The sequence below is a fragment of the Brevibacterium sp. CSND-B09 genome, assembly GCF_052906525.1.
On sequence record NZ_JBREGI010000001.1, the window covers coordinates 2461134 to 2922506 of the forward strand.

The following is a 461373-nucleotide window of genomic DNA, read 5'->3' on the forward strand; positions in this document are numbered from 1 at the left end:
GCGAATCCGGGTCGGGGAAGACGACCTCGGCGAGGATCCTGCTCGGCGCCGACCGGGCGGATTCCGGAGTGATCACCCTCCACGGAAAGCCCGTCAGTGACTACCAGCGGAAGGACCTCGGACGGCGCATCCGGTACGTCCACCAGGACTCGAGCGCGGCTCTCGACCCGCACTACACGGTCGAGCGGATCCTCACCGAACCGCTGCGCGGCCACCGCATCGGCACCCGAGCCGACCGGCCGGGACGAGTGCGGGAGCTGCTCGACTCCGTCGCCCTCGATCACAGCCTCCTCAAGCGCACCCCGCGGGAGCTCTCCGGAGGGCAGCGGCAGCGGCTCGCGATCGCCCGAGCGCTGGCCGTCGACCCCGAGGTGATCATCCTCGACGAACCCGTCTCCGCGCTCGACGTCGGCGTGCAGGCACAGATCCTGCAGCTGCTCGTCGACCTGCAGGCTCGCCTCGGCGTCGCCTACCTCTTCATCTCCCATGACCTCGCCGTCATCGAGCAGATCGCCGACGAGGTGATCGTGATGAAGGACGGACGTGTCGTCGAATCCGGGCCGACCGCTCGTGTGCTGCACGAGAGCCGTGACGACTACACGCGGGCGCTCATCGACGCAGTGCCGTGCTTCGACGACTCCGCCGCGCGCACAACCTCCACCATCAACCCCACCGAACTGACAGGAGCATCCCATGCCTGACCTCGACACCACCATCCCCGGCCAGCCGCGGCAGGTCCACCTCGCCGCGCACTTCCCGGGCGTGAACAACACGACCGTATGGTCCGATCCTGCCTCGGGCAGCCACATCGAATTCGACTCCTTCGCTCACCTCGCACAGACCGCCGAGGCTGGACTCTTCGACTTCTTCTTCCTCGCCGAAGGCCTGCGCCTGCGCGAACACCAGGGGAAGATCTTCGACCTCGACGTCGTCGGACGACCGAACACCACGGCTGTGCTCTCCGCGCTCGCCGCCGTCACCAAGCGCATCGGGCTGGCCGGAACCCTGAGCTCGACGTTCAACGAACCCTTCGACATCGCCCGCCGGCTCGCGACGATCGACCACCTCTCGAACGGTCGCGCCGCCTGGAACGTCGTCACGACCTCCAACGCCTTCACAGGCGAGAACTTCCGCCGCGGCGGCTACCTCGACTACGCCGACCGCTACCGCCGCGCCGAAGACTTCATCGACGTGGCTCGGAGACTCTGGGACACCGCCGCCGGTGACGGGTCGTTCACGCATGCCAGCGACTTCTTCGACATCGCCGGACGCTTCCCCGCCGGCCCCCTGCCCGGCGGTCACCCCGTCGTATTCCAGGCGGGGGACTCGGACTTCGGCCGTGACTTCGCCGTCGGCTCGGCCGACGTCATCTTCACCCGCCACTCCGACCCCGAATCCGGCCGGAAGTTCTACGCGGACGTGAAGTCCCGCCTGGCCCGCTACGGCCGAACCGAAGACTCCCTGAAGATCTACCCGGGAGTCTCCATCATCCTCGGCGACACTCTCGCCGAGGCGGCCGAACGCTCCCGCGAGGTCGCCTCCCAACAGGTCAGCGAGGCCGGTGCCATCGCGTTCCTCGAACGCGTGTGGGACCGCGACCTCTCCGCCTTCGACCCCAACGGACCCTTGCCCGATGTGCCGCCGGCCGCCGACTCGATCTCCCAGGGCCGGGTCAAACACATCAAGGACGCGGAAGCGACGATTGCCCGCTGGCGGAAGATCGCCGAGGCCGAGAACCTCACCGCCCGAGAACTCGTCATCCGGGTCTCGACCCGTCACTCCTACGTCGGCACCCCGCACCAGGTCGCGACCGACCTCGCCGAGGCGGTCCGCACGAAGGCCGCCGACGGCTTCATCCTCGTCCCCCACCTCACTCCGGGCGGACTCGACGAGGTCGTTGAGAAGGTCGTGCCCGAACTCCAGGAACTCGGGGTCTATCGCACCGAGTATCCGGACGGGTCCCTGCGCGAGAACATCGGACTGCCCGCCGCCCGCACCGCCGCTGACTGGGCCGCCGCCCGCCGCGAAGCCCGCAGCACCGCCGCCGCGGAAACCGACACCACAGAGATCGGTGTCGCCGGCACCCCCGACGCTCCGACCCGCGAACTCAAGGAGGTGGGCTGACATGTCGCGTGTCGTCCTGCTCTCGGCCAGCCCCTCGGAGAACTCGAAGACCGAAGCACTGCTCGAGTTCATCGCCCGCAGGCTCGGCCAGTACGGCCACCGTACGGAGTTCATCAAACTCCGCCACCTGCCCGCCGGCTCCCTCCTGACGGGGGATTCGAGCGATGGCCTCATCGCCTCGGCGCGGGACACGGTCGCCGCCGCCGACGCGGTGGTCGTCGGGTCCCCGGTCTTCAAGGCCACGTACACCGGACTGCTCAAGGTCTTCGTCGATCTGCTGCCGATGGACGCCCTGCACGGCAAACCCGTTCTGCCGCTGCTCACCGGCGGATCCGCCGCCCACGTCCTCGCCCTCGACTACGGCCTCAAACCGCTGCTGGCCACGCTCGGGGCGAGCTCGATCGGTCGCGGACGCTTCGTCGTCTCGAGCAACATCCTCCCGGCCACGGACACGACCCCTCCGAGCATCGACGAATCCGTCGAGCGCGACGTCGTCGACGCCATCGACCAGTTCGACTCGGAGCTGACCGTCCGAGCCCGGTCGTGCACCCACGCCGAGGCGGCCGCCGCCGAATCCCTCATCACCACCCCGATCACGACCGAACGGAATCCCTCATGAGCGTCATCATCGCCACCACGCTGAACCCCGATCCGATCTCCGGCCCGGCGACCGCGAAGACCCTTGACGGACATGCGGACTTCGCCCTCGTCCCCGATGACTTCACCGGGTACGACGCGCTCGAGTTCGCCTCCTGGCTCGGCCCGCTGACCAGCAGGCTCGGGATCGTCCCCGAGGTTCGCGCCACCCATCTCGAGCCCTTCCACCTCGCGACCGCCTCGGCGACGCTCGACTACGCGGCCCGGGCCCGTGCCGGACTCGCTGTGGGCATCTCATCCACCCCCGCCGAGGCGGCCCTCTTCGGTCGACGCGGCCCCGCCCCGGCACCCGCTGCCTGGGCCGAGGCCGCATCCGTCATCGACGTCATCCGCCGACTCTGGGACTCCTGGGACGACGACGCGATCATCCGCGACGAGGCCACCGACCGGTACATCGATCGCGACCGCCTCCACTACATTGAAGCGCAGGTCCAGGACTCGACGGGAGTCGACTACTCGGTGCTCGGCCCCTCGATCACGCCGCGCCCGCCGCAGGGCCACCCGCCGATCATCGTCCGCGCCGAGACCGGCAACGAGGCGGCCCGCGCCGCCGCCGACATCGTCCTCGCCGACGAGGCCGCCGGCACCATCTCGCTCGAGGATCTGCGCACCGAACTCGACCCCGGAGTGCCGGTGCTCACCGTCCTGCCGGCACCGACGACCCGCGCCGAGGTGGCCGAGCTCGTCGGCTCCGTGCGCATCCTCGTCGAACGCGGGGCCTCGGGGGTGCTGCTGACCGCGTCAGCTGAGAATCAACTCGACTTCAGCGTCCGACTCGTCTCCGAGATCCTCCCCGCCCTGCACGCGGCGGGACTGCGGGACACCCCTGAGGGCGTCGCGGCACTGGACGGCGGCAGCGACGCGAGCGATCTGCGCGGCCGCCTCGGACTCGCCCCGGCCGTGAGCCTCTATGCCGATGCGTAAGACGTCGGCTGCGGTGGACCTCACGACCGGCGGTGATGCGTCGACGGCATCCGATTCGGGCAGGCACCGCGCCGACCTCACCTTCATCGGGGCCGGGCCGAAGACCCTGGGCATCCTGCTCGCGATCGCCGCGAACACGGACGCCGGGGCAGGCCTGCGCATCCACCTCGTCGACCCGTATCCGGCCGGAGCCGGGCGGATATGGCGGACCGAACAGTCGCCGCACCTGTGGATGAACTCGCGCACTGAGGACATCACGATCTTCCCGGACGAGTCCTGCCTGCTCGAGAATCCCGGCATCATGGGACCGACCCTGCACGAGTGGATCCACGGGCCCGGTCGGGAGCGCCTGACGCAGGCTGGCCTCGGCGCCGAGGCGGCAGGGCTCGACTCCCAATCGTTCGCCAGCCGCCGGGTCCAGGGACACTACCTGACGGCGGCCTTCGAACTCGCTCTCGATCGTCTCGATGCTCAGGTGCACATCCATCGCGCCCGCGCCGAGGCGGTGCGCCGCGGCGAAGGCGACCGCGGCTTCGTGGTCACCACCTCCGCCGGGGCGGAGATCGCCACCGACGTCCTCGTCTCGGCTCAGGGGCATCTCGACATGCACACCGCCGAGCAGGATGCGGTCCTGGCCGACCGTGCGGCCGCCTCGGCGGGACAAGACCTGTACTATCAGGCTCCCGGATACACGGCCGACCTCGACTTCAGCGGCATCCCTGCCGGCGCTGAGGTGCTCACCCGCGGTTTCGGACTCGCGTTCCTCGACTTCATGGTTATGGTCACCGAGGGTCGCGGCGGTGAGTTCGTCGACGACGGGGAACGGCTTCGCTACCGGCCCTCCGGCACCGAACCGGTGCTGTGGGTGGGATCCTCCCGCGGGGTCTCCTACAGTCCGAAGCTCGGATACAGTCAGGTCGATGTCCCCGGCGCACCGGCCGTGGAATTGCGGTATTTGGACCGCGTGGCTGAGAGAACCGGCCGCGTGGGAGGGGACCGTCGCGGAAGCGGGCAGCGCCTCGGCGAGAGTTCCCGGTTCATCGAGTTCGATGAAGTGCTCGGTCCGCTGTTCGAACTCGAACTCACCTATGCCCACTACGAACACGTGCTGTGGAAGCGCGGCATCGACGCTCCCGAACTGCTCGAGCGCATCGATGCAACCGCCGAGCGGGTCCGCGCGGGCCGCATCGGCGCGAACGGGGCAGAAGCCACCACCGGCGCCGTCTTCGAGACCATCGCCGAGGCCGCCCGCGACGTCATCACAGACGAGGCCGATCTGTTCGACCTGGACCGCATCAACCGTCCGCTGGCCGATCTGCGCTGCGATGATCTCTCTTCTGCAGAGGCGAGCGTGCGCGATCACATCTCCGGGCAACTCAAGCGCAGTGCCGATGTGCACCACTCTGCCGACCTCGCCGTCTTCACCGCTCTGGTCAAGGCATATGTGCAGATCAGGATGTTCGTCCGCGACGGTCGAGTCAGCAATGGCGATCGCACGGAGTTCGTCGAAGGCAGCTTTCATTCCCTGTTCTCGTTCATCGGCAGCGGCCCGCCGCCGAAGAGAGTCAGACAGATCCTCGCTCTCCACGAAGCCGGTTTCGTTCGGTTCCTCGGTCCCGGGTTGAGCATCGACGCCGATGCTGCCGGTTTCACCGCCCGCTCCACCGCTTACCCGGAGGCGAAGACCTTCACTCATCTCGTCGAAGCCCGTCTGGCTCGGCAGAGTGCGGAGAAGGCAGCCGATCCGGTCCTCGAAACACTGCGGGCGGACGGCCGACTGCTGCTCGAGACCGCGGCTCACGCGAAGCTGCGCACCGACGGTGCCGGTCGCGCGCTCGACGCACATGGTCGGGCACAAGGCGATCTGTTCCTGCTCGGTCCCGCGGTCTCCGGATCGACGGCCGAGGCCTTCAGCCGACCGCAGACTGGCGCCCCCGTGTTCGCTGACAACGAGCGCATTGCCGGGGCGATCCTCGACGCCGTGGCGGCAGGGTCCGACCGGCGGGAGCTCCTGGCTGGGTGACCGGCGACCGGCAGTGGGACTGCTCGATCGTCACAGAGAGCTGCCGCGGTGGGAACGAACGACGATCACGTCGCGTGCGTACGAGTCGGCGGACCGCCTCGGCGAGGGATGCCGACCTTCTACGTCGAAAAATGACATTCATCGACGACATATGACGCGACGTGACCATCCGAGACGGCGCGTTCGCGCGAGCACATCGGGGACACTCACACTGAATCACACCGCAGATGCAGCGGTGCCCATCAGTGAAGGAAGGATCCGCCGTGAGTTCACCCCGTTTCGAACCCACCACACCCGCCGGAATCTCGACCCGATCGGTGCACTCGGGAGCCATGCCCGAGGCGCACACCGGTTCGGTCGTGGCCCCGATCTTCCAGACTTCGACCTTCATGATGGACACTCCGGGAGAGACTCGCGCCGGCTTCGACTACGCGCGCACGGGCACGCCGAACCGCAGCGACCTCGAACAGGCTCTGTGCGAATTGGAGGGAGCGTCGTTCGCCGCGGCCGTCAATTCCGGAACCTCGGCCGAGGTGGCCGTGTTCTCTTCTCTGCTGCGTCCCGGCGACGAGGTCATCCTGCCCCGCGACGTCTATGGCGGGACCTTCCGGCTCCTGCAGAATGAGTACGTCCGCTGGGGCGTGGTCATCCGCACCGTCGACCTCACGGACACCGCGGCGCTCGCCGCCGCCATCAACGACAACACCGCGATCATCTGGGTCGAGACCCCGAGCAACCCCGGGCTCGACATCATCGATATCGCTGAGGCGGCCCGCCTCGCCCACCGAGCGAACGCGCTCCTGGCCGTGGACTCGACCTTTGCGACCCCGGTGCTCCAGCGTCCGCTGGAGCTCGGCGCCGATATCGTCGTGCACTCGACGACGAAGTTCATCAATGGCCACTCCGATGTCATCGGCGGGGCGGTCCTCACCGGTGACGGGACGAGCTGTCTCCGCGCTGCCGAGGTGGTCGACCGTCTCGAAAACCACCTCGCGTCTGTCGGGCTGGGCATCTCCCCGTTCGACGCGTGGCTGACCAGGCGCGGGATCAAAACCCTGCCGGTGCGGATGAAGGCGCACTGTGCCAACGCGCAGGCGGTGGCCGAATGGCTGGAGACCCGCGACGAGGTGGCCGAAGTGATCTACCCGGGCCTGCCCTCGCACCCGGGGCACGAGGTGGCGAAGCGGCAGATGAGCGGGTTCGGAGGAGTGGTGTCCCTGCGCACCGACACCGAGGAGCGGGCACTGTCCCTGGTGGCGAACACGAAGCTCGTCACTCTGGCCGAATCGCTCGGAGGAGTCGAGTCCCTCATCGACCACCCGGCGACGATGACGCACCTGTCCGTGGCCGGCAGCGAGGTGAGCGTCTCCGGCAGGTTCATCCGCCTGTCCGTCGGGATCGAAGACGTCGAAGACATCCTCGCCGACCTTGCGCAGGCGCTCGACGCCACGTCCGGTGATGCGGGCACGAGTCCTGCCGGCGGAGCCGCACATACCGCTCCTGCGGGAAAGCACCACGTCTCGTCTCGAGCGGCTGCGGTCCCCGTATAGCCGACGGCATCACGTACCGGGAGCGACACTTCCTCCCGGTACGTCGGCATACCTCACCCTTCGCGGCAGACCACCTCGTTGCAGCGAGGTGATTCGTTGCGAAGGGTGAGGGATGCTCAGACACGTCGTGCGCAAAGGCGCGGCTGATGCGGTCCAGTGCTCCAGCGTCCACTTGGAAATCCAGTGGGGCCGGTCACAGGGTGTCGGGAAAACCCGACGTGGGGTCGGAGGTCTTCGTGCTGTTCGCGAGCCCGCGGCTCCCGTAGCGTATTTGCTATGAGTGAGAAGACCCCCGAGAACCCGCAGGATCAGGAGCCGCTCGGCCCCGGTCCGCAGGAGCCTCAACCCCCACAGCGCGAAGAGTCGATCAGCGCCGAAGCGATCGTCAATGCACCGCCGACCACCGAAGTCGACGCAGCAGCGGTCGACGAACCGACCGCTCGCGAAGCAGGAGAGTTCCGGACGAAACCCGTCGACCTCGACGTGCCGTTCGCGACGGGCTCGACCCGAGTGATGGGAGCCGGCGAACAGGCCCAGCGTCCTGACTACCCGCCGATGAACCCCACCAGGCCGGTCACCTACACTCATCCGACGGCTCCTGCGCAGCCTGGCCCCCGCACCCATCCCTCGGCTCAGGCCGCACCATCCGGGTACGCGCCCTCGAGCAACCCGAACTACCCCACCCCGCCCGGCCACGCCCCTCAACCCGGACCGCACCCAGCACCACAACCCGGCCCCCAGTTCGGTCGGCCCGCGCCGCATGCACAACCCATGCCGACAGCGCAGCCCATGCCGATGCCACAGCCGATGCCGCGTCCGCGGCCGCCTCGGCGGATGAAGCCCAAACGTGACCCTGTTGCGTACGCACCGGTCACCGGCTCACTGCCGCTGAGCCGGGACGAGGTCACCGAGATCCCCGCCGACGGACCCATCACCTGGCCCAAACGCCCCACCGGAATCATCGGCGTGGCGAACCTCGTGCTCTCCGCCGTCCTCACCCTGATCTGGGCGTGGATCCCGCTGGGTCTGCTGTTCACCGGAATCGGCGGCATCTTCGCCCTCGGTCTCGGCGTCCTCGCCCTCCTCGTCTGGGTCCTCGTCCAGCAGGGCGCGAACAACGCCGAACGCTACCGAGCCGAACTCATCTACGCCGATAAGATCCCCGTCCCGAAGATCGAAAGCAGCAATCGCGATCCCGGCATGGGCCGCTTCCTCCACAACCGTTGGCTGCAGGTGAAATCCGGTGCCTTCTGGCGCTCGACCGCCCACCACTACATCAAGATGCTCCTCGGCCTGATCGTCGTCGCCGGCACCATTGCCGCGATCTGCGGATCGATCTTCGGCATCTTCGCCGCCATCAACCCCCATGGAGTCAATACCTTCTTCATCGGCGAAACCATCGACGGACCGGCCCGCATCGGTGTGGCCATCGGTTCCGTCATCGTCCTCGCCAGCTCCTTGGCCATCCTGTGGTTCGCCCCGCTGCTCGACCGCGCCCTTGACCGGGCGCTGCTCGCTCCGGCCCGCACCGTGGCGCTGCAGGCCGAGGTCACGGAACTCGATCGGGCCCGCATGGCCGGCCTCGAGGCGGCCGCGGCGGAACGTCTGCGCATCGAACGCGACCTCCACGACGGAGCCCAGCCCCGCCTCGTCGCCCTGACCATGACCCTGGGCATGGCGAAGTCGAAGATCGACTCCGATCCGGAGAAGGCGAAGGAACTCGTGGCCGAAGCCCATACCGAAGCTAAGGGCATCGTCAACGAACTCCGCCAGCTGGCCCGCGGAATCCACCCCGCTGTCCTCACCGACCGCGGACTCGACGCCGCGGTCTCCGCCCTGGCCGGACGGTCGACGATCCCCGTCGACGTCGATGTCCGCCTCGAGGGGCGGATCGGACGCGAAGCCGAGGCCGTGTCCTACTTCGTCGTCGCCGAATGCCTGACGAACATCGCCAAGCACTCCGGTGCCACCCGTGCCAGTGTGTTCATCGCCCCGACCGAGACCGGTGTGCAGATCGTCGTCACCGACAACGGCCACGGCGGTGCACGTGTCGACCGCACCGGGCGTCACACCGGGATCGCCGGTCTCATCGACCGGGTCGAAGCCGCTCGTGGCACACTGAACCTGACCAGCCCCGCAGGTGGGCCAACGACTGTAGTTGTGGAGGTGCCATGCGCATCGTAATCGCTGAAGACTCTGCCGTCCTGCGGGCCGGACTCGAAAGGCTGCTCGCCGACGCCGGACATGAGGTCATCGCCGCCGTGCCCGACGCCAACGAACTCCTCGCCGTCGTTCACAACGATCCGCCGGACCTCGCCGTCATCGACGTGCGCATGCCCCCGACGTTCACCGATGAAGGCATCCGCGCCGCCGTCCTCATCCGCAAGCAGAACCCGGACGTCAAGGTCCTCGTGTTCAGCCAGTACGTGGAGGAGCAGTACGCGTCCGAACTCATCGCCGAGAACACCGGCGGCTTCGGCTACCTGCTCAAAGACCGTGTCGCCGACGTCGAAGACTTCCTCACCGCCGTCGACGAGGTCGCAGGAGGCGGCACCGTTCTCGACCCGGAGGTCGTGTCCCAGATCCTCGTGCGCACGCGCAAGAAGGACGGACTGTCGACCCTGAGCCCTCGCGAGATCGAAGTCCTCCAGCTCATGGCAGAGGGCAAGTCCAATGCCGCGATCGCCGGCACCCTCTACCTCAGTGCCGGTGCCGTAGAAAAGCACATCTCCTCGGTGTTCACGAAGTTCGGTCTCACCGCCGACACCTCGGAGAACCGCCGAGTCCTCGCCGTCCTCACATTCCTCGGAGCCTAGAATGCCTGCCACAGTGCGCATCAGCGAATCCGCTCGCGTCGGTCTGCGCGCGGTCCTGATCATCCTCGCCGCCGTCGTCCTCCTCGTCCCCGTCATCGTCAGCACCGCCCAAGGTGCTTCCCGCCTCGACTACGGGCGGATCGAATCGTCCGAACCGCTGCCGAAGGCGATGAAGGAACTCAAGATCGGCCTCGACTCCGGTGGTGCCGTCGACATCAAGACCGCCGACGTCGCCGAGGCGACCGTGAAGCTCACCGGCACCGGTCCCCGTGACAGCTCCGCGACCCTTGAGGTCGACAGTCGAGCCGATACCGCCGAGGTGGCCGTGAAGAACGGCGGGAGACTCGAGAACACCAGGTTGACCGTCACCATCCCGACCAGTGAGGCGAAAGACCTTGCGCTGGACTTCGACGGCAACTACGGCCGGTTCGATGTCACCGGCGACTTCGTCGAGATCAACGCCGACACCGGCGGTGGAACCGCGAACGTGACCGGGTCGGCTCAGAAGGTGCGGACCACGAGCGATTGGGGTGCCACCTACCTGGACGGAGACTTCGGGACGGTGTCGGCCAAGACCGGGGTCGGTGCCATCGAAGGAGAGAACCTCACCGTCAGCGACCGCATCGACGTGGTCAGTTCGACGGGAACCGTCGATCTCGACTTCACCAATCAGGCGATGCCCACCGGCGGAATCATCGCGAAGACAGAAGAAGGCTCGATCGACATGCGAGTGCCGAATCTCAAGCTCACCTCAGAAGAGCTGGATAAGGACTTCTTCTACCGGATCAACGCGAAGTCCAATGACGGATCCGTCGACCTCGCCTCCGATCTGAAGAAGTACGACGTGGCGGACGACCCGAAGGAAGCCAAGGGCAAGATCCTCGTTCCGATTTCGGCCACAGCCGATACTGGTACCGTCACAGTCAACCAGAACTGAGAAACGACCGGCGCACGGGCGGGCTCGACGTCGGGCCCGCCCGTGCTTCGTCTGAGGGGTCGACGATCATGCAGATCACCGTCTATGGAGCCACCGGAACCTTCGGCGCGCAGTTGGTGCCCCAGCTGCGCGAACGCGGCCACACCGTCATCGCCGCTCACCGCGGGAGCGGGGTCGACACGGTGACCGGTCAGGGAGTCGCCGAGGCGGCCGAAGGCAGCGACGTCCTCGTCGATTGCGTCAACCAGCTGACGATGAACGCCCAGAAAGCCATTGACTTCTTCTCACGCAGCTCCCGTTCGATCGCCGAGGCGGCCGCCGAGCAGCCCGGCACCTCCGTGGCCGTCCTGTCGATCGCGTTCCGCCCCGAGGCCGCCGAGTCGCGGATGATGGGCTACTACCAGGGCAAAGCCATGCAGGAGCGGATATTTCGCCGGCTCGTCCCAGACGAGCAGCTGCTGATGTTCCGGTCGGCTCAGTGGTTCGAACTCGTTGACACGATGACGATCAAGGCCGGGCCGCTGCGCTTCGTGCCGAAGATGCGCGTGCGGGCCCTGGCCGTCACCGAGGCGGCACGCATCATGGCCGAAGCCATCGACGCACGCGAGCGCGGCACCATCGAGGTCGCCGGTCCCGAGATCAGCGACTTCGCTGAGATCGCCCGCCGACTTGCCGCTGTACGTGCCCGGAAGGCGGGTGTGAGACGTGCGAAGGTCGTCGGCATTCCCCTGCCCGGGCCGATGGCCCGCGACGGCCTCATCCCACCGTCACCGAGGATGTCCGACGTGACCGTCGACGAATGGCTGCGCTCGGTCTGAGTCAGCGCCGTACGCCGTCAAGTAAGGGCCGAAAGCACTCACTTTGCCTGCCAATTTTCCACCTAACCGAACTATCCGATATTTCGGACGAAAACTATGTGATCTGGAAGACACACTCTAGTCGCGTGAAATAGCGTCTTCTCAACATGGTCACGTGCGCGTCGACCATCCGGAACTCAGCCCCACCCCTCCGGGAAGGAAGACGATGTCGTTGCCCGACCACTTGACCCTGACTGCCCTCATCCGGTTCGCCCGTGATGGCGACACCCTGACATTTGCCGATACGACGGCGATGACTGCCGCTCACGACTTCGCCATCGAAGCAGTTGACACCGTTCCGATCTACGGCCGCTCGACCGGCGTCGGGGCGAACAAGGCGGTCGAACTCGACGAGAGCAACTCAAGCGATCAGGATCTTCGACTCCTCCGCAGTCACGCTGTCGGCGCCGGCGACCTGGTCGACGATCAGACGGTGCGGATGGCCATGGCCATCCGCACCAACCAGCTGCTGCGCGGCGGGTCCGGAATCTCTGTCGACGTCGTTGCCGCACTGCGTGATCTTCTCGACAGCGGGCACCGCCCGATCATTCGCGAGGTAGGATCCCTGGGCACAGGTGACCTCTCCCAGATGGCCGAGCTCGCTCTCACACTCATCGGGGAGAAGCCGACCGCTGACGGCACCTTCCGCGCCCTGTGGATTCCGCATGGCGGGGATGCGCTTCCGTTCATTTCGAGCAACGCCTTCACCCTCGCCTCAGCCGCGCGTGCGGTCGCCGAGGTGGACCGCTTCGTGGATCACTTCGTGCACATCGCGGCAGCGTCCATGAAGGTCACCGGAGCCAATCTCGAACCATTCGCTGCGGCCGTTCAGGCCGCGCGGCCCGAGCCCGGGCAGAAGGAAGCGGCAGCACGCATCCTCGAGGTCATCGGCACAAATTCGTGGGAGGCTCGCAGACTTCAGGACACTTTCGGCTTCCGCGCGATCACCCCCGTTCTGTCCACTCTGCTCACCGCGCGTTCACGATTGGCTGAGGCTGTCGAGGTCGAGATGAACGCGAGCCCGGAGAACCCGCTCATCGACGTCGATTCGGCGTGGATCTATCACAACGGCAACTTCCACTCCCAGCAGCTGATGATCGAACTCGAGGCGACCACACTCGCGCTCTTCGGAGCCGCCCAGCTCTCCTTTGACAGGACGATGCGCCTATCCGAACCTGAGGTCACTGGACTCGAGTCCTTCCTCGCCGATTCCACGCCAGGCAGCAGCGGGATCATGATGGCTGAATACGTGAGCGCCTCGGCTCTCAATGAACTCCGAATCCAGGCGCAACCAGCTTCGCTTGCCAACGTCGTGGTCTCCAGGGGAATGGAGGACCACGCCCCGTTCACGGCCCAGGCCGCTCGACAACTGCGTGCCGGCCTCGAACAGGCGCGCAGAGTCCTCTCCATCGAGCTCCTCGGCGCCGCCCGCGGAGTGAGGATGGACGAGGCTGAGCGCCCCGACACAGGCTCGATCCCCTCGTCGCAGTCGCTGGACTACCTCGCCCTCGCCCCAATCGGTCCCATGATTGCCGATCGCCCGCTCACTGACGACATCACCGCACTTGAGCGGTTCGTTGCCACCGACCTCGAGACCCTCCGTTCGAAGGACACCGCATCATGACCGCATCCACTCAGCCCACGGCTATCGACGATGTGCCGTTCGGGCGGTTCCACGCCCGCATCACCGCGATGACGTTCGGCGCGAACTTCTCCGACGGATACGCGCTCGGGATCATTGGCGCACTCCTGCCTGTGCTCGGCACCCAATGGGGACTCAACGGGGTCGAATCCGGACTGCTCGGCGCTTCGGCGCTCATCGGACTCTTCTTCGGCAGCGTCATCCTCGGTCGTGTGAGCGACAGGATCGGGCGGCAGAAGGTCTACGTGCTGAATTTCCTGCTCATCGCTGTCGCCTCCGTCCTCCAACTGTGGGCACCAGAGATCTGGACACTGTTCGCCCTCCGCGTGCTCATCGGCTTCGGACTCGGTGCCGACTACGCCGTCGGTCCGACCCTGCTCTCTGAATTTGCGCCGAGGCGGCACCGCGGCATGATGCTCGCCTCACTGACAGTTATGTGGACAGTCGGCTACGTGGCAGCCAACGTGCTCGGCGTCTACTTGGTCGGCGACGGCGACTCCTGGCGCTGGCTGCTCGCTTCGGGAGCGATTCCCGCACTCATCGTGCTCATCGTCCGGATCGGCGCCCCCGAATCCCCGGCCTGGCTCATCAGCAAGGGTCGGATCCACGAGGCGAAGGCGATCGTGCGCAAGTACATCGGCATCGAGATCACCCCTGAGCAGTTCCCGGCAGTGGCCACTGAGGAGGTCAATGCCGAAGACTTCAAGGAGCTGTTCGGGAGTCGAATGCGGCGCAAGACCTGGTTCGGCGTGATCTTCTACAGTGCACTCGTGCTGCCGTATTTCGCGATCTACACCTTCGTGCCGACGATCTTCACCAGCCTCGAGGTTGAGGACGAGGACCTCCAATATCTCATCCTCAACCTCTTCCTTCTCGCCGGCGGCATCGCCGGACTATGGCTCGTCCAGAAATTCCGCAGACGGCCTGCAACGTTCTGGTCGTTCGTCGTCCTAACGGTCTCATTAGTGCTCCTCGGCGTGTTCTCCGGGGCGAACCTCATCCTGTTGATGATCCCTTTCGCGATCTACACGTTCGTTATGTCGGCGGCCTCGAACCTCACCCAGGTCTACCCTCCCGAGCTCTTTCCCACGAGTCTGCGTGCCTCTGGCGTCGGACTGCTCAACGGGCTCAGCCGCATAGCTTCGGCGGTAGGCACCTTCGTCCTCCCGATCATGCTCGAAGGCTGGGGGATCGCAGTGTCGATGTACGTCCTCGCCGCTGTCCTCGCAGTGGGCGCAGTGTTTACGTGGCTATGGGCTCCGGAGACCGCGAAAGATCACATCGTCTGACTCAGCGCAGAACCCCGAACACGGGGCAGGCGTATCATCCGTTCCGGAGGTTGTCATGGATTGGATGGAATACGGGCTCAACTGGGTCGACGCAGTCAGGATCGTCGTGTCGTGCGTGGCCTTCTACTTCGGGATCATTCTGCTCCTGCGCATCTTCGGCCAGCGCACTCTGGCGAGCCTGTCGAGCTTCGACGTGGCCGCGATCATCGCGATGGGAGCGATCATCGGGCGGTCCATCCTCGGCGATACCCCGACCCTGGCCGCGGGCATACTGGGTCTGGCGACCCTGCTGACTCTGCAGGCACTCAGCGGATTCGGCCGACGTTTCGGATTCGTGCGCAGCGTCGTCAACTCCCCGGCGGTGGTGCTTATGGCCGGTCGTGAGATCCTCACGGACAATCTGTCGAAGAGCCACGTCGACCACGACGAACTCATCGCCAAACTGCGGTCGGCCGGCATCCGCAACCGCGATGAGGTGGCATGCGTGATCCTCGAATCGACCGGTCAGATCAGCGTCATCCGACGCGGCGCACCCATCGCCGAGGAGATGCTCACCGGGGTCGTCGGTGCCGACCGAGTGCCCCGCGACGGCTGAGACTCAGTCGAGCCCGAGCACCTTCGCGCCGTTGGTCCACAGCACCGAGCGCATCCAATCATCGCCGAGGCCCAGGGCGGCCAGGCCGGAGATCTGATCGACATAGGGATAGGGGATGTTCGGGAAATCAGAGCCGAGGATGACCTTGTCCTCAAGCCTGGCCAGTCGTTCGCGGTAGGCGGGGGTCACCTCGGCGGGGGTGGAGAAATACCCGGACGCGAACATCGTCGTATCGAGATAGACGTTGTCGAAGCTCTCGGCGAGATCGGCGAACTCATCGTACTCGGGCATGCCCATATGGGCGATGACGAACTTCAGCTGCGGGAATCGCTCGAGGACGTTCGCCACCGCCTGCGGACCGGTGTACGTGCCCGGCAGGGGAGCGGATCCGGCGTGGATGACGATCGGCACGCGGGCCTCCTCGAGAGCCTTCCACGCGGGGTCGAGGACCTCGTCGTCGGGAGAGAACACACCGACCTGGACGTGGACCTTGAACAGCTTCGCCCCGGCGGCAAGCGCGGCCGGGACGTAATCGGCTGATTCGGGTTCGGCATAGAGGGTGCCGCAGTGGATGACGTCGTCGTGGGCGGCGGCGAACTCGGCGTTCCATTCATTCAGCCACGCGGCCATTCCGGGTTTGTGCGGGTAGGTCAGGGCCGGGACGGCGCGCAGGCCGAGCTCGCGGACGATATCCAGACGGGTATCCGTGTCGTACCGGTAGTTGATCGGCCAGTCGCGGCCGTAGTTGTCCGAGGCGTTGTCGAAGTACTCCCACACCTTGTCGAGCACGTTCTGCGGAAGGAAGTGGACATGGATGTCGGCGAGTCCAGGCAGGCCGAGGGCGCGGACGTAGTCGGGCACCTCGGCATCGGTGCGTGGGGGAGCAGTCATCGTGTCCGGGACCTCGAAAGCCCGACCGATCGTCGTCCCCGGGGCAGGGTTCGCGGTTGGGAGAGTGGGTGCGGTCTGGGAAGCCGAAGGGGTCTGAGTCGCTGCGTCATCGGAGTCGTTCATGGCCCCACTCTATGACCTCGCCGCCCAGGTCTTCAGCGCTCGCCCATGCCCGACGCATAGACTGCCCGCATGAGCCTGCGCGATCCGTTCACGATCCCCACTCCGTCCCAGGTCAGACCCGTGGGGAAGGCGCCGTACTGGACTCCGGGGCAGACCGTGACCTGGACGTTCCGGCGTTTCGACTTCGACCGCGACCTCGCCGAGGTGGCCCGCCCGATGCGTGTCATCGCCGACGGGCCGTCCGGCTCTGTTCTGTGGTTGGCAGGGGGTACGCCGACGCAGGAGACCCGCATCGTCGGGTGGGAAGACACGAACGCCCACGATGTGCCGTTGAAGGCACGGTTTCGTCCCATCGCCGAGGCGCCGACGCGGATCAATGTCGAGGGCACGTGGCGGGGTCGTGGAGTGCTCAAGATCGTCCCGCCCGAAGCTCCGTTCTCCGTATGGGTGCTGCTCAAAGATGCTGGGGATGATGTTGATCGTCCAGAGTCCGGCGGCGTGCGGGTCGAGTGGTACATCAATCTTGAGACCTCACACCGACGCAGCGATGATGCGCTGTTCACCAGCGATCACATCCTCGATATCACCTTCCCGATCGCGTCTATGCCCCTGCACGCCGAGGACGGTCGCCTCGATCCGACCGGTGCCGTGTTCAAGGATGTCGACGAACTCGCCGCGGCGGCGAACTACGGCGCGTGGCCGAAGGAGTGGTCGGAGATCATCCGAGACAATGGCAGCCATCTGCTCGACCACCTCGGCGATTTCGGGTGGGCCTTCGATCCCGAATGGGAGACGGTGGCCCGCGATCTGGTGGGGAAGGTTCGACTGGGTGCCGCCTCGGTGTCAGAAAAATCGTTCGATCAGGAACATCGGGCGATCCCGAATGGTTGTTATGACCGACAGCATCGGTGATCGTCGCGGATGCACCTGTCGCCCCAATGAAGCACACAAGCGAAGAATGATCTGCTGCTGAAAGGAACCGTCTCCATGACGACCAACCATCGGATTCGCCTGAACTCGCGCCCTGTGGGCGCTCCCACTGCAGAGAACTACCTGCTCGACGAGGTGCCTGTGCCGACCCCGGGCGAGGGGCAGGTGCTGCTGCGCACCCTCTATCTCTCGCTCGATCCGTACATGCGCGGGCGGATGTCGGACGCGAAGTCCTACGCCAAGCCCGTCGAGGTCGGCGATGTCATGGTCGGCGCCACCGTGTCCGAGGTCGTCGAATCCAATGCCGAGGGCTTCACCGCCGGTGAGATCGTGCTCGGCTACGGCGGTTGGCAGGAGTATTCGGTCGAGTCGACCGGACACCTGCGCAAGATCGACCCGGAGATTGCGCCGATCTCCACCCACCTCGGTGTGCTCGGCATGCCCGGGTTCACTGCGTACGCGGGTCTGCTCGAGATCGGTCAGCCCAAGGAGGGTGAGACCGTGGCCGTGGCCGCTGCGACCGGTCCCGTCGGATCCGTCGTCGGCCAGATCGCGAAGATCAAGGGAGCGACTGCCGTCGGCATCGCCGGCGGACCGGACAAGGTCGCTCACCTTCGTGAGCTCGGCTTCGACGTGGCACTTGACCACCGCACGGGGAACCTGCGGCAGGAGCTGAAGGAGGCGGTGCCGCAGGGCATCGACGTCTACTTTGAGAACGTCGGCGGGGAGGTCTTCGACGCTGTGCTGCCGCGGCTCAATACGTTCGCTCGCGTGCCCGTGTGCGGTCTCGTCGCCAACTACAACCTCACCTCGCTGCCCGAGGGGCCGGACCGTTCGGGAGCGCTCATGGGCAACATCCTGACGAAGTCGCTGCTCGTGCGCGGATTCATCCAGACCGAGTTCGCCGAGCGTCTGACCCCGCAGTTCCTTACGGACATGAGCGGCTGGCTCAAGGAGGGCAAGGTTCGCTTCCGCGAGGATATCCGTCCCGGTCTCGAGAAGGCTCCCGAATACTTCAACGATCTGCTCACCGGCGGAAACTTCGGCAAGATGGTCGTCGCCGTGGGCGCCGAGAGCTGAGTCTGTCGGTTCATCTCTGAATCGGAAACGAAGAGGCGGCCTCGGCCAGTTCTGGCCGACGCCGCCTCTTTCTTGCGTTGCGGGTCGCAACGCTGTTCAGCCAGGCAGGTATTCGGTGACGGAGAACGAGTTCCTCACGACCTGACGCAGCTCGTCCAAGCTGCTGGTCGGATCGACCTGACCGACCGCTCGCGCTTGGATGAGCAGATTGCCGATCGCCGTCGCCTCGACAGGACCGGCGAGCACTCTGAGGCCGGAGTGATTCGCGGTGAGCTGGCAGAGCAGAGTGTTCTGCGAACCGCCGCCGACGATGTGGATCGTCTCCACACTCCGTCCCGTCAGCTTCTCGGCCGTCGCAATGGTCTGAGCATAAGCGGCAGCAAGCGATTCGAGGATGGATCTGACCACCTCGGCTCGGGTGTGGGGAGGTTCGATGCCGTGCTCACAGCACCAGTCGCGGATGCGGGTGGGCATGTCCCCGGGTGGGGTGAAACGTCCATCGGACGGGTCGAACACAGCCACAGGCGTCGTGATTGCGGCCGCCTCGGCGAGCAGGCTCTCAAGGTCCGAGCTGCGTTGAGCATCGGTGGCGTCGTGTTCCCACTGGCGCATCGATTCGCTGAGCAGCCACAGACCGGACACGTTCTTGAGGAACCGGATCGTTCCGTCGACTCCGCCTTCGTTCGTGAAGTTCGCTCGGCGCGCCTCCTCGGTCACGACCGGTTCGTCGAGCTCGAGACCGACCAAGGACCAGGTGCCGCTGGAGATATAAGCAGAGCTCTGCCGTTCCATCGGCACGGCCACCACCGCCGAGGCGGTGTCATGGCTGCCCACGGCCGTCACCTGGATCGGGTCGGCCGCCCCGAGACGGACAGCCACCGGTGCATTCAGTTCCCCGATGCTCTCGCCGGGGGAGACGAGAGCGGGCAGAAGATCGGCCGGCAGTCCGAGCCGCTCCATGAGGTCGGCGTCCCAGTCTCCGTTGCGGACCGACAGAAGCCCGGTCGTCGAGGCGTTCGTGCGTTCGGTGCGCATCTGCCCGGTCAGCCAGAATCCGATGAGATCGGGAACGAGCAGTGCCGCGTCGGCGAGGTCGAGGAACCCGGATTCGGCTTCGACCGCGAACTGGAACACGGTGTTGAAGTCGAGGTGCTGGAGGCCGTTGTGGGTGAAGAGCTCATCAGGGGCGACGAGTTCGTGGACGATTTCGACACCGCGCAGATTCCGTCCGTCCCGGTAATGGTGCGGAATCCCGAGCAGTTCTCCGCCGCGGAGCAGCCCATAGTCGACGGCCCACGAATCGATGCCGATGCTCACGAGTCCCGGACTTCTGAGGATGGCTTCCCGGAGGCCCGTACTCAGTTCGGCGAAGAGCGACTGGATGTTCCAGTGCATGCTCTCGCCCAAGAGTTGCGGTACATTGGCAAACCGAGCCACGGGCTTCATCCGCAGCACGCCATCGTGCACGCCGCCCAAGATGACGCGGCCGCTCGTGGCGCCGAGGTCGACCGCGGCGAGAGTGAGACCGGCAGCAGATTCAGTGGTATCCATATGTATGAGGATCTCCGTTCGCGTGCGGCTCAGCGCAGGAACGCTGCGGCGACTCCGGCGTCGACGGGCACGTGCAGGCCGGTCGTATGCGAGAAGTCGGAAGTGCACAGCGCATAGACGGCGTTGGCCACATTCTCCGGGACGACCTCACGGCCGAGGATGGTCCGCTGAGCATAGAACTTGCCCAGGTCCTTCTCCTCCACCCCATAGGTCTTCGCGCGCTGCGCACCCCAACCGCCGGCGAAGATTCCTGAACCGCGCACAACGCCGTCGGGGTTGATGCCGTTGACACGGATTCCGTGTTCGCCGAGTTCAGCCGCGAGCAGACGCACCTGATGAGCTTGATCGGCTTTCGTCGCCGAGTAGGCGATATTGTTCGGTCCAGCGAAGACGGAGTTCTTCGAGGAGATGTAGACGATGTCACCGCCGAGCCCTTGGTCGACGAGGATCCGGGCGGCGTTCTTAGACACGAGGAACGACCCCTTGGCCATCACGTTGTGCTGGAGGTCCCAATCGGCTTCGGTCGTGTCGAACAGCGACTTCGACAGGGACAGCCCGGCATTGTTGACGATGAGATCGAGACCGCCGAAGGCGAGGACCGCCTCATTCAAGGCCGCCTGCACTCCCGCCTCATCGGAGACATCGGCTGCGACGCCGATGGCGACATCGGTCGGCCCGAGTTCGGTCGCAACCTCCTGTGCTTTGGTCCGGTCGAGATCGGCGATGACGACGCAGGCCCCCTCGGCGACGAGGCGAGTGGCGATCGCCTTGCCGATCCCCGAAGCGGCGCCGGTGACGAACGCGATGCGACCGGCCAGCGGCTTAGGTGCAGGCCTCCGCTGCAGCTTGGCTTCCTCGAGAGCCCAGTATTCGATGCGGAACTTCTCCGCCTCGCTGATGGGAGCGTAGGTCGACAGCGCTTCGGCTCCGCGCATGACGTTGATGGCATTGACGTAGAACTCGCCGGCCACCCGCGCCGTCTGCTTGTCCGCGCCATAGGAGAACATGCCCACCCCCGGAACGAGGATGATCGCCGGATCAGCCCCGCGCATGGCGGGTGATTCAGCATCGGCGTGGCGGTCGTAATAGGCCGCATAATCGGTTCGGTAGGCCTCGTGCAGTGCCGGGAGTGCGGCGATGGTCTCTTCCACCGAGGTGGCCGCCGGCAGATCGATGACCAGCGGCTTCACCTTGGTGCGGAGGAAATGGTCCGGGCAGCTCGTGCCGAGTTCGGCCAGAGCGTTGAGCTTCTCCCCGGCGAGGAATTCGAGCACCGCCGGTTCATCGGTGAAGTGCCCGACCATCGTCCTGTCCGCAGAGGCGAGACCACGCAGGTGCGGAGCCAGGGCCGCGGCCTTGGCCTGACGCTCATCGGCAGGCAGAGCGGCGAAGTCCGTGCGCTCTGCTCCGAAAGGCTCGGGACGGCCGTGTTCGGCGATATAGGCCGCCGCGGTGTCGATGATCCACCGTGAGTTGGCTTCGGATTCCGCCGAGGTGGCTCCCCACGCCGTGATTCCGTGACCACCCAGGATGGTGCCGATGGCCTGTGGGTTCTCTGCCTTGATGGCTGCGATGTCGAGGCCGAGCTGGAAACCGGGCCGCCGCCACGGCACCCAGACGACTGTGTCGCCGAAGATCCTCTTCGTCAGCTCCTCACCGTCTGCCGCGGTGGCAATGGCGATCCCGGAGTCAGGGTGGAGGTGGTCGACGTGGGCGGCATCGACGAGTCCGTGCATGGCGGTGTCGATCGAGGGTGCGGCACCGCCCTTGCCATGCAGGGTGTAGTCGAAGGCCGCGACCATCTCGTCCTCGCGGTCGACTCCGGGATAGGTGTTCTCCATCGACCGCAGCCGGTCGAGGCGGAGGACTGCGAGACCGTCTGGAGTGAGCGTTCCGAGATCTCCGCCGGAGCCCTTGACCCAGAGCAGTTCGACGTCGTCGCCGGTCACCGGGTCGATATCGGTGCCTTTGGCCGAAGTGTTGCCGCCGGCATAGTTCGTATTGCGACGGTCGGCCCCCAGCGAATTCGAGCGGGCGATGAGGTCGTTGACGGTCGGATGGGTCATGGTTCTCCTTGAAAAGGATGGTGCGGGTGTCGAAGTGCGTGATGCAGCGAGGTGGGTCGAGACAGTGGGTGCCGCGATTTCGGGACGCCCACTGTCTCCGAGTTCAGGCGCCCCAGCCGGCTTGGGTGCCGCCGACGCGGTCGACTGCGATCTGCTCCTGGTAGCCGGATTCACGGAGGGCACGGATGGGGTCGGCCGGCAGTCCGCGGGAGACGCGCCAATCAGCGAGGTCGCTGCGAACATCGGTGTAGAACGCATCCATGAAGATGTCGTTGGCGGTGATGACATCGCCTGCTCGCTGAGCCGCAGTGAGCGCCTCGGTGTCGATGAGGAGGGCTCGGGCGGTCATCTCCTGGACGTTGAGCACCGAGCGGATCTGTCCTTCGATCTTGTTCTCGACGTTGTGGCACTGGTCGAGCATGAACGCGATATCGGGACTGTTGAGGCCGCCTCCGCGAATCACTTCGTGGATGATTCGGAAGAGCTGGAACGGGTCGGCGGCACCGACCATGAGGTCGTCATCGGCGTAGAAGCGGGAATTGAAGTCGAACGAGCCGAGCTTGCCCAGGCGCAGCAGCTGCATGACGATGAATTCGATGTTCGTGCCCGGAGCGTGGTGGCCGGTGTCGAGGCAGACCAGCGCCTTGTCGCCCAGGGCTGCGACCTGGGTGTAGCTAGTGCCCCAGTCGGGGACGTCCGTGTGGTAGAACGAGGGCTCGAAGAACTTGTATTCAAGCACCATCCTCTGTTCCTCGCCGAGGCGGTCGTAGATCTGGGAAAGTGACTCGTGGAGTCGATCTTGCCGACCCCGCATGTCCGCTTGGCCAGGGTAGTTCGAACCTTCGGCCAACCAGATCTTGAGGTCCCGTGATCCAGTGCGATCCATGACGTCGATGCATTCGAGATGAGCGTCGATGGCCTTGGCACGGATAGCCTCGTCCTCGTGGGTGAGGGCACCGAATTTATAGTCGTCGTCCTGGAATGTGTTCGAGTTGACCGTGCCCAAACGCACCCCGAGTCCGGCAGCATGGGCAGCCAGCTCGTCGAAATCGCAGAGGTCCCACGGAATGTGCAGAGCCACCTGAGGAGCGAGTCCGGTGAGTTCGTGGACCTTTGCGGCATCGGCGATCTTCTCGAATGGGTCCCGCGGTGTGCCAGGGGTGCCGAAGACCTTGAAACGGGTGCCGGAGTTGCCGAACGCCCAGGAGGGCAGTTCGATCTCCTGTGCAGCGAGCTGATCGGTGATGTCGGCGAAGGTGGGGCGAGTGCTCATGAGAGTTGGTATTCCTTAATGTTGCGGTGGTGCTGGGTGCATTGTGGGACTGAAGAATCAGCGAGTCGCTGGATCCGATGCAGTGGTCACTCGGGGTGAACTTCGGCCCGGGCCGCAGCGAGTTGGTCCTCGAGGTGGAAGACCTCGCGGATTCGTTCCGGTCCTGCGTCGAACGACCCGCCGGCAGCGAAGTACGGAGACATCGACTGCTGCCAAGCAGCGTTGATCTCCGTCAGCTCCATCCCCTTCTGCGCGGCCTCGTAGTCGTACGTTTCGAGATAGCCGATGACCATGCCGGTCGGATCCGCGAACAGGGAGTAGTTGCGCCAACCGGTGGATTCGAGAGCCTCGAGCATGTCCGGCCATACGGCCCGGTGTGCCGCGACGTACTCATCGAGGCGGGCAGGATCGACCTGCATGCGGAAACACACCCGCTCCATCTCAGCGTTCCCTGACTGCGGTGGAATCGGTCGAACCGGATGTTGCGGTTCCGTCGGTGTGGATATTGCCCGCGGCCACCTCGGTGGCGTGATCGGCATCGAGGAGTCGGCCGTAGCGTTCGATCTCGATCTCTTCGAGGGTCTTGTTCTGGGTGTTCGGGGCCCAGATCATGCCGATGAGCAGGGCGGCGACGAGGAGTCCGACGATGAGGAATCCGACGCCGTGGATGCCGGTCTTCTCGAGCATGAGAGGGAACCACAGGGACAGGACGCCGACCATGACGCGCACGATCATGAACATGAAGCCCTGTGCTGAGGCACGGTAGCGGGTGGCGAAGAGCTCGGCTGCCCACAGCCCGTAGAAGGCCTGAGCGCCCAGTCCGGACGAGATGCCCCAGCCGATGGCGAAGACGAGGAGGGAGAACCAACCGGCCGGTCCCCAGATGAGCACGGCCCAGGCGATGACGCCGAGTCCGGCGCCGAAGCCGTAGAGCCAGCGGCGGGAGACCTTGTCGCCGTAGCGCATGAAGCCGAAGAAGGTTGCGGCGCTGGTCAGACCCCAGACGAGGACCTGCAGCAGGTATTGGGAGCGGGCGTCGGTGAGTCCGGTGGCCTCGTAGATGCGGGGCTGGAAGATTCCGGCCTGACCGGCCACCGTGTTCCACAGGCCGTAGACGCCGATGAGGAAGAGGAGTGCTGTGATGTTCTTCTTCTTGGTGAACATCTCGAAGATTCCGCGGTAGGTGCCCACGGTGTTCGGGTTGGCCTGCTTCTTCGTCCAGCGACGCGATTCGCTCAGTCCGCGGCGGACCCACCAGGTGATGAAGGCGATGACGAAGAGGTGGGCGAAGATGATGCGGGAGCCGAGCAGACCCATCGGTTCGAGCAGGGCGGCAAGGAGGAAGCCGATCATCGGCCCGATCGACCAGGCCAACTGGGCCACACCGACATGGCCGGCCCTACGGCCGTCGGGGGCTTCCTCGGCGATATAGGTCCATGCGGCGGTGACACCGGCACCGACGGCGATGCCTGTGAGGACGAAGCCGATGAGCAGCGAGGCGAAGTTGAACGCGAAGATCGCGAACAGCGTGCCGAACATGTACAGGAGCAGGTCGTAGGTGTAGATGAACTTCCGGCCGTAGCGGTCACAGAGCGGACCGCCGATGGCTGCACCGATCGCAGCACCGAAGGCGTTGGCACTCAGTGCACTGAGCAGGCCGACGGCCATGCTGTCGAGGCCGAATTCCGTCTGCCACAGGCTGATGCTCGTGGCGATCGCGATGATCGAACCGGCTTCGATGTAGTTCGACATAGCCACGGCGACCGTGGCCTTCCATTTGGACGACGTCGTTGTGTCCTTCATAGGTTCCTCCAGGATGGCTCGGTGATCGCGACTTCGCGAATCCGCCGGGTGAGATGAAGTGATTGAAACGTTTCAATATTGTTGCTCGGAACACTAGCATGTCGTTCGGGTCACATCAAGACGGCCGTTGGCGGTTGTGGAAGTTGGGGTGGGAGCGGCGGCCGGAATGACGGTGCGTCAGGCACAATGAGACATGCCTGCCCGCGAAATTGCGGAGTGCCGCGGAGCGGATAACGGACGGCACAGCGCAGGTGACGTAAGTACAACGGATGACAGAGGGAGACTCATGGCGAAAGTGAGCATGCGCGAAGTCGCCGACCGCGCAGGAGTCTCGGTCGGCACGGTCTCCCATGTCGTCAACGGTTCGTCGAAGGTCGCCGAGGCGACGGCGGCGAAGGTCAACGCCGCGATCGAGGAGCTTGGTTTCGTTCGCAATGCCGCGGCCAGGCAGCTGCGATCTGGGCACAGCAGCAGTTTGGGCCTCGTCGTCCTCGACACCGCGAACCCGTTCTTCGCGTCTGTTGCGCACGGGGCCAGACAAGCCTGCGACGAGGCAGGACTTTCACTGCTCATCGGAGACTCGGGGACCGATGAGGCCCGGGAATCGAAATATGTCGACCTCTTCGCCGAACAGAGAGTGAACGGTCTGCTCGTCACCCCGACTGGCTCAGACCTGTCCGGGCTCGAATCGATTGCGTCCAGAGGCACGCCCGTCATGCTCGTCGACCGTGACTCGAACGGCTACGCCCTGTCGTCAGTGACCGTGGACAATATCGCCGGAGGGCGGTTGGCACTCGACCACATCATCGCCGGTGGCTGCACGAGACCAGCGTTCATCGGCGGACAGCAGTCGCTGCCGCAGGTCGCCGACCGTTTGACCGGAGCGCGAGAACGAGCCGGTCAAGCAGGACTCGAGTTGCCGGTCTTCGACACCGCCGAACTCACCATCCTCGCCGGACGGGACGCGGGGGAGAAGGTCGTCGCGCTGCCCGACGATCAGCGGCCCGACGCGGTCTTCTGCGCCAATGATCTGTTGGCGGTCGGATTCATGCAGGCAGTCATCATGTTCAGCGATCTGCGGATCCCCGAGGACATCGCGATCGTCGGCTACGACGATATCGACTATGCGTTCTCAACGATCGTGCCCTTGACTTCCGTGCGGCAGCCGGCGGAACTGCTCGGACGCACGGCGGTGGAGGCACTCCTGCAGGAGAACGCATTGGCCTCGGATGAACATCACGACCGCCAGTTCACCCCGGAACTCGTGGTGCGGGGGTCGACCAGGCCGGTGTGAAGCTCAGTTGAATTGACCAAACACCTCGGCGGGGTCAAGGCCGAAGCTCAGCGCCAGGTTGAGCACGATGCGGGCCTTGCGAGCGTCGAGGATTCCCGCGGAGATGAGCCCGGAATCGAGCAGGCCGATCTCGCCGCCCGGATAGCCGTAGGTGCGGTGCAGGCTCGCACCCGAACCGGTACGTGAGGCCAGCACCACGGGCATCCTCTCGGCCAGTCGGGCCACGGCGGGCATCAGATCCTCGGGGACGTGACCGCCGCCGACTCCGGAGACCACGGCTCCGGCGAACCCGGACCCGTCGATGAGATCAAGGGTCTCTTCCGGTTCGCCCATCCCCACCTCGGCGAGGGCGACCTTGCTCAGTTGAGACGGACGGGGAAGTCCGGCGAACGGTGATTTCGGAGCCTGGGGCGCGTGGGGGAGGTGAAGGTCGTCCTCGCTCAACCAGCCGATCGCGCCGAGGATGGGCCCGGAGGAGAACGCGGCCGTCGAGGTCGTGTGCGACTTCGTTACGAACCTCGGATCGTGGACTTCGTCGTTGAAGACCAATGATGACGGCAGATCGCTGACCTTGTCGGACAGAGCAGTGAGCGCGGCGGAACGGACGTTGGCCGGTCCGTCGGCGCCGGGCAAGGTCGGATTGCGCATGGCCCCGGTGACAGAGATATGCGTGCCCGAGTCATTGAGCAGCCAGAGCCCGAACGCGGATTCCTCGAGGGTGTCGGTGCCTTGGGTGAGGACGATTCCATCGGCCGCGGATGAGCGGGCGAGCTCGACGACGTCGAAGAGCATCTCGAGGGTGACATTCGCGCTCGAAACCTGAGCAACCTGAGTGAAATCAGCCTGCAGATCCGGCCAGACCTGATCGAGTCCGGCAGCCGCAGCGATCTCCGCGCCGCTGAGCGCTGGAGCAACCCCGCCTGCAGCGTTGGCGGTCGATGCAATGGTCCCGCCGAGAGCGGCCAAGAGCAGGTGAGGGGCGGTGCGTGGTGGAGTCTCAGGCATGATTCGAGTCTAACGTCAGTTCCTACGTCAGTGGCCTTTGCTAGTCTCCACGCATGGACCCCGCCACCGTGCTCCGCTTGGCCAACGACCAAGCCATGCAGTACCCCTCGGTCGAGCTCGACCACCCATTCGGACCGGACAATGCCGTGTACAAAGTGCGCGGAAAGATGTTCATGATGGCATACGAACTGCGGGGAGTTCCGAGCCTCAACCTCAAGATCGATCCCCTCGACGGTGAGGTGCTGCGCGACGCCTATGCGGAGATCTCACCCGGCTATCACATGAACAAGAAGCACTGGATCACCGTCGCAGGGGATGGAGGCGATGACGGCGGCGAACCCGGCGCCGCAACTGCCGGCGATCGTCTCGATCCCGATCTTCTCCACGACCTCGTGCTCGAGTCCTATTGTCTTGTCGTGGCCAAGATGCCCAAGAAGGACCGACCTGTTGACCCTGACACCTTCGGAGGGAGGAACGACAGCCGTTGACCTCACCCGACTCGCGAATTGGCGCGCACCCGCCTAGGCGCAGAGAATAGTTCCTATGTCCGCCCTGTCATCCGCGCTCGCCTACCGGCGACTGCTCGAATCGAATGCCACCCTGCGCATGCTCCGGGCCGACAACCTCGCTGTCATGGCCGGAACCCTCGACGCTCATCTCGGCAAGCCCGGCACCAGGATGAACACCGAGGATCTGCACGAAAGCATCGATGCCGACCTCGAGGAGCTGCGCGACCACTTCGACCTCTCGCTGCGGACAGCGAAGGCCTACTGCGATGACTGGCGTCGCGCCGAAATCCTCGTCCGCCGTCCCGCCACCGCCGCCAGAGGCGAAACCTACGAACTCTCCGCCGCCAGCTTCGATGCCATCCGCATGCTCGAGCAGCTGCGCACCCCACCACAGACCGCCACCGAATCCCGGCTGGTCAGCCTCGCCCAATCCGTGCGACAGCTGGCCATCGACACCGACCCGGACAGCTCTCGCCGCCTCGCCTCCTTACGCGCCGAACGCGACCGCATCGACGCCGAGATCGCCCGGGTCCGCCGCGGCGATCCGCGCTCCGTCGTCCTCGACAGGCGGCGAGCCAACGAACGCGTCTCCGACATCCTCCAGCAAGCGCAGGGACTGCCCGCCGACTTCGCCCGCGTGCGCGCCCGCTTCGAAGAACTCAATCAGGAACTGCGGGTCTCGATCCTCGCCGCCGAGGACTCCCAGTCCCAAGTGCTCGACGAAGTGTTCCGCGGCGTCGACCTCATCGAGTCCTCTGACGAAGGTCGGACGTTCTCGGCGTTCTCCGCCCTCGTCCGCGACCCCGAACAGTCCGCGGCCTTCGACGACGACATCGCCGCCATCCTCGACCGGGACTTCTCCGCCACCCTCTCTCTGGCCACCCGCCGTTCCCTGCGCACCCTGATGCGCCAGATGAAGGACGGGTCCCACGAGGTTTCGGACATCCTCACCGAGTTCGCCCGTGGCCTGCGCCGCTACGTCCACTCCCACGAATTCCAACGCGACCGCGTCATGCGCACTCTCCTCCAGGAGGGTCTCGCCGCGGCCGCGCCCGTGTCGCAGGAACTCAAACCCTACGACGAGATCGGCATCGACCTCGAACTCTCCAGCGTCTCACTCGGCAGCGTCGGCGAGGTCATCCTCCACGACCCCGAGGAGTTCGACGCCGGAGCGGAACTCGGCGAGGCCACGGACTCCGAGATCGACTTCGCCGAACTCATCGCAGTCGCCCGCGAATCCGAAATCGACTTCGCCGAACTCACCGAGAACATCAACTCCGTCGTCACTTCCGCCCACGAAGCCTCCGTCGCGGAGGTGCTCGAAACCTTCCCCGCCACACAGGGACTGGCCAGCGTCGTCGGCCTGTTGTCCCTGGCCAGCACCTATGGCCACGTCGATGTCGGCAACCGCGAAATCCTCACCTGGGCCGGCGTCGACGGCATCGTCCGCACCGCCGCGATCCGCCGCCACTACTTCACCGAAGGCATCACCCTATGAGCCCCACCCACCACGACAACGACACAGCCCCCGCCGAGGTGAGGGCCGCCTCGGCGATGGAATCCACCGACTCCGCAGACGACCTCAGCCACAACCCCAGCGGTCTGTGGTCCGGTGACACCGGAACGCTGGGAGAGCGCACTCGCCGAGTGCTGCTCGAACTGCTCAAAGGGCCGTATGTGTCCGGGACGCAGGCCCCGCAGCTGTGGGCAGCCCTCGTCGCGGACGAGAGCCTCGTCCGTTCGCGCCTGCACGATCTGTTCCTCGACCTCGTCATCGACCGGGTCGACGAATTCGCATTCACCCGCAAGATCGTCACCGACGAGATCGACGCGCCCGCCGCGGTGCGCAGCGAACGACTCACCTTCCTCGACACGGCAATGCTGCTGGTGCTCCGGCAACTGCTGTTGGCCGCGCCGGGGGAGAAGCGCGTCATCGTCGATCGCGAAGAGGTCTATGAACGACTCGCGATCTACCGCACAGGGGACGAATCGACCTTCCAACGCAATCTCAACGGCGCGTGGTCGCGGATGAGCAACCGCCTGCGCGTGCTCCACAAAGCCGGTGAAGACCGCTTCGAGATCTCTCCCATGGTGAAGTTCCTCATCGACGAGGACCGCGTGCGCGAGCTCATCGCCGTCTACGAACGCATCGCCGCCGGTGAGACCGATGCCGGTGAGATCCATGACGGCAAGTCTGATGACGGCGGGGACTCCATCGCCGAGACGGTCGTCGACAACACCGACACCGACGCATCCGATGCCGATACCGATGCCGATACCGACATCGACGCCGACACCGAGGAGGACGACGCGTGACCGAGGCACTCTTCCCGCTCGACGCGGCGTTCGTCGCCGACCAGGCGCGTGCTCGCGGAGCGAACCGGCCCGACGTCGGCAGTCAGTGGCGCCTGAGCGAGATCCAGATCGCGAACTGGGGCACCTTCGACGCCGACATCCACCGCATCCCCGTCTCTCACAAGGGCCACCTCATCACCGGGCCCTCGGGCTCGGGCAAGTCCTCCCTCCTCGACGGAATCGCCGCAGTACTCACCCCGGACAAGTGGCTGCGCTTCAACGTCGCCGCTCAGACCGCGGGCGCTCGCCTCGACCAGCGCAGCCTCGTCAGCTACGTCCGCGGGGCCTGGACTCGCACCGCGGATTCCGAAGAGGACCGGGTCGTCAGCAAATATCTGCGCCCGCGCGCCACCTGGAGCGGAATCATCCTCCGCTACGACAACGGCAGCGACAAGCCCTTGTCGTTGGCCCGACTCTTCTTCATCAAGGGTTCGGGCACGAAAACGACGGACCTCTCCGACGCTTGTGTCCTCGAGCGCGCGGACCTCGACCTCTCCGACCTGCAGCACTATGCGCGCTCCGGACTCGAGACCCGCAAACTCAAGGCCGACCATCCTGATGCGGTGGTCACCTCGAACGGCCACCACGGGAAGTTCTATGCACGGATGCGCAAGACCTTCGGCATGGCCGACGAGTCCGCACTCCAGCTGCTGCACAAGACACAATCGGCGAAGAGCCTGGACAGCCTCGACCGGCTCTTCCGAGACCATATGCTCGAAAGTCCGGTGACCTTCGACCTCGCCGAGACTGCCGTCGCACAGTTCGGTGACCTCAAGGACGCTCATGACCATGTCGTCGAACTGCGCAAACAGCGCGATCATCTGCTGCAGCTGCGCGAAGCCGCCTCCCGTTTCGAGACTGCCAACGACATCGCCGCGAAGTCGATCGCGCTCAGCGAAGCTCTGCTGCCGTACCAGAAGCGGCGCGAGCTCGATATCCTCCGCGCCGACCTTTCGGCGCTGACCAGGCAGATCGTCGAACTCGAAGTCACCGCCGACCGCGCCAAACGTGACTTCGACGCCGCAGTCGACGAATACGACTTGGCCCGACGGGCCACTTTGGAACTCGGTGGTTCCGAGGCCGAACACCTTCAGCAGCGCATCGACACCGCTGAAACCGAACGCCGCGCCATCGCCGAACGTTGGTCTGGGCTGGCTCGCCAGCTTGAGCAGGCCGGCATCGAGCACGCCCCGACCACGGCCGCCGAATTCGCCGAACTGCTGGCTCAGATCGCCTCCAACCTCGACGACGACACGCAGGTCGCCGGACCCAGCCACGCCGATCACGACCGGTTCTCCCAGGCGCGGGCGAAGGTCCGCGAACTCGAAGGGGAGATCGAATCCCTGCGGCGGTCCGGATCGACCGTGCCGAACAACCTCATGACGATCAGATCCGAGCTCGCCGCCGGCACCGGACTGAGCGAGAAGGCGCTGCCGTTCGCGGCCGAACTCATCGAAGTCGACCCCGACGAGGCCCGGTGGACGGGTGCCATCGAGAGGGTGCTGCGGCCCATGGCACTGACCGTCCTCGTCCGTTCTGAGAACCTCTCGGCCGTGCGCACCTGGGTGGATTCCCACCGCATCCGCGGACGCCTCGTCTTCGAGGAGATCCCGCGTTCAGTGCCGAGCCCCCGCCCCGTGGGCAGTGAGAAGTCGCTGGTCAACAAGGTGAATGTCAGCGACACCGGTTTCGGCGACTGGGTCCGGACCACCTTGTCCGAACGCTTCGACTTCGCCTGTGTCGACCACCCGGACGAACTCGACGACCATCCGCGCGCCGTCACCGTCAAGGGCCAGGTCAAGACCTCACGCACCCGGTACGAGAAGGACGACCGGCGGGCCATCGACGATCGCAGCCAATGGGTCCTCGGCGACCGCGAAGCGAAACTCGAAGCCCTTGTCGAATCCCTCAAGGAGGCTCAGTCGGAACTGGCCGCGGCCGAACAGGTGGTCGCGGCGGCTGACGCCGAAACCGCACAGGCCCACCGTCGCCGCGGCATCCTCGCCGGTATTCGCGAACAGTCCTGGCGCGACGTCGACCGAGACGGAGCGGCCGAGAAGGTCGCGACTCTCGAGCGGCAGCTGGCCGAACTCGAAGATGCCGACGGCGACCTGCAGCAGGCGATCGGCGCCGAACGCGAAGCCAAGGCGGTCAAGGACGCGGCCGAGACAGCGAAGAACGAAGCCGACTATGCCCTTCGCCGGGCGAACGAGGAATCGACGGGTCTGCGCTCGAACCTGACCCGGATCGAGGACGACGTCAACTCAGGTCGGGTGGCGGAAGTCGAGGGCCACCTCGGCGAACAATTGGACGAACGGTTCCGGAAGATCCAACGCAGCATCAAGCGGGAGAACCTCGCCGAGGTGGGCCAGCAGGTCTCGCAGGTGTTGCAGGAGGAGAAGGACCGGGCGCAAGCCGATGCAAGTCGGTCGGGGCAGTCCGTGACACGGTTGGCTGCCGAGTTCAAGGCCGCATGGCCATCGGTATCGTCCCAGCTCACGGCGGAAGTCGATGATCGGCGCGCCTACCTGTCGATGCTCGATGAGATCCTCGCGCACGGCTTGCCCGATCATGAGAACCGTTTCCGGGATCTGCTGCAGCAGCGGTCCCGGGATCTCATCGGCGAACTCCTCAACGAGATCCATGCCGCCCCGCGTGAGATCGAGGATCGGGTCGCGCCGATCAATTCGTCCCTTCTGCGGTCGCAGTTCGACGAGGACCGGTACCTGCGGCTGAAGGTCAAGACCCGGCGGTCCGAGACCGTCAACGCCTTCATCGCCGATCTCCGCCTCGTGGCGAGCGGCAGCTGGGGTGAGGACGATATGGAGACTGCGGAGAGGAAGTACGACACCCTCGCCGAGGTGATGCGCCGATTCTCATCCAGCGAGCACGTCGACAAGGTCTGGAAGACTCAGTGCCTGGACACACGCCTGCACGTGAGCTTCCTCGCCGAGGAGATCGACGACCATGGTCGTGCACATGCCACCTACGATTCGGGTGCGGCGATGTCCGGTGGTCAGCAGCAGAAGCTCGTGATCTTCTGCCTGGCGGCAGCGCTGCGCTATCAGCTCGCCGACCCGGATGAGGCGATCTCGAAGTACGGCACGATCATCCTCGACGAGGCCTTCGACAAAGCGGATACGCGGTATACGCGTATGGCCTTGGACATCTTCATCGAGTTCGGCTTCCACATGGTGCTGGCGACTCCGCAGAAGCTGCTGCAGACGATCGAACCCTATGTGGGTGCGGCGACCTCGATCGAGAATCCGAGTCGGCAGAAGACCCTGACCTCGACGATGGTGTGGGACGAGACGGAGCTGGACGGGGCTGGAGCTGAGTCGGTCTCGGAGTCAGTATCGGAGTCGGAGTCAGTCGCTGGCGCTGGCGAAGAATCGAGCGGCGCCGGAGCGGCCACGGAAGCTGAGGGATCGGACGGTGCCGGTGGGGCAGGTGGGTCTGAGAAAGCGGACGGCTCCGACAGCATCCGTGTGGCCGGTGAAGTCGAGCTTGAGTTCGAGGAGTCGGACGCCCGATGACGATGCTCTCCGTCGCCGAGGCTCGGACGAAGGCACGTGCTCGCCTGAGTTCGTCCATGGCCTCGTGGGCGGCGGAGGCAACAGGCGAGGTGCGTGTTGAGATCGCCCTCAAACCGCCGACGGAACAGCAGGTGCTCTCCGATCAGGCTGCTGCCGCCGACTGGGCCGGCAGTTGGCGGGCGGTCCGGGAGGTTGCGGGGGCAGCCGCGGGCGCACCTGCAGAGCTCGAGATCGATTGGGAAGAGCGCAGCTGGGTCCGCGTCGGCAGTCAACGCGTTCCGGTCCGACTGCGACTGCTGACCCCTGATGCAGCGGCCGCTTTCGTCGGCGGCGACACCGCTCGAGAATGGCGGAGGCTGCGAGATCGTGCCGTCAGCATCCGGCAGCGACTCGGGTCCGTATCGAACGGCATCGCGGCGACTCGCGACGCGGACGCGGAGGTCAGCTCGGACGGGGGCTCCCTTGCCGCGGCGATACGTTCCCAGTCGAAACGGATCCTCTCCTTGTCCGACGCTGCGTTCGTTACTGTCATCGACGTCGTCGACTGGCTGTGCACCCATCCGCTCGGATCGCTGCGACCCAGGCAGCTGCCCATCCGCGGGGTGGACTCGAAGTGGTTCGAGACCCACCGCAGTCTTGTCACTGCCCTGCTCGGAGGGATCGGCCATGCTGATGCGGTGACCGTCCTCGACGCCGAACCGCGACTGCGGCTGCGTATGCTCGACGGGACCTTGATCGGCTCCGTGGATCATGAGGTCACCGTCGATCGCACCTCGGTCAGAGCAGCCGCCGCGTCCCTCGACGATGTGACCGCTCCGATCTCCCAACTCGGTCGACTGCCCATATCGCCGAGGCTGGTCTTCGTCTTCGAGAACCTCGAATCCGTGCTCGCCATGCCGGATTGGCCGGGTGCCGTGGCCGTACACGGTTCCGGCTATGCCGTCGACGGGGTCGCTCGATTGGACTGGATCGCGGGTGCGCGCGTGATCTATTGGGGCGACCTCGACTCCCATGGTTTCGCGATCCTCAACCGCCTGCGCAGCCACCTGCCGGAGGTCGAATCCGTGCTCATGGACGAAGCAACTCTGCTCGCGCACCAGGATCTCTGGGTGCCGGAACCGAAGCCGAGCACCGGCACTTTCGCGCATCTCACCGGCACCGAGGCACGTGCCCTCGAACGACTAAGTGCTGAAGGAAGCGTCCGGCTCGAACAGGAACGCATCCCGTGGGATACGGCTCTGCACCGGCTGCGGACCGCGGCCGCAGCGGAGACGCGGAGCCACCTCGGCGAAGGATCGGGACGTGGCGTGGAAACGGAGCACCGCCTCGGCGAGGGCCTCGATGACGACCGATAAACCCCGCGGGGGACTGGCCGCGCTGTGCGTTGCCGAACTCGTCTGCTGGGGCCTGCTCTACTACTCTCTGCCGGTGGCGGTCACCCCGATCTCTGACGATATGGGGTGGAGCCACACGACGGTGACGGCGGCGCTGACAGTCGGGCTCATCGTCTCAGCGCTCATGGGGCCCAGCGTCGGGCGGATGCTCGACCGGCACGGTCCGCAGCTGATCATGGGCGCGGGCACGGCCATCGGGGTCGTCGCCCTCGGACTTGTCGCGATCGCGCCGAACCTCTTCGTGTTCTTCGCCGCTTGGATCCTCGCCGGATTCGCCCAGGCAGCGACGCTCTACCCACCAGCTTTCGCCGTCATCACCCGCTGGTACGGGGCGGAGCGGACGAAGCCCCTGACGACGATCACGCTCGTCGGCGGGCTCGCCTCGACGGTCTTCGCCCCGATCATCGCCTGGCTCATCGACAGCCTCGGCTGGCGGGGAACCTATGGCGTGCTCGCCGGGCTGCTCGTCATCCTGGCACTGCCGATGCACCTGTTCTTCCTCAACCGGACCTGGACCGACGAGGCGGCCGCATCCACAGTGAAGCTCAGCCGGGCCGAACTGCGCCAAGTCACCGGCCACCCGCGCTTCATCACCCTGCAGATCGCCGTCGCGACCGCAACGTTCACCCTGTTCGCGGTGACGATCAATATCATCCCGCTCATCATCGAACGCGGTGCCGACTACAGTCTGGCGGCCATCGCCCTCGGCCTCGTCGGCTTCGGTCAGGTTGCCGGACGATTCGGCTACCCGAGCCTGGAACGGCACACGTCGACACGGGCGCGGACGGTCATCCTCTTCGCCTCGGGCGCCGTCGGACTGTGGCTGCTCGCCCTGGTTCCCGGCCCGATCTGGCTGCTCATCGGCATCGCCATGCTCGGCGGCGGCGTGCGCGGCTGCATGACATTGCTGCAGGCCACGGCGGTCTCCGACCGGTGGGGAACGAAGAACTTCGGGGCCGTCAACGGCGTCTTCGTCGCTCCGATCACCGCGGGCACGGCGCTCGCACCGGTCGCCGGCCCCGCGTTGGCCGGGGTGCTCGGCGGGTACCCGATGATGGCGGTGGCCATGGCCGGGCTGCTCACGCTGGCGACCCTGCTGTCGGCGCGGACGTGAGGGGAGCCTCGGTGAGGGGCACGCTCTACGGGCAGAGAAACGTGTAAAGAAATCGGCGATTTTTTTACACGTTTCATGAACGTGGAAAACTGCTTTACACATCAATAGTGAGCGAATACCGGCCAAGTGAGGGCCGCCTCGGCGAGGATATTCCCGCACTGGAGGGTGAGGAATCGGACAGCCGCCCTGGTGGACTTCGGGACTAGACTGAAAGCGCGGTCAAGGCCCCAAACGTGGGGCCGCCCCCTGCCGGGGCTGTGAATGCACCCCGGTGCCATGGTTCAACGGAAGGAAGTCAATGCCCACCGTCGCCAGAAACATCGTCGATACCCTCGTCGCGAGCGGAGTCAAGCGCGTCTACGGCATCCCGGGAGACTCGCTCAACGGATTCACCGATGCCCTCCGCGTGAACCCGCAGCTCGAATGGGTTCACGTTCGCCACGAGGAGGCCGCTTCCTTCGCCGCCAGCGGCGAGGCCGCCCTGACCGGTGAGCTCGCGGTCTGCGCCGGCAGCTGCGGACCCGGCAACCTCCACCTCATCAACGGACTCTTCGACGCCCAGCGTTCGCGAGTTCCCGTGCTGGCCATCGCCGCACAGATCCCCAGCGACGAAATCGGCTCGAACTACTTCCAGGAGACCCACCCGACCGAGCTTTTCCGCGATTGCAGCGTCTACGTCGAGAACGTCTCCTCGGCTGAGCAGATGCCCCGCCTGCTGCGCATCGCCATGCGAGAAGCCATCGAGAAGCGCGGCGTGGCCGTGCTCGTCATCCCCGGTGACGTCGGCCTGGCCGACATCGATGCCGCCGCAGAGGAGGTCCGGGCCTATCCGTCGCACATGATTCCCGCGGAGTCCCAGGTCGAGGCCGCGGCCAAGGCGCTCAACAAGGGCAAGAAGACGACGATCCTCGCTGGTGCAGGCACCGAGGGCGCCCATGATGAGCTGCTCGCCATCGCCGAGAAGCTCCAGGCCCCGATCGTCCATACGATGCGCGGCAAGGAATTCGTCGAACCCGACAATCCCTACGACGTAGGCATGACCGGTCTGCTCGGATTCTCCTCCGGCTACGCCGCGCTCAAGGACTGCGACACTCTGCTCATGCTCGGCACCGACCTGCCCTACCAGCAGTTCTACCCCGAGGATGCGACCGTCATCCAAGTCGATGTGCGCGGGTCCCAGATAGGCAGGCGCACGAAGGTCGACATTCCGCTTGTCGGAACGGTCGCCGACACCGTCGAGGCGCTGCTGCCGAAGATCAAGGCCAACCGCAGCAGCACGCATCTGAAGTCCCTGACCAAGCACTATCAGAGGACGCGCAAGGACCTCGACGAGCTGGCCACACCATCGAAGCGGACGATCCACCCGCAGTACCTGACCCGGCTCCTCGACGAGATGGCCGATGACGACGCCGTCTTCATTCCCGACGTCGGATCACCCGTGGTGTGGGCGGCCCGCTACCTGACGATGAACGGCAAGCGCCGCCTCATCGGATCCTTCAGCCACGGATCGATGGCCAACGCCCTGTCCCAGAGCGTCGGCGTGCAGTCGGCGTTCGAGGACCGGCAGACCATCGCGCTCGCCGGTGACGGCGGACTGGCCATGCTGCTCGGTGAGCTCATCACGCTCACGCAGAACAAGCTGCCGGTCAAGACGGTCGTGTACAACAACTCCTCGCTCAACTTCGTCGAGCTCGAGATGAAGGCGGCCGGTTTCGTCACCTTCGGTACGGACCTCGACAATCCCGACTTCTCCACCATCGCCGAGGCGGTCGGGATCAAGGGATTCCGCGTCGAGAAGTCCAAGGACCTGCCAAAGGTCGTCAAAGAATTCCTCGCCTACCCGGGACCCGCGGTCCTCGACGTCGTCACCGAACGCCAGGAGCTGTCGATGCCGCCGTCGATCACCGTCGAGCAGGCCAAGGGCTTCGCGCTCTACGCCATCCGCACGGTGCTCTCGGGCAAGGGCGACGAACTCATCGATCTCGCCCGGACGAACATCCGTCAGCTCTTCTGAGCTGAGTCAGGTTGCGGGGACTGCGGCGCCGGCGCAACCTGCCGCACAGCACGATAAGTGTGCGCAGATTGCCACTTGGGACACCCAAACGGGCAATCTGCGCACACTTATCTGTGGGGAAGCAGGTTCTGCGGTCCGATCGGTCTGAGGAAGCCGAGGTCGGCCGACCCGCTCGCCCGAGGAGGCCCCGCCACTCAGCCCTGCTCAGATCTGAGGGTACGGCGCCAGGGCCTGAGCTGTGACGAGGGCGGCGGTCATCGCCTCATGTCCCTTGTCCTCGACCGAGCCCTCGAGCCCGGCACGGTCGAGTCCCTGCTGTTCGGTGTCGCAGGTCAGGACGCCGAATCCGACCGGCTTGCCGGAGTCGATGGCGACCCGGTTGAGGCCGTCGGTGGCGGCTTGGCAGACGTAGTCGAAGTGCGGGGTGCCGCCGCGGATGACCACACCGAGGGCGACGACCGCGTCGAAGTGCGGTGCCAGGCGGGCCGCGGCGACGGGCAGTTCGAAGCTGCCGGGCACGCGGACGAGCGTGGCTTCGGCTCCGGCCTCGGCGGCGGCGCGCTGGGCCCCGTCGACGAGCCCGTCCATGATCTGGGTGTGCCAGGAGGCGGCGACGATGGCGACGCGCAGGTCAGCGGCGTCGACGGTGAGTTCTGGTGCTCCGGAATGAGCCATGATTGTGTCCTTTGTTCGAAGGCTCCGCAGAGCCTGGTTCGTGTCTGTGTGGGGCCGAGATTCAGCTGGCGACGGCCCCGGCGGTGCCCGCGCCAGTGCCGGATGTGCCCGTGACCTCCGGCAGCGAGAGCACATGGTGCATGCGTTCGCGCTTCGTGGCCAGGTAGTGCGTGTTCTCTGGCCGCGCCGCGACCTCGAGCGGAACCACAGCGTCGACCGTGATGCCCAGCTCTTCGAGAGCCGAGGTCTTCGCCGGGTTGTTCGTGAGCAGGCGGATGCGAGTCAACCCGAGCGAGCGCAGGATTGTCGCCGCGGCACGGTAGTCGCGGGCGTCGTCGGTGAACCCGAGGTCCCGGTTCGCATCCACGGTGTCCCGCCCCTGATCCTGCAGGGCGTACGCGCGCAGCTTGTTGCTCAGCCCGATTCCGCGACCCTCGTGCCCGGTCAGGTAGAGCACCGCCCCGCCGTGTTCGGCGATGAGGCCGAGCGCCAGGTCGAGCTGCTCACCGCAGTCACACCGGTGCGAACCGAAGACATCCCCGGTCAGGCACTCCGAATGCAGCCGCACGAGAGGTGCCGGACCCGCTGAGTCGGAATCCGGGGACCCCGCAAACACGCCGAGGTGGTCATGCCCGTTGATCGTGAACGCGCGGGCCCGCAGGCTGCCGTGCTCCGACGGCAGAGCCACCTCCGCGGTCGCCTCAACCGACTCGTCCCCACCAGGGGCACCGGCGATGTTCACCGAGGCGGCCGCCTCAGTGCGGGAATCGTCCGAAGGCGAAGACACGGACGCCGCGGAGTCGTTGGACTCATCCGCGTCACGCAGCTCGAGGTAGGCGATGAGCTGTTCGATCGAGACCATGACGAGGTCGTGGGCGTCGGCGAAGTCGCGCACCGCGTCGAAGCGCATCATCGAACCGTCGTCGTGGACCACCTCGGCGATCATCGCCACCGGCTGAGCACCGGCCAGGCGCGCGAACTCGACTCCGGCCTCGGTGTGACCTGGACGTTCGCGGACCCCGCCGTCCTTGGCGATGAGCGGGAAGATGTGGCCGGGCCGCGAGATCGCAGTCGGATCCGGACCGGCGGCGGCGAGGACTCGACCGGTCTCGGCGCGTTCGGCGGCGCTGATGCCCGTGGTCACCCCGACCGCATCGCAGCTGACCGTGTAGGCGGTGCCCTTCGGATCCTCGTTGTCGGTGACCATCGGCGGCAGACGCAGGGACGCGGCTCGGTCGGCTGTCATGGGTGCGCAGATGACGCCCGAGGTGTGCCGGACGAAGAAGCCCATCGTCGTGGGATCGGCGAACTCGGCGGCCATGATGAGGTCACCCTCGTTCTCCCGGTCCTCATCATCGACGACGAGGATGGGTCGGCCGGCGGCGACGGCTGCGATGGCCGCATCGATGGGATCGAGGCGGCTGGCGTGGGCGATGGGATCAGTCATGATCGACTCCTTGCTGGGTGCTGTTCGAAAGCGATGAGTCCGCCGAGGCGGGGCTCGAGTGAGTGGGGACCGCGTCGGCGGCGCCGCCATCGGTGCGGAAGGACAGGAGGCGTGCGGTGTACTTCGCGAGCACGTCGACCTCGACGTTGACGGCCGCGCCTACCGGCAGCTCGCCGAACGTCGTGTGTGCCAGGGTGGCTGGAATGAGGCCGACCTCCACCCACGCCGAGGGTGCGCTCGGTTCGGACACGGCCGTCAGCGTCAGCGACACACCATTGAGCGCGATCGACCCCTTGATCGCGGTCAGCGGTGCGAGGTCGTTCGGGATCCCGATGCGCAGGGTCGACCAGTCGGGTCGGTCGATGCGGTTGAGGAGTTCGCCGCGTCCGTCGACGTGTCCTTGGACGACATGCCCGTCGAAGCGCCCCGAGGCGGGCGTGCAGCGTTCCAGGTTGACGCGGTCGCCCGTGGCCAAGGAGCCGAGCCCGGTCAGGCGCAGGGTCTCGCCCATGACCTCGGCGGTGAATAGGCCGGGACGCTGCTCGGTGGGCTGCCTCGTCGAAGTCAGGCAGACTCCGTTGACGGACAGCGAGCCGCCGAGGTCGAGGTCGGCGACGAGGGGGCCGGCGTCGATGGTGATCGCGGCCGAATCGTTCGTGTGCTCGATGGACTCGACGGTGCCGAGTTCTTCGATGATTCCGGTGAACATGTGACTCCTGATTCTTCAGGCGGTGGTCGGTGGTGGCTGGGGGAGTGCGGCGGCTACGTACCTGGTTCGGGAGAGCCGGTTTCGGCAGTTTCCGGATCCGCAGTTGTGAAGTGCAGCAGGAAGTCCGGGCCGAGCCGTGACACCGCCGGTGTCTCCGTGTCGTCGGGGATCAGCTGCAGCGCATCGGACAGCGTGCCGATGTCCAAGCCGTCGACGCTGCTGCGGCCGGGGCCGATGAGCAGCGGAGCCTGATAGCAGAAGACCTCGTCGACGACCCCTGCGGAGAAGAACGCGCCCAGCACCGTCGGCCCGCCTTCGACGAGGAGGTGGCGTACTCCGGCGGCGTACAGTTCGTCCAGGGCCGCACGGACATCGTGGGTGCGCAGCTGCAGAGTGTTCGGATTGAAGGCGAGAAACGATGTGACAGGCAGTTCCGAGGTGCCGAGCACGACGGGCCGCGGCTGGTCGTCGAGTGCGATTCCGTCCGGGCCCCGGGCATTGAGACGCGGATCGTCGGCCACGGCGGTGCCGGTGCCGACGAGGATGGCGTCGACTCGGGCCCGGACCTCGTGAGCGTGTGCGCGAGACTCCGCGGAGGTGATCCACTGACTGGTTCCATCGGCGGCGGCGACGGCCCCGTCGAGGCTCTGTGCGATCTTCGCCGAGACGAACGGGCGGGCCTCGGCCGTCGACCGGACCCAGCGGGCATTGAGAGCGCGGGAGTCGTCTTCGTGCAGTCCCGAACGGACCGTCAGCCCCGCCTCGGCGAGGGTCTTTCCACCGCCCGCGGCCAAGGGGTTCGGATCGGGGGCCGCGAAGACGACGGAGGGGATCGCAGCGTTGATGATCGCCTCGGTGCAGGGGCCGGTCCGGCCGTGGTGGGCGCAGGGCTCGAGCGTGACGAACAGCGTCGAGGTGGTCAGATCGATGTCGAGGTCGTGGGCGGTGGTGATCGCGTCCACCTCGGCGTGGGGCGTGCCCGCACCTCCGTGGTGACCGGTGACGATCTGCCCATCGGCTGTCAGGATTGCCGCGCCCACCAGCGGATTCGCTCCGCGAACTCCTTCGCGGGCCGCATTGAGGGCAGCGGTCATCGCCGCGGATTCGAGGTCCGTGAATTCCGCTGCGTCGCCTGGCTGCGCGCCCATGAAAAAACCTCCCGAGCCTTCGCCGGGAGGGAGGATATTGCGGGTGCAACCATCAGGGCGTCTCAGTCGCGTGCGACGGTGCGGTCGATTGCACCAGACACAGCGGCCGAGGCCACCATGCTCCTCCCATCCAGACTCTGACTGTCGGTTTCGGAATTTCACCGAATCAACCGCCTGCACGAATGCGAGCGGCTCGCGGACTATGACCGCCGGTACGGAATTTCACCGTCCCCGGAACATGTGAGGCCAGAGTAGCATGACCATCACCGAGGCGGCCGTGAGGTCCGTCACATGGTGACATCTGGGCGGGGTGGGAGCGGTTTTGCGTGCGGATGGGGTGGAGTGTCTCCGTGGTCCGGGCGGGCCGGCGTTCGCGAGCGACGGGAAGGCGCTCGCGGTGACCATGATTTGCCGAAATGCATAACCTGGGTATATAAATATGTTATGGATGATGTGGATTCGGCTGAACTCGTGTCGCGGCTCGTTGTCGTCTCGTCGCGCCTGACCAGAGCGTTTCGACGAGTGATCGGCAATGAGAACTCGCTGGCGGCGCTGCGTGCGCTCGCAGTCGTCGAGCAGTATCAGCCCGTACGGGTGGGCCATTTCGCGCAAGGATATCTGAGCTCTCAGCCCGCGGCGACGAAACTCCTCGCCAAACTCGAAGAAGCCGGACTCGTCGTGCGCGAACCCAGTCCCACGGACGGCCGGGCGTCGCAGTTCTCTCTCACCGAAGCCGGGCGGGCGAGGCTGGCGGAGAACCGGTCGATCATGATCGAGCAGATGCAGCCCTACTTCGAGTCGCTGAGCGTCGAGGAGAGGCAGAGCGTCGATCGTGCGCTCGGACTGGTCTCGGACTTCCTCAAGGACCGCCACCCGGTCGACGGCGTCGACGAACCCGCCGACGAATCGGACTCCGACTCGGCCGCGGGCTAGCCGCAGCACACACCTCAGTTTTTCAACCACGCTTCCGAATCGGACTTCGCAAGCGGAACGCACCATAGGAAAGGAGACGCGACCAGCAGATGAGAGCGTCAGCAGACAACGAAACAACAGGGGACGAAACACCCGGCGATTCCGGGGCGGGAGCGTCGATCCTTCGCCAGCCGCGTGCCGTCTGGGCGGTCGCGTTCGCCGCGGTCATCGCCTTCATGGGCATCGGCCTGGTCGATCCGATCCTGCCGGCCATCTCGGCCGAGCTCGACGCCACCCCCGCCCAATCGATGCTGCTGTTCACCAGCTACCTGTTCATCACCGGCGGAATGATGTTCTTCACGAGCTTCCTGTCTTCGCGCATCGGTGCGAAGACCACGCTGCTCATCGGTCTCGTGCTCATCGTCGCGTTCGCGGCTCTGGCTGGATTCTCCGGTTCCGTCGACCAGATCATCGGCTTCCGCGCCGGTTGGGGTCTGGGCAACGCGCTGTTCATCTCCACCGCTCTGTCGACGATCGTCGGTGCCGCGTCCGGTGGTGCTGAGAAGGCGATCATCCTCTACGAGGCTGCTCTCGGCGTCGGCATCGCCACCGGCCCGCTGCTCGGCGGACTGCTCGGCGGCATCTCCTGGCGCGGACCGTTCTTCGGCACCGCAATCCTCATGGCCATCGGCTTCATCGCCATCGTTGTGCTGCTGCCGGGAGGAACGAGCTCGAATGGGGCCTCGGCGGAGCCGATCAAGCTCAGCGCTACGTTTCGTGCGCTTGCCCGTCCGGGTGTCGCCATCCTCGGCGTCTCCGCTCTGCTCTACAACTTCGGCTTCTTCATCCTGCTGGCCTACAGCCCGTTCCCTGTCGAGGCTGCCGCCGCGAAGCTGGGCATGGAGGACTTCGGCGCCATGGGCCTCGGCTACGTCTTCTTCGGTTGGGGCATCTGCGTGGCGATCACCTCGGTGTTCGGCGCTCCGGTGCTGACCAAGCGGATCGGGCGTCGTCGCAGCCTCATCGTCACCCTGGTCGCACTGGCCGTGCTGCTGGGCGTCATGTCCTTCCTCGTCGAATCGCTGGCCGGGATCATCGTCTGCATCATCGTGGCCGGCATGCTTCTGGGCGTGCTCAACACGGTGTTCACGGAATCGGCGATGGAGGTCAGCGACCTGCCTCGTCCGGTCGCCTCGGGGACCTATTCGGGTGTGCGTTTCATCGGCGGTGCCGTTGCGCCGATCGTCGCCGGTGCGGTGTCGGAATCGATCAGTGCGGGATCTCCGTACCTCTTCGGTGCGGGGGCCGTGCTGCTGTCGGTCGTTGTCATCTCGCTCGGCTGGAAGAAGCTGCGTCGCGTCGACGGGCATATCGATGAGTCGTCGGTCGACGAGGCTTATGCCCTCACCGGAGGCGACGCCTGAGGCGAACTCGCCTGCAGGCAGTGCTGATCGTCGACGAGGTCGAGCCTTTTCGAAGCGGCAGCGGCTCGCGGATCACGGCGTCCGAGGAATCATTCCTCGGGCGCCGTTTCCGTGTCCGGACCATGACAAATGAGTGAATCATGCGCTGTGTTGCAGATCTGAAACCGGTGCGACACATGATCGATGGAATGCCTGGTGCAGAATAGAGTGCGCGCTTCCTGAAGATCGGCTGAGCATTTTCGGCCCATCGACGTCGGAGCGCGATCGGAAACGTCACCTACAAATGAAGGTCATCATGTCCTACGACGCGAATGCAGCATACAACTCCGGCGCACCCGGTCAAGGAGCTCCCGGTGCCGCCGGCCAGGGCTATGGAGGGCAGGGCTTCGGTGGAGCGCCACGCGGTGCCGCCAGCCCCGATGACCTCTCACTGCCGCTCTACGGCGCTTCCTTCGGCCAGGCCGTCAAGCGCTTCTTCAAGAACTACGCGAAGTTCAGCGGGCGCGCCTCGCGCAGCGAGTTCTGGTGGGCGACGCTGTTCTGCGTTCTCGTTGCGCTGGTGCCCTACATTCTTGTCATCATCGGAGCGGTGATGATGGCGGCGTCTGTTTCTGCCGATCCCTACGGGGGCGGGGCGCCCTCGGGCGGTGGCATTGCACTGATGGGCATCGGAGGGGTCCTTCTCGGCGTGTTTGTCCTGGCCACGATCGTGCCGTCGATCGCTGTCTCCTGGCGCCGCCTCCACGATGCAGGCTTCTCCGGCCTCTTCTACCTGCTTACCCTGACCTCTATCGGCGGAATCGTTGTGCTCGTTATGGAGATCATGCCGCCCAAGCCCGAGGGTCAGCGCTTCGACGTCTGATTTCGAGGTCTGACTGCGGCGCCTGTGCTCGGGCGGAGCATCACGTCTAGTTGCTGACACGTAACACAGCTGCGCAACCATAACGCCCCGTCAGTGTCATCTCGCACCATTGCAATGGTGCGAGAAGCCACTGGCGGGGTGTTGTGTTGCCAAGAGGACGGATTGCGAAGACCCCGCCGAGGAGGTCCGAGCGATCAGCGACTGCGGAGGGTTCTGACGAATGACGTGACCATGGTGACGAAGACGATCGCCCAGACGGTCAGTGCGATCCAGTACCAGTGGAGCCCGATCCATTCGATCGTCGGCACATGATCCGACCGGCCCAGGTAGATGCTCGCCACGGCGTACATGCCGACTGGGAACACCATGCTCCACAGCCCGGCCGAATAGGTCATCGGCACCCGGTGGACGGCATGCCTCCAGGCTCCTGCGGCGACGAGCGCCGGGACGAGCCACGTGGCGATCGCCCACAGCAGCGCCGAGGAGGCGCCGACCAGTACACGTGTCGCTTCGAGCAGGGGAGCGTCGCCGAGATCGAGAATCCGGGAACCCGCAACGATCGTGATTGCCAGTGCCCCCATCGTCACCCAATACGGAGCATCGAGGTCCTTGGGCCCGAACCGATGCCGAAGCACGCGCACGCCGATCGCAATCACGCAGACGACGTAGAGCGCCAGTCCAACCGCCCACATGACCACCGCCGCGAGCGCGAGGAATGCGACCAGACCGGGCTCGAGATATGCGGTGTTCGGAAGCTCGATCCCCAGGCTCGCGGCGACCACCGCCACTGACTGAGCGGCCACCGCCCACACAAGCCACGTGCCGTTCACCCCTGCAGATACCGGCCGTGTGCTCGACCCGAGGATCGCGGTGAAGGGAATCCCGTACCCGAGCACCAGCCAGAGCAGACCGCCGAGAGCGAAGAAGGCGAGGGCCAGCGGGATCAAGCCGAAACCGACGAGCCCCGTCGCCAGGACATTCGTGCCTGCCACAGCGGTGAAGAACCCGAACGCCCGGGAGGGATCATGCAGGTCGGCGCGAACAGCTTCTGGATATCGGAGGATCCGCACCACGGTGAGTACGGTGAAGGACACATACAGAGCGACGGCGATCCAGAACAGACCCACTGACAGCGAGTGCAGCTCTTTGAGCTCGGCACCGATCGACACGATGCCGGTCGCCATCACCGAGGCGAAACATCCGGGAGCCAGCGTCGAAGGGCTCAGCCCCCACCGTCTGTGCAGTCCGGTGAGGTTGCGATCGGCCGTGCTCATCCGCTCCTCATTCTCGTCGTCGTGTGTCGAGGGACATCGACGTCTTCGATAGTACGACCCCACCCCTGAAACCGCGTTGCAGTCCCGCCCTCCTGAACCGTTCCGCGGTCCCCACCGAGAGGCCACCCGAGAGTCCGCCCGATGGCCTCTGTCCAGCGAATCGATGTGCAATTCGTGACATCTGGGTCTTCTCGAGTCACTCTCGCGTCATTTTCATGAGAGAATTCACTGGTGTTACCAATGGGTAACTTCGCGTGGAGTCGCCCGCTCCACACCCTCACCTGCCGGTGGTGGCGTAGTCTGCAGTCACCTGCGCGGTGCAGAATTATCCGGCACTGACCGGATCGACGAGGGCACAGACGATTGGGAGCGATGGCTATGGAGAGCACAACGGACACTCTCGCCGAGGACACCGACATCGACGCGCCAGCGGTCGCGCTGCACGGTTGGTCGCTGTCCGGCAAACAGGGCGATGTGTTCACCGATATCGACCTCGAGGTGCCGACCGGTGCCATCGCTGTCGTCCGTGGTCCCGCCGGCAGCGGGAAGACCTCTCTCCTCCTGTCCTTGGCTGGAAGGATGCGGGTCTCCGCGGGGGAGGGCCGCCTCGGCGATATCGATATCCGCAAGCAGGCCCGCACCGTGCGCGGGCGGGTTGCGGTCGGACATATCGGCGGGCTGACTGATCTTGAGGACGATTTCACGGTTGCGCAGCACGTCGCCGAACGACAGATCATGCTCCAGCCCTGGTACAAGCCGTGGGCGTCGAAATCGACCCTGCGTGAGGTCATCGGTCTCATCCGGGACACCTTCACCACGGCTACGGAGATCATTGACGAACTCCCGCCGGGGACGTTCTCGAAGCAGGACGCCCAGCGCGCGGACTTCCTCATCGACGATGACGGAGAGGTATTCGTCTCCGAGCTGAGTGAGCTACAGAAATTCTTCCTCGAATTCGGGCTGGCGAGCCTCAGCCGCCCACCCGTCGTCGTCATCGACAACATCGACTACCTGCGCGAATCCGCCGACCGAGCCCGTGCTTGGGCCGGGATCCTCATCTACCAGCAGCTGCGCAGATCACGGGATCCCGAGAACCCGCTCACGGTCATCGTCTCCTGCGAGGACTCGAGCGAACTCGACATCGCCACCAGATCGCTCGGCTTCCGCGCGGAGCCGTCGCTGGTCGAACTCGAACTGCCGCCCCACCCTCCCGCTCATCGCGGGTCCAAACACTGAACTGCCTGCCCCACGTATACGAATCCGAGGAGATTCCCGAATGTTCTCCCTGCCCTGGTTAGAACTCTCACGATTCAAACGCCACACGATTACGCGCTTGGCGATGATCGTCATCATCGTCATCCCGTCGATCTACGGCGGGCTGTACCTCGCCTCGAACTGGAACCCGACCGAGCACCTCGACAAGCTGCAGGCGGCAATCGTCAACGAGGATACCGGCGCGGAGAAGCCCGACTCGGACGGAGAGAAGCTCAACGCCGGTCAGGAACTCGTCGACGAGATCACGCCGAAGGGCGAAGGCGGATTCGACTGGCAGGAGACCAGCCAAGAGGAAGCCGACGAGGGACTGGCCGAAGGGAAATACTTCGCGGTCCTCGAGATCCCCTCGGACTTCTCCGAGATGCTCGTGTCGACCGGAGGTGACGATCCGGAGCAGGCAGGGCTGCGGCTGCGCACCGACGACGCCCACAACTTCATCGTCGGACAGGTGGCCGGGACCATCCTCTCCGAGATCAAGGGCGGACTGAGCAAGACGACGACCGCCGAGTACGTCAACCAGGTCTATCTCGGATTCAACGACATCCATTCGGAGACGGAGAAAGCTGCAAACGGTGCGTCCGACCTGCACGACGGAGCAGGCCAACTCCACGACGGCACCGGAGAGCTCGTGGACGGGACGACGAGGCTCGACAAAGGAATCGGAACGCTGCAGACCGGGCTCATCGACCTCGATAAGGGTGCGGGCGAGCTGAAGAAGGGCAGCGGCGACCTCGCCGACGGGGCCGATACCCTGGCGAAATCCACCACCGAAGCGAAGAACGGCTCGAAGAAACTCGCGGACGGTGCCGGGCAGGTCGCCGACGGCACCTCAGAGCTGCGAGATACCGCCGATGAGGCGACGAAGAAAGCCGAGGACGTCAAACGCAAGGCCGATGACGTCGTCGACGGAGCGCGACCGAAGCTCGAGCGCGCCGAAGGGGACTTCGACGACGCCCGCACCACCGTGCGCGGGGACATGGACGACCGGATCAAGCAGCTGCAGGAGGACTATCCGGACGACCCGAACGTCAAGAAACTCGCCGAGGATGCCAACGGCCTCGGCGAGGACCTCGATTCCGCACACCAGCGCGCCTCCGATGCCAAGGATGAAGCCAAGAGCCTCGAGGACAAGCTGACCGACGCGGTCGACGGCGTGATGGACAAGATCCGCACGGCCGATAAGAAGATCGGTCAGCTCGACGACGGAGCGCAGAAGGTCGCGACCGGTGCCGATGACCTCCACTCCGGACTGATCAAGCTCGACGCCGGAGCGGGCAAGCTCGCCAAGGGGGCCGGTGACCTGCATGACGGGGCCGTCCAGCTCAAGGACGGCACGGCGAAGGCCAAGGACGGAGCCGGTGATCTCAAGGACGGATCGGAGCAGCTCGTCGACGGGTCGACCGAACTCGACAAAGGTGCGGGCAAACTCGAAGACGGTTCCGGGGAACTCGCCGACGGGCTGGAGAAGGGACTCGAGCAGATCCCGACCTACGACAAGAAGGATCGGGAGCACCGGTCGGACGTCGTAGCTGTCCCTGTCGATGCGGACAAGGTCAAGGACAATGCCGTCGATGCCTATGGCGAAGGACTGTCCGCGTTCTTCGTCTCCTTGGCCCTGTGGATCGGCGGAATGATCACCTACATGGTGCTCAACGCCATCCCATACCGAGCACTGTTCTCATCGGCCACCTCGTCGCGCATCGCATGGGCCGGCTACGTTCCCGGGCTGCTGTTCGGCATCGCCCAAGTCGCGGTCCTCTATGCGATCCTCGCCTTCACCTTGGACTTCTCGGCCGGATCGTGGTTGTGGACGCTGCTGTTCTCGATGCTCGTGGCGGCTTGTTTCCACTCCGTGCACCAGTTGTGTGTCGCGGCCCTGGGCGGTGTCGGCAGGCTGATTGCCCTGGTTCTGCTGATGCTGCAGATCGCATCGGCAGGCGGAACCTATCCGGTGGAGACGGCGCCGAAGATCTTCCAGATCATCTCGCCGTTCCTGCCGATGACGCACGCGGTCAGCGGTCTGCGCACACTGGTTGCCGGCGGTGACATGTTCATCGCCGCGCAGGCAGCCGTGGTCCTGCTGCTGATGACCGCAATCTGTCTGGTTGCCACAACCGTGGTCTGCAGCCGCAAGCGTATGGTCACGCTCACTCAGCTCCACCCGAGTCTGCAGCTGTAGGCCGGGCCGGTTGCAGGGTCGTGCCTTGGGGTGCGGGGGTGCCTAGGGGTGCGGGCTGCAGAGTTGTTGCAGGGCACAGGGCTGCTGCGGACTTACAGGCCTGATCGCAGCGCGGGCGTCGCAGCGCGGGCGTGGCCCGTTGCGGATGCCAGACGCTGTCGGCGCATTGTTGGGTCGATCCACGGTGTTTTCGCTGCTTGAAACGCCGTGGGTCGACCCAACAATCCAGCGAAATCGAGTGGGAGGAGATCAGGCAACCTTCGCCGAGGTGTTTGGAGCTTCCCGGGTGCAAGCCGTGTGTGTCTGCAGAGCAAGGAGCGGTGCCGCCTCTGGCGTAGCGGGCGTCAGCGGCGGCTCAGTCGTCGAGGTAGCGCAGGTATCGCTGCGGGTCGTGGAGGAAGCGGCGCCAGTGATCGACCATGTCGAGGTCCTCCCACGCGGATTCGCGCAAGCCCCACTCGCCGACCTCGACGATCTTCGCGTTGTCGGCTCGGGCGAGGACGGGGGAGTGGGTGGCCATGACGGTCTGCAGGCCCTTCCGCTGGCGTTCGCGGATGAGCTGCAGAAGAGTCAGCGAGGCTGTGAACGACAGAGCGCTCTCGGGCTCGTCGAGGATCCATAGCCCGAGGTCCATGAAGCGGCTCGTCAGCATGTCGACGAACATCTCGCCGTGCGAGCGCTGCGCATAGTGATGGCCGCGTATCGAACCGACGCTCATGAGATAGGCCATGTTCTCGTGCATCGTTTCGGCGCGAAGGAAGAATCCGCTGCGATTCGTTGTCGCTCCGCGCACGATCTGCAGGTGTTCACTCAGTTCGGGAGGCGCCTCGACGTGATCGCGCACCTCCCAATCTGAGCCGCCGCCGTGCGGGAGGTCAAGAGCCGTGGCGATGGCCTCGATGATGGTCGACTTGCCCGAGCCGTTCTCGCCGACGAAGACGGTCGTCCGATCGAACTCGAAGCCGGACAGAACGTCGCGAACGGCCGGCAGATCACGCAGCCAGGGACTCAGCTTCGGAGGAGACAGGGCATGCTCGGCCACAGAACGCAGTGGCAGGTCGATGCGGGGATCCATGTCTGCGACGGTACCGATGGGCACTGACATCGGCGACGACGTCGGTCGCCTCGGCGCAACGTCCTACCCCAGCGCCAGCCGCGCGGCCAGCAGCACGAGCACGACGGCGATGATGACGTCGAGGACCTGCCAGACTCGCGGCCGCCCCAAGTAACGGGAGAGCCCACGGGCGCCGTAGCCGATGACGAGGAACCAGCTGATCGAGCCGAGCATTGCCCCGAATGTGAACGGCCACACCCCGTCCGAACCCTGCTGATTCGCGAGGTTGCCGAGCATGACGACGGTGTCGATGTAGACGCCGGGGTTGAGGAACGTCAGCGCCAGAGTGGTGACGATGATGGACTTGAGGGACCGCTGATGAGTGTCCGCCTTCAGCCCGGTGGCTTCGCGCGCCGATTTCAGGCTCGTCCACGCGAACCACAGCAGGTAGGCCACACCCAGCCAGCGCAGGACTTCGAGCGCCCACGGCGCCAACAGCACGATTGCCCCGATCCCCACCGTGCCCGCTGCGATGAGCAGCACGTCGGCGACGATGCAGATGGTGACGACGACGCCGAGGTGCTCGCGACGGATCCCCTGCCGCAGCAGGAGTGCGTTCTGCGGGCCGACGGCGATGATGAGGGACCAGCCGGTGAGAAGTCCGGTGACGAGATGAGTGAGCACGGACTCAACAGTAGAGACCGACTGATCAGAAGAAAAACAACAGAATATGCATCTGATGCACAATTGCTTCATGAACATCGATCACGTCAAGGCGCTCGCCGCCGCTGTCGACGAAGGCACCGTCGAGGGAGCGGCCTTCGTACTCGGCATCACCGCCTCGGCGGCGAGTCAGCGCATCCGCACACTCGAGTCCCGCCTCGGGCAGGTGCTCATCCGACGATCGAATCCGATCACCGTCACCGAGGCGGGGCAGGCGATCCTCCGTTATGCTCGGCAGGTTGAGCTGCTCGAGTCCGAGGCGCTCGACCGGCTGCACGGCATCGACGCCGACTCCCTCGGGGCGGGCGGATCCGGTGACCGGGGTCGTGAGCCTACGGTGCTCCGGGTGGGGGTGAATGCCGATTCGATGGCGACGTGGTTCCGCCCGATCTTCGCCGAGGCGGCCGGCTGGGACGATGTCGTCGTCCGCATCGAGATGGTCGATCAGGACAAGGCGCTGCCGCTCTTGGCCTCTGGAGAAGTGCTCGGCACGATCACCTCGACCGCGACCGGCGGATACGGGACAACGGTCGCCGAGCTCGGGACGATGCGCTACACCGCCGTGGCCGAACGCTTCCTGTTCGATCGGCATTCCACCGGCACCGAGGCGGATCTGACCAGACTGCCGATGGTGAATTTCGGACAGGATGATGATCTGCAGTTCGAGTTCCTCAGGCGCTGCGGAGTCGAAGGTCGGCCCCCGATGTCGGTCGTGCCGGGCTCAGCGGAGTTCGCGGCCGCCGTGGAGGCAGGCCTCGGGTGGGGGATGGTGCCGGTTATGCAGCTCGACGGTCTCGAAGCCGACCTCGTCGAGATCGGCGCGGAGCCGCATATCGACGTGCCGCTGTACTGGCACCACTGGACTCTGGCCTCGGACAAGCTCTCCCGATTGACCGACGCACTGCGTCGCGCGGCCGCCGTCATGCGGTGATTCGGGGGCGGAGCTGAACTGCCCTCTGTTGATCCGCTCAGGAGCTGAGGAGCTTGCTGATCGTCCACTTGACCTGCTCATGTGCGGCGTCGACGGTCATGGTCTCGGGAGAGATGATCGAGTGCAGGGCGATGCCGTCGACGGTGGTGAAGAGTGCTGTGGCGGTCGGCGCCACCTCAGTCGGGTCGAGATGCCCCTCCTCGGCGAGCAGATTCAGCCAGCGATGCAGGCTGTCATAGGTGACACGGTGACCGTGTTCGAGGAGGCGCCGAGAGACTGCCCGTTTCTCCGCCCCGAGGGCATGCAGGTGCATGGAGAACCAGGTTTCGAGCTGCACATCTCGATGCTCGTGGGTCGGCAGGAACTGGGCGCAGCACTCATAGAGCCGGTCGGTCGGGTCGCGGTTCACATCAGCGATGGAGAAATCCTTGACGACGGTGTCGATGGAACGCCGAGCGACTGCTTCGTGGAGGTCTGCCTGGGTGGGGAAGTAGTGGCGCAGGGTCGATGGTCCGACCCCTGCTTCCTTGGCCACGGCGCGCACACTGAGGTTCGCGTGCCCAGGCTGCGACCCCTCAGCCAGGCGAATGGCTGCGGCGACGATTTCATCTCGCTTCGACAACCGTGACTCCTCGCTTCATTGACAACGATGCTTCAACTCAGTGTATAGTACGTTGTACTAGTACGGTGTGCCAAGGCGCCGATGCGGCGCGGCAGGAACAGTGTGCTGACCCGACCAGAGGACCCGAACGGAAGAAGAGAGAGCCCTCATGATCGACAGTCTGCAGGAATTCGCCGGAAACATCCCCGACTGGCTGCAGTGGGCGGGCATTCTGCTCGTCTCGGCCATCCCTTTCGTCGAGTCGTATTTCGGCGCTGTCATCGGCGTCGCGATCGGACTCCACCCCGTGGTCGCCATCCTCATGGCCATCATCGGCAACGTCATCTCAATGCTCGCCTTCGTCTACGGCGCCGGTGCCATCCGCGACAAGGCGACGAAGAACAAAGAGGTCGAGGAGAAGCCGAAACGGCAGCGGCTCAAGCGCATGTTCGACAAATTCGGCGTGCCGGGAGTTTCGCTGCTCGGCCAGACACTCCTGCCCTCGCAGATCACCTCGTCCGCGATGGTCGGCTTCGGTGCAAACCGCAATGTTGTGGCCTTCTGGCAGGTCATCTCGATCATCCTCTGGGGCGTCCTCTTCGGAGTGCTCGCCACCCTGGGCATCGAGCTCGCCCTGCGCTGAGGAGCAGCAGCAAAGGGAAAGTGAAGGACATGCTTTGCCCAGGCCAACTGGGGGATGGGCCTGCCGTGTCACACCCTCCACCTAGACTGGCCCCATGACGGAATCCACCCCGACACCCCCACCCGTTGCCGAGTCGCCCGGCACCCCTGATGACTTCGCGATCGAGGCGCAGCGCATCCTCGCCGAGCTCACCGCGAACCCGAACGCACAGTTCCGCGACGGTCAGCTTGAGTCCATCCGCGACCTCGTGCAGGCGAAGAAACGCGTCCTCGTCGTCCAGCGCACCGGGTGGGGCAAGTCCGCCGTGTACTTCGTGGCCACTCGTATGCTCCGAGCCTCGGGCACCGGGCCGAGCCTCATCATCTCCCCGCTGCTGGCGCTCATGCGCGACCAGATCGCCGCGGCCGAACGTGCCGGAGTCCGTGCCGCCAGCCTCAACTCCTCGAACGTCACTGAATGGGATTCCGTGCTCGAGGACCTCAAGGCCGGCAGCCTCGACGTCCTCCTCGTCTCCCCGGAGAGGCTGAACAATCCGCAGTTCCGCGACGAAGTGCTGCCGCAGCTGCTGGCTTTCCTCGGACTCATCGTCGTCGACGAAGCCCACTGCATCTCCGATTGGGGCCACGATTTCCGCCCCGACTACCGCCGCATCGGACGGATCCTGTCCGAACTGCCACGTGACACCCCGGTGCTCGCGACGACCGCGACCGCAAACTCCCGGGTCGTCACCGACGTCGCCGAGCAGCTCGGCGACGACACCACCGTCGTCCGCGGTGAGCTCGCACGTGATTCCCTGCGCCTCGGTGTCCTCCCCGGGCTCGACGCCAGTGCCCGCATCGCCTGGCTGGCCTCCCATCTCAACGACTTCACCGGGTCCGGAATCGTCTACACGCTCACCGTCTCCGCCGCTGAGGACATCACCCGAATACTGCGCGAACAGGGCCACGAGGTCCGCGCCTATACGGGCCGGACCGATGCCGAAGAACGCGCGGAACTCGAGCAGCAGCTCAAGGACAATCGGCTCAAGGCGCTGGTGGCCACCTCGGCGCTGGGCATGGGATTCGACAAACCCGACCTCGGATTCGTCATCCACATCGGCGCGCCCTCCTCAGCCGTGGCCTACTACCAGCAGGTCGGCCGCGCCGGACGCGCCACGGACTCCGCCGATGTCCTGCTGTTGCCCGGAGCGGAAGACGAACAGATCTGGGAGTACTTTGCGACTGCGTCGATGCCCAATCAGGACGATGCGAACGCCGTGCTCGCAGCCCTCGCCGAGGCGGACGGCCCCCTGTCCGTGGCCCGCTTGGAAACTTTGGTCGGAACCAAACGCTCCCGTCTCAACCTGCTGCTCAAGACCCTCGAAGTCGAAGACGCGGTGTCGAAGGTCAAAGGCGGGTACGTCTCAACCGGGCTGGGTTGGACCTACGACCGGGAACGGTACGAAAAGGTCGCGGCCGTCCGAGCCGAAGAGGCCCAGGCCATGCTCGATTATGAGGCGACAGAGCAGTGCCGGATGGAGTTCCTCATCCGTCAGCTCGACGATCCCGACCCGCAGCCGTGTGGGCGCTGCGACAACTGTGCCGGCGTGTGGTTCTCCGCCGAGATCTCCGACGAACAGCGCCAAGCGGCGGCCGGCAACCTGCACAAGATCGGCCTGCCCATCGAGCCGCGCAGCACCTGGCCCAGCGGACTCGCCAACATCGGCGTCCCGCTCAAGGGTCGGATCCCCGCCGAAGAGCTCGCCGAGGAGGGACGTGCCATCGCCCGCCTCTCCGACCTCGGACAGGGGCAAAGTCTGCGCTCGTTTCTCGCCCCTGATGCTCCCGATGCAGAGGTGCCCGGTCAGATCGGCAAGTGGTGTCTTGAAGTCCTGGCACAGTGGAATTGGAGAACACGGCCCGAGGTGGTCGTATCGATCCCGAGCAATCGCCGTCCTGTGACGGTGCGGTCTCTGGCCGCGAATCTCGCCGCGGCCGGCCGTCTTGTCGATGGGGGTGAGTTGCTGCAGGTCGACGACCACGGCACCCCTGATGTCAACAGTGCCTTCCGCGTCAAGGACCTCTATGAGGCCTTCGTTGTTCCTCCGGAGATCGAGGAGGCAGTGGCCGGGAAGTCAGTGCTGCTGGTCGACGACGAGGTCGTCTCGCGGTGGACGATGACGGTCTGCGCACGATTGCTGCGCAAGGCGGGAGCCACCTCGGTGCTGCCGTTTGCCCTTGCACTCCGGGCCTGAGGTCAATTCGACGAGCCGTCCCGGAGCTGACCCCAGCCGAATTCGGTCTCCGATATTTCATCTCGAAGATCTTCGAAGAATCGATCTCGCGCCTCATCCATGCTTTCGTGCATATAGGAATCTGAAACGATGACGCTGAGAGTCTCTCCGCATGCCTGAATAGACGCTACGAATCGATCGAGCCTAGACCCCTCAGATTCGATAGTAAGTTGTTCGAATTCGGCAACAGTAAGCAGCTTCTGAATCGCTGGAATTACTATGTATTCGATCCTGCCGTTCAGTTCCGTGCTGATGTCCAAATGGATCCGCCCTCTTTGACTTACAGTCGTGCGACACTCTCGGCCGTCGGCCTATTGGTTTCGAGCTTAAACGTCGGCGATTGAAGATGCCATAAATACAGAGACTGTCGCGATGTTCATTCTGAGACTATTCAGCGACCGCATGCTTTCAAAGCTCACCATCAAGCGTGCTGGATGACTTACAGCGGTAGCTCTAACTCCTCTGCAGGTCTCTGACCAGGCGCGGAGTTGACAGGCGGCCGACCTGACCTGCCCACTGCGACCACGGGTAGGAGAGTCGGACATGGAAATAGTTGATGTACTCGGCGACCGCAAACAGCCAGATGACGATGATGAGAACCGCGCTGAGCGAAACGCCGGGCCAAGCGACGACGATGCCGATGAGTGAGGCGAGAAGCACCAGCGGGTTGATGACGCGCAGAAACCGATAGATTCGAGCGACCGGTCTTGGAATCGGGGCCGGCAGATGATGCCGAGCGATCAGCCAGTAGATTCCGGCCTGAACGAGGATGAAGAGCAGCGGGGACAGTGCTGCCCATAGCGCTGCTTCGGCTCGATCGGCCGTGACGAAAGCGAGACGTGTCGGAACGACAGCGAAGACCGCTGCGGCGACGATCTCCCCGAGCCCCAGGCTGAGGAATCGCCGCCGCAGAGGTTCAAAACGGTCGGTGTCAGTCACAGCCGGATCAGCGACTGCCGCAGTGCAGCCGACCGGAACAGAACCGGGCCGCCTCGGCGAGGCTGACGGTCACAGATTCTGCTGGAGCTGGAACGTCGCGCCTTCCGGATCGGTGACCGTGACGATGCGTCCGTACGGGGAGTCTTCCGGACCGGCGAGCACCTTGCCGCCGAGCTCGGTCACCTTCGCTGCCGAGGCATCGGCGTCTTCGACGTTGAAGTAGGTGCGCCAATAGGAATTCTGTGCCCACTCGCTGGCGTCACAGATCCCGGCCACAGCCGCGTCACCGTCGCCGTGCGTCGAGTACGGGAAGCCCTCCATCGGAGTGATGTCGAATGAGAAGACCTTGGCATAGAAATCATTCGCTGCCTGGTAGTTCGTCGTCATGAGCTCGAACCACACGGGAGTTCCCGGTGAGAGCGGAGTATCGAAGCCGGAGAACTCACCAGGCTGCCACATGCCGATAGGTGATCCCGTCGGATCGACGACGACGGCCATCTGGCCGAGCGGGCCGACGGGCATGGGTCCGACGACGTCCGCAGCACCGGCACCCAACGCTGCCTGGTGGACTCCGGCGATGTTCCCAGTGTGCAGGTAGGTCGACCAAGCCGTGGGCATCTCCGGACTCGGGGTGCCGTCCATGTTCATGGCTCGCATGGCGCCGCCGACGTTGCCTCCGTCCTTCGTGATCATGTTGTAGTGGCCGAAGTCCTCACCCATGTCGGTGAATTCCCAGCCGAAGAGCTGATTGTAGAAGTTCTGGGCGGCCTCGAAGTCCTGGCAGACATAGTCGATCCAGATCGGCTGGCCTTCGCGGGGGTTGGCAGGCATTGCGTCTCCTCTTGTGATGGGTGGAGGTGAGTTGCAGTGAATGGTGCCGACGGCAGCGGGATGACCCTACTGCCAAGCGCGCGTGAAATCCGCGAAGCAGTCGGTCAGCGCCGCCTGCAGAAGCGGACCGAAGGTCACGCGCCCGACCCCGAGCTCAGCGAGCTGTGAGAGGTCGAGTTCTTCTGGCACCGCGCCCTTGATCGGGTGCGCGGTGACATTGAGCGGCAGAGTGATCTGCGCGAGGATCGACTTGAGTGTGCCCACATCGGGCAGACGGACGGGGTAGACGGAGTCCGCGCCGGCGTCGGTGCACAGACGCAGACGTCGAACCACCTCGGCGGTGGGATCCTCGAAGTCGCCGGGATATTTGAACACGTCGGTGCGGGCGTTGATGACGACGTGGACCCTTTGAGCCTCGGCCGCTTGGCGCAGACTCCAGATGTATTCGGCATGCTCCTCGGGGCTGCGCATGCTGCCGCGACTGTGCACCGTGTCCTCGATATTCACACCGACCGCTCCGGCCTCGAGGAGACCGGCGATGAGCTCGGGAGCGGGGGTGTCGTATCCGGATTCGAGATCAGCGGTGACCGGAACATCCACCGCCGAGGTGATCCGTGAGATCCCCTCGAGCGCTTGCTCGAGCGTCATCTGCTCACCGTCGCCGTGGCCGAGCGAATCGGCGAGCGGGTGCGACCCGATGCTCAGAGCGTTGAAACCGACGTCGACCATCGCACGAGCCGACCAGGCATCCCAGACAGTCGGCAGCACGAGAGGTTCGTCCTGGTGATGTCCCTGCAGAAGGGTGAAAGCGCGTTCGGCGAGAACCGTGTAATCGACCATGGTCAATACTTTTCCACTGTTGTGCCTCGACACGCCAGGGGTCGGACTGGTTCACCAGAAGGTTTCAGGCAGGCGCAGTGATAGCGTGAACAACATCCGATGTCGCCGTACGGAGGAGCAGAGGTGGCCGGTTCGGGCACCATCCGCGTTTCGCCCAAACCCGAGCGGGTATGGGCACTCCTCGCCGTGCTTGCCGGCATGGCCACGATCCTCATCGAGATTCCCGCGGCACTGATGTCCGAAGGCGGCTATTCGTTCACTCAGCAGCCCATCAGCCATCTGGGGATGACCGGATGCGGGGACTGGGGAGACGTCGGAACCCCGATCGAGGTCTGCTCACCGGCCCATCCCTTCGTCAACGGTGTTTCCATCATCGCCGGATCGATGCTCGCGATCATCGCCTTCATCTGGCACGACTGGATCGCCCCGAGTCGCTGGGGCAGGTGCGGATCCTTCCTACTCGCCGCCGGCGGAATGCTGTTGGCCGGAACCGGCATGGTCCCCGCCGATATCGACCCGACTCTGCATGCTGTCGTCGGTTTCGGCGGATCCGCAATCCAGAATCTCGGTCTGCTCGCCGCAGGCATCGCCTTGACTCATTGGCCCGAGAAACGCTGGATCGGTCCCGTCGACTTCGGCGGGCTCACGCTCGGACTGGGCGCGTTCGGTCTCGCCGGAGCACTGTTCTTGGCTGCTCCCGAGACCTGGAACCTGCCCGTCGGCATCGTCGAGAGAGCCGCGTCCTACCCGTTCCTCATCTGGTTCATCCTCGCCGGATGGATGCAGCTGCGTGACGCCTCCAGGCGAAAGCGCGAACTCACCTCCGGGCGCTGACGATCTACAGCCGCGGAGTCCGCGGCGGCACCTGGCGACGGTCGCCGGTCGCCTCGAACGCCGCAGCGATCTCGATGAGCGCAGAATCGTCCCAGCCTCGTCCGGCGATCGTCAGGCCCACGGGAATCCCGGTATCGGACATGGTGCCCATCGGCACCGTCACCGAGGGAATGCCCAGATGCCTGGGCACGAGGTTGCCGTTGGCCACCCATGTGCCGTTGCGCCAACCGAGTTCGGCCGAAGCCTCATTGACATCCATATCGGCCGGTCCCACATCGGCCATCGCCGGGAAGATCACCGCATCGAGGCCCCGCTCGTCCATCCATTCCTCGAGGTCGACCCGGCGGGTCTCCTCGAGCCCGCGCACACCGGACTCGAGCTCCGGGATCTCCGTGACCGAGACGTAGCGATTCGTGCGCACCTGCTCCGGGTAGGTTGCGATGTCATCGTCGAACCCGACGTAGCGATCCGGCAGCGCACCGGGTGGGTGGGGGAAGATCAAGGCTCCGTCCACCTCGGCGAGGGTGTTCAGTTTCGGGTCGCCGTTCGCGACGAGGAAATCATCCCACCCCCACGACGAGAGATCATTGATCTCCCGATCGAGGTAGGCGGCGGTGACGAACCCCCGCGTCGCGATCGTCGGCGCACCGGGCCGGTCGCCCTCGTAATTGCTCACGACCGGGAAGTCAGTCTCGACGACCTCGGCGCCTGCAGATTCGAGATCGGCTCGCGCCGCCTGCCAGGCCCCGATCACCGAGGCGCGCGTCTCGACTCGCTGTCCCGTGGGCCCGCCGATACCGCCGTCCGGGTTCGTCCCGGCCTCGTCATCGGCATTGATGTACATCCGCGGCACGCCGAGTCGCTTGCCGGTCAACACCGACCCAGCCGCCGCGACCGATTCCGGCAGCAGTGCGGCATAGGAGTCCGGGCGCACCGCGCTCGCCTTCGGGATATCCACCCACGGTTGGACGCGCCAGAAGTCCCCGCGAGTCTGTTCGTCATCAGCGACGATGACGTCGAGAACCTCCGCCAGATCGGCCATCGTGCGAGTGTGAGGGACGACGACGTCCATCGTCGGCACGAGCGGCCAGTTTCCGCGCACGCTGATGACCCCGCGAGAGGGGGTGTAGGCGATGAGCGCATTGTGCGACGCCGGTGCACGACCCGATGACCAGGTCTCCTCGCCGAGGCCGAAGGCCGCGAAGCTCGCCGTCGTGGCCGTGCCCGAGCCGTTCGAGGAACCGGAGGCGAAGGCGCTGGTCAGCCAATCCGCGTTGTACGGGCTTTCGGCCCGACCATAGAGTCCGCGCTGCATGCCGCCGTTGGCCATCGGCGGCATGTTCGTTAGACCCAAGCAGATGGCGCCGCCGGCGCGCAGCCGTTCGATCGTGAACGCATCTTTCTGCGCCACGAGGTCGGCGAAGGCCGGAGACCCGGAGGCCACGGTGAGGCCCGCGACCATATAGCTGTCCTTCGCGGTGTACGGAATCCCGTCGAGGGGGCCGAGCGTCTCACCGGCTGCACGTCGTTCGTCGGAGGCGGCCGCCTCGGCGAGGGCTTGCGGGTTCTTCACGATCACGGAGTTGAGTTTCGTGTCGGTGTCGAGGCCGTCGAACGCGGCGATCCGGTCCTGATAGGCCTCGACGAGCTCCACCGAGGTGGTGCGGCCGTCCTCGAGGGCGACTCGCAGATCGGCGATGGACGCTTCGACGACATCGAACTTCGACATGATCTTCCTCCGGGCACTCGACGGTGCGTGCGCGATGTGGGTGTGTTCCTGCCCAGAGTAGCGCCGATTCGCCGAGGATGGGCTGCGGATTTCGTTGTTTACCGGGCACTGAGCGCGTTATTCGCGGTCTGTACGATCGAGGCATGACGGTCAACGCGATCATTCTCACCGGCGGTCGTTCGCGACGCTTCGACGGCGTTCACAAACCCGGCGTCGAGGTCGGCGGACGGTCGACGATCTCCCGGATCCTGCAGAGCATCCGCGGTGCGGCAGCCGACACCGAGGTGTGGGTGGCCGGACCCGCAGACGGACTCTCGGCGGCGGAGCAGAAAAGCGTCCGCGTCGTGCGGGAAGAACCCGAGTTCGCAGGCCCTTTGGCCGGGATCGCGGCCGCAGTCGCGGCGATGCCGCCTGAGGCGGAATTCCCGCCCGAGACGGCCGATGTCACCCTTGTCCTGGCCGGGGACATGCCGCTGATCACGACGGTCCACCTCGGTGAGCTCATCTCTGCGTGTCGTGCCACCGGACGTCCGGCCACGGGCGCCGACGATCGGGGAAAGACGCAGTTCCTCTGCGCGGCCTGGCCGACTCGGCTGCTGCGTGCCCGTCTCACGGAGATCGGCGACCCGACGGATGGGGCGGTGAAGCTGCTCTTCGCGGGACTCGAGCCGGTCGCGGTCGCTGTGGACCCGGAGGTAGTGAGCGACTTCGACACTGCAGCCGAGCTCGAAGCGATTCGAACCCGGCTCAGCCCTGACGGGCCTTGAATCGAGGATTCTTCTTGTTGATGACGTAGACGCGGCCGCGGCGGCGGACCACCTGCGAACCGGGCAGTGACTTCAGCGAACGCAGCGAACGACGAACCTTCATGGATGCGACTCCTTAGTGAGAATGAGTATCATTAGAGATAATACTATGTTCTCCAGCGAAGGGAAGCGAATGCAGGGATCAGACGAACGCGGCCGGAGTCCCATCGTCGACGGAATCGAAGCGATCGCCGTCGTCGGACTCTGCGCGGCTGAGCGCAGGCGCTATGCGATGGGTCTGGCCAGGGATCGCGGTTTTGTCTTCGTCCCCGCGGAGCAGACGGAACAGGGCATCGAGGCGATCGACCGCCTCGTCGATCTGCTCGGAATGACATCCGGGGTGCACGGGTTCGTCCTCGAATACGGGGAGGACGCGGATTGTGCGGAGATCATCGGAGCTCTGAGTGCTCCCGACACGCGAGCCGTGCTCACCGACCTCGTCTGCGTGCTCGACCTTGCCTGCCTGCGCAGCGATCTCGATTCGGAAGCGCGCGCCGGAGCCCTGGTTGCGCAGATCGAATTCGCCTCGACACTTGCTCTGCTGGCGCCCGATGCTGCCGACTCGGCCGGGGCCGGGGCGGCCATCGGGCTGATCGCGCACCTGGCGCCGGAGGCCGAGCGCTTTCTCCTGCGCGACGGCGCGGTGCATGAGCCGGTGCGCTGGCAGTTCGGGCACCGACCTCCCGCCGCGGGGTGGACGGCGATACTCAACTCGGAGTTTCGGCCCCCGGCTCGGTCGGGAGGTGTCCGCGCCTGCCGTTTCGAACAAGCGCGGCCCTTCCACCCGCAGCGACTGCAGGCAGTGCTGAGTGCGGCTCTCGGCGAAGGCTGCTGGGGGCGAATCGTCCGTTCGGCCGGCTTCGCGAAGCTTGCCTCCCGACCCTATGTGACCGCGCATTGGGATCAGGCAGGCACGCTGCTGACGTTCTCACCGCTGACCGCTGATCCGCTGCCCGGTGCAGAGCTGTTGGCGCTCGGTCAGGATCTCGCCTTCATCGGCTTCGACCTCGACGAGGCGGGGCTGTGTGAAGCGCTCGACCGCGCCGTCCTCACCGATGCTGAGCTTCTGGCGGGTCCGATGGCCTGGCTGGAGTATCACGACGGGTTCCCCGCATGGGACTCCTCGCACCGCGGATGACGCCAGCGGTCTTAGTCTGACGCCGGGGCGGTGCTCCGGCTGCGCTCAGCCGGACGCCCGACATTCGGCGCACTGGCCGAAGATCTCGAAGACGTGGTGTGTGATCTCGAAGCCGTTCGATGCCGCAATCTGACGCATCCAGTCCTCACTCGGCGGGTCGATCTCGACGGCGGTGCCGCAGCGCTCGCAGACGAGATGGTGATGGTGCTCGGTCTGCGCGCAGGCGCGGAAGAGCTGGGTCTCGGCGATGGTGATCGTATCGGCATCGCCGCCGCGTGCAAGCGCATTGAGCTGCCGGTAGACGGTGGCGAGGCCGACGCTGGCCCCTTCGTCTTCGAGGCGGCGGTGGAGCTGTTTGGCGGAGACGAAGCGGGTCTCGGTTTCAAGGGCAGAGCGGATGAGTGCCTTCTGTGCGGTGCTGCGCGTCTTCTTCTGCGGAGCTGCCATGGGAGTCCTCCCTTATCGTCTCTGTCGAACTCATCGTCGACGTCACAGGGGCATATGCATGAACGCGCATATGCGAGAGAAATAATGAAACACGTTACCATTAACGGGCGGTTCACCCGCATCTCTACGATTGACCCCGTACCGAGAACGGGGCCCGCGCGCACAGCGGAACCCGCGCTGTCGAGCCACCGAGCACGAAAAGCGAGCACGACCACCGAGGAGGCGCAATGAGCGGCCCCACCCGCAGACCGGCGATCCCGGTCATCCTGCTCACCGGCTACCTCGGTGCCGGAAAGACGAGCCTGCTCAACCACCTCCTGCGCCACCCTGACGCCCGCATCGGCGTCATCGTCAACGACTTCGGCGACCTCAACATCGACGCCGGACTCGTCGTCGGCCAGGTCGACGAACCGCTGTCGATCTCGGGCGGATGCGTGTGCTGCCTGACCGATGACTCCGAGCTCGAAGACGCGCTCGTGGCGATGACGAACCCCAAGCTGCGCCTCGACGCAATCATCGTCGAGGCCAGCGGATTCGCCGAGCCCCTGACCCTGGCCCGCATGATCACGCGCATGGGCCACCACCGATTCCACCTCGGCGGGGTCATCGACGTCGTCGACGCCACCATGTACTTCGACACCGTCGATGCCTCGAGCCTGCCGCCCCTGCGTTTCGCCGCGACGACATTGGTGCTGGTCAACAAGCTCGACCAGGTGCCGGTGGCCGACCGTGGGACCACGGTCGAGGCCGTGCGCGCCCGCGTCCACGAACGCAATCCGCGCGTCATCGTCATCGGCACCCACCACGCCCGCCTCGACCCCACACTCATATTCGATCCGGGCGAAGGTGAGCAGGACCTTCGCCGAGGCGGCTCCGACGCCGGTGATGACCCGATCCAACCTGAGTTGCCGATCCGGGAACTGCTGCGTCAGGCCTACGCCGAGGCGGCGGTCGACGAGATCGGTGACGACGAGGTCGATGCGGAATCCATGCCACACCGCCACGCCCAGTCCGTGACCGTCACCGGCAGCGGCCCTGTCGATCCGGATGCGGTGATGGATTTCGTCGAAGACCTCCCGCCCGGGGTGTACCGCGTGAAGGGCACCGTGCTCGCGGCTGTGGGATCTCGCAGGCGCAGCTTCGATGTGCAGGCTGTGGGTCCGAACGTCTACGTCGCGGAGGCGGCCCGACCTGTCCCGAAGACGCCGTCCTTAAGCGCGGGGAATGGTGATCGGCCGGATGCCGACAGCGTCCTCGTCGCCATCGGAGAGGACTTCGACACCGAGGCGGCCGAAGCCACTCTGACCGCCGCCCTCAACAGCGACGCCGCCGGAGGCCTGGATGTCGCGGCATCAGGCAGTGACCGTTCCGAACGCCTCCTCCACCACGTCCGCCTCCACACCTAATTGCTACCTGACGGCGGCCCAGCAACCTCGCGCCAGGTTGCTGGGCCGCCGTCAGGTAGTAAGAGGAGGGGATCCTCCGGTTTTCCTCCGTGTTTCCTGAGGGTGGTCTGGGGGACAACTCCCGTGCCGGGCACCCGTGACCGCTTCTAGGGTCGGAACGTGCCCCACCGAACGGCCGTGATCGACCTGCCGGGAACAGCAGTGAGAATTCATCCTTTTGGGGGACACCGTTGCCTACTTTTGGGCGATCCGCTGAGGCGATCTGCTTGGAAGACTGACTGGAGCGCCCTGCTCACACCCCCGAACCCGGAGGACCCCTGTGCACCTGATCACCCGGATGAGTCTGAAGAACCGCCTCATCGTCGGATTGCTCACCCTCGTGATCGCCGTCTTCGGCATCGTCGCGACCACCTCACTCAACCAGGAGACGATGCCCTCGGTCGACCTGCCCGGCACTTCGGTGCAGGCCACCGTCCCCGGCGCTTCTCCGGAGGTCATCGAGGAGACTGTGACCAAGCCCCTCGAAACCGCGCTCGACGGGGTCGGAGAGCTCGAATCGGTGACCACCTCCACCTCGTCGGGGATGATGACCGCCGAGGTGACTTGGCCCTTCGGCAAGGACTCCGAAGAGATGACCGACGCCGTCCGCTCGGCCGTCGACGGAGTGAAGTCCGACCTGCCCGCCGATGCGGAAGCCGAGGTGCTGTCGTATCAGATGGATGAGGTCCCGGTGACGATGTTCGCCGTCTCCGGTGGAGACTCCGCCACCCTCGGTGACCGTCTTGAGACTGACCTCGTCCCCGAACTCCGCGCTCTCGACGGAGTCTCGAACGTCGAGGTCACCGGCCAGGACGAGCAGCGAGTCTCCATCACCTTCCGCCCCGAGGACGTGGCGGAGAAGAACGTCGTCGAATCCTCCGTGCCCGATGAGCTCGAAGCCGCCGGCACTGTCGTTCCCGCTGGCCAGAGCTCACAGGGCGACACGTCGATGGCCGTCGAGGTCGGCACTGAGGTCGACGCCGTCGAGCAGATCAAGAAGACGCCACTGCGCACCGCGGACGGCACCGTACTGCTGGGTGAGGTCGCCGACGTCGACCTCGACTCGGTCGAGAAGACCTCCCTGTCCCGTGCCGACGGCAGGGATTCCGTGACCGTGTCGGTGACCAAAGACCAGGACGCCAATGTCGTCGACGTCTCCCACAAGGTCGCCGACACCCTCGACAAGGTCGGTCCGAAGCTCGGCGAGGACACGGAATTCTCGACGATCTTCGATCAGGCTCCGGAGATCGAGAAATCTATCCACGACCTCTCCGTCGAAGGCGGACTCGGCCTGATCTTCGCGATCTTCGTCATCCTCGCCTTCCTCGGCTCGTTCCGTTCGACCATCGTCGCCGCGATCTCGATCCCGATTTCGCTGCTCATCGCGATGATCGGCCTCATGGTCGGCGACTACACGCTGAACATCCTCACTTTGGGCGCCCTGACGATCGCCGTCGGCCGCGTCGTCGACGACTCCATCGTCGTCATCGAGAACATCCGGAGACGCCAGGGCACGAGCGACCTGACGGTCGAAGACATCGTCGCCAGCGTCAAGCAGGTCGCCGGTGCCATTACCGCCTCGACTCTGACCACCGTCGCCGTGTTCCTGCCCATCGCGTTCGTCGACGGCATCGCCGGACAGCTGTTCCGGCCCTTCTCCGTCACCGTGTCCTTGGCACTGCTGGCCTCCCTCGTCGTGGCGCTGACGATCGTCCCCGTGTTCAGCTACTGGGTCCTGCGCCGCAGCCCCAAGCCGCTCTCGCCCAAACGGCAAGCCGCCACCGACCGCAGCTATGAGCTGTGGGCGGCCAAGCAGCACCGTCGCTCGGTGGCCCGTGCCGAACGCCGCCAGAAGGCGATCGAGAAGAAGAACGCCAAACGCGCGGCCAAGGGCAAGGACCCACTGCCGGACGCGACCGTCGAACCCGTCGTCGCTCCCGCACCCGGAAACGGTGAGGCCTCCGGCCGAGTCGATCGCCTCCAGCAGCGCAGCCTGCCGGCGATCATCTCGGCCCTGCACCACCCCTGGAGGACCATCGCCTTCTCCGTCGTCATCTTCGTTGTCACGATGATGTGCGCGACCTTCCTCAAGACGGACCTGCTCGGATCGGCCGGGCAGAACTCCGTGTACATCACGCAGACCCTCCCCGCCGGCGCTTCGCTCGAAGCCGGTGACAAGGCCGCGAAGCGCGTGGAAGCCGTGCTCGGCGATGATCCGGACGTCGACACCTACTCGACGACGGTCAACGGCCCGGAATCCGGAGCGGAGAACCAGTTCAACGTCACCCTGGCCGAAGACTCCGAGGCCGAGGTCGCGACGAACCGCCTCCGCACCCAACTCGACGACCTCGGGAAGGACGCAGGCGAGATCGACGTCCAGGATGCCGGCGGATCCGTCAGCGAGGACGTCGAGGTCACCCTCTCGGGCACCGACCTGGGTGCGCTGCGAAAGGCCGCCGATGAGGTGACGAAGAAGATGGCGGACACCGACGGCGTCCAGTCCGCCCGCAACGACCTCGCCGCCGATCAGCCGGTCATCGAGGTCGACGTCGATCGGGAGAAAGCCGCCGACTACGGTTTCAGCCAGGCCGAGGTCGGTCAGGCCATCGCCGCCGCACTCCACGGCGTCGAAGCCGGCACCATCACCCTCAACGGCCAGGAACGCGACATCACCCTCGCCCCGACTCATCCGGATGCGACCCCGGACGAGATCCGCGCCCTCGAACTGCCCGTCACCGAGGTGCAGACGCAGAACGCCCAGGAGGATGCGACCGATCGGGTCGAGGAGAAGACCGATGCCCGCGCCGAGGAGGCCAAGCGCAAGGCCGCTGACGAATCGGCCGAGCAGCTTGAGTCTGCCCGTGAAGCTCGTGACAACGCGGCCGACCAGCTCGAACAGGCCCGCAAGGCCCTGCGCGATGCCGAGAATCCGCCGCCGGCTCCGAGCCCGGGCGACATGGCTGCCGACCAGGTGGAACAGGCCCGCGAAGGGGTCGAACAGGCAGAGAAGGGACTGAAGGAAGCCAACGACGCCATCGACGACCTCGTTGACGGCCAGCGTGAACAGGAACAGAGCCAGGAGGAGGAAGAGGCGCTTGCCGATGAGCAGGCCGCCATCCCCGACATCAAGGGTGAGCCGATCACCGTCGACGAGATCGCGGAGGTGAAGAAGACCGAGACCCCGGCGACGATCGACCGTGCCGACGGAGACCGGAAGGTCACCGTGTTCGCAACCCCGTCCAGCGGCCAGCTCGAAACGGTCACCGCCGCGGCCACTGACCTGACCGAGACCATGGATCTGCCCGACGGAGTCAGCTTCGACGTCGGCGGTGCCAGTCAGGAGCAGGCGGAATCCTTCGGTCAGCTCGGAATGGCGATGGCCGTGGCGATCGTGCTCGTGCTCCTCGTGATGATCGCGACCTTCCGCAGCTTCGTCCAGCCGCTCATCCTGCTGGTGTCGATTCCGTTCGCCGCGACCGGAGCTGTGCTGCTCCTGCTGGCGACCGGCACACCATTGGGCATTCCCTCGCTCATCGGTCTGCTCATGCTCATCGGCATCGTCGTGACGAACGCGATCGTGCTCATCGACCTCATCAACAAGCTGCGTGAGGACGGGCTCGACCTCATGGACGCGATCGTTCACGGCACCCGACTGCGCCTGCGCCCGATCCTCATGACCGCGGCCGCGACGATCTTCGCCCTCGTGCCGATGTCGCTGGGGCTGACCGGTGGGGGAGTGTTCATCTCGCAGCCCCTGGCGATCGTCGTCATCGGCGGGCTCACCTCGTCGACGGTGCTCACGCTCATCCTCGTCCCCGCTCTCTACCTCCTCGTCGAACGGCGCAAAGAGGTCCGGGCAGCACATAAGGAGGAGAAGCGCGCCAAGAAACGGGCCGAGAACCAAGCGCGGATCGAAGCGGAAACCGCCGAGGTGGCCCAACGTTCCGACGACCAGTAAACCCCTTAATTACTACCTGACGGCGGCCCAGCAACCTCGCGCGAGGTTGCTGGGCCGCCGTCAGGTAGCAATTGGGGTGGGTTAGGTGTCGGAGAGGCCGGGTAAGCGTGAGGCGGCGAAGCGGATGTGTTCCTCGGTCAGGGCCGCAGCCTCCTCGGCGCGACCGGCGCTGATGGCGTCCATGATCCCGTGGTGTTGGGACTGCAGCTTCGCCATCAGCGCCTGCTGGTCGTCGACGCGGCTGAACGAGGAGAAGATCGACTTCCGCAGAGAGGTGCGGATGGCCCCGGTGAGATCGGAGAACAGCTGATTGCCCGCAGCCTGAGCGATGGCGACGTGGAAGGCGGTGTCTGCGTCGTTGAAGGTCTCCAAACTGATGCCGGGAGTGTCCATCATCGCCAGCTGCGCATTCACCTCCGCCAGTGCGTCCTTATCGGCACGGGTCGCCGCGAGAATCGCGCTCGAGCGTTCGAGCTGGATGCGCGTCTCCGTCACGTCATCGATGCTGAAGTTCGTGAGCGCAACATGAAGGCGGAGGAAACGAGTGAGCGCGGCCGAGGGCATGGCGGCGATGAACGTGCCGGCACCACGACCGGACCCGCCAGATGACCGAACGACGCCGAGGCTGTCGAGCACCCGCAGCGCTTCGCGCACACTGGCGCGACTGACGCCGAGCTTCGTCGCCAGGTCGCGTTCGGCAGGCAGAGGATCTCCGACGCCCAGTGAGCCGGCCATGATCTGCTCTTCGATGGCATCGATGACGAGCTCATAGGTGCTCGCCCGGTTCACGGGTTTCCATTCGGGACCGGTGGCCGCCTCGGCGCTGCCGGTATGTTCCGGGCGGACCTCGTTCGTGTCATCGTTCATGGTCGTCTCCACCGCGCCATCATGTCATGCCTCTCGTTGCTCGTCGTCCTGCTCGTGGGGATGCGACCGGAACCGCCGCCGGAAGAAAACAGTTGACGCAGATCACACCCTCGTCCTATGCTCAGATTAATGGTCTGACCTCATAAAGGCCATACTGAAAGTTCTGATCGTTCGAGTTCGGAGCGCGTTCACAGGGGAACGGACCCGATGTGGGCAGGCCCGGCCGATTTGGAGAAGCCATGTACACACCTGAAATCGCACCGGTGGCCGACAGCCTGCTGTGGACGTCCATGCTGGCGATCCTGCCGCTGTTGACGATCTTCGTCACCCTCGGCGCGCTCAAATGGAAGGCCCACTGGGCCGGACTGACCGCCGTCGGCGTCGCTCTCATCGTCGCGATCGCCGCCTACGGAATGCCGGTCGGACTCGCCGCGCTCTCGGCGACACAGGGGTTCGCCTTCGGACTGTTTCCGATCATGTGGATCGTCATCACCGCGATCTGGCTCTACGAGCTCACCGTGCGCTCGGGGCACTTCGAGGACCTGCGGTTGGTCATCAACGTCATCTCCGATGACCCGCGCATTCAGGCCATCATCGTCGCCTTCTGCTTCGGCGGCCTCCTCGAAGCGCTCGCCGGATTCGGCGCCCCGGTGGCGATCACCGGTGTCATGCTCGTCGCCGTCGGCTTCACCGCTATGCGAGCTGCCGTCGTCGTCCTCGTTGCCAACACCGCCCCCGTGGCCTTCGGCGCCATCGCCATCCCGATCATCACCGCCGGCACTCTGACGGGAATCGACTACCAGGACATCGGCGCCATGGTCGGTCACCAGACCCCGTTCCTCGCCGCAGTCGTGCCGCTCTTCCTCGTCCTGCTCGTCGACGGGCGTCGCGGGCTGAAGCAGATCTGGCCGCTGGCCCTCGTCGTGGGCATCGCCTTCGGCCTCGCCCAGTGGGTCTCCGCCACGTTCCTCTCCGTCGAACTCACCGACATCATCGCCTCCCTCGTCGGCCTCGCAGCCGTCGTCATCATGCTGCGCTTCTGGAAGCCGAAGGGCGGTCAGGACGCACTCGACCGCATGGCCGATGAGCGCGAACACGAAGGCGCCGATGCTCCCGATGCCGGCGGTGCCTCTGCTGCCGTTGCCACCGATGTGAAGAAGGAGACCGCGCCGCTGACCGGGTCCCGCGTCTTCCTCGCGCTCTTTCCCTATCTGCTCGTCATCGTCATCTTCTCCGTGGCCAAACTCGTGCCGGTACTCAACAACTGGCTGGCCTCGACCGATGTGAAGATCCCCTGGCCCGGACTGGATGGGAACATCCTCAACGCCGCTGGCGAAGTCTCGACGAGCACGGTCTACAACTTCCAATGGCTGTCTTCCCCGGGCACCCTGCTGCTCATCTCCGGCATCATCGTCGCGATCGTGTACAAGATGTCGGCGAAGGACGCCGTCGATGTCTTCATCGTCAACGTCGTGAAGATGAAGTTCTCGATCCTCACCGTCGGCTCCGTTCTCGCGCTGGCCTATGTCATGAACCTCTCGGGCCAGACGATCACCATCGGAACCTGGATCGCCGGCACCGGAGCCTTCTTCGCCTTCCTCTCGCCGATCCTCGGCTGGCTGGGCACTGCTGTGACCGGTTCGGACACCTCGGCGAACGCACTGTTCGCGACCCTGCAGCAGACCGCCGCACACGAGGCCGGGCTCAACCCGCTGCTGCTCGTCGGTGCCAACAGCTCAGGCGGTGTCCTCGGCAAGATGGTCAGCCCGCAGAACCTCACCATCGCGGCCACCGCCGTCGGCCTGCTCGGCAAGGAGGCTTCGATCCTCCGCCGCGTCATCGGCTGGTCCCTGGGCATGCTCGTCGCCATGTGTCTGCTCGTCGGACTCCAGTCGACGGTGCTGTCCTGGATGGTCCCCGGCTCCTGAGTCCGCGCGGCGCCGTCTCGCCGATCCGACCACCCGCACCAGCCACCCCCACTTCTCAACCACCGCCTAATCAAAGGAGCGAAAAACATGGTCAAGAGGCAGATTCCTCAGCCGGCCGAGATCTTCGAGCTGATGAAGTTCAAGAAGTTCGAACTCGACCCGAAGAAGCGCCGCTTGGAGAATGCGCTGACGATCGAGGACCTGCGCAAGATCGCGAAGCGTCGGACCCCGGCCGCGGCGTTCGACTACACGGATGGGGCCGCCGAGGGTGAGATCTCGATGGAGCGCTCGGTCCAGTCCTTCCGCGATATCGAGTTCCACCCCTCGATCCTCAAGGACGTCACGAACGTCGACACCTCGACCCAGATCATGGGTGGCAGCTCGGCCATGCCCTTCGGCATCGCGCCGACCGGCTTCACCCGACTCATGCAGACCGAGGGTGAGACCGCCGGCGCCGGAGCCGCCGGAGCTGCCGGCATCCCGTTCACGCTCTCGACGTTGGGCACGACGTCGATCGAGGACGTGAAGAAGACCAACCCGCATGGGCGAAATTGGTTCCAGCTCTATGTGATGAAGCAGCGCGACACCTCCTACGGCCTCGTCGAGCGGGCGAAGAACGCCGGGTTCGACACTCTCTTCTTCACCGTCGACGCCCCCGTCGCCGGTGCCCGACTGCGCGATACCCGCAACGGCTTCTCGATTCCACCGCAGCTGACCCCGCAGACGATCCTCAACGCCATCCCTCGTCCCTGGTGGTGGTGGGACTTCCTGACCACCCCGAAGCTCGAGTTCGCGTCCCTGTCGGAGACCGGCGGCACCGTCGGCGAGCTCCTCGATTCGGCGATGGACCCCTCCATCAACTTCGATGACCTCGCCGAGATCCGCGCCATGTGGCCCGGCAAATTCTCCGTCAAGGGCGTGCAGACGCTCGAGGATGCGAAAAAGCTCGCCGACCTCGGCGTCGATTCGATCGTCCTGTCCAACCACGGCGGGCGCCAGCTCGATCGCGCGCCCGTACCCTTCGAACTCCTCCCCGAGGTGGCTCGCGAGATCGGCAAGGACGTGGAGATCATCATCGACACCGGAATCCGCAACGGCGCCGACATCGTCGCGTCGTTGGCGCTGGGCGCGGACTTCACGCTCATCGGCCGCGCCTACCTCTTCGGCCTCATGGCCGGCGGTCGAGCAGGAGTGGACCGGACGATCGAGATCCTCGGCGAGCAGGTCGAGCGCACCATGCGCCTGCTCCAGGTCGCCGATGTCTCCGAGCTCAACCCGTCCCATGTGACCCAGCTGCGTCAATTCAACCGCGACGAGCGCGCGGAGATCATCAGCTCCCGCCCGGCCAAGGGCTGATTCGCCGAGGCGGCCCCGCGGAGGTCGATCCGACCACCGAGGCGGCCCCGCCAGGGTCGCCCAGATGGCTCCATAGGCAGAGAACGGACGGCCGGCAGCGAGAAGTATCGTCGCTGCCGGCCGTCCGTTTCGGGTTCAGGTGATCACTTGCCGAATTCGTCCTCGATGCGGTCGAGGACGTTCGTGGCGGAGTAGTAATCGAGGCGGAATGAGTCGAGGCCCATCGGGTAGACGGCATCGTTCTTCACCGCCGGTGTGCTCTCGACCAGCGAGTTCTTCGCATACGACGCGGCGGTCTTCTCGTTCGCGTTGAACAGGAACACGGATTCGCCGGTGACGGCCTTCGACAGGTTCTCACCGGTGACTTCGACGATATCGGCACGTTTGCCCATTTCTCCTTGGCCGGCCGTGCCTTCGGGGACCTCGGCGAGTTCGAAGCCGACCTCTTGGAGGAGCTTGCCTTGAGCGGATTCCGGTGTCCAGATGTTCGCGCTGGCCCCGGATCCTCCGCCCTTGGCCTTCTCGTTGAAGATCATGCCGGTGACCGGCTGCTTCGGGGCGTCGATGGCGGACTTGACCTCCTCGGCGCGGGAACCGAACTCGTCGTTGACCTTCTTCGCCTCATCCTCGTGGCCTGTGATCTCACCGAGCTTGGTGGTGACCTCCTGCCAGTCCTTGTCGCCGTAGTCGATGACGACGGTCGGAGCGATGTCGCTGAGCTGATCGTAGATGGCGTTCGCTGAGTCCTGGCCGGTCTTCGAGACCACGATGAGGTCAGGTTCCTCGGCGAGCACGGCCTCGACATCGGGGTCGCCCTGGTAGAGGGCCTTGACGTCCTTCTCCTTCGCGACGTCGCTCCACTGCGTGAAGAAGCCTTGATCGTCGGCAACGGGGGAATTTGGCATGGTGGCGCCGGAAGCGGTGACCGGTGCGTCGACGGCGAGGAGGCTGCCGGTGAGAGTCACCGAGGTGGAGACGATCGATTCGGGAGCTTCGTCGATGGTCACTTCGTGGCCGGCGTCGTCCGTGATCGTCAGGGGCCATTGACCGTCGGCGGCGGTGTCGCCATCGCCGGAGTCGGAAGAGCCGGACCCGCCGCAGGCGCTGAGGCTGAGAGCGGTGATGAGGGTGACTGCGGCAAATACGCGTGTACTGCCGGGTTTGACGCGGGACATAGGGGACCTTTCGAGAATGTTCGCTTGCGAAGATGAGCCTAACCTAAGTAGGCCCGGGAAACTGCATTCGTGGTGCGATTCAGCGGAAGGTGCGGCGTGTCGAGCGAAGTATCCACTTAGGGTAGGCTCATCTTCGTGAAATCGACTCTGATGAATCGGGCGGTTGCTGTGGCCGCCTCAGCTCTGACCATTGCCCTGCTCGCTGTCGGCTGTGCCGCCGAGGGTGACAAGGGCGCCGACGGGGACGCCGGAAACAAAGATGTTGCGACAGGAGGCGAGGCCTTCGGCACTGCTGATGAGGAGACTGCGAAGCTCGGCAGCGATGCCGAGGCCGGGGTCTTCCCGCGGACGGTCAAGCATGCGAATGGCACGACGGAGATCGAGAAGAAGCCCGAGCGCGTCGTCGTCCTCGACACGGGAGAGCTCGACGATGTCCTGTCGCTGGGCATCACACCCGTCGGCATGGTGACGACCGAAGGCGCCAGCCCGGTGCCGAGCTATCTCGAAGACCAGGTCAAGGGAGTCGAGACGGTCGGCACGATTCAGGAGCTTGATCTCGAGAAGATCGCCTCTCTCGAACCTGACCTCATCCTCGGCAGCCAGCTGCGCGCCGACAAACTCTATGACGAACTCGATTCCATTGCTCCGACGGTGTTCTCGATCCGTCCCGGGTTCCCGTGGAAGGAGAACTTCCGCCTCGTCGGTGAGGCGATGGGCATGGAAGACGAGACGACGAAGGAGCTTGAGGAATACGCTCACGAGGCTGGAGAACTCAAGGATTCCGTCGACGGCGACCCGACGATCTCGCTCGTGCGTTTCATGCCTGATCGCCTCCGCCTGTACGCGAATCAGTCGCTCATCGGAGTCATCCTCCACGATGCCGGGTTCAAGCGCCCGAAGAATCAGGACGTCGACGAGCTCGCTGTTGAGATCTCATCGGAGAACCTCGACCAGGCGGCCGGCGACTATGTCTTCTACACCAGCTATGGCGATCCGGAGGCGACCGGGGAGAAGAAGGCACTCGAGTCGAGCCAATGGAAGGGCCTCGATGCGGTCAAGGACGGCAAGGCCATCCGCGTCAATGACGATGTCTGGTTCCTCGGACTCGGTCCGACCGGGGCCGGCCAGATCCTCGATGATCTGGAGGACCACCTCGGCGAGTGATTCTCCGAGAGATTTCGCAGTGACGGCGAAGAAATCGCCTCTATGCTGACTCTCATCATCTGACTCGGAGAGGTCACCATGGGATCAGCAGCCGCTGCGAGAGGCGACGACGGGTTCGTTAAGGAACTCGACCGGAATTTCAAAGCGCGCGAAAGCGGCCCATCGGGCAGTGCTGGCGCGACTCCTCTCATTGTCGTCGCCGGGGTTCCCGGGGCAGGCAAGACCGAAGCGCTCACAGTATTACGACGTCGATCGCCTCGGGTGCGGTCGGCGGACCCGGAGGGCGTGCGATGTCAGCTGCGTCAGTGGATGCCGTGGTTGCCGTACGCGCTCGTTCGACCGATTCTCCACACGATCGCCCACCTCCGCGTGCTTGCGCTCATGCTCAACAAGGGCGGCGGACCGCTGGTCATCCATGATCCGGGCACCCGCCGATGGAGCCGCCGACTCATTGTGAGCCTTGCAGGAATTCTCGGATATCGACCGATGATCGTCTTCATCGATACGGATCGAGATTCCGCGCTTCGCGGTCAGGCGCAGCGGAAGAGGGTCGTGCGACGACGCGCTTTCGGCCGGCATTGGAGGCGCTGGGTCCAACTGCGCGAACGCATCCTTCGTGGTGACAGCCTCGGTGAGGGTGAGCCCTGGGATCGTGTGGTGCTGTCGCATCGGGACTCTGTTGTCGATGATGTTCTCGGCCTGCTCGATACCGCAGCGGCTGTAGGATCTCGTTACTCTTGTCAGAAGCTCACCGAGGTGACCTTGGACATGACAACTTGAGGAGACCACTTTCGTCTCACTAAGTTGTCATTTTCTTCCAGTACCTACCACAGAGTGGATGAAAGCCTAAAGATGAGCTATCGCGGTGCAACATTGCGTAAAAGAGTGAGCGCCCGCTTTGCGGTCAAGTCGCTCGGGTAAAGTCATATCACCTACGAGTGTTCGACGACGAGCAGGATCCGCCTACTGTCAAGGGAGCTTGGATTGACCAGGTCCACGCTCGTCAGCGATCTCAATGTCTGACCTCTGCCTGCCAACATCAGGGCTCACAGGCGGTGGAAGTGCATCCGATCTCATTTAACCTGTAATCATGCCATGAAAGTCATACGACGTTCGCACACTGAGGGCGAAAGCCATCTCCTCGCTGCGGACTGGCGTCACAGCGTTCAACGCACTGGAAAACAATGGAAGAGTGACCACAGTCTTGATCCATCTTAAGCATTGTTTCGAAATGCTCCTCGAAGCAGCGCTGCTCGCTACTGGAGACAAGAATGTCTTTGACAAAGGGAAACGAGTAGCCACAGATTGAACCGTCCTTAGTTTGATTGAGGGTGTGACAGATATCCGGAAGGACGGCCCTTTTACCGAACCCGAAGGATCCTACCGAGCTCCACGCGCGTACCACACGGTTGGCGGTGGAAGCTCGCCGAGACCCTGCGATGCGCAACGGCGCGATCGCTCGGATCGCTGAACAGACCGGTGTCCACAAGGAAGCTCTCCAGACGTGGGTCAAGCGCGCTGAAGATGACGATCTGCCCACGACGCCGATCGACTCCACAGCTCGGATCCGGCAACTGGAGGCTGAGAATCGGGGGCTGAAGAAGACGAACGAGATCCTCCGGTCAGCGACCGCGTACTTCGGCAAGGCGGAGTTCGACCGCCTACGGAAGTGATCGTCGCTTTCCTCGACGAGCACAAAGACCTATAGGGCACTGCGCTACACACGACCAATGACCCTGAAGCCGAAGCGGCCGGCATCCGTGAAGTCGACTTGGAGATAAAGTTCTACATGGGAAAATATGACCTGGCCGACAAATCAAACGTTAACCGCACCCGAGCCACAGCTCTGCGCAGGCACTTGGGACTAGACAATGACGACGACCATTTTTCGCACCTCTTTCGACTAGGTACCCAGAAAACGTTGCGACACTCGGACAACGCGCTACGAGCGATGCGAGATGCGCTACGCCAAGTTGATATAGAGAGGGTCTGGGCAGCGCACCGTCCTATCTCAGCAAAAGTAGCCGACAGTCTTCCTGCATGTGACCAACCAGGCAGCGCCCAGTAGGTAAAAGTAAGGAACTACGCTCTGATCGCCCCAGAAGGGGCCGGAAGACCCGCATTGTTTGACTGTGGAGCTTCAGCCAGCATCGCGATCTACCATCAGGTCCGCGACGACCGGCGCGAGTGCGACACCCAGGGCGTGGTGCTGGTCGGCGTCGAGATGCACGCCGTCGTGCTTGCTGCTGGTGGTGATCGTGTTCGAGTCGAAAAAGACGCAGTCGGTGTCTTCGCTGACCTGTCGAATTGCCTGCGCGAGACCCTGTGCGGCGATATCCCCGCCCGCGAACTTCGGGCCGATCGGTCCTCGAGGGTTGTCAAGCTGCGGGGGCGCGATGACGAGAATCGGCGGGGTAGGCATCCCGGGCTCGATCGGCGCTGTCCTGATCGCGTTGATGAGCGCTGCGATGCCCATCGCGGAGTGCCAGGGTTTGTGCTGGTGCATGGATTGGAAGTCGTTCGTGCCGAGTAGGAGAATCACGAGGTCGAGAGGGGATTGCGATTCTATGACCTGTTGGATGCTGCTGAGGGCGTTCCGCCCAGGTTTGTATGGGTCGTCGAAGGCGGTGCGACGCCCGTTGAGACAATCCTCCGTCAGCCGGATGCGACCGTCCCTTCCCGCGTTGAGCGCGGCGTGCAGGACTCCGGGCCAGCGCTCTTCGAAGGGAAGTCGCTGCCGAGTCGTCGGGACTATGCCCCAGGTCAGCGAGTCCGAGTACACAAGGATGTGCTTCGTCGTTGGCATCTTGTCTCCTTTGCGTTGCCGTCGTTCTCTTTACGCGTTCACGGGTCCGGAAGGAGGATCGTGGCGAGGTTGACGCGTTGCTGACCGTCCTCCCGTTCCGTCAGGTAAGGGGCCAGTAGCTCGGCGAGGCTGGACTGGATCGTGGCGAGATCCTCCCTGTTCACGTACAAGGGCGTTCGCGCGAAACCGACCAACTCACGGGCTTCGGGAGAACCCGCGCTGAGGAAACGATCGAAGTCACCCGTGACGTCTCCCAAGAAAGTCAGGAAGGCTGTGTTTAGCTGCGCGCTGCTCATCGCAGAAAGCTCGGCGTGGTCAATCGCTGCCATCCGGTCCCCTAGCGCCAAGGTTCGCTCGATCGCGCCACGAGATCTGCGCTCATCGACCACGGCGACAACCTCGGCATCGAGGAGGGCCGCTACATGTCGATAGAGCGTGGCCTGCGGGATATCCGGGAGCGCCTCGCGCAACTGTGCCGTCGTGCGGTTGCGACCACCCAGCTGCTGGATGATCCGTAATCGCACGGGGTGCAGCACGACCTCTGCCAGAGCAGTCTTGTCCGGCACCTTGACTCCTCACTGTTATCATTATGATAATGTTCTCGTTACGATTCTATTCTAGCGACCAGGAGAGAACGATGACGAACATCACGTACGACCAAACGGGAGTACACGTGCAGTTTCCCGGCTGGGAGGCGACGATGACGGGCTTGCCGAAGCTGTCAGTTCCGAGGGCGGCGATCCGTGGTGTAACGAGCGAGCCGGGATGGACTTCCGAGATCCTCGGGATGAAATCCGGTCTCGTCATCTCTGGCTACCGCAAGCTGGGCACGTTCAGACACCCTTCGGGAGTGCGGCGCCTAGTCTCGATGAAGCGCGGTCACCCGCTGCTGCGGATCGCCGTCGACCGGGCCGCCGTCGGGTTCGACGAGGTCCTCCTGAGCACCGATGCTGCAGAGTCGATCGCGGCAGACCTCCGATCGGACGTGCACTCTTGAACGCTGCGATCGAGGTAGAGGCGCTCTCAAAACGGTTCGGGGCAGTCGTTGCGCTCGAAGATGTCACCTTGAAGGTCGAGTACGGGCGCGTCGTCGGGTTCCTCGGGCCCAATGGGGCAGGGAAATCGACGCTCATGCGCGCACTGCTCGGCCTAGTTCGCTCCGACAGCGGTGAGGCTCACATTGCTGGCCTTCCGTATGCCCACCTGCCTGCGCCCGCAAAGACCGTGGGCGCGGTCCTGGACATTGCCTCAGCGCATCCACGCATGACGGCACGCGCTCACCTTCACACGTACGCGGCACTCGGAGGAATGGACCGGTCGCGGGTCGACACCGTGTTATCCCTCGTGGGGGCGCAGTCGTACGCCGATCGTCGGATCGGCACCTTCTCCACCGGGATGCGCCAGCGCCTCGCGCTGGCCACCGCGATGCTCGGCGACCCGGACATCCTCGTGCTCGATGAGCCGTCGAACGGTCTCGACCCAAGCGGAAGCGCCTGGCTCCGCACATTCCTGCGCGAGTTCGCCGATGCTGACGGCGCGCCGTACTGCTCTCCAGCCATGTGCTCAACGAGGTTGAGCACACGATCGACGACGTCATCCTCATCGACCGAGGCCGCACCGTCTGGGCGGGCGCACTCGAACGACTCGTAGCGCAAGATGCTCCCCTCGAAGAAGCCTTCCTGCGCCTCACGCAGAAAGGACTCCTCCTGTGAATGCCGTCTATGGCGAAGTCGCGCGACTGAGCGGCACCGGAGTAGCACTGCGGTCGACACTGGTTGCGCTCGCGTGTGGTGGCGGATTGCCGCTTCTCCTTGCGCTCACCGGACCGCAGAACGCCCAGCCTCCCATGCCGGACATCGACACCCCCGAAGGCGTTGGATTCGTGCTCGGCATCGGAACCGTGCTTCTGTTCGTCCCCGCGCTGATCGGGACCATCGCGATCACAAACGAGTATCGACACCGCACGATCGGCACGACGTTCCTCGTCGTTCCTCGTCGGGGTCGAGTACTCACAGCCAAGCTCGCCGTGTACACAGCGCTGGGCATTGTCTACGGAATGGTCGCATCCCTGTCGGCCTTCCTCGCCCTGATCGTCGCAACATGGATGCGCGGTGTACCGCTGGGCGTCAATGTGGTGAATCTGGTACCGGCACTCATACAGCTCAGCCTCGCCGCTGCCGCCTACATGCTGCTTGGAGTAGGGATCGGCGCGTTGGCGCGTTCACCCTTCGTCGCGATCGGCGTCGTGCTCGGCTACTTCCTATTCGTCGAGTACGTCCTGATGATGGTTCCCGGCGTCAATGCGATCTACCCGTTCCTGCCGGGCGGCGCGACGGCATCGCTGACGAGTTTCGACTTCCTCACCGGCGCGATCGCGAGCCAGACAGCGCTGACGCCTGCGACGATGGTCTCACCTGTGCTCGGCGCTGCGATCCTCGTGGCATACGCGGTCATCGCGGCGATTCTCGCCATCTTCGTTCCCCTTCGGCGAGACCTGAGGTGAACGGATCCAGGGTCTCGCCGAACGGGAGCCTCTATGGCTGCACATACGCGCTCGCGTAGTCCTCACTGGGAGCCACGGGCTGGATGATGTCGAGCAGCACACCATCGGGGGCAGCAATGATGAAGTGCCGCTGACCGAAGTCCTCGTCGCGAAGCGGTAACACCACGTTCACCTCTGTTCTGCCGGCCAGCTGCTTGTGGACGGCATCGACGTCGCTGACTTCGAGGTTGACGATCACTCCTCGGGGAAGTTCACGGTATCCGGCCGGCACCGTGGAGTGATCGTGAGCCAAGATCGCCAGCTCGAACTCGCCTAAGCGCAAGCTGACATACCAGTCGGATTCAAAGGTCGTCTCAAAACCGATGAAGTCGCGGTAGAAGGACGCCGCGGCGTCGACATCGCGAGACATGAGCACGGGATAGAGGCTGGTGACGGACATTGCACTCCTTTACGTACGATATGCATGTAACGAAGCCAGCATACATACACACTGTACGTAAAGGAAGAGGACCATGCCCCGCGCCTCCGCAGCCGACGCCGCCCAGACAGCCCAACGCATCCTCGATTCCGCGAAGGAACTCTTATCAGCGCGAGGCTTCAGCGAAGTCTCCGTCGATGACGTCGCCCGGGACGCCGGGGTCACACGGGGGGCGGTCTACCACCACTACCGGAACAAGGTCGCGCTGTTCGGCGAAGTCGCCGCCCGACTCCAAGCCGACGTCGCACGAGCTGTCGTCGCGGCAGCCGAGAATGCAGACCCGCAGCCTCACGAACAGCTCAAGGCCGGGTCGCACGCATTCCTCGATGCGATCACGAACGGAGCCGCCATGCGCATCCTGCTCATCGATTCACCAGCAGTGACCGGCTGGCAGGAATGGCGCCGACTTGACGCAGAGAATTCGGCGACGCATCTGCGAGAGGCACTACGTGAGGCAGGAGTTGCAGAAGACATCCTCGATGCGTCGACCGCGCAACTCTCCGGCGCGATGAACGAAGCAGCCCTGTGGACAGCCCAACAGAACGACATCGACCTGGCTCGTCGACAGTCTCATCAGGCCCTTGACAGACTGCTCGCGGCCTACGTGTCATAGAGCCGACTCTGGAGCATGGGAGAGTTTTCCAGAGATTCGCACGATGTCGAGGAGGTCGCGCGCGTCGAGCCGATCGGCGAAGCGGCGGCACACGGATTCCAAGTGCACGGCAGTCGCTCCACGAAGGGCGTCGAGACCGAGGGGGGCGAGTACGAGCAGACAGCCGCGACCGTCTGCCGGGTCGGGATCACGGCGAATCAGCTCTCGCGCTTCCATCCTGCCGGCGTGACGCGAGAGCCTGCTCCGCGACCACCCCATCTTCTGCGCTTGGGCATGCAGTGTGCTCGTCATCTCCGGCGCTTCGACCAGGGTGCTGAGCACCTCGTAGTCGGGCTCCGAGAGACCCGACGCTGCAAGGTCGTGCACCACACCGGCCTGCACTGCGATCGTCATGCGACGAAACGCGCGCCAGGCGACTTCCTCATCCTCGTTCAACCACGGCGCCGCGGACCCCATCCTTTTCGTTGACATGTAATCATTCTACGATCTATGCTCGTTTACATGTCAATAAAATCTCCTAGAGTCGTGATCCTCACGTGCAGCACCAGGCCAGGAGCTATGGGCCCGGCGGTTGCAGACTGGCTCCTGCGAACCCTCACCCCCGACGCCGACGCACTCGGCGTCGAGCTTCAGCATGTGTCGTTGCGCGATCTCGACCTCCCGTTCTTCGACGAGGAGGAACATCCTGCTGTTGGCGCCTACCGAAACCCGCACACCAAAGCGTGGAGCAAGATCGTCGACGAGGCGGATGGCTTCATCGCGGTCACGCCGGAATACAACTACGGCATGCCCGCGACGCTCAAGAACGCCCTCGACTACCTGAGCCAAGAATGGGCATGGAAGCCCATGGGGTTCGTGAGTTACGGCAACACCTCGGCAGGCACCCGATCCGTGCAGCACGCGAAACAGGTGATAACGACTCTTCGTCTCGTCCCACTCGGCTCGACCGTCGCCCTGCGCCTGAAAGACACGATCGATTCGACCGGGGTGCGCCCGGGCGCACAGCTGACCGCGTCAGCGAACAGCTTGCTGGAAGAGCTGATCAGACTAGCTCACGCGCTCAAGCCCATGCGGGAGGCTGCACGGCCCGGTAACGGAGTTGGGCCGCTGCCCGGTAGCTATACACGCCCGTTGACTCCCAACGACGCACCTCATGTACTGGTTCTGCAGCGATGCTGCTGGGTCGACGAGGCGTTGAGCAACGAAACACTAGACCTCACTCCGTTCACCGAGACCCTCGACGACGTGCAGGCCTGGCTCACCGACTGGGAGACGATCGGACTCTGGCTCCACGGTCGTCTCATCGGAATGGTTCGCGCTCGACGCGCATCGCGAACAGGGTGCATCGGCAGACTCGCCGTCGTTCCCGATCTCTACGGACGGGGAATCGGGCGCTGGCTCCTCCGGCACGCGACGGATGCTCTCGCCAGCTCCTGTGACCGGATAGAGCTCAGCACCGGATCGCGGAGCACGAAGAACATCCATCTGTACACGAGCGAAGGATTCGTCCAGCAAACCGAGAATCCCGAAGGAGCAGTCGACCTTGTCAAGCGTTTTTGAAGCGAGGTCCGGTGGACTGACATTCGGCTCCCTGCGAATGCACCTACGTGTCGTCGCCCGGTTGAGGCATCGGCAGGCTTTCGAGGAATGCTCTTGCTGCGGGGGTGGAGTTGAAGCTGCTCCACGCGAGGTACTCGATACGGGGTGGGGCCAGCTGTCACCGGGATCGTTCGAAGGTCGTTGCTGCCGGCGGGGATGACAGCTGGTGAGAGCAGGGCGATCACGAGGCCCTGCCTGACCAGGTCGACGATAAGGTCGGCGCTCATCGCTTCGAAGGCGACCTCGCGATGGACACCAGCGGCCTGGAATGCGAGGTCGGAGGGAACTCGGCCGGGTGTTCCCTCGGGAAAGTCCACGAACACTTCATCGGTCAAGTCTTCCAACCGTAGTCTGCGACGCCGAGCCAGTGAGTGTTCAGCGGCGACGACGACGATGAGCCGCTCCCTGGCAAGAACGCGCGCGTTCACGCCTTTCGGGGGTGCGTTGTCGGGCAGCCCGAGCACTGCGACGTCCATACGGCCCTCGCTGATCGCGGTGATGAACTCATCGCTACCGCCGCCTCGGAGCTTGATCCGCACCGCAGGGTGGGCGCGATGGAAACGCCCCAGTACAGTATGTATATCGATGGTGGTCACCGTCGGAATCACACCGATCGTGAGACTGCCTCGAATCTGCCCGTCCGCCTCCGCCGCCTCGGAGACCGCCCGTTCAGCCGCATCGAGACTCTCTCGTGCTCGTGCCAGGAATGCCTCGCCGGCGGCCGTGGTCTCAACCCTGCGGCTGGTGCGCGCGAACAACCTCACCCCGAGTTCGCGTTCGAGCGCCTTGATCTGGTGACTCAGAGCGGACTGCACCACGAGACACCGCTCTGCCGCGCGAGTGAAGCTGCGATCCTCGGCCACCGCGACCGCATACTGCATCTGCTGAAGCTCCACACTTCAATGATCCTTGTTCATCACTGGGATCACAACAATGTCCTGGACTCATGGGCATGCCGGACCCGACGATGTAACCATGAGCATCACGACCTCACCGCGCACGCCTCCAAGCGTGCAGGCAGAATCCACGAGCCAGGCCGTGTGGACGATACTGACTGCGCTCACCCCGATGGCCTGGGGCACCACCTACATCGTGACCACGCACCTACTGCCCGCAGGGCATCCTTTCTTCGCTGCGATGATGCGCTCGCTTCCCGCAGGTCTGCTCGCGCTCTTGATCGCGAGGCAGTTGCCGCTCGGTTCGTGGTGGTGGAAGAGCCTCGTGCTCGGCACCTTCAACATGGCCGCATTCTTCCCGCTGCTCTTCCTCGTAGCCCAGCATTTGCCAGGCGGAGAAGCAGCCACGCTGGGTGCGGCACAGCCCACCGTGATCGCGTTCCTCGCCGTGGCGATCCTGCACGAAAAGCTCTCGCTCTGGCGAGTCACGTGGAGCGTGCTCGGCATGATCGGCGTTGCGCTCGTCGTCCTCGGCCGGAACGCTGCGATATCACCTCTTGGTGTCCTCCCGGGCTTGGGCGGTGCCGTGTCGATGGGCATCGGAGTTGTGCTGACGAAGAAGTGGGGGCGCCCCGAAGGGGTCTCCGCAGTAGGTCTGGCCGGGTGGCAACTCACCGCGGCCGGTCTTGTCCTGCTGCTGCCGGCTCTGCTCATCGACGGCATTCCGCCCGGTATCGACGGTAAGGCCGTGCTGGGGTACGCCTGGCTGGGGCTGATCGGGGCGCTGCTGACCTACACCATCTGGTTCGCCGGCATCCGGCGTCTGCCCGTGACGGCAACCGCCCTGCTCGGGTTGCTTTCCCCGCTCGTCGCGGCGGGGCTCGGCGCCGCGATCGCAGGTGAAGCCTTGACCCCACTCCAACTTCTCGGCTTTGCCGCCGCACTCATCTCGATGGTCGCCGGTCAACTCCCGCCACCGAGCACGAAAGACCACGTCTGATCATGCGAGCCGCTGTATTCGGTGCGACCGGCAAGGTCGGGAGCGCTATCCTCACCGAAACGATTCACTGTCTGTTTGCGAGGGCCTGTCCGATGATTCGCGCGGCTTCGGGGAACGCGCTGGGGTTGGGTCCGGAGTAGTTCAGACGGAGATAGCGGCCGGTTGGCTCGGCGGGGAACCAATCGTCGCCTGCTGCGATGATGACCCCACGAGCTTCGCATTCTCGGGCAAGCTGGAGCAGGTTCGTGTCGTCGGGCAGTCGCAGCCAGAGGTTCAGGCCGCCGTACGGTACGGCGTCCAGGCACGCCGCCGAAGCGTGCTCGTGGAGCGCGTCGACGAGGAGATCGCGGCGGGTGGCGAGCTGTTGCCTGAGTGAGCGCAGGTGCGTGCGCCAAGCCGGTTGCGTGACCACATCGACCGCGATGGCTTGTAGGGCGGAGCTGACGTACATCTCCTGGGCCTGCGTGTCCGCGAGGATGCGATCACGGGCAGGGCCGCGCGCGATCAGGCCCGCGACCCGGACTGATGGAGAGACACTTTTGGTGAGTGAGCGGATGTAGACGACGTGACCGCTGTCGTCACGGGCGGCGATGGGGACAGAATCGGTAGTGATGCCGAAGTCGTGCGCCCAGTCGTCCTCAATGAGGAACGCGCCGCGCTCGCGCACGATCCCGAGCACCGCGTCACCCAGTTTCGCCGACCACTGGCCGCCGGTGGGGTTGGCGAAGTTTGGTTGCGCGTAGAACGCGCGTGCCCCGGTCTGCGCGAAGGCGCGGTCGAGGTCGTCGGGGTTCGGGCCGTGCGGCCCGGACGGGATGGGTACGAGTTGCACGCCGACCTGCGCGGCGGCGAGCATCGCCCCCCAGTAGCTCGGTGACTCGATGAGTAGTGGTCGTCCCGCACCGACAAGGGTGCGGAAGAGAGTGCTGAGGCCACTCTGGCTACCCGGCACGATTACTACATCCCTTGCGGCCGGGGCGGTGAGATCCGTGGGAGTGATCGCGCCGAGTTCAGCGGCGAACCAGGATTGCAGCTCGGGCAGGCCTGCAGCGGGCGGGCGGCTCACCGCCGCCTCGCTGCGTGCAGCGCGAGCGAACGCGGCCCGTACCAGACGTTCGGGCAGCAGCTCCCTGTCGGGGTAGCCCGAATGCAGGGCGATCACATCGTTCGGCGTTGTGCGCAGCGCCACCGACGAGGCCGGGATGCGGTGCTGCGGGGAGCCGAGCGCTGCCGTCTGCCAGCCGTAGTCGTTCGGACGGACCTCCCGGACCCTGCGCACGAACGTGCCGACGCCCGGCCGCGACTCAATCACTCCCTGACCGATGAGGGTGCGCAGTGCCTTCTGCACCGTCACCGGGCTGGCCTCGAATCGCGCGACAAGCTGCCGCGTCGACGGAAGCTGTGCGCCCGCAGGAGCGACCGCGAGCCACTCGCCAAGTGCCGACACGATGCGGTCACTGCTACTATTAATCATGAATCACAACAATAGCGCTATTGTATATTCTGTCAAACTGCTACCAGTATCCCGTTCCGGCCTGTGGTGGGGGCTGCTCGGCGTGACCGCATTCTCGTTCACCGTGCCGTTCACCAGGGTCGCGGTGGAGAACGGGCACATGTCGGCACTGTTCGTCGGGTCGGGCCGTGCGGTGATCGCGGCCGTGCTTGCCGCCTTCGCCCTCGGATTGACGCGGCAAAGACTCCCGCGAGGGAGGCAGTGGGTACAGGTCGCGGTGGTCGCGGGCGGCGCGGTGGTCGGGTTCCCGCTGCTGACGTCGTTTGCCCTCGAGACAGCGCGCGCGAGCCACGGGGCTGTGGTGATCGCGCTGCTGCCCGCAGCGACGGCGGTGATTGCGGCGCTGCGCACGGGGGAACGACCCGCACGCTCGTTCTGGGTCGCCGCCGCGTTTGGTGCTGTCGCTGCGGTGGTATTCGCCGTGATCCAAGGTGGCGGTTTCGGCGGGCTGCACTTCTCCGACCTGCTACTGTTCGCCGCCGTCGTCGTTTGCGCGGTCGGCTACGCGGAAGGCGGATTGCTCTCGCGCAGCTTGGGGTCGTGGCAGACAATCTCGTGGGCGCTTGTGCTCGCCTCACCGCTGATGATTCTACTGACCGGCATCGCCATGGTGCAGCAGCCTCACATGGGCACCCTCGTGGAGTGGGGCGCGTTCGCGTACCTCGCGGTGGTGAGCATGTTCCTCGGGTTCTTCGCCTGGTATCGTGGCCTCGCCATCGGACCGATGGCAGAAGTCAGCCAGGTGCAGCTCACTCAACCGGTGATGAACATCCTCTGGGCAGGCCTGCTGCTGGGCGAGCACATCGGCTGGCAGACCGTTACCGGCGGCATCGCCGTGATCGGCTGCGCACTGCTTGCAGTTCGCGCCCGCAACCGAGGAAAGCAGGCAGGTGTACGAGACACACTCCGCGCTAACTGATGATTGATCTCGGAGAAGTTACGGGCTGATCCGTGGCAACCCGCAGGTTCGGTGGGCCCGTAGCGGTTGCACCAGATTCGCAGCGTCTCGCCGCCGACACCGAACCGCGGGGTGAGCGCACGATTCGACTGCGAGCGGGGCCGGGCACTCGTAGACCATGCGCATGGTGCGATATCGCAACTCTTGACTGAACTCCTTGGACATACTCCCGTTCCCCTTGCTAAGACCTGGAGCGAACCCCAGGGCGCTTCACCGCTATCTGCGAGTGCTGGGGCGTCTCGTACACGCCCATAAGGTCGTCGAGTGGTCGTGGAAGAGAATCGCTAGGAATCGCCGAGCCTTGTTCTGGTCGATGACGCTCATTCGCGACGAGCGGGGCCTCGACCCCGCCTCCACCGCCTAGCTGTACGAGAAACTGGGCTGCGGCTCCGTGCGCCGCCCTCGTTTGGACATATCAGGGCTAAGAAGACCACCACCGGAACGATTAAGCGCCCCCTCAACGTGTGGGAGAGCGGGCATTCCGCCTCAACGGTCAAGAGCTCCAGCGGGGCCGTGGTCCTGGGCCGTTCGGCCTAGGAAGGGCCGCGGGTAGTGCTCAGAGTTCGAGCAGGCGCTTGAGGTCTTTTGCGAATTCTGACGGCTCTGAGCTTGCGCCGAGGTGGTTACCTGGCATGTCGACTAGGGGCAGTCCTAGACGTTCAGCGAGTATTTGGGTTGCCCGCCGCGCGAGTTGATGATGGCTCAGTGAGCCTGCACACAGCGTAATCGCAACACGTCGGATGGCCTCAATATCGGGTACGTAAAAGACTGATGGACCGGCCATCTGCCCTAGAAAGTAGCGATTCTTTTCGAGTTCCTCGGCAGGTAGCTCGGGCATGGACATATGGGCGGGAGGTGTCTGATCTGGTCCCGTATGGTGGGCGGCGCCACTGAGATCAAAGAACTCCTGCACTGCCCGCTGGGGATCAGCCTCCGCGGCTTCAAACACCGCTGCAGCTCTGTCCGCTAGCTTCGAATCAGCCACGAGGGACACGAGCGGCGGCTCATGCAACACGGCCCGGCCAACCATTTCAGAATACTGCTTGGCCAGTTCCAACAGCGTCACGGCGCCGCCACTGGTTCCGACGAATAGGGCGGGCCCTCCGGTGAGCCGGTCAACAAGCGCAGCAAGATCCTCGGCAAGTACCTCGGGCGTGGGTGCAGCCATCCCCAGGACTGCACGACTGGCACCGACACCACGCGGGTCATGGGTGACGACGGTATAACGGTCGGAAAGCTCATGCGCTAGCGGTGCGAAACCAGCCCGCCCCGCCGGCGCACCGACCAGGAACAACAGAGGCCCCTCCCCCTGGACGTCGAACGCAATCGTGCAATCTGTTCGCTCGAGAAGGTTCACCGAACCGGTGATTCGATCGCTGAAATCCATGATCTTCCGCGTAATTACATCGAGCGCTCGGTCGAGCTCCTCACGCCTATCCTGGACGCGACGGCGATGGGCTGTCAGTAACTCCACTCGAAGTCCGGCCAGATCAGCCACCTTGTTGTCTGCGCCCGTGAACTGCGCGATATCAGCCAGAGGCATCCCCGTCTCACGGAGATGAACCAGCATGCGGATCAACTCGACGTCGGCCGTCGTGTACTGACGGTGTCCCGCACTGTCGCGTCGTGGAGACGGTATGACCCTCTGGCGCTCGAAGTATCGTATCGTGTCCGGTTCCAGACCGATCCGTGCCGAGACTTCGGCAATCCCAAACAGCTCATCTCGTTCACTCATGCCTCAAGCTTCACCCCTGAACCGAGGTTCAGGTCAAACGAAGGGAATGCTGAAGGTTTGTTTGACTCTGACCTGACCCATGGTTTGGTTTCCACTCGAAGTCCGCCAACCACAATCGATCGAGTTCTAACCGGCTTTCGAACGGTATATGGTCGTTTGTGGTCGCGGACCAAAACAAACCGGGGTAGTGACGTTGACGCGCGTATGATCTGGGCGACCGGACCGGTAGTCCCTTCGAAAGTCGGGTGCTGTCCACAGCGCCCACAGTGGTGGCTACCGATGTGCCCTCCTCGGTGAGGTACATCAGTTCCGTGTCCAGCAACGTCTTCGTTGTCATGTTTCCAGCATCCTCGCACCGACATGAAACTGGGAACACCGACACGCCTCCGACGCGAAATTGAGATTCCGGCACGAAATCCGAGATCCTACAGCGGCTATCTGAAAAGAAATCCTCTCCTGCCGGAATAAAACCATCCTCAGCAAAGTTGAGTCTGGTGTACGCAACTTTGATGAGGCCGACTTGACGGTCGGAACCTCGAAGAGAATACTTGAGTCCGGTTGGCTCAATGTGTGCGGTCGAGTGGTTCTGACTCAAGAACCGGAGCCGCCCGATCGCACACATTCGAGTCGCAGGAACTCACGATCTGTAAGGAGAGAAAACTATGGCACGTGCAGTCGGAATCGACCTCGGAACCACGAACTCCGTCGTCACCGTCCTCGAGGGCGGCGACCCGAAGGTCATCGCAAACGCGGAAGGCGGTCGCACCACCCCGTCCGTCGTCGCAGTCAACAAGAACGGCGACTCCCTCGTCGGTGAGATCGCCAAGCGCCAGGCCGTCACGAACATCAAGAACACCGTCGCATCGGTCAAGCGCCACATGGGCACCGACTGGTCCACCGAGATCGGCGGCAAGAAGATGACGGCCCCCGAAGTTTCGGCCCGCATCCTCCAGAAGCTTAAGCACGACGCCGAAGAGTACCTGCAGGAGAAGGTCACCGACGCGGTGATCACCGTTCCCGCATACTTCAACGATGCTGAGCGCCAGGCAACCAAGGACGCCGGTGAGATCGCCGGCCTCAACGTCTCGCGCATCATCAACGAACCCACTGCTGCCGCTCTTGCCTACGGCCTCGAGCGCGGCAAGGAAGACGAGCTCATCCTCGTCTTCGACCTCGGTGGCGGTACCTTCGACGTCTCCCTGCTGGAAGTCGGCAAGGACGAAGACGACTTCTCCACCATTCAGGTCCGTGCGACCTCCGGTGACAACCGCCTCGGCGGTGACGACTGGGATCAGCGCATCGTCGACTGGCTGGTCGAGCAGGTCAAGAACAACTACGGCGTGGACCTGACCAAGGATGCCACCGCTCTGCAGCGCCTCAAGGAAGCCGCAGAGCAGGCCAAGAAGGAACTGTCCTCGGCCACCAGCACGAACATCTCGCTGCAGTACCTGTCGATGAGCGAGAACGGACCTATCCACCTGGATGAGACCCTCACCCGTGCGAAGTTCGAGGACCTGACCAAGGACCTCCTCGAGCGCACCAAGGCTCCGTTCCACGCAGTCATGAAGGACGCCGGTGTCTCCGTCAGCGACATTGACCACGTCGTCCTCGTGGGCGGTTCGACCCGTATGCCCGGCGTCTCCGCCGTCGTCACCGAACTCACCGGAGGCAAGGAGCCCAACAAGGGCGTCAACCCCGATGAGGTCGTCGCCATCGGCGCCGCCGTTCAGGCCGGTGTCCTCGTGGGTGAGCGCAAGGACGTCCTGCTCATCGACGTCACCCCGCTCTCGCTCGGACTCGAGACCAAGGGCGGCGTGATGACCAAGCTCATCGAGCGCAACACCCCGATCCCGACCAAGCGCTCGGAGACCTTCACCACCGCTGAGGACAACCAGCCCTCCGTGTCGATCCAGGTCTTCCAGGGTGAGCGTGAGTTCACTCGCGACAACAAGAACCTCGGCACCTTCGAGCTGACCGGTATCGCTCCGGCTCCGCGCGGTGTGCCGCAGATCGAGGTCGCCTTCGACATCGACGCCAACGGCATCGTCCACGTGTCGGCCACCGACAAGGGCACCGGCACCGAGCAGTCGATGACGATCACCGGCGGTTCCGCACTGCCGAAGGAAGACATCGACCGCATGGTCCGCGAGGCCGAGGAGCACGCAGAAGAGGACAAGAAGCGCCGTGAGGCTGCCGACGTCCGCAACAATGCGGAGAACCTCGCCTACCAGACCGAGAAGCTGCTGACCGACAATGCCGACAAGCTGCCGGAAGAGCTCAAGACCGAGATGCAGGGCGATGTCGACGCCGTCAAGGAAGCCCTCAAGGGTGAAGACGACGACGCCGTGAAGAGCGCCTACGACAAGCTCGTGGAGAACCAGCAGAAGATCGGCGAAGCCATCTACAGCCAGCAGGGCGGTGCCGAAGGCGCCGAAGCTGCCGGTGAAGGCGCAGCCGATGCGAGCGCAGACGACGATGTCGTCGACGCCGAAGTTGTCGACGATGAGGATGAGGAGAAGAAGTAATGACTGCCGAGGGCAACGACAAGTCGTCCGAGGAGCCAGGCTTCACCTTCAGTGACAAGCGCCGGGTCGATCCGAACACCGGTGAGGTCCGTCCCGAGGCCGACGCCCAGTCGGCCTCGGCCGGGGCCGGCGAGGAGCCGACCGCGGACCCGAATGCCGAACAGGCTGCCGCGGCCGATGCCAGCGACCTCGGTGTGGACATCCCGTCCGATGCCTCGGGTCTCGAGGACATCGAGCCGGAGGCCGAGCCCGAACCGGGTTCTGAGGCAGCGGGATACCTGGCCGACCTCAAGCGCATCAACGCCGAATATGCGGCCTACCGGATGCGGGCCGACCGCGAACGTGAGCGTGCGGCGCTCGGCGGCACGATCAAGGTCGTCGAGGCCCTGATTCCCGTGCTCGACGAGGTCAAGCTCGCTCGCGACAACGGCGATGTCACCGGGCCTTTCGAGACCCACGTGAACAAGCTGGTCGAATCGCTGAACAAGCTCGGCGTCGAGCAGTACGGAGAGGTCGGCGACGAGTTCGATCCGAACATCCACGAAGCGCTCATGCAGCAGCCTTCGGATGAGGTCGAGAATCCGACGCTCTTCCTGGTCATGCAGCCGGGCTACCGGATCGGGGAGCGCATCATCCGCGCCGCCCGCGTCGGTGTCCAGCAGCCGGAAGACTGAGCAGCGACCACGATCGCCGAGGCGGCCGCCCGCCCCGCACGCCGGTTCACCGACGTACGGGGCCGGGGAACCGCCTCGGCGGCGGTCCGGATCTTCGGGGCATTGCCCCGGGGGTGCGGATTGTGAGAGGACAAGTGAATACCGTGATGACAGGATTGATTGGAAGGAAGGGAGGTGCCAGGTGAATACCGGACCTCAGAATGATTGGTTCGACAAGGACTTCTACAAAACCCTCGGCGTCTCCAAGGATGCTTCCGATGCCGAGATCAAGAAGGCCTATCGCAAGCTCGCGCGCAAGTATCACCCGGACGCCAACCCCGGTGATGAGAAGGCCGAGGAGAAGTTCAAGGAGATCGGCCAGGCCCACCAGGTGCTCTCCGACAAGGAATCCCGGGCTCAGTACGATCAGGTCCGTGCCATGGGCGGCGGTGCCAGGTTCAGCGCCGGTTCCGGTGGACCCGGCGGGGCTGCCGGCGGCGGATTCGACGACGTGTTCTCCGACCTCTTCGGAGGCGGCGGACGCACCCGGACCCGCACGACCTACGGCGGCGGGGGAGACGTTCCCCCGGACCTGGCGGATCTGCTCGGCGGATTCGGCGGAGGTTTCGGCGGTGGCGGCGGATACGGCGGCTACCAGCCTCCGGTCAAGGGCGGCGACATCAAGTCGAGCACGACGCTGTCGTTCACCGAAGCCATCGACGGCGCCTCGGTGAAGCTGAACATGCCCGGCGGGAAGCCGCTGACCGTGCGCACCCCGATCGGGGTCAAGGACGGACAGAAGATCCGCCTGGCCGGCAAGGGCAAGGCCAGCCCCAACGGCGGCGAGCCCGGTGACGTCATCCTCACCGTGCACGTGAGCCCGCACCCGGTCTTCACCCGCGATGGTGACAACCTGCGGATGGATCTGCCGATCAGCTTCGACGAGGCGGCTCTCGGCGCCGAGGTCAAGGTGCCGACTCTGGGCGGAATGCCTGTCAAGGTCAAGGTCGCGCCGGGTACACCGTCGGGACGGACCCTGCGCGTGCGGGGCAAAGGTGTGAAGACGAAGAAGGGCACCGGCGATCTGCTGGCGACAGTCGAGATCGTGGCGCCGAAGAACCTGTCCAAGGAAGCCAAGCAAGCGGTCGAGTCGTTCAAAGCCGCCACTGAAGGTGAGGACCCACGCGCCGGCTTGCTGGACAAAGCCAAGGCCAGCTGAGGTGGTGAATCACAATGCACATTTCATCGAGTGCGGCGGTGTATGTCATCTCGGTGGCCGCGGATCTGGCGGGCATGCACCCGCAGACGCTGCGGCAGTATGACCGACTGGGTCTCGTCTCTCCGGAACGCACTGCGGGCCGGGGCCGGCGTTATTCCGGGAAGGACATCGCCAAGCTGCGACTGATCCAGCAGCTGTCGCAGGACGAGGGAGTCAACCTCGTCGGGATCAAGAAGATCATCGACCTGCAGAATCAGGTCGATGCGCTCAAGAGCCGCAACGAGGAGCTTGAGGACGAGGTTCGGGCACGCCGGTCGGCGCAGGAACGCGATGCGCGTGTCTTCGCGGCCGGAACCGTGGGCGGAGACGTCGTCTCGATCTCGAGGGGACGACGCCCACAGGGTCGCCCTGAGCCGGGAGCTCTGGTGCTGTACAACCGGTACCGACGCGGCTGATCCTGACGAGGCCCGACTGGGACGCTGAGAACAGCGTCGAGGCGGAGTGCGAACCGAACTTTCGGTGCGCACTCCGCCTTTTCGCGTTGCTCGACGAATCCAGTTCATTGCGGCGCAGAAAAGTACACGTGTTGTGCGACACTGACTCTGTGAACGAGAAAGAGAAGGTTCGACAGGTCGCCGACAGTGCCGATTCGGCGGCTCAGGAAGCCGCGGACAGCCGCTGGTTCGAGCGTGTGGCCCGCGCGGGCTTCATTGCCAATGGGTTGGTCCACGCGATCCTCGGTGCGACGGCCGTGACGATCGGCCTGGGGCAGGGCGGCGGCGAAGCCGACCAGGCCGGAGCGGTCGGACAGATCGCTTCACAGCCCTTCGGCCTGGTGCTGATCGTGATCTGCTTCCTCGGCTGTGCGCTGATGGCGTTGTGGTGCTTGGTCAACGCGTTCTTCGGTGCGTCGTCGCTGCGCGGTGCCGGAACTCGCGACCCGCAGGAGAAGCAGGGGAGGAAACAGTGGATCGACTTCTTCTCGACGGTCGGTTCTGCCATTGCCTATGTGGTGGTTGCCGCGACCTTCTCCCAGTTCGTCTTCGGCGGAGGATCGGACTCGGGCAAAGTGAGCTCACAGGCCTCGACGACCGTGGCGAAGGCCCCGGGCGGACTGTATATCCTCATGGCTGCCGGCGCCGTGATTGCGCTCATCGGCATCGTGTTCTGTATCAATGGTCTGCGCCGGAAGTGGAAAGATGAGCTTCGTCGGCCGCGCAGCGCGTTCACCCGCTTCCTCGTCGGGTTCACCGGTGTTGTCGGGTATCTGGGCAAAGGTGCGACGCTGCTGTCGGTGGGCATCCTCATCGTGGTGTCTGCGGCGACCGGTGATCCGGAGGAGTTCACTGGTATCGACGGTGCGCTCAAGGGCATGCGCGATCAGCCGTTCGGGCCGTATCTGCTGTTGGCCGTGGGTCTCGGCCTGGTCCTCTACGGGGTCTTCCTCGCCCTGCGCTCGAGGTACGACCGCATGGAATGAGCTGTCTTCTGCCCGGCTGCAGATGTTTGGCCGCTGATGTTTGGCCGCTGAGATACGAAGAAGGGCGCGAACCCAACTGGGTTCGCGCCCTTCTTCGACTCACGCCCGGCACAGTCGAGCCGGCACGCTCTCAGGCCAGTGGCTATCAGATCTCAGCGGGATCCTTGGCAACCTTCTTGCGGCGCATGGTCATGGCGACTGCGACTCCACCGATGAGGAGGAGGCCGGCGCCGCCGACGAGGCCGGTCAGCTCGGTACCGGTGCGGGGCAGGTCGCCGCCGTTGCCGGCATCTCCGTTGTCGCCATCGTCGTTTCCGCCGTTGCCGTCTTCATCGCCGCCACCAGCGTTCGGATCTTCCTCGACCGAGAAGTCACCGGTCAGCTCGTCATCGCCGCAGGTGACGGTGACGTCGTAATCGCCGACGTAGGCCGATGCGTTGGAGGCGCTGGTGCCGTAGACGTTGACGTTGGCCTTGCCTTCGTCGTCAGCCTGGACGGTCTTGTCGAAGGCGGTGACGCTCGACTCGCCCTTGGGGTTGACGAGGAAGCGGACGTCTTCACCGGGCTCACAGTTCTCGACGGCGAGCGTGACGCCCTTATCTTCCTTGACGAAGTCAGCAGGCGTGATCGACTCGGGGGAGACGGTCAGCTTGGCTTCTTCAACCGGAGCGGTGGGCTCTTCGGTCTCGTCTTCGGTGATGACGAAGTCCTGAGCCGGGGAGTTGGTTTCCGACTCCTGGTCGACGCCCCAGACGGAGTAGTCGCCGGCCGGAAGCGCTTCGTCGCCCTCGAACTTCAGGGTTGCGGAGATCTTTCCTTTGTCGTCGGCTTCGACTTCCTTGGTCGCGAACGGCGACGTTGCGTTGCCGCCGACGACGGTGACCTTGCTGTTCGGGGTGAAGCCCTCGCCGGTGACCTTGATGCCGTTCTCTGCGAACTCGCTCTCCGTGAACTTGTCGGCGTTGAGCGAGACCTTCGGGTCGACCTCGGGAGCCTCGGGCTCGTCTGTGTCGTCGACGACGGAGAAGCTCAGCCCGTCATAGGTGCGCTCCTCGCCATCGCGAGTGATCGTGACGGAGAAGTCGACCTTGCCGTTCTCGATGTCTTCGGCGGGCTGAGTCGAGTAGATGTTGTATTCGAAGGTATCGCCCTCAGCAGTTCCGGCTTCGCCGGTGAGCGAATCCGAGATCTTGTCTCCGGCTTCAAGACCGGTGATCGTGACGACGATTCCCTTGTCCTTGTTGGCGAGGTCCTCGGCGGTGATCTCCTTGGGGGAGGTTGTCACCTTCGCTTCGATGGCCTGCGCCTCAGCCTCAGGCGACTCCGAAGGAGTGCTCTCCTGGGCGTCGCCGGAGTTCTTGACGACAGTGTGCGAGTAGCTGTCCGAACCGGGAGCAGCGATGACTGGGGATGCGGCCAGGCCGGTGATGGCGATGGCCACCGCGGGGGCGAGGGCGAGCTTCTTCATGTATTTCCTTAGAAAATTACAGCTGGGTGTGAAGTATTACGAATGTAACAGTAATGCAACATTCACCACACACATAGTTGTGGTCGTTTTGTTCACTACTGAAGTCGGCGAGCCGTCAGAGTTCATTCTCCAATCACCGTGAACGGTTCGTCCGGCGCGAACATCAGGACAGAAGGAAGGGCGGCTCAGTGTCTGCTGAGCCGCCCTTCCCTTGCCGATCTAGGCTATCGGCCTGTCTCGGATCAGAAGCTCGTCGGAGTCTGTCCGAACTTGTTCTTGCGGCCGGTCAGTGCGATCGCGGCGCCACCGACGAGGAGGAGCAGGGCTCCCGTCGTCAGTCCACCGAGGTCGGCACCGGTGCGAGGCAACTGGCTGCCGTCATCTCCGCCGCCGTTGCCGGCATTGCCGTTGTCTCCGCCGTCAGATCCGCCGCCGTTGGCGCCTTCAGTGACCGTGAAGGAGTCCTTCATGGTGTCATCGCCGCAGGTCGCGGTCGCAGTGTACGCACCGACGTAGGCGGAGACATCCGACGAGGTGCCGAAGACGTTGACGGAGGCATTGCCTTCGTCGTCAGCCTTGACGGTGTTCTCGTAGGCCGTGACGTTGATGCCCTTCGGGTTGACCTCGAAGTGGACGTCTGCGCCGGGCTCGCAGTTCTCGACGGCGAGGGTGACGCCCTTCTTCTCATTGGCGAAGTCCGCCGCCTCGATCGTTTTCGGTGAGACCTTGAAGGTCGCCTCGGCGGGAGCCTCGGTCTCACCATCGTCTTCACCGACAACGTTGATGTTGCCGTTGAGAGTCTCCGACTCGGTGCCTTCGCGGTCGATGGTGACAGTGAACGGAACCTTGCCGACCTCGAGGTTCGCGGGGTTGCCCTCGTACCAGAGGTGGAGCTTGTAGTCACCGTCAGCCTCTGCGGTCTCACTCTTGCCGGTGAGCGAGTCGGTGATCGTGTCGCCCTTCTTCACGCCGGAGACGGTGACTGTCACGCCCTTGTCCTTGTTGGCGAGATCCTCTGCGGTGATCTCCTTAGGATCGACCTTGAGCGAAGCGTCGATCGGATCGACGGCGTCCTCGTCTTCGTCGGTGACGGTGACAGTCACAGCTGGTGCCGACTGAGTCGAGTCGGTGTCAGTGAAGGTGAGTTCGATGGTGCCCGCCTCTAGCGAGGACGGAGCGGTTACGACGCCGCTGACGTTGCCATCTTCGTCGGCCACAACCTCGTCGGCCTGGGGCTTGGCGGCCTGGGGCGAAACGGACTTTCCTGTGACCGAGACGGTGCTGCCGGGGGTGAAGCCTGAACCGGTGAAGGGGAGACCGTTCTTTTTGAACTCCTCGACCGTGATCTCGTTCGTGCCAAGCTTCACCTTTGGGTCAATGACGGGATCGTCATCGCCTACTTCGTCGACGACATTTATCTCGCCCTTTAGCGTTGTGGAATCCTCGCCGCGGGTGACAGTCACATCGAATGGAACTGGGCCCTCTTCGAGCTTCTTCGGGTCGCCCTCGTACCAGAGATGAAGTTTGACGTCACCGTCAGCCTCGGCTGTCTGGGTCTTCCCGGTGAGGGAGTCCGTGATCTTGTCGCCTTCCTTGACGCCTGAGACCGTGACGTCGACGCCCTTGCTCTCGTCTGCGAGATCCTCTGCGGTGATCTCGTCTGGGGACACCGAGAGCTTGGCGTCGATCGGGTCGGCTTCGTCCGCCAAAAGAGTGACGAGCCCGCTCTCGGTTGCCGCAGTGGTACCGTCCCGCTGCACCTGGACTGCGAAGGAAACCGACTCCTGCGAGACCTCCGAGGAGGAGCGCAGCTTCATCGTCGCGGTCGAACCCTGAGCGGTGACGGCAGGACCGGTCAGTCCGGACTTAGCAGCGACCTTGTCGCCCTTCTCGAGGCCGGTGACCTTGACGGTCACACCGTCCTCGTGGAGCTCCTCGGCGGTGACCTCACCAGACGTCACCTGCACCGAGGCGTTGATGGGGTTGGCCTTGTCCTCGGACTTGTCGTCGTCCTTGGAGTCCTTGTCCTCGTCCTTGGGGGCAGGAGCGGGCTTCGGATCGACCTTCTTCGGAGGCGTCTTTGCCTCGTCCTTCTTGTCTGCCTTGTCCTCGGCGGCCTTCTTGTCGTCCGCCTTCTTCTCAGCGGCCTTCTTGGCAGCCTCGGCCTTTTCCTTGGCCTTCTTTTCGGCTGCCGCCTTCTCTGCAGCTGCCTTCTTCTCGGCTTCAGCCTTCTCGGCCGCGGCCTTCTTGGCCTCTGCCTTCTTCTTGGCTTCGGCCTTTGCGGCTTCAACCTTCTTCTGCTCGGCCTTCTGCGTGGAGGCGGACTGGGCAGACGTCGATTCCGCGGCAGCGACCGGGCTCGCGACAAGCCCGGTGAACGCGAGCGCGACTGCCGGCGCGAGGATGATCTTCTTCATTGGAGTGCCTTCAATCTCTGTAACGAGGGGTGTGATACGGCACTCATCCTAGGTTCTGAGGGTTTTCCAAACTATTTCTGTACGTTTTGTTCAGGTTTAAAAGCGGTAACACTTAGGTGAATTTCTTTAACCGTTTCGTGACCTACTCGTCGGTAAAAGAATGACCGTCAGTGCAGCCTCGGCGAAAGGACGAGTCGGCCGCGCGAATTCAGCGGTCCTGAGCTAGACCGGCCACGCCTCGGCGCGGATCTGCTTGCGCTGTTCGACGGTGGGCACACGGACGGTCAGGGCGGAGGGGTCGACCTCCATCTCCAGGTAGGACGACTGTCCCAGCGGGTCTCCGTCGATCTGAATATCGACCTCGTCGCCGGCTTCGATGACGACCTTTCGGCACTTCCGGATGTTCGTGTGCAGCCCGCGTGAGGCTCGGCGGCCGGCGATCGATGCGAGCACGCCGACCCACTGACCGAGGTTCTTCGGGCTGACGATGAGCACGTCGAGCATGCCGTCGTCGATGACGGCCTGCGGCAGCAGCTGGATGCCTCCCTGCAATCGGCCGCAATTGCCGCCGAGCACCGAACGCACCCTTGCCGAGATCCGATATTCGTCGTCGAAGGTGACCTTGACATGACTGGGTTTGCCGGTGAGCTTCCGCGATCCCGCTTCGACGTAGGCGAGCCATCCGAGGCGGGCCTTGAGATCGTCATTGGTATCGGCCATGACCGCGGCGTCGAAGCCGAGTCCGGTCATCACGGTGAAGACATGGGTATCACCGTCGGGGGCGATCTTCGCCTTCCCCACGTCGATCTCCCGGTTGCGTCCCCACAGCGCGATCCGCAGCGCCCATTCCGTCTTGTCGAGGACGAGGTCGATATTGCGGGCGAGCAGATTCCCGGTCCCCAACGGCACGATCCCCAGCGGAGTGGAGGTGCCGGCCAGCGCCGAGGCGACCGCGCGGATGGTGCCGTCCCCGCCGGCGGCGATGACGACGTCGACTCCCTCGTCGAGGGCACGGACCGTGGCCCCCTCACCGGAATCCTCGGGGGTGGTCTCGAGTACGAGCGGAGGGTTCCATCCCTCGAAACGACAGATCGCCTCGGCGGTGGCGGCCAATTTGCGCACATCGGTCTTCGTGGGATTGACGATGAGCGCGGCACGGTATCGGGCCGCATCATCGACTGCCTCGTCGGAGAGGTTCGCCGGGTGGGCGTAGCGTCTCATCGTGTTGAGCGTGCGTCGCACGCCGTTGCGGCGGCCGATGAGGAACGCGGCCACGAGCACGGCGAGGGCACCGATGACGATGACCCAGGTCATCAGGGGGTCCAACTCGATGATCATGTCCCAAATCTACAGTGCTCCGGTCGTGTGCAGGCTGAGTGCCGAATGTCGAAAACACGCCCGGCCCGTTAAGCTGAGAGGGTGATCGATCTAGCGCTTCTCAGAGACAACCCGGCCCTGTTCAAGGCATCGCAGGAGGCTCGCGGGGCATCCGTCGAGCTCATCGACGAGGTCATCGCCGCCGATTCCGCTCGTCGTGCGGCCATCACCGCCTTCGAAGACGCACGTGCGGATCAGAAGTCGTTCTCCTCCCAGATCGCGAAGGCGCCGAAGGAGGACAAGCCGGCACTCATCGCGGAGGGCAAGGCGAAGTCCGAGGCCGTGAAGTCGCTGTCCGCGGAATCCGAAGAAGCCACTTTCGCCTTCGACCAGCTCGTGTCGAAGGTTCCGAACCTCATCATCAAGGGGATCCCTGCCGGCGGCGAAGAGAACTTCGTGACGCTCAAGACCGTCGGCGTTCCCCGCGACTTCACCCCGGACGGCTTCGAACCGCTCGATCATCTCGAGATCGGCGAGAAGCTGAAGGCCATAGACACTCAGCGGGGAACGAAGGTCTCCGGCTCGCGTTTCCACTACCTCACCGGTTTCGGCGCGAAGCTCGAGATGGCTCTGCTCAACCTCGCCCGCGACGTCGCCGAGGAGGCCGGGTTCAGCCCGACCATCACCCCGACCCTGGTCCGTCCCGAAGTCATGCGCGGCACCGGGTTCCTCGGTGAGCACGCCGATGAGGTGTACCGTCTCGAAGCCGACGACCTGTTCCTGGTCGGAACCTCCGAGGTGCCCTTGGCCGGCTACCACATGGACGAGATCATCGATCTCTCCGACGGTCCGCTGCGCTACGCCGGAATCTCCTCCTGCTACCGCCGCGAGGCCGGCTCCTACGGCAAGGACACCCGCGGAATCATTCGCGTCCACCAGTTCCAGAAGGTCGAGATGTTCGCCTATGTCCCGGTCGAGGACGCCGAAGCCGAACACGAGCGGATGCTGTCGCTGCAGGAGAAGATGCTCGGACTGTGCGAGCTTCCCTACCGGGTCATCGATACAGCTGCCGGCGACCTCGGTGATTCGGCCGCCCGCAAGTTCGACTGCGAAGCCTGGGTGCCGACTCAGGGCACCTACCGCGAGCTGACCTCGACGTCGAACTGCACGACGTTCCAGGCCCGCCGCCTGCAGATCCGCGAACGCCGCGACGGATCGACCCGCCCCGTCGCCACCCTCAACGGAACCATGGCCAACACCCGCTGGCTTGTGCCGATCCTCGAGAACCATCAGCAGGCGGACGGCTCGGTCACGGTGCCCGAGGCACTGCGGCCCTACCTCGGCGGGATGACCGCACAGGGACCGGAAGGACCGCGCTACTGAGCCTGTGCCGGGACGCGGGGCACTGACCGTGCGGCGGAACTCGACGGGACTCGGTCGGGTTCGGTCGCCTCGGCGCCGGGAAGAACGACAAGAAGATTCACGCATACGTTGGGAGACACATTGACCCCGCACCTCATCGCACTCGATGTCGACGGCACGATCGTCGGCTACGACGGAACCCTGTCGGAGTCGGTGAAGCAGGTGCTCGATCGGCTCGCCGAGGAGGGCCACCATCTTGTGATCTCCACCGGCCGAGCCCTGCCGGGAGCGCTCGAGGTCGTCCACGCGCTCGACCTCAAACACGGCTTCATCGTGTGCTCGAACGGATCCGTCGTCGTCCGCCTCGACCCGGAGCTGCCGTTGGGGTGGGAGCTGCACCATGTCGTGTCCTTCGACCCGAAGGATGCGCTCGAGCAGATGCACGCGGCGCTGCCGACGGCGCTGTTCCTCGTCGAGGATCCGGACCTGCACCGGTGGGCGTCCGGGGCGTTCCCGGTCGGCGAACTCGCCGAATCCGACACCCTCGACATCGTCGACTTCGACGAGCTGCTGACCAAGCGGGCCACCCGCATCGTCATGCGCGAGGTCAACGGCACCGCCGAGGAGTTCGCCGCCGCTGTGGACTCGCTCGGACTGCATGAGGTCAGCTACTCGGTGGGCTGGAGCAACTGGCTCGACATCGCCCCGGACGGGGTCTCGAAGGCCAGCGGTCTGGAGATCGTGGCCGAGGAACTCGGGGTCAAGCACGCCCACACCGTGGGGGCCGGGGACGGACTCAACGACCTCGAGATGATCGAATGGGTCGAACACGGAATCGTCATGGGGCAGTCGAAGGACGAACTCAAGGTGCTTGCGAGCGTGGTCACCGATTCGGTCGACGACGACGGACTGGCAGTAGCACTGGTCGATTACTTCAGCCTCGACTCAGCGCTCCTCGAGGCAGAGGGCACCACCAACACCCGCCCCTAATTACTACCTGACGGCGGCCCAGCTACCTCGCGCGAGGTAGCTGGGCCGCCGTCAGGTAGCAATTAGGACTAGTTGGGGCGGGTGTCTAAGACTGCGTCGAGGTAGCGGGCGACGCCATCGTCGTCGACGGCCTCCGTTACGGCCGCAGCGATCGCCTTGACTGATCCCAGCGCATTGCCCATCGCGACCCCGTGCCCGGCCCACGACAGCATCTCGATGTCGTTGGGCATATCCCCGAACGCCATCACCTGCGCCCGCGCCACTCCGAGGTGGTCGCACAGATCCGACAGCGTCTTCGCCTTCGTGATCCCATGCGGTGCCAGTTCGACGAGCCCGTTGTCCGGTTCGGAGAACGAGGCATGGCAAGTGCCGTCGACGATCGGATCGATGAGGTCGTGCATCGCCTGCGAATCGCTCGTCTCCAGACGCACGAGCACCTTGACGACGTCCTCGCCGGCGAGTTCGGATACATCGGCGATGATCCTGGCCTCACGCGGTCGGCCGGTGACGAACTCCCGGTCGATGAAACCGCCGTTGAGCGTCTCGTAGGCGAACCGGGCCTCGGGATGATCGACGCGGACCGCCGCGGTGATCTCCGTCAGCGTCTGCGTATCGATGGTGTGGGCATCGACGACGGACTGCGATGCGATGTCGTAGACGACCGCCCCGTTGAGGCAGACAACGCGACCGAGGTCGGGGATCTGCTCGGCGATCGGCGCCAACCATCGGATGGGCCGCCCGGTGACGAGCACGAACGGGATTCCCGCATCCTGACAGCGGTGGATCGCATCGATCGTGGCCGTCGAGATCGGCTTCCAGTTCAGCAGCAGAGTGCCGTCGATATCGCTGGCGACAAGGCCGAGGTCGAAGTCATCCGGCGGCAGGATATCGGGGCTGATCGGAGGTCTCATGATGCCTCCACCCTAGCGAGAATCTCCCGCGCCCGCCCCAGCAGCTCCTCGGCATCCGTGATGAACCGAACCGTGGCCCCCGCGCTCGAATCGATCGACCGTCCCGATGGCCCGTCCGACCGTGCCATCGACGCCGCGAGCACCGCCTCGCCGACCTTCGACGAGGCCTTCGTCAGCAGCTCCGGTGCGTCGCCGACGGCCTGCCGAGCCGGCCCGGGCACCACCTGACCGGTGACGGGGTGGCGGGCATGGAGGGACGCGGTGAGGTCGTCGACGACGTCGACGAGCGCGTTGAGCCGGTGGGTGCCGCCGACGATGACGTCGATCGGATCCTTCGCCGAGGCGGCCGTGGCCTCGCCGTCGGATGATCCCGCCGAGGTGGCTCCCGAGATGGCGCTGCCACCGGAGTCCCGTGCCTCGTGGAGGGCCACCGCGGTGGTGTAATACCGGTCGACTGCGCGGATGAAGCGGTCGCGATTGTGGCGCCACAGACCAGTGCCGAACCGGTCATCGTCCTTGACCGCGGCCGTCGTCGCCTTCTTGCGCAGACCGGAGAAGAAGCGCTTCACAGATAGTTGCCGGTGCCGCGATCGTCGCGGTCCGACTCCTTCTTTTCGCCGGGCTGCCCGTCGGCCGGCGTCATTCCGGGCGGAACCATTCCCGGAGGCAATTGGCCGCGACCGGCCATCTGCTGGGCCATGGCCTGCTGTGCCATGATCGCGGTCTGGATGCCGTGGAAGAGACCCTCTAACCAACCGACGAGCTGAGCCTGGGCGATCCGCAGCTCCGAGGTCGTCGGAGGACCGCCGGCCGAGTCGAAGGGCAGGTCGAGGCGCTCGAGCTCCTCGATGAGGTCCTTCGACAGCCCATCTTCGAGTTCGTCGATGGAGCGGCGATGGATCTCGGCGAGGCGCTCGCGTCCCTTCTCATCGAGCTCGGTACCACGGACCTCCTCGAGCAGCTGCTTGACCATGGTGCCGATGCGCATCACCTTCGCCGGTGACGAGACATCCGCCTGATCGTGCTGCGCCTTGGCGAGGCCGGACTGCGCTCCGTCGGCGTTCGACACACCGTTCGCGTTCCCCGCCTCGTCTGTGTTCGCTGCGTCCGAAGTGTTCGTGTCACCCGCGGAGTTCTGGATGCCGCCCGTGGACTCGGGATTCTCAGTCATTGGTCATGCACCTTCCTCACCGACGATGAGCAGAACTTTTCCGATGTTCGCCCCGTCCTCCAGCATCTGATGAGCACGGACGACGTCGGCCAACGGCATGGCCTCGTGGATGATGGGGCGGATGTCGCCCGAGACCACGGCCGGCCAGAGACGGTCGGCCACCTCGGCGACGATGGCGATCTTCTGGTCCTTCGGCCGCGCCCGCAGGGTCGTGGCGGAGACTGACTTGCGCGGCTGCATGAGCCAGCCGAGGTTGATCTCGGTCTTCGTTCCGCCCTGCATGCCGATGATGACGAGGCGGCCGTCGGTGCCCAGCGCCTTGATATTGCGCTCGAGGTATTTCGCGCCGATGATGTCGAGGATGACATCGGCTCCTGTCGACCCGTCGTCGTGGGTGCAGACCTCGTGGACGCGTTCGACGAAGTCCTCTTCGCGGTAGTTGATGACGGCATCGGCGCCGAGTTCGCGGCAGAAGTCGGCCTTCTTCTCGGAGCCGACGGTCACGACGATCTTCACGCCGAGGTGGCGCGCGATCTGGATCGCGGCCGTGCCGATTCCGGAGCCGCCGCCGTGGACGAGCAGCCATTCGCCTGCCTGCACCTGTCCGCGGCCGACGATGTTCGACCAGACGGTCGACAGCACCTCGGGCAGGGCGGCCGCCTCGGTGAGGTCGAAGCCGGCGGGGACGGGAAGCAGCTGACCTGCGGGAACGGGCACGTATTCGGCGTATCCGCCGCCTGAGAGCAGAGCCGCCACCCGGTCGCCGACGGGCCAGCCGGTGACGTCGGCGCCGAGCTTTTCGATCGTGCCGGAGACCTCGAGGCCGGGAATCTCGGTGGCCCCTGGTGGGGGATCGTAGAATCCGCGGCGCTGCAGCAGGTCGGCCCTGTTGACGCCGGCGGCATGGACGCGGACGAGGACCTCGTCGGCGGCGATGTCTGGCGTGGGTTCGTCGGTGACCTGCAGGACCTCGGGCTCACCGGGGGAGGAGATCGTGATAGCGCGCATGCGTCCACTCTAGTAGCTGGGTGCGCGAGTGGGCAGGGGCATCCGCGAGGTGGGGTTCGGTGGAAGGCCGCTCGGGATGAGGCAGGGCGGCAGCGAAGCCGCTCAGGCGAAGAGGCGGAACATCGGCGAGTTCTGGTGGACGCGCTCGACCTCGATGTTCGAGGCCTCCATCCGCTCGAGCAGGTTCGGCAGGTCTTCGGCATAGCCGAGCTGAATGCCGACGAACGCCGGTCCGGTCTCCCGGTCGGAGCGTTTGACGTACTCGAACATCGCGATGTCGTCCTCGGGCCCGAGCACCTCGTTGAGGAACCGGCGCAGGGCACCGGGCTCCTGCGGGAAGTCGACGATGAAGTAGTGCTTGAGGCCCTCGTGGACGAGCGAGCGTTCGAGGATCTCCGGGTAGCGGGAGATGTCGTTGTTGCCGCCGGAGACCAGGCACACCACGGTCGATCCGGGTTCGATCGTGATCGGCTTGTCCGACTCCGGGCCGCCGATCCCGGCCGAGGCCAGAGCACCGGAGGGTTCGGCGATGATTCCGTCGACCTGGTACATATCGAGCATCTCGGTGGCCACCGCGCCCTCGGCGACGGGGCGGATGTCGAGGCCGAGGTCGGCGATGACGTCATAGGTGATGTTGCCGGCCCGGCGCACTGCGGTGCCGTCGGCGAAGCGGTCGATGTTCTCCAAGGTCACGGGGTGGCCGGCCTTGAGCGCTGCGATCATCGAGGCGGCTCCGGCGGGTTCGGCGCCGATGACCTTCGTGTTCGGCATCCGTTCGGCCGCATAGGCGGCGATTCCCGCAAGCACTCCGCCGCCGCCGACGGGAACGATGATGTAATCCGGGTCGGTCTCGAGCTGAGCGTGGATCTCCGCGGCCACGGTGCCCTGACCGGCGATGGTGCGCATATCGTCGAAGGCGGAGACCAGGAGTGCCTCATTGCGTTCGGCGAACCGGTGGGCCAACGCCGAGGCGTCATCGTAGGTGGAGCCGGCGATCTCGATGGTCACCTGCTCCCCGCCGAAGTGACGGACGCGTTCGATCTTCTGCTTCGGCGTCGTCTTCGGCACGAAGATCGTGCCCTGGATGCCCAGTTCCTTGCAGGCACGGGCGAATCCCTGGGCATGGTTGCCCGCCGAGGCGCAGACGACACCGCGGGCCCGTTCGTCGGCATCGAGCTGGAGCATGAAGTTGAAGGCGCCGCGGATCTTGTAGGACCGCACCATCTGCAGGTCCTCGCGCTTGAGGTAGACCGTGGAACCGGTAGCGGTCGTCAACCGCTCGCAGATCTGAAGTGGCGACAGGATGACAGAATCGGAAATTCGCAGCGCAGCCGCCTCGACCTCGCCGGCGAGTGTGAGCTTCTGGGGAGTCATGTCTGTTTCAACCACCAGACTATTGTGCGCCCTTTGTCTTGCTATTTGGCAACTCGTATCGATATGAGGACAACTGCGGGGCCGCTGAGGACCCGCCTCGGCCCGCCCCGCTATGACAGTACCGCGTCCCTCCCGTACCCGCCTCGCACCTACCCGAACCCGGTGATTCGGCTCCCGACTTCGGGGTTTCGGGTGCGCCCTGGACCGCGAACACCCCATACCATGATTGGATGGAGGATGCCCGTAATCCCTTCTAGGAGACGTCATGGCCATCAGCAGTGAGCTCGAACAACTGTTAGCCAGCTGGATACCCCGACAGCCGTGGTTTCCCAAGCTCGCAGCAGATTTCGGGACCGACCCCGACATCACCCCCATGTCGGTGGCCCGCGCGTTCACTTACACCGCCGAGGAGCTCGGGGGCTTCGCCGGTCTCGTGACCGTCATCTCCGTCGGCGACGGTCCCACCCTGCGTCGCCTCAACATCCCCCTGACCCTGCGCGGTGCCGAGGATATGCACCTGCGCCACGCCCTCATCGGCCGCGTCGACGACCTCGCGCTCGGCACCGTCTACGTCTACGACGGCGCCGCCGATCCCGTCTTCGTCAACCTCATGGCCGACGCGATCACGAAGCGCAAGGTCTTCGACGGCGGGCAGCTGTCCACCGAGTCCCTGCGCCACAGCCAGGAGAAGACCGAGGCCCGGGACCGTGCGCCCATGCCGTTCCCCGTGACCGCGAACGGGGCGGCCGCCTCGGCGAATGGATCGACGAACACCGCCGCCGAGGCGGTCCCACCGAAGCCATCGATCGGAGACCTCACGGTGGGGGCGGAGGACGTCATGCCCGTCGAGATCCGCCCGATCGAGGTCTCGGACTCCGGGCAGTACAAGTCGACCGTCATCATCCACGACGAATACGAGCCGCTGGAGCTCTCGTTCTTCCACGTCCTCGAGAACGGAATGCCGTCGTCGCTGACGATTCCGGTTCTGCTCACCGAGGCGGGTTCGCGCAGCGTGCCCGAGGTCATCGGCTGGGGTTCGGGCCGCTGGTACGACATGTTCGAGGTCCAGGAGATGGAGGCGCCGATGGCGCTGCTCTCCCACGTCGATGTCGACGCCGAACCCGCATGGCGAGAAGCCGTGAACACGGTGTGCGCCGTCGACTCCGGTTCGATCGGGGCCTACAACGCCCACGCCGCAGAGATGGGTCGGCGCATCGGCGAACTGCACACGGACATGGCCGCCGAATTCGGTGTCGTCGAAGGCGCCGGCGAACCGACGAAGCAGCTGGTGCAGAAGTGGGTCGAACGCATCGACTGGGCGCTGGGCCGGGCACCCCTGGCCCTGGATTCGCTGGTGCCGGAGCTGCGCGGCCACCGTGCCAGGCTGCAGAGCCTCGAAACCATCGGCACCCTGCAGAAGATCCACGGCGAGCTGACGCTCGACCATGTGGTCAGCTCGTCCACCGACGGCTATTCGGTCGTGAAGTTCACGGACTCGACGGACTCGGACCCCAAGCCCGCCGCCTTCGACCTCGTGGCTCTGCTGCGCAGCATCGACTACGCTGCTGGTTTCGCTCGTCTGCAGCGCACCGACGCGCTCGACTCCGAGGACGGCTCGCTGGTCGTCAGCGGCTTCGGCAACGATCCGGGAGCGCTGCGCGCGATCTTCGATTCGCCCGAGTACCTGTGGGCCTCGCAGGTCCAGAACTCGCTGCTGTCCGGATATTCGCGGGCGCGCGGCGACAGCATCGGGCTGAGCGATCCCGTGCTGCGCGCGGCGCTGGTCGACCGGCTTCTCGTCGAGGTCGTCACCGAGCTGCGCAACCGCCCGAACTGGCTGTCCGTGCCGCTGGCCACGCTCACCCTCGTCCTCAAGGGCAAGCCCGCCCGCACCGAGGAGGCTGCTGAGGCCCGCCTCAACTGGTCTGATTCCGGCGAGGCGGGGTCCGATGCGGCCGAGGACTCTCCAGCTTCCGGCGACGCAGCCGGTGCTGCTGTTGCCGAGGACTCGGAAGTGGATGCGGAAGTCGCGTCGAGCGATGCGTTCGCCGTGGCTCCACCCGCCGACGAGGCGACCGCCGCCGATTCGGAGTCGGTCTCTGCGGCGCCCCGTGGAACCTCCGGCGCCGTCGCAGCTGCGATCGCGAACTCAGACTCCGAGGATTTGGCAACTAACAAGTCTGAAGCTGGTGAGCCCGAAGCCGGGGACTCCGCGACCAACGAGACCGAAGCCAGTGAAATCGAAGCGGACGAGGTCGAGGTCGCCGATACTGCGGAGAACACCGTTGACGCGGTCGCGGATTCCGACATCGACGATGTCGAGGACTCGACCGTGGTCCCGCCCCAGGACGACGCACCCGAAGTGGCTCCAGCTCCTGCTGAAGACGAGGAATTCGTCGACGAGGAAGAATCGGAGGCTCCGGTCCGACGAGTTCCGGCCTCGTTCGCGGCGCGCGGCGCCACCTCGGAGGACGCCGACAGCACTGGACACGAATCGCAGCCGGCCAAGCCGAAGGACGCACCGAAGCTCGGCCACACGTGGAGCGAACGTTCGCAGAACTCCGGCAGCGACCGCGGAACATTCGGCGAGCAGATCTCCGAGCGGCCGGACAAGAGTCGCGACGATTCCGCGGCACGGCCCGACGAATCAATGGATAAGTCCCGGGACGATTCGAAGCCTGCCGGCGGGTCTGTGTTCGATGACCTCCTGGGCACCGAGCGTAAGCGGAACCGGATGAAGAAGCGCAAGAAGGACTGACCGCCTCCGCGGACTCGTCGCCTCGGTGCCGGTTGCCTCGGTGAAGGTCGCGGACTGAGCCAGTCGCTGACTGAGCTGGTGACATTCGTGTGCGCATCCGCCAATTGGCAGATGCTGTTGCGGTTGTGAGAAACTATGGTGGCTCGACCTCGCGTCGAGCAGGCCGGGTTCGCTCCATCACTGTCACAAGCATGGAAGAACCGAAGGAAGCGTGTCCGAGCGGCCGAAGGAGACGGTCTTGAAAACCGTTGTGCGGCAACCCCGCACCGTGGGTTCGAATCCCACCGCTTCCGCCATGGGAGAAGCCCCTGAGCTCATCGTCAACAGCGAAGAGCTCGGGGGCTTTCGCGCGCCCGCCGCGACGGGTCAGCATTCGCGGCAAAGCCTCTGCTTCCGCTCGTTCAAGGCTGAGCGCGCTTTTCGCTGGGCAGACCTACCGATAACCGCGCCTGGTCTTGAACGACGGGATTCCCGCGGTGCAGCGCTTGAACGACGGTCCTAGCGCTGCCGCTGCCGCAGACCGAGTCGCACAGACTCGGTCGCGCAAGGGTCCTTCTTGACCAGGCCCGCCGGAAGCGCCGGGTGTCCCAGTGCCTTCAGCGAGTTTGTCAGACGGTGGTGAGCGGATGATGCGGCAAGGGTGGAAGCTCGACGGCGATCGGGTCGCCCGGACGAACCACTCCGCCTCGGGCGACGATGCCCATGACTCCGGCAAGCCGGCGAACATGGCCATCGTCGTCTTTGAACACGAGGCGCTTCATCAGGCCAGGCTGCAGGTCATCGATCTGACGGCACGGGTTGCGCAGACCGGTGACGACCACTGTCGCCTCACCGATTCTCAGTCGAGTGCCGACCGGCAGTTCGAGCAGATCGACTCCGCGCGTGGTGATGTTCTCCCCGAGGCTGCCCGGCTCCACGGTGAACCCCTCGTCGCTGAGGTGGTCGAAGAGTTCGCCATGGATGAGGTGGACCTGTCGGAGGTTCGGTGTGCTCGGGTCCCTGGCCACTCTGCTGCGATGCTGAACGGTCGTGCCTGCATGAGCGTCACCGGCGACGCCGATGCCCTCGATGAGCGTGATCGAGGGCATCGGCTCTTTGCTGAAGTCATGCGCAGGGTTGAAGTGGACTGCGCGAACCGAGGACACCATGGAACTGATTCTCCCATGTGGCCAGCCCCGCGACAGAGACTCCACTTCCGCTCGTTCAAGGCTGAGCGCGCTTTTCGCTGGGCAGACCTACCGATAACCGCGCCTGGTCTTGAACGACGGGATTCCCGCGGTGCAGCGCTTGAACGGCACGCCCAGCGCTAAGTGTCGTAACTCGCGGGTTCGAAATTCATGCGCACTGATCAAGATCACCGCGTATGAATTTCGAAGCCGCTCATAGGCACCGTTAGGCCGATAGTGCACTCAGGTGCCGACCGCTCAGTCGCGGACTGGTGCTCCCGGTTCGGGACCGCTGGAGCCAGCCTCGGGCGTCCCAGCACCCTCGCCAGCCTCAGGCGCCTCTGGTTCGGACATCTCGGCATCGGCCTCGGGGTCGTCGAAGCTGCGCACCGAACGCTTGAATCCGCGGGTCAGCACTGCCAGGTACACGATGCCGATCGCCAGCCACACGAGACCGCCGATGAGCGCGGTCCCGTGCAGGCTGACCCACAGGACTCCTGTGAGGATCGCGCCGACGGCCGGCATCACGACGTAGCTGAACGCCGACTTGAAGTCCTTGACCTGCTTGGTCCGGAAGGCGTAGTGCGCAATGACCGTGAGGTTGACGAAGGTGAAGGCGATGAGCGCACCGAAGTTGATGAGCGCCGAGATGAGCTCGAGGCTGAATGACATCGCCAGCAGGCACACCGCACCGACGAGCACGATATTGAACACCGGAGTGTGCGTCTTCGGGTTGATGTATCCGAAGGCCTTGCGCGGCAGCACCCCGTTGCGGCCCATCACGAGCATCATCCGCGACACCGACGCATGCGAAGCCAGCCCCGAGGCGGCGGTCGCAGCGAATGCCGCAGCCACGAAGAACAGCTGGAACACGTGGCCGCCGGTGATCATGCCGATCTCCGGCAGCGGATCGTCGACGATGGTGAACTGCGAATTGTCGGGGAAGAGCAGCTGCGCGAAGTAGCCGGCGACGAGGAAGATGAGACCGCCGGCGAGAACGGTGAGCATGATCGCCTTCGGCATGAGGCTGACGTGCTTCGCCTCGTTCGTGTACATCGTCACCGCATCGAAGCCGATGAACGAGAAGCACACGACAGTCGCACCGGTGAGGACCGCGCCGAGGTGGACGCCATGATGGATGAACGGCTCCGGGCTGAAGACGACTCCGGCGCCTTCGCCGGCGTTGAGCTGCATGACGGCGAGCACGCAGAACGTGGCGACGAGCACAACCGCGAAGACGAGGAGGACGCCGTTGATGTTCGCCGTTCCCCGCATCGAGGACAGGACGATGCCGGTCATGACGATCGTATAGACGATGACCCACACCCACGGGGGCGCATCGGGGACCATCGACTCCATGTAGAGCCGGATGATGAGGCAGTTGACCATCGGCAGCAGCAGATAGTCCAGGAGGGAGGTCCACCCGACGAGGAAGCCGAGCCCCGGTGACATCGTCTCCCGCGTATAGGTGTAGGCCGACCCCGCGGTCGGGAAGACCCTGACCATCTTGCCGTAGCTGAAGGCCGTGAAGATCATGACGATGAGCGCGACGAGGTACGCCGCCGGAACGGCTCCGTTCGTCTGTTCGGAGACGATTCCGAACGTGTCGAAGACGACCGTCGGCGTCATATAGCCGAGTCCGAGTCCGACGATGGACCACAGTCCGAGGTTGCGCTTCAGTGAGCCAGAGGCAGCCATATCAATCCTCCCCAATGAGTCTTGCCGCCCGCCGGGCCGTCGACGTCGCCATCGATGACCGGCCCGGAAGTGATGTGCGTCATGATCTTAGCGCCCAAGGTACTGAAAACGAAACCATCGCCGAGGATCGGGACGGGTATCAGTGTGAAATCGTGACCTTTCCGATGAAAACCGTCAATATCGGCAACGATATCGGTAGTCCCAGCCGGCATCACGATGACCAGTTATCGAACGAACCGTCAGCGCCGACGCGAAACAGAGTAGATTGCAGTCAACGGACAATGTGGCCCCACGAGAGGTGTGAGAGCAGTATGGCGATCGAAACGCTCAGTTCCCAGCAGTCGGCGGCATGGAAGGATCGAGTCCTGCCGCCGGTCGAACAGGTCGCCGAAGGTGTCTGGGCCCTCCCGGTCCCGATCCCCAACAACCCTCTCGTCTACACCTACTGCTATGCCCTCGCCGACGGCTCCGGCGTCGTCCTCATCGACCCGGGCTGGGATGGCAAGGATCAGTACCTGGCGCTCACCTCGGCGCTTAACGACCTCGGCTTCACGGTCACCGATATCCACGGAATCGCGATCACCCACTATCACCGCGACCACATCGGGCTCGTGCCCGCACTCCTCGCGAAGAACCCCGACGCCTGGGTCGCCATGCACGGCGAGGACCTGCGCGCGATCAAACGCTTCTACACCAACGCCGTCGACCTCGGCACCGGAATCGACCCCAACCTCAACATCGCCCGCGCCTATGGTGTCCCCGAGGACCGCTGGGCCGAAGTCGAAAGCCTCCAGGTCGGATCGGACAAGGGCGGGTCGAAGAGCGCCTCGATGGACCTGTACAGACAGGCGATGAGCCGGCTGCCCGAGAACATCCACGTCCTCGATGACGGCACCGAACTCCCGCTCGACGAAGGTCGAGTGACGGCAATGTGGACGCCGGGGCACACCTACGGGCACTCGGCGTTCGTCCGCGACGAGGACAAACTGTTCTTCTCCGGCGACCATGTGCTGCCGACGATCACGCCGAACATCGGCCTCGACTCCGGGGCGATCACGCACAGCCTCGGCGATTATCTGCGCTCGCTGGAGAAGATCGGCGAGCTCGACGAGGACGTGGCGGTGCTGCCGGCCCACGGCTTCCGCTTCCGCGGGCTCCATGACCGCAAGGTCGAACTCGTCGAACACCATCACGAGCGCCTCGGCGAGATCCGCGCCCGCATGGAGGCCACCGACGACCACAGCGTCTACTCGATCGCGGCGGGCCTGCACTGGTCCCGCGGCTTCGAGAGCCTGCACAACTTCAACCTCTTCGCCGCCCTTGCCGAAACCGCCGCGCACATGCATTATCTCGGTATCGACATCGGCGTCGGCTCTCTCGTCGGCAAGGACTGAGCCGGGCCCGGCCTGGAGAAGAGAGAGCAAGGAGGAACCAGCATGAGCACCGAATTCGTTCCCGCCGCCGAGGTGCGGCCCGTGACCTTCGCCGTCCATGCGAGCGACCACGTCGAACGCGGCCACCGCCGTGGCGAGGAGCTGCGCACGGGAATCGCCTCCACCCTGGACGCGTATCGGCGCTACTTCTCGCATCTGTCCATCACCGAGGCGGCCGTGCACTCGGCAGCAACGTCGAGTTGGCAGCGACTCCAGCAATGGTGGCCGACCGGCGCCGAGGAAGTCGAAGCCGTAGCCGCCGGAGCGGGAATCGATGTCCCCGAACTGATGGAGATCGTCGCCCGGACGGAGATCATGACCCAGGCACCGGCCGCGCCGACCGAATGCTCGGCCGTGAGCCACACCAGTCCTGGCGCCTCCGTGGCCGCACAGAACTGGGATTGGGCGGCGGACTTCTCCACTCTGTGGCACTTCAACGATGTCGGTGCCGTGCCCGGGCAGCACCGGCATGTGGGCATCGCCGAGTTCGGAATGCTCGGCAAGATCGGTCTCAACGAGGCCGGCGTCGGCGTCCTGCTCAACATCCTCAAGCACACCGGCGACACGGCCGGGGGAGTGCCCATCCACATGATCCTCGCCCGTGTCCTGGCCGAAGCGGGCACCCTCGCCGAGGCGCTCGAGATCATCGACTCCGCCCCGACGTCATCATCGTCGATCATCACCGTCATCACCGCCGAGGCGGCCGTCCAGGTCGAGATCGCCGGCGAGCTCAAGCGCGAGCGGCGGGCCCGCGCGGGCAGTGGGGCCGATGGGGAGACGGGGGAGTCCGGATTCCTCATCCACACGAACCATTTCCTGCACCCGGATCTGCTCGACGGTGCACTCGAGCTGCGTCCCGATTCGACCTCGCAGGAACGGTACCGTCACCTCGCCGAGGCGGTCGTGCGCTTCGAAGCCGAACGTGCGCTGGCGCGTGGCGGAGAGCCCCCTGCTGATGGTGCCGCCGAGTCCGACAGCGCCGCCCATACCGACGGTGCCGCTGAGCCCGACAGCGTCGCCTCGACCGACGGTGCGAAGAACTCGTCCGTCACGGTCGGAGATCTCACGAAGCTGCTGACGACTGGACCGGGAGACGCGCCTGTGTGCTGCACTCCGGCGCCCGGTGCCGCCTACGGGGATCGTTCGGCGACCCTGGTGAGCGTGCGTATCGATCCGGCGCGCAGACAGATCGACCTCGCACCCGGGTCACCGGCCGACGGTCTGCACGGAAACCGCCGCTTCCAACTCTGAACCGGCGGCGGTCGCTCAGTCCTCGTCTGCTCCGTCCGTCGCACTGGCGGAATCATCGGAACTCTCGTCCGCCTCGGCGGCTTCCTGCTCGCGCATCTCGATGACCGCGTCGAGGGCAGACGCGATCGCATCGTCGTTCTCCAGTGCGGCTTGGATGAGTCGCCACGGCACGAGGTCGAGATTCTGATCGCCGATGACGAAGCGGATGAACGGCTGCTTGCTGCGCGGATCATCGGCTTCGAGTTCGGCGCCGTAGCGCCACTGGCCGAAGGCGATGCGGCGCACCGTCTCACCGATGAAGCGCATGGCGCCGGCGGTGAAGGGGGTCTCGTCCTCGGCGATCATGTCATCGGGGCCGTCGTAGCGGACCGCGACCTGCTTGCCCAGACGGGCGAGGCTCTCCCGGTCGAAGCCCCACGAACTCGGATCGGCCTGCTCCTGAGTCCAGGCGGCGATGCCCGGTTCGACGGTGCCGATGAAGCGGGTGAGGAATTCGACCTCCTCCTCGCTCGAGTTCTCGGCATTGAGCACGCCGAGGGAGAGTCCCGTGCACTTGCGGCGCGGTTGGCCGTCCCCGCCGAGGAGCTCCCTGGCCTTGTCGAGCACTGCGGTGAACACCTCGGCGCTGCGCTGGTCGACGGCGGCCAGCACGATGCCCACCAGCGGGATCGGCTCACCGGCGGCCGGACCGTCGGCATTGTCAGGGCGGATGAATGGCATCCCGTTACCCGTCGACTCGTCGTGGTCCCAGACGCCGCCGATCGCACGCAGATAGGTTTCGCCGAGGTAGCGGATGAGTCCTTCGAAGAAGCGGCGGTTCTCCGGCTTGAGGATCTCTTCGGTGTTCGGGAACTTCGAGAGCACGAAGAGTTCGAGCATCGGCAGTGATTTCGGCCCGAAGTCCTTCGGGAACTTCACGGTCTCCCCGTCCTCCTTCTCGAAGGTTTCGGGGAGGTCGGCGAGGACGAACGCGCCGAGGCGGACGTCCATATTGTTGATGAAAGCAGAGAATTCGCGCTGGAGTTCGTTCACGGGCACCACCTTAGTGCCTCGAGCCGGTTCGTCGAGCGCGTTCAGACCTTGTCATAGGGGCAGAAGCCTCCAGGTATCGCTGTCGGGGCAGAAGCGTTCAGACCTCGGCGTCGGGACAGAAATCGATGAGGTGCATGAGGACCTCGACGATGAGGCTCGGATCGATGTCGACGTGCTCGTCCATCTTCTTCCCGGCCGCCGCAGTCAGGGCGATCCGGTTGAACACGGAGATGATGACCGTGAGGAAGTCGCCGAGCGGCTGCTTCGTCGTGGCGCCGGCGACATCGAGGGCCGTGGTCACGAGTGCGGCCAGCCGATCGAGCTGAGTGGCGTTGAGTTCGACATAGCGGGCGTGGAGATGCGGAACCCGCAGGCAGTAGAGCTCGATCTCCTGTTCCGTGATCGTCTCGGCCACGGTCTGCTTCTTCTCATTGAAGACATCGTCGATGAACTGCGTCATCAGCGCTTTGATCTCCGGCACCTCGGCAGTGGCCATGAGCTGCTCGGACCACCGCTGGATCGTGGCATCGAGGCGATCGAGGTTCTCCGAGATGCGCATCTCGATGATCGCGAGCACCAGATCGTCACGGCTGGAGAAGTTCGAATAGAACGCCCCTCGGGTCAGGCCTCCGGCCTCGCAGATCTCCTCGATCGAGGCGCCGTCGATGCCGCGGACGGCGAAGACCGAGGTGCCGGCCTGAACGAGGGTGGATCGGGTCTGGCGTCTGCGTGGGCTGAGTTCGTCTGTGTTCATCGTCATTTCGTTGCGGTGGGGTCGGCGATGGCCAAGGTGGTGCAGTTCTCTGCGCCGGCATCGGAGCCGGCAGCGACGGCGTGGCGGAGAGCGAGGCGCCTGAGCATCTCATGGGAATCCCCGCTCAACCTGGGATCCATTTGCATGGAGGGTGGGTATTGCACAACAATACATTACTGTATCCAATACACTTTTGTATCGAGGTTTTCGTGTCAACTTTCCTCTACGCCCTGGGCCGTCGTGCGTATCGGACCCCGTGGCGATTCATCGCCGCGTGGCTTCTGATCTTCGTCCTCGTCGGAGCCGGAGTCGCCGCCTTCTCCAAGGACTTCGACAATGACTTCACACTCCCGGGTTCGGAGGCGCAGACGGCTCTGGACTCGATGAAGTCGACGTTCCCCGAAGCCGCCGGCGTCTCCGCCTCGGTGATCGTCGTCGCCGACGACGGCGATTCGGTCGAAGATGCGAAGTACAAGGATGCGATCGAAGACGAGATCGACCGCATCGAGGACCTCCCACATGTTGACACGGTGACCTCCCCGTATTCCAACCTCGTCGAGGGCGCCATCAGTAAGGACGAGACGGCGGCCATGATCTCCGTCCAATACGACGGCACTCAGCAGGACGTCGGGGAGGCCGCCGGCGACAACCTCATCGAGGCGCTCGACCCGCTGCGCGATGCCCTGCCGGGCGCGCAGGTCGAAGGCGGCGGTGAGCTCTTCCAGATCACCGGTGTCGAGATCTCCTGGGTCGAAGGCATCGGCGTCGTCATCGCCTTCATCGTCCTCCTGCTCACCCTCGGCTCCTTCCGCGCCGCGGGAATGCCGCTGATCACCGCGCTCATCGGCGTCGGCATCTCCGTGCTGCTCATCGTCGGCGGCACCGCATTCGCGACGATCAACTCCTCGTCGATCATGCTTGCGCTCATGCTCGGCCTGGCCGTGGGCATCGACTACGCACTCTTCATCGTCTCCCGCGCCCGCGACCTCCTCGCCGACGGCCACGACCCCGTCGAGGCGGCCGGACGCGCCGTCGCGACCGCCGGGTCCGCCGTCGTCTTCGCGGGCATGACCGTGATGATCGCGCTCCTCGGCCTGTCCCTGGCCGGAATCCCCTTCCTCACGATCATGGGAATCGGCGCTTCCGGCTCCGTCGCCGTGGCCGTGATGATCTCCCTGACGATGGTCCCCGCCCTGCTGGGACTCGTGAAGTCCAAGATCACCCCGAAGCCGACGAAGCGCTACCGGAAGGCCTATGCCGCGGCCGCTCAGCGGGCGACGACGGGCACGTCTGCCTCGGCGAAGGGATCATCGACCGGCACCGAGGCGGGCGACGGTTCCACAGGAACCCCCACTGTGGCGACCGACGCTTCCACAGGAACCCCCGCCGAGGCGACCAACCCGGCACTGCGGGAGAGGATCGCCGACGAGGCGCGCGCCGAGGGCGGCGACCCGTACCCGCCGACGATCATGAACAAGTTCTTCGCCGGGTGGCTCAAGGTCGTCACGAAGATCCCGCTGCTGACGATCGTCGTCATCGTCGGCGGCCTCGCGCTCTTCGCGATCCCCGCCACCCAGCTCCAACTGTCCCTGCCCACCGCAGGCGACCAGGAGCAGGGCACCCCGGCACGGGCGACCTACGACCTCATCGACGAGCACTTCGGACCCGGCTACAACGGGCCCCTGGTCATGACCAGCCAGATCGTGACGAGCGACGATCCGCTCGGAGACGTCGAGGAGATCGAGAAGCGCATCGAGAAGGTCGACGGCGTCGAACAGGTCATCATGGCCACCCCGAACCGGGACGCGACCGTCGGGCTCTTCCAGATCATTCCGACGACGGCCTCCGACGACCCGGCGACCCTCGACACGGTCGATCGGCTGCGGGACCTGAGCACGGAGATCGAGGACGACTTCGACTTCGACACCGCCGTCACCGGTGCCACCGCGATCCAGATCGACGTCTCCGACCAGCTCGGCAAGGCTCTGGTGCCCTTCGGCATCTTCGTCGTCGGACTCTCCATCATCCTGCTCATGATGGTCTTCCGCTCCGTGGCGGTGCCGATCAAGGCCACCGGTGGGTTCCTCCTCTCCGTCTTCGCCTCCTTCGGCACGGTCGTCCTCGTCTTCCACGACGGACTCTTCGCCGGCCCCTTGGGCATCGACGGGACGGGACCGGTCATCAGCTTCCTGCCGATCATCGTCATGGGCATCCTCTTCGGCCTCGCGATGGACTACGAGGTGTTCCTCGTCTCGGGCATGCGCGAAGCCTATGTCCACGGCTCCTCGGCCAAGGACGCCATCAGAGTCGGATTCGCCTCCTCCGCCCGCGTCGTCTCGGCCGCAGCGATCATCATGTTCTCCGTCTTCGCGGCCTTCGTGCCCGCCGGCGAACCGATCATCAAGTCGATCGCGCTCGCCCTGGCCGCCGGCATCTTCGTCGACGCCTTCCTCGTGCGCATGTCGCTGGTGCCGGCGATCATGCAGCTGCTCGGCGACAAGGCCTGGTGGCTGCCGAAGTGGCTCGATCGGATCCTGCCGCGCCTCGACGTCGAAGGAGAGGGCCTCGCCCACGAAGTGGCCCTGCGCGACTGGCCGGAGCCGAACTCGGACTACCGGGTCTACGGACGCGGAATCGGCGTGTACTCCGGAGACCGCGGCTTCGCCCGCGTCGACATCTCCCTGCTGCCCGGCCAGATCCTCGTCGCCAGCGGCGATTCCCGCCGAGCCCTCCTGCTCGCCGTGTCCGGCCGCGTCGGACTCACGGCCGGGGAGATGAAGATCGGCCAGAACGTCCTGCCCGAACACGCCGGACGGGTCCGCCGACAGGTTCCCTACCTCGACCTCAACCGGGGCGAAGCCGACCGGATGATCAGTCCGCGCGACATCTCTCGGATGGCCGCCTCGGCGCCGGATCTGCTCGTCATCGACGGGGCGGAGAAGCTCGCGGCCGGGGCACGGGAATCGGCCGGACCGGCACGGGATCTGCGCGATCTGCTGCCGCAGCTCGTCGCCGAAGGCACCACCGTCATCCTCGGCCTGCCCGACGGGGATGTGACAGGGATCTTCGATCCCGAAACGAACTACTTCCACCTCGACCTCGACGAGGCTCGACCCGATGAGCGGGGCGGAACCGACAGCGAATCAGACGGCGAACACACCCACGCCGTCGACAGCACCAACATGGAAGGTGTGCAGTCGTGAGACTCGAACGTGCGAACTCGAAGAAGCCGGTGAACTGGCTCTCCCTCCTCGGGCTGGTCCTCATCCCGATCATCGTGGCGGCCGGATTCATCCTCGCCACGTGGAAGAGCGGCGATCGTCTCGAGACCATCGAAGCCGCCATCGTCAACAACGACGATGGAGCGAAGGTCGACGGCAAGACCGTGCCGATCGGCCGTCAGCTGACCAGCGGTCTGGTGGGTGAGGACGAGAACAACATCCACTGGGTCATCACCGATGAAGAGGATGCGCAGAACGGGCTGTCCGACGGCACATACGCCGCGAAGCTGACGATTCCCGAGGGCTTCTCCCGCGCTGTGACCTCGGTCGATGATGCGAAGTCGGCGACGCAGACGCAGCTCGACGTCGACGTCTCCGGGACCGCTCCCGCGCTCGATACGCAGATCTCCCGATCCGTCGCCGAGGTGGCGCGGACGACCTTCAACACGCAGATGACCGAGAACTACCTCGACAACATCTACGTGGGCTTCAATAAGATGGGCGATCAGATGAAGGACCTCGGCGACGCAGCCGGGGAACTCGACAAGGGTGCCGAAGGCCTCGAGGAAGGCACCGGACAATCGGCCGAAGGCGCCGGCGAGCTGTCCAAAGGCATGAAGCAGCTCAGTGACAACGGCGGCGAGCTCAAGTCCGGAGCCACGGAGCTGTCGAAGGGCGCCGGCGAACTGTCCAAGGGTGCCTCGGAGATGTCCGGGGGCCTGAACGAACTCGACAAGAAGACCTCGAAGCTGCCCGATAGCACGCAGAAGCTGGCCGACGGCTCCGGTGAGCTCTCCGACGGCGTCGACGAATACACGAAATCCATCGACGAGATCATCAAGGGCTTCGCCGGATCCGGCGACTCGGGCGAAGGCGGCCTCGGTGACATCACCAAGGGCGGCAAGGAGCTCGAGAAGGGCGCCGACGGTGTGTCCAAGGGCGCCTCCAGCCTCTCCGACGGACTGCACCAGTACCGCGATGGGCTGAAGGAGGGTGCGGATAAGGCCGATCAGCTGGCCGGGACGAAACCTGATCTCGACGTACTCGTGGCTGCCGGCATCATGACAAAGGACGAGGCGGAGCAGGCACGGGCCGAGATGTGCCCGACCGGCACTCCCGATCAGGTCTGCCAGGGCATCGAGCAGGCCTATGCACAGGGGCTGCTCAACGGCACCTCGGGTGGTCTGAACCAGGCCGTCGACGGGCTCGAGCAGGAGCAGAACGGCTCGTCCCTCCTCGGCGGGTCCGATGACCTCGCCAAGGGTGCTTCGGAGCTCTCCGACGGCGTGACCAAGTTCGTCAAGGGACTCGAGGACGGCCTCGGTGAGCTGACGAAGGGCATGGAGGACATCTCGAAGAACGCTCCGAAGCTCCTCGAGGCCTCGAAGGGACTGCGTGACGGTGCCGCCGGCGTCGCCGACGGCAACCAGCAGCTCGCCGACGGAATGCCGGCCCTGTCCAAGGGCATCGGCAAGGTCGCCGACGGTTCCTCGGAACTCTCCGACGGTGCCGGTCAGCTCAGCGATGGGCTGAGCGAATACAGCACCGGTGTCGGCAAGTACACCGACGGTGTCTCCGAGGCCGCAACCGGCACCTCCGAACTCTCAGCAGGCCTCGACAAGCTCGATGAGGGTACGGGCAAGTACGCGAAGGGCGTGAGCAAGTTCGCCGACGGCGTCAAGGACGGTGCGGACGAAGTGCCGTCCTACACGGCTCCGGAACGTGACCGCTTGGCCAAGGTCGCCTCGGCGAATATCGAATCCCCGGACACGGACAGCGTCACGGATGTGCTGGCGGGATCGACGATCGCGCTGCTCATCATGCTCGCCCTGTGGATCGGCGGACTCGTCACCTATACGGTGCTCAAGCCGATCCCGGCATGGGCTCTCCTCTCGACGAAGTCTTCGTTCGCCGTGTGGGCGCGCGGACTGCTGCCCGGCCTCGTCGTCGGCGTGCTGCAGGCGCTCGTGCTCTCGATCCTCGCGGTCACCGTGATGGACATCGACGCGATCCAAGGCTTCGACATCGCAGTGCTCACGTTCGTCTCAGCGATCGTGTTCATGATCCTGAACTTCGCACTCGTGGCGTGGTTCGGGGGAGTGGGCCGGTTCCTCTCGGTCATCGCCGTCGTGCTGGCCGTGGCGGGTCGGACGATCGGGGCGGTGCCGCAGTTCTTCGACTTCGTCGCACCGTTCCTGCCGCTGACTCCGTCGATGAACGGCTTCGCAGCGATCGCCGCGGGCACCAGCGGGCAGGCAGCCGCATACGGCGGACTGCTGGCCTGGGCGGTCATCGGCATCGTGATGTCGCTGCTGGCCATCGTCCGGGCCCGGACCACGAAGCCCGAAGCCGCCCTCGAAATGGCGTAGCCGCCGGGGCAGCCGCGGCGCCACGCTGCCCGGTGTGCCGCGACGTTTCCGGCCCGGCGCGTCGTAGCGGCTCCACGCACCACGGCGCCACGCACCACGGCGCCTCTGCGAACAGCCCAGTCTGAGTTGGATAGCCCATGTTCGAAACAGGGCCATTCACCCTAGACTGGGCTGTTCGCGTTCGATGCTCGGCCTCGTGCATTGCGCGGGGCGGAGTTCGGCAACTGCCGCGGGTGGTGTGGTCCGCTGGCGGAACTGGGCCGTCAGCGTCCGCGGAGACGCGGGCGGGCCGAGAGTTCTCGGCGGCTGGCGTCCGGGAGAGCCTGCTGAGCTTTAGAAGAGGACGAGTACGCGGCCTCAGAGGAGGTCGAGGATCGCCTCGGCGGCTGCGTGCGAGTCGTTGAGCGTGGCCGCGTTCGTGCCCGGGTTCGCTGCGATCGCCAGCCCCCACTGCTTCGACGACAGCTGGATCGACAGAGCGAACCGGCGCGGGTGGACGTTGCCCTCGACATCGATGGTGCGGTACGGCCGAGACGTGAGTGCGAGTCCGTTGAGAAATTTCTCTCGACCGTCGTCCAAGGTCAGGCGGGCCGCGGTGAGCTGACCGCGTTCGAGCATTCCGTAGAGCAGGACATCGGCAGCGCGCGAGACGGAGTTCGTCGGGGACGCGGCATCGATGACGACGCTGCCCGTGATCGCTCCCGCGGCCTGCGCCGAGGTGACCGTGAAGATCTCTGGCCGCGGCTTCTGCGCCTCATTGGTGAGTCCCTTTGCTTTGGCAGTGGTGCTATCGACCCCGTCCGGGCGTGCGGCGATGCCGGAACTTGCGGTCTCTGCCTCAGCTTCGGGCGCCTCTGGATTCTCGCGGAGAGCGTCAGGGTTTTCTTCGATGCGCATATCGGGGCCGATGAAGGATACGATTCCCGCCTCGGCGAGGGCGATGAGTTCCGCGATCCGCTGCGGGGGAGGCCCATCGCAGATGCCGGAGACGAAGCCCTCGAACCAGCCGAGGATCTCCATGTCGATGCTCACGCGGTCGATGTGACCTGCGACGATGAGCTCCTTGAGCAGCAGCCGGGACTGCCATAGCACGGTGAAGAGCGCCTTCTCCGGGCTGCCGGTCGGACCTGCCAGAGAGTTGCGCAGGTCGGTGCGCAGGAAATCGAGCATCCACTCGTGCAGGGAACCAGGCTCGCCGGGTTCGCGGCTGGTGAAGAGCTCACCTTCGAGCGGGTTGAGCAGGGTGTGCAGGGACATGCGGTCGGCAGGATCGGGCACGAGTGCCTCTTCGATCTCCGACCAGGCGAGGGCCTCGCGGGTGACGCGACCCTGACGGACGGCATCCTCGGTGGTCGTGGCGCCGGCTGCTCGTGCAGCGCTGGACGTGGTCGTAGCGCTGGCCGCGGCGCGAGCGGGCGCAGCGGTCCGAGCCTCGCCAGCACCGACTTCGCCCGACTGCGGGTGGGTTTCCTGCCAGGTGCGCCGGGTCAGGTGACGTGAGACGGCTTCGCCGATGGCCTCGCGCAGCTGGCCGGGGTCATCGGCGAACGCTTCGGGACGGACCTGGGAGAGCGTGTGATAGTACGCCAGACGCAGGTCGGCGAGGATGAGCGGCCACAGCTGATCATTGAATCGGGCACCGGCCTTGCGTTCCCCGTCGAGGTGCTCGATCCCGGCGAGCAGAGCGATATTGTCCTTCGTGAAGTACCGCAGGGGCCAGTCCCGCCGAGGATGTTCATGACAGATCGGTTTGCTGCGGTACGGGATTCCGCGTCGTGATCCCAGCGCCAGCCGCGGTTCGTCACCGCTGGGCACATACCGCAGCAGTCCGCCGGGCTGCGTCTCATAGCGACCGCCGCGCTCATGAGTGAACAGGGTCTGCAGGTCGAAGTAGTTGAGCCCCATGCCACGGACGATGACCCGCTCACCGGGGGCCACCTCGGTGACGGGGGTTTCCGCGGGCAGACCCTGCGGCAGGTACAGGCCGCCGCCCAGTTCGGCGAAAGCGGCGAGGCGGGCGCGCTCCTCCGGCTGGGCGCTGGGGATGTGACCGACGGCGAGCACGACGGCGCTGGCGACGATCGTCGTGCCGTTCTGGCAGCGCACGAGCTGCTCGGGGACAGTGGCTCGAGACCCCTCAGCAGCCGATTGGGGGAGGTCTATCGCGGGCAGGTCGATGACGGATTCGGCCTTCGTCGGGTGTTCGACGATCTCGATGAAGTCCGGTGCGCCGGCGCGGATGCGCCGGTAGGCGTCGCGGAGGTAGCGGCCGTAGAGGGTGCGGCTGGGGAAGGTCGAGTGCAGCGGTTCGGTGCCGCCGTTGGCAAGGTACCACTCGGCCATGGACGGTCCGGTCGGTGCTTCTTCGGGGCCGAGGAAGGTGCAGCTGGAGTCGGGGAAGACGGTCTGCTCGGCGATGGTGGTGTTCATCAGCAGAGACTCGGGCTGGTCGGTGCGCCACACGATTCCCGCGCCGGGCGGGTACGGGTCGATGAGGTGGATGGTCAGCGCGGTCTCGGTGGTGGCGTCAGCCGCGCTGCGGGGTGCGCCGACGGTGCCGGCGAAGCGTTTCGCCGCCAGAGCCACGAGCCTCTCCAGAACGGTGAGACCTCGCGGTCCGACGCCGATGATCGCGACCGCGGGGGCGGGAGTCTGTGGAGCCTGACTCACCCCTGCTCGCCGGTTCCGCCGTTGGGCCCGGGGTAGCCGGGGAAGTCGTCACCGGGCTTGAAGCCCTTCGGGTAGCACTTGCCTTCGGCGTTGGGCTCACCCGGCGTTGCCGTTTCGGTGGCGTCCGCCTCGGCGCCGGCCTCGTCCGTGGAACCATCCGCGGAATCGGCCGGCTCATCGGTGGCGGTGTCTTCGGTGCTGTCCTCGGTCGAGCCGGTGCTGTCCTCGGATTCCTGGGACTTGCTGCCGTCGTTCGTCGGCTTCGGTGTCTCCTCGCCGTCGGACGCACCCTTGACTTCGCCGAGGATCCACTTGTGGAGCACATCGTAATCGGGGTCATAGGTCGGGGTGACGTCATTGTTGATCTGGACTGTGGTGACGTCGCCCTTCTGCATCATCATGGCAAGTTCGATGAAGGCCGGGATCTCGTTCTGTGGGATCGACGTGGCGATGTTCCGCGTCGCGGAGTTCGCGAGCTTCGGATAGGCCGTGGCGATCTCCTGCGGGTCGATCTGCTCGAGAGTGGTCTTGAGCATCCGCTGCTGACGGCACATGCGGTCGTAGTTGTCGCTGCCTTCACGGGAGCGGACGTACCAGAGTGCGTCCTTGCCCTTGAGCGTCTGCGGGCCCGGATCGACCCAGCCGTAGATCTCGTTCTTCACACCCGACATCGATTTTCCGCCGCCCATCGGGATCGGGCGTTCGACGTCGATCTTTACTCCGCCGATGGCGTCGACGACGTCTTCGAATCCGGCCATGTCGACCGAGGACCAGTAGTCGAGCTTGAGACCCAACGAGCCTTCGACGGCCTGCATCGTCGCCCACATGCCCGGTTCGAGTCCGTGTGGGTTTCCGATCTTGTCGGGGTTCTGTTCGCCCCACTGCCATACGGCGTTGATGAGGTCCTCGGACGAGTCACCGGAGGGGCGGAATCCGTCGGGCCACGCCTTTTCGAGTTCGCTGCCTTCGGGGAAGACCGGGAAAGCGAGGTTACGGGGCACGGAGATGAGCGCGGCGTTGCCGGTCTTCGTGTCGATGGAGGCCACGAGCATCGTGTCCGGTCGGGTGCCCTCACGATCGTCGCCGTTGTCGCGGCCCATGAGGAAGACGTTGATATAGGGCTTGTCGGCCCAGAGTTCTTCGGCGCTGTGGGATTTGCCCGTGCTGTCGCCGAATAGGCTGGCGACCGTGTCGGACTGCACGCGGGCGAAGACCGAGCCGACGCCGAGCGGGATGCCGATGATGAGGGCGAGGGAGACGACGAGGACGCCGGCCATCTTGTTCTGCCAGGGCCGGTATCGGTGTCCGCGACGCAGCCCGAGGTGGGATACGACCATCACGAGGATCCAGATCACGGCCACGAGCACGGCGGCGATGGCGAGGAAGTTGAGCAGCGAGGGGCTGGCGACGATCGTGGCGATCGCACGCACCGGTCCCTTGACCAGCAGATAGACGAGTCCGACGAGCAGAGTGATGACGAAGAGACCGAAGACGATGAGCCCGGCGGGCCGGAAGCGTGTGCGCAACAGTCCGACACCGGGCAGCAGGGTGCTCAGAGAGGTCCAGCCGACGAGGCTGGGGAACGATTCGCCGAGGCGAGAGGAATGGCGGCGGGCCCGTCCCGGTCCGTGACCGGTCGACTTCTCGGCGTGGGCGGAGCCGTTCTCGTCGGCTCCTCTCGCGGCAGACGATGCGCCGGTTGCTGCCGCAGTGCCGCCCGCACCGACCGCTGCTGCGGCCGCGGCGCTGCGCGCGCCCCGTGTGGCGGATGACCTCTTTCGGCCCCGGCCTCGGGATTCGGCCGCGTGCCGTTCACGGGCGTCGCGGCGAGTCGCCGGAGCGGAGCCCGTATCGGCGTCGTTGTCCGTGTGGTCGAAATCGTGGGAATCCCTCGCCGAGGCGGCCGATTCGTCCCGTGCGAAGGTGCGCGGAGCATCGTGGGCAGGACCGCGCCGTGAGCCGGCGCCCGGATCATCCTGTGTGTTCGAGCTTGCTGCTGCGGCCACTCCGGCGGCAGAGGCTCCGCTGGCGGCGGCAGCTCGCAGCATGCGGGCTTCGCGGCGAGTGCGTGGGGCGACCGGGCGCGGAGGCGGTGCATGCGGCGAGCGGGTCGCTGATCCTGTGTCACGGGTGCTGTCGCCGAGTCGGTTGTCCGACTGCTCTCCGGATCCGCGAGAGCTTGTGCGGAACGAATTGTCGGATCGGGCGTCGGCGGACCGTGTGGAGTCCTGACCAGAATTCTGGTCGGGGTTGTGGTCCGAGTTCGTGCGGGACCGGCGAGGATTCACCGCCGAGGTCGGCAGCTGCTGGGAGTCACGACGCTGGGACTCCGAGCGGCGAGGCTCAGACTGCCGAGAATTCTGCTGCGGCGAGCTCGACTGCGGTGTCGAGTCGCTTTCACTGGCGGCGGTGTCGCCGCGGAACCGGGGGCGAGAGGAGGCGCGGAGCCGACGACCTGTTGTCTGGGAATCGGGGTCGCTCCCATACGGTCCGCGCTTGTCAGGGGGAAACTCTGGCAAGTTGTCTACTCCTCAAAAACTGTCTGCTCGTGCGATACGGCCCGCTCGCCGTTCTCGTTTCCGGCACAGGGCACACCGCGGCTATCGGTTTTCCGACCGGTGTTTCTGCGAGGATCTGAGACCAGACCGCAAAGCACATCACGCCGATTTTACGCCTGGACATTGATGAATGCTGGAATTCCGGTGTGGGGGAGCGGTACAAAGGGGACGTTCGGCCCGGATTTGCGCCCGTCACGGGTCGGTTCGACTATGACGAAGCCCACTCTCCGCGGTTGCGCTTTGCCCTGGATGGCTCCTTTCCCTTAGGCTGTATCCCGTAGTGCTGGAGGGTCTGTCGGTATGCATTTCGCCGAGGCGGATCGCAGCATTGCGGATGGAGTCGTGGCTGAGCGGCCGAAAGCGTCACCCTGCTAAGGTGAAGTCCTCCAATAGGGGGACCGTGGGTTCAAATCCCACCGGCTCCGCGTGAGGCAGAACCCCTGCGATCCGATGAGAATTCGGGTGCAGGGGTTCTTGCGTTCCCACAGAATCGCGTTTGCCCGCGAGTGCCGACGCCTTTGTTCGTCTCGACTTACGTTCGATGTAGTGAAAGTTCACCTGTCCGGGGTAAGTTGATCCGCGTCCGCCCCCGCGCCACCGGAGCTCACCAGCAGAGATGCTGCTCCGGCGAGTACTGAGGAGAACTCCCATCGCTATGCCCCTGATCCGCAAGACAGCTCTGTCCGCTGCCGCCGCAGCTTTGGCGCTGACCCTGGCCGCCTGCTCGTTCGGAGACGACACAGAGGAGCCGAACGCCGAGGGTGCCGAGACCCAAGGCGCTGCGCAGGAGTCCGGTGAGGCCGCAGGTTCGAAGGGTGAATCCGGATCCGCCGAGGCGGCCGGCCTCGATCCGAAGGATCTTCCCGATCCTGTCGCCTCCCAGGAGATCCCCGCCGCCGTTGACGGCGATGACAAAGCGACGATGACTGTCGAGCTGTTCCCTCTCAAGCGTCAGGGCGAAACTGTCGTGGCGCAGTTCGCGTTCACCGTGAACTCTGATCAGACCGACGAGGACGACGACGGCGACGATCTCTACGGCTATCTGGGCGGGAGCTGGGCGCCGTTCCTTGTCGACTCGCAGAACCTGCGCAAGCACAACGTGCTGGATAAGTTCCCGCAGCGAGCGCAGACGAATGTCCAACAGACGAAGTTCAAACCCGGCCAGACCCACTACGCCTTCGCTGTCTTCGCGGCCCCGCCGCCAGATGTCGACGAGGTCGAGGTCTCCGTCGTCGACGGTATGAACCTCGCCACCGGAGTGAAGATCTCGTGAAGCCGGCAGCCGTCGGTCCTGCAGCGGTGATTCTTGCTGCCGGCATTGTCGTCGCCGGTCCACCCGCACTCGCGTTCGCAGACTCAGTGACTTCGCAGGACATCGCCAACCGAGATGCCCCGACTCCGGAGGACTTCACCGATCCCGACCAGTCGCAGATCGACAAGAGCATTGTCGAACTCGAACCGGAGATCTATGACCTGGACAAAGGCATCGAGGACGTGGAGACGACCAAAGCCAGTGGCGGCGATACCGTGGTCACGCTCGACACGGATATCCTCTTCGACTTCGACTCGGCTGAACTGAGCGACACTGCGATGAAGAAGTTCAAGGACCTTGTCGAGGATCTGCCGTCCGACTCCGAGATCACCGTCGGCGGGCATACGGACTCCAAGGGCGAAGACGACTACAACAAGAAGCTCTCCGAAGACCGCGCGAAGGCCGTCGCCGAGGTGCTCACCTCGGAGAACTCGGACCTTGAGGTGACAGCAAAGGGATTCGGCGAGTCCGAGCCCGTCGAGTCGAATGAGAAGAACGGCAAAGACGACCCTGAGGGCCGGGCGAAGAACCGTCGCGTCGAAATCCGCTACGAAGGCTGAGCCTGATCTTAGGCTGTCCGGGAAGAGCGGCTGAGGCCATTGACGAACCTGACGGCACTGCATAGCGTCTCTCTCTATAGATGGTCAAACAAGAGTCAGCTTCGGTGACGTCGGCCCGGACCAGACCGCGAAACCGCCGATTCGGGGACCAATGGAGGGCAACCGATTGAAGACATTCATCATCGGAGGCGGCGTGGTCGGGCTGACCAGTGCCTACGAACTGGCGCTGAGCGGGCACGACGTCACAGTCATCGAGGCTGCCCGCTGCGGTGCGGGCGCCTCTCACGGAAATGCCGCAAAGATCGCCATCGCCGAGAGCACCCCGGTGCCTGCCCCAGGCGTGCTGCTTCAGGGGATCCGATGGATGCTCAAACCCGACAGCCCACTATCGATCAAGCCGTCCCTTGCGCCCGGCTATCTCAGATTCCTGTTGCGGATGGCCAGGCACTGCAACACACATGACTTCGAAGCCGGACTCGACCTCCACCTGCGCCTCGGCGAGGATGCGAACGATCTCTTCGATGAGTACCAGGCTCAAGGCATCGACTTCGAGATGCACGACCGCGGTGTGCTGCTGGCTTTCGAGACTCGGGAACGCTTCGACGAACACTGTGCGAGCCTGCCCGCTTTCGAGGCCGCTGGCCACCTGCCGCGGCGACTGCATGATGACGAAGTCCGCGAGGCCGAACCGGCTCTCAGCGATCGCATCCGCCACGGTCTCTCTTTCTCCGCTGACCGACAGATCGAACCCGATTCTCTGACAGCGGGCCTCCTCGCGAAACTCACCGATCTCGGCGTAGTCGTGCGAGAAAACACTCGCGTTGGACGCTTCGTTCGCTCCGGCGACGCCGTGACCGCAGTTGTCACCTCCGACGCGGAGGTCATCAAGGCCGACGCTTTTGTCATCTCCGCCGGTGTCCCGTCCGGCGTGTTGGCCAGGCAACTCGGCCAGAAGATCCCCATCTACTCGGGCAAGGGCTACAGCATCGACTACTCACCCGCTCCGATCCAGCTGCGCACATCCCTGACCCTCGAAGATGCTCGCGTCGCCGTCACTCCGCTGAACGGCATGCTCAGGCTCGCGGGCACGATGGAGTTCGGCAGCACGGACGACGACGTCAACGAGGTCCGCGTCGGTGCAATCCGCCGCGCGGCTCAGGAAGCATTCCGTGAGTGGGGCGACGGTCAGGGAGAACTGGCTCCATGGGCTGGGTCGCGCCCCATGACTCCTGACGGCCTTCCCGTCATCGGGCAACTGGACTCCGTGAAGAACGCCTACATCAACTCCGGACATTCGATGCTCGGTCTGACACTGGCACCGGGATCTGCCCGACTGCTATCCGGACTCATGACTGGTGGAAGCTCGACCCTGCCCGGTGAACTGCTCGCTCGTGTGTCCCCGAATCGGTTCTGAACGATTCACGTCAACGCCGCACGGACCCGAACGGACGAGGATGGGCTCATGAGACCACACAACAAGTCACCGGCAGCGAAGTCGTGGACTGAGGCCCGCCCGAGCAGAGACGAGGGAACGTGAAGAACAGACAGCTCATCCAGGCCGTCGATGTCCACGCGGCCGGCGAACCCGGCCGAGTGCTGATCGGCTCGGGACTGCGGGTCAAAGGTGCGACGATGGCCGAGAAGCTCCGCTACTGCGAAGAGCACCTCGAGGACTTCCGGAACCTCATCCTCCACGAACCCCGCGGCTATCCCGGCCTGTGCTCCCCGATCGTCGTGCCTGCGACGGATCCGAGCTGCGATTTCGGAATGATCGTCATGGAGCAGGGCGGGTTCAAGCCGATGTCCGGATCGAACCTCATCTGCACCGTCACGGCGCTGATCGAGACCGGGTCCGTCGATGTCAGAGAACCGGTCACCGAGCTGCGGGTCGATACCGCCGCCGGTGTCGTCACGGTCCGCGCCGAGGTGGAGGCCGGCCGCGCGAAGTCGGTGACCTTCGACAACGTCCCGGCTTTCGTCCACGGACTCGACCTGCCTCTCGAGGTGCCTGGGTACGGGACGATCCCCGTCGACATCGTCTTCGGTGGTCAGTTCTACGTACAGACCGCGGCGGACAACCTCGGCGTGGATCTTGATCCTGGCAATGCCAAGGAGATCATCAGGGCTGCCAGCGTGTTGCGGCAGGCGGCGAACGAGACCTTCGAGGTGAGGCATCCCCTCATCCCTGAAATCGATTCGATCGGTCTGCCGCTGATCCACGGACCCGCACGAACTGAGGGCACCGACGGACGCAACGCCGTCGTCCTGCCCAACGGCATAGTCGACCTCGACGATCCGAGCACGTGGACTGGGACTCTCGACCGCTCGCCGTGCGGCACCGGGACGAGTGGTCGAGTGGCGGCCAAGCACGCCCGCGGCGAACTGCGCGTTGGTCAGCGATTCGTCCACGAATCGATGATGGGCACGACCTTCACCGCCGTGGTGAAGGAAGAGACTGAGATCGGCGGAGTTCCAGCCGTCATCCCTTCGATCACCGGGCGCGGGTGGATCACAGGATTCCAGCAGCTCGTGCTCGAAGCCGATGATCCGTTTCCGGTCGGCTTTACCGTCGGCGACATCTGGAGCGGCAGAACGAGCGCGGCAGAAACCGCCGACGAGAACTGAGGAGCGGACATGAAACCGCAAGGCCGACGCCCGATCGAACGGTAGTCTTCTGATCAAGGGCAGTGGTCGAAGCCGACACGATTTGCTGGACACGAGGAGCGCACAATGACGAACGAAGCTGACCGTATATCTTTCGATGACCTTGTCTCAGCGATCGAAGCCAAGCTCACCGCCGCAGGAGCCTCCTCGGTGGTTGCGAAAGTGCTGGCGACCAACTGTGCCACCTGCGAGCGCGATGGCACTCTCAGCCACGGAGTCTTTCGCGTGGCCGGATACCTCGATTCGCTGACCCGGGGTTGGGCAGATGGGACAGCAGAAACGAGCATCGACGTCGTCGGCCCTTCCTATATCCGCATCGACGGTCACAACGGTTTCGCCCAACCCGCACTCGCCGAGGCGGGGCCGACGATCGACCAGGCGCTCGACGACGCCGGTGTCGCCGTCATCGCTCTGCGCAACACCCATCACTTCAGTGCCCTGTGGCCCGACCTCGAGGCATTTGCACGCGACGGTCGGGTGGCGATGGGGATGATTGCCAGCGGCAAGCTCGCCGTTGTCCCCGAGGGGGCCACTCGTCCGGTCTTCAGTACCAATCCGTTCGGTTTCGCCACACCCGTGGCTGACGCGGACCCGATCGTCTTCGACTTCTCCACGTCGTCGATGTCCCACGGGGACCTGCAGCTGCTGCGGGCAGAGGGCCAGGACGTTCCGGTCGGGACCGGGGTCGACTCGACCGGCGCGGACACCACGGATCCGAACGCCATCCTCGACGGCGGCGGAATCCGCCCCATCGGCGGGCACAAGGGTGCGCTGCTGTCGTTCATGATCGAAACGCTCGCGGCAGGGCTGACCGGCGGTGCCTTCACCTATGAGGTCGACGCGGAGGCCCCCGAGGGCGCCCACACCTTCCGGACCGGTCAGCTCTTCATCGTCATCGACCCCGAACGCGGCGGCAACGACGCCTATCTGAGCCGCGTCCGCGAATTCGTCGACATGCTCCGCGACGCAGGCATGGATCGTCAGCCCGGTGATCGTCGCTACGCCAATCGCGCCGAGGCGGCCGAACGCGGAATCCCCGTCACCGACACGATTCGCGCTATATTCGACTGAACTTCTGTCGACCGGCCGAAGCCTGCTCTGTCCTGGGCAGCACACGACCCCGCTGGCGGGATTCGCCGACTCCGTCGAGTACGGTCCTCAGCCGTACATCCGCCACCACAGCAGCGCTACGTGCAGTGCCGTGCGTGACTCCGCATCGTCGAGTGAGACGCCGAGGCGGTCCTGCAGACGATTGATCCGTGTGTAGAGCGCGGGTCGGGACAGGTGCCCGGCCCGCGCCATCGCGGACTTGTTGCCGCCATGGGAGAGGTAGAGCTCGAGGAAGTCGAGCAGTCCGTCGTCTGCGGAGTCCGCGGTCGACGGCAGAACGCCGTTCCGACGCCTGTCTTCGCCGAGCAGCGGCCCCAGCTCTCCCTCGGCGAAGGCACGCAGCCGGGAGTCCTCGGCCAGCAGAGACAGCAGCCCGCGGATGCGCACGTCCGAGGAGCGGTAGAACGCACGCTCACGCACATCGAGCGTCGACGCGACCTCGGCGACGTGAGAAGCGGGTTCGAGACCGGCGACAGCGCGAAGCAGAGAAGTGCTTCCGCGGCCGACCCCGACCACCCAACTCGCAGCAAGCCCCTCGAGCTCGGCGAGAAGGCGGTTGAGGCGGTCGTCGGCCTCCGCAGTACCGCGCGGACTCGGCTGTGATCGTCGGTTTCTCCCGCGACCGGGCCCCAGAACGAACCCGAACACGCCTGACTGCAGGCTCGTCATGAGCAGACACAGATTGAGGCGCGAGGCGGCAGAGGTGATCTCCTGCGTCAGGCCGCGCTCCTGCAGCTGCACCCGAGTCGGATCGGTGTCGGCCTCACGATCAATGCGGACGACCACTGGGGTGAGCTCGGCCCCTTCCGCAGGAGTGAATCCCAGAGAGCGGGCGCGCTCCCTTGCCGAACGCTCGTCGATGCCCTCTGAGTCCGTGATCTCTCGGATCAGGCCGCTTTGGGCCTGCAGCAGCAGATCCTGCTCATCGCGATCGGCCATTCGAGTCAGCGTCAGGGCTTCACCGGCGCGCTCGATGACCTGCTCGAGATCGGCGACGGACTCGGCGGCGCCGGGTACGACGAGCCGGCCCCATCGGCGAGAACGCAGCCCCACCGGCGTCTGCCGCCACTGCGCCGGCGCGTGGCCGCCGGGTGTCGTGCTCGCACCGCTGACGAGGTCGACCCACTTCTGCACGAGAGCCTGCGAGCCACGGCCGGAATGCGCGAGAACTCGATGGGACACATCCTCGAGGACCACCGCCGTGCCCAACAGCTCTGCAGTGCGGTCGACGATCGTCTGCGCTTCGGCCCGATCGAGGCTCAGCTGCGTGTACGTCTCGTGGATCTCCCGGGCATGTTCGAGCCGCGAGATCTGCTGTGCGAGAAGGCTGCGGTGTGCGAGCTCGGTGATCCTGACGAACTTCACCCGTCGCGGCAGGACGATGACAGGCAGGTCCCTCGCCGAGGCGGCCGCGGCCGCGATCTCGCGCGCTTCCTCATCGTGGGTCGAGTTCTCATCGACGAGTTCGATGATCGTCCCAGCGGCACCTGCGCGCTCGAGCTGGTCGAGGAACTCCGTCATCGCCGCAGGCGAGTGGCGGAAGGCCGTGGCGGTGGTCAACACGAGCTCACCACCCTCGAGGAAGCGCTCGACATGCTCGGAATCGGCGATGTGGACCCAGCGGATCGCCCGGTCGAGGCCTGCCTCGCCGGCAAGTACCGCAGGCTCTGCAGCCCTGATCTCCTCGAACTCGAGCAGACCGGCGATGCTCAACGATGCCCCGCTCGACTCCCGTGCAGTGTCCATTGACACAGTGTAAAGCCGAGGGCGAAGATTCTGACATTCTGACACTTCCGAGATCGGCAAAGCGGACAGAGGATGGACTCAACCGACGTACCGACGACGCAGAAGGACCCTTCATGGCAACGCTCTCCCACTGGATCAACGGACGGACCGTCACCGCGGACACCGACACCCGCCTCGGCGATATCACGAACCCGGCCACCGGAGTCGTCAGCGGCCAGGTGGCCCTGGGGTCGAAGGCCACCGTGGAATCGGCGATCGCCGCAGCATCCGCCGCGTTCCCCGCCTGGCGCGACACGTCCCTGGCCAAGCGGACCGCTGTCCTCTTCAACTTCCGCGAACTGCTCAACGCTCGGAAGCAGGAACTGGCCGAGATCATCACCGCCGAACACGGCAAGGTCGTCTCCGACGCTCTCGGCGAGGTCGCCCGCGGCCAGGAAGTCGTCGAATTCGCGTGCGGCATCGCGGGCCACCTGCGCGGCGGTCATACGGAGAACGCCTCGACGAACATCGACGTCCACTCCCTGCGCCAGCCGATCGGCGTTTCCGCGATCATCTCTCCCTTCAACTTCCCGGCCATGGTCCCGATGTGGTTCTTCCCCGTGGCCATCGCCACCGGAAACACCGTCGTGCTCAAGCCCTCGGAGAAGGATCCGTCGGCCGCGAACTGGCTCGCCGAGCTGTGGAAGGAAGCCGGGCTGCCCGATGGCGTGTTCAACGTCGTCCACGGTGACAAGGAAGCCGTCGACACGATCCTCGAGAGCCCCGAGGTCGCCTCGGTGTCCTTCGTCGGGTCGACCCCGATCGCACAATACGTCTACGAGAACGGCACCGCCACCGGCAAGCGCGTCCAGGCGCTCGGAGGAGCGAAGAACCATATGCTCGTCCTGCCCGATGCGGACCTCGACCTTGCCGCCGACGCAGCCGTCAACGCCGGCTACGGCGCCGCAGGTGAGCGCTGCATGGCGATCTCCGTGGTCGTCGCTGTCGACTCCATCGCCGATGATCTGGTCGCGAAGATCGCCGAGCGCACCCGCACCCTGCGCGTGGGTGACGGGGCGACCGAGCCCGATATGGGACCGCTGGTCACCGCCGCCCACCGCGACAAGGTTGCCGGCTACATCGATGCCGGCGCCGAGGCGGGGGCAACGGTCGTCCTCGACGGCCGCGAGAACACCCCGGCCGAGGGATTCTTCCTCAACCCGACCCTCTTCGATGACGTCACCCCCGACATGTCGATCTACACCGATGAGATCTTCGGACCCGTCCTCGCCGTCGTCCGCGTCCCCGGCTACGACGAAGGCATCGACCTCATCAACTCCAACCCCTACGGCAACGGCACCGCGATCTTCACCAACGACGGCGGTGCTGCCCGCCGATACGAGAACGAGGTCGAGGTCGGTATGGTCGGCATCAACGTGCCCATCCCCGTGCCCGTCGGCTACTACTCCTTCGGCGGATGGAAGAACTCGCTGTTCGGCGACACCCACGCCTACGGCGACGAAGGCGTCCACTTCTTCACCCGCGGCAAGGTCGTCACCTCACGCTGGCTCGATCCCAGCCACGGCGGACTCAACCTCGGATTCCCCACCAACGACTGAACAGACCACCACGAACGTCCGCCCCGACCCGGGGCGGACGTTCACACAACGACGAACCACCTCGGCGAAGGAGCCCTGACATGACCACCACCGCGGATTCCCCGCTCACCAAATCGCACCTCGACGCTGATCGCTCGGGCGCTGTTCGGATCGATGCGCAGCAGATCGAGGCCGGGCGACGTGCCCACGAACTCGACCGGGCGCACGTCTTCCACTCCTGGCAGGCGCAGGGGCCGTTCCAGCCGATGACGATCGTCGACGCCGAAGGTCCCTACGTCTGGGACGGAGAAGGTCGGAAGCTGCTCGACATGTCATCGCAGCTGGTGAACACCAATATCGGCCATCAGCACCCGGGGGTGGTCGCGGCGATCCAGACGCAGGCCGGCAAGCTGTGCACCATCGCGCCGCAGCACGTCAACGACGCCCGCTCCGAGGCGGCCCGACTCATCACCGAACGCACCCCGGGCGACCTCGACCACGTGTTCTTCACCAACGGGGGAGCCGATGCGAACGAGCACGCGATCCGGATGGCCCGACTGCACACCGGTCGGACGAAGGTGCTCTCGGCCTACCGCAGCTACCACGGCGGCACGCAGCTGGCCGTCAACGTCACCGGCGACCCGCGCAGGTTCGCCAACGACTACTCCGCTGAGGGCATCGTCCACTTCATGCCCGCCTACCCGTACCGGTCGTACTTCAACTCGTCGTCCGAGGCCGAGGAGACGCAGCGGGCGCTGGCCCACCTCGAGGACATGATCACCCTCGAAGGTCCGAACAACATCGCCGCCCTCATCCTCGAGACCGTGCCGGGCACCGCGGGGATCTACGCCCCACCGGCCGGTTACCTCGAAGGCGTGCGGGAACTGACGGCGAAGTACGGGATCGTCTTCATTGCCGACGAGGTGATGGCCGGGTTCGGCCGCACCGGTCGCTGGTTCGCCCTCGACCACTGGGACGTCACCCCGGACCTCATCACCTTCGCCAAAGGCGTGAACTCCGGATACGTCCCGCTCGGCGGAGTCGCGATCTCGGATGCGATCTTCGAGACCTTCCGCGATCGGGCCTACCCGGGCGGACTGACCTACTCGGGACATCCGCTCGCCTGCGCGGCAGCGGTCGCGACGATCACCGCGATGGAGGACGAGGGAATGATCGCCAATGCGGACCGCCTCGGCGATGACATCATCGGCCCGGCTCTGCGGGAGATGGCGCAGCGTCACCCCTCGGTCGGTGATGTCCGGGGTCTCGGCTGCTTCTGGGCCGTCGAGCTCGTGAAGGACCGGACGACGAAGGAGCCGCTGGCGGCCTACGGCGGCAGCTCACCGGAGATGAACGAGGTCATCGCAGCGCTCAAAGCCGACGGCGTGCTGCCGTTCGCGAACTTCAACCGCATCCACGTCGTGCCGCCGCTGAACACCCCGGACGAGGACGTCAGGTTCGGACTCGCCGCCCTCGACCGGGCACTCGACGTCGCGGATCGGTACGTCACGGAGTAGATTCGTCCCTCGAGAAGGAGGGGTCGCCTCGGTGATGTCCAGCCACGATTTCCGCGGGTGGGCCGGCCACGATTTCCGCGGATGACTGCGCGAGGCGGGGAGCCGCCTCGGCGAGGGACTGCTGGATTCGGGTCCCGTTCGGAATGTGAGTGCTATTGCACTCTCAGCCGGGCGGGGCCCGTTTGCGCACGTCAAAAGTGAACAAAAGGTGAATGAGGTGGAGTAGGGTCGAATTGCGGGTGAAGAGCGGTTGAATCTGTGGGTAGACTTCTGCGGGATAGTGATGGCTGGCCGTCAGCTGCATCATCCACGGTCCGAATAGTGTCTACACCCAAGGTCGATTAGTGGAAATCATCTTCGTCGTCGTGCTCGTCATCGCACTGGCACTGTTCTTCGACTTCACCAATGGCTTTCACGATACGGCCAATGCCATGGCCACACCGATCGCGACCGGGGCCATCAAACCGAAGACGGCAGTCACGCTTGCCGCGATCCTCAACCTCGTCGGTGCCTTCCTCTCCACCGAGGTGGCCAAGACCATCTCGGGCGGCATCATCAAGGAAGGCGGCGGGGGAGTCCAGATCACTCCCGACTTCATCCTCGCCGGCCTCATCGGAGCCATCATCTGGAACATGGCGACGTGGCGCTTCGGCCTACCATCATCCTCGTCCCACGCACTCTTCGGCGGCCTCATCGGTGCGGCCATCGTCGGTGCCGGACTCAACTCCGTCGACTACGGAGTGTTCCTGTCGAAGGTCGTCATCCCGGCTCTGGCCGCCCCGCTCATCGCAGGGTTCAGCGCCTATCTGTGCACGAAGATCGCCTACGCGATCACTCGCCGCAACGAGGAGGGCAAGACCGCTCGCCGTGCACCGTTCAAGTACGGGCAGATCTTCTCGTCCTCGCTGGTGGCGCTCGCCCACGGAACGAACGATGCGCAGAAGACGATGGGCGTCATCACCCTCGTGCTCGTCTCCGCCAACCTGCAGGAGCACGGCACCGGCCCGCATATCTGGGTGATCACCGCATGTGCTCTGGCCATCGCGCTGGGCACCTATGTCGGCGGATGGCGCATCATCGACACACTCGGCACGAAGCTGACGACGGTCAAGCCCGCTCAGGGACTGTCGGCCGAGACGTCGACGGCGGCCGCCATCCTCGCCTCTTCCCACCTCGGCTTCGCGCTGTCGACGACGCAGGTCGCCTCCGGTTCCGTGCTCGGTTCGGGACTGGGCCGCAAGGGCGCCGATGTCCAGTGGTCGACGGCCGGACGGATCGCCTCCGGTTGGCTGCTGACGATTCCGGCCGCCGCGATCGTCGGCGGGATCGCAGCCGGCATCGCTCACTTGGGAACGGTCGGCGTCGTCGTCGACACGGTCATCGCCGTGGTCGTGGTGCTGTGGATCTACCTCAGTTCCCGCCGGGTCGAGGAGACGGATATCTCGAACTTCGACACCGTCGGCGAAGCCGTCAACATCCGCGGTCGCAAGCGCAAGCTGCGTAAGGACCGCAACCGCAAACGTGCTCAGGAGAAGAGAGAAGCTCGATACGAGGCCTGGGCGGAGAAGCAGGCGGCGAAAGAGAAGCGCCGTGCCCACCGCGACGCGAAGAAGAACGGGGCGGTTCCCGCCGAGGCTGCGAAGACGAGTTCATCGTCGACCGGATCTGCTTCCGGAGCCGATGCGGGCCGGGCAGATGCGAGCGATAAGGGAGACGCGAAATGATCGAGTGGAGTTCGTTCGCCATAGTTGCGGCCGCGACATGGGTCTCGGCCATCATCGTCATCACGCTGTTCTCCGTCGGAGTGCGGATGCGCGCCGCGCACCTCGACCGTGTCGAGGAGGGCCGCAGCAGCTCGGCTCTGCCGGTCGGCTACTGGGCGGTCTTCGGCATCTGCGGGGCAGTCGTGCTGCTCGGTGTCTACCTCATCGTCCCGGCCCTCCATGGCGCCTGACACTTCAGGGGCCGACCGTCTGACGCTTCGGGAGTAATTCGCCTGGGCTCTCTGGGGTGCTCGCCACGGCGCCTGACGCCTCCGTGCTGCAGGCCACGTGTCGTTTCTGAAGTGCTCGCCTGAGCTCTCTGGGTGATCCCCGCGTGACGGCTCAGGCAGCGATCGCTTGCCGTCGGCAAGCTGCTTTTGGACGACCATCACTCACCGGTAGCGTCGCGTACACCCTCTAGCGCACCATCCCTCGCCCTTAGTGGCTGTGCCTACAGTTGCAATGGTGCAACGTGCCGCTGCGACGGTGTTTTGCTCCCACCGGTGCCTAGCGACAGCAGCGGTGAGGGATGCTCCGGACTATGTGCATGAAGCATCCCTGCGTCACGAGAGGAAGTGCCACTGCCGGGTAGTTATGCCGCTGACGGTGCGGGATACCCGAGCGTTGGAATCGGGGCGGCTCAGTGAAAGCAGCTGCGGGTGGCTTTCCTGAGACCCTGGCGCCTCGGCTTAGACTCGATCTGTGAGAACTCCACCGCACAATCCTCGGCAATCCGCCGATCTGCAGAAGGAAATCGCCAAAGCCGATCGCCGGCGCATCGACCAATGGCATGCAGTAATGCGGCGCGATGGACGCGTCGTACTGCGAACAAACCTAGTCAAGACTTTCGCCCTCGCACTCGTCAGCTGGCTGTTCGTCGGAGCGATCATCCTCACGTTCACCGTCACCCCCGCTTCGGCCTGGAACCCGATGTCCCCTGGCTTCGGCGGGTGGCCGGTCTTCTTCCTCCTTGCGGTCTTCGCCATCGGTTTGGCGCTGTTCGGCGTCGGAGCGCTGTTGTGGACTTTTGTCTTTCCCGTTGTGCGACCACAGTTCGTCGTGTCGAGATGGGGTGTGGAGTCCTCATGGTGGAAGCCTGGCGGGCGGGTCAGGCAGTTCGCAACGCCGTGGTCAGGCATCGTCGACATCGGGGGAGAGTTCCAGTGGAGGAAAGGGATGCTCCAGGACGCACTGGTCGTAACGATCACGGCCCGCGGTGTGACCGCTCATCGGAACGCGCTGATCGGCAACGTCAGGTTGCCGGAGTTGGTCACATATCGCGTATCAAGGGAACTCAAAGCGAAACCGCGTGATGTGTTGGTATTTCTCCGTGAGGTTCACGTGGCGCATACGGCGCATCGCTGAACTCGGACCGGAACACGACAATCCCCCAACCACCTCGGCGGCGGTTGGGGGATTGTCGATGAACGGACGGCTCAGACTGTCAGCGATGAAACCAAACGGCTCAGACTAGTCACTCAGCCAAACGACTCAGGCGAGGCCGAGGCGCTGGCGGAGGTTGTCGACCTCGGCGCGGAGTTCGGCCGGAACCGAATCGCCGAGCTCGGCGTACCATTCCTCGATGAGCCCGAGTTCGGTCTCCCACTCTTCGGGCTTGATGGCGAGAGCCTTGCGCAGCTGCTCGTCGGTGAAGTCGAGGCCTTCGGTGTCCAGGCCGCCTTCGACCGGGGTGAGGCCGAGCGGGGATTCCTGAGCATCGGCGGTGCCGGTGACGCGTTCGAAGACCCACTTGAGAACGCGCGAGTTCTCGGAGAATCCGGGCCACAGGAACGAGTTGTCGTCGTCGCGGCGGAACCAGTTGACGTAGAAGATCTTCGGCAGCTGAGCGCCCTCGGTGTTGCCGATGTTGATCCAGTGCTGCAGGTAGTCACCGACGTTGTAGCCGATGAAGGGACGCATCGCCATGGGATCGCGGCGGACGACGCCGACGGCACCGGTGGCAGCCGCGGTGGTCTCCGAGGAGAGCACCGAGCCCATGAACACTCCGTGGGTCCAGTCCTTGGTCTCGGTCACGAGCGGCATCGTGGTCTTGCGACGGCCGCCGAAGAGGATGGCCGAGATCGGCACACCGTTCGGGTTGGTCCACTCGGGAGCCAGGGTCGGCACGTTCGCGATCGGGGTGCAGAAGCGCGAGTTCGGGTGAGCGGCGGGGGTGTCGGACTCGGGCGTCCAGTCGTTGCCCCTCCAGTCGGTGAGGTGAGCAGGTGCCTCGTCGGTCTTGCCTTCCCACCACACGTCACCGTCGTCGGTCAGTGCGACGTTGGTGAAGATGTTGCCGCCGGCCTCGATGGCGCGCATCGCGGTCGGGTTCGTGGTGAAACCGGTGCCCGGGGCGACTCCGAAGAGTCCGAATTCGGGGTTGACGGCGTAGAGCTGGCCGTCTTCGCCGAAGCGCATCCATGCGATGTCGTCACCGAGGGTCTCGGCCTTCCAGCCGGGGATGGTCGGTTCGATCATGGCGAGGTTCGTCTTGCCGCAGGCCGAGGGGAACGCTGCGGCGACGTACTTGACGACGCCTTCGGGGTTCGTCAGCTTGAGGATGAGCATGTGCTCGGCCAGCCAGCCTTCGTCGCGGGCGATCGCGGAGGCGATGCGCAGCGCGTAGCACTTCTTGCCCAGCAGAGCGTTGCCGCCGTAGCCGGAGCCGAAGGACCAGATGGCGCGGTCCTCGGGGAAGTGGGTGATGTACTTGGTGGTGTTGCACGGCCAGGCGACGTCTTCCTGTCCCTCTTCCAGCGGAGCGCCGACGGAGTGGACGCACTCGACGAACTTCGCGTCCTGGGCGTCGATCGCATCGAGGGCGTACTTGCCCGAGCGAGCCATGACGAGCATGGAGAGGACGACGTAGGCCGAATCGGTGACCTCGATGCCGAACATCGGCTGGTGCGCCTCGGCGTGGCCCATGACGAAGGGGATGACGTACATGGTGCGGCCGCGCATCGAACCCTCGAACAGACCGTTGAGCGTTTCCTTCATCTCCGCGGGAGCGACCCAGTTGTTGAGTGGACCGGCATCCTTCTCGTCTTCGGAGCAGATGTAGGTCCGGCCCTCGACGCGGGCGACGTCCTCGGGGTCGGAGGCCGCGTAGTAGGAGTCCTTGGTGCCGTTGACACGCTGGATGGTGCCGGCTTCGACGAGCTTCTCAGCGATCTCGTTCTTCTGTGCTTCGGAACCATCGATCCAGACGATGTCGTCCGGGGTGGTCAGGGCGGCGATCCGGCTGACGAACGAGAGCACAGACTTGTTCTCGGTCGGTGCGTTCTTCAGCTGGTCAGCGACGACATCATGGTCGAGGACAGTCATGAGTGGTCTCCTGGTCAATCGGGTGTGGGGTTTCGTCTCCGGCGGCTGGCGTCCGTCGAGCGGTTGGTACATATCCACCGTAGGATGGGAGCGGAAGCGAAAAACGCGCGTTTCGGTCACTCGAAGATGTGCATTGGATCACAGCCAGAGGGTCATTGACGTAAAAGCAACAATCGGATGACGTGTCGTTTCAAGTGATTGACGGTTTGTTTCGGCGATGATCGACGGCTGAAATCTGCGATTTCATCCCCTCTCGCCGAGGTGGCTCTGACCGTGAGTGCGAATGTGGCGAAGCGCACGTGGGTGCGATTTGAGCTTCAGTGAAACTGGTGTGTATAGTTGTTCGAGTTGCAGGGCGTGAGTCCGAGCGACATGCGCCACTAGCTCAACGGATAGAGCATCTGACTACGGATCAGAAGGTTGGGGGTTCGAATCCCTCGTGGCGCACAGAAGGAGAGTCCCTCACCTGGCAGGATTGCTGGTGAGGGACTTTTTCGTGTGCCTGGAGTCAGGCTGATCCGGGCGTCGATCCGAAGGTTGGGTTCTGTTGGGTGCTGAGCTGAGGAAAGCCCGCCGTCACCGGGAGGAGTTCGGTGAGGTTATCGAGGTGTTCGCCGACCGCCCAGGACTGAAGACGGTGACGGGGTTCGTCCTCGGGTGGGTGATCTTCACAGCTCTGACATTGATCAACCCGGGGGAGACGCCGCTGCTGGCGGTTGCTCCGGGCATCATCTTCGCGGTGATGTTCGGCCTGATCCTTCTCTATCTCTCGGGTGAGCGGCTCATCGTCTGCGAGCGCGGGATCATTGTCGGCTCCGTAGCTCCGGGGATTCGTCCCTACGCCATTCCCTATGGGCAGATCACGCCCGGCAGCGTTGCCGGGGTCGCCGGCGCGAACAGATATCTCAAAGAGGTCGGACTCCAGGGACAGATCGCGCAGTCGACCCTGCGAGCGTCCTGGTGGACGAAGAACGGTGTCCACTTCGTCGCCTGCTCGGCCGAGGATGCCAGGCGCGGACGCAGACGTTTCACGCTGGCCCTCGACCCGATTCCTCGGTCGATCGACGGCCGGTGGATCTGGTTTGCAGGGACCGGTCGGCAGTTCGCGAGGTCGGCGGTCGAGGCGATCGCTCGGGCCGCCTCGGCGGCGGGGTATCCGCAGCTGGCCAAGGCCGCGCTCGATCGCGGAGTCGTCGAGTTGACCGGCAACCCCGAGGACGCAGCACGCCAACTGCCCGGCCACCCTCCGGTCGGCAGGGGCGGGATCAGATAGTGGGGACTAGGGTCGCTCGCGGCCGAGCCTTGTATCACCTGGCGGCAAGCACACCTTCTCGCTGTTCAGTCGACAGGCGTTTGACGGCCTCTCGGATCGTCACTCCCGAGGCCCGGTTGGCGCGTGGGAGGATCCAGTCGAAGACGAGGTCGGGGCGTTTGCGCGAGGTGTCGCGCAGAACCCAGCCGATGGCCTTGCGGATGAAGAATTCCTTTTCCTCGAGCATCGCATCGGCGAATCGGGAGAACCTGTCGAAGTCGCCGCGGCCGTGCCGCAGCGGGACCAGGTGCGCCAGCAGGGCCGAGCGGCGAATCCAGAAATCCCCATCGCTCGCCCAGCGCTCAAGAACGGGGTCGAAGGCAGTATCCCGTTCGCTCAACGGCCCTACGAGGTCCCCGGCCAGAGGGTCGACGAGCGCCCAGGTCTTCGCCTCGCGGAGCAGGCCCTCGATGAAATCCGCATCCCCGCCGCCGAGGCGGTCCTTCGACTGGATGAGCACCATCGCCGCCGCGGTGCGCCGTTCGTGGACTGGTGTGAGGTGGCTTGTCGCCCCTTCACCTGTGTCTGTCGGCCCGGCGCTCGCGGCCGAGGTATTTGGCGGAGTCGGCGCGGCCCAGAGGATTCGGGCAAGTTCGATGACCTCATCGTGGTTGAGCTTCGTCGTGCGCAGGGCGGCGCGAACGACGGCACGAGTGTCGGGCACACTCGCCCCGTAATGGAGGAGTTCGCTCTTGAGGTAGGCCTTTTCCTTCTGGGCCCGTTCGTTGCCGCCACGGGCGCGCAGATCTCGGTCGACCGCCTCGGCGAGGGTGTGGGCCTTGTTCCGGGAATCGGAATTCATGGAGTGAATCTTTCCATGGCCCCGCCACCAGTGGGTACAGGCGCTGCAGATCGCAGTGAATGCGAAGCGGCCGACAGGCGGACTCCGTCGATAGTGATGATCGAGGAGTGCGCCTGCCGGCCGTTCTCTGTTCTCAACCGGAGGCCGCGAGTCTCATGCTGCGCAGTGTCTCCGGAAGTTCGGGGGACCTCCGGTTCGGACGAGGCTCAGCCCGACCGGGACCTGTGCCGGGTCAGAACCTCAGTCCGACGCGGGACCTCAGTCCGTGCCGGCGTCGAAGGCCGAGGAGAGGTTGGCGAGGTCGCTTGCCTCGTCCACCTCGGCGTTGGAGTTCGCGATCTCCTCGGCGCCGCCGGCCTCCAGCGAGCCCACGAGCTCCGAGGTCGGACCGGACACGATGCCCATGGCCGCGTACTGCTCGAGGCGGGCACGCGAATCGGCGATGTCGAGATTGCGCATGGTCATCTGGCCGATGCGGTCCTCGGGGCCGAAGGCGGAGTCGCCCACACGCTCCATCGACAGCTTCTCCGGGTGGTAGGACAGGTTCGGGCCCTCGGTGTTGACGATCGTGTAGTCGTCGCCGCGGCGCAGGCGCAGGGTGACCTCGCCGGTGATCGCCGAGGCGACCCACCGCTGCATGGACTCGCGCAGCATGAGCGACTGCGGGTCGAGCCAGCGTCCCTCGTACATCCGGCGGCCGAGGCGGCGGCCCTCTTCGTGGTAGAGGGCGATGGTGTCCTCGTTGTGGATTGCGTTGAGCAGGCGTTCGTAGGTCACGTGCAGCAGTGCCATGCCCGGGGCCTCGTAGATGCCGCGGGACTTCGCCTCGATGATGCGATTCTCGATCTGGTCGGAGACGCCGAGTCCGTGGCGGCCGCCGATCTCGTTGGCCTTGAAGACCAGGGCAACGGGATCGTCGAAGACTTCGCCGTTGATGGCGACTGGGCGGCCGGCTTCGAAGCGGACCGAGACCTCTTCCGACTTGACCTCGACGTCATCGCGCCAGGCGGCGACGCCCATGATCGGTTCGACGATGTCGAGTCCGGCGTCGAGGAACTCCAGGGTCTTCGCCTCGTGGGTGGCGCCCCAGATGTTCGCATCCGTGGAGTAGGCCTTCTCGGCCGAGTCGCGGTAGGGGTAGCCGTGTTCGACGAGCCATTCGCTCATCTCCTGTCGGCCGCCGAGCTCGTCGACGAACTCCGAGTCGAGCCAGGGCTTGTAGATGCGCAGCTTCGGGTTGGCCATGAGGCCGTACCGGTAGAACCGCTCGATGTCGTTGCCCTTGTAGGTCGAGCCGTCGCCCCAGATGTCGACGCCGTCCTCCTTCATGGCGCGGACCAGCATGGTCCCGGTGACAGCGCGGCCGAGGGGAGTGGTGTTGAAGTAGGTCTTGCCTCCGGAGCGGACGTTGAACGCACCGCACTGGAGGGCGACGAAGCCTTCTTCGACGAGCAGGCGCTTGGCGTCGACGAAGCGAGCGATCTCGGCACCGTATTCCTTGGCGCGATCGGTCACCGACTCCAGGTCGGGCTCGTCGTACTGGCCGATATCGGCCGTGTATGTGCACGGGATGGCGCCCTTGTGGCGCATCCACGCGACCGCGCAGGAGGTGTCCAGACCGCCGGAGAAGGCGATTCCAACGTGCTCACCGACTGGGAGCGAAGACAGTACTTTCGACATGTCACCAGCGTAACGTGAGTCTCCGTCGATTGTCGAATTGTTATGCATTGGAATGTATTTTTATGTAAGTGGGGTGAGTGAGGCGATGGAATCTCGCCGAGGCGGCCCCGCCGATTGCTATCGTGAGCGGGTGACGAATCCTCCCGTACCTCAGTTCACCGTCCGCCCTGAGACTTCCGGCGACTTCGACGCGATCCACGCGTTGACCGCAGCTGCATTCGGCCAGGTTGACGAGGCAGAGCTCGTCGACGCCCTCCGCGGATCCGGCAATGGGGTCGAGGGCTTGTCGTTCGTCGGAGTGCTCGAAGGTGAGGTCATCGCCCACGCGATGCTCTCCCGCTGCTTCGTCGGCGAGGCCCCAGGCGTCTGCCTGGCGCCCTGTTCCGTATGGCCCGAGCACCAGCGCACTGGCGCAGGCACTGCGGTGATCGAAGCGCTCCTCGCCGAGGCGGCCCGCCGTGGTGAGGCATTCGCCGTCGTCCTCGGCCACCCCGAGTACTATCCGCGCTTCGGGTTCACCCCAGCCTCAGGCTTCGGCATCACCCTGCACGTCGACGTTCCCGACGAAGCGCTCATGGCGATGCCGCTGGGAGGCGAGGTACCCGCGGGCGCCCTGGCCTTCGCGCCAGAGTTCGGGGTCTGATCCGGGGCCGCGCCCCACCCGCGTGAGTTACAGCTTCGCGCGGTGTGCCCGGATCGCCTCGGCGACGGCGATGGCGTCACCTTCGGGAGCGTCGGACTTCCGATCCGGACGTGCCGTGAACAGATAGATGAATCCGGCGACAAGCACGACGACCAGACCGATGAACACGATCCAGTCGGCGAAGAACGATCCGGAGTCGCCGGGCAGCGAGAGCAGGACCATCGCGAAGATGCCGTAGGCCAGTGCGGCGAAATTGACGATGATGCCCCAACCGCCCAGCGACCACGGACCCGCCGGCTTCCACCCGCGCAGCCGCTGCCGCAGCGCCCCGAGGACGACCATCTGGAATGCGAGGTAGATGCCGAGGATCGCGAACGAGGTCACGGCGACGAGGATTCCGTCGTTGAACCAGATGAGCACGCAGATCAGAGCGGGTGCCGTGCAGGCGACGATGAGCGCATTGTGCGGGATCTTCGTCCCGTCGGTGACCTTCGACAGCCACCGGTGTCCGGGCATCATTCCGTCGCGGGCGAAGCTGAAGATCAGCCTCGACGCGGCGGCCTGCAGGCTGAGCACGCAGGAGATGAATGCGAGGACAGCGACGACGAGGAAGATCTTCGCCCCCACCGCACCGAGGCTGCCCTCGAGGATCGCGGGAATCGGGTCAGCGACCTCACCGGAGACGATCTCCTCGAGATTCGGTGCCGCGAGCACGTACCCGCCGAAGGAGAACAGGGCCGAGACCGCTCCGACGAGGATCGTCATGAGCATCGCCTTCGGGATACCGCGAGCCGGATTCGACACTTCCTCGGCGACGTCACCGCATGCTTCGAATCCGTAGAAGAGGAAGAGCCCGGCGACTGCGGCTCCCATGAAGACGGGCAGGTAGCTGCCGTCGCCGGCGGTGCCCATGGTGTCGAAGAAGACGGAGAAGCTGTGCTTGCGTTCGAAGATGAGCAGGAACAGGCCGAGTCCGATGACGCCGATGAGTTCGGCGAAGAGGCCGATGCGCGCGATGCGGGCCAGCCATTTCGTGCCCGAGAAGTTGATCGCCAAGGCCAGCACCAGCAGCGCCAGGCCGAGGAACAGTGTGGAGTTGCGGCTGAGTTCGAGGCCGAAGAGGCTCGCGAGGAACCCGGCACCGAACTCCGCCACCGAGGTGATCGTGACGATGAGTGCGCAGATGTAGATCCATGCGGCCATCCACGCATATCGCTTGCTCCACAGCCGCCTGGCCCATGGGTAGATTCCGCCGGCGATGGGAAACTGGGAGACGACTTCACCGAACACGAGGGCGACGAGCAGCTGCCCGCAGGCAACGATGACGATCCACCAGATCGAGGGCGGACCACCGGTTGAGAGCGCCACTGCCAGCAGCGAATACACACCGACGAGAGGGGAGAGGTAGGTGAAGCCGAGGGCGAAGTTCGCCCACGGACTCATCGACCGTTCGAAGGAATCTTCGTAGCCGAGGACGGCCAGATGGTCGGAATCGGAGAGATGGCCGCCGGCCCGGTTGCCGGTGGAGTTGTGAACGCCTGCGGGGTGGTGGGCGTCCGGGGGATATTCGGACATGGTGTTGTTCCTTCATTCGAATCGTCGTTGATTCTGTGCTGTTCGCATCGTATCTCCGATTCTCACCTGCGGAAGCGTTCTCGCCCGCGCGGCTGATTGCTATTTCATCCTCGCGGCGGAGGTGTCGAACAACGACGAGTCATAGCGTGGAATCACAGGCACGGACAACCGCCGAATCGGTGGGCACAGTGCAGGATCGAGGAGGAACCGTGAACACGCAGACGCACAGTCACAACGGATTCGCCGAGGCGACCGGACCGACCGAGCCATCACCTCAACCCACTATCCAACCCCACCCGCCCGGAACGACGGATTCCATGCCCGGTTCTGCCGCCTCGGCGATGGATGGATCGCACACCCCCACCGAGGATGTCGACGCGAAAGGGCGACCGCTCGCCGTCGTACCCGCCCGGGTCCCGTGGCTCGAGATCGGCATCTTCGCTGTCATCGCCTTCGGGCTCGCTTGGCTGGCCTGCCTGCCGCTGTGGTTCTCCGAGCAGGGGATCGGCGATCCCTTTCTGCTTCTGGCCTGCGGCAGCGCCATGATGTTCACTCCGCTCATCGCGAGCATCATCGCCTCCATTATCCATCGCCGCCGCGCCCGCACCAGGGGAGAGGTCCTGGCCAGTGCTCCGCGCTACTTCGGCTTCTGGCCGCTGCGCGACTTCGGCCGAGTCATCGGGATGACCATCGCCGCCTTCTTCGGGATCATGGTGCTCGTCGTCCTCGGCTATCTGGTCAGCGCAGCCTTCGGATGGCTCGCCCTCGACCTCGACGGGTTGTCCGGGTTCACGGCGCAGCTGGAGTCGATTCCCGGCACGGACTCATTGCCGACTGCCGCCGCCATCGCCATCTACCTGCTGCTCATGTTCGTCAGCTCGGTGGCCAATGTCGGTGTCACGATCGGCGAGGAATTCGGCTGGCGAGGATGGCTGCTCACCAGTCTGCGTCCCCTGGGCACCTGGCCTGCACTGCTCATCATCGGCGTCGTCTGGGGGCTGTGGCACTCACCGCTGATCCTGCTCGGCTACAACTTCGGCCGCCCCGACATCGCCGGTGTGGGTTTCATGGTCGGCGGCTGCATCATGGTCGGCGTCCTCTTCGGTTGGCTGCGCCTGCGCACCGGATCCGTGTGGCCGGCAGTATTCGCCCATGCCGCACTCAACGGCTGCGGGGCCATGTTGTTGGGCCTGTTCGTCGATGCAGGTGCGCCGACTCCGGATCCGGCGCTTGTCGCGTTCCTCGGAGTCGCAGGCTGGATCGTCTCAGCGGTCGTCATCGCAGTGCTCGTCGTCACCGGCCAGTTCCGCAAGCAGCCGGAACTGGGCATCAAAGCGAAGGCCGGCGCCGAATCTTGAGGCTCGGCCCCGGCGTCGGCTAGGCTCAAAACTCGATCAACCGGAATCCCAAACCCACAGGAGCCCCATATGACCTTCGGACCTTCGCTGCTGCAGACCGCCGGACGCGTGTTCACCGCACCGATCTTCATCAGCGGCGGATACTCGGCCGTCACTGACCCGGCAGGCAAGGCAGCGATGGCCGAGTCGACCCTGGACGCCATCCGCGAATACGTGCCCGGGCTGCCCGACGACAACGAGCTGCTCGTGCGCATCAACGGCGGCGTCCAGATCCTCGCCGGCACCACCCTGCTGCTGGGAATCAAGCCGCGCCTCTCGGCACTCGCACTCGCCGGGTCCCTCATCCCGACCACGCTCGCCGGACACTCCTTCTGGGAGATGGAAGGCGGAGAGGCGAAGGCTCACCAGACCCAGTTCTCGAAGAACCTCGCCGCGCTCGGCGGACTGCTGCTGCTCATCGGCGCCGGTGAGAACCAGAAGGCCATCGACAAGGCGGCCGCCAAGGCTGCCAAGAAGGCCGCGAAGAAGGCTGAGAAGCACGCCCTCAAACAGGCCTGAGGCATGACGCACCCGTCCGCTGGTGACTCCTCTGAGCAGGAGGCTGCGGGCGGTGTGTCCGCCGATCCGATGGCAGCCGCGATCGCTGACATCATCACCTTCAACGATGTCAAGGATCCCGATCTCTGGACGCGACCGACCACGCCGCCGTCCGTGATCGCCATCGTTGACCACGACCCCGCCTGGACCGATCATTTCGCCGAGGCGGCCCACCGGATCCGTCGGGCCCTGAGCCCGAGCGGTGCGTTCGTCGGCATCGACCACGTCGGGTCCACCTCGGTGCCGGGATTGCCCGCGAAACCGATCATCGACATCGCCCTCGTCGTAGCCGACCCCGCGGCCGAAGATGACTATGTCCCCGCGCTCGCCGAAGCGGGATTCGGTCTCACCCTCCGCGAACCTGCGTGGTACGAGCATCGGATGTTCAAGCGGCTCGACCCGGAACCCGGGCAGCCGGGATGCAATCTGCACGTCTTCGGACCCCGGTGCGCGGAAGTGGCACGGATGCGGCTCTTCCGAGATCGGTTGCGGGAGCATGCGGTCGAGCGCGAGGCCTACGAGTCGGTGAAGCGGACATCGGCCGCGGAATCGAACGCGGTCGGGGAGACGGTCATGGGCTACAACGCCCGCAAGCAGGCCGTCGTCCGCGAGATCTACCACCGCATCTTCGAAGCCCGAGGCTGGGTCTGACCCACTCCACTGATGCACCAGTTCCGATGGATCTGATCCACTCCACATACACTCCCGTCCCGAAGCGTCTGATCCGCTGATTCACACTCCCGTCGCCGTTTGCTTAGGGTAGGCTAAGCAAAGACTTGCGAACGAGGGGTGGAGCGAATGGTCAACTGGCAACGCGGAGTGATGCGGCTGATGCGCATCACGAATCACGAAGTGGTCGTCACCGGGGTCACGGACTTCACCCCGACCTACCGTCGGATCCACTTCTCCGGTGCCGAACTGCTGGCCCAACTCGATGAGGTCTTCCCGACTCTGTGGACCCGGCTGTGGTTCCCGCACCCGGAGAAGGGCGAGGGCCACCTGAGTCAGCGCGGCTACACGTTCTCGGCCATCGACCTCCACGCCGGGACGTTCAGCCTCGACTTCGTCCTCCACGGTGACCTCGGGGAAGCCGATTCGGGCGGCCCGGCAAACCAGGCAATTCCGGCGGACCCGGCAGTTTCTGCGGGTCAGGCAGGCCCGGCAGCCTCGACAAGCCCGATTGAGGCGGAATCCACGTCCGACATCGGTCCCGCGGCCCGCTGGGCGGCGCATGTCCGCCCAGGTGACACCATCGAAGCCGCCCTCACCCCTGCGCGCCTCGACCTGCCCGACGACACCTCCCGCCTCCTCCTGGTGGGGGACCTCACCGCGCTGCCGGCCATCAATTCCTGGTGCGAAGCCGTCCCCGCCGAAATCGCCATCACCGTGGTGATCACTGCCGACCCGGCCGAGGTGACAGGGCTCCCGCAGTCCGAGCACCCCAACGCGACGTGGCATTGGGTGAGTCAGAGTTCCAGCGCCGAGGCGGCCCCGCAGCATCGCACAGATCGATCCGTGGCCGATCACTTGCGCGGACTCGACCTCGATAGCGCCGGACTGTACGTCTGGTCGGCGGGGGAGAGGAGCATGGTCAAAGAGGTCCGTCGCTTCGCCAAGGGCGATCTGGGGCTGGGGCGTTCGCAGCAGTTCTCCCAGTTCTACTGGTTCGCCGACAAACCCACCGGCTGAGCCGCGCCGACACGAATCGCTTGACCCTCCGATCCGCTACAGCACTGGATTTCCGTCCCCATTCGCCACATCTCTAGAATTCCGCGCAGAAACGCCTATGCTCAAGGCATGGCCAAGGCACTCCTCATCGTCGATGTCCAGAATGACTTCACCGAAGGCGGCGCGCTCGGCGTGACCGGCGGTGACGCCGTCGCCGAAGGCATCAGCGCTCACCTCACAGCACATGCTGGGGACTACGATGCCATCATCGCTTCCCGTGACTGGCACGATGCCGACAATGACAACGGCGGCCACTTCAGTGACTCCCCGGACTTCGTCGATTCCTGGCCCGTCCACTGCGTCGCAGGCACCGACGGCGCGGCTTTCGATCCTCTCCTCGACACCGCGGCCATCACCCATGAAGTCCGCAAGGGCCAAGGTAAACCCGACTATTCGGCTTTCCAGGGGGTCACGGACGCGGGGAGCCGCCTCGGCGAGCTTCTTGGCGATCTCACCATCACCGAGGTGGACGTCGTCGGCATCGCCACCGACCACTGCGTACGCGCCTCCGCACTCGACGCGCTGAGCGCGGGGCTGAGCGTTCGCGTGCTCACCGACATCGTCGCGGGCGTCGGAGACGAGTCGAGCAGGGCCGCCCTCGCGGAGGTCGAGAAGGCGGGCGCTGAGCTCGTCTGAGTCGCCGACTCTCCGCGGAACCTCCACCCTCAGAAAACCTATCGCCCCAGGTCAGCGCGTTTTCTCCATCGAAAGTTGCAGATCGAATCCGAACTCACAGGCGATGTGTGTGACTCCATAGATTGATGGACTGGAGTCATGAACTCACCACTGGCACAAACCGCACATACGCTGACATCGAAGCGCGGTTCGTGGCTCGTCCTCGGCGGGATCGTCGTCCTCGTCGCCCTGCTCTTCGGACTCCTGTCCGGGGCAGGAGAAGACCGGCCCAACGAAACCGCACCGGCCGATTCCGAATCGACTCAAGCGCAGAAGATCCTCGACAAGTTCCCCGAGGCGGACAAGCAGTCCGTCATGGTCGTGTCCTCGAACGAGGATGGATCCGAACTCTCCGCCGACGACCAGGCCGAGCTGAAGAAGCTCGGCTCCTCGCTCGGCGACTCCGTCGGCGACGAATCCACCGAGACCGTCACCGGACCGATCCTCAGCGACGACAAACAGGCCGCGCTGCTCATGGTGCCCATCACAGTCGGCCTGACGAACTCCGACACCGCCGAGACCGTCGACGACCTGCGCACCGCCATCGCCGACGACCCGACCGCTTCAGGACTGACCGATGAGGGCATGTCCCTGCTGGTCACCGGCGGTCCCGCGATCGGCGCCGACATCGCCTCGGCATTCAACGGCGCGGACTTCACGCTGCTCATCGTCACCATCGTCATCGTCGCCCTCCTGCTCATCATCACCTACCGCTCACCGATCCTGTGGCTGCTGCCGCTCATCGTCATCGGCACCGCCGACGGACTCGCCTCGACCGTGACCGCGGCCGTCGGCGACTGGCTCGACCTGCAGTTCGACGCGGGCATCATCAGCGTCCTCGTCTTCGGCGCCGGAGCGAACTACGCGCTGCTGTTCATCTCCCGCTACCGCGAGGAGCTGCGCCGCTTCACCGACCACCGCCGCGCGCTCGCCGACGCCTGGACGCACACCGCCACGACGATCCTCGCCTCGAACCTCACCGTCGTGCTGTCCCTGCTCAGCCTCGTCTTCGCGATCATCCCCGGCACCCGCGGCCTGGGCATCACCGCGGCCGTCGGCCTGCTCATCTCCGCAGCCGCCGTCCTCGTCGCCCTGCCGCCCGTGCTCGCGATCTGCGGCAAGAAGATGTTCTGGCCCTTCATCCCGAAGGCCGAGGAGAGCACGGATGAAGAGATGACTCCCGCCGAGGCGGCCGCCGCCGGCCGTGCCACCGCACCTGAGGGTGCGACCGCACGTGCGGGTGCGGCCAAGCCCTCGATCTGGCGCACCATCGCCACTCGGGTGGTGCGCAAACCGGGGCTCCACCTCGGTGCCGGGATCGTCATCCTCGGTGTCATGGCCACCGGGTTCATCGGATCCTCGATCGGACTCGACCAGACCGAGAAGTTCCGGGTCCAGTCCGAACCCGCGCAGGGACTCGATGTCCTGGCCGACCACTTCCCGCCCGGGGAATCCCAGCCGATCTGGATCGTCGCCGATACCGACCATGCCGATGAGGTCGCCGATTCGGTCAACGATATGAACGGCGTCGTGCGCGCCTCGGCGATCGAGGACACGAACATCGACGGCACCTCGGTCACGAAGATCATGGTCACCGGCGAGTATGCACCCGACAGCACGAAGGGACTCGACCTCGTTGAGGACATCCGCGGCGACGTCCACGCCATCGACGGAGCCGACGCCCAGGTCGGTGGTGCAGCGGCCACGGAGCTCGACGCCCGTGACGGCAATCAGAAAGACTTCATGACCATTGTTCCGATGGTCTTGGCGATCAGCTTCATCATCCTGCTCGTCATCCTCCGTGCACCCATCGCGGCGTTCACCCTGCTGCTGGTCAACGTGGTCTCCTCCGCGGCGGCCATCGGGCTCGGTGCGTTCCTGTCACGGACGATCTTCGGTCAGTCCGCCCTCGATGCACAGGTGCCGATCCTCGCGTTCCTCTTCCTCGTGGCACTCGGCATCGACTACTCGATCTTCCTCGCCCACCGTGCGAAGAAGGAATCTGTCCTCCACGGCGGACGCCAGGGCATGGTCGAGGCAGTCGCCCACACCGGCGGCGTCATCACGAGTGCCGGCATCGTCCTGGCCGGAGTGTTCGCGGCGCTGGGCATGCTGCCGCTGATGGTGCTCGGCCAGCTCGGCCTCATCGTCGGAGTCGGCGTACTGGTCGACACGATCATCGTCCGCACCATCATCGTCCCCTCGATCTTCGGACTCGTGGGCGACAAGATGTGGTGGCCCAACAAGGCGATCACGCACTTCCACGAGCGTGCGGCATCCGGTGCGGCTGACGGTGACGAACACTCCACCCATCTGCTCGCCGAGAAGGAATTCGCGGACTCCGGTTCCGGGATTCACCACGGCAGGCACTGAGCCGTCACGCTGGGTGGGCTCGGGCGACGACGCAGATCGTCGCCCGGGCCCACTCGGTTTCCGCACCGGACGGTGCAGATGTCATACCACCGGGGTTCCGGATGTGATTGAGTTGGCAGGGAGATCATGACAGCACAGGATCACCGCTTCGGCAGTTTCATCGCCGAGGCCGATCTTCAGGAAGGTGGCAGCGTGGGCGCACGCAAATGGACGGAACGCACGATGGAGTTCGGTCAGCACGCCATCGCGCTCGTCCTCATGCTCATCTCCTGTATCCGCGCGGTCTCTGCCGGTGCACCGATGCTCGCTGCCGTAGCCGTGAGCGTCGTCTTCCTCGCTTGGTACGCCCTCGGCGCCGTCCGCGCAGCGCGCTCCGGCGCACTGGTCCTCGCGAAATGGTGGCTCATCGTCCTCGCAGCCGCCTGGCTGTGCACCTTGCTCGTCTCCGCCGAGTTCATCTGGGTCGCCTTCCTCCTGTGGCTGCTCGCCGGTCACCTCTTCTCCCTGCGCATCGCCGTCGTCTTCACCGCACTCACCTATATCGCGACCATCGTCGCCCCACTCGCGCACTATGGGCAGGTGCCGACCCCGAGCATCATCGGCTCGCTGATCGGCGCCGTGTTCGCTCTCGGGCTGTCCCGCGGTTATATCGAACTCCTGCGCGAGGGCCGCCGCCGGGAGGAACTGCTGCGCTCGCTTGAGCTCGCCCACCAGAACCTGCTCGACCTCCAGGATGAGCTCGCTCTCACCCAGCGGCACGCAGGTGAGATCCAGGAGCGGACCCGCGTCTCCCGCGACATCCACGACACGATCGCGCAGTCGATCTCGTCGATCCGTCTCATCGCCCACGCCGAGGCGGAGCGCACCACCGATGATCACGCCGGGCAGGTGCTCGCCCAGGTCGAGGAGCTCGCCGCGCAGAGCTCCCGGGATGTCCGCCGCATCATCGCCGCCCTTGCCCCGGCCGAACTCGAGGACGGGGCGTTGACCGCGGCGATCCGCCGCCTGCTCGCCCGCCTCGAGGAGGACAGCTCGATCACGGGTCGCCTCGACGTTGACGAGACCCTGCCGACTCTGTCCGCCGAGGCGGAGGTGGCGCTGCTGCGGACCGCGCAGTCTGCGCTGGCCAACGTTCGGCAGCATTCACAGGCCACGCGTGTGATGGTCAGCCTCATGGACCTCGACGGGGCGATCAGGATGGACATCGTCGATGACGGCGTCGGAATGGACGATCCGCACAATCGGCAGCGGAACCCCGATTCGGGATTCGGTCTCGACTTCATCGGCTCCAGGATGCGCGAACTCGGCGGTGAACTCGTCATCGAATCGAGTCAGGGATCCGGCTTCGCCATCTCCGCGACGCTGCCGAGCCAGTCCCAGCTGCACACCCGGGGTGAGGGGCTCGGCGGAGCGTTCGAGGGCACGGGCGCGGATTCGGACCGCCGCCTCGGCGAGGGTGAGGGCACCGGCACGGAAGCGGCGGGCACGGATGGATCGGGCCGCCTCGGCGAGGGTGAGGTCACAAACGAGACCACTGAACCAGGAGAGAACGCATGAGCATTCGAGTCATCCTCGTCGACGACCACCCGGTCGTGCGGGCGGGCCTGAAGTCCGTCATCGACGCTCCGGACCACATCGCCGTCGTCGGTGAGGCCGGCAGTGGTGAGGAGGCGCTGGCTGTCGTCGACGAACTCGACCCCGACGTCGTCCTCTGCGATCTGCGGCTGGGGGAGGGGATCGACGGCATCGAGGTGACGAAGCGGCTGCGCGCAAAGGCGAATCCGCCGGCGGTGCTCATCCTCACCACCTTCGACCTCGACTCGGAGATCATCGCCGCGATCAACGCCGGGGCCTCGGGCTACCTGCTCAAGGACATCGACCCTGGGGACATCTCGACCGCGATCGAGAAAGCGGCGAAGGGGGAGACCTATATGCCTCCGGAGATCTCGTCGAAGGTTTTCGCCGCGATGCGCAACCCCAGCCCGAAGCTCACCCGGCGTGAACGCGACGTCGTCAAACTTCTGGCCACAGGGGCCTCGAATGCGCAGATCGCACAGGAGCTCTTCGTCACCGAGGCGACAGTGAAGAGCCACCTCGTCAACGTATTCACGAAGCTCGGGGTGGACTCGCGGGCCCGCGCCATCCGAGTCGCCGAGGACCAGGGGCTGGTTTAGCGGCCGCGCTTCTCGCAGTCTCCGCCGAAAAACGGGCTGAGCGTCGAGAAACGCATGTGCACCCCCGTTTCTCGACACGCAGCCCGTTTTTCGGCGAGTGCGCGGTTCTATGCTCACCACACCCGAAGTGCCAATGTGAATGCCGCCGCATATGATCAAGCTATGCACAGGGGTATGAGCAGGAGAAACGCATTATGAAGCGGATGTGGGCGGCGGTTGTGGCGGCAGGTTTAGTGGCGCTGAGCGGCTGCAGCATCGGCGGCGAACCAGAGGGAAAACCATCGCCGACGACGACCCCGACCTTGGCCGAACCGGTCGAGCTCGATTACTTCGCCACACTGACCGTCGACGATGGTGCGGGGCATGCGCTCGTCACCGACTGGGTCGAAGAGAAGCTGCGGGCGATCGATTCCACCGGAGAAGAGCTGTGGAGCATCGACGCCTACATCAATGACGAAGGCGGAGGCTCAGAAGCCTATTCCGCGGGAGACCTGGTGATCGTCAACGACTACTCGGGAACGGTCACTGCCTACACCTGGGAAGACGGCGAGGAAGCCTGGTCATTCGACATTCCCGGCCCCGACGATGCGTGTCATGAACAGATGGCGTTCGGCTCCCGGTCGACAGGGCTCGGCAACCGCCTCGGCGAAGATGACCTGCTCCTGCTCGAATACAGCGGCATGCGAATGGACGGGCACTGCACACCTACCTCCGAAGCCGGCAATGCGGTGTTGCTCGCCCTTGACCCATCGACAGGGGTTGAAGCCTGGCCGTCGCTGTCGATCGATGATGACGGTCGGACCTTCGGCGGCTCCCTGATTCACCTCGCGCCGGACCGCAAGAACGCAGTCATGTCATGGAAGTCCGGGGAGGACTCCATGGTCACACGGATCTCATTGGACACCGGGCGCCATGCCACTGTTCCCATCACCAAAGCTCGAGCGATCGACGACTCCGGAGTCGAGCACTTCGACGTCTTTCCGACAAGCGATGAGACCACGCTGACCTACCTCTTCGGAGCCGAGGACCCCGATGACCCGATGAGCCAGGCGTTCAGCAGAGCAGCTGAGCTGACCCTTCCTGCTGGACTCAAAGAGACCGACAGCGCGACATTGGCCGCCGACTCCGGCCCTAACGCCGCGACGATGGAGGACACGACCGATCCGATGTGTTCGACCGACTTCACCTTTACGCCGGAAGGCCGGGCCGCGTGTCTGCAGCTGCAGCTGTTCGCTTCGGCGGTCAAATATCAGGGCTCGGACGGGTCGCCGGAAGGATGGTTCGCGGATGCACCGGAGATGGCTTTCGATACCGTGCTGTACTCGGGGGCTCCCAGAACAGTGCCTTTCGACAGCCGAGGGAAGGCTGCGGTACTCGCGCCGGGTCCCGACGGAGGCGTCGTCGCCATCGATGCAGCGACCGGGAAGACGGCGTGGAATGCTGGCGACTACAGATCGACGACTCCGTGGGGCGGCGAGGGAGTATTGCCCGACGTCGGGCTGGTCGTGCTCACTGACAATAAGAAGACGAGCTTCTACGACTCGGATACCGGCAGACTCGTCGAGGAGCACAAGGCCGACCAATACGATGAGCTGACCTCCGGCTACAGCACCATTCTCGTCGCCGGTGAGAAATCGACGACGATGTGGGCTGTGGTCGACACGTGAAACGCCGAACCGCCGTTGCAGGCCGAGGCGGCGCCAGTGAGTCGGAAGCCGAGCGCGCCGCATCGGCACTGTGACCAACTGTCAGATGAATAACTGATAGGTAATCACCATTACCGTCACTCCAGGTGAGAGACGCAGACGATCGGGACGGAGAACGCCGCATCGCCCCAATCGGCTCTTCTCGACTACGGAGTTTCACCTCATACCGGTAGTCTGTTCCCTGCACATCGGGACGGCCGCGCGCATGCGCAGCGCAGTCCAGGTCGAGACAGCGGAGGTGACATGGCAGGCGAAGACGAGACGTTTCCGCCCCGCCCGGTGACCCCGCCGAACCGACGAATCGGTGCATTGTCCGGCAATACCAAGGGCATCGGCACATCCACAGACACCGCCACCGAGGCGGCTCCCGGTCGATCTGCGGACGCGGACTCCCAGCAGCCCTCGGTTTCCGCGGACCATGCAACCGTGCAGTCCGGAGTCGATGATGTCGACGCCTCGGCGTTGGACATCACCCTGCCGCACGTCGGGGAACTCACCTCTGCCAGTGAAGACGCGATCGTCGACCCATCGGAAGCGGTGCTCGAGAGCATCGACCTCGACACCTGGAAATGGCCCGAGTTCTTCGCCTTCGCGCTCACCCGAATGCAGGAGATCTTCCCGACCGGCGGCATCCCGCGCGGCATCGGGCCGGTGCGCGAATACGTCACCGAAGACAACGACTTCCGGTCCTTGACGATCGACCGCGAGAAATGGCCGGCCGCCGACGAGGACTGGACCACCGTCGGCGACGTGCTGGCCAACACCCACACCGACGCCTGGCTCGTCACACGCAACGGAGTGGCGCTGGCCGAGGAATACGCCTGGCCGATGAAGCCCGCCCGCCAGCACATGCTCTTCTCCGTGAGCAAGTCCATCGTCGCCACCGTTATCGGTGCGCTCGCCGACGCCGGACTGCTGCGCCCCACCGACCTTGTCACCACGCATGTGCCCGCATTGGCCAAGAGCGGCTACGCGGGAGCCACCATTCGCGATCTGCTCGACATGCGCTCGGGCATCAAGTTCTCCGAGGAATACCTCGAGGAAGGCTCCGAGATCCGGGCCCTGTTCGAAGCGGTCGATTTCGCGCCCCGATCAGCCGCCTCGGCGAAGGGGATCAAGAACTTCCTCATCGGGCTGACCAGCGACCGAGAACACGGCTCAGCATTCGTCTACCGCAGCTGCGAAACCGACGTGCTCGCCTGGATCGCCGAGGCGGTCACCGGTCAGCCGTTCTCCATCGTCGCCAGCGAATACGTGTGGTCGCGGATCGGCGCCGCCCACGCCGCCCAGGTCTGCCAGGACCGGTGGGGCGGATCGATCGCCGACGGTGCCATCAGTGCCACCCTGCGCGACCTCGCCCGCTTCGGCGAGATGATCGCCCGAGGCGGCACCACGGACAACGGTGAACGCGTGCTTTCGGCGGAATGGGTCGAAGACATCTTCACCGGCGCCGAGGACTCCGCCAAGGTCTTCGCTGCGTCCCCGTCGGGACGCTCCTACCCGGGCGGAATGTACCGCAGCCAGTTCTGGATGCCCTCGGCCGATCGCAACGTCGTCATCGGCATCGGCATCCACGGCCAGATGCTCTACATCGACCGCGCCACTCAGACCGTCGGCATCAAGCTCTCGAGCGACCCAGAACCGGTGAGCCTCGCGGCCCAGCACGGCACCCTGGCAATGTTCGAGGCCATCGCCGAGGCGGTCCCGACCGCTGGTCAGACGCCTGCAAGCCCTGCACCCACCGAGGCGGCCCCCCGGAACTCTGTACCGGGCACCGCCCCTGCAGTGCCGAGCGCAGCTGCTCCCGCCGACCCGAGTATCGGCAGCCCCGAGGCGGCGAGTGCCGAGGCTCTGGCTGCGGATTCGATTCCGGTGGCTGCGTCACCAGCCGAAGCGGTGCAGGCGGCTGCGGAATCCGTCGAATCGGTCCCTGCACAGACCTTGCCCGCCCCGGCGGAAGATGCCCCCGTAGCGCCGGCTCCCGCAGACCCGATTCCGGCAGCCCCAGCAGCTGCAGACCTTGCATCTGCAGCGCCCGTGCCTGCGCTGAGTGAAGCAGCAGTTGCACATCCTGAGGCCGCGCCTCCAGCAGCTGCAACTCAGGATCCGCCTCTGCCGGGAGCGCAGACTGCCCCTCTCATCGGCCAGAACACGCTGTACTGAGCCCGAGCGGTTCGCGTGTCTCCTGCGGGCGGATCTACCTCGAAACAGTGCGGATACTCGAAGCGGATCCACCCACAGGAGGCATGCCGACCGCAGTCCCGTCCGGCGTAGCTGTGTACGTGTCGATCCGCCTCTTAGGTGACAATTCCGTAGCGATTGGTGCGGGGACTCGGTAGCGTGAGGATCGGAATGACACCGATCATAGGAGATATGACCATGACCGACTTCTTCGACCGCGAGAACGACCGCAAGTACGACAGGGCCTACAAGGAAACCACTCCCGACATCCTCAAGGCCTTCGGCGAGTTCAACAACGCCGTCTTCGCTTCCGAAGGTCGTGAAATCCCGCTGAAGTACCGTGAGCTCATCGCCTACGCCGTCGGCTTGACCACCCAGTGTGCCTACTGCATCGATGCGCATTCGAATGCCGCCGTCAAGGCCGGCGCCACGGAGACCGAACTGGCAGAGACTGCCTGGACTGCCTCGGCTCTTCGTGCCGGTGGAGCCTATGCCCACGGTCGTTTGGGCTTCAAGCTCACCGGGGTCCACGAGCACTGAGTTCGCCCCGGGTCGAGTCCCGATTGCCTAGACTGAGAGGCGATCATGAGTGACGAGCCCCGCACCCTTCCGCGCAGAACAACCCGTTCCCGCCCGCACCGCATCCTCGTGCTGGCACTGGACGGGGTGTCTGCCATGGATCTCGGCGTCCCCGTCCAGATCTTCGGGCGGGAGTCGAACGCAGCCACAGACCGCACCCGCACCGAAGCGGCCCCACGCTCCCAGCCGAATCCGAGCGGTGAGGCGGCTTCCGCCGTGCCCGGCGGACGGGCGGCGAGCGTCCCTGCAGGGGTCTGGCCCTACGAGGTTGAGGTCTGCGGCATCGCTGCAGGAAAGGTGACCGGTTCGGACGGGCTCGACTATTCCGTCGACCAGGGACTTCACGCCCTGGAGACCGCGGACACGATCATCCTGCCGGGTGCCACCTCGGCGGTGGCAGAAGAACCACCGGCCTCGGTCGTCGGGGCGCTCCTCTCGGCTTTCGAACGCGGCGCGCGGATCGCTGCCATCTCCACCGGCACCTTCGTCCTCGCGCGCACGGGGCTGCTCGTCGGGCGACGCGCCACCACGCACTGGTCGACGGCGAAGGAGCTCGCCCGACGGTTCCCCTCGATCAAGGTCGACGAAAACGTCCTCTTCATCGACGAAGGGCAGCTGCTGACCTCCGCCGGAGCCGCCTCGGCGATCGATCTGTGCCTCCATCTCATCCGCAGCGATCACGGCGTCGGACTGTCCAATCAGGTCGCCCGGCGGCTCGTCGCCGCCGCCTATCGCAGCGCCGGCCAGGCGCAGTACGTGCCGCGCAGCGTGCCTGACCCGCTCGGCGACGACTTCGCCGACACCCGCGAATGGGCGCTTCAGCACATCGGCGAGAAGATCACCCTGCGGGATCTCGCCGCCAATGCCGGAGTCTCCGTGCGCACCTTCTCCCGCCGCTTCGTCGAAGACACCGGCTACACACCGATGCAGTGGGTGCTCAGAGCCCGAGTCGATGTCGCCCGGGAGCTCTTGGAGAACTCCGACCTGGGCATCGAACAGATCGCTGACCAGGTGGGACTCGGAACGGGTGCGAATCTGCGGATGCACTTTCAGCGCATCCTCTCGACCTCCCCGAACGACTACCGTCACTCCTTCCAGGGCTGAAAGCGGGCGCTTGTCAGGGCGAGGATCTGACACCTCCGGGCCGAGCTGGGGCATTTTTCGGCACATTTCATGGGCCTGGATCACACGAAGACAACGGTGGCCAGAAACTTTCGACCTTTGGCAATACGACTGGCGAGAACCTTGCGTAGATTGTCTGGCTGGCCACTGTTGACGTTTGTGGAAATCGCCCATGATGGAGATATCACGACGAATCCCGTCTTCAACATCTACAAGGAGTGACATTGACTCGCATCGCCATCAATGGTTTCGGTCGCATCGGACGCAGCACCCTGCGCGCGCTGATCGAGCGCGGCAGCGAGCTCGAGGTCGTGGCCATCAACGACCTGGGCCCCGTGGACGATCTCGCTCGGCTGCTGAAGTTCGACACCACCCTCGGGCGCTTCAACCATGACGTCGAGGCCACGGATGATGAGATCGTCATCGACGGCAAGGCCATCAAGGTCTTCGCCGAGAAAGATCCGGCCAAACTGCCCTGGGGTGAGCTCGACATCGACATCGCGCTCGAATCGACCGGCCGCTTCACCAAGGCCGAAAAGGCCAGCGCCCACATCACCGCTGGCGCGAAGAAGGTCCTTGTCTCCGCTCCCTCGAAGGGTGCCGACGTCACCCTCGCCTACGGAGTGAACAACGAGGCGTACAAGCCCGAGCACACCGTCATCTCCAACGCCTCCTGCACCACGAACGCCCTGGCCCCGCTGGCCAAGGTCCTCGACGACCTCGCCGGAATCGAGCAGGGCTTCATGACCACCGTCCACGCCTACACGGGCGACCAGATGGTCCAGGACGGCCCTCATAAGGATCCCCGCCGTTCCCGTGCCGCCGCCGAGAACATGATCCCCACCTCGACGGGTGCGGCCAAGGCCATCGGCCTCGTCCTCCCGCAGCTCGACGGCAAGCTGTCCGGCGACGCCATCCGCGTGCCCGTCCCGGTCGGATCGATCGTCGAGATCAACACGACCGTGTCCCGCGAGGTCACCCGCGACGAGGTGCTCGACGCCTACAAGAAGGCCGCCGAGGGTGAGCTCAAGGGCATCCTCGACTATGAGACCGAGCCCGTCGTCTCCTCCGATATCGTCGGTCAGCCCGCTTCGTCGATCTTCGACTCCGCGCTCACCCGCGTCGTCGGCAACCACGTCAAGGTCGTTGCCTGGTATGACAACGAGTGGGGCTTCTCCAATCGTGTCGTCGACAACCTCGAGTTCATCGGCAAGAACTGACGTTCTCCGCTGATACTCGCCTGATCTTCATCGGCGATATCCGCCGGTGACTTCGAACGTCGCCGAGGTGGTTGCTCGGCGCCGACGGATGCACCTGTGGCCTCGAATCCGCTCCGCGCGGATTCGAGGCCACAGTCGTCGCAACGGAATTCCCGGAAGTCACAAGGGACTCCCTGGCAGGGCTTCGCCTCACCGAGGAGGCCCTGCGTCTGCGCGCGGCGCTCAGACGTCGTCGGCGCCGGGGGTGCCGCCTTCGTCTTCCCAGCGTTCGATGGCGCGGACCTTTGCGCGGCTGAACTTCAGGCGGATGCCGTAGCCGCCTTCCTTGCCGTCGGGAATGAACCGCGCACCGTACTGTTCGAGGGCGAGGATGAGTCGACGCTCCTGCTCGGCGGTCAGGTCCGCTTTCCCCTTTTCGTAGTCCTTGAGTTCGGACTTGTCGATCTCAGCTTTGTCTGCCACGTGCTTGGCCGAGACCTGGCAGAGGATCCGCGTTGCGCGTGCCAGGGGGCCGTCGATGATGATCTCTTCTGTGCTCATGGCTCCACTTTGCCAGAGGCCATGATGGCTGCCAAGGACGGGCGACCGGCCTCTTGGCCTGATTCGCCGCCGGCGGCGAATTGGGATCGCTGCGCACATCTCAGCCCGGTGAAGTGTGTAGAAGCAGGTGAAACTGCGGACCAATGGTGTTCTATTCATTCCCGAGCAAGTCATGTCAGTGCCGCGGTCTAATGTTCTGTCCACGCATCCGACATCGGAGTCGGAGGTGACGCGTCGCAGGGTGCGGCGCACGACGGAAGGTCAGAACAATGATGATCACGACCAACAGCGTCGCTCGTTTGGCGCAGAGGTGCGGAGAGTTCCTCGGCGACTTCGGCCAGACGATGACACCGAGCTACCCGGCGAGCCTCGCGCTGTGCATCCTCGACGCAATCTATTCGACGGGCTCCCACCCGACGGCGGTGGATAAAGTCGTCGCCCGGTACATCGCCCAGCACGGAGAAGCCCATGGAGCGAAGTCGCTGCGCTACTCGATCGCCGCCGCAGGTGGGGCACGTCCGTGGGCTGAGTTCGAGGCGTGCAACCTCAAACCGGCTAGCACCCGCCCGGGGGCGGTGCTCAAGGCCGAGGTCGTCGACGACGCCACCCGAGTCATGGCCGACTATGGGATCGATGATGTCGGTGATCTGCTTGAAGCGGTCGGCGAGGGAGTCGGCAACGATGCGTTCTACAACGACGTCTCGAAGGCCTGGCGAGCTCTGCCCAGCCAGAGCTCGGGCATCACGTGGCTCCACCTGCTGATGCTCGCCGGGTGCCCTCAGTTCGAGGTCGACGACAAGGTGATCGGATACCTCGCCGAGGTGGCCGACTCCGAAGCCGATCTCACCGTCGACTACGTGCACGATGAGATCCACGCAGTCGCCCGCGTGCTCGACACCGAGGTGTCAGCCGTCCGAAGGATCGTCTGGCAGGCTTCGCACGGCCGTATCCTCTCACTGCTCAAGGACGAGGACCTTCTGCCGGCTGACGGTCCGATCGAGGGTCCTGAGACGTCCAGTTCGGTCTGGGAGTTCAGCCCGGAACCGGTGGCGGGCAGGCCCTTCTGAACCGTGTCGAGCAGTGCGCTCGGCTCAGCGACCCGCGTTGCGCCGGTGCTGTGCGGCCAGCCGCACCGGCGCGTTCGGGGCGCCGTATCCCTGGTAGTCATTGCGGCGTTCGACCATCTCGAAGAACACCGATCCGATCGTCGAGGTGTAGAAATGGAGGAACTCGCCGCTGCCGTCGCGGTCGTAGAGGATGTTGTTCGCCCGCAGCCGTTCGAGCAGATCGGGGGCGAGATCGAAACGAGCCTCGAGATCCTCGTAGTAGTTCTCGGGAACAGGCAGGAAGTCCAATCCTCGTGAGACCGCGGTCTCTGCGGCCGTGAAGATGTCATCGCAGGCGAGAGCGACGTGCTCGGGGTAGCCACCGGTCGTCGAAGTTTCGGCAGAACGCGGCGCGAGGTTGAGCGGCATGCGGATCGTCCCGTCGGAGCTTGCCATCACCTGCGACCGGACGAGACCCGAGGGGCTGGGCACATCGTTCGAGACCTGAGCGTGGAGCGCGAGAAGAGAGGTGTAGAAGAGCACCGCTTCGTCATAGTGGTGGGCCGGCTGTGCGAGGTTGACGTGGTCGATGGCCGAGCGGCGATCGTCGGGGACGTTGCCGAATTCCTCGGTCCACGTGGGGTCGATGCCGGTTCCGTTGCCGAAGAATACCTCGGACCCGTCGGGAGCGAAGACGCCGCGCAGGATCTCCTCGTCATGGGCCTGGTCGCGGGGGACCTCGGTCGCCTGGAGCAGAATCGCCCGATTGATCGCGGCGTCGGCATCGGCCACGGCGAAGCCGATGCCGTGCAGATGGGTTCCCGATCCGGTGGGTGCGCCAGAGGGCTCGGATTCCACGGGGTCGACACCAGCGGATTCGGTGACGACGATGCGTGCCTGTCCGCGACGCCACAGCTGGACGTGCGGCTTCGTGCGGTGGAATCCGACGAAGCGGAATCCGAGCTGGTGGATCTGCCGGGTCAGTGCCCCGAGGTCGTCGGTGCCGAGCTCGACGTAGTCGACGCCGCGAGGTTCGGCGACCTCGGGCAGTCGCTGCAGGTCGAGACGCACTCGTCCCGCACCGGCGGCTGCAGAAGTGCCGCTGGCCGAACCCGGGTCATTGTCCACAGACACCTGATCCGCGGTCGCCGCCTCGAGCCACCGCAGGGAGCGCAGCCCGTCGACGGCGGTGCGCTGAGTGTCGGCCTGCCGGAAGGAGTCGTTGAAGACTTCGAGCGACACCGGTCCGGAATAACCGGTCCCGGCGACGCGAGCGAGGAAGTCAGTGAGGTCCCATGAGCCTTCGCCGGGGAAGACTCGGTGGTGACGGGACCAGCTGAGCACGTCCATCGACAGGGCGGGGGCGTCGGCGAGCTGGAGGAAGAAGATCTTCTCGCCCGGGATCTCGGCGATGCGTGACAGGTCCGTACCGCGGGAGAGGATGTGGAAGCTGTCGAGGCAGGTGCCGATGCGCGGATGGTCGGCGGCCTTGACGAGGTCCCAGGCGCGATCGTATTCGGAGACGAATCGACCCCAGGCCAGCGCCTCGTAGGCGACATTGATGCCGTATCTCTCTGCCAGATCGCCGAGGCGGCGCAGCTGATCGACGACGACCTCATCGTTGTCGATGGTTGCGGTGGCGACGTTCGAGCACAGCAAGATCGTGGTCATACCCATTCGACTCATCAGCTGGAACTTCGCCTCGGCCCGGGTCAGATTGGCGGCGAACTGCTCGTCATCGACGCCTTCGAAATCGCGGAAGGGCTGATAGAGGTCAAGACTCAGTCCGAGCTCTGCGGCCAGTGCAGCGGTCGCTTCGGGGGAGTTGGGGGAGACGATGAGATCCTGTTCGAAGATCTCGACCCCGTCGAATCCTGCCGTTGCGGCAGCCTGCAGCTTCTCCTCGAGCGTGCCTGACAGGCACACCGTGGCAATCGAGGTTTTCATCGTGACCTTTCCTCGTGGACGACATCGATCTCTTCCAGGCTCAGTCCCTTCGTCTCCTTCGCCGTCATCGCGACCAGGCCGACGACGACGCAGACGCCCGCGGTGAACGCGGCGACCGAGACCCAATTCTCTCCTCCGGCGCCGGCGACAGCGGAAGCGAGGACCGGAGCCAGACCGCCGGAGACCGCGAATCCGACCTGTGTGCCCAGTGCCAGACCTGTCACTCGTGCCGTCGTCGGGAACATCTCGGCGTAGAACGAGGGCCAGATGGAGTTGGCCAGCGAGTACGCGCAGCCGGACATGATGGCGCCGAAGACGAAGATGAGCGGCCAGTTCCCGGCCGAGACCGCACCCAGGTACGGGAACATCATCAGACCCGATCCGACGGCGCCGGTGATGAAGATCGGCTTCCGGCCGAATCGGTCGGAGAGCAGTGCGGCCGCCGGGATCGCGAAGAGGGCGACACCGTTGGCGATGACCGAGACGAGCAGCATGGTCGAACGCTCGAGGCCGACGATCGACGTGGCGAACGACAGCGACCAGACGGTGAAGACCATATTCACGGTGTTGACCATGGCGCACACGGCCACGCGGACGACCGCAGCCTTGTGCCACCGGAAGACCTGCATGAGCGGTGGGTTCTCAACCCGCGACTCCTTGAATGCCGGCGGCTCCTCGAGCCCGCGACGGATGAGCCAGGCGGTGAGCACGACCAGTGCCGACAGCCAGAACGGTACACGCCAGCCCCAACTGAAGAGTGCTTCGTCAGGGAGGAAGGCAGTGAAGGGAATGAACACGGCTGTGGCCAGCAGGGTGCCGGCCTGAGTGCCGTGCAAGGTCCAGCTCGTTGTCCACGACCGCTTCGCCTCGTCCGAATGTTCGAGGGAGACTGAGATTGCGCTCGCCTGTTCACCCGAAGCCGACAGGCCCTGGATGATGCGGCAGAGCACGAGCAGGATCGGAGCGAGCATTCCGACCTGGTCATAGGTCGGCAGGCAGCCGACGACGAAGGTCGACACGCCCATCATGAACAGAGTGAGCATGAGGACGAACTTGCGACCGAAGCGGTCACCGAGCGGTCCCATGATGAGCGCACCCAGCGGACGCACGACATAGGCGACCCCGACCGTACCCATCGCCAGCAGAATGGCGATCCCCGGTGCGGTGGTCTCGGGGAAGAACAGAGTGTTGAGCACCAGCGCCGCCGCGGTCCCGTAGACCGCGAAGTCGTAGTACTCCAGGGCCGAACCCGTCCAACTCGACAAGGCCGCGCGCAGCGGTGTCTTCTTCGTGGGGCGAGCTTCCTCGATCGCGTTGCTCATGCTTCCTCGCATTTCTCACTCTCAGGACTTATCGACGGCCTCGGCGCTGTCGAGCGTTCATCGGACCGATACTGCATTGCCATAGTGTGGCAATAATTGTTACATTGTGGTTTACAGTGTGATTGAGATGACATAGCCTGTCAACGTGGAACGAGGGAATTCTGCTTTCCGGACTCACGAACCACCTGCACATACTGCCCCAGCACCACCGAACTGCCACAGCAACGCAAGGAGGCGAAGCATGCCGCCCAAGGGCTCGAACTCGGTGACGAAGACCTTCGAGATGCTCGAACTCCTCGGCGAATCACCCGAGGGGATCAGCGCCGCCCAGGCCGCCGAGACGACCGGCTATCCCTTCTCGACCGCCTACCGCCTCCTCGGCGGGCTCGTCGAATCCGGGTATGCCAGCTTTGATGCGCGCACGAAGATCTACACCCTCGGGATGGAGGTCTTCCGCCTCGCGCAGAAGGTCGCGCACCGGCAGGGGCTGTCCGGAGCGACGAAGGATCTGCTGCAGGAACTGACGAAGTCCACCGGCGAATCGAGTATCCTCGCCGTCCGTCGCGGCAATGCCGCACTGACTGTGCTCACCGTCGACGGCCCCCAGTTCCGCACGACCACCGACCCCGGCGACGAATCTCCGCTGCATACCTCGGCGATCGGTCAGGCTCTGCTCGCCCATGATCCACAGGCCGACGCCACCGTCGACGCGCTCGACCTCGTCGCTCGCACCCCGAACTCGATCACCGATACGGCGAAGATGCGCACACGTCTCGAACAGATACGCGCCGACGGCTGGGCGGGACAGTCCGAAGAGAACGACATCGGCATGAATGCCCTGGCCGTGCCCGTCTTCGACCTCGACGGCACCTTGCTGGCCTCGCTCGCGCTCGCCGCTCCGGTCTTCCGCCGCAGCCTCGACGAGCTCATCGAATTCGTCCCCCAGCTGACCGAGACCGCGGCCTCCATCGCCGCCCGATTCCCGAGGTGACCATGCCCGCAACCACTGCCGAAGCTGCACCTGGCCCAATGACTCCCCGGCCCGAGATCCTTGTCCTCAACGGACCCAACCTCAACCTCCTCGGGGAGCGCGAACCGGAGATCTACGGCCGCACCACGCTGGCCGATATCGAGGCCATGTGTGCCGACACCGCCGCCGAGGCGGGGCTGAGCGTTCGCTGCATCCAGAGCAACCATGAGGGTGGGCTCATCGATGCCGTCCATGCGGCCCGGCGCTCCACGGTCGGTGCGATCATCAACGCCGGAGCGTACACGCACACCTCCCTGGCCCTGCACGATGCGCTGAAATCCTATGACCACCCGATCATCGAGGTGCATCTGAGCAACCCGCATGCGCGGGAAGCCGTGCGCCACCACTCCTATCTCTCACCCGTGGCCGCGGCCGTCATCGCCGGAGCCGGTGCGAAGGGCTACGTCCACGCGGTCGAGATCCTCATCGACCACCTCACGAACGCGAAAGCGAGACTATGACCTCATCCCTCCTCCTCGGCCTCATCGGCGATGGCATCTCCGCCTCCCGCACCCCGCGGATGCACGAGAACGAAGGTGCCGCACATTCCATCCCCACGATCTACCGCACCATCGACATCAGCAGCCCCCACCTCGCCGAGGCGACACTGACGGAGCTGCTTGCCGCAGCGATCCGCCTCGGTTTCGACGGGCTCAACATCACTCATCCGTTCAAGCAGCAGGTCATCGGCCTCCTCGATGAGGTCGATCCCGTGGCCGCGCGCATCAATTCGGTCAACACCGTCGTCATCGACAGCGCCGGACGGACGACGGGATACAACACCGATGTCACCGGTTTTGCCGCCGGATTCCGTGCCGGACTGGACGGTGCGGCCACCGAGGAGGTCGTGCAGATCGGTGCGGGCGGTGCCGGGCGTGCGGTCGGGTTCGCCCTCGCCGAACTCGGGATCGGCGAGCTCATCATCGCTGACACCGATGTGCAGCGTGCCGAAGGACTCGCCACGGACATCGTAGAAACGACATCGGTCGGAACTCGGGCGCGAGCGATCGGGCTCGATGAGCTGGAAGGGGCGGCCGCCTCGGCGCAGGGGATCGTCAACGCCACCCCGGTGGGGATGAAGGCGTACCCGGGAACTCCGGTCGACACTTCCGTGTTCGGGTCGGATACCTGGGTGGCCGACGTCGTGTACTTCCCACTCGAGACGCAGCTGCTCGCCGAAGCCAGAGCGAAGGGCTGCCGCACGCTCGACGGATCGGGGATGGCGGTCAATCAGGCCATCGACGCGTTCGAACTCTTCAGCGGCCAGAAGGCCGACCCGCAGCGCATGCGTGAGACCTTCCTGTCCTTCGGTTCCTGATCCGAGACACCTGACCAGGATCCGAAGCGGCTCCCGGTTCGGCGGGAATGGTCAGTTCTCGGAGGTGCCGCCTGCGGCTTCGGCCTTCTTCTGCTTGCGGTATTCCTTGAAGAAGCTGATGGCGAAGATGCCGACGATCAGGGCCAGGGTCAGCCACAGGGCGTACTTGTCGATGACCTTGAGGATGTCGACCGCGGCTTCTCCGAGCTGGTAGCCCAGGAATGTCCAGATGAGCGTGAAGATGAGGCAGCCGAGGAGGTCGGCGACGAGGAACAGCGACAGGCGCATCCGCGTCCACCCGGCGACGAGGTAGACGAGGGTGCCCGGGATTCCCGGGCAGCGCGAGATCAGCGTCATGAGGAACAGCGCCCAGTTCGGGATCTTCTTCAGCTGGTTGATGCGTTTGAGCTGGCGTTCGTTCTGTGCGAAGAGCCGCAGCACACCGTCGCCCCACCGGCGCCCGGCCAGCCAGAACGCCCAATCGAGTTTGGCCATGCCGACGAAACCGGCGACGATGACCAGCCACAGCGGGATCTCACCGACCCGGGCATAGGCGGCGGCAGCGACGATCGAGGTCTTCGCGCCGTTGATGAATTCCTGGACGACCGGGGCATTGACGAGCATCCACGGTCGCAGCGGCATGAGGCCGAGGTAGATGAGCGGGACGCCGATGATGATGAACAGCAGCAGCTTGTCGAGGCCTTGAGCCTTGCCCTGCCAGGGTTTGATCGCCGCCCACGGATTCTCCTTGGCCTCGGACTCGGAGGTGGCATCCGGCTCAGTGGTTGCGGAACCGTCTGCCTGCGCGGAACCATCGTCCGGCTCGGGGGACTCGGGCATCGGCGATGAGGGGTCTGCGGATACGGGCTCAGCCTGGTCGCGGTCCGCGCGATCGTCGCTCATCGGTGGGCTCCTGCGGGTCGTCGTGGCGGTCGGCGCTTACGGTATCACAGGCGCCCGAACACTCCACCTAAGAAGACTCTCATCGCCTCCGGCTCGACTTTGCGGCAGGCCTTGGGCAATGTGGACGGTATGGGTGGACGATCGAAGATCATCGGCTGGATTGTGGCCGGTCTCGTTGTCATGCTCGCACTGCTGACCGTGCTCATCGTTCGCAACACCACCCAAGCGGACCCGCCGGATCTCAGCCCGGTGGAAGTCACCCCCGAACCGACGGAGACCTCCAAGACGTCGGATGCAGACGCTGACAGCTCTGCCGACGAAGACTCGACTGGTGTCTCCGACACCGGCACCTCCGCTGCCGAGGACTCAGATGCCGCGGACTCCGGAGGCGAGGATTCGCGAGAACCTGATGAGATCGAGCACTCCTACGAACCGGTGCCCAACCCGCCTCGTGAAGTCCCCGACGACGATGATGACGGGGACGACGACGGCGACGATGATGACCGGGACGACGACGATGACGATGACGGGGACGACGATGACGACTGAACGGCGCGTCGGGCTGACCGTTCAGAACCGGTTGACCATCACCGTTGCCGCACTGTCCGTGCTCACCCTCTCCATCGTCGGCCTCATCCTCTACACCGTGGAGTCGAACAACGTCTCCAGCCGGACCACCGCCTCGATGTCCCAAGAGGTCGACGAGATGCGGACGTTCTCCGAGAACGGGATCGATCCGCAGACCGGCAGACCATTCGCCTCCGTCGATGAGATCCTCAGCAATTTCCTCGCCCAGAACAGGCCGGACGAGGACGAGGTGCTGTTCGCGTTCCTCACCGACGGCCGCGTGCTCTATCAGGGTGAACCGAAGGACCTCCTCGGCAGGTCGAGCGAATTCGAGAAAGCCGTAGCCGGGGCGGCCGAGAAAGGCGGGGAGATCCGCCTGACCGTCGGTGACGTCGAATACGAAGGCTTCGTCCTGCCCATCGCCGGCACCGAGGCGGGAGCGGGCACGACCACGGACACCCAGACCGCGCCCACCGATTCGACCTCCCGGACGAAGGGCGTCGGCGAGGTGGCAGGCGGAGCGGCCGCGACGAACGGGGCGGGAGCCTTCGTCGTCGTCCACAACGTCTCGGCCAGCCATGCCGACCTCGTGCAGATCATGCAGATCTATGTCGTCGTTGCGCTCGCCGCCACTCTGCTCATCGCCGGACTCTCCTCACTTCTGGCACGCCGGCTGCTGTCACCGGTGACCGAGCTGAGGCAGACCGCGCAGTCGATCTCCGGCGGTGATCTCAGCAGTCGTCTGGAGACGAAGGGCCATGATGACATCGCCGAACTCGGGCACACCTTCAACGAGATGCTCGATCGCCTCGAGGCGGCTTTCGAAGCTCAGCGGCGCTTCCTCGACGACGTCGGGCACGAGCTGCGCACGCCACTGACCATTCTCGGCGGTCACCTCGAGACGATGAACGCAGAGGACGTCGGCGATGTCGAGGAGACCCGGGCGATGCTGCTCGATGAGACGGATCGGATGGGTCGCCTCGTCGAGGAGCTGCTCCTGCTTGCGCGTGCCCGACGCCCTGATTTCGTGCGTTTCGCCGAGGTGGACCTCAGCGGGGTCGTGTCCGATTCCCTGGCGAAGGCCAAAGGTCTGGGAGACCGGGAATGGGGCCTCGACGTACCCGAATCGCTGAGTTTCCGCGGGGATCGACAACGCCTGACCCAGGCGCTTCTGCAGCTGGCGTCCAACGCCGTCGAACATACCGAGGACGGTCAGAAGATCGTCTTCGGTGCCCGGGACGACTCCGAATCCGTGCACGTCTGGGTCCGCGACGAAGGCAAGGGGGTGCCCGACGAGATCGCCGAGGACATCTTCGACCGATTCTGCCGTGGGTCGACCGACGGGGCCGGGTTCGGGTTGGGGCTGTCGATCATCTCCGCCATCGCCGAGGCGCACGGAGGCACGGTCGTGCTCGACCGGACCACCATCGGTGCACAGTTCCGCATGATCCTGCCGAAAGGACAGAAGTGAAGAGCATTCTCGTGATCGAGGACGAGGCGCGGATCTCCGCCTTCATCTCGAAGGGCCTGACCGCCGCCGGGTTCAGTCCGCAGACCGCCGCCGACGGCCTCACCGGGCGAGATCTGGCATTGACGGGAGACTTCGCGCTCGTCATCCTCGACATCGGTCTGCCCGTCCTCGACGGCTTCACCGTACTCGGGCAGCTGCGTGAGCGCCGGCCAGAACTGCCGGTGCTCGTGCTCACCGCCCGGGACAACCCGGACGACACGATCTACGCTCTCGAGTCCGGGGCGGTCGACTATATGATCAAGCCCTTCCGGTTCGCGGAGCTGCTGGCTCGCGTTCGTCTGCGGCTCAAGGAGAGCCCGCAGGAACAGGAAGCCACGGAGCTCATCCGCGATGAGGTGCGCATCGACCTGCTCAAGAGGCAGGTGTGGGTCAGAGACCGTCTCGTCGAACTCTCGGCTCGGGAACTGTCCCTGGCCGAGATCCTGCTGCGCAATAGAGGCAACGTCCTCTCCCGCGAACAGCTGCTCTCCCACGTGTGGGGATTCGACTTCGACCCCGGCTCGAACGTCGTCGACGTCTACATCGGGTACCTGCGCAAGAAGCTCGGCTCTGATTTCGTCACCACGGTGCGCGGCTTCGGATACCGCGTGGACTGAACCTAAGATCTTTCTCATCCGCGTCTTAATCTCATCTTAATCACAGCCGACAAGCTGAGATGTATGAGACGACGATTGAGAATCGCACTGTTCTCCCACGACTCGCTGGGACTGGGCCACATCCGCCGCAACAGGGCGCTGGCCTTCGCTCTGGCCCGGGACCTGCCGGCACTGACCGGCCGGGAGGTCTCCGGTCTGCTCATCGCCAGCAGTCCTGAGGCCACGCGATTCGACCTGCCGGATGGGTGGGACTGGGTGATCCTGCCCGGAGTCACCCCCGCCCCCGGCGGTTACGTCCCACGGGCACTCGCCTCCTCGATGCAGGGCCTGCGGGCACTGCGAGCGGCGGCGATCTCGGCGATCCTCGACCAGCAGCGACCTGAGCTCTTCATCGTCGACCGGCACCCCTTCGGCATCGGCGGCGAGCTCGCCGACGCCATCGACCAGGTCCGCGATTACGGCTGCCGTACGGTCCTCGGGCTGCGCGAAGTCCTCGACACCCCGTCCGTCATCGCTGCCGAATGGGAGAAGGTCGGAGGGCCCGCACGTGTGGCCGAATCCTTCGACGAAGTCTGGATCTACGGTGACCCGGACGTCTACGATCCCCGGTCCACCGGGGAAGTGCCAGCTCCGCTTGCGGCCAAGGCCGTGACCACCGGCTACCTGTCACAGGACCGCCCCGATGACGGCGGTGTTCTGCCGGCAGGCACCGTGGCTGCGGGTGTCGGGACGGCAGACGTCGAGACGGCAGGGGGCGGGGCAGAGAGTTTCGTCCTCACCTGCCTCGGCGGAGGCTCCGATGGAGGCAGCCTCGCCTCGATCGCCGTGGACGCCGAACCGCCCGACGGCTGCCGTCACCTCATCGTCACCGGTCCGCAGATGGACACCGAGGAGTTCGAACGACTGCGTGCCCGTGCCGGTGCGGCCACTGCTGTCATCCGTCACTGCGACGACATTCCCGGACTCGTGGCCTCCGCCGAGGCGGTCGTGTGCATGGGCGGCTACAACACTCTGGCCGAACTAATGGCCACCGATACCCCTGCTCTGGTCGTCCCCCGCAAGGGTCATCGGGCCGAACAGCCCAGGCGGGCATTCGCCCTCTCCGCAGTCGGAGCGGTCGACGCTCTGACGATCGACAGCCTCGACGCCGATGTTCTCAGCGAATGGTTCGCCGACCGGGTCGGGCGACCCGCAGACCGTTCCCAAATCGATCTCACCGGATTGGCCACCGTTCCCCGCCTGGCAGCCGAACTCATCGCTGATGTCCGCGCCGAGGCAACGGCACTCGGATCCGCAACCGCACCGACGCCGACAACCGCACCGGCGACAACCGCACCGGCGACAACATCGGCGACGGCGACCGCGGCCGCCGACACAGCACCGTCCGCCCGTCTGCCCATCACCCTGGAGGAGACCAGCCATGCTGTCTGAACAGACACCAAACCTTTCAACACCGGCACCGCGTCCACCGGCAGCCCCGACCGCTCCACCGGAAAGTCATCCCGGCCGCCGCGCCTACGTGCTCAAGATGTACCCGCGGTTCTCCGAGACCTTCATCGTCTCCGAGATCCTCGCCCGCGAAGCAGCCGGAGAGGACCTTGTGATCTTCTCCCTGCGCCCGAGCACGGACACCCGCTTCCACCCCGAACTCGCCCGCGTCCGCGCCGAGGTCATCCACATCGACCGGCCCTCGAGTGCCCGCAGCTTCTGGCAGACCTTCGCCGAGGCGGCAGCGGAACCGCGCGTGGCCGCGGCAGTGCCGGGCCACCTCGGCGAGCTCATGGAATTGGGCCACGATGATGCGATCCAAGCTCTCACCCTCGCCCGGTTGGCCCTCGACCACGAGGTCACCCACCTGCACGCGCACTTCGCGTCGGTGTCGACGACCGTGGCTCGGGCCGCCTCGGCGCTGACGGGGATCCCGTACTCCTTCACCACGCATGCGAAGGACATCTTCCACGAGGATGTCGTGCTCACCGATCTGGCCCGCAAGACCGCGGACGCCGACCACGTGATCGCGATCAGCGATTTCAATCGCCGCTACCTGTCGCGGGTGCTCGGCCCCGAGTTGGCCGACCGGGTCGTCGTCGTGCGCAACGGCCTCGAGATCGATCGCTTCCCGTATCGGCCCAAGCAGGGCGCGACGGGCGAGGTGCCCTCGCTGCTGGCCGTCGGCCGCCTCGTCGAGAAGAAGGGATTCGCCCACCTCCTCGACGCGCTCGCCCGCCTCCGGGCCGACGGCACGAGCTGCCGTCTCGACCTCGTGGGCACCGGCCCCCTCGAGGAGGAGCTGCGGACCCGGTCCCACACACTCGGACTCGACGACCTCGTCACCTTCCACGGAGCGCTGACCCAGGCCGAGGTCCGCGACATGCTCACCGACCATGACATCCTCGTCTCCCCGTTCGTCATCGGCTCCGACGGCAACGCCGACGGCCTGCCCACCGTGCTGCTCGAGGGCATGGCCACAGGAATTCCCTGCATCGCCGGGGCCGTCACCGCCGTGCCCGAGGTCATCGACCACGGCCTCACCGGGTGGCTCGTCGACGGCACCGATGAGGCGAACATCGCCTCCACCATCGCCGAGGTGGCCGCCGCCCTCCGCACGGATCCCGCCGGTATCCGTGCCGTCACCGATGCCGCCCGTGACCGGGTGTGCCGCCTGCACGACTCGGCCGTCCAGGCCGGGCAGCTCGCGAGCCTGGCCGACGCTGCGGCGGTGCCTGGGGCAGCCCCTGCCGTTCCGACAGTCCGTGAAATGGAGTCAGTGTCATGAGAATCGCCTATGTCCTTCTCGACCCCGGCATCGGAGTCTTCGGCACGAAAGGTGCCAGCGTCCACGTCCAGGAAGTCGTGCGCACCTTCCGAGCACTCGGTCACGAAGTCAGTGTCTTCTGCACCCGCACCGATGACGACGTGCCCTCCGACCTCGCCGACCTCGATGTCACCCGACTCGAGGTGCCCCGTGGTCTCGACCGCTCCCAGCGTGAGATCGCTCTGCTGCGACTCTCCGATATGCTCGCCGACCTGGTCACGGACACGGTGGCCGCCTCGGGGCAGGGGTTCGACCTCGTCTACGAACGGTATTCTCTGTTCTCCACGGCCGGTGCTCGGATCAGCCAGCGCCTCGACGTGCCGTTGATCATGGAGGTCAACGCGCCCCTGCTCGAAGAGCAGCGGACCCACCGAGGACTCGTCCACGCCGAACACGCCGCCCGTGCCACGGCGGCGAGTTTTGCCGGGGCCGAGCGCATCGTGTGCGTGAGCGAACTCGTCGCCGACTGGGTCCGCACCGACTATCCCGGCCTCGATGACGTCAGCGTCGTCCCGAACGGAGTCAACACAGAACGGATCACCCCACGGCCAGATCACGGCCGCCTCGGCGGACAAAGAATCGGGACACCCAGCGGTGACACGATACGTGAGGACCGCCCCGGCGGGGGACCTCCGAGTGTTCACGGTCCGGTGCGGATCGGGTTCGTCGGCACGCTCAAACCCTGGCACGGCACGGATCGGCTCATCGCCGCGTGCGCCGGACTGGTCGGGGACTTCCGCGTCGACATCGTCGGCCACGGCCCCGAATCCGTGGCGCTGGAGAATCAGGTGCGTACGCTCGGGTTGGATGGGCGTGTGCGTTTCCACGGTGCTCTGGCACCCGAAGCCGTGCCGGAGGCGCTGCGCGAATTCGATATCGCTGTCGCCCCGTACCCGGCAGGGGAGAACTACTTCTCCCCTTTGAAGGTCTACGAATACTTGGCCGCCGGTCTGCCCGTCGTTGCATCGAGGGTCGGCGCGATCCCCGGCGTGCTCGCAGGAACCGGAGCCGCGATCCTCACCGACCCGACCGACACCACGGACCTCACCCGCGCACTGCAGAGACTCATCGACGACCCCGAACTGCGCACGACGATGGGAGCACGCGCTCGCGCAGAGGCCCTGACCAGCCATTCCTGGATGCGCCGGTGTCAGCAGATCCTCGCACCGGTGACGGGAACCGCCGGCGACACAGCCGCCGGAGAAACCGATGCCGCACCTATCTGCGAGGAAACGTCCGTATCGGTATGGCGCCCCGCCTCGGCGGTGATCTCATGAGCGGCAAGAAGCTCACGGCGTCCGCGCTGCGGCGGACCCTGCGAATCATCCGCCCGCACCTGCGTCGGCACACGTGGCTGATCATCGGCGGGATGGCCGCACTGCTGGCCGACGTCGTCTTCCGCATTCTCGAACCGTGGCCGATCAAGATCGCCGTCGACGCCGTCACCGCGGCCCTGGGCGCCCAGATCGCCCCGACGTTCGGCCTCGACGCCGGAGTGGGTACGACTCTTGCGGTTGTGGCCATCGGCCTGGCCATCATCGTCGGCGGACGGGCCGCGGCGAACTACGCCTCGACGATCTGCTTCGCTCTCGTCGGCGCCCGTGTGGCCACCCAACTGCGCTCACGCGTGTTCGATCACGTCCAATCTCTGTCGCTGCGCTACCACTCGAAGGCCTCGATCGGAGACACCTCACAGCGACTCGTCGGCGACATCGGACGGCTGCAGGAAGTCGCCGTCACCGCCGGGCTGCCCCTGGTCGGCAACGTCATCACCCTCGCCGTCCTGCTCGTCGTCATGGTCGTCCTCGACCCGGTGCTCAGCGCCATCGTGCTCGTCACCGCCGCGGTCTACGGCCTGCTGTCGAAGGTGGCGACCCCGAAGATCACGAAGGCCTCCCGGTCCACGCGCAAGGGTGAGGGCCGACTGGTCGGATCCGCCGCCGAGGCGCTCGGTGCCATCCGCGTCGTCCAGGCCTACGGACTCGAGCAGACCGTGGCCCGCGACTTCGCCGACGGCAACGAACGCGCACTCAAAGCGGGAGTGAGGGCACGCCGTCTGGCGGCCGGGCTCGAGCGCTCCACGGATGTCCTCGTCGGCATCTCGCAGGCTCTCGTTCTCGCCTTCGGCGGGTGGCAGGTGCTGCGCGGGGCGATGTCCCCGGGCGACCTCGTCCTCTTCCTCCTCTACTTGAAGATCGCGATGAAGCCGCTGCGGGACATGGCCAAATACACCGGCCGGATCGCTCGCGCGGCCGCCTCGGGGGAGAGGATCGCCGACCTCCTCGACGAACCCGTCGAGATCGCCGATGCCCCCGACGCCGTGTCCATGGGCCCGGTCTGCGGTGACGTCGTCTTCAACCGCATCACCTCGACTGATGGGCACGGCAGGCCGCTGTTCGACGAACTCGACCTGCTCATTCCGGCTGGACAGAAGGTCGGTATCCTCGGGGCCTCCGGGGCCGGAAAATCGACCCTCATGAGCTACCTGCTGCGGTTGTCACAGCCGGACTCCGGATCGATCTACCTCGACGGCTACGACACCCACAACGTCACCCGCGTCTCCCTGCGGCAGAACGTCTCCGTCCTCCTCCAGGAGTCCGTGCTCTTCGCCGCGAGCGTGCGCGAGAACATTCGCTACGGTCGGCTCGACGCCACCGACGCCGAGGTGGTCGCCGCCGCCCGTGCGGCCCGTGCCGATGCGTTCATCCGCTCTCTTCCCGAGGGCTACGACACTGAGCTCGGCAACCGAGGGGACACGCTTTCGGGTGGGCAGCGGCAGCGGCTGGCCATCGCTCGCGCCCTCGTCCGCGACGCCCCGGTCGTCGTCTTCGACGAAGCGACGACAGGGCTCGATCCGCAGACTCGCGCCGAGGTGGCCGATTCAGTGTCCGCGCTGACGACGGGCCGGACGAGCATCGTCATCAGCCACGACGTGGCGATGATCCACGGACTCGACCGTGTGGTGTGGCTCGAGGACGGTCGGATCGTCGAGGACGGAACACCGAGCGAGCTGGCTGCGGCTGCGGACTCGCGCTTCTCCCGGTGGATCCGTTCGCAGGCCGACGAAGCCGACAGCGTGCCGGGGCGAACGATGGGGGCGGAGCCGTCCACGGTCGCGGGACCACGTCCGTCCGAACCGCCCACCGTCGGCAGCGCCCCCACCTATGCAGGAGCCTCATCATGACCGCATCGATTTCCGACCCGGTGAACGACTTCATGGACACGAGATTCGCCCTGTTGCCCTATATCGACGAACTGCGATCGGCAGACGAGCTCTCCCGACGCCTCGGCTTCGCGGTTCGTCCTCGCCGTGTCCGCGTCAAACCGGGGAAGAGCGCCATCGTCGCATGGCAGCGAGAGGAACCCAGCCGCCTCGGCGGGTTCGGTGGTTGGGGATTCACCGCGGTGATGACGAGCCCGGACAAGCTCGCCAACGCGCAGCGGCGGGCCGCCCGGCACGGGCAGGAGCTGATCGTCCACGAGGCTGCCGACCCGCGTTCGGCCGGTGCGACCGGTGCCGTGCTGGTCAGTGGCGGCGTGCTTGCCGACCCACGGATCGGCAAGCATGTCGCACGGACACTCGACCACCTCGGCGGGGATCTGCGGATCATCGGTTACAACCCCGCCAGGCGGCTGCTGCTCAAACACACCCCGGCCGATGGGGCGCCGGAATTCGTGCGGATCGCCGCCGACTCCCAGATCCACCTCGCCGAGGCAGCCGACCGTTGGCAGCAAGCGCAGCTGCCGAGCCTGCCGGTCGAGTTCGTCGGCGGACGTGACACCGCCACGCGTTCGCCGTGGTGGGGGACCGGTGACCTGTACGATCGACCGGATCCGAATGTCGCCGAGGAGGTCGGCGTGATCATCGCCGAACTGCACAGAGGCGGTGTGTCTGATACACGTGCACTGCCGGACGACGAAGGCGATCCGGGAGAATCCGCGGGCGTGCAGGCAGACAAAGTTGGCGCTTCGGCAGGGGAGGACGGACGCGCGCTCGGCTCTCCGCTCGACCAACTCGAGACCACCAGCCGGTCGCTGGTTCGTCTGCTCCCGGAACGAGAGACTGACATCGTCGGACTGCTCTCCGAACTGAGCCGACGACTCGGACCGAAGCGAGGCCTCGGACTGAAGCGGGAACTGCGGGAGATCCACGGGGACCTCAGCCCCGACCAGGTGCTTCTGGCGAATTCCGAGTGCCGGATCATCGACCTCGACCGGTCCGGGTACGGGCCGATCGGGATGGATCTGGGGCGATGGATCGCGGCCTGCCGCGTCGATTCCCGGTTGCACGAGCTCGAGCACCCCTTCATCGACGGCTACCGTTCCGCCGGCGGCGAGGAGACCGACCTGGGCGCATGGACGGCGTGGGCGATCCTGGTGGCCGCGCTCGAACCCTGGCGCAGCTGCTCCGAGACCTGGAGGGACGAGACGATGCGGATCATCGACCTCGCGCGCACCGCTCTGGAAGGGGACGCCCCGACGACGGAGGTCGCACCATGACCGGGACGAAGCAGACCGTGACGAAACAAGCCGTGACGAAGCAGACCGCGGCGACGCAGATCGCGACGAAGCAGACCGTGACGAAACAGTCTGCGACGAAGTGGGGCGCGGCCCTGCACATCCCCGACGCAGTCACGATCGGCGGACAGGACTGGAACGTGCGTCGAGCCTGGCCCGCAGGAGACAGTCGAATCGCGTGGGAGGCTTCTCTTCCTGGCCAGGGGACCCGGGTCGGCTATCTCGACGAACGCGGCGTGACGGTCCTCGACGCTGACCGTGACCCGAAGCTGCCGGGTCTCGCCGGGCTGCTCGAGGACGGAGGCCGGTTGGTCTCCCATCGGCCGGGCAAACGCGCCGTCGTCCGCCTGCGCGACGGCAGCTTCGCCAAATGCGTGCGCGACGGAAAGGCCTCCGACGTCATCGCGGGACAGTGCCGAGCGGTTGGGTTCCTTCCCGATTTCGCCCTCCCGCAGGTGCTCACTTCGGACTCTTCGACCGTCGTGCTCAGCGTGGTGCCCGGAGTCGAACTCCACGATCCCGCCGAACTCGGCGAGGAGTGGTCACGCGCCTGGGCCGAGTCCCTCGACGCCTGGGCTCAGGCAAAGGCACATCCGACCAATACCGGACCAGCGGCTGCGCCGACTGCGACGGCTGCGCCGAAACTGTCGACCGCGATGCCGTTTCATGGGGCCGCGGACGAAGTGAAAGTCCTCCACTTATGGCGTGAGCGCGCCCGTTCTCTGCTCGAAACCGCGCGGACTGCGCGAGGGGAGACTCTGCTCGCCGACGTGGACGAACTCATCGCAGAGGTCACGGCCGAACTCGACGACGGGACCGCCTCGGCGAGGGACGGATCGATCGGGCTCATCCACCGGGACCTGCACGACAAACAGATCATGTGGGATCCGATCTCCGGACCGGGGCTGCTCGACGTGGATACGGCGTGCCGGGGTGAACGGGCGCTCGACCTCGGGAACCTCCGCGCGCATGCCCGGTGGCGCACCGAGCAGGGTCTGTGGACCCCCGCCGAGGCGGCCGTGGTCATCGATGAGATCGCCCGGGTCGCGTCGGCGGCAGGGTTCGACCCCGCCAGGGTGAGCGTGTACGAGAAGGCCACCCTCATTCGGCTCGCCTGCGTCTACGCTTTCCGGCCCGCTTGGAGCGACCGGATCGGGTGGCTGCTCGAGGCGGCGCAGGCGATGTGAGACTGCGACACTTGAGCCTTGCGGAGGGCCGCTGACTTCACTCGGCAGTGCTGCGTCGCGCGTCTCCCCAGATATCGACACCGGAATCGATGGCGAATTCGTCGATTGCCGTGAGCTCTTCGTCGCTCAACGGTGCCGCGTCGAGAGCCGCTACATTGTGCTCGAGCTGTTCGACACGGCTGGCCCCGATGACCAGCGAGGACACTCGCTCATCCCGCAGCGCCCAGGCCAGGGCGAGCTGTGCCAACGACTGACCGCGGGCGGCAGCGATGTCATTCAGCGACCGAATCCGGGCGAGGTTGTCGGCGCTCAAGAACCCGTCCTTGAACGATGGCTTCGCCTTGCCCGCGCGCGAATCTTCGGGCACTCCGCCGAGGTACTTGTCCGTGAGCAGGCCCTGCGCCAGCGGGGAGAAGCAGATGACGCCGAGTCCCTCGTCAGCGGTTGTGTCGAGGAGCCCATCGTCTTCGATCCACCGGTTGATCATCGAGTACGACGGCTGGTGGATGAGCAGGGGAGTACCCAGGTCGCGGGCGATCTGCGAGGCCCGGGCCGTATCGGCGGCGGAGTATGAGGAGATCCCGGCGTAGAGCGCGCGACCGGAGCGCACGGCGGTGTCGAGTGCGCCGATGGTCTCTTCGAGCGGGGTCGACGCATCAGGGCGGTGGGAGTAGAAGATGTCGACATAGTCGAGGCCGAGTCGGCGCAGTGACGCATCGAGGCTGGCCAGGAGGTATTTGCGGCTGCCGCCGGGGCCACCGTAAGGGCCGGGGTGCATGTTCCAGCCGGCCTTCGTCGAGATGATGAGCTCATCGCGGTAGGGGCGGAGGTCTTCGCGCAGCAGCCGACCGAAATTCGTCTCCGCCGAGCCCGGGGGAGGACCGTAGTTGTTCGCCAGGTCGAAGTGCGTGATGCCCATGTCGAAGGCGCGACGAACGATATCGCGCTGGTTCTGGAAGGCGACATCGTCGCCGAAGTTGTGCCACAGTCCCAGTGACAACGCAGGCAGGACGAGCCCGGATCGACCGACGGGGCGAAAGGTCATCGAGTCGTAGCGGTTCTCGGCGGCTAGGTACACACGGACTCCCTGAACTGGGTGGAAGAGGTCGTATCCCAGCTTACGGGCGAGCGGCCAGCGTGCACACGCAGGCGCGATTGCCGTCGGCGTCGGCGAGGACGGTGAATGACGGCGCCTGAGACTCGTCGACGATCGTGCCTCCGGCGTCGACCGCGGCCCTGATCCGCTCCGGCGCGACCGCCGCGGGGACGGAGACGTCGACGTGCAGACGCTGGTGCGGCACCTCATGTTCCTCGCAGTCCTGGAACCACAGCAGCGGCATCTGTCCGGCAGGATCGATGACATCGGGTCCGGAGACGTTGCTCGCATCCCCGGTCAGGAGCGCCGCCCAGAACGGGGCGATGGCGTCCTGGTTCGCGGTGTCGAGGCCGAGTTCGAGCAGTGCCGGGATGGTGGGGTCCGACTTCACCCCCGCCGAGGCGGCCGCCTCGCTGATCTGTCCCGCGAGGTTGAGGTCGCGTTCGGTCACGGCACCGGTGTCGTGGCTGGTCAGGCGGATGTCGACGTGGGGGAAAGTGAGCGTGACATCGGGATGGTGGCCGGCCGCCTCGGCGAGGGACCCGATCTCGGCCACGAGATCGAGCCCGGTGGCGAAGTCGCCGGTGAGGAACCGGGCGCCGATGCAGTCCGGCAGCCCCTGCCAATCGCCGAGCCCGTGGGAGTCGAGTGCGTCGAGCAGATTCTGTCCGGTATATGCAGTCATGGCTTCATGCTAGGGACTTCTCCCTCCCGCGTGAACCCCTCCCGCGTGAACCCCTCGTTCCCGGATCCAGCAGTCAGGGGCGTAACGTTGCCCCAGTGATTGGCTCAACCGCATACCTCGTGACGCTTCTCTTCGCGTCGATCGCGCTTCTCATCCTCCTCATCAACTGGAAGACGAAGCTGCATCCGTTCCTCGCTCTCCTCATCACCTCCGCCGTGACGGCACTGGCCGCCGGTGAGGAAATCGCCAAGATTCCGGAGACGATCGCCGCCGGAGCTGGCGACACCCTCGGCGAGACCGGTGTCGTCGTGGCCCTCGGAGCGATGCTCGGACGGCTTCTGGCCGACAGCGGCGCCATCCAGCGGATCGCGAACCTCGTCATCGAGCACTCCTCGCCGAAGGCCGCACCGTGGATCATGACGGGAGTCGCCTTCATCATCGGCATCCCGATGTTCTTCGAGGTCGGCCTCGTCGTCCTCATCCCGGTCATCTACGCGGTCGCTTCGCAGCTGGAGAAGAAGACCGGGCAGAAGAAGCTGTGGTACCTGCGCATCCTCGTCCCCGCGATCGCCGCGCTCGCCTGTCTCCACGGCATGGTTCCGCCCCATCCGGGACCGCTCATCGCCGTGTCCGGACTCGACGCGAACGTCGGAATGACCATCGGCCTCGGGCTCGTCTGTGCGATCCCCACCGTCATCCTCGCCGGCCCGGTCTACGCCCGCTGGATCGCCCCACGGGTCAAACTCGAACCGACCGCCGACCTCATCGACCAGTACACCGGAGCCCGCGCCGAGGTGGACCAGAAGGAACTGCGAACGATTCCGGTCTGGCTCGCCTTCGTCACCGTCCTCGTCCCCGTCGTGCTCATGCTCGTGCACACCGTGGTGCAGCTCGTGGCGCCGGAGTCCTCGTTCGAACCCATCGCCGAGGTGATCGGCAACCCGATCATCGCCATGCTGGCCGGAGTCGTCTTCGCCGCCATCGCACTCGGATGGACCTCGGGAATGGGCGGCGAGCGGATCCGCAGCTCCTTCGGCGACAGCCTCAAGTCGATCGCCGGAGTCATCCTCATCATCGGCGGCGGTGGTGCCTTCAACGAGGTGCTCAAGGACTCGGGCATCGGCGACGCCGTCGTCGGCGCGACCTCTCATCTGGAGATGAACCTCATCCTGCTCGGCTGGTTCATCGGCATCCTGCTGTCGTTCGCCACCGGATCGGCGACCGTCGGAATCACCTCGGCCACCGGCATCGTCGCCCCTCTCATCGGTGATCACTCCGGGGCATACGTGTCTCTGGTCGTCATTGCGATCGGCTCGGGATCGATCGGTCTGAACTGGGTCAACCATGCGGGATTCTGGTTCGTCAAGGAGAGCTTCGGCATGACGATCGGTCAGGCGACGAAGACTCACATGATGGTCCAGACCCTCGTCAGCGTCTTCGGGCTGATCTTCGCCTTCCTGCTCTCACTGCTCTTCGTCTGACGGGTCTCAGCCCGCCCGGTTACCGGCGGCCCGGTCTCCGTCCGCCCGGCCGCCGTCCGTCCGCCCGGTCTCCGCCGTTCAAGCCGGAGCGCGGATACGTCATGGTCGACGACGCCATATTCGCGGCGCCGCTTGATCGAGGGAAGGGAGCGCTTGAAAGTGAGCGAGCGCTTGATCGACGGCACGAGTGAAACGCCGACCGAGGGGATGGGCACCGCAAAATAGACCAGTGGTCTTGATTTCGCAGTGTGTCCTGTGCCTCAATGGTGGTGTGACGAAATTCCATGCCATCCGTGACCAGCTCCTCGACCGTCTCGAGGACATGGCCGCCGGTGAGCAGTTCCCTCCGGAACGGCAGCTCGCCGAGACGCTCGGCATCTCGCGGATGACCCTGCGCCGCGCCATCGACGAACTCGTCGCCAAGGGCATGGTCCGCAGGCGGCACGGCACGGGTGTCTTCGCACTCGGGCCGAAACTCGACCAACCGCTGGCCGCCAGCTCCTTCACCGAGGATATGCTCGCCCGCGGAATGCGTCCCGGGTCTCATATCCTCAGCTTCGACGTCGCCGAGGCGGGCGCGCACATCGCTCGTCGACTCCATATTGCCGAAGACGACGACGTCATCGCGATCCTGCGTCTGCGCCTGGCCGATGACGAACCGATCGCTCTCGAAGAACTCCACGTCCCCTCGGCTCTCGTCCCGGGGCTGAGTCCAGGTGACCTCGAGGACCAGTCCTTCTACGATCTGCTGAGCCGGAACTTCGGCATCCGCCTCAACCACAGTGTGCAGACGATCGAGCCCACCCTCCTCGACGCCGGCGAAGCTCAACACCTCGGCGTCGAAGAACTCTCACCCGCCCTGCTGTTCGAACGCATCTCCCGCGGTGCCGATGACCGCCCCTTCGAGTTCGTCCGCTCCGTCTACCGAGGCGACCGTTACAAGGTCCGCACCGAACTCACCGTCCCCGCCCCGGCCGCATCCGGGGCCGCCCCCACCGGCACCGCTCCCGCCACCGTCACCGACCACACAGGAGGAGTGCAGCCATGATCATCGCCGGCCTCATGACCGGAACCTCCGCCGACGGCCTCGACCTCGTCATCGCCGAGTTCCGACCCGACCCCATCAGCGACACGGAACCCACCCCCAGCTTCGACCTCGTCGGCGCCGACCCCACCACCCTGACCGTGCGGATCCTCGCCGAACGCGAAACCCCGTTCGACGACCGACTCTCCGCCGACATCCTTCGCCTCCTCGAGCCGGCAGATCTGCCGTTGTCACTGGTCAGCAGCGTCGACGCCCGGCTCGGCCGATTCTGCGCCGACGCCCTGTCCGAACTCTGCGCCGACCACGACTTGACCCCTGACCTCGTTGTCTCCCACGGACAGACCGTCCGCCACGACATCACCGACGGGCAGGTCACTTCGACCCTTCAGCTGGGACAGCCGGCCTTCATCGCAGAACGACTCGGTGCGCCCGTCCTCTCCGACGTCCGCTCCCGTGACGTCGCTGCCGGGGGACAGGGCGCCCCGCTCGTCGGGCTGCTCGACTCCCTCCTGCTCTCCGACGCCGAGGCGCCGACCGCGGTGCTCAACCTCGGCGGAATCGCGAACATCACCGTCATCGCACCTGGCCACGATCCCATCGCCTTCGATACCGGCCCGGCCAATGCCTTCATCGACATCCTCGCCCGCCGCATCACCGACGGTCGCCAGGGCTATGACCGCGACGGTGCGCTCGCTTCTGCCGGCACCGTCGACGAGGACCTGCTCACCGCGCTCCTCACTGAACCCTTCTACACGCGCCCCGCCCCGAAATCGACGGGCAAGGAACTCTTCCACGCCGCCTACCTCGACTCATACCTCGAATCCCACCCCCACCTCGGCGAGCATGATCAGATCGCCACGGTCACCGCGCTGACCGCGCGCACCATCGCCGAGGCGGCCCGCCGTCACGACGTCACCACCGTCATCGCCTCGGGCGGTGGGACGAGGAATCCGGAGCTGATGCGCCGCCTCGGCGAGGAACTGGGAGAGGGCATCGTCCTCACGAGCACGGATGCTGCCTTCGGGCTGCCCGAAGGCAGCAAGGAAGCGCTGCTCATGGCACTCCTCGGATGGCTGAGCTGGCACGGACTCGACGGCACTCAGCCAAGCCTGACCGGGGCGATCGGACCGCGCATCGCGGGCCGGTTCACTCCCGGTGACGGGCCGCTGCGTCTGCCCGAACCCCTCCACCGACGACTCACCCGACTGAGACTGAGCGACTGAGACTGGCCGCCTGAACCGCGGCCGCCACCGGTAACGCCCGCCCGGCCACACGAACAAACGCACCTCCTGACCACCGATCACCCGACACACTCCACACCCCTAACAAGGAGAGACCAATGCAGATCATCGACCTCCTGGTGATCATCGCCTATCTCGTCGCAACGGCGTGGCTGGGACTGGCACTGAGCGGCAAGCAGAGCAGCCTCAAGGGCTACTTCCTCGGCGGGCGCGACCTGCCGTGGTGGGCCGTCTGCCTGTCCGTCGTCGCCACCGAGACGAGCGCGCTCACCGTCATCGGCATCCCCGTCATGAGCTACCTCGGCGACCTCAACTACCTGCAGCTCGGACTCGGCTACATCCTCGGCCGCGTCATCGTCGCCTACTTCATGCTGCCGCGCTACTACGACGGTGAGATGATCACCGCGTACGCCTACCTGGGCAAACGCTTCGGCCAGTCGACGCAGACCACGGCCGGCGTGACCTTCCTCTTCACCCGACTGCTCGCCGACGGCATCCGCGTGCTCGCCGCGGCCATCCCGCTCAAGGTCATCCTCGACGGGCTCGGCATCCACACGAACTACTTCGTCATCATCGTCGTCCTCTCGCTTGTGACGATCGTGTACACGTTCATCGGCGGCATCAAGGCCGTCGTCTGGGTCGATGTCGCGCAGATGATCCTCTACGTCCTCGGCGGGATCCTCGCGATCATCATCATCTCCGCATCGATCGGCGGCGGATGGCTCGCCGAGGCGGTCGAGGCCGGAAAGACGAACATCTTCGTCTTCGAGGGCAACCCGATCTCTGCGGACACCTCGTTCATCCCGTCGGTGCTCGGCGGCGCCGTGTTCGCGATGGCCTCCCACGGTTCCGATCAGCTCATCGTTCAGCGCCTGCTGTCGTGCCGGTCGAAGCTCGAGGCGCAGAAGGCTCTCATCACCTCCGGATTCGTCGTGGTCGTCCAGTTCGCGATCTTCCTCGCCGTCGGTCTGGCGCTGTGGGCGTACTACGATCACGCACTGCCTGCGGACCTCGGCCTGACTCGCGACGACGAGATCTTCCCGCTGTTCATCATCGAGGGCCTGCCCACGGGAATCTCCGGACTGCTGCTGGCCGGTATCCTCGCTGCCGCGATGTCGACGCTGTCGTCGTCGCTGTCGGCCCTGTCGTCCTCGACGGTCAACGACGTCTACGCGAAGCTCAAGCGCACCCCGATGACCGACGAGCAGGGGTTCAGGGTCGGTCGCTGGGCGACGATCGGCTGGGGGATCGCGTTCATCCTGCCGGCCACGGTCTTCGAATCCGACTCCGGCAACATCGTCATCCTCGCGCTCGGCATCGCCGGTATCACGTACGGCGGTCTGCTCGGTGCGTTCGTCTTCGGCATCGTCAACAAGCGGGCCAGGGCCGTCGACGCGAACATCGCGTTCGCCCTGGCCGTGGCCGTCAACGCGTTCTTCTTCGTCATGGAGAAGTACGTCACCGGTGAGGTGTGGGTGGCGTGGCAGTGGTATCCGCTGCTCGGCGTCATCGTCACCTTCATCGTCGGCGGCCTGCTGGGTCTGCGCCACAAGACCACAGTCGAAGAGCCCACCATCGCCGAGGTGGAAGGAAGCCCCCGTCCATGACCTCCTCCCAGCCGGGCTCAGCCCGCCCGACCTCGCCGACGTCGGAACCGAACCCGCCGACGTCTGAAACGGCACCGCCGGCGGCCGGCCGGCCGCTGTCCCCGACCGAGCAGCGCAATCCGGCCAGCTCCGGCCTCGACGACCTCGACACCCTCGGGGTGCTCAAGGTCCTCAACGCCGAAGACCACGCCGTCATCGACGCGGTGGCCGCAGCCCTGCCGCAGCTGGCCGAACTCGTCGACATTGCCGCTGACTGCATGCGCCGAGGCGGCCGCGTCCACTACTTCGGCGCAGGCACCTCGGGGAGGTTGGGCGTCCTCGATGCGAGCGAGCTCCTGCCGACGTTCAATCTCGAACCGGGCCGGGTCATCGGGCACATCGCCGGCGGCCAGGCGGCACTGGTCAACGCGGTGGAGAACGCCGAGGACTCCGGGGCCGACGGGTCCGCGGCCGGTGCCGAGCTCGGACCCGACGACGTGGCCATCGGCATCGCCGCGAGCGGGTCGACCCCATACGTCGGCGGGGCGCTCGACGCGGCGCGAGCCAACGGCGCCCACGCTGTGCTCATCTCGAACAACCCGCACGCCTCTCTGGCCGACAAAGCTGATGACCACATCGTGCTCGACACCGGCCCCGAGGTGATCACCGGATCGACCAGGCTCAAGGCCGGCACCGCCCAGAAGCTCACCCTCAACGGATTCTCGACCGCGCTCATGGTCGCTCTCGGCCGGACCTGGGACAACCTCATGGTCTCCGTCGTCGCGACGAACGCGAAGCTGCGCGAACGCACTGTGCGCATCCTCCGCGAGGCCGCCGACTTGGGAGACGCCGACGCGCGAGCCCTGCTCGAGCGCTGCGAGGGCGATCTCAAGACCGCCATCGTCGTCTCCTTCACCGAGGCGGCCCCCGCCCTGGCAGCGTCGACCCTGGAGTCCCATGATGGTTCGGTCAGGGCCGCGATCGCCGAGTTTGTCCGGGCGGGCGCATCGTCCGATGCTGGAACCGGCTCCGGACCGGAAGATTCCGGCCAGGACAACCCTGGACCGGGTGCCGTGGGCGCATGAGCCTGATCCTCGGCATCGATGTCGGCGGCACCGGCAGCCGCGCCGCGCTCGGTGAAGTCGGCGACGTATCTGACCAGCGGGGCAATTTCGCCAGCGGAACGCACGCCGCTGCCGGTGCGGGCTCCGCCCCACGTGTCCTCGACAAGATCTCCGGCTCACGCATCACGATCGGGCAGAGTGGCAGCACTGTTCTCGACGTCATCCGAGAACTCGTGAAGTCGGCTGCGGAGACCTGGTCCGGCCGTTTCTCTGAGGTCAGCGGCATCGGCGTCGGTGCCACTGGGATCGCTTCCCTCGCCGCCGATCCAGCCGAGGCGCTCGCCGAGATCTCAGCCGAATTCGGAGTGCCGGCCGTCGCGGCCATCGATGCTGTCACCGCCCACCTAGGTGCGCTGGGCGGTACCGGAGGAGCGATCACCGTGCTCGGCACCGGGGCGATCGCCATCGCCCATCCGGGTCCGGACGCTGACGGCAAATGGACAGCAGACTGGTCACGAGCCGATGGCTGGGGACACCTCTTCGGCGATCGCGGGGGAGGAGCGTGGCTGGGACGTCATGGTCTCGAACTCGCCCTGCGCACACACGACGGAATCGACGAACACGGCCGTGCTTTGCTCGAGGCAGCCACCCGACGCTTCGGCCCACCCGCCTCGTGGCCGGCACAGTTCTATACCCGCAGCGACCGGGCCGGACTCCTCGCCGAATTCGCCGTCGACGTCGCTGATTGTGCCCGGGCCGGCGACACAGCATCTGCCGACCTGCTCCGTGAAGCTGGTCAGGAAGCGGCCCGCAGCGCGCTCGCCGCAGCTCGTTCCGTGCGAACTGACACTGACTCTTCAACGGTAGCCACCGAGGCCTTTCCCACTTCCAACTCCTTGACCCGCATCGCTCTCACCGGGGGAGTCGCGGCCGCCGGCGATCACCTCGTCGAGGGATTCCGCGCCGAAGCCGCACGACTGGATCCGACCATCACCATCGTCGAACCCGCAGGCGGACCATTGGATGGGGCACTCACGCTCGGTCACCTCGGTGCCGGTGGGACACTGGGCGCACAGGACAAGGTCCTCTGGACCTGATTGGGCGTCAGTCGCCCCTGGCCTGCCGCACCATCCGCACCTCGCGCACCCCGTCGTACTCGTCGGTCTTGATGGTGCCGTCGGGGACGAACCCGTTCTTTGAGTAGAACGCCTGGGCGCGGGGATTCGGATCCGCCACCCACAGATGGCAGGTGGTGCCTGGGCCGACGACCGTGTCGAGGAGTTGTTTCCCGACGCCGGAGCCCTGCACGGCTTTGTAGGTGTAGAGAACGAAGAGTTCCCGCTCATCGGGTCGGTCGGTGTCGCGAGAAGGCCCGGACATTGCGATGCCGACGATCCGGCCACTCTGTTCGGCAACGGCGCAGGAGTGAGTTCTCTGATGTGCCTCATCGAGTGCCGACGTCCACATCTGCCGGCGACGGTCGATGAGGTCGGGAGCATCGAGGAGTTCGTCGGGCATGATCCCGCGGTAGGTCTCACTCCAGGTGTCGACGTGGACGCGCGCCATTCCGGCGACGTCGGCAATGACTGCGGGGCGGACTTCAAGTGTCATGAACCGACTCTACCCCCGGGTGCCGATCGTTCGCCGGGCCTACGACCATTCACAACACAAGGTGGAGCTCCGGTCCCCGGCACGAAATATTCACCTGACCTGCATCTGCCGACAAACAGCTGTCCAGCCGGGGCACCCAGGATCGAGAGAGTGAGAGCGAACCGCGAACCAGTCACCTCCGTCGAATCGCCAACCTCCGGCCACCCACTTCCTCAACCGCTCCGGCCGTCACCACCCGGTCCTCGGAGCTCCGGCGGGGGAGCCGTCGCATTCGAGCCGGTGGCAGCACCACCGCCCTCCGGCCTCGAGCTGCCGATGGGCCCGCGTACCCGGTTGTATCGATTCTTCGAGGCCCTGCCGGCGGCGATCAGCTTCACCGCTGTCGGGCTCGTGTTCGTCCTCCCATTCGTCGATGCAATGCTCGGAGCGGTCTATGTGCTCTCGATCGTCGGGCTGATGTTCGTCCGGGCGATGCTCGGGGCGATCGACGTCGCCCGCGGGTTCCTTCGCTACCGACGCAGCGCTCGCGTCGACTGGGCGGCACGCCTGACCGACCTCGAGCGGGCCCTGGACGGTCGCCCTTCCCTGGCGCATCCTCGGGGTGGATTCCGTGCTGCCGACCACGCTGCCATCGTCGCCAAAGTCAGTGCCGATCCGGACTCGATCATGCGACCATCGGCCCTGTTCCACGCGGTCGTTGTGGCTGCGTACAACGAGCCCTACCCGGTCATCGCTGACACCATCCGCACCCTGCTGCACACGTCGACGAAGCCCGAACAGCTCCTCGTCTTCTTCGCCCATGAGGAACGGGGAGGACCGGCTATGGCTGAGACCGCTCGGCGGCTCGAAGCCGAGTACGGCCACCGCTTCGGGGCCTTCGTCCTCGTCGAACACCCGGCCGGATTGCCCGACGAGATCGCCGGCAAGGGAGCGAACATCACGTACGCCGGTCACCTCCTGGCCGAATGGGTCCGTGACGAGGCCATCGACCCGCGTCGGGTGATCGTCACGAGCCTCGACTGCGACAACATTCCGCACGAGTCCTACTTCGACTGTGTTGCCTACGAATATGCGACCGCGCCGGACCGGGAGCGTCTGTCGTTCCAGCCGATCAGTCTCTACATCACGAACATCTGGGACGTGCCCGCACCATCGCGAGTGGTCGCCAGTGCGAACTGCTTCTGGAATCTCACCACCACGGTCCGGCGGCTCGCCCTGCGCAACTTCGCCTCCCACGCGCAGCCGCTGACTGCTCTGGTCGACATGGGCTTCTGGTCGAAGCGGACCATCGTCGAGGACGGTCACCAGTACTGGCGCAGCTGGTTCCACTTCGGCGGGGACTACCGGGTCGTCCCCATCCACGTCCCGATCTTCCAAGACGCGGTGCAGGCAGGGACGTTCAGGACGACCATGGTCGCTCAGTTCAAACAGCTCAGCCGCTGGTCGTACGGCGCCTCCGACGTTCCCTATGTCGGGGTGCGCGTCTTCGCTCCCGGAGCCCGCGCACCGTTCTGGCCCGGAGCCATCCGCTTCTTCTCCCTGCTCGAAGGGCACGTCAGTCTCGCCTCGATCTCGATCATCATCGCCATCGGCGGGTGGATCCCCTTCGTAGTGGCCACGCAGACGGGGCAGGCATCCTCGTTGGTCGAGCGCATGCCGATGACCGTGGGCATCATTCAGCAGATCGGCATGATCGGACTCATCGTCTCCATCATCGTGTTCAATGCGCTGCTGCCTCCTCGGCCGATCCACGTCCCGCGCGAACGCCGCGTGACGATGTGGCTGCAGTGGCTGCTCTATCCGCTCACGCTGCTCGTATTCAATTCCTCGACCGCGCTGTACTCGCAGTGGTGCCTGCTCACCGGCCGCTACCGCGAACGCTTCGACGTCACCGAGAAGATGGCCGGCGGACGCTCCAACTGACCAAGTGCCGGCACATCAACTGGTTCAAAGTGTGAGTGCCCGGATTTCAGGCTCCTCACCTGCACTTTGAACCAGTTGTCACCTCCGTCGCCGAGGCGGTCGGTCGGCTGACCGGAGCGCATACCCTATTTCCGTCGCCCGGTGCGAGGTCTACGCTGGGAACTGAGCCCCAGCGTTCACAGAGTCAACGGTGCCGCCGGTTCTCGGAGCCGCGGTGCCGTCGAGCCGAGGAGAGTGTCATGGCCGACACCGACACCCCACACACTGCCCGCACCGACACCGAGCATTTCGACTGCATCATCAGCGGAGGCGGGCCTGCCGGAATCGTGGCCGGCCTGCTGCTCGCCCGTGGCGGAGTGAAGGTCGTGGTGCTCGAGAAGCACGAGGATTTCTTCCGCGACTTCCGCGGTGACACCATCCACCCGTCCACTCTGCGACTTCTTGACGAGCTGGGCCTCTACCATCGGTTCGCCCGCATCACCCACCGTCAAGTGAGCAATATCAGCCTTCAGGATCGGAACGGCGAGGATTTCATCCTCGGCGACCTGTCGCGGCTGAACACCGCGCACCCTTATATGACCATCGCCCCGCAGTGGGACTTCCTCAACCTGCTCGCCGAGGCGGGAGGGGACGAACCGGGATTCGACCTGCGGATGAGCACAGAGATGTCGTCCCTGGTCTGGGAGGGCGACCGTGTCATCGGCGTCCGCGCGGTCGGGGCCGACGGCGAGACCGAGTTCCGGGCGCCACTCGTCGTGGCCGCCGACGGCCGCTGGTCGAAAGCGCGGGAGGAGGCGCGACTTCCGGTCCGCGAACTGCATTCCGGGATCGACGTGTGGTGGTTCCGGATCGACACCGAGGCGGAGCTCCCCGATTCCGTGGCACCTCGCTCACACGACGGCAGCGTCTTCGTCGCGATTCCGCGCGACGGGCACGTGCAGATCGCCCGGCTCATTCCGAAGGGAGAGGACGCACGATTCCGGGCGGAGGGTGCCGAGGCGCTCCGCAGCGCGGTAGCCGGAACCTTCCCCGCCCTCGCCGAGGATGTCGCTGGAATCGAGATGGACGAGGTGAAGCTGCTCGACGTGCGTCGAAACGAGGCACCGAGGTGGTTCGTCGACGGTCTGCTGTGCATCGGCGACGCGGTGCACGCGATGAGTCCACTCGGCGGAGTCGGCGTCAACCTTGCCGTCCAGGACGGCATGGCCACGGCTCGACTGCTCGCCGACTCGCTGCGCACCGGCGAAGTGCCGATTCGGCAGCTGCGACAGGTCCAGCGCAGACGCCTGCTGACGACGAAGGCAGTCGAACTGCTGCAGGGCGGCATCCACCGGATGATCGAACCCGTCGTCCACCACGGCGGCGACATCCGCCCGTCGGCGCCGTTGGAATGGCTGCTGAGGACCTTCCCCGCGCTCACCGTGGTGCCGGCGCGTATCCTCGGCATGGGAATCACCGCAGAACACGCCCCGGATTTCGCGCGACGCGAGGAACCGACCTTCGACGGAGCCCGATGAGCGAAACCCTGAGATTGCGTCCCTTGGCTCCCGCCGATGAAGCGGTGCTGAGGGGCTTCCATGAGCAGCTGCGCGCCGACGACTTCGCATTCCTCCAAGCCGAGGGCACATGGGACGACATCATCACCACCCACGAGCGCGAGGCTAGGGGAATCGATCTCCCGCCGGGCCGAGTACGCGCGGAATTCCTCGTCGCCGAGGTGGACGGGCGACCCGTGGGTCGCACCTCCATCCGATACGAACTCAACGACTTCCTGTTCGATTTCGGCGGGCACGTCGGATATGCAGTCGCCCCGGAATTCCGTTGCCGAGGATACGCCCAGCAGATCCTGTCCCGCTCGGTCGAACGTCTGCGATCGGCCGGAGTCGAGAGCGTGCTCGTCACGTGCGATGAGACGAACATCGCCTCGGCAAGTGTGATCGAACGGTGCGGGGGAGTGCTCGAGGACGTGCGCGAAAACAGTGACGGACCGCCGAAGCGGCGTTATTGGATCGGCGCGGATTCCGGTTTTCCTCAATCGGCCTCGACGGTCAGCACTAGTGCCGCGGTGACGGCGGATCCGTAGAGTCGAAGACATGAACTCACTATTCGACTCCATCCGCAGAATCGGTTTCCGTCGCGGTCCCGACCGCATCCTCGGCGGTATTGCCGGGGGCCTCGCCGAGGTGACCGGCATCAACGTCTGGATCATGCGGCTCATCGTCCTCGCCTCGTTCCTCCTCCCCGTACTCGGAATCGGCGCTTACCTCGTCGCGTGGATCCTCACTCCGTGGCAGGACAACTCGATCCCGCTGCAGCAGGTCTTCGGCGGTCGCTCGATCGAGTGACACGCCTGAGCTGATCAGCGTTCGCTGTCCAGCTGCGCCATAAGCGCACTCGGGTAGCGATCGCCACGTACCTCGGTTCTGGAGAGGACCTCGTCGATCTCTGCGAGATCAACTGAACTCAGCTCCACCTCGGTGCTGCTCAGTGTCGCTCGTACCTGCTGGACGGTGCGCGAACCGACGACGGGGACGATGTCCTCACCCTGTGCTGCGACCCAGGCGATCGCCAGCTGGGGCAGCGTGATCCCCTTCGCCGAGGCGACCGAACCCAATGCCGATATGATCGTTTCGTTGTGTTCGAGGTTCTCCCCTTGGAAGCGGGGGAACATCGCTCGATTCCCGCCGGTCTTGCCCGCGAACAGTCCCTTCGCCAGCGCCCCGTAAGCAGTGATGCCGATTCCGAGCTCGCGGCAGGCGGCCAGGATCCCATTGGACTCGATGGAACGGGTGAGCAGTGAGTACTCGATCTGCAGGTCGCTGATCGGAGCGACCGTTGCCGCCCTGCGGATCGTCTCCGCACTGACCTCGCTCAATCCGATCGACCGGACGTACCCGGCCTCGACGAGTTCGGCGATAGCCCCCACGGTCTCTTCGATAGGGATATTCGGGTCAAGGCGTGCCGGCCGGTAGACGTCGACATGATCTGCGCCGAGACGTCGCAGCGAGTAGGCAAGGGAGTTTCGGATTGCATCGGGGCGCGAGTCGAAGCCGATGAAAGATCCGTCAGGTGAGAGCACGGCCCCGAACTTGACCGAGAGGATGACGTCGTCACGGCTGCGCTGGCTCAGCGCACGGCCGATGAGCATCTCGTTGTGGCCTGCTCCGTAGAAATCGCCGGTGTCGATGAGGGTGCCTCCGGCGTCGAGGTAGGTGTGGATGGCGGCGATTCCCTCAGCGTCAGAGGTCGGGCCGTAGGCACCGGACATACTCATTGCGCCGAGGCCGGGCGATGTGGCGATGGGTCCTGCGGTGCCCAGTCGGCGATGGTCGATGGTCTGCGAATTGTTTTCAATAGTCATGTCAATGAGTCTGCTCGCATTGAGCGTCGGCGAGAATGCACTGTCGATCCAGGGACAAGTTGTCCCTGGCTGCTGTCGGGCAGCAGGCAGATAATGGGGCGATGACTGATCGTTCGGGCCTCGCCGATTTCCTCCGCCGTCGCCGCGAGAGCCTGCGACCCGAAGACGTCGGTGTGGGCACCACGGTTCGCCGGCGCACGCCGGGACTCAGACGTGAGGAAGTGGCGATGCTCGCGGGCGTCTCCGTCGACTACTACTCCCGCCTCGAACAGGGCAGAGGAGCGACGCCGTCGGCCGGAGTCGTCAGCGCCGTCGCCCGTGCGCTGCAGTGCGACCGGGACCAGCGCGATCACCTGCTGCATCTCGCAGGACACCCGGTCCCGCCGCGCAGTTCGGACGGGCATATTCGGCCCGGGCTCATCGCCGTGGCGAATCGGCTCGTCGATGTGCCGGCCGTCATTGTCACCGACCTCGGCGAGGTCGTCTGGCGGAACCCGATGGGGCGTGCTCTGTTCGGCGATCTGCCGGAGGAGCCGGGACGTGAGAGGAATCTGATCTGGAAGTGGTTCGAGGACCCGGAGTCACGGCCGATGCCCGAAGAGGACTGGGACAGGATCTCGGCGACACATGTGAGCGATCTGCGGGCGACATACGCCAAGCGGTCGGGTGACCGGCGCGTGCGGGAGTTCATCGCCGACCTCATCGACATCAGCGAGGAGTTCGCCGGACTGTGGGAGCGGCACGACGTCGCGGTTCGCCATTCCGACATCAAAGCGATCGCCCACAAGGACGTCGGTCGACTCGATTTCCGGTGCGAAGTGCTTCTCACTCCCGACGATGACATCTCGCTGCTTGTCTTCTTGCCTCTCGAAGGCACCGAGACAGCGGGTCGTTTGGAGCTGCTCGGTGTCGTCGGGACACAGACTCTGGCCTCGGGGTGAGGTGCGGACCGAGTCAGTACTCGCGGGGAGCACTGCCGACCGATACGCAAGAATGAGGGCATGAGCGAAAGCGAGCCCTCCGCACCGACCGATCGCTACCCGGCCGCCGACGAATGACAGGCGGTCGACAGGTACTTCACTGACACTCTCGTCGGTGAAGACGACGCGCTCATTGCCGCACGCAGGTCAGGTGCTGCGACGTCAATGCCCAATGCCGAGGTCGCAGCCAACCAGGGAGCGTTCCTCGGACTCATCATCGCGCCCCGACGGTGAACCGTACCCGAGAGTCGGAGCTACCAGACCTGTGGAGCCCTGCGGTAATAGACGTCGATCGGATCCAGGTCCAGCGTCGGTGCGTCGAAGATCGTCCAGATGAGGAGAACGACCGTGACCGGGAAGAACGCGATCGCCAGATAACGCGTCATACCCCTCCAGAAACCGACGCGTCGGCCGCTGTGCTTAAGCGTGACGACTCCGCACAGCGCCTGGCCGGGGGAGACGGTGCAGCCGTAGAGAACGCCGAACACCAATGCCATCAGCGGATAGCTGATAAGAGCAACTTTCGTGGCATCGTCGATCGAGATGATATTCACCGCGGCGAGGGCCAGCGCGATGCCGATGAGCATTCCGGTGAAGAAGAGGACGAGGACCGCATCGAGGATCCTCGCCCACCAACGCCGAACCGATGGCGCCGGGGTCAGCGGACCGCGGTTGCGCCAAGGACCAGAGCCGTTGACGGCGAGCCCAGTTTGGGCGCGGTAGTTCGAACTCATTGTGCGTATCCTTCTCGCTGCTGACCGGTCGATGACTCCGACTCTATGCGGTTGCCGGCCCGCAGAGGGTGTTCGTCAGGCAACATCCTGTGCCAGTTCCGGTACAACCCTTCTCGACCGTCCGCGGTCAGTGGGAGAACTGAATCGTCTGCTGAAAATCTGCTGGAAATGATGCACCCCCGAAGCTCGCAGCTTCGGGGGTGCTATGTATCATGCCTGGTCAGGCTAGGTGGGCCCCGTGGGGATCGAACCCACGACCCGCGGATTAAAAGTCCGCTGCTCTACCAACTGAGCTAGAGGCCCCGCCCCATCACAAGCGCAGTACACAGGCCTGCTGACGCATGATGGAGACGAACCAATAGTAGAGGTTCGCGCCCGAATTACTCAAACCAGAACCCGCCGTCGGGAGGGAGTCCGTCGACTCCCTCCCGACGAAGCCCCGCGGCTCACTTCTCCAGGCCGCGCCGATCCTCAGCGGTGTACGTACGAGGCAGACCGTCCGGAGCCTCGAGCTCCTCGGGATCCGTGGGCTCGATGACGTCGGACTCGATGGCCTTGTTCTTCTTGACCTTCCCGAGCAGGGCACGGATATTGCTCAGGCCCGCGAGCAGCTTCCGATCCTTCTTCGGCGCAACGTACTCGGGGTCGGTCTCGATGGGGAAGACCGTCGGCGCAGCACCGAAGGCCTCCTTCGATTCCCCAGCGACCTTCCGCGCCATCTGCGCATTCACCACGGCACCGATGACAGCGCCGACGCCGAAGGGCAGCAGCCGACCGACCAGCGATCCGCCGGCACGGGCGGCGAACTTGCGGATGAATGTCTTGCGCAGCTTGCGCACGAGCAGATCGACCAGCGGGGCCGGCAGCTGCTTGGTCACGGTGGCGCCCCAGCTGCCGAACATCGACTCCACGCCGCCGTTCTGCTTGCCGAACTTCTGGATGAGGTTCTTCCCGTCCTTGCCCAGCATTAGGCCGAGGACCAGGGCGTTCGCCCGCTTGGCATCGGCCACCGGCAGTCCGTGGATCTCTGCGATGGCCTGCGCAAACAGTGCAGTGCCTTCCAGGAAGCCAGCGGTCTCGACGCTGGCGACACCCAGCGCGGCCGTCGTGCCCAACCCCGGAACGGCGGCGGTCGCACCGACCGCGGCTCCGCCCGAGGTCGTCAGGGTCAGATAGTGCCGGCGAATGATCGTGATGAGCTCTTCGGGGGTCGCGTCCGGATGCCGGCGGCGCAGACTGCGCACATAAGCCAGGGCGACGGGCCGCTGCACGGACAGCAGACGCGACAACATCGACTGGGCGCGGGGATTGAGGGTCCCATCGTCATTGACTGCCAACTTCGCAGCCTTGTCGAGACCCTTCTTCGCCACTGATGATTTTGCCACGAGAGTTCCTCCTCGTTTCGGTCACTCGCGACTGCCGGTCGCAGTCACGAATCAGACCCAAGTTTAATAGCGTCCGTTGTGAGTCCCGGGAGCAGAACCTGACCGTGCGGCGAAAGCCCGAATGTGCTCCACGTCCTAGTCCGCGCACCCTGACAGGGACTAAACTGCCCTGACCATGTCACAGCGCGCATTCCACCGTCCCGTTCCCCTGGCCGACCTCGACTCCGTCGGTGCCGTCGACGATCCCGTCGCCCGTTCGGAGACCTCGCACGCCACCGCGGCACTGCTGCTCGGCGATGCAGAGGGAAACCGCGACGAGGCTGCCACCAGGCGCTTCGTCGAACTCGCCGATGACATCGGCTTCGAGATCATCGCCGAGATGTGGTCAGCCGCTCCCGCCGTCTCCGCACCCGGCGCACTGTGGCGCCTCTACGCCCTGCGCCAATGGATCAAGTCCTCACCTCGCGAACTCGCCGAGATGTTCTCCGACGGCCAACGCCGCGTCACCGAGGGCATCGGCTACGACGAGATCCTCGCCGGCGTCGAACTGCCCGCCGGACCCGACGAAGTGGCCCACGCCATCGACGAGATCCTCGTCGGCGCCTTCCGCGGTGACGTCGTCATTGCGCTGCTGCGCGCCTCCGCCTTCGTCGGCATCTGCGCGGCAGGCGCCGACGACCACGACACCGCCGTCCGCCTGCGCCAGCTCTCCCAAGACCTGTCCGACGCCGCGGTCGCCCATCGCCGAGGCGGCCTCGACTGATCCTCAGCTCGCCGGCAATCCCCTCGCCGAGGCGGCCCCGCCCGACCGAATGAGCGCGGTCCCCGTAGGGACCGGATATTCCCGCCCGACCACGACATCGACTGTGAGATTCTCAACGGACGAAGAGCCGCCTCGGCGGTGGATTCATGAGCATGAACGAGTATCGTAGGGGGTGGCCTTCGGGCCACCGGACGCTGGATCGCTGAAGCCCCGGGCTCCAAATTCAGCCGCTTCGAGCGGCCTTCCGCCGAGAGGCGCTCTCGGTTCAGCGTCCGGCACATATCATTGAGGCATCATGCATATTCGTCCGGCTTGTCCGGGCCCCGGGCAGGAGGAGCGCATGCGGCTCAAGCGGGTACCGCAGGACAAGGTGTTCTATGAGCGGCTGTCCGATCTCGTCTCACAGATGCGGCAGTGCAACCTGGTGCTCGCCGAACTCTCCGGAATCGAAATCAGCGAACGCCGCGACGTCGCCGACCGCCTCCGCGAGATCGGGGACAGGGCCGATGAGGACATGGGCGCGATGCTCCGCGCACTGCGCGAGAACTACATCACCCCGTTCGACCGCAACGACCTCTACCTGCTCAGCCACCACATGCGCGATATCTGCCACCGGCTGCACGGAGTCGGCTACGTACTCGCCTCCGGAGCCTTCGACCCGCTGCCCTCCGGCGTCCCCGAGACCCTGGCCGTGCTGTCGAATCAGACGGACCACACCTCGCGGATGATCACCCGACTGCCGGGCAAGCTCGACCAGTGGGACTACGTCGACGCGATCAACCGACTGACCTACCAAGTCGAGAGCCTGCAGTGGCGGATGTCGGACGCGGTGCCGAACTCCAAACGGGGACTGACGTATATGGCGGCCGTGTCCCAACTCGGGCAGGCCTTCGTCCGGGCCGCCCACGGGTTCACCGAACTCGGCAAGGTCGTCGCAGCCATCGCGATCAAGGAGTCGTAGTCCGTGGAGCTGCTCTTGGCGGCAGTCGTCATCGCCGCGGTGATCTTCGCCGGCTCGAACGGATTCCACGATGCCGCACTGACCGTCGGCAACGCGGTCGTCGGGCGAGCGATGCGACCCGGCTGGGCGCTCAGCCTGGCCGTCATCTTCAACTTCATCGGTGCGCTCCTCGGTGAGGGAATCGCCATCGTCGTGGCCAACCAGATCGTGCTCTTCTCCGGTTCGACAGACCTCATCCTGACCACCTTGCTGATCGCCTTCGTCGCAGCGACGACGTGGAGCCTGTTCACCTACTATCTCGCGCTGCCTGTGTCGTCGACCCACTGTCTCATCGGCGGTCTGCTCGGCGCGGGAATCGTGTTCGGCTTCTCCGTCAACACCGGTGAAGCGATGGACTCAGTGGTGTGGCCGCTGGTGCTCTCACCGATCCTCGGGTTCATTCTCGCGTGGGTGCTCACGCTCATCCTGTCGAAGTCGCTCGCCTCCACTCCGCCCAAGCCGCTTTTCCGGGGTGCGCGCATGGTCGACTCCGTGCTCACGGCGGCCCTGTCGCTTGTCCACGGGGTCCAGGACGCGCAGAAGATCGCGGCCCTCGTCATGGTCGCCATTCTCGCCGTCGACACGCAGCAGCACGATGTCCTCTCCGTGGTCGACATCTCTTGGCCGGTGCGCCTCCTCATCGCCGCGGCTCTGGCTCTGGGCACCGGATTGAGCGGGTGGCGAGTGGTCCAGACACTTTCCGTGCGCATGGTCCGCCTCGATCCCCTCAAATCCTCCATCGCCGATGGCGCGGCCACGATCCTCATGTACACCGCAGCTCTGATCATGCGGGTTCCGGTGTCGCTGACCTTCGTCCTCGGCTCATCGATCCTCGGCACCCAATACGCCGGGCGCAAGGGCCACGCCAGAGCCCGGTACTTCGTGCCGATGTTCGCCGTCTGGCTCCTGACGATCCCGGCCGCCGCGCTGTTGGCCGTGGTGCTCGGGTGGATCGTCAAGGCCTCCGTCGGGCTCTGACAGGCCACCCGGTTCCTGCTGTTCGCTGACGCCGGAGCCGAGCCCGGGAGCGCGAGGCGCCCGGGCTCGGCTCTGACGAAATCGCTGACATCGGTGCCGACCAATCAGTCCCGAGGCTTCCGCCCGAATACGAAGCCGGTGGTGATCATGGCCGCGGCGAGGACAAAGTGCAGCCAGTTGTCGGCGGTGTTGAGCCCGACGAAGTTGCCCATCGACTCCATCGGAATCACCATTCCGTAGATCCACAGCACCGCATAGATGATTCCGCCGACGACGAGGTAGTTCTTCGCCAGCGCACGTGAGCGGAGTCCGAGCATCCCGACGACTCCGAAGAGCAGGTGGACGATGTTGTGGAGCACCGTGACCTGGAAGAGGCCGAGCAGTGCAGCGTCGGTGTGGTGTCCGGCGAAGCTGATCGAGCCGAGATTCGCGGTGATGCCCGGGACGAAGCCGAGGATCCCCACGAGCAGGAACACTGCGCCGAAGAGCCCGGAGACCATCTGCACCTGCGAACGCGCACCGCGTGCAGCGGCGGGCGACTGTGACGACATCGAGATATTCATGACGATCCTTTCCCAAAGATAGCTGGTATCGGTGATTCGGAGCAGATGCCGATTCGGATGGCCGACGGGCGAAACTTTCCGGCCGCCGTCTCATGTCGGCCCGCCGCTGTAGTCTGGTGGCAATGGGAGCTTGGGCGGCGAAGCTGTGGCGCAGACTGCTGGTCCTTCTGATCGGCGGGGTCATCGCCGTGCCCTATATTGCGGTCATCATCTGGGCCGTCTCCGCGTGGAACGAGGTCAGCGACCGGTCTCTGGCGTTCAGCATGCTCGCCTTCAGCGCCGTCGTCTTCGTGCTGTTGTGCATACCCGCGTTCCTTGCCGTCATCCGCGCACTCGAACGGACCCTGGCCGAGCAGCTCCTCGAACTGTCCATCCCCATCCCGCCGAGGCGGCCGACCTGGTCCGATCGCCTCCGCGGTGCCCTGTTCTACTTCGGCCACGCCTTCGCCGGTGCCCTGCTCCTGATCACGGTCGTCGTGGTCCTTCCTTCCGTGCTCCTGATGGTTGCGGACCCACAGCAGGCCTCGGAACTGTCGAACGGACTCCTCGGCATTGCGGGCTCCCCAGCCGGGGCGACTGCTGGATCGCCGGCCGGAAATGCCGATCCGTCGGCCGGCACCGGTGCCGAGTCCGTCGTCGTCCTGTCCGCCGGGCTCGTGCAGATCCTCGCACCCGTGATCCTGCTTCTCCTCACGGCCACGATCATCGCCGAAGGCTACTTCCTGCCTCACTACGCACAGATCCTGCTCGGCCCCTCGGCCGCTGACCGGGCTGAGCTCGCCGGGGCCGAGCGAGTCCGTCGGTTCCGTCGCACCGTCCTCGCCCGCGAAGTCCACGACTCGATCGGTCATGCCCTGACCGTGACGATGATGCAGGCAGCTGTGGCCAAACGTGCCCTGCACCAGGATCAGATACTCGCCGAGGCGGCCGTCGACGAGATCGCTCGCACCAGCCGTGAGGCGGTGGCCGAGTTGGACCATGTCCTCGCCCTGCTGCGTGCGGAGGCCGACGGCGCAGTCAGCGATGAAAGCACCGCAGGCGACGCCGACGCCCTTGGCGTTGCTGATGCCATCGATGGTGCCGATGCCCTCGATGGCGCCGAGAGCGAAGCAGTGGAGGGCGGAGAGCTCGCGGGGGACGGTGACAGCGGAAGTGCGGGGCCGCCTCGGCGAACAATGCTCGATATCACCCGATTGGCCGAGGAAGCCCGTGCGATCGGGCACCCCACCCGACTGACGGTCAGCGGGGATGCCACCGGACTGCCGCCGACCGTGGTCCACGAACTCCACCGGATCGTGCGCGAGGCGGTGACGAACTCGCTGCGGCACGCAACGACGCCCGGCCTCGATGTGGCCGTCGACATCGGCGCCGACTGCGTACAAGTGGTCACGCGCAATGCCGGCGCGGCCACCGGCCCGGTGCTCGGCTCATCGGAGAAGGGACGGGCCGAGGGGAAGGCGGCGGCTGACGCGAAAGCGGCGGGCGATGCGAAGGGGATTGCCGGTGCGAAGGGGATTGCCGGTGCGAAGGGGGCGGCCGCCTCGGCGAGGCAGTCACGCGGACTCGTCGGCATCGGTGAGAGGGCTGCTCTGTTCGGTGGGAGCGCCGACTGGGGAATCGAGAACGGACAATGGATTCTGCAGGTGAGACTGCCGTATTCGGAGGGACAGATGCCATGACCATTTCGGTGATCCTCATCGATGACGAGCCTCTCGTGCGTGCGGGTCTGGCCGCGATCATCGACTCCGACCCGGGACTCGAGGTCGTCGGGGAGGGCGATGACGGGACGGAAGCACTCGATCTGGTGACTCGGCTGGATCCTGATGTCGTGGTGATGGATGTGCACATGCCCCACCTCGACGGATTGGAGGCAACGCGGCTGCTTATGAGCAGGCAGGAGCCGCCTCGGGTGCTCATCCTCACGACCTTCGACAGCGATGACTACGTCTTCGAAGCTCTGCGCGTGGGCGCTGACGGCTTCGTCCTCAAACGCGCTCAGCCGTCCGAACTCGTCCGGGCGGTGCATACCGTGGCCGGGGGAGATGCGCTGCTCTATCCGCAGAAGATCCGGGACATGGCAGCACGGTCTCACCGAGCTGTCGATGTGGTGAGTTCTGCTGGGCTGAGCAGGCGGGAACAGGAAGTCCTCACCCTCATGTCGAGAGGAATGAGCAACGCCGAGATCGCCGGGGAGATGTTCCTCGGGGCGGAGACGGTGAAGACCTATGTCAGTTCGCTGCTGTCGAAGCTCGGTGCCCGTGACAGGACACAAGCGGTGATCAAGGCTTTCGAATCGGGGTTCGTCGAGACCTGACCCCAAAGTGAGCAGGCGGGAGGGCCGTTCACCCGCCCAGTGTGCATTCACCCTCTCGGGAACCGGATTCACCCTTGTGGGGGAGCCCCCGGCGGGCCTTCGGGGACGAGCCTGGAGTCATGACACAGAAACAGCTCACTCACATAGTCAACCATCCGTCACCACAATCCGATCTCACCGTTCGCGCAGGACTGGCCGCCGCCTCGGCGTGGTCGCTCTTCCTTCTCGGCATGTCGGTCCTCTGGGGGTTGGGGATCGTCGCCTCACCCCTGGCCGGATCCGAGGAGTGGACGTTCACGTCGATGATCGCCGCACTCCCGGGACCGTTCGCGGGTCTCATCATCGGCTCCGTCTCCCTGCTCAGCTTTGTCGGCTCGGCGGCCCTGCTCACCGCGACCCGCCTGCGGCAGCGGCTTTTCGACAGAGGCGGGGCACGCGTTCTCGGGGTTGTCGTTCTGGCCTTCGCCGCCGTGGTCACGGTCATGCTCACCGACACCTTGCTGCTGGCCTACCTCGGCTATGCGCTCAGCCTGCAGTTCCCACCAATCCCGGCTCCGGTGATCTGGCAGGGAGTCATGCTGCTTGGTCCGCTGTTGTGGATCATCGTGTGGGCCGGTGCGGAGAAGACCAGTCGTCGGATTCACGAGGACAGTCATCGTCATTCGACCGAGACCGTTCATGTTGAGGATTCCGCCGCCGGTCACAGGCGTGCAGACGTTGACGGTACCGGACGCGTGGGGAGATCGACGTCGGTCACCGCAAGCGCGAAGATCGCCGTCGTCGTGGCGGTCATCGTGCCGGGCTTCTATGCCCTGACGCGGGTCCTCTGGGCCGTGGGAATTCCCTTCGGCCTGAGTGAAGGTCTCTACGACGAAGGCCAGCGTGTCGGACTCTGGCATTCGGGACTCGCGCTCGCCTTGGCCGCCATCGGTGGAATCCTGCTCACCCTCGGTCTCATCCAGAGATGGGGAGAGCGGCTGCCAACATGGCTTGGTCCTCTGGGCGGAAAGCGAGTGCCGATCACTCTGGCGACGATTCCCGCGACGATCGTGTCGCTGGCGATCTTCACCGGCGGAGTCGGCCTGGTGCGCACAATCTTCTCGGGGACCCCCGAAATCTTCGCCGACAGCTGGTGGGTGACGATCGGGCCGACGCTGCTCTTCCCGCTCTGGGCCGTGGCGCTCGGCTGGGCGACCTTCGCCTACCGGGAACGTCGGCTGGCTGCCGAGGCGGGTGCGTCCGGCGATGTCTGAGCTGTCTTTTCGAATCTTCGATGTCTCCTGCGGGCGGATCCACCTCGAATAAGCGGACGATCTCGAGGTGGATCCACCCGCTGGATCAGCCGGGGAACGGCCCGTAGGTGGCCAGCAGGTTGCCCTTGCTGGTCCGCTGCACGTCCTTGAGCTCCAAGCGAGTCGTCGTTCCACCCTCGAAGAGGGACCGTCCGCTGCCGGCGACGACCGGGTGGATGGCCACCGTCAGCTCGTCGACGAGGTTCGCTTCGACGAGCTGACGGACGATCGACATCGATCCCTCGACAGCGATCTTGCCGCCGTCGCCGGCTTTGAGCTCGCGGACGAAGTCGACGAGCTCGCCCTGGATGAGAGTCGAGTTCTCCCAGCTGAGATCGGCCTGCGACAGCGTTGTCGAGGCGATGTGCTTGGGAGTCGAGTTGATGAAGTCGGCGAACGGTGCGTCCTCGCCTTTTGTGTGGTTCGGCCAGTAGCCCTCCCACTCCTGATAGGTGACACGGCCGAGGAGGCAGTCGTCGACGCCGCCGATGGCCGTGGTCATCCACTCGCCCATCTCCTGGTCGAAGGAATCGAATTGGAAGTTGAACGGATCGGATGCGATCCCGTCGAGTGACTGGAACAGTGCGGCGATGACAGTGCGGGACATGGTGATCTCCTCATCGAGTTGTCGTGCGGGCCGTTGCGTTTCCTGAGGGCTGTGGTTCCGCAGCCCAGAAAGTTCAGAAAGTGAACTATGGTTTCAATAGTGAACTGATATTGCTATGCTGTCAACCATGAAGTCGTACGGACAATTCTGCGGTCTGGCTCGGGCAGCCGAGGTGCTGGGGGAACGGTGGTCGCTCATCATCCTCCGCGACCTCCTCGTCGGTCCGAAGCGCTTCAACGAGCTTCGACAGGGAAATCCCGGCATCCCCTCGAACCTGCTGACCACGCGGTTGCGCGAACTTGAGGCCGCCGAGATCATCGAGCGCGGCATCGACGGACGCAACGTCGTCTACCGCCTCAGCGACTACGGTTCGGATCTTAGTCCGGTGCTCATTGAGCTCGGCCGCTGGGGTGCACGGCGGATGGCTGAGCCCCGCGAGGGCGAGGTTCCGACGGACTCCTCTCTGGCCGCGGCTTTGCTGACCGCGCGCACCGACGCCCGAGTCCGACCCTTCACAGTCGAAATCACTGCCGGCCCCGCGACGGCTCATGCGACCGTGAGCGAGCGCGGTGTGGAGGCTGCGGAAGGGGCCCAGGCAGAAGCTGACCTGAGGATCGAAGGTCCCGGGCTGCGCGACCTGCTTGCCGATGGCGCAGCCGAAGCCGCACGAGAGGAAGGGGCGATCACGGTCGACGGCGACGAATCCCTGCTGGTCGATTTCGCCTCGGCCTTCCGTGCTCCCCGCGACGAACCAGCGGCCGGCTAGGAGGCAACGCCGCGTCGTCCTCGAACAGCTTGTCGCCGCTCCCTCGTCTGCGACGGTTCCGCCGACTCCTCACCTACGACGGTTCCGCCGGTCTGCCCGTCGGTGTCGCAGCAGAGTGACCAGGGCGTGGAGAAGCGCGGGTGCCGAGGCGATGAGCAGCAGGACGCCGCCCACTGTCATCACCGGCAGCAGGATCGACCCGCCGATGACGAAGCCGGTGAATAGAACGGCCGAGATCACGCCGCGCGCCAGCTGTTCGAGCCCTTCCACCCGACGATCGAGCTTCGGCGTCGACACCGTGAGCTCGCCGTCTTCGACCTTCGTGACCAGTGCGTCGAGGCGTCCGGGCAGGCTCAGGGTCAGACGCACGAGGTTGAGCGCCTCCTTCGTCGCCGAGCCGGCGACTCCTCCCGGTGAGTCGCTGATGAGGCCGCGTGCATAGGGTTCGACGACCTCCCAGATGTTGAACCGGGGATCGAGTGAGCTGCACAGACCCGAGACCATGGCGAGCGCACGGATGATGAGGAAGAGGTTCTCCGGCAATTGGACCGGAAGGTCGCGGACCACCGATTCGAAGTCCCTGGAGAAGGCCCGCAGCTCCTTCTCGTCGACCTCGCGCAGCTGAGCGAATCCCATCCCGCCGAACCGGGAGAAGAGCTCGGTCAGTGCGCGTTCGAGCTCCGCGGTGTCCGCGCCGTCGAGCAGCACCCCGATGAGTTCGACGCTCGTGACCAGGCGGTGGGAATCCCTGGTGGCCACGGCGATGATGAGTTCACGCAGCCCCGAGCGCAGATCCTCAGGAACGTGGCCCATCATTCCGAAGTCGACGAAGGTCAGGTGCCAGCCGACCCCCGCCGAGGCGGGATGCCCGGTCGAGGTGTGCGTTTCCCCTGTCGGCGGTGAGCCACCCATGTGCTCGGACGCCGGAGAGACACCCGAGCGTTCGACCGCTCCAGTTCGGTCGGGAGTGACGAAGATGTTGCCGGGATGGGGATCGGCGTGGAAGAAGCCGCCGCGGAAGAGCTGATCGAACATCGTGTGCGCGAACGCCGAAGCCACCTCGCGTGGATCGATCCCTGCCCGGCGCAGCGCCGCGACATCGTTGATCTTGATCGCCGAGACATCCTCCATGGTGAGAACCTGGGTCGTGGTCTGCCCCCAGACGATTCGCGGGGCCTGCGTCGGACCGGGCGAACCCGATGCCGAACGCTCGGCATCGTCCGCGAAGCGTGCGGCTTCGGTGGTGAACTGTTCCGCATTCGCCGCCTCGTGGAGGTAGTCGATCTCCTCGAGGCTGACATGGGCGAACTCCTCGACCAGCCCCGGCATATCGACCCGGCTGGCGATGAACCCGACGCGGGAGAGCCACCCTGCGATCCGGCGCAGTGTTCGCAGATCCACCTCGACGACGTCGGCGATGCCGGGGCGCTGGACCTTGACGACCACCTCGGTGAATCCGAGCTCGGCGGCCACATCCGGAGTCAGGGTGGCCGAATGAGCCTGGCCCAGTGATGCCGCGGCCAGCGGTCGGGGGTCGAAAGTGGCGAAGGCGGTGGTGAGTCGCATACCCAGCTGCGCCTCGGCGAGGGGCCTGATCCCGTCGAAGGGAACCGGCGATACTTCGTCCTGCAGGTCTGCCAGCTCTGCGGCGACCTCGGGCGGGAGGACATCCATGCGGGAGGAGAGGAACTGGCCCACCTTGATCATCAGCCCGCCGAGATCGATCGCCAGCGCCCTGAACTTCCTGGCGGTCGACTGCCAGCGCTCCACTCGTCGTCGGGCGGCCAGGCGACCCAGACCGATGCGAGGCAGGACGAGCTCGAACCACCAGGCCATGGCCATCTGGGCCGCGGCAAAGCGCAGGATCCGGGACGACCGGGACCGCAGCGCTCGCTTCCGGTCGGGAAGACCCTGGCCAGGGCCGACAGTGTCTGCTCCGCTGTGCTCACCGGCTTCTCGGCCGAGCTCATCCGGACTCACGTTTCTCTGTTCGGCTCCCGTCGACATCGCTCAGTCCCGAGCGAGGATCGAATACAGCCTGCGTTTGGTCTCTTCCAGCTCGGTGACCGCCTCTGCGACCTGCTCCTTGCTGCCCGAACGTCCGACCTGAGCGGCGGCCTGTGCCAACTCGACCCCGGCCTTGGCCAGTGTGGCCGCGCGCGGAGTCTCTCTCCTGCCGACCGATTCCCACGGGGCGGCGGAATCGGAGTCGGCCTCGACGTGCTCGCGTCCCGCCTCGGTGAGGGAATAGGTCTTGCGTCCGCTCGACGGCTCCGCATTAATGAGACCCTCGTCCGTGAGCAGCTGCAGCGTCGGATAGACCGACCCGGGGCTGGGCTTCCAGCTGCCGCCGCTGCGTTCCTCGATCTCCTGGATGATCTGGTATCCGTGCATCGGGGCCTCTGCCAGCAGCGAGAGGATTCCGGCACGGACGTCACCGCGGTTCATGCGGGCAGGCTGTTTGGGGGCGAAGGATGAGCGCAGCTGCTCGAACGCCTCCCAGATGCTAGCGCTGCCCCGGTCGCCGCCTCGGTGATGGGAGCTTCCGTGGGTGAATGGCTCGTTCATGATGACCTCCCTGGTCTGATGACACCGCAGTACCCCGCTGATTGCACGAAGTTCACTGCCCTGACGATATGTAACGATATATCGCCGATGTGTTGTCGGGAAGACCATGAGGTCGTCTGCGGAGGCAACTCACTGCGCGCGTTCAGGGTGACGTGACGACCGACCTGCCAGCGCCCTGCGCGATCCCCGAGGCGACTCTGCGCGAGTGCCCTACCGCCCGAAGTCGCGTCCGGCGGACCTGCCAACGCAAAGTGGTCGTTCTGGTCACGTTCCGCTGAGCAGAGCGTGACCAGAACGACCACTGAGTGACGCGCATTGCCGGGACGACGCGGTTCGGCACTCGTCGCGGCGCGGGGAGTGCAGAACCCGCCCGCAATCCCTCAGGCCATGTGCCGAGCCTTCAGATCATCCGAAGCGACCGGAGATGTAGTTCTCGGTCTCTTCCTTGTCCGGGTTCGAGAAGATCGTCGAGGTCTCGTTGAACTCGATGAGCTTTCCGGGCTTGCCGGTGCCGGCGATGTTGAAGAACGCGGTCTTGTCGGACACACGAGCGGCCTGCTGCATGTTGTGCGTGACGATGACGACCGTGTACTTGTCCTTGAGGTCGTTGATGAGGTCCTCGATCGCCAGGGTCGAAATCGGGTCGAGAGCCGAGCACGGCTCGTCCATGAGCAGGACCTCGGGTTCGACGGCGATTGCGCGGGCGATGCACAGACGCTGCTGCTGACCGCCGGAGAGACCCGAACCGGGCAGGTTGAGGCGGTCCTTGACCTCGTTCCAGAGGTTCGCGCCGCGCAGGGCACGTTCGGTGAGATCGTCGGCCTCGGTCTTCGAGAGGCGCTTGTTGTTCAGACGCACACCGGCGAGCACGTTCTCCTTGATGCTCATCGTCGGGAACGGGTTCGCCCGCTGGAAGACCATGCCCACCTCGCGGCGGACGTTGACCGGGTCGACGCCGGCACCGTAGATGTCATTGCCGTCCATGAGGACCTCACCGGAGACGCTTGCGCCGGGGATGACTTCGTGCATGCGGTTCAGTGTGCGCAGCACCGTGGACTTGCCGCAGCCCGAGGGGCCGATGAAGGCGGTGACGGAGCGCGGCTTGATCTGCATCTGCACTCCGTCGACGGCGCGGAAGTCGCCGTAGAAGATGTCGAGATCCTTGATGTCGATCTGCTTGGACATTGTGTTTCCTATCCGTGGAAATGGGTGAGTCTGGAGGTCTGTGGGCAGTCGCCGGTCAGCGTCCGGCCTTCGGTGCGAGCACCTTCGCGATGATGCGGGCGAGCAGGTTGAGCACCATGACGAGGGCGACGAGCACAAGGGCTGCAGCCCAGGCGCGTTCCGAGCTGGCCAGGGCGGCGGCTCCCGGCGAGACCGGGCGCAGCTGCGAGTCGTAGATGAACGTCGGCAGCGTCGACATCCAACCGGAGAAGAGGTTCCAGTTGAGTGTTTTGGCGAATCCGGCGGTGACCATGATGGGGGCGGTCTCACCGATGACGCGGGCGATGGCGATGGTGACACCGGAGAGGATTCCCGACACCGAGGTGGGCAGAACGATCTTCACGATCGTCTTCCACTTCGGCACGCCGAGTGCGTAGGAGGCCTCGCGCAGGTCCATCGGCACCAAGCGGAGGATCTCCTCCGTATTGCGCACGACGATCGGGATCATCAGCACCGACAGCGCCACGGCCGCGGTGAAGCCGGTCTTCGCGATTCCGGCCGCGCCGGGCAGGAGCACGTTGGCAATCGTGGAGAACAGTGCGAAGGCGAAGAGACCGGCGACGATCGAGGGAATACCGGTCATCACGTCGACGAGGAAGGTGATCGCCTTGCCCAGGCGGTTCTTGTTCGAGTATTCGACGAGGTAGATGGCGGTGAGGACGCCGATCGGAATCGAGATCACGCAGGCGGCGAGTGTGATGAGCACGGTGCCGACGATGGCGTGGTAGAAGCCGCCGGCCAGAGTAGCCTCACCGGCGACGTACTGCTGATCGAGGACGCCCTTCATGCCGAGCATGGTGCGGGTGAGCAGGTCACCGCTGATGGCGGCCCCGCCCTTGGACACGGTCAGCCACAGCAGCGAGATGAGGGGAACGCATGCGAGGACGAACGTCGAGGTGACGATGGTGGTCGCGATCCGGTCGACGGCCTTGCGGCGGCCTTCGTAGGACGCGGAGACCGCGAACACGGCGATCGCGTTGATGAGGCCGGCGAGGACGGCCACGACGGGGATGTTGAAGCCGCCGAAGGCGATGAAGCTGATGACGATCGCCACGAGGATCGAGGCGACGGCGACGATCCACGGGGTGGCCTTCGGGAGCTGTTTGGAGGTGAGCTTCGCCGGTTTCGACACGGCCGCCTCGGTGGTGGTGTTCATGGTGGTCATTGGTCTCAACTTCCCTTCACCGAGGTGCGGGCGACGATGGCGCGGGCTCCCATGTTCACCAGCAGGGTGATGACGAAGAGCACGAGGCCGACGGTGATGAGCTCGGACAGGCGCAGTCCCGCGGCCTCGGGGAAGTTCTGCGCGATCTCGGAGGCGATGGTCTGGTTGCCGCTGACGACGAGCGAGGCGGTGAGGACGCCGGGCGAGAGGATCATGGCCACGGCCATGGTCTCACCGAGGGCGCGGCCGAGGCCGAGCATCGTGGCCGAGACGATTCCCGACTTGCCGAACGGCAGCACGGCCATGCGGATCATCTCCCAGCGGGTGGCGCCGAGCGCCAGCGCCGCCTCTTCCTGCAGGCGCGGGGTCTGGAGGAAGATCTCGCGGGTCAGCGAGGTGATGATCGGCAGGATCATGATCGAAAGCACGAGCGAGGCGGTCAGCAGTGTGCGGCCCGTCTGCGACACGGAGCCGTCGGCGGCCGGAGCGAAGATCGGAATCCAGCCGAACCACTTCGACAGCCACAGGTAGAAGCCGGTGAGGTTGCCGGCCAGAGCGATGCCCCACAGGCCGTAGACGACCGAGGGGATGGCGGCGAGCAGGTCGATGACGTAGCCGAGCACCGGAGCGAGCTTGCGCGGGGCCATGTGGGTGGTGAACAGCGCGATGCCCAGCGAGAAGGGAGTCGCGACGATCAGTGCGATGGCCGCGGAGATGAGCGTGCCGATGACCAGCGGCCAGACATAGGAGAAGAAGCCCTTGCCGCCGGTGATCTGGGAGGGGTCGCTGATCTGCGCGGTGATGGTGTCCTTCGACTGTGCGAGAAGGAACAGGGCGACTCCGGCGAGGATCACCAGGATCAGGATGCCGGCGATGAGCGTGGCGGCCGAGAAGATGCGGTCGCCGGGTCGGACGACGGCCTTCTGCTGCCGAGCTGCCGGACTCTGCGGCGGCTTCTGCCCGGATTCGGGCGTGGAGCCGGGTCCTGTGGGGCCTGACTCAGTGGTCTGTGTGCTGATCGGCACAAGTACTCCTCATGTGACTTGTGGTGAAACCGGGGTGGTTCCACAGGCGCGGAAAAGCGGCGCAGGGCTTCTGCGCCGCTCCCGACTGGCTATATCTCCAGGTCAGAGACTGAAATCAGCCTTCGACCTTGATCGAGTCGATGACTTCTTCGATCTGCTTGCGCAGGTCGTCCGACAGCGGTGCGGACCCGGCGGAATCGGCAGCGGACTTCTGTCCCTCTTCCGAGACCACGAACTTCTCCCATGCCTTGACCATGTCCACGGTCTCCTGGTCCTTGTAGGACGAGCAGACGAGGTGGTAGGAGACGAGCACGATCGGGTAGGCGCCGGACTCGGTGGTGTCGCGGGCCAGGTCGAAGGCGAGGTCGCCTTCGCTGCGGCCTTCGACCTTCTCGGATGCGTCGACGACCTTGGTCGCGGCTTCCGGGGAGAGCTCGACGAACTCGTCGCCGACCTTGACCTTGGCGGTGGAGAGCTCACCGACGGCCGAGGCATCCGCGTAGCCGATGGCTCCGTCGGTGTCGGAGACGGTCTGGATGACACCGTCGGTGCCCTGAGCGGCCTCGCCGCCGTACTCCTTCGGGAAGTTGCCGTCGACCTCGGCGTCCCAGTCCTTCTCGGCGGTGGCCTTGAGGTACTCGGCGAAGTTCTCGGTGGTGCCCGAGTCATCGGCGCGGTGAACGGCGGTGATCTTGAGGTCCGGAAGCTCGGCATCCGGGTTGTCGGCCTTGATGGCCTTGTCGTTCCAGTTGGTGATGTCGCCCTTGAAGATCTTCGCGATCGTTTCGGGGGAGAGGTTGAGCTCGTCGACGCCCTTGACGTTGAAGGTCACGGCGATGGGGGAGATGTAGACGGGGAACTCGTAGGCTCCGTCGGCGCCGCAGGCTTCCTTTCCGGCCTTGACCTCGTCATCGTCGAGGTGGGCGTCGGATCCGGCGAACTGCGCGTTGCCGGCGAGGAACTGTTCACGGCCGGCACCCGATCCGTCGGGGGAGTAGTTGACGGTCACGCCGGAGTTCTGCGAGGTGAAGTCCGCTGTCCAGGCATCCATCGCGGCCTTCTGCGAGGAGGCGCCGATGCCGGTCAGGGTGCCCTGCAGGTCACTGCTGCCGCCGGATGCCTCTTCGCCGGTGGCGGACTGTCCGCCACCGCAAGCCGAGAGGGTGATGGCGCCGACCGCGAGGATCGCAGCGGAGGGGGCGAGATGCTTCATCTTCACGAAGATGCCTTTCATGTTTGTGGACACAGCTCGAGAGTTCTCGATTGCTCGTCATCCACGCTAAGGATCACGCGTGAAGTGCAAGGAGTTGAAACGTGAATGGAAGGTGAATGAGGGGCGAAGGGTTGGAACCGCTGTGAGTGCTCGATCACAGACTTCGTCGGTTTCATGAAAGGATCATTGTCGGGACCGGCATTCGCTCGCCGAGGCGGCCCGTTCCGTACGTGTGTAAGTTCGCCGAGGCGGGCCGCCCAGTACGCATGCTCGACCTTGAGAATCGGCTCGCTGGCGGGTCGTGCGCCTCGGTCAGCTGTCGATGGGGCGGACGCGTTCGATCTCGACGATGCGCGGCACCGGACCGGGGCGCACATAGGCGATGAGGACCTCACCGGGCTTGAGGTACGGATCGTCCTTCGGCAGCTTCGCCTCTACCCGTTTCGGGGCATGAGCCGCGTAGACGGAGAAGATCGTCGGCAGCACCGGCCGGTGCGTGCAGTAGATGACTGGTTTGCCCTTCGCCAGCAGCTTCTCGATATAGCGGGCGGTCTTGTCCGGGTTCGCAGCGGTGGCCTTCTCGCTGAGCGTCGACACCTTCTTGATCGACTTGCCCGTCGCCGCCGACAGCGGAGTCAGCGTCGCCATGCAGCGCTTCCACGGACTCGAGACGAGCTTGCGCACGCCCCAGGCTCCCAGCAGCCCGGTCAATGCCATGGCCTGTCGGGTGCCGAGCTTGAGCAGAGGCCGCACATGCTCTGTCTCGTACCACTTCGCACGTGGGAACGCCTTCCCGTGGCGGACGAGGATGAGCGGCCACGCCCGCAGTGCGTCCGTCTCAGCGAACTTCTCCAGCGCGTCGAGCTGTTCCCGGTCCGCGAAGGACGTCAGCTTCGACCGGGCCTTGTCGACAGGGAACCAGCCGGCGGTGTCGACCTCTCGCTTGTTCACCGGGGCGAAGTCCGCTTCGTCCTTGACCTCGGCCGACCAGTAGAACACCTTCTTCAGCGTGTTCTTGCCGACCGTGTACTCGGCCGACGGCAAGGGGATGCCGAGGTGGATGTCGAACCCCGTCTCCTCCTTGACCTCGCGGATCGCAGCCTCCGGCAGGGTCTCACCCGGATCGACCTTGCCCTTGGGCCACGACCAGTCGTTGTACTTCGGGCGGTGGATGAGCACCACCTCGAGGCCTTTCGAACCGTATCTCCAGCAGACGGCCCCGGCGGCAAGGACATCGGCGGTGACGCGCGATGACGCCTGTGCCGAGGCGACCTCGGACCGGCTCACGCCTCATCCCCGATTCGCCGACGCTTCCGGTGCCGACGGATGAGCTCCGTCTGATAGTCGGCGAGGATGCTGCCCTCGTCGTCGTGAGTCCGCCGGGTCCATCTGCCGTCACCGGACAGATCGAATGCCGAGGTGGTCGGGGCGAAGACGAGATCGAAGAGTTCGATGATCTCCGCCCGGTGACCGTCATCGACGATCTGCACGAGCGCTTCGACCCGACGGTCGAGGTTGCGGTGCATCATATCTGCCGAACCGATGTAGACGATCGGGTCGCCGTTGTTGCCGAAGACGAAGGCGCGGGAGTGTTCGAGGAAGCGTCCGAGCACGGAACGCACGGTGATGTTCTCGCTCAGACCTTCGATGCCCGGGCGCAGAGCGCAGATTCCGCGGACGAAGACTTCGACGGCGACCCCGGCCTGGGATGCCCGGTAGAGGGCGTCGATGATGGCTTCGTCGACGATCGAGTTGACCTTGATCCGCACCTGCCCCGCTCCGCCGGACTGTGCGATCGCGATCTCGGAGTCGATGAGGTCGATGAGTCCGGTGCGCACATTGCTGGGGGCGACGAGGAACCGTGAATATTCGGACTTCGGCGCATAGCCGGAGAGCTGGTTGAACAGCTTCGTCAGATCATCGGCGACGGCCCGATCACGTGTCAGCAGCCCGAAGTCCTCATAGCCGCGGGCGGTCTTCGGGTGGTAGTTGCCGGTGCCGACGTGACAGTACCGGGCCAGCCCGTCAGCCTCCTGACGGACGACGAGCGAGAGCTTCGCATGGGTCTTGAGCCCGACGATTCCGTAGACGACATGGACGCCGGCGCGCTCGAGCTTGCGGGCCCAGGTGATGTTGGCCTCCTCGTCGAACCGGGCCTTGATCTCGACGACGGCGAGCACCTGGATGCCGGCCTGTGCGGCATCGACGAGGGCGTCGATGATCGGCGAATCCCCGGAGGTGCGGTAGAGCGTCTGCTTGATCGCCAGCACGTTCTTGTCCGACGCCGCCTGTTCGAGGAAAGCCTGCACGCTCGTGGAGAACGAATCGTAGGGGTGGTGCAGGAGGATGTCCCGGCTGGCCACCGCGTCGAAGACGTCGACCTGGTCGCTGGATTCCCGCAGCGACAGGTCCTTGTTCATCTGTGGAACCATCTTCGGATAGTGCAGGTCATCGCGTGGCACATCGGCGATATCGGACATGCCGGACAGGTCCAGCGGGCTCGGCAGGTGGTAGATCTCCGAGTCGTGGATGCCCAGTTCGTCCTTGAGCATCTCGAGGACGCGGGGGTGGATGTTCTCTGTGATCTCCATCCGCACGGCCGGACCGAAACGCCTGCGCAGCAGCTCCTTCTCCAGAGCCTTGAGGAGGTTCTCCGCATCGTCCTCTTCGACCTCGAGGTCCTCATTGCGGGTCACGCGGAAGGTCGAATGGTGGACGATCTCCATGCCGTCGAACAGGGTCCCGAGGTGTTCGGCGATGATGTCCTCGAGGGCGACGAAGCGGGCCGGGACGTCGCGCCCGGCGGGGCGGTCGGTCGCCTCGGCGACATTGAAGAACCGCGGCAGGCGCGGGGGAACCTTGACGCGGGCGAAGAACTCCTTGCCCGTCTCCGGCGACCGCAGGAGCACGCCGAGGTTGAGCGAGAGACCCGAGATATACGGGAACGGGTGGGCCGGATCGACGGCCAGCGGGGTGAGGACGGGGTAGACGTGGCCGAAGAAGAATTCGTCGACACGGTGCCGCTCATCCTCGGTGAGGTCCTCGACCTGGACCTTCGTGATTGATTCCGCGTCGAGGCGGGGACCGATATCGTCCTTGAGCAGGGCGGCATGCCGGCTCATCAGCTCGAATGCGCGCACCCCGATATCGTGCATGACCTGCGCGGGCATGCGGCCGGTGACGCTGGGCACGGCGAGACCGGTGTTGATGCGGCGTTTGAGACCGGCGACGCGGACCATGAAGAACTCGTCGAGGTTGGTCGCGAAGATCGAGAGGAATCGGACGCGTTCGAGCAGCGGGATCTCCGGATCCGAGGCGAGATCGAGGACGCGTTCGTTGAAGGCCAGCCAGCTGAGTTCACGATCGAGGAAGCGATCAGCCGGGTCGGGCAGTCCCAGCTCCTTACCCGAAGCCGCGATGTCGTACAACGCTCTACTCCTTCTCGTCCGTCGACGCCGTGCTCGCAGAATCAGTGCCGGTGACCTTTGCGGAGGCCGGTGCATAGGCCACGTGCGCGACCGCGACATGGAAACCCAGTCGCTCGTACAAGCCTAGCGCCGGGGCGTTGTCCGATTCGACGTAGAGTTCGATCGTCTCGGCGCCGGCGGTCACCATCCGCCGCATTCCCTCGACCGTCAGCGCCTTGCCCACGCCCTTGGCGTGGATGCGCGGATCGACTCCGACGACATAGACCTCGCCGAGGCGGCCCTCATCATCCGTGTCCGTGATCTTCGTCTGGTGGAATCCGATGACCTCGCCATCGCGGGCGGCGATGATGAAGGTGGTCGGGTCGAAGTCCGCACCGGTGACGACGGCATCGATATCGGCGCGGGTCTGGCCGCCCTGTTCGGGATGCCAGTCGAAGGCGGCGTTGTTCACGGTCAGCCAGCCGTCCTCGTCGCCGGGAGCGAAGGAGCGGATCTCGACCCCGTCGGGGCTCTGGGTCTCGGGGAGGCCGTCGAGGCGCAGACCGGTGTCGGTGCGCATCTGATAGAGCACTCGATCGCGGCCGAGGCCGTGCTTCTGGGCGAGGTGGGCCGCGGCCGGGTGGTCGCCGTGCGACCAGCACCAGGCTTCGGGCTCTTCGTCGAGGATCGTTCTCAGCAGCTGTTCGCCGAGGCCCTGACGACGATGGTCGGGGGCGATGAGGAACTCGGCGGCGTGACGATCCCCCTGCAGGGCGCGGATTCCGAACCCGATGAGCTCGCCGGTCGCGTCTTTGCCGGCGGGGTCGGCATCGGTGGGGCCGGAACCGTCTGCGTCGTCGGCAAATACGCGCCAGACGCTCGAGGCGGTCTGCGCCTCGTGGGCGGTGTCCTCACCGGTGGCGACGGCCATGAGCCCGCCGGAGATCTCGGGGGCGCCATCGGTGGCCGCCACGTCATCGAGGAACTTCAGCTCATCCTCGGTGAGGGTGTCGATCGGGGTGGAGGTGATTGCTCCGCTGGCCTGGATTCTCATGCCGTCACGTCCTCTGAATCTGTGTCTGTGACGCTGTCGGCGCTGAACCGGTAGCCGACGTTGCGCACGGTGTGGATGGCGTTCTCAAGGTCTTTGCCGAGTTTCGCACGGAGGCGGCGAACATGCACGTCAACGGTGCGGGTGCCGCCGAAGTAGTCGTCGCCCCACACGGCGAGCAGGATGTCGTCGCGGGTGAAGACGCGTTCGGGGTGCATGGCGAAGAACTTCAGCAGGGCGAACTCGCGGTAGGTGAGGTCGAGGCTGCGTCCGCCGAGCTCGGCGGTGAACGCGGTCTCGTCGATGCGCAGGTCCCCGGTGACGACGACCATCGGTTCGCCATCGGCATTCCACATTTCCTCGCCCGTGTCACCGAGGCGGCCAGACGTTCCGGGCCCGCCTCCTCGGGCGGTGCCGACGGGGCCGCGTCCGGTGCGAACCGGTCCCCGGCCCCCGGCGTCGCCCCTCGCGCCGAGCCGGCCGGACCCGGCATGCAATCCGCCGGGGAATCCGCTGCCGGAATGAGTTGACGAGGATGCGGCGTGACGGTCACGGGCCACGCGCAGCCGCGCTTCCACCTCGGCGGGGCCGGCAGTGGTGAGGATGAGGTCGGACACGTTCCATCTCGCCGAGGCGGTCGCCAGTCCGCCCTCCCCGAGGACGACGATGACGGGGGCGGTGATCCGCGCCTCGGCGAGCAGGTCGGAGATGCGCGGGGCCAGGGACAGATCGAGGCAGGCGTCGGCGATGACGACGTCGACCGCGGCGGATTCGGCCCGGCGGCTGGACAGGTCCTCGGCGGCGCAGCGGTCGATCTGGTGACCGAGGTACTGCAGGGATTCGGGAGCGAGCGGGGCGTCGAGCCTGGCCGTGGGGCAGATGTGCAGAATCCGCATGTGCTGCATCCACCTCCTCGGCGCCCGTCGTCTCGCCCGTCGTCTGAGGAAGAGTATAGCGAGGCCCCGGCCGGGGCAGCTCCGACGCGCTGCCGCCGGTGGTTACCGCGGGTGTCGCCGGATAAGGCACGATAGTGCTGTGATCAGATGGATTCGAGTAGCCGTCGCCCTGGTGCTGGTGTTGGCCCTCAGTGCCTCCGTGTACTGGGGCTATACGCTGTTCCTGCTGGCGACCGGGCTCATCGTCTTCGGCGTCGCCTATGGCTGGCCGCGTCTGACGGACTCCCCGCAGCCGCGGGCGACGTCGATCATGCTCGCCCTCTTCGGCGTGGGTGGACTCTACGCCGCCTGGCAGGACTCAACGGCTCCCTACCTCGACTGGCTGCCCGTGCTCGCGGGACTCGGTCTGCTGTGGACCTTCGTGCAGAACCTCACCCGCGGAATCGGTGCCTCCTATGCGGTGGCGAACGTGTCCGCGCAGGTCTCCGGTCTCGTCATCGTCCTGTCCGCGAGCACCTGGGTTGCGGCGATCACGGTCCCCGGTGACAAGGAGGCCATCGTCATCGGCCTCGCCTCGCTCATCGTGGCGCAGTGTATGACCGCGCTGCCGTGGCCGGCGATCTACACCTCGCCGTTGGCCATCGCCATGTCCACGGCCGTGGCGGGGATCCTGTCGGTGCTCGTGTTCGCACAGGCGATCTCCTTGGCCATGGCGCTCGTCCTCGGTGTCATCATGGGCCTGCTCGTGGCAGCGGTCGATCGGATGCTCGGGCTCGTCGCCTATGCGAAGTTCCAGGCCGCCAACCTCGAGGCCTCACAGAACATCGAGGTGAAGAAGAACGTCGAGAAGGCCCGGAGCTTCGCCGTTCAGCTCGCCCTCGGTGCCGCCCCGATCGCGCTCGGCGGAGTCGTCGTCTACGCACTCGAACGCGTCGCTTCCTGACCCGGGCTGAATGCACATCACTTTGTCAGGAACTGTAGACTGGGAGCATGGATAATCTTGTTGCTCTCGAAATCGTCTTCTCCAGCCTCGTCGGCATTGCCGCTCTCGGTGCCCTGGGTGTCGGGATCAAGGTCGTCACGGCGCTGTTCAAAGACAACCGCTGATCCCTGATGGTGATCGAACTCGATGCCTCGGTCCATCCCGAGCTCGTCCCTCTGTCCTGGCTGATCGGGTCGTGGGAAGGCGTCGGTGTCGTCGGCTATGCGGACACTCCTGAGAAGCAGTTCGGCCAGCGCATCGACTTCGTCGCCCACGAGGGCACGCCCTTCCTCCAGTACACCGCGCATGCGTGGCTGCTCAGCGAGTCCGGTGATCTCGAGTCGACCCTGACTCTCGAGACCGGAATCTGGCAGCTCGTGCGTCAGCACGACGACGGCGACGTCGGCCCGGGAATGATGGTGCCGACCGAACAGCAGTCCTTCACCTCGGCCGCAGCGGTCGAAACCCTGCGCACGAACGACGACGCCTTCGAGATCGAAGCCGAGATCGTCCATCCGCACGGAGTCATGGAACTCTACGCCGGCACCGTCAAAGGACCGCGCATCGATCTGGCCACCGACGTGGTGGCCAGGACCAAGACCGCGAAGGAGTACACCGCCTCGACGCGGATGTACGGCCTCGTCGGCGGCGAACTCATGTGGGCCTGGGACATGGCAGCCATGGGCCACGAACTCGCCTCCCACTCCTCTGCCAGATTGAAGAAGCTGTCTTAAGATGACTGATCCCGTGTCGCCGAATTCTGACTTCAACGATTCGCCGTCGCCGGAGAACACCGACACCCCCACCGAGGCGGTTCGGCGCTCGTCGCTGGCCCGCGGACTGAGCTCGACCGCGGTGCTCGGGGCCGGCGACCTCGCCGAGACTCCCATCCACTACGGAGCTCCTCTGCGAGAGCAGCGCGTGCTCGAGGAGAAGGACGGTCTCGTCGACCTCGCTCATCTCCGCGTGCTGCGTCTGAGCGGACCTGACCGTCTGACCTGGCTGAACTCGATCACCACGCAGAAGATCGACACCCTGGCCCCCGGAGTGTCCACCGAAACCCTCGTGCTCGATCCGAACGGTCGCATCGAAGGCTGGCTGAAGCTCGTCGACGACGGTGAGGCGCTGTGGGCGATCAGCGACCTCAACACCGACGCGACACTGGACTTCCTGCGCAAGATGGTCTTCATGATGCGCGTCGAGATCGAGGATCTCAGCGACGACTATCAGTGCTTCGGCGCCATCACCGCTCTGCCGGAGACCCTGCCCGTCACCCGGACCTGGTCCGATCCGTGGCCGCACATCGGAAGCGGTTCGGCCTCCTACGCGCAGATCGACATCGGGCACGATGTCGCCGGAACCGACCATCCGGGTCTCGAGACTCCGTTCGTCATCGGCATCGTCAAGCGCTCCGATCTGCAGGGCCTGTCGGCGAACAGCCTCGACATGGCCGGCTTCGACGCCTGGGAGGCCCTGCGGATCGCCGCCTGGCGACCTGGCCGGAATGAAATCGATCACAAGGCCCTCGTCGGCGAACTCGACCTGCTGCGCACGGCCGTGCACCTGGCCAAGGGCTGCTACCGCGGTCAGGAAGCGGTGGCACGCGTCCACAATCTCGGTCAGCCGCCCAGGCGTCTGACCTTCGTCCATCTCGACGGGTCCGGGCACATCGCCCCGGACCCCGGCACCGAGGTGCTCGCCGAGGTCCGCGGGTCCGAACGATCAGTTGGCACTCTGACCTCGGTGACCGTGCACTGGGAGCTCGGACCGATCGGTCTGGCCGTAGTCAAACGGAACCTCGCCCCCGAGGCGCAGCTGAGCTTCGAAATCGGCGACGGCGAACGCGTCATCGGTGCTCAGGAGACGATCGTCGTGCCGATGCGCGAGCACGAGCGCGTGCTTCCGGAACGGAACAGGGACGTCGACGCCCGCAGTCAGAACCGCTGATTGCAGCGAATCTTGGGTGCGGCCAGGGGCTGCCTCTGTCCTCGTTGTGGGCGGTCCGACTCGGGGATTCGACGGTCGATGAACGGCTGCGGATTTCGTACCCGAACTGGCCCGAATCCGCGCGTTCGTCTCTCCGTCGCGGGCGGTTCTGCTCAGCCCTCGGACGGTAAGTGACAAAAAGCGTCGATAACCCCTATTCTTCCCCTTATGACAGCTTTGGAAATTGGCGGCGAAGCTCTGCCGCAGGAACGTAAGATCGTCACCGAGATTCCGGGACCGAAGTCCCGTGAGATCGAGGAACGTCGCAAGTCAGCCGTGGCGACCGGTGTCGGTTCGAGCCTGCCCGCCTACGTGGTCGCGGCCGGCGGCGGCATCCTCAAGGACGCCGACGGCAACCAGCTCATCGACCTCGGCTCGGGCATCGCCGTGACCACGGCCGGCAACGCGAACCCCCGCGTGGTCGAGGCCGCGAAGGCCCAGCTCGAGGCCTTCACCCACACCTGCTTCATGGTCAACCCGTACGAGAGCTACGTCGAAGTCGCCGAAGCCCTCAACCGCCTCACTCCGGGTGACCACGAGAAGCGCACCGTGCTGCTCAACTCCGGTGCCGAGGCCGTCGAGAACGCTGTGAAGATCGCTCGCGCCCACACCGGTCGCGACGCCGTCGTCGTCTTCGACCACGCTTACCACGGTCGGACCAACCTGACCATGGCGATGACTGCGAAGGCAGCACCCTACAAGGCCGGCTTCGGTCCCTTCGCCGGTGAGGTCTACCGCGCACCCATGTCCTACCCGTACCGCGACAACGATGCGGCCGGCACGAAGATCAGCGGTGAGGACGCAGCCAAGCGCGTCATCACGATGATCGAGAAGCAGATCGGCTCCGAATACGTCGCCGCGATCGTCATCGAACCTATCCAGGGTGAGGGCGGCTTCATCGTCCCGGCCGAGGGCTTCCTGCCCACGCTCGTCGACTACGCCCGCGAGAAGGGCATCGTCTTCGTCGCCGACGAGGTGCAGGCCGGATTCGCCCGCACCGGCAAGATGTTCGCCTCCGAGTGGGAGGGCATCGTGCCCGACCTCATCACCACGGCCAAGGGCATCGCGGGCGGTCTGCCGCTGTCGGCCGTGACCGGTCGCGCGGACATCATGGACTCGGTCGGACCGGGCCGCCTCGGCGGAACCTACGGCGGCAACCCCGCCGCCTGTGCCGCAGCACTCGGCGCCATCGCCTCTTACGAAGAGGACGGGCTGCCCGAGCGCGCCCTGGCCATCGGCGAGATCATCGTCGACCGCCTGACGAAGCTGCAGTCGAAGTACCCCGAGGTCGGCGACATCCGTGGCCGCGGTGCCATGATCGCCGCCGAGTTCGTCGAGCACGATTCGATCGAGCCGAACGCGGATCTGGTGAAGAAGATCGCGGACTACTGCGCGAAGAACGGCGTCCTCGTGCTCACCACGGGAACCTTCAGCAACATCCTGCGCTTCCTGCCGCCGCTGACGATCTCCGACGAGCTTCTGGGCGACGCCTTCGACGTCATCGAGGCAGCCCTCGCCGAACTCCTCGGCTGACCCTCCTCCCAATTACTACCTGACGGCGGCCCAGCAACCTCGCGCGAGGTTGCTGGGCCGCCGTCAGGTAGTTCGGGGGAGGCAGTTGTAGCACAATAGAGGCCATGACTTCAGAGATCGACAGCGCGACCGGCACGTCAGCGAGCGTTCCGGCCCGAGTGTGGCACTTCCTTCGGGGGCCGCGCTTCATCGATCTGCCGATCCGTCTGCTGGCCCTCATCATGGGTCTGACGATTCTGGTGCCCGGGTCGTTCGAGATCACCGAACCCCGCTACGCAGGCCTGCTCATCCTCGCCTACGGACTCATCGTCTTAGCCGGCTTCCTGCCGCTGAGCATCGTCATCGCGACGACCGGACTGGGCATCGCTTTCTCCATGCTCTACCCGGACCTGGAGAACATGTTCCCCGAGGCGCTCATCCTCGCCACCGCGGTCCTGATCAGCCGCCGCCGCTGGATCGGCTTCGCGCTGGGCACCATCGGACTGGCCGTCTACCTCGGCGCATCCACCCGACTCGGATCCTATGATGCCGGCTTCGAAGGGTTCACCGACCTCGGCTACGGCTGGCTGACCTACTCGACCCTTGGCCTGTGCGCGTCCTTCGTCGAAGCTCGAATCCGCAGTGAGATCGACCGCCGCGAACGCGCCGCCGTCGACCACCAGAAGTCACTCGATGCCATGCGCGCCCGGTTCACCAGTGACATGCACGACACCATCTCGCACTCGCTGACCACCGAATCCGCGATCATCCGCACCCTGGCGAAGGAAACCGATTCCGAGACCGCGGACCGCCTCCTCGCCGAGTTGGCGCTGGTCAACGCCGAGGCCACGAAACGGCTGCGACAGCTGGTGACGAGCCTGAGCAGGTGGGAGACCGAGGCCTGCTCCGGGGACTCCGCCACCTCCCGGGTCCGGTTTCGCGCCGAGGCGGAGCAGCTGACGACCGCGATCGAGGACGGGTGTGCGGCCGGTTCCGTTCCGCTGACCACCGAGCTCGCCCCGTTGCCGACCCACGCGACAGGCACCTTGTCACACCATTTCCGGGCCGTGATGCTCGAGCTCGCCACGAACGTCATCCGCCACTCCGTTCCGGGCACCCCCGCCACCCTCGCCGTCGAAATGCGAGGTGAGCGCGGTGACCGGGCCGAACTGCTCTGCCGCAGCACGAACGAATCCCCGACCGCCCTGACCAAGGCGCCGAGGTCGCTGTCCCGCCGGGCCACGGCCGTGGGCGGCGTCTGCCGGGTGGACGAGGATGAACGGAGGAGAACCGTCGTCGAGGTGGCCCTGCCGGTCCGTTTCGTCTCCCCGTCCGCGCCGACTTCCTCGAAATCGCATACCGTGCGGTCTTCCTCGAATGTGGTCATGATCGACGTCGTCGATGATGACTTCGACACCAGCGCCGAGGCAACAGGTACTTTGCCGATCTCTGCTGAGTCGGCCGCCACCGACGCCCCCGACCGACTCACGGGCACGGACACCGCTGGTTCCGATTTCTCGGGCGAGGAGACCTACCGCCTCAGCAACGGCAGCCACAGCAACGGCAGCCACAGCAATGGCACCCGCACGAAGGGCGGCCGGGACAAGGTCGACGCCTGATGACGTCGCACTCCCACACGGCCGCGCACACCACCGCGGCCCCGCACCGGACCTCGGAGGCGGCCCCTCACGTGAGACCGGAGACGACCATGCCGCAGGCCGACCACGACATGACCTCTGACTCCGCCGCACGCACCTCCGTGCTCGTCGTCGATGACGATTCGTGGACGACACGAGCGGTGGCAGCGGCGCTCGATGCTGCGGGTTCCTTCCATGTCCTCGACCCGGTGCACTCCGGCGAAGAGGCCATCGCCGCTTTCGACGCCGAGCGTCCCGACCTCGTCCTCATGGACGTCAACATGCCGCCGGGAATGAGCGGCGTCGATGCGACGGCGGCGATCATGGACCTCGACCCCGAAGCCCGCGTTGTGCTCCTGACGACCGTATCGCCTGGTCCGGGAATCGCTCGCGGGCTCGAAGCCGGCGCACTCGCCGTGATCAACAAGACGGCCGGGGAGAGGGAACTCGTCTCGATCGTGCGGGCCGCCTCGGCGGGGGAGAGCCCCGAACTGCTCAGAGGGTTGGCCGAGGACATCGTCATCAGCGGAGATCCCCTGCCCGACGCCCCCGACTCGGCACCGCAGCTGACCGCCCGCGAGATGGAGCTGCTCACCCTGCTCTGCCAGGGCCACAGCTACGAGGAGATCGCCGCCGACCAATCGGTGGCCATGTCCACCATGAAGTCGCACGCCCGCAACCTGCGTCTCAAGCTGGGGGCGCGCAATCTCGCCCAGCTCGTCGTCCGCGCCCTCCAGTTCAAATTCTTCTCCCCGGAATGATCTGCCCCCGTCGAGGCGGCTGGCTGATTCGACTCAACCCAACCCCGCCGAGGCGGCCGACCCGTCCGGTTCATCCCACCCCACCGAGGCGACCGGTTCCGTTGACGCGGACCCTCCCGACCACTGTCGGTCGTTGACTACAGTGGGAGCATGACCGACACCGCGAGTCCGCGACTGTCCCGCCTGATCCGGGACACGGAGGGGTTCCTCCTGCCGCTGACGGAGGTGGCCGACGACGTCGCGGTCGCGCGAGTCGAATTCGGCTTCGACCTGCCAGCCGCCTCTACAGAGCCGTCGGCCGCAGTGCTCACTGCTCCACGCACGGCTCCGCTTTCCGCTGCACGCGCCACTCCGCGCACGGCTTCGACCCCCGAGGCCGCCGACCACGGCTCCTTGAACGGCACAGTCGTCCTCGTCACCGAGCCGGTGCGCAGCCCGGCCGGGCTCGATTCCGTGCTGACCGACTATGCGGGAGCCGCCGCTCTCGTCGTCCCGCCCGGAACGCACAGCCACCTCGGTGACGGGGCCGACCTGCGGGGGAGTGCGGGCCGGGCTCCGGTCCTCCTCGAACGATCGCCGCATGTGACGTGGTCGGAGATCCTCGTCCATCTGCGACAGCTCATCGAGGGGGCGACGAGCGCCCTGGCCTGGCCTGATGTCGACGACCTCAGCGCCCTGGCCGCCGTCATCGCCGAAACCACGGGCGCGTCGATCACGATCGAGGACCCGGCCTCGCGAGTGCTCGCGCATGCGAACCTCGGCGACGAACTCGATGAGATCCGTCGCGAGACGATCCTGTCCGGGGCCATTCCCGACTGGCGGATCGCCGAACTCGAGGAATCCGGGTTCCTCGACACGATCCGCCGTTCCACCGATGTCGTCGAACGTCCCGCCGAAGGCACATCACCGGCTCGATCGGTCATCGCCCTGCGCAGCGAGGGCGAACTCATCGGGACGATCTGGGCGGCCTACCCGGCCGAGGTCGACCCCGAACCGCTGCGCGAGGTGCTGCGCGACGCCGCCCGCGCGGCCCTGCCCGTGATGCTGCGGACCCTGCGTCGGTCACCGTTCGAGAAGCGCATCCGCCGGGAGGCTCTCGGCGGGATCCTCGCCGGCTCGGCCGATCTCGGGCCGTCGGCGACCCTGCTGTCGCTGCCGTTCTCGGGCAGTTACTGCGTTCTTGCCTTCACCGAGGTAACCCCCGACCGAGAGCCCGTCCTGCGGTTCCATCTGCGGGCCGCCTTCGCCGATGCCGTGCTCGCGCACGTGAGCTCTGCCGGTGCCGCACACGCCGGACATGGTTCTGTCCCTGTCGGCCCGGCAGATGTCAGCATGGGTCGATCCGGAACCGGGGAGCGGGTCCACCTCGCGGCATTGGTGCAGATGAGCGAGCCGATGAACGCCGAACAGGTGCGCGCTCACGTCATCGCCGCTCTGCGCAGGTCCCTGCCGAAGTCGGAGACCCTGTGCTTCGGAGTCGGCACCCCGGTCGACCGCCTCGATGCCGTGCACCGGTCGTGGACCGAAGCCGCATACGTCGTCGACGCCGTGCAGGCTGTCACCGAGGCGGGGCCTGGCGCGGACGACGAGGACGTGGACCCGACCCCACAGAAGAGTTCGGTTACGCGCGCAAGTCCGAGTACTCACGGCCGAATCGTCGGGGCGACCATCCGCGACGTGGCAGCGAGAGTCGTGGGTCTGCAGGTCGCCGATACGCTGCTGGCCGCAGATGAGCGCGTGATCGGCGGAGGGCCCGGACCTGCCGACGGACGAGCACCCACCGGCCAGCGGGCTCAGTCGGGCGCAGGAGTACTCGGTCCGGCGCAGGCACTGGCAGCTCACGACTCTCAGCACAACGGCAGCCTGCTCGAGACCCTGCGCGTCTACTTCGCCACGGTCGGCAACTCGGCCGAGGCCTCCCGCCGACTTCATGTGCACACGAATTCGCTGCGGCATCGCCTCGGCCGGATCGAGGAGATCACCGGACTCTCAACGGCGGAACCGGCCGAGCGGCTCTGGCTCGAACTCTCCGTGCTCGCCCACGACCGGTCGTGAGAAACCTACAATCAGCCCCCGCGAACATTGGCGAATTATCGTGCGTTCTTCGAGGTCAGCCGTCCTAAAGTGACAACAGATCTCGAACAAAGGACGTTATGCCCAGTCACCACCATGCGATTCCGAACCGTCGCGCCCGAGCAATCCGAATGATCGCAGAGAACAGTGTGTCGCCTCACCGCTCAGCCGATCCGGCACAGTCGGCACACGCCTCCGCACCGTCGGATTCGGCTACTGCACAATCGGATTCGGTGCCCACACTGCCGGCAAACGCTTCCGCGCAATCGGACTCCGTCCCGGCGCTGACCGATGAGGCGGCTGTGCTCGGACTCATGGATCTTGATTGGGTCGACACCGCCTTCGACCGGCTGACCTCGGCATTCGCATCAGATCGCGAGGTGCTCCACGCAGTGGCGTGCAAGGCGGTGCCGCTGCCGTCGTTGCTGCGCCGGTTCGCCGAGGTGGGAGCCGGCTGCGAGGTCGCCAGCCCCGGCGAACTCGAACTCGCCCTCTCGGCCGGGTTCGCACCCGACCGCATCGTCTTCGACTCCCCAGCCAAGACCTGGGCCGAACTGTGCCGGGCCGTCGACCTCGGCGTCTCGATCAATGTCGACAACTTCGACGAACTCTCCCGCCTCGACACGATCCTGGCGGATCGGAACAGCACGGCCGTCACAGACGCCGCGCCCGCCTCGGCCAAAATCGGAATCCGCATCAATCCGCAGTCGGGCACGGGCACGATCGGCGCCTTGAGCACCGCCACCGAAACCTCGAAATTCGGTATCGGCCTCGCCGACCCGGGTGCCCGCGAGGCCCTCATCGAGGCCTACCTCGCTCGCCCATGGCTGAGCCAGATCCACGTCCACTCCGGCTCGCAGGGCATCACCCTCGACAAAGCCGCCGTCGGAATCCGCGCCGCCGTCGACCTCGCCGAGGAGATCAACTCCCGTGCCTCGACCAGGCGGATCACGCGCATCGACATCGGCGGGGGACTGTCGGTGAACTTCGACGGTGAGGACATCACCCCGACCTTCGCCGACTACCGCTCGGTGCTCGAGGAGGAGGTGCCGGGCCTGTTCGGCTTCGACATCGTCACCGAATTCGGCCGCGCCCTCCTCGCCAAGGCCGGCACCATCCTCACCCGCGTCGAATACGCGAAGACCACCGGCGGGCGCCGCATCGTCATGACCCAGGCCGGCGTCCAGGTCGCCACCCGCACCGCTTATGCCCCGAACGACTGGCCCCTGCGGATCCTGCCGTTCACCTCGGACGGGAACCCCAAGACCGCCGAAGAGGCCGACACCGAGGTCGTCCCGACCGACGTCGCCGGACCCGCCTGCTTCTCCGGCGACCTCCTGGCCCGGGATCGGATGCTGCCGCGCCTCGACGCGGGTGACCTCGTCGCCGTGCCCGAGACAGGTGCCTATTACTTCTCGAATCCGTTCTCCTACAATCTGCTCCCGCGGGTGCCGATCTTCGGCTACCGCACTGCTCCCGGCGGCGGCATCGAGTTCAGCATCATCCGCCGCGGGCAGACGATCGCTGAGATCCTCGCCGAGGCGGGCGAGACCGAACTGCGCCCACTGAGCCCGGCGAACCGCGGGCTGAGCCCGGCGAGCCGCGCGTTGAGCCCGGACGGACGTGCGCTGAACCCGGACGATCGCGAAACCGCTGCCGAACCTCTTGCCCACGGCAGCTGATTTCGAACCGCCTGTGGCATCTGCACAGTGACCGGCTGGCATATTTGTGTGTTGTTGTGCCGTTTTCACGTCACTTCGAACGTAGAGTGATGGAGAACACATCTGCTCTGACCCGGGAGAACACCCCGATTCACCCGGGTCAGGGGAGGACAAGTGAATCACCGCACGAGAAGAAAGACGAAGATGTTCACTTCACACTCACTGCGCAGAGGCTGGCAACGGTGCCTGGCCGGCGTCGCAGCACTCGCCCTTGCCGGATCGATGGCCGCCGCCCCGGCGCAGGCCGCCACCTCGGAGGCTCCGGCCTCCGAGAACGTGCTGCGGATCGCCACCGACGGTTTCATCGACTCCTTCAACCCGTTCACGTCCTTCTACCTCGTGCCGACGAACACCTTCCGGTACATGTACGAGAACCTCGTGGCCAACGACGCCAAGGACGGTTCGATCACCGAGGGGCTCGCCACCGAATGGAACACGGACTCCGAGGGCAAGGTCTGGACCTACACGATCCGTCCGGACATGAAATGGTCCGATGGTGAACCGCTGACCTCGAAAGACGTCGCCTGGACCTACAACCAGATGATGGAGAAGGAAGAGATGGCGGTGGCCAACGGCAGCCTCGTCGAAAACTTCGACAAGGTCGAGGCCCCCGACGACGGCACCGTCAAGATCACTCTGAAGAAGCCGCAGGCGAACAACCCCGGCCAAGAGATCCCCGTCGTGCCCGAGCACGTCTGGTCGAAGATCGACAAGCCCGGCGAATTCAAGAACGATGAGAAGTCCGTCGGCTCGGGACCCTTCCAGCTCGAGAGCTACGAGGCGAACAAGTCGATCACGCTCAAGGCGAACCCGAACTTCTGGCGCGGCAAGCCGAAGCTCGACGAGATCCAGTACCGCTACTACACGAACTCAGATGCGCAGGTGCAGGCGATCCGCTCCGGCGAAGTCGACTTCATCACCGGGCTCAGCCCCGACCAGTTCACGGCGCTGGAGAACGCGGACAACGTCGAACTCAACGACGGCAACGGCCGCCGCTTCAATGGAATCTCCATCAACCCGGGCGTCGCCGACGCCAAGGGCAAGGAATTCGGCACCGGCAATGAGGCGCTGAAGGACAAGAAGGTCCGCCAGGCAATCCGCGCCGGCATTGACACCGAGACCCTGCGCAAACAGGTCATGCAGGACTATGCGCAGCCGGCCACGAGCTTCATTCCTGCCGTCTACCCGGACTGGGCACTCAAGTCCGACAACTCCGTCATCAGCGGATTCGACGTGGCCGAGGCGAAGAAGCTCCTCGACGACGCCGGCTGGAAGGAAGGATCCGGCGGCATCCGCGAGAAGGACGGTGAGAAGCTGCAGCTGCGCTTCCTCACCGACGCCGACGCGCCGATCGAACAGAGCACCGCGAAGTTCCTCAAACCGTGGATGAAGGACATCGGCATCGACCTGAAGAACGAGTCCTCTGACGTCGACACGGTGTCCGAACGCACCACCAAGGGCGACTACGATATGTACTTCTCCGGCTGGTCGATCAATCCCGATCCCGACTACCAGCTGAGCATCAACACCTGCGGTCAGCGCCCCGACGCCGACGGCAACGGCGGCACCAGCCAAGACGGCTGGTGCAACAAGGAATTCGACAAGCTCTATCAGGCTCAGCACGTCGAGCTCGACCAGGCCAAGCGTCAGGACCTCGTGCAGAAGGCCCAGGCCATCCACTACGAGGAAGCCCCCTCGGTGACGCTGTGGTACCCGAACCAGCTCGAGGCCTACCGCTCCGATCGGTTCGACAACTTCACCAAACAGCCCAGCGACGGCGGTGCCATCGCCAACCAGGTCGGCTACTGGGGATATTCCTCGGTCGAACCCGTCAGCGAAGAGGAAGCCACCGGCGGCGGAATGGGCGCAGGAGGGTGGATCGGCATCGCGGCAGCGGTCATCGTCGTCCTCGGCGGAGGCGGCTGGCTGCTCAGCCGTCGCAAGAAGTCCGACGACCGCGAATAGTCCCCACACCCACAGTCCGGGTGCCGCACCATCCGCACCACCTGCGGCACCCGGACTCACGGGCCAGTCCGCACCACCTGCGGCACCCGGACTCACGGGCCAGTCCGCACCACCTGCGGCACCCGGGCCCACGGTCCCGTCCCCACCACCTGGAGCACCACAGTGAGCACACCCACCCACGATCCCCAGTCCGGGGATCGCCCTGACCGAGGACCGGGCACGGCGAACCCGGGCACCGACCCCACGAACCCCAGCCCCGCCTCAGCGAAGGGATCCGCGGCAACCGCCGACGCGAACCCCGCCGACGCGAACCCCGCCACCGTCGATATGGACGAACCACCGGCCGGCGGATCGTTCGCCCGTTACTTCCTGCGCAAGCTCGGCGGGGCCGCGACCTCGATGGTCCTCGTCATCGTGCTCGGCTTCTTCGCCTTCCGGATGCTGCCCGGCGATCCCGTGCTCAAGATCGCGAAGGAACGGCCGATGTCGCCGGCGCAGATCGCCGAACTGCGCAGCCAATACGGACTCGACAAACCCGTGATCGTCCAGTTCTGGGACTACCTCGTCGGCATCGTCACCGGTGACCTCGGCGAGTCCTACGTGTACCGGAAATCCGTGTCCTCGCTCATCGGCGAATACCTCGGCCCGACGCTGCTGCTCACCGCCACCGCGGCCGTCATCGCCATCGTCCTGGGCCTGTGGCTCGGACAGATCTCGGCCTGGCGCCGAAATTCCCTGTTCGACAAGCTCGCCTCCTCGACCTCGCTGATCTTCTGGTCCGTGCCGACGTTCTGGCTCGGCCTCATCCTGCTCATGATCTTCGGCGGCACCCTCCAATGGCTGCCCACCGGCGGCATGATCACCCCCGGCCTCGACCCATGGTCACCGGCCGGAATCATCGACGTCATCAAACACCTCATCCTCCCCGTCGTCTCGCTCGTCGCCGTCGTCTACGCACAGTTCCTCATGATCATGCGCGCCTCCCTGCTCGAGGAGATGAACGAGGACTACCTCACGACCGCCCGCGCGAAAGGACTCACCGAGGATGAGGTCCGCCGCCGTCACGCCGTGCCGAATGCGCTGCTGCCGACCGTCACCGTCGTCTTCCTCCACATCGGCGGACTCATCGCCGGCGCAGTCACGGTCGAAGCCGTGTTCTCGTGGCCGGGACTGGGCAAGCTCACCTTCGAAGCCATCCGCGGCCCCGACCTGCCGCTGCTGCAGGGCACCTTCGTCGTGTTCTCGGCGATCATCATCGTGATGAACCTCGCCGCCGACATCGTCTACCGATTCCTCGATCCCCGCGTCAGGAGGGCCTGATGAGCGCGAACACCCCCGCCGAGGCGGCCCCCGGCCCCTCATCGAACGAACCGAATCCGCGTGGTTCGGAAACCCGGGGATCCATCCCCGCCGTCGACGGCGCGAAGCTCGTGCGCGAACGCCGCCTGAACAACGCGAAGAAGAACTGGGCGCTCTTCCGCTCCGACGTTCCGGCGCTCATCGGCGCCGTCGTGCTCCTCTTCTTCATCGTCATCGCGATCGCCGCACCGCTCATCGCCCCGGCCTCGATGCTCGATGTCACGAAGCAGCTCGACGTGCCGCGCTATGCCCCGCCGAGCCTCGACCACCCCTTGGGCACCGATGACCTGGGACGGGAGCTGTGGGTGCGCATCCTCTGGGGAGCGCGCGTGTCGATCCTCGTCGGCGTCGCCGCGACCGTCATGTCGATGATCATCGGCACCATCATGGGCCTGGCCGCAGGTCACTTCACGGGACTGTTCGGCGGCATCATCATGCGCATCGTCGACTTCTTCATCGTCCTGCCGTCCCTGCTTCTCGCGATCGTGCTGTCCTCCGTGCTCGAGCGCGGTGTCTTCACGATCGTCGTCGCCATCGGACTGACCTCATGGGCGTCGACCGCACGGATCGTGCGCTCGCAGACGTTGAGCGTCGAATCTCGGCTCTACATCGAAAGGGCGCGCATCCTCGGTGCCGGACATTCCCATATCCTGTTCCGTCACCTGCTGCCTGCGGTGATGCCGCTCGTGCTCGCGAACACGACGCTGACCGTCGGTGGGGCGATCATCGCCGAATCGACGCTGTCGTTCCTCGGCCTCGGGGACACGTCGAAGGAATCGTGGGGCACGATCCTGAAGAACTCGATGGACGTGTCCGCGGCGACCTCCGGCTACTGGTGGTACGTGCTCACCCCGGGTGTGGCGATCCTGCTCGTCGTGCTCGCCTTCACGATGGTCGGGCGCGCATTCGAGGCCATCATCAACCCTGCCCTGAGGAGCCGCTGATGACCGACCTTCATTTCGAGAACGTCTCGATCACCTACCGCTCCTCATCCGACCGCGGCGACGTCGTCGCCGTGGAAGACGTCAGCCTCGACCTGCCCGCCGGTGCCACCCTGGGCATCGCGGGGGAGTCCGGGTCGGGGAAGTCGACCCTGATCATGTCGGCTCTGCGCCTGCTGCCGAAGTCGGCTCGCCTCGACGGGCGGGTCCTCCTCGGCGGGCAGGACATCCGGGAGCTGAGCTTCGGCCAGATCCGCGCGGTCCGGTGGGCGCAGGCCTCGATCGTCTTCCAAGGAGCTCTGCACTCTCTCAACCCCGTCCGCGAGGTGGGGCAGCAGATCATCGAAGCCCTCGAACATCACTCGAAGGGCACGTGGACGACCCCGCAGAAGCGCCGCGACCGGATGTTCGAACTCCTCGCCGAGGTCAACCTCGAGGCATCGAAGTCGAGCGCATATCCGCACGAGCTCTCCGGCGGGCAGAAACAGCGCATCATGATCGCCATGGCGCTCGCCTGCGAGCCCGATATCATCATCGCCGACGAACCGACGACGGCTCTCGACGTCATCGTGCAGAAGCAGATCCTGTCCGGCCTGGCCCGCCTCGTCGCCGAACGCGGAATCTCCCTGCTGATGATCAGCCACGACCTCGCCGTGCTCTCGGCCGTGTGCGCGAAACTCGCGATCATGCGTCACGGCCGCCTCGTCGAATACGGACCGAGCGACGAAGTGTGCCTGTCTCCGCAGGAGGACTACACGAAGCAGCTGGCCGGTGCGTTTCCGCAGATCGGGGACCCCGAATCCCGGCTGAATCCCCGAACACTCAAACCCGCCGAGGTGGTCCGGGCCGAACCATTCACCATGACGGATGAGGTAGTGCTCGAGGCGAAGGATCTCAGTGTCTCCTTCGACACCCGGCGGGGTCGTGAACGTGCGGTGCGCGGTGTGGACCTGCAGCTGCGGAAGGCGGAGATCCTCGCCGTCGTCGGCCAGTCCGGCTCGGGGAAGACGACTCTGGCACGGTCGCTGCTCGGTCTGCAGGAGGTGGAAGCGGGTTCGCAGCTGTCGTTCGCGGGCAAGGCTCTGCCGAAGAAGGCGAAGGAGCTGCGAGCATTTCGGCAGAAGGTGCAGATGATTCTGCAGGACCCGGCCGGATCGCTCAATCCCAAACGCAGCGTGTACGAGGCCGTGGTCGAGGGCCTGAAGGTTCAGGGGATCAAGGACCGGGAGTACGAGAGGGTCATCGGCGCGCTCGAAGCCGCCGAGCTCACCCCGGCCGAGGACTATCTCGAGTCGATTCCGCAGGAGCTCTCCGGCGGACAGCGGCAGCGCGTCGTCATCGCCGGCGCACTGGCTCTCGACCCGCAGGTGCTCATCGCCGATGAGCCGGTGGCGTCGCTGGATGCCTCGGTGCGCGGGGAGATCCTGTCGCTGTTCCTCGCGCTGAAGAAGAACTTCGGGATGAGTGCGCTCATCATCACCCACGACCTCGGCCTGGCCTGGAACATCGCGGATACGGTGGCGGTGATGAAGAGAGGGGAGATCGTCGAATACGGTGAGGTCGACAGGGTGCTGTCCGATCCGCAGCACGAGTACACTCAGGAGCTGCTCGCCGCGGTTCCCCGATTGGGAAGTCAGAGTCTGGTGAGGAATGAGTAAGCCGAGCCCATATCTCGATTCTGCGCCGCTGTCGCCCGGTGACACCGTTCGCCTCATTGCGCCGTCGGGACCCACCGACGAGGAGTCGCTGCAGCGGGCCATCGCCCAGCTGGAATCCTGGGGCTTCGACGTCGTGCCGGGGGCCAACGTCCGCAGCCGGCACCCGCGGGTGAAGTATCTGGCCGGCACGGACGCCGAGCGCCGGGCCGATCTCGTCGACGCGTGGTGCGATCCGGACACGGATGCGGTCATCGCGCTCCGCGGAGGGTTCGGAGCCATGCGCCTGCTCGACGGCATCGACTTCGACCTCATGCGCCGGCACATGCTGCGCAGGGACGGCCGTCCCAAGCTGCTCACCGGCTCCTCGGACATCACCGCACTCCACCAGGCCTGGGAACACCACCTCGGCGTCGCGACTCTGTTCTGCCCGATGGTCGGCAATGACCCGTTCAAGAACTCGACGGTCGTGCCCGACGAGGTGGCCTCGTGGCTGTTTCATCCCTGGGGCGGGCGCGAACTCGGCTTCCCCGCAGAGGCCTCGACGGAGGGCACCGCTGCGGCGGAGCAGACCGCTGCGACCCGCCCGCTCAGCCGGGCGCAGACGTTGGTTCCGGGGTCGGCGAGGGGCCGCCTCGGCGGGGGAAATCTCAGTCTCATCGCCGCGGGGATGGGCAGTCCCGAGCTCATCGACGTGCGGGAACGACGCGAGCATCGGGGTCCGAGCATCCTCATGCTCGAAGACGTCGACGAGGAGCTGTACCGGCTCGACAATCTCATGGTGCAGCTGGTCCGCGGCGGGTGGTTCACCTCGGCGGATGCGGTGGTGCTCGGCTCGTGGGAGGACTGCGCGCCCGTCCACGAGGTGGAGGCGCTGATGATCGACTACCTCGGCGGTCTGGGAATCCCGATCGTGTCTGAGATGGGCTTCGGCCACGATCCCGATGCGCCGAGCGCCCCACTCGGCGTCGACGTCACGCTCAAGGCGGAGCCCGGGGAACGGCCGCGGCTGTGGGTGGATCACGCGGGTGGGCAGGCATGATGGTGCCGACCACGTGCCGATGGCCCGGCTCGGTGAGGCGAACGAATCGCGGGCGCGCAGACATGAACGAAACGAGACTGACAGGAGCACGCTGATGAGCGAACTGAAATTCGATGGACTGCCCGGAGTGCGATTCAGCGCTCTGGCCTTCGACGTCGACAGTGGGGAACGGGTGTTCGCCCACAATGAGAACGACGAACTCGACACCGCCAGCATGGGCAAGGTCTTCCTCCTCCACACTGCCTTGCAGATGTACAAGGACGGCACGCTTGACCTGGAGGAACGCCTGCATCGGCGGCCTTCGGAGAGGGTCGACGAATCGGGGATCTGGTACCTCATGGAGCAGGACGATCTGAGCATCTTCGACGTCGCTCTGCTCATCGGGGCGTTCAGCGACAACTTCGCCACGAACGTGCTCATCCGCAGGGTCGGGCTGGAGAATGTTGCGGATCAGGTGGAGAAGCTCGGGTACAGGAACTCGGGTCTGCACGACTTTCTGCGCTGGCCGCGCCCGGCCAAAGCGCCGCGGACACTGTCGACGGGCACGGCCGCGGAGCTCAGTGATTTCATGGCCAGGCACGCCAAGGACGAATTCTGGGACGAGTCGACGAACGAGGTCTTCCGGCGCTGGTTGGGAGCCGGCGCGGACACCTCGATGGTCGCCTCGGCGTTCGATCTGGACCCGCTCGCTCACTACAACTACCAGCGGGACGTGTGGGTGTGGAACAAGACCGGCACGAACGGGACGATCCGGGCCGATGCCGGGATCGTGATGACGCCTACGCGTCGCGTCGCCTATGCGGTGTTCGCGAACTGGGAACCGGGCACCGACCGCGTCGTCGACGTCATGCCGATCATGCGGCAGGCCGGCAACGCGATCCACCGGTTCCTCTGAGCGTCCACTGCGTTCGACTGCCGTCGATGGGAACTCGCCTTTCGCCTGACGAATGTCCCCGGCGGCAGTCGTCGCCTGCCGGGCGACTCGCGGCCGCTCTGGGAGCGCCCCGGCTGCTTTCGGACCGGTCTCGGCGCCGAGAGCCGTGGGGTAGTCTGGTGGGCGATGTCCGATACGATCTACCTCACAGGCGAAGCGAAGGCTCCGTCGAACAACCCGATCACCAACCAGTTCGGTCTGTTCTACGTGGCATTCGAGATCCAGCCGGACACCCACCGAATCCTCGATGTGGACTGCACGGCGACGTTGGCTCTGACCCGGAACTTCATTCGGAGCCTGTTCGTCGATGCCGACATCACGGACCCTGGTCGACTGATAGAGCGCATCCAGCGCCGCTACCACGGATCCTCGCAGAAGGCGCTGATCACAGCAGTGAACAACGCCGCGAAGAAGTACCGCGAGGTCACCGCTTAGGCAGCGCCTTCGACCACCCCGATTGCCCGGGCCCTCACCGGACCGGATCCGATCGACAACTGCACATTGCTCCATCCCGGAGGCATCCTCGGTGCCGCCCGTGGCTCTGCCACTGGCCCAACCGGTGCTGCTGCCATCCGCGCCGTGCGGCGCAGCCAGCTGCGGCACAGTCGGCTCTGCCTCTGCCGGGATGGACGTATTCAATGAGGAAGTGTCGTTAGTGATCACGGACGGTTTTCTATTCATCAGCCTGCTTCTGGCGATTTCCGCAGCGCTCGTCGTCGCGGACCGGAGCGGGCGCTTCAAGCTCTTCAAATATGTGCCCGGCTTCGTCATCCTCTACATCGTGGCGGCGCTGCTCAACACGTTCGGCGTCTTCGACCACGACGGTGGAGACATCACCGCGGTCGGCGACACCCTGCGCGAGGTGATGCTGCCCGCGATGATCCTGCTCATGCTGTTCAAGTGCGATATCCGGCAGATCATCAAGCTCGGGCCCAAGCTGCTGCTCACCTTCGCGGTGACCGCGGCGAGCATCATCATCGGCTTCATCATCAGCTACCTCATCCTGCATTCCAGCCTCGACCCGGAAGCGTGGAAGGCCCTCGGCGCTCTCAACGCCTCGTGGACGGGTGGTTCGGCGAACATGGTCGCGGTGCAGGAGGTCCTCCAGGCACCCGAGAACGTGTTCGGCTACGTCCTCATCGTCGACACGGTGCTCTACTCCTTCTGGCTGCTGCTCATCTTCTCCTCCGTCACAGTCTCCGACAAGTTCGACAAGTGGACGAATGCCGATATGTCGAAGCTCGACTTCACCGACAGGGTCTCGGCCGAGGAGGAGACGCCGATGACTCTGTCGTCGATCTTCGGACTCATCGGATTCGCACTGTTGGCCTCGGCCTTGGCGATCCGCCTCGGCGAACTGCTGCCCGAGGTCGGAGCGGTCATCGACGGCACCGCGTGGACGATCCTCATCGTCAGCGTCCTCGGGCTCGCCATCGGATCGACTCGGTTCGGCAAGACCGCCGGATCCAATGAGCTCGCGACGATTCTGCTCTACCTCATCATCGGCATCATCGCCTCGGGCTCGGACTTCACCTCCCTGGCCGAAGCGCCGCTCTATCTGGTGGCGGGCATCATCGTCCTCGTCGTTCACATCGCCATCATGCTCATCTACGCCAAGCTCACCCGCACCGAGCTCTTCAGCATCGCCGTGGCCAGCACCGCGAACATCGGCGGAATCGCCTCGGCGCCGGTCGTTGCGGGAGCCTTCAACCGACAGCTCGTCCCCGTCGGTGTGCTGTTCGCGCTGATGGGAACGTTCCTCGGCACGTTCCTCGGCCTGTGGTCGGCCCAGATCCTGTCCGGGCTGGCATGATGAACGGACCGACCCCACTTCGCCGAGGCGGCCGACCTCCCCATCGCGGGAGTACCGTTCCGTGCGTGCACCCCTGCACCGACCCAATCCGCCCGACCGGAAGGACCCGACCATGACCGCACCCAACACAGCCTCCGCAACCGGACCCGACACCGAATCCGCACCAGACGCAGCATCCGCACCCGCCGTCGACGTCTTCGACGGACACAACGACCTCGCCTGGTACCTGCGCGAGGAACGCGACTACAGCGTGGAGGGGCTCAACGACCCGGCCGTCTCGCCGTTCACCACGATGGATCAGCTGGCGGCCGGACACGTGGCCGCGCAGTACTGGTCCGTCTACGTTCATTCCTCGATCACCGGCGCCGACGCGATCAAGGCCACATGGGAGCAGATCGACGCGGTCCAGCGTGTCGTCACCGCCTACCCCGAACGACTTGCCTTCGCCCGTACCGCCGCCGACGTCCGTGCGGCTCGCGCAGCCGGCAAGGTCGCCTCCCTCATGGGCGTCGAAGGCGGTCAGCAAATCGACGAATCCCTCGCCGTGCTGCGGTCGTACGCCCGCGCCGGGGCCCGCTATATGACTCTGACGTGGTCGACCACTCATTCCTGGGCCGACTCGGCCACGGACGAACCGGTTCACGGCGGCTTGAGCGTCTTCGGACGTGAGGTCGTGGCGGAGATGAACCGGATCGGCATGATCCTCGACCTCTCCCACGTCGCGCCCACCGTCATGCACCAGTCGCTGGACCAGAGCACCCTGCCGGTCCTCTTCACCCACTCCTGCGCGTACGGTCTCAACCCGCACCCGCGCAACATCCCGGACGACGTCTTGGACCGCGTGCCCGACAACGGGGGAGTGGCGATGATGACGTTCGTGCCCTCGTTCGTCTCGAACGCCCGCCGCGAATGGGTCGACGCCGGAGAACAGGGAACCGCCCCCGAGGTGACCGTGGCCCAGGTCGCCGACCACTGCGATTACGTTCGCGAACGGATCGGCATCGACCACATCGGACTGGGCGGCGACATCTGCGGAGTCGATGAGCTGCCGACCGGACTCGGTGATGCCGGCCAGTATCCGAACCTGTTCGCCGAGCTCGCCTCGCGCGGCTGGTCGCAGACCGACCTGCGCAAGATCGGCTTCGACAATGCGATGCGCGTCCTCGACGCGCACGAGGATGCGTACACGGCGTTCCTCGGCTCGGCGGTCGACGCACCGTCCGCGGCCAACGCCGGTTCCGCGGCCAACGGCACGGCCGCCTCGGCGACGGTGAACGGCGGCGGCAACGTCGGGTCCGCAGGCAATGGTTCGGCCGCCTCGGCGGGGGCGGAATCATGACGCGGCTGCTCGTCATCGTCAATGACATCGAGTCCCAGCCGGGGCTGCTGACACGGTGGATGATCAGCGAGAACGTCGAGTTCGATCTGCGCATCGGCGGGGTCTCACCCCTGCCCGGGCCCTCGGAGCTCGATGGCTATGACGGGCTCATCATGCTCGGCGGCGGGTACATGCCCGATGAGACGGACCGGGCCCCGTGGTTGGCCGATGAGGCCGAACTCGTCCGCCATGCCCTGGCCACGGATCTGCCGCAGTTCGGGATCTGCCTCGGCGGGCAGCTCATCGCCCACGTCATCGGGGGCGATGTGCAGGCTCGGACCGGGGCGCCGGAGAAGGGATACACGCGGATCGACACCACCGCCGAGGCGGCCGCGGACCCGGTGTTCTCCGCGATCCGGCCACGGACCTCGTTCGTCGAAAGCCATGTCGACCGCATCGTCGCCCTCCCCGAGGAGGCGACCCTGCTCGCCAGGAGCGAGGCCTGCGAATTCCAGGCGTTCCGGGTCGGCAGGGCGTGGGGGACGCAGTTCCACCCGGAGTCGACGCGGGCGAACATCGAGCGCTGGGATGCGGAGAAACTGCAGACTTTGGGGTTCGATAAAGATACCCTGTTGGAAGAAGCGATGGAGCTCGGGCCGGAGAGCGAACGTGATTCGAAGGCCCTGTTCTCCGCGTTTCTCACGGTGGTTCGGAACTGAAGCTTGTGTGTCAGGCTCGTGACTGAGGCATACTAGGCGAGGCTCTGACCACAGTCAGGGTTGCCAGGTATGCGGCACAGCCGCCGCATTGGACACGGAGGAATCGTGAGCGACAAAGAACCCACGACGACAATCGACCCCGGTGACGGACACCAGCCCGAGACCCTCAAGCGGGTCATGGGGCCGAAGCTGCTGCTTCTGTTCATCGTCGGTGACATCCTCGGAACCGGCGTCTATGCTCTGACGGGCAAGGTGGCTGGGCAGGTCGGCGGTGCCGGTTGGGCACCGGTGATCCTCGCCTTCCTCATCGCGCTGATCACCGCCTTCTCCTATATGGAACTCGTGACGAAGTATCCGCAGGCTGCGGGTGCAGCGCTCTATACGCACAAGGCGTTCGGAGTCCACTTCGTGACGTTCCTCGTCGCCTTCGCCGTCCTCAGCTCCGGAATCACCTCGGCATCGACGGCGTCGAATGTCTTCGCGGCGAACCTCGTGGCCGGCTTCGGTTGGGACGTCTCCGGCACAGGGGTGATGTGGATTGCGCTGGCGTTCCTCACCCTCATCGCGCTCATCAACCTCCGCGGAGTCGGCGAGAGCGTATGGTTCAACGTCGTCCTCACTCTCATCGAGCTGAGCGGTCTACTGCTGGTCATCGTCGTCGGCTTCTTCGCACTCGGTTCGGGTGACGCCGACTTCTCACGCGTGATGATCTTCGAGACCGAGGGCGACAAGAGCGTCTTCCTCGCGGTCACCGGTGCCACTGCGCTCGCCTTCTTCTCCATGGTCGGTTTCGAGGATTCGGTCAACATGGTCGAGGAGACGAAGGATCCGCGGATCTTCCCGAAGATCATGCTCTCTGGTCTGACGATCACCGGCATCATCTACGTCCTCGTCTCCCTGGTCACCGTCGCAGCAGTGCCCATCGGCGTGCTCACCGAGAGCGAGACGCCGCTGCTCGAGGTCGTCCGGGAGGGTGCTCCGGGCCTGCCGATCGATACGATCTTCCCATTCATGACGATGTTCGCCGTTGCGAACTCGGCCCTGATCAACATGCTCATGGCCAGCCGTCTGCTCTACGGAATGGCCAAGCAGAACGTGCTCCCGCCCGTGTTCGCGAAGGTCTTGGCCGGACGCCGCTCGCCGTGGGTGTCGATCATCTTCACGACGCTGATCGCATTCGCACTCATCTTCTTCGTGACCACGATCCTGCCCGAGACGGTGACCGCGTCTCTGGGCGGCACCACCTCGCTGCTGCTGTTGGCAGTGTTCGCCGTCGTCAACGTCGCTGTGCTCATCCTGCGCAAGGACAAGTCCGGCAATGCCGAACACTTCAAGGCGCCGACGATTCTGCCGTGGATCGGCGTCATCACCTGCGTGTTCCTCGTCGGTCCGTGGGCCCGTCTCGATGAGCTCATCCAGTATCAGATCGCGGCGGCGCTCGTCGGCATCGGTGTCGTCCTGTGGGCCGTGACCTGGTTCTGGAACCGTTCGACGAAGGGCACGAGCACCCGATTCCGCAATCCCGAAGAGCTGTCGTGAGCTCATCCCCTCGCCGAGGCGGTGCTGCACTTCTCCGGGACGATGTCGTCCATTCCCGGTACGGAGTCGCCGCTCGCCGACCCATGTCTGCATCGCTCGATATGCTGGGACTGTGGGTTCCCGACCTGCGCGCTCGGTTCTGTACAGCTCAATCCAACGAAGGTGAAAAATGACAGTACTCGTCGGTTACGTCAACAATCCCGCCGGACACGCTGCTCTCGATGCCGGCATCGCGCAGGCGAAGAAGGACGGCAAGGAGCTCGTCGTCGTCAATGCGTCACGGTCGGCGCAGCGCAGCGACTCCTACCGCCTCGGCGAGGGGGAGCTCAAATCGGTCAACAACTACCTGACCAGAGCGGACGTCGAGTTTCGCGTGCTGACCTTGGGCAGCGAATACGACCCGGCCGAACAGATCCTCGACACCGCCAACGAGGTGGGAGCCGAACTGATCGTGCTCGGAACCCGGAAGCGCACCCCGGTCGGGAAGTTCCTGCTCGGGTCGACCATCCAGAAGGTCATCCTCGACGCCGAGGCCCCGGTGCTGTGCGTCAAAGCCGCGCACTGAGGGCTTGACCGCAGCGCACACACAACCCGGCTCGCTGGGCTGACATGTGCCCGCTGCGTGCACGTCTCAGCGGAGCCGCTCCATGACGAGATCGGCGTTGACATGGGCACCGGCCATCACCCCGCTGGCTGTGCTGGCCACGACCATCGCCGACACGTCTGCGCTGTTGCCGACCGCCCAGACGCCGGGCACATCGGTCTGCCCTGCCATCTGCGTCGGAATATAGGTGCCCATCCCGCTCGGGTGAGCGACGACCTCGCCTCCGAGCTGGGCGAACAGGTCGGCATTCGCTCGACCAAACGCACCGACTGTGAGCGCATCGAAGGTAAGAGATTCCGCTCCGTCCGCGGATTCGGCGGCCGCCAGTGAAACGACGGTGCCGGACTCGGTGCGGGCCACCTCGGTGACGGTGGAATCGATGAACTCGATGCCGAGCGTATCGAGCATTGCCGTCTGTTCGGAATCAGGGGCGGGAGCGTTGTGACGGATGAAGCTGACGTGGTCGCTGAGCTGGGAGAACAACATCGCCTGGTGGTATGACATGGCCGTTGTGCCGATGACCCCGATGCGCTGTCCGCGCACCTCGAAGCCGTGGCAGTAGGGGCAGTGCAGGACGGTGTCGCCCCAGCCTTCCGCGAGACCCGGGATGTCCGGAAGTTCGTCGCTCAAACCGGTGGCGATGATGATGCGTCGGACCCTGACATCGACCCCCGCCGAGGTGGTCAGTTCGAATCGATACCGCGGAGCCGCCTCGGCGGGGTGGGGTTCCGAATCGATCGTGCGTGCTTGCTGCACGGTCGCATCGATGAAGGCAACGCCGTACTCTTTGGCCTCGGCGCGGCCTTTCGCCACGAGATCCTGGGGCCTGATGCCTTCGTGGCCGAGGACGTTGTGCGCGTGTGCGCTTGAGGAATTGCGCAGCTGGCCTGCGTCGATGACGACGACGGATCGCAGAGACCTGGCCAGGGCGATCGATGCGGCGAGGCCGCCTGCCCCACCGCCGATGACGGCGACATCGAAGGAATCCTGCGCGGATTCGGCCGACGAGTCGGGCGCAGTTGGCTGGGAGTTTACGGGTGCAGTTTGGGTGGTCATGATTCTCCTGTGTGCTGATGGATGGTCGGCGTCTATTCGAGTGTGTTCCTAGCCCGTATAAAAGTGCAAACGTGTTTGCAGAAACAGCAAATTGTGTCATGCTGAGGGCATGGAAGAGCCAAGAGAGTCAGGGGAGCGCGCCGCTCATGCGACGGGTCGGATGTCGGAGATCCTCTCCGATGGGTCCGCCCCGGTTGAGGCGCAGGAGGCTATCCGGCAGTCTTTGGCGGGTGTCGGCGCTCGCCTGCGAGGGCTGCGGCAGGAGCAGGGGCGCACCCTCGACGAGGTGGCTGAGCTTGCCGGAATGTCGACGAGCACACTGTCGCGCCTGGAATCCGGGAAGCGCAAGCCGAGTTTGGAGCTGCTGCTGCCGCTGGCTGGGGTCTATGGGCTCCCGCTCGATGAGCTTGTGGGGACTCCGCCGATCGGCGATCCGCGCATTCATATCTCCCCGCGGAAGTTCCACGATCAGACGATCCTGCCGCTCAGCCGCGGAGCGATCGGAGTACAGGCCTTCAAGCACATCGTCGACGGTCGGCAGACACCGAAGTTCGGTGCGCTGAAGACTCACCCCGGATTCGAATGGGTGTATGTGATCCGCGGTCGCCTGACCCTCATCCTCGGCGACCGGACGATGGTTCTCAGTGCTGGAGAGGCCGCAGAGTTCGATACGCGCACTCCGCACTGGTTCGGGGGAGCCGATGACGGCGGGGTCGAGTATCTCAGCCTGTTCGGACCCGAAGGACAGCGCGTTCATATGAAGAGCTGAGTGGAGCTGTGGGCCGGCGCAGGCGCTCGTTGATACGACGGGGCGTCGGTTGCGCGCGCTTGATTGTGGCGGGAAGTGAGTTCCGCAAGCGTGACCGTGGCGGGTCCTGGTTCTGCGTGCTCGCGTCAGTGGCGAGAAGTAGTCTAGGTCCACTTCGTCGACACCGTAGGTGAGAGCCCCTTCTTCTGGTCGCCGCCAGCGATCATTGTCAAACACCGCACTCCGAGTGAGATCTCCCATTGACCAGCGCAAATAGTACAAAATAGTAAAACAGAGAAAAGATCTCGAATAAATCGTACAGAACTATCGACTCTGTTCTATTCCTGGATTAGAATGGAGCCAAGCCGAAGACATCAACGATGATGAACGGATACGAAGAAGATGGCTCTCATCCCCGACCGAAGGTACGACGAGCACGATGATTGCGAAGCGGGAAAGGCTTCGCAGGCACCACCCCTTCAAGGTTCACCGCCCAGTGACCTCCCTCCAACTGCGGCCGGCTCTTCTGCCCGGTCTGCCGACAGTGACTCCTCCAGGTCGACTTACCGGGAGCTGCTCGCTGAGGCCGGATTCGATCTGACCGGTCATCCTCTCGCCGACAGATTCGACGGGATCGCCGACAACCTGGCCGACGGCGAGGCGGTCGCCGACCAAGCTGGTGACGGACAGGATGACGCCGTCGAGGATGGCAGCGATGCAGTCGTCGACGGAGTCGTAGCTGCGGAAGGCAGCAGTCAAGCAGCTGTTATCGAGGCTGACGCAGCGGCGCCTGCTCTTCCGGGTGGCGTTATCCACGCCGGGCAGGGGCCCTGGTCGAGCAGGACGACGATGCCGGAGACCGAGGCAGAGGTCCAGGCATGCATCAGAGAGATCGAAGCACGCCAAAGCGCGTGGATGAAAGCAAAGCGCGAAGAACGTGAGACACAGCGAGCTGCGGAGCGTGAGGAGTTCCTGAAGAAGAACCCGCAGGCTCGCGCAGAGGACGAAGAACTCGCGCGTGAAAGAGCGGAGTGGAACGCCCACGTTGAGCGGTACGAGGCGAAGAAGCGGGCGCAGAAAGAAGCCGAACGTATCGCTGAGGTAGAACGCGCGGAGCGACACAAGGCACTCGCCGAACGCTATGACTCAGAAGCTGACACGCATCCCCTGCTCGACGAGTTTCGCTGGTCAGACTTGAAGCACGCAGCCCCGGAAGTCACAGAAAGCATCTGCGCTCTGCAGGGCCTGCTCGACGGGCTCCACGACTTCACTCGCCCCATGGGGCCCGATGACGCGGTGACTCTTCTCGATGGTCTTGAGACCTTGAACCGTCTGACGGAGTCCCTGTCGGTCGTGACCCTCTCCGTGTTCGAACGTGTCGGCACGCCCCGCGACTACGGGGCGAAAACGACGAAGGCGCTGGTCCAACATCGGCTCAACCTGTCTGCACAAGAGGCCTATCGCCGCACTCAGCTCGCTGAGTGCCTGGGAAAGCGGACCAGCATGAGCGGGGAATCGATCGAGGCGCAGTTTCCGATTCTCGCAGCTGCCCTTCGTGAAGGAGTGCTCTCGGCAAACCAGGCGTCGACGATCTCCAAATGCTTGAAGAACCTGCCTGTGAACGTATCGGAGGACGACAAGATCAAGGCTGAAAGCCTGCTCGTCGAAAAGGCTCAGGCGGTTCGCGTCTGCGATATCCATGCACTCTTCGAAGAGATCCTGGGCTGGATCGATCCCGACGGCCAGGAACCGAAAGAAGCGGCAGACCGGGACAGCTTCGCTGTCAACCTGCGCCAGGCGAAGGACGGAACGTGGACCCTCAAAGGTCGCCTCGACGAGGAGACCGGTGGGATTCTCAATGGCTTGCTGACTTCGCGCATCAAAACCGATTCTCAGTCTGACGAGGACAGGTGCGCGAATGCGGCGGGCATCGATGCCGCTCCCGCGGATGGCGAACGCCCAATCGACGGAGCGAGCGCCACCGATGATACCCGTTCTGCCGACGATGCCCGCTCCGCAGTCGAAAGCGGCAGTGCCAGTGTGAGCGACCTCGACCAGGAAGTCGTCGACGTCTATACGGAGGTCCTGCGCGGCGACCGCTCGGACTGTCTCGACCCCTCGCTCGACTTCACCCCGCCACAGGTCGGCGCGAATGGTGAGATCCCGCAGGGGGCCGGGGTGAGGCAGGACGGCTCACTGGTGACGATGGCCGCTGAGCAGCCGAGTGTCCGGCGTCGCATCTACGAGCGTTTCTCCAGCGTCATCGGCAGCATCGAAATGAACCGCATCAAGGCCGGAGCGGCCTACGCACTGGTCGTCACAGCCAAGGCAGAAGACCTGGCGAACCGGACCGGCAAGGCCGTCACGGGAGTCGAAACGCCGTTCCCGATCGATTCCGCTGCTCTGGAAGGACTGAACGGATCGGTCTTCTTCCACCTCATGGGCGAAAGAGCGAAATCGTTGGCACTCGCGACAGAACGACGGTTGGCCACAGAGAAACAGCTGGCAATTCTCGCCAGCCGTGACCAGGGATGCACGTTCCCCGGATGCGACACTCCTCCCGGCTGGTGCGAAGCGCACCATATCGTCCCATGGGCGCAGAACGGCAAGACTGACGTCAACAATCTCACTTTGGCCTGTTCAGCGCATCACCACCTGCTTGATTACACCGATTGGGACTGCAGAATGCTCATCGACGGTCGGCCCGCGTGGGTGCCACCGGCGACCATCGATCCAGCACAAGAACCGGTGCTCCACGCACGGTTCATCGCGCGGGAAATCGGAGAGACTCTCTTCGGCTGACAAGCACTTAGGTTCAGCTGACAAGCACTTGGGTTCGGCTGGCAAAACCCCGGCAATGTGACAGTTATTCGCGGGACACGTGGCCGAGACCAATGGTGCGGTTCATCGGCGGCGTGGTCCGCGGGGAACGGAATGTTCTTCTCACATGCACTGTTGCCTCGTTATGAAGCTTTCGATCCTTGACCTCGTTCCTGTCCGTACAGGACAGACGACAGCAGACTCCTTCGCCGCCTCAAAGCAGATCATCGACACGGCTGACAAGCTCGGATTCACCCGCTATTGGGTCGCCGAGCACCACAACATGCCCTCGATCGCATCGACGATGCCAGGGCCCGAACTCATGCACCTCGGCCAGGGAACACAGCAGATCCGCCTCGGTTCCGGTGGAGTCATGCTTCCCAATCACGCCCCGCTGGCGGTCGCCGAGCTGTTCGCTCTGCTCTCCGCTGTCTACGGCGACCGCATCGATCTGGGAATCGGTCGCGCACCGGGGACGGACCCGATCACTTCGGCGGCAATGCGCGGCCACCTCGGTGAAGGACGGATGGTCGACCGTGAAGGACGAGCAATCGATCCCGTCGAACAGTTCCCCCAGCACGTGATCGACACTCTCAGCCTCATGCGGCCCGAGGGGATGCGAGTTCCGCTTCACGTTGGACGCGAACATGTGCTCAAGGCGACGCCCGCGGCAGCTCCGGGAACGCAGCCGCTGCCGTGGCTGCTCGGTTCATCCGGTTACTCGGCCAGGCTGGCAGCTGAACTCGGCATGCCCTATGTCTTCGCCAACCACTTCGCATCGGGTGCCACCACCGGAATGAAGATCTACCGCGACAATTTCACGCCTGGCGCTTACGGAGACAAGCCGCAGACCTTTGTCACGGCCAACGTCGTCGCAGCACCCACCGAGGAAGAAGCGCGGCTGCGCTCGGAGCCATTCATGCTGCAGATGGCCAGAATGCGCACCGGCGGACCGATGGAGAAGCTGCACCTGGCTGGCGACGACGTGCGATCGGTGATGACCGACCAGGAGCGTATGGTCGGCGAAGAGCTCTCCGGCAACTGGATCATCGGCGACACGAAATCCGTGGCCGCGCAGCTCGAGGAACTCTCTGAGCGCTTCGAGGTCGACGAGATCATGATCCAACCGATCGCCGGCGCCATGGAAGGCGAAGACGTACGCGAAGACCCAGGACGGACTCAGACGATCGACTTGCTTGCCACGGAATTCCTCGGCTCCACCGGAGCTTCCGGCGTCGCTGATGCAGGCACCGATATGTGACACCTGGCTGAGGTCTGTCCCCGGTTCCGATCGGGGCCGATATCGGCCATCGGCACCGGGCCGAAGTCTCAGCTCAGCATCGATTCGGGCAAGTGGACTTCAATCCACGACCAGTCCGCGTTATCCTGTCACAGTGTCATGAAAGCTGACAGTCGTGTGACAGCCAGTAGAATCGACACCGTGCAGAACCTCGTCTACGGCGAGGCCGCTCCTTGCGGAGAGGTCGAAACGGAGGCGAATGCTGTACGCCGAATGCGCTCGCGCACCTTCGGAGACTTCCCCCACGCGGGCCCCGGCCTGCAGACCGAAAGAGAAATAATGCGTACCAAAATTGCTGTTTCGGCAGCACTTGGGGTCGGACTGGTTTTCGGCGCCGGTGCTCCCGCACTGTCGAGCAATCTGTCGTCGACCGACGCCGCAAAAACGTCCGGCATCTCCGCTGATGTCGTGCCCGGCCAAGAACTCGAACGAATCACCGACGGCAAGATCGAAAAGGGCGAGACCGCCTACGTCGATGTCACGGTCGCGACACTGTGGACCGACCCGAAGGCCCCTCGCAAGGTCGACAAGCCCGCGCTCCAGCACCCCGTCGACCTCAAGAAGTGGAACAAGAACCTCGAATCCACCGATGTGCGCCGGGGCCTGACTGGAAAAACCGAGACACAGGCAACCTACGGTTCGGAAGTCTCCGTCCTCGAAACCAAGGGCAGCTGGGCCAAGGTCGCCGTGACCGACCAGAAGACCCCGAAGAACAAGAAGGGCTACCCGGGTTGGCTGCCCAAGAAGCAGCTGGTCGAAAACGACCGCTTCGGAAAGCTCGCCGAAGACCAGCCCCGCGCAGTGGTCACGAAGCCCAAGAGCGAACTCGAAGGCATCGAATTCACCAAGGACACTGGTGCCGACGTCAGCTTCAACGTCGACCTGCCGCTCATCGCCCAGGACGTCGACGATGTCCGCGTCGCCCTCCCCGGAGGCGGAGCCGCCTGGATCGACATCGATGACGTGGATGTCTACGACGTCGGCGACAAACCCGAGAAGCCCAGCGGCAAAGACCTCGTGAAGACCGCGAAGCAGTTCGAGGGCCTGCGCTACCTGTGGGCCGGAGTCTCCGCCTACGGATTCGACTGCTCCGGATTCACCTACTCCATCTACAAAGCCCACGGCATCGATCTGCCTCGCGACTCGGGAGAACAGGCGAAGGCGGGCAAGGCTGTCTCCTCGTCGAACCTCAAGCCTGGTGACCTGCTGTTCTTCTCGACCAGCTCGGGAACAGTCCACCACGTCGGAATGTACGTCGGCGACGGCAAGATGATCCACTCGCCGAACGCGTCGAAAGACATCTACATCACCGACTGGAAGAAGTGGGACACCGGAAACGAATTCTCCGGAGCCCGCCGCATCCTCTGATCTGGATCGAGTCAGATTGTCCCGGTTCCAACCAGGACCTGACCAGTTCAGTCGAGTGACCAGCCGACACACTGATGGCCGGTGCCCTGAGGAGGGCACCGGCCATCAATGATTTCAGTAGGGCCTAGCTGGGAACATCGCCAAGGTTGCTGAGCACGGCTCTAGCTGGGGAGCATCGCCAGGTCTGCTGAGCATGGCGATTGCTGAGAGACCTGGCCAGGGGAGGGGAGGGGCCTGGCCTGGGGAGAGGTGCCCGCCGAGGCGGCTATCGAGCAGAGTCGACCGGAATGACCGGCGACCCGATTTCATCGAAACTCGCCCACCGAGGCGACCGCCGTATGGTTTCCCCGAGGCGACCGCCGGTCAGTGCCGCGAGCTCTGAGTCGATTTCAGGAAGATGGCACGGGCCAGATCATCGCGACGTTCGATGACCAGCCGGCGCAGAGCCGCAGGTGCATCGTCGTTGGCGGCCAACCATGCGTCGGTCTTCTCGACCACAGCCTCCTCGTCGACGGACCACCGGGGATAGAGGCCGAGCACCAGGCGGCGAGCGATCTCAATCGAATTGTCCGTCCAGAACCCGAGCAGACCATCGAAGTACTCATCGACATACTCCTCGATGAGCGGCATCGCACTCGGCGCGATGAACCCGGCGATGATCGCCGACAGAACATCATTGCTCAGCGCTCCCGCCTCGCGGATCGCCTCCCAGGCACGAATCTTGACGATCGGCAGAGGCAGTGCGGCACTGGCCGTCTCGGCGTGAAGTCGACCCGAAGAGCTGGGATCCGAATGATTCTCCCGCGCGATATCCGTCTGATCCGCCCACCCGAGGCAGACGAGCGCCGTCAGCGCATTCCACCGCAGCGCATGATCATTGATGAGACCCCGGAACGGCAGCGTCGCAGTCGAATGCTCGGCGCCTCGACCCGTGCGGGCACCACCGGAAGCTTCGGCCGACTGACTCACCGAACCGGCCCGATCCGCAGAACCGGCCTGCCCAGCCGAACCAGCCTGCCCAGCTGAACCAGCCCGATCAGCCGAACCGGCCTGCCCGGGAGCTCCGGCATACATCCGGTCGATCTCCTCACCGACCGGCACCGTCAGGATCTGGCTGGCGAACCCACGCCCCATAGCCACCGCGGAACTGCCGGCGGCGCAGCGGGCCGTCCGCGACGTCAGCGCCAATACGAGGTTGGCCAGATGCAGCTGCGCATCCGAACCCGCCTTCGCCGCCGCCAACGCATCCAACGCGGCTCCCAGAAGCCCCATGATCGCGGCATCGAAATTCCGGTCCGCCACCCACTGGTCGATGCAGGTCAGAGCGGTCTGACTGAGCCCCGCCATGATCCCGGCATGACTCTCCTTGCCCAGGCTGCGGGCATAGGCGGTGAGGTACTTCTGCACCGGCATGAGCCCATCGCGCACCGCATTGTCCAACGCCGACCACACCAGGGCCCGTGACAGTGGATCCGTGATCCGCGACGCCGAGGTGACCGCCGCCTCCGTCGACTCCGGATCGAGGCGCACCCGCGCATAGTCCAGGTCGTTGTAATTGAGCAGAGTGATCACGCCGGCGCTGCGACCGATCAGCTGCTCGACGTAGGCCGACTCGGTCGAGAACTCGAAACGGAAGGAATCCAGGGGAACGATCGCCCGCCCCGACCGCCCGAGCGTGGCGATCTCGATCGTGTGCGGCCGCAGCAGGGCCGTGCCCTCGGCCGAATCGGACTGAGTGATCGTGGCACCCGTGACCTTCTCCGAACCGGACCGTCGCCGAGGCGGTTCTGTCCTGCCGCTCGACCCGGGCCCTGCCTCGTGAGCGTCCCCGGCAGCCCCGTCGAAATCGTCGCCGACCGCATCCGGGCTGCGCAGCCTTGCGCCCGAACTCGAAGCCACGAGCCTCCCTCGTCCCGCGCTCTGCGCGGCGGCATCGGTACCGGCAGAACCTCCTTCGGCCCCGGTCCCGGCCCCACCCTGGGAGAACACGGCCGACCCGACCGCGGATCCGGCCGAGTACCCAGCTGACCCGTCCGCGGACCCTGCCGACCCATCCGGGGACCCAGACGAACCGTCTGCCGTCGTGAGCTGCAGGGACAGCTCCGAGACTCCGGACGTCCCCAGCCACGCGGCCGCCCAGTTCGCGATGTCCCGGTCGGGAGCCGCCTCGGCGAGGCATTCGAGGAAATCAGCCAACTCGGTATTGCCGTATTCGAACCGTCTGAAATACAGCCGCGAACCGGCGAAGAAAGCCTCCCGGCCGACGAACGCGACGAGCTGCTTGAGCACGGATGCGCCCTTGGCATAGGTGATGCCATCGAAGTTGAGCTTCGCGGCCTCGACATCGGGGATGTCGGCGACGATAGGGTGCGTCGTCGGATACAGGTCCTGCGTGTACGCCCACGCCTTGCGGCGCAACGCGAAGGTCACCCACCCATCGGTGAACCGGGTCGCCTCGGCAAGCGCGAGCCCGCCCATGAAATCGGCGAAGGATTCCTTGAGCCACAGGTCATCCCACCACTTCATCGTGACGAGATCGCCGAACCACATATGCGCCATCTCGTGCAGGATGACATTTGCACGGGACTCGTAGTTCGCGTCCGTGACCTTGTCCCGGAAGATCAGATTGTCCGTGAACGTCACCAGACCGGGGTTCTCCATCGCGCCGAGGTTGTACTCGGGAACGAAGATCTGATCGTACTTTCCCCATGGATAGGGGTAGTCGAATTCGGAGGTGAAGAAGTCGAGGCCCGCCTTCGTGACGCCGAAGATGTCCTCCGCGTCGAGGTGGTCGACGAGGCTCGCGCGCGTCCAGGCGCCCAGTTGCACGGTCTGCCCGGTGCGCGGATCCGTCCACTCGTCCGTCGCCCCCTCGTAGGGGCCCGCGGTGATGCAGGTGATGTAGCTCGACTGCTTGAGCGTCGGTTCGAAGTAATGGGTGACCGCGGCCGCCGAGGCAGATCCGTTCGCAGGCTCGAATCCCGCCGAGGCGGCCCCCGCCGCACCATCGGCCGGTTCCGTCCGCGCCTCGGCCCGGTTCGACAGAACCTGGAAATGTGCGGGAGCGGTGACCGTGAAGATGAACTCGGCCTTGAGGTCGGGCTGGTCGAAATTCGCAAAGACGCGACGGGCGTCGGTGGGTTCGTACTGTGTATAGAGATAGGTTTTGCCGTCGGCCGGATCAGTGAACCGGTGCAGACCCTCGCCCGAGGTGGAATAGCGGGCCTGCGCCTCGATCGTCAGGGAATTGCGGCCGGCGCGGACGGGGAACGTGACTCGGGCGCCGTCGAAGACCTCGGCGGGGGAGAGACTCTCACCATTGATCAGAACTGAGGTCACGGAGTCGGCGATGAGGTCGATGAATGTCGAATCGACGAAGCGGGCGGAGAAGTCGACGACAGTGCGAGACAGGTACGTGTCGGCATCGGTTTCGGCGTTGCTGACGTCGATATGGACTGAGTAGGAATCGACCTCGAGCAGCTGTGTTCGGCTCTGCGCTTCGCTTCGGGTGAGATTCGTTGTCATTCAATAGCCTCCTCGGCGGACAGACTTTAGCATGCCACATTTCCGGTATTCTGAGTACAGCACCGGCGAACGGCAGAGGGGACTGATGGCGGACAATCGGGTCAGCGAACTGCCTCGGCGGGGGTTCAACGTCGTCGCCCACCGCCTGCGCTTAGGGCTCAAGCGTGTGTGGGTGAACTCCGGTCAGCTGATCCAGATCCCCATCGCCGCGACCGCCGCCTACGCTTTCTGCGTCTATGTGCTCGGCCACCCGTATCCGTTCCTTGCCGCGGTCGCCTCCGCCGTCGGCATCGGCCCCGTCGTCGACCGTCGCCTGCGCCGCGCCCTCGAGATCGGCATCGGAGCGACGTTCGGGGTGCTCGTGGGCGAGATACTCGTCAACTTCTACGGCTCCGGCATCTGGCAGCTCGCCCTGACTCTGATCATCGGCCTGACGATCGGCACGATACTGAACTCCGGCGGCATCTTCATCACCCAGATCGCCGTCCAATCCGTCTACGTCGTCGTAGTCCCTGCCAGCGCCACCACCATGCCGTTCCCGCGAACCCTCGACGCTCTCACCGGATCCGTCTGCGCCATCCTCCTGGCACTGCTGATCCCGCGCGACGCTCGAAAGGCTCCGCGTCGCCTGGCCGCGGACATGCTCGAGGAGGTCGACGCAGTCCTCAGGATGATGAAACGAGCCCTGCGCGAAGCCGATGTGACGATGGCAGGACGAGCCCTCGAGCGTGCTCGCGAAACCCAGGACATCATCGACTCCTGGGGTTCATCCCTGCGGATCTCTCGTGAAGCCGCGAAGATCAACGCACGTGCCCGCCGGCATGCGGCCGAAGTCACCCGCCTGTCACGTGCCCACACCTTCTCCGACCGCGCGATGCGGACCATGCGAGTCATCGCCCGCCGCGTCGTCGGCATCACCGAGCTCGGCGTCGCCAAACCCGTCATCGCCGACTACGTCGGATCCTTGGCCGACGGTGCGAAGAAGCTCGAGATCGCTCTGCGCCGCGGCACCGACCGTTCCCTCGCCGAGGCGGCCCTGTCCGAAGCGGCGGGGGCTCTGGATCCGCGAGCGAAGCCCGATTGGGACATCCACGACGAGTCGATGGTCCTGCTCCTGCGGACTGTCGCCGTCGACCTGCTGCAGGCCGCGGGACTCACTCGTGAGGAGGCCCAGTCCCGGCTTCCACCGCTGGCCGTGAACGCCGATGAGGAAGACGGACCGGCCGTCGAATAGCCGTCGAGGCGGTCAGCTGCTTTCGACGACGAAGACGGCGTTCGTGCCCGGCTCCAGAGCCGTGAACCGGTGAGGCTGATCGCCCGGATGGGTGAGGTAGTCGCCGACGCCCAATTCGTAGGACTTGCCGAGCACTTCGATGCGTGCGGCCCCGCGGCCGAGGATGACATGTTCGATCGTGCCCTGCGGGTGCGGCTGAGACTCCCTGGGTTCACCCGGTTCGGCCTGGATGAAGTAGACGTCGCGTCGGGCATTCGTCGGCGACGGCGAGAGCAGGGTGGCCACATAGTTCGCGGTGGTCGAGGGCAGGCTGGGCATATCGCCGACGTGTTGGAAGGCGACCTCGTGCGGGGGCGGGTCGAGCAGGCGCGCAAGGGGGATGTCGAGCGCAGCGGCCAGAGCCCACATCGTCTCCAGGCTCGGATTTCCGCTTCCCGTCTCAAGCCCGGACATCGTCGACTTGCCGATGCCGGCGCGCCTGGCGACCTCGGAGAGGGAGAGTCCGGCGCGCAGTCGTTCTCGTTTCAGCGCCGCCGCGATCTGCTGACTCGGTGAGAGCGACGGGCCGGGCGCTGTGGCGTCGGAATCGGTGGCGCTGGGAGCGGACTCGGGGTCGGAGCTGCCCTGAGCGTCATTCAGCGAATCGTCGTTGCTTCGAGAAGTCATGGGTTCACTATAGCGGTTAGGCCGTTCGGGTTGACGAACGATGGCCGAGGGTGCACTGTATAGAACATGGGTTCATTATTTCGCACGGCTGATCGGGTGCTCCCCGGCTCGACCTATCGTGCGGTCGCCATCGTCACCGTCACGATCATCGCAGTCGCGCTGTCGTACGGGGCGATCTCCGCGGTCTCCGGATTCGCCTGGTGGCAGACTCTGCTGCTGGCGATGTTCGCTCTCGGCGGCGCCGCCGAATTCACCTTCGTCGGCGTCATCGCCGCCGGCGGTGCCCCGATCCTCGCGGTGCTGGCGGGTCTCCTCGTCAATTCCCGGAACTTCGCCTTCGGCGTCGCAGTCGGCCCTTTCTTCCCACAGGACTGGCGAGCTCTCATCGCCTCCCACTGGATCAACGACGAATCCACCGCGATCTCGCGCCTCGGGCACAACGACCGGGCGAAATGGCATGCGTTCCTGCTCATGGGCGCCGCAATCGCCATCATGTGGCCCGGCGGTGCCATGGTCGGGCAGTGGCTGGGCAATGTCATCAACGCGGACCTGCTCGGACTCGATGCGGCCTTCCCGATCATCCTCTTCTGCCTCATCCGCGGGGACCTGAAGAACCGGGTCACACTCTCGCTGACCGTCATCGGCATCCTCATCGCCGTGGGCCTGACCCCGCTGCTGCCGCTCGGGCTGGGAGCAGTGACCTCGCTGTCCGTCTTCGTCTTCGTCGCCGCCGGCTGGGGTGTGCGCTGGTTCATCCGTCGCCGCCGCGCAGGCGACAACAGCGCAGACCCGCACGATGCCGCCCACTCGCAGCACTCAACCCGAGAGGAGAGCCGCCGATGAGCGCCGTCAGCTTCCTCATCGCCCTTGCCGGGCTGAGCCTCGGAACCTATCTCATGCGCTTCGCCGGTGTGAAGGTGGGAGCGGCCATCGCCACGAAGGGGCGCCGGCGGACCCCGGCGACCGCCTCGGCAGGGCCTGACTCCTCTGTGGGGGCCGACGCCTCCGCAGGCGTGGACGGACAGGGCACAACCGCCCCTGCAGGGGTCGCGGGGCAGGGCACAGCCGCCTCGGCGGGGGCCGGTGATTCGGCCGACTCGACCGAGCGCGTGACGATGTGGATGGACCGGGCCACGGTCGTGCTCATCGGCGCCGTCTTCGCCACGACCGCGGTCTTCGACGGCACTGACATCGCCGATCCGGCCCGCCTCATCGGCGTCGGCGCCGGCGTTCTCGCCTCGATTCTGCGCGTGCCGATGCTGCTCGCCGTCGTCATCGGCATGGGCGTGTGCGCGCTCATCCGCACCACCGGGATCCTCTGAGCAGGGACGGCAGGCACCCACTGTGAAAGCCGTGGGATGCGGGTGGGCAATTGCCGAGGATCTCCCGCCCGGAACTGCCCCGAAAGCCCGAGATTGCTAGGCTGGGACCATGGAATACATCGCGGGCTTTCAGCGTCTCGTCTTTCTTGCCCTGACGGTGGCCGCATTCGTCGTCCAGCTCTGGGCGTTCATCGACTGCCTCCGCTTCAAGGACGAGAACTACCGTGCCGTGGACAAACAGAGCAAGAAGTTCTGGGTCATCCTCCTCGGCGTCGGACTCGCGCTCGCCCTCATCGCACTGCCTCCGATGGGCATGAGCATGATCTTCCTCAACATCATCGCCCTCGTCGCCGGCATCGTCTACCTCACCGATGTTCGCCCGAAGGTCCGCGCCGTCGACCCGCGATACCGCAACCGCTGACCGACTTGACGCCGTAACTGCATTCGCGGACCCGATCGGCAAGCGCCCAGCACACGCTGACTAGACTCACCCTATGAGCACCGACCTCAACCTGCCGGGCCCCGAATCCGGCTTCATCGCCACGTTCGGAAGCGGCGAGCCGCACACCCTCTTCGGCCACGGATTCGCCGGCGCGATCCGCGACACCCGCCCCTTCGGCACCGGCATCACCGGCACCCGCCACTTCCTCCACCTGCCCGGCCACGGCGGCCGCCCCTCACCCGGCCCCGGCTGGACCTACCCGCAGATCGCCGAGGTGCTCGCCGACGCAGTGAGCACCACCTCGGCGAGCCGAGCGCTGGGCGTCTCGATGTCCGCCGGAGGACTCCTCCACCTGCTGAGCATCGCCCACCCCGTGACCCGCGGTCTCGACAAGATCGCCCTCGTCCTCCCCGCCTCCTTCACCGGGTTCCCCGCCGAGGTGGCCGCCGCCAACGGCTCCCACCTGGAGAGACTGCGCCGCCTCGTCGCCGATGAGAACATCGACGGCATCGTCGAACTCATGCTCTCCCGCGAACCCGCCGAGGTGGCCCAGATGCTTCCCGCGCGAGCCTGGACCAAGGCGAAGGCCGAGAACCTCGTCCACACGGACATGTCCGACGGACTCGGACTCGCCCTCGAAATCGCTGTCGCGGATACCGAAGAGGCAGCCCGGAACCTGCGCTCCTTCCCGGGCGATGTCCTCGTGCTCACCCACGAAGACGATCCAGCACATCCGGTCCCCGTCGCCGAAGCCATCCACCGTGCGATTCCGAACTCCCGCCTCGAGGTGCTCCCTGCCGGATCGATCTTGTGGCGCGGCCGTCATGACGTACGGCGCATCCTCGGCGAGTTCTTCGGTTAGGCACCGGCTTCGACCAGGCGCCGGCTTCGGTTAGGCACCGGCTTCCATCAGGCACCGGCTTCGGTTAGTCACGTCCTTCGGTGAGGTTCTGGATTCGGTTCAGCGCTGGCTTCGGCTGGTCACCCGACAGAGGTCGTTGGCTAGACTGTCTCCGTGCGCATCTCCGTCCTCTCCCTCCACACCTCGCCCGTCGCCCAACCCGGCCAGGGCGACGCCGGAGGAATGAACGTCTACGTCGACCAATCCGTGCGCGCGCTCGCCGCCGCCGGACACCGAGTCGACGTGTTCACCGCCGACCCCGGCGGACTCGACGGCACGGGAGGCAGTGCAGAAGTCGCTGTCGACGGAGCCGGCGCTGGTCGGGGACGCGGCGCGGGCCCCTCAGAGGGTCAGAGTGCGAGGCTGGAGATCACCGAATCCATCACCCTCCATCACCTGCCGGTCGGCGCCGCGACGAAGGACGAACTCGCCGACGCGATCGACGAACTCGCCGACCTGCTCAATGCCCACCCCGACTTCCGCTCCGCCGATCTCATCTGGAGCCACTATTGGATCTCCGCCGAGGCGGCCCTGCGCGCCCGTGACAACGCCGTCGACAACGCCGCCGAATCCGGAGACAGCAGCACCGAATCCGGAGACAGCGGTGCCGACGCCGTTGCCGGGGCCGGGCAGGACCGTGCGGCGCAGGCTCCGATCGCGGTGAGCATGCACACGATCGGGGCCGTGAAGAACCGCGATTCCGACACCAGTCACGAACGACCCCAACGACTCGAAGCCGAAGAGCGCATCGCCGCCGAGGCCGACCTGCTCGTCGCAGCCACCCCCGCCGAACGTCGCGACCTCGTGTCGGAACTCCACGCCGACCCCGACTCGGTCGTCGTCGCCCGACCGGGTGTCGATCACGCGCTCTACGCACCGGACTCACAGTCGGACGCGCGCAAGCGTCTGGGATTCGACTCGGACGAGGCGATCGTCCTCTACGTCGGGCGTATGCAGTTCATCAAAGGCACGGACGTCGCCGTCGACGCCCTGGCCGAACTGCGGGAACGCAACCCGCACCTGGCCTCGCGAACCCGCGGTATCCTCCTCGGAGCCGCCTCGGGGGCAGGCGTCGAAGCAGGCGGGGGAGCGGTCCGACCGTCCTCGACGTATCTGCGGGAGCTGACCGCGGCGATCGCGAGCGAACCCAGCGTCGAGGTCCGCCCGCCCGTTCCCTCCCACATCCTCGTCGACTACTACCGGGCCGCTGACCTGCTCATCGTCCCCTCCCGCAGCGAATCATTCGGACTCGTGGCCGCCGAAGCGGCCGCCTCCGGTCTGCCGGCGATCGCCTCGGCGGTGGGAGGACTCCCGGAGATCGTCGAACACGGACATTCGGGACTGCTCATCGCCGATCACAACCCGCACCACTGGGCGACGGCGATCGAAACGCTGCTCACTGACACGCAGCTGCGAGCCGAACTCGCCGGCCATGCCGTCGACCGTGCCGAACGCTTCGACTGGGGCCACACCGTCGCAGCCGTCCTCGACGCTGTGCCGGACATCTCCCGCGCATCTGCGCGGCGCTCGGAAGCGCTGGGAGCGTGCTGAACGACTAGAGTCGGCGGTGAGCACGAGAGCCGAGCGAAAGACGTGAGAGCATGAGCACCGACACCGAGGCGATCCTGTCCGGAGTGCGCACCTGGGCCGAGAGCAACGACGTTCCTGTCGATTCGATCGAGGATGCGGAGATCGTCGTCACCCTGCCGGGGGAGAAGAAGCTCAAGACGAACGTGGCGATCAGCGTCTTCGCTCGCACCGCCCATCTGCAGGCGTTCGTCATCCGTCATCCAGACGAGAACTCGGCCGCATTCAATCGGTGGCTGCTGCTGAAGAACCTCAAACCCGGGCCGGTGGCATTTGCGATCGACAGCCTCGGCGATGTCTATCTGCGCGCGAGCGTGCCCCGAGAGCACCTGCTCGATGACCTCGACGGACTTCTCGGGGCGATGCTCGCCACGGCGGACTCCTCATTCAACGAACTCCTCCAGATCGGGTTCCTCACCGGAATGAAGAAAGAGTGGGCCTGGAGGGTCGGCCGGGGCGAGTCGACGCGCAACCTTGCGGCCTTCGAGAAGGTGCTCAGCGGGGATGACAACGAATTCCTCGGCACCTTCGGCGACGGCGATTCCGAACCCCCGGCGGTGTCGGCGGTGTCGGCCGATCGTGCGAGTGAGGGCCCGCGCTCATGAGTGCGTCCACCTCCAAGCCGGCGAGCGTCGACGAATACATCACCTCGTTCGACGACGAGCGACACCGAGCCTTCCTCACCCGGCTGCGCGAGCTCAGTCGTGCCGCCGCACCGCAGGCCGAGGAGAGCCTCAAATGGGGCAGCCCCGCCTACGCCCTCGGCTCGATCCTGTTCGTGTTCGCCGGGTACAAGAAGCACGCGAACGTCGTCTTCACTCCGAGTACGAAAGACGCCTTCGCCGACCGTCTGCAGGACTTCGACACCGGTAAGGGCTCGATCAAACTGCCCTATGACGGCGAGATTCCGACCGAGCTGCTGACCGAGATGATCGCCCACCGGATCCGCGAATTCGAGGTCGACGGAGTGAAGTGGATGTGAGGGCGCGCCGGTCTCAGTCGAGGGGCAGCTTCATTCCCTCGTGGCTGGCGACATAGCCGAGTCGATCGTAGAAACGCTGAGCACCGGTGCGCGACTTATCGGTGGTGAGCTGAACGAGTCCGGCGCCGAAGCGACGTCCGCACTCGTGAGCCCATTCGAAGACCGCCGTGCCGAGCCCGATGCCCTGAGCCGAGGGGCCGACTCGCACCGCCTCGATCTGCAGGCGGAGCGTGCCGCGGCGAGACAGGCTGGGCAGCAGACTCAGCTGCAGGGTCCCGACGACGGTCGAACCGTCGCGGGTCTGGCCAGCTGATCGGGACTGTTCGGCTGACTCGGCCCGGCCTGGCGTGTCAGCCTGTCCTGCTGCTTCGGTGATGGCGACGAGGAGCTGATTGGGATCGGCGTCGATGAGCGCGAACGCACGAGCATAGGGGGCCGCATCCTCGGCGTCGGGGATGGCAGGTGCGGCGCCGGCTGCGACAGCGCCCGCACGGTCGACCACTTCGACCTCGGCCTCACGGGCGGCCCCGAGCACGTCGTCACGCAGGAGCGCAACAATGGCCGACACATCGGCCTCGGTCGCGCGGCGGATGACGAACGTCCGGCCCGCCAGGTCCAGGTTCTGAGGGGAGAACCCGTCGAAGCCTCGGCCCGATTCGCCCTGACTCGATTCGCCCTCGCCCGGGGCTGCCTCGGTGGTCATCAGCCCGCGATCCCAGCGGAGGTCGCTCCGGCAGTGGCCGGCTCACGGTTGGACGCATCGACCGGCGGCTTGCCGTAGGGACGACGCGCGAAGAGCGAGGCCAGCACGGCGCCGGAGACGTTGTGCCACACGCTGAAGACGGCTCCGGGCAGTGCTGCCAGCGGTGAGAAGTACGTGGTGGCCAGGGTCGATGCCAGACCGGAGTTCTGGAGTCCGACCTCGAACGACAGTGCGCGACGGGTCGGGGTGTCGAGACGGCAGGCCGCGGCCACACCGTAGCCGACACCGAGCCCGAGCAGATTGTGCGTGACGACGGCCAGCAGAACGAGCACACCGGCAGTGGCGATCGAACTCGCGGATCCGGCTACGACGATCGAGACGATATAGGCGATGGCGATTGAGGCCAGCCACGGCAGCACCGGCGAGATCTTGTCGACGAACTTCGACGCGAACACGCGGACGAGGACGCCGACGATGACCGGCACGAGCACGGTCTGGCAGATCGAGACGAACATCGACCAGAACGGCACGTCCATATACGAACCGGCCAGCCACAGAGTCAGCAGCGGGGTGAGCACCGGAGCGAGCAGCGTCGACAGGGTCGTGATCGACACCGACAGTGCTGTGTCTCCCTTGGCCAGATAGGTGACGACATTCGACGCAGTGCCGCCGGGCGCGCAGCCGACGAGGATGACGCCGACGGCGATCTCGGTCGGAAGCGAGTACACGGTCACGACGAGGAGGCCGAGCAGCGGCATCGCCACGAACTGAGTGACGACTCCGAGCACCGCAATCCACGGCCGCTTCGCGATGCGGGCGAAGTCGGGCAGCGTCAGGGTCAGGCCCATGAAGAACATGACCACGCCGAGCGCCCAGGTGATCGACGGCGCCAGGGGAGTGAAGGCATTGGGCAGCAGGAACCCGAGCACTCCCGCAATGACGACGAGGACCGGCAGAGCCGTGACGGCGATGATCGAACTGCGATCGGCAGCGGGAGCGGCTGTGCCTCCGGAAGCCTGATGTGCTGGCGTTTGTGACATGGGTCCAGGCTACTCCGACGATTTTGTCATTCGAGACACACGCCCAGAAATTGAGACCCGATCGGCGAGGAGGAGCGGCTGGGTGTTGGCGGGCCACCTCCGGAGGAGACCGGCGGTGATGACGGTCGTCGGCGACCGAGGCTGAACGGTCGTGTCAAAATGGAGCCATGACGTATAACCTCATCCTGCTGCGCCACGGCGAAAGCGAATGGAACCAGAAGAATCTGTTCACCGGATGGGTCGACGTGACCCTCACTGACAAAGGCCGTGCCGAAGGCAAGCGCGCCGGCGAGCTGCTGCGCGAGAAAGACCTCATCCCCGATGTCGTCTACACCTCGCGGCTCAAGCGTGCGATTCTGACCGCGAACATCGCACTCGAGGCAGCGGATCTGTCCTGGCTCGACGTCCACCGCAGCTGGCGCCTCAACGAACGCCACTACGGCGCACTGCAGGGCAAGAACAAGAAGGAGATCCGCGACGAGTTCGGCGAAGAGCAGTTCATGACCTGGCGCCGCTCCTTCGATACTCCGCCGCCGGCCCTGGCCGACAGCTCGGAATTCTCTCAGGCCGGTGAAGCCCGCTACGCCAACCTCGGCGATGCGCTGCCCCGCACCGAATGCCTCGCCGACGTCATCGATCGCCTGCTGCCCTACTGGTACGACACCCTCGTGCCCGAACTCACCGTCGGCAAGACCGTGCTCGTGGCCGCCCACGGCAACTCGCTGCGTGCGCTGGTCAAGCACCTCGATGGGATTTCCGATGCCGATATCACCGGGCTGAATATCCCCACCGGCATTCCGCTGCACTACGAGCTCACCGAGGACTTCACCCCGGTCACCCCCGGCGGAACCTACCTCGATGCCGAAGCGGCAGCGGCCGCCATCGGCCAGGTCGCCAACCAGGGGCGCTGACCCCCGGCCCCACCGCAGACGGGGCGGGATCCGTTCGGGCTCGGGCGCCGAGACGACACTCGGATGCCGAACCCCGGCCCCACTCATGCATCGATCGAGTCGGCCTTCCCGGCGATCGCTTTCATCTCTTCGAGCAGAAAGGCGATCGCGGGGGAGGCCGACATCGATTTCCGCCACACCAGTGAGATCGTGCGGGCAATGCTCGGATCATCGAGCGGCACCGCCACGACATCGGCCGGCAGGTGCGGCCTGCCCAACCGCGGCACGAGCGCCAACGCCCCGACAGCTCGGACGAACTCGATCTGCGTGTCGTACTCGATGGCCCAGTAGTCGATCTGCGGCTTGCTGCCCAGCTCCTCGAACAGTGCCGTCAGCCATCGATGGCACACCGCATTGCGCGGCGCCGATACGAACATCTCGCCGAGCAGATCGCTGCGGGTCACCTCGGTGCAGGCGGCCAGATGATGATCCCGATGCATGACGATATCGGCCCGATCCACGGTGATCGTCTCCGAGATCAGCGTCGCGGGCAGGTGCAGCGAGGACGAATCCCAGCCGAAGACGAGCGAGGCATCGATCCTGCCGGCCGTGACCATCTCGATGAGCTCGTCCGGCTCCTCCTCGAAGTTCGACACCGTCAGCTCCGGCGCCGAGGCGGCCAATCGCGGCAGCGCGGGTACGAGCAGTCCGCGGATCCCTGTCGAGAACCCGCCGACCGTGATCCGTCCCCGCGGCTCACCTGACTGCGCTCGGGCCGCGGTTTCCAGACTCTCCAGCTCCTCCAGCAGCCCGGCCCCGCGTCGGCTGAGCTCCCGGCCCACCGGTGTCAGCGCAATGCCGCGGCCCGTCCGCTCAGTCACCGGTGCACCGAGATAGCGCGAGAGCTTCTGCAGCTGATGGCTCACCGCCGCCGGCGTGTATCCCAGAGACTCGGCCGTCGCCGTGACCGAACCGAGCGAATCGAGGGCGACGAGGGTGCGCAGGGCAACGGTATCGATCATCAAATTATCTTAATGAAACAGTGGACGGACTTTCAATGGAAATTTGACGACGGGGCTGGAATGCTGGAGTTATGCGCTCGGTCCACTACATGCTCGCCCTCCTCGTCGTCGTTCTCTGGGGAGTCAACTTCATCTTCATCGACCTCGGTCTGCGCGACTGGCCGCCGCTGCTCCTCGTCGCCGCCCGATTCACCTTCGTCGTGGTGCCCGCGATCTTCTTCGTCCGCTTCCCCCGTGGCTCCTTCGGCCGCATACTCCTCATCGGCACCTTCATGTCGGCCGGCCAGTTCGGCCTTCTCTACACCTCCATGGCGCTCGGCCTGCCCGCCGGCCTGACCTCGATCGTCATCCAGATCCAAGCCGCGTTCACCGTCATCGTCGCGGCCCTCGTGCTGCACGAGATCCCGAGTCGCCGCCAGATCATCGGCATCCTCATCGGCCTCGTCGGCCTGGCCGTCATCGGTGTGAGCCTGCAGGCGAACGTGCCGATCGTCGCCTTCCTCGTCGCGGTCGGCGCCGCCCTGTCCTGGGCGACGGGCAACGTCATCGCCCGCGGCGTGAAACCCGGCACGAACGGAGCGCAGATGACGGTGTGGTCGGCTCTCGTCGTCCCGATTCCGATGGTCGCACTGTCGATGCTCATCGACGGTCCCGCCGAGGTGGCCCATGCACTCACGCACCCGACCTGGGGTGTCGTGGCCTCGGTCGTCTACACCGCCGGACTGGCGTCGCTGGTCGGCTATGTCATCTGGAACTCGCTGCTCGCTCGCTTCCCGGCCTCGCAGGTCGCGCCGTTCTCCCTGCTCGTCCCGCCGGTCGGAGTGATCTCCGCCTGGATCGTGCTCGGAGACCGCCCGAGCATCGCCGAACTCATCGGCGGAGTTCTGCTGCTCCTCGGTGTCGCCGTGACGACGGGAGTGCTCAAGAATCTGACCCGCGGCATCAGGAACGGGCCCAGACGTCGCCGAAAGATCGTCGTCAGACAGGCGCCGGAAGAGGTGCCCGCCTCCAGCTGAGGCTTCGGTCGCGTCAGTGAACCGCTGGCGCAGAATGCGCGAAGCGCCCCGACAGTGTCGGGGCGCTTCGCTCGATTCGTGCTTCTTCGAGCCGGGTTCCTACTTCTTCGACAGGTAGGGTTCCCAGTTTCCGGTGAGCAGGTACTCGACCTTCTGCGACACGGACACGGCGTGATCACCGAAGCGCTCGTAGTAGCGCGAGAGCAGGGTGACATCGGCGATATGACGGGGAGCCAGCGAACCGGCCGGGGCTTCGCCGAGCTTCCCGAACACGCTCAGGTGAAGCTCGTCGAGCTCCTCGTCGATGGCGTTGATCGTGGGCACATCGGACAGGCCGGGATTCGAGAGCAGGCTCTGCGTCGCTTCGGCGATCCTCTCACCGGACTCGCCCATCCGCGCGAACGTCGATTCGAAGCCCTCGGGGATTGCGGACTCGGGATAGCGGATGCGCACCTGCTGGGCGATGTGACGGGCGAGGTCGCCCATGCGCTCGAGCGATGCCGACATCCGCAGCGAACCGATGACGGCACGCAGATCTGCGGCCACCGGAGCTTGCAGGGCGAGCATCTCGGCGGCCTGCTGATCGAGGGTGAACTGCATATTGTCGATGACGGAGTCGGCCTCGATGACCTGCTCCGCCAGCTCGAGATCATTCGAATGCAGCGACTGATTGGCCAGGCGGATGGCGTCGAGGACCTTGGTGGACATGCCGACCAGCTGGGTGGCCAGATCGTCCAATTCGTTTCTGAAGACTTCGCGCATGAACTGCGGTTCCTTAACTCTCGATTGTGACAATCGGAACTGACTGTCGGTGGTGCATGGTGTCATGAGGGGTGCCGGCGCTTCCGGTCCGCACCCTCAGCGGGGGAAAGCAGAAGGCAGGAACGGCAGGGAGCGCAGGCACACAGACGTCAGCATCGCACGATCGAGTGAACGACTCCAGACGGGAAGGTGAATTCCTCGGCAAATACTTCCAGCAGAAGTGAATTCGGTGCGCCGGGACGATGGACAGCGCCTAAGCTTGAGGCTGTGGATCTCTTAGTCGTGGCGGTCCTGACCGGCGTCGTCGGCCTGGGCCTGGGTATAGCGGGAATTCTTGCGTTCCGATTCAGCGAACGCTCCCGCGATGCTGCCGATCTGCATTCCGAGGACGACCTGCCCGAAGGCATCGCCGAAGTGCTGGCCGTCCTGCCCTCGGCCGCGATCGTCATCGACGCCGGTGACGACGTCGTCAAGGCGTCGCCGGCCGCATACACGTTCGGCCTGGTCAGGGGGCATTCGCTGGCATCGCCCGAGATGCTGCGGGTAGTCGGCCGCGTCCGCGCGCGCGGTCTCATCGAAGAGATCGACCTCGAGCAGACACGGGAGAACTCCGACTCCGTGATCCGCTACCTCCACGCCCGCGTCGCTCCCTTGGGCACCTCCTTCGTCCTCGTCCTCTGCGACGATCAGACCGAATCCAAGCGCGTCGACGCCGTCCGCCGTGACTTCGTCGCCAACGTCTCCCACGAGCTCAAGACGCCGATCGGTGCGATGGCACTGCTCGCCGAGGCGGTCACCGACTTCGCCGACGATCCGGCCGCTGTCGAACGCTTCGGCGGGCGGATGCAGCGGGAGTCGAAGAGGCTGACCCAGCTCGTGCAGGAGATCATCGACCTCTCCCGCGTCCAGGACCACGCCGCTCCCGCGACGACCGAGAAGATCTCCGTCGCCGAGGTGGTCGACGATGCCGCTGACCGTGCCCGGACAGGGGCGGAAGGCAAGAACATCCACATCGAGGTCTCCCCGCCGAGCGATCTGCTCATCGAAGGCAACTACGAACTGCTTGTCAACGCGGTGCGCAATCTCATCGACAACGCCGTGAACTATTCGCCGGAAGGCACCCGCGTCGGCGTCGGAGTCGACCTCGTCGACGAGCGCATCGAGATCGCCGTGACCGACCAGGGCATCGGGATGACCGCCCAGGACACCGAGCGCGTCTTCGAACGCTTCTACCGAGTGGACCCGGCACGCTCCCGGATCACCGGCGGCACCGGACTGGGGCTGAGCATCGTCAAGCACATCGTCGCCACCCACGGCGGTGAGGTGCGTGTGTGGAGTCAGCTGAACAAGGGCTCGACGTTCACGATCGTGCTCCCGTTGGCCGGAACTGCGACCGAAGCCTCCGCTGCCGATTCGGCCCCAGCCGGTGTACTCATCGAACATTCCGCGGATTCGACCGGGACCGCCTCGGCGGATGATGACGAACCGACCGGAGCCGCCTCGGCGACAGAGGGCGACTCCACCGGGACCGCCTCGGCGGATGACGACGGGCACGGAACCGCCGCGTCCGGCGCGGACGACCCGGCCGGCGACAACGACGCGCCCTCCGGTGATAATGGAGACGGCGGGGCGACCGCCGACCCACCCAAGGAACTGACCGAAGAAAGCGAACAAAGGAAGCTCACAACGTGACTCGTATTCTGCTTGTCGAGGACGAAGATTCGTTCTCGGACCCGCTGTCGTACCTGCTCGGTAAGGAAGGGTACGAGGTGACGGTCGCCGATGACGGGCTCAAGGCTCTGGCGGAGTTCGACCGCACCGGCGCCGATCTGGTCCTGCTCGATCTCATGCTGCCCGGTGCTTCCGGCACCGAGGTGTGCCGCGAGCTGCGGGCGAAGTCCAATGTGCCGATCATCATGCTCACGGCCAAGGATTCGGAGATCGACAAGGTCGTGGGGCTCGAGCTCGGCGCCGATGACTATGTGACGAAGCCGTACTCCTCACGGGAGCTGCTGGCTCGCGTGCGAGCCGTGCTGCGCCGCAATGTCGAGACCGAGGAGTTCGAGGACGAGTCCGTGCTCGAGGCCGGAGGAGTGCGCATCGACGTCGAACGCCACGTCGTGTCCGTGCGTGGTGAAGAGCAGTCCATGCCGCTCAAGGAGTTCGAGCTGCTCGAGATCCTCGTGCGCAACTCCGGCCGAGTGATGACCCGCGGTCAGCTCATCGACCGGATCTGGGGCGAGGACTACGTGGGCGATACGAAGACGCTCGACGTCCACGTCAAGCGACTGCGTGCGAAGATCGAGGAGAACCCGTCGGAGCCGCGTCTGCTCACCACGGTGCGCGGGCTCGGGTACAAGTTCGAAGCCTGAGGGCGTCGATCGGCGAAGCCGGGTTGGTGAGGCCGGGTTGGTGAGGTCGGGATCACTGGCCGGACGTGAATGCAGAAGGAGCCGCTCACATCTGTGAGCGGCTCCTTCTGTGCTCTCGCGCGGGACGGGTCCCGGTGCTCGAGGAAGGCGGATCAGCCGTTGGCTGTCGCGGTTCCCTCCGCGGAACCGGCATCCTCGGTCGGCATGTCTGACGGGGACTCGGACGGCGATTCCGACGGCACGTACTCGTTGTAATACGGCAGGGTGTCGGTGAGGAGCTGAGTTTCGATGACCTTCTCTTCGCCGCCGTTCTTGACGGTGATGTCGACGAGGTCGCCGGGCTTCGCCTTGAGGCTGTCGACGGTGACGACTTCCTTGGACGAGGTCTCGGGACTCTTCGGGTCCTGGACGAAGGTGTCGCCGGCCTTGATCGATTCGCTCACCGTGGTGTCGGCAACCTCGATGGACACCTTGGCGGTGGAGTCACCCTTGTTGATGAGGGTGAAGAACAGCTGCGCCGGACCGGAGCTTTCCTGATCCGTGATGAGCATGAGCCCACGGACCTCGACGTCGCCGACGGCTCCCGAGGCTCCATCGCCGCCGTTGTAGTGGTATTCGGCGGTCTGATGGGGAGACAGCAGGCTTGCACATCCGCTGACGGGGATAACGAGAGCGAGTGCGGCAACGGCGAGAGCCGCGCGGTTGTGCCGTTTCATTATGCTCCTTGAAGTGGCAATACAAGATCAGTCTGTATACTACCCGGTTTTTGACCCGCTGTAGAACCGGGTGGTCGGAGTGGTCGAGGTTCTGCGACGCTCGGGCGCGTCGCGGTTGAAGTTTCGGTGAAGAGGCAGCGAAGTTCGGTCTGCATCGTGGTTGGTCGAGGATCTCGGCCAAGCTTCTCGGCAATGCGCCCTCTCCCGATGTACTCGCTGGCAGAGGCGGCAGCCGGGCTCATCGCGGTGCGCGGCAGAGGCGGAGCCTAGCATGAAGATTCGCTACCCTGAACGATTTCTGTGGCGAGCCTCATGGTAAACTGGTATTCCGCGAAAGGGGTTTGAAGAGAATATGAGTTTCCAGGTCGGCGACACTGTTGTCTATCCACATCACGGTGCAGCGACAATCCAAGAAATCAAGAAACGTGCCATCAAAGGTGAGGAGAAGCTGTATCTCAAGCTCCAGGTCGCCCATGGCGATCTCGTGATCGAAGTTCCGGCAGAGAACTGCGATCTGGTCGGTGTGCGAGATGTCGTCGGTGAAGAAGGCGTTGAAAAGGTCTTCAACGTCCTGCGTGCCGAATTCGTCGAAGAGCCCGCGAATTGGTCCCGGCGGTACAAGGCCAATGTCGAGAAGCTGCAGTCCGGTGACGTCATCAAGGTAGCCGAGGTCGTCCGTGACCTCTGGCGCCGAGAGCAGGACCGTGGCCTGTCGACCGGCGAGAAGCGCATGCTCTCGAAGGCTCGCCAGATCCTCGTCTCCGAACTCGCACTGGCCGAGAAGAAGGAAGAGTCCGAAGCGGAAGCTCTGCTGGACGAAGTGCTCGCATCCTGAGCACCTGTGTCATCGTCCCGGCCGCAGGGTCGGGATCCCGTCTGGGTTGCGGCGAGCCGAAGGCCTTCGTCCGTGTGAACGGTCGGACCCTTCTGGCCCGCAGCCTCGAGACGATCATCTACTCGGGAGTCGCCTCCACAATCGTGGTGGCTGCTCCCGAGGAGTTTCTTTTGCGGGCGCAAGAAGAAATCGCCGAAGTGGCCACGCGGATGAAATGCGAAATTTCAATTACAGCCGTAGCAGGTGGCGGTGATCGCAATTCTTCGGTGCAAACAGCCTTGAAACTTAACCGAGATGCGGAATACGTTCTCATCCATGATGCGGCGAGGTGTCTGACCCCGCCCGATGTGTTCACCCGAGTGGTCGCCGCGCTGCAATCCGGCGCCGAGGCGGTCGTTCCGGTTCTGCCGATGATCGACACCGTGCGGAGGGTCGTTTCGCACGAGACCGTCGGTGCGGATCCGAGCTCAGGTGCAGGCACGGGTACGGAGCGCGCTTCCAATGGGATAGTTTGGTCGATCCACGGCGATTCTGGCGCTGAAACCACCGCGGATCGACCAGACAATCCGGATCATGCCGTCACTGTGGGCGCCGGCGGGCGTGCAGTGGTGCGGGGCGACCTCGACCGGGCTGAGCTGCGACGGGTCCAGACGCCTCAGGGGTTCCGCGCCGAGGTGCTCAGGCGGGCCCATGACGAGTTTGCTGCCGACTGGGTCGGCGCGTCAGAAAGGGCTGGCTTGGCCGATGGCACTGTCACGACCGATGACGCTTGCCCAATCGACGGCGCGGGCTCGACTGCAGAGGCAGATCCGACGGCCGGGGAAGGCCGGCAGGGCAGAGTGCTGCCGACGGACGATGCGGGGCTCGTCGAACGCCTCGGCGTTGAGGTTGTCGCCGTCGACGGTGACGAAGAGGCGCTGAAGATCACCTATCCGCTCGACCTCGTCCTCGCGGAACAGCTCGCCCGAATGCGCGACCGAGCTGAAGTCCACAGAGCAGATGCGTTGGATGCGGCGAAGGAGCCACGATGAATCAGATCATTCCACGCATCGGCACCGGCGTCGATGTCCATGCCTTCGCCGCCGATCCTGCGCGCGAGTTGTGGATTGCGGGACTGCTGTGGCCGGGCGAACGAGGACTCGAAGGACACTCGGACTCCGATGTGGCCGCCCACGCCTGCTGCGACGCGCTGTTCTCCGCCGCGGGGCTCGGCGACCTCGGTGAGCACTTCGGGGTCGATCGTCCGGAATTCGCCGGTGCCTCGGGTTCGGTGCTGCTCGCCGAGGCGGCCCGCATCGTGGGCGCGGCGGGTTTCGAGATCGGAAACATCTCCGTCCAGGTGATCGGCAATCGACCGAAGATCGGCACGCGCCGTGCAGAGGCCCAACAGGTGCTGTCGGCTGCTGCCGGCGCACCCGTGTCGGTCTCGGGCACCACCTCTGACGGACTCGGACTGACCGGGCGAGGCGAAGGAATCGCCGCCATCGCCACCGCCTTGATTCATCCGAACTGATTCAACAGCTCTGAACCACCAGTATCGAGTCAGACGCACTTCTCTGTTCGAACCGAGTCAGGTGCGCCGAGGAAGGAACAAGCAGTGAGAGTCCTCTTCCAAGGAGCCGGCGCCATCGGCATCGCCGGGGCCGCGCTCTTCACCGATGGCCATGAGGTCGCCGTCGTCTCCCGCACCGCTGGTCCCAATGGGCGGGCGGCCTTTCCGCGGCGCGTGAGCACCTTCGACCCGACCGGTCCCGGCGGGGTGGGAGGTGGACACGGCAGCTGCAGGCAAGGAGGCGGGCGAGCCGGAGGCAACAACGGGGGAGAAACCGGGGGAGCAACCGGGGGAGAAGCCGGGCGAGAAACTGAGGGAGAAACCTGGCGAGAAAACGGGCGAGAAACCGAGGGAGCTGAAGGCAGACAAGGGAGCGCGGGCAGTGGCTGGTCGGTGACTCGCGTAGCTGCGACTCGACGGGTGACGATCTCAGACTGGGATGGTGCTGCCGCTGATGGCAGATGGGACCTCATCGTGCTCACGACTCGGCCGGGTGATCTCGACGCAGAGGTGGTCTCGGCGATTCGGGATATCTCGCCCGCGTTCATTGCGACGACGAGCCAGGTCGAGGGAGACCTCGAGCGAGTACAAGCAGTCTTCCCCGGCACTCAAGCAGTCATATTCGGACCCGCGTTCCTCTCCGAACGCCTGGATTCGGGTGCGCCGGCGGAAGTTGTGCGCACAGCCGGTAACCAGGTCGAGGAGGCCGACAGGGGTGTGCGCACAGCCGGTGGTCAGGGCAGTGGAGCCGACAGGGAGGCCGAACCGGGGCGAGAAGTGAGGTTCTGGGCACCTGCAGGTGCGCCGCGGTTCTTCGTCGCAGGACCCTCGACCACGGGGTGTTCGCTTGTCAGCAGGCTGGGTCGACTCGTACTGCCGGTGCCGATGGAGGCTGTACTGCTGCCGCCGAGGGTGTTCATTCCCTTCGTCGCCGAACTCAGCGTCCGCGACGGCAGCTGGGCCGCACTGAAATCACACCTTGATCGCCCCGCGAAGGCAGCGAGCGAAGCAGTGCGGACCCGCCTCGGGGCGCAGGTTCCCGTGTTCGGTTCCGCCGCGCACGTCGTCCTCGAAGCAGTCGAGAGGATCGTGCCGATCGACGTGACGAACTATGCGGGCAGGCACTTCAACCGGCACGAGGGCCAGGCCCGGGACATGCTCGCCGGCTGGGCGGAATCGGCAGATTCAGCCCACGCCCTGCGGGAACTCGTTGCTGCATTGGACGCACTTGTCGATTGAGGCTCGACGAGTTCAGATGCCTGCATCGGACGACGGCTGCGACTGAACAACCGGCGTCGAGGGAGATCGCAACGGCCCGGTCGCGCGGGATCGCCGCGGTCCAGCGGTGGGGGACTGCCGCAGTCCGGGCACGGGGACTGCCGCGGGGGATTGCCGCGGTCCGGGGACGGAAGCCGACAGCCGCCTCGGTGGCGGTGAACGGCGGGCTCAGACTTTCGCGTTCGGGTGACGCTTCGTGACGATGACTCCGACGAGGTAGAGCGCGACGACGAAGATGAGCGTGCCGACGATCTGGAAGCGCACGGATTCGACGGTTAGGCCGAGTCCGATGATCACAGCGATTCCGGCCAAGGTGACATACGACAGCCAGGGGTAGCCCCACATGCGCAGCGGCAGGGACTGGCCGGCCGCCTCGGCGCGGCGACGCAGAACGATCTGCGATACGAGGGTGGCGACCCAAGTGACGATGAGCGTGGAGCCGACGATATTGAGCAGGACCCCGAGGACTTCGGCGGCCCAGAAATAGTTGAGTGCGACGGCGACGAAGCCGAATGCCGAGGTGGCCAGCACCGCTGCCACTGGCACACCGCGGCGATTGGTGCGGCCGAGCCCGCGCGGCAGCATGGACCGCTGCGACATCGAGAACGACATTCGGGACGCTCCGTAGATGTTCGCGTTCATCGACGACAGCAGCGCGATGACGATGACCGCGGCCAGCAGCGAGGCGATGAACGGCAGTCCCGCGGTCTCGAGAACGGCCACGAAGGGGGACTCCGCCAGGCGGTCGTCCGTCCACGGCAGGACGAGGACGATGATCGCCACCGACCCGATGTAGAGGAACAGGATGCGCCACACGATCGTCTTGATCGCCTGGGAGACGCTGCGCTCGGGATTCGCGGTCTCGGCCGCGGCGACCGCAACGATCTCGATGCCGCCGAAGGCGAACGCGACGACGAGCAGGCCCGCGGCGATGCCGGAGATGCCGGTGGGCATGAACCCGTCGGCGAAGATCTGCGCGGGCGGTTCGGCCGGGGTCCACCCGAACAGGTATGCGGCACCGAGCACGACGAAGAGGACGACGAAGGCGACCTTGATGAGTGAGAACCAGAACTCGAACTCACCGAAGCTGCCCGAAGTGGTGAGGTTGATGGCCGTGAAGACGAGCATGATCGCCAAGGCGATGACCCATTGGGGGACTGCCGGAATATAGGAAGCGGCGATCTGCGCGGCGGCGGTGGCCTCGGCGGCGACGACGAGGCACAGCTGGACCCACCACAGAGCACCGACGGCGAAGGCCGCGGCCGGACCCATGGCCTTGCCCGCATAGTGCGAGAACGCACCCGGATTCGGGTCGGCGGCGACGAGTTCGCCCAGCGCCCGCATGACGAAAATGACGATGAGACCCGCGACGACGTAGGAGATGAGCACGGCGGGACCGGCCGCCTGCACTCCGGCGCCGGAGCCGACGAAGAGACCGGCGCCGATCGCCGAGCCGAGGCTCATCATCACCAGGTGGCGGGGCTTCATCCCCACCTTGAGGCCGTTGGACGAGGTATCAGAAGAACCCGAGGCCGAGGCGGACGCTGACTCGGCGGGCTGCGAAGACTGTGATTCAGGCACCCGACGAGTCTATCCGGCAGGGGCGGAATGCGCAGACGCGGGTCGCGAACCCGTGTGGGTCGCGACCCGCGTCTGCGAGTTGCGCTGGTCGGTCACAGCCTGACCGCAGGCAGGTCGGCTATGCGACCTGCGTCTTAGTCGGCGAGCGGTCTGAGCCCGGCCTGCGGCGGCTCAGTGTCCGCGTTTGATCCAGTCCTCGAGGGCCGGGCTCTCCGCGCCGATCGACGTGGAATCGCCGTGCCCGGTGAGCACGACGGTCGCCTCGGGCAGCGGGAAGAGCACGTCGCGGATCGATTCGATGATGGTCTCGAAGCTCGAATGCGACCGTCCCGTGGCTCCGGGGCCGCCGTTGAACAGGGTGTCTCCGGAGAACAGCACCGGACCGACGGCCCGACCGGCACCGGCCGATGCCGGAGCCGGCAGACCAGTCTCGACGAAGAAGCACGTCGAACCAGGGGAGTGGCCGGGAGTGTGCAGGGCCTTGAGCTTGATTCCGCCGACGGTCCATGTGTCGCCGTGGGCGATCTGTCCGTCGGGACGGTAGTTCTCAAAGGTCATATCCCACAGCACATAGTCATCGGGATTGAGGTACACGGTGGGGTTGCCCACCCGTTGTGCGAAGTCGCGGACGACGCGCACATGATCGTCGTGACCGTGCGTGAGCAGGATGGCCTTGACGTCTCTGGATCCGACCGCCTCGGCGATCGCATCGACATCATGGGCCGGGTCGATGACGATGACCTCGGAATCGTCGCCGATGATCCACACGTTGTTGTCGACGTCGTGCGTCTCTCCATCCAGGGAGAACGTGCCAGACGTGACGAGATGCTCAATAGCTGTCATTACAGTTCCACCACCGATCGTAGGACTTGGCCCTTGGCCATCTTCTCAAAAGCGGATTCGACATCGCCGATGCCGATGCGTTCGGACACGAACTTCTCGAGCGGGAAACGTCCCTGCTGGTAGAGGTCGACGAGCATCGGGAAGTCGCGGTCGGGCAGGCAATCACCGTACCAGGAGGACTTGAGCTTGCCGCCGCGGCCGAACACATCGAGCAGCGGAACCGTGAGCTCCATTTCCGGAGTCGGCACACCGACGAGAACGACGGTGCCTGCGAGGTCGCGGCCGTAGAAGGCCTGCCGCCAGGTGGCGGGAAGTCCGACGGCGTCGATGACGACATCGGCGCCGAAGCCTCCGGTGCGCTCCTGGATCGCCGCGACGACCTCGTCCTCGCTCATGCCCTTCGTCGACACCGTGTGCGTGGCACCGAAGTCGCTGGCCCAGGACAGCTTCTTCTCATCGATGTCGAGGGCGATGATCGTGTTTGCCCCGGCCAGAGCCGAACCGGCGATCGCCGCGCAGCCGACACCGCCGGCGCCGATCACGGCCACGGTCTTGCCGCGGGTGACCTCACCGGTGTTGATGGCAGCTCCGATCCCGGCCATCATTCCGCAGCCGAGCAGACCCACGACGGCCGGGTCCGCTTCGGGGACCTTCGTGCACTGACCCGCGGCGACGAGTGTCTTCTCGGCGAAGGATCCGATGCCCAGAGCGGCTTCGAGCTCGGTGCCGTCGGGCAGGGTCATCTTCTGTGAAGCGTTGTGGGTGTCGAAGCAGTACCAGGGTTCGCCGCGCTTGCAGGCGCGGCAGTCGCCGCAGATGGCGCGCCAGTTGAGGATGACGAAATCCCCGACCGCGACCTCGGTGACTCCTTCGCCGACCTCCGAGACGATTCCGGCGGACTCGTGGCCGAGCAGGAACGGGTAGTCATCGCTGATCCCGCCCTCGCGGTAGTGGAAGTCTGTGTGGCAGACGCCGCACGACTTCACATCGACGACGACCTCGCCTGGTCCCGGGTCCGGGATGACGATGTCGGTGAGTTCGACCGGGGCTCCCTTGCTGCGAGAGATGACGCCCTTGACGGTCTGTGGCATTGCGTCTCCTAAATGTCTTCGGTGACGGGTGTCCGCGGATGGGAACACCCGAAGTGGACTGAGCCTACCCCGGAATGGGGTGCTCACAGCCCCCACCCTAACCAAGCACGCTGGGCTCGACCAGGTCGGTCCGGAAATCAGTGCACTTACGTGCGCTGACATGGTTCAGAGAGGGCGGAACCGTCCGTCGGGCAGCCTCGATCGGTCGTCGGTCTCGTGCACTCTGAGGGGTACGCGGAGCGGAAGTCGGCGCTGTTGCGTCCGGCGGTTCGTCCCTGGCGGAACGGGGATCGCAGGCAGTGGGCGGAGCCGCGATCTGAGGCGACGGCCAGAGTGGTGAATACGTCTCACATTGTGGTTTATCATTGACCGGTAAACTCAATCTCAGTGATCCGCGTCACCTTCGGCGGTGCGGTTCTCACTGCCATACTGCAAAGGAGGAGTCATGGCAGGCGAATGGAAACGCACGAAGTCCATCGAGCAGAGCATCCGTGACACTCAAGACCCCGAACATCAGCTGAAGAAGAACCTCGGCGCACTCGACCTCGTCATCTTCGGCGTGGGCGTCTGCATCGGCGCCGGCATCTTCGTCCTCACCGGGCACGCCGCCGCGACGAACGCCGGGCCGGGCATCGCGCTGTCCTTCCTCATCGCCGGCGTCGCCTGTGGCCTTGCGGCGCTGTGCTACGCCGAATTCGCGTCGACGGTGCCGGTTGCCGGCAGCGCCTACACGTTCACCTTCGCGACCATGGGCGAACTGTTGGCTTGGATCATCGGTTGGGATCTCATCCTCGAATTCACCGTCGGGTCGGCAGCGCTCGCGACCTCATTCAGTCAGTACCTCGCGGTAGTCCTCGAGAGCACGCCGTTCGCCATCCCCGATGCCATCGCCACGGCCGAGGGCGGCTGGATCAACCTGCCCGCGGGGCTGCTTGTACTGGGTTTGACGATCGTTCTGGTCACCGGCATCAAGCTGTCGAGCCGGATCAACATCATCGTCACCTTCCTCAAGGTCCTCGTCGTCCTCGCCGTCATCATCGTCGGGCTCTTCTTCGTCAAGGTCTCGAACTGGGTGCCGTTCATCCCGCCGGCGGAAGAGCCTGCCGACACCGGCGGATCGATGATGCACCTGCCTGTCGTTCAAGGGCTCTTCGGACTCGACCCGAGCGTCTTCGGCATCGGAGGCATCTTCGCAGCAGCAGCCATGGTGTTCTTCGCGTTCATCGGCTTCGACGTCGTTGCCACCACAGCAGAGGAGACGAAGAATCCGCAGCGAAACCTGCCTATCGGCATCTTCGGCTCCCTGGCTATCGTCACCGGACTCTACATCGCCGTCTCCCTGGTGATCACCGGTATGCAGAACTACAAGGACATCGACCCCGAAGACGGTGCCCCGCTGGCGACCGCGTTCGTCAATGCAGGTCTTCCCCTGATGGGCAACCTCATTGCGATCGGAGCCTGCATCGGCCTCATCGTCGTGTGCATGATCCTCTTCATGGGGCAGACGCGCGTCGGCTTCTCCATGGCTCGCGATGGCCTGCTGCCGCAGTGGCTGGCGAAGACCAACCCGAAGTTCGGCACCCCGTACCGGTTCACGATCATCACCGGCGTGATCATCGCGGTCATCGCCGCGTTCGTGCCCCTGTCGACGCTCGCCGAGCTCGTCAACATCGGCACGCTCTCGGCCTTCGTGCTTGTTTCGATCGGTGTCATCGTGCTGCGTCGGACCCGTCCGGAGCTCGAGCGCCCGTTCAAGGTTCCGTTCGTCCCGGTGCTGCCGATCGTCTCCGCGATCGTCTGCTTCTATCTCATGCTCAACCTCAACATGGACACGTGGATCCGCTTCCTCGTGTGGCTGGTCATCGGCCTCGTCGTGTATTTCGCCTATTCGCGGAAGCACAGTCGACTCAACCGGCCCGCCGAGGTGGCCGAAGCGTAACCGCGGCACCGTCGCCGGGATGACCGCAAGGTCACGCCGGCCTCGCCGAGGCGGCCGTGACCACGGCCCGGCCGCCTCGGCGAGGGAAATACACATGAGCACGAGGAAGGCGGTCCGATCCCTGTCATCAGGGATCGGACCGCCTTCGTCGTCTCATGCCGTCGGAGTGGGCGCGGTGCTCACTCCTCGTCGGGGTGCTTGCGCAGGTGCATGATCGCGGCGCCGAGTCCGCCCCATACGGTGACCATGGCGATGACCATCATGATGATTGCTGAGGTACCCATTTCAGGCTCCCTTGGTTTCGTTGCGGAGATTCTCTTCGGCTGCGGAATCGGCGATCGCCGCCTCCGCCTCGTCGATCGTCTGCTTCGGCCACTTGATGAGCGTGAGGACGATCGCTGCCACGACGAGCAGGCCGATCATGCCCCAGCCCATAACCCCGGTGATCAGGGTCGGGTAGTCCTCGTATCCCTCGGTGGCGTAGGTGATGATCTGATGGATGAGCATATAGGCGAGCACCAGCGTGGTCACTCCGCCGAGGATGATCATCCAGAACCAGCCGACCTTGAAGCTCGAGATCGCGTTGAGGTGATCGCGCAGGACCGGCAGCTTCCGCAGCGCCCATCCGATCACAATGAGGCCGACGACGGCGCCGCCGACGATGCCGATGTTGTTGGCCCAGGCATCGATCGTGTCGAGCACGTAGAGTCCGGTGACGGTGGGCAGCAGCAGGATCGAGATGATTGCCATCACACCGCCGACCAGGATGATCGATGCCTTGTTCCCCAACCTGAACTTCTCACGCAGCGCCTGGATCGGCACTTGGACGATCGAGACGAGCGAGGTCAGGCCGGCGAAGACGAGGCAGGCGAAGAACGCGAAGCCGAACAGTCCGCCGCCGGGCATCTCGGAGATGAGTGTGGGGAAGGCCATGAACGCCAGGCCGATGCCGGAGTCCGCGACCTCGGAGACCTGAGTGCCCTGTGCTGCTGCCATGAATCCGAGAGCGGCGAAGACGCCGACGCCGGCGAGGATCTCGAACGCGGAGTTCGAGAAGCCGACGACGAGGCCGGAGCCGGTGAGGTTCGTCTTCTTCTTCAAGTACGAGGCGTAGGTGATCATGATGCCGAAGCCGATGGACAGAGAGAAGAAGATCTGCCCGTAGGCCGCAATCCACACATTCGGATCAGTCAGAGCTGCGAAGTCGGGCGTGAAGAGGGCGTTGAGGCCCTCGGCCGCACCGGGCAGGAACAGTGCCCTGACGACGAGTGCGAGGAACAGGATCACCAGCAGCGGAATGAAGATCTTCGAGAATCCGGCGATGCCGTTCTGCACCCCCAGAAGCAGAATGCCCAGGGTGATGATCCAGACGATGATGATCGGGATGAGCACCGCGGGCACGAACTCCATCGAGATTCCGGGGTCGGAGAGGTTGAGGAAGTCGGACTGGAAGAAGGTGGCCGCATCGTCTCCCCAGGCCTGGTTGAGGGAGAAGAACATGTAGCAGCCGGCCCAGCCGATGATGGCTGCGTAGTAGATGCCGATGACGAAGGCGACTCCGGTCTGGAACCAGCCGATGGGTTCGGCGACCTTCGATGCCATGCGGAACGAGAGTGGCGCCGAGCCGCGTGAACGGTGCCCCATGGCGTAGTCGAAGAACAGCAGCGGGATGCCCGCTGTCAGGAGTGCGACGAGGTAGGGGATGATGAAGGCGCCGCCGCCGTTGTCGTAGGTGACATAGGGGAAGCGCCAGATGTTGCCGAGGCCGACGGCCGAACCGATGGCAGCGAAGATGAACGCGCCGCGGGTGGCGAAGACCTCCCTCTGGGGTGATGTCTTGAGAGACATGGTGTCCTTTCTGTGGCGGTCCCGGGGATTCGTGACCGAGTCAGCCCACGCAGTCTCGTCTGTGAGACGGTCGGGCTCGTTCGAAGTCCGCTATGCGAGAAGGTCTCTCGCCTCGGTCTTCATTTCTTGCGTCCACTTTACTGGGAACTTGCTGAGTGATGTGCCACGCATCACGTGAGCCGCGTAACAGTCGTGTATCGAATATCGGGAAACGGGGAAATCAGCCAGGCCCGGTAGACTTGTGGGCGTGACTATCTCGCTCTATAACACCGCCAGCCGCACGACCGAAGAACTGCGCCCCGTCAACGACGGTCAGGTCGGTATCTACGTCTGTGGCGCCACGGTGCAGGGCGAGCCGCACATCGGCCACCTGCGGTCGGCCTCGGTGTTCGACACCCTACGTCGCTGGTTGCTCTACAGCGGCTACCGGGTGACCGTGATCCGCAACGTCACCGACATCGACGACAAGATCCTGTCGAAGTCCGTCGAAGAGGGGCGGGAGTGGTTCGCTCACGCGTACAAGTACGAACGCGCCTTCACCGCAGCCTACGACGCGCTCGACGTTCTGCCGCCGAGCAGCGAACCGCGCGCAACCGGGCACATCACGGAGATGATCGAACTCATCTCCCGCCTCATCGAAGCCGGTCATGCCTACCCCGCGCTCGACGGCAGCGCCGATGTCTACTTCGACGCCGCCTCGTGGAGCGACTACGGGGCACTGACGAACCAGAGACTCGACGACATGGAACTGTCGGAGGGCGCTGAGCTGCGCGGGAAGAAGGACGCCCGGGACTTCGCACTGTGGAAGGCGCACAAGGACTCCGAGCCGATCACCGCCTCCTGGCCCTCACCGTGGGGTCGGGGCCGACCGGGTTGGCACATCGAGTGCTCGGCCATGTCGACGAAGTACCTGGGGTCGAACTTCGACATCCACGGCGGCGGACTCGACCTGCGTTTCCCGCATCATGAGAACGAGCTGGCGCAGTCCCGTGCCGCCGGGGACCAGTTCGCGAACATCTGGATGCATTCCGGCCTGCTCAACGTGGGCGGGGACAAGATGTCGAAGTCTCTGGGCAATTCGGTCTTCGCCTCCGACCTGTTCGACACGTTCAGCCCGCTGGCCGTGCGCTACTTCCTCACCGGTGCCAGCTACCGGTCGATCCTCGACTTCTCGAACGAGGCGATGGAACGCTCAGCGGCCTCGCTCGAACGGCTTCAGAACTTCCTCCAGCGCGCCCGCCAGACGCTCGGCGCGGACGCGCCGGCGCTGCCGGACGTCAGCGACGCCTACGGTTCACGCAGCGTCGACGTGCCCGCCGAATTCGCCGCCGCCCTCGACGACGACCTCGGTGTGCCTCGTGCCCTGTCCGTGGTCTTCGCCTCCGTGAGCGAAGGGGCGAAGCTCCTCGACTCCGGCAGCGACCGGGAAGGCCTGACGCGGATCGTCGCCGAGGTGGAGCTCATGCTCGACATCCTCGGTGTCAATCCCAGCGCTGAGGTCTGGGCCGGTTCCGCGGCCGATGCCAAGGCGGAGTCGGCGCTCGACTCCCTCGTGGCCACCATGGCCGAGCGACGGGCCGAGGCGAAGGCGAAGAAGGACTTCGCCACCGCGGATGCCCTGCGGGACGAACTGGCCGCGGCCGGCGTCGTCATCGAGGACACGTCCGACGGCTACCGCTACCACCTCGGCGAGGGCTGAGGGCGACGAATTTCGGCCACGGGCACGAGCTCGCGGCCCCAACGTATTTGAAGGAATCAGATGGCTTCCAATCCCCGCTCCGGCGGTTCGAAGAAGGGTCCGACCAAGGGGTCGGGCGGTAAGAACAAGCGCGGCCTGCGCGGCAAGGGACCGACGCCGAAAGCCGAGGACCGCGTCTATCATAAGGCGCACAAGGCCGCGCAGCAGCGCAAGAGCTCGAACGCCTCGGCGCAGGCGAAGCGGAAGAAGAAGGAACTCGGACCGAATATGGTCGCCGGGCGCAATTCGGTCCTCGAAGCTCTGCGCGAGGGCGTTCCGGCCACCGCGATGTACGTCTCCGGGCGCATCGACTCCGACGATCGGGTCCGCGAGTCCATCACTCTCGCGACTCAGCGCGGCATCTCGATGCTCGAAGCGAGCAAGCCCGACCTCGACCGGCTCACCGATGACGCGATCCACCAGGGCATCGCCCTGCAGGTCCCGCCCTACGACTACGCCGATCCCTCCGATCTGCTCGAGTTCGCGGCTGAACGCGCCGAAAAGCCGCTGCTCGTGGCCCTCGACGGGATCACGGATCCGCGCAACCTCGGTGCCATCGTTCGGTCGACGGCGGCCTTCGGCGGTCACGGAGTGATCATCCCCGAACGTCGCGCCGCCTCGATGACGGCCGCGGCCTGGAAGACCTCGGCCGGCGCCGCATCGCGAATCCGCGTGGCACAGGTGGTCAACCTGGCCAGGGCGATCGACGAGCTGAAGAAGCAGAACGTCTTCGTCGTCGGCCTCGACATGGACGGTGACGTCGAGCTGCCCGAGCTGACCTTCACCCGCGACCCGCTGTGCATCGTCGTCGGTTCCGAAGGCAAGGGGCTGTCGCGGCTCATCGCGGAGAAGTGCGATCAGATCGTGTCGATCCCGATCGCCGCGACCACCGAGTCGCTCAATGCGGGCATCGCCGCTGCCGTGTCCCTCTACGAGGTGGCAAGAGCCCGCCGCCCCTGACCCCTCTTACTACCTGACGGCGGCCCAGCAACCTCGCGCGAGGTTGCTGGGCCGCCGTCAGGTAGTAATTAGAGGGAGGTGCGGTAGGTCTGCTCGTCCAATGCCCCGACTCTTGAGTGGCGGCGGCTGTAGGTGAAGTAGACGATCGCGCCGACGGCCATCCACGCTCCGAAGACGATCCATGTCCGCCCGCCGAGGTTGACCATGAGGAACGCACACGCCACGGCTCCCAGCGCGGGCACGACCGGCCCGAACGGAACCTTGAATGAGCGCTCGAGGTCGGGGCGTTTGAACCGCAGGTAGATGACGGCGATGTTGACGAGGCAGAACGCGAACAGGGTGCCGATGCTCGTGGCGTCAGCGAGTTCGCCGAGCGGAATGAACGCCGCCGTGATGGCCACAAGGCCGCCGACGATGAGAGTGCCGACCAGGGGAGTGCCGGTGCGCTGGGAGACGCGGCCGAAGATCTTCGGCACCATTCCGTCCCTGGCCATCGTCAGCAGGATCCGCGACTGACCGTAGAGCACGGTGATGACGACGGAGAAGATCGCGAGCACTGCGGCCACCGCGAAGAGCAGCACCGCGATATTCGACCCGGTGATCTCCTCGACGATCTGGACCAGCGGGGCGTGGGCGCCGTCGAACCACTGCCACTGCCGTGCACCGATCGCTGTGACGGCGACGAGGACGTACATCGAGGTGACGATGAGCATCGAGAAGATGATCGCCCGCGGCAGATCCCGGCGCGGATTCTTCGCTTCCTCACCGGCCGTGGACGCGGCATCGAAGCCGATATAGGAGAAGAACACGCTGGATGCGGCCGCAGTGACTCCGGCGGCACCCATCGGCAGCATCGGCGCGAAGTTGCCGGCCTTGAACGCAGTGAATGCGACGATGGCGAAGAAGACGAGGATGCCGATCTTGACGAATACGAGAATGGTGTTGACGACACCGGATTCGCGGGCGCCGCGCATGAGCAGCACGGTCGCCAGGGCCACGACGATGAGGGCCGAGACGTTGATGACTCCGTCCGGATACTCGGCCAGGCCCGGCCCTGTGGTCAGGGACGCGGGCAGCTCGAGGCCGAAGACGCGCAGGGTCTCGTTGACGTAGTCGGCGGCGCCGACAGCGACCGCCGCGACAGAGACCGCGTATTCGAGGACGAGGCACCAGCCGCAGACCCAGGCGACGCCCTCACCCAGGGTGGCGTAGGAATACGAGTAGCTCGACCCGGACACCGGCACCATTCCGGCCATTTCGGCGTAGCTGACCGCCGACAGCAGCGCGGTGATTCCGGCGAGGACGAAAGCGAGCCACACGGCGGGGCCGGCCACAGGGACGGCTTCGCCAAGGATGACGAGGATTCCCGTGCCCAAGGTGGCGCCGACGCTGATCATCGTCAGCTGGAAGACGCCGAAGGTCCGCCGCAGCCCACCCTGCTGCGCGGTCTGCGCATCGGTGTGGGCCTCGGCGGTCATGGCGCTGATCGACTTGCGTCGCCCCAGCTGCCGCAGCACTCCTGTGGGAGTGTGCGGCGGCGGGGTGGGCGGAGTGTGCGAAACGGTCATCTGAATATTCTTGCATAATCATGAATATTGTCTCGCCGGACCCCCGCGCGGTCACTGGTCACTCCGCCCGGCAGCGTCGCGGATCTCACACAGCAGAGGTCTCACACGGCGACGGCGGAGATCCGCCGCCACGGGCTGCGATGTCAGGGACAACGAGTCCACATGGCTGGCCGCCCGGAGGCCGCCGTGCTCACACGTCGGGGGTGAACCGTCCGTCCTGGGCCATCCAGCCGCCGTCAACGAGCTGCGAGTGCCCGGTGACATAGCTCGAGGCGTCCGAAGCGAGGAACAGGACGGGCCCGGCGATCTCGTGCAGGCGACCCCAGCGGCCCAGGGCGGTCTTGTCCGCATACGCGTCCCACCATTTCCCGTCGGCCTTGATCTGCTGCGTCAGGGGCGTGTCGAACGGGCCGGGCAGGATCGCATTGACGCGCACGCCCTTGCCTCCGAGCTCGCTGGCCATCGTCTTCGTCAGCTGGACGACACCGGCTTTCGCGGCCGCATAGATTCCCTGGCCGGGTTCGATGGCCAGCGCCCGGAATGAGGCGTAGGTGACGATCGATCCGCGACCCCGCTCACCCATCTCACGGCCGAATCCGCGCATCAGCCGGTACGTGCCCTTGAGGTTGATGTCGATGACCCGGTCGAACTCGTCATCGGTGGTGTCGACGAGGCGTTTGCGCACGTTCGCCCCCGGTGTGATGACGAGGATCTCGGCATCGGCCCAGGCGTCCACGAGGGCATCGACGGAGGCCGTGTCCGTGATATCGACGGCTGCAGCCGTGGCCGTTCCGTCCGCTCCCGGCGCAGCCGATCCGTCCGCCGCCGTACCCTGCGCCGTGGAGTGGGCGGCTGACCCGCTGCCGCGAGCGGCGATGAGGGCGGCGGTCTCCTCGGCGCCGGCGAGGTTGAGGTCGGCGACGACGACGTGCGCCCCCGCATCGGCGAGCCCGATCGCGCTGGCCTGTCCCAGTCCGGAGCCGGCCCCGACGACGACGGCCGTGCGCCCGCTGAGGTCGAACAGGGACGGGATCGACGGGTTGTTCTCGTTCGTGGGCATCGGCTCGTTCGTCGACATCGGGAATCCTTCCGGGCGGGGTTCGGTTCCGGAGCGACACCGATGTCGCTCCGTGGACTTCAAAGGTATGCCCGCCGAGGCGGTCCCGCCGTTCCCGTTTCACCTTGTGGAACATCGGCTGAGGTCGGGACCGCCTCGGGGAGGGTGTCAGAATTTCTTGCTGTCGACGTAGCGGATCTCGTCGGGGAGGTTCGCCAGGTAGTCGACGATGAAGTAGGCGATGGCCTCCATCGTGGGGATGTCGCGCTGGCGGGCGCGCGCCATGGTGCGGCGGTGTTCGGCGAACTCGTAGAAGATCTGCCCGGGCTCGAGCTTGCGGGTGAGGTTCTCCGGGATCGCCTGGATGAGGGGTTTGTACACCTCGTCGAGCCAGCGGCGGGCGGCTTGGGATTCGTCGAGTTCGTCGAATTCGGCGATCTCGGGAGCCGAACGGAACGAATCGAGGTCGTTGAGCATCGCTCGGGCCTGGTTCTCGTTCGCGCCGATCCCGGTCAGGCGCAGCAGACGCCGTGAGTGGTGGTTGGGTTCGACGACCTTCGGGGACACGAGGAGGCTGATCCCGTCGAGATCCGTCGTCACTGTCAGTTCCCCGAGGTCGAAGCCCAGGTCGTTGAGGCGGCGGATGCGTTCGTCGATGCGCCAGCGTTCGTTGACGCTGAATTCCTCGACCCGGGTCAGCTCCGCCCACAGCGCGTTGTACGACTCGCAGAGCCGTTCACCGGCCGCCAGCGGATCGGTCTCGGGAGCGACGAGTCCCGCGGCCTGCAGGTCGAGGAAGTCCCCGGCGATGTTCATCCGCGCGATCCGCAGGTCCATGTTCCGCTGTCCGTCGGAGAGCTGGTCGTGCAGCTCGCCGGTCTCGGCGTCGACGACATAGGCGGCGTAGGCATCGGCGTCGCGGCGGAAGAGCGTGTTCGACAGGGACACGTCTCCCCAGTAGAAGCCGACGAGGTGGAGGCGGACGAGCAGAACAGCCAGAGCGTCGACGAGGCGGCCGCCGGTGTCCTCGGCCAGGTCCCGGGAGAACAGTGCACGGTAGGGCAGCGAGAATTCGAGATAGGCGGTGATGAGAGCGCCCTTGAGTGCCTGGCCCGATGCGGTTCTGCGCTTTCCGACGACGGCGCGGGCTTCGACGAGGGGGACGTCGAGGTTGCCGAGCGCGCCGAGGATGTCGAACTCACGCGTGGCCTGCGCATCGTCGGTCTCTTTAATCGCGAGGACTTCGTCTCCGATCTCGACATAGCGCACTATGTGGCGGGAGATTCCGCGGGGCAGACCGCCGAGAAGCTTCTCCGGCCACTCGGCCAGGGGCAGGTGCCAGGGGAGCTCGGCCAGGGCCGCATGATCGGCGTTCCGGACAGTGTGGATCTCCGGCGCGGGAACGGCCGCACCGACCGATGCCGCGCCACCGACAGATGCGGCTGCGATATTCGGCGGCGTCGCCGACGGTGAGGCCTGTGCTGACGGGTCCGGCGGGGGCAGGGTTCCCGACACTGCTCAGGAGTCCGTGTCGGAGACCGAGGCCACGAGCGCCTCGGCGAGGTCGGGTGTCTCCACGCCGATGAGCCGTCCGCGGTCGAGGAAGGCGATCCGGTCGCCGAGGACCTTCGCATCCTCAAGATCGGACGTGGCGTAGATCGTCGTCAGCCCGAACTCCTGCTGCAGCTGCTTGATGAGAGCAAGGGTCTCAGCCTGCTGCTCGGGGACGAGATTGACCACGGGCTCGTCCATGATGAGCACCTTGGGTCGGCGAACCACGGCACGCGCCAGGGCCACGGTCTGGCGCTGCAGCTGGGTGAGGTCGCCGGGAACCGAATCGAGGATGTCGCTCAGCCCGATCTTGTCCATCACGGATTCGACGCGTTCGGTGATCTCGTCGGCGGGCAGGCCGTCGACGCGCAGCGCAAAGCCGAGATTGTCGCGCACGCTCATATGCGGGTAGAGCGCGTAGCTCTCCAGGGCCAGGGTGACATCGCGGTCGTTGACGGCCGCGTGGGTTATATCCGCGCCGTCGATGAGGATCGTGCCGGACTTCGGGGTCTCAAGTCCGTGCAGCATTCGCAGGATCGTCGACTTGCCCGACCCGCTGGGTCCGTAGAGGACGAGGAACTCTCCGTCATCGACGAAGAGATTGAACGGGTGGACGGATTCGGACGTCGTGTTCTCGTAGACATGACTGAGGCCATTCAACGACACCGTTGACATAAGTCCTCCTAAAACTTCTGAATAACTCCGTGAGCAGCTGGTCGTCGGTGACCCGGCAGGGATGCTCAGTCACTCTCATCCTAAGGGGTGGATGATTGGGGTGCTCTGTGAATTCGACAAAGCGTAGAGTGATTCTCAGCACGATGGCTGTGCGCCGACGCATACCGCGGCGTCCACCCCCGCCGGATGCGCCGACGCAGACCGCGGCGCGAAAGTAGACTGACTCGTATGAAGGTCACGTTGGACGAGGTCGCCGCCCGGGCCGGAGTCTCTCTGGCCACGGTCTCCCGGGTGCTCGGTCGCCGCGGTGCCGTCGCCGAGTCGACCCGGGCGAAGGTGCTGGAGGCGATGAGCGAGCTCGGCTATTCGCGCTCGACCCTGCTCCATGATGCGCCGAGGCGGCTCGTGGCCGTCAGCGCTCCCGGCAATCCCGAACATTGGCAGGTCCAGGTCTGCACCCGCGTGGCCAAGGCCCTGCAAGATCATGATCTCCTCGTCACCCGCCCGCTCGTCGAAACCGACCCGGAACCGCTGCAGACCGCAATCGAGGCGGGCGCAGTGGCCCTGGTGACCACGACGATGACGAGTCTGAATACGGAGATCCCCTGCATCCGCGTCGCCGAACAGTCCGCCACCGAGGAGGTCTCCGAAGCCGGTACGGAGGTCATCGCCGCGCGCCTCGACCTCGGCGGTGGGATGACCACGGCCTTCGAGCATCTGCGGGCGATCGGACACCGGCGCATCGGGCTGATCTGCAACGACAGCGGTGAACTGGCCGTCCAGCTCATCCGCCGCTTCCTCGCCGAACATCCGGCCAGAAATCTCGGGCTCAACCTCGAGGACTGGATCTCACGGGTGCCGAAGTCGTTCTCCGGCGGATCGCGTGCGGTGCTCGAACTCAAGGATGCGACCTGCACAGCGGTGATCGTCCAGTCCGCGCTGCAGCTGCACGGAGCCCTCCACGGTCTGCGGAACCGGCATCTGCAGGTGCCGCGGGACATGTCGGTCGTCGGATTCGGCGATTCCCCGACGATGAAGTTCACGGGCCCGCCGGCCACGGTGCTCGGCCTCGACGTCGAGGGGCTGTCGAATGCCCTCATCGATGCGACGCTGCAGACCCTGCGGATCTCGACGACGGGTCTGCCTTCGGTGCCTCCGGTGTTCCGTCCTCGACTCGTCGCCCGAACTTCGACGACGGCGGCCCGTCAATGAGCGAACATCTGCCCGAGCACCGGCACGTCCGTCTCGCCGAGATCGCCGGTACTGCCGGAGTCTCGAAAGCCACCGCCTCACGAGCTCTGCGCGATCCCGAATCGGTGTCGGCCGCCTCGTCGGCGAAGGTGCGGCAGGCTCTGGCGATCCTCGGCGCTGCCGGCCAGACCCCGTACGCCGAATCCGGCACACGGGAAGGATCCGGTGCTGGGGCTGGATCGGGTGCCGGCTCGTCGCTCATCGCGCTCATCAAACCCGCGGTGTCAGCAGGCAACGTGGACCCGTATTCGCGGCTTGCGGAGATCCTGACGAACCGGATGTTCGGACTCGGCATCGCCGTCGTCCACATCGAGGCCATCGCCGAACGCAATGAGGCCCTCCTCGAGACGATCCTCGGCAGTGAACACGGCGGGCCCACGATCTCCGGAGCCGTCGTCGTCGGCGGCGGTGCCGCTGGTGTGCTTGCGGGGATGCTCGCCGAACGTGGGCTGCCGCTCATCCGCATTTCGAATGCCCGCCACGACGATGGGATCTCGCGCATCTACCTCGACGCGACCGGCGGAATCGAGACCGCCGTGGCCCACCTGGTCCACCTCGGCCACAAACGCATCGGGCTCGCCGTGCTGCGCGATTCGGCTGCCCCGGCCCGGATCGCCGGCTTCCGCAGATCGATGGCAGGGATCCTCCACATTCCCGCCACCCGTGATCAGGCCCCCGTCGTCGAGGCTGCCGGCGGAGCCATGGCCGGAGTCGCAGCCGCCGAGGAGCTGCTCGACCTGCGCTGCACCGCTGTCATCGCCTGCGCCCCGTCCCTGTCCTTCGGCATGCTCGAGGCCGCCCAACGGCTGCGACTCGACGTTCCCAGGGACCTGTCCCTGCTCACGGTCGGCGACGTCCCCGACGCCGATGTCGTCCAACCGCCCTTGTCGCAGGTCGTCTATGACTGGGCGACCGTGGCGCAGTCGGCGATCGACGAGATCCGCGCGATGATCGCCGCCGGTGACGCGCGCGTACATGTCGACTACACGGTCGACCCGGATCTCGTCCTCCGGGCCAGCGCCGTGCCCCCGCAGCGCCGCTGATCTCGGGTTTCGATCGCAATCATTCTCGCCGAGGCGGTCCTGCCGTGACGTGGATCCGACCGGTGAGTCGGATCGACCGGAGTGCGCCGAGGTGGTCCGATGCCGGTCGCGAACCGGATCATCCTCGGCGAGGCGGCTCGACCTCAGTCGTGGGCGGTGCGGAGGAATTCCGTGCGTTCGGCAACGAGGCGGCCGAGCAGTTCGGCCACGGCTGCAGGATCGGCGATCCGCCATGAAGCGCGAGTCGGGGCGGACCCGACTTTGACGGTGAGACCAGCGTTCAGAGCACGGGAGTCCGTGAGTTCGTCGAGGGCCGCGAAGGCGTCCTCATCGGTGACATCGTCGCCGAGGTAGCCCATTGCCGTCGGTTCGCCGGCACGGGCGAGCAGCCGGATGCCGTCGCCTTTCGTCGCCTGTTTGACGGCGAGTTCGGTGATGTCGTGGCCTTCGATGACACGGATGTCCGGGAACTCCTCGACCACGTCGAGGGCGTGTTCATGGAGGGCAGCGGCGGCCTCGGGGGCGAGTCCGCGAGTGTGGACCGTCCGCGAATAGGGTTTGCGCTCGATGAGGAAATCCGAGGGGCCGTCGGCATGGCCTGAGTCGCTCGCGCCAATCGTTGCGGCCGAACCCGTCGTCGCGGCCGCACCTGTGGTCGCCGCGGCCGAACCGGGGCGTTCATCAGCGCCCGGAAGAGTGTGTTCGAACGCGTCGAGGTGAGTGTCGATGGCGGCGAGCATCGCTGCCTCGGCCGGAGCGAGCTCGGGGGACCGGCCCATTGCGGTGTCGGGATTGCGATCAGCGTCGGTGCCGAGCTCGGCCTCTGCGCCGTGCGAACCGATCAGCCACGCCGAGTCCGGCGCCTCGGACAGGCGTCGCAGGGTGGCGATATCGCGTCCGGACACCAGCGCCACCCGAGTGCGCGGCAGACCGGCAAGCGCCGCGATGGCCGAGGCCGATTCGGGGACCATCCGGGACGTCGAGGGATCGTCCTGAAGAGGTGCGAGCACCCCATCGAAATCCAAGGCCAGCAGCAGCGAATCGGCGGTGGCGAGATCGCGCAGGGCCACCTCGGCGGGGGCGGAGGGGGCAGGACCGAGCACGGTCGGCTTCGATGTCACTGTTCTTCTCCTAGCGGGCGGTGGAGATATCGTCTGTCCACTCGGCATCATCGGGTCTGTCGGCGCGATCTGATGGGGCCGCCGGCACATCCGGCGGCGGTGCGGTCCGGTTCTTCTGCACCACGGGCCGTTCGGGGACGATGACCTCGGGATTGTCCTTGATGTGCTCGAGTTCGGCAAGGAAGTTCTTCGACCACCGGCTCACGGTGTCCGTGGCGACCCTCTTGCGCATCTGCTTCATCCGGCGGGTGCGAGTCCTCTCGTCCATCTGCACGGCTTCGAGGATGCCCGCCTTGAGGTCGGCGATGTCGTGGGGATTGACCATCACCGCGCCCTTGAGCTGTTCGGCAGCCCCGGTGAATTCGGAGAGCACGAGGGCTCCGTCGTCTCGCCTTCGGCACGCCACATATTCCTTGGCAACGAGATTCATTCCGTCCCGCAGAGCGGTCACGAGCATGACATCGGCGGCGAGGAAGAACGCTGTCATCTCGTCGCGCGGATAGGAATGGTGGAGGTAGCGCACGGGAATCGATCCGACATCGACCTGTTCACCGTTGATCCGCCCGACGGCCAGTTCGACGTCGTGGCGGATGATCTTGTACTGCTCGAGCCGCTCCCGCGATGGTGTCGCGATCTGAATGAGCACGACATCCTCGACATCGAGTCGGCCCTCGGCGAGCAGCTCCCCGAACGCCTTGAGCCGGTGGCGGATGCCCTTCGTATAGTCCATCCGATCGACGCCGAGCATGACCACCCGAGGATTGCCGACCTCCTCGCGGATCTGTTTCGCCCTCTCGACGATCTTCGGATCGCGGGCGAGCTCCTCGAGATAAGGGGTGTCGATCGAGATCGGGAACGGCTCGGCGCGGACGAGGTGGGCCGGGAGGAAATCACCCGGCGGAACCGAGACGGTCGACCCCTTCGTCGCGTATCCCAGACGCCCGCGGACGGCACGGCGGAAGTTCGCTGCGTCCGCCGGCCGTTGGAACCCGATGAGGTCGGCACCGAGGAGCCCGCGGAGGATCTCGTCGCGCCACGGCAGCTGAGCGAAGAGCTCGTAGGGCGGGAAGGGAATGTGGTTGAAGAACCCGATCGCGAGGTCAGGCCGCAGACGTCGGACCATCTGCGGAACTAACTGGAGCTGATAATCGTGAACCCACACGGTCGCGGACTGCGCAGCCACCTCGGCGACCTTGGCCGCGAAGCGCTCATTGACCCGCACATACGCATCCCACCAGGTGCGGTGGTACTCGGGAGGGACGATGACATCGTGATAGAGCGGCCACAGTGTGGCGTTGGAAAACCCTTCGTAGTACCTGAGGACATCCTCACTTGTCAGAGTCACCGGGGTCAGGTGCATGCCGTCGATGGTGAAGGGTTCGAAATCCTCGTCGGCGACGCCCGTCCACCCGATCCACGCCCCCTCCTGGGCCTTCATCACTGGAGCCACTGCAGTGACCAAACCCCCAGGTGAGGTGCGCCATCCGCGATTCTCGTCGTCGGGATCGCGGTCGACGGGCAGGCGGTTTGCCACGACGACGAAATCGCTGTCGCCGTAGGGGATCTCGGTGCTGGGCTCGGCAGAGTCGACGGTGCTCATCTGCGCCTCCTCCTGTGTCGGTCCTTGGAATGAACTGTACTCGCTCGACTAGGCTTGGCCAGGTGATGGATCAGGAACTGGGAGGCTACCGCCTCATCGAGGAGCTCGGCTCGGGCGGCATGGGTGTCGTCTACCTCGGTGTCGACGGCGGAAACAACCCGGTCGCGGTCAAGGTCCTCCATCCGCATATCGCCAATGACGAGACCGCCAGGAAGCGTCTGGCCCGCGAAACCCGCACCCTGCGCCGGATCCGCCATCCCCGCATCGCCGAGGTGCTCGACGCCGAACTCGATTCCGCGCAGCCGTTCATCATCACCGAATTCGTCGACGGGCAGACCCTGTCCGATGATGTCCGCGACAACGGCCCCTTCGCCGAGGATGAGCTCGTCCACTTCGGCCACGCCCTCCTCGACGCTCTCAACGCCGTCCACGATGCCGGCGTCATCCACCGCGACCTCAAACCCGCCAATGTGATGATCATGGACGGTGAGCCGATGGTCATCGACTTCGGCATCGCCCAGGTCGCCGACGAAGTGCGCGTGACCGCCACCGGGCTGGTCATGGGCACCCCCGGCTATCTCTCCCCGGAGATCGCCGACGGCAAGACGTCGAGTGAGAAGACCGACTGGTGGGGATGGGCCGCGACCATGGCGTTCGCCGCCACCGGCCGCAACCCCTATGGCTCCGGACCCTTGGAAGCCGTGCTCGGTCGTGTGGCCATGGGCAAATTCGACCTCGACGGGGCGCCGAAGAACTTCGCTCCGCTCATCTCCGCCTGCCTCGACCCGAAACCCGAACGTCGTCCGTCGGGGCAGATGATCCTCGACGCTCTCGTCGACATCGAGTCCGGGCGGATGCCGCAGCTCGGGTCCGGTCCCAGCGGCGGTGCCGGCTCGGGTGGACCGCAGCGGACGTCGAGCGGCACTGCGGTCATGCCTGCCGTCGACGACGGCGGCAGCGGTCACGGCGGTGCCGGTCTTGGTGGTGCAGGTCTTGGCGGTGCCGGTCTTGGCGGTGCCGGGGCAGCGGGGGCAGCGCTCGGGGGTGCGGCTCTGGGCGCGGGCACGGGGTACCCGGGAGCCGGCCCTTCCGGCAGCGGGCAGCCGCAGTACCCCGGATCCAGCCGACCGACCAATCATGCCGGGTCCGGTCATGGTGTCGGGTCCAACCAGGGACCGGGCTACGGTCCCGGGCAGATGCACGGGCAGCCGCCGCAGCAGGCGACCGCACCGCCGATCAGTAACCCCAACGGCGGCATCCAGGCGGGCCCGGGCTCCCCGATGGCCGGTGCCGACCTCGGCCGTTCCGGCTTCGTCCAACCCGGCCACGGACAGAACCTCGTCGGACCGAACGGTCCCGGCGGACAGCATGGCCAGGTTGCCCAGGGACAGTGGGGAGACCAGTCAGGTCCCGGCGGCCAGCACATGGGGCCCGGCGGCCAGCCGACGCAGCAGGGCGGTCAGCTCATGGGTCCCGGGGGCCAGCCGATGCAGCCCGGCGGTCAGCCGTGGGCGCCGCTGGGATACCGACGAGTGCAGTCGGGCGGCTGGGTCGTCTTCGGACTCGTCGCCCTGGCCGTCGCCGTCATGCCACTCGGCCCGCTGGTCGTCAGCGTCGTTGCGCTGATCTGGTCGGTGCTCGCCCGCACCGGCACACGTCTGGACCGGAAGGTCCAGCGGTACCGGTTCGACCGCGGAACGGATTCGGGCGGATTCTTCCGAGCGCTCGCCTCGGCTCCGGGGGCCGTGCTGGCCTCGATCCTGACCTCGGTGGCCTCGCTCATCCTGCCGGCGATCGCGGCCGCCGCCGCGCTCGTGCTCACCCGGCTCGACATCGCCGGGATCGTCCCCAGCGGGTCGTCCGAACAATGGTCGGTGTGGGCGGCCGGCGCCGCGGGTTCGCTGGTGCTGTGGGTCGGGCCGGGAGCCTCGAGCCTGCGCTTCGGCTCACGTCTGCTCGTCTCTGGAGCCACTCGAAATCAGCTCGGCCGCCTCATCGCCTTGGCGGTGATCGCGCTGCTCGTCATCCTCGCCGTCATGGTCATCCAGTCGGGGGCGGCCATGTCCTGGTGGCCGCTGACGATCAACCCCTTCGACTACCTGCCCGGACCGGTGTGAGCAGGTCGGACTGACTGTTCGGTCTGGTGCGGGTCGGTTGGCCGGGCGTGGGCGGGTTGGTCCGGCGCGGGCGGGAAAGTGGGAGTTCGCCTGGGCGATCGTGCGCCTGGGCACATGGGCACATGGGCACATGGGCACTGTTCAACCGTGCGACCGTGCGATTCGATCCGTACTGAGTGCCGGAAGAGCCCGAGGTAGTTGAACGTTGTAGTTGAACCTTGAATGTTTCTGGGAGTCGGCGCAGCACCTGTTTCGGTACAGTGGTGCCGTCGGGTCGCGGAAGCCGTCCCGCACCGTTCGGGCCTCAGGCCGCACCGATGTCAGACGATCCAACGTGAGGAACAATGGCGAAGAACAACTCCGCGGACGACAAGCGGAACCGCGCACGCGAGAACGCCCGCCAGATCGCGGCGAATCAGGCGAAGAAGGAGAAGACCGCGAAGACGATCCTGTACACCGGGATCGCAGTGGTCGTCGTCGCCGTGCTCGCCGTGGTCGGTGTGCTCGTATTCCAGCAGAGCAAACCCGCTGTCAGCCCCTCGAACTATGTCTCCGACGGAATCACCGTGGGCAAGGACAACACGCTCGTGCAGCCGCTGAAGATGCCGGAAGGTGAGGAATCGGATCTGCCGGCTCCGACCGAGGAGGGCGCGAAGAAGGGCGCCGCCACGGTCACCGTCTACCTCGACTTCCAGTGCCCCGGGTGCAAGGCCTTCGAGGAAGGCAATGCGAGCATGCTGCGCAAGCTCGCCAACGAGGGTTCGGTCGTCGTCAACTACAAGCCGGTGTCGTTCCTCGACCGCATGTCCAGTGGCAACGAGTACTCCACCCGCGCCGCCAACCTCGCCGCCTGTGTCGTCGACAGCCAACCCGAGGTCGCCATGGACCTGTTCGACGCACTCTACGCTCAGCAGCCGGAGGAAGGCACCGAGGGCCGCACCGATGAGGAGCTGCTCAAGGTGGCCGAGGACGCTGGCGTCGACACCTCGAAGAAGCTCAAGGCCGACCCCGAGCAGACCGTGAAGTCCTGCGTCACCGACCGCACCTTCGACAAGTTCGTCGAACAGTCGAGCCAGACCGCTCTGGACGACGGTGTCGAAGCCACCCCGTGGGTGCTCATCAACGGCAAGCGCACCGACAAGACCAGCGACTCGCAGGCCCTGGCCACCGAGATCCTCAAGGCCACCGGAGAGTTCAAGGGCTGAGTCCCTGAGGACCTGATCTGTTTCTGTCCGAGGCTGGGCCGGACATCGTCCGGGACAGCGCTCGGTCCGGCAGTGCACGAATGAAGGCCGGCCCCCGCCGAGGTGGGGACCGGCCTTCGTCGTCCCCGCGGTTTTGTGGCCGGACCCGGCCATGGACTACTATCGTGTAGGCGCGCACGCTCGGTGCGCACCACGCCTCCTTAGCTCAGTTGGTAGAGCACCGCTCTTGTAAAGCGAAGGTCGTCAGTTCGAGTCTGACAGGGGGCTCCACTCGGGTAAGCCCCGCGAACCGCTAGAACTAGCGGAACGCGGGGCTTCTTCCTACCCGGGCCGTGCCGTGGCTGGGATCTGCGCTGCTGCGGGCGACGGGCTTTGGCCGCGCTCGTTCAAGCACAAGCTTCTCGTTCAAGCACAAACATCTCTCGTTCAAGGCGGAGCGCGGCTATCGATTCGTACACGGCGCGAAAAGTGCGCTCAGCCTTGAACGAGGCAGCGGAGGCGAGTGGCCGGGCGCTGCGGACGAGTGGCCGAAGCGAGCTGTCGGGTGACCTGCTAGGTCTGGCCGTCGCGGCGGAACACGAGCATGAGGGAGCGCATGCTCAGCACGAAGCCGCCGAAGAGCAGCACGAAGCCGAAGAACGAGTACAGGTGGATGTCCTTCGTCAGCAGCGGACCCTCATCGCTGGTGATGAGCATGATCGCTCCCACCACGGCGGCTCCGGCGAGGACGGCGACGATGAGCTGCTGAAACAGACTGGTGAGGAAGCTGCGGTCGGAGGGATTCTCGAGCACGCGCATGTTCATCGAGAACCGGCCGTGTTCGAGGTCCTCGGTGATCTTGTTGATTCGGCGGGGCATGCGGTCGATCATCGGCATCAGCTGCAGGGCCCGACGCTGCAGCTCATCGGTGATCTTCGTGCCCTTGAGCTTCGACCTCACGAGCCTGTTGCCCTCTTGCCGGGACACGGCGACGACATCGAAGTGCGGATCGATCGTCAGCAGCGCACCCTCCACGGAGGCCATCGCCCGGAATGCGGCGCTGATCGGTGCCGGCACTGAGAATCGGTGGGCGAGCACCAGATTGAACAGGTCATCGAAGAGCTTCTGACCCTGCGCCGCACGGGTGCCGCCGCCGTAGCGCAGCAGGAGTTCGCCGACGGCTCGTTCGACCTCCCGATCGTTGAGCCCGTCGGGACGTCCGAGGAGTTCGATGAGGGCGTCGGTGGCCCCGGCGCTGTCGTTCTGGTCGATCGAGTAGAGCATGAGTCCCAGTGAGGTCTGTGTGCCCGGATCGAGTCGGCCGACCGCACCGAAGTCGAGCAGCCCCAGCTTCCCCTCGGGAGTGATGAAGATATTGCCGGCATGCAGATCGGCGTGGAAGATCCCATCACCGATGATCTGCTCGAGCGTGGCACCCAACAGTGTGGTCGCCAACCGGGACCGCTCGGCATCACTGAGCCCGGTCAGCAGCGCCCCCGCCCGTGAGACCGGCTGTCCGGGCAGCCGATCCATGACCAGCAGGCGTTCGCCGCTGAGGCCCGGGTAGCCGTGTGGAACTGTGACGTCGAACTTCCCCGACCGTTTGAGAGAGTTCTCGATGCTGGCCATATTGTCCAGCTCGATCCGATAGTCGAGTTCCTCCTCGAGCGTGTTCGCGAAACCTGCGGCCAGTGACTGCACACCCAGATCCCTGCCCCAGGTTGTGGTTTTGTTCAGCCAACCCGCCAACCGCAGGATGATGTCGAGATCCTGAGTGACCTGATTGAGCGCCTTCGGCCGCTGCACCTTGACGATGACTTCCGTGCCGTCGAGCAGGGTCGCCTCATGGACCTGTGCCACCGAGGCGGCCGCCAGCGGCGTGGAGCCGATCCGTGCGAAGACCTCTCCGATGGGTCGACCGAGCCGCTCGGCGATGGCCGGTTCGATGACCGACCAGGGCTCGGGCGTGACCTGGGTCTGGAGGGTTTCGAGCTCACGGACGAACACCGGCGGGAGGATGTCTCTGCGGGTGGAGAGCATCTGTCCGAGCTTGACGAAGGTCACCCCCGCCTCGGCGAGGGATTCCTTGAGCGCTCGTGCGGTCTTGACGTCGCGACCAGGCGAATCCCCTCCGAAGCCGCGCAGCTGGGAGCCGAGCCCGTGCCGCACGGCGATGGACACGACCTGGGCGTAGCGGCGGCCGCGGCGACGGCGGGACTTCCACCCGAAGAACAGCGATTGCGGGCTCGGCAGGGACCCGGTCGGGAAGGCCGCTTCGAGCATGACGAGGGCACCGACGCCCAGAGCGAAGATCCAACCGAGGGCGAGCACCATGAACAGCACCGCCACTCCGGGGGAGACGTCGAGTCCGTCGACGTTCTGCCCGGTGCCGGCCCGGTAGAGGTACTGGACGGTCACGGCCACGACGGCGCTCATGACGAGACCGACGGCCAGCGTGCGTGGCCAGCCGGTGGGGACGCCGACGACGCGACGGACCACGGTGGCGGCGAACCATGACTGGAGGAAGAGGAAGACGAGTGCGGCGAGGCTCACCAGCACATATCCGCCGACGTCCAATGCTTCCATCGATGACTCTCCTGATCCTGTTCGGACTCCCGGCTGTGGGCCGTCCGCTGCGGGCCTTCAGCTTCGGGCTGTCAGCCGAACATCGTCGATTCGGTCATCTCCAGCCTAGTCCGTCGAGTCAGTCCGTGCGCGGCGGATCGAGGCGCCTCCGCCTTCCGGGCAGGCCTACCTGACGGGCCCAGATGAGGATCCACACCGCACCGAGGAAGGCGAGCAGTCCCGGGAAGAGCACCCCGAACCGCAGGGTTGTCACGGTGATGATGAGGGACAGCAGCGTCGGCCCGCCGAGCTTGCCGCCGTTGTTGAAGATCGCCCAGATGCCGAGGAACCGCGGCCGTCCGACCGCGGGAGAGAGGTCCGCGCCGATCGTCATATTCACGCCCGCGCCGAGGCCGTTGCCGAAGGCCATGACCGCGGCGGCGATGACCATCCCGGCGAGATCCGGTTTCGCGACCATGATGACGAACCCGGTGCCGAAGATGGACAGGCATGCGACGAGGGTCGCGACCCGGCCGAGGTGATCCTTGATGTACGCGCCGAGGAACATGACGATGAGTTCGAGTCCGGCGCCGAAGGCGATGATGAGCGAGATCGAGGACTTGTGCAGACCGATCTCGACGCCCCACAGCTGAACGGCGACCGGCTGGGCGGCGCGGGCGGCCGCCAGTGCGATGATCGTGACGCCGGTGAGGATGACCGATTTCCACCGCACGTCCAGCGGCGGCCGGCGATCCTTCTTCCCCCGCCGAGGAGGGACGACGTCTCCGTGTGAGGGATCGTTCGCCGCGGTGGGGTCGGCCGCCTCGGCGGGGTTGGGAACATCGGTGGGGGAGGGATCGTCATCGTCCGCACGTGAGGTCGGGGCCGCCTCGGCGCGGTGGGGATGGTCGTCGAAGCCGGGGATCTGGGCGATCGGCAGGGTCATGATCGCGATCGCGGCGACGGCGGTGAGGCCGGAGAAGACGAACACGGACCAAATCGGGAAGACGAGCATGAGGCCGGCGCCGATCATCGGCCCGACGAGGTTGCCGACCCGCTGCGTGCCGCCGAGCGCGGTCATCGCCTTCGCGAGGTCGGCCGGCGGCATCACCTCGGCGACGACGGCCTGTCTGGCCAGGCTCCACACATCGGAGACCGGGCCGAAGACCATGAGCGCGACCGTGTAGACGAGCAGCGAATACGGCGAATCCCAGATGAAGGCGGTGACGATGGAACCGAGCACGATGATCGCCGCGCACGTGGCCACGAACATGGCCCGGAAATCGCCGAGGCGGTCGATGAGGATCCCGGCCGGCACCGTGGCCATGAGCGACACGGCCCCCATGATGCCGACGATGGCTGCGGCGAAGGCCTGCGTCGAGCCCAGCGAGAGCGCCCCGAGCACGAGGATCGGCATGATCGCACCCAGGCCGACGGCGAAGAGGGCGAACGGCACGAGCACCGGCCACAGGATGGGTTTGAGCACGTGGCAAGTTTAGTTGAGGCGGGGCCGAGGCGTTCGCGGAGTCCGAGGTGAGAGTGGCTGCGGGTATGCGGAACACCGGGCGGGCCGGTTCGGCGGGTGTTGGGCCAGCGCAGCGGGGTGCCGGAGTCGGCCGGACGGCCATAGAATGTGCGAGCACTCAATCCGACCGGTGAGGATCCCATGACCGCACAGCACTCAGCCGCACCACGGTTCCGCCTCAGTCCGATGCGTCCGCGCGATCCGGGTGAAGAGGGGCGGGCAGCCAGCACGCTCGAACTCTTCTTCGACCTCGTCTTCGTCATCGCCGTCTCGATCGCGTCCTCACACCTGCATGACACGATCACGGAGGGCCGCCTCGGCGATGGGGTGGTCAACTACCTGGTCGTGTTCTTCGGGATCTGGTGGGCGTGGATGAACTTCACGTGGTTCGCGACCTCCTTCGACACCGACGACTGGCTCTACCGAGTGCTCACGATCGTGCAGATGGGCGGGGTGCTCATCCTCGCCGCCGGCATCGGCCCCGTCTTCGAGAACGAGGACTACCGGCTGCTCATCGGCGGCTACGTGCTCATGCGCATCATCATGATCTCCCAATGGCTGCGGGCCTCTCGCGGTGCCGGGGTCGCACGGTGGACGACGATCATCTACGCGGCCGGTATCGGCCTGGCCCAGATCCTGTGGGTGATGTGGCTGGCCATCGACGACTCCATGATCCGGTCCGTGGGCCTCGTCGTGCTCATCCTCGCCGAGGTGGCTGTGCCGGTCATCGCCGAAGCCCGCGGCAAGACTCCGTGGCACCCGCACCACATCACCGAACGCTATGGCTGCTTCACGATCATCGTCCTCGGCGAGAGCCTCCTGGCCTCGGCGAACACCGTCTTCGACGCGTTGGGCGAAGTCGAGGACATCGTCCCGCTGATCTCACTGGGCGTCCTCTGCCTCATCGTCACTGCGGCGATGTGGTGGATCTACTTCTGGCCGCCGCATCACCGGGCGATCGGCAGCCTCGGCGGATCGCTCAGATACGGCTACGGCCACTACTTCATCTTCGCCGCCGCCGGTGCGTTCTCGGCCGGGGTCGGCGTGGAGGCCGATTCCCAGCTCGGTGCCAGCGCTCTGAATCCGGTGCTGGCGACGTTCACGGTCTCAGTGCCGATCGTGGTGTTCGTCCTCGGGGTATGGGTGGTCGCCATCCGCGCCAACGCCAATGCCGTCGTCAACACCGTCGTCCCGGCCTGCGCGCTGCTCGTCCTCCTCGACCCGATCATCCCGGTCCCGACATTCCTCACCACATTCTTCATGGTCATCATCGTCATCACCCTCGTCGTGTTCCCTCCGCTCGATGACAACGGCAGGACCGGCGCCGAGGCGGTCGTGCGGTGATCGTGCTCCGCTGACGGGTGCGCGCGGGCCGGGGGAGGAGTTCGCGCGGGCCGGGAAGGAGCTCGCGCGGGCCGGGGGAGGAGTTCGCGCGACCATGTGCAACAGAACGGGAGTGCCGGTCCGATCTGCGCCCTCGTCAGAACGGCAGACCGTGATAGCGGTCGATGTGCCTCTGTTTGGCGTGGTCGACCCGACGCGACATCTCCGCGGAGTCGACCTGCACGTGCAGGGCCCGGACGCGGCGACGCTCGATGAGCCACAGCGCCAGGCGCAGGACCAGACCGTCGAGGCCGGATGCCGTGGCGCGGGTGTCCTCGCCGCTGTCGACGACGAACTCCCTGGTCACGGTGATGGTGCGTTCGACGATGCGGCGCTGGTGAGATGCCCTGCCGTCGGCAGTGCCGATGCCGTTCAGGGGAGGGCGGATGGGTGCGGTGAGCGTGCTCATGATGGGGTTTCCTCTCCATCGGTCAGGGGGAAGGCGTAGAACTGGATCTGCACCGGGCGGGAGCCCGGATCATTGCGGCCGCGGTACTTGTTGATGAAGGCCATGGTGGTTCTCTCGTACTCGGCGGCGATCTCGGCGAGCTGTTCCTTGGTCAGGCGCAGATTGCTCGTCTCGCTGACCGCGGCTTCGATCCACGACTTCGGCATCCGCTGGCCGTCATAGGCGGCATCGATGAAGTGTTCGAAGTTGCGCTGCGCATTGCGCACGAACTCTCGGTTGACGTAGGACGAGGCGGTCCGTGCCGACGGGTCGAGGTCGCGTTCGGGGCCCGGCACCTTCATGGCCCCGGGAATCCTCTCCCACCACTTCTCTCGCCCGCTCCGTTCGCCCTCGACCTCGCGGATGAGCTGGTGCCGAGCGAGCTGACGCAGGTGGTAGCTCGTTGCCCCGGATGATTCGCCGAGGCGCTTGGCCAGGCCTGTCGCCGTCTGCGGGCCCTGCGTCGACAGCGCGTCGTAGATCGCCATCCGCAGGGGATGGGCCAGGCCCTTGAGGGCCGAGGTGCTGATCTCGCGGACGCCGTCGGGGTGGGTGATCTCGTGAGTGGCGTCGTGTCCGGTGTCCTCGCTCATAATGCAAAGATACGCTTGCAAATAAGTCTTTGCAATACTTTCTTTGGATTGTGTTCAGGTCATCGGCTGAGGCCTCGACGCGGCCAGGTCGATCGGGCTGAACGCCGGAGTCCGCCGCGGATGTGCCGGAGCTCGGTGCGGATATGCCGGAGCCCGGTGCGGATATGCCGGGCTCCCTATCGGTTCGAGGTCGCACGTAACGCGGCCCTATCGGTTCGTCTCTGAAAGTGGCACGCTGGAGTCATGGTCTCTCAGAGCGTCGTCCCATTTCACAGTGTCGTCCCGCCCTACCTTCTCGATGCGATTGCCGAGCGCGGCACCGAGCGGTTCCCGAAGGCCGCGGCCGCCGCGGCAAGCTGCCGGATGTCCGACGAGAGCTGTCGGAACCTGCGCCTGGCCGGGCTGCGCTATACCCCACCGGCCGATCTCGGCAGAGACGTATCCGCGCTCGCCGCACCCGCTCCTGCAGGACTGCAGCGCCTCGTCCACGATGCTCAGAACACCGAGGTGCTGCCCGGCGAACTCGTCCGCTCCGAGGGCGAAGAACCCGTCGACGATGAGCCGGTCAACGAAGCCTATGACGGGCTCGGCGCTTCGTATGCTCTGTTCTCCGAGGTGTTCGGACGCGATTCGCTCGACGGCGCGGGAATGCCGCTCATGGCCAGCGTCCACTACGGCAAGGACTACGACAACGCCTTCTTCGACGGCCGCCTCATGGTCTTCGGCGACGGCGACGACGAAGTGTTCACCGGGTTCACCGGTTCGCTGTCGATCATCGGCCACGAGCTCTCCCACGGTGTCATCAGCCACACCGCCGACCTCGAGTACTTCGGCCAGCCGGGAGCGCTCAACGAGCACTGCGCCGATGTCTTCGGCGCCCTGACTCAACAGCACGACGCAGGACAGAATGCCGAGGACGCCGACTGGCTCATCGGTGCCGGAATCTTCACCCCCGAGGTGACCGGTCGTGCCCTGCGCTCCATGATCGAACCCGGCACGGCTTATGACGACGACGTCCTCGGCAAGGACCCGCAGCCTGCTCATATGGACGACTTCGTCACCACCGATTCCGACAACGGCGGGGTCCACCTGAACTCCGGGATCCCGAACCGGGCCATCGCGCTCGCCGCCATCGCCGTGGGCGGCCCGGCCTGGGAAAGCGTCGGACAGGTCTGGTACTCCGTCCTCACAGGGGCTGAGATCACGCAGCGCACCGATTTCGCGGAGTTCGCAGAACTCACCATCGCCGAGGCGGCCGACCAGTTCGGCGCCGGATCCGACGTTCACGATGCGATCGTGTCCGGGTGGGAAACCGTGGGCATCTCCCACGCAGGTTCGGCCCGCGGAAACCAGGGGAGCAGCTGGTGAACGAGAAGCCTGCCGGTGGTTTCGGGCATCTGCTCGTCGAACGCTCGGGCGGTATCGGCGGGATGCTGCTCGTCTGGGAGGTCGACATCGACGCAAGCACCCGACGCGATGACCTGGGCCCGCGCATCGCCGAACTTCCCTGGTCCGACAGCAGGCAGAGCGATGGTGTGACGCAGAGTGATGATGCCCCGCGGGCCGCGGGTGCTGATCGATTCGCCTACCTCATCGAGAGCCGGTACGGGCGAGTCCGCTTCGGCGAGTCTCAGATGCCGCCGGAGTGGAAGCAGTTGGTCGATGACGTCCGGGAAGTCGCCGAACCGCAGAGGCGGCAACCCGGCTGACCCTTATGCTGGAGGTCATGACCGACACCAACCATGACCCGGGCAGCGACGCTCGGACGACGGCCGAGAAGAACGAACGCGACCTCGAAGCCGGGGTCCACACCGACCTCAGGGAGTCGATGACATACGGGTCGTATCTCGACCTCGACCGTCTCCTCGGCGCCCAGCATCCAGTCAGCAGTCCCGAACACCACGATGAGCTGCTCTTCATCATCCAGCACCAGACCACGGAGCTGTGGTTCCGGCTCGTCATCCACGAACTCCTCGACGCCCGGCGCCTCATCGCCGCCGATGAGCTGCAGACCGCGCTCAAGCGCATCGCCCGCGTCAAACACATCCAGAAGACCCTGACCGAGCAGTGGTCTGTCCTCGCCACGCTGACGCCGAGCGAATATGTCGGGTTCCGCGACCAGCTCGGCCGTGCCTCCGGTTTCCAGTCCTGGCAGTACCGGGCCGTGGAGTTCCTGCTCGGCAACAAGAATCGGGCCATGCTCCCGGTCTTCGACGGTGAGCCCGAGGCGCGTGCGGCCCTGGAGCAGTACCTCGAGGAACCGAGCATCTACGACGAGTTCCTCGCCTGCCTGGCCCGGCGCGGTCTTCCGGTGCCGCAGCGGCTCCTCGACCGAGACAAATCGGTCGCCCATACCTTCGATGAGGAACTGTCCGATGTCTTCCGCATCATCTACGAGAACCCACAGAAGTACTGGCAGGAATACGAGAGCTGCGAAGAGCTCGTCGACCTCGAGGAGAACTTCCAGATCTGGCGCTACCGGCACATGCGCACCGTGTTGCGGATCATCGGCATGAAACGCGGAACAGGCGGTTCGAGCGGAGTCGGATTCCTGCAGAAAGCGCTCGATCTCACGTTCTTCCCCGAGCTCTTCGACATCCGCACCGGAATCGAGAACGGCCCCGGAATCAGCCCCGAAGGGATCTGAGAAGCACCTTCAGCCGAGCAGCAGGTTCCTCACCTGCGGGAAGAACGGGGAGTCTGGGTCGATGACATCGGCATGGTTCGCGCCCGGCAGCTCGGTCAGGGCGGCGGGGAAGACACGGGAGAATTCGACGTTGACGGTGGCATCGGCATCCCCGTGGATCGAATGCACGTCGACGCGTGCCGGGATGAGGGCGGCCCGTGAGCGCGGATCGTGGCGCAGGTAGGCTTCCAGATCGTGCTCGGGCCGTACGCCCATATAGTCGAGGACTGCTCCATCGCCGAGGTTGTCCTCGACTTCCCGCAGCAGATCGGTCACCGGTGCCAGAGGACGCAGACGGATCCGCGGACCCCCGTCGGGCAGGTGCGAAGCCCAGGCGAGGACGAGGCAGCCACCGGCCGAATGGCCCGAGACGATGAGATTGCCCTGTGCTCGTTCGCTCACGCCCCAGCGCGGCAGTTCGGCACACACCGATTCGATGGCCGCGGTGACATCGTCGAGCAGGAGCGGCTGCCCGCCGAGTCTGCGGTACTCGACGGAAGCGACGAGCACTCCCGACTCGGCCAGTGCCCGAGCCAACGGTCGGGCATGGGACAGATCGGTGCGGGGGCGGAAGTAGCCTCCGTGGACGAAGATGACCGTCGCCGAGGCGGTCGCCGGGTCACCATAGACCTCGACGAACTGCTCGGGGGAGTCCCCGTAGGCGTGCCGGAAGGACGGAGCCACGTCGGTCCCGGCGGCGGCGAGTTCGGGAATGCGCACGGACTCGACGCTCATCCTTCGGTACCCCGAGGTGCGTTCACCTCACCGGTTCCACCTGTGTGAGTTTCGCCCGAGCCGGTCCGGTCGGCAGCGCCCGCTTCGCCGGCGGCGCCTGTCTCACCGTTCTCCCGGGCGCGATCGACCTCACGCGAGCGTTCGACGAGGTCGCGGACGCGGGTGAGCTCCGCCAGCTTCGGGTCCAGAGTGTCGCCTGAGGACTGCCCGCGCAGCCGGCGACCGACCCACGGGGCCAGGTACTCACGGGCCCACCGCGACTCCTCGCTCATCACCTCGCGGATCGCCCGCGTCGGACGAGCGGGAACGCCGAAGCCCTTCACCGGCAGGGAGCGGCCGCTCTCCAGGGTCGCCAGAGCCTGCTCGGCGACGAGATGGTGGCCCTTCGTCGACAGGTGGATGCGGTCGTCGGCCCACATCTCCGCGGCGTAGAGCGAACGCAGCCCCCACAGGTCGACCATATGGCAGCCGTGCCGCTGCGCGATCGACCACAGGTGGGCGTTGTAGATTCCCACGCGCGGACGCACCGCACGGATGAGCGGGGTGCTGAACTCGGTATCGAAGCCATTGCACATGAGCACCTCGATGCCGGCCTCACGCATCGCGATCACGGCGCGTTCGAACTTCGCGGCCAGGGCATCGATATCGGCCTTCGGACGCAGGCAGTCATTGCCGCCGGCGCACAGGCTCACGAGGTCCGGCTTCATCTCGAGCACCTGCGGCACCTGGTCATCGACGATGCGGTCGAGCAGACGACCTCGGATGGCCAGATTGGCATAGGACAAGTCCGTGCTGCCCACCGACGATTCGGTGAGCATGAGCGCGAGCCGGTCGGTCCAGCCGCGGTACCGATCCTCGACCCGTGGGTCGGGATCCATCAGACCCTCACTGAACGAGTCTCCGATTGCGACGTATGAGGTGATCGGCTCAAGCATCAGGGATCCTTCTCTCTTCGTGCGATTCATCCAGACTATACGCCGGGACTGACACGGACCCGTCCGCCCCAGAACTACCTGACGGCGGCCCAGCAACCTCGCGCGAGGTATCTGGGCCGCCGTCAGGTAGCAATTGGGAGGGGAAGAGGGCGGGAGCTCGCCCCGGCGGAGGTCGTGCGCCAACGCGGCTAACGGCCCCGAGGTCACCGTGTGGAATCATCGAGTGGCGTAGACTCGACACCGCAGCCCGACGTCGTCGCCGACCCCCTCGCTAGGAGCAGAATGTATCGGTCAGTCCCGGTCCCCGCAGCCACAGATTTCGTCATCACGAACGCGCGGATCGTGCCCGTGGCCGATGCGTCCGGGAACCGCGCCGAGGCGATCGAATCCGGCACGCTGACGGTCAGGGACGGCCGCATCACCGAGGTGGCCCCCGGCTCCGTCGACACCTCCTCCCTCCCAGCGGACACCGAGGTCATCGATGCCGGTGGACGCTGGGTTCTGCCCGGTTTCATCGAAGCCCACGGCCACCTCGGTGTCCATGAGGACGGTGAAGGCTGGTCCGGTGACGATACGAACGAGATGACCGATCCCAACGGGGCGGGCCTGCGCGCGCTCGACAGCATCGATCCCACCGATCTCGGATTCAAGGATGCCCTGCGTGGGGGTGTCACCTCGGCGCTCATCAAACCCGGTTCCGGCAATCCCATCGGCGGTCGCACCGCTTTCCTCAAGACCTGGGGTCGGATCGTCGACGAAATGCTCGTGACGCAGGATCTGTCCGTGAAGTCCGCACTCGGCGAGAACCCGAAACGCGTATACGGAGAGAAGAAGGTCACCCCATCGACGAGGATGGGCACCGTCAAGATCATCCGCGACGCCTTCGTCGAAGCGCGGAACTACCAGGCCAAACGTGCGCAAGCCGACGCCGATGGCACCCCGTTCGACCGCGACCTGGTCAAGGAGACCCTGGCCGACGTCCTCGACGGCAAGCTCGCATGGGACCAGCACTGCCACCGCGCCGACGATATCGCCACCGCCATCCGCCTGTCCGAGGAATTCGGCTACCGCCTCGTCATCAACCACGGGACCGAAGGCCACAAGATCGCCGATTTCATCGCCGCCAAGGGCATCGACGTCATCCTCGGCCCCCTGATGACCTCCCGGTCGAAGGTCGAACTGCGCGACCGCACCCTGGCCACCGCGGCCTCCCTCGCCGAGGCGGGAGTGCGCATCGCGCTGACCACCGACCACCCGGTCATCCCGATCAACTTCCTCATCCACGAAGCCTCCCTGGCCGTGAAGGAAGGGCTCGACCCGATCGTCGCGATCGAAGCGCTGACGATCAACCCGGCCGCGATCTTCGGCCTCGACGACCGCCTCGGCTCCTTGGCCGAGGGCCGTGACGCCGATATCGTCATCTGGTCCGGCGATCCGCTCGATCTGAGCTCCCGTGCCGAGACCGTCTTCGTCTCCGGCCGTCGCGTCTTCGACTACGACGCCGCCTCAGGAACCGCGCACATCGCCGACCCACTCGGCCCGACACTCATCAGCGAGCCGTGAGCGACAGAGAACTCGAAGACGCCACCACCACCGAGGTTCGGGTCGAGGATCCGGCCGAGCCGGGCCCTGTCCGAGGTTCGTCCCCGGCCCCGACCTCCGGCGGCAACCCGGAGGCCGGATCCCAGGCCCTGCGCGAACTGCTCGAACGCACCCGCCTGCAGCGGCTAGCCGAACTGCGGGACTCCTCACCGGAACCCCAGCCCGAAGATCTCGCCAAGGCCGCCGCGGCGAAGGCGGCGAAGGCCGAACGCGGCGGCGGGCGGTCGAAATCCCGCACCGACCACCTCGGTGCGTCTCAGCGCATCGCCCAGAAGGTCGCCCGGCGCACCGTCGGCAAACTCGTCTCCGGTACGACGGAGAACACGCAGCCGGTCCCGATCGTCACCGCGCTCAAGGGCACCCCGTACCAGGCGCCCGTCCAGGCGAACGAGCCGAGCGAAGACGAAGCCCGGATGATCCTCGACCTCGCCGCCGATATCGCGGCGATGATGATGCGCGCCGGTGCCGGCACCAGCGATGTCGAGGTCTCCGTCATCGCCGCGTGCACCGCGTGCGGTCTGGCCACCGTCGAGGTCGATCTGACCTCGAACACGCTCGTCGTGCACTATTCGACTTCGGACGGACGTCTGCTGACGGTGATGCGGGTCAACCGCGGTGAGTCCACGCATTTCGCGAAGCTCGCCTCTGTGCACAAGCTCGTCACCGACCTCGTCGACGGGCGTTTGGAATTCCATGAGGCACGCAGTCGTCTCGACGCGATACGCACGCAGCGGCGACCGTTCCCCGAATGGTTCACCACTGGTGCCTGGGGCTTCATGGTCGGTGCCCTCGTCCTGCTGCTCGGGGGAGGCCCGATCGCGATTCCCCTGGGTATCATCATGGCGATCGTCGTGTTCCAGTTCGGCAAGCTGCTCGGACGCACCCACCTGCCGTCGTTCTTCATCACGGCGATTCAGGCAGCCTCGGCGACGCTCATCGCCACCATCGCCGGCGACGTCGGTATCATCGCCTCACCGCAGTACCTCGTGGCTGCCGGAATCGTTCTGCTGCTGCCGACGCAGTCGCTGTACTCGGCGGTTCAGGATGCGCTGACGAATTTCCCGCTGACCGCGGCCGGGCGGGTGGTCGGGGTGTTCATGACTCTGGCCGGCATCGTCTCCGGCATCGCCCTGGGAATCGTGTGCGGTCAGGCCATCGGACTCAGCCATATCGAAGTGCTCGTGCCGAAGACGAGCCCGCATGTGGTCACGGCGATCCTGTCGATGGTCGCGGCGGCCGTGGTGGCGATGTCCGGTGCGGTGGCCATGTCGGCCAGGCGCCGATTCATCCTGCCGGCGGCGCTCGTCGGCCTCGCTTCGCACATCACGATGATGTCGCTGACGCTGTTGGACATCGACAATGTGCTTGCCAGTCTGCTGGCGGCCACCGTCACCGGTTTCCTGTCGCGGCCGCTGGCGCTGCGGCTGGGAGCGCCGGCGATCGTGCTGATGATTCCCGGCATCTACACCCTGCTGCAGGGGCTGTCGATCTTCACCGCTGTCTATCAGATCGCGTCGGAATCGGAGAACGTCTCCTTCGCTGTGGGTCTGTCCTCGCTGTTCACCGCGATCCTGGCGAATGCTGCGCTCGCTGTCGGCGCTGTGCTCGGCAGCTATCTGGCGCTGCCGTTGAAGAACCTCAAGAGTCAGAGCTCGGCTGAGGAGAAGGTCGAAGAGGTGCGCAGCGGCGAGACGTCGACCTCTGTCATCGACTCGGTGCAGCCCGGTGGCGCGAAGACCCAGTCGAGTGGGACCGGAGGACCGAAGGCTCAGTCGAGTGGGGCCGGGGTAGAGAAGGCTCAATCGGGCGAGACCGGAGAAGCGGACGCCTCGGACGAGGCCGATACCGGTCCGATTCAGATCTGATCCGGGCTCAGATCGGGTCCCGGACTCAGACCTGATCCGGCAGGGCCCAGTCGATCGGGTCGATGCCCTTCTGGGCGAGCAATTCATTCGTGCGCGAGAACGGTCGGGAACCGAAGAATCCCCGCCGTGCCGACAGAGGTGAGGGATGCGCGGATTCGATGATGGCCACCTCGGCGGTTCCTGATGTCAGCAGGGGAGCGAGGTTCCGGGCGTCGCGGCCCCAGAGGATCGCAACAAGCGGCTGATCGCGTTCGATCAGCGCGGTGATTGCCCGTTCCGTGATCTCCTCCCATCCTTTGCCGCGGTGGGAGGCGGGTTCGCCGGGGGAGACGGTGAGGGCGCGGTTGAGCAGCATGACTCCCTGGCATGACCAGGCGCGCAGGTCCCCGTGCGCGGCCGGCGGAATCCCGAGGTCGGACTCGAGTTCCTTGTAGATGTTGCCCAGCGACCGCGGCAGGGGACGGACATCGGGGTCGACGGCGAATGACAGGCCGATGGCGTGGCCGGGCGTCGGATAGGGGTCCTGGCCGACGATGAGGACCTTGACCTCGGACAGCGGTTCGGCGAAGGCGCGGAAAACGAAGTCCCCGGAGGGCAGGTAGGCGCGACCGGCGGCGATCTCGTCGCGGAGGAAGTCGCCCATCGAGTGGATTCGCTCTTCCACTCTGGTCAGGGCGTTCGCCCAATCGGGGGACATGATCTCTGTCAGCGGGGGCGTCGACGTCATGGGCACGAGTGTAGCGATGCTCGGCGGACGAGGTCGCGCTGGGACAGTGGCGTCAGCTGCCAAGGAATGGACGGAGCAGGAACGGCGGTGCTGTCGCCAGCGGAGGGAAGCGGGGGCGGGAAGACGCCACGGACGTCATTGTTGGGTCGATCCACGGTGGTTTCCTCACCGATATCACCGTGGATCGACCCAACAATCCTCCATTCACCGCGCAGACGCGGGAAGGGCGAGCTTTGCGAACACCGGCACCGCCTCGGGAGAGGCGGACGATAACGTCGGCACCGCCTCGGCGAGGGTGGGAATCGACCTGCGCGCATGTGCACGGAGCGCAGATCGGGTGTGCGCGATCGCCTACCGAACAGGTGTATTGCCGTTCAGCGCCACGCGTTATGCTCGGCCTAAGGAGTTCATCGTTGAACGAAAGGACCGAAATGTCGGAATTCCCAGAGGCCAAGAACTGGAAGATGCTCATCGGCGGAGAATGGGTCGATGCCGCTGACGGCGACACCACCGATGTCATCACCCCGATCGACCGCAACGTCGTCATCGCCAAGGTGCCCAATGGCAAAGAGGCCGACGCCGACCGTGCCGTCCAGGCCGCACGGAAGGCCTTCCCCGAGTGGGCGGCCCTGCCGTTCAAGGAACGCCAGAAGAAGCTTCTGGCCTGCGCCGATGCGCTCGAAGCCGCCTCGGAGGAACTCGCCCAGCTGACTGCTCTCGACACCGGCAACGCGATCCGCACCCAGGCTCGCCCGGAGACGATCACCCTGGCCGACCTGTTCCGCTACATGGGCGGCGTCGCCGGTGAGGTCAAGGGCAACACCCTGCCCGCCGGAGACAAGCAGCTCCAGTACACCAAGCGCGTGCCTCTGGGCGTCGTCGCCGGCATCCTGCCGTGGAACTCGCCGCTGATGATCGCCGCCTTCAAGACCCCCGCCGCGATCGCCGCCGGCAACACGATCGTCCTCAAATGCGCCGAGGATGCACCGCTGACCATCCTCAAGATGGCCGAGATCATCGCCGACATCCTGCCCGCCGGTGTGCTCAACGTCGTCACCGGCAAGGGCTCGGTCATCGGTGAGGCCCTCAACGTCCACCCCGACGTCGACAAGGTCTCGTTCACCGGATCGACGAGCGTCGGCCGTCACGTCGCCGAGGTGGCCGGTGGCCGTCTCGCGCATTCGTCGATGGAGCTCGGCGGCAAGTCCCCGAACATCATCTTCCCGGATTCGAACGACGACGACACCCTCGAGCAGGTGCTGCTGTCGACCCGCTTCGCCCGCCAGGGCCAGTCGTGCACCATGGGGTCGCGTCTGTTCCTCCACGAGGACATCTACGACGATTTCCTGTCCAAGCTCGTCGACGCGGTGTCGAAGATGAAGGTCGGCGACCCCCGCGATGAGTCCACCGACATCGGCTGCATCATCAACGAGAAGCAGTACGACCAGGTCGCCAGCTACATCGAGATGGGCAAGTCGATGGACGGCGTCGAGATCGCCTACGACGGCTCCGATTCGCTGGAAGTCGGCGAACCCGGCTTCTACCACGCTCCCGTGATCTTCTCGAAGGCGAAGAACGACTGGCAGACCAGCCGTGAAGAGATCTTCGGCCCCGTCCTCTCGGTCATCCCGTGGAAGGACATCGACGAGGTCATCGACATGGCCAACGACTCCGACTTCGGACTCGCGGCCTTCGTCTTCACCAAGGACGTCGACGCGGCCCTGACCATGGCCAACCGGATCGAATCCGGCTGGGTTCAGGTCAACCAGGGCGGCGGCCAGCTGGCCGGCCAGTCTTACGGCGGCATGAAGACCTCCGGATTCGGGCGAGAGGCATCGCTGGAAGGCATGCTCGAAGGATTCACCCAGATCAAGCAGGTCAATATCCGCATCCGCTGATCCTTTTCCCTGCCGAGGCGGCCCTGCTCTTGCGGTCGAATGGGGGGTCGATCCGATCCTCGTGATCGGGTCACCCGGTTCGCCGAGGCGGCCCCGCCTCGGCGAAGGTCGCTCCCTTCACCCCGTCGACACGGTCACCGATCCGGTGCCGTGCGGCGGGGTGATGCAGTTGCCCGCGCAGCCGCCGCCGGGCATGTGCGAGTTGCCGTCCCACGAGCCGTGCCCCGGTCGGGATCGACCTCACAGCCTCGGCGGCGCGCCGGAAATTTCGGTACCGCCGATCCGGCGATAGGATAGAAGCACAGACACCTCTCGAAGGAGCACAACCTCTATGCCGCCGAACGACGACACCTCAGAATTGAACGAGCTCGAGGTGGCCGTTTTGGAGTTCGAGCGGCGGTGGTGGAAATACGGAGGCGCCAAGGACCACGCGATCCGTGAGCGCTTCGACATGTCAGCCACCAGCTACTTCCAGATCCTCAACTCGCTTCTCGACAATCCTGCAGCTCTGGCCAGCGACCCCATGCTGGTCAAGCGCCTTCGCCGAATCCGCAGCACGCGGCAGAGCGAACGCGCCCAAGCCCGCGTCTCGAGGTAGACATGACCGACGAATTCGACGAGATCGAGCCCGGCCGGCGCAGCGGTGCCCATCGACAGGAGTCCGCGGCGTCGTCGAACATCGGTGCCATCTCGCTGGTCATCATCCTCGCCCTGGTCGCTGTCCTGCTGGTCGTGGCCGCCATCAACATCATCTTCTCCTCGATGGGCAACCCCGAGTCGAAGATCGCCGACCCTCCGGCCTCCGAATCGTCGTCGGCCGAACCCTCACCGAGTGAGAGCGAAGTCAGCGTCGCAGACGATTCGATCACCGTCGACGTGCTCAACGGCTCCGGCGTCTCCGGTGCAGCGAAGAAGTTCTCCGAGGCTGTCGAAGAGAAGGGCTGGAAGCTCGGGCAGGTCGGCAACTACTCGACGAACCTCTCTGATTCGACCGTGTACTACAACGGCGAGGAGAACGCGTCCCAGGCCAAGCTCGTCGCCAAGTCGCTGGGAGTCTCCGCCACGGAGGCCTCGTCCGACTTCGAAGCCGACATCACGGTCGTCATCTGTTCGGACATCGCCGATCGCGGACCCGAACCCAGTGGGGGCGGGGACTCGGAGTGATCCGAAGCGATTCGGCGGCGCGGCAGCGCGACTGAGTCGGCGGGATCGGTTCGGCCTCGGCCGCCTCGGCGGGGTGCGAGCATCAGACGGTGGGCTCGATTCGGCCACGGCCGCCGCGTCAGGGTGAGGCCATGAGGCTGAGGGACTCCTTGGTTGCGGTCGGGTCATGGGACGGTGGGCCGCCTCGGCGAATTCCTGACCGAATGGTCTGATTTCATTTGCCGCGATCCCCGCTGTGAACAGGGCAGAAACCCTTAGGTAACGAATCTATAACAGTGTTGAACCGCTCTAGGTGGGATGCGCGCCTGCGGTAGAGTTGCAACAGCTAGGCAAGCACAGCACCTTGTGTTCTATTCGTGCTTCACCGAGATTATTCTCTAGAGGTCAATGAGAGAAGTCGCGGGGTCAGTTGAGTTTTACTAGCTTCCGTATCTCGGGTGGGGTCATCTGATCGCGGCTGCGATGCGGGATTTCAATGGCACTGCACTGTATGGAGAAGTAATGGCACAAGGTACCGTCAAGTGGTTCAACGCTGAAAAGGGCTATGGATTCATCACCCTTGAAGGCGACAACCAGGACGTGTTCGTTCACTGGAGCGCAATCCAGATGGACGGCTACCGCTCTCTCGAAGAGGGCCAGCAGGTTCAGTTCGAAGTTGGAGAAGGACAAAAGGGTCCTCAGGCGGAGTCCGTCACCCTCCTCTGAGACTGGCTGCTGTCAGCACAGTTTTCTGATCCGCTGCGGCGGGGAGTCGGAACGGCCTTCGGGCCGACCGGCACCAATCGCACGGGGGAAGCGCCGAGCAGGCAACTGCTCGGCGCTTTTCAGTGCCCGCGGGGCGCGGGGGCCGCGTCGGGTGCACCCGCGCGCATGGACTTCGATTCAGCCCAGTGTGAGTTGAGCAGCCCATGTTGGAAACAGGGCTACTCGCCCTAAACTGGGCTGTTCGAAATCGTGGGCAATCGGGCCTGCTCCAAGCGTTTCGCGCTGGGCCGAACTGCCCGCTGCGCCTCCATCGCGCGCCGACAACTCGCGGATCTGAACTGCCCTCGCCCATCTTGGCGGGCGACAAACATTTGCACTCGCATGGGGAGAGTGCTAAATCTAGTACTGGTGAAAACCGATGGGTTCCCACCAGTCGTCTCGAGAGCGTGGTCCATATGTGGAATGGAACATGCGGACACACTCTCTGCCGTCGCGGGCGTTGACGACTGCTCTGGATTCCCACTCCACTCCATCAGGGAGGATCTAAGCCACTATGGCAAAGATGATTGCATTCGACGAAGAAGCTCGTCGAGGACTCGAAGCTGGCCTCAACCAGCTTGCGGACGCGGTCAAGGTGACCCTTGGACCCCGCGGTCGCAATGTCGTGCTCGAAAAGCAGTGGGGCGCACCGACCATCACCAACGATGGCGTCTCCATTGCCAAGGAGATCGAACTCGAGGACCCCTACGAGAAGATCGGCGCCGAGCTCGTCAAGGAAGTCGCCAAGAAGACTGACGACGTCGCAGGCGACGGAACCACCACCGCTACCGTGCTCGCACAGGCTCTCGTCCGCGAAGGCCTGCGCAACGTGGCAGCCGGTGCTGATCCGCTCAGCCTCAAGCGCGGTATCGAGAAGGCCGTTGAGGCCGTCACGAACGTCCTGCTGAACAACGCCATCGACATCGAGACCAAGGAACAGATCGCCGCTACCGCTGGCATCTCCGCCGGAGATCCCGCAATCGGTGAACTGATCGCCGAGGCCATCGACAAGGTCGGCAAGGAAGGCGTCGTCACCGTCGAGGAGTCCAACACCTTCGGACTCGAGCTCGAACTGACCGAGGGTATGCGCTTCGACAAGGGCTACATCTCCGGTTACTTCGTCACCGACACCGATCGCCAGGAAGCTGTCCTTGAGGATCCCTACATCCTCATCGTCAACTCCAAGATCTCGAACGTGAAGGACCTGCTGCCCGTCCTCGAGAAGGTCCAGCAGTCCAACAAGCCGCTGTTCATCATCGCCGAAGACGTCGAGGGCGAAGCCCTGGCCGTCCTGGTGCTGAACAAGCTCAAGGGCACCTTCAAGTCCGTGGCCGTCAAGGCTCCGGGCTTCGGTGACCGTCGCAAGGCTCAGCTCGCCGACATCGCCATCCTCACCGGTGGCCAGGTCGTGTCCGAGGAAGTCGGGCTCAAGCTCGACAGCGTGACCACCGATCTGCTGGGCACCGCCCGCAAGGTCGTCATCACCAAGGACGAGACCACCATCGTCGAGGGTGCCGGAGACGCCGAGGAGATCGCCGGACGGGTCGCTCAGATCCGCGCCGAGATCGAGAACTCGGACTCCGACTACGACCGTGAGAAGCTGCAGGAGCGTCTGGCCAAGCTGGCCGGCGGTGTTGCAGTCATCAAGGCCGGAGCCGCCACCGAGGTTGAGCTCAAGGAAACCAAGCACCGCATCGAAGATGCCGTGCGCAATGCCAAGGCTGCTGTGGAAGAGGGAATCGTCGCCGGTGGCGGCGTCTCGCTCATCCAGGCTGGCAAGGCCGCATTCGCCGACCTCGCACTCGAGGGAGACGAGGCCACCGGCGCCAACATCGTCAAGGTTGCCATCGAAGCCCCGCTGAAGCAGATCGCCACGAACGCCGGCCTCGAAGCCGGTGTGGTTGCCGACAAGGTCGCCAACCTCGAAGCCGGATTCGGTCTCAACGCCGCCACCGGTGAGTACGAGGACCTGCTGGCCGCCGGCATCAACGACCCGGTCAAGGTGACCCGCTCTGCCCTGCAGAACGCCGCCTCGATCGCCGGTCTGTTCCTCACCACCGAGTCGGTCGTCGCCGACAAGCCCGAAAAGGCCGCCGCAGGTGCAGACGCAGCTGCCGGTATGGACGGAATGGGTGGAATGGGCGGCATGGGCTTCTGATAGCCACCGCTTGTTCGATCGGCCGTGCCGGTGCCCGCAAGGGTGCCGGCACGGCCGTTTTCGTGCTCGGACTCTCGGGTCCCGGCCCGACGGTCAGATCGTTCACGCGGAAGTGTCCGCTCGTCGTGCGTCGGCGACCATCATCGCCGAGGCGGCCCGCCGACCCGTTGTGACACCGCTCGGGCCCGCATAGGCTGGGTCCATGACCTTCACCGGAACCGACGCCTGCGGAAACAGTCCGAAGAACGTCTTCGTTGCAACGTTCGAGGAGAATCTCTTCAACGGCGACAGAGAAGCACTCAACGAGGTGATCGCCGACGATTGCGTGCTCCAGGTCGTTCACCCTTCCGACGTCGAAACCCAAACGGGCCGGGAAGCCGTCGTCGAAGCGCTGTTGAAGTTGTCCGGCCATTCTCACGAGGTCGGCCACCTCGAAGCAGCGATCACCCACGGCAAAGCCGCGGCCGCGTGGGGATACTGGCAGGCCGAGGCCGACGGCGACGACCTGCGGCACTTCTCGCACACGATGTGGTTCACCACGCACAAAGCACAGGAGTTCGGACAGATCCGGATCTTCCAAGTCTGAAACGGTTCCGGACGTGCCCGGCCTGAGACGGTCCCGGAGGTTCCCGGTCTGAGTAGGAAACGGAGTTTCCGGGCCTGAAGAGGCCCAGACCCTGCCAGACCCGGAACGTAACCTCAGTCCCAGGGATTGTCGCGGTTATGGCGGCGATGCGACCGGCGCCGGTCCCGCTCTTCCCGTCGTGAGATCTGTCCGGGAGAGTACGGCGGATGAGACGGATGCGGCGGCTGCAGGCCCGTACCGAAGTCCGCTTCATAATCCCGCTCGGGAGGCTCACCCTCCTCGAGCTGTCGTTTGGCCTCAGCATCACCGAGCTGAGCCCGGGCCCGTCGAGTGAGCTCCTTCTTCCGGTTGCGGATGATCTCGTCCTTGCGCGCGATGTGTCCCAGTCCGCCGAGCAGCGTGGGAATGATGACGAAGATCGGCCAGAAGAAGATGAACCCTCCAGAAGCGATCGACGAGATCGCCCAGATCGCCAGCACGATCCCGACCGGTCCTGCAACAGCACCGAGCAGTGCACGACGCACCCGATCTCGGTAGTACTTCTGCGCCGCGGCATCGATCTGCTCCGGCGTGATCGGCACCCGCTCTGCCTCGAGGCGAGCCAGTGCCTGCGCACGGCCCGCAACATCGAGCTTGCCAGGCTCGACCTCGGCCGGATCGGCGAGGACGAGATCCTCGATCAGCTCTGGGACTTCACCGAGCGTCTTGATCTTCGCAGCCGCCTCGGTGCGTTCATCGAACTCCTCAACGTCGAGCTGACCGAGAGCATAACCCTCCGAGAGGACATCACTGACGACCGCGCGGTCGGCATCAGAGGCCCGGACCCGCCCATACGAGCGGGGATCTGCGCTGAACCGCGACCAGAGGGGACTGGCATTCATGGTGAATACTCTAACCCCGCGATCAGCGGTGAGACTGAGGATCAGCCGGGAATCGGGCTGGACTAAACTCGACCGAGTGGAACCCGTTGTCGTGCTCATCCTCTTCGCCGTGTTCCTCGGCGCATTGTCCCAACGCGTCACCGGGATGGGATTCGGCCTGGTCAGCGGTCCCTTCCTCGTCCTTCTCCTCGATCCGTTCAGCGGCGTCATCCTCGTCAACATCTGCGGAATCGTCGCCTCATTCTCCGTCTTCGTCCGCACCTTCGCAGAGGTGGAATGGCCGCCTTTCCGGCATCTTTCCTTGGGCGCGGTGATCGGTACCATCCCCGGCGCGCTCCTGTCGTCATCGATGCCGACCCCGCCGCTGCAGATCCTCATCGGCGCACTCATCATCGTCTCCCTCATCAGTTCACTGACCTTGGGGAAGCTGGGGCGGACGATCCCCGCGAACATCGGCACACGCCTGACGGCCGGTCTCTTCTCCGGGGCGATGTCTGCCGCGGCAGGAGCCGGGGGACCGGCGGTGAGCGCCTTCGCTGTGCTGACGAACTGGGAACAACGGTCGTTCGCGGCCACCCTGCAGCCGTTCCTCGTCGTCGGGACCGCCTCGGCGGTGGTGATGAAGGTGATCATCGACGGAGGGACCTGGCTTCACCTGGAGCTCGGAGTCTGGATCGGACTTGGGCTCGTCCTTGTCGCGGGCCTCGCCGGAGGCGATTGGCTCTCCCGCCATATCGACGTGGGCGCAGCGCGGATCGGGATGCTCGTCCTCGCTTTCGGAGGCGGGATCGCGGCCTTGGTCAAAGGTCTCGTGGCCCTCGCCTGAGGCGGTGGCGCACTGGCCGTCTGAGGCGGTGGCGCACTGGGCGAGCGACGGTGTTCGATGACCCGCGCGCAACGGCGTCGCGTGACCTGCATGCACCGGTCTTCCACCGCCTGGGTCTGAGCCGTCATCGACGGCCGCGGACTGAGCAGATGTGGGGCACAGGCTCAGACGTCTTCCAGTTTCATCGGGCATACTGTTCGAGGACAAAGCTAGCCTGGGAGGCATGGATCGTGACTGAAGTATTTCTGTTGCTGCTCGTAGTTCTCGGGGCCGTTTTCTTCATCGGTCACCGCAAGGAGAAGAAGCGGCAGCAGGAATTGCACGCCGCTGAACTTCAGCAGGTGAAGAAGACCGCTGAAGAGGACGTCACCGCATTCGGTGAGGAAGTCGCCGAACTCGACGTCATCACCGCTGGCGTCGACCTCGACACGGGCGGAGCGCAGGACTACAAGCAGGCGCTCGACTCGTACGACGTCGCCAAGGAGACACTCGAGAAGGTCTCCGAACCCACTGACATCCGCCACGTCACCGAGGCGCTCGAAGACGGCCGCTATGCCGCCAAATGCGTTCGCGCCCGGGTCGAAGGCAAACCCCTGCCGGTGCGTCGTCCGCCCTGTTTCTTCAACCCGCAGCACGGTCCCTCGGTCGAAGACATCGATTGGGCTCCGGCCGGCGGCCAGCTGCGCCCCGTGCCCGTGTGCGCTGCCGACGCCGAACGCGTCGCTGTCGGCGCCGATCCGCTGGTGCGCAAGGTCGTCACCGGTGACGGACACACCCGTCGCGCTTATTGGGAGGCCGGGCCGGCCTACGCCGAATACAACCGCGGCTACTTCAATTCCTACGCTGGCTCCGGCCTGCTGCCCGGCGTCCTCATGGGTGCCATGATGTTCGGCGGAATGGGCGGCGGCTGGGACGGCGCATACGGCGGCGACATGGGCGACGCCGGTGGCGATATGGGCGGTGACACGGGCGGCGGTGACGGCGGCGGCTTCTTCGGAGGCGACGGTGGCGACGGCGGCGGCCTGTTCGACGGATTCGGAGACATGTTCTGATGGACACGATCGAGATCCGCGGCGAGTCGATCAGACTCGGTCAGCTGCTCAAACTCCACGGAATCGCTGAACACGGTGCCATGGCCAAGGACATGATCGCCGACGGTGAGGTCAGCGTCAACGGCGAGGTCGAGACCCGCCGCGGTGCTACGATCCGTCCCGGCGACCGTATCGAAGCTCTCGGCGAAGTCATCGAGGTGGCAGCTGAGGAAGGCTGACAGCTTCGGATATGAGTGGAGGGCGTCCCTGCAGGGACGCCCTCCATCTGTCTGTTCGGACTGAATTGCTCTCTGTTCCGGCTGAACTGTTCTCTGTTCGGTCTGAACTGCCTACTGCAGTTCAGGAGCTCCCGGGGTGTCGTTGATGCCCGGGGCGTCCCACAGAGCCGACCAGTTCGACGTGTCCTCTTCGAACGGCAGCTCGTTCGAGAGGATGCCCTTGACCTGGATCTCCAGGGGATTGTCCCGCTGCTTCGGGCCCAACTGCACGAACGGATAGAAAGTTCCGCGCTTGTACTGGTAGACCAACGCCATCCGACGCCCATCGGGATGGACGAAGTACACGGTTGTGCACAGCAGCATCGTGTCGAAGCCCTGATTGACCAGCGCGGAGTTCACGGCGTGAATGTTCGTGACGAGGTTGACCACCTCGGCGTTCTCATCAGCCACGACCTGCCACGTGAACCCGAACCCGTCGTTCTCCTGCCTCACCGAGGCGGCCGGGTCGGAGCCGATGAGGGCGACGCTTTCGGACTCGGCGGATTGGAACGCGGCTCCCTCGACCTGACGGAAGGCGACGGCCCCGACACCGGTGGGGGTGAAGCCGGTCGCGGCCTGCAGAGTCAGTGCCGCCGGAGGCAGGGCGAAGAGGTCGTCGAGGTTGGCCCGCTTCGGTTTGGACCGGCCGAGCAGTGCGTCGAAGAATCCCATGGAACTCCTATATCGGTGGTGCGCAGTTCAAAAGGTGCAGTTGGTGCTCACTCGGGGCGGGAGAGCTGGGCGGAGATCTGGGCCAGCTGCTCCAGTCGCTTCTCGAGTGAGGGGTGAGTGGAGAAGAGCTGGCCGAAGGCGGCCTTTCCGCTGATGGCGGGGATGAGAGCGAGGTGGTTCGCCGAGGCGGACGACCGCAGATCCTTCTCCGGGATCTTGGCCATGTCTCCGCTGAGCTTCGTCAGTGCCGACGCCAGTGTGGACGGTGCACCGGTGAGGATGGCCGCTGCGCGGTCGGCGGCCAACTCGCGATACCGGGAGAGGGCGCGGATGAGGACGAACGAGAGCCCGTAGACGACGGCTCCGACGAGGATGAAGAGGAGCTGGATCGGGATGCCGTTGTTATTGTTGTTCGACCGTCCGAAGCTCATGTAGTAACCGGCGCGCATCATCAGCGCGGCGACGACACCAGTGACGCCGGCAACTGTCATCACCGTGACATCGCGGTGGGCGACGTGTGAGAGCTCATGGGCGAGCACGACCTCGACCTCATCACGGTCGAGCTTCTCGAGCAGGCCACGGGTCACGCACACCACCGAGCGCTCAGGGGAGCGGCCGGTGGCGAAGGCATTGGGGATCGGGGAGTTCGAGACGGCCACGCGGGGTTTCGTCGAATCGGCCAGCTGGCAGAGTCGGTCGACGATCGTATGCAGCTCCGGAGCCTCCTCGGGGGAGACCTCCCGTCCGCCCATGGCACGCATGGCGATCTTGTCGGAGAAGTACCACTGGAAGAAGAACGCGCCGGCGCTGATGAGGACGGCGATGATGACTCCGGGAATGTTCTGTCCGAAGATCCACCAGATCGCGAGGATGAGGACGACATAGATGAGGCCGTTGAGGAAGATCGTCCATCCCATCCGCATGGTCAGTCCGTTGTCTTTGACGAAGCGATTCTTCATCGGGGTTCCTCTCTGGCAGTGGCAGAACCGGCCCACTGTCGAAGACAATGGGCCGGGTGCATTTCGGTGCTCTGTGGTTTCAGGCCGGGTCCGGGATGAAACCCTCGCCGGTGAGCAGTTCGGCGATCTCGGCCAAGGTGGCGTCGACGAAGGGGATGACGACATCGGAGGATCCGAGGTAGTCATCGGCGACGGGCTGCCCGTTGGCCGTGACGTAGTCGTGGAGGGCGCTCAGCGCGGTGCGGGCGGCTTCCTCGTTGCCGGCGTTGACGGCATCTTCGACCTGGTTGTCGTACTTCTGGAGCAGGTCCTGGTCGACGTTCTTGACGTCGAACTGTCCTTCGCCCATGATGCGGATGATCATTGCTGATCCTCACCTTCGAGCGACTTCTGGTCCTGCTTCTCGGACCCGGCAGGCAGGGAGTCACGCATCCGCTGGAGTTCCATCTCGACGTCGTTCTCGCTGGAGAGGGAGTCGAGCTGGGCGGTGATGTCGTCCTTCTGGGTTCCCGTGACGTCGTCGAGGGCACCCGAGGCGAGGAGCTCATCGACGGCACCGGCCCGCGCCTGCAGCGACGCGGTCTTGTCTTCGGCGCGCTGGACGGCGAGTCCGACGTCACCGAGCTCTTCCGAGATGCCCGAGAACGCCTCGCCGATCTTGGTCTGTGCGTCGGCGGCGTTGTATGTGGCCTTCAGCGTCTCCTTCTTCGTGCGGAAGGCGTCGACCTTGGCCTGGAGACGCTGCGAGGCGAGAGTGAGCTTCTGCTCCTCGCCCTGCAGTCCTTCGTGCTGGGTCTGCAGGTCGGTGATCTGCTGGGTCAGCCCGGACTTGCGGGTCAGGGCCTCGCGAGCGAGGTCTTCGCGACCGATCTGCATGGCTTTCTCGGCCTGACCGGAGAGCTTGTTCTGCTGCTGTTCGAGCTGGTTGATCTGCAGCTCGAGGCGCTTGCGGCTGGTGGCGACATCGGCAACACCACGACGGACCTTCTGCAGCAGCTCCAGCTGCTTCTGGTACGAATAGTCAAGGGTTTCGTTGGGGTTTTCGGCCTTGTCCAGAGCTTTGTTGGCCTTGGCACCGAAGATCGTCGCGATCCGTTGGAAGATACTCATCCGTAGTCGACTCCTGCATTGGTTTGACCCGACGCTGCCAACCCGATCCACTCCGGTCCGGAGATTCTTGGCCAACACCGCCGCGAACTATCGCTCTCAAGTCTACTGAGAAAGGCTGATAGTTTGCCAGACGCCGACTACGAGAACGAACAGATCCCGGCCGCGGAATCTCGGGGATCCGCGGCGGGGATCTGTGTCGCTCGGCGAACGGGACTCGACAGGGCGTGCAGCGCGAGCGGATCCGGTCGGGACGCCCGACCGAGCAGGGACTCGACGAGGCGGAAAGGGAACTGCCCGTCACGAACGGAAGCTCGATCGTGACGGTGGAATCCGATCGGCTCAGGGGGCGAAGAGACGCGAGTTCGCCGCCTCCACTTCGGAGTACTGCCGGGCCGCGGTGTGGAGCGCTCCGTGGACGGAGTTGAGCGATTCCATGAGCTGCTTCTGCGCACGCTCCCACTGGTTGACCACGGCTTGGAAGTTCTGGGCCGCACTGCCGCGCCAGCATTCCTGGAGGGCGAGCAGATTGCGCATCATCGTGTCGGATTCGGACACGAGATTGCGGGAGGTGTTCGCGGCGGCTGTGGCAGCGGATTGGACGCGTTCGGCGTCGACTTCGAAACTCATCATCACTCCTCTTGGTCAGAGACGTTCCGCCGCGGTCGGGCGAGACGACATCAGTGTCGGCTGACGCGACAGAGGAGGGGAAGAGCACGGAAAGAGGGTGTGGACAGCGTTCGGCTGTCCACACCCTCCAGGTGGCTGAGTCACGACGGGATCCCCACGCGCGGACGCTCGAGTGGTGAACGTTCGGGCGGCTGACCGCTGAGCCAGCGGACCGACTCGGAGACGTGCCTACTGCAGCACGAGCGTGACGTCGAGCTTCTGTTCCTTCCCGCCGCGGACCACGGTGACCTCGACCGGGGTGTTCACCGGCTGGGCGCGGACGAGGGCGCGCAGGGCGATGGCGTTGTTCACCTTGGTTCCGGCCACCTCGACGATGTCGTCCCCGTCCTTGATTCCGGCCTTGGCCGCGGGGGATCCGCCGGCCACGGACTGCACCTTGGCGCTGCCTCGGCTGATCCCGCCGCTGTTGATGTGCCCGTCGGTGAGAGTGATGCCGAGGAACGGATGCTGGGCCTTGCCGGAGGAGATGAGCTGATCGGCGATCATGACAGCCTGGTTCGCGGGGATCGCGAATCCGATGCCGATCGACCCGGACTGACCTCCCTCGCCCTGGCTCAGCGATGCGGCAGCCGAGTTCACGCCGATGAACTGGCCATCACCATTGACCAGCGGTCCACCCGAGTTGCCGGGGTTGATCGCCGCATCGGTCTGGATGGCGTTCGTGATCGTCATCTCCTTCTCCTGCGAGGAGGCATCGTCGCCGATGTTCTCCGTCGATACCGGACGGTCGAGCGCGGAGACGATGCCGGTGGTCACGGTGTTGGCCAGGCCGAGCGGGTTGCCCAGGGCCATCACGGGATCGCCCACGGTCAGCTTCTTCGAATCGCCGATGACCAGAGGGTTCACACCGTCGGGCACCTGCTCGAGCTTGATGACGGCGATATCGGTCGAGGGATCGCGGCCGACGATCTTCGCCTCCGTCGTCTCGCCGTTCTTCATGGTCACGGCGATCTCGCCGTCGGGGGTGTCCGCGGGCGCGACGACGTGGTTGTTCGTGATGACGTGGCCCTGATCGTCGTACAGCGCGCCCGAGCCGAGCCCCTGGACCTGGCCTCGAGTGCCGACCTGGATCGACATCACGCTGTCGGAGGTCTTCTCTGCGACCTGCGTCCAATCGGGGGTTTCGATCGTCTCCTCGGCGACCTTGCGCGGTTCGTCGTTCTGCATCGACGAGAGCGCATAGTTTCCGCCGAACGCGAGAGCCCCACCGAGGAGCGCGGCCACCAGGCCGATCGCGATCGTCGCGCCCCAACCGGGTCCTTTCTTCTCTCGCCGAGGCGGCTGCTGAGCTCCGTACGGACCGAACCCGTCCGGTCCGACAGGGCCTCCGGGACCGTTGGGACTCCCCGGTCCACCGGGGCCGGGCTGGGAACCGACGGCCGAGAATTCCGAGGAATAGGGGACAGAGCCGGGTGCTGTCGAATAGGCGTTGGAACCGGTGGGCCGGCCGGGAGCGTTCTGTTGGTTCGATGCGACCTGCTGACCGGAACCAGGCTGTTGGCCCGGAGCGTTCGGGTACCCGGGACCGTGCGGGTACTGGGGGCCGTTCGGGTTGCCGGGGCCGTTCGGGTTGCCAGTAGCGGCTGGATAGCCGGCGGAACCTGTCTGCTGAGAGTTCGCCCCGGCCTGATAAGCCCCAACGCCAGCAGCTGCTGCTCCGGCTCCCGCCGTGGCGCCGACTGCTGCCGAGGGACCGGAGCCGTCAGCGGTCGAGCCGGTGCTGCTCTGTCCGGCGTTGTTCTGGCCCTGATACGACTGCGGACCATTCTGCTGGGACTGCCCGTACGGGGACGGGTGCTGAGTCTGATTCGGCTGGACGTTCTGCCGATCCGGCTGCGGCTGATTGCCGAAATCGCCCTGGGCACTCTGGTGTCCTGGATAGCCCTGCTGACCGCCCTGCCGTGGGCTGCCTGGCTGGTACGAAGAGTGCTGCTGCCCGTTCGGCTGATACGGGGACGGCTGCTGGGAGGGAGAGCCTCCTCGGTGAGGGGATCCGTCCACAGGGTTCTGCGCCTGAGTCGACGGAACGTCGGGGCGTCTCTCCGGCGGTGCGACCGGTGGACTGACGCGTGCAGGACCGTTGGGCTGGGACGGGAAGGTGCGCGGAACCTCGGCTCCGGACCCGCGGTAGCCACCGGCCGATGGGCTGCGACGTCCCCCGCCGGCGGAACCGCTGCCCTGATTCCCCGACGGAGGCGGTGTCTGATCATCCGATCGGGAGCTGCGGGACACCTCATCCGGATTCTGAGGGTCGGTGTTCTCGTTCATCGCTCATCCTTTCGCGTGTCCGCAGTGGTTTCGCCGTTGTCGGAGATGGGCAGGTCGATGCGGAACGTCGCACCGCCGCCCGGAGTTTCGTGGACGGAGATCGCACCATGGTGGTTCTCCACGATCGCCTTGACGATTGACAGGCCGAGCCCGGACCCGCCGGTGTCCCTGGTCCGGGACACGTCGAGGCGGTAGAAGCGCTCGAAGATGCGCGGAACCACCTCGGGGTCGATTCCGTCGCCGTGGTCCCTGACCTCGAAGCGGACCCTGCCGTTGGGGAATCCTCGCAGTGACTCATCGACCGTGATCGATCCGGCCGCCGTGACATCGGGGACGATGTTCGCCGGCTCGGGAGCCTTGGACTGCGAACCGGACTGGGGGTCGGTCGATGAATCGGACTGAGACATAGCCGGAGAATCGGCCGCTGCCCCACTCTGCGATCCGGAATTCTGAGGACCGGTGGGTTGCGCCGACTGCGATCCGGACGGTGTCCTGTGCTGCCCGTTGTGCTGCCCCTCTCCCCGCTCCGCATTCGCGGCGGGACTCTCGGGACCCACCTGACGGTCGGGCTTGGTCGGGGACTGTGCAGCGGTCCGGGGGGTCGGTTGGGTGTCGGTTTGGTCGTGTCCGGCGGAGTCGCCTCGGCGGAATATGCGGACCCCTCCGGTGACGAACCCGCGTTCACGGGGTTTGTCCTTCGCCCCGCTCTTCGCACCATTGCGACCGTTCTGGCCGCGGGCGCCGACCTCGCGGATCTCGCCGGTGTCCGCGGAATCGGGGTCGACCGACTCGGGGAGACCGACGACGCCGACGGCGAATTCGATCGCCGCGTGCTCGGGGGTGTGCCGCACGGCGTTGCCGGCGAGGTTGACAATGACCTGGCGGATCTTCGATTCGGAGCCGCGGATCATCGGCACGGGTTGGGCGTCCTCACCGTCGAGTCCGATGAAGCTGATATCGCGGTCCGGGGCCTGTGCCGCGGCATCGGCGGCGGCATCGCGGACGACCTTGTGCAGATCGACCGGGCCGATCTCGGCGGCACGCTGCTCGTCGAGCCTGGCCAAGACGACGAGATCGTCGACGAGGACGCCCATGCGCTTGGCCTCCGACTCCATCCTCTCCATCGCATTGGCCACGTCCTCGGACTTCGTGATCGCACCCTGGCGGTACAGCTCCGCATAACCGCGGATCGTGACCAGGGGCGTGCGCAGCTCGTGCGAGGCGTCGGAGACGAACTGGCGGATGCGCTTCTCCGAGCGGGTCTGCCCGTCGAAGGAGTCCTCGATGCGTCCGAGCATCGTATTCAGTGCCGCCGACAACCGCCCGAGCTCGGTGTTGCGCGGATAGCTGGGCACACGTTGGGACAGGTCGCCGGCGGCGATGCGGGAGGCGGTCTTCTCGATATCGCGCAGCGGGCGGAACGTGTTGTTGATCGCCCAATAGCCGACTCCGGCGACCATCGCCAGGGCCAATAGGCCGATGCCGATCATCGTGTTCCGGGCCCGCTCGTTGATGTTGTCGACTTCGCGGTCGAAAGGCACCGCGATGGACACGAGCACGTCGGTGTTCTTCACCTTCATCGCCCGGGCCCGCCACTGCGAACTCGTTCCGGCGACGGTGAAGGGCTCGCCGCCGCGCGAATAGACTTCCTTCTCGTTGATCTTCGGCAGGATCGGATGGTTCTGCGGCTCCGGGGCGACGGGGTCGCGGATCGGGTCCCCGTCCGTGTTGTAGAACTGCACATAGAATCCGCCCGGCAGGAGGCTCTTGAGCTGATCCCAGGAATTCGAATCGATCGTCGTCGACGACGGCGCATCCTCGGCGTCGTCGTCCCCGGACTGGAGTTCGGCCTTCTGGAACACATCTTGGTAGGCCTGCTTCGCCAGGGTCTCGGAGGCGCTGATGAGTCGTTCATCGGTGCGCTGGACGAGGCTGTCGCGCAGGTTCTCCAACACCCAAGCGCTCGTCCCCGTGAGGACGAGCAGCATGAGCAGCATCATGATGGCCAGCAGCTTGGTGGTCAGAGACCATTCTTCCCAGAAGCCGGGACGGGAGGGACGGGATTCTATTGCCACGTATGTAATCTATCGTCCTTGCATGGACGACTACTTGGATTCCGGTGTGCGCAGCATGTAGCCGACCCCGCGCTTGGTCTGGATCATCGGTGTCCACTCCATCTCGACGGGGTGGCCGGCGGCATCCGTCTCCGGGGTGACGTCGATCTTGCGGCGCAGGTAGGAGATATAGGACTCGACGATTCCGGTGTCGCCGCCGAAGTCGTATTCCCACACGTGGTCGAGGATCTGCGACTTCGACAGGACGCGGTTCGTGTTGAGCATGAGGTAGCGCAGCAGCTTGAACTCGGTGGGGGAGAGGTCGATGAGGATGCCGGAGCGGCGGACCTCATGGGTATCGTCGTCGAGTTCGAGGTCGCCCGCCACGATGACGGCGTTCTCCTCGTCCTCGAGATTGCGGGTGCGGCGGAGGACGGCGCGGATGCGGGCGACGACCTCTTCGAGACTGAAGGGCTTCGTCACATAGTCGTCACCGCCGACGGTCAGACCGGTGATCTTGTCCGAGGTGTCATCACGGGCGGTGAGGAACACGACGGGGGCGTTCATGCCGATCTGGCGTAGTCGGCGGGTGACGGTGAAGCCGTCCATGTCCGGGAGCATGACGTCGAGGACGAGGAGATCGACGTCGGTCTGCTCGGCGAGGCGCAGCGCCTCGGCGCCGTTGGCGGCGGAGACGACGTCGAAGCCGGCGAAGCGGAGACTGGTGGACAGGAGTTCGCGGATATTGGGCTCATCATCGACAACGAGCAGGGTGGCTTCGATGTCGGTGTCGTTCTGTGCTGTAGTCATTGCTCCAGTCTGAGACCCATTTCTGGGAGTGGGCTGGAGGTTACCTGAATGCAATTGTGACATGCGTCACTGGAAAACTCTCAGGAAAGTCCTTTTGAGTCCTGGATCGGGTATTCGCTCTCAGGAATGAAGGCCTGATTTCAGTGAAAAATGTGGTCGCGACCAGTTTGCGTTCAGAAACGATCGTCGGGGCGGGTGTGGGTAGGGCGGGTTCGGCTCAGTGTGGGCGCGGCGGGCGAGGGTCGGGTGGCATTGGGAAGACGGTGCCCGACTGGGATGTCGGATTCTCTCGGATCTCACGCGGCGGGCGGAGGTCGAAGAGCTGCCTGGTGACGGCGAAGCGCCGAACCCGCTCGGGGCGGTGGCGGTCATAGATCACCTGGCCGACAGTGCCTCGTAGTGACGGGTCCTGCTGGACGAGGTGACGGGCCCAGCGGTCCCGGCCCTTGTTATCGACGAAGTGAACCACGGTCAGGTTCGGTGCTCTTGCCGAGGAACCGGACCAGTAGTCGATAACGCTGCCTTCGGCCAAGGCTGCATTGGGGTAGGGAGGGCGGTCGAGAATCGGATAACGGGCCTTACGGAATGCGAGCAGGCAGACGGCGATGAGTCCGAGGCCGGCGGCGATTGCAACCACCCACCAGATCGGAGCCGCGTCTGTCATGGCGGGAACGAAGCCGAGGCCGAGCCCGCCGCCGGCCCCGAGTGCCGCCAGCTGGTATCGGAAGAATCTGGACAGGCTGCCGCCGGTGCGGAAGCGGCCGAGGGCCGCGAGCACGAGCAGGAAGCTGATGGCGGCAGAGACGAGGGCCACGATGACGGCGAGGGCGCTGAAGACGACTTTTTCGCTCAGCAGCCCTCCGGGATCCGCGGGAAGGAATGACAGCACCGCAATGGCGAAGCCCGACGTCAGCGTGGCCGACATGGTGGTGATGCCTGCAAGGCTGGCGGCGAGCTTGCGTCCGGCGGTGATGCGCAAGGGTTGAAGTGACATGGGCGGCTCCTCGGCTCAGCCGTGGGGATCGGCATCGGACTGGCGGGCGCGGAAGGCTGCGACATGAGTGCGGGTGGCGCAGCTGCCGGTATCGCAGAAGCGCTTCGAGCGATTGCGGCTGAAGTCGGCGAGGTAGGCGCGGCAGTCCTCGGCGGCGCAGCGGCCGAGCCGGTCGAGATCGCCGGAGCGGATGAGGTCGATGAGGACCAGAGCGACATCGGCGGCCACTCGGTCGGCCAGGCTGGCTTGAGCGCCGGTCGCGTGCAGGTGCCAGTCCCAGTGGTCGTGTTTGACCAATTGCGGCACTGACCCCGAGTCGCTCAGTGTGAGATTTATCTCATCGACGACCGCGATCGTCCCCGCTTCGACCTCGTCGTCGGTCTCGGCGTCGATGCTCGCATCCAGTGCTGCGGCGAATCTGCGGCGCAGTTCCAGGGTCTCGTCGACGTCGCTTCTGGTGGCGGTCAAAGGTCCGGAGAAGTCGTGCCGGGCCGCGAATTCGCGGAGTTTCGCGGTTGTCGTCAGTTCGTCACCGCCGTCCGTGATGTCGCCGGAGGTGTTGAGGAGGTCGACGAGCATCGTGAGGTTTGCGCGAATGTCGTAGATGAAAGCCATGGTGAATGACATTCTGCCACAGGATGTAAGGACCAAAATGCACTTGACCCATTTCAATTTCAGGGTCGATACTGAAACCGGCAGCCGTCGGACCGCCTCGGCGAGGGGATGATCTGCCACCGCGCCATCCGCTCAGCGTCGCACTGTCAACTCAACACCGCACCACCACCTCAGGGGACGTCTGTCCTCGTACGCCACTCAACGTTTCACCACATCAGGAGGTCAGGAATGAATCGCACCGTCATCGCAGGGTTCCTGCTCACTCTTGCCTCCGCGTTCTTCTTCGCGGTGTCGGGGCCGATCGCGAAGACGATGTACGCGATCGGGTGGACGCCGGGCGCGGTGGTGCTCATCCGCTTGGCCGGCTCCGCGGTCCTGCTGCTCATCCCCACCCTCATCGCCCTGCGCGGACGCTGGGGCGAAGTGCTCACGCACTGGCGCACCGTCGTCACCTACGGCCTGGTCTCGATGGCCGGCGTCCAGGGGTTCTACTTCGTCGCCGTCGAACACCTCACCGTGGCTGTGGCGCTGCTGCTGGAGATGACCGCGCCGATGCTCATCGTCTTCTGGATCTGGGCGCGAACGCGGACCCGGCCGGCGACCGTGACATTCATCGGGGTCGTCGTCTCGATGATCGGGCTCCTGCTCGTGCTCAACCTGCGCGGATCGTCGATCAGCATCTTCGGCGTGGTTATGGCGATGGCTGCCGCGGTCTGCCTGGCCAGCTACTTCCTCGTCTCTGCGAAGGACACGATCACGATCCCGCCGGTCGCGCTGACCGGTCTGGGCATGGGCATCGGGGCGCTGGCGATGTCGGCCATCGTGCTCGCCGGCGTCATGCCGTGGAACGCGGTGACGGCGGACGTCGACTTCGGCGGGGTGTCGATGTCGTGGGTCGTGCCGATGGCGATGATCGTCGTCTTCACGGTCGGCGCCTACATCACCGGGATCCTCGGTCTGCGCTATGTCGGGGCGACGGTCGGATCGTTCGTCAATCTCGTCGAGGTCCCGTTCTCCGTCATCGTCGCCTGGTTGGTCCTCTTCGAGATGCCCGCCCCGATCCAGCTCTTCGGCGGAGTCTTCATCCTCGGCGGCGTCGGCTTCATCAAGTGGGGCGAGTCCCGCCTGGCCCGCCGCGTCGCCCGCCGCGAGGTCGTCGCCAAGTCCGAACCCTCCCTCATCACCACGTAATTACTACCTGACGGGGGCCCAGCAACCTGGCGCCAGGTTGCTGGGCCGCCGTCGGGTAGTTCGAAGACATCTGCGATGTTAAGAGATGTTGATAGGTTGACCACATGGGCCATATCGAGATCAACGATGTCTCCTACACCCTCGCCGACGGCAGGCCTCTGCTCGGATCGGTGTCGTTTCGCGTCGGGGACGGGGCCAAATCCGCGCTCATCGGTGCCAACGGTGCCGGCAAGACCACTCTGCTGAGGATCCTCACCGGTGAGCTCGTCCCTGATGAGGGAGCCGTTTCGCATACCGGCAGCATCGGATTGATGCGTCAGTTCATCTCCGCCGATACCATCGCCGAGGCGCTCGAGGAACTGGCTCCGAAGCCGATCCGTCGTGCGGCGGCGAATCTGCGTCGGGCCGAAGAGAAGCTGCTCGGACCCGAGAGCGAGTCGACGGCCGTGCAGATGGACTACGCCACGGCGATCAACGATTGGTCGGACGTGGGCGGATACGACGCCGAGGTGCTGTGGGACACCTGCACCACCTCGGCGCTGGGAATGTCGTACGACCGCTGCCGGGACCGTAAGATCTCCACCCTGTCGGGAGGGGAGCAGAAGAAACTCGTGCTCGAAGCGCTCCTGCGCGGCCCCGATGACATCCTCATCCTCGACGAGCCCGACAACTTCCTCGATGTCCCGGGCAAGCGCTGGCTCGAAGCCGAGCTCAAGGACACGGACAAGAGCGTCCTCTTCGTGTCCCACGATCGTGAGCTGCTTGCACAGGCGGCCACGCAGATCATCACTGTCGAGCTCTCTGCGGCGGGGAACACCGCATGGGTGCATCCGGGCGGATTCGGCACTTACCACGCAGCCCGGTCGGACCGGTTCGAACGGCTCGAGGAGCTGCGCAGGCGATGGGACGAGGAGCACGCGAAGCTGCGGTCGCTGGTGCAGATGTACAAGCAGAAGGCCGCCTACAACTCGGACATGACCTCGCGGTACCGAGCCGCGCAGACTCGTCTCGAGCGCTTCGAGACCGCCGGCCCGCCCGAGGCCATTCCGCGTGAGCAGAACCTCGGAATGCGTCTGCGCGGCGGACGCACGGGCAAGATCGCGATCGTCGCCGATGAGCTCGAACTCACCGACCTCATGCTGCCGTTCGACCTTGAAGTCCACTACGGGGATCGGATCGCCGTACTCGGATCGAACGGTTCGGGAAAGTCCCACTTTCTGAGACTGCTCGCAGCCGGCGGCAGCGACCCCGAACCCGAGCACCGCCCGGTCTCTGACATCGACATCGCACCCGTCGCCCACGACGGAACAGTGCGACTCGGAGCCCGCGTGCGCCCCGGCTGGTTCGCGCAGACGCACGGCCGCCCGGATCTGCGCGGGCGGACCCTGCTCGACATCCTCCACCGCGGGGACGAACATCGAGCAGGCCTGCCGCGAGAACCGGCTTCGCGGGCACTTGCCCGCTACGAGCTGGCCGGTGCTGCAGAACAGTCCTTCGATTCGCTCTCGGGCGGACAGCAGGCGCGCTTTCAGATCCTGCTGCTCGAGCTCGCGGGCGCAACCCTTCTGCTGCTCGACGAACCCACCGACAACCTCGACCTCGTCTCCGCCGAGGCATTGCAGACTGCGCTGCAATCGTTCGATGGGACGGTATTGGCAGTCACTCACGACCGCTGGTTCGCTCGTGACTTCGACAGGTTCCTCGTCTTCGGGGCCGACGGCGAAGTCTATGAGTCGACAACACCGGTCTGGGACGAAGGTCGCGTGGTTCGCGACCGGAGGTGAGTCTCCCCAAACTACCTGACGGCGGCCCAGCAACCTGGCGCCAGGTTGCTGGGCCGATCCTTCTATGTCTGTCAAGCCGGCGTGGGAATTGTTTCTAGCCCGTTGAGAATCTTGAAAACTCGACGCGCGAGATACCATTTGAGCTTGCGCTTGAGCTCCCTCTTCGACTTCTTCGTCGGGTCCTCACCAAAGCGCTGGGCAACATAATCCCTGGTTCTCTCATCGTGGATCATCCGGTTCGTGATCACCGTGTGCAGGGCCCGGTTCAACTGCCGATCCCCACCCCTGTTCAACCGGTGTCGTTGCGTGTTGCCCGACGAAGCAGGGATCGGATTCGCCCCTGCCAGGGCTGCGAACGCAGCCGCGTTACGGACTCGTCCCGGATGCGACCAGGCGGTGAAGAACACCGCGGCAGTGAACGTACCGATCCCGGGTTCGGCCAGCAAGACTGCCGCCGGACTGGCCTCAACAAGTTCAGCGAGCTTGTCATGGTTGTCCTGCAGATCGTCATCAAGATCGAGGACGCGTTGAGCTAAACGGACCGCTTCGTCCCGGGACGTGGCCAGGCCGATGTCTTCCTTCCTCGACCGCCACTTCGAGATCTCGACGAACTGGGCATCGGTCAACGAGTTACGGGCATCAATTCCCAGAGCGACAGTGCGCACCAACGCGGTCAGGGAGTTGATCATCCGGGTCCGTTCGGTGGTCATCGCGTCCCGGGCTGCCAACAGCACGCGCAGGCCCTGGCGGACTCCTTCGCCTTGGCGTGGCCACCGCAGCTGGTCGGTGTGTAGCGCCAGCACGGACTTCGCGATCCGGTAGGAGTCGAGCTCATCGCTCTTACCCACGCCGTACCGGGCTTTGGCATCCATGCGTCCAGCTTCGACCACGGGGTATTCGGTCGTGGCGATATGACCGGTCAGCACCGCCCCGTAGGATGCGGTTCCTTCCACGACCCACAGGGTGTCGAGGTCACCTTTCGTCCACCGGCCTGCCCAGGTCAGGGCCCGTTTGATGCCGGCCCGAGATGTCGGGAAGCTGCCGGTAGCCACGAGGATGCCGGTGTTGGTGATGATCGTGTAGACGTGTTTTCTGGCGTGTGTATCGACGCCGATGAAGAAGTTGTATAAGTGCGCGACAATGGACATAGCGGTTCGAAGCTCCCTGTTTGACCGATAGGTTGTGCGGCCGCTTGCGGCCGGTACCGGTCCGGGATGAGGTCACTTCGGAACAACACTGTGATGAGTCACGCCCCGGCAAGGGGCGGACAGCCTTCTGATCAAGTTACCGAGGTGGGCCGAGTCGGTGCCGGCCGCACCACCCATGTGATCGGACAAATCGGCCCGAAGACACCACCAAAAGGGGGGTGGGTCACCGCCAGGTTGAGTCACGATCACGGGATGGAGAGGCCAACACCTACTCTGCCAGCCGGTCCCAGACCAGCCACTACCAAGACTCACAGCCGTCAGGTAGGAATTGAGGGGAGAGTCAGCGGACTTCGATGCTGTAGCTGTAGCCCTGCTCGGTGAGGAAGCGGCGGCGCTGAGCGGCAAAATGCTCATCGACGGTATCGGCGGCGACGACCGTGTAGAACGTGGCCGAACCCTTGTCTTCCTTCGGACGCAGGATCCGCCCGAGGCGCTGAGCCTCCTCCTGCCGGGACCCGAACGCTCCGGAGACCTGGATCGCCACCGAGGCGGCCGGCAGATCCACAGAGAAGTTCGCGACCTTCGAGACCACAAGCACCGGGATCTCCCCGGACCGGAACTCGCGGAAGAGCTCCTGGCGCACCGATTCTGGAGTCTGCCCGGTGAGCACGGGCGCACCGAGTTCGGCTCCGATCTCCTCGAGCTGGTCGAGATACTGACCGATGACGAGGATCTGCGCATCCGGGTGATCGGCGACGAGCTCGGAGACGATCGGCAGCTTCGCATCCGAGGTCGCCGCCAACCGGTACCGGTCCTCCCCGTCGGCGCGGGCATACGCTGTTCGGGTTCCGCCGTCGAGCCGGACGCGGACCTCATGGCAGGCGGCCGAAGCGATATAGCCGAGTCGTTCGAGTTCCTTCCATGGCACCTCGTACTGCTTGGGCCCGATGAGGGAGAACACCTCGTCCTCGCGTCCGTCCTCACGCACCAGCGTCGCGGTCAGGCCGAGGCGACGGCGAGCCTGCAAGCTTGCGGTCAGTCGGAAGATCGGCGCCGGAAGCAGATGCACCTCGTCATAGATGACCAGGCCCCAGTCCTTGGCATCGAGGAGCTCGAGGTGGAGGTACGAACCCTTCCTGCGGGTGGTGAGCACCTGGTAGGTGGCGATGGTGATCGGGCGGATCTCCTTCGTCGATCCCGAATATTCGCCGACCTCGTCCTCGGTCAGGGTGGTGCGGCGCAGGATCTCGTCCTTCCACTGCTTGGCCGAGACCGAGTTCGTCACGAGGATGAGCGTCGTCGTCTGTACCCGAGACATGGTGGCCACACCGACGACTGTCTTCCCTGCACCGCACGGCAGAACGACGACCCCGGACTCACCGGACAGCGACTGGTCGATCGCCTGCTTCTGGTAGTCGCGCAGATGCCATTGACCGCCGTGGGCATCATCGGACAGGGAGATCTCGTGGGCTTCACCGTCGACGTAGCCGGCGTGGTCGGAGACCGGGTGGCCCAGCTGCAGCAGGGCGTGTTTGAGCTCCCCGCGCTCGGAGGGGTGGACGAGGACGGATTCGGCATCGATGCGTTTGCCGAACTTGCCGACGAGGTCGGGCTGACCGACGAGCTCATCGAGCAGTCCCGTCTCCGTCGAGGTCAGGGTCAAGCCGTGGATCGGGTGGTCGATGAGGGTGAGCACACCGAAGCGGTCCATGATGTCGACGATGTCGACGAGCAGCTCATGCGGGACCGGGTACTTCGCGAATTCGAGGAGCACATCGACGACGGATTCGGCATCATGGCCGCTGGCGCGAGCGTTCCACAGCCCCAGCGGAGTGATCTCATAGGTGTGGATGTACTCCGGGGTCCGTGACAGCTGCGCAAACGGGGCGATCGCCACGGCCGCCTCGACGGCCAGAGGATGTCCCGATTCCAGCAGCACAGTCCGATCGGACTGCACGATCAACGGACCATTCATTCAATACTTCCCTTCCCGAAGTGTGATGACACCAGAGGACACAACACGTCCATCACCCCGATTGTTCCCGCTCCGAGCTACCTGACGGGGGCCCAGCAACCTGGCGCCAGGTTGCTGGGCCCCCGTCAGGTAGCAATTAGGGGGAGGGGTCGACGGAGACGATGCGGGCGACGGACAGTGAGGCCTCGGCGCCGGTGGTCGTCACCACTCCGCGGACGCGGCCGGCGTTGAGGGTGGTCGGCAGCATCTCGATCGTCCGTTCCTTGCCGTGGGAATCCGCGATCCGAATGAGCACGCGACGCTTCTCCTCCGCCGCTTCCCGCAGCCGATCCATATGCCCTAAAGGCTCATCCGTGCTCACCTGGGCGGCCGCCGCCGGTGCGGACCGCAGGATCCGAATATATTCGCCGAGGTGGCCGTCGCTGACCCGCGGACGTCGCCTCACGCTGACCTCGGGTTCCGATTCGGTGATCACCCGGCGCTTGCGCACCGGCCCGGTCGCCGAATGCAGCAGAGCATGGTGATCCCCGGCCTCGAGCAGATGCATCGTCCGCTCCGGGCCCAGCTGGGCGATCGCCACGGTCGGAGCCAGCCGTTCGAGACCGGCCGGCATCATCGCCTGATCGGAGAGGATGACATCGAGGTCGACCGGGTCGTCGACGATGAGCACCGCCCGGGCCCCTGCCACCCGCACCCGGCGCAGCTTCGAGGCCGTGTTCTGCACGAGGAATTCCAAGGTCGACGGCAGCTCTTCGGCACTGATGCCTGCAAGTTCGGCCAAGGCCTCCTCCGGGGTGGTCCCGGACTGCATGGTGTCTTCGATGGTCTCGGCGTCGATGCGATAGACGGTGCCCTGGCCGCGTGCCTCGACGACGGCATACTTGCGCAGAATACGGTGGACCCGTGGTTCGATCGGGCCGGTGGCCACGGCGGTGAGATCGGACTGGATGAGCACTGTGTCGACCTCGGCCCCCAGCCCCTCGGTGACCGCGGCGATGACATCGCCGGGCACTGTCAGGGCATCGACGGAGACACCCAACGGCAGGATCGAAGGGTCCTGCTCGGCATGCTCGGCCATCGCCCGATCCAGCCCGGCGGCCAGTCGAAGACCGAACCGGCTCGGACCGAAATGATCCGGCTCCTGCAGCGGAGTCGTCGCCAACCCGAAGCTCACACAGGTATGGAGAACGGCCTCGGTCATTGCGAATTCGTGCGCCGGCAGCAGCGGATGCCGACGCAGCACCTCGGCATGGATCCACCCGGCCGACCGTGCCGAGCCCAGACCGATGTCATGGAGGACGGAGAGCACGGCGAAGCGCAGCAGCGGCATCGCCGGCACCGACAGCCCATAGCCCTTGAACAGGGACTTCTTCGGAGCCGCGAGCACCGTGAGGCGTTCGTTCTCGCTCGCCCCCGCCGCCAGCTGCGTGACGTCGAGCAGATCGCGCAGCCACGCCCCGACCAGCGCCGCCCACAGTTCGGCACGATCGCCGGCGAGGGCGGAGTCGGCATCGTCGGCGGCCGTCCACTGCGGATCGAGCGCATCGTCGAGGACCCCGATGAGGTGCAGCGATTTCGCCGCCTGCAGCAGGGTGATCGTCTGCTCAAGACCCAGTTCGAGGGTCCGGGCGAGTCGGGAGACGTCCCGCTTCGAGATGCCGCCGCTGGTCAGCCGGGAGATCGGGGAGGCGGCGAGCTCATCGACGAGGCCGCGCAGGGATGAGATGACCTCGGCCACGGCGGCCTGTTCGCTGTTGTGGATGAGCGGCTGACCGATCGTGGCCGTGCTCGAATCGATCGAGGAGGAGTCGATCTGCCACGGATATGCCCTGGCAGATTCGGCCGCCGAGGTGGGCAGCAGCGTGATGGCCTCGGACTGGATCCGCCAGTTCCCATCCGCATCGGCCGGCCATGCCAGGCCGAGGTCGCGCAGTCGGGGCAGGGCCTCCTCGGCGAGGGCGGGATCGATATGCGGATTGCCGGTGATTTTGATCTCCGGCGTCGTCCGGGCCGCCTTGGCCAAGGCGATGAAGACCTCGAGCGACTGCGCATCGAGAGCTTCGATGCCGCGGGAGACCCCGATGCGCGAGGACGCGGCCGCGGCCAGGGCCGCCATCGTCGGGGACTCGGGTTGGAGGAGGTCGCGTCGAGTCCGGACGAAGGACTCGAAGTCGGCATCTGCACTGTGGGACAGCCACTGGCTGAAGGTCATTGACATCGCCGATCAGTCTATCGCGAGGGGTACAATGGAGGCGCAGAGAAGGATCAGAGATCGGACGGAAGGACGCGCATTGTCAGCCACTCGAGTCGACACGACCATCGTCGTCGCCGCGGTTGCCGCCGCAGCCATCGGGGCGCTCGGCCTCATCGGCGTCCTCGGCCAGGCCTGGATGGGACTCACACCCAGTCCGCTGCTGACCTACCTGCCCATGATCCTCGTGCCCATCGCCGTCATCCTCGCCTGCGTGGCCATGATCCGAGCCGCCATCCGACGCAGACAGACCGGGGTGGGCCACCGCTGAAACCATCACTCATGCCTCACCCCGCAGGTTCGGGTACGGGCATGAGCCCCACCCGCACAGTGTGATCGAATGGTGCGGATCCCCACCTCGCCGAGGCGGCCGACCACCCAATCGCGTACGCCCCCGTGATCTCCCGCCGCGGACAAGGTGCTCACCGCCACCCTGCACGTGACCTCCACGGACAGGTGAGAGCCAGGGATCACAGCGCCGATGCGATGCCCTCGGTCCCGCAGTCGGCATGGTCTGACCGACGGCGATGAGGGCACACGAGCACAGCGACCACACCACCCGACCTGCTTGCCGGCCGCGGAATCCGACTTCGCAGCCGACCGACACACAGCCCGCACCTGCGGGCACCGTACGATCAGCCCGCTTCAACGGGTACGAACAGACAGAAAGGACATCATGCCCACCGGACGCGTGAAATGGTTCGATGCCGACAAGGGCTTCGGCTTCGTCATCGCCGAGGACGGCTCGCAGGCCTTCCTCCATTCCTCCGTGCTGCCCGAGGGAGTCGAAGTCACCAAGGGCACCCGGCTCGAATACGATGTCGTCGATTCCCGCCGCGGAGCGCAGGTGCTCAAGGCCCGCCCGATCACCACTCCCGGCAAAGTCGCCAAGGCCCGCCGACGTCCGGCCGTGGACATGGCAGTTATGGTTGAAGATGTCATCAAAGTTTTGGATGACCTCAACAACGGACTGCAGCACGGCCGTTACCCGGACCCCACCCATGGGAACAAGGTCGCCAGCCTGCTGCGGGCGATTGCCGACGATTTGGAGTCCTGATGTCATCACTGTTCAGTGATTGGCTGGCCCGGCAGACCGCCGCGCCCGCCGAGAACGACGCCGAACAGACCACCGAGGCGGCCCCAGGCAGCGATGTGCCGACCGCTGCGGGCGAATCGACCGCCGCTGGAAGTGCGGTCGCCGCGGATTCCGGCACGGCCGCCTCGGCGAAGGCAGCGAAGACCGGTCGTCCGCGATCGGGCACGGAGAAGGTCGTCCTCGACACCCAGCTGGCCGCGGCGATCGACATCGCCCGCACCGCCATCACCGAGGTGGCCGGCACCGCCGTCGTCGGCGAACACCTGGGCACGGTGGCCGAGGCGACGCGACTGGTCACCCACTACTTCGTGTGCACCGACCCGACCTACCGCGGTTGGCGGTGGGTGGCCGTGCTCGCCCGCGCCCCGCGCGCGAAGAAGGTCACGGTCTGCGAAACCGCGCTGCTGCCCGGACCCGACGCTCTCGTCGCCCCCGAATGGGTGCCGTGGGAGGAACGACTCGAACCCGGTGATATGGGTCCGCGCGACACCCTGCCGAAGCTCGACCAGGATCCGAACCTGCAGCCGGGCTTCCAGCAGACCGAGGACAATGCGGCGGACAACGTCGACCAGATTCAGAACTTCGAATTCGGTCTCGGTCGTGAACGCGTGCTCTCCTCCGACGGGCTGAGCGCGGCCGCGAGCCGGTGGTCGGAATCGGATGCCGGACCCGACAGCGAGTTCGCCTCACGCGCGGCCGGGCACTGCGGCAGCTGCGGCTACCTCATGCCGATCGCCGGATCGCTGCGCCAGAAGTTCGGGGTCTGCGCCAATGCGTGGTCGCCGTTCGACGGTCGCGTGGTCGGACTCGAATCCGGGTGCGGTGCGCATTCGGAGACCGATGTGAGACGGCCGAACAACGAGCCTGCTGAAGCAGTCGTCGACGACTACTCCGGCGAGCTCGAGTTCCAGGAGGGCTGAACCACTCGATGTCCCAGATGTTCCGGTCGCTGTCGGAGCCGAACTACCGGCACTGGTTCGCCGGTGCCCTGATCTCCAACACCGGGACATGGATGCAGCGCACGGCGCAGGACTGGATCGTCCTGACCATGCTCACGGACAACAACGCTTCGGCGCTCGGCCTCACCATGGCGCTGCAGCTGGGACCGCAGCTGATCATGTTCCCGTTTGCGGGCAATCTCGTCGACAAGTTCGACAAACGGCGTCTGCTCATGGTCACTCAGGCGCTGCTGGGATTCATCGGACTCGTCCTCTTCGTCCTCACCATCACCGACGTCATCGTCCTCTGGCACGTCTACGTGCTCGCGTTCACGCTCGGGATGCTGACAACCCTGGACAACCCGGCCAGGCAGGCCTTCGTCTCCGAACTCGTCGGTGAGAAGCTGCTGCCGAATGCCGTCAGCCTCAACTCGGCGTCCTTCAACGGCGCCCGCATGATCGGTCCGGCCGTGGCCGGTGTGCTCACCGCTGTCATCGGGCCCGGTCCCGTCTTCCTCATCAGTGGACTCGGCTTCGCGGCGACGCTCACGGTGCTCCTCCGGCTCGACAAGTCGAAGCTGCACCCTTCCGGTCGGCGCGGCAAGGGCGGGGTCCTCGGCGGGCTGAAATATCTGCGCAGACGCCCGGACATCACGGTCGTGCTCGTCGTGCTGTTCATCGTCGCGACCTTCGGATTCAACTTCAACATCTACACGGCGACGATGGCGAAGATCGAATTCGGCAAGGATGCCAGCGGCTTCGGCCTGCTCAACTCCGTCATGGCCATAGGCTCCGTGACCGGGGCGCTCGCCTCGGCCAGGCGGGAGAAGCCCCGACTGCGATTCATCTTCGGCGCCGCCGGCGGATTCGGTGTGGCCGTCGGCGTGGCATCGCTGATGCCCAACTACTACCTCTTCGCCGCCTCGCTCATGTTCGTCGGCTTCGCATCGCTGACGATGATGACCTCGGCGAACGCCTATGTGCAGACGACCACCGCGCCGAACTACCGCGGCCGAGTCATGGCCATCTACGCGGCTGTCGTCATGGGCGGCACCCCGATCGGGGCACCCCTGGCCGGCTGGGTCGCCGATGTCTTCGGACCGCGGATGGCGCTCGTCGTCGGAGCCGCCTCGGGGATCCTCGCCTTCGCCGTGGGCCTGCTGTGGATGATCACGGCCAAGGACCTGCGCCTCCACCGGGATCCGAAGTCGCGGATCCGGCTGCACATGAGCTATCAGGGCAGGCCGCCGGGCGGCAGCGGACACTGACGGGTTCGAGCGGGCGGGGCAACTGTCCGCAGGTGGGAGTTCGACCTCGGGCGGTGTCGGGCGGAAGCCGGCACACTGCGGGGGTTGGCACTCGGCGGGCCCGGAGGTTCGTGTCATAGAATTTCGATCGACCGCCTCGGCGAGGGATTCGAGGGTCGAGCAATGGAAACGGACGGACTGTGACAACTGACATCATCACCTCGGTGCTCGTCGGCCTGGCGATCCTCGTCGGCTGCCTGGGCATCATCGTGCCGGTGCTGCCCGGGTCGATCCTCATCGCCATCGCGGTTCTCATCTGGGCGATCATCATCGGCGGACCGACCGCGTGGATCATCTTCGCCATCGTCGCCGTGTTCGTCGCGGCCGGGATGAGTGCCTCGCTCGTGCTCACGGGCCGCAAACTCAAGTCCATGCAGGTGCCGAACTCCTCGGTGCTGCTGGGCGGGGTGCTCGCCGTCATCGGCTTCTTCGTCATTCCGGTGCTGGGCCTGCCGATCGGCTTCGTCGCCGGCCTCTACCTCGCCGAGTATTCCCGCCTCAAGGACGGAAAGACGGCGTGGAACTCCAGCTGGGAGTCGATCAAGGCGATCGGCCTCGGTGCGGGCATCGAGTTCATCCTCGCGATGCTCGCCGGCATCACCTTCGGCATCGGCGTGCTTATCCACTTCTTCGCCTGAGGCTCGCAAGCATCCGTCACCGTTAGGGCTTAATTGCATCGTTGCAGTGGGGTGTTTTGTCGCGAAGGGTGAGGGATGCCCCAAGTTCCGCCCGTGGCGCATGCATCCGTCACCGGTAGCGGCAATACGTCCTCGGAGTGGCTTCTCCTACCGCGGCAAACGCATCCGACGCACTGAGTGCCATAACACCCCTTTGCAACGGGTCGTTATGGCACTGAGTGGAGGAGTTACGCGGCCGAGGTGCTGGCGGCCGACACTGGAAACTTGCGTATGCGTTGCGTCCGCAGCCGCCGGTCGCGGCTCTGCGCTACTTGAGGGCGTTGATGACGAAGTCGATGCAGGCAAGCAGTGCCCGCACATCGTCGGGGTCGACGGAGACGAAGGTCGCGATGCGCAGCTGGTTGCGACCGAGCTTGCGGTAGGGCTCCACGTCGACGACGCCATTGGCCCGCAACACCTTGGCCACAGCAGCAGCATTCACCGACTCATCGAAATCGACGGTGGCCACGACCGACGAACGATCCGCAGCGTCTGCAACATAGGGGTGGGCCGCCTCGGCGGAATCCGCCCAGTCGTAGACGAGCCCGGAGGACTCAGCGGTCCGTTCGGCTGCCCAGGACAGACCGCCGTTGCCGTTGATCCACTCGATCTGTTCGGCGAGCAGCAGCAGGGTTGCGACGGCCGGAGTGTTGTAGGTCTGGTCCTTGGCCGAGTTCTCGATCGCGGTGACGAGGTCGAGCGAGGTCGGGATCCAGCGTCCGGAGTCCTTGATCTCCTGCGCGCGGGCGATCGCGCGCGGCGACATGATCGCCACCCACAGTCCGCCGTCGGAGCCCATGTTCTTCTGCGGGGCGAAGTAGTAGACGTCGGTCTCGGCGATGTCGACAGCCAGTCCGCCTGCGCCGGAAGTGGCGTCGATGACGACGAGGGCATCCTCGGCGATCCCGGTCGGACGTGCGATTCGGGTGGCCACACCGGTCGAGGTCTCATTGTGGGGCCAGGCGAAGACGTCGGCGGCGTTCTCGCCGGTGGCCGCCTCGGCGGGGGAGTCCACGAGACCAGCGGCAGCCAGGGCCTCGGGAGTCGGGATCGCAGCGGTGCCCGGTTCGGCGCCCAGGATGAGGGACGACTTCAGGTGTGGGGCGGTGTCGGTAGCCTTCGCGAACTTCTGTCCGAACTCGCCGAAGGTCGCGTGCGCGGCCCGTTCGCGGACGAGGCCGAAGGCCGCGATGTCCCAGAACACGGTGGATCCGCCGTTGCCGAGCACCACTTCGTAGCCTTCGGGCAGGCTGAACAGCTCGGCCAGTCCGGAGCGGATGCGGCCGACGAGGTTCTTCACCGGAGCCTGGCGGTGGCTGGTGCCGAGCACCTCGGTCGCGGCCGAGGTCAGCGCCTCGATCTGGGCGGGGCGGATGCGGGCCGGGCCGGACCCGAAGCGTCCGTCGGCGGGCAGGAGGTTCTTCGGGATCTCAATATTCGTCGCAGTCACGCTCGACATTCTACGGCGGGCCCGCCCGGCGCCCGGGACCGGTCCGTCATGTGACGGACGTGCCGACTCGACATTCCGAGTCTCGACTGCCCTCGCCGAGGCGGGACCCGGCTCGATCGCCCCGCCGAGGCGGGACCCGGCTGACTCGTGTCCGTGCCGCGTCGTAGAGTGAAGACATGAGTGAGCCCGTCGATCGTCTCCCGCAGACCCGGAAGTCCTATGACTCAGCCGTCTTCGAACACCCGGACACCGCACCCCTGGACCTTCTGCGCCAGTGGTACGACGAGGCGGCCGACCATGTCCGCGAACCGAATGCGATGACCGTCTCGACCCTGGACGAATGGGGCCCGAGCTCGCGCATCGTCCTGCTCAAAGGCCTCGACGAGCGCGGACTGCTGTTCTTCACCGACTACGACTCCGCGAAGGGCCGGCAGCTGCGGGCCGACCCCCGCATCGCCGTGAACTTCCCGTGGCAGGACATGGAACGACAGGTCCGCATCCGCGGTGTCGCCGAGGTGGCCGCCCCCGAGGACTCGGACGCCTACTTCGCCGTGCGCCCCCGTGGATCGCAGATCGGGGCGACCGTGTCGAAGCAGTCCCAGCCGGTGACCAGCCGCGAGCAGATGCAGGCCGAATACGATGCAGCGGCGGCCGAGTTCGAGGGTCAGGACGTGCCGCGGCCCGATCATTGGGGCGGATTCCGCGTGCGCGTCTTCGAGATCGAATTCTGGCAGGGTCAGCAGAACCGGTTCCACGACCGGTGGGTCTTCCGCCGCGCCGACGGCAGTCACGACGCGGCCGACCTCGATGACGCCTCGGCCTGGTCGGTCGTCCGCCTCTACCCCTGAGGTTCCTCCCCTGAGCACCGCCGAACTGTGCCGCAGCGCAGCGGAGATCGACAGCACCGTTTCGGAGTGCGGATCAGTGGCGCGCCACTGGTCCACGTCACGGGTCCGTGTTGCAGAACGAATCAGCACAGGGCGCCGGCCACCCAGCACAATGGTCACAACATGCGCACCGCAACCAGGCGCAGACGATGCAAAGGAGCACCCATGACACCCCCAGCATTCAGCACCCAGTACGGACCCGACGCCGTCTTCGACAACCTCATCGGCGGAGCCCGGGTACCCAGCGACGACCGGTCGACGAATACGAACCCGTCCGACCCGTCCGATGTGATCGGCCGCTACGCCCGCGCGGATGCCGCCACGGTCGCCTCGGCGATCGCTGCCGCCCGCGCTGCCGCCCCCGCCTGGGCGGACCTCGGCTCACAGCAGCGATTCGCGATCCTCGACAAGGCCGGCAGCCTCATCGCCGAACGCGCCGATGAACTCGGCGATCTGCTCGCCCGGGAAGAGGGCAAACAGCTCGCCGAAGCCAAGGGCGAGGTGCTGCGCGCTTCCCAGATCTTCAAGTTCTTCGCCGGCGAGACCATCCGCAACACCGGTGAGGTCGTGGACTCGGTCCGCCCCGGACTCATTGCCGAGATGACGCACGAGCCCATCGGCGTCATCGGCATCATCACCCCGTGGAACTTCCCGATCGCCATCCCGGCCTGGAAGATCGCCCCGGCTCTGGCCTTCGGCAACACGATCGTATTCAAACCGGCCGAGCTCGTCCCCGCCAGTGCGTACGCACTGGTCGATATCCTCGCCGAGGCGGGACTGCCCGATGGGGTCCTCAACCTCGTCATGGGGCCGGGCTCCGTGGTTGGGGACGCACTGACCACCTCGGCGAAGGTCGACGCCGTGACCTTCACCGGATCCGTCGCCGTCGGACGGTCCGTCATCGCATCGGCTGCGGCCCACCAGATCAGAGTGCAGTGCGAAATGGGCGGGAAGAATCCGCTCGTCGTGCTCGGCGACGCCGACCTCGAAGCGGCCGCCGAGGCGGCGATCAACGGAGCCTTCTTCTCCACCGGCCAACGCTGCACCGCGTCCTCCCGCCTCATCGTCACCTCCGATGTCCACGACGAATTCGTCGCGCTGCTCAAGGAGAAGATGGCGGCGCTGACCGTCGGAGACGCCCGCGCCGAGGGCGTCGCCATCGGACCCGTGGTCTCCAAGACCCAGCTCGACCAGGACCTCGATTACATTGCCAAGGCCCGAACCGAAGGCGGGGAGGTCACCGGCGGTGAGCTCATCGATTCGGACACGGAGGGGTACTTCCTCGCGCCCGCACTCGTCACGGGCACGAAGCCGGGCGACACGATCAACGTCGAAGAGGTCTTCGGTCCGGTCGCCTCGGTGATCGAGGTCGCCGACTACGACGAAGCGCTGGCCGTGGCCAACGACACCGAGTTCGGACTGTCCGCGGGCATCTTCACGACCTCCCTGAAATATTCGACCCACTTCAAGCGTTACGCCGATGCCGGGATGGTCATGGTCAATGCTCCGACTGCAGGAGTGGATTATCACGTGTCCTTCGGCGGACGGAAAGGGTCGAGCTATGGTCCCCGCGAACAGGCTCGGGCGGCACGCGAGTTCTTCACAGTGCACAAGACGACCTACACGAACGCGGGCTGAGCCGGGCGGTGCGAATTCTTCCCGAACGGGCAGATGCAGACCCCGGTCGAGCCGTCAGGCGCTGACCGAGGTCGCCTCCGGGACGGGGCGAATCCTCGAATCACGGGAATTGCTGAACGCACGATAGGATTGGGGCAGATCGCAACGGCCGCGAACGGGTTCGCCTGTGCGGGGCGGGGCAGGGTCGGAACGACCCGAAATGGTGACAACGCCTGAAACGGTCGAAACGACCTGAAGACGAAGAGTGGAGTGGCTGGTCAGAAGTGAACGACCTCATTGATACAACCGAGATGTACCTCAAATCGATCATCGAGCTCGAAGAACAGTCGATCGTGCCTTTGCGTGCCCGCATCGCCGAGCGCCTGGACCATTCCGGCCCCACCGTGTCACAGACCGTGGCGCGGATGGAGCGCGACGGACTGCTCCACGTCGGCAACGACCGCCATCTCGAGCTCACTCCGGAGGGCCGACGGATCGCCACCGACGTCATGCGCAAGCACCGCCTGGCCGAGCGTCTCCTCTCCGATGTCGTCGGACTCGAATGGGAACTCGTCCACGACGAGGCCTGCCGCTGGGAGCACGTGATGAGCGAGCAGGTCGAGCGCAAGCTCGTGACGCTGCTCTCGGAGACCTCCACCGGGCCCTACGGCAACCCGATCCCCGGACTCGACGTCATCGGCGGCGAGGCCTCGAAGACCACCGACGTCATCGACCTCGCCACGGCAGTCGGCCGGGACGGTGCGAAGAAGCTGACGATCGCTTGGCTGGCCGAACCCCTGCAGGTCGATATCCATCTGCTTCAGCAGTTCCAGGTCGCCGGCGTCCTGCCGGGCAGCGACGTCGAAATCTCTCGCAACGGCGAATACATCACCGTGCAGGTGCCCGGCGCGCAGGACGTACTCGACCTGCCGGTCGAGACCGCCTCGCACGTCTTCGCCTACCGAAGCTGAGACGCCCAGAGGCCTCCGCCGATAGCGGCGAGACTGAGTCTCGGTAACGGGACGAGAGGGCGTTTCGGTGACGGCAGCGCTGTGTCTCGATAACGACGAGACCGAGCAACGGTAACGAAAGAGCGGGTGCCCGAACCCCGATTCGTTACAAATGACTGTGATCTCTGACCCAGGGAGTGGATTTTCCACCCCTGGGTCACGTCGTATAACGAGAAAATGTTACGAATATTTTACGCCATTTAGGGCCTCTGACCTGCGTTTTTATGGAAAACATCACGGTTTTCCTCCGGTGGTTGTGACAAAAACGTGACAATCAGTCACCGATTGGTTACAGTTGTGGAGGTCGTTCACGCAATGACGACTGCACAGCGAGAACCGAACGCCGCGCTCGCTGTGGGATACCAAGGACCAAGAGCGGCGGTTGGCCCGGAAAGCCAATAGGTGCGAGAGGGAAAACGTGGCAACTAAGCAGCATGGCCGCCGCGCCGCCGATGCCAAGGTCAAGACTCCACTGACCGAACTCACTGAACTTCTGAACGCCAACTCAGGCGTCTTCGGCCGTCGCGCAGCAGTTGTCGCTGCCAGCGGTGGTCTGCTGACCGCCGCAGTGATGCCGGCCGCCGGTCAGGGAGCCGACGACCAGAGCAAGGTCTCCGCAGAAGCCGAGACCACCCAGAAGGTCGATTTCGAGAACCAGACCGTCACCATCGGCGACGACTCGAAGGACAAGAAGGACGACAAGAAGTCCGATTCCTTCGGTGTCGAGAGCAAGGCCATCACCGCTGAAGCTGCTCCGAAGCCCAAGCCGAAGCCCAAGCCGGTCGAAACCTCCACTCCCTCCTCCGACGAATCCGCCGGAACCTCCGACGACACCGCCAACAGCGGATCGTCCGATTCGGGCGAGTCCGACTCCAAGGACTCGGGATCCATCGACGGATCCAAGGCCGAGCAGGTCCTCGCCTGGGCCCAGAAGGGCGTCGGAACCCCCTACGTCATGGGCGGAACCAGCCAGAACGGCTGGGACTGCTCCGGCTATACCTCGTGGGTCTACAGCCACGTCGGCGTGAACCTGCCCCGCACCTCCGGTGCACAGAAGGGTGCAGGCCAGATCGTCTCGCAGTCCGAAGCCAAGCCCGGTGACCTCATCTGGCACCCCGGCCACGTCGGCATCTACGCCGGTGGCGGACAGATGTACGATGCCGGTTCGCCGAGCTCGGGAACCTCGAAGCGCAGCTACAGCTGGATGGGCAACGTCACTTTCATCCGCGTTCTCTGATCTTCTTTCCGATTGCTCCCCGTGAGACTCGACGGTCCTCGAGTCGCACGGGGAGCTTTCGTATGCCCGGAAACTTCGGGCGCATATCGCACCTACCAGATTCGGTGAACGGAAACCGAAGTTTCCGTGACGCTAGCCGTATGAATTGGGTCACGGGCGCGCGCGGCGTTACTCTGGAGAAGATTGAGTTCCATAAATGGTGGACACCAAGTGGTGTCAACCGCTGATGCGAAGGAAAGCGGATGGGGCATAGTCGAATAATTCGAATAGCCGCTCCAGTCTCTGGTGCGGAGTACATATCTGTCTCCGTGCCCTCTTTCCCAGGCGTCGTGCCCATGAGCACGGCGCCTTTTGTGTTCCCTGGGGCCGGGGCAGCCGGTTTCGGCCCGATAGAGAAGAAGATGAGGGGCGAGATATGAAGACTCTCGTGCTGAACGCCGGTTATGAACCGCTGTCGATCGTTCCGTTCACACGAGCCGTGGTGCTCGTGCTGACCGGAAAGGCGACAGTTCTGGCCGCAGAGGACATTCCGGTGAGATCCGAGCACATGAGTCTCGATCAGCCCTCCGTCATCCTGCTCACCCGCTATGTGCGCCCGCCGAGCAACCGCCGCGTCTCGCTCTCCCGTCGCGGAGTCCTGCGTCGGGACGGCCACCGCTGCGCCTATTGCTCGAAACCGGCGTACACCGTCGACCACGTCGTCCCACGGTCTCGCGGAGGAGCGAACACCTGGGAGAATCTCGTCGCGTGCTGCCGCGAATGCAACAATCGCAAGGGCAATCGCACTCTCAGTGAGATCGGCTGGAAGCTCAGCTTCCTGCCGCAGGAGCCCCGCCTGGGTCAGCTGTGGATGCGTGGGATCGACAAGCCCGTCGAGAAGTGGCGACCATTCCTCGAATACTCCAGCGCTGCTTGACAACAGCTCCAGCGCCGCCTGAAAACGGGCCATCGTCCCAGATAGGGGACCGTGTTGTCCATATGTTGGCGCAATTCGGATAACGATGTGACATAGGTGAAGTTCTCACCGTCAATGTGCTCTAGGGTGGACGAAACAGAAGTTCGCTTCGACCCAAGGAGCTTGCGATGAGTGAGCAGGATCGCCCACAGAACCCCGACCCGGCCCCGGCCGGTGAGCCCGAAGCCGTCATCGTCGGAATCGACGGTTCGCCGCCGAGCCGCAATGCCCTGGCCTGGGCGATCCAAGAGGCACGCTCCCTGGACCGTCCGATCCGCCTCGTCGGCGCCTACACGATCCCGAGCGTGGCCGCGGCCGCCATCGACGTGTCCTATGTGCCCATCGACGACAGCTCGATCCGTGCGGCCGTGACGAACACGCTCAAGGAGGCCGCCGCCGAGGTGAAGGCCGCCGGTGTTCCCGTCGAGGCGGTCATCGAGATCGGAGACGCCGCCGGTGTGCTCATCGACGAATCGAAGACCGGCTGCCTCACCGTCGTCGGCTCCCGCGGGCGCGGCGGCTTCGCCGGTCGTCTCCTCGGCACGGTCTCGAGCGCTCTGCCGGCGCACTCCGCATGCCCGACAGTCGTCGTCCCCTCCTGCTGGGACAACCAGGCCGAGCGCCCCGCGCACCCGACCTCGTCGCGGCCGATCCGACAGGACGGCGTCGAGGTCGAAACCCACGACCCCAATGCCGAGTCGATCGAAGGTCTGCGCTTCGACGGGAAGGTCGTCGTCGGCGTCGACTCCCTCGGCGCCGAATCCCCGGCGCTGTGGAAGGCGGCCCGATTGGCTGTGCGCCGTGGCTCACCGCTGCACATCGTCGCCGTGATCACCACAACGGTCATCGGTCCCGAGTGGCTGCCGAGCACCGCCGACCTCGAACGCCTCGTCAACGAGGGCGCGGACAAACTCGTCGTCGCCAAACAGCGGCTGGCCGAAGAGTTCCCTGATCTCGACGTCACGTGGACGCTCTTCGACGGCCAGCCCGCCGAGGTGCTCGTCCGAGCCTCTGACACGGCCGAAGTGCTCGTCATCGGCTCGCGTGGCCGCGGCGGATTCGCCGGCCTCCTGCTCGGTTCGACATCGCAGTCGGTGCTGCCGTACTCGCAGTGCCCGACGATGGTCGTCCGCGTCGCCCGCGATCACGGTCGCCGCAAGAGCAACGAGGCCCCGGCAGAGCCTGGCCTCTAGACCCCGCCTGAGTCCGTGAATCCCGATCACGAGGAGCGGATCATTCAGGCCGGAAGACGATCACCGAGGCGGCCGATCGATACGATCGGCCGCCTCGGCGATGGTGGGTCTGGGCGACATCGGCAAGTGGATCTTGCTCGGACAGGTGGTTCTGGCGCCCCCGGGCAGATTCGAACTGCCGACACCCGCTTTAGGAGAGCCTTCGAGGTATCGTTGCCATTTTTGAACTGCGAGCAATATGGGCTTGTGACCTGGACGGATAGTCCATTTTTGCGTTGGCGCAGTCATCCGTGATCGGGGTGTTTCTTGCACTGATGTTCGTGAAATGTTCGTGATCGGAGTTGTCCCCAGGGGACATGAGCGGGACACCCTAGGGGGCAGTGAGGACTCACGAACCTCCCCAGAACCGGGGAGGTTACGCTTCCATTTCTGGAACCGTACCCTCTTCAGCCCCGCGCGTGCGCGTGCGAGGCATCGGACCAATTGGTCCGATTTGAAATGGCTCGCTCCGCCCCGCGCGTGCGTGGGCGCGAGCTTTCTCCCAAAAATGGGAGAAAGTCCTGGGCTTACCCCTAACCATGGCAAATCGCATGGCACCCGCCACCGTCTGTAGCATTTGCTACAGACGCGACAACGGGGCCGGGGAACCACCACAGACCCCGGCCCCGAAGAATTCTTTGTCAGGCGTCCCAGCCGGTGTATCGCTTCAGAGTCACCTCGAAATGATGCGTGTGCCCCTGTGCCGATCGAATCTGGAACGGCCCGTCCACCTCGTAATGGTCCCCACGCCACAGGAGCCGCTGACCTTCACCGGTCTCGAACTCACGTTTGACGTACGCGACGATCTCGGCCTTGTGTCACAGGGTGTCCCCGTTGTCCGTCGACTCGGTGATGTTCTGATAATCGACATGTGCGGGGATCGAGTCGACCACCTCGGGATTGTCCCAATCATAGATCGGGTTGCCGTGGGCATCTTAACCACCACAACCGGCCTCCACCACGCCGATCAACACCATTGTTTCCACGAACGTCCGCCACTACGTCGGCACCACGCCCCCGTCCACTGTTGCCGACTGGCTGACCACCAACACCTGCACAGCAATTCGTCTACTTGACTGGCAAGAATCGTTCACCATTGAACAACTCACCGCCATCACTAAGCACACTAGTGCTTCATTCCTGCAACTAGTCCTGTCACCAGGTCAACTGTCGGCACAAGCACTCCGGCAAGCCCTCACCGAATTCGAGACTGAGGGAGTCGGCGGCGACCTCGCAGAAACCCTGTGGTTGGTGCTTGCTGACATGACGAAGCGGACCACAAACGAGGCTGGACACCGGGCGAACATGCTGCTGACAGAGGCGCTGCAGGTCATCATCACGAGTGATGTTCTGGACGATGACCATTGCCTCACGATCACATCGAAAATGCAGAGCGCAATCGCGACCCTGAACCCGGTCTGAGACGCGAATGGTAGCCGCAGACTAGCAACGCGAAAACGCCCCCACGTGACCCAAACAAGGGCCACATGGGGGCGCTTCTGTGATGTGACTATCGGATGGGCCAAGCTAAACACTGTCGTTTGCATGCCCAAACTTTCTCACTACGGCTGGCCCCCTCAAGGGCTGGCCGAATTCTTATCTCACCTCCACACTGAGGGCATTTGTCGGGTACGTCGGTCATCGTTTCACCTCCTACAGTTGCCCAGCACTCTATAGCCAGGCACGGCAGAGACGGAACTACCGGCTCACCGCATTAGTACTGCTCTAAACGATCCCACCGCACGGCCGGCTCAGACTCTCCGCGGTTCCACTCAACGTCATAACCGAGGCTCCGAAGAATATCGACCGCTGACTGCGGATCATCACGCACTACGCTACGCGCTTGAGTCCTACGCCAATCAGCCCTACCTGCCCTCAACGCCCTCAACGTACCGGGCTGCATATCTACGCCGAATTCCTCTATTAGAATCTCCAAAATGTCCTCAAGACATGGGCGGAAACGATGCCCACCAAGGGGGAAATGAATGTCCTGCAACGAAGGAACCTTCCCCGACTCCACACGACGCTTAGAACGCTTACTCGAACTGCCTGCCGTCGCCATTAGATAAGTGAACGCATCACGGTGAGCGTGAACATGCATATGAGCCGGTGGAGCCTTCGTATAATCCCGATCATACTCATACCGGAATATCGGACCACTACCAGCCTTAGGTGCAACCTCGATCCTTGACTTCTCGACTGCTAGATAATCGCCCTTGCTATCCATACAGCACTCGAAAATCACTTTCAAATCAAGGAAAGGCACCCCGTCAACTTTCAACGGGATGCCTTTGCTCGGGCTTTGGCGAACAGCGATCCTCGGCTCACCTTCAACGTACTTAGCCGTGAACGGTTCACACTCTGGAACAACAGCATGAACTGTTTCAGTCAAACTCTGCGCGAACTCCTGAGCTTGTTTCTCAAGCGAGCTAACCTCACTTGCCAATTAGGAATTCCAACTCAACAAGATCGTCATAGATCGCCTGCCCCTCACTGTCGAGGGCATACGCTTCAGCTTTCGCCCGGAAGTCGTCTAGATCAGCTATCCGGCCAAGGATCGCATCGTATCGGCGACGCGCTTCCTCTAGAGAAATGGCCTCAGGCACAACCACTGGCATGGCTCCCCACCTCCTTAGTTCACTCATCATAACCTCGATTCATCCACAGTAGGTGTAGGCACTGACACGACTTCTGCAGCCCTGCTACTGATGCGGAGATTCAGGCCGAAAGCAAGGAAAGCGCCCCGCACAGCCGACAAAAGCAGCCATGCGGGGCCAAACTCTCACCACACGCCTAAACAGGCGCACACACGAAGCTTGTAGACCCCGATCAAATGTCCTTCGCGTCGAACGCCGACCGCTCCGGCGACTCCACCACCTTCAAATGCTCACGAGCTTTCACCCGCTTTTCCTCCACCAGGCGCGAAACCTCATTGAACTGCTTCGACAATCCAGCCAACGCATACGGCGGCGTATCAGACGCGTCCAAAGTCCTCGCAAGCTTCCGCTGAAGAGCCAGCAAATACTCAAGCTCCGTACCCTCAGCAGCCGCCTCAGCAATAGACTCGAACACTCTCGGCTCACCCCGCTTCGGGTGCGACTTCCGGGCCATACAGACCCCCTTTCCTTAATGAGAACGTTTTTTCATGGCCAAGGGAGAGAGCGCAATGCCGGGGGCACGATTTTGAGAGGGGTGGGGACCGGATGCCCCCTGGGGGTCGGACTCTAAACTTTCCTCACCCTGGTTCTATACCCTCGTTTTGTACCCTGGTTGCGGACTCTCTCACCTGGAGTGTGGTACTTCCTGATTCAGTGGGTTTCGTACCAGTGTTCCCACTTGCGGAACTGGGCGATTGCCTTGCCTTTGTCATCGCGGATAATCAGTTTGGCTTTCTCGATGGTGACGTGTTCGGGGGCTGCGCCGAGCTTAATGGTTTCGCTGCCTGTGTTGACTGCGATCATGTGTTGTCCTTCCTTGGCACCCCGACAAGACGAGTGGCCTTGTCGGGGTGTTGTGTTGTGCGGGTCAGTTGTCGATTGCTGCGGCTTTGCGTCGTGCTTCTTCGGCCTCGACCGCCTTGTGTCGCTTGCTTTCCTCGGCTCTCGTGGTTGCCAGCTCCACTTCGATACCGAATCTGATTGCATCCCATACGCCGGGGATCAGGTTTGGGTCTCGGTGTAGCCGGTGCTCCACTACCTGATCGAGTGTTGGTTTCATGTATGAGTAGCATTCCCACTTGGTGCCTCCACTGCTGGGCTTCAGCGAACCTCTGATCATTGCTAGTGAGCGAATGGCGGCGTGGGCGTTGTGGTCGGCTTCTTTCGCTCGGGCGATTGGCACCAAATGTTCTGGCATCGGAGCAACATCCTTGATGTCTTTGTTGCCGAGCACCTTATATACGTCATGCAGGGTGTCTACGGCGGTATCAAATCGTTCTAGGAGTTCGTCTACCATTGCGTCATAGTGGTTGAGGTAGTGGTCGCGCTTATCAAACAGGCGTGCTTGTTTGGCGGCTTCATAGTGGTTGAAGTTCTGATCCAGCCAGCGGCGGTCGAGTGCTCGGCGCGCCTCGTCGCAATCGAGTGGGTCACGTCCGGCTCTGACTTCTCGCAGGGCGAGTTCCCGAACGTCCGGTGTGCCAGGGTGCTCGAAGTAGTTTCCTGGCTCGAATGCGGGAATGTTGAGCTTTGCCTGCTTGATTGCTTCTTCAGCCGAGCTGATAGCGCTGTCGAGTCCGTTCGGGTTGAGTCCCATGCTTGTCATCGTGTTTTCTCCTTAGAGGTTGTGGAAAGGGTTTTTGTTGAATAGGGCACCTAGCGCCCCAGCTGTTCCGCTGTTCGCGGCGATTCGATTGGCGTCTTGAAGAGTCAACGGGTCAGGAGTGTCTGCCTGACTGTTAATGACCGGAGCGGATACGGTGACGGGTTCGGTCGGATCGTTGTTCTGCGGTTCCGCTTCAGGGTGGAACAGCGATTCAACGAGATTTCGCATTGCAGCTTCGTCGTTCATTTGCCTTCACCTCCTTTCGGATGAAATTCGATGTATCCGGCATTCCGAAGAACGTCCGGGAGTCGGTTAGTCACGTCGGCTAACAGGTAGTCGAGAATGTCAGCCTTCTTCCGTGCTTCGGCCTCGGCTTTCAACAGATATTGCCCACCGGCGAGTAGCTGCTGATTGTGTTCTTCGAGTTCCCGAATGCGTTGTTTCGCCGCCCTGTATTTGCTGTGCAGGACGGTCGGGGTGGGCAGGTCGTTCGGTGTGTTCATTTCTTCCCCACCGTCTTCTTCGAAATTTCCACGGTGTCAGCAATCAGGGTTGCGAACGTGATTGCATCCTTCATTCCGAGCACAGCGAAAGACCGACCGTATTTGATGAGTACGCCGGGTTCACCGTTGGCTCTGACTGCTGGTGATACTCGTGTGCGATCCGCGATTTCTTCATGGGTGCGCACCCAATCGGACTTCTCGTAAAAGGGGCGGTTGTAGATGTGCATGTGTTCCTTTCGGACATAAGAACAGCCCCTGCGCGGGGCTAGGATTGCGAGCAACCATAAAAGGGATGCTCGGGATGTTGTTTGGCCCCCGACTAGGTTGCGGACGAACTTCTCCGCGCCTGCGTCTAACTCTTCTTCGGTTACTGTTGGTGGGATGGTTCCGTTTGCTCTACCGCGTTCGAGAGCTTCTTCGTTGCGTTGACGTTGCTCTTCGGGGGACGGGCCTGAGTGCGCGTAGTTCTTCGCGTCCTTGATCGACATGTCTGGGGTGATGTCACCGGACTCGATGCCGTCCTCAATATCGGACGGGTTAAGCCGGGACAGTTCATATAGGGCGCGGACTGCAGTGGGGAAATCGTTGGAATTGCAACGATTTGAAATCGCCGTATTGCGCCCGATCTGCATGAGCATTCGCGCCGTTGCCTGGTCGATCCCGATTTCTTTGAGCATCGGCAACCACTTACCGTGGTTAACGTCCGCCTTCGCCGCGATCAAATGCTTACCTGCCGACACGATGCCCTTCCCGAACGCCCCGGTGATGATTTCCTTCTGGAAACCGCGAAGCTTCACCAGTTCCCCGGCCCCGACACCCTTCGGCGTGATGCAGAACCGTTCGATGAACTCGATCCGCCGCTTCGCCCGAGAAGTCGACAGCCCCGACAGATCGAGCGGATCAGCAGTAATCGGACCCTTCGGACCAGCCTTGATCGCCACTCACACCACCTCTCCCTTATGCCCAGTGGGGGTATGAGAGGGAAACTTTGCCTGCCGAGGGGATCGGAGCGTTGACGCCTCTTGGGCCTTGGCCCCACCTCTGATGTACTGCAGTCTCCGCTGTCTCCGTACCCTGATCTTCTCCGCGATCTGGGACTCGCCTTCGGGAGTCGCTGGAACCCCGGCGAGTACTCCGTTGTGATACCTGCACAGCACTCGGCAGTTGTCGATCTCGTATACCCATTCGGGGCGGTCGACTGCTCGGACGATGTGGTCGATGGTGAGGTCTTCGGCGGTTCCGCAGATTTCGCAGAAGGGACTCTTCTTGCGGAGCCGTTTGGAGAGGTTCTTCCACTTCGCGTTGTTGGCGAAGGCGACGTGATCGGTGTTCGTCTTGGTCTTGACGATTCGATGCTGTTCGCAGCGTGGCCCTTGCGAGACTTCACCGCAGATGAGGCATGAGGTCATGGTCATGGTCGATCACCTGCCTTGGCTTGAGCCTTCTCTTCTTGCAGTTGCTCGAACAGATCGACGAGAGAGTCAGCGAGGCTGACCGCTTCGGAGAGGCGGACTCGGAGGCCGAAGAGCTTGCCCCTTCGGATCATGATGTGCGGGTCATCGTGCTTGCCCGCGAGATGCGCGAACAGTCTGGCGTCCGCGGTCATGTGACTCACGCTGCTGCTCCTTCCAATGTGATTCCTTTCTCGATGCAGGCGTTGATGAACTGGTTGAGCTTCTTGCCTGCCGCATACCTCTCCACCAGTTGCCCGTTGACTGTCCAGTAGTTGACCCATTCGCCTGCTGCCTCGTCACCGAGGAAGTTCTCGATGTCGCCGTAGGTATCCATGGATGCCGACTGGTAGTCCTCTTGGGTGCAGTTGTTGCTGATGAGGGTGTGGGCCTCGAAGGTGATCCGGTCGATGAGTTGCTGTCGTTGCTTCTTCGTGATGAGCCTCTGGCTATCGCGCATCGATTCCTCGGAATTGATGGTGAAACTCTCAATGACCGGATGGATGCCCGGGTCTATGACCGGGTGGGGGTCCACTGACTCCACCCCTTGAAGGGGAACCATTGGACCCCTTTGAGGGAATGGTTCACCCCCTTGAGGGAATGGTTCACCCCCTTGGGGATGACTCTCGGATTCGTAGGGGTCCAGTGAGTCACCCCCTTGAGGATTGCGGAGACGTACTGGCATCGACAGCCGGTAGGTGTTCGCCCAACCTTTGCGAACCTCGTTCCCACCCTTCTCGACCAGCTCGATGTAACCGCGTTCGATGAGCCGGTCAATAGCTGGACTCAGCGTCTTGGGGTCCACCCGCGCATCGGCCATGAGTCGGTTGCGTCCTGGGCGAATGTCTCCACCGTCGCCGGATGAGGCATAGGTCCACATCACCGTGAGCACCGTTTTCTGGGCGTGACTGAGATCGTCAGCACCCCGAAGGGCGGCTGAGAGCCAGCCCATCTTGGAGAACGGTGTGCTCATGGTCAGGACTCCTGGCCCAGTGCGTATTCGAGTTCGTGGAGCATCCGGGGCAGTAGCTCGTTGTGCAGTTTCTTCAGTTCCCACCAAGAGAACTCAAGGCTTTCCCCGCCAGATTTTTCGACCACAACACTGAGCAGGGCTTCGTTGTCCCACGAGTAGCGGCGCACCTGTCCAGTGAGTGCGCCGTGAGGTGCGTCAAACCCGTAACGCAGCCCGGCGTGAGATTCGTGGTGCTCCACATCGTCGTTGACATAGCAGTTGTCATCGGTGGGGTCGCACCACAGCGGGTGCCAGCGTGAAGCGTCTGTGTCAGCGGGGCCGGGTAGAATGCCGGTATCGTTCATAACGGTCTGTTCTCCTTGATGGGTGTTCAGGTCAGCGGCCTCGGGTGACTTCTTGGCGGGAGTCCCGAGGTCGTTCTCATTCAGAAGGCCTATCAGATGCTCGGCACGGTGTGGCGGCATGTGCGCCCTGATCGCACGGTCACGGGCGCGAATCTCGGCCTGCTGCTCTTCGTGCTTCATGAGCCGGAGCATGTCGCCGGAAACCGGGAAGAACTCGGTGTCACTGACCGGCACGTCGTAAATGGTCATGCCGTCACGCTCTCTTCGTACTGGTCCATCAGCCACGTTTCGAGATCGTCCTCGAAGTACATGACGAGCTTGCGACCGAGCCGGAATGACTTCGGGCCTTCACCGATGTGCCGCCAGTAGCGGAGCGTGCCGACACTTGGCGTTCCGCCGAAGTATTCCGATGCCTCCGCAGTGGAGAGCACCCGCCTGCCATTGATCTGTCTCACCATAACCTCATTTCCGTTGGGGGGCACCAAACTGATGCCGTGCATTCAATGTACCACATGTTTCATGCGGGGCATCAAAACGGTAGGATGCGAGTATGGAAGAAGATAACGAAGCCACCACTCCGCCCAAATGGGAGGACAACTTCAGGAAGTCAATCGAGGCGAAGCGAGACCAGCTCGGCATGTCTCAGACTGCTATGGCTAAGGCACTCCGGGGGAGGGGGCTACAGTTCCGTCAGCAGATGGTGCAGCGGGTCGAGTCGGGGGAACGGCCCTTGAGGCTGAACGAAGCTCTTGCCTTCGCTGAGATACTGGGCCTCGACTTCAATGCCGCCATAAACGGCCCAGGAACTGAGGACTCCGATAGTGCGCTGCGACCGCAGTTTGAGCAGAAGATGCGCGAGACTTTCAAGGCAATGGTGTCGTTGCACGAGCTTCGAGACCTTGTGATCGCCACGGGTGATGACCTGATGGAGCTGACTGACGAATATGTGGAATTGCCGATTACGGATGACTCGCCGCCTATCCAGAAGGCGACGATGAAGCTCTTCGGGATCGTGGCCCAATTCGTTGGCTCGACGGGTGAGCTTATGGACAAGGTGGTTGAGCCGCTTGTCGAGCTGGACAAGGAATACCGTGGCGAGCATTCACAAGACTCCTAGCGGTAAGTGGCAGGTCCGCTACCGCGACGGCTCCGGCAAGATTCGAGCCAAAACCTTCAAGTACAAGTACAAGAAGGCGGGAACCGACGAATGGGCCGAGAAGTTCAAGAACGAAGTCGAGCAGTCCCTCACTGACGGTTCCTACATTGCCGCCGAGCGTGGTGCCGTCGACGTCCCCGCTTGGGTTCAGCAGCACCTCGACAGCCGTGTTGATATCGGCGTCACCACGAAGAACCGGACTCAGGGCATCATCAACACGCACATCGAGCCGAAATGGTCGACTGTGCGGCTCTCAGAGGTCGAGCACGGCGATATTGCGGCATGGGTGAAGGATCTTCTGGAAACGCAGTCTGTACGCTCGGTGAAGAAGATTGTCGGCGTCCTGTCGGCGGCGTTCGAGGCGGCAGTGAGAGACCGTAGAGTTCACAACAATCCTTGCAAAGGCATCAAGTACCCGAAGGTCACGCCTCAGCGGAGAATCTACCTCTCAGCCGAGCAGGTCGAGCAGTTGGCCGCTGCGACGCTCGATGACCGGCAGAAGCTCATCGTCTACACGCTCGCGTACTCGGGCCTGAGGTGGGGAGAGCTTGCGGGTCTGCGGGTGCAGGATTTCGACCCGCTGCGCCGGAGGCTTAACGTCGAGCAGACCATCGTCGATGACAACGGGAAGATGCTCGTGAAGCCGCCGAAAACGCACGAGATTCGATCTGTGCCGGTCCCGAAGTTCCTTGTCGAGATGATCGCGGCGCACATCGTCGGGATGGACCCGGATGATCTGATCTTTACCTCGGTGCGGGGTGAGCCGCTGCGGAACCGCAATGAGCGCGGCAGGTGGTTCGATCAGGCGGCGAAGGGGATCGGCATTCCAGACCTGACGCCGCACAAGCTCAGGAACACGGCGGCATCAATGGCGATCTCGGCGGGTGCGTCGGTTCTGTCAGTGCAGCGGATGCTCGGCCATGAGTCGGCAACGGTGACTCTCGACGTGTATGCGGAGCTGTTCGAGGACGATCTCGATGAGGTTGCGGAGCGGCTGGACTCGGTTCGTGCCGATGTTCGTGTTCGTGAAATGTTCGTGACGCCGATTCGTGAAGGTGAGTCGAATTAGTGTTTGGCCTGGTCAGGCAGTGCGCCCCCGGCGCGATTCGAACGCGCGACACCCGCTTTAGGAGAGCGGTGCTCTATCCCCTGAGCTACGGGGGCCAGGTGGTCGTCCTCAACCACGATCACCCAGTGTAGCGTAGAAGAAACCTCACTGTTCCACGGTGTGCCAGCACCTATTATGGACAGATTCTCGTTAGGGTCGAATTGTGTCGGATTCCGTTAGAGACGAACAGTTCCCAGAACTCGGAGATGTCTTCGCCGAGTGGAAGAAGCAGGCTGCCCATCTGGGCGGTCGCGACACCATGCTTCATTTCCGGGACTCCCGTGACGGCAGCATCGACCTCTCCGGCGCCCACCCCTCCGGCCTGGCACAGTTGCTGGCCGGTCGCGCCACCCGACTCTCCAGCCTCATCCGCGACCACGACATCCTCACGGACGCGCGTCGGCGTGCGAAATCCATCCGGTCGAAGGCAGAACAGCTCGACAACGAACGCGGCATCCGCACCGCCCACCTGGCGCTCGGATTCGCTTCGTGGACGGAGAAGGACGCGAAGTTCAAGTTCAACGCCCCCGTCGTCATGCGCCACATCGCGCTGGTGCCTCGTGGGTCCCGAGTCGAGGACTACGAGATCGTGCTCGACAACGAGATCACGATCAACCCCGCTCTCGTCCAGCATCTGCGCGAGGAATACGACCTCGACGTGCCCGTCGACGAATGGGTCGACGCGACCGGCGGACCGCACGGCTTCGACCCGGGCCCGGCTCTCGACCGTCTGCGCGATCTGGGGCAGAACGTGCCCGGTCTGCGGATCAACCACCGCCTGATCATCTCGACGTTCGCGAACATCGCAAACCCGTTCTCTACCGACTACCTGCCTACCCAGCATCCCGTTCTGCGGGCGCTGGCCGGTGACGAGGACGTGCGTGCCTCCCTCGGCGGGCCCTCGTATGTGCCGCAGCCGGGCGTGCTCCCGGACGAGAAGATCGCCGCCGCCGAGAAGGCCGAAGCCGAGCAGAAGCGAGCCGAAGCGAAGAGAGTCGCCGGCGTCGCCGCTGCCGCCGAGTCCGCAGACAAGGACACCGAACCCGCAGGCGGCGAGAAGTCGGCGCCTGAAGCGACCTCCGCGGACGCAGCGAAGTCAGGAGCTGAGACCAAGACTGCGGAAACGACAGAAGGCGACCTCGCCGAGGATGCTGCTGAGTCCGCTGATGAGTCGGCAACCGGCGGCGAGAAGACCGGTGAGAAAGCTGCGTCCGAGAAGCCTGCGGCCGAGAATGCTTCGTCCGAGGCAGCTGCCGGTGCCGCTGATGAAGCGGATGCCGATGAGGACTACGGTCAGCCGACCGTGCCGATCACCGACGAACCACTCGATGCCGCAGAGCCGGTCACTGCCGCCGAGTCCTCCGTCGACACGACCACCGACGACGAGAAGACGTCGACCGATGCCGAAGCTGTATCGGCGACCAAGTCTGAGAAGACAGCACCCGCGGCTGAAGCCGACGGTGAAGACGTCGTTCCCGCTGCGCTTCAGGAGCCGATCACCCCGCTTCCCGACCGGAAGCCGCAGGAGGAATTCCTCGTCATCGACGTCGACGGTGACCAGCAGGCCGTCGTCGACGCTGCCGTGTCCGGTCACTCCGTCGTCGTCGACACCCCGCCCGGAACCGGTGCCACCCAGGTTGCCGTCGCCGTGGCCACCACACTGGCACACACCGGCAAGAGCGTCCTCTTCCTCGCGCAGACCTCCGATGCGCTCGACGATTTCTCTGCTCGCCTCGGCGAGGTCGGACTCTCCGACTTCGCGGTCGACACCCGCGCTGGCTCGGAAGACATCCGCAAACAGCTCATCGGTCTCATCGCCTCGGCAGAGAAATCCGAACGCCCGGACCTGTCCCACCTGCTGACCGAACTCAACGAACAGCGGGCGACCCTGGCCGACCACGTCTCCTCCCTGCACCGCAGGCGCAAGCCGTGGGACGTCTCCGTCTACGAAACCATGCAGCACCTCGCCGAACTGACCTCCGGTGATGACTCCCCGCAGACACCGGTGCGCTTCGATGACGATATCCTCGGCGCCAGCGACGACCGCCGGAACATCCTGCGCGGCAAACTCGGTGAACTCGCCGGACTGGGTGCTTTCACCCTCGATGTCGAAGACACCGTCTGGTTCGGAGCCGATCTCAAATCCGTCGAAGAAGCCGAAGCCGCACGCACCGTGGCCGAACGCATCGGTCGGATGATCCCCGACCTCGTCGCTGCCACCGAACCGGTGCTGCAGAAGGCGAAACTCAATCCGCGCCGCAATGTCGACGACTGGTCCCGCGCCGTCCGCGTGCTCCTGCGCGTGCGCAAGACGCTCGACAACTTCGCACCCGACATCTACGACCACCGCCTCGATGACCTCATCGCCGCCACCGGCACACCCGAATACCGGGCCGATGTCGGCGTCGAGATTGGCATGATGCAGCGCCGTCGACTGAAGAAATCGGCCGCGGAGTTCCTCCGGCCCGGCGCCGAGGTGCCTGACCTCCACGAGGCACTCATCGACGTCCGCGCCCAGCGGGTCATCCTTTCGGACCTCGCCGGACATGACGGCCGCCCGCAGATCCCGCGCGGCGTCCTCGAAGCCGACGAGATCCTCCAGAGCGTGGAAGCCGATATGGCCAAGCTCGCCCCGATCCTCGAGACGACGCCGGACGGCGGGGACCTCGGATCGATGCTCATCGAGGAACTTCAGGCACGTGCCGAAGCGATGGGCAGCGATTCGGAGAACCTCGCCGATCTGCCCGAACGGTCCCGCCTGCAGCGTGAACTCGACGGCGAGGGCCTCGGCGATCTCATGGCCGATCTGCGCAGGCGCAAGGTCGACGAGTCACTCGTCGGCCCCGAGTTCGACCTCGCATATTGGGCCTCCGTACTGCAGACCATGGCCGGTGAAGATCCTGCGATCGGTCGCCACGACGGTGCCGCTCTCCACCAGGTGGCCGAAGGCTTCCGCGAGAACGACCGCGCCTTCGTCGCTGCCGGTGCCTCCCGACTGCGCTACAACCATGCGCAGGCATGGAAGCGCGGAATCGAATCCGACCCGATCGCCGCCGGAGTCATCAAACAGGAGCTGCTGTCGAAGCACACCTCGACGAAGCGGATCTCCACGCAGGCACCCGAACTGCTGACGACTCTGGCCCCGGTGTGGATGGGCAGCCCGTACACGGTGCCCGAACTCTTCTCCGCTCTGCCTCTCTTCGATGCGGTCGTCATCGCCGATGCCGGACGGCTCTCGGTCGCCGATGTCGTTCCCGGAATCACCCGAGCCCGTCAGGTCATCTCCCTCGGAGACTCCCGCCTGCTCGGACCGCGCCCGTTCTCGATCGCGGTCGATCGCTTCGGCATGGACGACGGGAAACATCCCCGCTCGGTGCAGGACCGCCTCGGCGAGTTCCTGCCGCGGATGCGACTGTCGAACTCCTACCGCTTATCCCCGGTCGGGCTCATCGACCTGGCCAACCGGCACTTCTACGATTCGACGATTTCGACGCTGCCGACCGCGCATACCGGTGAGGGCAGCGGCCTCGAATTCTCCTATGTCGCCGACGGCAGGGGCCCCACGGACATCGGGACCGGTCGGGTCGAGAGCCCCGACGCCGAGGTCAAACGCGTCGTCGATCTGGTGCTCAAGCACGCGCGGAATCGGTCGCGGGAGTCATTGGCCGTCGTCGCGCTCACCCCGCATCATGCGCAGCGAGTGGCTACGGCGATCTCGCGGGCGATGAAGGATCTGCCGTATGTGGCGGCGTTCTTCAACGATTCTTCGAAGGAACCATTCGTCGTCACCGACGCCGAACGCGTCCAGGGCATGTCGCGCGATGCCGTGATCTTCACCCTCGGCTATGGCCGCACCGTCCACGGTCGCGTCATCCACGACTTCGGTCCGCTGTCCGGGCCGGATGGTCGTCGCATCCTCGCGGCCACGATGACGCGGGCCAGGAAGCGGCTGACCCTGGTCTCGAGCATCGAGGCCGAGGACTTCGACCGCAGCAAACTCAACGGTGGAGCGGTCATGCTCCCGCAGCTGCTCGAGGAGGTCGCGACCGGCGGCGTCCACCAGCCCGGACCGCACGGCGAGATCTACGATCCGCTGTTCAATGACATCGCCGACCGGCTGCTGCAGCTCGGCGTCGTCGCTCACGAACACTACAACGGCATCGACCTGGCCGTGGCGAACTCCACCGAGGACGAGCACGGAATGATCATCGCCGTCGCCGGTGACGGACCCGAATACGCGTCGATGCGCAGCCTGCGCCAGCGGGACCGGGTGCTGCCCGAACAGCTGAGCCGCCGAGGCTGGAAGTTCATGCGCGTGTGGTCGACCGATGCGTTCGTCGACCCGCAGACCGAGACCGAGAAGATCTTCGAGACCTGGCGTGCCACCGTGGAGACGATGAGCCCGCAGGCCGTTCTCAATGCGGCGCGTGCCGCCTCGGTGGTCGTCGGCCGCACCGGCAGCCGACCGAAGCTCGTGCCCGGTCTGCCGATGCACAAGTACTCCGCCGAAGGCCTCGATCAGATGATCGACTGGATCCAGTCGGATGCGGTCGTGCGCGGCGACGGTGAGATCAAGGACCTGCTGCGCACCGCGCTGGCGCAGAAGGGCAACTCGAGCCGCGGCGATTCCCAGCTGCAGGCCGCCGTGGACCGCTACCGCGAACGCCATGCGCAGGCGAAGAAAGTCACGGGCGCTGAGGTGTTCATCCCACGGTCGAACTCGACTGGACCCGTCGAAGACGACATCCTGCCGACCTTCGACACCGGTAAGATCCGTGCCGATGAGCTCCGCTCCGCCGGCCTCGTGCAGACCGCAAGCAATGACCAGGTCCCCGAGGCGGCCGACGAGCTCGCCCACGCTGATTCGGTTGATGCGGGGTCTGACAGTGCCGGTGAGGACAGTGCACGTTCGTCCGCGGAGGCAACTGCCACGCACGACGCTGGGGCCGCCAGCGCGGCTGGGGCCGAGTCCGCAGACTCGGATTCGGCCGACGAGGATTCGACCGCCGCTGACTTTGGCGGGTCGGATTCGGCCGAGGCGGAGTCGGGGGAGTCGGAGTCGGCTGAATCCGGGACGGACGGGACCGCCTCGGCGAAGTCGGGGTCGAAGAACGACGATGCCTGACCGGCCCGCCGGCAGCGAGGATGCTGATTGCGACCGAGAGGCTGGCGGCAGCGACCGAGAAACGGTTGATCCCAGCGTCAGCGGGTCGAACACTGCACTGGACGAGCCACTGCACGGCGGCGGCGAGTCCGGCGCTGAGCCGGTACAGCCATCACATGGCGACGGCGAGGCCGAAACTGATGAGTCTCGGAGGGCCCGGGTCGAAGCGGCGAAGCGTCGATATCGAGCGACTCTGCGCAATGAAGCCGACTCCGGTGGCGGCGGCTTCAGCGAGGACTACTACCGTTCGCAGAAGCCCCCGCACTGGTCATAGCTCCTGATCCGTCTGGTGGCTTCGATCTGACCGGGCATCTCCCCGCCCTTTACGGTCGGTCAATAGCGCCCGATCGGTCTCAGATAGCCCGATAGGTTTCAGACGGGCCGATAGGTTTCAAGCGGGCTGGAGAGGTTTCAGACATGAAGAAGGCCCGCTCTCGGATGCGAGCGGGCCTTCTTTGCGATCGGCTGGTGATCAGTGCCGCGGAGGCTGGTTCGGATCGATCGGACCGTCGGTGGCGGGACCTTCGGCGGGTCCGGCAGGCGAGGCAACCTGGTTGCGCAGGATCTCGCGGATGTCGCCGAGCAGATCCTCGGTGGTCGGAGGAACTTCTTCTTCGGGAGCTCCGCGCTTGCGCAGCTCGTTGAGCTTGTTCATCGGCACGATGATGATGAAGTAGACGATGGCGGCCACGATGAGGAAGTTGATGGCCGCAGTGATGACCGCACCGATATCAAGGGTGGCCTCGGGCACGCCTTCCTTGAGCGGGATCTGCAGGGCCGGTCCCTCAGCACCACCGACAGCGGCGATGAGCGGGTTGATGATCTTGTCGGAGAAGGCGGTGACGATGGCGGTGAAAGCGCCGCCGATGATGACCGCTGTTGCGAGTTCGACGACATTCCCCTGGAGAATGAAGTCTCTGAATCCCTTAAGCATTAGAGAAACCCTCTCGGTGTGTGTTCACTGAAATGCTGTTATCGAATAGCTCAATTACGTTCCAATAGTACACATGGGTAACTCATTGTCAGCAGAAATGTTCTGCGAGTCTGATCATCGTATTGACGCTTCGGGTAATCGATGTGATGCTCCGGGTAGTCGGAACGCAGTGATGAATGCCGGTCAGGTGAACGCAGACGTCTCCGACTACCGCAGATCAGCAGGGCGAACGGCCCGGCGATGGCATGGTTCAGCGAGGGAGGATTGCAAAGCTGATGGGGAGTCCGGCGAACTCGGCGACACGCCCGGCGTCATCGGCGGAGAGGATCACGGAAACAAGTTGTCCTGACTCCGCGGCTATTCCTTCGGGTTTGTCGACGAGGCGGGCGATCGTCACTTTCTCGACGACGACTTCCGACCCGCCATCGGGCAGGGACGAGAAGAGTCGGATCTTCTGCCCCGGTTGGAGCAGTGCCGCCGAGGCGTCATCGGCCAGACGGATCGGCATGAGCAGATCGCGACTGCCTTTGGGCAGCGCCTGCTGATCGAGAACGATCGACGAGGTCAGAGGTGACCCCTTCGACAACCCCGCCGAGGTGGCCCGTCCCTTCACCTCTTCAACGGACCTGAATGCCTTGTCGGGGACGAGGTCGGAAGGGAACTGAGTGAGAGTGAGGTCCTGGGCCTTGAGCTCGGTTCCGGGCGCCAGGTCCGACTTCGCGACGACGATCGCCGTTCCTGCGCTGCTCGGTGTGAGCACCCAGACGGCAAGAGCGCAGGCGCACGCGAGGCAGACGGCGGCGAGGATGCGCTGCGGCCGAATGCGAGACGGCCGTGACCAGCTAGAAGACGAGGACCGGATGCGGTGGAAGATGCCCATGCCGCCGAGTCTGCGGCGGTGCGCGGCCCGCAGCAAGGGTACGGTACTTGCCTGTGGACAGTTCGTGCCGTCCACAGGCGATTGGTGTCTGAGTGACGAGAGCCGGTTCGTCGCGGCATTCGGTCGGCTGGCGGCTGAGGTGAATCACCTGTAGGTGCCGGCTGTCAGCTGGCGGCTGGGAAGTGTCAGCTGGCGACCGGCGTCGCTCAGCTTGCGGCTGGGGTGCTCGCTGCCGAGGAGCTGCTCGATGACGAAGTCGACGTGCTGGAGGATTCCTTCGACGACGAGCTCGAGGACTCCTTCGAGGAGGAGTCTGAACTCGAGGAGCTGACGGTGCTCGACTTGCTCGAGCGGGAGTCAGTGGCGTAGAAGCCGGATCCCTTGAAGCTGATGCCCACGGCGCCGAAGACCTTCTTCAGGCGGCCCTGGCATTCCGGGCAGACGGTGAGCGAGTCATCGCTGAAGTCCTGATGAATATCAAAGGCGTGACCACAGCTCTTGCAGGCGTAGGAGTAGACGGGCATTCGAGACCTTTCTTCGACGACAAGATTATAGTGCACGTCGGAACCTCCCCGGAGCACCGGTCCGGGATATGCACAAGGTTATCCACATATCAACATGCGCGAGTGGGTGCTGATTCCCGACGATCAGGCCGTGAAGATGTGAGTTCCGTCGTCGGTGACGGCCTCCGGGATGCGCAGGTCCCAGACTTCTGCGGCGAGACCCTTGAGATTGAGCTCGTAGGCGAAGCACACCCCGACAACGCGGGGACCCGAGCCAGGAGCTGCCGAACCAGAAGCTGCCGAACCATTGCGTTCCGAACCAGGGGGCTCGGGACCAGGGGGCTCGGAACCAGGAAGTCCCGATCCGAAAACGCCCGACCCGAGAGGCTCGGCCCCGTGCGGGCCGAAGGTCCTGTCGTAGAAGCCGCCTCCGTTTCCCAGCCGAGCACCATCGGTGCCGAAGCCCAGGGCGGGGACGAACACGAGGTCGAGGCCGATCGTGGGGGAGAGCAGCTGGGCGGCGGTGAGCAGCTCACCATCCCGGGCCGGTTCGCGGATTCCCCATCGTCCCTGCGGTCTCAGGCTGGCCATTGAACCAGTGACCTGGCCGAACATCAAAGGTTCGCCCACCTTGGTGACGGCGGGCACGTAGACGGTGCCGCCGGATGCGAGAAACTGATCGAGTGCCGGGTCGAGGTCCGGCTCTCCGGGCAGCGCCGCATAGGCAAGAAGGGAACGAACCGGTGTTTCTCGGATGAGGTCCCACGCAGCGGCCGCCACCGTCCCCGCAGCCGCCGTGGTCCCCGGAGTCGCCTCGATGAGGGAGCGGTCTGCGCGAGCTGCGCGAATGCGGGACCGCAGCTGCGCCTTCGAAGTTTGTGAGTCCACGCATTTCAGACTAACCGGGGTTGGCGGATTCGTTAAGATGACTTCATGAGTGATGAAGTGCAGCGCACCGTTCGCAAGGCCGTGATCCCCGTCGCCGGTCTCGGAACTCGGTTCCTCCCCGCCACGAAAGCCACCCCCAAAGAGATGCTCCCGGTCGTCGATAAGCCGGCGATCCAGTACGTCATCGAGGAAGCCGTCGATGCCGGTCTGCAGGACGTTCTCATGATCACCGGTCGGAACAAGCGGCCGCTGGAGGATCATTTCGACCGGGTTGACGGGCTCGAGGCAGCGCTCGCGCAGAAGGGCGACGACAAGAAGCTCGCCGCGGTGCGCCATCCCTCGGAACTCGCTGATATCCACTATGTGCGCCAGGGCGACCCCAAGGGACTCGGCCATGCCGTGCTCAAGGGGCGTCAGCATGTGGGCAATGAGCCGTTCGCGGTCCTCCTCGGTGATGACCTCATCGATGAGCGCAGCCCGATCCTGCCGAAGATGATCGAGGTCGCGGAGAAGACCGGCGGCAGTGTCGTCGCCCTCATGGAGGTTCCGCCCGAGGCGATCCACCTCTACGGCTGTGCCGCCGTCGAGTCCACTGCTGACGACGAGGTCGTCAAGGTCACCGACCTCGTCGAGAAGCCCGCCACCGAGGATGCTCCGTCGAATCTCGCCATCATCGGCCGCTACGTGCTGGCGCCGGAGATCTTCGATGTCCTCGAGACGACGAAGCCGGGACGCGGCAACGAGATCCAGCTCACCGATGCCCTGCAGGAGCTCGCCGGAGACGACGAGGGCCACGGCGTCTACGGAGTCGTGTTCAAGGGCGCTCGCTACGACACGGGAGACAAGCTCGACTACCTCAAGGCCGTTGTGCAGATCGCATGCGACCGGGAGGACCTCGGCGACGATCTCAAAGCGTGGCTGCGCGAGTTCGTGCCGACGCTGGACTGAGCGCCGACACGGCTCCGAGCCGACCGTCCTGGTTCAGCCCATCCGGGCAGACCGACCTTGATCCCGAGAGCGAGGGCAGCCGTGTGTGGCCCGTCATCCTGACTGATCGACAGTCCGATATCGTGCTGCGACCGCTGCGCCGCCGCGACGAAGAGGCCTGGCGAGAGGTCCGCCGATTCAACCGCGACTGGCTGCGCCCGTGGGATGCGACCCTGCCTGCGCCGGGCCAGGAGCTGCCGGGGTTCCGCACGATGGTGCGGATGCAGGACAAACAGGCCAAACGCGGGCAGACCGTGCCGTTCGCCATCGAGGTCGACGGGAACTTCCGCGGACAGATCACCGTATCGGGACTGAGCTGGGGTTCGATCCTGTCCGGGCAGATCGGTTACTGGATCGACTCGCGCGTGGCCGGGCGCGGTATCACCCCGGTCGCCGTGGCGATGGCCGCCGACCACTGCTTCTTCGCCCTCGGACTCCACCGCATCGAAATCAACATCCGCCCGGAGAACACCGCGAGCCTGCGCGTGGTCGAGAAGCTGGGTCTGCGCGATGAGGGGCTGCGCGAGAAGTACATGCACATCGATGGGCAGTGGTGCGACCACCGCACCTTCGCCCTCCTCGCCGAGGAGGTCCCTCAGGGTCTGCTGGCCGCATACAGGCACGGCACCGGCGGGTGGTAGACGCGAACCGGGGACGTCCAGCCGCCGCCTGGGAATTCGGTGAGCTTCGCCCCAGTTTGACCGACACACCTCGCGTCTTCACGACTTCCCTGATGCCTGCAACTTAGGGTGGCATTGTGGACACCAGCATCATCGTCGTCATCGCCATCGTCGTGGTCTTCGCCGTTGCTGTGCCCGCAATGATTCGGAAGTCCGCGACGGATCTCTCGCGCGTCGAAATCGACACGGTTCCGGACAATGCGGCCGTCGTCTCCGCCGAGACAGCCATCCCCGGGCACGACCATTCGGAGCGCATCCAGGTCTTCCACGACAAACCTCGGAAGGTGCCGTCGGTTCCGACCCCGGACGTCTCACAGGAAGTCGAGGCCCCGAAGCTGAGTCTCTCGGCCTCCACTCCCGAGCTCGCCGTCATCGACGGTCACGCCGAAGCACACACCATCACCGAGGCTGCCGAGCACGCCCAGCTCAACGTCCTTCCCGTTGCGGTCGGTGAAACTTACTCCTCCCTGTCCGCCGACCATGCGGCCGTCGGTCGCGGTGTTGTCGTTTCCAGCGTAGGCGTCGGCACTGACACAGGTGTTCGTGCAGGCGCTGCCACTGACAATGTGCGACTGCTCCACCCCGCGGTCCATGCCGTCTTCAACGACAGCGGCCGCTCCGTCGGGCCGTCGGACAGACAGGGCCGTTCGCCACAGGCCCATCCGCCGCACTCGACCGGCGCGGGGCACAAGGCGTCGACGAGCCGGATGGCTTCGGCCGGCGCCGGTCCAGCTCCTCACGGAGGCGGACCACGTGAAGGCCGGTCCCGGACGGGACGCGGCGGCCACCTCGGCGAGGGGATGGCCGGCACAGATGGACAGAACCGACAGATTTCCAATCCGACCATCGGAACCGATGAGGAACATGCGATGACCGAGCAAGCCACGACCCTGCGGGAGTCACTGAAGTCGCTGAACACTATGGTCAGGGGCTTCTCCCTGGTCTTCCTCGCCTCGGTTCTCGGCATCCTTGTGTCAAGTGTGCTCGCGGCCTTCTCGGTCGTGCACATCGCCTTGGCCGGTGTCTTCCTCGGGCTCGCGGTCGTCACTCTCTTCCTCGTGCGCACGCTCAATCTGCGCAAGCGCGAGACGAAGAAGAAGCTGCGACGTCTGCAGGAGACCGCACGGTCACGGTCAGCGGGCCAGCCGAAGCGTGCCGCTGAGCCGGAGCACGCCGCCAAGGTCGAGCGTGCCGCCGAGCCGAAATCGGCCGAACCGTCGACTGCCACGGCACGACAGACTGCCACAGCCAGGACGACTGATGCTCAGCCTGTAGCTGGATCGCAGCCAGCTCGCACGGGCGCGAAGTCCGCGAAGTCGCAGACCGTTCCGGTCAAGCAGCAGCCTCGCACGGCCCCGGCATCGACCTCGAGCGGAACCGCTGCCCGGATCGCCGCGGCCGCCCAGGGCACAAGCGCGGCGGCGAAGGCCGCGCAGGCTCGCGCTGCGATGAACCGCTCCGCCGCGGCGAAGAAGTCCCGCGAAGAGGCCGACACCGGAGAGATCCCGCTCGTGCGCATCCGCAAGGAAGCCGCCGAGGGCCACACCACGCGCCAGGTCCTCCTCACCGGACCGATCCCGGTCGTGAAGGAGAACGCCACCGCAGACGGTGACGCGACTTCCGCCGAGGTGGCCGCCGGCTCGGAGGCCGCCTCGACGTCGGGCACCGTCGCCACCGCGGAATCAACGTCGACGGCAGAGCCGAAGGCGACGGGTACCAACATCGACCGCGAGAACGATGCCGACGCCGCCTCGGCGACGTCTGCAGAGAAGGCTCGGACCGAGTCCACCAAGACCCCGGTCTCGCTCGGAGCCGACCTCCTCACTGAGACCGAAACCGTCGCAGATGCGGCCGGTCGAAAGGAAGTCGATGCGGATGTGCACGCTGCACTTGATGCGGCGGCTCGCACGGTCGATGACCCGTTCATGCAACGCCTGAAATCGCGCGACGGCTGGTCGCCGACTCCGCTGCCGGTGCCCAGCTATGTCGACGCACCCGAAGCCGAGCATCCGGTGCCCTCGGCATCGGCGGCCGATGCCAGCTCGTACGAGACCGAGGCCCGCAGCCGTGAAGATATCGCGGCTCAGTTCGCCGAAGAGCTCGGCTACCGGCCGGAACTCAGCGACTCCGCCCGCGAGGAAGGACCCCTTGGCCACGGGCGCAAGGCGATCCGGACGACGAAGGCCGCCGACCTCGGTGCCGTCAACGACGTTCTCGCTCGCCGGCGCGCGTGAAGCCCCGAAGTCGCTGAAGCGAGGTCCGCACGGATTTCGCGATGCCGACGCAGAAGCCCCGCCAATCGGCGGGGCTTCTGCGTGCCAGGGTTACGGTGTCCACGAGGGTGAGTCGCTGGCAGCCCGCTTCACGACAGATAGCACCCGTTCTAAAGAGTGCTGTCTGCCGTGGAGGGTGCCGCTAGCGATCAGGCGCTGAAGACCGACCAGCAGATCGCATCGCGGCGTGCCTGATCTTCCAGCACGAGTTCGCGGACTTCATTCGGCAGCCGGTCACGCTGCCAGTCGCGTTCGGCACGACCGGCCCCAAGGTCCTTCCCCGATGTCCCTCGGGCCGCTTTGATCGCGTAGGCCGCCGCCCCCAGATCGTGCTCGGCGACGTGTCCGACACAGGCCGCCTGCCCCGCCGCATAAGCGGCGAACCGGGCTGGCCCACGCAGGGGCCGTGCCGCACCCATGGCATGTCCGCCGAGGGCACGAGCTTCCATCATCGGCATCTCACCAGCTGCCCACGCCCGGGCGGCGGCAATGGCTTCGCGAGGTCGCTCATCCTCGGGGCAGACGGCTTCGAAGAACGGCAGGACGTGTTCGGCGCAGTCGGTGGCCCACAGCGCGAGAAGGCGGTGGACGGCATCGGTGAGGGAGCCGCCTCGGCGAATCGTGATCATCCGAGGGTCTCGGACCTCCGGCAGGATCACGGGAACCGGCCGAGAATCGACAGCGGTCGCGAGCGGCGAAGCGTGCAGGCGTTCACAGTTGCCGATTGTAGTGGCCCCTCCGGTCGGTGCCTGACCCCAGCGCATCGGCAACCGTGGACGGAGACTGACCGGCGACGTGCGTTTTCCCTGGTGGACACGGGCCGCTCAGTCGTCATCGGCCGTGCTAGATTGCTCAGCGTCGATCACGCGAGGGCGGCCAGCAGGAGGCCGAAGACGAGTTCAGGGGAGAATCCGATGGCCGATATCGAAGACCAGGTGAGAGCTGAACCTGACCTGGGACGGCGTGCACGCCGTGCGGCTGTCGGGTCGTTCATCGGCGCCGTCGTCGAATGGTACGACTTCCTGCTCTACGGGATCGTCGCAGCTCTGGTCTTCGGCGAGCTCTTCTTCCCCGGTTACAGTGACCGGGCGGGCACGCTCGCGGCGTTCGCGACCTTCGGCGTCGGATTCATCTTCCGCCCGCTCGGCGGAATCATCTTCGGCCACTTCGGCGACCGCCTCGGGCGCAAGTCCATGCTCATCTGGACGATGACGATCATGGGCGTGGCGACCGCCCTCATCGGTTGTCTGCCGACCTACCAGGCGATCGGCTGGCTGGCACCGGCACTGCTCGTCCTGCTGCGCTGTATCCAGGGCGTGGCGGTCGGCGGAGAATGGGGAGGCGCCGCGCTCATGGCCGTCGAAAGCGCACCGCCGAAGCTGCGCGCCTTCTACTCCAGCGGGGTTCAGGTCGGCTATTCGGTCGGCTTGCTGCTGGCCACCGGACTCGTCGCCATCCTCAGCGGCGGACTGACCTCCGAAGGCTTCCTGGCTTGGGGATGGCGGATCCCGTTCCTCGCCAGCGCCGGCCTCGTCCTGGTCGGGCTGTGGATCCGTTCCGGTGTCGCCGAATCCGAAGAATATGTGGAGCGAGTGAAGAACGCGGACGAGGACAAAGTTGCCAAACTGCCGATCCTCGAGGCCTTCAAGCGATTCCCCGCACAGATCGCACAAATCGTCGGACTGCGGTTCATCGAGCTTCTGACTATGTACATCGTCACCACCTTCGCGCTGTCGTATGCGACGGACGAACTCGGTCTCGACCGGCAGTTCATGCTCAACATCACGCTGCTCGTCGGCGGACTGGGAATCGTCACGATTCCTGCCTTCGCCTACCTCTCTGATCGGTACGGACGGCTGCGCGTCTATCTCACCGGCGGGGTCGTCGGACTGCTCAGCGCGATCCCGTTCTTCTTCGCTCTGGAATCGGGAAGCACGATTGCCATCGTGATCTTCGCCGTGCTGCTGGTCAATATCGCCCACGACGCGGTCGTCAGCGTCCAGCAGCCGCTGTTCGCTGAAATGTTCAGCCCCGAGTTCCGATACAGCGGAGCGGGCGTCGGCTACCAGTTGGCCAGCGCGCTGGCCGGCGGCTTCACTCCGTTCATCGCCACGTACCTCGTCGGAGTCGGCGACGGCAGCTGGTACCTCGTCGGTGCCTATCTCGCTGCGGGCTGTCTGGTCTCGATCTCCGTCGCCGCCTACCTTGCGAAGAAGGGACGACGCACCGCCAGTGCCTGATCACCTCGGTGCTGACTGACGGCACTGTTGCTCCAGTGCGTTACGTCAGGCCGAGCGCAATTGGTAAGGCCGAGGCCGTTGTGGGCGCAGCGGTGTGGGGTGTGGCCCGGTCACCGCGAAGTGGTGAGGCGGTCCCGGGCGCTGGATAGCGGTCAGTCAGCGGGGCCCCGCGACATCATCGACAGTGACGCATGTGCCAGCGCACTCGCGGCGATGAGCTGACGATTGGACATTGTGATGCCGCGGATCACGCTCAGGCAGACCCTGTCGCGACTGTGCTCGACGCTGATCGGGCGGACATGAGACTGAGCGATAGGGGCAATGGCCCGGCACTGGGCGACGATCGAATCGACGGTGACCGGGTATCCACCCGCATCGACCATCGCGACAACACGTGCCAGTGCATTCCTCGCTGCAGATTCCTCATCGGGCCAGCCGAGGCGGTCGATCACCTCGGAGACCAGATCATCGAAGCGGTCAGGGGTGGGGGAGACTGCGGTCGGATGTGTTCCGGAGGCCCGCAGGGCGAACGGCGGGGAACCCGGTGCGCGCTGCGCCGAGGCGGGCAGTCCGGAATTCCCGCGCAAGGCGAGCTCCTGGCATACGCCCATCAGCTCGATCGTCGGCAGCGATTCGTCGTCAATGGCGCGGGTGAGTTCGGCGATGTCGGCGATTGGAGTGGCCAGCTCCTCGCGCAGCCAGCGGATGAGCGCCAGCCGGTGCAGATGCGTCTCGTCGTAGACGGCCGTCGTCGCATTCTTCTTCTGTCCAGGCGGCAGAAGCCCCTCGTGGATGTAGTACTTGATACTCGCAGCCGAGACGCCGGCGGCCTTTGCCAATGCGCTGAGCTTCACTGTGCCCTCCTTCTGCGGGTTGCTTCTGCAGGTTTCGTCCTCGACGACGGTGAATGGATAGTGGAAGCGGCGTTCACTATCCACGTTGCCACACTTGGTTAGTGACACTATCTTAATGACATGTTCTCACTCTTCATCGCCATCCATGCCATCGCCGCCACGGGTGTCGTCCTGCTGGGGCCCATCCAGATCATCCGCCGCACCAAGGACCGCAAGCACCGTTTCATCGGACGGTCCTGGGTCATTCTCATGTACTTCGTGTGCACCAGCGGAATGTTCATCTACTCGCTCACCGGTTCCTTCACGCTCTTCCACGCCCTGGCGATCTGGACCTTCATCTCCACCACGCTCGGCGTCATCGCGATCCGCCGTGGCAATGTCCGCCGCCACATCGGAATGATGGTCGGCTCCTATCTGGGTGCACTGATCGCAGGCATCTTTGCCGCTGCAGTCCCCGGACGAGAGATCCCACAGCTGGCAGTCAGTGACCCAGGACTGCTGTGGTCACTCGTCGCCGCGGTCATCGTGGCAGTCACCGCCTGGGCGATCTTCGTCCTGCGCTTCGTCTCCGGACACGACCGTCAACAGGAGATCGTCGAGAGCGCGAACATCGTGGGCAATGCAGAAGAAGGCGCCAGCGGCGAACCGCTGACGCCCGCGAAATTAAGCGAAGCAGGCCCGGTCACTGCGTAATGACGACTCTGGGGTGCGAGTTGACGTCCCCGGGCAGGGAGTTGACGAGACCGAGCGTGACGCTCAGGCGACGAACTTGTCGAACTCGTCGTTCTTGACCAGGAAATTCTGCACGTAGGAGCACGTCGTCCGGAACTTCAGCCCCTCCTCGGCGCTGGTCTCCAGTGCATAGCGCACCAGCTTGGCGCCCAAGCCGCGGCCGCCCCACTCGGGGGACACCTCGGTGTGGGTGAAGATGCGCACCGGGCCGTCGGCGGTGTCATCGGCACTCGCCTCACGGTCGATGTAATCGACGAGACCGATGACCTTTCCGGAGTGGGAGACGGTGAAGCGTTTGGCCGCAGCATCCTCGGTGATGGTGAAGGTCTCTCCCGAGATGTCGATGTCCATGGTCATTCCTCCCGAATGTCCGTGCCGGCGGCACTGCGCGATGGTCGTCGGCGTTCGATCGGCGATCGCCGCTGTCCTGACAACTGACACTATAGTTCTGTTTCTGAGGAAGCGACTAGCCTGGTCTGACGCAGCCGACCGGACGATCTTGAAGGAGTCCCACCTATGACCGCACACCCCTCGGCGACCCTGGTCGACGCGCACCGCCAGAAGCTGCGCGCAGTCGGATTCGAGGTCACCGAACTGACGTCCGCCGACATTCCCGACTACGTCGAGCTCGTGTCTTCGGCCTACCGCGGCGAGGGATCGAAACAGGGGTGGACCACCGAGGCGGACCTGCTCGGGGGACAACGGCTCGACGGTCCGATGGCCGAGGACATGCTCGCCGAGGCGGACTCCCAGATCCTGCTCGCCCGCGATGATCAGGGTCGCGCCGTGGCCAGCGTCTATGTGCGAGAGCCCGAAGACGGGGCCGCCTACCTCGGGGTGCTCGCCGTTTCTCCGCTGGGACAGGGCAAAGGGCTGGGGTCGTTGCTCATCGGCCTCGCCGAGGCGTGGGTGGCCGAACATTGGGGTGCGACGTCGATGCGGATGAGCGTGATCAATAAGCGTGACGAACTCATCGCCTACTACGAGCGCCGCGGCTACGTGCGCACCGGCGAAATCGAGCCCTTCCCCTACGGCGACGAACGCTTCGGTCTGCCGAAGGTCGACGACCTGGAATTCGTGTTGCTGGCCAAGCCCTTGAGCTGAGGGGCGGCAGAAGCGTGGTTGCAGGTGAGAAACGGGTTGCTGTCGGCGAATAGGTCAGCATCGGACACTTCTGTTGGAGAAAAGTGTCCGATGCTGACCTATTCTTGGAGGTCCTGGGGCCCGGGTGGGACACAGGGCCGAGAACCCTGCCCGAGAGCCCGGCCTCAGAACATCATGGCGGGCACGACGAGGCCGCCGACGAGCGCGACCGGTCCGATGACGACCATCGACATGCCGAACTTCACGAGGATGCGGGTCAGGCGCGGCTTTTCCTCGACCGGGGCAGTCGCGACGACCGTGGCACCCAGCGTCGAGAACGGTGAGACGTCGACGACCGCCGAGCACACGCCCAGAGCCGCGATGAGTGCCCAGCCGGGAACGCCGCCCGCGGCGATGAGCGGCAGAGCCAGCGGCACGAGCGCAGCAAGGATGCCCGTCGTCGACGCGAAGGCCGAGACCAAGCCGCCGACGATGCAGAGGACGAAGGCGGCGATGAGCGGCGAACCGATCGACTCGGCGCCTTCGCCGAGCAGGTCGACGGCTCCCATGTTCTGCAGCACGCCGACGAAGGTGATGATGCCGCCGACGAGCAGCACGGTCGGCCAGTCGATCTTCGGGATCGCGGCCTTGCCCGTCTTCGGGTCGACGAGCGCGAGGATCGCTCCGAACATGAAGCAGAGCAGGCCGATGTCCGGTTCCTGACCGAGGGCCGCGAGCACGACCACGGTGCCGATGAGGCCGACCATGAAGATCACGGTGAGGATCTGTACGAAGGTGAACGGCTTGGATTCTCCCGCCACGTCGGTGGTGGAGGAGTCGAAGAGCGCTTCGTCTTCGTCATCCTCACCGAAGACGACACTCGACGCCGAGGCGGAGCCGCGGGAGATCTTCGACTGGGTGCCCCCGGCCGAAGCATGCTCGGCGGCCGCCACCGTCGTCTTCGAGAACAGCGACCGACCGTACATGAAGTAGGCGACGACGAGCATAACGAGGTAGACGGCCACGGCGATTCCGAAGAGCAGGAATGGGGAGAGGTCGATGCCGGCATCGTGGGCGGTCGAGTACGTGACGATTCCGTAGAGGCTGGTCGGGGCGAAGCCGCCGGCGCCGATGGCGAAGCAGATCGCCAGTCCCATGAGCGCGTAGTCGACACCGTACTTGCGGGCGACCTGCATTCCCACGGGCATCATCACCAGTCCCGCCAACGGTGCGCCCATGGCCGCAATGCAGCCCGTGATGACGAAGAACACCGCGGGCAGCAGCACCGCCGAGGATCCGACGCGTTCGAGGGCCCAGTCGATGATCTTGTCGACGGTCCCGTTCTCCTGCGCGATCGCGAAGAAATAGGTGACCCCGGCCAGCAGGATCATGATGTCCAAGGGGAACTCGGCGACGATGTCGTCGACGGCCATATCGGTGAAGAGGAGCCCGGTTCCGGCCGCGCCGACGAGCATGAGAACGCCGATCTGCACACCGCGGACAGCGCCGATGGCGAAGAGGGCGACGAATATGAGCAGAGCAATGATCTGAGTGAGCATGATGTCCTTGCGAAGGCTGAAGCGACACTGAGCATCGCTGGCTGATTCGCTGAGAGACTACCAGTGTTACCGGCGGGTACCGCTGAGGCGTGTCCGAACCGTCGGAAAGTCCCGATAGACGGAAAATCCTCCCCAATTGCTACCTGACGGCGGCCCAGCAACCTCGCGCGAGGTTGCTGGGCCGCCGTCAGGTAGCAATTGGGGAGAGGATCAAGTGAGGAGGATGGCTCCGCCGAGGGCGATGAGGGCGACGATGATCGTGACGAGTGCGGCCAGGGCGATCGGCCGGGCGCCGAGGTTCTTCAGGGACCGCCACTGCACTCCGCGGCCGAGGGCGAACATCGCCATCGCCAGGCATACTGTCTGGATCCAGCTAAGTCCGGTGACCGCGATCTCGGGCAGCAGGCCGAAGGTGCGCAGGGCCGCCATGATGAGGAAGCCGACGACGAAGAGCGGAACGATCGGCGGACGTTTGCCCTGCGCCGGAGTCTGCTTCGCCGCGATCGACACCGGCCCACCGGTCGACACCGCCCCCGCGGCCGATGCACCCGACCCGTTGCTCTCTCCAGTCGACCCCGCGGCTGCTGAGGTTCCGGTGGAACCGGCGGTCGCCTCGGTGCCGGTGTTCGTCAGTGCCTTGTCCTCGCTGCGGCGCACTGCGTAGCTGAACACGGCGACGGTGGGGGCGAGCATGATGACGCGGGCGAGTTTGACGAGGACTGCGATCTCGAGGGCCGCGGGGCCGATGATCCCGCCGATCGCCACGACCTGGGCGACCTCATGGGTGGCGGCACCGCCCCACATTCCGGCGGTCTCCGGGGACAGACCCAGGGCGGTCGAGAGTCCGGGCACGATCGCGATCATCAGGGTGCCGAAGAGGACGACGAGGCCGATCGCGGCCGCCACATCCTCCTTCTTCGACTTCAGAGTCGACTCGACTCCGGCGACGGCGGCGGCACCGCAGATGCCGAATCCGCTGCCGATGAGCACGGCCAGGGGGCGGTCGACCTTGAGCGGTCCGGCCAGGGCCAGGGCCGAGAGGATTCCGGCGGCGACGATGACGGCGGCGAGCACGAGAACGAGCCACCCGAGGTCGAGGATGTCGCCGAGCACCACCTGCGCGCCGAGGGCGACGATGCCCAGGCGCAGCAGCGGCTTCGCGGCGAAGTTGAGTCCGGGCATGAACGCCTCGGGCAGGTTGGGCACGAGATTGCCCAGAAGGATTCCGAGCACGATCGCCACGAGCAGCGGTGAGAGCACGGGGGCGAGCATGGAGATCGGCCACGCGACGGCCGTGGCCGCAGCGGCGACGGCGAGTCCGGGCAGGAGGGAGGCGAAGCGGTTCATGACTTCAGTCTGTCAACGCCTGCACGGTCGCAGTAGACGGTGATTTCTTAGCAACCCATATGGATCTGATATGTCATGATGAGCATATGCACGACCTCGGGAATATGAAGAACTGGCCCGAGCTCCAGGCTCTGGGGCTGCTGGTGGCCCTCAGCGGCAACGCCAGGTCGATCGGCCAGGCCGCGGCGAAGCTCGATCTCGCCCAGCCGAATGCCTCCCGCAGCCTGCGCAACCTCGAACGCGATCTCAAGGTGCCGCTGCTGCGGCGCTCTCCGCGGGGCACCGAACTCACCGTCGAGGGCCGCGCCGTCGCCGAATGGGCGTCGAAGGTCATCGAAGCCTACGACACGCTCTACGCCGGGGCCCGCGCCATCCAGGACGCCCGCGCCGGAACTGTCAAGGTCAGCGCCTCTCTGACGGTCGCCGAATACCTCATGCCCCACCACCTCACGACCTTCCGCGCCGCACACCCGACAATCGACATCGGTCTGTCGGTGGAGAACTCCGCGACCGTCATCGACCGGGTGCGCCGGCAGACCTGCGACCTCGGGCTCATCGAATCCGTGTCCCTGCCGCAGGACCTCAACGCCGAGGTGGTCGGCCGCGACCGGCTCATGATCGCCTGTGCCCCGGACTTCGCCCACGCCTGGATGAAGCCGATCACTGCCGAGGAGCTGGCGCAGGTGCCGCTGCTGGTGCGTGAGATCGGCTCGGGCACCAGGGAGGTCATCGACGCTGTACTGGTCGAAGCTGGGGGAGTGTGCGTGGCCGGTGAGTACGGATCGAACTCCGCCCTGCGCATCGCCGCCGCCACATCCGTGGCCCCGGCCGTTCTGTCCGAACTCGCTCTGCGCGATGACTTCCGGGCGGGACGTCTGGTGCCGCTGCCGGTGGCCGACGACGTCGACCTCACCCGCGAGCTCCACGCCGTATGGGCCCGGAACCGACGGCAGTCACCCGGGGCGCGTCTGCTGCTCGAGCACATGATCGACAGTCTCGAGTGACGGGACCCGAGTGACAGAGCCCGAGTGACAGGATCCGAACGACGGGACCCGAGTGAAGGAGCCTGATTGAAGGGGCCCGAGCAGGTCGAAGTCTCCGCGCCGTCCGAAGCAGCGGACACCGGGCGAACCCTTCAGAGCTACGGAAACGTGTCCGAAATATCACTGTCGATTCGGTGTGATGCGGTGAGGCATATATTGGGGACATGACACAGCCCGAGCCAGCCTCCTCACCCGCCCGTCATCCCGAGTTCGCTCCGGACACCATCGTCGTCGAGACCGGACGACCTCAGCGCGTCGATGGCGCCTCGGTGAACCCGCCGATCGATCTGTCCTCGACCTTCGTGAGCGCGGGCGACATCTCGAACTCGCCCTATGCCTATGCCCGCTTCGACACTCCCGCATGGACGCCCTTCGAAGAGGCGCTCGGTCAGCTCGAACATGCGAGCCTGCCCGGACTGGTCTTCGGCTCCGGCCTGGCGGCGATCTCGGCCGTGATCAGCCTCGTGCCCGCCGGAGGCACCCTGATCATCCCCACCCACAGCTACCAGGGAGCGCTCGCCTCAGCCGAACAGATCGCTGGGCGGCAGAACTTCGACCTCGTCACCGTTGATATCGCCGACACCGAGGCGGTCATCGCCGCCCTCGACGAAGCGGGGCACGCGACGGCGGGCGAAGCCGCATCCCCGGGGATGCTGTGGATCGAATCGCCGACGAACCCGATGCTCGAGGTCGCCGACGTTCCCGCGCTGACCGCGGCAGCCAAGGACCGTGGATTCCTCGTCTCCGTCGACAACACCTTCGCCACCCCGCTGCTGCAGACCCCGCTCGACCTGGGCGCCGATATCGTCGTGCACTCGGTGACGAAATACCTCGCCGGGCACTCCGACGTCGTCCTCGGTGCGGTCGTGACCAGCAGCACCGGACTGCGCGAAGAACTGCACACGGAACGATCCATGCGGGGCGGAATCGCCGGTCCCTTCGAGGTCTGGCTGGCCCTGCGCGGACTGCGCACCCTGGCGGTGCGCCTCGACCGCGCGCAGGCCAACGCTCAGGTCATCGCCGAGCGCCTCGCCGCCCACCCGGCCGTCGTCGAAACCCGCTACCCGGGCCTGCCGAACGACCCCGGCCACGCCCGCGCGTCCGCGCAGATGAACGGATTCGGCGCGATCATCTCCTTCACCCTCGCGACCGCGGACAAGGCCACCGCCATCGCCGAGGCGGTCCGACTGTGGACGCCGGCGACCTCCCTGGGCGGGGTGGAATCCCTCATCGAACGGCGCCGCCGACACCCCTCGGAACCGGCGACAGTGCCCGAGGGGCTCATCCGGTTGAGCGTCGGCATCGAGAACCTCGACGACCTCTGGGCTGACCTCGAGGCGGCCCTTGCCTGATGAGGCAGACGCCCGACTATGTGCTCGACCGACCCAGCGCGGACGACCTCGACCAGTTCTTCTCCATCGACTCCGACCCGCGGGTCTGGACGCACCTGCCCAGCGGACGTCTGACCGATGAGGAAGAGGCCGAAGCGATCCTCGTCCGACTGGCCTCGCAGTGGGAACTCGACGGAATCGGACCCTGGATGGTGCGGCAGATTCCGGGCGGGGACATCCTCGGCCATTGCGGCTGCTCGCTGCGTGGAGTCTCCGGCCCCGGTGCCTCACGCGGCACACCCGGAGCGTTCTGGAACCTCGGATACCGGTTCCGGCCCGAAGCGCAGGGACGTGGCCTGGCGACAGCGGTCTCGCGGGAGGCGATGGAGGCCGCGGCAGACATCGACCCGGAGCTGCCGGTCGTGGCGTATCTGCTCGAGGTCAATACCGCCTCGGCGGAGGTCGCTCGCAGGCTCGGCCTCGAACTCGTTCACCGCGCACCCGACGCCGGCAATCCCGACCCGACCGCCGTCCGCCTGGTCTTCGCCGACCGGGAACTCACCGCCGCCCAGCTCGACGCCACATTGGCTTGAGCACGACGCATTCCGCCGAGAAACGGGCTGCGTGTCGAGACACGGGTGTGCGCGGGCGTTTCTCGACGCTTGACCCGTTTCTCGGCGAAGAACGAAGCTGCTCGGGCGTGTGACGCAGATCAACTTAACGTACGTTAAAGTGACGGTAGATGCTTCCGCCCGCCCGAGAGCGGACGGAAGCAGAAGCCCCGAAAGCTACCCGGATCATCGGATTCGTACGAAGGAGTCGCATTGTCCACCAGCGTTCTCACCGAAGTCAGCGGCGATGTCACGACCGTGACCATCAACCGTCCGGAGAGCCTCAACGCGCTCAACGAGGAGACATTCCAGGCCATCGGCACGGCTGTCACCGAGGCGGCCGCGAAATCCCGTGCCATCATCCTCACCGGCAGCGAACGGTCCTTCAGCTCCGGAGCGGACCTGCAGGGTGGAGTGGCGAAGCGCGAAGGCATCGACCTCGCCGGGGCGAATAAGATCATCGCCGCGATCCTCGACCTGCCCATCCCCACGATCGCCGCAGTGTCCGGGCCGGCAGCCGGCATCGGCTGTTCCCTCGCCCTGGCCTGCGATTATCTGGTGATGAGCGAGAAGTCCTATCTCATGCTGCCGTTCACGAAGATCGGGCTCATGCCCGACGGGGGCTCCACTGCCCTGGTCGCTGCCTCGGCCGGACGACACCGAGCCCTGCGCCTGGCGCTGACCGGAGAGAAGCTGCAGGCCGCCGACGCCCTCGACTGGGGACTGGCCAGCGAGGTCGTTCCGGCTGGAAGCCACCTGGAACGTGCCGGAGAAGTCGCCGCGGTCTTCGCGCAGGGCCCGACCCGTGCCCTGGCAGCTTCGAAGCGAGCGATCAACCGGGCCAGCCTGGCCGAACTCGACGCGTCCTTCGCCCGCGAGGTCGAAGGACAGGATGCGCTGCGTGCGAGCAACGACTTCGCCGAGGGGGTCGCCGCCTTCCTCGACAAGAGGGCACCCGGCTTCACCGGGGAATGATTGTGGGTCGGCGCGGACGAAACGGTTCATGACTGCCAGACCGCACGCTGGTCCATAGCGGCCGGACCGCAGACCGGTTGATAACTGTTTGACCACGAATCAAGGCATCTGCATCCGCACCGCCTCCCCACCTGATGTGATGGTGACGACCGCCCACCACGAAACCGGCGATCACGATTCTTCTCCCGTCGCGGCCACAGCGACGAGGAGGGACCGGAGCACGAACGAAGGAGTCTCATGCTGACAGGAATTCCGTCCACCCTGGGCGACAGCTACCAGCTCAACACCACCAGCCTCATCCGCCATGCAGCCACCGTCTTCGGTGATGCCGAGGTCGTCTACCGCCGTTCGGACGGATCCTGGGGCCGGTCGAACTACGCCGACGAGTTCAAGCGCATGGCGCAGCTCGCGCACGGCCTCGCCGACCTCGGCGTCGGTGCCGGCTCCATGGTCGGAGTCCTCGACTGGAACTCTCGCCGCCACCTCGAGCTCTACTTCTCCGTGCCCGGTGTGGCCGCGACTATGCTCCAGCTCAACCTGCGCCTGGCTCCCGAGGACCTCGCCTACGTCGTCAGCCACTCGAAGTCGGACTGGATCTTCGTCGACGAGTCGCTGCTGACCGTGGCCGAATCGCTGGCCCCGAAGCTCGACGTCAAGGGCTGGGTCGTCATGACCGACAAGCCGATCGCCGAGATCGAGACGAGCCTGACCAACGTCGTGTCCTACGAAGATCTCATCGCCGAGAAGTCCGAGACCTACGACTGGCCCGTCGTCGATGAGAAGACCGCCGCCTACGCCGGATACACCACCGGCACCACCGGCCGCCCCAAGGGTGTGTACTACTCGCATCGGTCGATCTACCTGCACACGATGGGCGGTCTGGCCGCACTTCACGCGAACTTCGACGACTGCGTCATGCCCATCACCCCGATGTTCCATGTGCTGTCGTGGGGCTTCCCGCAGAATGCTGTGGCCGCCGGCGCCAAGCTCGTCCTGCCCGGCAAGTTCGCCGCCGAGGAATTCGGTGCCATCGCCCAAGCCTTCGTCGAGGAGAAGGTCACCCTGGCCAACGGCGCCCCCGCCATCTTCGGGCCGATGCTGCAGATGATGAAGAAGATGCCGCAGGCCCCGGACCTCAGCGGTGTCCGTCTCGTCTCCGGGTCGTCCGAGCCGCCGCTGTCGATGATGCGCGGGTTCAAGGAGGTCACCGGGGCCGACGTCATCCACGGCTACGGTGCCACCGAAACCACCCCGCTGGCGTCGACGAACTGGAAGATCCGTCCCGGTCTCGACCTCGACGAGGAAGAGAAGTGGGACCTCAAGCGCTCGCAGGGCCTGCCGATCATCGGTGTCGAAATGAAGACCGTCGACCCCGAGGGCAATGAGCTGCCACGCGACGGAAAGTCCATGGGCGAGCTCCTCATGCGCGGACCCTGGATCACCGAGTCCTACTACCAGCTGCCCGACAACGCCGACCGGTTCCTCGACGGGTGGTGGCGCTCGGGCGATGTCGGCACCATCGACCAGTACGGCTATCTCAAGATCACCGACCGTCTCAAGGACGTCATCAAGTCCGGCGGCGAGTGGATCTCGTCGATCGACATGGAGAACGCGATCCTCGACAACCCCGACGTCAGCGAGGCCGCCGTCATCGGCGTCCCCGACGAGAAGTGGGATGAGCGTCCCGTCGCCTACGTTGTGGCCAACCCCGGCGCCGAGGTGACCCGGGACTCGATCGTCGAAACGTTGAGTGCTCGTTTTGCCAAGTGGCAGATGCCCGACGAGGTCAGGGTCGTCGAGGAGATGCCGCGCACCTCGGTGGGCAAACTCGACAAGAAGCTGCTGCGCAAGGACTGGGAACAGTCCTGATCACAAGGCTGATCCGGGCAGCGATCGGTCGAGCCCCGGGCCTGACCAATCACAGCAGCAGCCAGCCGAGCACCCCGGCGCCGATCACCGTCGTCCACGCCGGGACCTTCCACATGGTCCCGGCGACGAAGGCGGCAACGGCCAGCGCCAGGGTCGCAGGCGAGGTGATCCCCTCGACGAACACAGGATCGTAGAGCGCGGCCCCCAGCAGCCCCACGACGGCGGCATTGACTCCGGTCAGTGCCGCCGTCGCCGGTTCCCAGGCACGCAACCGTTCCCAGAACGGCAGGATCCCGACGACCAGCAGACCCGCCGGAAGGAAGATCGCCAACAGGGCGATACCGGCACCGAGGATGCCGCTCGGTCCCGTCGTCATCGACGCTCCGAGGAACGCCGCGAAGGTGAACAGCGGACCGGGAACGGCCTGTGCTGCACCGTAGCCGGCGAGGAACGTGTCGTGGCCGACCAGACCGGTGGGCACGAGTTCGGCCTCGAGCAGCGGCAGGACGACATGACCGCCGCCGAAGACCAGGGCCCCGGCCCGATAGAAGATATCGATGAGGCGAATGGTCGCATCCCCGGTCGCCGCGGTGAGCGCGGGCAGTCCGAGGAGCAGAGCGGCGAAGGCGATGAGGGAGGCGATGCCCAACCGTCTGGCACCGCGGGAGGCGATGCGGCTCTCGGGGGAATGGGGCCTGACCGCGGCAGCTGCTGACTCGGAGGCGGAAACTGAATTGGAATCGACCGCTGTGTAGGGTGCGGCCGCCTCGGCGGACGATTCCTGCTCTTTCCCACTTTCGTCGGGCCGTTTCAGCCAGACGAGGCCGAGAACTCCGCCGAGGACGATCGCGGCGATCTGGACGAGCGCCGTCGGCACCATCGAATCCGGGATGACGAGCATGAGGGTGAGGGCGGCAGCGGCGATGCTCGCACGACGAGCATCCGGGGTCAGAGTTTTCGCCATCGACTGCACGGCACCGGCGACGACGGCCACCGCGGCGGCCTTGAGCCCGAGCAGCCACCCGGCATCCCCGAGGTCACCGAAGGCCGAGAGCCCCAACGCGAAGAGGGTGAGCAGAATCGCCGACGGCAGAGTGAAGCTCACCCACGCGGCCGCGAGCCCGGGCAGGCCCGCACGGCGCAGCCCGAGTCCCATGCCGACCTGGCTCGACGCAGGGCCGGGCAGTATCTGGCACAGGGCCACGAGGTCGGCGTACTCACGGTCGTCCAGCCAGGAACGGCGGCTGACGAAGGTCTCGCGGAAGTACCCGAGGTGGGCGACGGGACCGCCGAACGACGTCAGGCCGAGGCGCAGGAACGATCCGGCCACCTCGGCGAGGGGTACCGGACCAGGCGGCTGTGTGGCCGCCGTATCACTGTTCATCGGTCCTCCGCTTCGCTCAGGTGAACACCTCAGTGAACACGTATCAGGTGACGCCGAGGTGAACGGGACAGCTGCCGGCAGCGCGAGCAGGCTCGCCGCGCCGGGCGAACGGGCAGCGAAGGTGAACGCTCAGGGGTGGTGGAGGAGGTAGGTGCCGCCCTTGAGGCAGGTGTCGACGACCCAGCCGTCGCCGACGAGCCCGGTCAGCGCCGTGCGCAGCGCCAGTCGCCAGCGGCTGGCGAGATCGGCATCCTGTCCGCGCAGGTCCTCGATGTCGGAGGGGAAATCCAGCGAGACGAACTCGGTCTCCTTCGGAACCTCGCTCAGCAGCGGCTCCCCGTCGTCATCGGCGCGCAGGCAGGGGAACGCCGATCCGGGATCGACGACCGAGGCGCGTGCCGGACGGTCGAGCGGCCAGGACACCATCATCCGGTCGCTGGCCTGGCCGGAGTTCACCCCATCGCGCATCTGCCCGTAGAAGTCCTCGAGGTATTCGACCATGCCGACGCCCAGACGCTGGAAGTTGAAGTACGCATTGCGGGCGATGAGCGGGTCGAAAGTCCAGGTCATCTCGGTGATGCCGAGGTTGAGGCACCACAGACGCTGGTGCAGCTTCATAGCGGATCCGGCCCCGCGGCCGATGATCTGATGGCGGACTCCGGCGATATGCGAATGCATGACCGAACCCAGAGGCTGGCCGAAGAAGCCGATGGTCACACCGATCATCTCGTCGGCTTCGTCGACGCTGTACGCAGCGGAGACATAGTTGCCGGCGTGGGCGAAGGCGATGATGAGGCTGGGTTCGAACACGTTCGTGCCGGTCTCGTCAACGTTCCAGACTTCGTCGAGCAGCAGTGAGGCCTTGGCCGCCTCGTCGGCGGTGTGGATCTCGCGCACCTCGATGCGTGCGGTCTCGGCCGCGGCGGCGTATTCGTCCTCCGCCAGGGCGATGATCTCCGAGTCCACTGTTCTCAGTTCTGGGTTCGCGCTCATGGTGACATTGTGCCACCAGGACGCGACCTCGGCGGGAGGCACACGGCAACGATTCGACTACGGCGAACGGGCCGGTGTCTGCCGCCGCACGCTTGGGTGAATGCCCTCGCACGCCCCAGTGAACTCCGCCGCTCGAGCAGGTGGGGCGGGTATAGCCTGGTCGCATGAGCTCAACAGTCGCCGTCATCGGCGCCGGAACCATCGGCCGATCGTTCGCCTTCCTCTTCGCCCGCAGCGGGTACACGGTGCGGGTCTTCGACCCGCGTCCCGACCTCGCCGAGGTGGTCGCCGGCTTACAGGCCGACGTCACCGCTGATGCCTCCGCCGAAGATGAGTTGGCCTCTGAAGTCGGCACCGTGGAACTCGCCGAATCCGTCGAGGCCGCAGTGGCAGGTGTCGTCTTCGTCCAGGAATCCGGTCCCGAGGATCCGGAATCGAAGCCCGTGCTGTTCTCTCAGATCGCCGAGGCGGCTCCGGCCGGGGCCGTGTTCGCCACATCGTCGTCGACGATCCCGGCCTCAACGATCGCGGCCGCACTGCCCGAGTCCGCGGCCTCCCGCGTCATCGTCGGCCACCCGTTCAATCCACCGCACCTCATGCCTCTCGTCGAGGTCGTGCCGTCGCCGCAGACCTCCCAGGAGACCGTGGAGGCCGCGGTCGAGTTCTACCGCAGCTGCGGGCGCGAACCGGTGGTGCTGGGGCGCGAGATCCGCGGATTCGTCGGCAACCGGCTGCAGAATGCGCTGATGAAAGAGGCGATCTCGCTCGTGCAGAACGGCGTCGTCACTGCCGAGGGGCTCGACACGGTGATGAAGAATTCGCTGGGTCTGCGCTGGTCGGCCATCGGCCAGTTCGAAGGCATGCACTTCGGCGGGGGAGAGGCCGGGATCCGCGGTTTCATGGACCATATCGGACCGGCGTTCGCCGCCATCGAGGACCTGCCGGTCGATATCGATCCCGCAGGTATGGAGGACGTCTTCGAACAGGTCGAAGACGCTTATGGCCCGACCCCGACCCCACAGGCAGCGGCCGTCCGGGATCGGATCCAGAAGGCGGTGCTCGAGGCCCGCGGTCAGGGGCGCTGAAACGTCTTCCCACGTGCTGACCGTTGGCCCGTATTGGTGACGAGTCAGACACTCTCACCAGGACGAATAAGGAATCTTTGAGGTGATTCTCAGCGTTGTCATAAGAGCAAGTGCATTGGGGCTCCGGGGCAACCTGCCCCGGATGCCGCAATGCGATCACCTCAGGAGGAAATCACTATGGGCAGATTCTTCACCGGCGTCGAATCGCCGGGAATGATCGATTGGGCCACGATGCCCACCTACAACACGATCATGTCAGTGGCGGTCGGCGCCGGACTGCTCGCCGTCGTCCTGTTCTACCGGGAACTGCGCCGTGCCGGAGGGACGGCCGGAGTCGCTGACAGCGCAGGATCGAAATGGCGTGGAGGCAGACGCGCGCTCAGCACCGACGGATGGGCGCTGACCTTCGGCGTGCTGGGACTCATCCTCACCCTGACCGGTCTGCACATGACGCTGACCTGGCCGCTGGCAGCGGGCGGATTCGCCTTCGACAACGTCATCTTCGGTGAGACGAGCCTCGCCTTCGGCGTGCTCATGCTCGCTGCTGCATGGTATCTGTGGAAGCGCGGGGCCGACCTCAAGGCCGATGCCGATCCGCTGGGGATGGCGGCAAGCACGGTGAAGCCGCTGTCGATCTTCATCGCCGCGCTCGGACTCGCCCTCTTCGCCATCGCACTCGCGGGAACGGTCTACCAGCTCTTCGCCGCTCCGCCGCAGGAGCCGATCTCCGGTGCCTTTGCTGACTACCCGGTCATCGAAGCCACATTCATGTCACTGCTCTTCGCCCTGGTCGGTCTCGGGGCGGTGCTGTTCCCCTTCGCGGTGCGCAAGGTGCTGAGCACCCCGGTCGACGCGCAAGTCGGTGGAGCTGCGATCTCCGTGACCGGCGTGGTCTGGACGATCACCGGAATCGTGTTCGTCCTCTTCGGCGCGATGAACTTCTACACACACATCGGACTGATCGTCAACACGATGTGATCAGCCGCAGCGGCTCAGGCCGGTGATCGGGCACAAGCGGTTCAGGCCGCTGCTTGGTGTCAGACCGCTGCTTGGTAGAAGTACGTGGTGCGTTCGGCGATGAGGCCCTCGGTGTCGAAGAGGAAGAAGTCCGCAAAACCCACCGAGGTCTCAGAGCCGTTCTTGAGACGGCCGCTGAAGACACCGCGACTGGACGCGCGATCACTGTCGACGAGGATCTCCTGCAGCGAATGCGCACCGGATTCGATGACGCGTTCGCCATGGTAGAAGTCGGTGATCTGCTGGCCGACCATCGTCGGATAGCCCGGTCGATCATAGCTGGCGTCCGCGGCGAACAGCGCCGAGGTGGCGTCCGCATCTCCGGCATCGACGGTGGTGTAGTAGCGCTTCACGAGTTCAGTCACACTGGCCATGGGGTTACCGTAGCAGTCGTCTGTGCTCTGTGGGTGTCTCTGAGCCGCCTTCCCGGCCCCGCGTGCGCACCTCGGCAACAGATCCTCGGTGCAGTCGGACCACCTGATCCGCGGAGTGGGCCTGCGCCTCGTCGTGAGTGGCCAGGACGATCGTCGTACCTTCGGAGCGTGCCTGATCGATGGCTCGACCGATGAGCGCGACCGCCTCGGAGTCGACTCCCGCCAACGGTTCGTCGAGGAGAAGCAGGGGTGCGTCCTGGGCCAGTCCTTGGGCGACAAGCGTACGCTGCCGCTGGCCACCGGAGAGTCCGCCGAGGCGGCGGTCGGCAAGATCGGAGATGTGCAGCCGGTCGACGCAGTCCGAGACGATCCTCCGATCCGCGGCGCCGAGGCGCCCGAAGAGACCCGTCCTCCTCCACCGGCCCATCTCGACCGTCTGTCTGACGGTGATCGGCAGATGGTCGGGAGCGGTGCTGCGCTGGGGCACGAATGCGATATCGGCAGGTCTGCCCATGATCGCTCCGGCGCTGGGGCTGAGCAGTCCGGCCAGGGCCATGAGCACAGTCGACTTGCCGGAGCCGTTATGGCCGACGAGGGCGATGACCGCCCCGACCGGAATGTGCAGGTCGATGGCGTCGACGGCGAGAAGCCCGCCGTAGTGGCAGGTCAGGCCCGTGACGTCGATAGCGGGAGACGATTTGTCCATTTGATAATAATAACGGTTATCATCATCTGAATGGAACTCATCCTCGAGCCCTTCGGCGTCTCCTTCGTACTCCGCGCGCTCATTGCTGGTGTGCTCGCGGCCATTCTCTGCGGCTGCATCGGCACTTGGGTGGTGCTGCGCGGACTCGCATTCTTCGGGGATGCGATGTCCCACGGCATGCTCCCGGGGGTGGCGATCGCCGCCCTGCTCGGCGGGCATCTGATGATCGGTGCAGCGATCAGCGCCCTGCTCATGGCCGCGGGCATCACCTGGGTCGCACGCGAATCAAAGCTGTCCCAGGACGTGAGCATCGGGCTGCTGTTCGTCGGCATGCTCGCATTCGGCGTCGTCATCATCTCCCATTCGCAGTCCTTCGCCGTCGACCTCACCGCCTTCCTGTTCGGGGACGTGCTCGGCGTCCGCTGGGCTGATCTCGTCATCCTCGGCGTCGCGACCGGACTCGGCGTGCTCGCCTGCATCCTTCTGCGGCGGCCGTTCCTCGCCCTGGCCTTCGATGAGCGCAAGGCCGCCACCCTGGCCATGCGGCCAGGGTGGGCGCATGCGGCGCTGCTCGTCCTCACGGCCCTGGCGGTGGTCGCGTCGTTCCAGATCGTCGGCACGCTGCTCGTCTTCGGACTTCTCATCGGGCCACCGGCCACGGCGTTCCTGCTGTTCAGGAGCGTCGGGGCGATGATGGTCGCCGCGGCGGCACTCGGTGCCTTCGCGACCTTCGCGGGTCTGCTGATCAGCTGGCACGCGGGAACCTCGGCCGGGGCGACGATCGCCCTCGTCGCAGTCGGGGCCTTCTTTGTCGCCCTCGTCGCGAAACGACTCCGCAATGCGCTAGTATCTCACTGGTAATGAGAATGAATATCATTAGAAAGTCGTTATGAAGAACCTGCCACTCCCCGCCGCCGCATCGATCCTCGCGGCCGCACTGCTCGTCGGATGTCAGAATGCCTCTCCGGAAGCGGCGGAGCCCGAGTCCGACACCGACTCCGCCACCCCGCACGGCTACGTCGAAGGCGCCGAGGAGGCGAGCGAACCGCAGCTGCGCCTGAGCGTCAGCGACTCGGAATCGGGTGCCGTGCAGATCCTCGACCTGATCAGCGAGGAGACCGTGCTCGAGGTGCCTGCAACCGCGGACACCACACTTGCCGGGACCGACGCCCGCTTTCTCTACCTCGCCGATCAGGAAGCCGGAACCGTGACCCCCGTCGACACGGGAGTCTGGACCGTCGACCACGGCGACCACAAGCACTACTACCGCGCCGAACCGACAGCGCTCGACGCGGTCACCGGCGACGATCCCGCCCATGTCGTCTCGGCCGGCACGGGCGTCGCACTCTTCTTCGACGGAGAAGGACGCGCGAAGCTCCTTGACCGCGGCGGACTCGGCGACGGGAACGTCGAACAGCTGGGCACCATCAGGCCCGGTCCCCACCACGGTGTCGCGGTGCCCTACGAAGACCACCTGATCTCCACCGTCCCCGGCGAATCGTCGGAGGATCTGCCGTCCTCACTCGCCGTCTACGACGAGAAGGGCAAAGCCGAACCCGTCGATGAGGACTGCGCGGATATCCACGGCACCGGGGTCACCAGAGAGGGTCCCGCCTTCGCCTGCGCCGAGGGGCTGATGACGTTCGATGACGATCTCTCCGCGAAGCTCGTGCCCTATCCCGACGAAGCCGACGGGTCGCGTGCCTGGTCGGTGGAGGTCGGCCGCGACCTCACCGCCGCACCTCTCGATGACCACGGAATCGGCCTGTTCGATGCGAAGTCCGGTGAATGGACGTATGCCGACACCGGCGCCGAGGTGGTCGCCGCCTCCGTGGCCGGCGACGACTCCGCCGTGGTCGCCCTCGATGCCGACGGCACGGCCTACGCGATCGATCCCGAGACAGGAGAGTCCGAGACGAAGGAGAACCTCATCGACGTGCCGAAGACAGAGAGCGAGGGGCACGGGTCCGGTCCCGATGTCGTCGTCGACCGGGAGCGCACCTATGTCAGCGACCCGAGTTCCGGCACAGTTCTCGAACTCGACCAGGCCGACGGGCTGCGCCAGGCGCGCAGCTTCGACGTCGGCGGAACTCCGGCCGCGCTCGCGGTCACCGGCCGATGAGCACGAAAGGCGCGCGGCCCGGAGTCCCGAGAGAACCGCGCAGGCCCCGACCGTTCACTTCGCTGTTCGCCGCGGCGCTCGCCCTCGGCCTCACCGCCGCGGTCACGGCCTGCTCGACCGGGCAGGAGACCCCGCGCATCGTCGTGACGACGAACATCCTCGGCGATGTCGTGCGCAATGTCGTCGGAGAATCCGCCGACGTCACGGTGCTCATGAAACCCAACGCCGATCCCCACTCCTTCGGCATCTCGGCGAAGGAAGCCGGGCAGATGGAATCAGCGGATCTCATCGTTTCCAACGGCCTCGGTCTCGAAGAGGGACTGAACGCGAACCTCGACAATGCCCGCAGCGAAGGCGTCGAGGTCCTCGAAGTCGGGGAGCACATCGATCCGCTCGACTATCGCAGCGGGGAGAGCTCGGGCCAAGCGGATCCGCACTTCTGGACCGACCCGGAACGCATGCTGACCGCCGTCGACGCCATCGAAGACACCCTGGCAGAACAGGTCGAAAGTGAGGTCGCCGATGCGGTCGCCGCTTCCGCAGACACCTACCGGGACCAGCTGAAAGACCTCGATGCCGAGATCGCGGACATCGCCGAGGCGATCCCTGCCGACCGGCGGAAGCTCGTGACCAACCACCACGTGTTCGGCTACTTCGCCGAGCGCTTCGACTTCGAGGTCATCGGTGCTGTCCTGCCCAGCGGCACAACGCTCGCCTCACCCTCGGCCGCCGACCTCGAGGAGCTCGCCAGAACTGTCGAGGAAGCAGGTGTACCGACGATCTTCGCCGACTCCTCCCAACCGCAGAAACTTGCCGAGGCGCTCTCCGGTGAGGTCGATGCAGAGGTCGAGGTGGTGCCCCTGTACTCGGAATCCCTGACCGAGGCCGACGGGGGCGCCGCCACCTACATCGACATGCAGAAAGCCAACGCCGAGGCCATCGCCGCGGGACTGGCACCCGAAGACTGAAATCCACCACAGAGAAGAAGAGAGAACAGAGGAAATGAGAACACCAGTGATGAGGCGACACCGCACGATCATCGGCTCCGCATCCGCGGCCCTCGCCGCGACCCTGCTGCTGGCAGCCTGCGGCACGAGCGGAAGCGAAAGCGAAGCGGCCGGTCACGACGACCACAGCGGTGAACAGGCCGGGGCCGAGGACGCCGAGGAACTCGACGCCCCCGCCCCGCGCTTGGTGACCACCTACGACGGTGGGATCATGACGCTCGACGCGCAGACCCTCGAGGTCATCGACGATGCGAAGCTCGAAGGCTTCAACCGCGTCAATCCCGTCGGCGACTCCCGCCACGTCATGGTCTCCGTGGCCGAGGGGTTCCGGCTCTTCGACGCGGGGGTCTGGACCGAAGAGCACGGCGACCACACTCACAGCTATGCCGCGGCGCCGACCCTGACCGACACGGTCTATGAAACCGACACTCCCGGGCACGTCGTCCGGCACGGCGGGACGACCGTACTCTTCGGCGACGGCGATGGGAAGATCCAGACCTTCGACACGTCCTCCTTCGCCGAAGGCGCACCGGACCCGCAGGTGATCGAAGCCGAAGAGCCGCACCACGGTGTCGCGGTCCGACTCGAAGACGGGTCGACTCTGCACACCATCGGCACCGAGGAGGAGCGCTCCGGAGCGAAGGTCGTCGACGAGTCGGGCAAGGAGATCGCCCGCAGCGAGGACTGCCCCGGTGTTCACGGCGAAGCGGCGGCCGAGAACGAAGCCATTGCGCTCGGCTGCGAGGACGGAATTCTGCTGTACAAGGACGGTGAGTTCAGCAAGATCGACGCGGAGGATGACTACGGGCGCATCGGCAATCAGGCCGGCAGTGACGAGTCCCCAGTCGTTCTCGGCGACTACAAGGTCGACGAAGACGCCGAGCTCGAGCGTCCTGAGCGCATCAGCCTCACCGACACCGAGGCAGGCACGATGAAGCTCGTCGACCTCGGCGCCTCGTACAGCTTCCGTTCGCTGGGTCGCGGCCCTGACGGTGAGGCCCTCGTCCTCGGCACCGATGGGACGCTGCGGGTCATCGACCCGAAGTCCGGTGACATCGATGAGGAATACCCTGTCATCGACGAATGGAAGGAACCGGTCGACTGGCAGCAGGCCCGACCGACCCTGTTCGTGCAGGGGGAGAAAGCGTACGTGTCCGATCCGGAGAAGTCGGAGATCCACATCGTCGACCTCGGCACCGGGAAAGTGGAGAAGAGCGCTGAGCTGCCGCACGCCACCGACGAGATCACCGGCGTCACCGGCTGAGGGATCGGGACGAACCCGACCGGCGGATCAGATCCGACCGGCGGATCAGACCTGACCGGCGGAATAGGCCCGACCGGCGGCGTTGCTGCGCGCACCGTCGGTCGGGTCGGCCGCCTCGGCGATGGCTGGGAATCTGCCCAGGAGGTGAGACCGCCGTTGCCGACGCCGGGGTTCGGCCATAGCGTGGGGGATGGACCTGCGATCACACCATCGGTGATCGCCTCAACCCCGTCGAAGTGAAAGAGGACAGCCATGACCACCATGTATCGCGTCACCGACCCGGCGACCGGCCAAGTCGCCGAAGAATTCCCCACCGCCACCGATGCCGAGATCCTCGCCGCCCTCGATCGTTCGGCGACGACATTCGACGAGTGGAGCCGGACCACGGTCGCCGAGCGCGCCGCCATCCTCACCCGCGTGTCCGAGATCTACGCCGAGCGCGCCGAGGAGCTCGCCGAAGTCATCAAGCTCGAAATGGGCAAGTCCGTGCCCGAGGGCAAGGGCGAGGTTCAGCTGAGCTCGATGATCTACAAATACTTCGCCGACAACGCCGAAGCCTTCATGGCCGACGAACCCCTGCGCGGACCCAAGGACGCCACCGCCATGATCCGCCGCAAGCCCGTCGGTTCGCTGCTGGGCATCATGCCGTGGAACTTCCCTTACTACCAGGTCGCCCGCTTCGCCGCCCCGAACCTGGCCCTGGGCAACACGATCCTGCTCAAGCACGCCCCGCAGTGCCCCCGCTCGGCGCAGATCATGGAAGAGATCTTCATCGCGGCCGGCCTGCCCGAAGGCGCGTACATCAACATCTACGCCAGCAACGAGCAGGTCGCCGACATCATCCTGCCCGACCCGCGCAACCACGGTGTGTCCCTGACCGGATCCGAGCGCGCCGGTGCCGCCGTCGCTGCCGAGGCCGGAAAGAACCTCAAGAAGGTCGTGCTCGAACTCGGCGGATCCGACCCGTACATCCTGCTCGACACGGACGACGTCCAGAAGTCCGCGAAGACGTTCTTCAACACCCGCATGGGCAACACCGGCCAGGCCTGCAACTCGCCCAAGCGGATGATCGTCATGGACGACATCTACGACGACTTCGTCTCCTCCATCACCGAGGCGGCCAAGAAGAACACCCCCGCCGTTCCCGGCGAGGAAGGCTCCCGACTGTCCCCGCTGTCGTCGGTCGCCGCCGCCGACCGCTTCGTCGAGCAGGTCCAGGACACCGTCAGTGAGGGCGCGACCCTGCTGGCCGGCGGTAAGAAGTACGACGGCGGCGGAGCCTACGTCGAACCCGTCGTCCTCACCGATGTGCAGAAGGGCATGCGCGGATACTACGAAGAGCTCTTCGGACCCGCCGTCATCGTCTACAAGGTCAGCAGCGAGGAAGAAGCCGTCGAGCTCGCCAACGACACCCCCTTCGGCCTGGGCGCCGCCGTGTTCTCCACCGACATCGCCCGTGCCGAACGCGTCGGCGACCAGATCGACTCCGGCATGGTCTTCCTCAACGCTCCGGAGGGCAGCCGCGAATTCCTGCCCTTCGGCGGAGTCAAGCGCTCCGGTGTCGGCCGGGAACTCGGTCCGCTGGCGATGGACGAGTTCGTCAACAAGCAGCTCGTGTACAAACAGGACTGATCGGTACGCGCGGAGCCCGAGAATCCGGGTTCCGATCGTGACCGGGTTGTGATCGCGCTCAGGGCGCTGTCTCTTACAGGGACAGCGCCCTGATTGTATGCTGAGACCACGCACAGCCAATTCTCATAATTCTCAGCGGGAGGTCTTCCCATGTCGGCACCGAAGCCGTCGACCCAGGTCAACGCCGCAGCCTCAAAAGGGATCATGCGGCCGGTCAACCGATTCCTCGAACAGTGGATTCCCTCGGCCCTGACCTTCGCCATCGTCCTCACCCTCATCGTCGCCGTCCTAGCGTTCATCTTCACCGACGCCGGACCCACGGACGTCGTCACTGGCTGGGGTGAGGGTCTGGCCGGTCTGCTCGAGTTCATGACGCAGATGTGCCTGATCCTCCTGCTCGGCCACATCCTCGCCAACACCGGACCCGTGCGGAAGCTGCTGGCCTGGCTCGCTCGCGTTCCCGGAAACGCCACCTTCGCCTATGTCTTCGTCTTCGTCGTCGCCGCCCTCGCCAGCCTCATCACCTGGGGCCTCGGTCTCGTCGTCGGCGCCCTGCTCGCCCGTGAGATCGCCGTGCAGTCACGCGAACGCGGAATCAAGGTCCACTTCCCGCTGCTCGTCGCCGCCGGCTACTCCGGATTCGTCGTCTGGCACATGGGTTATTCGGGATCGGGTCCGCTGACCGCGGCCACTCCGGACTCCTTCCTCTCCGAATCCCTCGGCGGGAAGACGGTCCCGGTGTCGGAGACGATCTTCGCCGGCTGGAACCTGCTGGCCATCGCCGGCGTCATCATCGTCTGCGCGCTCCTCTTCTTACTCGTCGCACCCAAGGCCGGCGCCACCGTCTACGAACTCCCCGCCGCGGTGAGTTCGGAGGGGCAGAGCGAGGTCGACGAGGAGGTCGTCACACCGGCCGACCGGATCGACGCCTCACGCATCCTTACTGTGGTCGTCGGGCTCGCTCTCGTCGCCTATCTCATCATCCACTTCGCCCAAGGCGGGGGACTGACGCTCGACATCGTCAATTGGTCGTTCCTCGCGCTCATCCTCCTGCTCGTGCGCAACCCGTTCGAGCTCATCCACCTGACGAAGGAGGCGGCGTCGAACGTCGGCGAGATCCTCCTGCAGTTCCCGCTCTACGCCGGAATCCTCGGCATCATGTCCTCGACCGGACTCATCGCCGTGTTCTCCGATGCCTTCGTCTCGATCTCGAACACCACGACCTTCGGCGTCCTTGCGCTGCTCTCGGCCGGACTCGTCAACTTCTTCGTGCCTTCCGGCGGCGGACAGTTCGCCGTGCAGGGCCCGATCATGCTCGACGCGGCCAACCAACTCGGCGTCGACCCGTCGATCGCGATCATGGCCGTGTCCTACGGCGACCAGTGGACGAACATGCTCCAACCCTTCTGGGCGCTGCCGGTGCTCGCGATCGCCGGACTGAAGATGCGCGACATCCTCGGCTACACCGTCATCACGTTCCTCGGCTCCGGGGTGGTGATGGCTGCCGCGCTGCTCTTCGTCTCCCTCTGAGACTCGATGGACATTCCGCCGAGGCGGGCGGGGCCGAACCGACGCTGACACGGTCGGTGAAGCCCCACCTCGGCGAGGGTGAGTCGCTGATCTGCAGATTCGCGTGGCATCACAGGATAAGTGACCGGAAGTGTCTATGTGGTAACCTCCGTTGTTGGCCGTCCCCGGTAATCCGGGGGATCGGCGAGGACGGAATCTCATTCAGCAACAGCCGTTGATCATGCTCGGTTGAGCACCCTGTTCGACCGGGTCCGATGCCACGACGCAACAGCGTCCGGATAAGGAGCACAACCATGTCAGCATCAGTCGACACCCCGCCGGGTGAACCGAAGGGAGAGGCGAAGGACAAGGCGAAGCCGTCGCTGCCTCCCGTGAATAAGAAGGTGTTCCTGGCGGCAGCTCTGGTGGCGCTCGCCATCACCGTATGGGCCCTCATCTCACCGACCAACGCAGAGGCGGTCCTCGGCGCCGTCGTCGGTTGGACCTCCGATTGGTTCGGCTGGTTCTACGTCCTTCTCGTCCTCGCCGTCCTCGTCTTCGTCATCTACTTGGCGGCCTCTCGCTACGGAAACACGAAGCTCGGCCCTGAACACTCGAAACCCGAATTCGGGCTCATCGCCTGGGCGTCGATGCTCTTCGCCGCCGGCATCAGCACCGACCTCATGTTCTTCGCCGTGGCCGAACCGGTCACGATGTACCTCACCCCGCCGAGCACCGAAGCCGAAACGGTCGACGCAGCCCGCGAGTCCACTGTGTGGGCGCTCTTCCACTACGGCCTGAGCGGTTGGGGACTCTACGCACTCATGGGTATGGCCCTGGCCTACTTCGCGTACCGGATGAATATGCCGCTGGCGATCCGCTCGGCACTGGCCCCGATCTTCGGCAAACGCGTCCATGGTGCTCTGGGCGAGACGGTCGACTTCGCTGCCCTGCTGGGCACGATCTTCGGTGTGGCCACCTCGTTGGGCATCGGCGTCGTCATGGTCAACGTCGGCCTCAACACGGTCTTCGGAATACCCATCGGAGTCGGCACCCAGGTCGGCATCGTCGTCGTCGGAGTCGGTGTCGCCACGCTCTCGGCAGTTTCAGGTGTGGATAAGGGAATCAAGTTCCTGTCCATCCTCAACGTCGTCCTCGCGATCGCCTTGAGCCTCTGGGTGCTCGTGGCCGGAAATACGAAGTTCCTGCTCAATGCCTTCGTCCTCAACGTCACGGATTTCGTCCGTCTGTTTCCGAACATGGCCGGTCAGACCTTCGCCTTCGAAGACACCGGCACATGGATGACCGACTGGACCCTGTTCTTCTGGGCTTGGTGGATCGCCTTCGCCTCGTTCGTCGGACTCTTCCTCGCCCGGATCTCCCGCGGACGCACCATCCGCCAGTTCGTGCTGGGCACCCTGACGATTCCGTTCATCTACATCTTCATGTGGATCTCGATCTACGGAAACTCGGCCCTGGACATCATCCGCAGCGGAGACAAGAAGTTCGGTGAGTCGGTCATGCTCAGTCCTGAGGGCGGGTTCTACGACCTGCTCTCACGCTACCCGGCCTTCGCCTTCATCGCCGCTCTGGCCACGATCACGGCGCTGCTGTTCTACGTCACCACAGCGGACTCCGCGGCCCTGGTCATGGCGAACCTGTCGTCGAACCTGCGCAATCCCGCCGAAGACGGACGCGCCGGACTGCGCATCTTCTGGGCCCTGTCGACCGGAGCCCTGACGGTGGCGATGCTGCTCGTCGGGGGCATCGGCGCGCTGCAGAACGCGACGGTGATCATGGGCCTGCCCTTCGCCTTCGTCGTCATCCTCGTCATGATCGGCCTGTACAAGGCCCTGCGAGTCGAGGCGAACCGCGTCGACAGCGTCGATACGACCCTGCCCGGCTCTCTGGCCCGTCGCTCCCGCGGTCCCGGCCACGAGACTTGGCAGCGTCAGCTCGGGCGGGTGCTGTCCTTCCCGAACAAGACGCGTGCCGAGGAGTTCGAGCAGAAGGTCCTCATCCCCACGCTCCACGAGGTGGCCGAAGAGATGGAGGGCCGCGGAATCTCGTCACGCTGCGGTCGCGTCGACTCCGAAGGCGTGTTCGTCGACGACGGCGAACTCTTCCAGTTCGAGGTCGACGGAGACGGGGAATACCCGTTCCGCTATCAGGTGTGGCCGCACAAGGTCAGCGTGCCGTCATTCGGCGGAATGGTCCCCCGTGGAACCGGCGAGGACTACTACCGGATGGAGGTCTACCTCGACGGCGGCACCGGTCAGGGCTACGACATCATGGGCTTCTCGAAGGAGCAGATCATCGATGACGTGCTCGACCAGTACGAACGTCACGTCGAATTCCTCCAACTCCAGGAGAACATCACCCACCGCGATGACTGAATCGCGATATCCGGATGACTGATTCCGGCGGGTGAGTGCGGCGCCCGGGATCCCTGGCCTGACGGCCGGCGGTTCCGGGCGCCGTCATTTCTCGCACCGAGAATGCGTCGATCTCAAGCGCCGAGGCCGACGGACGCTGCGTGGTGGGCTCGGGGGGCGGCCAGGTGATCACCCTGCCGTCACGGTGCGCAGGGCCCGGGCGACGGACAGAGCCGTCAGCCCGCTGGTGGCAGGGTTCTCCGGGCTCGGTGTCGACCGGATTTCGAAGGCGAATTCCCCTGCGGACCCGGACGCCCGGATTCGGTGGGCGGACTGGGTCTGACCGGCGACCGCCTGGAGCACGACCCGCACCCGCTCCAACGAGGCACCGAGTAAGTCGGCATCGGTGCGTTCAGGTGCGGAATCGGTCGACGCCGCTCTGGCTCCTGAGTCTGAGGCCGGTGCAGCAGAACTCAGTCCGCGGGTGGCCCAAGCGAGGGCGACGGCGATGTTGACATTGGCGGGGAACTTCTCGATCGCCTCGGCGGGATTGCCCTCGAACACCGTCAGAGGGCCGTCCTCAGGACGGAGGACACGCAGACGCTCGGCTTCGGTCTCGGACATCCACGGTCGGATGAGTCCGCTCGCCTCCTTCGAGGTGGTGATTTCGACGCTGTCTAGGCCATCGGACTGAGCCGCCGCCTCGAGCACATCGAGTCCGCCGATCGCCCCATTGGTCACATGCAGGCGGCCGGGTCCGGCGAGCAGACCCGCACGGGTGCCGGGATCGGCCATGGCTCCGACACTGGTGAGCACGAATGGGCGACCGGCCGCGATGACGGCGGGGCCGAATCGGGCGGCGGCGGGAACCCCGGCGCATTCGACGATGACATCGAAGCGGTCGAACATCCTCGGCGACGGTGATTGTGTCGATGACGCAGCAGGCAACGATGGGGCCGGTTCGTGAACTGGGGTGGTGAGCGTGGGGAGGTCGACCACCTCGGCGCCGTGATTCGGGCGACCTCTGTGGTTGGCTCGATCCGAGACCAGGGCGGTCAGGTTGAACGCCCCGGACTCGAGCTCGGGAGAGAGCAGCCGGGCGACGTGACGGCCGATGGCACCGAAGCCGAGGAGGAGCACTGAAGTCATGGCCGCACCCTATCGGAGACATCTGACACGGGGCTGGACCGTTGCCGCAGGAGACCGGAGCGTGGGGGTGCGCGGGCAATGTCAGTGCGACGCGATACGGTTGCAGGATGGACGACGAATCACAGCCGAGTGCATCCGGGGGAGCCGTCACCGGCAACGACGGACTTGCCCGCACCCCGTGGGCGTACGGCGACCCGATGCTGCTGGACTACTACGACAGTGAGTGGGGTCTGCCCATCCACGACGAGGCGGGGCTGTTCGAGCGGATGAGCCTCGAGGGATTCCAGGCCGGTCTGTCGTGGCTGACGATTCTGAAGAAGCGGAGTCGGTTCCGTGAGGTCTTCGCCGGATTCGATCCCGACGCCGTGGCCCGCTTCGGCGACAGCGAGATCGAGCAGCTGCTGACCGATTCCGGGATCATCCGCCACCGCGGCAAGATCGAAGCCTGCATCAACAATGCCGCTCGCGTGATCGAACTGCGTGAAGACGGCGGACTCGATGCGTTCCTGTGGTCGTTCCAACCTGCGCAGACCCCGCGACCGCGTACCATTGCCGAGATCCCGACGACCGGACCGGAATCCGTGGCGCTGTCGAAGGCGCTGAAGAAGAAGGGGTTCCGCTTCGTGGGACCGACGACGATGTATGCGCTGATGGAGGCCATCGGCATGGTCGATACGCACCTGCTCGATTCCCACCGCCGAGGAGCGTCCGGAGTGTGGTCGGAATGAATGACATCCGCGTCTCCGCGCTCGTCCTCCTCCACCCGCAACGCCGGGAACTGCTCATGGTGCGCAAGGTCGGGACCAGTTCCTTCATGCTGCCCGGCGGCAAACCCGAAGAGGGGGAGACCGCTGAGGACACCATCGTCCGTGAGATCGCCGAGGAGCTCGGACTCGATCTGGACCGTCACCGACTGCACGCTTTGGGCACGTTTGCTGCCGCGGCGGCGAACGAAGCCGATCACCGTGTCATCGGCGACGTGTTCTGCTATGACGGTCTGCCGGCAGCACTCGATGTGGAGAACATCGCGCATCTGGCCGAGATTGCCGAAGCCGGATGGTTTCCCATCGACCCGCTGCCCGCGGACACCGGTATCCGCCAATTCGCGCCACTGACCCGCAACGAGGTCATCCCGGCGCTGCAGGCCGCGGGGAGATCGGTTGGTTGACCGAGTGAAGCGCCGTCGTCTTGCGCGGTGCGATGCTGCTTTCACGCTGGGCAGCGCTGGTCTCATGCGGTGCGACGCTGGAACCCGAGGTCGAGGGTGAACAGGTGCAGGGAATGCACCACGGTGATCGCGGCGATGAGGAAGCTCAGCGAGATGTCGATGATGCCGAAGATCGTCAGCGCCGGTGGGCTGACATAGCCGGGTGCCTGCAGAAGGGTGCAGCCGATGACGATCGCGCCGGTGAGAATCGCGATCAGAACGGCGGTTGTCGTGCGACCCACCGCTGCCAGGCACAGCAGCCCGGTGGTGAACAGCAGAGCGAAGAGCGCGAAGACGTCGACTCCCCGTCCGATGCTGAGGACTTCCTGCCACAGGTTCCCGTATGTGACCGAACTGTCCGGTTCGGGGGAGTAGTAGGGGAAGAACGAAGCGGCGATCACCAGCACCACCAGCGGCCCATAGAGGCGGGCATAGGTGATGTTCGTGCGGTGGATGCGCTCGGCGAGGACGTCAGCGCTGCGGAGATTTCCGGTCGTCATCGACCGTCCGTCATCTGTTGCTGTCACTGCGGCCTGCCGTCGGAATCGAGGATGGCGGTACGAGGACTCGTTGCTGTGCCGAAGCACGGCAGAAGCATCTCATTTCTCCGATCAGAGGATTAGGGATTGTGGTCGGCGGCGGCCCGAATGGATTAGTCGCCATCAAGCGAACCGATACCTGAAACGTATCCAGGAAAGTTACCGCTCGGTGTTCTCGGGCGACAAGGAATGGACATGACTCACGGGTTATGCCCGCGAAATTTCACATATTCGCACAAAGGCTTTTATGTCGGGTTGTGACCTTATCCCTATTTCGCTGCTCGGGGAGCCGCATTCTTCGCTCGGGAAGGTGCGAGGTCGGGTGCCGCATGGCCCTCGGCAGCCCGACCGAGCTGGACCGAGAGTCGGTGGAGGCATTCGCGGAGGTCGGGACTGTCGATGACGGTGAAGTCGGTGTCCAAGCGCGCCAGGGCCAGGGCCATCGTGGTGAGGCTCTGGCCGCCGACGGTGACGAGACAGCGGTCGTCCTCGAGTGCTTCGACAGTGCCTTCGGCGGACGCGAGCTTCTTCATCACTGTGGGCGCCGGTGCATCGACGATGACTTGGGCCGAATGCCGCCACCTGGGTTCCGTGGCGTGTCGTTCGACGAATTCCCCGATGTCGTCGGTCGGCAGCGGACGTGGAGTGAAGCTGCGGCCGCTCGGGGTCTTCGGCACGATGCGTTCTGCGCTGAAGACTCGCCAGTCCTCAGCCTGGGGTTCGAAGGCCAGCAGGTGCCAGCGGTGCTGACGATTGACGAGTCGGTAGGCTTCGACTTCCAGATGGACCTCGTGTGCCGAGGTGCTGCTCGGGTCGTTCGGTAGGAGAGAGTCGCCGGTGTCCGGGTCGGCTGTAACTGGGCTGGTGGCGCATGAGTCGCCTGTGCCGCCGGGTGAGCGGTCGGACGGCTCACCGAGATACGTGAAGCGCAGGCGTTCGTGTCGGCGACAGTGGTCGATGAGAGTGACGATGAGGTTGGGGTCGACAATCGGCATCGGCTGATTGCCGACGACCGGAACAGTGAAGTGCGCAAGGCTCTGCACCCGTGCCCGGACCGCGGTGGGGAGAATGGTCTCGAGCTTCGCCAGTGCCAGTGCCGAAGTCTCTTCCATTCCGCCGATGATGCAGCTCAGCCCCGAGTGGAGGCCGACGGCGACCGCCACCGCTTCATCGGCGTCGAACATGAGCGGCGGGATGCCCACACCGTTGGAGGAGAGACGATATCCGCCCTCGGTTCCGCGTGTGCCGTCGATCGAGTAGCCGATATCGCGGAGCGTGCCGATATCGTTCCGGACGGTCCGCGGACTCACTTCCAGACGATCTGCCAATTCGGTACCCGACCAGGTTCGGGGCACCATCAACAGTGACAATAACCCGAGCAGCCGTGCTGCAGTCTGTGACATCTCTGCGTCTTCTGTCGTTTAGGAAGACCTCCTGCCTGAACTCAGAATAGCATTATGCAAATCGTTCCGGGGTAGAGCGAAAACAAAGAAGTGGCTTCCCCGAATTCGGAGGAATTAACAAAATTGATGCACGATCAGCAGAATATTCAGAGCATTCCTTCCCCAGAGACAACTGAAGCAGAATTCGACGTCGATGACTATCTCGAGTTGTATTCGTCGGCGCGGAAGAAGGACAAAGGGTGGATCCTCGACGAGGTCATGATCCTCACCGGGTGGTCACGTGACCATGCGCGGCGCCGCCTGGCGGCCTTCCGCATCGGGGAAGACGATGACTACGACGATCCGCCCGCCGACCAGCAGGCGTCGAGGTGCTGCAAATACTCACCTGAATCGCGTGCACTCCTCGTCCGGATCTGGGAGTGGTCTGGGTTCCAGAGTGGAAAGTACCTGGCCGCTGTGATGCCGCGGCTGCTCGATGCGGCCGAGCGACACGGTGCCCTGGTGCCCGACCGCGACGGTTACAGCCTCGAGGTCCGGTCCGAGCTGCTCGCCGTCAGTCCGGCGTCGATCGACCGGTATCTGCGCACCGCGCGAGCCGAGGACTTCCGAGACCGTCGGGTGTCGACGAAACGATTCACCAGTCCCAGCGAAGACTTCCTCGACTTCGCTTCGGGACCGAACGAGTACGAACCCGGATTCTTCCTCGTCGACACCATTGCCCACGCAGGACCGACCCGGGCCTCGAACTGTGTGTTCACGATCAGCGCCTCCTGCCTGCACACCGGTTGGGTCTTCACCCACAGCCTTGCCGACAACGCTCCGGGCACCATGGTGGACGTGCTGCAGTGGTCGCTCGATGAGGTGCAGGGGAATCCCCTCTGGGTCAATGCCATCGAGCTGAGCAATGCCGATGGCACCGTCCACGAGGCGACCGACCGGTGGGCGCGGGGACTGGATATCCATTTCAGTCCGGTGCTCAAAGATCTCCGCCGCGATCGGCTTCCGGAAGCCTCGCGGCATCAGCATCTCGTCCATGAGTACGGCAATATCCGCCGCTATGACACCGAAGAGGCCCGGTCTGCACTCAACGGACTTTGGCGCGCGGTCGATGACCGGCTCAACTACTTCACTCCCACGCGCAAACCGGCTGGCTGGGCCGATGACGGTGACGGCGACCAGCGGCGAATCTACGACGAACCGCGCACACCGTTCGAACGTCTGCGCGCAGCGGGAGTCATGTCACCGACGCAGGAGGACGAGCTCACCCAGTATGCGGATGGTCTCGACCCGGCCCGACTGACCGAGGAGATCGTGTTCTGGCAGAGGCGTCTGCAGGAGCTGGCCGCCTGAGAGAGTTCCGTTCCCACGCCGCCGGCAGAGCATCGTGTCCGCTGGCTGTCGGCAGATCCGCCCCGTGGGGGTGAAGACTTAGTCTCGTTCCTGCCGCGAATAGGCGATAAGCGCCCGGTACAGGTCGATCGGGGCGCAGTTGGCGCCCTTGGCCAGGGACTTCATGAGTTTGCGGTAGGTCTGATAGTCCATCTGCGCCGGATTGTCCGTGGGCACGAGAGCGAAATCGTGCAGAACGGTCAGCGCCCGGGAATCCATGATGGAGAACTTCTTGGGATTGACCACGGTGAGCAGGGTGCTGGCCATCGGAATTCCCACTCCGGGCAGCATCTGCAGCAAAGGCAGACGGAAGCGGTTGGGTGTGTCATCGTCGAGCGCGACGCCGGTGACGAAGTCGATGTCATCGGACGAGATCTCCTCGAGGCTCGGCAGAACTCCGATGGCCTTCCACTCGGCGACCTTGAGGAAATGCTTGCGTTTGAACGATTCGCGGACCTTCGTCTTCGGGCCGATATCACTGAAGATCTCCGACTCGAGGTCCGTGAGGGCATAGAGCGGTTCGAATTTGAGGACGAATGCGGTGTCGATGGTGCCACTGGGAGCGTCGCGTTTGAGGTCCGAGCTGAGTTCCGATGAGTTCATGGACCGATGGTAGGCGATCATTCTGACGTGGAGGTGAACACTTCTCCACCAGATGGACGGCAGATGGTGCGGGCACGGCAGATGCAGTGCCGATGTCGTAACCTCGGACTATGGACCCCGAACATCCGTCTCAGGCGACGTACACCCCGGCTCTGTTGGGTCTGGTGTGGACGGCGATGTTCGGGTTCTCCGCCTTCTTCTTCAGCTATTCGACGATGGTGACGATTGCGGCGACGGACGGACTGTCGACCGTCACCGGCGGGTCCGTGCTGACGACGATGATGATCGGTGTCATCGTCGCCCAGCCCTTCGCCCCGTGGGCCGGTCGCGTCTTCGGTTTCAAGGCCTCGCTCATGCTGGCTCTAGTCCTGCAGTTCCTCGGCCAGCTCCTCGGACTCTTCGTCACCCCGCCCCTGTTGGCACTCGTCCTCGCCGGACTCTGCGGAGGCGTCGGGTTCGGGCTCTTCGTCGTCCTCGCCAATGCCGCGGTCCCAGGAACGACCGCGCCGGGACGGACCGGCAAGGCGCTGGGCTTCTTCGGTGGGATCACTTCCCTGGCCGCGGCCGTCGGAGCTCCGCTGGGGCTGTGGTTGGTTGAGACGATCCCGATCTGGACCTTCCGCATCATCGTCTGCGCCTGTCTCCTCCTGGCCATCCCCACTGTGCTCAAATACGTACCCGGTCGGCCGCCTCGGCGTGGGAATGACGATTCGGGAGCATCGCCGAGCGGCAACGAGACGGTCGGGGTTCGGTCCGGACGCAACGAGAAGCGGAGCCTCCGAAAAGCAGGACGCTGGGCGGGGGAAGCGCTCGGGCTCGTCCTCATGCTCTCTCCGTTCCTCGTCGGCATGATCGTCTTCGGGATCATCGTCGGCTTCGGTCCGGGCGAGGACGTCGTCGTAGCGGCACTGTTCATCGCCGGGATGCAGATCTCGGCGGTCATCGGACGCTTCGTCGTCGGGGCCGTTTCGGACAGCTTCCCGCCGTTCGCCCTCAACATCTTGGGCCTCGTCCTGACGGCGATCGGGCTGGTCTGCGCTGTCGTCTCCTACGGTGGGACGCTGTTCGTCTCGATGCTCGTCATCGGATTGGGATTGGGCGCCATGCAGTCGGCAAGTCTCGTCATGGCCTTCGCCGCGGTCAGTTCGCCGAGCCGGGCCAGCGTCGCATGGAATATGAACTTCGACATCGGGCTGTCCGTCGCAGGTGTGGTCGGCGGGCTCGGTTTCACCTATCTCGGGTCGTCGTCGACCTTCCTGGTGTGTGCTCTGCTTCTGCTGTTCACCGGTGCCCTGTCGTGGATCGCGCGGACTCTGCAGAGGCGGAACAACGGGCACGGCTGAGCTGTCAGCGCGGGCGCTGCTGACCCGGAGACTGCGGGGTGCGACCGAGCCTGTGGTTGAAGGGCAGGGCTGGATCGTCAGCGCGGGGAATCCTCATGGAGCTGCGCGAGCAGTCCGACGGCCGCACGTGTGTACTCGCCGATCCAGCGATCATGGATCCGTTTGATCGGGAGCGGTGCCAGAGCCAGCAGTCGGGTGCGTCCCTCCTTGCGGCCGGTGACCAGCTCGGCGCCCTCGAGTACCCGAATATGCTGCAGCACAGTTGTGCGATCGAGGTCGGGAAACGCCTCGCAGACCTCACCGGTCGTCCGCGGTCGAGTCCGCAGCAGGTCGAGGACGCGTCGGCGGGTGGGGTTGGCCAGGGCCTTGAAGACCGCATCGTCGGATTCATCCGAGCCTGTTCCCAACTCCCGTGACATGTGGTAAAAATATCACATGACAGATGAGCAGAGCACCCAGAACACGCCCGTCGAGCAGAACGATCAGTCCCGTCCATTGGAGGAGCTGTCGTTCACGGTCACCGGCTATATCTCGAAGACTCCTCATGAGACCTATGAAGCGGTCGCTGATCCCGAGCAGCTCTCGCACTACTTCACGACCGGCGGCGCCCGCGGCCGTTTGGAGGCCGGGGCCGACGTGACGTGGGACTTCGCCGACTTCCCGGGCCGATTCCCCGTCGAGGTCGTCGAGAACATCCAGGACGAGAAGATCGTCATCCGCTGGGAGGGTTCCGACGACTCCGTGGAGAGTGACACGACAACGACCTTCGAGTTCACTCCCGTCGATGACGGTGCGCGGACGCTCGTGACGATCACTGAGAAGTCCTGGAAGCTCACCGAAGGCGGAGCTCAGGGTGCCTTCGGCAACTGCATGGGCTGGACCGGAATGCTCTCGGCTCTCAAAGTTTGGGTCGAGCACGGAATCAACCTCCGCGAGGGCTACTACAAATAGGCCCGGGACGTCAGCGCCCGGACGGTCCCGCCGCAGAGTCCGATGTCGTCACAGTGCCCGACGTGCGCTGCCTTCGTGCTCCCCGTTGTGCCCGGATCTCCGGAATGAGTACTGCGAGGACCGCGGCAAGGAAGACGGCCTGCATTACTGTGCGCGGCACCAGCTGATCGTCCCACGGCAGATTCTCGCCGGTCAGCGCCAGATGCACATTCGCCGGGAACATGACGATGAGCATCAGTCCCAGCCCGCCGGCCGCCCACGGGCGAGTCGGGCGCAGCAGCAGGCCGAAGGCTCCGAGCAGTTCGAGCACCCCGGTCACGGTGACGAGCGCAGCTGCTGCTGGAAGCCATGGCGGCACCATGTCGATGAGAGCCTCGCGCATGCCGACGAAATGTGAGATGCCGGTGACGATGAACATCACGGCCAGCCCGAACCGGATTGCCACCGGCCATGTACCAAGGCCATGTTCGGCCGCCGCCGAGTTGAAGCGTCCGACGGCGTAGACGGCGAGAGTGGTGATGAGGAGAAAGAGCAAGGGTGCCATGAGAGGCTCCTTCGATGAGCGAGGCCTTGCGGCCGCGACGAATCTTTACAGTGAAAAGATAGATCGCCGACAAGCATCTTGTCAATGAAAAGTTTGCTCCGGTACGATCGGACTGTGACTTATCATCATGGGGATCTGCGTCGAACCCTGTTGGCGGAGACCGCCTCGGCGATTGCCGAAGACGGCGTGGCCAAACTGAGCATGCGTGCGCTGGCGAAGCGGGCCGGCGTCTCCAACGCCGCTCCGACGTATCATTTCGGTGACAAATCCGGTCTGCTCACGGCGCTGGCGACCGAAGGATACGACCGCCTGGCGGAGGCGATGTCCGGAGTCGACGAAGGCGGCGGACTCATCGACCGCGGAGTCGCGTACGTCGAGTTCGCGCTCGCCTGCCCATCCCACTTCACGGTGATGTTCCAACCCCGGCTGCTCCACGATGACGACGCCGAACTGACTGCGGCCCGTCAGCGGGCGTGGGCGGCGCTCTCGGTTGGAGTGGCGACGACCAGATCGGGGCCGGATTCCGACTTCGGGGTGGCGGCGTGGTCGCTTGTCCACGGATACGCCACTCTGGTGCTCAGCGGAGCAGTGGAGCCCGAAGACGCACTGAGACAGGCGCGCATCGTGGCGGGCCACCTCGTCGAGGGTGCCGACAGGAGCGGTTGAAGGATCGGGCCGGATCCGCTGATGTGGCGGTGAGGCACCTGCGGTGCCCCGGAATCACTTGCCGGTGACCTTCTTCTGCCCCGGTTCGAGTCCGTGGGAGTTCTTGATGAAGAACGCGCCGATGACGCCGAGGATGCCGACGCAGGCGGCGACGAAGAACGCGACGTTCGCGCCGTGGACCAGGCCTGCCATGCCGTAGGTCTCCGGGTTCCGCGCGGCCGAGACCATAATCGTCACGAGCGCCGCGGTGCCGACCGACGCCGCGATTTGGCGCAGCGTGTTGTTCAGGGCAGTGCCGTGGGGGATGAGGTGCGAGGGCAGCTGGTTGAGCGCGGCCGTGGTCACCGGCATCATCACCATGGCCACACCGAACATGCGGATCGTGTTGACCACGGCGAGGTAGACGAACGAGGTGTCCGGTTCCAGTCGGGCGAAGAGGAACGTGGTTCCGGTGAGCAGGACGAAGCCGGCGATCGCGAGCCATTTGGCGCCCACGGCGTCGAACACGCGACCGGTCACCGGTGACATCAGTCCCATCACCGCGGCGCCGGGGAGCAGAACCAGACCCGACTCCATGGCCGAGAAGTCATTCATGTTCTGCATGTACAGCGGCAGGACCATCATGCCGCCGACCATGACGATGAACACGCACATGCCCAACAGGGTGTTGAGCGTGAACATGCGGTAGCGGAGGATGCGGAACTCGAGGATCGGCTGTTCGAGCTTGAACTGGCGGGTGATGAAGAACGTCAGCGTGATCGCGCCGATGACCAGCGGGATGAGCACCTCGGCGCTGAGCCAGCCGGCGTCACCGGCGGAGCCGAAGCCGAACAGCAGTCCGCCGAAGCCGAGGGTGGAGAGGATGATCGAGAGGACGTCGAGTCGGGGGAAGGTGCGTTCGGTGACGTTCTTGAGCAGGAAATAGGCGACGATGAGATCGATGATCGCGATCGGCAGCATCATGTAGAACAGCGTCTGCCACGGAAGGTGGTCGACGATCCAACCTGAGAGGCTGGGGCCGATGGCCGGGGCGAAGGCGATGACGAGGCCGAAGGTGCCCATAGCCGATCCGCGTTTCTCGACGGGGAAGATCGCGAAGAGAATCGTCTGCATGAGCGGCATGATGATGCCGCCGGCTGAGGCTTGGATTACGCGTCCGATGAGCATCACCGGATAGACCGGGGCGATCGCGCAGACGAGGGTGCCGATGATGAACAAGCCCATCGCGGTGAAGAACAGGCCCCTCGTCGTGAACTTCTCGATGAGGAACGCGGTCACCGGAATCATGATGCCGTTGACGAGCATGAAGCTCGTCGTCACCCATTGTGCGGCGCCGGAGGTGATGTCGAAGTAGTGCATGAACGCCGGCAGGGCGGTGTTGAGCAGCGTCTGGTTGAGGATGATGACGAACGCGCCTGAGACGAGAACCGCAAGCACGAGGTTCCGGTTGACCGGGGTGCCTTCTGACGGTTCCTTCTGAATGTCGTCTCCGTTCGCCAATGGCATCCCCTCACCTGTTCGTCGTCTGCGTCTCTTCTCGTCTTCCAGCGTCAGCTCGCCCGAGGCGGTGTGCTGAATCGGCCCCTCTTTGCGCCTGGAAATAAATTCCTTGGTTATATAACCGCTTCATGCAGTTTAACCCACCACACTCGCCGAGGCGGCCCCGGGTCGGTGTGAGATTCGTCGAGTTCATCTCCCGGTTGGGTGACGGACACCCGTTACCGCGGAGCTTTTGTCGCCGGTGAGGAAGTTTCCGACCGCGGCCCCACCAAGGGACCGCGGTCGGAATCAAGACGGTCGGTCGCCTCGGTGAGGGATCAGGTCAGGCGGGTGGCCGGTGATTGGGTCTTGTTGGGGTCGGTCTCCGGCAGGTCGCCGAGGATGTCGTCGATGCGAGTGAGGACGTCCGCGTCGAGGGTGACCCCGGCGGCCTCGGCGTTCGAGGCGATCTGCTCGGGGCGGGAGGCGCCGACGAGGGCGGTGGCGACGTTGTCGTTGGACAGCACCCAGGCGATCGCGAGCTGCGCCATCGTGATTCCGAGCTCGTCGGCGATCGGTTCGAGCTTCGCCACGGCCGTCAGCTTGTCGTCGTGAAGATAGCGGCTCCTGATCGATTCAGCGCCGCCGCCGTCCTCGTCGGTTGCCCGGGATCCGGCGGGGACCGGCTGGCCGGGCTTGTATTTGCCGGTCAGTGCGCCCTGGGCAATCGGGGACCAGACGATCTGCGAGATGCCGAGTTCCTTCGACGTCGGGACGACCCGTTCTTCGATGACGCGCCAGAGCATGTTGTACTGCGGTTGGTTCGACACGAGCTGGATGCCGAGGTCGCGGGCCAGGTGGTGGGCGGCGCGCAGCTGGTCGGCGTTCCATTCGCTCACACCGATGTAGAGTGCTTTGCCGGAGCGGACGATGTCGGCGAAGGCCTGCATCGTCTCTTCCAGCGGGGTTTCGTAGTCGTAGCGGTGGGCTTGGTAGAGGTCGACGTAGTCGGTGCCGAGTCGGCGCAGCGAGCCGTTGATCGACTCCATCATGTGCTTGCGCGACAGGCCGATGTCGTTGTGTCCCTTGGGTCCGGTGGGGAAGTAGACCTTCGTGAAGATTTCGAGCGATTCGCGCCTTTGGCCCTTGAGTGCGTCGCCGAGGACCTGTTCGGCGACGGTGTTCGCATAGACGTCGGCGGTGTCGAAGGTGGAGATGCCCGCGTCGAGGGCTGCGTGCACGCACTTCGTGGCGGTGTCATTCTCCACCTGCGAACCGTGCGTGAGCCAGTTGCCGTAGGTGATCTCGGAGATCTTGAGTCCGCTGTTTCCCAGATATCTGTGCTCCATGACCTCAGCCTACGACCGGGCGCGGAAGTGGGGAACCCCTCGCCGAGGCTGGGTCAGAATCCCGCGGGCCCTGTCACTTGGTCAGGGTCGGGAAAATGGAATCAGGCTGGGCTAGGTCCACGATGACATGTCCAATGGCGCTGGACTCGACCTTGGCAGCCACGATCTCCCCGCTGTCGGGATTGACAACGACCGTGGCAGGAACAGCTGATTCGTCGATCTCTTTGATCTTAGCTGGATCGGTCGTCGCCCCAGGGACGAGGTCGAGCGGGTCGGCTTCCGCACCGTCTTCGAGCAGCGAATCGATGCGGTCTCTTTCTTCGGCAGGGGAGTTGGAAATCTGTCCAGCATCCGGATCGGGTATGGCCATCGCGGGTTGGGCAGAGACCAAGGTGCCGGCGGCCATCGCCAGTCCGCTGACAGTCAGCGCAAGCTTCTTCATGGTCGTCCGTTCTGTAGGGGAAGTCCGGAACCAGACCATCGTACCCAGCTCCTCGCTCGGCTCTCTTGACCGACACGAGTTTTGGGCGATCGCCTAGTTCCGGCTGTCAGTCCTTATGCGGGCGCAGTCGCCCGGCTTCGACCGCGTCTGTAAAGAGCTGAGACGAGAACACCCACTAGCACTCCAACTGTGATCCCGGTCCAACCGATGATCACCGTCGCCGAATTGAATTGCGCTCGGCCGAGTGGAATCAGCAGATACTGGACGACCTCGACCGCGAGTGAACTCAATAGGGCCAGCGAACCGAAAAGCATGACATTCCGTCGCCTGGAGTACAAGCCGCTCGCGAAGCCTGCCGGTGCAAAGAGCAGCAGGTTCATCGACTGCCAATTCACATGGGTCAGCGTACCCGGAGAGGGCAGAGACCAGATCCACACCCGTGTGGTTCGCAGCCCCTCGTGAGCCTCGAACGCTTGGCTTGAAGGAGTGAGAGTCGCGGCAAGGATCAACGACAGACTTGCTAACCACAGGAAGACGACTGCGGGATGTTCGTGGATCTGTCTCCCAAGGCGTCTCGAGACGATTCCGGCGATAATCGCCCCGAGGGCGAATACCGGCAATGCGAATGGCAGAGCAGCCAGATACCTGAGCATTCACATCCTCGCACAGTTCGAATTGCCGGTCGGCATAGTCGTCCTGAATCGTATCGCCAATCTGTCCGACTGTTAGCCAGCGCTTCCGTGCTGACCCCTTCGCCGAGGCGGAGATCAGTCCACGGGCGAGACGCGGATGAGATTCCCGTCGGGATCGGCGACGACGAAGGTGCGCCCGAAGACTGCGTCGTAGGGCTCGGAAACGACAACAACTTCCTTTGCGGTCCAGTCGGCGAAAACAGCATCGACTGCTTCTGCGGTTCCGGGCACCATGAGTCCGACTTCTGACGTGCGCACTGATGTTTTTGTGACTGACTCACTTGCGCCGCTCCAGAGGGAGAACAGAACTCCCGGTGCGATTTCGAATGAGACGTAGTGGGGTGTGACCATCTCGGGTTCCATCTCGAAGAGGTTGCTGTAGAAGGCCGTCGAGGCGGCGGTGTCGGTGACGTAGATGAGGAACAGGTTCGGTGCAGGCATGAGGTGCTCCTTCTGTTTGCTGGTTTTCGATGATTTCGACGTTCGGTGACCTTCAGTTCGGTCGCCGTGGTTCTACACTGACAGCAATAGATGACAGCCCATGTCATGTTTGGAAACGAGCTCGGAAAAACTCTCTGCAGGGGGGAGGAGGAACGAAGTGAAACGTCCGCAGCGATTGCTGTCGATCATCGTGGCGCTCCAGTCCGCTGGTCAGACGACGGCTGCTCGTCTGTCCGAACAGTTCGGTGTTTCGGTGCGAACGATCCTGCGTGACATCGACGCATTGATCGAAGCGGATGTGCCGGTCGTTGCAGCGCCCGGCCGCTACGGCGGGATCTCCCTGCAGACGAGAACGCAGATCGACGTGAACCGGCTATCCGCAACCGAAGCGGAGGCGCTGGCGCTGGTCGGTTTGGATTTCAGAAGTGCGCGCCATCTCGGCCTCGAAGAGGGAATGCTGCGGGCCTTCCAACGCTTAGACGCGCGGCGGCCAAAGCCGTTCGAGCGGACAGATCAGCAACTTATTCCTCTCCGTGAAGTGGTCGAGATCGATAGCTCGGCATGGTTCGCCGACGAAGCGGCATTCGACTTCGCTGACCTCGTCGTTTGCCTCCGGTCGGCCCGGCGATTGCAGATCGAATATCGGTCAAGCGGGAAAGCTGAAACGCGAATCTATCAGGTCGACCCGTATGGTCTCTATCTGCGAGGCGGGCGGTGGTACCTCATTGCCGATGTCGATGGGAATCCGCGCATGTTCGCCATGACCCGAATGCGGAAGTGGACTGTTCTTGAATCTGTACGGACGCTCCGGCCGGAGACGACGCTGCAGGGTGTTGCGCAATTTTTGGTCGAGCGTCTGGAGAGCCGAGAGGACGTATTTGTGACGGCTCTTCTCGAGGTCGGAGGAGAGGATATTGCGCGCAGGATCCTCGGCAGTCGACTGCGTTCCGTCGAACAAGTGCCGACTGATGATGCGAAAGTACGGATCATCGTCGCTTACGACCAACTCGACGGAGTCAGGCAGCTCATGCAATTCACCGACCACATCGAAGTCATCGATCCACCGGCGGCGCGGGAGCTGGTCAGGAAGCTGGCCGCCGACATGGCGGCACGACATTGAGGTATCGCTGGTGCGACGTGCGGCGACCACAGCCAGGACGAATCAGGCGATCTGGATTCGAGTTTCTCCGAAGACGAAGTCGAGTGTCAGGTTTCCGCCAACTGCTTCCAGGTAGCGCCGAGCAGTGCCGATCCTGGTGTTCTCAATGTCTCCGTGCTCAATCTTGGAGACTTGACGCCGTGAAACACCAATTCTGTCTGCAACTTCCTGCTGTGTGAGGCCTGCGTTGGATCGCAGTTCTTTCAATTGGTAGGCGCGCACCTCAGCAAGCATCTTCTGCTTGTGTCGTTCGACGTTCTCGCGGTCGACCGGGTGATGGGCGAGGAACTCGCTCAGCGTGTCAGCCATACTTCTCACTTTCCTTTCAGTCGCAGCATGTGTTGAGCGTCCTGAGAGCAGATGAATGTCCACCTTCCACATCTTCCAATATAGAATCTCTAGGTTCTGAACTCATTAGTGTGAAGATCGCGATTTCCGAGGAAGATGCCGGGACGTCCGGAATCACGCCAAAGGCGCCCGCCGCCGCATATTCGCGATGGCAATGTCGTTGCGGAGCGGATGCACCGCGGCACCTTGCCAATTCGGTACACCTTCCTCTGGACTGCCCACTGAAGAAAGTGATCACCTCAGAGAAGGATGTACCGAAACGCGTGTTGGCAGCAGGGTCAGCGGTTGAGCTCAGTGCGCCGGGCCGGCGTTCTCCGCAATATGCTCCCGCAGGGTCGCCGCGAAAGCTGCGGAATCGCCGGAGCGCAGATGTGCGACAAGGGCCTCGTGTTCGGCGATGAGTTCGTCCGAACGGTCGAGCAGGTGTCGGCTGTTCATGAATAGGGTGAATCGGTGCCGGTCGGAAAGCAGCGAATACATCTCGAGCATCACCCGGTTGTCCCCTGCCTCGACGAAGCCGCGGTGGAACTCCAGGGTGAGTTCGATGAATCGGGCGACATCCCCCTCAGCGAAAGCGGCCCGATGCTGCGTGATGAGAGCGCCGAGTTTCTCCGCCAACCGTTTCCGCATGGGTTCGGATGCCCGCTCGACAGCGGTCGTCTCGAGCACATAACGGGCATCGGCGAGCTCGGAGACCGTGCGTTCGTCGATGCCTTGGACGATCGCCCCGCGCTTGGGATAGATGTGGATCCACCCCTCGTCCTGCAACCGGGCCAGGGCCACGCGCACCGGGGTGCGGCTGACGCCGATCTCGGTGGCCAGCGCCGCCTCGCCGAGCATCGTGCCGGGCGTGTGAGAGCCGTTGATGATCTGCCCGCGGATGACCGAATAGGCGCGCTCGGCCGCGCTCATTGATTCGGTCGCCGTTCTCGAGGATCCTGTCTTCTTACTCATTTCCCCACCCCGTCCTGTCTCGCGGCGGCAGCGGGCCGGTCGGCCGCCTCGGCGGGGGCGGGTGCGCGGCGTCCGGGCCAGCTCATCAGCGGAATCGCGCGGATCGAGAATCCGACGGCGACGAGCAGGACGAACGTGGCCATGAGGTTGATCCACAGGAATCCGCCGGCGCCGAGCACGGACCCGGCCATCGCCGCCATGAGCGCCCCGCCGAGGTTCATCGCCGAATCCGAGGCGCCCTGCAGCGGCACCTTCGCATGTGCCGGCACCGAGGCGGTGAGCAGGGACGAGCCGCCGATGAGGAACATGGACCATCCGATTCCGAGCAGCGACAGCGCGGTCGACAGCAGCACCATCGACGACTCCGGGGCCACCGCATCGATGACGCCGAGGACGATCGTGAGAACGAAGATACCGGCCCCACCTGCGATGACGACGCCCGAACCCCACCGGTCGGCCATCCAGCCGAACACGGGGGACAGGGCGTACATGCCGGCGATGTGGATGCTCACGACGATTCCGATGGCGCCGAGGCTGAACTCCTGGTGATCCATGTGCACCGGGGTCATGACCATGACGTTGGTCATCATCATCTGCCCCGCGATGATCGTGATCATCGCAAACAGCGGCACCGGGCGGGCCAGGGCGAAGCGCAGCGCTTCGCCGAGTTTCATCGGGGGAGGGGCGGTCGCCTCGGTGGTGGTGGACTCGTCGGTCTGTGCGGAATCCTTAGCCGAGGCGGCCCCGTCGTTGTTCTCGGTCGTGCCTTCACCGTCGTGGCCGGGATCGTCGACCCCGGGTTCGCCGGGGTGGTCGGTTCCGGCAGCCACCGACTTCGTCAGCGTCGAGGCCGACAGTGTGGCCAACGCGAACGCGACCATGGAGATGAGGTAGGGCCCGGCCAACCCGTTCATGCCCAGCGTTTCGCCGAGGTGGGCGCCCGGGGCGGTGAAGCTGGGGCCGAGGACGGAGCCGACGGTCGTGGCCCACACGACCAGGGACATCGCGCGACCAGCGGCGGCCGGGTCGGCGAGGTCGACGGCGGCGTAGCGGGCCTGCAGGCCCGAGGCGGTCGAGGATCCGCACATCATCATCCCGAGCATGAACAAGGGCAGGAACTGCAGAGCGACGCCGATGAGGACAACCACGGCGCCGAGCGTGCCGATGCCGAAGCCCAAGGTCAGCGCCTTGCGACGGCCGGAGCGACCGGCGAGCACGGCGAGGGGATAGGCGATGAGGCCGGCGCCGAGGATGACGCTCATCTGCGCGAATCCGGCCATTGAGGTCTGCCCGGTGATCTCTTCGGCGAGCAGTCCGCCGACGGCATACCCGGAGGCGATGCCGGCTCCCGAGAGGAGCTGGGCAGTGATGAGTTTGGCCTGTTCGCGGATGTGGCTGGTCATGGTGGTCTCACATCGTCGTGGTGGTCAGGACTCACTCACACTAACTTGCATCCATCTTGGATACAAGAGTGAGTCTGGCCGCGCATCGCTCACCGCGTCAGCGAGCAGCGACGGTGAAGTGGCGTTCGCCGCTCGGGACCTCGATTTCGTCGACGACGGCCACCGCCAGATCTTCGGCGCTGATCCAGGAGCGTCCGTCGAGGTCAGTGAGCAGGATCGTCGTGCCGCGCCGATAGTCGCCGAGGCGGTCGCCGGGTTCGAGGACAGCCGGAGGGCTGAGGTAGGTCCACCGGCCCGCTGGGTGATTCCGGCAGACCTCGAGTTGGGCGAGACTGGCCGCAGCGAGGTCTCTCCACTCCTCGGCGACGAACTCAGGATCGTTGAGGACGATGGAGTCGGGATCAACCGGGGACCTCAGCGGACCAGCCCCGCCGACGACGAGCAGCGGCACCCGCGCGTGGGCGGTGGCTGTCAGCACCGCCTCGGTGAGGGAAAGGAACTGTGACGTCTGTCCTGGTGCGGCCCGGACGGTGAGCACTGCCGCATCGGCACCGGCCAGCGCCGTGTCGAGGTCGGAGGCGATGTGAGCGTCGACGGGGAGAGCCTGAACCCTGGGATGGATTGCGACAGTGGGAACGGCGGATGTGTTATTCGGACGGCGGGAGGCGGCGATGATGCCATGGCCGCGGTCGGCCGCCTCGGCGACGATGCGGGAGCCGACCATTCCGGTGGCTCCGATGACGGTGATCTTCATACTGCGGGTTCCTTCTCTGTGCGGTTTGATGTGCGTGCACGGTTGAGTGCGGTCGGGGAGAGCTGACCGCAGGCTAGTGCTGCCAGAGCGAGGACGAATCCGGCGATCTGCGCGAGGTTGAGGCTCTCACCTGCGAAGACGACGCCGAGTCCGGCAGCCACGAGCGGGGAGAGCAGTCCGAGCAGGGCGGTTGCGGTGACCGGCAGGCGTCCGAGGCCGCGGAACCACAGGGTGTACGCGAGCAGCCCGCCGATCCCGCCCAGCCACAGGTATCCGGCGATACCTGGAGCGTCGACCTGTGCGGGGACGCCTTCGATGAGCAGGGTGGGCAGGAAGAGGACGAGTCCGCCGGCGCTCAGCTGCCAGCTCGCGAAGCCGACCGGTCCGATGCCTGGCGGCAGTCCCCATTTCTTGACGAGGATGACGCCGGTTCCCATCGAGGCGGCACCGAGGATGCCCGCTGCGATGCCGACCAGATCGAAGCCGGCACCGGGGCCGAGGACGACGAGACCGACGCCGGCAACGCCGACGAACCCCCAGCCCAATCGCCACACCGACAGACGCTCACCGAGGACGATGACTGCGAGGACGGTGACGAGGATCGGCTGCGCGGCTCCCAGGGTCGCAGTGACCCCGCCGGGCAGGCGAGCGGCTGCGACGAACAGGAGCGGAAAGAAGATCCCGATGTTGAGCGTGCCGAGCACCACTGCTTTCCACCACCAGGACCCGGCGGGCAGGCGGCGGGCGATGAGGAGGCCGATGAGGCCGGCCGGAAGGGCGCGCATGAGGGCGGCGAAGAGCGGATGGCCCGTGGGCAGGAATTCCGTGGTCACGAGGTAGGTCGAGCCCCAGACGGCTGGGGCCAGGGCGGTGAGGACGGTGGCTCCGACTCGTGAGTGCGTCGGTGACGGGGCGGATGGGGTGGGCGTGGTCGTCGTTGTCATGACACCAGCGTCAGCCCGCGCACTGCCATGAGTCCAACACATTGTTTTCATCCGATCAATGAACTGAGATCATTAATGGATGGAGTTGCAGCAGCTGCGCTATGTCCTCGCCGTCGCCGAGGAGCGGAATTTCACCCGAGCGGCGACGAAGACTCATGTCGTCCAGTCGGCGTTGAGCCATCAGATCAAGGCCCTCGAACGCGAGCTCGGCGTCCGACTCTTCGCCCGGACCAGCCGCAGAGTCGAACTCACCACAGCCGGGCACGCCTTCGTCGCCGGTGCCCGAGCCACCCTCGACGCCGCGGATCGGACCGTCACCGAGGCGGTCGCCGCTACAGGACAGATGCGCGGAAGTCTGAGCGTCGGAGCGATCCCGACGGTGACCCGACTCGACCTCGTCGCCGTGCTCGGACGGTTTCATCGGACGTATCCGCAGGTGAGCGTCGGATTGAGTGTGGGCGGCAGCGTCGATTTCATCGAGCGGATCCGTGCCGGGTCCCTCGACGCGGCAGTCCTCGGATTGCCGGAGGCGGCGGTGCCGACCGGGGTGGCAAGTCAGGTGCTGGCTCGGGAGAGGCTCGTGGCCGTGCTCGGTCCCGGGCACCGGTTCGCGCGGCGCAAGCGCCTGCGGCTGGCCGATCTTACCGACGAGGTATTCGTCGACTTCCCAGCCGACAGCCCCGGCAGGTCCCAGTCGGATCGGGCTTTCGCCGAGGCGGGACTGACCCGGACGGTCGCGTTCGAATCGATGCTTGTGGACATGATGCTCGACCTCATCGCACACGACCTCGGCATCGCGTTGCTTGCCCCGGCAGTTGTGCCGGAGGGGCGAGGACTGATCACCGTGCCCGTGGTCGACGGGCCGAAGCGCGTCGAATACCTCGCCTGGAGCGAATTCAATCCGAGTCCGGCGGCGTCGGCCTTTGTCGAGTCGGCGTTGGCGAGCCTTGGGGCGGAATAAGGTTGAGGAAGCGACACATTCACAGGCAGGAGCCCGCATGATCAGGCAAGACCGCACCGACGACATTCTTACCGTCACCATCGACAATCCGGGGCAGGCGAATGCGCTCACCGAGGACATGCTCGGACAGCTCATCGACGCCTTCACCGAGGCGGGTGCTCACGAGAGCCTGCGCGCGGTCCTGCTTACCTCGGCCGGCGGACGCGGATTCTCAGCCGGAATGGACACCGCACAATTCGCGCACACGAGTGCGTCGCGGGCGTACGCGACGATCAGCCGCCTCGGCGAGGTGTGCGAAGCGATCAAGGACTGCGCCCTTCCTGTCGCCGCCGCCATCGACGGCTACTGCATCGGCGGGGCCGCCGAGATCGCCGCAGCCGCGGACTTCCGCATCGGCAGCCAGGACTCCTGGTATTCGATGCCCGAGGTGCGCATCGGCATCCCCTCGGTGCTCGAATCGGTCAACCTCCACCGCCTGATGGGCTGGACGAAGGCGACAGAGTTCGTGCTCACCGGCAACTGTTTCTCCGCCGCTGACATGCTCGCCTGCGGCTTCCTCAACGACTCCGTCGACGGGTCGGTCGAGGAGCGCGCACTCGAGCTGCTGCGCGACACCACACGCGCCGATCGGGCCGTCATCGCGCAGCAGAAGCGACTGCTGCGGACGTGGAAGAACACCTTCGAGGCGCAGGCGATTGCCGATAGCAAGAAGGAGTTCGCGCTCGCCTTCGCCGCGAAGAACGAGACTGCCGACCCCGGCTCGGGCGACTCAGACCCCGAGGGCAAAGTCTGAGGTCGGGCAGAATGGTGGAAACGCTCAACGACTGAGGAAATTGCATGACAGACAACGAGGTCAGCCCGCTTCCCGAGGCCTTCTACCTTCCGCGCGGCGAGGACGAATTCGACTCCACACGTGCGACGACGAGCCCGTGGGATGAGGCGATGCAGCACGGCGGCCCGCCCGCCGCGCTGCTGGCCAGGGCCGTCGAACGAGTCCGTGAGGACGAGGCGATGAGCATCGGGCGGCTGACGATCGACATGCTCGGCCCCATCCCGCAGGGCCGTATCCGCACCGAGGCGACGATCATGCGTCCGGGCAAGCGCATCGAACTCGTCGAGGCCAAACTCTGGGCCGAGGACCGCCTCGCCGTGACCGCGACAGCGTGGAGGATGCGGTCCACCCCGGAATCCAGCGCCGAAGTGGCCTCGACCTTCGACACCTCGGCGGTGCCGGAACCGCAGGAGCAGAAGTATTTCCCCGGCATCAGCCCCGACTGGGGGTATGGCCGTGCCATCGAGTGGCGCTTCGTCTCCGGCGGTCTCCAGGAACTCGGGGCGGCCGACGTCTGGGTGCGACCGCGCATCCCGCTCGTCGCTGGTGAGGAGACGAGCCCGATCCAACGCTTCGTCATCGCTGCGGACTCGGCGAACGGCCTCTCGGCGGCGGTTCCGTTCGGCGAGTGGACGTTCATTCCGCCGTCACTGTCGCTGACCTTCGCTCGCGAACCGCGGTCGGAGTGGCTGAACATGAATGCCCGCACCCACGTCGGCCCTGATGGGCGCGGTGTCACGGACGGTGATCTGGCCGACGAGCACGGATATGTCGGATCGGTGATCCAGCCGTTGCTCATCGCCCGGCTCTGAGGTTTCCCGCCAGTCATGGAATTCCTCGGACTCGTCCTCATCGGCTGCCTCGTCGGCCTGACCACCGTGCTCTTCGGGTTCGGCGGCGGCTTCGTCACGGTCCCGATCATCACCCTCGTCGATGCGGATCTCGGACATGACACGGCACGGGTGGCGGCGGCCACCTCGGCGCTGGTGATGCTCGTCAACGCGATCGTCGCGACGGTGTCGACGAAGCGATCCACGCTCGCCCATCTGAAAGGGCGATGGTGGCTGCTCGGGCTGCTCGCGCTGGGCGGGGGATTGGGTGCGTTCGCAGGACGATTCGCACCGGACGCGCTGCTGCAGTGGGGATTCGTCGCGTACATCGCGGCCACTGCCATCGATCTGCTCGCCCGGCCCGGATTCTTCCGACGCAAGGCCGCGGTCGTCGATGACGTTGGCGAAGTCAGCGAGGGAGGCCGAGGAATCGCAGCGGTCTGGGGTGTGCCGATCGGTGGGCTTGCGTCGTTCCTCGGCGTCGGCGGGTCGGTGATGACGGTACCGATGATGCGCCGGTCCGGGGCCACGATGACCGTGGCCACGACCCTGGCCAACCCCCTGACCTTGGTGATCATGAGCCCGGCCGTGCTCGTAACGATCCTGACCCCGGCGGCGATCGATGCCCCGGGCATCGTGGGATCACTCGACCTGGTGGCGGCCGCGGCGCTGCTCATCGGCGGACTGCCAATCATCGTGTTCCTGCGCCGTCGGGTGCCGAAGATCCCCGAGATCCTCCACGCCTGGGGGTATTTCGTGTTGCTTGTGGCGGCCGGGGTGGTCGTCGCCGTGGCATAGTGCCTCGGCCGTTTGGCGAATTGGTCAGCCGGTCCAGCAGCGCGTGTGCGGGAGCTCAGATACTTGCGCCTGCGCCGACCGCGCACGCTAGCGTCGACCGCTCACCTCAGCCACGCGAGTCCTCACCGACCGCTCGCATGAGCGCCGAGCGCTCGCCTCAATCCGCAATGCGTGTGCGCTCGAGGCTAACCCGAGCGGTCGACGAGGGTGGGTCAGAGAATGTGATCAGCCGTCCCAGCGGCGTTGGCGCAGAATAGGTGGCAGGCCGAAGTAGATCGGCGGGCGGGCCGAGGCCGGACGCGCAGTTTCCGAAGAAGCAGCCGGTGGTGACGGTTCTGCCGTGACAGCGTTTCCCGCGACAGTCGCACCTTCCGTGCCGCCTCCGGAATCACTCACATCGCTTCCGCTCGCCCCCAGCGCCCAGGCGCTTTCCCAACTGATCAGTTCGCCGGCGTGGCAGACGGGGTCGCCTCCGCTCGACGGAGGCTCGGCCCACATCCACAGGTTGATCCCGTACTCCATGAGCACCAGCTTGTGGGAGGCCTCTCGTGACGAGTTCTCCTTCACCAGAGCCGTCCGCAGCTTCGCCGAGGCGTCCTCAAGATCCGTCCACCCGTCCTGCCGGTGCGGCAGAAACACCCACGTCCCCGCGGGGACGAGATTGGGCACGAGCCCTTCGAGGGCGGCGATCTCAACCGAGTCCCCGAACGCATCGAGCATTTCCCCGAAACACGCACGGGCCACCTCGGGGGAGGGCGCGACGACGAGGTGGTGGGCCGCCTCGGTGCGCACCTCATCCGGGGAAAGATGAGTGAACGGATTCGCGCGCATCGACCCGAGCACCTGCGTCCAGTGCCCCGGCACCGTCCCATCGGCCAGGAACCCGGTGGTGCGCGGACGCTCCTCATCGTGTCGCATCGAAAATCCTCCTCGCCGAGGCTGCTCGCCGTTCCCTTCCATCATGCACCCACCCGCCGGTGGAGTCAGATGGGAAGAGGACAGTCAGAGCGCGCCGAAATCGGGCCACACCTTGGGCGAGCAGAGCCTAGCCCTCGAAAGATGAGTCAGAAGAACACGGCCCAGACGACCACGATGACGAGAATGACTCCGGCCAACCAGACCCAGGGGCTGCCGAAATTGGCGGTCCATCCCCAGCCGTAGCGCTTCGGGATCAGCGGAGCGCGGTCTCGCATCGATGCGTAGAAAAGGCCCAGCTTCCAGTTGGAATCGTCCTGGCGGAGGGCCTCAACGTCGGGATCCTCGCTCATTGAACATCACGGCTTTCCGAATTTCGAAGACAAGTGCAGTTGACAGTCTATGCCCGTGCACCGCACGCTCAGCGACTGTTGCCTGGCCTGTTTTCACGCTCACGATCTGGTGCTCCTCCGGCCCGGTTGTCCTCACATCTCACCAAGGTCGGTCGCGTATCTAACGAATGGGATACGTTCCGGCCGATCCCGTGCCATCATCGCCCGGCCCGCCCTACACTGATCGGAGTGGATCGAGCAGCGGCATTCGTGTCGGCTCGGTCCACGACCACGTCTGAACCACCTCGCCCCAGTGGCGAGCCTGCACGCCCGAAAGCCCACGCCCTTGCTCTCTTCCTCACGCCGCGCACTCGCGGCACTTGCAGCAGTCCTGTCCCTCGGCCTCCTCTCCGGATGTGCCGAGGATGCCGATCCGACCGTCGACACCGTCTCATCCGGCGCCGCCGACCCCACACCCACACGTGGGGCCTCGGAGGCAAGCGAGGATATCCCCTCGCCGTCGGATTCCGATGACACCGACGAAGCCGGCGAAGGAGACGAAGGCCGCGCGGGCAGCGCGGCGACGGGGACCGCCTCGGCGATGTTGGACGAACTCACGGTCAAGGGCCGGGCGCCGAAGACCGGCTACGACGGTGACCTGTTCAAATGGCGTGCGGACACCGACCACAACGGCTGCGACACCCGCAACGACGTGCTCCGCCGCGACCTCACGTCCATCACCCTCAAGGCCGGAACTCACGGATGCATCGTGCTGGCTGGAACGCTAGACGACCCCTACGCCGGTGAGACCTACGACTTCGACCGCAGCGCGAACGCCGTCGACATCGACCATGTCGTCGCCCGCTCGAACGCCTGGCAGACCGGGGCTTTCAAATTCGATGACGAGACGCTGAAAGAGTTCGGCAACGACCCACTCAATCTGCTCGCCGTCAGCTCAAGCCTCAACCGACAGAAGGGCGACGGCGACGCCGCGACCTGGCTGCCGCCGCACAAGTCCTACCGCTGCGAATACGTCGCCCGACAGATCGCCGTGAAGCACAAATACGAGCTGTGGGTGGTCCCAGCGGAGAAGGCCGCCATGGAACGCATCCTCGACAACTGCGACGACGAACCGGCCTTCGCCGAGGATGTCGACTGGCCCGGCCCCGGTGACGGTGACGATGTCACCACGAAGGAAGAGACCCGCCCGGCGAAGCAGAAATCCTCGAGCTCAGGATCGTCGAGTTCATCGAGCCCGGGATCGTCGTCGAGCGGAACCACGAGTGGATCGTCCAGCAGCTCCGGCTCGTCATCCTACTTCGAGAACTGCACGGCCGCCCGCGAAGCCGGCGCCGCACCCGTCCACCGAGGCGACCTCGGCTACGGGTCCCACCTCGACCGCGACGGCGACGGAGTCGGCTGCGAATAGCTGAGGCGTCACGCTCACATTCGCATGGAACCGAAGCGCGGACAGGAAACGGTCGCGCCGCCGGACGTTCGTCCGCCTCGGCGAGGGGTGGTGTGCACGAGGTCACATTCGCTCGGTAGTCTGAAGTCCAATACCGTCGCAGCTGCGCCTGCCGACGGCCGCCACGATCATCGACGATGAGGAGATTCCCATGTCCGGACTCGATACCGCCCTGACTCCGCTGCGCTTCCTCGAGCGCTCGCTCGAAGCTCACCCGGATCGGGAGGCGATCGTCGACGGGCCCCGCCGCTTCACCTACCAGCAGATGGCCGAGACCGTGCAGAACCTCGCCGAAGGACTGGTCCGACGCGGGCTCAATGCCGGCGACACCGTGGCAGTGCTCGCACCCAACAGCGCCGAGGCGCTCATCGCCCACTACGCCGTGCCGCTGGCCGGCGGTGTGCTCGTCATGCTCAACACCCGACTGGCGCCGCCCGAGGTCGAATACATCCTCGGCCACAGCGAAGTGAAGTTCTTCTTCGGCGATGCCGGACTCCTCCAGCCGGTCATCGATGCCGGGGCAGCGAACGCCGTCGAAACGATCGTCGTCCACCCCGACGAGGACGGCACCCCAGGTGAGGTGGCCGCCGCGGATCTCAGCGTGGAAGCCTACGCCGACTGGACCGCCTCGGCGCCGGAATCACCCCGCGCCTACGAGGTCGAGGACGAAACGGCGACGATCACCGTCAATTACACCTCGGGCACGACGGGCCGGCCGAAGGGCGTCATGTACACCCACCGCGGGGCGTACCTGAACTCGCTCGGCGAGGTCATCACGCAGGACTTCCCGGCTCTGACCAAGTACCTGTGGACGCTGCCGATGTTCCACTGCAACGGCTGGTGCACGACCTGGGCGCTGACCGCGGTGTCGGGCACGCACGTGTGCATCCGCGCAGTGCGCGGGCCAGAAGCCTGGCGGCTCATCGACGAGGAGAAGATCACGCGGATGGCCGGTGCTCCCGTCGTGCTCAACACCATCGCCGGGGCCAAGGAGGCCCACGACCTAGGCGGATCGCTGTCCATCACCACTGCCGGCGCCCCGCCGTCGCCGACGACGATCGCCCTCCTCGAGGGGCTCGGCATCGAGGTCATCCACGTCTACGGGCTCACCGAATCCTACGGTCCGTACTCCTCGTGCGAACCGCAGCCCGAATGGTCCGGCCTGCCGGTGGAGGAGCGTGCGAAGCTGAAGTCCCGCCAGGGGGTCGGCATGATCAGCGCCGAACGTATGCGCGTGGTCGAGCTGCGCGACGACGATGTGCTCACCGACGTGCCTCGCGATGGGGTGACGATGGGCGAGATCGTCATGCGCGGCAACAACGTCATGAAGGGCTACCTCAACGCGCCCGAAGCCACCGCCGAGGCGTTCCGCGGTGGTTGGTTCCACACCGGCGACCTCGCCGTGATGCACCCCGACGGGTATGTCCAGATCCTCGACCGTGCCAAGGACATCGTCATCTCCGGCGGAGAGAACATCTCGACGATCGAGGTCGAGCAGGCTCTCGTCGCCCACGAATCCGTCGCCGAGGCGGCCGTGGTCGGAATGCCCGACGAGAAGTGGGGACAGCGACCCTTGGCCTACGTCGTCCTTGCGCCCGGCAACGAGGTGACCGAAGCCGACCTCATCGCATTCGTCAAGACCCGAATCGCCTCCTACAAGGCCCCGGCCGGAGTCGAATTCGTCGATGAGCTGCCGACGACCTCAACCGGCAAGATCCGCAAGAACGCATTGCGGGAGATGGCTGGGAGCTGAGGTTCAGGCCGATTCGAGAGGGAAGACCAACAAGCTGCTCGTTGCCGTCGCGACGGTCTTGCCTGCTGCGTCGACGACCTCGCCCTCGGCGAAGGTGACCCGACGTCCCGGTTTGGTGACTCGGCCGGTGGCGACCAGAGGGCCGCTGTCGGCGGTCACGTGGCGCAGGTAGCTGACATTGATGTCGATCGAGGTGTAGCCCATGCCCGCGGGCAACAGCGAATGCGCGGCACATCCGAGGACCGAATCGAGCAGAGTGCAGACCAGTCCACCGTGGACAGTGCCGATCGGGTTGTAATGGGATTCGTCGGGACGGCAGGTGAAGGTGACCTTGCCCCGTTCCACCTCGGTGAGCTCCATTCCGATATGTGCGCCGATAGGCGCACCGGGGATCTCACCGTCGGCGATCTTCTGCAGGAGATCGATGCCGTCGAGGTGAGGCATCTGCTTGAGACCGATGGTCGGATCGCCCCAAGCGATGGTCGTTTCGCGAGGGTCGCGTGCGACCCCGTCGCGCAGCTTCGGCTCAGCCTCGGTGCTCATCTCAGTTGCTCCCTTCGGGCATGGGGACGTTCTGGAGGCGCAGCTGGCCGCGTGAGAGCTGCTTGCCGCTGACCGCATCCGTGATGATGATCTCCCAGAGCTGCTGAGTGCGTCCCTGGTGAATAGCGTTGCCTTCGACATTGACGCGGGCTCCCGTGCTCGGGCGCAGGAAGTCGGTGGCGTTGTGGACGCCGACGGCGAACTCGCCGCGCTCAGCCACGGCGTATGAAGCGCCGATGCTGCCTGCGCTTTCGACGATGGTCGTGTACACGCCGCCGTGGATGACGCCCCATGGAGTGTGGTGATTCTCGTCGAGTTCGGCATAACCCCGCACCGAGGTGGCCGTCACCTCCTCGACGACGAAACCGGAAGCAGCGACGAATCGACTTGCCGTCTCCAGCGAGACATCGGGGACAGGGGTGTTTGGTGAGCTCATGGTCTCTCTTTTCGGCTCGGGGATGTGTGTTTCATCGAGCCTACAATGGAGGCGAAATGCTCGAGAGAGGGCGAGGATGTTGCTTGAGACGAACGCGGTACTTCGAGAGATCGATGATGATCTCCTCGATCAATTGGTCGCTGTTGCCGTGAATGATGCGACGGCGGACGAAGTGACGCCGCCGCTGACTCCCGGAGACACCTGGAGTACAGAGCGGATCGAGTGGTTCGTGAGCTACCACCGGTCCTGCCGCGCAGGCTTGTCGGGGCCGAGCGGGGAATCCACCTGGGTCATCGTCAGCGGAGGAGACTGCCTCGGCTGTGTGCGTCTCAAACGCACATCGAGAGCGGAGGTGCTCGAAGCCGGAATCTGGATCCGGCGGGCCGCTCGGCGATCCGGAGTCGGTCTCTCGGCGATGACTGCACTCTTGGATAAGGCACGGTCAGCTGGAGCCACGGCCGTCTACGCCGAAACGACGGCCGAGAACCGTGCATCCCAATCACTGCTGCGAAGCGCCGGATTCACACTGACGATGCCCGGCGGTCGCGACGGATCCGACGGCGCGGTCGAAGCCGTTATGGCGCTCGACCGGAGCGGGCGACCTCGGTGATCCGAGGCCGACTCCAGCTGCAGCCTCAACTCCAACTCACGCGAAGAGCGCGAGACCGAACACGACGAAGATGATGAGATGAGCGGCGCCTTGGACGGCGGTGACTCTCTTGCCGGCGAACCCGATGATGGAGACCAGGAGCGTGATCGCCAGCAGTGCGAGGTTGATCGGGGCCTCGGCGAGCACGATCTGCTGATCAGTGAGCATACCGATGACCAGAACCGTCGGAATCGTCAGCCCCACCGTGGAGACCTGAGCGCCATGGCAGAGGTTGCTCACCCGCTGGATCTCGCCGTTCCATGCCGCTCTGATCGAGGTGAGCGTCTCGGGCAGGAACACGATCATCGCAATGACCACCCCGGACAAAGCAACAGGAGCACCGAGGCGGCCCAGGCCGTCATCGAGGAGCGTGGCCATATCGTGGGAGAGCAGCACAATCGGCAGCACAGTGGCGACGAGGAGGACCAGCCGGAGGGCGATCTCCACGCGGTGGGTTGAGAGGATCTCGACGATTCCGTGAGACGCGTCGTCAGGCTGGGTGTCCGCCTCGGGTCGGGTTGATTCGGGCCGGCCGGCCGCCTCGGTGGGGGAGGACTGCGTCGTTCCGGCAGTCGATGAGTCGCCCGCCGAAGCAGACCCGACGGTGGCCACCTCGGTGAATTCGTGGGCCTGCGGTCCCATCTGTCGGTAGAGGAAGAAGACGTAGGCGCCGACGGTGACCACGATGATCGGGATCTCCTGCCAGATCTTGTAGGCGCCGTCGGGGGTGCCGATGAGGGCGGGCACGGCGAAGGCGAGGGCGGCGAACACGACGATCATGACCAGGTAGTTCGAGACGCCGGTGCGATTGTGGGTGAGTGCGCCGTGGCGCAGTCCGCCGACGAGCAGGCAGAGGCCGATGACGGCGTTGAGGATGATCATCGACACCGCCATCACCGAGTCGCGGGCGATCGTCGCGTGGTCGCCAGGGCCCAGCAGCACCGCGGCGATGAGGATGACCTCGATGAGGCAGATCGAGATCGTCAGCACGAGTGAGCCGTAGGGATCGCCGAGGCGGTTCGCTAAGTGTTCGGCCTCGGTGACGACTCCGAAGGCGCAGATGAGGATGACCGCGATGATGACCACGAGTGCGGTCACGAGCAGCGGCAGGGGGACCGGCGGGGCAAGCAGAGAGCCCATGAATTGCAGGGCGATGAAGACGCCCCAGCCGAGGACGAGTCGCAGGATTGCGGTCGGCGTGATGATGGAGCGGAGGGCGGCGGTCATGAAGGTCTTCCTGTCTCTGAGGCCGTCCTCATCGTGAGTCTCACTCAGCCGGGTCGTCCCGACTGGTTCCTTCCGCGTTCAGGTTATCCAGGCCCGCTTGGCCCGGCAAATCGGGTGATCTGGGGCACCGGGTGACCTGGGGCGCTATTGCGGGGAGTGCGCGCCGTCGGCCACATGGGGAGCGTGTTGGAGGGCGTGTGCCGTTCGCCGGCCGGGAATGGGACGCAGGGAGCGCACAAGGAGCCCGAGCCCGCAGAGGGAGCCTCACACCGATGGCTGTTTCGGCACAGATTCCTCTGAAATGGCCACTCTCCTCGCTGTGAAATTCAGAGCAGGGTGTATCGACTCGCTGGATCGAGTAGCCGCTACGGCACTATTGAGTTTGAGCAGCCCACGTTTGAAACAGTGCTGCTCGTCCTCAACCGTGCCGCCAGCCACCACGTTGCCGATCACTTCTGTCGCGCGCGGTCGACGAGGCTGCTCAGTGCTGATGTGTCGGAGCCGTTCCGTATCGCGTCGTGATTGCTGAAGGGAATACCCGACTGCAGACCCCGCCCGCCGCAGGTGATCGCTTCGCCGAGCAGGCTCAATCCGATGCTCAGTGTCATAGGACGAACGGCTTCTTCGGCGCCGATGAGCTGAGCTCCGAAATGCAGGCCCAGCCCTGCGAGCAGGCTACATGCCCAGATGATCATCGTCTTCACCGTGTATTTCTGGTGGAGAGCCCCGTCTCGTTCGAAGAGGACCGTGGATGCTCCGCGCAGCATTCCGAAGCTGACACCGACCACCACCGAGGAGGTCAGGAAGGTGACGTTCGCCGGTGTCCAATGGCTGAATCCCCACAGTTCCTTGATGGCCAGTCCCAGCAGGATCAACGGTGGAATTGCGAGATCTTTGGCGTCGACGGGCTCTCCGCGGAAGCGTCGAACGATGACGACGACGATGACGGCTATGACTCCGAGGGCGATGAGGAGGGGTGACATGGGCGATCTCCTTTGACGTGTTAGCAGGCTCGTGCTAAAACGATAGCACGTTGTGGCAGAAGTGTGCTATAAAAGATCTATGCCGAAATTCGTCGACCCTGTTCAGCGCCGTGAGTCTATTGCTGATGCGCTCTTCGCCATCGTCCTCAGGCAGGGGCTCTCCAAGGTCTCGCTGCGGACCATCGCCGATGAAACCGGCTTGGCCATCGGCTCCATCCGGCACTACTTCTCCGGCGCCGACGGGATCGTGCGTTTCGCGCTCGAGACCCTCGTCGAACGTGTCGGAGATCGGCTGGAGGCACGACTGGCCGACATGCTTCCCAAGCTCGATGCTGGGAGCATCGATCGCGATCAGGCCAAAGAGCTGACGGTCGACTTCCTCTCCGAACTGCTGCCGCTCGACGAGACCCGGCGGCGGGAGTCGGTGGTGTGGCTGGCCTTCGAAGAGGAGGCGCGCACGACACCGGAGCTTGGCGACGTCTTCGAGACTTCCGTGCGCGGCACCCGTGCTCTCATGGCCCGAGTCGTTGAGAGTATGAGTGCCCGCGGAGTCCTGCACGCGGGCCTCGACGCTCAAGCCGAAGCCGAGACCCTCGCTGCCCTCATCGACGGGTTGACCCTGCGCTCGGCGCTTCACCCCGAGGTTCTTGCTCCTGAGCGTTCCCGCGAGCTCCTCGCTGCGCACCTTGAGAAGCTGCGCGCCTGACCTTGGTCATGGGGCGCTTCACACAGAGTTCGCATATTCAGACGGTGGGCGGACCATCGCTCTTGAACGATCAGAACCCGTAGGCTGCGTCCCGCTCCTCTCGGATCGAGGCGAACGTGCGGGTGAGTACGACGGTGTCCTCGACGAGACGGTCGAGGCGCTGGAGGACGTCGTGGCTGACGATCTCGCCGCGGTGCAGGTCGCTCTCGCCGACGAACACATACGGCTGGACGACCTGCGCCTTCATGTACGTCAGGATCGGCAGCAAGTGCTGGGCCGGAATGAGATAGTGCTTCGATGAACCGGCCGTGGCGATGACGCCGACGACCTTGTCGAGGAAGGCACTCGTCGGCAGCAGATCGAAGACGTTCTTCAGCGCCGCCGGGATCGACGCCTGGAAGATCGGGGTGCCGATGATGATCGCATCCGCGTCCATGAGTTCCCGGGCCACCCGACCGGTATCACCGGTGTACTCGGTGAAGTTCCGACCGTCGGCGAAGACCATGTCCGCCTCGGCGAGATCGATGACGCTCAGCTCGATGGTCGGGTCGTAGGCGGTGGCCGCCTCGGCGAGGTGATCGATCACGGTCCGGGTCTTCGTCCCGACGTTCGAGCCGGACAGCAGGACCATCTTCATGCCAGCGCCTCCTCGGCAGAATCGAATGCGGAACCAGCAGAGCCGGACGCAGAACCGGCAGGGCCGGACGCTGAACCGGCGGATTCGGTCGGCGGATCCGCAGGCGCGGTCGCGGTGTACTTCTTGACGGCGGGCAGGATCTCGGTGCCGATGATCTCGATCTGCTTCATCACGTCGGCATAGGCCATCCCGCCGAAGTCGACCTGTGCGAGATAGCGCTGATGACCGAAGACCTCATGCTGGTGGAGGATCTTCTCGATGATCTGCTGAGGGCTGCCGATGTTCGCGATGGACGCCGGGTGGACGCTCTGCGCGAAATGCTGCTTGGGCATGCCCTGCCCGTTCGTGCGCTTCATCCCCTCGTTGATGTGCGGATACATCGCCTGTAGCGCCTCTTGCGAGGTCTCCGCGGCATGGAAGAATCCCGCCGTGGCGATCGGCAATATGGCCGGATCGAATCCAGCATGCGCGGCCGCGCGACGGTAGGCATCGACGGTGCCCTTGAACACCGAGGTGGTCCCGCCGAGGTGGGCCATGACCATGGGGACCCCGGCTAGTCCCGCCTTCACCGCGCTCGCCGGTGCCCCGCCGACGGCGCGCCAGATGCGCAGCGCCTGGCCGGTGGGGCGGGGGAGGACCTCGGCGTCGTTGAGCGGAGCCCGGAACTGCCCGGACCAGGTCACCTGCTGTTCGCGGTTGATCTTGAGCAGCAGATCGAGCTTCTCCTCGTAGAGCTCTTCGTAGTCGCGCAGATCGTAGCCGAGGAGCTCGAACAGACCGACCCGCGAGGCGCGACCGGCGACGAGCTCGGCACGACCGCCGGAGATCAGATCGATCGTCGCGAAGTTCTCGAATACCCGGACCGGGTCCGAGGTCGACAGGATCGTCGAGGAGCTGCCGATGCGGATCGTATCCGTGGCTTGGGCGATGGCACCGAGGATGGCGGCATGGGCCTGCGAGGCGAAGAACTCCTGATGGCTCTCGCCGAGGCTGAAGAAGTCGAGTCCGGCTGCCTCGGCGGCTTGGGCGTAGCCGATGAACTCGTGGACGCGCTGGCCGGCGTCGACGCGTGATCCGTCGTGCGGGTCCGGCAGATGGTCGCCGAGGCTGTAGATGCCGAACTGCAGTCCCTGGCCTTGGTCGAAACCGAATTCGTGCATATAGTTCGGCTGCTGTGACGGCAGGGATTCGGTCGTTTCGGAATGCTGCTGAGGGGTGGTGTGCAGCTGCGCGGACTCGCTCAAGGTGTCTCCTCGTGACGGTGACGAAAATGTCATTTGCCATGTCAACTGAGACGGCCGCGGGATTATTCCCGCGGGTTCTCGCCGCGCTTCCGGCTGGTGTCGTAGAGCTTCTTCATCAGTGCGTGCAGCTGCACCTTCTCGTCCTCGCTCAAGGAACCGTCGAACAAAGACGCCTGCTGTTCCTGCTGCGAGGGAAACGCCCGTTCGAGGAGTTCGCGGCCCTTGGGTGTCAGCGAGATGTGTTTGGTCTTCCAGTCCTGTTCGCGAGAGATCAGGCCCTCGGACTCGAGCCGGGCGAGCATGCGGGAGATCCCGCCGCTGCTGACGGTCAGTCCTTCGGCGAGAGCGGACTGCGTGATCGGCTCGAAATTGCGGATATGGGCAAGGGCTTCGAACTGGGCGACGGTGAGCCCGAACTGCCGCAGGTGCTCATTGGAGAGCTGGTTGCTGTTCTGGACGAAGCGGGCCATGCGCAGCCAGATCAGCGTGCTCAGGCTCAGATCATCCACCGCTTCTCCTTCTCCTGACTGCGTAGTGGCCGCCGGCGTCGTGATCGCCGCGAGCGGCCATCCCGACCTGCCCTCACATTACCTGCGGCGTGCGAGGGGTCGGAAATGGTCCGCGGCGAGGGTGGTGACGGCGTTGGGCAAGCCAAGTGCCTGGCGTTTGCTGTAGCTCAGGCGTCAGCGGCCACGGCGCGAGATGCGCTCGAGCGCTTACGTCCCTTGCCTGCCTTGCCTGCCTTGCCGGCGAAGAGGAGGCGGTCGACGCTCAGACGGCCAGGACCTGCAGCGGCAATCAGCAGAGCGCCTGCGGCCAGTGAGGCGACGAGCTCCCAGCCTCCCTGATCGACGAACGGGGTCGGGGTGAGGTGGACGATGATCAGGGCGCCGATGACATTGGCTGCCAGCAGGAATCCGACGATGGGAGTGAGCGCACCGAGGATGAGCAATGCTCCGCCGATGAGTTCGACGAAGGTCGCGACCGGGGCCGCGATATCGGCCATCGGCACTCCCATCTGCGCAAACGAATCGCTCGTTCCGGCGATGGTCCACTCATTGAACTTCTGCCACCCGTGGGCGATGAAGATCGCGCCGAGGCCGATCCGGGCAATGAGAGTGATGATGTCGCGGGCAAAGGTCGGCAGTCCGGTCGTTGCGTACACGGTGATCTCCATGATTGGTTGAAATTGCAATCACACGGTATGTGCCGAACATGGCAATACGCTGGCAATCCCTTATCGCCAACGAGGCAAAGCAGCGAGAGCAGCCCTCAACGATTCGTCCCTTGCGTTGCCGTCTCTTCCCCGCGACTCGGGGTCGTGCCGTCTCTGGTCATCCCCGACCGGAGTGGGACAATGGTGGCAGTAGCCGTGCCTCGTGGGTGAGCGCAGGGATCGCGAGCGGGCGCACGTACCAGATGTGCTGCTTACGGGTGCGATTGAAACTGATTGGGAAGAGGGCAGATAGGTGAGCGAAGAGAACAGCGAGCTCCTCGGGGCGGGACGCAAGGCTGCGGTCATCATTGCCTCCACCTCGGCGGCCAGGGGAGAGGCCGCGGACACGACGGGTCCGATCCTCGTCGATTGGCTGCGCGGCCGCGGTTATGAGACTCCCGAGGCTATCGTCGTCCGCGACGGCGAACCCGTTGGCGACGCACTCAAGCAACTCCTTGTCGACACTCCGGAAGCCGACCGTCCTCGCGTCATCGTCACGAGCGGCGGCACCGGGCTCGCTCCCGACGATCGCACTCCGGAATTCACTGCCGAGCTCCTCGAGCGCCAGTCCCCGGGCCTCATCTATGCGATGTGGCGCAAGGGTCTCGAGTCGACATCCTCGGCGGTGATGAGCCGCGGAGTCGCGGGAGTGCGCGGACGCAGCTTCGTCATCAACTTCCCCGGTTCGAAGGGCGGGGTCAAGGACGGAATCACCGTCATCGACGACCTCCTTGAGCACATTCAGACCTCCGTCGAGGACACCACCGACCACGGCCCCCGGGTCTGAGAGAGGAACGGAGAATGCAGATGCGCAAGGCCGTGCGAGCCCGGGTCTATAAGTTCGACGCCACCGGTGAGATCTCGGCCGGTCCGGATTCCCTGGCAGGCGAGGAGCCGCTGGAGATCCAGCTCAACGGTGAGCAGTACACCGTGACCATGCGCACCGCCGGACACGACGTCGAACTCATCGCCGGTTATCTGCTCTCCGAGGCGGTCGTGACCTCGATGGACGATATCGAAGAGGTCAATTTCTCCGCCGGGCTCGCCCCCGATGGCAGCCGGAACTACAATGTCGCCCAAGTGCGTCTGGCTCCTGGGATCTGGAATCCAGAGACGGCTCCGGCCCGCAACGTCTACACCTCATCCTCGTGCGGGATCTGCGGAACCGCGGCCGCCGATGCGGTGACGAAGACCTCCGCGTTCCCGCTCATCCCCGCCGCTTTTCATGTCGAGGACCAGGGGGAGTACGAGTTCCCGCAGCTGCTCTCCGCCGCCCGGATCGGTGAGCTGCCCGATCGGCTGCGGCAGACGCAGGAGATCTTCGACAAGACCGGCGGAGTCCATGCCGCTGCGCTCTTCTTCGTCGGAGACGACCCGAACGCAGAACCCGAACTGCTCGTCGGTCGCGAGGACGTCGGCCGGCACAATGCCGTCGACAAGGTCATCGGCTGGGCCATGGCCAACCGTGGCCTGCCGCTGCGATCGACCGTCCTGCAGGTGTCCGCGCGGGCATCGTTCGAACTCGTCCAGAAATGCGCGATGGCCGGCATCCCGATGATGTCCGCCGTCAGCGCCCCCTCGGCGATGGCCGTCGACTACGGCAAGGACGTCGGCGTGAGCGTCATCGGCTTCAACCGCAAGGGCAAGTTCAACGCGTACTCGTATCCAGAACGTGTGGCCTGAATTCCCCGAGGCGGCCCCGCCTTTCCGGTGCTAGATTCGCTGGCATGGACATCAATGACGATCCCACCGGCTTCACCTCCCGCCTGACCATCGCGCAGGCACGCACCGAATGGGACGTGCAGACGGCCTTCCTTGATTCCTGCTCCTACGGTCCGCCGCCTCGGCGCGGATGGGATGCGCTGCAACGGTCCCTCGACGAGTGGCGGGTCGGAAGCGTGCCCTGGCCGCGATGGGCGGAATCGGTCGACACCAGCCGTGAACTCTTCGGTCGCCTCGTCGGCGTTCCTGCAGCTCAGGTGGCCACCGGGGCCGCCGTATCCCAACTGCTCGCCCCGATCGCCGCGGCGCTGCCCGACGGCGCGGAGGTCCTCATCCCCGACATCGAGTTCACCTCCGGGGTCTACCCATTCGCCGTCCACGCCGATCGCGGAGTGCGGGTGCGCACCGTGCCGCTTGACTCCCTGGCCGAGGCGGTCGACGAGTCCACGACGCTCGTGTCCTTCTCCGCCGCACAGTCCGCGACCGGCGGGGTCGCCGACATCCCGGCGATCACCCTCGCCGCCCGCGAAGTCGGAGCGCTCACCGTCCTCGACGGCACTCAGGCCGCCGGATGGCTGCCGCTCAATGCCACTGACGTCGACTTCCTCGCCGTCGCCGCCTACAAGTGGCTGTGCGCCCCGCGCGGGACGGCGTTCCTCACGATGCCGTCGCAGTTGGCAGCCGCAGACGATGACCATCCGCACCGTGCGGAGTTCTTCGACCGACTCAAGCCTCTGGCCGCAGGCTGGTTCGCAGCAGGGGGAGCGGCCAGCTACGGGATGCCGATGCATCTGGCCGACGGTGCTCGCGCCTTCGACATCTCACCGGCCTGGCACTCGTGGGTCGGCACGGCTCCAGCGCTCGAACTGCTGCTCGACGTCGGCATCGACCAGATCCACACTCATGACATCGCCTTGGCCAACCGTTTCAGAACCGGGCTCGGCCTTGCAGAGTCGAACTCGGCGATCGTGTCGATCGACCTCGGAATCGTCGACCGGTCCTGGCCCGGTGCCCCCGACCGACTCGACGCGGCCGGAGTCAGGTACTCGCGGGCCGGAGGAAATATGCGCTTCGGTTTCCACCTCTTCAACGACGAGTCCGACGTCGATTCGGCGCTCAACGCTGTGATGGACACGGCGACCGTCTGACGGGAGTTGGTGGCTGCTCCTGTCAGACGGTTGCTCTGCGGGTCGCCTCGGCGCTGAACCCCGAACCCTCAGCAATTCGGTAACGCAGGCATAACAATCGCCCGCCCCCGCTCGGGAAGCCCCCAGCCAACCGGCCCCGCCGGTCGCGGTAGTACGGCTTTTGTGAAAATTCTGAAACATTCAACAATTTCTTCATGTGGCAATCCGAGCCCGAACTCGCAGGCTAATCTTGCTGTCGGCGCCTGTCCGGTGCGAATGGAATGGGCGCGGCTGACAGACCCCGGCACATTCCGCCCGCAGTACGCGGCGATGCCGACAACAAGATGGAGTGACGATGACCTACACGCTGCAGGCCGTTGAGAACTCGGCTGACAATGCGAACCTGATCAGGCGATTCCGGAACGGGGCACTCATCGTCATCTTCGCCTCCGTTCTGTGTGGGCTGCTGGCGCGGAATGAGGCACATCCGGTGGCCGTGGCCCTCGCCGTCCTCGTCGGCGGTGCCGGCATCCTCGCCATCGACATCGCCTTGGCCTACCGCTCCTCGGTGCGTCGGTCGAGGGGCTGAGTCAGACCCGCACGCATTCTGCTTACGCAGTGCTGTGCCATCGCAGGTGCATCGCCGCACCTGAGACGCCGCCGCACGCGCCGCCCGTCTCCGGCTAGCATGCTGAGTTGGAGCATGCCGGCGACAGGAGGTGGACAATGGCCGACCAGGGCCAGCAACCGGATCAGAAGACACCTGGCATCGGTCTTCTCACCGTCCTCCTCGGCGCCGTCGCCGCCGGGCCCATCATGCTCTACGGCCTCAGCGCCACGAGCGATTCCATCATCGCCGAGCTCGGCATCTCCGAAGCCCATTTCGGCCTGCTCGCCACCACCTGCTTCGGCGCCGCCGCGATCGGCAACGCCACCCTCGGCCGTCTCGCCGACCGGCATACCGACCTCTCCCTCATGGCGTTCATCTTCGTCCTCGCCACCCTCGCCCTCGTGCTCGTGGCCGTGCCCGACGGATTCTGGATGTTGCTGCTTGCCGCCGCCCTGTCCGGCATCGCCCAATCCTTTCCCAACGGAGTGACCAACCGGATCCTCCTCGAGCGCGTCCCGGACACGAAACGCATCGGCTGGGTCGGCATCAAACAGTCCGGAGTCCAGGTCAGCCAGCTTGTCGCCAGCCTCGCCTTCCCCGTCCTCGCGCTCGGCATCGGCTGGCGCGGCGCGGCACTCACCGTCGCGATCATCCCGCTCATCCTGCTCGCGATGACCTGGTATTCCTTGCGCACCACCCCGCTGTTGACCGCTCCGAAAACCTCAACCGACACCGCCAACGAGGCAGCCGACCTCAACCCTGACACCGCCGAGACCGGCACCCCTGCCGAGACCGACACCCCCGCCGAGGCGGCCCGCCCCGGCCCCGGACCGTCACCCGCCCGTCCGGCCAAGCACCCCGGAATGGTGTGGGCCCTGGCGCTGTTCGGGCTCATCAACGGCATCGGCGTGCAGGCGACGAACGTGTACATACCGCTCTTCGCCGTGCGCGAGATGGGCTTCAGCCTCGTCCTCGGCGGCGCCACGGCCGCACTGGCCGGCGTCATCGGCGTCATCGCCCGCGTCACCTGGGCCAGACGCATGGCCAAAGGCGCCTCGGGGCCGCGCCTGCTATTGGTCCTCGCCCTCATCGCACTGGCCGGGGCGGTGCTGTTCCTCATCGCCGACGCGGCCGGGTGGGCCCTGCTCGTCTGGGGCGCCGTGGCCTTCCACGGCATCTCCGCGCTCGGCGTCTCGGTCGTGCTCATGGCCGCACTCATGCGTGCGATCCCGGCGTCCTCGATGGTGTCGGCCAGCGGCATGGTCACGGCGGGAATGTTCTTCGGCTTCGCCCTGGGCCCGCTGCTCATGGGCATCATCGTCGGCTCACCCGGCGGTTTCGGCCTCGGCTGGATCACCGTCGGCATCACTTATGTGCTGTGCGTGATCCTCGCGTTCATCCTCATTCGTGTGAGTTCCCGCCGCTGACGACAAACGCCGGTGATAGCGCGGCCCCGGCCACTGCCAGCGGCAACTACCCCTCGCCCGAGTCCTCGACCACGCGATCGGTGGCCAGCAGAGTTCGGTCGCCGGCGCGCAGGGTGCCCACGCCCGCGGGGGTGAAGACATCGGGGATCGCGACGATGCCCGACTCGCCGGCCTTGTACCCGCGCGCCAACGACCCGGTGGTCGCATTGTGCACCCGCAGCTTCCCGCCCTCACGCAGATACAGCAGCCCACCGGCCGCCGCCTCGAGGCGCACCGACTGCGGCACCGACACCGGCAGCTCAGTCTTCCCGAGATCGTCGATGACCGTGATCCCCGACGTCCCGAGCGTGACCACGGCCTGCGTATTCGCATCGCGGGCGACTCCGCACGCATCGTCATCGAGCAGATCGCCGGTTTCCCGATCGAACACCGGCCCGTCCCCGTCACCGGCATCGAGGTGGATGAAGCCTTCCCCGGTCGCCGCGCCCGCAGCCGCCGTGAGCTTCTCGGCGTCCCAGCCGTTGTCGGCCAGTGAATGCTCCCACACGGTCGTCCCTTCCTCGCTGGCCACGAGCTTGCCGCCCGTGCTGTCGAGGATCAGACCCTGATACTCGCCGAGGTGGCGCACCCCTCCCGCGTTCCCGCCGTCCGAATCGTCGACCGGTTCCCCGGTGGCAGGGTCGAGCACGACCGTTTCGTCCGCGGGTGCATCCTCGGGGGCGAAGACCGCGCCCGGGCCACGCAGCGGGCCGGGCACGTCGACTGGTCCCCACGCCTTCTTGCCGGACTTGAGGTCATAGGCGCTGGCGGTGACATCGTCGTCGCAGTCCGTGCTCGACTCCGAATCAGTGAGCACCGCCAGGGGAGTGTCTCCGTCGGCGGTGACGGTGAAGCCGGTGCACCCGCTCGGACGCTCGGCCTGCCACAGCTGCCTGCCCTTCGTGTCCACCGCCGAGTACATCAGTGATTCCTCGCCGGAATCGGCGGACAGGAAGACGGAACCGGCTGACTGCACGGGCAGATCCCAGCCCGGTTCGACGAGTTCGAGCGGTTCGACGATGAGTGGCAGCTGCAGGTCCGACGTGTCGGCCGCTTTGAGATCGGTGCCGACCGTCTCCGGGTTGCGGTCGAAGTCCTCCGGTGTATTGCCGAAGGAGCACCCGCTGAGCACCAGAGCGAGCGTCGCCGCTCCGGCCGCCAGGCCGGACATTCTGCGATTGCGCATCAGTGCCTCGCCTCGGCGGCCCTGCGCATCCGGCGGCGTTCGTGAAGGAACCACCACACCAGCGCGGCTGCGGCAAGCAAGCAGACGACGATGATGTCCACTGTCGTCGACGACCACGAACCGACCCACTCCTGCATCCTTGCCAGCGAACTCGTCGACACCACCGACGGTGCCGACACCAAGCCGTTCGTGACCCAGAAGACCACGCCGATGAGGATGAGCAGCAGCCCGGTGACCATCGACACGACCGGCAGCTGACGACCGAAGACCGTGATCGAACCGCCGCGCAGCACCTTCCTCCCGCGTGCGCCCAACCGAGACCAGAGTGCGGCGATGATGAACAGCGGCACCACCATGCCCGCCCCGTAGATGGCGAGCATGAGCCCGCCGAGGACGATATGCCCCTTCGCCGCACCCAAGGTGAGAACGGCACCGAGGATCGGTCCCGCGCAGACTCCGGCGATCCCGCTCGTGGCACCGAGCAGGAACGTCTTCGTCCATCCTGTCGCGGTCGACGATCTGGTGCGGGCCGCCTCGGCGCCGGGAAGATACTTCGCTGGATCGAAACCGAACCCGAAGAACTGAACCAGCCCCAAAATGATGAGCACGGCCGAGGCGATGCCGACGATGAGGCTGCGATGGTCGGAGAACAGCGACCCGAGCGTGCCCGCGCCCATGCCCAGCGGGATGAGCACGAGCAGCATGCCGAGGTAGAAGACGAGACCATGGCCGACCAGCTTCGAGCCGGTGCCGACGGTGGAACCGAAGAACGCGGGCAGCAGGAGGGCGGCGCACGGGCTGAGCAGGGCGAGCACACCGCCGAGGAACGCGCTGAGCAGGGTGATGTCCATCAGTTGGCTCCCTTCTTCGACTCTTCGATGGCGTCGACGAAGACGTCGGTCGGCTGCGCACCGACGTACGGTTGGCCGTTGAGCAGGAATGTCGGGGTGGAGAACGCACCGAGGTCGGTGCCCGTGGACGCGTTCTCCTCGACCGCCTCGGCGGTGGATTTCGCGTTCATATCCTTGGTGAACCGGTCGACGTCGAGACCGACCGTCTTGGCCGCCTCGGTGAGTGCCTCGGGGGTGAGCTCACCGGGGGAGCGGGGTTCACCGTCTTTGAAGAGTTCGGCGTGGAACTCCCAATGCTTGTCCTGCAGTGCGGCCGCATAGGCGGCCTTCGCAGCCTGCACCGAGGCGGAGCCGAAGACATTGACCTCGCGCCATTCGATGCGCAGATCCCCTTCGTCGACGTACTCGAGCATCTTCGGCAGGGTGTCCTGGCTCCAGGCGGCACAGAACGGGCACTGATAGTCGGAGAACACGACGAGGGTGACCGGGGCGTCGGCCGGTCCATCGGCCAGCGGGTCATCGTCCTTGGCGGTGGCGTCTTGGTCGACGTCGGCCTGTTCTGGGTCTTCGACCTCGGTGACGACGGGGTTCGGTTCCGGGGGCGACCCGGCGGTGGGCGCGGAGTCCTCGCCGGTGTCGTTGACGAGGATGAGGGCGATGAGGGAGGCGGCCACGGCGATGACGAGGATGGGGATCCACCACCGGACGTGCACCCTGGGTGCGGCGTGTTTGGCCATCAGGACTGTCCGCCCGAGGTAGCGGGAGTCGCGCCGTCCGCACTGTCGGTGGCCTCCGCCTCGGCGAGGGCGCCATCGATGGCGTCGACGAATTCCTTCGTCGGCTGTGCCCCGAGGATGGGGGTGCCGCCGATGACGAACGCGGGCGTGCTGGTGACCCCGATGGATTGGGCCTCCGACGAATTGGTCTCGAGGTCTTCGTGCGCCGTGACCGCGTTCATGTCCTGGTTGAACTGCTGCCCGTCGAGGCCGAGGTCCTCGGCGAGGCTGATGAGTGCATCCTGCGACAGCTTCGATTCCGACCGGTGCTTGCCGTCTTCGAAAAGAGCATTGTGGAATTCGAGGTAGGCGTCCTGCTTGCCGGCGGCGAAGGCTGCACGGGCGGCTGTTCCGGAGGCCTCGCCGAAGACCGCGAGGTCGCGCATCTCCAGTCGCAGATCACCGTCGTCGACAAAGTCCATGAGCTCCGGCAGGGTCTCGTCGTTCCAGTTCGCACAGTACGGGCACTGGTAGTCCGAGTACATGATGAGAGTGACCGGGGCGTCGTCATCGCCGACGGCGCGAGTGTCTTCTGTGTCGTGGCGTTCGAGGAAGCTGAAGTCCGGTTCGTCGCTCGTCTGATCGGTTCCATCCCCGGAGCCGTTTGCACCGGATGAGCCAGCAGAACGATCGGGTGTCTCCGAGGCGGCGGAGTCGGAGGAGTCGTCCTTGTTGACGACGACCACGCCGATGAGAACGGCGGCGAGGGCGACGATGCAGATGGGCACGAGCCAGAACATTGGGCCGCGTTCCGACCTGAGCACAGATTCCTCCGAAGGACGACGAGCGCCGAGGACCCGTGGAGCGGGGGATCGGCAGGGGATGGTGCATTGCCGATTCTACCGATCTGCTGTTCCCTGTCAGACCGAAGACCTAGAATAGAACACATGTCTGAATATGATCCTCCGGCGTGGATGATCCGCTACCGGAACTTCAAAACGCTGTGCTCCTACGTCTGTGGTGAGTTCATCCGCTTCTATCTCACCACCGGCTGCGATCAGATCAAGTATACGCATTCGCAGATCACCGAGGGTCTGCCGAACTATTCGTGTCGACTGGACTCCGACGACGGTTCGGTTCTGCTGCTGCCGCTCGACGACTGGGTCGAACGTCTGGACGAGGTCATGCCGCTGGTGCGGACGTGGCTGGGCGAGCATTCGGATCTCAAAGGGTGCAAACCGGAGAAATCGCACTACCAAGGCGACCGCTACTGGTTCACCCGCTGGCAGGAGGCCAACCCGTGGTGACGGTAGGCTCCTCGGCGGGACTCGACTGCGGCCAGGCGTGCCACGGTAGAATCTGGGCCATGCGCAAACGTGTCGTCATCATCGTCCTGGCCGCACTGGCGGTGCTCGGGCTCGTCGCCGGTATGCTCGGCGGCACTCCCACCTGACCGTCGGCGCTGATCGGCATTGCCGAAGCGATCAGAACTGGTGCCGCAGCAGACGGTCTCAGGAGTTCTTCTTCGTCCTCCGGCTGCTTTCCTTTTCGAGGGCGTCGACGAGTTCGCTCTTCGTCATCGTCGATCGACCTGCGATGCCGAGATCTCTCGCCTGCTGGTAGAGGTGGTCCTTCGTGGCGTTGGCGTTCACCCCGCCTGCCGTTGCTCCGTCGGTGTTCTTTCCGCCGGCGCTCTGTGCGTCCGAGGGACCGGGCGTTTCCTTGGTCACCCATTCGTCGCCGACCTTCTCATAGCTGTGCTTGAGAGCGGCATAGGCGACTTGGTGCGCTCGCTGCTCATCGCCGTATTCGGCAAGAGCCGAGTCAAAGGCCTTGGCGAAGGTCCGCTGAGCCTTACTGCTCGACTTCTTCAGGGTCGAGGGCAGTTCGGAACTCTTCGGCTTACCTGACTTCGTTGTCTTCGGCATGGTGGAACAGTTTCCTTCCGTCTGACGTTGTCACTCAGGGTAACGCTGTTGCCCCGTCCGACGACAGGACTTTCACGGCTTCGGCACCGAGGTGCTGCCCGGATGAGTCGCTCACTCACACGGATTCGCGGGTGTTGCGCGCCGAGGCGACATCGTCGACGATGACGACGATGTGACGCAGGCTGGTGATGAGGGAGCCGTAGATGGGCCAGGAGGTCGTCGACAGTCTCCTGTCCTGAGAGATGCTCGCCGACAGCTTCTCGAGGCGGTCGAAGATCGGACCGACCTCGGCATCCGGATCAGCGATGGAACGGCCCGCATCGGCGACGATCGCCGCCCATTCCTCCCGGAACTCATCATCCCAGTCTCTTTCGGCCGATGAGGCATCGCGCAGAGTTCGGGCGAGGTTGCGCAGATGCGAAATGCCCTCATCGGCTCTGAGCAGGATGTTCTCATAGCTTTCCTTCTCAGGCGCCTCTCCTGCACTCGACTGGCGATTTCGCCGTTCCGCATGGATCGCCGTCCGCGGATTGACGCGGCGGCTCTCGCGGGCGAACCGCACGGTCTGCCAGGCCGAGTCGAGTTCACGACTCATCGCTTCGGTCCTCTCGAACCAGTCCTCGGCCGAATCCGTGTCCCACGAGCTGGTGAACTCTTTCGACATGTCGATGAGGACTTCACCCATCTGGCGGTTCACGCTGTCGATGTAGCGCTTCGCTTGGCGGTCGCGCAGAGGCGGAAGCACGATGAGATTGACCGCGATGCCGACCGCTACGCCGAGGGCGATCTCGAGCAGCCGATCAGCGAGCAGCGGCTGCTGCGAATCGAAACCGGAACCGAGAACGAAGATCGCCGTCGTCGCGATCGCGACGCCTTCGTCGCGGATCCACGACAGTCGGGCGCCGGCCAGACCGACGAGCATAGCCAAGGCGAACGTCCACAGGCCGACTCCGAGGTAGCTGCCGATGAGGAAAGAGACACCGACTCCGATGGCCGACGCCACCGTCGTCTGCACTCCGCGGGACAACGACCTGTAGACCGTCGCGTGCACGGTCAGCAGCGCGGTCCATGGTGCGAGGAAGGGCATCTGGCTGTCGAGCACGTTGTCGGACAGCCACCAGGCGCCGGTGGCGGCGATCACTCCCTTGGCGATCTGGAGCAGATCGGTGGTGAACTCGGGCCGCCGCAGAAGATTCGCCCGTGAGACGCTGTGGGGCATGGCTGGCTCCTCGCCTCGAAATGGTCAGAACAATTCAGCTTCGGCCTCAGTGTAAAGGCTCATCTTCGAGTTGTGGTCGGGTGAAGGTGGTGGGAGGACGGACGAGTTAGAGTGAGCAGATGTCTCCACTGAGAACTCAGTCCGTCGGCCGTTTCGACCGTCTGCGGCGCCTCGTGCCCTGGGCGGCCGCAGGTCTGGCCAGTGCAGTCCCGGCGACGGTCGCTGTTTCGATGGCCGTCGATCTCATCCAGAAGCGGGGACGGAAGTCGCGGGTGGCACCCAGGCCGGGAACATTCAGTTCGCAGGTCGAGGACTCCAAGCTCGACATCTACACCGATGGCTCAACCCTGTATGAAGACATGCTCGCCGCGATCGACTCCGCGCAGGAATCGATCCTCATGGAGACGTTCATCTGGAAGAACGATGAGGTGGGGCAGAAGTTCATCGACGCGTTCAACGCGGCCTCTGCCCGCGGCGTCGACATCCACCTCATCTATGACGGGTTCGCCAATCTGGCTGTCCCCTCCTCCTTCTACCGCCAACTGGCCGCCGATATCCATGTGTTCCGGATGCCGACAGTGACGAGGAAGTTCTGGAGAGGACCTCTGCGCCATTCAGGATTCGACCACTCGAAGATCCTCGTCGTCGATGATGGTGTGGCCTTCGTCGGTGGGTTCAACATCGGGTCTCTCTATGCCCGGCACTGGCGTGACACCCATCTGCGCTCGGTCGGAACCGGTGCGTGGGCGCTGCGACAGTCCGTCGCGCAGGTGTGGAACGCCTACCACCCTGCGGACGAACAGATCTCTTGGGTCCGGCCCGCTGCTTGGGAATCGCAGGTGCGAGTCTCGGCGAATCTGCCGATCCAACTGGTCTACCCGATTCGCAACATGTACATCAATGCTTTCGCCCGCGCGCGGAAGCGGATCTGGCTGACGACTCCCTATTTCATCCCCGACCAGCAGCTGCTGCGATCCCTCATCGAGGCGGCCGAACGCGGCGTGGATGTGCGGCTCATGGTGCCGCAGCAGTCCAACCACATCCTCGGTGACTGGCTGTCCCGGGGCTTCTTCGAGCGGCTGATCAACTCGAAGATCACGGTCCTGCTCTACACCGCGAGCATGATCCATTCGAAGGTCGCTACGGTCGACGGCGAATGGTCGACGGTGGGCACGGCGAATATCGACAGATTGTCGCTGTCATTCAACTACGAGACGAATGTCGAAGTCATCGATGCCGATTTTGCGGCCGAGATGGAGAAGGTGTTCGACAGCGATTCTGCGCATTGCACCGAGCTCGGCAGGGACTGGCTCAATCGCCACCGGCTGACGAAGCTGGCCGAAAGTGCCCTGGTGCCGATGCGCCCCTGGCTCTGACGCTAACCCTACTGCGAAGGGTACGACGGGTGGACCGCCCGTTCGTCGCTGCCGTGACCGGGGGTGAGATCTCCCAGCTGAGACTGACGCAGAGCGGTGAAAACGCCTGCGACCTCCACCGAAGCGACACGGGCCGTGAGGCAGACGTGATCGCCGCCGTCGTCGAGCATCGTGATGCGTTCGACGATGAGGCGGTTGGGCAGGGCAGTCAGCAGCGGCACCCCATCCTCGGTGACGGTGAAGTCAAGTCCCGCGAACTTGTCCGTGTTCGATCCGGAGCGCGACCCGAAGAACCGGGCCAGCTCACTGTCCGCGGTGGTGGGGAAATGGATGGCGAAATGGTCCGAACGCAGCGCCACCCGGTAGGTGTGGTTGGCTTTCGACAGCCAGAAGCAGTAGTGCTCCGGATCGATGCTCGCCTGCGAATGGAAACCGACGAGACAGCCGGCCCGTTCACCCTCCGCCGAGGTGGTGACGACGATGAGCGGGGAATCGACCGATCCCATGAGGTCGTCGAGCCCAGGAGCACTCATGATCGTCCCTCGTCTGCCGTCTTCGATTCGTAGCGGAGGAAGAGTGTGTCGTCGGCGACCATCGTCGATTTCAGAGAGAACTGTGCGATGTCGGCTCCCGGCGGCGCGACGCTCACGGGCAGCGGATCGCCGCCCATCATCGGTGAGATCGACAGGCACAGTTCGTCGAGGCGGTCTGCGGCGACGAGCTCCCCGAGCCACCGCGGTCCGCCTTCGCAGAGCACGACCCGATGGCCGAGACCGGCGAGGGCCTGCAGAGCCTTCGCCGGTTCGACCCGGTCGTCACCGGCGATGATGACCGTGGCCGCCTGTTCGGCGGCTGCCAGCCGCTTCGGATCGGCCCCGGCGCACGTGATGACGATGGTGCGCGCGTGCTCGGGTGCTGCAGCGAAGACCTGCGAGGACCAGTCGAGGTCGAGGCTGCGACTGACCACCGCCACCGGCGGCATCTCGGACTGCCCCCGCGTTCGACGCTGCGCTCGGGCGGACTCGCTCAGCCGCATCGGTGCATAGCCTTCGCTGCGGACCGTCTGCGCGCCGACCATGACGACATCGGCGATCTGCCGCATCCGTCGGAACAGGTCCTGATCGGGTTCTGTCGACAGTGCGCCGACGCGTCCGTGGATGGCAGCCGTCCCGTCGAGACCGGCCACCATGTGACCGGTCACCCAGCATTCGTGTCGCGGCTGGGTGCGGTCGACATCGAGATAGGGTGTCAGCGGGTCCGGGATCGGGGCACCGCGTTCGAGTGGCTTCATCCGTGCAGTCTACTCAGTTGCTCCAAGCGTCGTCGGTGAAATAGCCGTCGATGAACCCGGGCAGACGGTGACCGTCCTTCGCGGTCGCCAGTGTATACGGGGCGACGTGGAAGCCGGCCTTGTCGAGTTCGCGCATCTTGTTCGTCGGCAGGTTCTTGCTCGGTCCCACCCATTCGATGCCGGCGTCCTTGATCTCTGCCGGTGATTCCTTCGGCATGGTCGACCCCATGAGATAGAGCGAGGTGTATCCGCGCTCGGCGATCGCCTTCGCCGCTGCGAAGTCGAAGGACTGGACGACGAGGGAGTCCTTGAGCCCGCGTTCGTCGAATTCGTCGAGAACCCGGTCGACCTCCTCGGGGGTGGCCCCGGGTTTGATCTCGGGCACCATGACGACCTCGCCGCCCATTTCGTCGAGGAGTTCGTCGAGGGTGACGGTTGCGGCTTCTTCTCCGCCGGTCGGGTGCTTGATCGTGGCCGCGTCCCATTCCTCGCGGCTGAGATCCCGGATGGGTCCGGTCGCGCCGTTGAGAGTGCGATCGGCGGTGTCGTCGTGGATGAGGACGGGGGTTCCGTCTTCGAGGAACTGGATGTCCATCTCGGGGAGGAATCCGTCCTTCGCCGAGGCGGTGAATCCTTCCATGGATTCTTCCGGATAGACGTCGGCGCCGCCTCGGTGGGAGATCGTGGTCGGGAATTCGATGTCATCGACCTTGTCCGGGGCGGTGAAACCGCTGGGGGAGCCGAGTCCTGGTGCGTCGCCGGCGGAACCGAGCCCGGCGGCTGCCGCGGGGGCGAGACCGGCACCGAAAGTGGCCGAGGCCGCGAGAACTGCAGTGGCGAGAATCGTGAACGGACGGGTGCGTGTGGATGTCTCTCTCTGTGTATTCACGTCCGCGACGCTACGAAGCGCAAGTGATCGTGTGGCGAAGCCGCCGTGAACGTCATCGGCAGAGTGGACGAACGGGTGGGAAATGATTGACCTCGCCGAGGCGGCCCCCACTGCCGTCCGCCTGCTTCGCGGGCATCGAGCTGAGGAACGTGTATCCCTGGTTTCGGCGCCGACCGGACTCTATTCTTTGCGCTATGGTCACCGACCCCGCCCTCGGCAGAGCTCCGACCGATCCCGATATCACACGAGGTCGCCAGGACGAAGCGGTTCTGCACAAGTACGATCGCCCGGTTGCGTTCTATATGTGGGCGACCGTGCTGCCATGGGTGTTCTGGTTCGCGGCTGCCTATCTCAGTCATCTGCCTGAGCAGAATCAGGCTGTGCTCGTCGCGACCTTGGTGCTGTCATTGGCGGGGCTGTTCGCCCCTCTTGCCGTAGTCGTCGCTTTCGTCCGGCACCGCCCGGAGCTGCGAGCCGACATCGTCAGCAGGTTGAAGTGGCCGAGTTCGGCGCGGTGGCCGTTCCTTGTCGCCGCGGTGTTCCTCGTTCCCGTCACTCTCATGGCTGCGCAGGGGCTGTCACTGTTCTTCGGCTACGATCCCGGCCAGTTCAAGCTTCGGGGCGGGTTCACGTTCTCAACGGGGCTGATGCCGGTGTGGGTGACTCTGATCGGTGCCGCTGTCATCGAAGAGCTTGCTTGGCACAGTTACGGCACTGACACCTTGGTGAGGAAGATGCGGGTGTTCTCGGCGTCGATGCTCTTCACTCTCATCTGGGCGCTGTGGCATGTGCCGTTGTCATTCATCGACGGCTACTACCAGAACGAGGTCGTCGAATCAGGAGTGCTGCAGACCCTGAACTTCCCGGTCTCGATGGTGGCGTTCGTCCTCGTGATGAACTGGCTGTATTACCGGTGCGGACGCAGCATCCTGGTTCCGGTGGTCTTCCACGCCTCTGCGAATATGTCCGCGGAGATCTTCATGACCGATCCTGACTCGAAGATCATTCAGACCGGCCTGATGCTCGTCCTCTCGGCGATCATCCTCGTCAAGGAACGCCGACTGTTCTTCGACCGGCCGGGTGCGGTGTGAGTTGCGGGTCGCCGGACGTGCAATCGAGGAGTGCGCGTTACGGTATGGGATGTTCGCCTTTGGGAAGTGGCAAGTCGAGCAGCAGATTGTTGATCGCCAGCACCTGGGAATAGATGGTCTTGGGGGCCACATCGGGGTGCTTCATGATCTGAGGGTTGTCGGAATTGAAGATCGTCAGTTGGCTCCTGAGCGGCTCGATGATCTTCGACGTGTAGTCGTATTGAGGAGACCTCGACGAGGTCACGATCACTGATTCTGCAGTTTCAGTCGGCGGGCTGGTAACTGACTGCTCAACGAGTTTCGCGAACACCTGTTGCTTTGTTTGAGGGAAGACGCCGCCAGTTGTGAAGTGATAGTCATTTTCGTTCTCGATGTACCAGGAGTCAGAGAGAATGGGGTCGACGGCGACGAACTTCAAGTTTCCGGTCAGTCCATGGAACAAAGCCCCTGTTCCGCCCTTCGACGCACCGAACAGGACGACATTCCGCGAATCGATTCCATGGCGGTCGATCGTCGACCTGATCAGGTTTTGGATCCTCGTGCTGTTGTCGGGAAGGAAACTCGTATTCAGATAGAACGCGCCTTTGACTCCGCCGACGTCTGCAATCCGCAGGATTGCTGTATTCCGTGGAACATACTTCATCAGAGTGGCGAACGACGGACGGAAATACCGGATCAGACGGGGCTTCGAATTGATCGGCGACATGATGACGACGAGGCGCTCAATTTCTCCCGAAGCGGGAGCCTCGAACTGGTGGACGATTCCCTCCTCAGATGCTTCGAAGGTGCCGTCCTTCACTGCGGGCCAATGATGAACAATGCGATCGTGTCTGACGAAGCGGCTCTCATCAGTTGTGTTGTAGTAAAGGGAATAGCCGAGATTCGTGAGGGCCAGCAATAGGTGCTTGGCGGTTGTGTTCTTGAGCGACAACTTCATCATGTCGATATCCGGCTGTTCGGCCGAAGTGGTGTCGACTCGAAAGTAGCGGGGCAAACCGTCATTGTCCGCAACCATTGAATCGATGTCATTGGGCTGAGTCTTGAGCGTCAGCCATAGGATGTTGTTCTTCACAACGGTCCTCTCAGGTCGTTCGAAGTGTCACCGGCGTGCATGCTCGGCCAGCTTCTTCCAAAAGTGCGATGCTCCCGGGAACATCACAAGTTCATCGAATCGTGAATCCCCGAACACCCGACGGTATTCGCGCTCATACATGTCGGACAGGAGGCTATCCGCAGGTTCGACTGGATCCTTTGGCCGTCGAAACGCCGATTTCAAACGCTGCCACGGCGTTGCGGTCGTCTGGGCATTGGGCGCATCTTTCGACGTGTCATCCGGATTCCGAGCATCTCGCTCCGCCGTTGTCATAGCCATCTCATAATCGTTTCGTGCGACGACTGACACCGTGAGGCCCAAATCTCTGATCTGTTCCATAGCGGCCTCATTGGACTTCGCCGAATGAGCGACGAACAGTGTCACTTCCTTGTCGC

General features: G+C 65.1%; 413 protein-coding genes, 6 tRNA genes, 3 pseudogenes and 1 riboswitch (2 of these 423 running past the window's edge). Of the genes and pseudogenes, 244 read left to right on the top strand and 178 right to left on the bottom strand.

The genetic code is table 11. The annotated features are described in order from the left end of the window. From ACU4IU_RS11010 to ACU4IU_RS11070, 13 genes are all read left to right on the top strand, one after another. Nucleotides 1-701 carry the 3' end of a dipeptide ABC transporter ATP-binding protein gene (locus tag ACU4IU_RS11010; protein ID WP_446656731.1) on the top strand. 1069 nt of this gene lie to the left of the window's left edge, so 701 of the gene's 1770 nt are visible here — the last part of the coding sequence; its start codon lies off the left edge, out of view; its stop codon occupies nucleotides 699-701. After that, nucleotides 694-2124, top strand: a complete 1431-nt coding sequence (locus ACU4IU_RS11015) for an NtaA/DmoA family FMN-dependent monooxygenase (protein ID WP_446656732.1) — start codon at nucleotides 694-696, stop codon at nucleotides 2122-2124. The genes ACU4IU_RS11010 and ACU4IU_RS11015 overlap by 8 nt, the downstream gene beginning before the upstream one ends. Before the next feature lies 1 nt (nucleotide 2125). Beyond that, complete coding sequence (ssuE, locus tag ACU4IU_RS11020) at nucleotides 2126-2743, top strand: NADPH-dependent FMN reductase (protein ID WP_446656733.1); 618 nt, start codon at nucleotides 2126-2128, stop codon at nucleotides 2741-2743. Next, complete coding sequence (locus ACU4IU_RS11025; RefSeq protein ID WP_446656734.1) at nucleotides 2740-3705, top strand: LLM class flavin-dependent oxidoreductase; 966 nt, start codon at nucleotides 2740-2742, stop codon at nucleotides 3703-3705. The genes ssuE and ACU4IU_RS11025 overlap by 4 nt, the downstream gene beginning before the upstream one ends. Further along, complete coding sequence (locus ACU4IU_RS11030; protein WP_446656735.1) at nucleotides 3698-5728, top strand: FAD/NAD(P)-binding protein; 2031 nt, start codon at nucleotides 3698-3700, stop codon at nucleotides 5726-5728. The genes ACU4IU_RS11025 and ACU4IU_RS11030 overlap by 8 nt, the downstream gene beginning before the upstream one ends. 263 nt (nucleotides 5729-5991) lie before the next feature. After that, nucleotides 5992-7278, top strand: coding sequence for a trans-sulfuration enzyme family protein (locus tag ACU4IU_RS11035; protein ID WP_446656736.1), 1287 nt, complete (start codon nucleotides 5992-5994; stop codon nucleotides 7276-7278). A 276-nt stretch (nucleotides 7279-7554) separates the two neighbouring features. Continuing rightward, nucleotides 7555-9462, top strand: coding sequence for a histidine kinase (locus ACU4IU_RS11040; protein ID WP_446656737.1), 1908 nt, complete (start codon nucleotides 7555-7557; stop codon nucleotides 9460-9462). Then, nucleotides 9450-10094, top strand: a complete 645-nt coding sequence (locus tag ACU4IU_RS11045; RefSeq protein ID WP_139909223.1) for a response regulator transcription factor — start codon at nucleotides 9450-9452, stop codon at nucleotides 10092-10094. Before ACU4IU_RS11040 ends, ACU4IU_RS11045 begins: the two co-directional genes overlap by 13 nt. Before the next feature lies 1 nt (nucleotide 10095). Next, the gene (locus ACU4IU_RS11050) at nucleotides 10096-11031 is read left to right on the top strand and encodes a hypothetical protein (RefSeq protein ID WP_446656738.1); all 936 of its coding nucleotides are present in this window, start codon (nucleotides 10096-10098) and stop codon (nucleotides 11029-11031) included. 68 nt (nucleotides 11032-11099) lie between these two features. Continuing rightward, a complete protein-coding gene (locus ACU4IU_RS11055) occupies nucleotides 11100-11849 on the top strand; it encodes an SDR family oxidoreductase (RefSeq protein WP_446656739.1) in 750 nt (249 codons plus the stop codon). A gap of 205 nt (nucleotides 11850-12054) precedes the next feature. Then, on the top strand, nucleotides 12055-13512 hold the full coding sequence (locus ACU4IU_RS11060) for an aromatic amino acid ammonia-lyase (RefSeq protein ID WP_446656740.1): 1458 nt from the start codon (nucleotides 12055-12057) through the stop codon (nucleotides 13510-13512). Continuing rightward, nucleotides 13509-14819 (top strand): MFS transporter, encoded by a 1311-nt coding sequence (locus ACU4IU_RS11065; RefSeq protein ID WP_446656741.1) that lies wholly within the window; start codon nucleotides 13509-13511, stop codon nucleotides 14817-14819. The genes ACU4IU_RS11060 and ACU4IU_RS11065 overlap by 4 nt, the downstream gene beginning before the upstream one ends. A gap of 55 nt (nucleotides 14820-14874) precedes the next feature. Next, on the top strand, nucleotides 14875-15414 hold the full coding sequence (locus ACU4IU_RS11070; RefSeq protein ID WP_446656742.1) for a DUF421 domain-containing protein: 540 nt from the start codon (nucleotides 14875-14877) through the stop codon (nucleotides 15412-15414). A gap of 3 nt (nucleotides 15415-15417) precedes the next feature. Here ACU4IU_RS11070 and ACU4IU_RS11075 read toward each other — a convergent pair whose 3' ends face one another. Then, on the bottom strand, nucleotides 15418-16428 hold the full coding sequence (locus tag ACU4IU_RS11075; protein WP_446656743.1) for an amidohydrolase family protein: 1011 nt from the start codon (nucleotides 16426-16428) through the stop codon (nucleotides 15418-15420). 69 nt (nucleotides 16429-16497) lie between these two features. Here ACU4IU_RS11075 and ACU4IU_RS11080 point away from each other — a divergent pair, with 69 nt between their 5' ends. Continuing rightward, nucleotides 16498-17340, top strand: a complete 843-nt coding sequence (locus ACU4IU_RS11080; RefSeq protein ID WP_139469111.1) for a DUF402 domain-containing protein — start codon at nucleotides 16498-16500, stop codon at nucleotides 17338-17340. 75 nt (nucleotides 17341-17415) lie between these two features. Next, complete coding sequence (locus ACU4IU_RS11085) at nucleotides 17416-18438, top strand: NADP-dependent oxidoreductase (protein ID WP_259357260.1); 1023 nt, start codon at nucleotides 17416-17418, stop codon at nucleotides 18436-18438. Between the two features lie 96 nt (nucleotides 18439-18534). Here ACU4IU_RS11085 and ACU4IU_RS11090 read toward each other — a convergent pair whose 3' ends face one another. The 5 genes from ACU4IU_RS11090 to ACU4IU_RS11110 all read right to left on the bottom strand — a co-directional run bounded on the left by ACU4IU_RS11090 (nucleotide 18535) and on the right by ACU4IU_RS11110 (nucleotide 25131). Next, nucleotides 18535-19989 carry a rhamnulokinase gene (locus ACU4IU_RS11090; RefSeq protein ID WP_376904662.1) on the bottom strand — a complete coding sequence of 485 codons (1455 nt, stop codon included), beginning with the start codon at nucleotides 19987-19989 and terminating at the stop codon, nucleotides 18535-18537. Between the two features lie 29 nt (nucleotides 19990-20018). After that, nucleotides 20019-22055 (bottom strand): bifunctional aldolase/short-chain dehydrogenase, encoded by a 2037-nt coding sequence (locus tag ACU4IU_RS11095; protein WP_446656744.1) that lies wholly within the window; start codon nucleotides 22053-22055, stop codon nucleotides 20019-20021. A gap of 103 nt (nucleotides 22056-22158) precedes the next feature. Then, the gene (rhaI, locus tag ACU4IU_RS11100; protein ID WP_376904664.1) at nucleotides 22159-23328 is read right to left on the bottom strand and encodes an L-rhamnose isomerase; all 1170 of its coding nucleotides are present in this window, start codon (nucleotides 23326-23328) and stop codon (nucleotides 22159-22161) included. Between the two features lie 86 nt (nucleotides 23329-23414). Continuing rightward, nucleotides 23415-23768: an L-rhamnose mutarotase gene (locus tag ACU4IU_RS11105; RefSeq protein WP_446656745.1), complete on the bottom strand. Its 354-nt coding sequence runs from the start codon at nucleotides 23766-23768 to the stop codon at nucleotides 23415-23417. Between the two features lies 1 nt (nucleotide 23769). Further along, nucleotides 23770-25131: an MFS transporter gene (locus ACU4IU_RS11110; protein ID WP_376904666.1), complete on the bottom strand. Its 1362-nt coding sequence runs from the start codon at nucleotides 25129-25131 to the stop codon at nucleotides 23770-23772. A 286-nt stretch (nucleotides 25132-25417) separates the two neighbouring features. On the opposite strand from ACU4IU_RS11110, the gene ACU4IU_RS11115 reads away from it, so the two are divergent. Next, the gene (locus tag ACU4IU_RS11115) at nucleotides 25418-26425 is read left to right on the top strand and encodes a LacI family DNA-binding transcriptional regulator (protein ID WP_172171816.1); all 1008 of its coding nucleotides are present in this window, start codon (nucleotides 25418-25420) and stop codon (nucleotides 26423-26425) included. A gap of 3 nt (nucleotides 26426-26428) precedes the next feature. On the opposite strand, the gene ACU4IU_RS11120 is transcribed toward ACU4IU_RS11115, so the two are convergent. Continuing rightward, the gene (locus tag ACU4IU_RS11120; protein WP_446656746.1) at nucleotides 26429-27430 is read right to left on the bottom strand and encodes an asparaginase domain-containing protein; all 1002 of its coding nucleotides are present in this window, start codon (nucleotides 27428-27430) and stop codon (nucleotides 26429-26431) included. A 53-nt stretch (nucleotides 27431-27483) separates the two neighbouring features. Here ACU4IU_RS11120 and ACU4IU_RS11125 point away from each other — a divergent pair, with 53 nt between their 5' ends. From ACU4IU_RS11125 to poxB, 7 genes are all read left to right on the top strand, one after another. Next, on the top strand, nucleotides 27484-27918 hold the full coding sequence (locus ACU4IU_RS11125) for an MmcQ/YjbR family DNA-binding protein (RefSeq protein ID WP_376904669.1): 435 nt from the start codon (nucleotides 27484-27486) through the stop codon (nucleotides 27916-27918). Between the two features lie 55 nt (nucleotides 27919-27973). After that, nucleotides 27974-29437, top strand: a complete 1464-nt coding sequence (locus ACU4IU_RS11130; protein ID WP_446656747.1) for a DUF3375 domain-containing protein — start codon at nucleotides 27974-27976, stop codon at nucleotides 29435-29437. After that, a complete protein-coding gene (locus tag ACU4IU_RS11135) occupies nucleotides 29434-30255 on the top strand; it encodes a DUF4194 domain-containing protein (protein ID WP_446656748.1) in 822 nt (273 codons plus the stop codon). The genes ACU4IU_RS11130 and ACU4IU_RS11135 overlap by 4 nt, the downstream gene beginning before the upstream one ends. Beyond that, the gene (locus ACU4IU_RS11140) at nucleotides 30252-33830 is read left to right on the top strand and encodes an ATP-binding protein (RefSeq protein ID WP_446656749.1); all 3579 of its coding nucleotides are present in this window, start codon (nucleotides 30252-30254) and stop codon (nucleotides 33828-33830) included. The genes ACU4IU_RS11135 and ACU4IU_RS11140 overlap by 4 nt, the downstream gene beginning before the upstream one ends. Further along, the gene (locus ACU4IU_RS11145) at nucleotides 33827-35185 is read left to right on the top strand and encodes a Wadjet anti-phage system protein JetD domain-containing protein (protein ID WP_446656750.1); all 1359 of its coding nucleotides are present in this window, start codon (nucleotides 33827-33829) and stop codon (nucleotides 35183-35185) included. The genes ACU4IU_RS11140 and ACU4IU_RS11145 overlap by 4 nt, the downstream gene beginning before the upstream one ends. Continuing rightward, nucleotides 35172-36338, top strand: coding sequence for an MFS transporter (locus tag ACU4IU_RS11150; RefSeq protein WP_446656751.1), 1167 nt, complete (start codon nucleotides 35172-35174; stop codon nucleotides 36336-36338). Before ACU4IU_RS11145 ends, ACU4IU_RS11150 begins: the two co-directional genes overlap by 14 nt. Before the next feature lie 298 nt (nucleotides 36339-36636). After that, nucleotides 36637-38352, top strand: coding sequence for a ubiquinone-dependent pyruvate dehydrogenase (gene poxB, locus ACU4IU_RS11155; RefSeq protein ID WP_446656752.1), 1716 nt, complete (start codon nucleotides 36637-36639; stop codon nucleotides 38350-38352). A gap of 204 nt (nucleotides 38353-38556) precedes the next feature. Here the strand turns inward: poxB and ribH are convergent, their stop codons facing one another. The 4 genes from ribH to ribD all read right to left on the bottom strand — a co-directional run bounded on the left by ribH (nucleotide 38557) and on the right by ribD (nucleotide 42331). Continuing rightward, a complete protein-coding gene (gene ribH, locus ACU4IU_RS11160; protein ID WP_139467895.1) occupies nucleotides 38557-39027 on the bottom strand; it encodes a 6,7-dimethyl-8-ribityllumazine synthase in 471 nt (156 codons plus the stop codon). Between the two features lie 61 nt (nucleotides 39028-39088). Next, nucleotides 39089-40474: a GTP cyclohydrolase II gene (gene ribA, locus ACU4IU_RS11165; protein WP_420096135.1), complete on the bottom strand. Its 1386-nt coding sequence runs from the start codon at nucleotides 40472-40474 to the stop codon at nucleotides 39089-39091. After that, nucleotides 40467-41183: a riboflavin synthase gene (locus ACU4IU_RS11170; protein ID WP_139909204.1), complete on the bottom strand. Its 717-nt coding sequence runs from the start codon at nucleotides 41181-41183 to the stop codon at nucleotides 40467-40469. Before ACU4IU_RS11170 ends, ribA begins: the two co-directional genes overlap by 8 nt. Nucleotides 41184-41236: 53 nt before the next feature. Then, nucleotides 41237-42331: a bifunctional diaminohydroxyphosphoribosylaminopyrimidine deaminase/5-amino-6-(5-phosphoribosylamino)uracil reductase RibD gene (ribD, locus tag ACU4IU_RS11175; RefSeq protein WP_446656753.1), complete on the bottom strand. Its 1095-nt coding sequence runs from the start codon at nucleotides 42329-42331 to the stop codon at nucleotides 41237-41239. A gap of 114 nt (nucleotides 42332-42445) precedes the next feature. Then, a riboswitch (FMN riboswitch) is annotated at nucleotides 42446-42574 on the bottom strand. Nucleotides 42575-42775: 201 nt separating this feature from the next. Here ribD and ACU4IU_RS11180 point away from each other — a divergent pair. The 3 genes from ACU4IU_RS11180 to ACU4IU_RS11190 all read left to right on the top strand — a co-directional run bounded on the left by ACU4IU_RS11180 (nucleotide 42776) and on the right by ACU4IU_RS11190 (nucleotide 45529). After that, nucleotides 42776-43264 (top strand): MarR family winged helix-turn-helix transcriptional regulator, encoded by a 489-nt coding sequence (locus ACU4IU_RS11180; protein WP_139467898.1) that lies wholly within the window; start codon nucleotides 42776-42778, stop codon nucleotides 43262-43264. Between the two features lie 89 nt (nucleotides 43265-43353). Further along, entirely contained in the window at nucleotides 43354-44667 is a 1314-nt protein-coding gene (locus ACU4IU_RS11185) for an MFS transporter (RefSeq protein WP_446656754.1), read from the top strand. Nucleotides 44668-44962: 295 nt separating this feature from the next. After that, a complete protein-coding gene (locus ACU4IU_RS11190; RefSeq protein ID WP_446656755.1) occupies nucleotides 44963-45529 on the top strand; it encodes a DUF805 domain-containing protein in 567 nt (188 codons plus the stop codon). Between the two features lie 194 nt (nucleotides 45530-45723). On the opposite strand, the gene ACU4IU_RS11195 is transcribed toward ACU4IU_RS11190, so the two are convergent. Then, nucleotides 45724-46803 carry a tellurite resistance/C4-dicarboxylate transporter family protein gene (locus ACU4IU_RS11195; RefSeq protein ID WP_446656756.1) on the bottom strand — a complete coding sequence of 360 codons (1080 nt, stop codon included), beginning with the start codon at nucleotides 46801-46803 and terminating at the stop codon, nucleotides 45724-45726. Between the two features lie 378 nt (nucleotides 46804-47181). Here ACU4IU_RS11195 and ACU4IU_RS11200 point away from each other — a divergent pair, with 378 nt between their 5' ends. After that, nucleotides 47182-48039 (top strand): ATP-binding cassette domain-containing protein, encoded by an 858-nt coding sequence (locus tag ACU4IU_RS11200; RefSeq protein WP_446656757.1) that lies wholly within the window; start codon nucleotides 47182-47184, stop codon nucleotides 48037-48039. Nucleotides 48040-48079: 40 nt separating this feature from the next. Then, a complete protein-coding gene (locus tag ACU4IU_RS11205) occupies nucleotides 48080-50257 on the top strand; it encodes a YhgE/Pip domain-containing protein (RefSeq protein ID WP_172171794.1) in 2178 nt (725 codons plus the stop codon). A gap of 355 nt (nucleotides 50258-50612) precedes the next feature. Here ACU4IU_RS11205 and ACU4IU_RS11210 read toward each other — a convergent pair whose 3' ends face one another. Together ACU4IU_RS11210 and ACU4IU_RS11215 are read right to left on the bottom strand one after the other, a co-directional pair. After that, nucleotides 50613-51332 carry an AAA family ATPase gene (locus ACU4IU_RS11210; RefSeq protein WP_446656758.1) on the bottom strand — a complete coding sequence of 240 codons (720 nt, stop codon included), beginning with the start codon at nucleotides 51330-51332 and terminating at the stop codon, nucleotides 50613-50615. 63 nt (nucleotides 51333-51395) lie between these two features. Beyond that, nucleotides 51396-51995, bottom strand: a complete 600-nt coding sequence (locus ACU4IU_RS11215) for a LysE/ArgO family amino acid transporter (RefSeq protein ID WP_446656759.1) — start codon at nucleotides 51993-51995, stop codon at nucleotides 51396-51398. 70 nt (nucleotides 51996-52065) lie between these two features. Between ACU4IU_RS11215 and ACU4IU_RS11220 the strand changes: the two genes are divergently transcribed. After that, nucleotides 52066-52965, top strand: coding sequence for an ArgP/LysG family DNA-binding transcriptional regulator (locus ACU4IU_RS11220; RefSeq protein WP_446656760.1), 900 nt, complete (start codon nucleotides 52066-52068; stop codon nucleotides 52963-52965). Between the two features lie 37 nt (nucleotides 52966-53002). On the opposite strand, the gene ACU4IU_RS11225 is transcribed toward ACU4IU_RS11220, so the two are convergent. Continuing rightward, nucleotides 53003-53587 carry a TetR/AcrR family transcriptional regulator gene (locus tag ACU4IU_RS11225; protein ID WP_446656761.1) on the bottom strand — a complete coding sequence of 195 codons (585 nt, stop codon included), beginning with the start codon at nucleotides 53585-53587 and terminating at the stop codon, nucleotides 53003-53005. Nucleotides 53588-53735: 148 nt separating this feature from the next. Here ACU4IU_RS11225 and ACU4IU_RS11230 point away from each other — a divergent pair, with 148 nt between their 5' ends. Together ACU4IU_RS11230 and ACU4IU_RS11235 are read left to right on the top strand one after the other, a co-directional pair. Beyond that, nucleotides 53736-54209, top strand: a complete 474-nt coding sequence (locus tag ACU4IU_RS11230; protein WP_139467908.1) for a hypothetical protein — start codon at nucleotides 53736-53738, stop codon at nucleotides 54207-54209. Between the two features lie 94 nt (nucleotides 54210-54303). Then, nucleotides 54304-56442, top strand: coding sequence for a RecQ family ATP-dependent DNA helicase (locus ACU4IU_RS11235; protein WP_446656762.1), 2139 nt, complete (start codon nucleotides 54304-54306; stop codon nucleotides 56440-56442). Nucleotides 56443-56444: 2 nt separating this feature from the next. Here the strand turns inward: ACU4IU_RS11235 and ACU4IU_RS11240 are convergent, their stop codons facing one another. From ACU4IU_RS11240 to ACU4IU_RS11255, 4 genes are all read right to left on the bottom strand, one after another. After that, nucleotides 56445-56741 (bottom strand): hypothetical protein, encoded by a 297-nt coding sequence (locus ACU4IU_RS11240; protein WP_446656763.1) that lies wholly within the window; start codon nucleotides 56739-56741, stop codon nucleotides 56445-56447. 193 nt (nucleotides 56742-56934) lie between these two features. Continuing rightward, a complete protein-coding gene (locus tag ACU4IU_RS11245; RefSeq protein ID WP_446656764.1) occupies nucleotides 56935-57420 on the bottom strand; it encodes a hypothetical protein in 486 nt (161 codons plus the stop codon). A gap of 69 nt (nucleotides 57421-57489) precedes the next feature. Further along, on the bottom strand, nucleotides 57490-58251 hold the full coding sequence (locus ACU4IU_RS11250; RefSeq protein WP_446656765.1) for a VOC family protein: 762 nt from the start codon (nucleotides 58249-58251) through the stop codon (nucleotides 57490-57492). A gap of 66 nt (nucleotides 58252-58317) precedes the next feature. Beyond that, nucleotides 58318-59091 carry an isocitrate lyase/PEP mutase family protein gene (locus tag ACU4IU_RS11255; RefSeq protein ID WP_139467912.1) on the bottom strand — a complete coding sequence of 258 codons (774 nt, stop codon included), beginning with the start codon at nucleotides 59089-59091 and terminating at the stop codon, nucleotides 58318-58320. Between the two features lie 99 nt (nucleotides 59092-59190). On the opposite strand from ACU4IU_RS11255, the gene ACU4IU_RS11260 reads away from it, so the two are divergent. Next, nucleotides 59191-59925, top strand: coding sequence for a DUF998 domain-containing protein (locus tag ACU4IU_RS11260; protein ID WP_446656766.1), 735 nt, complete (start codon nucleotides 59191-59193; stop codon nucleotides 59923-59925). Between the two features lie 4 nt (nucleotides 59926-59929). Here the strand turns inward: ACU4IU_RS11260 and ACU4IU_RS11265 are convergent, their stop codons facing one another. Further along, entirely contained in the window at nucleotides 59930-61654 is a 1725-nt protein-coding gene (locus tag ACU4IU_RS11265) for an amidase (protein ID WP_446656767.1), read from the bottom strand. Nucleotides 61655-61797: 143 nt separating this feature from the next. Here ACU4IU_RS11265 and mobA point away from each other — a divergent pair, with 143 nt between their 5' ends. Next, entirely contained in the window at nucleotides 61798-62421 is a 624-nt protein-coding gene (gene mobA, locus ACU4IU_RS11270) for a molybdenum cofactor guanylyltransferase (protein ID WP_446656768.1), read from the top strand. On the opposite strand, the gene ykgO is transcribed toward mobA, so the two are convergent. Then, on the bottom strand, nucleotides 62402-62524 hold the full coding sequence (gene ykgO / locus ACU4IU_RS11275; RefSeq protein WP_139467916.1) for a type B 50S ribosomal protein L36: 123 nt from the start codon (nucleotides 62522-62524) through the stop codon (nucleotides 62402-62404). The genes mobA and ykgO overlap by 20 nt on opposite strands. Before the next feature lie 69 nt (nucleotides 62525-62593). Between ykgO and ACU4IU_RS11280 the strand changes: the two genes are divergently transcribed. Next, nucleotides 62594-63598 carry a GTP-binding protein gene (locus tag ACU4IU_RS11280; RefSeq protein WP_446656769.1) on the top strand — a complete coding sequence of 335 codons (1005 nt, stop codon included), beginning with the start codon at nucleotides 62594-62596 and terminating at the stop codon, nucleotides 63596-63598. Nucleotides 63599-63643: 45 nt separating this feature from the next. Here the strand turns inward: ACU4IU_RS11280 and ACU4IU_RS11285 are convergent, their stop codons facing one another. Beyond that, entirely contained in the window at nucleotides 63644-64045 is a 402-nt protein-coding gene (locus ACU4IU_RS11285) for a Fur family transcriptional regulator (protein WP_446656770.1), read from the bottom strand. Between the two features lie 227 nt (nucleotides 64046-64272). On the opposite strand from ACU4IU_RS11285, the gene ACU4IU_RS11290 reads away from it, so the two are divergent. After that, entirely contained in the window at nucleotides 64273-65451 is a 1179-nt protein-coding gene (locus tag ACU4IU_RS11290) for a CobW family GTP-binding protein (RefSeq protein ID WP_446656771.1), read from the top strand. A 337-nt stretch (nucleotides 65452-65788) separates the two neighbouring features. Continuing rightward, on the top strand, nucleotides 65789-69448 hold the full coding sequence (locus ACU4IU_RS11295) for an efflux RND transporter permease subunit (protein WP_446657595.1): 3660 nt from the start codon (nucleotides 65789-65791) through the stop codon (nucleotides 69446-69448). A gap of 81 nt (nucleotides 69449-69529) precedes the next feature. Here the strand turns inward: ACU4IU_RS11295 and ACU4IU_RS11300 are convergent, their stop codons facing one another. Beyond that, on the bottom strand, nucleotides 69530-70315 hold the full coding sequence (locus ACU4IU_RS11300) for a FadR/GntR family transcriptional regulator (RefSeq protein WP_446656772.1): 786 nt from the start codon (nucleotides 70313-70315) through the stop codon (nucleotides 69530-69532). A 239-nt stretch (nucleotides 70316-70554) separates the two neighbouring features. Here ACU4IU_RS11300 and ACU4IU_RS11305 point away from each other — a divergent pair, with 239 nt between their 5' ends. Both ACU4IU_RS11305 and ACU4IU_RS11310 read left to right on the top strand, forming a co-directional pair. Next, complete coding sequence (locus ACU4IU_RS11305; RefSeq protein ID WP_259357297.1) at nucleotides 70555-72243, top strand: L-lactate permease; 1689 nt, start codon at nucleotides 70555-70557, stop codon at nucleotides 72241-72243. Nucleotides 72244-72330: 87 nt separating this feature from the next. Next, the gene (locus tag ACU4IU_RS11310) at nucleotides 72331-73599 is read left to right on the top strand and encodes an alpha-hydroxy acid oxidase (RefSeq protein WP_446656773.1); all 1269 of its coding nucleotides are present in this window, start codon (nucleotides 72331-72333) and stop codon (nucleotides 73597-73599) included. Nucleotides 73600-73742: 143 nt separating this feature from the next. Here ACU4IU_RS11310 and fepB read toward each other — a convergent pair whose 3' ends face one another. Beyond that, nucleotides 73743-74774, bottom strand: a complete 1032-nt coding sequence (gene fepB, locus ACU4IU_RS11315; protein ID WP_446656774.1) for a Fe2+-enterobactin ABC transporter substrate-binding protein — start codon at nucleotides 74772-74774, stop codon at nucleotides 73743-73745. Between the two features lie 135 nt (nucleotides 74775-74909). Between fepB and ACU4IU_RS11320 the strand changes: the two genes are divergently transcribed. The 4 genes and pseudogenes from ACU4IU_RS11320 to ACU4IU_RS11335 form a co-directional block, all read left to right on the top strand. After that, nucleotides 74910-75938 carry an ABC transporter substrate-binding protein gene (locus ACU4IU_RS11320; RefSeq protein WP_446656775.1) on the top strand — a complete coding sequence of 343 codons (1029 nt, stop codon included), beginning with the start codon at nucleotides 74910-74912 and terminating at the stop codon, nucleotides 75936-75938. A gap of 78 nt (nucleotides 75939-76016) precedes the next feature. Beyond that, a complete protein-coding gene (locus ACU4IU_RS11325; protein WP_446656776.1) occupies nucleotides 76017-76718 on the top strand; it encodes an AAA family ATPase in 702 nt (233 codons plus the stop codon). Nucleotides 76719-77377: 659 nt separating this feature from the next. Then, nucleotides 77378-77488: pseudogene (locus ACU4IU_RS11330) on the top strand (hypothetical protein); the annotation flags it as partial. A gap of 9 nt (nucleotides 77489-77497) precedes the next feature. Continuing rightward, nucleotides 77498-77640: pseudogene (locus tag ACU4IU_RS11335) on the top strand (IS3 family transposase); the annotation flags it as partial. Nucleotides 77641-78078: 438 nt separating this feature from the next. On the opposite strand, the gene ACU4IU_RS11340 reads toward ACU4IU_RS11335, so the two are convergent. Both ACU4IU_RS11340 and ACU4IU_RS11345 read right to left on the bottom strand, forming a co-directional pair. Further along, the gene (locus ACU4IU_RS11340; RefSeq protein ID WP_446656777.1) at nucleotides 78079-78744 is read right to left on the bottom strand and encodes an SGNH/GDSL hydrolase family protein; all 666 of its coding nucleotides are present in this window, start codon (nucleotides 78742-78744) and stop codon (nucleotides 78079-78081) included. A gap of 38 nt (nucleotides 78745-78782) precedes the next feature. After that, entirely contained in the window at nucleotides 78783-79310 is a 528-nt protein-coding gene (locus ACU4IU_RS11345) for a helix-turn-helix domain-containing protein (protein WP_446656778.1), read from the bottom strand. A 71-nt stretch (nucleotides 79311-79381) separates the two neighbouring features. Between ACU4IU_RS11345 and ACU4IU_RS11350 the strand changes: the two genes are divergently transcribed. The 3 genes from ACU4IU_RS11350 (at nucleotide 79382) to ACU4IU_RS11360 (ending at nucleotide 81247) form a co-directional block, all read left to right on the top strand. Beyond that, complete coding sequence (locus ACU4IU_RS11350) at nucleotides 79382-79741, top strand: hypothetical protein (protein ID WP_446656779.1); 360 nt, start codon at nucleotides 79382-79384, stop codon at nucleotides 79739-79741. Nucleotides 79742-79809: 68 nt separating this feature from the next. Continuing rightward, nucleotides 79810-80394, top strand: coding sequence for an ABC transporter ATP-binding protein (locus ACU4IU_RS11355; RefSeq protein WP_248283888.1), 585 nt, complete (start codon nucleotides 79810-79812; stop codon nucleotides 80392-80394). Between the two features lie 58 nt (nucleotides 80395-80452). Beyond that, nucleotides 80453-81247, top strand: a complete 795-nt coding sequence (locus ACU4IU_RS11360; protein WP_139467928.1) for an ABC transporter permease subunit — start codon at nucleotides 80453-80455, stop codon at nucleotides 81245-81247. 31 nt (nucleotides 81248-81278) lie between these two features. Here the strand turns inward: ACU4IU_RS11360 and ACU4IU_RS11365 are convergent, their stop codons facing one another. After that, a complete protein-coding gene (locus ACU4IU_RS11365) occupies nucleotides 81279-81686 on the bottom strand; it encodes a VOC family protein (protein ID WP_139467929.1) in 408 nt (135 codons plus the stop codon). 73 nt (nucleotides 81687-81759) lie between these two features. Here ACU4IU_RS11365 and ACU4IU_RS11370 point away from each other — a divergent pair, with 73 nt between their 5' ends. Beyond that, entirely contained in the window at nucleotides 81760-82338 is a 579-nt protein-coding gene (locus tag ACU4IU_RS11370; RefSeq protein ID WP_446656780.1) for a TetR/AcrR family transcriptional regulator, read from the top strand. On the opposite strand, the gene ACU4IU_RS11375 is transcribed toward ACU4IU_RS11370, so the two are convergent. Next, entirely contained in the window at nucleotides 82333-82809 is a 477-nt protein-coding gene (locus ACU4IU_RS11375) for a MarR family winged helix-turn-helix transcriptional regulator (protein WP_139467931.1), read from the bottom strand. The genes ACU4IU_RS11370 and ACU4IU_RS11375 overlap by 6 nt on opposite strands. A 30-nt stretch (nucleotides 82810-82839) precedes the next feature. On the opposite strand from ACU4IU_RS11375, the gene ACU4IU_RS11380 reads away from it, so the two are divergent. Next, the gene (locus tag ACU4IU_RS11380) at nucleotides 82840-83898 is read left to right on the top strand and encodes a GNAT family N-acetyltransferase (RefSeq protein WP_446657596.1); all 1059 of its coding nucleotides are present in this window, start codon (nucleotides 82840-82842) and stop codon (nucleotides 83896-83898) included. A gap of 206 nt (nucleotides 83899-84104) precedes the next feature. Here the strand turns inward: ACU4IU_RS11380 and ACU4IU_RS11385 are convergent. After that, nucleotides 84105-84818: pseudogene (locus tag ACU4IU_RS11385) on the bottom strand (LysR family transcriptional regulator); the annotation flags it as partial. 94 nt (nucleotides 84819-84912) lie between these two features. Here ACU4IU_RS11385 and ACU4IU_RS11390 point away from each other — a divergent pair. After that, on the top strand, nucleotides 84913-85833 hold the full coding sequence (locus ACU4IU_RS11390) for an EamA family transporter (RefSeq protein WP_446656781.1): 921 nt from the start codon (nucleotides 84913-84915) through the stop codon (nucleotides 85831-85833). 64 nt (nucleotides 85834-85897) lie between these two features. Here ACU4IU_RS11390 and ACU4IU_RS11395 read toward each other — a convergent pair whose 3' ends face one another. Further along, complete coding sequence (locus ACU4IU_RS11395) at nucleotides 85898-87307, bottom strand: aminotransferase-like domain-containing protein (protein ID WP_139467933.1); 1410 nt, start codon at nucleotides 87305-87307, stop codon at nucleotides 85898-85900. Here ACU4IU_RS11395 and ACU4IU_RS11400 point away from each other — a divergent pair. Then, a complete protein-coding gene (locus ACU4IU_RS11400; protein WP_139467934.1) occupies nucleotides 87306-88265 on the top strand; it encodes a DMT family transporter in 960 nt (319 codons plus the stop codon). The two genes, ACU4IU_RS11395 and ACU4IU_RS11400, sit on opposite strands and share 2 nt — an antisense overlap. 595 nt (nucleotides 88266-88860) lie before the next feature. Here the strand turns inward: ACU4IU_RS11400 and ACU4IU_RS11405 are convergent. Next, nucleotides 88861-90039, bottom strand: coding sequence for an alpha/beta fold hydrolase (locus tag ACU4IU_RS11405; RefSeq protein ID WP_446656782.1), 1179 nt, complete (start codon nucleotides 90037-90039; stop codon nucleotides 88861-88863). Between the two features lie 662 nt (nucleotides 90040-90701). Between ACU4IU_RS11405 and dnaK the strand changes: the two genes are divergently transcribed. The 5 genes from dnaK (at nucleotide 90702) to ACU4IU_RS11430 (ending at nucleotide 95916) form a co-directional block, all read left to right on the top strand. Beyond that, nucleotides 90702-92564, top strand: coding sequence for a molecular chaperone DnaK (gene dnaK, locus ACU4IU_RS11410; protein ID WP_139467936.1), 1863 nt, complete (start codon nucleotides 90702-90704; stop codon nucleotides 92562-92564). Beyond that, entirely contained in the window at nucleotides 92564-93238 is a 675-nt protein-coding gene (locus ACU4IU_RS11415; RefSeq protein ID WP_139467937.1) for a nucleotide exchange factor GrpE, read from the top strand. Before dnaK ends, ACU4IU_RS11415 begins: the two co-directional genes overlap by 1 nt. Before the next feature lie 181 nt (nucleotides 93239-93419). Next, nucleotides 93420-94436 (top strand): DnaJ C-terminal domain-containing protein, encoded by a 1017-nt coding sequence (locus ACU4IU_RS11420; protein WP_139467938.1) that lies wholly within the window; start codon nucleotides 93420-93422, stop codon nucleotides 94434-94436. A gap of 14 nt (nucleotides 94437-94450) precedes the next feature. Continuing rightward, a complete protein-coding gene (locus tag ACU4IU_RS11425; protein WP_062241058.1) occupies nucleotides 94451-94891 on the top strand; it encodes a heat shock protein transcriptional repressor HspR in 441 nt (146 codons plus the stop codon). A 149-nt stretch (nucleotides 94892-95040) separates the two neighbouring features. Continuing rightward, entirely contained in the window at nucleotides 95041-95916 is an 876-nt protein-coding gene (locus tag ACU4IU_RS11430; RefSeq protein ID WP_181272242.1) for a DUF1206 domain-containing protein, read from the top strand. Nucleotides 95917-96061: 145 nt separating this feature from the next. Here the strand turns inward: ACU4IU_RS11430 and ACU4IU_RS11435 are convergent, their stop codons facing one another. The 3 genes from ACU4IU_RS11435 to ACU4IU_RS11445 all read right to left on the bottom strand — a co-directional run bounded on the left by ACU4IU_RS11435 (nucleotide 96062) and on the right by ACU4IU_RS11445 (nucleotide 101139). Next, on the bottom strand, nucleotides 96062-97384 hold the full coding sequence (locus ACU4IU_RS11435; RefSeq protein ID WP_446656783.1) for a lipoprotein 17-related variable surface protein: 1323 nt from the start codon (nucleotides 97382-97384) through the stop codon (nucleotides 96062-96064). 242 nt (nucleotides 97385-97626) lie between these two features. Next, complete coding sequence (locus ACU4IU_RS11440) at nucleotides 97627-99801, bottom strand: hypothetical protein (protein WP_446656784.1); 2175 nt, start codon at nucleotides 99799-99801, stop codon at nucleotides 97627-97629. A 222-nt stretch (nucleotides 99802-100023) separates the two neighbouring features. Then, nucleotides 100024-101139 carry a diacylglycerol/lipid kinase family protein gene (locus ACU4IU_RS11445; protein WP_253903879.1) on the bottom strand — a complete coding sequence of 372 codons (1116 nt, stop codon included), beginning with the start codon at nucleotides 101137-101139 and terminating at the stop codon, nucleotides 100024-100026. Nucleotides 101140-101220: 81 nt separating this feature from the next. Between ACU4IU_RS11445 and serS the strand changes: the two genes are divergently transcribed. Further along, nucleotides 101221-102501 (top strand): serine--tRNA ligase, encoded by a 1281-nt coding sequence (gene serS, locus ACU4IU_RS11450; protein ID WP_446656785.1) that lies wholly within the window; start codon nucleotides 101221-101223, stop codon nucleotides 102499-102501. Between the two features lie 120 nt (nucleotides 102502-102621). Continuing rightward, nucleotides 102622-103470, top strand: coding sequence for an HAD family hydrolase (locus ACU4IU_RS11455; protein WP_446656786.1), 849 nt, complete (start codon nucleotides 102622-102624; stop codon nucleotides 103468-103470). A 68-nt stretch (nucleotides 103471-103538) separates the two neighbouring features. On the opposite strand, the gene ACU4IU_RS11460 is transcribed toward ACU4IU_RS11455, so the two are convergent. From ACU4IU_RS11460 to ilvA, 5 genes are all read right to left on the bottom strand, one after another. Continuing rightward, a complete protein-coding gene (locus ACU4IU_RS11460; protein WP_446656787.1) occupies nucleotides 103539-104381 on the bottom strand; it encodes an HAD family hydrolase in 843 nt (280 codons plus the stop codon). Beyond that, entirely contained in the window at nucleotides 104378-104950 is a 573-nt protein-coding gene (locus tag ACU4IU_RS11465) for a hypothetical protein (protein ID WP_446656788.1), read from the bottom strand. The genes ACU4IU_RS11460 and ACU4IU_RS11465 overlap by 4 nt, the downstream gene beginning before the upstream one ends. Beyond that, nucleotides 104947-105552, bottom strand: a complete 606-nt coding sequence (locus ACU4IU_RS11470) for a proteasome activator (protein WP_446656789.1) — start codon at nucleotides 105550-105552, stop codon at nucleotides 104947-104949. The genes ACU4IU_RS11465 and ACU4IU_RS11470 overlap by 4 nt, the downstream gene beginning before the upstream one ends. 3 nt (nucleotides 105553-105555) lie before the next feature. After that, nucleotides 105556-106560, bottom strand: a complete 1005-nt coding sequence (locus ACU4IU_RS11475) for an NAD(P)H-quinone oxidoreductase (RefSeq protein WP_446656790.1) — start codon at nucleotides 106558-106560, stop codon at nucleotides 105556-105558. 102 nt (nucleotides 106561-106662) lie between these two features. Further along, entirely contained in the window at nucleotides 106663-107934 is a 1272-nt protein-coding gene (gene ilvA / locus ACU4IU_RS11480) for a threonine ammonia-lyase IlvA (RefSeq protein ID WP_172172139.1), read from the bottom strand. Nucleotides 107935-108199: 265 nt separating this feature from the next. On the opposite strand from ilvA, the gene ACU4IU_RS11485 reads away from it, so the two are divergent. Next, a complete protein-coding gene (locus ACU4IU_RS11485; RefSeq protein WP_172171732.1) occupies nucleotides 108200-110692 on the top strand; it encodes a maltokinase N-terminal cap-like domain-containing protein in 2493 nt (830 codons plus the stop codon). 205 nt (nucleotides 110693-110897) lie between these two features. Then, nucleotides 110898-110988 (top strand) — tRNA-Ser (locus tag ACU4IU_RS11490). A gap of 312 nt (nucleotides 110989-111300) precedes the next feature. Here the strand turns inward: ACU4IU_RS11490 and ACU4IU_RS11495 are convergent. Continuing rightward, entirely contained in the window at nucleotides 111301-111840 is a 540-nt protein-coding gene (locus tag ACU4IU_RS11495; protein ID WP_172171730.1) for an MOSC domain-containing protein, read from the bottom strand. A 276-nt stretch (nucleotides 111841-112116) separates the two neighbouring features. Beyond that, nucleotides 112117-113556, bottom strand: a complete 1440-nt coding sequence (locus ACU4IU_RS11500) for an APC family permease (RefSeq protein WP_172171728.1) — start codon at nucleotides 113554-113556, stop codon at nucleotides 112117-112119. Nucleotides 113557-113867: 311 nt separating this feature from the next. Between ACU4IU_RS11500 and ACU4IU_RS11505 the strand changes: the two genes are divergently transcribed. Both ACU4IU_RS11505 and ACU4IU_RS11510 read left to right on the top strand, forming a co-directional pair. Then, a complete protein-coding gene (locus ACU4IU_RS11505; RefSeq protein ID WP_172171726.1) occupies nucleotides 113868-114950 on the top strand; it encodes an MBL fold metallo-hydrolase in 1083 nt (360 codons plus the stop codon). Between the two features lie 42 nt (nucleotides 114951-114992). Further along, nucleotides 114993-116240, top strand: a complete 1248-nt coding sequence (locus tag ACU4IU_RS11510; RefSeq protein WP_446656791.1) for a C45 family autoproteolytic acyltransferase/hydolase — start codon at nucleotides 114993-114995, stop codon at nucleotides 116238-116240. 15 nt (nucleotides 116241-116255) lie between these two features. Here the strand turns inward: ACU4IU_RS11510 and ACU4IU_RS11515 are convergent, their stop codons facing one another. The 3 genes from ACU4IU_RS11515 to ACU4IU_RS11525 all read right to left on the bottom strand — a co-directional run bounded on the left by ACU4IU_RS11515 (nucleotide 116256) and on the right by ACU4IU_RS11525 (nucleotide 118172). After that, nucleotides 116256-117272 carry a hypothetical protein gene (locus tag ACU4IU_RS11515; protein ID WP_446656792.1) on the bottom strand — a complete coding sequence of 339 codons (1017 nt, stop codon included), beginning with the start codon at nucleotides 117270-117272 and terminating at the stop codon, nucleotides 116256-116258. 97 nt (nucleotides 117273-117369) lie between these two features. Beyond that, complete coding sequence (locus ACU4IU_RS11520) at nucleotides 117370-118026, bottom strand: TetR/AcrR family transcriptional regulator (RefSeq protein WP_139467952.1); 657 nt, start codon at nucleotides 118024-118026, stop codon at nucleotides 117370-117372. A gap of 2 nt (nucleotides 118027-118028) precedes the next feature. Beyond that, entirely contained in the window at nucleotides 118029-118172 is a 144-nt protein-coding gene (locus ACU4IU_RS11525; protein WP_259357317.1) for a hypothetical protein, read from the bottom strand. Between the two features lie 63 nt (nucleotides 118173-118235). On the opposite strand from ACU4IU_RS11525, the gene ACU4IU_RS11530 reads away from it, so the two are divergent. After that, complete coding sequence (locus tag ACU4IU_RS11530; RefSeq protein WP_446656793.1) at nucleotides 118236-121229, top strand: MMPL family transporter; 2994 nt, start codon at nucleotides 118236-118238, stop codon at nucleotides 121227-121229. Beyond that, entirely contained in the window at nucleotides 121226-123616 is a 2391-nt protein-coding gene (locus tag ACU4IU_RS11535; protein WP_446656794.1) for a YhgE/Pip family protein, read from the top strand. The genes ACU4IU_RS11530 and ACU4IU_RS11535 overlap by 4 nt, the downstream gene beginning before the upstream one ends. Nucleotides 123617-123973: 357 nt before the next feature. On the opposite strand, the gene ACU4IU_RS11540 is transcribed toward ACU4IU_RS11535, so the two are convergent. Both ACU4IU_RS11540 and ACU4IU_RS11545 read right to left on the bottom strand, forming a co-directional pair. Next, nucleotides 123974-126286 (bottom strand): FAD/NAD(P)-binding protein, encoded by a 2313-nt coding sequence (locus ACU4IU_RS11540; RefSeq protein ID WP_446656795.1) that lies wholly within the window; start codon nucleotides 126284-126286, stop codon nucleotides 123974-123976. Continuing rightward, the gene (locus tag ACU4IU_RS11545) at nucleotides 126283-128805 is read right to left on the bottom strand and encodes an LCP family glycopolymer transferase (protein ID WP_446656796.1); all 2523 of its coding nucleotides are present in this window, start codon (nucleotides 128803-128805) and stop codon (nucleotides 126283-126285) included. Before ACU4IU_RS11545 ends, ACU4IU_RS11540 begins: the two co-directional genes overlap by 4 nt. Nucleotides 128806-129180: 375 nt before the next feature. On the opposite strand from ACU4IU_RS11545, the gene ACU4IU_RS11550 reads away from it, so the two are divergent. From ACU4IU_RS11550 to ACU4IU_RS11575, 6 genes are all read left to right on the top strand, one after another. Continuing rightward, nucleotides 129181-129269, top strand: a tRNA-Ser gene (locus ACU4IU_RS11550). 230 nt (nucleotides 129270-129499) lie between these two features. Next, on the top strand, nucleotides 129500-130117 hold the full coding sequence (locus ACU4IU_RS11555; protein ID WP_172171714.1) for a hypothetical protein: 618 nt from the start codon (nucleotides 129500-129502) through the stop codon (nucleotides 130115-130117). After that, on the top strand, nucleotides 130114-130716 hold the full coding sequence (locus ACU4IU_RS11560; protein WP_446656797.1) for an OmpA family protein: 603 nt from the start codon (nucleotides 130114-130116) through the stop codon (nucleotides 130714-130716). The genes ACU4IU_RS11555 and ACU4IU_RS11560 overlap by 4 nt, the downstream gene beginning before the upstream one ends. A 166-nt stretch (nucleotides 130717-130882) precedes the next feature. Continuing rightward, on the top strand, nucleotides 130883-132130 hold the full coding sequence (locus ACU4IU_RS11565) for an FAD-dependent oxidoreductase (RefSeq protein WP_446656798.1): 1248 nt from the start codon (nucleotides 130883-130885) through the stop codon (nucleotides 132128-132130). A 119-nt stretch (nucleotides 132131-132249) separates the two neighbouring features. Further along, nucleotides 132250-133341 carry a proline racemase family protein gene (locus tag ACU4IU_RS11570; RefSeq protein ID WP_446656799.1) on the top strand — a complete coding sequence of 364 codons (1092 nt, stop codon included), beginning with the start codon at nucleotides 132250-132252 and terminating at the stop codon, nucleotides 133339-133341. 105 nt (nucleotides 133342-133446) lie between these two features. After that, nucleotides 133447-134451, top strand: coding sequence for an Ldh family oxidoreductase (locus ACU4IU_RS11575; protein ID WP_446656800.1), 1005 nt, complete (start codon nucleotides 133447-133449; stop codon nucleotides 134449-134451). An 87-nt stretch (nucleotides 134452-134538) separates the two neighbouring features. On the opposite strand, the gene ACU4IU_RS11580 is transcribed toward ACU4IU_RS11575, so the two are convergent. Next, the gene (locus ACU4IU_RS11580; RefSeq protein ID WP_446656801.1) at nucleotides 134539-136236 is read right to left on the bottom strand and encodes a PucR family transcriptional regulator; all 1698 of its coding nucleotides are present in this window, start codon (nucleotides 136234-136236) and stop codon (nucleotides 134539-134541) included. 113 nt (nucleotides 136237-136349) lie between these two features. Here ACU4IU_RS11580 and ACU4IU_RS11585 point away from each other — a divergent pair, with 113 nt between their 5' ends. The 5 genes from ACU4IU_RS11585 to ACU4IU_RS11605 all read left to right on the top strand — a co-directional run bounded on the left by ACU4IU_RS11585 (nucleotide 136350) and on the right by ACU4IU_RS11605 (nucleotide 142458). Continuing rightward, nucleotides 136350-137834 carry a CoA-acylating methylmalonate-semialdehyde dehydrogenase gene (locus ACU4IU_RS11585; protein WP_446656802.1) on the top strand — a complete coding sequence of 495 codons (1485 nt, stop codon included), beginning with the start codon at nucleotides 136350-136352 and terminating at the stop codon, nucleotides 137832-137834. Nucleotides 137835-137914: 80 nt separating this feature from the next. Then, entirely contained in the window at nucleotides 137915-139330 is a 1416-nt protein-coding gene (locus ACU4IU_RS11590; RefSeq protein WP_446656803.1) for an aminotransferase class III-fold pyridoxal phosphate-dependent enzyme, read from the top strand. A gap of 344 nt (nucleotides 139331-139674) precedes the next feature. Next, entirely contained in the window at nucleotides 139675-141054 is a 1380-nt protein-coding gene (locus tag ACU4IU_RS11595) for an anion permease (RefSeq protein WP_446656804.1), read from the top strand. Beyond that, a complete protein-coding gene (locus ACU4IU_RS11600; protein ID WP_172171696.1) occupies nucleotides 141051-141284 on the top strand; it encodes a hypothetical protein in 234 nt (77 codons plus the stop codon). The genes ACU4IU_RS11595 and ACU4IU_RS11600 overlap by 4 nt, the downstream gene beginning before the upstream one ends. 511 nt (nucleotides 141285-141795) lie before the next feature. Beyond that, nucleotides 141796-142458, top strand: a complete 663-nt coding sequence (locus ACU4IU_RS11605) for a hypothetical protein (protein ID WP_446656805.1) — start codon at nucleotides 141796-141798, stop codon at nucleotides 142456-142458. Nucleotides 142459-142584: 126 nt separating this feature from the next. Here ACU4IU_RS11605 and ACU4IU_RS11610 read toward each other — a convergent pair whose 3' ends face one another. Then, on the bottom strand, nucleotides 142585-144417 hold the full coding sequence (locus tag ACU4IU_RS11610; RefSeq protein WP_446656806.1) for a phosphoenolpyruvate carboxykinase (GTP): 1833 nt from the start codon (nucleotides 144415-144417) through the stop codon (nucleotides 142585-142587). Nucleotides 144418-144791: 374 nt separating this feature from the next. Between ACU4IU_RS11610 and ACU4IU_RS11615 the strand changes: the two genes are divergently transcribed. Beyond that, nucleotides 144792-144864 (top strand) — tRNA-Arg (locus ACU4IU_RS11615). 100 nt (nucleotides 144865-144964) lie between these two features. Further along, nucleotides 144965-145690, top strand: coding sequence for a hypothetical protein (locus ACU4IU_RS11620; RefSeq protein ID WP_446656807.1), 726 nt, complete (start codon nucleotides 144965-144967; stop codon nucleotides 145688-145690). A 34-nt stretch (nucleotides 145691-145724) separates the two neighbouring features. Here ACU4IU_RS11620 and ACU4IU_RS11625 read toward each other — a convergent pair whose 3' ends face one another. Beyond that, the gene (locus ACU4IU_RS11625) at nucleotides 145725-146531 is read right to left on the bottom strand and encodes a DNA alkylation repair protein (protein ID WP_446656808.1); all 807 of its coding nucleotides are present in this window, start codon (nucleotides 146529-146531) and stop codon (nucleotides 145725-145727) included. Nucleotides 146532-146789: 258 nt separating this feature from the next. Continuing rightward, nucleotides 146790-148211, bottom strand: coding sequence for an argininosuccinate synthase (gene argG / locus ACU4IU_RS11630; protein WP_139467983.1), 1422 nt, complete (start codon nucleotides 148209-148211; stop codon nucleotides 146790-146792). 130 nt (nucleotides 148212-148341) lie between these two features. On the opposite strand from argG, the gene ACU4IU_RS11635 reads away from it, so the two are divergent. Then, complete coding sequence (locus tag ACU4IU_RS11635; RefSeq protein ID WP_446656809.1) at nucleotides 148342-148854, top strand: GNAT family N-acetyltransferase; 513 nt, start codon at nucleotides 148342-148344, stop codon at nucleotides 148852-148854. A gap of 27 nt (nucleotides 148855-148881) precedes the next feature. Here ACU4IU_RS11635 and ACU4IU_RS11640 read toward each other — a convergent pair whose 3' ends face one another. Continuing rightward, nucleotides 148882-150429 carry an APC family permease gene (locus tag ACU4IU_RS11640; protein ID WP_446656810.1) on the bottom strand — a complete coding sequence of 516 codons (1548 nt, stop codon included), beginning with the start codon at nucleotides 150427-150429 and terminating at the stop codon, nucleotides 148882-148884. Between the two features lie 209 nt (nucleotides 150430-150638). On the opposite strand from ACU4IU_RS11640, the gene ACU4IU_RS11645 reads away from it, so the two are divergent. The 13 genes from ACU4IU_RS11645 (at nucleotide 150639) to gap (ending at nucleotide 166142) form a co-directional block, all read left to right on the top strand. Continuing rightward, nucleotides 150639-151787 carry a CPBP family intramembrane glutamic endopeptidase gene (locus ACU4IU_RS11645; protein ID WP_258041775.1) on the top strand — a complete coding sequence of 383 codons (1149 nt, stop codon included), beginning with the start codon at nucleotides 150639-150641 and terminating at the stop codon, nucleotides 151785-151787. 69 nt (nucleotides 151788-151856) lie between these two features. After that, nucleotides 151857-152345, top strand: a complete 489-nt coding sequence (locus ACU4IU_RS11650; protein ID WP_139467985.1) for a DoxX family protein — start codon at nucleotides 151857-151859, stop codon at nucleotides 152343-152345. Between the two features lie 3 nt (nucleotides 152346-152348). Then, entirely contained in the window at nucleotides 152349-153035 is a 687-nt protein-coding gene (locus tag ACU4IU_RS11655; RefSeq protein WP_139909148.1) for a GrpB family protein, read from the top strand. Nucleotides 153036-153182: 147 nt separating this feature from the next. Continuing rightward, nucleotides 153183-154073, top strand: a complete 891-nt coding sequence (locus ACU4IU_RS11660; RefSeq protein ID WP_446656811.1) for a siderophore-interacting protein — start codon at nucleotides 153183-153185, stop codon at nucleotides 154071-154073. A 108-nt stretch (nucleotides 154074-154181) separates the two neighbouring features. Continuing rightward, nucleotides 154182-154748, top strand: a complete 567-nt coding sequence (locus ACU4IU_RS11665; protein ID WP_446656812.1) for an isochorismatase family protein — start codon at nucleotides 154182-154184, stop codon at nucleotides 154746-154748. Nucleotides 154749-154886: 138 nt separating this feature from the next. Continuing rightward, nucleotides 154887-157160 (top strand): MMPL family transporter, encoded by a 2274-nt coding sequence (locus ACU4IU_RS11670; RefSeq protein WP_446656813.1) that lies wholly within the window; start codon nucleotides 154887-154889, stop codon nucleotides 157158-157160. A 126-nt stretch (nucleotides 157161-157286) separates the two neighbouring features. Next, on the top strand, nucleotides 157287-158717 hold the full coding sequence (locus tag ACU4IU_RS11675) for a sensor histidine kinase (RefSeq protein ID WP_446656814.1): 1431 nt from the start codon (nucleotides 157287-157289) through the stop codon (nucleotides 158715-158717). After that, on the top strand, nucleotides 158714-159334 hold the full coding sequence (locus tag ACU4IU_RS11680) for a response regulator (protein ID WP_446656815.1): 621 nt from the start codon (nucleotides 158714-158716) through the stop codon (nucleotides 159332-159334). The genes ACU4IU_RS11675 and ACU4IU_RS11680 overlap by 4 nt, the downstream gene beginning before the upstream one ends. Nucleotides 159335-159528: 194 nt before the next feature. Continuing rightward, nucleotides 159529-161001 (top strand): outer membrane protein assembly factor BamB family protein, encoded by a 1473-nt coding sequence (locus ACU4IU_RS11685; protein ID WP_446656816.1) that lies wholly within the window; start codon nucleotides 159529-159531, stop codon nucleotides 160999-161001. A 282-nt stretch (nucleotides 161002-161283) separates the two neighbouring features. Continuing rightward, nucleotides 161284-163203, top strand: coding sequence for a serine hydrolase domain-containing protein (locus ACU4IU_RS11690; protein ID WP_446656817.1), 1920 nt, complete (start codon nucleotides 161284-161286; stop codon nucleotides 163201-163203). Nucleotides 163204-163413: 210 nt separating this feature from the next. Then, nucleotides 163414-163761: a carboxymuconolactone decarboxylase family protein gene (locus ACU4IU_RS11695; RefSeq protein ID WP_253903874.1), complete on the top strand. Its 348-nt coding sequence runs from the start codon at nucleotides 163414-163416 to the stop codon at nucleotides 163759-163761. A 45-nt stretch (nucleotides 163762-163806) separates the two neighbouring features. Continuing rightward, a complete protein-coding gene (locus ACU4IU_RS11700; protein ID WP_446656818.1) occupies nucleotides 163807-164904 on the top strand; it encodes a GlxA family transcriptional regulator in 1098 nt (365 codons plus the stop codon). 242 nt (nucleotides 164905-165146) lie between these two features. Then, a complete protein-coding gene (gap, locus tag ACU4IU_RS11705; protein ID WP_376906029.1) occupies nucleotides 165147-166142 on the top strand; it encodes a type I glyceraldehyde-3-phosphate dehydrogenase in 996 nt (331 codons plus the stop codon). Nucleotides 166143-166364: 222 nt separating this feature from the next. Here the strand turns inward: gap and ACU4IU_RS11710 are convergent, their stop codons facing one another. Next, entirely contained in the window at nucleotides 166365-166682 is a 318-nt protein-coding gene (locus ACU4IU_RS11710; protein ID WP_181270801.1) for an XRE family transcriptional regulator, read from the bottom strand. A 269-nt stretch (nucleotides 166683-166951) separates the two neighbouring features. On the opposite strand from ACU4IU_RS11710, the gene ACU4IU_RS11715 reads away from it, so the two are divergent. Beyond that, complete coding sequence (locus tag ACU4IU_RS11715) at nucleotides 166952-167749, top strand: hypothetical protein (protein ID WP_446656819.1); 798 nt, start codon at nucleotides 166952-166954, stop codon at nucleotides 167747-167749. A 24-nt stretch (nucleotides 167750-167773) separates the two neighbouring features. Here ACU4IU_RS11715 and ACU4IU_RS11720 read toward each other — a convergent pair whose 3' ends face one another. Beyond that, the gene (locus ACU4IU_RS11720; protein ID WP_446656820.1) at nucleotides 167774-169675 is read right to left on the bottom strand and encodes a bifunctional sugar phosphate isomerase/epimerase/4-hydroxyphenylpyruvate dioxygenase family protein; all 1902 of its coding nucleotides are present in this window, start codon (nucleotides 169673-169675) and stop codon (nucleotides 167774-167776) included. Continuing rightward, on the bottom strand, nucleotides 169672-170997 hold the full coding sequence (locus ACU4IU_RS11725) for an MFS transporter (RefSeq protein WP_139467996.1): 1326 nt from the start codon (nucleotides 170995-170997) through the stop codon (nucleotides 169672-169674). Before ACU4IU_RS11725 ends, ACU4IU_RS11720 begins: the two co-directional genes overlap by 4 nt. Nucleotides 170998-171238: 241 nt before the next feature. Here ACU4IU_RS11725 and ACU4IU_RS11730 point away from each other — a divergent pair, with 241 nt between their 5' ends. From ACU4IU_RS11730 to ACU4IU_RS11740, 3 genes are read left to right on the top strand one after another with little or no spacing between them, the layout of a single operon-like run. After that, nucleotides 171239-171988: an IclR family transcriptional regulator gene (locus tag ACU4IU_RS11730; protein ID WP_420095463.1), complete on the top strand. Its 750-nt coding sequence runs from the start codon at nucleotides 171239-171241 to the stop codon at nucleotides 171986-171988. Between the two features lie 2 nt (nucleotides 171989-171990). After that, complete coding sequence (gene aroQ / locus ACU4IU_RS11735) at nucleotides 171991-172488, top strand: type II 3-dehydroquinate dehydratase (protein WP_258041772.1); 498 nt, start codon at nucleotides 171991-171993, stop codon at nucleotides 172486-172488. Next, nucleotides 172485-173345, top strand: coding sequence for a shikimate dehydrogenase (locus ACU4IU_RS11740; protein ID WP_446656821.1), 861 nt, complete (start codon nucleotides 172485-172487; stop codon nucleotides 173343-173345). Before aroQ ends, ACU4IU_RS11740 begins: the two co-directional genes overlap by 4 nt. A 51-nt stretch (nucleotides 173346-173396) precedes the next feature. Here ACU4IU_RS11740 and ACU4IU_RS11745 read toward each other — a convergent pair whose 3' ends face one another. Next, nucleotides 173397-174248: a DedA family protein gene (locus ACU4IU_RS11745; RefSeq protein ID WP_446656822.1), complete on the bottom strand. Its 852-nt coding sequence runs from the start codon at nucleotides 174246-174248 to the stop codon at nucleotides 173397-173399. Between the two features lie 129 nt (nucleotides 174249-174377). On the opposite strand from ACU4IU_RS11745, the gene ACU4IU_RS11750 reads away from it, so the two are divergent. The 9 genes from ACU4IU_RS11750 to ACU4IU_RS11790 all read left to right on the top strand — a co-directional run bounded on the left by ACU4IU_RS11750 (nucleotide 174378) and on the right by ACU4IU_RS11790 (nucleotide 185462). Further along, a complete protein-coding gene (locus ACU4IU_RS11750) occupies nucleotides 174378-174797 on the top strand; it encodes a hypothetical protein (RefSeq protein ID WP_446656823.1) in 420 nt (139 codons plus the stop codon). Next, nucleotides 174721-176286 (top strand): ATP-binding protein, encoded by a 1566-nt coding sequence (locus ACU4IU_RS11755; protein ID WP_446656824.1) that lies wholly within the window; start codon nucleotides 174721-174723, stop codon nucleotides 176284-176286. The genes ACU4IU_RS11750 and ACU4IU_RS11755 overlap by 77 nt, the downstream gene beginning before the upstream one ends. Beyond that, complete coding sequence (locus ACU4IU_RS11760; protein WP_446656825.1) at nucleotides 176283-176942, top strand: response regulator transcription factor; 660 nt, start codon at nucleotides 176283-176285, stop codon at nucleotides 176940-176942. Before ACU4IU_RS11755 ends, ACU4IU_RS11760 begins: the two co-directional genes overlap by 4 nt. Before the next feature lie 75 nt (nucleotides 176943-177017). Next, a complete protein-coding gene (locus tag ACU4IU_RS11765) occupies nucleotides 177018-178373 on the top strand; it encodes a glycosyltransferase family protein (protein ID WP_446656826.1) in 1356 nt (451 codons plus the stop codon). A gap of 97 nt (nucleotides 178374-178470) precedes the next feature. Further along, nucleotides 178471-179718: a glycosyltransferase family 4 protein gene (locus tag ACU4IU_RS11770; protein ID WP_446657597.1), complete on the top strand. Its 1248-nt coding sequence runs from the start codon at nucleotides 178471-178473 to the stop codon at nucleotides 179716-179718. Next, complete coding sequence (locus ACU4IU_RS11775) at nucleotides 179715-181034, top strand: glycosyltransferase family 4 protein (RefSeq protein WP_446656827.1); 1320 nt, start codon at nucleotides 179715-179717, stop codon at nucleotides 181032-181034. Before ACU4IU_RS11770 ends, ACU4IU_RS11775 begins: the two co-directional genes overlap by 4 nt. Beyond that, entirely contained in the window at nucleotides 181031-182941 is a 1911-nt protein-coding gene (locus ACU4IU_RS11780) for an ABC transporter ATP-binding protein (RefSeq protein ID WP_446656828.1), read from the top strand. Before ACU4IU_RS11775 ends, ACU4IU_RS11780 begins: the two co-directional genes overlap by 4 nt. Then, nucleotides 182938-184257 carry a phosphotransferase family protein gene (locus tag ACU4IU_RS11785; RefSeq protein ID WP_446656829.1) on the top strand — a complete coding sequence of 440 codons (1320 nt, stop codon included), beginning with the start codon at nucleotides 182938-182940 and terminating at the stop codon, nucleotides 184255-184257. The genes ACU4IU_RS11780 and ACU4IU_RS11785 overlap by 4 nt, the downstream gene beginning before the upstream one ends. Continuing rightward, on the top strand, nucleotides 184254-185462 hold the full coding sequence (locus ACU4IU_RS11790) for a phosphotransferase (RefSeq protein ID WP_446656830.1): 1209 nt from the start codon (nucleotides 184254-184256) through the stop codon (nucleotides 185460-185462). Before ACU4IU_RS11785 ends, ACU4IU_RS11790 begins: the two co-directional genes overlap by 4 nt. A gap of 37 nt (nucleotides 185463-185499) precedes the next feature. Here ACU4IU_RS11790 and mgrA read toward each other — a convergent pair whose 3' ends face one another. Together mgrA and ACU4IU_RS11800 are read right to left on the bottom strand one after the other, a co-directional pair. Then, on the bottom strand, nucleotides 185500-186540 hold the full coding sequence (gene mgrA / locus ACU4IU_RS11795; protein WP_446656831.1) for an L-glyceraldehyde 3-phosphate reductase: 1041 nt from the start codon (nucleotides 186538-186540) through the stop codon (nucleotides 185500-185502). Nucleotides 186541-186580: 40 nt separating this feature from the next. Then, on the bottom strand, nucleotides 186581-187243 hold the full coding sequence (locus tag ACU4IU_RS11800) for a VOC family protein (RefSeq protein WP_446656832.1): 663 nt from the start codon (nucleotides 187241-187243) through the stop codon (nucleotides 186581-186583). A gap of 95 nt (nucleotides 187244-187338) precedes the next feature. Between ACU4IU_RS11800 and ACU4IU_RS11805 the strand changes: the two genes are divergently transcribed. From ACU4IU_RS11805 to ACU4IU_RS11830, 6 genes are all read left to right on the top strand, one after another. Beyond that, the gene (locus ACU4IU_RS11805) at nucleotides 187339-188724 is read left to right on the top strand and encodes a GntP family permease (RefSeq protein ID WP_229663965.1); all 1386 of its coding nucleotides are present in this window, start codon (nucleotides 187339-187341) and stop codon (nucleotides 188722-188724) included. 271 nt (nucleotides 188725-188995) lie between these two features. Further along, on the top strand, nucleotides 188996-189772 hold the full coding sequence (locus ACU4IU_RS11810) for a GntR family transcriptional regulator (RefSeq protein WP_259357356.1): 777 nt from the start codon (nucleotides 188996-188998) through the stop codon (nucleotides 189770-189772). Next, nucleotides 189769-190992, top strand: coding sequence for an anhydro-N-acetylmuramic acid kinase (locus tag ACU4IU_RS11815; RefSeq protein WP_446656833.1), 1224 nt, complete (start codon nucleotides 189769-189771; stop codon nucleotides 190990-190992). The genes ACU4IU_RS11810 and ACU4IU_RS11815 overlap by 4 nt, the downstream gene beginning before the upstream one ends. A 116-nt stretch (nucleotides 190993-191108) precedes the next feature. Continuing rightward, nucleotides 191109-192617: a sodium:solute symporter gene (locus tag ACU4IU_RS11820; RefSeq protein ID WP_446656834.1), complete on the top strand. Its 1509-nt coding sequence runs from the start codon at nucleotides 191109-191111 to the stop codon at nucleotides 192615-192617. Continuing rightward, nucleotides 192614-193681, top strand: a complete 1068-nt coding sequence (gene murQ, locus ACU4IU_RS11825; RefSeq protein ID WP_446656835.1) for an N-acetylmuramic acid 6-phosphate etherase — start codon at nucleotides 192614-192616, stop codon at nucleotides 193679-193681. The genes ACU4IU_RS11820 and murQ overlap by 4 nt, the downstream gene beginning before the upstream one ends. Beyond that, nucleotides 193678-194757 (top strand): N-acetylglucosamine kinase, encoded by a 1080-nt coding sequence (locus ACU4IU_RS11830; protein WP_446656836.1) that lies wholly within the window; start codon nucleotides 193678-193680, stop codon nucleotides 194755-194757. The genes murQ and ACU4IU_RS11830 overlap by 4 nt, the downstream gene beginning before the upstream one ends. 7 nt (nucleotides 194758-194764) lie before the next feature. Here the strand turns inward: ACU4IU_RS11830 and ACU4IU_RS11835 are convergent, their stop codons facing one another. Further along, nucleotides 194765-195271: an N-acetyltransferase family protein gene (locus ACU4IU_RS11835; protein ID WP_446656837.1), complete on the bottom strand. Its 507-nt coding sequence runs from the start codon at nucleotides 195269-195271 to the stop codon at nucleotides 194765-194767. A gap of 279 nt (nucleotides 195272-195550) precedes the next feature. Between ACU4IU_RS11835 and ACU4IU_RS11840 the strand changes: the two genes are divergently transcribed. From ACU4IU_RS11840 to ACU4IU_RS11855, 4 genes are all read left to right on the top strand, one after another. Further along, complete coding sequence (locus ACU4IU_RS11840; RefSeq protein WP_446656838.1) at nucleotides 195551-197194, top strand: hypothetical protein; 1644 nt, start codon at nucleotides 195551-195553, stop codon at nucleotides 197192-197194. Between the two features lie 239 nt (nucleotides 197195-197433). After that, entirely contained in the window at nucleotides 197434-198711 is a 1278-nt protein-coding gene (locus ACU4IU_RS11845) for an FAD-dependent oxidoreductase (protein WP_446656839.1), read from the top strand. Then, a complete protein-coding gene (locus tag ACU4IU_RS11850; protein WP_376906057.1) occupies nucleotides 198708-199277 on the top strand; it encodes a GNAT family N-acetyltransferase in 570 nt (189 codons plus the stop codon). The genes ACU4IU_RS11845 and ACU4IU_RS11850 overlap by 4 nt, the downstream gene beginning before the upstream one ends. Nucleotides 199278-199287: 10 nt before the next feature. Continuing rightward, nucleotides 199288-199539, top strand: coding sequence for a PspC domain-containing protein (locus ACU4IU_RS11855; protein ID WP_139468021.1), 252 nt, complete (start codon nucleotides 199288-199290; stop codon nucleotides 199537-199539). A 14-nt stretch (nucleotides 199540-199553) separates the two neighbouring features. Here the strand turns inward: ACU4IU_RS11855 and ACU4IU_RS11860 are convergent, their stop codons facing one another. Continuing rightward, entirely contained in the window at nucleotides 199554-200555 is a 1002-nt protein-coding gene (locus ACU4IU_RS11860) for an aldo/keto reductase (protein WP_259357365.1), read from the bottom strand. A 101-nt stretch (nucleotides 200556-200656) separates the two neighbouring features. Between ACU4IU_RS11860 and ACU4IU_RS11865 the strand changes: the two genes are divergently transcribed. Continuing rightward, complete coding sequence (locus ACU4IU_RS11865; RefSeq protein WP_446656840.1) at nucleotides 200657-201496, top strand: helix-turn-helix transcriptional regulator; 840 nt, start codon at nucleotides 200657-200659, stop codon at nucleotides 201494-201496. A 293-nt stretch (nucleotides 201497-201789) separates the two neighbouring features. Here ACU4IU_RS11865 and ACU4IU_RS11870 read toward each other — a convergent pair whose 3' ends face one another. The 3 genes from ACU4IU_RS11870 to ACU4IU_RS11880 form a co-directional block, all read right to left on the bottom strand. Then, on the bottom strand, nucleotides 201790-202269 hold the full coding sequence (locus ACU4IU_RS11870; protein WP_446656841.1) for an RDD family protein: 480 nt from the start codon (nucleotides 202267-202269) through the stop codon (nucleotides 201790-201792). Nucleotides 202270-202499: 230 nt separating this feature from the next. Continuing rightward, nucleotides 202500-202572: transfer RNA gene (locus tag ACU4IU_RS11875), tRNA-Lys, on the bottom strand. Nucleotides 202573-202715: 143 nt separating this feature from the next. After that, nucleotides 202716-203654 carry a hypothetical protein gene (locus ACU4IU_RS11880; RefSeq protein ID WP_434591657.1) on the bottom strand — a complete coding sequence of 313 codons (939 nt, stop codon included), beginning with the start codon at nucleotides 203652-203654 and terminating at the stop codon, nucleotides 202716-202718. Nucleotides 203655-203829: 175 nt separating this feature from the next. Between ACU4IU_RS11880 and ACU4IU_RS11885 the strand changes: the two genes are divergently transcribed. The 3 genes from ACU4IU_RS11885 (at nucleotide 203830) to ACU4IU_RS11895 (ending at nucleotide 206395) form a co-directional block, all read left to right on the top strand. Beyond that, nucleotides 203830-204417: a hypothetical protein gene (locus ACU4IU_RS11885; RefSeq protein ID WP_248283900.1), complete on the top strand. Its 588-nt coding sequence runs from the start codon at nucleotides 203830-203832 to the stop codon at nucleotides 204415-204417. A gap of 295 nt (nucleotides 204418-204712) precedes the next feature. Continuing rightward, nucleotides 204713-205378: a DUF47 domain-containing protein gene (locus ACU4IU_RS11890; RefSeq protein ID WP_244195224.1), complete on the top strand. Its 666-nt coding sequence runs from the start codon at nucleotides 204713-204715 to the stop codon at nucleotides 205376-205378. A gap of 3 nt (nucleotides 205379-205381) precedes the next feature. Next, nucleotides 205382-206395, top strand: coding sequence for an inorganic phosphate transporter (locus ACU4IU_RS11895; RefSeq protein WP_181270785.1), 1014 nt, complete (start codon nucleotides 205382-205384; stop codon nucleotides 206393-206395). A gap of 104 nt (nucleotides 206396-206499) precedes the next feature. Here ACU4IU_RS11895 and ACU4IU_RS11900 read toward each other — a convergent pair whose 3' ends face one another. Then, a complete protein-coding gene (locus ACU4IU_RS11900) occupies nucleotides 206500-206958 on the bottom strand; it encodes a DUF4383 domain-containing protein (protein WP_446656842.1) in 459 nt (152 codons plus the stop codon). Between the two features lie 122 nt (nucleotides 206959-207080). Between ACU4IU_RS11900 and ACU4IU_RS11905 the strand changes: the two genes are divergently transcribed. The 3 genes from ACU4IU_RS11905 (at nucleotide 207081) to ACU4IU_RS11915 (ending at nucleotide 210525) form a co-directional block, all read left to right on the top strand. After that, a complete protein-coding gene (locus tag ACU4IU_RS11905) occupies nucleotides 207081-208637 on the top strand; it encodes a sensor histidine kinase (RefSeq protein ID WP_446656843.1) in 1557 nt (518 codons plus the stop codon). Continuing rightward, nucleotides 208634-209272 carry a response regulator transcription factor gene (locus tag ACU4IU_RS11910; protein ID WP_139468083.1) on the top strand — a complete coding sequence of 213 codons (639 nt, stop codon included), beginning with the start codon at nucleotides 208634-208636 and terminating at the stop codon, nucleotides 209270-209272. Before ACU4IU_RS11905 ends, ACU4IU_RS11910 begins: the two co-directional genes overlap by 4 nt. Before the next feature lie 119 nt (nucleotides 209273-209391). Then, nucleotides 209392-210525, top strand: a complete 1134-nt coding sequence (locus tag ACU4IU_RS11915) for a hypothetical protein (protein WP_446656844.1) — start codon at nucleotides 209392-209394, stop codon at nucleotides 210523-210525. Nucleotides 210526-210610: 85 nt separating this feature from the next. Here ACU4IU_RS11915 and ACU4IU_RS11920 read toward each other — a convergent pair whose 3' ends face one another. Further along, nucleotides 210611-211171: a dihydrofolate reductase family protein gene (locus ACU4IU_RS11920; protein WP_139468085.1), complete on the bottom strand. Its 561-nt coding sequence runs from the start codon at nucleotides 211169-211171 to the stop codon at nucleotides 210611-210613. A 127-nt stretch (nucleotides 211172-211298) separates the two neighbouring features. Here ACU4IU_RS11920 and ACU4IU_RS11925 point away from each other — a divergent pair, with 127 nt between their 5' ends. Further along, nucleotides 211299-211937, top strand: coding sequence for a winged helix-turn-helix transcriptional regulator (locus ACU4IU_RS11925; RefSeq protein WP_139468086.1), 639 nt, complete (start codon nucleotides 211299-211301; stop codon nucleotides 211935-211937). Between the two features lie 69 nt (nucleotides 211938-212006). On the opposite strand, the gene ACU4IU_RS11930 is transcribed toward ACU4IU_RS11925, so the two are convergent. From ACU4IU_RS11930 to ACU4IU_RS11975, 10 genes are all read right to left on the bottom strand, one after another. Continuing rightward, nucleotides 212007-213779, bottom strand: coding sequence for an ABC1 kinase family protein (locus tag ACU4IU_RS11930; protein WP_229663994.1), 1773 nt, complete (start codon nucleotides 213777-213779; stop codon nucleotides 212007-212009). Between the two features lie 168 nt (nucleotides 213780-213947). Beyond that, complete coding sequence (locus ACU4IU_RS11935; protein WP_139468088.1) at nucleotides 213948-214505, bottom strand: PadR family transcriptional regulator; 558 nt, start codon at nucleotides 214503-214505, stop codon at nucleotides 213948-213950. A gap of 405 nt (nucleotides 214506-214910) precedes the next feature. Then, nucleotides 214911-215690, bottom strand: coding sequence for a phosphate ABC transporter ATP-binding protein PstB (gene pstB, locus ACU4IU_RS11940; RefSeq protein WP_101543804.1), 780 nt, complete (start codon nucleotides 215688-215690; stop codon nucleotides 214911-214913). Nucleotides 215691-215745: 55 nt separating this feature from the next. Beyond that, a complete protein-coding gene (gene pstA, locus ACU4IU_RS11945) occupies nucleotides 215746-216885 on the bottom strand; it encodes a phosphate ABC transporter permease PstA (RefSeq protein WP_139468090.1) in 1140 nt (379 codons plus the stop codon). 14 nt (nucleotides 216886-216899) lie between these two features. Then, nucleotides 216900-217790 carry a phosphate ABC transporter permease subunit PstC gene (gene pstC / locus ACU4IU_RS11950; protein ID WP_101544086.1) on the bottom strand — a complete coding sequence of 297 codons (891 nt, stop codon included), beginning with the start codon at nucleotides 217788-217790 and terminating at the stop codon, nucleotides 216900-216902. Nucleotides 217791-218034: 244 nt separating this feature from the next. Then, nucleotides 218035-219138, bottom strand: coding sequence for a phosphate ABC transporter substrate-binding protein PstS (gene pstS, locus ACU4IU_RS11955; protein ID WP_139468277.1), 1104 nt, complete (start codon nucleotides 219136-219138; stop codon nucleotides 218035-218037). A gap of 306 nt (nucleotides 219139-219444) precedes the next feature. Beyond that, entirely contained in the window at nucleotides 219445-220419 is a 975-nt protein-coding gene (locus tag ACU4IU_RS11960; RefSeq protein ID WP_139468091.1) for an NUDIX hydrolase, read from the bottom strand. After that, nucleotides 220416-222560 carry an RNA degradosome polyphosphate kinase gene (locus ACU4IU_RS11965; protein ID WP_229663969.1) on the bottom strand — a complete coding sequence of 715 codons (2145 nt, stop codon included), beginning with the start codon at nucleotides 222558-222560 and terminating at the stop codon, nucleotides 220416-220418. The genes ACU4IU_RS11960 and ACU4IU_RS11965 overlap by 4 nt, the downstream gene beginning before the upstream one ends. A 4-nt stretch (nucleotides 222561-222564) precedes the next feature. After that, the gene (mshD, locus tag ACU4IU_RS11970) at nucleotides 222565-223593 is read right to left on the bottom strand and encodes a mycothiol synthase (RefSeq protein WP_446656845.1); all 1029 of its coding nucleotides are present in this window, start codon (nucleotides 223591-223593) and stop codon (nucleotides 222565-222567) included. Then, nucleotides 223590-224495 (bottom strand): winged helix-turn-helix domain-containing protein, encoded by a 906-nt coding sequence (locus ACU4IU_RS11975; RefSeq protein WP_446656846.1) that lies wholly within the window; start codon nucleotides 224493-224495, stop codon nucleotides 223590-223592. Before ACU4IU_RS11975 ends, mshD begins: the two co-directional genes overlap by 4 nt. Before the next feature lie 130 nt (nucleotides 224496-224625). On the opposite strand from ACU4IU_RS11975, the gene ACU4IU_RS11980 reads away from it, so the two are divergent. The 20 genes from ACU4IU_RS11980 to ACU4IU_RS12075 all read left to right on the top strand — a co-directional run bounded on the left by ACU4IU_RS11980 (nucleotide 224626) and on the right by ACU4IU_RS12075 (nucleotide 249008). Further along, complete coding sequence (locus ACU4IU_RS11980) at nucleotides 224626-225429, top strand: ammonia permease (RefSeq protein ID WP_229663971.1); 804 nt, start codon at nucleotides 224626-224628, stop codon at nucleotides 225427-225429. 170 nt (nucleotides 225430-225599) lie between these two features. Beyond that, entirely contained in the window at nucleotides 225600-226202 is a 603-nt protein-coding gene (locus ACU4IU_RS11985) for an FABP family protein (RefSeq protein WP_180345572.1), read from the top strand. Nucleotide 226203: 1 nt separating this feature from the next. Beyond that, nucleotides 226204-227415: a CAF17-like 4Fe-4S cluster assembly/insertion protein YgfZ gene (gene ygfZ / locus ACU4IU_RS11990; protein WP_139909109.1), complete on the top strand. Its 1212-nt coding sequence runs from the start codon at nucleotides 226204-226206 to the stop codon at nucleotides 227413-227415. A gap of 207 nt (nucleotides 227416-227622) precedes the next feature. Next, nucleotides 227623-228987 (top strand): 4-aminobutyrate--2-oxoglutarate transaminase, encoded by a 1365-nt coding sequence (gene gabT, locus ACU4IU_RS11995; RefSeq protein ID WP_172171569.1) that lies wholly within the window; start codon nucleotides 227623-227625, stop codon nucleotides 228985-228987. A gap of 104 nt (nucleotides 228988-229091) precedes the next feature. Then, nucleotides 229092-230585, top strand: coding sequence for a hypothetical protein (locus ACU4IU_RS12000; protein WP_446656847.1), 1494 nt, complete (start codon nucleotides 229092-229094; stop codon nucleotides 230583-230585). Next, nucleotides 230585-231364 (top strand): response regulator transcription factor, encoded by a 780-nt coding sequence (locus ACU4IU_RS12005; RefSeq protein WP_446656848.1) that lies wholly within the window; start codon nucleotides 230585-230587, stop codon nucleotides 231362-231364. The genes ACU4IU_RS12000 and ACU4IU_RS12005 overlap by 1 nt, the downstream gene beginning before the upstream one ends. Nucleotides 231365-231514: 150 nt before the next feature. Continuing rightward, nucleotides 231515-233419, top strand: a complete 1905-nt coding sequence (locus ACU4IU_RS12010; RefSeq protein ID WP_446656849.1) for a PucR family transcriptional regulator — start codon at nucleotides 231515-231517, stop codon at nucleotides 233417-233419. A 251-nt stretch (nucleotides 233420-233670) separates the two neighbouring features. Further along, nucleotides 233671-235119, top strand: coding sequence for a diaminopimelate decarboxylase (locus tag ACU4IU_RS12015; protein WP_446656850.1), 1449 nt, complete (start codon nucleotides 233671-233673; stop codon nucleotides 235117-235119). 183 nt (nucleotides 235120-235302) lie between these two features. Then, a complete protein-coding gene (locus ACU4IU_RS12020) occupies nucleotides 235303-237123 on the top strand; it encodes an ABC transporter substrate-binding protein (protein WP_181270779.1) in 1821 nt (606 codons plus the stop codon). Nucleotides 237124-237285: 162 nt separating this feature from the next. Next, on the top strand, nucleotides 237286-238443 hold the full coding sequence (locus ACU4IU_RS12025; RefSeq protein WP_446656851.1) for an ABC transporter permease: 1158 nt from the start codon (nucleotides 237286-237288) through the stop codon (nucleotides 238441-238443). Next, nucleotides 238443-239426, top strand: a complete 984-nt coding sequence (locus ACU4IU_RS12030; RefSeq protein WP_434591615.1) for an ABC transporter permease — start codon at nucleotides 238443-238445, stop codon at nucleotides 239424-239426. The genes ACU4IU_RS12025 and ACU4IU_RS12030 overlap by 1 nt, the downstream gene beginning before the upstream one ends. Continuing rightward, on the top strand, nucleotides 239426-241081 hold the full coding sequence (locus tag ACU4IU_RS12035; RefSeq protein ID WP_139468100.1) for an ATP-binding cassette domain-containing protein: 1656 nt from the start codon (nucleotides 239426-239428) through the stop codon (nucleotides 241079-241081). Before ACU4IU_RS12030 ends, ACU4IU_RS12035 begins: the two co-directional genes overlap by 1 nt. Next, entirely contained in the window at nucleotides 241074-242120 is a 1047-nt protein-coding gene (locus tag ACU4IU_RS12040) for a S66 peptidase family protein (protein WP_139468101.1), read from the top strand. The genes ACU4IU_RS12035 and ACU4IU_RS12040 overlap by 8 nt, the downstream gene beginning before the upstream one ends. A gap of 94 nt (nucleotides 242121-242214) precedes the next feature. After that, the gene (locus tag ACU4IU_RS12045) at nucleotides 242215-243015 is read left to right on the top strand and encodes a serine hydrolase (protein WP_139468102.1); all 801 of its coding nucleotides are present in this window, start codon (nucleotides 242215-242217) and stop codon (nucleotides 243013-243015) included. A gap of 165 nt (nucleotides 243016-243180) precedes the next feature. Continuing rightward, nucleotides 243181-243489 carry a DUF3870 domain-containing protein gene (locus ACU4IU_RS12050; RefSeq protein ID WP_139468103.1) on the top strand — a complete coding sequence of 103 codons (309 nt, stop codon included), beginning with the start codon at nucleotides 243181-243183 and terminating at the stop codon, nucleotides 243487-243489. A gap of 220 nt (nucleotides 243490-243709) precedes the next feature. Continuing rightward, nucleotides 243710-244867, top strand: a complete 1158-nt coding sequence (locus tag ACU4IU_RS12055) for a DUF819 family protein (protein ID WP_376906930.1) — start codon at nucleotides 243710-243712, stop codon at nucleotides 244865-244867. 112 nt (nucleotides 244868-244979) lie between these two features. Further along, nucleotides 244980-246206 carry a dipeptidase gene (locus tag ACU4IU_RS12060; RefSeq protein ID WP_376906899.1) on the top strand — a complete coding sequence of 409 codons (1227 nt, stop codon included), beginning with the start codon at nucleotides 244980-244982 and terminating at the stop codon, nucleotides 246204-246206. After that, nucleotides 246203-246904, top strand: a complete 702-nt coding sequence (locus ACU4IU_RS12065; RefSeq protein WP_139468105.1) for a type 1 glutamine amidotransferase — start codon at nucleotides 246203-246205, stop codon at nucleotides 246902-246904. Before ACU4IU_RS12060 ends, ACU4IU_RS12065 begins: the two co-directional genes overlap by 4 nt. Before the next feature lie 105 nt (nucleotides 246905-247009). After that, the gene (locus ACU4IU_RS12070; RefSeq protein ID WP_376906900.1) at nucleotides 247010-248443 is read left to right on the top strand and encodes an APC family permease; all 1434 of its coding nucleotides are present in this window, start codon (nucleotides 247010-247012) and stop codon (nucleotides 248441-248443) included. A gap of 169 nt (nucleotides 248444-248612) precedes the next feature. Then, nucleotides 248613-249008, top strand: coding sequence for a universal stress protein (locus ACU4IU_RS12075; RefSeq protein ID WP_101543775.1), 396 nt, complete (start codon nucleotides 248613-248615; stop codon nucleotides 249006-249008). A 66-nt stretch (nucleotides 249009-249074) separates the two neighbouring features. On the opposite strand, the gene ACU4IU_RS12080 is transcribed toward ACU4IU_RS12075, so the two are convergent. After that, nucleotides 249075-250103: an NAD(P)/FAD-dependent oxidoreductase gene (locus ACU4IU_RS12080; RefSeq protein ID WP_376906902.1), complete on the bottom strand. Its 1029-nt coding sequence runs from the start codon at nucleotides 250101-250103 to the stop codon at nucleotides 249075-249077. A 109-nt stretch (nucleotides 250104-250212) separates the two neighbouring features. Here ACU4IU_RS12080 and ACU4IU_RS12085 point away from each other — a divergent pair, with 109 nt between their 5' ends. Then, nucleotides 250213-250872 carry a helix-turn-helix domain-containing protein gene (locus ACU4IU_RS12085; RefSeq protein WP_446656852.1) on the top strand — a complete coding sequence of 220 codons (660 nt, stop codon included), beginning with the start codon at nucleotides 250213-250215 and terminating at the stop codon, nucleotides 250870-250872. Nucleotides 250873-251337: 465 nt separating this feature from the next. Here ACU4IU_RS12085 and ACU4IU_RS12090 read toward each other — a convergent pair whose 3' ends face one another. Further along, nucleotides 251338-251610, bottom strand: coding sequence for a hypothetical protein (locus ACU4IU_RS12090; RefSeq protein ID WP_180345573.1), 273 nt, complete (start codon nucleotides 251608-251610; stop codon nucleotides 251338-251340). Nucleotides 251611-251766: 156 nt separating this feature from the next. On the opposite strand from ACU4IU_RS12090, the gene ACU4IU_RS12095 reads away from it, so the two are divergent. The 3 genes from ACU4IU_RS12095 (at nucleotide 251767) to ACU4IU_RS12105 (ending at nucleotide 256339) form a co-directional block, all read left to right on the top strand. After that, complete coding sequence (locus ACU4IU_RS12095; RefSeq protein WP_446656853.1) at nucleotides 251767-253653, top strand: DUF222 domain-containing protein; 1887 nt, start codon at nucleotides 251767-251769, stop codon at nucleotides 253651-253653. 163 nt (nucleotides 253654-253816) lie between these two features. Continuing rightward, nucleotides 253817-254932: an LLM class flavin-dependent oxidoreductase gene (locus ACU4IU_RS12100; protein ID WP_446656854.1), complete on the top strand. Its 1116-nt coding sequence runs from the start codon at nucleotides 253817-253819 to the stop codon at nucleotides 254930-254932. Between the two features lie 318 nt (nucleotides 254933-255250). Beyond that, entirely contained in the window at nucleotides 255251-256339 is a 1089-nt protein-coding gene (locus ACU4IU_RS12105) for a C40 family peptidase (RefSeq protein WP_376906905.1), read from the top strand. Nucleotides 256340-256702: 363 nt separating this feature from the next. Here the strand turns inward: ACU4IU_RS12105 and pepN are convergent, their stop codons facing one another. Beyond that, nucleotides 256703-259864: an aminopeptidase N gene (gene pepN / locus ACU4IU_RS12110; protein WP_376906907.1), complete on the bottom strand. Its 3162-nt coding sequence runs from the start codon at nucleotides 259862-259864 to the stop codon at nucleotides 256703-256705. An 85-nt stretch (nucleotides 259865-259949) separates the two neighbouring features. Between pepN and ACU4IU_RS12115 the strand changes: the two genes are divergently transcribed. Further along, nucleotides 259950-261098 carry an FUSC family protein gene (locus ACU4IU_RS12115; protein WP_139468111.1) on the top strand — a complete coding sequence of 383 codons (1149 nt, stop codon included), beginning with the start codon at nucleotides 259950-259952 and terminating at the stop codon, nucleotides 261096-261098. Between the two features lie 12 nt (nucleotides 261099-261110). On the opposite strand, the gene ACU4IU_RS12120 is transcribed toward ACU4IU_RS12115, so the two are convergent. Then, nucleotides 261111-261764, bottom strand: a complete 654-nt coding sequence (locus ACU4IU_RS12120) for a helix-turn-helix domain-containing protein (RefSeq protein WP_139468112.1) — start codon at nucleotides 261762-261764, stop codon at nucleotides 261111-261113. A gap of 66 nt (nucleotides 261765-261830) precedes the next feature. Between ACU4IU_RS12120 and ACU4IU_RS12125 the strand changes: the two genes are divergently transcribed. The 7 genes from ACU4IU_RS12125 to ACU4IU_RS12155 all read left to right on the top strand — a co-directional run bounded on the left by ACU4IU_RS12125 (nucleotide 261831) and on the right by ACU4IU_RS12155 (nucleotide 266998). Further along, a complete protein-coding gene (locus ACU4IU_RS12125) occupies nucleotides 261831-262607 on the top strand; it encodes an AzlC family ABC transporter permease (RefSeq protein ID WP_139468113.1) in 777 nt (258 codons plus the stop codon). Beyond that, nucleotides 262604-263086, top strand: a complete 483-nt coding sequence (locus ACU4IU_RS12130; protein WP_139468114.1) for an AzlD domain-containing protein — start codon at nucleotides 262604-262606, stop codon at nucleotides 263084-263086. Before ACU4IU_RS12125 ends, ACU4IU_RS12130 begins: the two co-directional genes overlap by 4 nt. A 109-nt stretch (nucleotides 263087-263195) precedes the next feature. Continuing rightward, nucleotides 263196-263507 carry a DUF2516 family protein gene (locus ACU4IU_RS12135; RefSeq protein WP_092010787.1) on the top strand — a complete coding sequence of 104 codons (312 nt, stop codon included), beginning with the start codon at nucleotides 263196-263198 and terminating at the stop codon, nucleotides 263505-263507. A gap of 73 nt (nucleotides 263508-263580) precedes the next feature. Beyond that, the gene (locus ACU4IU_RS12140; protein ID WP_446656855.1) at nucleotides 263581-264390 is read left to right on the top strand and encodes an alpha/beta fold hydrolase; all 810 of its coding nucleotides are present in this window, start codon (nucleotides 263581-263583) and stop codon (nucleotides 264388-264390) included. Between the two features lie 153 nt (nucleotides 264391-264543). Then, entirely contained in the window at nucleotides 264544-265980 is a 1437-nt protein-coding gene (locus tag ACU4IU_RS12145; protein ID WP_446656856.1) for a glycosyltransferase, read from the top strand. 50 nt (nucleotides 265981-266030) lie between these two features. Beyond that, a complete protein-coding gene (locus ACU4IU_RS12150; RefSeq protein WP_446656857.1) occupies nucleotides 266031-266621 on the top strand; it encodes a YbjN domain-containing protein in 591 nt (196 codons plus the stop codon). Beyond that, nucleotides 266618-266998 (top strand): iron chaperone, encoded by a 381-nt coding sequence (locus ACU4IU_RS12155; protein ID WP_376906914.1) that lies wholly within the window; start codon nucleotides 266618-266620, stop codon nucleotides 266996-266998. The genes ACU4IU_RS12150 and ACU4IU_RS12155 overlap by 4 nt, the downstream gene beginning before the upstream one ends. A 13-nt stretch (nucleotides 266999-267011) precedes the next feature. Here ACU4IU_RS12155 and ACU4IU_RS12160 read toward each other — a convergent pair whose 3' ends face one another. Next, nucleotides 267012-267701 carry a GNAT family N-acetyltransferase gene (locus ACU4IU_RS12160; RefSeq protein WP_446656858.1) on the bottom strand — a complete coding sequence of 230 codons (690 nt, stop codon included), beginning with the start codon at nucleotides 267699-267701 and terminating at the stop codon, nucleotides 267012-267014. After that, nucleotides 267701-268741, bottom strand: coding sequence for a bile acid:sodium symporter family protein (locus tag ACU4IU_RS12165; RefSeq protein ID WP_446656859.1), 1041 nt, complete (start codon nucleotides 268739-268741; stop codon nucleotides 267701-267703). Before ACU4IU_RS12165 ends, ACU4IU_RS12160 begins: the two co-directional genes overlap by 1 nt. 167 nt (nucleotides 268742-268908) lie before the next feature. Between ACU4IU_RS12165 and ACU4IU_RS12170 the strand changes: the two genes are divergently transcribed. Further along, nucleotides 268909-269652 carry a phosphoglyceromutase gene (locus tag ACU4IU_RS12170; protein WP_139468119.1) on the top strand — a complete coding sequence of 248 codons (744 nt, stop codon included), beginning with the start codon at nucleotides 268909-268911 and terminating at the stop codon, nucleotides 269650-269652. Between the two features lie 83 nt (nucleotides 269653-269735). Here ACU4IU_RS12170 and ACU4IU_RS12175 read toward each other — a convergent pair whose 3' ends face one another. After that, complete coding sequence (locus ACU4IU_RS12175; RefSeq protein WP_139909086.1) at nucleotides 269736-270653, bottom strand: LysR family transcriptional regulator; 918 nt, start codon at nucleotides 270651-270653, stop codon at nucleotides 269736-269738. A gap of 71 nt (nucleotides 270654-270724) precedes the next feature. Between ACU4IU_RS12175 and ACU4IU_RS12180 the strand changes: the two genes are divergently transcribed. Continuing rightward, nucleotides 270725-271669, top strand: a complete 945-nt coding sequence (locus ACU4IU_RS12180; RefSeq protein ID WP_446656860.1) for an EamA family transporter — start codon at nucleotides 270725-270727, stop codon at nucleotides 271667-271669. Nucleotides 271670-271768: 99 nt separating this feature from the next. Here ACU4IU_RS12180 and phoU read toward each other — a convergent pair whose 3' ends face one another. Beyond that, entirely contained in the window at nucleotides 271769-272431 is a 663-nt protein-coding gene (gene phoU / locus ACU4IU_RS12185; RefSeq protein ID WP_139468122.1) for a phosphate signaling complex protein PhoU, read from the bottom strand. 267 nt (nucleotides 272432-272698) lie between these two features. Here phoU and ACU4IU_RS12190 point away from each other — a divergent pair, with 267 nt between their 5' ends. Together ACU4IU_RS12190 and ACU4IU_RS12195 are read left to right on the top strand one after the other, a co-directional pair. Continuing rightward, nucleotides 272699-274123, top strand: a complete 1425-nt coding sequence (locus tag ACU4IU_RS12190) for a sensor histidine kinase (RefSeq protein WP_446656861.1) — start codon at nucleotides 272699-272701, stop codon at nucleotides 274121-274123. Then, nucleotides 274120-274803, top strand: a complete 684-nt coding sequence (locus tag ACU4IU_RS12195; protein ID WP_039208435.1) for a response regulator transcription factor — start codon at nucleotides 274120-274122, stop codon at nucleotides 274801-274803. Before ACU4IU_RS12190 ends, ACU4IU_RS12195 begins: the two co-directional genes overlap by 4 nt. 152 nt (nucleotides 274804-274955) lie before the next feature. On the opposite strand, the gene ACU4IU_RS12200 is transcribed toward ACU4IU_RS12195, so the two are convergent. Beyond that, the gene (locus ACU4IU_RS12200) at nucleotides 274956-275519 is read right to left on the bottom strand and encodes a hypothetical protein (protein ID WP_139468124.1); all 564 of its coding nucleotides are present in this window, start codon (nucleotides 275517-275519) and stop codon (nucleotides 274956-274958) included. 352 nt (nucleotides 275520-275871) lie between these two features. On the opposite strand from ACU4IU_RS12200, the gene ACU4IU_RS12205 reads away from it, so the two are divergent. The 4 genes from ACU4IU_RS12205 to ACU4IU_RS12220 all read left to right on the top strand — a co-directional run bounded on the left by ACU4IU_RS12205 (nucleotide 275872) and on the right by ACU4IU_RS12220 (nucleotide 279145). Beyond that, the gene (locus ACU4IU_RS12205) at nucleotides 275872-276354 is read left to right on the top strand and encodes a CarD family transcriptional regulator (RefSeq protein ID WP_025779034.1); all 483 of its coding nucleotides are present in this window, start codon (nucleotides 275872-275874) and stop codon (nucleotides 276352-276354) included. Nucleotides 276355-276365: 11 nt separating this feature from the next. Further along, the gene (locus ACU4IU_RS12210) at nucleotides 276366-277385 is read left to right on the top strand and encodes an IspD/TarI family cytidylyltransferase (RefSeq protein ID WP_446657598.1); all 1020 of its coding nucleotides are present in this window, start codon (nucleotides 276366-276368) and stop codon (nucleotides 277383-277385) included. Further along, a complete protein-coding gene (gene ispF / locus ACU4IU_RS12215; RefSeq protein WP_446656862.1) occupies nucleotides 277382-277867 on the top strand; it encodes a 2-C-methyl-D-erythritol 2,4-cyclodiphosphate synthase in 486 nt (161 codons plus the stop codon). The genes ACU4IU_RS12210 and ispF overlap by 4 nt, the downstream gene beginning before the upstream one ends. An 84-nt stretch (nucleotides 277868-277951) precedes the next feature. Further along, nucleotides 277952-279145, top strand: coding sequence for a hypothetical protein (locus ACU4IU_RS12220; protein WP_446656863.1), 1194 nt, complete (start codon nucleotides 277952-277954; stop codon nucleotides 279143-279145). 207 nt (nucleotides 279146-279352) lie between these two features. Here the strand turns inward: ACU4IU_RS12220 and ACU4IU_RS12225 are convergent, their stop codons facing one another. The 3 genes from ACU4IU_RS12225 to ACU4IU_RS12235 form a co-directional block, all read right to left on the bottom strand. After that, nucleotides 279353-280765, bottom strand: a complete 1413-nt coding sequence (locus ACU4IU_RS12225) for an amino acid permease (RefSeq protein ID WP_446656864.1) — start codon at nucleotides 280763-280765, stop codon at nucleotides 279353-279355. Nucleotides 280766-280936: 171 nt separating this feature from the next. Continuing rightward, complete coding sequence (locus ACU4IU_RS12230; RefSeq protein WP_172171513.1) at nucleotides 280937-281608, bottom strand: MBL fold metallo-hydrolase; 672 nt, start codon at nucleotides 281606-281608, stop codon at nucleotides 280937-280939. Beyond that, a complete protein-coding gene (locus tag ACU4IU_RS12235) occupies nucleotides 281608-282699 on the bottom strand; it encodes an S-(hydroxymethyl)mycothiol dehydrogenase (protein ID WP_139909079.1) in 1092 nt (363 codons plus the stop codon). The genes ACU4IU_RS12230 and ACU4IU_RS12235 overlap by 1 nt, the downstream gene beginning before the upstream one ends. A 445-nt stretch (nucleotides 282700-283144) precedes the next feature. Between ACU4IU_RS12235 and ACU4IU_RS12240 the strand changes: the two genes are divergently transcribed. Further along, nucleotides 283145-284638, top strand: coding sequence for an amino acid permease (locus ACU4IU_RS12240; RefSeq protein WP_139468129.1), 1494 nt, complete (start codon nucleotides 283145-283147; stop codon nucleotides 284636-284638). 179 nt (nucleotides 284639-284817) lie between these two features. On the opposite strand, the gene ACU4IU_RS12245 is transcribed toward ACU4IU_RS12240, so the two are convergent. Then, nucleotides 284818-284922 (bottom strand): methionine/alanine import family NSS transporter small subunit, encoded by a 105-nt coding sequence (locus tag ACU4IU_RS12245; RefSeq protein ID WP_139468130.1) that lies wholly within the window; start codon nucleotides 284920-284922, stop codon nucleotides 284818-284820. Between the two features lies 1 nt (nucleotide 284923). Then, nucleotides 284924-286486 (bottom strand): sodium-dependent transporter, encoded by a 1563-nt coding sequence (locus ACU4IU_RS12250; RefSeq protein WP_139909077.1) that lies wholly within the window; start codon nucleotides 286484-286486, stop codon nucleotides 284924-284926. A gap of 247 nt (nucleotides 286487-286733) precedes the next feature. Here ACU4IU_RS12250 and cysS point away from each other — a divergent pair, with 247 nt between their 5' ends. Together cysS and rlmB are read left to right on the top strand one after the other, a co-directional pair. Then, on the top strand, nucleotides 286734-288185 hold the full coding sequence (gene cysS, locus ACU4IU_RS12255) for a cysteine--tRNA ligase (protein ID WP_446656865.1): 1452 nt from the start codon (nucleotides 286734-286736) through the stop codon (nucleotides 288183-288185). A gap of 60 nt (nucleotides 288186-288245) precedes the next feature. Beyond that, nucleotides 288246-289184 carry a 23S rRNA (guanosine(2251)-2'-O)-methyltransferase RlmB gene (gene rlmB, locus ACU4IU_RS12260; protein ID WP_446656866.1) on the top strand — a complete coding sequence of 313 codons (939 nt, stop codon included), beginning with the start codon at nucleotides 288246-288248 and terminating at the stop codon, nucleotides 289182-289184. Nucleotides 289185-289252: 68 nt separating this feature from the next. On the opposite strand, the gene ACU4IU_RS12265 is transcribed toward rlmB, so the two are convergent. From ACU4IU_RS12265 to ACU4IU_RS12280, 4 genes are all read right to left on the bottom strand, one after another. Next, nucleotides 289253-290752: an amino acid permease gene (locus ACU4IU_RS12265; protein WP_446656867.1), complete on the bottom strand. Its 1500-nt coding sequence runs from the start codon at nucleotides 290750-290752 to the stop codon at nucleotides 289253-289255. A gap of 190 nt (nucleotides 290753-290942) precedes the next feature. After that, complete coding sequence (locus tag ACU4IU_RS12270) at nucleotides 290943-291830, bottom strand: SDR family NAD(P)-dependent oxidoreductase (RefSeq protein WP_446656868.1); 888 nt, start codon at nucleotides 291828-291830, stop codon at nucleotides 290943-290945. Nucleotides 291831-291977: 147 nt separating this feature from the next. Next, nucleotides 291978-293324 (bottom strand): DUF4032 domain-containing protein, encoded by a 1347-nt coding sequence (locus tag ACU4IU_RS12275; protein WP_446656869.1) that lies wholly within the window; start codon nucleotides 293322-293324, stop codon nucleotides 291978-291980. Nucleotides 293325-293327: 3 nt separating this feature from the next. Beyond that, a complete protein-coding gene (locus tag ACU4IU_RS12280) occupies nucleotides 293328-294035 on the bottom strand; it encodes an ABC transporter ATP-binding protein (protein WP_229663984.1) in 708 nt (235 codons plus the stop codon). 228 nt (nucleotides 294036-294263) lie between these two features. Here ACU4IU_RS12280 and ACU4IU_RS12285 point away from each other — a divergent pair, with 228 nt between their 5' ends. Both ACU4IU_RS12285 and ACU4IU_RS12290 read left to right on the top strand, forming a co-directional pair. After that, the gene (locus tag ACU4IU_RS12285) at nucleotides 294264-295247 is read left to right on the top strand and encodes a LacI family DNA-binding transcriptional regulator (RefSeq protein ID WP_139468135.1); all 984 of its coding nucleotides are present in this window, start codon (nucleotides 294264-294266) and stop codon (nucleotides 295245-295247) included. Beyond that, nucleotides 295244-296329: a substrate-binding domain-containing protein gene (locus ACU4IU_RS12290; RefSeq protein ID WP_139909074.1), complete on the top strand. Its 1086-nt coding sequence runs from the start codon at nucleotides 295244-295246 to the stop codon at nucleotides 296327-296329. The genes ACU4IU_RS12285 and ACU4IU_RS12290 overlap by 4 nt, the downstream gene beginning before the upstream one ends. Nucleotides 296330-296472: 143 nt before the next feature. On the opposite strand, the gene ACU4IU_RS12295 is transcribed toward ACU4IU_RS12290, so the two are convergent. Both ACU4IU_RS12295 and ACU4IU_RS12300 read right to left on the bottom strand, forming a co-directional pair. After that, a complete protein-coding gene (locus ACU4IU_RS12295) occupies nucleotides 296473-297450 on the bottom strand; it encodes a trehalose-phosphatase (RefSeq protein WP_446656870.1) in 978 nt (325 codons plus the stop codon). A gap of 10 nt (nucleotides 297451-297460) precedes the next feature. Next, the gene (locus ACU4IU_RS12300) at nucleotides 297461-299050 is read right to left on the bottom strand and encodes an alpha,alpha-trehalose-phosphate synthase (UDP-forming) (RefSeq protein ID WP_139468138.1); all 1590 of its coding nucleotides are present in this window, start codon (nucleotides 299048-299050) and stop codon (nucleotides 297461-297463) included. Nucleotides 299051-299115: 65 nt separating this feature from the next. Here ACU4IU_RS12300 and ACU4IU_RS12305 point away from each other — a divergent pair, with 65 nt between their 5' ends. The 3 genes from ACU4IU_RS12305 to ACU4IU_RS12315 all read left to right on the top strand — a co-directional run bounded on the left by ACU4IU_RS12305 (nucleotide 299116) and on the right by ACU4IU_RS12315 (nucleotide 302642). Then, entirely contained in the window at nucleotides 299116-301167 is a 2052-nt protein-coding gene (locus ACU4IU_RS12305; RefSeq protein WP_446657599.1) for a protein kinase domain-containing protein, read from the top strand. 344 nt (nucleotides 301168-301511) lie between these two features. Next, on the top strand, nucleotides 301512-302372 hold the full coding sequence (locus ACU4IU_RS12310) for a DsbA family protein (protein WP_446656871.1): 861 nt from the start codon (nucleotides 301512-301514) through the stop codon (nucleotides 302370-302372). A gap of 194 nt (nucleotides 302373-302566) precedes the next feature. Continuing rightward, nucleotides 302567-302642, top strand: a tRNA-Thr gene (locus ACU4IU_RS12315). Nucleotides 302643-302924: 282 nt separating this feature from the next. On the opposite strand, the gene ACU4IU_RS12320 is transcribed toward ACU4IU_RS12315, so the two are convergent. Continuing rightward, nucleotides 302925-304937 carry an ABC1 kinase family protein gene (locus tag ACU4IU_RS12320; protein ID WP_446656872.1) on the bottom strand — a complete coding sequence of 671 codons (2013 nt, stop codon included), beginning with the start codon at nucleotides 304935-304937 and terminating at the stop codon, nucleotides 302925-302927. A 118-nt stretch (nucleotides 304938-305055) separates the two neighbouring features. Beyond that, complete coding sequence (locus tag ACU4IU_RS12325; protein WP_446656873.1) at nucleotides 305056-306402, bottom strand: MFS transporter; 1347 nt, start codon at nucleotides 306400-306402, stop codon at nucleotides 305056-305058. A 180-nt stretch (nucleotides 306403-306582) separates the two neighbouring features. Here ACU4IU_RS12325 and ACU4IU_RS12330 point away from each other — a divergent pair, with 180 nt between their 5' ends. After that, a complete protein-coding gene (locus ACU4IU_RS12330; protein WP_446656874.1) occupies nucleotides 306583-307785 on the top strand; it encodes a low temperature requirement protein A in 1203 nt (400 codons plus the stop codon). 136 nt (nucleotides 307786-307921) lie between these two features. Here ACU4IU_RS12330 and ACU4IU_RS12335 read toward each other — a convergent pair whose 3' ends face one another. After that, on the bottom strand, nucleotides 307922-308233 hold the full coding sequence (locus ACU4IU_RS12335; RefSeq protein WP_446656875.1) for a hypothetical protein: 312 nt from the start codon (nucleotides 308231-308233) through the stop codon (nucleotides 307922-307924). Then, nucleotides 308230-308865 carry an ArsR/SmtB family transcription factor gene (locus tag ACU4IU_RS12340; RefSeq protein ID WP_172171493.1) on the bottom strand — a complete coding sequence of 212 codons (636 nt, stop codon included), beginning with the start codon at nucleotides 308863-308865 and terminating at the stop codon, nucleotides 308230-308232. Before ACU4IU_RS12340 ends, ACU4IU_RS12335 begins: the two co-directional genes overlap by 4 nt. A 243-nt stretch (nucleotides 308866-309108) precedes the next feature. Between ACU4IU_RS12340 and ACU4IU_RS12345 the strand changes: the two genes are divergently transcribed. Genes ACU4IU_RS12345 through ACU4IU_RS12355 form a run of 3 tightly spaced genes read left to right on the top strand, consistent with a single transcriptional unit; the run spans nucleotide 309109 to nucleotide 311512 of the window. Continuing rightward, a complete protein-coding gene (locus ACU4IU_RS12345; RefSeq protein WP_446656876.1) occupies nucleotides 309109-310233 on the top strand; it encodes a M4 family metallopeptidase in 1125 nt (374 codons plus the stop codon). Then, nucleotides 310230-310574, top strand: a complete 345-nt coding sequence (locus ACU4IU_RS12350; RefSeq protein WP_181270745.1) for a protealysin inhibitor emfourin — start codon at nucleotides 310230-310232, stop codon at nucleotides 310572-310574. Before ACU4IU_RS12345 ends, ACU4IU_RS12350 begins: the two co-directional genes overlap by 4 nt. 17 nt (nucleotides 310575-310591) lie before the next feature. Continuing rightward, complete coding sequence (locus tag ACU4IU_RS12355) at nucleotides 310592-311512, top strand: tryptophan 2,3-dioxygenase (RefSeq protein WP_172171487.1); 921 nt, start codon at nucleotides 310592-310594, stop codon at nucleotides 311510-311512. 9 nt (nucleotides 311513-311521) lie between these two features. On the opposite strand, the gene ACU4IU_RS12360 is transcribed toward ACU4IU_RS12355, so the two are convergent. Next, nucleotides 311522-312286: an alpha/beta hydrolase gene (locus tag ACU4IU_RS12360; RefSeq protein ID WP_446656877.1), complete on the bottom strand. Its 765-nt coding sequence runs from the start codon at nucleotides 312284-312286 to the stop codon at nucleotides 311522-311524. Next, on the bottom strand, nucleotides 312283-313221 hold the full coding sequence (locus tag ACU4IU_RS12365) for an SGNH/GDSL hydrolase family protein (protein WP_139468148.1): 939 nt from the start codon (nucleotides 313219-313221) through the stop codon (nucleotides 312283-312285). The genes ACU4IU_RS12360 and ACU4IU_RS12365 overlap by 4 nt, the downstream gene beginning before the upstream one ends. 282 nt (nucleotides 313222-313503) lie before the next feature. Between ACU4IU_RS12365 and ACU4IU_RS12370 the strand changes: the two genes are divergently transcribed. Then, the gene (locus tag ACU4IU_RS12370) at nucleotides 313504-314784 is read left to right on the top strand and encodes an amidohydrolase (RefSeq protein WP_446656878.1); all 1281 of its coding nucleotides are present in this window, start codon (nucleotides 313504-313506) and stop codon (nucleotides 314782-314784) included. Beyond that, the gene (locus tag ACU4IU_RS12375) at nucleotides 314781-316688 is read left to right on the top strand and encodes a threonine/serine ThrE exporter family protein (RefSeq protein WP_446656879.1); all 1908 of its coding nucleotides are present in this window, start codon (nucleotides 314781-314783) and stop codon (nucleotides 316686-316688) included. The genes ACU4IU_RS12370 and ACU4IU_RS12375 overlap by 4 nt, the downstream gene beginning before the upstream one ends. A gap of 25 nt (nucleotides 316689-316713) precedes the next feature. Here the strand turns inward: ACU4IU_RS12375 and ACU4IU_RS12380 are convergent, their stop codons facing one another. Then, a complete protein-coding gene (locus ACU4IU_RS12380) occupies nucleotides 316714-317415 on the bottom strand; it encodes a uracil-DNA glycosylase (protein WP_446656880.1) in 702 nt (233 codons plus the stop codon). A 431-nt stretch (nucleotides 317416-317846) separates the two neighbouring features. Between ACU4IU_RS12380 and ACU4IU_RS12385 the strand changes: the two genes are divergently transcribed. From ACU4IU_RS12385 to ACU4IU_RS12410, 6 genes are all read left to right on the top strand, one after another. Beyond that, nucleotides 317847-319313, top strand: a complete 1467-nt coding sequence (locus ACU4IU_RS12385; protein ID WP_139468152.1) for an aldehyde dehydrogenase family protein — start codon at nucleotides 317847-317849, stop codon at nucleotides 319311-319313. 331 nt (nucleotides 319314-319644) lie between these two features. Then, nucleotides 319645-319911 (top strand): DUF3263 domain-containing protein, encoded by a 267-nt coding sequence (locus ACU4IU_RS12390; RefSeq protein WP_446656881.1) that lies wholly within the window; start codon nucleotides 319645-319647, stop codon nucleotides 319909-319911. A gap of 2 nt (nucleotides 319912-319913) precedes the next feature. Then, nucleotides 319914-320477, top strand: coding sequence for a LytR C-terminal domain-containing protein (locus ACU4IU_RS12395; RefSeq protein WP_446656882.1), 564 nt, complete (start codon nucleotides 319914-319916; stop codon nucleotides 320475-320477). Nucleotides 320478-320978: 501 nt separating this feature from the next. Continuing rightward, on the top strand, nucleotides 320979-321182 hold the full coding sequence (locus tag ACU4IU_RS12400; RefSeq protein ID WP_025780447.1) for a cold-shock protein: 204 nt from the start codon (nucleotides 320979-320981) through the stop codon (nucleotides 321180-321182). A gap of 553 nt (nucleotides 321183-321735) precedes the next feature. After that, a complete protein-coding gene (gene groL, locus ACU4IU_RS12405; protein ID WP_039208485.1) occupies nucleotides 321736-323379 on the top strand; it encodes a chaperonin GroEL in 1644 nt (547 codons plus the stop codon). A 202-nt stretch (nucleotides 323380-323581) separates the two neighbouring features. After that, nucleotides 323582-323965, top strand: coding sequence for a DUF4440 domain-containing protein (locus tag ACU4IU_RS12410; RefSeq protein WP_446656883.1), 384 nt, complete (start codon nucleotides 323582-323584; stop codon nucleotides 323963-323965). Nucleotides 323966-324078: 113 nt separating this feature from the next. Here the strand turns inward: ACU4IU_RS12410 and ACU4IU_RS12415 are convergent, their stop codons facing one another. Then, nucleotides 324079-324846 carry a DUF1707 SHOCT-like domain-containing protein gene (locus tag ACU4IU_RS12415; protein WP_446656884.1) on the bottom strand — a complete coding sequence of 256 codons (768 nt, stop codon included), beginning with the start codon at nucleotides 324844-324846 and terminating at the stop codon, nucleotides 324079-324081. 76 nt (nucleotides 324847-324922) lie between these two features. Between ACU4IU_RS12415 and ACU4IU_RS12420 the strand changes: the two genes are divergently transcribed. The 3 genes from ACU4IU_RS12420 to ACU4IU_RS12430 all read left to right on the top strand — a co-directional run bounded on the left by ACU4IU_RS12420 (nucleotide 324923) and on the right by ACU4IU_RS12430 (nucleotide 326942). Then, the gene (locus ACU4IU_RS12420) at nucleotides 324923-325672 is read left to right on the top strand and encodes a sulfite exporter TauE/SafE family protein (protein WP_446656885.1); all 750 of its coding nucleotides are present in this window, start codon (nucleotides 324923-324925) and stop codon (nucleotides 325670-325672) included. A 230-nt stretch (nucleotides 325673-325902) separates the two neighbouring features. Continuing rightward, nucleotides 325903-326724: a hypothetical protein gene (locus ACU4IU_RS12425; RefSeq protein ID WP_446656886.1), complete on the top strand. Its 822-nt coding sequence runs from the start codon at nucleotides 325903-325905 to the stop codon at nucleotides 326722-326724. Further along, nucleotides 326724-326942 (top strand): RNA-binding S4 domain-containing protein, encoded by a 219-nt coding sequence (locus tag ACU4IU_RS12430; protein ID WP_025780455.1) that lies wholly within the window; start codon nucleotides 326724-326726, stop codon nucleotides 326940-326942. The genes ACU4IU_RS12425 and ACU4IU_RS12430 overlap by 1 nt, the downstream gene beginning before the upstream one ends. A gap of 111 nt (nucleotides 326943-327053) precedes the next feature. Here ACU4IU_RS12430 and pspAB read toward each other — a convergent pair whose 3' ends face one another. The 10 genes from pspAB to ACU4IU_RS12480 all read right to left on the bottom strand — a co-directional run bounded on the left by pspAB (nucleotide 327054) and on the right by ACU4IU_RS12480 (nucleotide 337162). Beyond that, entirely contained in the window at nucleotides 327054-327653 is a 600-nt protein-coding gene (pspAB, locus tag ACU4IU_RS12435; protein ID WP_139468158.1) for a PspA-associated protein PspAB, read from the bottom strand. A gap of 47 nt (nucleotides 327654-327700) precedes the next feature. Then, nucleotides 327701-328612 carry a zinc metalloprotease HtpX gene (gene htpX, locus ACU4IU_RS12440; RefSeq protein ID WP_101543644.1) on the bottom strand — a complete coding sequence of 304 codons (912 nt, stop codon included), beginning with the start codon at nucleotides 328610-328612 and terminating at the stop codon, nucleotides 327701-327703. 79 nt (nucleotides 328613-328691) lie between these two features. Continuing rightward, nucleotides 328692-328976, bottom strand: coding sequence for a PspA-associated protein PspAA (gene pspAA, locus ACU4IU_RS12445; RefSeq protein WP_139468159.1), 285 nt, complete (start codon nucleotides 328974-328976; stop codon nucleotides 328692-328694). Next, a complete protein-coding gene (locus ACU4IU_RS12450; protein ID WP_101543641.1) occupies nucleotides 328973-329722 on the bottom strand; it encodes a PspA/IM30 family protein in 750 nt (249 codons plus the stop codon). The genes pspAA and ACU4IU_RS12450 overlap by 4 nt, the downstream gene beginning before the upstream one ends. 339 nt (nucleotides 329723-330061) lie before the next feature. Then, complete coding sequence (locus ACU4IU_RS12455; protein ID WP_035321190.1) at nucleotides 330062-330349, bottom strand: WXG100 family type VII secretion target; 288 nt, start codon at nucleotides 330347-330349, stop codon at nucleotides 330062-330064. Nucleotides 330350-330577: 228 nt separating this feature from the next. After that, complete coding sequence (locus tag ACU4IU_RS12460) at nucleotides 330578-332677, bottom strand: trypsin-like peptidase domain-containing protein (protein ID WP_446656887.1); 2100 nt, start codon at nucleotides 332675-332677, stop codon at nucleotides 330578-330580. Beyond that, nucleotides 332674-334752: an ATP-binding protein gene (locus tag ACU4IU_RS12465; protein ID WP_446656888.1), complete on the bottom strand. Its 2079-nt coding sequence runs from the start codon at nucleotides 334750-334752 to the stop codon at nucleotides 332674-332676. The genes ACU4IU_RS12460 and ACU4IU_RS12465 overlap by 4 nt, the downstream gene beginning before the upstream one ends. Nucleotides 334753-334782: 30 nt before the next feature. Next, entirely contained in the window at nucleotides 334783-335541 is a 759-nt protein-coding gene (locus ACU4IU_RS12470) for a response regulator transcription factor (protein WP_039208507.1), read from the bottom strand. Nucleotides 335542-335758: 217 nt separating this feature from the next. After that, nucleotides 335759-336535 (bottom strand): hypothetical protein, encoded by a 777-nt coding sequence (locus ACU4IU_RS12475; protein WP_446656889.1) that lies wholly within the window; start codon nucleotides 336533-336535, stop codon nucleotides 335759-335761. Nucleotides 336536-336550: 15 nt separating this feature from the next. After that, nucleotides 336551-337162 carry a CGNR zinc finger domain-containing protein gene (locus tag ACU4IU_RS12480; protein ID WP_248283910.1) on the bottom strand — a complete coding sequence of 204 codons (612 nt, stop codon included), beginning with the start codon at nucleotides 337160-337162 and terminating at the stop codon, nucleotides 336551-336553. Between the two features lie 216 nt (nucleotides 337163-337378). Here ACU4IU_RS12480 and ACU4IU_RS12485 point away from each other — a divergent pair, with 216 nt between their 5' ends. Both ACU4IU_RS12485 and ACU4IU_RS12490 read left to right on the top strand, forming a co-directional pair. After that, nucleotides 337379-338341, top strand: coding sequence for an EamA family transporter (locus ACU4IU_RS12485; protein ID WP_181270729.1), 963 nt, complete (start codon nucleotides 337379-337381; stop codon nucleotides 338339-338341). A 104-nt stretch (nucleotides 338342-338445) separates the two neighbouring features. Beyond that, a complete protein-coding gene (locus tag ACU4IU_RS12490) occupies nucleotides 338446-340125 on the top strand; it encodes an ABC-F family ATP-binding cassette domain-containing protein (protein WP_446656890.1) in 1680 nt (559 codons plus the stop codon). Nucleotides 340126-340196: 71 nt separating this feature from the next. Here ACU4IU_RS12490 and ACU4IU_RS12495 read toward each other — a convergent pair whose 3' ends face one another. The 3 genes from ACU4IU_RS12495 to ACU4IU_RS12505 form a co-directional block, all read right to left on the bottom strand. After that, nucleotides 340197-341273, bottom strand: a complete 1077-nt coding sequence (locus ACU4IU_RS12495) for an IS110 family transposase (RefSeq protein ID WP_139470449.1) — start codon at nucleotides 341271-341273, stop codon at nucleotides 340197-340199. A gap of 340 nt (nucleotides 341274-341613) precedes the next feature. Beyond that, a complete protein-coding gene (locus tag ACU4IU_RS12500; protein WP_137211323.1) occupies nucleotides 341614-343248 on the bottom strand; it encodes a DNA repair helicase XPB in 1635 nt (544 codons plus the stop codon). 136 nt (nucleotides 343249-343384) lie between these two features. Further along, nucleotides 343385-345466, bottom strand: a complete 2082-nt coding sequence (locus tag ACU4IU_RS12505) for a helicase-associated domain-containing protein (RefSeq protein WP_446656891.1) — start codon at nucleotides 345464-345466, stop codon at nucleotides 343385-343387. 73 nt (nucleotides 345467-345539) lie between these two features. Here ACU4IU_RS12505 and ACU4IU_RS12510 point away from each other — a divergent pair, with 73 nt between their 5' ends. The 5 genes from ACU4IU_RS12510 to ACU4IU_RS12530 all read left to right on the top strand — a co-directional run bounded on the left by ACU4IU_RS12510 (nucleotide 345540) and on the right by ACU4IU_RS12530 (nucleotide 349478). Then, nucleotides 345540-345770 (top strand): hypothetical protein, encoded by a 231-nt coding sequence (locus ACU4IU_RS12510; protein WP_101543627.1) that lies wholly within the window; start codon nucleotides 345540-345542, stop codon nucleotides 345768-345770. Between the two features lie 405 nt (nucleotides 345771-346175). Beyond that, complete coding sequence (locus ACU4IU_RS12515) at nucleotides 346176-346556, top strand: cold-shock protein (RefSeq protein ID WP_101543626.1); 381 nt, start codon at nucleotides 346176-346178, stop codon at nucleotides 346554-346556. Further along, on the top strand, nucleotides 346556-347515 hold the full coding sequence (locus ACU4IU_RS12520; protein ID WP_446656892.1) for a DUF3027 domain-containing protein: 960 nt from the start codon (nucleotides 346556-346558) through the stop codon (nucleotides 347513-347515). Before ACU4IU_RS12515 ends, ACU4IU_RS12520 begins: the two co-directional genes overlap by 1 nt. Nucleotides 347516-347523: 8 nt before the next feature. Beyond that, on the top strand, nucleotides 347524-348801 hold the full coding sequence (locus tag ACU4IU_RS12525) for an MFS transporter (protein ID WP_446656893.1): 1278 nt from the start codon (nucleotides 347524-347526) through the stop codon (nucleotides 348799-348801). 179 nt (nucleotides 348802-348980) lie between these two features. After that, a complete protein-coding gene (locus ACU4IU_RS12530) occupies nucleotides 348981-349478 on the top strand; it encodes a DUF456 domain-containing protein (RefSeq protein WP_181270724.1) in 498 nt (165 codons plus the stop codon). 307 nt (nucleotides 349479-349785) lie between these two features. Here ACU4IU_RS12530 and serC read toward each other — a convergent pair whose 3' ends face one another. Further along, nucleotides 349786-350967, bottom strand: coding sequence for a phosphoserine transaminase (serC, locus tag ACU4IU_RS12535; RefSeq protein WP_446656894.1), 1182 nt, complete (start codon nucleotides 350965-350967; stop codon nucleotides 349786-349788). 176 nt (nucleotides 350968-351143) lie between these two features. On the opposite strand from serC, the gene pdxH reads away from it, so the two are divergent. The 7 genes from pdxH (at nucleotide 351144) to ACU4IU_RS12570 (ending at nucleotide 359327) form a co-directional block, all read left to right on the top strand. Beyond that, nucleotides 351144-351815 carry a pyridoxamine 5'-phosphate oxidase gene (gene pdxH, locus ACU4IU_RS12540; protein ID WP_446656895.1) on the top strand — a complete coding sequence of 224 codons (672 nt, stop codon included), beginning with the start codon at nucleotides 351144-351146 and terminating at the stop codon, nucleotides 351813-351815. A gap of 204 nt (nucleotides 351816-352019) precedes the next feature. Continuing rightward, entirely contained in the window at nucleotides 352020-353492 is a 1473-nt protein-coding gene (locus tag ACU4IU_RS12545; protein ID WP_446656896.1) for an aldehyde dehydrogenase family protein, read from the top strand. Between the two features lie 263 nt (nucleotides 353493-353755). After that, nucleotides 353756-354442 carry a metal-dependent transcriptional regulator gene (locus ACU4IU_RS12550; protein ID WP_139908932.1) on the top strand — a complete coding sequence of 229 codons (687 nt, stop codon included), beginning with the start codon at nucleotides 353756-353758 and terminating at the stop codon, nucleotides 354440-354442. Between the two features lie 457 nt (nucleotides 354443-354899). Next, nucleotides 354900-355718 carry a C40 family peptidase gene (locus ACU4IU_RS12555; RefSeq protein ID WP_259357432.1) on the top strand — a complete coding sequence of 273 codons (819 nt, stop codon included), beginning with the start codon at nucleotides 354900-354902 and terminating at the stop codon, nucleotides 355716-355718. A 415-nt stretch (nucleotides 355719-356133) separates the two neighbouring features. Then, on the top strand, nucleotides 356134-356634 hold the full coding sequence (locus ACU4IU_RS12560) for an HNH endonuclease (RefSeq protein WP_139468172.1): 501 nt from the start codon (nucleotides 356134-356136) through the stop codon (nucleotides 356632-356634). Nucleotides 356635-356801: 167 nt separating this feature from the next. Further along, nucleotides 356802-357866 carry a universal stress protein gene (locus ACU4IU_RS12565; RefSeq protein WP_139468173.1) on the top strand — a complete coding sequence of 355 codons (1065 nt, stop codon included), beginning with the start codon at nucleotides 356802-356804 and terminating at the stop codon, nucleotides 357864-357866. A gap of 1302 nt (nucleotides 357867-359168) precedes the next feature. Beyond that, nucleotides 359169-359327, top strand: a complete 159-nt coding sequence (locus ACU4IU_RS12570) for a hypothetical protein (protein WP_446656897.1) — start codon at nucleotides 359169-359171, stop codon at nucleotides 359325-359327. 1013 nt (nucleotides 359328-360340) lie between these two features. Here the strand turns inward: ACU4IU_RS12570 and ACU4IU_RS12575 are convergent. From ACU4IU_RS12575 to ACU4IU_RS12630, 12 genes are all read right to left on the bottom strand, one after another. Then, a complete protein-coding gene (locus ACU4IU_RS12575) occupies nucleotides 360341-360523 on the bottom strand; it encodes a hypothetical protein (protein WP_446656898.1) in 183 nt (60 codons plus the stop codon). 211 nt (nucleotides 360524-360734) lie between these two features. After that, on the bottom strand, nucleotides 360735-361016 hold the full coding sequence (locus tag ACU4IU_RS12580; RefSeq protein ID WP_446656899.1) for a hypothetical protein: 282 nt from the start codon (nucleotides 361014-361016) through the stop codon (nucleotides 360735-360737). Nucleotides 361017-361213: 197 nt separating this feature from the next. Continuing rightward, a complete protein-coding gene (locus tag ACU4IU_RS12585) occupies nucleotides 361214-361366 on the bottom strand; it encodes a hypothetical protein (protein WP_446656900.1) in 153 nt (50 codons plus the stop codon). A 64-nt stretch (nucleotides 361367-361430) separates the two neighbouring features. Continuing rightward, the gene (locus ACU4IU_RS12590; protein WP_446656901.1) at nucleotides 361431-362168 is read right to left on the bottom strand and encodes a hypothetical protein; all 738 of its coding nucleotides are present in this window, start codon (nucleotides 362166-362168) and stop codon (nucleotides 361431-361433) included. A gap of 12 nt (nucleotides 362169-362180) precedes the next feature. Further along, nucleotides 362181-362414, bottom strand: a complete 234-nt coding sequence (locus tag ACU4IU_RS12595; RefSeq protein ID WP_446656902.1) for a hypothetical protein — start codon at nucleotides 362412-362414, stop codon at nucleotides 362181-362183. Beyond that, the gene (locus tag ACU4IU_RS12600) at nucleotides 362411-362671 is read right to left on the bottom strand and encodes a hypothetical protein (RefSeq protein ID WP_446656903.1); all 261 of its coding nucleotides are present in this window, start codon (nucleotides 362669-362671) and stop codon (nucleotides 362411-362413) included. The genes ACU4IU_RS12595 and ACU4IU_RS12600 overlap by 4 nt, the downstream gene beginning before the upstream one ends. After that, complete coding sequence (locus ACU4IU_RS12605; RefSeq protein ID WP_446656904.1) at nucleotides 362668-363612, bottom strand: hypothetical protein; 945 nt, start codon at nucleotides 363610-363612, stop codon at nucleotides 362668-362670. The genes ACU4IU_RS12600 and ACU4IU_RS12605 overlap by 4 nt, the downstream gene beginning before the upstream one ends. Next, nucleotides 363613-364086, bottom strand: a complete 474-nt coding sequence (locus ACU4IU_RS12610) for an HNH endonuclease signature motif containing protein (protein WP_446656905.1) — start codon at nucleotides 364084-364086, stop codon at nucleotides 363613-363615. Beyond that, nucleotides 364083-364286 (bottom strand): hypothetical protein, encoded by a 204-nt coding sequence (locus ACU4IU_RS12615; protein WP_446656906.1) that lies wholly within the window; start codon nucleotides 364284-364286, stop codon nucleotides 364083-364085. Before ACU4IU_RS12615 ends, ACU4IU_RS12610 begins: the two co-directional genes overlap by 4 nt. Then, on the bottom strand, nucleotides 364283-365095 hold the full coding sequence (locus ACU4IU_RS12620; RefSeq protein WP_446656907.1) for a hypothetical protein: 813 nt from the start codon (nucleotides 365093-365095) through the stop codon (nucleotides 364283-364285). Before ACU4IU_RS12620 ends, ACU4IU_RS12615 begins: the two co-directional genes overlap by 4 nt. A 2-nt stretch (nucleotides 365096-365097) precedes the next feature. After that, nucleotides 365098-365688 carry a hypothetical protein gene (locus tag ACU4IU_RS12625; RefSeq protein ID WP_446656908.1) on the bottom strand — a complete coding sequence of 197 codons (591 nt, stop codon included), beginning with the start codon at nucleotides 365686-365688 and terminating at the stop codon, nucleotides 365098-365100. Next, nucleotides 365685-365894: a helix-turn-helix transcriptional regulator gene (locus tag ACU4IU_RS12630; protein ID WP_446656909.1), complete on the bottom strand. Its 210-nt coding sequence runs from the start codon at nucleotides 365892-365894 to the stop codon at nucleotides 365685-365687. Before ACU4IU_RS12630 ends, ACU4IU_RS12625 begins: the two co-directional genes overlap by 4 nt. Nucleotides 365895-365989: 95 nt before the next feature. Between ACU4IU_RS12630 and ACU4IU_RS12635 the strand changes: the two genes are divergently transcribed. Together ACU4IU_RS12635 and ACU4IU_RS12640 are read left to right on the top strand one after the other, a co-directional pair. Continuing rightward, nucleotides 365990-366556 (top strand): helix-turn-helix domain-containing protein, encoded by a 567-nt coding sequence (locus tag ACU4IU_RS12635; RefSeq protein WP_446656910.1) that lies wholly within the window; start codon nucleotides 365990-365992, stop codon nucleotides 366554-366556. Next, nucleotides 366531-367664: a tyrosine-type recombinase/integrase gene (locus tag ACU4IU_RS12640; RefSeq protein ID WP_446656911.1), complete on the top strand. Its 1134-nt coding sequence runs from the start codon at nucleotides 366531-366533 to the stop codon at nucleotides 367662-367664. Before ACU4IU_RS12635 ends, ACU4IU_RS12640 begins: the two co-directional genes overlap by 26 nt. Before the next feature lie 22 nt (nucleotides 367665-367686). Here the strand turns inward: ACU4IU_RS12640 and ACU4IU_RS12645 are convergent. Then, a tRNA-Arg gene (locus tag ACU4IU_RS12645) sits at nucleotides 367687-367759 on the bottom strand. A 107-nt stretch (nucleotides 367760-367866) separates the two neighbouring features. Here ACU4IU_RS12645 and ACU4IU_RS12650 point away from each other — a divergent pair. Further along, the gene (locus ACU4IU_RS12650) at nucleotides 367867-372828 is read left to right on the top strand and encodes a DUF4011 domain-containing protein (RefSeq protein ID WP_446656912.1); all 4962 of its coding nucleotides are present in this window, start codon (nucleotides 367867-367869) and stop codon (nucleotides 372826-372828) included. Between the two features lie 511 nt (nucleotides 372829-373339). Here ACU4IU_RS12650 and mscL read toward each other — a convergent pair. The 4 genes from mscL to ACU4IU_RS12670 all read right to left on the bottom strand — a co-directional run bounded on the left by mscL (nucleotide 373340) and on the right by ACU4IU_RS12670 (nucleotide 376072). Next, complete coding sequence (gene mscL, locus ACU4IU_RS12655) at nucleotides 373340-373801, bottom strand: large conductance mechanosensitive channel protein MscL (protein ID WP_062862383.1); 462 nt, start codon at nucleotides 373799-373801, stop codon at nucleotides 373340-373342. A 250-nt stretch (nucleotides 373802-374051) separates the two neighbouring features. Beyond that, nucleotides 374052-374681 (bottom strand): SAF domain-containing protein, encoded by a 630-nt coding sequence (locus ACU4IU_RS12660; protein WP_181270718.1) that lies wholly within the window; start codon nucleotides 374679-374681, stop codon nucleotides 374052-374054. A gap of 206 nt (nucleotides 374682-374887) precedes the next feature. Beyond that, on the bottom strand, nucleotides 374888-375205 hold the full coding sequence (locus tag ACU4IU_RS12665; RefSeq protein ID WP_139468176.1) for an FmdB family zinc ribbon protein: 318 nt from the start codon (nucleotides 375203-375205) through the stop codon (nucleotides 374888-374890). Between the two features lie 123 nt (nucleotides 375206-375328). Continuing rightward, the gene (locus ACU4IU_RS12670) at nucleotides 375329-376072 is read right to left on the bottom strand and encodes a 5-formyltetrahydrofolate cyclo-ligase (RefSeq protein WP_446656913.1); all 744 of its coding nucleotides are present in this window, start codon (nucleotides 376070-376072) and stop codon (nucleotides 375329-375331) included. Nucleotides 376073-376117: 45 nt separating this feature from the next. Between ACU4IU_RS12670 and galU the strand changes: the two genes are divergently transcribed. The 3 genes from galU to ACU4IU_RS12685 all read left to right on the top strand — a co-directional run bounded on the left by galU (nucleotide 376118) and on the right by ACU4IU_RS12685 (nucleotide 379973). Beyond that, nucleotides 376118-377020 (top strand): UTP--glucose-1-phosphate uridylyltransferase GalU, encoded by a 903-nt coding sequence (gene galU / locus ACU4IU_RS12675; RefSeq protein WP_139468177.1) that lies wholly within the window; start codon nucleotides 376118-376120, stop codon nucleotides 377018-377020. 83 nt (nucleotides 377021-377103) lie between these two features. Further along, nucleotides 377104-377700 (top strand): GNAT family N-acetyltransferase, encoded by a 597-nt coding sequence (locus tag ACU4IU_RS12680; protein WP_139468299.1) that lies wholly within the window; start codon nucleotides 377104-377106, stop codon nucleotides 377698-377700. A gap of 116 nt (nucleotides 377701-377816) precedes the next feature. Continuing rightward, the gene (locus tag ACU4IU_RS12685) at nucleotides 377817-379973 is read left to right on the top strand and encodes a hypothetical protein (RefSeq protein ID WP_376906856.1); all 2157 of its coding nucleotides are present in this window, start codon (nucleotides 377817-377819) and stop codon (nucleotides 379971-379973) included. A gap of 188 nt (nucleotides 379974-380161) precedes the next feature. Here the strand turns inward: ACU4IU_RS12685 and ACU4IU_RS12690 are convergent, their stop codons facing one another. After that, nucleotides 380162-380641 (bottom strand): putative immunity protein, encoded by a 480-nt coding sequence (locus tag ACU4IU_RS12690; RefSeq protein WP_446656914.1) that lies wholly within the window; start codon nucleotides 380639-380641, stop codon nucleotides 380162-380164. Between the two features lie 285 nt (nucleotides 380642-380926). Between ACU4IU_RS12690 and shiA the strand changes: the two genes are divergently transcribed. Further along, nucleotides 380927-382252 carry a shikimate transporter gene (gene shiA / locus ACU4IU_RS12695; RefSeq protein ID WP_376906854.1) on the top strand — a complete coding sequence of 442 codons (1326 nt, stop codon included), beginning with the start codon at nucleotides 380927-380929 and terminating at the stop codon, nucleotides 382250-382252. Between the two features lie 152 nt (nucleotides 382253-382404). Here shiA and ACU4IU_RS12700 read toward each other — a convergent pair whose 3' ends face one another. Further along, nucleotides 382405-383190, bottom strand: coding sequence for a MerR family transcriptional regulator (locus tag ACU4IU_RS12700; protein WP_446656915.1), 786 nt, complete (start codon nucleotides 383188-383190; stop codon nucleotides 382405-382407). 36 nt (nucleotides 383191-383226) lie between these two features. Between ACU4IU_RS12700 and ACU4IU_RS12705 the strand changes: the two genes are divergently transcribed. Then, nucleotides 383227-383799: a DUF2306 domain-containing protein gene (locus ACU4IU_RS12705; protein WP_181270712.1), complete on the top strand. Its 573-nt coding sequence runs from the start codon at nucleotides 383227-383229 to the stop codon at nucleotides 383797-383799. A gap of 63 nt (nucleotides 383800-383862) precedes the next feature. Here ACU4IU_RS12705 and ACU4IU_RS12710 read toward each other — a convergent pair whose 3' ends face one another. After that, nucleotides 383863-384189, bottom strand: a complete 327-nt coding sequence (locus tag ACU4IU_RS12710; RefSeq protein ID WP_446656916.1) for a GNAT family N-acetyltransferase — start codon at nucleotides 384187-384189, stop codon at nucleotides 383863-383865. A gap of 165 nt (nucleotides 384190-384354) precedes the next feature. Between ACU4IU_RS12710 and ACU4IU_RS12715 the strand changes: the two genes are divergently transcribed. After that, nucleotides 384355-384942 (top strand): GNAT family N-acetyltransferase, encoded by a 588-nt coding sequence (locus ACU4IU_RS12715; RefSeq protein ID WP_139468186.1) that lies wholly within the window; start codon nucleotides 384355-384357, stop codon nucleotides 384940-384942. Between the two features lie 164 nt (nucleotides 384943-385106). Here ACU4IU_RS12715 and ACU4IU_RS12720 read toward each other — a convergent pair whose 3' ends face one another. Both ACU4IU_RS12720 and ACU4IU_RS12725 read right to left on the bottom strand, forming a co-directional pair. Next, a complete protein-coding gene (locus ACU4IU_RS12720; RefSeq protein ID WP_446656917.1) occupies nucleotides 385107-386480 on the bottom strand; it encodes an SLC13 family permease in 1374 nt (457 codons plus the stop codon). 210 nt (nucleotides 386481-386690) lie between these two features. Then, nucleotides 386691-387827 (bottom strand): YeiH family protein, encoded by a 1137-nt coding sequence (locus ACU4IU_RS12725; RefSeq protein WP_446656918.1) that lies wholly within the window; start codon nucleotides 387825-387827, stop codon nucleotides 386691-386693. A gap of 86 nt (nucleotides 387828-387913) precedes the next feature. Here ACU4IU_RS12725 and ACU4IU_RS12730 point away from each other — a divergent pair, with 86 nt between their 5' ends. The 5 genes from ACU4IU_RS12730 (at nucleotide 387914) to ACU4IU_RS12750 (ending at nucleotide 393656) form a co-directional block, all read left to right on the top strand. After that, nucleotides 387914-388831 carry a LysR family transcriptional regulator gene (locus ACU4IU_RS12730; protein WP_446656919.1) on the top strand — a complete coding sequence of 306 codons (918 nt, stop codon included), beginning with the start codon at nucleotides 387914-387916 and terminating at the stop codon, nucleotides 388829-388831. Between the two features lie 203 nt (nucleotides 388832-389034). Continuing rightward, nucleotides 389035-390222, top strand: coding sequence for a trans-sulfuration enzyme family protein (locus tag ACU4IU_RS12735; protein WP_139468190.1), 1188 nt, complete (start codon nucleotides 389035-389037; stop codon nucleotides 390220-390222). Beyond that, complete coding sequence (locus ACU4IU_RS12740; protein ID WP_259357441.1) at nucleotides 390222-390794, top strand: GNAT family N-acetyltransferase; 573 nt, start codon at nucleotides 390222-390224, stop codon at nucleotides 390792-390794. The genes ACU4IU_RS12735 and ACU4IU_RS12740 overlap by 1 nt, the downstream gene beginning before the upstream one ends. Before the next feature lie 231 nt (nucleotides 390795-391025). After that, nucleotides 391026-391787, top strand: a complete 762-nt coding sequence (locus tag ACU4IU_RS12745; RefSeq protein WP_446656920.1) for an enoyl-CoA hydratase — start codon at nucleotides 391026-391028, stop codon at nucleotides 391785-391787. A 237-nt stretch (nucleotides 391788-392024) separates the two neighbouring features. Next, nucleotides 392025-393656 carry a long-chain-fatty-acid--CoA ligase gene (locus ACU4IU_RS12750; RefSeq protein ID WP_446656921.1) on the top strand — a complete coding sequence of 544 codons (1632 nt, stop codon included), beginning with the start codon at nucleotides 392025-392027 and terminating at the stop codon, nucleotides 393654-393656. 49 nt (nucleotides 393657-393705) lie between these two features. On the opposite strand, the gene chrA is transcribed toward ACU4IU_RS12750, so the two are convergent. Continuing rightward, nucleotides 393706-395040: a chromate efflux transporter gene (gene chrA, locus ACU4IU_RS12755; RefSeq protein ID WP_446656922.1), complete on the bottom strand. Its 1335-nt coding sequence runs from the start codon at nucleotides 395038-395040 to the stop codon at nucleotides 393706-393708. Between the two features lie 129 nt (nucleotides 395041-395169). Continuing rightward, entirely contained in the window at nucleotides 395170-396033 is an 864-nt protein-coding gene (locus tag ACU4IU_RS12760) for a hypothetical protein (protein WP_446656923.1), read from the bottom strand. Between the two features lie 164 nt (nucleotides 396034-396197). Here ACU4IU_RS12760 and ACU4IU_RS12765 point away from each other — a divergent pair, with 164 nt between their 5' ends. After that, complete coding sequence (locus tag ACU4IU_RS12765; RefSeq protein WP_259357444.1) at nucleotides 396198-397118, top strand: 3-hydroxyacyl-CoA dehydrogenase NAD-binding domain-containing protein; 921 nt, start codon at nucleotides 396198-396200, stop codon at nucleotides 397116-397118. 177 nt (nucleotides 397119-397295) lie between these two features. Then, the gene (locus ACU4IU_RS12770; protein WP_446656924.1) at nucleotides 397296-398096 is read left to right on the top strand and encodes a DUF981 family protein; all 801 of its coding nucleotides are present in this window, start codon (nucleotides 397296-397298) and stop codon (nucleotides 398094-398096) included. Nucleotides 398097-398155: 59 nt separating this feature from the next. Here the strand turns inward: ACU4IU_RS12770 and ACU4IU_RS12775 are convergent, their stop codons facing one another. Both ACU4IU_RS12775 and aztA read right to left on the bottom strand, forming a co-directional pair. Further along, the gene (locus tag ACU4IU_RS12775; protein ID WP_446656925.1) at nucleotides 398156-398509 is read right to left on the bottom strand and encodes a nuclear transport factor 2 family protein; all 354 of its coding nucleotides are present in this window, start codon (nucleotides 398507-398509) and stop codon (nucleotides 398156-398158) included. A gap of 4 nt (nucleotides 398510-398513) precedes the next feature. Next, a complete protein-coding gene (gene aztA, locus ACU4IU_RS12780; RefSeq protein ID WP_446656926.1) occupies nucleotides 398514-399215 on the bottom strand; it encodes a zinc ABC transporter ATP-binding protein AztA in 702 nt (233 codons plus the stop codon). Nucleotides 399216-399245: 30 nt separating this feature from the next. On the opposite strand from aztA, the gene aztB reads away from it, so the two are divergent. From aztB to betT, 7 genes are all read left to right on the top strand, one after another. Beyond that, nucleotides 399246-400076 (top strand): zinc ABC transporter permease AztB, encoded by an 831-nt coding sequence (gene aztB / locus ACU4IU_RS12785; RefSeq protein WP_446656927.1) that lies wholly within the window; start codon nucleotides 399246-399248, stop codon nucleotides 400074-400076. 28 nt (nucleotides 400077-400104) lie between these two features. Further along, nucleotides 400105-401337 carry a hypothetical protein gene (locus ACU4IU_RS12790; protein ID WP_420095475.1) on the top strand — a complete coding sequence of 411 codons (1233 nt, stop codon included), beginning with the start codon at nucleotides 400105-400107 and terminating at the stop codon, nucleotides 401335-401337. After that, nucleotides 401334-402305: a zinc ABC transporter substrate-binding protein AztC gene (gene aztC / locus ACU4IU_RS12795; RefSeq protein WP_446656928.1), complete on the top strand. Its 972-nt coding sequence runs from the start codon at nucleotides 401334-401336 to the stop codon at nucleotides 402303-402305. The genes ACU4IU_RS12790 and aztC overlap by 4 nt, the downstream gene beginning before the upstream one ends. A 49-nt stretch (nucleotides 402306-402354) precedes the next feature. Further along, entirely contained in the window at nucleotides 402355-403608 is a 1254-nt protein-coding gene (gene aztD / locus ACU4IU_RS12800; protein ID WP_446656929.1) for a zinc metallochaperone AztD, read from the top strand. 252 nt (nucleotides 403609-403860) lie between these two features. Next, nucleotides 403861-405240 (top strand): NAD-dependent succinate-semialdehyde dehydrogenase, encoded by a 1380-nt coding sequence (locus tag ACU4IU_RS12805; protein WP_376905884.1) that lies wholly within the window; start codon nucleotides 403861-403863, stop codon nucleotides 405238-405240. Nucleotides 405241-405390: 150 nt separating this feature from the next. Further along, on the top strand, nucleotides 405391-406770 hold the full coding sequence (locus tag ACU4IU_RS12810) for a short-chain fatty acid transporter (RefSeq protein ID WP_376905883.1): 1380 nt from the start codon (nucleotides 405391-405393) through the stop codon (nucleotides 406768-406770). Between the two features lie 293 nt (nucleotides 406771-407063). Continuing rightward, nucleotides 407064-409145 carry a choline BCCT transporter BetT gene (gene betT, locus ACU4IU_RS12815; protein ID WP_376905881.1) on the top strand — a complete coding sequence of 694 codons (2082 nt, stop codon included), beginning with the start codon at nucleotides 407064-407066 and terminating at the stop codon, nucleotides 409143-409145. 168 nt (nucleotides 409146-409313) lie between these two features. On the opposite strand, the gene ACU4IU_RS12820 is transcribed toward betT, so the two are convergent. Then, the gene (locus ACU4IU_RS12820) at nucleotides 409314-410273 is read right to left on the bottom strand and encodes an aspartate dehydrogenase domain-containing protein (protein ID WP_376905880.1); all 960 of its coding nucleotides are present in this window, start codon (nucleotides 410271-410273) and stop codon (nucleotides 409314-409316) included. A gap of 107 nt (nucleotides 410274-410380) precedes the next feature. On the opposite strand from ACU4IU_RS12820, the gene ACU4IU_RS12825 reads away from it, so the two are divergent. Beyond that, nucleotides 410381-411001: a DNA-3-methyladenine glycosylase I gene (locus tag ACU4IU_RS12825; RefSeq protein WP_259357456.1), complete on the top strand. Its 621-nt coding sequence runs from the start codon at nucleotides 410381-410383 to the stop codon at nucleotides 410999-411001. Beyond that, nucleotides 410998-411441 (top strand): NUDIX hydrolase, encoded by a 444-nt coding sequence (locus tag ACU4IU_RS12830; protein ID WP_259357457.1) that lies wholly within the window; start codon nucleotides 410998-411000, stop codon nucleotides 411439-411441. Before ACU4IU_RS12825 ends, ACU4IU_RS12830 begins: the two co-directional genes overlap by 4 nt. Before the next feature lie 62 nt (nucleotides 411442-411503). Here ACU4IU_RS12830 and ACU4IU_RS12835 read toward each other — a convergent pair whose 3' ends face one another. Together ACU4IU_RS12835 and ACU4IU_RS12840 are read right to left on the bottom strand one after the other, a co-directional pair. Then, nucleotides 411504-411980 (bottom strand): hypothetical protein, encoded by a 477-nt coding sequence (locus tag ACU4IU_RS12835; protein ID WP_259357458.1) that lies wholly within the window; start codon nucleotides 411978-411980, stop codon nucleotides 411504-411506. Nucleotides 411981-412288: 308 nt separating this feature from the next. Further along, entirely contained in the window at nucleotides 412289-413422 is a 1134-nt protein-coding gene (locus ACU4IU_RS12840; protein WP_376905879.1) for a helix-turn-helix transcriptional regulator, read from the bottom strand. Between the two features lie 126 nt (nucleotides 413423-413548). Here ACU4IU_RS12840 and ACU4IU_RS12845 point away from each other — a divergent pair, with 126 nt between their 5' ends. Next, on the top strand, nucleotides 413549-414772 hold the full coding sequence (locus tag ACU4IU_RS12845) for a hypothetical protein (protein WP_446656930.1): 1224 nt from the start codon (nucleotides 413549-413551) through the stop codon (nucleotides 414770-414772). Nucleotides 414773-414850: 78 nt separating this feature from the next. Here the strand turns inward: ACU4IU_RS12845 and ACU4IU_RS12850 are convergent, their stop codons facing one another. Continuing rightward, nucleotides 414851-415414, bottom strand: coding sequence for a hypothetical protein (locus ACU4IU_RS12850; protein ID WP_446656931.1), 564 nt, complete (start codon nucleotides 415412-415414; stop codon nucleotides 414851-414853). Nucleotides 415415-415524: 110 nt separating this feature from the next. On the opposite strand from ACU4IU_RS12850, the gene ACU4IU_RS12855 reads away from it, so the two are divergent. Then, entirely contained in the window at nucleotides 415525-416757 is a 1233-nt protein-coding gene (locus ACU4IU_RS12855; RefSeq protein WP_446656932.1) for an MFS transporter, read from the top strand. Between the two features lie 77 nt (nucleotides 416758-416834). On the opposite strand, the gene ACU4IU_RS12860 is transcribed toward ACU4IU_RS12855, so the two are convergent. Next, nucleotides 416835-417176, bottom strand: a complete 342-nt coding sequence (locus tag ACU4IU_RS12860) for an ArsR/SmtB family transcription factor (RefSeq protein ID WP_420095758.1) — start codon at nucleotides 417174-417176, stop codon at nucleotides 416835-416837. Nucleotides 417177-417192: 16 nt separating this feature from the next. On the opposite strand from ACU4IU_RS12860, the gene ACU4IU_RS12865 reads away from it, so the two are divergent. Beyond that, on the top strand, nucleotides 417193-417708 hold the full coding sequence (locus ACU4IU_RS12865) for an SRPBCC domain-containing protein (protein WP_420096094.1): 516 nt from the start codon (nucleotides 417193-417195) through the stop codon (nucleotides 417706-417708). A gap of 10 nt (nucleotides 417709-417718) precedes the next feature. On the opposite strand, the gene ACU4IU_RS12870 is transcribed toward ACU4IU_RS12865, so the two are convergent. Beyond that, nucleotides 417719-418252, bottom strand: a complete 534-nt coding sequence (locus tag ACU4IU_RS12870) for a DoxX family protein (RefSeq protein ID WP_259357465.1) — start codon at nucleotides 418250-418252, stop codon at nucleotides 417719-417721. 114 nt (nucleotides 418253-418366) lie between these two features. On the opposite strand from ACU4IU_RS12870, the gene ACU4IU_RS12875 reads away from it, so the two are divergent. Continuing rightward, nucleotides 418367-418918: a TetR/AcrR family transcriptional regulator gene (locus tag ACU4IU_RS12875; RefSeq protein ID WP_446656933.1), complete on the top strand. Its 552-nt coding sequence runs from the start codon at nucleotides 418367-418369 to the stop codon at nucleotides 418916-418918. A 54-nt stretch (nucleotides 418919-418972) separates the two neighbouring features. Here ACU4IU_RS12875 and ACU4IU_RS12880 read toward each other — a convergent pair whose 3' ends face one another. From ACU4IU_RS12880 to ACU4IU_RS12895, 4 genes are all read right to left on the bottom strand, one after another. Then, nucleotides 418973-420424, bottom strand: a complete 1452-nt coding sequence (locus ACU4IU_RS12880; RefSeq protein ID WP_446656934.1) for an MDR family MFS transporter — start codon at nucleotides 420422-420424, stop codon at nucleotides 418973-418975. A 311-nt stretch (nucleotides 420425-420735) separates the two neighbouring features. Then, complete coding sequence (locus tag ACU4IU_RS12885; RefSeq protein ID WP_446656935.1) at nucleotides 420736-421746, bottom strand: aldo/keto reductase family protein; 1011 nt, start codon at nucleotides 421744-421746, stop codon at nucleotides 420736-420738. 73 nt (nucleotides 421747-421819) lie between these two features. Next, on the bottom strand, nucleotides 421820-422188 hold the full coding sequence (locus ACU4IU_RS12890) for a hypothetical protein (protein WP_172170428.1): 369 nt from the start codon (nucleotides 422186-422188) through the stop codon (nucleotides 421820-421822). A gap of 767 nt (nucleotides 422189-422955) precedes the next feature. Next, complete coding sequence (locus ACU4IU_RS12895; RefSeq protein ID WP_172170430.1) at nucleotides 422956-423321, bottom strand: VOC family protein; 366 nt, start codon at nucleotides 423319-423321, stop codon at nucleotides 422956-422958. A gap of 157 nt (nucleotides 423322-423478) precedes the next feature. Between ACU4IU_RS12895 and ACU4IU_RS12900 the strand changes: the two genes are divergently transcribed. After that, nucleotides 423479-424441: a helix-turn-helix transcriptional regulator gene (locus tag ACU4IU_RS12900; RefSeq protein ID WP_172170432.1), complete on the top strand. Its 963-nt coding sequence runs from the start codon at nucleotides 423479-423481 to the stop codon at nucleotides 424439-424441. A 42-nt stretch (nucleotides 424442-424483) separates the two neighbouring features. Here the strand turns inward: ACU4IU_RS12900 and ACU4IU_RS12905 are convergent, their stop codons facing one another. The 5 genes from ACU4IU_RS12905 to ACU4IU_RS12925 form a co-directional block, all read right to left on the bottom strand. Beyond that, nucleotides 424484-424789 (bottom strand): helix-turn-helix transcriptional regulator, encoded by a 306-nt coding sequence (locus ACU4IU_RS12905; RefSeq protein WP_172170434.1) that lies wholly within the window; start codon nucleotides 424787-424789, stop codon nucleotides 424484-424486. 330 nt (nucleotides 424790-425119) lie between these two features. Next, nucleotides 425120-425782, bottom strand: a complete 663-nt coding sequence (locus tag ACU4IU_RS12910; RefSeq protein WP_172170436.1) for a GntR family transcriptional regulator — start codon at nucleotides 425780-425782, stop codon at nucleotides 425120-425122. Continuing rightward, entirely contained in the window at nucleotides 425779-427185 is a 1407-nt protein-coding gene (locus tag ACU4IU_RS12915) for an MFS transporter (RefSeq protein ID WP_172170438.1), read from the bottom strand. Before ACU4IU_RS12915 ends, ACU4IU_RS12910 begins: the two co-directional genes overlap by 4 nt. Before the next feature lie 97 nt (nucleotides 427186-427282). Next, nucleotides 427283-427939, bottom strand: coding sequence for an NAD(P)-dependent oxidoreductase (locus tag ACU4IU_RS12920; protein WP_259357472.1), 657 nt, complete (start codon nucleotides 427937-427939; stop codon nucleotides 427283-427285). Next, complete coding sequence (locus ACU4IU_RS12925) at nucleotides 427936-428883, bottom strand: EamA family transporter (RefSeq protein ID WP_446656936.1); 948 nt, start codon at nucleotides 428881-428883, stop codon at nucleotides 427936-427938. Before ACU4IU_RS12925 ends, ACU4IU_RS12920 begins: the two co-directional genes overlap by 4 nt. A 79-nt stretch (nucleotides 428884-428962) precedes the next feature. Between ACU4IU_RS12925 and ACU4IU_RS12930 the strand changes: the two genes are divergently transcribed. From ACU4IU_RS12930 to ACU4IU_RS12945, 4 genes are read left to right on the top strand one after another with little or no spacing between them, the layout of a single operon-like run. Beyond that, on the top strand, nucleotides 428963-429844 hold the full coding sequence (locus tag ACU4IU_RS12930; RefSeq protein WP_420097257.1) for a LysR substrate-binding domain-containing protein: 882 nt from the start codon (nucleotides 428963-428965) through the stop codon (nucleotides 429842-429844). Nucleotides 429845-429881: 37 nt separating this feature from the next. Next, complete coding sequence (locus ACU4IU_RS12935; protein ID WP_139468221.1) at nucleotides 429882-430637, top strand: enoyl-CoA hydratase/isomerase family protein; 756 nt, start codon at nucleotides 429882-429884, stop codon at nucleotides 430635-430637. 44 nt (nucleotides 430638-430681) lie between these two features. Beyond that, nucleotides 430682-431488, top strand: a complete 807-nt coding sequence (locus tag ACU4IU_RS12940; protein ID WP_446656937.1) for a thioesterase family protein — start codon at nucleotides 430682-430684, stop codon at nucleotides 431486-431488. Between the two features lie 15 nt (nucleotides 431489-431503). Continuing rightward, the gene (locus ACU4IU_RS12945) at nucleotides 431504-432304 is read left to right on the top strand and encodes a sulfite exporter TauE/SafE family protein (RefSeq protein ID WP_139908880.1); all 801 of its coding nucleotides are present in this window, start codon (nucleotides 431504-431506) and stop codon (nucleotides 432302-432304) included. A gap of 225 nt (nucleotides 432305-432529) precedes the next feature. On the opposite strand, the gene ACU4IU_RS12950 is transcribed toward ACU4IU_RS12945, so the two are convergent. Then, entirely contained in the window at nucleotides 432530-433222 is a 693-nt protein-coding gene (locus ACU4IU_RS12950; protein ID WP_446656938.1) for a hypothetical protein, read from the bottom strand. A gap of 146 nt (nucleotides 433223-433368) precedes the next feature. Beyond that, a complete protein-coding gene (locus ACU4IU_RS12955; RefSeq protein WP_446656939.1) occupies nucleotides 433369-433572 on the bottom strand; it encodes a DUF5808 domain-containing protein in 204 nt (67 codons plus the stop codon). Nucleotides 433573-433897: 325 nt separating this feature from the next. Here ACU4IU_RS12955 and ACU4IU_RS12960 point away from each other — a divergent pair, with 325 nt between their 5' ends. Both ACU4IU_RS12960 and ACU4IU_RS12965 read left to right on the top strand, forming a co-directional pair. Then, on the top strand, nucleotides 433898-434980 hold the full coding sequence (locus ACU4IU_RS12960; protein WP_446656940.1) for a GmrSD restriction endonuclease domain-containing protein: 1083 nt from the start codon (nucleotides 433898-433900) through the stop codon (nucleotides 434978-434980). Between the two features lie 190 nt (nucleotides 434981-435170). Continuing rightward, nucleotides 435171-436772, top strand: coding sequence for an AMP-binding protein (locus tag ACU4IU_RS12965; RefSeq protein ID WP_446656941.1), 1602 nt, complete (start codon nucleotides 435171-435173; stop codon nucleotides 436770-436772). 3 nt (nucleotides 436773-436775) lie between these two features. On the opposite strand, the gene ACU4IU_RS12970 is transcribed toward ACU4IU_RS12965, so the two are convergent. Together ACU4IU_RS12970 and ACU4IU_RS12975 are read right to left on the bottom strand one after the other, a co-directional pair. Beyond that, nucleotides 436776-437315, bottom strand: coding sequence for a PaaI family thioesterase (locus ACU4IU_RS12970; protein ID WP_446656942.1), 540 nt, complete (start codon nucleotides 437313-437315; stop codon nucleotides 436776-436778). A 1-nt stretch (nucleotide 437316) separates the two neighbouring features. Then, complete coding sequence (locus tag ACU4IU_RS12975) at nucleotides 437317-437751, bottom strand: PaaI family thioesterase (protein WP_446656943.1); 435 nt, start codon at nucleotides 437749-437751, stop codon at nucleotides 437317-437319. A 76-nt stretch (nucleotides 437752-437827) separates the two neighbouring features. On the opposite strand from ACU4IU_RS12975, the gene ACU4IU_RS12980 reads away from it, so the two are divergent. Continuing rightward, nucleotides 437828-438361, top strand: a complete 534-nt coding sequence (locus tag ACU4IU_RS12980) for a GNAT family N-acetyltransferase (protein WP_446656944.1) — start codon at nucleotides 437828-437830, stop codon at nucleotides 438359-438361. A 36-nt stretch (nucleotides 438362-438397) separates the two neighbouring features. On the opposite strand, the gene ACU4IU_RS12985 is transcribed toward ACU4IU_RS12980, so the two are convergent. Both ACU4IU_RS12985 and ACU4IU_RS12990 read right to left on the bottom strand, forming a co-directional pair. Beyond that, nucleotides 438398-439627 (bottom strand): calcium:proton antiporter, encoded by a 1230-nt coding sequence (locus ACU4IU_RS12985; RefSeq protein ID WP_446656945.1) that lies wholly within the window; start codon nucleotides 439625-439627, stop codon nucleotides 438398-438400. 449 nt (nucleotides 439628-440076) lie between these two features. Then, nucleotides 440077-440610 carry a hypothetical protein gene (locus ACU4IU_RS12990; RefSeq protein ID WP_446656946.1) on the bottom strand — a complete coding sequence of 178 codons (534 nt, stop codon included), beginning with the start codon at nucleotides 440608-440610 and terminating at the stop codon, nucleotides 440077-440079. A 79-nt stretch (nucleotides 440611-440689) separates the two neighbouring features. Between ACU4IU_RS12990 and ACU4IU_RS12995 the strand changes: the two genes are divergently transcribed. After that, nucleotides 440690-441316, top strand: coding sequence for a TetR/AcrR family transcriptional regulator (locus ACU4IU_RS12995; protein WP_446656947.1), 627 nt, complete (start codon nucleotides 440690-440692; stop codon nucleotides 441314-441316). 70 nt (nucleotides 441317-441386) lie between these two features. On the opposite strand, the gene ACU4IU_RS13000 is transcribed toward ACU4IU_RS12995, so the two are convergent. From ACU4IU_RS13000 to ACU4IU_RS13015, 4 genes are all read right to left on the bottom strand, one after another. Continuing rightward, nucleotides 441387-441953, bottom strand: coding sequence for an NADPH-dependent FMN reductase (locus ACU4IU_RS13000; protein ID WP_446656948.1), 567 nt, complete (start codon nucleotides 441951-441953; stop codon nucleotides 441387-441389). After that, nucleotides 441950-443197, bottom strand: coding sequence for an LLM class flavin-dependent oxidoreductase (locus ACU4IU_RS13005; protein WP_446656949.1), 1248 nt, complete (start codon nucleotides 443195-443197; stop codon nucleotides 441950-441952). The genes ACU4IU_RS13000 and ACU4IU_RS13005 overlap by 4 nt, the downstream gene beginning before the upstream one ends. A gap of 62 nt (nucleotides 443198-443259) precedes the next feature. Beyond that, nucleotides 443260-443706 carry a MarR family winged helix-turn-helix transcriptional regulator gene (locus ACU4IU_RS13010; protein ID WP_259357489.1) on the bottom strand — a complete coding sequence of 149 codons (447 nt, stop codon included), beginning with the start codon at nucleotides 443704-443706 and terminating at the stop codon, nucleotides 443260-443262. A gap of 167 nt (nucleotides 443707-443873) precedes the next feature. Continuing rightward, a complete protein-coding gene (locus ACU4IU_RS13015; RefSeq protein ID WP_259357490.1) occupies nucleotides 443874-444362 on the bottom strand; it encodes a DoxX family protein in 489 nt (162 codons plus the stop codon). 304 nt (nucleotides 444363-444666) lie between these two features. On the opposite strand from ACU4IU_RS13015, the gene ACU4IU_RS13020 reads away from it, so the two are divergent. The 5 genes from ACU4IU_RS13020 to ACU4IU_RS13040 all read left to right on the top strand — a co-directional run bounded on the left by ACU4IU_RS13020 (nucleotide 444667) and on the right by ACU4IU_RS13040 (nucleotide 449299). Beyond that, nucleotides 444667-445200: a MogA/MoaB family molybdenum cofactor biosynthesis protein gene (locus ACU4IU_RS13020; RefSeq protein ID WP_181270673.1), complete on the top strand. Its 534-nt coding sequence runs from the start codon at nucleotides 444667-444669 to the stop codon at nucleotides 445198-445200. Nucleotides 445201-445214: 14 nt separating this feature from the next. After that, complete coding sequence (fdhD, locus tag ACU4IU_RS13025; protein WP_446656950.1) at nucleotides 445215-446096, top strand: formate dehydrogenase accessory sulfurtransferase FdhD; 882 nt, start codon at nucleotides 445215-445217, stop codon at nucleotides 446094-446096. 44 nt (nucleotides 446097-446140) lie between these two features. After that, nucleotides 446141-447283 (top strand): aminotransferase class V-fold PLP-dependent enzyme, encoded by a 1143-nt coding sequence (locus ACU4IU_RS13030; RefSeq protein ID WP_446656951.1) that lies wholly within the window; start codon nucleotides 446141-446143, stop codon nucleotides 447281-447283. Nucleotides 447284-447617: 334 nt separating this feature from the next. After that, nucleotides 447618-447851: a hypothetical protein gene (locus ACU4IU_RS13035; protein ID WP_446656952.1), complete on the top strand. Its 234-nt coding sequence runs from the start codon at nucleotides 447618-447620 to the stop codon at nucleotides 447849-447851. Between the two features lie 137 nt (nucleotides 447852-447988). After that, nucleotides 447989-449299, top strand: a complete 1311-nt coding sequence (locus tag ACU4IU_RS13040; RefSeq protein ID WP_446656953.1) for an MFS transporter — start codon at nucleotides 447989-447991, stop codon at nucleotides 449297-449299. Nucleotides 449300-449345: 46 nt separating this feature from the next. Here the strand turns inward: ACU4IU_RS13040 and ACU4IU_RS13045 are convergent, their stop codons facing one another. The 4 genes from ACU4IU_RS13045 to ACU4IU_RS13060 are packed head-to-tail and all read right to left on the bottom strand — an operon-like array spanning nucleotide 449346 to nucleotide 452915. Further along, entirely contained in the window at nucleotides 449346-450524 is a 1179-nt protein-coding gene (locus ACU4IU_RS13045; RefSeq protein WP_446656954.1) for a hypothetical protein, read from the bottom strand. Next, nucleotides 450524-451375 (bottom strand): cytochrome c biogenesis CcdA family protein, encoded by an 852-nt coding sequence (locus ACU4IU_RS13050; protein ID WP_446656955.1) that lies wholly within the window; start codon nucleotides 451373-451375, stop codon nucleotides 450524-450526. Before ACU4IU_RS13050 ends, ACU4IU_RS13045 begins: the two co-directional genes overlap by 1 nt. Beyond that, nucleotides 451375-452112 (bottom strand): DsbA family protein, encoded by a 738-nt coding sequence (locus ACU4IU_RS13055; RefSeq protein WP_446656956.1) that lies wholly within the window; start codon nucleotides 452110-452112, stop codon nucleotides 451375-451377. Before ACU4IU_RS13055 ends, ACU4IU_RS13050 begins: the two co-directional genes overlap by 1 nt. Continuing rightward, nucleotides 452112-452915, bottom strand: a complete 804-nt coding sequence (locus tag ACU4IU_RS13060) for a DsbA family protein (protein ID WP_446656957.1) — start codon at nucleotides 452913-452915, stop codon at nucleotides 452112-452114. The genes ACU4IU_RS13055 and ACU4IU_RS13060 overlap by 1 nt, the downstream gene beginning before the upstream one ends. A gap of 123 nt (nucleotides 452916-453038) precedes the next feature. On the opposite strand from ACU4IU_RS13060, the gene ACU4IU_RS13065 reads away from it, so the two are divergent. Then, nucleotides 453039-453398: a hypothetical protein gene (locus ACU4IU_RS13065; protein WP_446656958.1), complete on the top strand. Its 360-nt coding sequence runs from the start codon at nucleotides 453039-453041 to the stop codon at nucleotides 453396-453398. After that, a complete protein-coding gene (locus ACU4IU_RS13070) occupies nucleotides 453392-453544 on the top strand; it encodes a hypothetical protein (RefSeq protein WP_446656959.1) in 153 nt (50 codons plus the stop codon). The genes ACU4IU_RS13065 and ACU4IU_RS13070 overlap by 7 nt, the downstream gene beginning before the upstream one ends. Nucleotides 453545-453602: 58 nt before the next feature. Here ACU4IU_RS13070 and ACU4IU_RS13075 read toward each other — a convergent pair whose 3' ends face one another. Together ACU4IU_RS13075 and ACU4IU_RS13080 are read right to left on the bottom strand one after the other, a co-directional pair. Continuing rightward, on the bottom strand, nucleotides 453603-454019 hold the full coding sequence (locus ACU4IU_RS13075; protein ID WP_446656960.1) for a ChaB family protein: 417 nt from the start codon (nucleotides 454017-454019) through the stop codon (nucleotides 453603-453605). 115 nt (nucleotides 454020-454134) lie between these two features. Then, nucleotides 454135-455238, bottom strand: a complete 1104-nt coding sequence (locus tag ACU4IU_RS13080) for an FUSC family protein (RefSeq protein ID WP_446656961.1) — start codon at nucleotides 455236-455238, stop codon at nucleotides 454135-454137. Nucleotides 455239-455357: 119 nt separating this feature from the next. Here ACU4IU_RS13080 and ACU4IU_RS13085 point away from each other — a divergent pair, with 119 nt between their 5' ends. After that, nucleotides 455358-456614 carry a phospholipase D-like domain-containing protein gene (locus ACU4IU_RS13085; protein ID WP_446656962.1) on the top strand — a complete coding sequence of 419 codons (1257 nt, stop codon included), beginning with the start codon at nucleotides 455358-455360 and terminating at the stop codon, nucleotides 456612-456614. An 8-nt stretch (nucleotides 456615-456622) separates the two neighbouring features. Here ACU4IU_RS13085 and ACU4IU_RS13090 read toward each other — a convergent pair whose 3' ends face one another. From ACU4IU_RS13090 to ACU4IU_RS13100, 3 genes are read right to left on the bottom strand one after another with little or no spacing between them, the layout of a single operon-like run. Continuing rightward, complete coding sequence (locus tag ACU4IU_RS13090) at nucleotides 456623-457147, bottom strand: flavin reductase family protein (RefSeq protein ID WP_446656963.1); 525 nt, start codon at nucleotides 457145-457147, stop codon at nucleotides 456623-456625. After that, nucleotides 457144-457905: a pyrimidine reductase family protein gene (locus tag ACU4IU_RS13095; protein ID WP_446656964.1), complete on the bottom strand. Its 762-nt coding sequence runs from the start codon at nucleotides 457903-457905 to the stop codon at nucleotides 457144-457146. Before ACU4IU_RS13095 ends, ACU4IU_RS13090 begins: the two co-directional genes overlap by 4 nt. A gap of 13 nt (nucleotides 457906-457918) precedes the next feature. Next, a complete protein-coding gene (locus tag ACU4IU_RS13100; RefSeq protein ID WP_446656965.1) occupies nucleotides 457919-458794 on the bottom strand; it encodes a glycerophosphodiester phosphodiesterase in 876 nt (291 codons plus the stop codon). 194 nt (nucleotides 458795-458988) lie between these two features. On the opposite strand from ACU4IU_RS13100, the gene ACU4IU_RS13105 reads away from it, so the two are divergent. Further along, entirely contained in the window at nucleotides 458989-459885 is an 897-nt protein-coding gene (locus tag ACU4IU_RS13105) for a CPBP family intramembrane glutamic endopeptidase (RefSeq protein ID WP_446656966.1), read from the top strand. A 37-nt stretch (nucleotides 459886-459922) separates the two neighbouring features. Here ACU4IU_RS13105 and ACU4IU_RS13110 read toward each other — a convergent pair whose 3' ends face one another. Both ACU4IU_RS13110 and ACU4IU_RS13115 read right to left on the bottom strand, forming a co-directional pair. Beyond that, nucleotides 459923-460957: an XcbB/CpsF family capsular polysaccharide biosynthesis protein gene (locus tag ACU4IU_RS13110; RefSeq protein WP_446656967.1), complete on the bottom strand. Its 1035-nt coding sequence runs from the start codon at nucleotides 460955-460957 to the stop codon at nucleotides 459923-459925. A 27-nt stretch (nucleotides 460958-460984) separates the two neighbouring features. Further along, nucleotides 460985-461373, bottom strand: partial view of a CDP-glycerol glycerophosphotransferase family protein gene (locus ACU4IU_RS13115; protein WP_446656968.1) — the final stretch only. It continues 1348 nt past the right edge of the window; the window shows 389 of its 1737 coding nt (coding positions 1349-1737); the start codon falls outside the window, past its right edge — the gene reads right to left on this strand; its stop codon occupies nucleotides 460985-460987.

Coding starts and splice junctions, on each gene's coding strand:
- ACU4IU_RS11015 (WP_446656732.1), top strand. CDS start 694: ATGCCTGACCTCGACACCACCATCCCCGGCCAGCCGCGGCAGGTCCAC.
- ssuE (WP_446656733.1), top strand. CDS start 2,126: ATGTCGCGTGTCGTCCTGCTCTCGGCCAGCCCCTCGGAGAACTCGAAG.
- ACU4IU_RS11025 (WP_446656734.1), top strand. CDS start 2,740: ATGAGCGTCATCATCGCCACCACGCTGAACCCCGATCCGATCTCCGGC.
- ACU4IU_RS11030 (WP_446656735.1), top strand. CDS start 3,698: ATGCGTAAGACGTCGGCTGCGGTGGACCTCACGACCGGCGGTGATGCG.
- ACU4IU_RS11040 (WP_446656737.1), top strand. CDS start 7,555: ATGAGTGAGAAGACCCCCGAGAACCCGCAGGATCAGGAGCCGCTCGGC.
- ACU4IU_RS11045 (WP_139909223.1), top strand. CDS start 9,450: ATGCGCATCGTAATCGCTGAAGACTCTGCCGTCCTGCGGGCCGGACTC.
- ACU4IU_RS11050 (WP_446656738.1), top strand. CDS start 10,096: ATGCCTGCCACAGTGCGCATCAGCGAATCCGCTCGCGTCGGTCTGCGC.
- ACU4IU_RS11055 (WP_446656739.1), top strand. CDS start 11,100: ATGCAGATCACCGTCTATGGAGCCACCGGAACCTTCGGCGCGCAGTTG.
- ACU4IU_RS11060 (WP_446656740.1), top strand. CDS start 12,055: ATGTCGTTGCCCGACCACTTGACCCTGACTGCCCTCATCCGGTTCGCC.
- ACU4IU_RS11065 (WP_446656741.1), top strand. CDS start 13,509: ATGACCGCATCCACTCAGCCCACGGCTATCGACGATGTGCCGTTCGGG.
- ACU4IU_RS11070 (WP_446656742.1), top strand. CDS start 14,875: ATGGATTGGATGGAATACGGGCTCAACTGGGTCGACGCAGTCAGGATC.
- ACU4IU_RS11075 (WP_446656743.1), bottom strand. CDS start 16,428: ATGAACGACTCCGATGACGCAGCGACTCAGACCCCTTCGGCTTCCCAG.
- ACU4IU_RS11080 (WP_139469111.1), top strand. CDS start 16,498: ATGAGCCTGCGCGATCCGTTCACGATCCCCACTCCGTCCCAGGTCAGA.
- ACU4IU_RS11085 (WP_259357260.1), top strand. CDS start 17,416: ATGACGACCAACCATCGGATTCGCCTGAACTCGCGCCCTGTGGGCGCT.
- ACU4IU_RS11090 (WP_376904662.1), bottom strand. CDS start 19,989: ATGGATACCACTGAATCTGCTGCCGGTCTCACTCTCGCCGCGGTCGAC.
- ACU4IU_RS11095 (WP_446656744.1), bottom strand. CDS start 22,055: ATGACCCATCCGACCGTCAACGACCTCATCGCCCGCTCGAATTCGCTG.
- rhaI (WP_376904664.1), bottom strand. CDS start 23,328: ATGAGCACTCGCCCCACCTTCGCCGACATCACCGATCAGCTCGCTGCA.
- ACU4IU_RS11105 (WP_446656745.1), bottom strand. CDS start 23,768: ATGGAGCGGGTGTGTTTCCGCATGCAGGTCGATCCTGCCCGCCTCGAT.
- ACU4IU_RS11110 (WP_376904666.1), bottom strand. CDS start 25,131: ATGAAGGACACAACGACGTCGTCCAAATGGAAGGCCACGGTCGCCGTG.
- ACU4IU_RS11115 (WP_172171816.1), top strand. CDS start 25,418: ATGGCGAAAGTGAGCATGCGCGAAGTCGCCGACCGCGCAGGAGTCTCG.
- ACU4IU_RS11120 (WP_446656746.1), bottom strand. CDS start 27,430: ATGCCTGAGACTCCACCACGCACCGCCCCTCACCTGCTCTTGGCCGCT.
- ACU4IU_RS11125 (WP_376904669.1), top strand. CDS start 27,484: ATGGACCCCGCCACCGTGCTCCGCTTGGCCAACGACCAAGCCATGCAG.
- ACU4IU_RS11130 (WP_446656747.1), top strand. CDS start 27,974: ATGTCCGCCCTGTCATCCGCGCTCGCCTACCGGCGACTGCTCGAATCG.
- ACU4IU_RS11135 (WP_446656748.1), top strand. CDS start 29,434: ATGAGCCCCACCCACCACGACAACGACACAGCCCCCGCCGAGGTGAGG.
- ACU4IU_RS11145 (WP_446656750.1), top strand. CDS start 33,827: ATGACGATGCTCTCCGTCGCCGAGGCTCGGACGAAGGCACGTGCTCGC.
- ACU4IU_RS11150 (WP_446656751.1), top strand. CDS start 35,172: ATGACGACCGATAAACCCCGCGGGGGACTGGCCGCGCTGTGCGTTGCC.
- poxB (WP_446656752.1), top strand. CDS start 36,637: ATGCCCACCGTCGCCAGAAACATCGTCGATACCCTCGTCGCGAGCGGA.
- ribH (WP_139467895.1), bottom strand. CDS start 39,027: ATGGCTCATTCCGGAGCACCAGAACTCACCGTCGACGCCGCTGACCTG.
- ribA (WP_420096135.1), bottom strand. CDS start 40,474: ATGACTGATCCCATCGCCCACGCCAGCCGCCTCGATCCCATCGATGCG.
- ACU4IU_RS11170 (WP_139909204.1), bottom strand. CDS start 41,183: ATGTTCACCGGAATCATCGAAGAACTCGGCACCGTCGAGTCCATCGAG.
- ribD (WP_446656753.1), bottom strand. CDS start 42,331: ATGGGCGCGCAGCCAGGCGACGCAGCGGAATTCACGGACCTCGAATCC.
- ACU4IU_RS11180 (WP_139467898.1), top strand. CDS start 42,776: ATGGATGATGTGGATTCGGCTGAACTCGTGTCGCGGCTCGTTGTCGTC.
- ACU4IU_RS11185 (WP_446656754.1), top strand. CDS start 43,354: ATGAGAGCGTCAGCAGACAACGAAACAACAGGGGACGAAACACCCGGC.
- ACU4IU_RS11190 (WP_446656755.1), top strand. CDS start 44,963: ATGTCCTACGACGCGAATGCAGCATACAACTCCGGCGCACCCGGTCAA.
- ACU4IU_RS11195 (WP_446656756.1), bottom strand. CDS start 46,803: ATGAGCACGGCCGATCGCAACCTCACCGGACTGCACAGACGGTGGGGG.
- ACU4IU_RS11200 (WP_446656757.1), top strand. CDS start 47,182: ATGGAGAGCACAACGGACACTCTCGCCGAGGACACCGACATCGACGCG.
- ACU4IU_RS11205 (WP_172171794.1), top strand. CDS start 48,080: ATGTTCTCCCTGCCCTGGTTAGAACTCTCACGATTCAAACGCCACACG.
- ACU4IU_RS11210 (WP_446656758.1), bottom strand. CDS start 51,332: ATGGATCCCCGCATCGACCTGCCACTGCGTTCTGTGGCCGAGCATGCC.
- ACU4IU_RS11220 (WP_446656760.1), top strand. CDS start 52,066: ATGAACATCGATCACGTCAAGGCGCTCGCCGCCGCTGTCGACGAAGGC.
- ACU4IU_RS11230 (WP_139467908.1), top strand. CDS start 53,736: ATGATCGACAGTCTGCAGGAATTCGCCGGAAACATCCCCGACTGGCTG.
- ACU4IU_RS11235 (WP_446656762.1), top strand. CDS start 54,304: ATGACGGAATCCACCCCGACACCCCCACCCGTTGCCGAGTCGCCCGGC.
- ACU4IU_RS11250 (WP_446656765.1), bottom strand. CDS start 58,251: ATGCCTGCCAACCCCCGCGAAGGCCAGCCGATCTGGATCGACTATGTC.
- ACU4IU_RS11255 (WP_139467912.1), bottom strand. CDS start 59,091: ATGGTCGATTACACGGTTCTCGCCGAACGCGCTTTCACCCTTCTGCAG.
- ACU4IU_RS11260 (WP_446656766.1), top strand. CDS start 59,191: ATGTCGCCGTACGGAGGAGCAGAGGTGGCCGGTTCGGGCACCATCCGC.
- ACU4IU_RS11265 (WP_446656767.1), bottom strand. CDS start 61,654: ATGTCGAAGTTCGATGTCGTCGAAGCGTCCATCGCCGATCTGCGAGTC.
- mobA (WP_446656768.1), top strand. CDS start 61,798: ATGACGGTCAACGCGATCATTCTCACCGGCGGTCGTTCGCGACGCTTC.
- ykgO (WP_139467916.1), bottom strand. CDS start 62,524: ATGAAGGTTCGTCGTTCGCTGCGTTCGCTGAAGTCACTGCCCGGTTCG.
- ACU4IU_RS11280 (WP_446656769.1), top strand. CDS start 62,594: ATGCAGGGATCAGACGAACGCGGCCGGAGTCCCATCGTCGACGGAATC.
- ACU4IU_RS11285 (WP_446656770.1), bottom strand. CDS start 64,045: ATGGCAGCTCCGCAGAAGAAGACGCGCAGCACCGCACAGAAGGCACTC.
- ACU4IU_RS11290 (WP_446656771.1), top strand. CDS start 64,273: ATGAGCGGCCCCACCCGCAGACCGGCGATCCCGGTCATCCTGCTCACC.
- ACU4IU_RS11295 (WP_446657595.1), top strand. CDS start 65,789: ATGAGTCTGAAGAACCGCCTCATCGTCGGATTGCTCACCCTCGTGATC.
- ACU4IU_RS11300 (WP_446656772.1), bottom strand. CDS start 70,315: ATGAACGATGACACGAACGAGGTCCGCCCGGAACATACCGGCAGCGCC.
- ACU4IU_RS11305 (WP_259357297.1), top strand. CDS start 70,555: ATGTACACACCTGAAATCGCACCGGTGGCCGACAGCCTGCTGTGGACG.
- ACU4IU_RS11310 (WP_446656773.1), top strand. CDS start 72,331: ATGGTCAAGAGGCAGATTCCTCAGCCGGCCGAGATCTTCGAGCTGATG.
- fepB (WP_446656774.1), bottom strand. CDS start 74,774: ATGTCCCGCGTCAAACCCGGCAGTACACGCGTATTTGCCGCAGTCACC.
- ACU4IU_RS11325 (WP_446656776.1), top strand. CDS start 76,017: ATGGGATCAGCAGCCGCTGCGAGAGGCGACGACGGGTTCGTTAAGGAA.
- ACU4IU_RS11340 (WP_446656777.1), bottom strand. CDS start 78,744: ATGCCAACGACGAAGCACATCCTTGTGTACTCGGACTCGCTGACCTGG.
- ACU4IU_RS11350 (WP_446656779.1), top strand. CDS start 79,382: ATGACGAACATCACGTACGACCAAACGGGAGTACACGTGCAGTTTCCC.
- ACU4IU_RS11365 (WP_139467929.1), bottom strand. CDS start 81,686: ATGTCCGTCACCAGCCTCTATCCCGTGCTCATGTCTCGCGATGTCGAC.
- ACU4IU_RS11370 (WP_446656780.1), top strand. CDS start 81,760: ATGCCCCGCGCCTCCGCAGCCGACGCCGCCCAGACAGCCCAACGCATC.
- ACU4IU_RS11375 (WP_139467931.1), bottom strand. CDS start 82,809: ATGTCAACGAAAAGGATGGGGTCCGCGGCGCCGTGGTTGAACGAGGAT.
- ACU4IU_RS11380 (WP_446657596.1), top strand. CDS start 82,840: ATGTCAATAAAATCTCCTAGAGTCGTGATCCTCACGTGCAGCACCAGG.
- ACU4IU_RS11390 (WP_446656781.1), top strand. CDS start 84,913: ATGAGCATCACGACCTCACCGCGCACGCCTCCAAGCGTGCAGGCAGAA.
- ACU4IU_RS11400 (WP_139467934.1), top strand. CDS start 87,306: ATGAATCACAACAATAGCGCTATTGTATATTCTGTCAAACTGCTACCA.
- ACU4IU_RS11395 (WP_139467933.1), bottom strand. CDS start 87,307: ATGATTAATAGTAGCAGTGACCGCATCGTGTCGGCACTTGGCGAGTGG.
- ACU4IU_RS11405 (WP_446656782.1), bottom strand. CDS start 90,039: ATGAGTGAACGAGATGAGCTGTTTGGGATTGCCGAAGTCTCGGCACGG.
- dnaK (WP_139467936.1), top strand. CDS start 90,702: ATGGCACGTGCAGTCGGAATCGACCTCGGAACCACGAACTCCGTCGTC.
- ACU4IU_RS11415 (WP_139467937.1), top strand. CDS start 92,564: ATGACTGCCGAGGGCAACGACAAGTCGTCCGAGGAGCCAGGCTTCACC.
- ACU4IU_RS11425 (WP_062241058.1), top strand. CDS start 94,451: ATGCACATTTCATCGAGTGCGGCGGTGTATGTCATCTCGGTGGCCGCG.
- ACU4IU_RS11435 (WP_446656783.1), bottom strand. CDS start 97,384: ATGAAGAAGCTCGCCCTCGCCCCCGCGGTGGCCATCGCCATCACCGGC.
- ACU4IU_RS11440 (WP_446656784.1), bottom strand. CDS start 99,801: ATGAAGAAGATCATCCTCGCGCCGGCAGTCGCGCTCGCGTTCACCGGG.
- ACU4IU_RS11445 (WP_253903879.1), bottom strand. CDS start 101,139: ATGATCATCGAGTTGGACCCCCTGATGACCTGGGTCATCGTCATCGGT.
- ACU4IU_RS11460 (WP_446656787.1), bottom strand. CDS start 104,381: ATGAGACCTCCGATCAGCCCCGATATCCTGCCGCCGGATGACTTCGAC.
- ACU4IU_RS11470 (WP_446656789.1), bottom strand. CDS start 105,552: ATGACTGAGAATCCCGAGTCCACGGGCGGCATCCAGAACTCCGCGGGT.
- ACU4IU_RS11475 (WP_446656790.1), bottom strand. CDS start 106,560: ATGCGCGCTATCACGATCTCCTCCCCCGGTGAGCCCGAGGTCCTGCAG.
- ilvA (WP_172172139.1), bottom strand. CDS start 107,934: ATGACTCCCCAGAAGCTCACACTCGCCGGCGAGGTCGAGGCGGCTGCG.
- ACU4IU_RS11485 (WP_172171732.1), top strand. CDS start 108,200: ATGGCCATCAGCAGTGAGCTCGAACAACTGTTAGCCAGCTGGATACCC.
- ACU4IU_RS11495 (WP_172171730.1), bottom strand. CDS start 111,840: ATGGTGTCCTCGGTTCGCGCAGTCCACTTCAACCCTGCGCATGACTTC.
- ACU4IU_RS11500 (WP_172171728.1), bottom strand. CDS start 113,556: ATGGCTGCCTCTGGCTCACTGAAGCGCAACCTCGGACTGTGGTCCATC.
- ACU4IU_RS11505 (WP_172171726.1), top strand. CDS start 113,868: ATGGCGATCGAAACGCTCAGTTCCCAGCAGTCGGCGGCATGGAAGGAT.
- ACU4IU_RS11510 (WP_446656791.1), top strand. CDS start 114,993: ATGAGCACCGAATTCGTTCCCGCCGCCGAGGTGCGGCCCGTGACCTTC.
- ACU4IU_RS11520 (WP_139467952.1), bottom strand. CDS start 118,026: ATGAACACAGACGAACTCAGCCCACGCAGACGCCAGACCCGATCCACC.
- ACU4IU_RS11525 (WP_259357317.1), bottom strand. CDS start 118,172: ATGCAAATGGATCCCAGGTTGAGCGGGGATTCCCATGAGATGCTCAGG.
- ACU4IU_RS11555 (WP_172171714.1), top strand. CDS start 129,500: ATGCCCCTGATCCGCAAGACAGCTCTGTCCGCTGCCGCCGCAGCTTTG.
- ACU4IU_RS11575 (WP_446656800.1), top strand. CDS start 133,447: ATGACGAACGAAGCTGACCGTATATCTTTCGATGACCTTGTCTCAGCG.
- ACU4IU_RS11580 (WP_446656801.1), bottom strand. CDS start 136,236: ATGGACACTGCACGGGAGTCGAGCGGGGCATCGTTGAGCATCGCCGGT.
- ACU4IU_RS11585 (WP_446656802.1), top strand. CDS start 136,350: ATGGCAACGCTCTCCCACTGGATCAACGGACGGACCGTCACCGCGGAC.
- ACU4IU_RS11590 (WP_446656803.1), top strand. CDS start 137,915: ATGACCACCACCGCGGATTCCCCGCTCACCAAATCGCACCTCGACGCT.
- ACU4IU_RS11600 (WP_172171696.1), top strand. CDS start 141,051: ATGATCGAGTGGAGTTCGTTCGCCATAGTTGCGGCCGCGACATGGGTC.
- ACU4IU_RS11610 (WP_446656806.1), bottom strand. CDS start 144,417: ATGACTGTCCTCGACCATGATGTCGTCGCTGACCAGCTGAAGAACGCA.
- ACU4IU_RS11625 (WP_446656808.1), bottom strand. CDS start 146,531: ATGAATTCCGATTCCCGGAACAAGGCCCACACCCTCGCCGAGGCGGTC.
- argG (WP_139467983.1), bottom strand. CDS start 148,211: ATGTCGAAAGTACTGTCTTCGCTCCCAGTCGGTGAGCACGTTGGAATC.
- ACU4IU_RS11640 (WP_446656810.1), bottom strand. CDS start 150,429: ATGTCCGAATATCCCCCGGACGCCCACCACCCCGCAGGCGTTCACAAC.
- ACU4IU_RS11650 (WP_139467985.1), top strand. CDS start 151,857: ATGACCTTCGGACCTTCGCTGCTGCAGACCGCCGGACGCGTGTTCACC.
- ACU4IU_RS11655 (WP_139909148.1), top strand. CDS start 152,349: ATGACGCACCCGTCCGCTGGTGACTCCTCTGAGCAGGAGGCTGCGGGC.
- ACU4IU_RS11660 (WP_446656811.1), top strand. CDS start 153,183: ATGGTCAACTGGCAACGCGGAGTGATGCGGCTGATGCGCATCACGAAT.
- ACU4IU_RS11665 (WP_446656812.1), top strand. CDS start 154,182: ATGGCCAAGGCACTCCTCATCGTCGATGTCCAGAATGACTTCACCGAA.
- ACU4IU_RS11670 (WP_446656813.1), top strand. CDS start 154,887: ATGAACTCACCACTGGCACAAACCGCACATACGCTGACATCGAAGCGC.
- ACU4IU_RS11675 (WP_446656814.1), top strand. CDS start 157,287: ATGACAGCACAGGATCACCGCTTCGGCAGTTTCATCGCCGAGGCCGAT.
- ACU4IU_RS11680 (WP_446656815.1), top strand. CDS start 158,714: ATGAGCATTCGAGTCATCCTCGTCGACGACCACCCGGTCGTGCGGGCG.
- ACU4IU_RS11685 (WP_446656816.1), top strand. CDS start 159,529: ATGAAGCGGATGTGGGCGGCGGTTGTGGCGGCAGGTTTAGTGGCGCTG.
- ACU4IU_RS11690 (WP_446656817.1), top strand. CDS start 161,284: ATGGCAGGCGAAGACGAGACGTTTCCGCCCCGCCCGGTGACCCCGCCG.
- ACU4IU_RS11695 (WP_253903874.1), top strand. CDS start 163,414: ATGACCATGACCGACTTCTTCGACCGCGAGAACGACCGCAAGTACGAC.
- ACU4IU_RS11700 (WP_446656818.1), top strand. CDS start 163,807: ATGAGTGACGAGCCCCGCACCCTTCCGCGCAGAACAACCCGTTCCCGC.
- ACU4IU_RS11710 (WP_181270801.1), bottom strand. CDS start 166,682: ATGAGCACAGAAGAGATCATCATCGACGGCCCCCTGGCACGCGCAACG.
- ACU4IU_RS11715 (WP_446656819.1), top strand. CDS start 166,952: ATGATGATCACGACCAACAGCGTCGCTCGTTTGGCGCAGAGGTGCGGA.
- ACU4IU_RS11720 (WP_446656820.1), bottom strand. CDS start 169,675: ATGAAAACCTCGATTGCCACGGTGTGCCTGTCAGGCACGCTCGAGGAG.
- ACU4IU_RS11725 (WP_139467996.1), bottom strand. CDS start 170,997: ATGAGCAACGCGATCGAGGAAGCTCGCCCCACGAAGAAGACACCGCTG.
- ACU4IU_RS11730 (WP_420095463.1), top strand. CDS start 171,239: ATGCCGCCCAAGGGCTCGAACTCGGTGACGAAGACCTTCGAGATGCTC.
- aroQ (WP_258041772.1), top strand. CDS start 171,991: ATGCCCGCAACCACTGCCGAAGCTGCACCTGGCCCAATGACTCCCCGG.
- ACU4IU_RS11740 (WP_446656821.1), top strand. CDS start 172,485: ATGACCTCATCCCTCCTCCTCGGCCTCATCGGCGATGGCATCTCCGCC.
- ACU4IU_RS11745 (WP_446656822.1), bottom strand. CDS start 174,248: ATGAGCGACGATCGCGCGGACCGCGACCAGGCTGAGCCCGTATCCGCA.
- ACU4IU_RS11750 (WP_446656823.1), top strand. CDS start 174,378: ATGGGTGGACGATCGAAGATCATCGGCTGGATTGTGGCCGGTCTCGTT.
- ACU4IU_RS11755 (WP_446656824.1), top strand. CDS start 174,721: ATGACGGGGACGACGACGGCGACGATGATGACCGGGACGACGACGATG.
- ACU4IU_RS11770 (WP_446657597.1), top strand. CDS start 178,471: ATGTACCCGCGGTTCTCCGAGACCTTCATCGTCTCCGAGATCCTCGCC.
- ACU4IU_RS11775 (WP_446656827.1), top strand. CDS start 179,715: ATGAGAATCGCCTATGTCCTTCTCGACCCCGGCATCGGAGTCTTCGGC.
- ACU4IU_RS11780 (WP_446656828.1), top strand. CDS start 181,031: ATGAGCGGCAAGAAGCTCACGGCGTCCGCGCTGCGGCGGACCCTGCGA.
- ACU4IU_RS11785 (WP_446656829.1), top strand. CDS start 182,938: ATGACCGCATCGATTTCCGACCCGGTGAACGACTTCATGGACACGAGA.
- ACU4IU_RS11790 (WP_446656830.1), top strand. CDS start 184,254: ATGACCGGGACGAAGCAGACCGTGACGAAACAAGCCGTGACGAAGCAG.
- ACU4IU_RS11800 (WP_446656832.1), bottom strand. CDS start 187,243: ATGACTGCATATACCGGACAGAATCTGCTCGACGCACTCGACTCCCAC.
- ACU4IU_RS11815 (WP_446656833.1), top strand. CDS start 189,769: ATGATCATCGCCGGCCTCATGACCGGAACCTCCGCCGACGGCCTCGAC.
- ACU4IU_RS11820 (WP_446656834.1), top strand. CDS start 191,109: ATGCAGATCATCGACCTCCTGGTGATCATCGCCTATCTCGTCGCAACG.
- murQ (WP_446656835.1), top strand. CDS start 192,614: ATGACCTCCTCCCAGCCGGGCTCAGCCCGCCCGACCTCGCCGACGTCG.
- ACU4IU_RS11830 (WP_446656836.1), top strand. CDS start 193,678: ATGAGCCTGATCCTCGGCATCGATGTCGGCGGCACCGGCAGCCGCGCC.
- ACU4IU_RS11835 (WP_446656837.1), bottom strand. CDS start 195,271: ATGACACTTGAAGTCCGCCCCGCAGTCATTGCCGACGTCGCCGGAATG.
- ACU4IU_RS11845 (WP_446656839.1), top strand. CDS start 197,434: ATGGCCGACACCGACACCCCACACACTGCCCGCACCGACACCGAGCAT.
- ACU4IU_RS11850 (WP_376906057.1), top strand. CDS start 198,708: ATGAGCGAAACCCTGAGATTGCGTCCCTTGGCTCCCGCCGATGAAGCG.
- ACU4IU_RS11855 (WP_139468021.1), top strand. CDS start 199,288: ATGAACTCACTATTCGACTCCATCCGCAGAATCGGTTTCCGTCGCGGT.
- ACU4IU_RS11860 (WP_259357365.1), bottom strand. CDS start 200,555: ATGACTATTGAAAACAATTCGCAGACCATCGACCATCGCCGACTGGGC.
- ACU4IU_RS11865 (WP_446656840.1), top strand. CDS start 200,657: ATGACTGATCGTTCGGGCCTCGCCGATTTCCTCCGCCGTCGCCGCGAG.
- ACU4IU_RS11870 (WP_446656841.1), bottom strand. CDS start 202,269: ATGAGTTCGAACTACCGCGCCCAAACTGGGCTCGCCGTCAACGGCTCT.
- ACU4IU_RS11885 (WP_248283900.1), top strand. CDS start 203,830: ATGTCACAGCGCGCATTCCACCGTCCCGTTCCCCTGGCCGACCTCGAC.
- ACU4IU_RS11890 (WP_244195224.1), top strand. CDS start 204,713: ATGCATATTCGTCCGGCTTGTCCGGGCCCCGGGCAGGAGGAGCGCATG.
- ACU4IU_RS11900 (WP_446656842.1), bottom strand. CDS start 206,958: ATGAATATCTCGATGTCGTCACAGTCGCCCGCCGCTGCACGCGGTGCG.
- ACU4IU_RS11905 (WP_446656843.1), top strand. CDS start 207,081: ATGGGAGCTTGGGCGGCGAAGCTGTGGCGCAGACTGCTGGTCCTTCTG.
- ACU4IU_RS11910 (WP_139468083.1), top strand. CDS start 208,634: ATGACCATTTCGGTGATCCTCATCGATGACGAGCCTCTCGTGCGTGCG.
- ACU4IU_RS11915 (WP_446656844.1), top strand. CDS start 209,392: ATGACACAGAAACAGCTCACTCACATAGTCAACCATCCGTCACCACAA.
- ACU4IU_RS11920 (WP_139468085.1), bottom strand. CDS start 211,171: ATGTCCCGCACTGTCATCGCCGCACTGTTCCAGTCACTCGACGGGATC.
- ACU4IU_RS11925 (WP_139468086.1), top strand. CDS start 211,299: ATGAAGTCGTACGGACAATTCTGCGGTCTGGCTCGGGCAGCCGAGGTG.
- ACU4IU_RS11930 (WP_229663994.1), bottom strand. CDS start 213,779: ATGGCCATGGCCTGGTGGTTCGAGCTCGTCCTGCCTCGCATCGGTCTG.
- ACU4IU_RS11935 (WP_139468088.1), bottom strand. CDS start 214,505: ATGAACGAGCCATTCACCCACGGAAGCTCCCATCACCGAGGCGGCGAC.
- pstB (WP_101543804.1), bottom strand. CDS start 215,690: ATGTCCAAGCAGATCGACATCAAGGATCTCGACATCTTCTACGGCGAC.
- pstA (WP_139468090.1), bottom strand. CDS start 216,885: ATGAACACCACCACCGAGGCGGCCGTGTCGAAACCGGCGAAGCTCACC.
- mshD (WP_446656845.1), bottom strand. CDS start 223,593: ATGAGAATCCAGGCCAGCGGAGCAATCACCTCCACCCCGATCGACACC.
- ACU4IU_RS11975 (WP_446656846.1), bottom strand. CDS start 224,495: ATGCAGCACATGCGGATTCTGCACATCTGCCCCACGGCCAGGCTCGAC.
- ACU4IU_RS11985 (WP_180345572.1), top strand. CDS start 225,600: ATGGTGATCGAACTCGATGCCTCGGTCCATCCCGAGCTCGTCCCTCTG.
- ygfZ (WP_139909109.1), top strand. CDS start 226,204: ATGACTGATCCCGTGTCGCCGAATTCTGACTTCAACGATTCGCCGTCG.
- gabT (WP_172171569.1), top strand. CDS start 227,623: ATGACAGCTTTGGAAATTGGCGGCGAAGCTCTGCCGCAGGAACGTAAG.
- ACU4IU_RS12000 (WP_446656847.1), top strand. CDS start 229,092: ATGACTTCAGAGATCGACAGCGCGACCGGCACGTCAGCGAGCGTTCCG.
- ACU4IU_RS12005 (WP_446656848.1), top strand. CDS start 230,585: ATGACGTCGCACTCCCACACGGCCGCGCACACCACCGCGGCCCCGCAC.
- ACU4IU_RS12010 (WP_446656849.1), top strand. CDS start 231,515: ATGACCGACACCGCGAGTCCGCGACTGTCCCGCCTGATCCGGGACACG.
- ACU4IU_RS12020 (WP_181270779.1), top strand. CDS start 235,303: ATGTTCACTTCACACTCACTGCGCAGAGGCTGGCAACGGTGCCTGGCC.
- ACU4IU_RS12030 (WP_434591615.1), top strand. CDS start 238,443: ATGAGCGCGAACACCCCCGCCGAGGCGGCCCCCGGCCCCTCATCGAAC.
- ACU4IU_RS12035 (WP_139468100.1), top strand. CDS start 239,426: ATGACCGACCTTCATTTCGAGAACGTCTCGATCACCTACCGCTCCTCA.
- ACU4IU_RS12040 (WP_139468101.1), top strand. CDS start 241,074: ATGAGTAAGCCGAGCCCATATCTCGATTCTGCGCCGCTGTCGCCCGGT.
- ACU4IU_RS12045 (WP_139468102.1), top strand. CDS start 242,215: ATGAGCGAACTGAAATTCGATGGACTGCCCGGAGTGCGATTCAGCGCT.
- ACU4IU_RS12050 (WP_139468103.1), top strand. CDS start 243,181: ATGTCCGATACGATCTACCTCACAGGCGAAGCGAAGGCTCCGTCGAAC.
- ACU4IU_RS12060 (WP_376906899.1), top strand. CDS start 244,980: ATGACCGCACCCAACACAGCCTCCGCAACCGGACCCGACACCGAATCC.
- ACU4IU_RS12065 (WP_139468105.1), top strand. CDS start 246,203: ATGACGCGGCTGCTCGTCATCGTCAATGACATCGAGTCCCAGCCGGGG.
- ACU4IU_RS12075 (WP_101543775.1), top strand. CDS start 248,613: ATGACAGTACTCGTCGGTTACGTCAACAATCCCGCCGGACACGCTGCT.
- ACU4IU_RS12080 (WP_376906902.1), bottom strand. CDS start 250,103: ATGACCACCCAAACTGCACCCGTAAACTCCCAGCCAACTGCGCCCGAC.
- ACU4IU_RS12085 (WP_446656852.1), top strand. CDS start 250,213: ATGGAAGAGCCAAGAGAGTCAGGGGAGCGCGCCGCTCATGCGACGGGT.
- ACU4IU_RS12095 (WP_446656853.1), top strand. CDS start 251,767: ATGAAAGCAAAGCGCGAAGAACGTGAGACACAGCGAGCTGCGGAGCGT.
- ACU4IU_RS12100 (WP_446656854.1), top strand. CDS start 253,817: ATGAAGCTTTCGATCCTTGACCTCGTTCCTGTCCGTACAGGACAGACG.
- ACU4IU_RS12105 (WP_376906905.1), top strand. CDS start 255,251: ATGCGTACCAAAATTGCTGTTTCGGCAGCACTTGGGGTCGGACTGGTT.
- pepN (WP_376906907.1), bottom strand. CDS start 259,864: ATGACAACGAATCTCACCCGAAGCGAAGCGCAGAGCCGAACACAGCTG.
- ACU4IU_RS12115 (WP_139468111.1), top strand. CDS start 259,950: ATGGCGGACAATCGGGTCAGCGAACTGCCTCGGCGGGGGTTCAACGTC.
- ACU4IU_RS12120 (WP_139468112.1), bottom strand. CDS start 261,764: ATGACTTCTCGAAGCAACGACGATTCGCTGAATGACGCTCAGGGCAGC.
- ACU4IU_RS12125 (WP_139468113.1), top strand. CDS start 261,831: ATGGGTTCATTATTTCGCACGGCTGATCGGGTGCTCCCCGGCTCGACC.
- ACU4IU_RS12130 (WP_139468114.1), top strand. CDS start 262,604: ATGAGCGCCGTCAGCTTCCTCATCGCCCTTGCCGGGCTGAGCCTCGGA.
- ACU4IU_RS12135 (WP_092010787.1), top strand. CDS start 263,196: ATGGAATACATCGCGGGCTTTCAGCGTCTCGTCTTTCTTGCCCTGACG.
- ACU4IU_RS12140 (WP_446656855.1), top strand. CDS start 263,581: ATGAGCACCGACCTCAACCTGCCGGGCCCCGAATCCGGCTTCATCGCC.
- ACU4IU_RS12150 (WP_446656857.1), top strand. CDS start 266,031: ATGAGCACCGACACCGAGGCGATCCTGTCCGGAGTGCGCACCTGGGCC.
- ACU4IU_RS12155 (WP_376906914.1), top strand. CDS start 266,618: ATGAGTGCGTCCACCTCCAAGCCGGCGAGCGTCGACGAATACATCACC.
- ACU4IU_RS12160 (WP_446656858.1), bottom strand. CDS start 267,701: ATGACCACCGAGGCAGCCCCGGGCGAGGGCGAATCGAGTCAGGGCGAA.
- ACU4IU_RS12165 (WP_446656859.1), bottom strand. CDS start 268,741: ATGTCACAAACGCCAGCACATCAGGCTTCCGGAGGCACAGCCGCTCCC.
- ACU4IU_RS12170 (WP_139468119.1), top strand. CDS start 268,909: ATGACGTATAACCTCATCCTGCTGCGCCACGGCGAAAGCGAATGGAAC.
- ACU4IU_RS12175 (WP_139909086.1), bottom strand. CDS start 270,653: ATGATCGATACCGTTGCCCTGCGCACCCTCGTCGCCCTCGATTCGCTC.
- ACU4IU_RS12180 (WP_446656860.1), top strand. CDS start 270,725: ATGCGCTCGGTCCACTACATGCTCGCCCTCCTCGTCGTCGTTCTCTGG.
- phoU (WP_139468122.1), bottom strand. CDS start 272,431: ATGCGCGAAGTCTTCAGAAACGAATTGGACGATCTGGCCACCCAGCTG.
- ACU4IU_RS12200 (WP_139468124.1), bottom strand. CDS start 275,519: ATGAAACGGCACAACCGCGCGGCTCTCGCCGTTGCCGCACTCGCTCTC.
- ACU4IU_RS12205 (WP_025779034.1), top strand. CDS start 275,872: ATGAGTTTCCAGGTCGGCGACACTGTTGTCTATCCACATCACGGTGCA.
- ispF (WP_446656862.1), top strand. CDS start 277,382: ATGAATCAGATCATTCCACGCATCGGCACCGGCGTCGATGTCCATGCC.
- ACU4IU_RS12230 (WP_172171513.1), bottom strand. CDS start 281,608: ATGACAGCTATTGAGCATCTCGTCACGTCTGGCACGTTCTCCCTGGAT.
- ACU4IU_RS12235 (WP_139909079.1), bottom strand. CDS start 282,699: ATGCCACAGACCGTCAAGGGCGTCATCTCTCGCAGCAAGGGAGCCCCG.
- ACU4IU_RS12240 (WP_139468129.1), top strand. CDS start 283,145: ATGGCAGGCGAATGGAAACGCACGAAGTCCATCGAGCAGAGCATCCGT.
- ACU4IU_RS12245 (WP_139468130.1), bottom strand. CDS start 284,922: ATGGGTACCTCAGCAATCATCATGATGGTCATCGCCATGGTCACCGTA.
- ACU4IU_RS12250 (WP_139909077.1), bottom strand. CDS start 286,486: ATGTCTCTCAAGACATCACCCCAGAGGGAGGTCTTCGCCACCCGCGGC.
- rlmB (WP_446656866.1), top strand. CDS start 288,246: ATGGCTTCCAATCCCCGCTCCGGCGGTTCGAAGAAGGGTCCGACCAAG.
- ACU4IU_RS12265 (WP_446656867.1), bottom strand. CDS start 290,752: ATGACCGTTTCGCACACTCCGCCCACCCCGCCGCCGCACACTCCCACA.
- ACU4IU_RS12270 (WP_446656868.1), bottom strand. CDS start 291,830: ATGTCGACGAACGAGCCGATGCCCACGAACGAGAACAACCCGTCGATC.
- ACU4IU_RS12280 (WP_229663984.1), bottom strand. CDS start 294,035: ATGTCAACGGTGTCGTTGAATGGCCTCAGTCATGTCTACGAGAACACG.
- ACU4IU_RS12285 (WP_139468135.1), top strand. CDS start 294,264: ATGAAGGTCACGTTGGACGAGGTCGCCGCCCGGGCCGGAGTCTCTCTG.
- ACU4IU_RS12290 (WP_139909074.1), top strand. CDS start 295,244: ATGAGCGAACATCTGCCCGAGCACCGGCACGTCCGTCTCGCCGAGATC.
- ACU4IU_RS12300 (WP_139468138.1), bottom strand. CDS start 299,050: ATGAGCACCGTCGACTCTGCCGAGCCCAGCACCGAGATCCCCTACGGC.
- ACU4IU_RS12305 (WP_446657599.1), top strand. CDS start 299,116: ATGGATCAGGAACTGGGAGGCTACCGCCTCATCGAGGAGCTCGGCTCG.
- ACU4IU_RS12310 (WP_446656871.1), top strand. CDS start 301,512: ATGGCGAAGAACAACTCCGCGGACGACAAGCGGAACCGCGCACGCGAG.
- ACU4IU_RS12320 (WP_446656872.1), bottom strand. CDS start 304,937: ATGGAAGCATTGGACGTCGGCGGATATGTGCTGGTGAGCCTCGCCGCA.
- ACU4IU_RS12330 (WP_446656874.1), top strand. CDS start 306,583: ATGACCGCACAGCACTCAGCCGCACCACGGTTCCGCCTCAGTCCGATG.
- ACU4IU_RS12335 (WP_446656875.1), bottom strand. CDS start 308,233: ATGAGCACGCTCACCGCACCCATCCGCCCTCCCCTGAACGGCATCGGC.
- ACU4IU_RS12340 (WP_172171493.1), bottom strand. CDS start 308,865: ATGAGCGAGGACACCGGACACGACGCCACTCACGAGATCACCCACCCC.
- ACU4IU_RS12345 (WP_446656876.1), top strand. CDS start 309,109: ATGGTCTCTCAGAGCGTCGTCCCATTTCACAGTGTCGTCCCGCCCTAC.
- ACU4IU_RS12355 (WP_172171487.1), top strand. CDS start 310,592: ATGACCGACACCAACCATGACCCGGGCAGCGACGCTCGGACGACGGCC.
- ACU4IU_RS12360 (WP_446656877.1), bottom strand. CDS start 312,286: ATGAGCGTCGAGTCCGTGCGCATTCCCGAACTCGCCGCCGCCGGGACC.
- ACU4IU_RS12365 (WP_139468148.1), bottom strand. CDS start 313,221: ATGCTTGAGCCGATCACCTCATACGTCGCAATCGGAGACTCGTTCAGT.
- ACU4IU_RS12370 (WP_446656878.1), top strand. CDS start 313,504: ATGTATCGGTCAGTCCCGGTCCCCGCAGCCACAGATTTCGTCATCACG.
- ACU4IU_RS12380 (WP_446656880.1), bottom strand. CDS start 317,415: ATGACGTCGACGCCCCCGCTGACAGAGATCATGTCCCCCGATTGGGCG.
- ACU4IU_RS12385 (WP_139468152.1), top strand. CDS start 317,847: ATGTCGGAATTCCCAGAGGCCAAGAACTGGAAGATGCTCATCGGCGGA.
- ACU4IU_RS12390 (WP_446656881.1), top strand. CDS start 319,645: ATGCCGCCGAACGACGACACCTCAGAATTGAACGAGCTCGAGGTGGCC.
- ACU4IU_RS12395 (WP_446656882.1), top strand. CDS start 319,914: ATGACCGACGAATTCGACGAGATCGAGCCCGGCCGGCGCAGCGGTGCC.
- ACU4IU_RS12400 (WP_025780447.1), top strand. CDS start 320,979: ATGGCACAAGGTACCGTCAAGTGGTTCAACGCTGAAAAGGGCTATGGA.
- groL (WP_039208485.1), top strand. CDS start 321,736: ATGGCAAAGATGATTGCATTCGACGAAGAAGCTCGTCGAGGACTCGAA.
- ACU4IU_RS12410 (WP_446656883.1), top strand. CDS start 323,582: ATGACCTTCACCGGAACCGACGCCTGCGGAAACAGTCCGAAGAACGTC.
- ACU4IU_RS12415 (WP_446656884.1), bottom strand. CDS start 324,846: ATGAATGCCAGTCCCCTCTGGTCGCGGTTCAGCGCAGATCCCCGCTCG.
- ACU4IU_RS12430 (WP_025780455.1), top strand. CDS start 326,724: ATGGACACGATCGAGATCCGCGGCGAGTCGATCAGACTCGGTCAGCTG.
- pspAB (WP_139468158.1), bottom strand. CDS start 327,653: ATGGGATTCTTCGACGCACTGCTCGGCCGGTCCAAACCGAAGCGGGCC.
- htpX (WP_101543644.1), bottom strand. CDS start 328,612: ATGAAGAATCGCTTCGTCAAAGACAACGGACTGACCATGCGGATGGGA.
- pspAA (WP_139468159.1), bottom strand. CDS start 328,976: ATGATCATCCGCATCATGGGCGAAGGACAGTTCGACGTCAAGAACGTC.
- ACU4IU_RS12450 (WP_101543641.1), bottom strand. CDS start 329,722: ATGAGTATCTTCCAACGGATCGCGACGATCTTCGGTGCCAAGGCCAAC.
- ACU4IU_RS12455 (WP_035321190.1), bottom strand. CDS start 330,349: ATGAGTTTCGAAGTCGACGCCGAACGCGTCCAATCCGCTGCCACAGCC.
- ACU4IU_RS12460 (WP_446656887.1), bottom strand. CDS start 332,677: ATGAACGAGAACACCGACCCTCAGAATCCGGATGAGGTGTCCCGCAGC.
- ACU4IU_RS12470 (WP_039208507.1), bottom strand. CDS start 335,541: ATGACTACAGCACAGAACGACACCGACATCGAAGCCACCCTGCTCGTT.
- ACU4IU_RS12475 (WP_446656889.1), bottom strand. CDS start 336,535: ATGTCACTTCAACCCTTGCGCATCACCGCCGGACGCAAGCTCGCCGCC.
- ACU4IU_RS12480 (WP_248283910.1), bottom strand. CDS start 337,162: ATGTCATTCACCATGGCTTTCATCTACGACATTCGCGCAAACCTCACG.
- ACU4IU_RS12485 (WP_181270729.1), top strand. CDS start 337,379: ATGAATCGCACCGTCATCGCAGGGTTCCTGCTCACTCTTGCCTCCGCG.
- ACU4IU_RS12490 (WP_446656890.1), top strand. CDS start 338,446: ATGGGCCATATCGAGATCAACGATGTCTCCTACACCCTCGCCGACGGC.
- ACU4IU_RS12495 (WP_139470449.1), bottom strand. CDS start 341,273: ATGTCCATTGTCGCGCACTTATACAACTTCTTCATCGGCGTCGATACA.
- ACU4IU_RS12500 (WP_137211323.1), bottom strand. CDS start 343,248: ATGAATGGTCCGTTGATCGTGCAGTCCGATCGGACTGTGCTGCTGGAA.
- ACU4IU_RS12505 (WP_446656891.1), bottom strand. CDS start 345,466: ATGTCAATGACCTTCAGCCAGTGGCTGTCCCACAGTGCAGATGCCGAC.
- ACU4IU_RS12515 (WP_101543626.1), top strand. CDS start 346,176: ATGCCCACCGGACGCGTGAAATGGTTCGATGCCGACAAGGGCTTCGGC.
- ACU4IU_RS12520 (WP_446656892.1), top strand. CDS start 346,556: ATGTCATCACTGTTCAGTGATTGGCTGGCCCGGCAGACCGCCGCGCCC.
- ACU4IU_RS12525 (WP_446656893.1), top strand. CDS start 347,524: ATGTCCCAGATGTTCCGGTCGCTGTCGGAGCCGAACTACCGGCACTGG.
- pdxH (WP_446656895.1), top strand. CDS start 351,144: ATGAGTGAGCCCGTCGATCGTCTCCCGCAGACCCGGAAGTCCTATGAC.
- ACU4IU_RS12545 (WP_446656896.1), top strand. CDS start 352,020: ATGACACCCCCAGCATTCAGCACCCAGTACGGACCCGACGCCGTCTTC.
- ACU4IU_RS12560 (WP_139468172.1), top strand. CDS start 356,134: ATGAAGACTCTCGTGCTGAACGCCGGTTATGAACCGCTGTCGATCGTT.
- ACU4IU_RS12565 (WP_139468173.1), top strand. CDS start 356,802: ATGAGTGAGCAGGATCGCCCACAGAACCCCGACCCGGCCCCGGCCGGT.
- ACU4IU_RS12570 (WP_446656897.1), top strand. CDS start 359,169: ATGACGAAGCGGACCACAAACGAGGCTGGACACCGGGCGAACATGCTG.
- ACU4IU_RS12575 (WP_446656898.1), bottom strand. CDS start 360,523: ATGCCAGTGGTTGTGCCTGAGGCCATTTCTCTAGAGGAAGCGCGTCGC.
- ACU4IU_RS12580 (WP_446656899.1), bottom strand. CDS start 361,016: ATGGCCCGGAAGTCGCACCCGAAGCGGGGTGAGCCGAGAGTGTTCGAG.
- ACU4IU_RS12585 (WP_446656900.1), bottom strand. CDS start 361,366: ATGATCGCAGTCAACACAGGCAGCGAAACCATTAAGCTCGGCGCAGCC.
- ACU4IU_RS12590 (WP_446656901.1), bottom strand. CDS start 362,168: ATGACAAGCATGGGACTCAACCCGAACGGACTCGACAGCGCTATCAGC.
- ACU4IU_RS12595 (WP_446656902.1), bottom strand. CDS start 362,414: ATGAACGACGAAGCTGCAATGCGAAATCTCGTTGAATCGCTGTTCCAC.
- ACU4IU_RS12600 (WP_446656903.1), bottom strand. CDS start 362,671: ATGAACACACCGAACGACCTGCCCACCCCGACCGTCCTGCACAGCAAA.
- ACU4IU_RS12610 (WP_446656905.1), bottom strand. CDS start 364,086: ATGACCATGACCTCATGCCTCATCTGCGGTGAAGTCTCGCAAGGGCCA.
- ACU4IU_RS12620 (WP_446656907.1), bottom strand. CDS start 365,095: ATGAGCACACCGTTCTCCAAGATGGGCTGGCTCTCAGCCGCCCTTCGG.
- ACU4IU_RS12625 (WP_446656908.1), bottom strand. CDS start 365,688: ATGACCATTTACGACGTGCCGGTCAGTGACACCGAGTTCTTCCCGGTT.
- ACU4IU_RS12635 (WP_446656910.1), top strand. CDS start 365,990: ATGGAAGAAGATAACGAAGCCACCACTCCGCCCAAATGGGAGGACAAC.
- mscL (WP_062862383.1), bottom strand. CDS start 373,801: ATGCTTAAGGGATTCAGAGACTTCATTCTCCAGGGGAATGTCGTCGAA.
- ACU4IU_RS12660 (WP_181270718.1), bottom strand. CDS start 374,681: ATGGGCATCTTCCACCGCATCCGGTCCTCGTCTTCTAGCTGGTCACGG.
- ACU4IU_RS12665 (WP_139468176.1), bottom strand. CDS start 375,205: ATGCCCGTCTACTCCTACGCCTGCAAGAGCTGTGGTCACGCCTTTGAT.
- galU (WP_139468177.1), top strand. CDS start 376,118: ATGAGTGATGAAGTGCAGCGCACCGTTCGCAAGGCCGTGATCCCCGTC.
- ACU4IU_RS12690 (WP_446656914.1), bottom strand. CDS start 380,641: ATGATCACGATTCGCCGAGGCGGCTCCCTCACCGATGCCGTCCACCGC.
- shiA (WP_376906854.1), top strand. CDS start 380,927: ATGGCCGATATCGAAGACCAGGTGAGAGCTGAACCTGACCTGGGACGG.
- ACU4IU_RS12705 (WP_181270712.1), top strand. CDS start 383,227: ATGTTCTCACTCTTCATCGCCATCCATGCCATCGCCGCCACGGGTGTC.
- ACU4IU_RS12710 (WP_446656916.1), bottom strand. CDS start 384,189: ATGGACATCGACATCTCGGGAGAGACCTTCACCATCACCGAGGATGCT.
- ACU4IU_RS12715 (WP_139468186.1), top strand. CDS start 384,355: ATGACCGCACACCCCTCGGCGACCCTGGTCGACGCGCACCGCCAGAAG.
- ACU4IU_RS12720 (WP_446656917.1), bottom strand. CDS start 386,480: ATGCTCACTCAGATCATTGCTCTGCTCATATTCGTCGCCCTCTTCGCC.
- ACU4IU_RS12725 (WP_446656918.1), bottom strand. CDS start 387,827: ATGAACCGCTTCGCCTCCCTCCTGCCCGGACTCGCCGTCGCCGCTGCG.
- ACU4IU_RS12730 (WP_446656919.1), top strand. CDS start 387,914: ATGCACGACCTCGGGAATATGAAGAACTGGCCCGAGCTCCAGGCTCTG.
- ACU4IU_RS12735 (WP_139468190.1), top strand. CDS start 389,035: ATGACACAGCCCGAGCCAGCCTCCTCACCCGCCCGTCATCCCGAGTTC.
- ACU4IU_RS12740 (WP_259357441.1), top strand. CDS start 390,222: ATGAGGCAGACGCCCGACTATGTGCTCGACCGACCCAGCGCGGACGAC.
- ACU4IU_RS12750 (WP_446656921.1), top strand. CDS start 392,025: ATGCTGACAGGAATTCCGTCCACCCTGGGCGACAGCTACCAGCTCAAC.
- chrA (WP_446656922.1), bottom strand. CDS start 395,040: ATGAACAGTGATACGGCGGCCACACAGCCGCCTGGTCCGGTACCCCTC.
- ACU4IU_RS12760 (WP_446656923.1), bottom strand. CDS start 396,033: ATGAGCGCGAACCCAGAACTGAGAACAGTGGACTCGGAGATCATCGCC.
- ACU4IU_RS12765 (WP_259357444.1), top strand. CDS start 396,198: ATGAGCTCAACAGTCGCCGTCATCGGCGCCGGAACCATCGGCCGATCG.
- ACU4IU_RS12770 (WP_446656924.1), top strand. CDS start 397,296: ATGGGCAGATTCTTCACCGGCGTCGAATCGCCGGGAATGATCGATTGG.
- ACU4IU_RS12775 (WP_446656925.1), bottom strand. CDS start 398,509: ATGGCCAGTGTGACTGAACTCGTGAAGCGCTACTACACCACCGTCGAT.
- aztA (WP_446656926.1), bottom strand. CDS start 399,215: ATGGACAAATCGTCTCCCGCTATCGACGTCACGGGCCTGACCTGCCAC.
- aztB (WP_446656927.1), top strand. CDS start 399,246: ATGGAACTCATCCTCGAGCCCTTCGGCGTCTCCTTCGTACTCCGCGCG.
- ACU4IU_RS12790 (WP_420095475.1), top strand. CDS start 400,105: ATGAAGAACCTGCCACTCCCCGCCGCCGCATCGATCCTCGCGGCCGCA.
- aztC (WP_446656928.1), top strand. CDS start 401,334: ATGAGCACGAAAGGCGCGCGGCCCGGAGTCCCGAGAGAACCGCGCAGG.
- aztD (WP_446656929.1), top strand. CDS start 402,355: ATGAGGCGACACCGCACGATCATCGGCTCCGCATCCGCGGCCCTCGCC.
- ACU4IU_RS12805 (WP_376905884.1), top strand. CDS start 403,861: ATGACCACCATGTATCGCGTCACCGACCCGGCGACCGGCCAAGTCGCC.
- ACU4IU_RS12810 (WP_376905883.1), top strand. CDS start 405,391: ATGTCGGCACCGAAGCCGTCGACCCAGGTCAACGCCGCAGCCTCAAAA.
- betT (WP_376905881.1), top strand. CDS start 407,064: ATGTCAGCATCAGTCGACACCCCGCCGGGTGAACCGAAGGGAGAGGCG.
- ACU4IU_RS12820 (WP_376905880.1), bottom strand. CDS start 410,273: ATGACTTCAGTGCTCCTCCTCGGCTTCGGTGCCATCGGCCGTCACGTC.
- ACU4IU_RS12825 (WP_259357456.1), top strand. CDS start 410,381: ATGGACGACGAATCACAGCCGAGTGCATCCGGGGGAGCCGTCACCGGC.
- ACU4IU_RS12830 (WP_259357457.1), top strand. CDS start 410,998: ATGAATGACATCCGCGTCTCCGCGCTCGTCCTCCTCCACCCGCAACGC.
- ACU4IU_RS12835 (WP_259357458.1), bottom strand. CDS start 411,980: ATGACGACCGGAAATCTCCGCAGCGCTGACGTCCTCGCCGAGCGCATC.
- ACU4IU_RS12840 (WP_376905879.1), bottom strand. CDS start 413,422: ATGTCACAGACTGCAGCACGGCTGCTCGGGTTATTGTCACTGTTGATG.
- ACU4IU_RS12845 (WP_446656930.1), top strand. CDS start 413,549: ATGCACGATCAGCAGAATATTCAGAGCATTCCTTCCCCAGAGACAACT.
- ACU4IU_RS12850 (WP_446656931.1), bottom strand. CDS start 415,414: ATGAACTCATCGGAACTCAGCTCGGACCTCAAACGCGACGCTCCCAGT.
- ACU4IU_RS12855 (WP_446656932.1), top strand. CDS start 415,525: ATGGACCCCGAACATCCGTCTCAGGCGACGTACACCCCGGCTCTGTTG.
- ACU4IU_RS12860 (WP_420095758.1), bottom strand. CDS start 417,176: ATGTCACGGGAGTTGGGAACAGGCTCGGATGAATCCGACGATGCGGTC.
- ACU4IU_RS12865 (WP_420096094.1), top strand. CDS start 417,193: ATGACAGATGAGCAGAGCACCCAGAACACGCCCGTCGAGCAGAACGAT.
- ACU4IU_RS12870 (WP_259357465.1), bottom strand. CDS start 418,252: ATGGCACCCTTGCTCTTTCTCCTCATCACCACTCTCGCCGTCTACGCC.
- ACU4IU_RS12880 (WP_446656934.1), bottom strand. CDS start 420,424: ATGCCATTGGCGAACGGAGACGACATTCAGAAGGAACCGTCAGAAGGC.
- ACU4IU_RS12885 (WP_446656935.1), bottom strand. CDS start 421,746: ATGGAGCACAGATATCTGGGAAACAGCGGACTCAAGATCTCCGAGATC.
- ACU4IU_RS12890 (WP_172170428.1), bottom strand. CDS start 422,188: ATGAAGAAGCTTGCGCTGACTGTCAGCGGACTGGCGATGGCCGCCGGC.
- ACU4IU_RS12895 (WP_172170430.1), bottom strand. CDS start 423,321: ATGCCTGCACCGAACCTGTTCCTCATCTACGTCACCGACACCGCCGCC.
- ACU4IU_RS12905 (WP_172170434.1), bottom strand. CDS start 424,789: ATGGCTGACACGCTGAGCGAGTTCCTCGCCCATCACCCGGTCGACCGC.
- ACU4IU_RS12910 (WP_172170436.1), bottom strand. CDS start 425,782: ATGAGTAAGAAGACAGGATCCTCGAGAACGGCGACCGAATCAATGAGC.
- ACU4IU_RS12915 (WP_172170438.1), bottom strand. CDS start 427,185: ATGACCAGCCACATCCGCGAACAGGCCAAACTCATCACTGCCCAGCTC.
- ACU4IU_RS12920 (WP_259357472.1), bottom strand. CDS start 427,939: ATGAAGATCACCGTCATCGGAGCCACCGGAATGGTCGGCTCCCGCATC.
- ACU4IU_RS12925 (WP_446656936.1), bottom strand. CDS start 428,883: ATGACAACGACGACCACGCCCACCCCATCCGCCCCGTCACCGACGCAC.
- ACU4IU_RS12930 (WP_420097257.1), top strand. CDS start 428,963: ATGGAGTTGCAGCAGCTGCGCTATGTCCTCGCCGTCGCCGAGGAGCGG.
- ACU4IU_RS12935 (WP_139468221.1), top strand. CDS start 429,882: ATGATCAGGCAAGACCGCACCGACGACATTCTTACCGTCACCATCGAC.
- ACU4IU_RS12940 (WP_446656937.1), top strand. CDS start 430,682: ATGACAGACAACGAGGTCAGCCCGCTTCCCGAGGCCTTCTACCTTCCG.
- ACU4IU_RS12945 (WP_139908880.1), top strand. CDS start 431,504: ATGGAATTCCTCGGACTCGTCCTCATCGGCTGCCTCGTCGGCCTGACC.
- ACU4IU_RS12950 (WP_446656938.1), bottom strand. CDS start 433,222: ATGCGACACGATGAGGAGCGTCCGCGCACCACCGGGTTCCTGGCCGAT.
- ACU4IU_RS12955 (WP_446656939.1), bottom strand. CDS start 433,572: ATGAGCGAGGATCCCGACGTTGAGGCCCTCCGCCAGGACGATTCCAAC.
- ACU4IU_RS12965 (WP_446656941.1), top strand. CDS start 435,171: ATGTCCGGACTCGATACCGCCCTGACTCCGCTGCGCTTCCTCGAGCGC.
- ACU4IU_RS12970 (WP_446656942.1), bottom strand. CDS start 437,315: ATGAGCACCGAGGCTGAGCCGAAGCTGCGCGACGGGGTCGCACGCGAC.
- ACU4IU_RS12975 (WP_446656943.1), bottom strand. CDS start 437,751: ATGAGCTCACCAAACACCCCTGTCCCCGATGTCTCGCTGGAGACGGCA.
- ACU4IU_RS12980 (WP_446656944.1), top strand. CDS start 437,828: ATGTTGCTTGAGACGAACGCGGTACTTCGAGAGATCGATGATGATCTC.
- ACU4IU_RS12985 (WP_446656945.1), bottom strand. CDS start 439,627: ATGACCGCCGCCCTCCGCTCCATCATCACGCCGACCGCAATCCTGCGA.
- ACU4IU_RS12990 (WP_446656946.1), bottom strand. CDS start 440,610: ATGTCACCCCTCCTCATCGCCCTCGGAGTCATAGCCGTCATCGTCGTC.
- ACU4IU_RS12995 (WP_446656947.1), top strand. CDS start 440,690: ATGCCGAAATTCGTCGACCCTGTTCAGCGCCGTGAGTCTATTGCTGAT.
- ACU4IU_RS13000 (WP_446656948.1), bottom strand. CDS start 441,953: ATGAAGATGGTCCTGCTGTCCGGCTCGAACGTCGGGACGAAGACCCGG.
- fdhD (WP_446656950.1), top strand. CDS start 445,215: ATGCAGATGCGCAAGGCCGTGCGAGCCCGGGTCTATAAGTTCGACGCC.
- ACU4IU_RS13030 (WP_446656951.1), top strand. CDS start 446,141: ATGGACATCAATGACGATCCCACCGGCTTCACCTCCCGCCTGACCATC.
- ACU4IU_RS13035 (WP_446656952.1), top strand. CDS start 447,618: ATGACCTACACGCTGCAGGCCGTTGAGAACTCGGCTGACAATGCGAAC.
- ACU4IU_RS13040 (WP_446656953.1), top strand. CDS start 447,989: ATGGCCGACCAGGGCCAGCAACCGGATCAGAAGACACCTGGCATCGGT.
- ACU4IU_RS13045 (WP_446656954.1), bottom strand. CDS start 450,524: ATGCGCAATCGCAGAATGTCCGGCCTGGCGGCCGGAGCGGCGACGCTC.
- ACU4IU_RS13050 (WP_446656955.1), bottom strand. CDS start 451,375: ATGGACATCACCCTGCTCAGCGCGTTCCTCGGCGGTGTGCTCGCCCTG.
- ACU4IU_RS13055 (WP_446656956.1), bottom strand. CDS start 452,112: ATGGCCAAACACGCCGCACCCAGGGTGCACGTCCGGTGGTGGATCCCC.
- ACU4IU_RS13065 (WP_446656958.1), top strand. CDS start 453,039: ATGTCTGAATATGATCCTCCGGCGTGGATGATCCGCTACCGGAACTTC.
- ACU4IU_RS13075 (WP_446656960.1), bottom strand. CDS start 454,019: ATGCCGAAGACAACGAAGTCAGGTAAGCCGAAGAGTTCCGAACTGCCC.
- ACU4IU_RS13080 (WP_446656961.1), bottom strand. CDS start 455,238: ATGCCCCACAGCGTCTCACGGGCGAATCTTCTGCGGCGGCCCGAGTTC.
- ACU4IU_RS13085 (WP_446656962.1), top strand. CDS start 455,358: ATGTCTCCACTGAGAACTCAGTCCGTCGGCCGTTTCGACCGTCTGCGG.
- ACU4IU_RS13090 (WP_446656963.1), bottom strand. CDS start 457,147: ATGAGTGCTCCTGGGCTCGACGACCTCATGGGATCGGTCGATTCCCCG.
- ACU4IU_RS13095 (WP_446656964.1), bottom strand. CDS start 457,905: ATGAAGCCACTCGAACGCGGTGCCCCGATCCCGGACCCGCTGACACCC.
- ACU4IU_RS13105 (WP_446656966.1), top strand. CDS start 458,989: ATGGTCACCGACCCCGCCCTCGGCAGAGCTCCGACCGATCCCGATATC.